Source organism: Mesorhizobium abyssinicae (genome assembly GCF_049887195.1).
GTDB classification, from domain to species: Bacteria; Pseudomonadota; Alphaproteobacteria; order Rhizobiales; family Rhizobiaceae; genus Mesorhizobium; species Mesorhizobium abyssinicae.
In genome coordinates this window covers 230,687-682,408 of the sequence record NZ_JARAKC010000001.1, presented here as the reverse complement: position 1 = coordinate 682,408, position 451,722 = coordinate 230,687, and the positions used below count along the sequence as shown (strand labels likewise).

Annotated in this window: 420 protein-coding genes, 3 tRNA genes and 1 pseudogene (1 of these 424 running past the window's edge); 185 read left to right on the top strand and 239 right to left on the bottom strand. The window is 64.9% G+C overall.

What is annotated here, in order from left to right; all coding sequences use genetic code 11:
- A protein-coding gene (locus tag PU724_RS03095; protein ID WP_292102440.1) for an SDR family oxidoreductase crosses the window boundary here: on the bottom strand, nt 1-142 show its start. Its footprint begins 674 nt before the window's first position; only the first 142 of its 816 coding nucleotides appear in the window; the start codon lies at nt 140-142; its stop codon lies off the left edge, out of view.
- 129 nt (nt 143-271) lie between these two features.
- On the opposite strand from PU724_RS03095, the gene PU724_RS03090 reads away from it, so the two are divergent.
- Nucleotides 272-1,513, top strand: a complete 1,242-nt coding sequence (locus tag PU724_RS03090; RefSeq protein WP_292169205.1) for an acyl-CoA dehydrogenase family protein — start codon at nt 272-274, stop codon at nt 1,511-1,513.
- Between the two features lie 50 nt (nt 1,514-1,563).
- Nucleotides 1,564-2,601 carry a zinc-binding dehydrogenase gene (locus PU724_RS03085; protein ID WP_354419610.1) on the top strand — a complete coding sequence of 346 codons (1,038 nt, stop codon included), beginning with the start codon at nt 1,564-1,566 and terminating at the stop codon, nt 2,599-2,601.
- A gap of 188 nt (nt 2,602-2,789) precedes the next feature.
- Here the strand turns inward: PU724_RS03085 and PU724_RS03080 are convergent, their stop codons facing one another.
- The 3 genes from PU724_RS03080 to PU724_RS03070 form a co-directional block, all read right to left on the bottom strand.
- Nucleotides 2,790-5,921, bottom strand: a complete 3,132-nt coding sequence (locus tag PU724_RS03080; RefSeq protein ID WP_354419609.1) for an efflux RND transporter permease subunit — start codon at nt 5,919-5,921, stop codon at nt 2,790-2,792.
- Entirely contained in the window at nt 5,918-7,081 is a 1,164-nt protein-coding gene (locus PU724_RS03075) for an efflux RND transporter periplasmic adaptor subunit (RefSeq protein WP_354419608.1), read from the bottom strand. The genes PU724_RS03080 and PU724_RS03075 overlap by 4 nt, the downstream gene beginning before the upstream one ends.
- Nucleotides 7,082-7,247: 166 nt before the next feature.
- Nucleotides 7,248-8,075 (bottom strand): MurR/RpiR family transcriptional regulator, encoded by an 828-nt coding sequence (locus tag PU724_RS03070; RefSeq protein ID WP_127284149.1) that lies wholly within the window; start codon nt 8,073-8,075, stop codon nt 7,248-7,250.
- A 148-nt stretch (nt 8,076-8,223) separates the two neighbouring features.
- Between PU724_RS03070 and PU724_RS03065 the strand changes: the two genes are divergently transcribed.
- The 12 genes from PU724_RS03065 to PU724_RS03010 all read left to right on the top strand — a co-directional run bounded on the left by PU724_RS03065 (nt 8,224) and on the right by PU724_RS03010 (nt 22,844).
- Nucleotides 8,224-9,021, top strand: coding sequence for an N-formylglutamate amidohydrolase (locus PU724_RS03065; RefSeq protein ID WP_354419606.1), 798 nt, complete (start codon nt 8,224-8,226; stop codon nt 9,019-9,021).
- 40 nt (nt 9,022-9,061) lie between these two features.
- The gene (locus tag PU724_RS03060; protein ID WP_354419604.1) at nt 9,062-10,618 is read left to right on the top strand and encodes an amino acid permease; all 1,557 of its coding nucleotides are present in this window, start codon (nt 9,062-9,064) and stop codon (nt 10,616-10,618) included.
- 87 nt (nt 10,619-10,705) lie between these two features.
- Nucleotides 10,706-12,076 (top strand): glutamine synthetase family protein, encoded by a 1,371-nt coding sequence (locus PU724_RS03055; RefSeq protein WP_354419602.1) that lies wholly within the window; start codon nt 10,706-10,708, stop codon nt 12,074-12,076.
- A 179-nt stretch (nt 12,077-12,255) separates the two neighbouring features.
- Nucleotides 12,256-13,644: an aldehyde dehydrogenase family protein gene (locus PU724_RS03050; protein WP_354419600.1), complete on the top strand. Its 1,389-nt coding sequence runs from the start codon at nt 12,256-12,258 to the stop codon at nt 13,642-13,644.
- A 20-nt stretch (nt 13,645-13,664) separates the two neighbouring features.
- On the top strand, nt 13,665-14,837 hold the full coding sequence (locus tag PU724_RS03045; protein ID WP_354419598.1) for an iron-containing alcohol dehydrogenase: 1,173 nt from the start codon (nt 13,665-13,667) through the stop codon (nt 14,835-14,837).
- 244 nt (nt 14,838-15,081) lie between these two features.
- Nucleotides 15,082-16,188 (top strand): ABC transporter substrate-binding protein, encoded by a 1,107-nt coding sequence (locus PU724_RS03040; RefSeq protein WP_127308957.1) that lies wholly within the window; start codon nt 15,082-15,084, stop codon nt 16,186-16,188.
- 61 nt (nt 16,189-16,249) lie between these two features.
- Nucleotides 16,250-17,164, top strand: a complete 915-nt coding sequence (locus tag PU724_RS03035; RefSeq protein ID WP_127284142.1) for an ABC transporter permease — start codon at nt 16,250-16,252, stop codon at nt 17,162-17,164.
- Nucleotides 17,161-17,952 carry an ABC transporter permease gene (locus tag PU724_RS03030; RefSeq protein WP_126058391.1) on the top strand — a complete coding sequence of 264 codons (792 nt, stop codon included), beginning with the start codon at nt 17,161-17,163 and terminating at the stop codon, nt 17,950-17,952. Before PU724_RS03035 ends, PU724_RS03030 begins: the two co-directional genes overlap by 4 nt.
- An 11-nt stretch (nt 17,953-17,963) precedes the next feature.
- Nucleotides 17,964-19,028 carry an ABC transporter ATP-binding protein gene (locus tag PU724_RS03025; RefSeq protein ID WP_127284141.1) on the top strand — a complete coding sequence of 355 codons (1,065 nt, stop codon included), beginning with the start codon at nt 17,964-17,966 and terminating at the stop codon, nt 19,026-19,028.
- Nucleotides 19,029-19,421: 393 nt separating this feature from the next.
- On the top strand, nt 19,422-20,972 hold the full coding sequence (locus PU724_RS03020; protein WP_354419595.1) for a cation:proton antiporter: 1,551 nt from the start codon (nt 19,422-19,424) through the stop codon (nt 20,970-20,972).
- 101 nt (nt 20,973-21,073) lie between these two features.
- On the top strand, nt 21,074-21,991 hold the full coding sequence (locus PU724_RS03015) for an endonuclease/exonuclease/phosphatase family protein (protein WP_354419593.1): 918 nt from the start codon (nt 21,074-21,076) through the stop codon (nt 21,989-21,991).
- A 7-nt stretch (nt 21,992-21,998) separates the two neighbouring features.
- Entirely contained in the window at nt 21,999-22,844 is an 846-nt protein-coding gene (locus PU724_RS03010; RefSeq protein ID WP_354419591.1) for an EamA family transporter, read from the top strand.
- Nucleotides 22,845-22,847: 3 nt separating this feature from the next.
- Here the strand turns inward: PU724_RS03010 and PU724_RS03005 are convergent, their stop codons facing one another.
- From PU724_RS03005 to PU724_RS02940, 14 genes are all read right to left on the bottom strand, one after another.
- Entirely contained in the window at nt 22,848-24,122 is a 1,275-nt protein-coding gene (locus PU724_RS03005; protein WP_354419589.1) for an MFS transporter, read from the bottom strand.
- 92 nt (nt 24,123-24,214) lie between these two features.
- A complete protein-coding gene (locus PU724_RS03000; RefSeq protein ID WP_354419587.1) occupies nt 24,215-24,532 on the bottom strand; it encodes a Dabb family protein in 318 nt (105 codons plus the stop codon).
- Between the two features lie 10 nt (nt 24,533-24,542).
- Nucleotides 24,543-26,171, bottom strand: coding sequence for a GMC family oxidoreductase (locus PU724_RS02995; RefSeq protein WP_354419585.1), 1,629 nt, complete (start codon nt 26,169-26,171; stop codon nt 24,543-24,545).
- A gap of 12 nt (nt 26,172-26,183) precedes the next feature.
- The gene (locus PU724_RS02990) at nt 26,184-26,945 is read right to left on the bottom strand and encodes a 3-ketoacyl-ACP reductase (RefSeq protein WP_354419583.1); all 762 of its coding nucleotides are present in this window, start codon (nt 26,943-26,945) and stop codon (nt 26,184-26,186) included.
- Nucleotides 26,942-28,444 carry an FAD-dependent oxidoreductase gene (locus PU724_RS02985; protein WP_354419581.1) on the bottom strand — a complete coding sequence of 501 codons (1,503 nt, stop codon included), beginning with the start codon at nt 28,442-28,444 and terminating at the stop codon, nt 26,942-26,944. The genes PU724_RS02990 and PU724_RS02985 overlap by 4 nt, the downstream gene beginning before the upstream one ends.
- Nucleotides 28,445-28,449: 5 nt before the next feature.
- Nucleotides 28,450-29,565, bottom strand: coding sequence for an ABC transporter ATP-binding protein (locus PU724_RS02980; protein WP_320319569.1), 1,116 nt, complete (start codon nt 29,563-29,565; stop codon nt 28,450-28,452).
- A 25-nt stretch (nt 29,566-29,590) separates the two neighbouring features.
- On the bottom strand, nt 29,591-30,535 hold the full coding sequence (locus PU724_RS02975; protein WP_127286870.1) for a carbohydrate ABC transporter permease: 945 nt from the start codon (nt 30,533-30,535) through the stop codon (nt 29,591-29,593).
- On the bottom strand, nt 30,532-31,491 hold the full coding sequence (locus tag PU724_RS02970; protein WP_126058401.1) for a carbohydrate ABC transporter permease: 960 nt from the start codon (nt 31,489-31,491) through the stop codon (nt 30,532-30,534). The genes PU724_RS02975 and PU724_RS02970 overlap by 4 nt, the downstream gene beginning before the upstream one ends.
- A 125-nt stretch (nt 31,492-31,616) precedes the next feature.
- Nucleotides 31,617-32,870, bottom strand: coding sequence for an ABC transporter substrate-binding protein (locus PU724_RS02965; protein ID WP_126058402.1), 1,254 nt, complete (start codon nt 32,868-32,870; stop codon nt 31,617-31,619).
- 58 nt (nt 32,871-32,928) lie between these two features.
- Complete coding sequence (locus PU724_RS02960; protein WP_354419577.1) at nt 32,929-34,440, bottom strand: aldehyde dehydrogenase family protein; 1,512 nt, start codon at nt 34,438-34,440, stop codon at nt 32,929-32,931.
- 9 nt (nt 34,441-34,449) lie between these two features.
- A complete protein-coding gene (locus tag PU724_RS02955) occupies nt 34,450-35,226 on the bottom strand; it encodes an enoyl-CoA hydratase/isomerase family protein (RefSeq protein ID WP_354419575.1) in 777 nt (258 codons plus the stop codon).
- Nucleotides 35,219-36,820: an acyl CoA:acetate/3-ketoacid CoA transferase gene (locus tag PU724_RS02950; RefSeq protein ID WP_354419573.1), complete on the bottom strand. Its 1,602-nt coding sequence runs from the start codon at nt 36,818-36,820 to the stop codon at nt 35,219-35,221. Before PU724_RS02950 ends, PU724_RS02955 begins: the two co-directional genes overlap by 8 nt.
- Nucleotides 36,817-37,833, bottom strand: coding sequence for a Gfo/Idh/MocA family protein (locus PU724_RS02945; RefSeq protein ID WP_320319565.1), 1,017 nt, complete (start codon nt 37,831-37,833; stop codon nt 36,817-36,819). The genes PU724_RS02950 and PU724_RS02945 overlap by 4 nt, the downstream gene beginning before the upstream one ends.
- On the bottom strand, nt 37,830-38,879 hold the full coding sequence (locus PU724_RS02940) for a LacI family DNA-binding transcriptional regulator (protein ID WP_127284381.1): 1,050 nt from the start codon (nt 38,877-38,879) through the stop codon (nt 37,830-37,832). Before PU724_RS02940 ends, PU724_RS02945 begins: the two co-directional genes overlap by 4 nt.
- Nucleotides 38,880-39,118: 239 nt before the next feature.
- On the opposite strand from PU724_RS02940, the gene PU724_RS02935 reads away from it, so the two are divergent.
- The 4 genes from PU724_RS02935 (at nt 39,119) to PU724_RS02920 (ending at nt 43,836) form a co-directional block, all read left to right on the top strand.
- Nucleotides 39,119-40,273, top strand: coding sequence for a dihydrodipicolinate synthase family protein (locus PU724_RS02935; protein ID WP_320319564.1), 1,155 nt, complete (start codon nt 39,119-39,121; stop codon nt 40,271-40,273).
- A gap of 99 nt (nt 40,274-40,372) precedes the next feature.
- On the top strand, nt 40,373-41,419 hold the full coding sequence (gene gmd / locus PU724_RS02930; RefSeq protein WP_320319563.1) for a GDP-mannose 4,6-dehydratase: 1,047 nt from the start codon (nt 40,373-40,375) through the stop codon (nt 41,417-41,419).
- A gap of 31 nt (nt 41,420-41,450) precedes the next feature.
- Nucleotides 41,451-42,413, top strand: coding sequence for a GDP-L-fucose synthase (fcl, locus tag PU724_RS02925; RefSeq protein ID WP_320319562.1), 963 nt, complete (start codon nt 41,451-41,453; stop codon nt 42,411-42,413).
- Nucleotides 42,358-43,836 carry an O-fucosyltransferase family protein gene (locus PU724_RS02920; RefSeq protein WP_320319561.1) on the top strand — a complete coding sequence of 493 codons (1,479 nt, stop codon included), beginning with the start codon at nt 42,358-42,360 and terminating at the stop codon, nt 43,834-43,836. Before fcl ends, PU724_RS02920 begins: the two co-directional genes overlap by 56 nt.
- 833 nt (nt 43,837-44,669) lie before the next feature.
- On the opposite strand, the gene PU724_RS02915 is transcribed toward PU724_RS02920, so the two are convergent.
- Nucleotides 44,670-44,744 (bottom strand) — tRNA-Val (locus PU724_RS02915).
- 114 nt (nt 44,745-44,858) lie between these two features.
- On the bottom strand, nt 44,859-45,221 hold the full coding sequence (cpdR, locus tag PU724_RS02910; protein ID WP_006199474.1) for a cell cycle two-component system response regulator CpdR: 363 nt from the start codon (nt 45,219-45,221) through the stop codon (nt 44,859-44,861).
- Nucleotides 45,222-45,384: 163 nt separating this feature from the next.
- Here cpdR and PU724_RS02905 point away from each other — a divergent pair, with 163 nt between their 5' ends.
- Both PU724_RS02905 and hisN read left to right on the top strand, forming a co-directional pair.
- A complete protein-coding gene (locus tag PU724_RS02905; RefSeq protein ID WP_127285164.1) occupies nt 45,385-46,326 on the top strand; it encodes an N-formylglutamate amidohydrolase in 942 nt (313 codons plus the stop codon).
- A 317-nt stretch (nt 46,327-46,643) separates the two neighbouring features.
- The gene (gene hisN / locus PU724_RS02900; RefSeq protein ID WP_292170702.1) at nt 46,644-47,417 is read left to right on the top strand and encodes a histidinol-phosphatase; all 774 of its coding nucleotides are present in this window, start codon (nt 46,644-46,646) and stop codon (nt 47,415-47,417) included.
- Between the two features lie 79 nt (nt 47,418-47,496).
- On the opposite strand, the gene PU724_RS02895 is transcribed toward hisN, so the two are convergent.
- The gene (locus PU724_RS02895) at nt 47,497-48,453 is read right to left on the bottom strand and encodes an alpha/beta fold hydrolase (protein ID WP_127393617.1); all 957 of its coding nucleotides are present in this window, start codon (nt 48,451-48,453) and stop codon (nt 47,497-47,499) included.
- A gap of 450 nt (nt 48,454-48,903) precedes the next feature.
- Between PU724_RS02895 and PU724_RS02890 the strand changes: the two genes are divergently transcribed.
- Nucleotides 48,904-49,371, top strand: coding sequence for an Hsp20 family protein (locus PU724_RS02890; protein WP_126058414.1), 468 nt, complete (start codon nt 48,904-48,906; stop codon nt 49,369-49,371).
- A gap of 148 nt (nt 49,372-49,519) precedes the next feature.
- Nucleotides 49,520-50,272, top strand: coding sequence for a sulfite exporter TauE/SafE family protein (locus tag PU724_RS02885; protein ID WP_354419569.1), 753 nt, complete (start codon nt 49,520-49,522; stop codon nt 50,270-50,272).
- Between the two features lie 3 nt (nt 50,273-50,275).
- Here the strand turns inward: PU724_RS02885 and PU724_RS02880 are convergent, their stop codons facing one another.
- On the bottom strand, nt 50,276-51,166 hold the full coding sequence (locus tag PU724_RS02880) for an MBL fold metallo-hydrolase (protein ID WP_128271781.1): 891 nt from the start codon (nt 51,164-51,166) through the stop codon (nt 50,276-50,278).
- A 27-nt stretch (nt 51,167-51,193) separates the two neighbouring features.
- Nucleotides 51,194-52,243: a threonine aldolase family protein gene (locus PU724_RS02875; RefSeq protein WP_292173646.1), complete on the bottom strand. Its 1,050-nt coding sequence runs from the start codon at nt 52,241-52,243 to the stop codon at nt 51,194-51,196.
- 480 nt (nt 52,244-52,723) lie between these two features.
- On the opposite strand from PU724_RS02875, the gene gltB reads away from it, so the two are divergent.
- Nucleotides 52,724-57,460, top strand: a complete 4,737-nt coding sequence (gene gltB / locus PU724_RS02870; protein ID WP_354419567.1) for a glutamate synthase large subunit — start codon at nt 52,724-52,726, stop codon at nt 57,458-57,460.
- A gap of 142 nt (nt 57,461-57,602) precedes the next feature.
- Nucleotides 57,603-59,057 (top strand): glutamate synthase subunit beta, encoded by a 1,455-nt coding sequence (locus PU724_RS02865; RefSeq protein WP_127286653.1) that lies wholly within the window; start codon nt 57,603-57,605, stop codon nt 59,055-59,057.
- Here PU724_RS02865 and PU724_RS02860 read toward each other — a convergent pair.
- On the bottom strand, nt 59,054-60,280 hold the full coding sequence (locus PU724_RS02860; protein ID WP_127310097.1) for an SGNH/GDSL hydrolase family protein: 1,227 nt from the start codon (nt 60,278-60,280) through the stop codon (nt 59,054-59,056). The genes PU724_RS02865 and PU724_RS02860 overlap by 4 nt on opposite strands.
- Before the next feature lie 26 nt (nt 60,281-60,306).
- The gene (locus tag PU724_RS02855; RefSeq protein WP_127287155.1) at nt 60,307-61,530 is read right to left on the bottom strand and encodes a lytic murein transglycosylase; all 1,224 of its coding nucleotides are present in this window, start codon (nt 61,528-61,530) and stop codon (nt 60,307-60,309) included.
- Nucleotides 61,531-61,732: 202 nt separating this feature from the next.
- On the opposite strand from PU724_RS02855, the gene galU reads away from it, so the two are divergent.
- Nucleotides 61,733-62,647, top strand: a complete 915-nt coding sequence (galU, locus tag PU724_RS02850) for a UTP--glucose-1-phosphate uridylyltransferase GalU (RefSeq protein WP_189340465.1) — start codon at nt 61,733-61,735, stop codon at nt 62,645-62,647.
- A gap of 112 nt (nt 62,648-62,759) precedes the next feature.
- Here galU and PU724_RS02845 read toward each other — a convergent pair whose 3' ends face one another.
- Nucleotides 62,760-64,550 (bottom strand): outer membrane beta-barrel protein, encoded by a 1,791-nt coding sequence (locus tag PU724_RS02845; RefSeq protein ID WP_354419564.1) that lies wholly within the window; start codon nt 64,548-64,550, stop codon nt 62,760-62,762.
- Between the two features lie 208 nt (nt 64,551-64,758).
- On the opposite strand from PU724_RS02845, the gene PU724_RS02840 reads away from it, so the two are divergent.
- Nucleotides 64,759-65,760 carry a KpsF/GutQ family sugar-phosphate isomerase gene (locus tag PU724_RS02840; protein WP_135907953.1) on the top strand — a complete coding sequence of 334 codons (1,002 nt, stop codon included), beginning with the start codon at nt 64,759-64,761 and terminating at the stop codon, nt 65,758-65,760.
- Nucleotides 65,761-65,840: 80 nt separating this feature from the next.
- Here the strand turns inward: PU724_RS02840 and PU724_RS02835 are convergent, their stop codons facing one another.
- The 12 genes from PU724_RS02835 to PU724_RS02780 all read right to left on the bottom strand — a co-directional run bounded on the left by PU724_RS02835 (nt 65,841) and on the right by PU724_RS02780 (nt 79,102).
- The gene (locus tag PU724_RS02835; RefSeq protein WP_127284907.1) at nt 65,841-66,305 is read right to left on the bottom strand and encodes an NfeD family protein; all 465 of its coding nucleotides are present in this window, start codon (nt 66,303-66,305) and stop codon (nt 65,841-65,843) included.
- Nucleotides 66,306-66,325: 20 nt separating this feature from the next.
- Complete coding sequence (locus PU724_RS02830; RefSeq protein WP_127284908.1) at nt 66,326-67,276, bottom strand: SPFH domain-containing protein; 951 nt, start codon at nt 67,274-67,276, stop codon at nt 66,326-66,328.
- A 158-nt stretch (nt 67,277-67,434) separates the two neighbouring features.
- Complete coding sequence (gene hemH / locus PU724_RS02825) at nt 67,435-68,499, bottom strand: ferrochelatase (protein WP_127311676.1); 1,065 nt, start codon at nt 68,497-68,499, stop codon at nt 67,435-67,437.
- 161 nt (nt 68,500-68,660) lie between these two features.
- A complete protein-coding gene (locus tag PU724_RS02820) occupies nt 68,661-70,643 on the bottom strand; it encodes a bifunctional metallophosphatase/5'-nucleotidase (RefSeq protein ID WP_127311677.1) in 1,983 nt (660 codons plus the stop codon).
- A gap of 189 nt (nt 70,644-70,832) precedes the next feature.
- Nucleotides 70,833-71,207 (bottom strand): outer membrane lipoprotein Omp10, encoded by a 375-nt coding sequence (gene omp10 / locus PU724_RS02815; RefSeq protein WP_127284911.1) that lies wholly within the window; start codon nt 71,205-71,207, stop codon nt 70,833-70,835.
- 170 nt (nt 71,208-71,377) lie between these two features.
- Nucleotides 71,378-72,823 (bottom strand): homospermidine synthase, encoded by a 1,446-nt coding sequence (locus PU724_RS02810; RefSeq protein ID WP_354419559.1) that lies wholly within the window; start codon nt 72,821-72,823, stop codon nt 71,378-71,380.
- Between the two features lie 132 nt (nt 72,824-72,955).
- Nucleotides 72,956-73,882, bottom strand: coding sequence for a heme-dependent oxidative N-demethylase family protein (locus tag PU724_RS02805; RefSeq protein WP_354419557.1), 927 nt, complete (start codon nt 73,880-73,882; stop codon nt 72,956-72,958).
- The gene (locus tag PU724_RS02800) at nt 73,879-74,166 is read right to left on the bottom strand and encodes a YciI family protein (protein WP_127311933.1); all 288 of its coding nucleotides are present in this window, start codon (nt 74,164-74,166) and stop codon (nt 73,879-73,881) included. The genes PU724_RS02805 and PU724_RS02800 overlap by 4 nt, the downstream gene beginning before the upstream one ends.
- A gap of 19 nt (nt 74,167-74,185) precedes the next feature.
- Nucleotides 74,186-74,848, bottom strand: coding sequence for an aminotransferase class IV family protein (locus tag PU724_RS02795; protein WP_354419555.1), 663 nt, complete (start codon nt 74,846-74,848; stop codon nt 74,186-74,188).
- On the bottom strand, nt 74,797-75,942 hold the full coding sequence (locus PU724_RS02790; protein WP_354419553.1) for an aminodeoxychorismate synthase component I: 1,146 nt from the start codon (nt 75,940-75,942) through the stop codon (nt 74,797-74,799). Before PU724_RS02790 ends, PU724_RS02795 begins: the two co-directional genes overlap by 52 nt.
- A gap of 162 nt (nt 75,943-76,104) precedes the next feature.
- Nucleotides 76,105-76,908 carry a proton-conducting membrane transporter gene (locus PU724_RS02785; RefSeq protein ID WP_354419551.1) on the bottom strand — a complete coding sequence of 268 codons (804 nt, stop codon included), beginning with the start codon at nt 76,906-76,908 and terminating at the stop codon, nt 76,105-76,107.
- Nucleotides 76,909-77,263: 355 nt separating this feature from the next.
- On the bottom strand, nt 77,264-79,102 hold the full coding sequence (locus PU724_RS02780) for a M3 family oligoendopeptidase (protein WP_189340655.1): 1,839 nt from the start codon (nt 79,100-79,102) through the stop codon (nt 77,264-77,266).
- Between the two features lie 140 nt (nt 79,103-79,242).
- Here PU724_RS02780 and PU724_RS02775 point away from each other — a divergent pair, with 140 nt between their 5' ends.
- From PU724_RS02775 to PU724_RS02765, 3 genes are all read left to right on the top strand, one after another.
- Entirely contained in the window at nt 79,243-80,769 is a 1,527-nt protein-coding gene (locus tag PU724_RS02775; RefSeq protein WP_354419549.1) for a sigma-54-dependent transcriptional regulator, read from the top strand.
- A 391-nt stretch (nt 80,770-81,160) separates the two neighbouring features.
- Nucleotides 81,161-83,020 carry a peptidoglycan L,D-endopeptidase MepK gene (locus tag PU724_RS02770; RefSeq protein WP_354419547.1) on the top strand — a complete coding sequence of 620 codons (1,860 nt, stop codon included), beginning with the start codon at nt 81,161-81,163 and terminating at the stop codon, nt 83,018-83,020.
- A 136-nt stretch (nt 83,021-83,156) separates the two neighbouring features.
- A tRNA-Gln gene (locus tag PU724_RS02765) sits at nt 83,157-83,230 on the top strand.
- 109 nt (nt 83,231-83,339) lie between these two features.
- Here PU724_RS02765 and PU724_RS02760 read toward each other — a convergent pair.
- A complete protein-coding gene (locus PU724_RS02760; protein WP_320319548.1) occupies nt 83,340-83,978 on the bottom strand; it encodes a 2-dehydro-3-deoxy-phosphogluconate aldolase in 639 nt (212 codons plus the stop codon).
- A gap of 179 nt (nt 83,979-84,157) precedes the next feature.
- Between PU724_RS02760 and trhO the strand changes: the two genes are divergently transcribed.
- Complete coding sequence (gene trhO, locus PU724_RS02755) at nt 84,158-85,087, top strand: oxygen-dependent tRNA uridine(34) hydroxylase TrhO (RefSeq protein WP_354420151.1); 930 nt, start codon at nt 84,158-84,160, stop codon at nt 85,085-85,087.
- Nucleotides 85,088-85,110: 23 nt separating this feature from the next.
- Here trhO and PU724_RS02750 read toward each other — a convergent pair whose 3' ends face one another.
- Nucleotides 85,111-85,473, bottom strand: coding sequence for a YybH family protein (locus tag PU724_RS02750; protein ID WP_354419546.1), 363 nt, complete (start codon nt 85,471-85,473; stop codon nt 85,111-85,113).
- A 201-nt stretch (nt 85,474-85,674) separates the two neighbouring features.
- Here PU724_RS02750 and PU724_RS02745 point away from each other — a divergent pair, with 201 nt between their 5' ends.
- Together PU724_RS02745 and PU724_RS02740 are read left to right on the top strand one after the other, a co-directional pair.
- On the top strand, nt 85,675-86,418 hold the full coding sequence (locus PU724_RS02745) for a tellurite resistance TerB family protein (RefSeq protein ID WP_127285380.1): 744 nt from the start codon (nt 85,675-85,677) through the stop codon (nt 86,416-86,418).
- Nucleotides 86,419-86,649: 231 nt separating this feature from the next.
- A complete protein-coding gene (locus tag PU724_RS02740; protein ID WP_127285389.1) occupies nt 86,650-87,402 on the top strand; it encodes an SDR family oxidoreductase in 753 nt (250 codons plus the stop codon).
- A 29-nt stretch (nt 87,403-87,431) separates the two neighbouring features.
- Here PU724_RS02740 and PU724_RS02735 read toward each other — a convergent pair whose 3' ends face one another.
- On the bottom strand, nt 87,432-88,616 hold the full coding sequence (locus PU724_RS02735; protein WP_354419543.1) for a pyridoxal phosphate-dependent aminotransferase: 1,185 nt from the start codon (nt 88,614-88,616) through the stop codon (nt 87,432-87,434).
- 83 nt (nt 88,617-88,699) lie between these two features.
- Between PU724_RS02735 and PU724_RS02730 the strand changes: the two genes are divergently transcribed.
- The 4 genes from PU724_RS02730 to denD are packed head-to-tail and all read left to right on the top strand — an operon-like array spanning nt 88,700 to nt 91,562.
- A complete protein-coding gene (locus PU724_RS02730) occupies nt 88,700-89,386 on the top strand; it encodes a GNAT family N-acetyltransferase (RefSeq protein WP_127285382.1) in 687 nt (228 codons plus the stop codon).
- Nucleotides 89,387-89,399: 13 nt separating this feature from the next.
- Nucleotides 89,400-90,386: a cation diffusion facilitator family transporter gene (locus PU724_RS02725; RefSeq protein ID WP_128275409.1), complete on the top strand. Its 987-nt coding sequence runs from the start codon at nt 89,400-89,402 to the stop codon at nt 90,384-90,386.
- A complete protein-coding gene (locus tag PU724_RS02720; RefSeq protein WP_127285384.1) occupies nt 90,386-90,592 on the top strand; it encodes a hypothetical protein in 207 nt (68 codons plus the stop codon). The genes PU724_RS02725 and PU724_RS02720 overlap by 1 nt, the downstream gene beginning before the upstream one ends.
- Nucleotide 90,593: 1 nt before the next feature.
- Complete coding sequence (gene denD / locus PU724_RS02715; protein WP_354419540.1) at nt 90,594-91,562, top strand: D-erythronate dehydrogenase; 969 nt, start codon at nt 90,594-90,596, stop codon at nt 91,560-91,562.
- A gap of 14 nt (nt 91,563-91,576) precedes the next feature.
- Here the strand turns inward: denD and PU724_RS02710 are convergent, their stop codons facing one another.
- From PU724_RS02710 to PU724_RS02695, 4 genes are all read right to left on the bottom strand, one after another.
- Nucleotides 91,577-92,737 carry a nickel/cobalt transporter gene (locus tag PU724_RS02710; RefSeq protein WP_354420150.1) on the bottom strand — a complete coding sequence of 387 codons (1,161 nt, stop codon included), beginning with the start codon at nt 92,735-92,737 and terminating at the stop codon, nt 91,577-91,579.
- 160 nt (nt 92,738-92,897) lie between these two features.
- Nucleotides 92,898-93,566, bottom strand: a complete 669-nt coding sequence (locus tag PU724_RS02705) for a DUF1007 family protein (RefSeq protein ID WP_354419538.1) — start codon at nt 93,564-93,566, stop codon at nt 92,898-92,900.
- Nucleotides 93,567-93,654: 88 nt separating this feature from the next.
- Nucleotides 93,655-94,554 carry a LysR family transcriptional regulator gene (locus PU724_RS02700; protein ID WP_127285387.1) on the bottom strand — a complete coding sequence of 300 codons (900 nt, stop codon included), beginning with the start codon at nt 94,552-94,554 and terminating at the stop codon, nt 93,655-93,657.
- Nucleotides 94,555-94,557: 3 nt separating this feature from the next.
- Nucleotides 94,558-95,757 (bottom strand): amidase, encoded by a 1,200-nt coding sequence (locus PU724_RS02695; RefSeq protein ID WP_354419536.1) that lies wholly within the window; start codon nt 95,755-95,757, stop codon nt 94,558-94,560.
- A gap of 540 nt (nt 95,758-96,297) precedes the next feature.
- Between PU724_RS02695 and odc2 the strand changes: the two genes are divergently transcribed.
- Together odc2 and PU724_RS02685 are read left to right on the top strand one after the other, a co-directional pair.
- On the top strand, nt 96,298-97,431 hold the full coding sequence (gene odc2, locus PU724_RS02690; RefSeq protein WP_354419534.1) for an ornithine/lysine decarboxylase: 1,134 nt from the start codon (nt 96,298-96,300) through the stop codon (nt 97,429-97,431).
- A 98-nt stretch (nt 97,432-97,529) separates the two neighbouring features.
- On the top strand, nt 97,530-98,237 hold the full coding sequence (locus PU724_RS02685; RefSeq protein WP_354419532.1) for a GNAT family N-acetyltransferase: 708 nt from the start codon (nt 97,530-97,532) through the stop codon (nt 98,235-98,237).
- Between the two features lie 51 nt (nt 98,238-98,288).
- On the opposite strand, the gene PU724_RS02680 is transcribed toward PU724_RS02685, so the two are convergent.
- The 4 genes from PU724_RS02680 to PU724_RS02665 all read right to left on the bottom strand — a co-directional run bounded on the left by PU724_RS02680 (nt 98,289) and on the right by PU724_RS02665 (nt 100,285).
- Nucleotides 98,289-98,573, bottom strand: a complete 285-nt coding sequence (locus tag PU724_RS02680; protein WP_127310776.1) for an SCP2 sterol-binding domain-containing protein — start codon at nt 98,571-98,573, stop codon at nt 98,289-98,291.
- Nucleotides 98,574-98,747: 174 nt separating this feature from the next.
- Nucleotides 98,748-99,272, bottom strand: a complete 525-nt coding sequence (locus tag PU724_RS02675; protein WP_127286090.1) for a hypothetical protein — start codon at nt 99,270-99,272, stop codon at nt 98,748-98,750.
- 34 nt (nt 99,273-99,306) lie between these two features.
- Nucleotides 99,307-99,723 (bottom strand): hypothetical protein, encoded by a 417-nt coding sequence (locus PU724_RS02670; RefSeq protein ID WP_127392410.1) that lies wholly within the window; start codon nt 99,721-99,723, stop codon nt 99,307-99,309.
- A 7-nt stretch (nt 99,724-99,730) separates the two neighbouring features.
- Complete coding sequence (locus PU724_RS02665; RefSeq protein WP_354419530.1) at nt 99,731-100,285, bottom strand: rod-binding protein; 555 nt, start codon at nt 100,283-100,285, stop codon at nt 99,731-99,733.
- Nucleotides 100,286-100,557: 272 nt separating this feature from the next.
- On the opposite strand from PU724_RS02665, the gene PU724_RS02660 reads away from it, so the two are divergent.
- Nucleotides 100,558-101,151, top strand: a complete 594-nt coding sequence (locus PU724_RS02660) for a transglutaminase-like cysteine peptidase (protein WP_426213022.1) — start codon at nt 100,558-100,560, stop codon at nt 101,149-101,151.
- Between the two features lie 42 nt (nt 101,152-101,193).
- Here the strand turns inward: PU724_RS02660 and PU724_RS02655 are convergent, their stop codons facing one another.
- The 3 genes from PU724_RS02655 to flhA are packed head-to-tail and all read right to left on the bottom strand — an operon-like array spanning nt 101,194 to nt 104,418.
- Nucleotides 101,194-101,577: a hypothetical protein gene (locus PU724_RS02655; protein ID WP_320319538.1), complete on the bottom strand. Its 384-nt coding sequence runs from the start codon at nt 101,575-101,577 to the stop codon at nt 101,194-101,196.
- A gap of 4 nt (nt 101,578-101,581) precedes the next feature.
- Nucleotides 101,582-102,334, bottom strand: a complete 753-nt coding sequence (gene fliR, locus PU724_RS02650; protein WP_354419528.1) for a flagellar biosynthetic protein FliR — start codon at nt 102,332-102,334, stop codon at nt 101,582-101,584.
- On the bottom strand, nt 102,331-104,418 hold the full coding sequence (flhA, locus tag PU724_RS02645; RefSeq protein ID WP_354419527.1) for a flagellar biosynthesis protein FlhA: 2,088 nt from the start codon (nt 104,416-104,418) through the stop codon (nt 102,331-102,333). Before flhA ends, fliR begins: the two co-directional genes overlap by 4 nt.
- Nucleotides 104,419-104,558: 140 nt before the next feature.
- On the opposite strand from flhA, the gene PU724_RS02640 reads away from it, so the two are divergent.
- From PU724_RS02640 to PU724_RS02625, 4 genes are all read left to right on the top strand, one after another.
- Nucleotides 104,559-104,858 (top strand): putative quinol monooxygenase, encoded by a 300-nt coding sequence (locus tag PU724_RS02640; protein WP_354419526.1) that lies wholly within the window; start codon nt 104,559-104,561, stop codon nt 104,856-104,858.
- 146 nt (nt 104,859-105,004) lie between these two features.
- The gene (locus PU724_RS02635) at nt 105,005-106,786 is read left to right on the top strand and encodes a chloride channel protein (protein WP_354419524.1); all 1,782 of its coding nucleotides are present in this window, start codon (nt 105,005-105,007) and stop codon (nt 106,784-106,786) included.
- Nucleotides 106,787-106,880: 94 nt separating this feature from the next.
- Nucleotides 106,881-108,266 carry an NAD(P)/FAD-dependent oxidoreductase gene (locus PU724_RS02630; protein ID WP_354419522.1) on the top strand — a complete coding sequence of 462 codons (1,386 nt, stop codon included), beginning with the start codon at nt 106,881-106,883 and terminating at the stop codon, nt 108,264-108,266.
- 117 nt (nt 108,267-108,383) lie between these two features.
- On the top strand, nt 108,384-108,752 hold the full coding sequence (locus PU724_RS02625; RefSeq protein WP_354419520.1) for a cupin domain-containing protein: 369 nt from the start codon (nt 108,384-108,386) through the stop codon (nt 108,750-108,752).
- Between the two features lie 30 nt (nt 108,753-108,782).
- On the opposite strand, the gene PU724_RS02620 is transcribed toward PU724_RS02625, so the two are convergent.
- Nucleotides 108,783-110,426, bottom strand: coding sequence for an MFS transporter (locus PU724_RS02620; RefSeq protein ID WP_354419518.1), 1,644 nt, complete (start codon nt 110,424-110,426; stop codon nt 108,783-108,785).
- 211 nt (nt 110,427-110,637) lie between these two features.
- Nucleotides 110,638-112,509, bottom strand: coding sequence for an asparagine synthase (glutamine-hydrolyzing) (gene asnB / locus PU724_RS02615; protein ID WP_354419516.1), 1,872 nt, complete (start codon nt 112,507-112,509; stop codon nt 110,638-110,640).
- A gap of 174 nt (nt 112,510-112,683) precedes the next feature.
- Between asnB and PU724_RS02610 the strand changes: the two genes are divergently transcribed.
- A complete protein-coding gene (locus PU724_RS02610) occupies nt 112,684-112,980 on the top strand; it encodes a hypothetical protein (RefSeq protein ID WP_426213021.1) in 297 nt (98 codons plus the stop codon).
- Between the two features lie 67 nt (nt 112,981-113,047).
- Here PU724_RS02610 and fliQ read toward each other — a convergent pair whose 3' ends face one another.
- From fliQ to PU724_RS02460, 30 genes are all read right to left on the bottom strand, one after another.
- Nucleotides 113,048-113,314, bottom strand: a complete 267-nt coding sequence (gene fliQ / locus PU724_RS02605; protein ID WP_126058467.1) for a flagellar biosynthesis protein FliQ — start codon at nt 113,312-113,314, stop codon at nt 113,048-113,050.
- Nucleotides 113,315-113,337: 23 nt separating this feature from the next.
- Nucleotides 113,338-113,745, bottom strand: coding sequence for a flagellar hook assembly protein FlgD (gene flgD / locus PU724_RS02600; RefSeq protein ID WP_127310921.1), 408 nt, complete (start codon nt 113,743-113,745; stop codon nt 113,338-113,340).
- Nucleotides 113,746-113,750: 5 nt separating this feature from the next.
- Nucleotides 113,751-114,188 (bottom strand): flagellar biosynthesis repressor FlbT, encoded by a 438-nt coding sequence (flbT, locus tag PU724_RS02595; RefSeq protein ID WP_127310922.1) that lies wholly within the window; start codon nt 114,186-114,188, stop codon nt 113,751-113,753.
- Nucleotides 114,185-114,532, bottom strand: a complete 348-nt coding sequence (flaF, locus tag PU724_RS02590) for a flagellar biosynthesis regulator FlaF (RefSeq protein ID WP_127286503.1) — start codon at nt 114,530-114,532, stop codon at nt 114,185-114,187. Before flaF ends, flbT begins: the two co-directional genes overlap by 4 nt.
- A gap of 31 nt (nt 114,533-114,563) precedes the next feature.
- Entirely contained in the window at nt 114,564-115,613 is a 1,050-nt protein-coding gene (locus PU724_RS02585) for a flagellar hook-associated family protein (protein ID WP_127286504.1), read from the bottom strand.
- Nucleotides 115,614-115,616: 3 nt separating this feature from the next.
- Complete coding sequence (gene flgK, locus PU724_RS02580; protein ID WP_354419510.1) at nt 115,617-117,050, bottom strand: flagellar hook-associated protein FlgK; 1,434 nt, start codon at nt 117,048-117,050, stop codon at nt 115,617-115,619.
- Between the two features lie 30 nt (nt 117,051-117,080).
- The gene (locus PU724_RS02575) at nt 117,081-118,334 is read right to left on the bottom strand and encodes a flagellar hook protein FlgE (protein WP_354419508.1); all 1,254 of its coding nucleotides are present in this window, start codon (nt 118,332-118,334) and stop codon (nt 117,081-117,083) included.
- Between the two features lie 97 nt (nt 118,335-118,431).
- Nucleotides 118,432-119,100 (bottom strand): response regulator transcription factor, encoded by a 669-nt coding sequence (locus tag PU724_RS02570; RefSeq protein WP_126058474.1) that lies wholly within the window; start codon nt 119,098-119,100, stop codon nt 118,432-118,434.
- A gap of 233 nt (nt 119,101-119,333) precedes the next feature.
- Complete coding sequence (locus PU724_RS02565) at nt 119,334-119,924, bottom strand: transglycosylase SLT domain-containing protein (protein WP_354419506.1); 591 nt, start codon at nt 119,922-119,924, stop codon at nt 119,334-119,336.
- Entirely contained in the window at nt 119,854-121,242 is a 1,389-nt protein-coding gene (gene fliK / locus PU724_RS02560) for a flagellar hook-length control protein FliK (protein WP_354419504.1), read from the bottom strand. The genes PU724_RS02565 and fliK overlap by 71 nt, the downstream gene beginning before the upstream one ends.
- Nucleotides 121,239-122,699 (bottom strand): chemotaxis protein MotC, encoded by a 1,461-nt coding sequence (locus PU724_RS02555; protein ID WP_354419502.1) that lies wholly within the window; start codon nt 122,697-122,699, stop codon nt 121,239-121,241. Before PU724_RS02555 ends, fliK begins: the two co-directional genes overlap by 4 nt.
- On the bottom strand, nt 122,696-124,147 hold the full coding sequence (locus tag PU724_RS02550) for a MotB family protein (protein WP_354419500.1): 1,452 nt from the start codon (nt 124,145-124,147) through the stop codon (nt 122,696-122,698). The genes PU724_RS02555 and PU724_RS02550 overlap by 4 nt, the downstream gene beginning before the upstream one ends.
- Nucleotides 124,144-124,770, bottom strand: a complete 627-nt coding sequence (locus tag PU724_RS02545; RefSeq protein ID WP_354419498.1) for a hypothetical protein — start codon at nt 124,768-124,770, stop codon at nt 124,144-124,146. The genes PU724_RS02550 and PU724_RS02545 overlap by 4 nt, the downstream gene beginning before the upstream one ends.
- A gap of 3 nt (nt 124,771-124,773) precedes the next feature.
- A complete protein-coding gene (fliF, locus tag PU724_RS02540; RefSeq protein WP_354419496.1) occupies nt 124,774-126,435 on the bottom strand; it encodes a flagellar basal-body MS-ring/collar protein FliF in 1,662 nt (553 codons plus the stop codon).
- 132 nt (nt 126,436-126,567) lie between these two features.
- A complete protein-coding gene (locus PU724_RS02535) occupies nt 126,568-127,452 on the bottom strand; it encodes a flagellin N-terminal helical domain-containing protein (RefSeq protein ID WP_126058480.1) in 885 nt (294 codons plus the stop codon).
- Nucleotides 127,453-127,698: 246 nt separating this feature from the next.
- Nucleotides 127,699-128,583, bottom strand: coding sequence for a flagellin N-terminal helical domain-containing protein (locus PU724_RS02530; RefSeq protein ID WP_127285014.1), 885 nt, complete (start codon nt 128,581-128,583; stop codon nt 127,699-127,701).
- A gap of 235 nt (nt 128,584-128,818) precedes the next feature.
- Nucleotides 128,819-129,550: a flagellar type III secretion system pore protein FliP gene (gene fliP / locus PU724_RS02525; RefSeq protein WP_126058482.1), complete on the bottom strand. Its 732-nt coding sequence runs from the start codon at nt 129,548-129,550 to the stop codon at nt 128,819-128,821.
- Nucleotides 129,547-130,041, bottom strand: a complete 495-nt coding sequence (locus PU724_RS02520) for a flagellar basal body-associated FliL family protein (RefSeq protein WP_127393890.1) — start codon at nt 130,039-130,041, stop codon at nt 129,547-129,549. The genes fliP and PU724_RS02520 overlap by 4 nt, the downstream gene beginning before the upstream one ends.
- Nucleotides 130,042-130,067: 26 nt before the next feature.
- The gene (gene flgH / locus PU724_RS02515) at nt 130,068-130,772 is read right to left on the bottom strand and encodes a flagellar basal body L-ring protein FlgH (RefSeq protein WP_354419493.1); all 705 of its coding nucleotides are present in this window, start codon (nt 130,770-130,772) and stop codon (nt 130,068-130,070) included.
- Nucleotides 130,769-131,350: a MotE family protein gene (locus PU724_RS02510; protein WP_354419491.1), complete on the bottom strand. Its 582-nt coding sequence runs from the start codon at nt 131,348-131,350 to the stop codon at nt 130,769-130,771. Before PU724_RS02510 ends, flgH begins: the two co-directional genes overlap by 4 nt.
- Before the next feature lie 3 nt (nt 131,351-131,353).
- Nucleotides 131,354-132,595, bottom strand: coding sequence for a flagellar basal body P-ring protein FlgI (locus tag PU724_RS02505; protein WP_135858258.1), 1,242 nt, complete (start codon nt 132,593-132,595; stop codon nt 131,354-131,356).
- Nucleotides 132,592-133,137, bottom strand: a complete 546-nt coding sequence (flgA, locus tag PU724_RS02500) for a flagellar basal body P-ring formation chaperone FlgA (protein ID WP_354419489.1) — start codon at nt 133,135-133,137, stop codon at nt 132,592-132,594. Before flgA ends, PU724_RS02505 begins: the two co-directional genes overlap by 4 nt.
- Nucleotides 133,138-133,143: 6 nt before the next feature.
- Entirely contained in the window at nt 133,144-133,932 is a 789-nt protein-coding gene (flgG, locus tag PU724_RS02495) for a flagellar basal-body rod protein FlgG (protein ID WP_127311692.1), read from the bottom strand.
- Between the two features lie 9 nt (nt 133,933-133,941).
- On the bottom strand, nt 133,942-134,280 hold the full coding sequence (fliE, locus tag PU724_RS02490) for a flagellar hook-basal body complex protein FliE (RefSeq protein WP_127285021.1): 339 nt from the start codon (nt 134,278-134,280) through the stop codon (nt 133,942-133,944).
- On the bottom strand, nt 134,277-134,696 hold the full coding sequence (flgC, locus tag PU724_RS02485; protein ID WP_127311691.1) for a flagellar basal body rod protein FlgC: 420 nt from the start codon (nt 134,694-134,696) through the stop codon (nt 134,277-134,279). The genes fliE and flgC overlap by 4 nt, the downstream gene beginning before the upstream one ends.
- A 2-nt stretch (nt 134,697-134,698) precedes the next feature.
- Nucleotides 134,699-135,079 (bottom strand): flagellar basal body rod protein FlgB, encoded by a 381-nt coding sequence (gene flgB, locus PU724_RS02480; RefSeq protein WP_127311690.1) that lies wholly within the window; start codon nt 135,077-135,079, stop codon nt 134,699-134,701.
- Between the two features lie 102 nt (nt 135,080-135,181).
- Nucleotides 135,182-136,027: a hypothetical protein gene (locus PU724_RS02475; RefSeq protein ID WP_354419486.1), complete on the bottom strand. Its 846-nt coding sequence runs from the start codon at nt 136,025-136,027 to the stop codon at nt 135,182-135,184.
- Nucleotides 136,008-137,429 carry a flagellar protein export ATPase FliI gene (gene fliI, locus PU724_RS02470; protein WP_354419485.1) on the bottom strand — a complete coding sequence of 474 codons (1,422 nt, stop codon included), beginning with the start codon at nt 137,427-137,429 and terminating at the stop codon, nt 136,008-136,010. The genes PU724_RS02475 and fliI overlap by 20 nt, the downstream gene beginning before the upstream one ends.
- Nucleotides 137,430-137,433: 4 nt before the next feature.
- Nucleotides 137,434-138,156: a flagellar basal-body rod protein FlgF gene (gene flgF, locus PU724_RS02465; RefSeq protein WP_127283906.1), complete on the bottom strand. Its 723-nt coding sequence runs from the start codon at nt 138,154-138,156 to the stop codon at nt 137,434-137,436.
- A gap of 7 nt (nt 138,157-138,163) precedes the next feature.
- A complete protein-coding gene (locus PU724_RS02460; RefSeq protein WP_187331326.1) occupies nt 138,164-138,940 on the bottom strand; it encodes a DUF1217 domain-containing protein in 777 nt (258 codons plus the stop codon).
- A gap of 180 nt (nt 138,941-139,120) precedes the next feature.
- Between PU724_RS02460 and motA the strand changes: the two genes are divergently transcribed.
- The 6 genes from motA to PU724_RS02430 are packed head-to-tail and all read left to right on the top strand — an operon-like array spanning nt 139,121 to nt 143,988.
- Nucleotides 139,121-139,996, top strand: a complete 876-nt coding sequence (gene motA, locus PU724_RS02455) for a flagellar motor stator protein MotA (protein ID WP_127283904.1) — start codon at nt 139,121-139,123, stop codon at nt 139,994-139,996.
- 34 nt (nt 139,997-140,030) lie between these two features.
- Nucleotides 140,031-140,969 (top strand): FliM/FliN family flagellar motor switch protein, encoded by a 939-nt coding sequence (locus PU724_RS02450; protein WP_128345993.1) that lies wholly within the window; start codon nt 140,031-140,033, stop codon nt 140,967-140,969.
- A gap of 33 nt (nt 140,970-141,002) precedes the next feature.
- On the top strand, nt 141,003-141,389 hold the full coding sequence (gene fliN, locus PU724_RS02445; RefSeq protein ID WP_127283902.1) for a flagellar motor switch protein FliN: 387 nt from the start codon (nt 141,003-141,005) through the stop codon (nt 141,387-141,389).
- Between the two features lie 44 nt (nt 141,390-141,433).
- On the top strand, nt 141,434-142,450 hold the full coding sequence (locus tag PU724_RS02440; RefSeq protein ID WP_127283901.1) for a flagellar motor switch protein FliG: 1,017 nt from the start codon (nt 141,434-141,436) through the stop codon (nt 142,448-142,450).
- Between the two features lie 24 nt (nt 142,451-142,474).
- The gene (flhB, locus tag PU724_RS02435; RefSeq protein ID WP_127283900.1) at nt 142,475-143,557 is read left to right on the top strand and encodes a flagellar biosynthesis protein FlhB; all 1,083 of its coding nucleotides are present in this window, start codon (nt 142,475-142,477) and stop codon (nt 143,555-143,557) included.
- Nucleotides 143,554-143,988: a hypothetical protein gene (locus PU724_RS02430; RefSeq protein WP_127283899.1), complete on the top strand. Its 435-nt coding sequence runs from the start codon at nt 143,554-143,556 to the stop codon at nt 143,986-143,988. The genes flhB and PU724_RS02430 overlap by 4 nt, the downstream gene beginning before the upstream one ends.
- A gap of 117 nt (nt 143,989-144,105) precedes the next feature.
- Here PU724_RS02430 and PU724_RS02425 read toward each other — a convergent pair whose 3' ends face one another.
- Together PU724_RS02425 and PU724_RS02420 are read right to left on the bottom strand one after the other, a co-directional pair.
- Entirely contained in the window at nt 144,106-144,876 is a 771-nt protein-coding gene (locus PU724_RS02425) for a helix-turn-helix transcriptional regulator (RefSeq protein WP_292170227.1), read from the bottom strand.
- Complete coding sequence (locus PU724_RS02420; protein ID WP_292099250.1) at nt 144,873-145,577, bottom strand: helix-turn-helix transcriptional regulator; 705 nt, start codon at nt 145,575-145,577, stop codon at nt 144,873-144,875. Before PU724_RS02420 ends, PU724_RS02425 begins: the two co-directional genes overlap by 4 nt.
- A gap of 456 nt (nt 145,578-146,033) precedes the next feature.
- On the opposite strand from PU724_RS02420, the gene PU724_RS02415 reads away from it, so the two are divergent.
- The gene (locus PU724_RS02415; RefSeq protein WP_354419478.1) at nt 146,034-147,227 is read left to right on the top strand and encodes a TMEM43 family protein; all 1,194 of its coding nucleotides are present in this window, start codon (nt 146,034-146,036) and stop codon (nt 147,225-147,227) included.
- A 42-nt stretch (nt 147,228-147,269) separates the two neighbouring features.
- On the opposite strand, the gene PU724_RS02410 is transcribed toward PU724_RS02415, so the two are convergent.
- Entirely contained in the window at nt 147,270-148,301 is a 1,032-nt protein-coding gene (locus tag PU724_RS02410) for a histone deacetylase family protein (protein WP_354419476.1), read from the bottom strand.
- Nucleotides 148,302-148,324: 23 nt separating this feature from the next.
- On the bottom strand, nt 148,325-148,978 hold the full coding sequence (locus PU724_RS02405; protein WP_354419474.1) for a TetR/AcrR family transcriptional regulator: 654 nt from the start codon (nt 148,976-148,978) through the stop codon (nt 148,325-148,327).
- Nucleotides 148,979-149,237: 259 nt separating this feature from the next.
- Between PU724_RS02405 and PU724_RS02400 the strand changes: the two genes are divergently transcribed.
- The 8 genes from PU724_RS02400 (at nt 149,238) to PU724_RS02365 (ending at nt 159,817) form a co-directional block, all read left to right on the top strand.
- Nucleotides 149,238-150,917, top strand: coding sequence for an amidohydrolase (locus PU724_RS02400; RefSeq protein ID WP_354419472.1), 1,680 nt, complete (start codon nt 149,238-149,240; stop codon nt 150,915-150,917).
- Nucleotides 150,918-151,043: 126 nt separating this feature from the next.
- Complete coding sequence (locus PU724_RS02395) at nt 151,044-152,138, top strand: ABC transporter ATP-binding protein (protein ID WP_292170222.1); 1,095 nt, start codon at nt 151,044-151,046, stop codon at nt 152,136-152,138.
- Entirely contained in the window at nt 152,138-153,058 is a 921-nt protein-coding gene (locus tag PU724_RS02390; protein WP_354419469.1) for an ABC transporter permease, read from the top strand. Before PU724_RS02395 ends, PU724_RS02390 begins: the two co-directional genes overlap by 1 nt.
- Entirely contained in the window at nt 153,051-153,848 is a 798-nt protein-coding gene (locus PU724_RS02385) for an ABC transporter permease (RefSeq protein ID WP_127311462.1), read from the top strand. The genes PU724_RS02390 and PU724_RS02385 overlap by 8 nt, the downstream gene beginning before the upstream one ends.
- Before the next feature lie 23 nt (nt 153,849-153,871).
- Nucleotides 153,872-154,906 carry an ABC transporter substrate-binding protein gene (locus tag PU724_RS02380; RefSeq protein WP_320319521.1) on the top strand — a complete coding sequence of 345 codons (1,035 nt, stop codon included), beginning with the start codon at nt 153,872-153,874 and terminating at the stop codon, nt 154,904-154,906.
- A gap of 66 nt (nt 154,907-154,972) precedes the next feature.
- Complete coding sequence (locus tag PU724_RS02375) at nt 154,973-156,169, top strand: serine hydrolase domain-containing protein (protein ID WP_354419466.1); 1,197 nt, start codon at nt 154,973-154,975, stop codon at nt 156,167-156,169.
- 26 nt (nt 156,170-156,195) lie between these two features.
- A complete protein-coding gene (locus PU724_RS02370) occupies nt 156,196-157,374 on the top strand; it encodes a serine hydrolase domain-containing protein (RefSeq protein WP_354419464.1) in 1,179 nt (392 codons plus the stop codon).
- A gap of 124 nt (nt 157,375-157,498) precedes the next feature.
- Nucleotides 157,499-159,817 (top strand): Tex family protein, encoded by a 2,319-nt coding sequence (locus PU724_RS02365; protein ID WP_320319518.1) that lies wholly within the window; start codon nt 157,499-157,501, stop codon nt 159,815-159,817.
- Here the strand turns inward: PU724_RS02365 and PU724_RS02360 are convergent, their stop codons facing one another.
- Nucleotides 159,818-160,729: a LysR family transcriptional regulator gene (locus PU724_RS02360; protein ID WP_354419462.1), complete on the bottom strand. Its 912-nt coding sequence runs from the start codon at nt 160,727-160,729 to the stop codon at nt 159,818-159,820.
- A gap of 106 nt (nt 160,730-160,835) precedes the next feature.
- On the opposite strand from PU724_RS02360, the gene PU724_RS02355 reads away from it, so the two are divergent.
- The 11 genes from PU724_RS02355 (at nt 160,836) to amaB (ending at nt 176,340) form a co-directional block, all read left to right on the top strand.
- Nucleotides 160,836-162,026: an acyl-CoA dehydrogenase gene (locus PU724_RS02355; RefSeq protein ID WP_354419460.1), complete on the top strand. Its 1,191-nt coding sequence runs from the start codon at nt 160,836-160,838 to the stop codon at nt 162,024-162,026.
- Between the two features lie 365 nt (nt 162,027-162,391).
- Complete coding sequence (locus tag PU724_RS02350; RefSeq protein WP_354419458.1) at nt 162,392-165,751, top strand: transglutaminase family protein; 3,360 nt, start codon at nt 162,392-162,394, stop codon at nt 165,749-165,751.
- A gap of 6 nt (nt 165,752-165,757) precedes the next feature.
- Nucleotides 165,758-168,169 carry a circularly permuted type 2 ATP-grasp protein gene (locus tag PU724_RS02345; protein ID WP_354419456.1) on the top strand — a complete coding sequence of 804 codons (2,412 nt, stop codon included), beginning with the start codon at nt 165,758-165,760 and terminating at the stop codon, nt 168,167-168,169.
- A 3-nt stretch (nt 168,170-168,172) separates the two neighbouring features.
- Nucleotides 168,173-169,057, top strand: coding sequence for a transglutaminase family protein (locus tag PU724_RS02340; RefSeq protein ID WP_354419454.1), 885 nt, complete (start codon nt 168,173-168,175; stop codon nt 169,055-169,057).
- 93 nt (nt 169,058-169,150) lie between these two features.
- Nucleotides 169,151-170,116, top strand: coding sequence for a glycosyltransferase family 2 protein (locus PU724_RS02335; protein ID WP_354419452.1), 966 nt, complete (start codon nt 169,151-169,153; stop codon nt 170,114-170,116).
- Nucleotides 170,116-170,985 carry a glycosyltransferase family 2 protein gene (locus tag PU724_RS02330; protein ID WP_127286415.1) on the top strand — a complete coding sequence of 290 codons (870 nt, stop codon included), beginning with the start codon at nt 170,116-170,118 and terminating at the stop codon, nt 170,983-170,985. Before PU724_RS02335 ends, PU724_RS02330 begins: the two co-directional genes overlap by 1 nt.
- Nucleotides 170,986-171,056: 71 nt before the next feature.
- Nucleotides 171,057-171,725 (top strand): glycosyltransferase family protein, encoded by a 669-nt coding sequence (locus PU724_RS02325; RefSeq protein ID WP_354419450.1) that lies wholly within the window; start codon nt 171,057-171,059, stop codon nt 171,723-171,725.
- 70 nt (nt 171,726-171,795) lie between these two features.
- Entirely contained in the window at nt 171,796-172,887 is a 1,092-nt protein-coding gene (locus PU724_RS02320; RefSeq protein WP_127284728.1) for a DNA topoisomerase IB, read from the top strand.
- Nucleotides 172,888-173,000: 113 nt separating this feature from the next.
- Complete coding sequence (locus PU724_RS02315) at nt 173,001-173,375, top strand: YciI family protein (protein WP_127284727.1); 375 nt, start codon at nt 173,001-173,003, stop codon at nt 173,373-173,375.
- A complete protein-coding gene (locus PU724_RS02310) occupies nt 173,372-174,643 on the top strand; it encodes an RNA polymerase sigma factor (RefSeq protein WP_127284726.1) in 1,272 nt (423 codons plus the stop codon). The genes PU724_RS02315 and PU724_RS02310 overlap by 4 nt, the downstream gene beginning before the upstream one ends.
- A 182-nt stretch (nt 174,644-174,825) precedes the next feature.
- Complete coding sequence (amaB, locus tag PU724_RS02305; RefSeq protein ID WP_354419447.1) at nt 174,826-176,340, top strand: L-piperidine-6-carboxylate dehydrogenase; 1,515 nt, start codon at nt 174,826-174,828, stop codon at nt 176,338-176,340.
- 68 nt (nt 176,341-176,408) lie between these two features.
- Here the strand turns inward: amaB and PU724_RS02300 are convergent, their stop codons facing one another.
- The 3 genes from PU724_RS02300 to PU724_RS02290 form a co-directional block, all read right to left on the bottom strand.
- On the bottom strand, nt 176,409-177,275 hold the full coding sequence (locus PU724_RS02300) for a hypothetical protein (protein WP_354419445.1): 867 nt from the start codon (nt 177,273-177,275) through the stop codon (nt 176,409-176,411).
- Between the two features lie 107 nt (nt 177,276-177,382).
- Nucleotides 177,383-178,249, bottom strand: coding sequence for a hypothetical protein (locus PU724_RS02295; RefSeq protein ID WP_354419443.1), 867 nt, complete (start codon nt 178,247-178,249; stop codon nt 177,383-177,385).
- A gap of 259 nt (nt 178,250-178,508) precedes the next feature.
- Complete coding sequence (locus PU724_RS02290) at nt 178,509-179,222, bottom strand: GntR family transcriptional regulator (protein ID WP_354419441.1); 714 nt, start codon at nt 179,220-179,222, stop codon at nt 178,509-178,511.
- A 261-nt stretch (nt 179,223-179,483) separates the two neighbouring features.
- On the opposite strand from PU724_RS02290, the gene PU724_RS02285 reads away from it, so the two are divergent.
- The 6 genes from PU724_RS02285 to PU724_RS02260 all read left to right on the top strand — a co-directional run bounded on the left by PU724_RS02285 (nt 179,484) and on the right by PU724_RS02260 (nt 185,290).
- Nucleotides 179,484-180,572 (top strand): ABC transporter ATP-binding protein, encoded by a 1,089-nt coding sequence (locus PU724_RS02285; protein WP_354419439.1) that lies wholly within the window; start codon nt 179,484-179,486, stop codon nt 180,570-180,572.
- A gap of 29 nt (nt 180,573-180,601) precedes the next feature.
- Complete coding sequence (locus PU724_RS02280) at nt 180,602-181,891, top strand: ABC transporter substrate-binding protein (RefSeq protein ID WP_127393693.1); 1,290 nt, start codon at nt 180,602-180,604, stop codon at nt 181,889-181,891.
- Between the two features lie 98 nt (nt 181,892-181,989).
- Nucleotides 181,990-182,874 carry an ABC transporter permease gene (locus PU724_RS02275; protein WP_245493242.1) on the top strand — a complete coding sequence of 295 codons (885 nt, stop codon included), beginning with the start codon at nt 181,990-181,992 and terminating at the stop codon, nt 182,872-182,874.
- A gap of 4 nt (nt 182,875-182,878) precedes the next feature.
- Complete coding sequence (locus PU724_RS02270) at nt 182,879-183,697, top strand: ABC transporter permease (RefSeq protein WP_127393691.1); 819 nt, start codon at nt 182,879-182,881, stop codon at nt 183,695-183,697.
- A gap of 11 nt (nt 183,698-183,708) precedes the next feature.
- A complete protein-coding gene (locus PU724_RS02265; protein ID WP_127393690.1) occupies nt 183,709-184,455 on the top strand; it encodes an aspartate/glutamate racemase family protein in 747 nt (248 codons plus the stop codon).
- 4 nt (nt 184,456-184,459) lie between these two features.
- On the top strand, nt 184,460-185,290 hold the full coding sequence (locus PU724_RS02260) for a GNAT family N-acetyltransferase (RefSeq protein ID WP_354419436.1): 831 nt from the start codon (nt 184,460-184,462) through the stop codon (nt 185,288-185,290).
- Nucleotides 185,291-185,303: 13 nt separating this feature from the next.
- Here PU724_RS02260 and PU724_RS02255 read toward each other — a convergent pair whose 3' ends face one another.
- Nucleotides 185,304-186,236 carry a GlxA family transcriptional regulator gene (locus tag PU724_RS02255; protein WP_354419434.1) on the bottom strand — a complete coding sequence of 311 codons (933 nt, stop codon included), beginning with the start codon at nt 186,234-186,236 and terminating at the stop codon, nt 185,304-185,306.
- Between the two features lie 88 nt (nt 186,237-186,324).
- Here PU724_RS02255 and PU724_RS02250 point away from each other — a divergent pair, with 88 nt between their 5' ends.
- Nucleotides 186,325-187,476: a DJ-1/PfpI family protein gene (locus PU724_RS02250; RefSeq protein ID WP_292168472.1), complete on the top strand. Its 1,152-nt coding sequence runs from the start codon at nt 186,325-186,327 to the stop codon at nt 187,474-187,476.
- 220 nt (nt 187,477-187,696) lie between these two features.
- Nucleotides 187,697-188,581 carry a GNAT family N-acetyltransferase gene (locus PU724_RS02245; protein ID WP_354419432.1) on the top strand — a complete coding sequence of 295 codons (885 nt, stop codon included), beginning with the start codon at nt 187,697-187,699 and terminating at the stop codon, nt 188,579-188,581.
- A gap of 2 nt (nt 188,582-188,583) precedes the next feature.
- Here PU724_RS02245 and PU724_RS02240 read toward each other — a convergent pair whose 3' ends face one another.
- The 3 genes from PU724_RS02240 to PU724_RS02230 are packed head-to-tail and all read right to left on the bottom strand — an operon-like array spanning nt 188,584 to nt 193,464.
- Nucleotides 188,584-190,113: a hypothetical protein gene (locus PU724_RS02240; RefSeq protein ID WP_354419430.1), complete on the bottom strand. Its 1,530-nt coding sequence runs from the start codon at nt 190,111-190,113 to the stop codon at nt 188,584-188,586.
- Nucleotides 190,114-190,173: 60 nt separating this feature from the next.
- Nucleotides 190,174-191,307, bottom strand: coding sequence for a glycoside hydrolase family 5 protein (locus PU724_RS02235; protein ID WP_320319503.1), 1,134 nt, complete (start codon nt 191,305-191,307; stop codon nt 190,174-190,176).
- A 3-nt stretch (nt 191,308-191,310) separates the two neighbouring features.
- The gene (locus PU724_RS02230; RefSeq protein ID WP_354419428.1) at nt 191,311-193,464 is read right to left on the bottom strand and encodes a GumC family protein; all 2,154 of its coding nucleotides are present in this window, start codon (nt 193,462-193,464) and stop codon (nt 191,311-191,313) included.
- Nucleotides 193,465-193,707: 243 nt separating this feature from the next.
- Between PU724_RS02230 and PU724_RS02225 the strand changes: the two genes are divergently transcribed.
- Both PU724_RS02225 and PU724_RS02220 read left to right on the top strand, forming a co-directional pair.
- On the top strand, nt 193,708-195,117 hold the full coding sequence (locus PU724_RS02225; RefSeq protein ID WP_320319501.1) for a lipopolysaccharide biosynthesis protein: 1,410 nt from the start codon (nt 193,708-193,710) through the stop codon (nt 195,115-195,117).
- A complete protein-coding gene (locus PU724_RS02220; RefSeq protein ID WP_354419426.1) occupies nt 195,114-196,208 on the top strand; it encodes a glycosyltransferase family 4 protein in 1,095 nt (364 codons plus the stop codon). The genes PU724_RS02225 and PU724_RS02220 overlap by 4 nt, the downstream gene beginning before the upstream one ends.
- Here PU724_RS02220 and PU724_RS02215 read toward each other — a convergent pair.
- On the bottom strand, nt 196,194-197,678 hold the full coding sequence (locus PU724_RS02215; protein ID WP_354419425.1) for a glucosamine inositolphosphorylceramide transferase family protein: 1,485 nt from the start codon (nt 197,676-197,678) through the stop codon (nt 196,194-196,196). The two genes, PU724_RS02220 and PU724_RS02215, sit on opposite strands and share 15 nt — an antisense overlap.
- A gap of 294 nt (nt 197,679-197,972) precedes the next feature.
- Between PU724_RS02215 and PU724_RS02210 the strand changes: the two genes are divergently transcribed.
- Entirely contained in the window at nt 197,973-199,136 is a 1,164-nt protein-coding gene (locus PU724_RS02210) for a GNAT family N-acetyltransferase (protein ID WP_245493240.1), read from the top strand.
- 77 nt (nt 199,137-199,213) lie between these two features.
- Here the strand turns inward: PU724_RS02210 and PU724_RS02205 are convergent, their stop codons facing one another.
- The 3 genes from PU724_RS02205 to PU724_RS02195 all read right to left on the bottom strand — a co-directional run bounded on the left by PU724_RS02205 (nt 199,214) and on the right by PU724_RS02195 (nt 202,353).
- Nucleotides 199,214-200,440 carry an FAD-dependent oxidoreductase gene (locus PU724_RS02205; RefSeq protein WP_127393560.1) on the bottom strand — a complete coding sequence of 409 codons (1,227 nt, stop codon included), beginning with the start codon at nt 200,438-200,440 and terminating at the stop codon, nt 199,214-199,216.
- Nucleotides 200,437-201,285 (bottom strand): WecB/TagA/CpsF family glycosyltransferase, encoded by an 849-nt coding sequence (locus PU724_RS02200; protein WP_128345994.1) that lies wholly within the window; start codon nt 201,283-201,285, stop codon nt 200,437-200,439. The genes PU724_RS02205 and PU724_RS02200 overlap by 4 nt, the downstream gene beginning before the upstream one ends.
- A 261-nt stretch (nt 201,286-201,546) precedes the next feature.
- Nucleotides 201,547-202,353: a MerR family transcriptional regulator gene (locus tag PU724_RS02195; RefSeq protein ID WP_127308869.1), complete on the bottom strand. Its 807-nt coding sequence runs from the start codon at nt 202,351-202,353 to the stop codon at nt 201,547-201,549.
- 181 nt (nt 202,354-202,534) lie between these two features.
- Here PU724_RS02195 and PU724_RS02190 point away from each other — a divergent pair, with 181 nt between their 5' ends.
- Nucleotides 202,535-203,815, top strand: coding sequence for a 4-aminobutyrate--2-oxoglutarate transaminase (locus PU724_RS02190; RefSeq protein WP_127308877.1), 1,281 nt, complete (start codon nt 202,535-202,537; stop codon nt 203,813-203,815).
- A 34-nt stretch (nt 203,816-203,849) separates the two neighbouring features.
- Nucleotides 203,850-205,331 (top strand): NAD-dependent succinate-semialdehyde dehydrogenase, encoded by a 1,482-nt coding sequence (locus PU724_RS02185; protein ID WP_135858249.1) that lies wholly within the window; start codon nt 203,850-203,852, stop codon nt 205,329-205,331.
- Nucleotides 205,332-205,376: 45 nt separating this feature from the next.
- Here the strand turns inward: PU724_RS02185 and PU724_RS02180 are convergent, their stop codons facing one another.
- Entirely contained in the window at nt 205,377-210,179 is a 4,803-nt protein-coding gene (locus PU724_RS02180) for an nSTAND1 domain-containing NTPase (protein WP_354419422.1), read from the bottom strand.
- A gap of 173 nt (nt 210,180-210,352) precedes the next feature.
- On the opposite strand from PU724_RS02180, the gene PU724_RS02175 reads away from it, so the two are divergent.
- Nucleotides 210,353-211,207, top strand: coding sequence for a DUF1194 domain-containing protein (locus PU724_RS02175; protein WP_292168489.1), 855 nt, complete (start codon nt 210,353-210,355; stop codon nt 211,205-211,207).
- A gap of 63 nt (nt 211,208-211,270) precedes the next feature.
- Here PU724_RS02175 and PU724_RS02170 read toward each other — a convergent pair whose 3' ends face one another.
- The 4 genes from PU724_RS02170 to PU724_RS02155 all read right to left on the bottom strand — a co-directional run bounded on the left by PU724_RS02170 (nt 211,271) and on the right by PU724_RS02155 (nt 216,321).
- Nucleotides 211,271-213,097 carry a patatin-like phospholipase family protein gene (locus tag PU724_RS02170; RefSeq protein WP_354419420.1) on the bottom strand — a complete coding sequence of 609 codons (1,827 nt, stop codon included), beginning with the start codon at nt 213,095-213,097 and terminating at the stop codon, nt 211,271-211,273.
- 293 nt (nt 213,098-213,390) lie between these two features.
- Nucleotides 213,391-214,206 carry an oxidoreductase gene (locus PU724_RS02165; RefSeq protein ID WP_354419419.1) on the bottom strand — a complete coding sequence of 272 codons (816 nt, stop codon included), beginning with the start codon at nt 214,204-214,206 and terminating at the stop codon, nt 213,391-213,393.
- 66 nt (nt 214,207-214,272) lie between these two features.
- The gene (gene fabF / locus PU724_RS02160; protein WP_354419417.1) at nt 214,273-215,568 is read right to left on the bottom strand and encodes a beta-ketoacyl-ACP synthase II; all 1,296 of its coding nucleotides are present in this window, start codon (nt 215,566-215,568) and stop codon (nt 214,273-214,275) included.
- Nucleotides 215,569-215,715: 147 nt separating this feature from the next.
- Nucleotides 215,716-216,321: a TetR/AcrR family transcriptional regulator gene (locus tag PU724_RS02155; protein ID WP_354420149.1), complete on the bottom strand. Its 606-nt coding sequence runs from the start codon at nt 216,319-216,321 to the stop codon at nt 215,716-215,718.
- A gap of 86 nt (nt 216,322-216,407) precedes the next feature.
- Between PU724_RS02155 and PU724_RS02150 the strand changes: the two genes are divergently transcribed.
- The 3 genes from PU724_RS02150 to PU724_RS02140 all read left to right on the top strand — a co-directional run bounded on the left by PU724_RS02150 (nt 216,408) and on the right by PU724_RS02140 (nt 221,388).
- Entirely contained in the window at nt 216,408-217,520 is a 1,113-nt protein-coding gene (locus tag PU724_RS02150; protein WP_354419415.1) for an efflux RND transporter periplasmic adaptor subunit, read from the top strand.
- A gap of 2 nt (nt 217,521-217,522) precedes the next feature.
- Nucleotides 217,523-220,642: an efflux RND transporter permease subunit gene (locus PU724_RS02145; RefSeq protein WP_354419413.1), complete on the top strand. Its 3,120-nt coding sequence runs from the start codon at nt 217,523-217,525 to the stop codon at nt 220,640-220,642.
- Between the two features lie 131 nt (nt 220,643-220,773).
- On the top strand, nt 220,774-221,388 hold the full coding sequence (locus tag PU724_RS02140) for a TetR/AcrR family transcriptional regulator (protein WP_292349545.1): 615 nt from the start codon (nt 220,774-220,776) through the stop codon (nt 221,386-221,388).
- A 138-nt stretch (nt 221,389-221,526) separates the two neighbouring features.
- Here the strand turns inward: PU724_RS02140 and PU724_RS02135 are convergent.
- Nucleotides 221,527-221,603: transfer RNA gene (locus tag PU724_RS02135), tRNA-Met, on the bottom strand.
- Between the two features lie 238 nt (nt 221,604-221,841).
- Here PU724_RS02135 and PU724_RS02130 point away from each other — a divergent pair.
- Nucleotides 221,842-222,807 (top strand): Gfo/Idh/MocA family protein, encoded by a 966-nt coding sequence (locus tag PU724_RS02130; RefSeq protein WP_354419411.1) that lies wholly within the window; start codon nt 221,842-221,844, stop codon nt 222,805-222,807.
- Between the two features lie 50 nt (nt 222,808-222,857).
- On the opposite strand, the gene mnmA is transcribed toward PU724_RS02130, so the two are convergent.
- Nucleotides 222,858-224,048 (bottom strand): tRNA 2-thiouridine(34) synthase MnmA, encoded by a 1,191-nt coding sequence (mnmA, locus tag PU724_RS02125; RefSeq protein WP_354419409.1) that lies wholly within the window; start codon nt 224,046-224,048, stop codon nt 222,858-222,860.
- A 261-nt stretch (nt 224,049-224,309) separates the two neighbouring features.
- Between mnmA and sciP the strand changes: the two genes are divergently transcribed.
- Nucleotides 224,310-224,585 carry a CtrA inhibitor SciP gene (gene sciP / locus PU724_RS02120; RefSeq protein WP_006203587.1) on the top strand — a complete coding sequence of 92 codons (276 nt, stop codon included), beginning with the start codon at nt 224,310-224,312 and terminating at the stop codon, nt 224,583-224,585.
- Between the two features lie 70 nt (nt 224,586-224,655).
- Here the strand turns inward: sciP and PU724_RS02115 are convergent, their stop codons facing one another.
- Nucleotides 224,656-225,582 carry an NADP-dependent oxidoreductase gene (locus PU724_RS02115; RefSeq protein WP_127282274.1) on the bottom strand — a complete coding sequence of 309 codons (927 nt, stop codon included), beginning with the start codon at nt 225,580-225,582 and terminating at the stop codon, nt 224,656-224,658.
- 90 nt (nt 225,583-225,672) lie between these two features.
- On the opposite strand from PU724_RS02115, the gene PU724_RS02110 reads away from it, so the two are divergent.
- Complete coding sequence (locus tag PU724_RS02110; RefSeq protein WP_127282273.1) at nt 225,673-226,077, top strand: winged helix-turn-helix transcriptional regulator; 405 nt, start codon at nt 225,673-225,675, stop codon at nt 226,075-226,077.
- Nucleotides 226,078-226,140: 63 nt separating this feature from the next.
- Here the strand turns inward: PU724_RS02110 and PU724_RS02105 are convergent, their stop codons facing one another.
- Nucleotides 226,141-226,518 carry a flagellar export protein FliJ gene (locus PU724_RS02105; RefSeq protein ID WP_127282272.1) on the bottom strand — a complete coding sequence of 126 codons (378 nt, stop codon included), beginning with the start codon at nt 226,516-226,518 and terminating at the stop codon, nt 226,141-226,143.
- Nucleotides 226,519-226,968: 450 nt separating this feature from the next.
- On the opposite strand from PU724_RS02105, the gene ctrA reads away from it, so the two are divergent.
- On the top strand, nt 226,969-227,664 hold the full coding sequence (gene ctrA / locus PU724_RS02100; protein ID WP_006203583.1) for a response regulator transcription factor CtrA: 696 nt from the start codon (nt 226,969-226,971) through the stop codon (nt 227,662-227,664).
- A gap of 76 nt (nt 227,665-227,740) precedes the next feature.
- Here ctrA and PU724_RS02095 read toward each other — a convergent pair whose 3' ends face one another.
- Together PU724_RS02095 and chpT are read right to left on the bottom strand one after the other, a co-directional pair.
- Nucleotides 227,741-228,109, bottom strand: coding sequence for a response regulator transcription factor (locus tag PU724_RS02095; protein WP_127282271.1), 369 nt, complete (start codon nt 228,107-228,109; stop codon nt 227,741-227,743).
- Nucleotides 228,110-228,359: 250 nt separating this feature from the next.
- On the bottom strand, nt 228,360-228,989 hold the full coding sequence (gene chpT, locus PU724_RS02090; protein WP_320319489.1) for a histidine phosphotransferase ChpT: 630 nt from the start codon (nt 228,987-228,989) through the stop codon (nt 228,360-228,362).
- Between the two features lie 402 nt (nt 228,990-229,391).
- On the opposite strand from chpT, the gene PU724_RS02085 reads away from it, so the two are divergent.
- Together PU724_RS02085 and PU724_RS02080 are read left to right on the top strand one after the other, a co-directional pair.
- Nucleotides 229,392-229,928: a DUF1134 domain-containing protein gene (locus PU724_RS02085; RefSeq protein WP_245478323.1), complete on the top strand. Its 537-nt coding sequence runs from the start codon at nt 229,392-229,394 to the stop codon at nt 229,926-229,928.
- A 148-nt stretch (nt 229,929-230,076) separates the two neighbouring features.
- The gene (locus PU724_RS02080; protein ID WP_354419406.1) at nt 230,077-231,237 is read left to right on the top strand and encodes a coiled-coil domain-containing protein; all 1,161 of its coding nucleotides are present in this window, start codon (nt 230,077-230,079) and stop codon (nt 231,235-231,237) included.
- A gap of 23 nt (nt 231,238-231,260) precedes the next feature.
- Here PU724_RS02080 and PU724_RS02075 read toward each other — a convergent pair whose 3' ends face one another.
- From PU724_RS02075 to PU724_RS02045, 7 genes are all read right to left on the bottom strand, one after another.
- The gene (locus tag PU724_RS02075; protein WP_426213017.1) at nt 231,261-231,506 is read right to left on the bottom strand and encodes a hypothetical protein; all 246 of its coding nucleotides are present in this window, start codon (nt 231,504-231,506) and stop codon (nt 231,261-231,263) included.
- 54 nt (nt 231,507-231,560) lie between these two features.
- A complete protein-coding gene (locus PU724_RS02070; protein ID WP_354419405.1) occupies nt 231,561-232,361 on the bottom strand; it encodes a TrmH family RNA methyltransferase in 801 nt (266 codons plus the stop codon).
- A 57-nt stretch (nt 232,362-232,418) separates the two neighbouring features.
- Nucleotides 232,419-232,757 (bottom strand): ArsR/SmtB family transcription factor, encoded by a 339-nt coding sequence (locus PU724_RS02065; protein WP_127282265.1) that lies wholly within the window; start codon nt 232,755-232,757, stop codon nt 232,419-232,421.
- A gap of 160 nt (nt 232,758-232,917) precedes the next feature.
- Nucleotides 232,918-233,694 (bottom strand): HugZ family pyridoxamine 5'-phosphate oxidase, encoded by a 777-nt coding sequence (locus PU724_RS02060; RefSeq protein ID WP_354419403.1) that lies wholly within the window; start codon nt 233,692-233,694, stop codon nt 232,918-232,920.
- Nucleotides 233,695-233,733: 39 nt separating this feature from the next.
- Entirely contained in the window at nt 233,734-234,906 is a 1,173-nt protein-coding gene (locus tag PU724_RS02055) for a CaiB/BaiF CoA transferase family protein (protein WP_354419402.1), read from the bottom strand.
- Nucleotides 234,907-234,911: 5 nt separating this feature from the next.
- Complete coding sequence (locus PU724_RS02050; protein WP_354419401.1) at nt 234,912-235,673, bottom strand: 3-hydroxyacyl-CoA dehydrogenase; 762 nt, start codon at nt 235,671-235,673, stop codon at nt 234,912-234,914.
- Between the two features lie 201 nt (nt 235,674-235,874).
- The gene (locus PU724_RS02045; protein WP_354419400.1) at nt 235,875-236,411 is read right to left on the bottom strand and encodes a GNAT family N-acetyltransferase; all 537 of its coding nucleotides are present in this window, start codon (nt 236,409-236,411) and stop codon (nt 235,875-235,877) included.
- Between the two features lie 274 nt (nt 236,412-236,685).
- Between PU724_RS02045 and PU724_RS02040 the strand changes: the two genes are divergently transcribed.
- Nucleotides 236,686-237,675 (top strand): glutathione S-transferase family protein, encoded by a 990-nt coding sequence (locus tag PU724_RS02040; protein WP_354419398.1) that lies wholly within the window; start codon nt 236,686-236,688, stop codon nt 237,673-237,675.
- A gap of 2 nt (nt 237,676-237,677) precedes the next feature.
- Here PU724_RS02040 and PU724_RS02035 read toward each other — a convergent pair whose 3' ends face one another.
- Nucleotides 237,678-238,151, bottom strand: coding sequence for an NUDIX domain-containing protein (locus tag PU724_RS02035; protein WP_354419396.1), 474 nt, complete (start codon nt 238,149-238,151; stop codon nt 237,678-237,680).
- 98 nt (nt 238,152-238,249) lie between these two features.
- On the opposite strand from PU724_RS02035, the gene PU724_RS02030 reads away from it, so the two are divergent.
- Nucleotides 238,250-239,185, top strand: a complete 936-nt coding sequence (locus PU724_RS02030; RefSeq protein ID WP_128346111.1) for a metallophosphoesterase family protein — start codon at nt 238,250-238,252, stop codon at nt 239,183-239,185.
- On the opposite strand, the gene PU724_RS02025 is transcribed toward PU724_RS02030, so the two are convergent.
- The 4 genes from PU724_RS02025 to leuA all read right to left on the bottom strand — a co-directional run bounded on the left by PU724_RS02025 (nt 239,175) and on the right by leuA (nt 244,469).
- Nucleotides 239,175-239,792 (bottom strand): hypothetical protein, encoded by a 618-nt coding sequence (locus tag PU724_RS02025; protein ID WP_127282257.1) that lies wholly within the window; start codon nt 239,790-239,792, stop codon nt 239,175-239,177. The genes PU724_RS02030 and PU724_RS02025 overlap by 11 nt on opposite strands.
- Nucleotides 239,793-239,880: 88 nt before the next feature.
- A complete protein-coding gene (locus PU724_RS02020; RefSeq protein ID WP_354419395.1) occupies nt 239,881-240,663 on the bottom strand; it encodes an alpha/beta fold hydrolase in 783 nt (260 codons plus the stop codon).
- A 132-nt stretch (nt 240,664-240,795) separates the two neighbouring features.
- Nucleotides 240,796-242,565 carry a tetratricopeptide repeat protein gene (locus tag PU724_RS02015; RefSeq protein ID WP_354419394.1) on the bottom strand — a complete coding sequence of 590 codons (1,770 nt, stop codon included), beginning with the start codon at nt 242,563-242,565 and terminating at the stop codon, nt 240,796-240,798.
- 182 nt (nt 242,566-242,747) lie between these two features.
- Complete coding sequence (gene leuA, locus PU724_RS02010) at nt 242,748-244,469, bottom strand: 2-isopropylmalate synthase (protein WP_127282254.1); 1,722 nt, start codon at nt 244,467-244,469, stop codon at nt 242,748-242,750.
- A gap of 390 nt (nt 244,470-244,859) precedes the next feature.
- On the opposite strand from leuA, the gene PU724_RS02005 reads away from it, so the two are divergent.
- Complete coding sequence (locus PU724_RS02005) at nt 244,860-246,026, top strand: ATP-grasp domain-containing protein (RefSeq protein ID WP_127391191.1); 1,167 nt, start codon at nt 244,860-244,862, stop codon at nt 246,024-246,026.
- A gap of 3 nt (nt 246,027-246,029) precedes the next feature.
- The gene (locus PU724_RS02000; protein ID WP_292349533.1) at nt 246,030-246,806 is read left to right on the top strand and encodes an esterase family protein; all 777 of its coding nucleotides are present in this window, start codon (nt 246,030-246,032) and stop codon (nt 246,804-246,806) included.
- 87 nt (nt 246,807-246,893) lie between these two features.
- Here PU724_RS02000 and PU724_RS01995 read toward each other — a convergent pair whose 3' ends face one another.
- The 4 genes from PU724_RS01995 to PU724_RS01980 form a co-directional block, all read right to left on the bottom strand.
- Complete coding sequence (locus PU724_RS01995) at nt 246,894-247,982, bottom strand: AbrB family transcriptional regulator (RefSeq protein WP_354419392.1); 1,089 nt, start codon at nt 247,980-247,982, stop codon at nt 246,894-246,896.
- A gap of 81 nt (nt 247,983-248,063) precedes the next feature.
- Nucleotides 248,064-248,372: a putative quinol monooxygenase gene (locus PU724_RS01990; protein ID WP_127282250.1), complete on the bottom strand. Its 309-nt coding sequence runs from the start codon at nt 248,370-248,372 to the stop codon at nt 248,064-248,066.
- A 49-nt stretch (nt 248,373-248,421) separates the two neighbouring features.
- On the bottom strand, nt 248,422-249,210 hold the full coding sequence (locus PU724_RS01985; protein WP_292099559.1) for an SDR family NAD(P)-dependent oxidoreductase: 789 nt from the start codon (nt 249,208-249,210) through the stop codon (nt 248,422-248,424).
- A gap of 81 nt (nt 249,211-249,291) precedes the next feature.
- Nucleotides 249,292-249,729 (bottom strand): DsrE family protein, encoded by a 438-nt coding sequence (locus tag PU724_RS01980; RefSeq protein WP_320254098.1) that lies wholly within the window; start codon nt 249,727-249,729, stop codon nt 249,292-249,294.
- Nucleotides 249,730-249,894: 165 nt separating this feature from the next.
- Between PU724_RS01980 and PU724_RS01975 the strand changes: the two genes are divergently transcribed.
- Nucleotides 249,895-250,977, top strand: a complete 1,083-nt coding sequence (locus tag PU724_RS01975) for a hypothetical protein (RefSeq protein WP_128275480.1) — start codon at nt 249,895-249,897, stop codon at nt 250,975-250,977.
- 115 nt (nt 250,978-251,092) lie between these two features.
- Here PU724_RS01975 and PU724_RS01970 read toward each other — a convergent pair whose 3' ends face one another.
- The 5 genes from PU724_RS01970 to PU724_RS01950 form a co-directional block, all read right to left on the bottom strand.
- The gene (locus tag PU724_RS01970; RefSeq protein WP_127282246.1) at nt 251,093-252,040 is read right to left on the bottom strand and encodes a cation diffusion facilitator family transporter; all 948 of its coding nucleotides are present in this window, start codon (nt 252,038-252,040) and stop codon (nt 251,093-251,095) included.
- Nucleotides 252,041-252,045: 5 nt separating this feature from the next.
- A complete protein-coding gene (locus tag PU724_RS01965) occupies nt 252,046-254,235 on the bottom strand; it encodes an anthranilate synthase (RefSeq protein WP_127309608.1) in 2,190 nt (729 codons plus the stop codon).
- Between the two features lie 238 nt (nt 254,236-254,473).
- Nucleotides 254,474-255,529: a M14 family metallopeptidase gene (locus PU724_RS01960; RefSeq protein WP_354419390.1), complete on the bottom strand. Its 1,056-nt coding sequence runs from the start codon at nt 255,527-255,529 to the stop codon at nt 254,474-254,476.
- 101 nt (nt 255,530-255,630) lie between these two features.
- Nucleotides 255,631-257,007: an FAD-containing oxidoreductase gene (locus PU724_RS01955; protein ID WP_354419389.1), complete on the bottom strand. Its 1,377-nt coding sequence runs from the start codon at nt 257,005-257,007 to the stop codon at nt 255,631-255,633.
- Nucleotides 257,004-257,465, bottom strand: coding sequence for a DUF4126 domain-containing protein (locus PU724_RS01950; RefSeq protein WP_354419388.1), 462 nt, complete (start codon nt 257,463-257,465; stop codon nt 257,004-257,006). Before PU724_RS01950 ends, PU724_RS01955 begins: the two co-directional genes overlap by 4 nt.
- A gap of 129 nt (nt 257,466-257,594) precedes the next feature.
- On the opposite strand from PU724_RS01950, the gene PU724_RS01945 reads away from it, so the two are divergent.
- Nucleotides 257,595-258,152 carry a sugar O-acetyltransferase gene (locus PU724_RS01945; RefSeq protein WP_354419387.1) on the top strand — a complete coding sequence of 186 codons (558 nt, stop codon included), beginning with the start codon at nt 257,595-257,597 and terminating at the stop codon, nt 258,150-258,152.
- Between the two features lie 18 nt (nt 258,153-258,170).
- Here the strand turns inward: PU724_RS01945 and PU724_RS01940 are convergent, their stop codons facing one another.
- Complete coding sequence (locus PU724_RS01940; RefSeq protein ID WP_127285349.1) at nt 258,171-259,163, bottom strand: helix-turn-helix domain-containing protein; 993 nt, start codon at nt 259,161-259,163, stop codon at nt 258,171-258,173.
- A 124-nt stretch (nt 259,164-259,287) separates the two neighbouring features.
- On the opposite strand from PU724_RS01940, the gene PU724_RS01935 reads away from it, so the two are divergent.
- Nucleotides 259,288-259,935 carry a cysteine hydrolase family protein gene (locus PU724_RS01935; RefSeq protein WP_354419385.1) on the top strand — a complete coding sequence of 216 codons (648 nt, stop codon included), beginning with the start codon at nt 259,288-259,290 and terminating at the stop codon, nt 259,933-259,935.
- A 72-nt stretch (nt 259,936-260,007) separates the two neighbouring features.
- On the opposite strand, the gene PU724_RS01930 is transcribed toward PU724_RS01935, so the two are convergent.
- From PU724_RS01930 to PU724_RS01890, 9 genes are all read right to left on the bottom strand, one after another.
- Nucleotides 260,008-261,687 (bottom strand): formate--tetrahydrofolate ligase, encoded by a 1,680-nt coding sequence (locus PU724_RS01930; protein WP_127391204.1) that lies wholly within the window; start codon nt 261,685-261,687, stop codon nt 260,008-260,010.
- 317 nt (nt 261,688-262,004) lie between these two features.
- Nucleotides 262,005-263,129 (bottom strand): DUF2333 family protein, encoded by a 1,125-nt coding sequence (locus PU724_RS01925; RefSeq protein ID WP_320319483.1) that lies wholly within the window; start codon nt 263,127-263,129, stop codon nt 262,005-262,007.
- Between the two features lie 15 nt (nt 263,130-263,144).
- Nucleotides 263,145-264,452 carry a DUF6638 family protein gene (locus PU724_RS01920; RefSeq protein ID WP_354419383.1) on the bottom strand — a complete coding sequence of 436 codons (1,308 nt, stop codon included), beginning with the start codon at nt 264,450-264,452 and terminating at the stop codon, nt 263,145-263,147.
- Nucleotides 264,453-264,520: 68 nt separating this feature from the next.
- A complete protein-coding gene (locus tag PU724_RS01915; protein WP_354420148.1) occupies nt 264,521-264,931 on the bottom strand; it encodes an endonuclease domain-containing protein in 411 nt (136 codons plus the stop codon).
- 59 nt (nt 264,932-264,990) lie between these two features.
- Entirely contained in the window at nt 264,991-266,901 is a 1,911-nt protein-coding gene (locus PU724_RS01910) for an AAA family ATPase (protein WP_354419381.1), read from the bottom strand.
- Nucleotides 266,902-266,925: 24 nt separating this feature from the next.
- Complete coding sequence (locus tag PU724_RS01905; RefSeq protein ID WP_354419379.1) at nt 266,926-268,071, bottom strand: hypothetical protein; 1,146 nt, start codon at nt 268,069-268,071, stop codon at nt 266,926-266,928.
- 33 nt (nt 268,072-268,104) lie between these two features.
- On the bottom strand, nt 268,105-269,193 hold the full coding sequence (locus tag PU724_RS01900; protein ID WP_127286365.1) for a hypothetical protein: 1,089 nt from the start codon (nt 269,191-269,193) through the stop codon (nt 268,105-268,107).
- Nucleotides 269,194-269,496: 303 nt separating this feature from the next.
- A complete protein-coding gene (locus PU724_RS01895) occupies nt 269,497-269,880 on the bottom strand; it encodes a c-type cytochrome (protein WP_354419376.1) in 384 nt (127 codons plus the stop codon).
- Between the two features lie 126 nt (nt 269,881-270,006).
- The gene (locus PU724_RS01890) at nt 270,007-270,618 is read right to left on the bottom strand and encodes a thymidine kinase (RefSeq protein WP_354419374.1); all 612 of its coding nucleotides are present in this window, start codon (nt 270,616-270,618) and stop codon (nt 270,007-270,009) included.
- A 332-nt stretch (nt 270,619-270,950) separates the two neighbouring features.
- On the opposite strand from PU724_RS01890, the gene PU724_RS01885 reads away from it, so the two are divergent.
- From PU724_RS01885 to PU724_RS01870, 4 genes are all read left to right on the top strand, one after another.
- Complete coding sequence (locus tag PU724_RS01885; RefSeq protein ID WP_127286369.1) at nt 270,951-271,886, top strand: choline ABC transporter substrate-binding protein; 936 nt, start codon at nt 270,951-270,953, stop codon at nt 271,884-271,886.
- Between the two features lie 120 nt (nt 271,887-272,006).
- Nucleotides 272,007-272,861, top strand: coding sequence for a choline ABC transporter permease subunit (gene choW, locus PU724_RS01880; protein WP_354419372.1), 855 nt, complete (start codon nt 272,007-272,009; stop codon nt 272,859-272,861).
- On the top strand, nt 272,858-274,039 hold the full coding sequence (choV, locus tag PU724_RS01875) for a choline ABC transporter ATP-binding protein (protein WP_127286315.1): 1,182 nt from the start codon (nt 272,858-272,860) through the stop codon (nt 274,037-274,039). The genes choW and choV overlap by 4 nt, the downstream gene beginning before the upstream one ends.
- A 130-nt stretch (nt 274,040-274,169) precedes the next feature.
- Nucleotides 274,170-275,207: an MBL fold metallo-hydrolase gene (locus PU724_RS01870; protein WP_127286314.1), complete on the top strand. Its 1,038-nt coding sequence runs from the start codon at nt 274,170-274,172 to the stop codon at nt 275,205-275,207.
- Between the two features lie 36 nt (nt 275,208-275,243).
- Here the strand turns inward: PU724_RS01870 and PU724_RS01865 are convergent, their stop codons facing one another.
- Nucleotides 275,244-277,316, bottom strand: a complete 2,073-nt coding sequence (locus tag PU724_RS01865; protein WP_354419369.1) for a transcriptional regulator — start codon at nt 277,314-277,316, stop codon at nt 275,244-275,246.
- A 169-nt stretch (nt 277,317-277,485) separates the two neighbouring features.
- On the opposite strand from PU724_RS01865, the gene PU724_RS01860 reads away from it, so the two are divergent.
- From PU724_RS01860 to PU724_RS01850, 3 genes are all read left to right on the top strand, one after another.
- A complete protein-coding gene (locus tag PU724_RS01860; RefSeq protein ID WP_354419367.1) occupies nt 277,486-278,571 on the top strand; it encodes a PLP-dependent cysteine synthase family protein in 1,086 nt (361 codons plus the stop codon).
- Between the two features lie 91 nt (nt 278,572-278,662).
- Nucleotides 278,663-280,141 (top strand): pyridoxal phosphate-dependent decarboxylase family protein, encoded by a 1,479-nt coding sequence (locus PU724_RS01855; RefSeq protein WP_426213015.1) that lies wholly within the window; start codon nt 278,663-278,665, stop codon nt 280,139-280,141.
- The gene (locus PU724_RS01850) at nt 280,132-280,944 is read left to right on the top strand and encodes an alpha/beta fold hydrolase (RefSeq protein ID WP_292170364.1); all 813 of its coding nucleotides are present in this window, start codon (nt 280,132-280,134) and stop codon (nt 280,942-280,944) included. The genes PU724_RS01855 and PU724_RS01850 overlap by 10 nt, the downstream gene beginning before the upstream one ends.
- Here the strand turns inward: PU724_RS01850 and PU724_RS01845 are convergent.
- From PU724_RS01845 to PU724_RS01835, 3 genes are all read right to left on the bottom strand, one after another.
- Nucleotides 280,941-281,321, bottom strand: a complete 381-nt coding sequence (locus PU724_RS01845) for a YciI family protein (protein ID WP_292170363.1) — start codon at nt 281,319-281,321, stop codon at nt 280,941-280,943. The genes PU724_RS01850 and PU724_RS01845 overlap by 4 nt on opposite strands.
- A gap of 95 nt (nt 281,322-281,416) precedes the next feature.
- Entirely contained in the window at nt 281,417-282,826 is a 1,410-nt protein-coding gene (locus PU724_RS01840; RefSeq protein ID WP_292170362.1) for an ATP-binding protein, read from the bottom strand.
- A complete protein-coding gene (locus PU724_RS01835; RefSeq protein WP_128275404.1) occupies nt 282,823-283,539 on the bottom strand; it encodes a response regulator in 717 nt (238 codons plus the stop codon). Before PU724_RS01835 ends, PU724_RS01840 begins: the two co-directional genes overlap by 4 nt.
- A 237-nt stretch (nt 283,540-283,776) precedes the next feature.
- Here PU724_RS01835 and PU724_RS01830 point away from each other — a divergent pair, with 237 nt between their 5' ends.
- From PU724_RS01830 to clpS, 4 genes are all read left to right on the top strand, one after another.
- Nucleotides 283,777-284,079, top strand: a complete 303-nt coding sequence (locus PU724_RS01830; RefSeq protein WP_127285666.1) for a hypothetical protein — start codon at nt 283,777-283,779, stop codon at nt 284,077-284,079.
- A gap of 40 nt (nt 284,080-284,119) precedes the next feature.
- Nucleotides 284,120-284,365, top strand: a complete 246-nt coding sequence (locus PU724_RS01825) for a hypothetical protein (protein ID WP_127285667.1) — start codon at nt 284,120-284,122, stop codon at nt 284,363-284,365.
- A 174-nt stretch (nt 284,366-284,539) separates the two neighbouring features.
- On the top strand, nt 284,540-284,854 hold the full coding sequence (locus PU724_RS01820; protein WP_292170360.1) for a hypothetical protein: 315 nt from the start codon (nt 284,540-284,542) through the stop codon (nt 284,852-284,854).
- 114 nt (nt 284,855-284,968) lie between these two features.
- Nucleotides 284,969-285,274 carry an ATP-dependent Clp protease adapter ClpS gene (gene clpS, locus PU724_RS01815; RefSeq protein ID WP_127285669.1) on the top strand — a complete coding sequence of 102 codons (306 nt, stop codon included), beginning with the start codon at nt 284,969-284,971 and terminating at the stop codon, nt 285,272-285,274.
- A 188-nt stretch (nt 285,275-285,462) separates the two neighbouring features.
- Here the strand turns inward: clpS and PU724_RS01810 are convergent, their stop codons facing one another.
- From PU724_RS01810 to PU724_RS01795, 4 genes are read right to left on the bottom strand one after another with little or no spacing between them, the layout of a single operon-like run.
- Nucleotides 285,463-287,550: a hypothetical protein gene (locus PU724_RS01810; protein ID WP_292170355.1), complete on the bottom strand. Its 2,088-nt coding sequence runs from the start codon at nt 287,548-287,550 to the stop codon at nt 285,463-285,465.
- A 3-nt stretch (nt 287,551-287,553) separates the two neighbouring features.
- Nucleotides 287,554-290,373: a DUF4159 domain-containing protein gene (locus PU724_RS01805; protein WP_354419362.1), complete on the bottom strand. Its 2,820-nt coding sequence runs from the start codon at nt 290,371-290,373 to the stop codon at nt 287,554-287,556.
- Complete coding sequence (locus PU724_RS01800) at nt 290,370-291,374, bottom strand: DUF58 domain-containing protein (protein WP_354419360.1); 1,005 nt, start codon at nt 291,372-291,374, stop codon at nt 290,370-290,372. The genes PU724_RS01805 and PU724_RS01800 overlap by 4 nt, the downstream gene beginning before the upstream one ends.
- A complete protein-coding gene (locus PU724_RS01795; protein WP_127282803.1) occupies nt 291,374-292,378 on the bottom strand; it encodes an AAA family ATPase in 1,005 nt (334 codons plus the stop codon). Before PU724_RS01795 ends, PU724_RS01800 begins: the two co-directional genes overlap by 1 nt.
- A 145-nt stretch (nt 292,379-292,523) precedes the next feature.
- On the opposite strand from PU724_RS01795, the gene PU724_RS01790 reads away from it, so the two are divergent.
- From PU724_RS01790 to PU724_RS01780, 3 genes are read left to right on the top strand one after another with little or no spacing between them, the layout of a single operon-like run.
- Nucleotides 292,524-293,153, top strand: a complete 630-nt coding sequence (locus PU724_RS01790; protein ID WP_354419358.1) for a DUF1285 domain-containing protein — start codon at nt 292,524-292,526, stop codon at nt 293,151-293,153.
- Entirely contained in the window at nt 293,153-293,785 is a 633-nt protein-coding gene (locus PU724_RS01785; RefSeq protein WP_127393654.1) for a CoA pyrophosphatase, read from the top strand. The genes PU724_RS01790 and PU724_RS01785 overlap by 1 nt, the downstream gene beginning before the upstream one ends.
- Nucleotides 293,782-295,050, top strand: a complete 1,269-nt coding sequence (locus PU724_RS01780; protein WP_354419355.1) for a CCA tRNA nucleotidyltransferase — start codon at nt 293,782-293,784, stop codon at nt 295,048-295,050. Before PU724_RS01785 ends, PU724_RS01780 begins: the two co-directional genes overlap by 4 nt.
- Nucleotides 295,051-295,160: 110 nt before the next feature.
- Here PU724_RS01780 and PU724_RS01775 read toward each other — a convergent pair whose 3' ends face one another.
- From PU724_RS01775 to hemF, 5 genes are all read right to left on the bottom strand, one after another.
- Nucleotides 295,161-296,213 carry a S8 family serine peptidase gene (locus PU724_RS01775; protein ID WP_245511275.1) on the bottom strand — a complete coding sequence of 351 codons (1,053 nt, stop codon included), beginning with the start codon at nt 296,211-296,213 and terminating at the stop codon, nt 295,161-295,163.
- Between the two features lie 14 nt (nt 296,214-296,227).
- Nucleotides 296,228-296,806 (bottom strand): hypothetical protein, encoded by a 579-nt coding sequence (locus PU724_RS01770; protein ID WP_127392126.1) that lies wholly within the window; start codon nt 296,804-296,806, stop codon nt 296,228-296,230.
- A 273-nt stretch (nt 296,807-297,079) separates the two neighbouring features.
- A complete protein-coding gene (locus tag PU724_RS01765) occupies nt 297,080-297,265 on the bottom strand; it encodes a DUF1059 domain-containing protein (protein ID WP_126058661.1) in 186 nt (61 codons plus the stop codon).
- Between the two features lie 236 nt (nt 297,266-297,501).
- On the bottom strand, nt 297,502-297,762 hold the full coding sequence (locus tag PU724_RS01760; protein ID WP_127392127.1) for a DUF1344 domain-containing protein: 261 nt from the start codon (nt 297,760-297,762) through the stop codon (nt 297,502-297,504).
- Nucleotides 297,763-298,031: 269 nt separating this feature from the next.
- Nucleotides 298,032-298,946: an oxygen-dependent coproporphyrinogen oxidase gene (gene hemF, locus PU724_RS01755; protein ID WP_127392128.1), complete on the bottom strand. Its 915-nt coding sequence runs from the start codon at nt 298,944-298,946 to the stop codon at nt 298,032-298,034.
- A gap of 112 nt (nt 298,947-299,058) precedes the next feature.
- Between hemF and PU724_RS01750 the strand changes: the two genes are divergently transcribed.
- Nucleotides 299,059-299,316, top strand: a complete 258-nt coding sequence (locus tag PU724_RS01750) for a hypothetical protein (RefSeq protein WP_006202578.1) — start codon at nt 299,059-299,061, stop codon at nt 299,314-299,316.
- Here PU724_RS01750 and soxR read toward each other — a convergent pair whose 3' ends face one another.
- Complete coding sequence (soxR, locus tag PU724_RS01745; protein ID WP_354419352.1) at nt 299,317-299,760, bottom strand: redox-sensitive transcriptional activator SoxR; 444 nt, start codon at nt 299,758-299,760, stop codon at nt 299,317-299,319.
- Between the two features lie 151 nt (nt 299,761-299,911).
- Nucleotides 299,912-300,370, bottom strand: a complete 459-nt coding sequence (locus PU724_RS01740; RefSeq protein ID WP_292101214.1) for a tRNA (cytidine(34)-2'-O)-methyltransferase — start codon at nt 300,368-300,370, stop codon at nt 299,912-299,914.
- 461 nt (nt 300,371-300,831) lie between these two features.
- On the opposite strand from PU724_RS01740, the gene PU724_RS01735 reads away from it, so the two are divergent.
- Genes PU724_RS01735 through PU724_RS01720 form a run of 4 tightly spaced genes read left to right on the top strand, consistent with a single transcriptional unit; the run spans nt 300,832 to nt 305,371 of the window.
- Nucleotides 300,832-301,248, top strand: a complete 417-nt coding sequence (locus PU724_RS01735) for a hypothetical protein (RefSeq protein WP_292246902.1) — start codon at nt 300,832-300,834, stop codon at nt 301,246-301,248.
- Nucleotides 301,249-301,273: 25 nt separating this feature from the next.
- Complete coding sequence (locus tag PU724_RS01730; protein ID WP_292101217.1) at nt 301,274-303,154, top strand: ABC transporter ATP-binding protein; 1,881 nt, start codon at nt 301,274-301,276, stop codon at nt 303,152-303,154.
- Between the two features lie 10 nt (nt 303,155-303,164).
- Nucleotides 303,165-305,048 (top strand): ABC transporter ATP-binding protein, encoded by a 1,884-nt coding sequence (locus tag PU724_RS01725; protein WP_354419350.1) that lies wholly within the window; start codon nt 303,165-303,167, stop codon nt 305,046-305,048.
- Between the two features lie 8 nt (nt 305,049-305,056).
- The gene (locus PU724_RS01720) at nt 305,057-305,371 is read left to right on the top strand and encodes a DUF6665 family protein (protein WP_127282814.1); all 315 of its coding nucleotides are present in this window, start codon (nt 305,057-305,059) and stop codon (nt 305,369-305,371) included.
- Nucleotides 305,372-305,412: 41 nt separating this feature from the next.
- Here PU724_RS01720 and PU724_RS01715 read toward each other — a convergent pair whose 3' ends face one another.
- Nucleotides 305,413-305,757 (bottom strand): cupin domain-containing protein, encoded by a 345-nt coding sequence (locus PU724_RS01715; protein WP_127282833.1) that lies wholly within the window; start codon nt 305,755-305,757, stop codon nt 305,413-305,415.
- A 312-nt stretch (nt 305,758-306,069) separates the two neighbouring features.
- Between PU724_RS01715 and petA the strand changes: the two genes are divergently transcribed.
- The 4 genes from petA (at nt 306,070) to PU724_RS01695 (ending at nt 309,479) form a co-directional block, all read left to right on the top strand.
- On the top strand, nt 306,070-306,630 hold the full coding sequence (gene petA, locus PU724_RS01710; protein WP_127282815.1) for a ubiquinol-cytochrome c reductase iron-sulfur subunit: 561 nt from the start codon (nt 306,070-306,072) through the stop codon (nt 306,628-306,630).
- A gap of 16 nt (nt 306,631-306,646) precedes the next feature.
- Nucleotides 306,647-307,948 (top strand): cytochrome b, encoded by a 1,302-nt coding sequence (locus PU724_RS01705; protein WP_127282816.1) that lies wholly within the window; start codon nt 306,647-306,649, stop codon nt 307,946-307,948.
- A gap of 20 nt (nt 307,949-307,968) precedes the next feature.
- Nucleotides 307,969-308,838 carry a cytochrome c1 gene (locus PU724_RS01700; protein ID WP_127392135.1) on the top strand — a complete coding sequence of 290 codons (870 nt, stop codon included), beginning with the start codon at nt 307,969-307,971 and terminating at the stop codon, nt 308,836-308,838.
- Between the two features lie 95 nt (nt 308,839-308,933).
- The gene (locus tag PU724_RS01695; protein WP_354419348.1) at nt 308,934-309,479 is read left to right on the top strand and encodes an adenine phosphoribosyltransferase; all 546 of its coding nucleotides are present in this window, start codon (nt 308,934-308,936) and stop codon (nt 309,477-309,479) included.
- Nucleotides 309,480-309,648: 169 nt separating this feature from the next.
- On the opposite strand, the gene PU724_RS01690 is transcribed toward PU724_RS01695, so the two are convergent.
- The 5 genes from PU724_RS01690 to PU724_RS01670 all read right to left on the bottom strand — a co-directional run bounded on the left by PU724_RS01690 (nt 309,649) and on the right by PU724_RS01670 (nt 313,280).
- Nucleotides 309,649-310,119 carry a MaoC family dehydratase gene (locus PU724_RS01690; protein WP_354419346.1) on the bottom strand — a complete coding sequence of 157 codons (471 nt, stop codon included), beginning with the start codon at nt 310,117-310,119 and terminating at the stop codon, nt 309,649-309,651.
- Nucleotides 310,116-310,577 carry a MaoC family dehydratase gene (locus tag PU724_RS01685; protein ID WP_354419344.1) on the bottom strand — a complete coding sequence of 154 codons (462 nt, stop codon included), beginning with the start codon at nt 310,575-310,577 and terminating at the stop codon, nt 310,116-310,118. The genes PU724_RS01690 and PU724_RS01685 overlap by 4 nt, the downstream gene beginning before the upstream one ends.
- A gap of 115 nt (nt 310,578-310,692) precedes the next feature.
- Nucleotides 310,693-311,796, bottom strand: a complete 1,104-nt coding sequence (gene ychF, locus PU724_RS01680; RefSeq protein WP_354419342.1) for a redox-regulated ATPase YchF — start codon at nt 311,794-311,796, stop codon at nt 310,693-310,695.
- A gap of 95 nt (nt 311,797-311,891) precedes the next feature.
- On the bottom strand, nt 311,892-312,617 hold the full coding sequence (gene pth / locus PU724_RS01675) for an aminoacyl-tRNA hydrolase (protein WP_354419340.1): 726 nt from the start codon (nt 312,615-312,617) through the stop codon (nt 311,892-311,894).
- 21 nt (nt 312,618-312,638) lie between these two features.
- Nucleotides 312,639-313,280, bottom strand: coding sequence for a 50S ribosomal protein L25/general stress protein Ctc (locus tag PU724_RS01670; protein ID WP_127282823.1), 642 nt, complete (start codon nt 313,278-313,280; stop codon nt 312,639-312,641).
- Nucleotides 313,281-313,631: 351 nt separating this feature from the next.
- On the opposite strand from PU724_RS01670, the gene PU724_RS01665 reads away from it, so the two are divergent.
- Nucleotides 313,632-314,303 carry a glutathione S-transferase family protein gene (locus PU724_RS01665; protein WP_127282824.1) on the top strand — a complete coding sequence of 224 codons (672 nt, stop codon included), beginning with the start codon at nt 313,632-313,634 and terminating at the stop codon, nt 314,301-314,303.
- Here PU724_RS01665 and PU724_RS01660 read toward each other — a convergent pair.
- Nucleotides 314,267-314,725 carry a MarR family winged helix-turn-helix transcriptional regulator gene (locus PU724_RS01660; RefSeq protein ID WP_126059384.1) on the bottom strand — a complete coding sequence of 153 codons (459 nt, stop codon included), beginning with the start codon at nt 314,723-314,725 and terminating at the stop codon, nt 314,267-314,269. The genes PU724_RS01665 and PU724_RS01660 overlap by 37 nt on opposite strands.
- A 153-nt stretch (nt 314,726-314,878) precedes the next feature.
- Here PU724_RS01660 and PU724_RS01655 point away from each other — a divergent pair, with 153 nt between their 5' ends.
- On the top strand, nt 314,879-315,721 hold the full coding sequence (locus tag PU724_RS01655) for an alpha/beta fold hydrolase (RefSeq protein ID WP_292168722.1): 843 nt from the start codon (nt 314,879-314,881) through the stop codon (nt 315,719-315,721).
- Nucleotides 315,722-315,784: 63 nt separating this feature from the next.
- Here the strand turns inward: PU724_RS01655 and PU724_RS01650 are convergent, their stop codons facing one another.
- Together PU724_RS01650 and PU724_RS01645 are read right to left on the bottom strand one after the other, a co-directional pair.
- Nucleotides 315,785-316,534: an SDR family oxidoreductase gene (locus PU724_RS01650; protein ID WP_292168721.1), complete on the bottom strand. Its 750-nt coding sequence runs from the start codon at nt 316,532-316,534 to the stop codon at nt 315,785-315,787.
- Between the two features lie 213 nt (nt 316,535-316,747).
- A complete protein-coding gene (locus tag PU724_RS01645; RefSeq protein WP_354419337.1) occupies nt 316,748-317,992 on the bottom strand; it encodes an MFS transporter in 1,245 nt (414 codons plus the stop codon).
- Nucleotides 317,993-318,103: 111 nt separating this feature from the next.
- On the opposite strand from PU724_RS01645, the gene PU724_RS01640 reads away from it, so the two are divergent.
- Complete coding sequence (locus tag PU724_RS01640) at nt 318,104-318,988, top strand: AraC family transcriptional regulator (protein WP_354419335.1); 885 nt, start codon at nt 318,104-318,106, stop codon at nt 318,986-318,988.
- A 12-nt stretch (nt 318,989-319,000) separates the two neighbouring features.
- On the opposite strand, the gene PU724_RS01635 is transcribed toward PU724_RS01640, so the two are convergent.
- From PU724_RS01635 to PU724_RS01605, 7 genes are all read right to left on the bottom strand, one after another.
- Complete coding sequence (locus PU724_RS01635) at nt 319,001-319,936, bottom strand: ribose-phosphate pyrophosphokinase (protein ID WP_006202540.1); 936 nt, start codon at nt 319,934-319,936, stop codon at nt 319,001-319,003.
- Between the two features lie 154 nt (nt 319,937-320,090).
- Nucleotides 320,091-320,699 (bottom strand): hypothetical protein, encoded by a 609-nt coding sequence (locus PU724_RS01630; protein ID WP_127282828.1) that lies wholly within the window; start codon nt 320,697-320,699, stop codon nt 320,091-320,093.
- Nucleotides 320,700-320,753: 54 nt separating this feature from the next.
- Entirely contained in the window at nt 320,754-321,905 is a 1,152-nt protein-coding gene (locus tag PU724_RS01625; RefSeq protein WP_354419332.1) for a M24 family metallopeptidase, read from the bottom strand.
- Nucleotides 321,905-322,699, bottom strand: a complete 795-nt coding sequence (gene pgeF, locus PU724_RS01620; protein ID WP_354419330.1) for a peptidoglycan editing factor PgeF — start codon at nt 322,697-322,699, stop codon at nt 321,905-321,907. Before pgeF ends, PU724_RS01625 begins: the two co-directional genes overlap by 1 nt.
- Before the next feature lie 103 nt (nt 322,700-322,802).
- Nucleotides 322,803-323,870 carry a class I SAM-dependent methyltransferase gene (locus PU724_RS01615; RefSeq protein WP_354419328.1) on the bottom strand — a complete coding sequence of 356 codons (1,068 nt, stop codon included), beginning with the start codon at nt 323,868-323,870 and terminating at the stop codon, nt 322,803-322,805.
- Nucleotides 323,867-324,721 (bottom strand): prolipoprotein diacylglyceryl transferase, encoded by an 855-nt coding sequence (gene lgt, locus PU724_RS01610; protein ID WP_127392946.1) that lies wholly within the window; start codon nt 324,719-324,721, stop codon nt 323,867-323,869. Before lgt ends, PU724_RS01615 begins: the two co-directional genes overlap by 4 nt.
- 105 nt (nt 324,722-324,826) lie before the next feature.
- On the bottom strand, nt 324,827-325,066 hold the full coding sequence (locus PU724_RS01605; protein ID WP_127285883.1) for a BrnA antitoxin family protein: 240 nt from the start codon (nt 325,064-325,066) through the stop codon (nt 324,827-324,829).
- A 182-nt stretch (nt 325,067-325,248) separates the two neighbouring features.
- Between PU724_RS01605 and PU724_RS01600 the strand changes: the two genes are divergently transcribed.
- The 3 genes from PU724_RS01600 (at nt 325,249) to PU724_RS01590 (ending at nt 326,747) form a co-directional block, all read left to right on the top strand.
- The gene (locus tag PU724_RS01600) at nt 325,249-325,551 is read left to right on the top strand and encodes an accessory factor UbiK family protein (RefSeq protein ID WP_127285884.1); all 303 of its coding nucleotides are present in this window, start codon (nt 325,249-325,251) and stop codon (nt 325,549-325,551) included.
- 317 nt (nt 325,552-325,868) lie between these two features.
- Entirely contained in the window at nt 325,869-326,369 is a 501-nt protein-coding gene (locus PU724_RS01595) for a type III secretion system chaperone family protein (RefSeq protein WP_127285885.1), read from the top strand.
- A gap of 18 nt (nt 326,370-326,387) precedes the next feature.
- On the top strand, nt 326,388-326,747 hold the full coding sequence (locus tag PU724_RS01590; protein WP_127285886.1) for a tRNA-binding protein: 360 nt from the start codon (nt 326,388-326,390) through the stop codon (nt 326,745-326,747).
- Nucleotides 326,748-326,808: 61 nt separating this feature from the next.
- Here PU724_RS01590 and PU724_RS01585 read toward each other — a convergent pair whose 3' ends face one another.
- From PU724_RS01585 to PU724_RS01565, 5 genes are all read right to left on the bottom strand, one after another.
- Nucleotides 326,809-327,726, bottom strand: a complete 918-nt coding sequence (locus tag PU724_RS01585) for a hypothetical protein (RefSeq protein WP_245478193.1) — start codon at nt 327,724-327,726, stop codon at nt 326,809-326,811.
- Between the two features lie 248 nt (nt 327,727-327,974).
- The gene (locus PU724_RS01580; protein ID WP_127285893.1) at nt 327,975-328,997 is read right to left on the bottom strand and encodes a glycosyltransferase family 4 protein; all 1,023 of its coding nucleotides are present in this window, start codon (nt 328,995-328,997) and stop codon (nt 327,975-327,977) included.
- Nucleotides 328,998-329,234: 237 nt separating this feature from the next.
- A complete protein-coding gene (locus tag PU724_RS01575) occupies nt 329,235-330,650 on the bottom strand; it encodes an ATP-binding protein (protein ID WP_127285887.1) in 1,416 nt (471 codons plus the stop codon).
- Between the two features lie 50 nt (nt 330,651-330,700).
- Entirely contained in the window at nt 330,701-331,420 is a 720-nt protein-coding gene (locus PU724_RS01570) for a response regulator (RefSeq protein ID WP_126058697.1), read from the bottom strand.
- Nucleotides 331,407-331,940: a MarR family winged helix-turn-helix transcriptional regulator gene (locus PU724_RS01565; RefSeq protein ID WP_127285888.1), complete on the bottom strand. Its 534-nt coding sequence runs from the start codon at nt 331,938-331,940 to the stop codon at nt 331,407-331,409. Before PU724_RS01565 ends, PU724_RS01570 begins: the two co-directional genes overlap by 14 nt.
- Before the next feature lie 244 nt (nt 331,941-332,184).
- On the opposite strand from PU724_RS01565, the gene PU724_RS01560 reads away from it, so the two are divergent.
- From PU724_RS01560 to PU724_RS01550, 3 genes are all read left to right on the top strand, one after another.
- Nucleotides 332,185-333,078, top strand: coding sequence for a branched-chain amino acid aminotransferase (locus PU724_RS01560; RefSeq protein WP_127285889.1), 894 nt, complete (start codon nt 332,185-332,187; stop codon nt 333,076-333,078).
- 147 nt (nt 333,079-333,225) lie between these two features.
- Entirely contained in the window at nt 333,226-333,543 is a 318-nt protein-coding gene (locus PU724_RS01555) for a hypothetical protein (protein WP_127285890.1), read from the top strand.
- Between the two features lie 134 nt (nt 333,544-333,677).
- Nucleotides 333,678-334,319, top strand: a complete 642-nt coding sequence (locus tag PU724_RS01550) for an MBL fold metallo-hydrolase (RefSeq protein ID WP_354419320.1) — start codon at nt 333,678-333,680, stop codon at nt 334,317-334,319.
- Nucleotides 334,320-334,412: 93 nt separating this feature from the next.
- Here the strand turns inward: PU724_RS01550 and PU724_RS01545 are convergent, their stop codons facing one another.
- The 3 genes from PU724_RS01545 to PU724_RS01535 all read right to left on the bottom strand — a co-directional run bounded on the left by PU724_RS01545 (nt 334,413) and on the right by PU724_RS01535 (nt 335,810).
- A complete protein-coding gene (locus PU724_RS01545) occupies nt 334,413-334,841 on the bottom strand; it encodes a BA14K family protein (RefSeq protein ID WP_126058702.1) in 429 nt (142 codons plus the stop codon).
- 193 nt (nt 334,842-335,034) lie between these two features.
- Nucleotides 335,035-335,247, bottom strand: coding sequence for a cold-shock protein (locus PU724_RS01540; protein WP_006202521.1), 213 nt, complete (start codon nt 335,245-335,247; stop codon nt 335,035-335,037).
- A 350-nt stretch (nt 335,248-335,597) separates the two neighbouring features.
- Nucleotides 335,598-335,810, bottom strand: coding sequence for a cold-shock protein (locus tag PU724_RS01535; protein WP_006202520.1), 213 nt, complete (start codon nt 335,808-335,810; stop codon nt 335,598-335,600).
- Nucleotides 335,811-336,322: 512 nt separating this feature from the next.
- On the opposite strand from PU724_RS01535, the gene PU724_RS01530 reads away from it, so the two are divergent.
- Both PU724_RS01530 and PU724_RS01525 read left to right on the top strand, forming a co-directional pair.
- Complete coding sequence (locus PU724_RS01530) at nt 336,323-336,733, top strand: Kazal-type serine protease inhibitor family protein (protein WP_292101262.1); 411 nt, start codon at nt 336,323-336,325, stop codon at nt 336,731-336,733.
- Between the two features lie 239 nt (nt 336,734-336,972).
- Nucleotides 336,973-338,607 carry a tetratricopeptide repeat-containing sulfotransferase family protein gene (locus tag PU724_RS01525; protein ID WP_354419318.1) on the top strand — a complete coding sequence of 545 codons (1,635 nt, stop codon included), beginning with the start codon at nt 336,973-336,975 and terminating at the stop codon, nt 338,605-338,607.
- A 145-nt stretch (nt 338,608-338,752) separates the two neighbouring features.
- Here PU724_RS01525 and PU724_RS01520 read toward each other — a convergent pair whose 3' ends face one another.
- The 7 genes from PU724_RS01520 to PU724_RS01490 form a co-directional block, all read right to left on the bottom strand.
- Nucleotides 338,753-339,106 (bottom strand): DUF1428 domain-containing protein, encoded by a 354-nt coding sequence (locus PU724_RS01520; RefSeq protein ID WP_127286564.1) that lies wholly within the window; start codon nt 339,104-339,106, stop codon nt 338,753-338,755.
- A 10-nt stretch (nt 339,107-339,116) separates the two neighbouring features.
- Nucleotides 339,117-339,545, bottom strand: a complete 429-nt coding sequence (locus PU724_RS01515; protein WP_354419316.1) for a VOC family protein — start codon at nt 339,543-339,545, stop codon at nt 339,117-339,119.
- A 112-nt stretch (nt 339,546-339,657) separates the two neighbouring features.
- Nucleotides 339,658-339,846: a hypothetical protein gene (locus PU724_RS01510; protein WP_354419314.1), complete on the bottom strand. Its 189-nt coding sequence runs from the start codon at nt 339,844-339,846 to the stop codon at nt 339,658-339,660.
- A 106-nt stretch (nt 339,847-339,952) separates the two neighbouring features.
- Nucleotides 339,953-341,479, bottom strand: a complete 1,527-nt coding sequence (locus tag PU724_RS01505) for an ABC-F family ATP-binding cassette domain-containing protein (protein ID WP_354420147.1) — start codon at nt 341,477-341,479, stop codon at nt 339,953-339,955.
- A 279-nt stretch (nt 341,480-341,758) separates the two neighbouring features.
- Nucleotides 341,759-342,037, bottom strand: coding sequence for a hypothetical protein (locus PU724_RS01500; RefSeq protein WP_189340350.1), 279 nt, complete (start codon nt 342,035-342,037; stop codon nt 341,759-341,761).
- A gap of 576 nt (nt 342,038-342,613) precedes the next feature.
- On the bottom strand, nt 342,614-345,760 hold the full coding sequence (uvrB, locus tag PU724_RS01495; protein WP_354419312.1) for an excinuclease ABC subunit UvrB: 3,147 nt from the start codon (nt 345,758-345,760) through the stop codon (nt 342,614-342,616).
- A 113-nt stretch (nt 345,761-345,873) separates the two neighbouring features.
- Entirely contained in the window at nt 345,874-347,124 is a 1,251-nt protein-coding gene (locus PU724_RS01490) for a hypothetical protein (RefSeq protein WP_354419310.1), read from the bottom strand.
- A 116-nt stretch (nt 347,125-347,240) separates the two neighbouring features.
- Between PU724_RS01490 and PU724_RS01485 the strand changes: the two genes are divergently transcribed.
- Both PU724_RS01485 and PU724_RS01480 read left to right on the top strand, forming a co-directional pair.
- Complete coding sequence (locus tag PU724_RS01485) at nt 347,241-348,287, top strand: CapA family protein (protein WP_354419308.1); 1,047 nt, start codon at nt 347,241-347,243, stop codon at nt 348,285-348,287.
- A gap of 64 nt (nt 348,288-348,351) precedes the next feature.
- Nucleotides 348,352-349,323, top strand: coding sequence for a DUF3137 domain-containing protein (locus tag PU724_RS01480; RefSeq protein WP_292350436.1), 972 nt, complete (start codon nt 348,352-348,354; stop codon nt 349,321-349,323).
- 107 nt (nt 349,324-349,430) lie between these two features.
- Here the strand turns inward: PU724_RS01480 and PU724_RS01475 are convergent, their stop codons facing one another.
- The 4 genes from PU724_RS01475 to PU724_RS01460 all read right to left on the bottom strand — a co-directional run bounded on the left by PU724_RS01475 (nt 349,431) and on the right by PU724_RS01460 (nt 352,099).
- Nucleotides 349,431-349,913, bottom strand: a complete 483-nt coding sequence (locus PU724_RS01475; protein ID WP_354419306.1) for a YegJ family protein — start codon at nt 349,911-349,913, stop codon at nt 349,431-349,433.
- A gap of 55 nt (nt 349,914-349,968) precedes the next feature.
- A complete protein-coding gene (locus tag PU724_RS01470) occupies nt 349,969-350,226 on the bottom strand; it encodes a SemiSWEET family sugar transporter (RefSeq protein WP_126058713.1) in 258 nt (85 codons plus the stop codon).
- Nucleotides 350,227-350,348: 122 nt separating this feature from the next.
- Nucleotides 350,349-350,861, bottom strand: coding sequence for a hypothetical protein (locus PU724_RS01465; RefSeq protein ID WP_128275656.1), 513 nt, complete (start codon nt 350,859-350,861; stop codon nt 350,349-350,351).
- A 122-nt stretch (nt 350,862-350,983) separates the two neighbouring features.
- Complete coding sequence (locus PU724_RS01460) at nt 350,984-352,099, bottom strand: hypothetical protein (protein ID WP_354419303.1); 1,116 nt, start codon at nt 352,097-352,099, stop codon at nt 350,984-350,986.
- Between the two features lie 799 nt (nt 352,100-352,898).
- Here PU724_RS01460 and PU724_RS01455 point away from each other — a divergent pair.
- Nucleotides 352,899-353,837, top strand: coding sequence for a diacylglycerol/lipid kinase family protein (locus PU724_RS01455; protein ID WP_354419301.1), 939 nt, complete (start codon nt 352,899-352,901; stop codon nt 353,835-353,837).
- Between the two features lie 92 nt (nt 353,838-353,929).
- Here the strand turns inward: PU724_RS01455 and PU724_RS01450 are convergent, their stop codons facing one another.
- The 3 genes from PU724_RS01450 to PU724_RS01440 are packed head-to-tail and all read right to left on the bottom strand — an operon-like array spanning nt 353,930 to nt 357,674.
- The gene (locus PU724_RS01450) at nt 353,930-354,853 is read right to left on the bottom strand and encodes an NAD(P)-dependent oxidoreductase (RefSeq protein WP_354419299.1); all 924 of its coding nucleotides are present in this window, start codon (nt 354,851-354,853) and stop codon (nt 353,930-353,932) included.
- Entirely contained in the window at nt 354,850-356,061 is a 1,212-nt protein-coding gene (locus tag PU724_RS01445) for a mandelate racemase/muconate lactonizing enzyme family protein (protein WP_127284482.1), read from the bottom strand. Before PU724_RS01445 ends, PU724_RS01450 begins: the two co-directional genes overlap by 4 nt.
- Complete coding sequence (locus PU724_RS01440) at nt 356,058-357,674, bottom strand: GMC family oxidoreductase (RefSeq protein ID WP_127309712.1); 1,617 nt, start codon at nt 357,672-357,674, stop codon at nt 356,058-356,060. Before PU724_RS01440 ends, PU724_RS01445 begins: the two co-directional genes overlap by 4 nt.
- Nucleotides 357,675-357,879: 205 nt before the next feature.
- Here PU724_RS01440 and PU724_RS01435 point away from each other — a divergent pair, with 205 nt between their 5' ends.
- The 3 genes from PU724_RS01435 to PU724_RS01425 all read left to right on the top strand — a co-directional run bounded on the left by PU724_RS01435 (nt 357,880) and on the right by PU724_RS01425 (nt 359,679).
- Nucleotides 357,880-358,821, top strand: coding sequence for a phosphoribosylaminoimidazolesuccinocarboxamide synthase (locus PU724_RS01435; RefSeq protein ID WP_127284480.1), 942 nt, complete (start codon nt 357,880-357,882; stop codon nt 358,819-358,821).
- A 98-nt stretch (nt 358,822-358,919) separates the two neighbouring features.
- Nucleotides 358,920-359,315 carry an acyl-CoA thioesterase gene (locus PU724_RS01430; RefSeq protein WP_126058720.1) on the top strand — a complete coding sequence of 132 codons (396 nt, stop codon included), beginning with the start codon at nt 358,920-358,922 and terminating at the stop codon, nt 359,313-359,315.
- A gap of 70 nt (nt 359,316-359,385) precedes the next feature.
- Nucleotides 359,386-359,679, top strand: a complete 294-nt coding sequence (locus PU724_RS01425; protein ID WP_354419295.1) for a hypothetical protein — start codon at nt 359,386-359,388, stop codon at nt 359,677-359,679.
- Between the two features lie 101 nt (nt 359,680-359,780).
- On the opposite strand, the gene PU724_RS01420 is transcribed toward PU724_RS01425, so the two are convergent.
- Nucleotides 359,781-360,149 carry a winged helix-turn-helix transcriptional regulator gene (locus PU724_RS01420; RefSeq protein ID WP_189605858.1) on the bottom strand — a complete coding sequence of 123 codons (369 nt, stop codon included), beginning with the start codon at nt 360,147-360,149 and terminating at the stop codon, nt 359,781-359,783.
- A gap of 93 nt (nt 360,150-360,242) precedes the next feature.
- On the opposite strand from PU724_RS01420, the gene PU724_RS01415 reads away from it, so the two are divergent.
- Entirely contained in the window at nt 360,243-360,848 is a 606-nt protein-coding gene (locus tag PU724_RS01415) for an NADPH-dependent FMN reductase (RefSeq protein ID WP_127394201.1), read from the top strand.
- A 176-nt stretch (nt 360,849-361,024) separates the two neighbouring features.
- On the opposite strand, the gene PU724_RS01410 is transcribed toward PU724_RS01415, so the two are convergent.
- Complete coding sequence (locus PU724_RS01410) at nt 361,025-364,651, bottom strand: autotransporter outer membrane beta-barrel domain-containing protein (protein WP_354419294.1); 3,627 nt, start codon at nt 364,649-364,651, stop codon at nt 361,025-361,027.
- A gap of 239 nt (nt 364,652-364,890) precedes the next feature.
- Nucleotides 364,891-366,192: a glucoamylase family protein gene (locus tag PU724_RS01405; protein ID WP_354419292.1), complete on the bottom strand. Its 1,302-nt coding sequence runs from the start codon at nt 366,190-366,192 to the stop codon at nt 364,891-364,893.
- A gap of 216 nt (nt 366,193-366,408) precedes the next feature.
- Here PU724_RS01405 and PU724_RS01400 point away from each other — a divergent pair, with 216 nt between their 5' ends.
- Nucleotides 366,409-367,335, top strand: a complete 927-nt coding sequence (locus PU724_RS01400) for a DMT family transporter (protein WP_127286194.1) — start codon at nt 366,409-366,411, stop codon at nt 367,333-367,335.
- Between the two features lie 9 nt (nt 367,336-367,344).
- On the opposite strand, the gene PU724_RS01395 is transcribed toward PU724_RS01400, so the two are convergent.
- Nucleotides 367,345-368,253: an alpha/beta fold hydrolase gene (locus PU724_RS01395; protein ID WP_354419289.1), complete on the bottom strand. Its 909-nt coding sequence runs from the start codon at nt 368,251-368,253 to the stop codon at nt 367,345-367,347.
- A gap of 114 nt (nt 368,254-368,367) precedes the next feature.
- Between PU724_RS01395 and PU724_RS01390 the strand changes: the two genes are divergently transcribed.
- Entirely contained in the window at nt 368,368-368,958 is a 591-nt protein-coding gene (locus PU724_RS01390) for a CGNR zinc finger domain-containing protein (RefSeq protein WP_354419287.1), read from the top strand.
- Between the two features lie 2 nt (nt 368,959-368,960).
- Here PU724_RS01390 and PU724_RS01385 read toward each other — a convergent pair whose 3' ends face one another.
- From PU724_RS01385 to PU724_RS01365, 5 genes are all read right to left on the bottom strand, one after another.
- A complete protein-coding gene (locus PU724_RS01385; protein ID WP_127286197.1) occupies nt 368,961-370,271 on the bottom strand; it encodes a hemolysin family protein in 1,311 nt (436 codons plus the stop codon).
- A gap of 99 nt (nt 370,272-370,370) precedes the next feature.
- The gene (locus PU724_RS01380) at nt 370,371-371,078 is read right to left on the bottom strand and encodes an LssY C-terminal domain-containing protein (RefSeq protein WP_127286198.1); all 708 of its coding nucleotides are present in this window, start codon (nt 371,076-371,078) and stop codon (nt 370,371-370,373) included.
- A gap of 73 nt (nt 371,079-371,151) precedes the next feature.
- Entirely contained in the window at nt 371,152-372,006 is an 855-nt protein-coding gene (locus PU724_RS01375; protein WP_354419285.1) for an extensin-like domain-containing protein, read from the bottom strand.
- Nucleotides 372,007-372,144: 138 nt separating this feature from the next.
- The gene (locus tag PU724_RS01370) at nt 372,145-372,867 is read right to left on the bottom strand and encodes an extensin-like domain-containing protein (RefSeq protein WP_245478326.1); all 723 of its coding nucleotides are present in this window, start codon (nt 372,865-372,867) and stop codon (nt 372,145-372,147) included.
- 511 nt (nt 372,868-373,378) lie between these two features.
- Nucleotides 373,379-373,804 (bottom strand): DUF3775 domain-containing protein, encoded by a 426-nt coding sequence (locus tag PU724_RS01365; protein WP_127286494.1) that lies wholly within the window; start codon nt 373,802-373,804, stop codon nt 373,379-373,381.
- A gap of 201 nt (nt 373,805-374,005) precedes the next feature.
- On the opposite strand from PU724_RS01365, the gene PU724_RS01360 reads away from it, so the two are divergent.
- Together PU724_RS01360 and greA are read left to right on the top strand one after the other, a co-directional pair.
- Entirely contained in the window at nt 374,006-374,548 is a 543-nt protein-coding gene (locus PU724_RS01360) for a tetratricopeptide repeat protein (protein WP_127310700.1), read from the top strand.
- Between the two features lie 285 nt (nt 374,549-374,833).
- Nucleotides 374,834-375,307 (top strand): transcription elongation factor GreA, encoded by a 474-nt coding sequence (greA, locus tag PU724_RS01355; protein WP_126058735.1) that lies wholly within the window; start codon nt 374,834-374,836, stop codon nt 375,305-375,307.
- Nucleotides 375,308-375,575: 268 nt separating this feature from the next.
- Here greA and waaC read toward each other — a convergent pair whose 3' ends face one another.
- The 3 genes from waaC to rfaD are packed head-to-tail and all read right to left on the bottom strand — an operon-like array spanning nt 375,576 to nt 378,492.
- A complete protein-coding gene (gene waaC, locus PU724_RS01350; protein ID WP_354419282.1) occupies nt 375,576-376,565 on the bottom strand; it encodes a lipopolysaccharide heptosyltransferase I in 990 nt (329 codons plus the stop codon).
- On the bottom strand, nt 376,562-377,569 hold the full coding sequence (waaF, locus tag PU724_RS01345) for a lipopolysaccharide heptosyltransferase II (RefSeq protein WP_354419280.1): 1,008 nt from the start codon (nt 377,567-377,569) through the stop codon (nt 376,562-376,564). The genes waaC and waaF overlap by 4 nt, the downstream gene beginning before the upstream one ends.
- Nucleotides 377,542-378,492 carry an ADP-glyceromanno-heptose 6-epimerase gene (rfaD, locus tag PU724_RS01340; protein ID WP_127286498.1) on the bottom strand — a complete coding sequence of 317 codons (951 nt, stop codon included), beginning with the start codon at nt 378,490-378,492 and terminating at the stop codon, nt 377,542-377,544. The genes waaF and rfaD overlap by 28 nt, the downstream gene beginning before the upstream one ends.
- A gap of 162 nt (nt 378,493-378,654) precedes the next feature.
- Here rfaD and PU724_RS01335 point away from each other — a divergent pair, with 162 nt between their 5' ends.
- From PU724_RS01335 to PU724_RS01320, 4 genes are all read left to right on the top strand, one after another.
- Nucleotides 378,655-379,290: a LysE family translocator gene (locus PU724_RS01335; protein WP_354419278.1), complete on the top strand. Its 636-nt coding sequence runs from the start codon at nt 378,655-378,657 to the stop codon at nt 379,288-379,290.
- A 150-nt stretch (nt 379,291-379,440) separates the two neighbouring features.
- Nucleotides 379,441-380,925 carry a D-glycero-beta-D-manno-heptose-7-phosphate kinase gene (rfaE1, locus tag PU724_RS01330; protein ID WP_354419276.1) on the top strand — a complete coding sequence of 495 codons (1,485 nt, stop codon included), beginning with the start codon at nt 379,441-379,443 and terminating at the stop codon, nt 380,923-380,925.
- Nucleotides 380,926-380,932: 7 nt separating this feature from the next.
- Nucleotides 380,933-381,505 (top strand): D-sedoheptulose-7-phosphate isomerase, encoded by a 573-nt coding sequence (locus tag PU724_RS01325; protein ID WP_127286929.1) that lies wholly within the window; start codon nt 380,933-380,935, stop codon nt 381,503-381,505.
- Nucleotides 381,498-382,148 carry an HAD-IIIA family hydrolase gene (locus PU724_RS01320; protein WP_127286930.1) on the top strand — a complete coding sequence of 217 codons (651 nt, stop codon included), beginning with the start codon at nt 381,498-381,500 and terminating at the stop codon, nt 382,146-382,148. Before PU724_RS01325 ends, PU724_RS01320 begins: the two co-directional genes overlap by 8 nt.
- Here PU724_RS01320 and PU724_RS01315 read toward each other — a convergent pair.
- A complete protein-coding gene (locus tag PU724_RS01315) occupies nt 382,145-382,627 on the bottom strand; it encodes an Lrp/AsnC family transcriptional regulator (protein WP_127286931.1) in 483 nt (160 codons plus the stop codon). The genes PU724_RS01320 and PU724_RS01315 overlap by 4 nt on opposite strands.
- A 245-nt stretch (nt 382,628-382,872) precedes the next feature.
- Here PU724_RS01315 and trxB point away from each other — a divergent pair, with 245 nt between their 5' ends.
- Both trxB and PU724_RS01305 read left to right on the top strand, forming a co-directional pair.
- Nucleotides 382,873-383,847: a thioredoxin-disulfide reductase gene (gene trxB, locus PU724_RS01310; protein WP_354419273.1), complete on the top strand. Its 975-nt coding sequence runs from the start codon at nt 382,873-382,875 to the stop codon at nt 383,845-383,847.
- A gap of 74 nt (nt 383,848-383,921) precedes the next feature.
- The gene (locus tag PU724_RS01305) at nt 383,922-384,818 is read left to right on the top strand and encodes a LysR family transcriptional regulator (protein ID WP_127286933.1); all 897 of its coding nucleotides are present in this window, start codon (nt 383,922-383,924) and stop codon (nt 384,816-384,818) included.
- Nucleotides 384,819-384,873: 55 nt separating this feature from the next.
- Here PU724_RS01305 and PU724_RS01300 read toward each other — a convergent pair whose 3' ends face one another.
- The 3 genes from PU724_RS01300 to PU724_RS01290 form a co-directional block, all read right to left on the bottom strand.
- Nucleotides 384,874-385,371, bottom strand: a complete 498-nt coding sequence (locus PU724_RS01300) for a methyltransferase family protein (RefSeq protein ID WP_354419272.1) — start codon at nt 385,369-385,371, stop codon at nt 384,874-384,876.
- A gap of 681 nt (nt 385,372-386,052) precedes the next feature.
- On the bottom strand, nt 386,053-388,104 hold the full coding sequence (locus PU724_RS01295; RefSeq protein ID WP_128273436.1) for an elongation factor G: 2,052 nt from the start codon (nt 388,102-388,104) through the stop codon (nt 386,053-386,055).
- Nucleotides 388,105-388,323: 219 nt separating this feature from the next.
- Nucleotides 388,324-389,184, bottom strand: coding sequence for an alpha/beta fold hydrolase (locus PU724_RS01290; RefSeq protein WP_354419271.1), 861 nt, complete (start codon nt 389,182-389,184; stop codon nt 388,324-388,326).
- A gap of 147 nt (nt 389,185-389,331) precedes the next feature.
- Here PU724_RS01290 and PU724_RS01285 point away from each other — a divergent pair, with 147 nt between their 5' ends.
- A complete protein-coding gene (locus tag PU724_RS01285) occupies nt 389,332-389,883 on the top strand; it encodes a methyltransferase family protein (protein ID WP_292168704.1) in 552 nt (183 codons plus the stop codon).
- A 134-nt stretch (nt 389,884-390,017) separates the two neighbouring features.
- A complete protein-coding gene (locus PU724_RS01280; protein ID WP_127286250.1) occupies nt 390,018-390,413 on the top strand; it encodes a (R)-mandelonitrile lyase in 396 nt (131 codons plus the stop codon).
- Nucleotides 390,414-390,552: 139 nt separating this feature from the next.
- Here the strand turns inward: PU724_RS01280 and PU724_RS01275 are convergent, their stop codons facing one another.
- Entirely contained in the window at nt 390,553-391,755 is a 1,203-nt protein-coding gene (locus PU724_RS01275; protein ID WP_354419269.1) for a pyridoxal phosphate-dependent aminotransferase, read from the bottom strand.
- 214 nt (nt 391,756-391,969) lie between these two features.
- Here PU724_RS01275 and PU724_RS01270 point away from each other — a divergent pair, with 214 nt between their 5' ends.
- The 3 genes from PU724_RS01270 to PU724_RS01260 all read left to right on the top strand — a co-directional run bounded on the left by PU724_RS01270 (nt 391,970) and on the right by PU724_RS01260 (nt 394,410).
- A complete protein-coding gene (locus PU724_RS01270) occupies nt 391,970-392,869 on the top strand; it encodes an EAL domain-containing protein (protein WP_292101350.1) in 900 nt (299 codons plus the stop codon).
- Complete coding sequence (locus tag PU724_RS01265) at nt 392,866-393,726, top strand: EAL domain-containing protein (protein ID WP_127310771.1); 861 nt, start codon at nt 392,866-392,868, stop codon at nt 393,724-393,726. The genes PU724_RS01270 and PU724_RS01265 overlap by 4 nt, the downstream gene beginning before the upstream one ends.
- Before the next feature lie 75 nt (nt 393,727-393,801).
- Complete coding sequence (locus PU724_RS01260; protein ID WP_127285915.1) at nt 393,802-394,410, top strand: glutathione S-transferase family protein; 609 nt, start codon at nt 393,802-393,804, stop codon at nt 394,408-394,410.
- Nucleotides 394,411-394,952: 542 nt separating this feature from the next.
- On the opposite strand, the gene PU724_RS01255 is transcribed toward PU724_RS01260, so the two are convergent.
- On the bottom strand, nt 394,953-395,165 hold the full coding sequence (locus PU724_RS01255; RefSeq protein ID WP_006202464.1) for a cold-shock protein: 213 nt from the start codon (nt 395,163-395,165) through the stop codon (nt 394,953-394,955).
- Between the two features lie 37 nt (nt 395,166-395,202).
- Nucleotides 395,203-395,466, bottom strand: coding sequence for a hypothetical protein (locus PU724_RS01250; RefSeq protein ID WP_127394209.1), 264 nt, complete (start codon nt 395,464-395,466; stop codon nt 395,203-395,205).
- Here PU724_RS01250 and PU724_RS01245 point away from each other — a divergent pair.
- Nucleotides 395,456-395,785 (top strand): hypothetical protein, encoded by a 330-nt coding sequence (locus tag PU724_RS01245; RefSeq protein WP_127285917.1) that lies wholly within the window; start codon nt 395,456-395,458, stop codon nt 395,783-395,785. The two genes, PU724_RS01250 and PU724_RS01245, sit on opposite strands and share 11 nt — an antisense overlap.
- Before the next feature lie 41 nt (nt 395,786-395,826).
- Here the strand turns inward: PU724_RS01245 and PU724_RS01240 are convergent, their stop codons facing one another.
- Nucleotides 395,827-396,396, bottom strand: a complete 570-nt coding sequence (locus PU724_RS01240; RefSeq protein ID WP_354419265.1) for a methylated-DNA--[protein]-cysteine S-methyltransferase — start codon at nt 396,394-396,396, stop codon at nt 395,827-395,829.
- A 175-nt stretch (nt 396,397-396,571) separates the two neighbouring features.
- On the opposite strand from PU724_RS01240, the gene PU724_RS01235 reads away from it, so the two are divergent.
- Together PU724_RS01235 and PU724_RS01230 are read left to right on the top strand one after the other, a co-directional pair.
- On the top strand, nt 396,572-397,492 hold the full coding sequence (locus tag PU724_RS01235) for a transglycosylase SLT domain-containing protein (protein WP_354419263.1): 921 nt from the start codon (nt 396,572-396,574) through the stop codon (nt 397,490-397,492).
- Between the two features lie 5 nt (nt 397,493-397,497).
- The gene (locus tag PU724_RS01230) at nt 397,498-397,980 is read left to right on the top strand and encodes a GNAT family N-acetyltransferase (protein ID WP_127285920.1); all 483 of its coding nucleotides are present in this window, start codon (nt 397,498-397,500) and stop codon (nt 397,978-397,980) included.
- A gap of 254 nt (nt 397,981-398,234) precedes the next feature.
- Here the strand turns inward: PU724_RS01230 and PU724_RS01225 are convergent, their stop codons facing one another.
- Complete coding sequence (locus PU724_RS01225; protein WP_354419261.1) at nt 398,235-398,567, bottom strand: hypothetical protein; 333 nt, start codon at nt 398,565-398,567, stop codon at nt 398,235-398,237.
- Between the two features lie 139 nt (nt 398,568-398,706).
- Here PU724_RS01225 and PU724_RS01220 point away from each other — a divergent pair, with 139 nt between their 5' ends.
- Nucleotides 398,707-399,258: a DUF4142 domain-containing protein gene (locus tag PU724_RS01220; protein WP_354419259.1), complete on the top strand. Its 552-nt coding sequence runs from the start codon at nt 398,707-398,709 to the stop codon at nt 399,256-399,258.
- Between the two features lie 378 nt (nt 399,259-399,636).
- Nucleotides 399,637-400,027, top strand: a pseudogene (locus PU724_RS01215) (RidA family protein).
- 119 nt (nt 400,028-400,146) lie between these two features.
- Here PU724_RS01215 and PU724_RS01210 read toward each other — a convergent pair.
- The 5 genes from PU724_RS01210 to PU724_RS01190 form a co-directional block, all read right to left on the bottom strand.
- A complete protein-coding gene (locus PU724_RS01210; RefSeq protein ID WP_354419257.1) occupies nt 400,147-401,898 on the bottom strand; it encodes an ATP-dependent nuclease in 1,752 nt (583 codons plus the stop codon).
- Between the two features lie 207 nt (nt 401,899-402,105).
- Nucleotides 402,106-405,609: a carbamoyl-phosphate synthase large subunit gene (gene carB, locus PU724_RS01205; RefSeq protein ID WP_354419255.1), complete on the bottom strand. Its 3,504-nt coding sequence runs from the start codon at nt 405,607-405,609 to the stop codon at nt 402,106-402,108.
- A 260-nt stretch (nt 405,610-405,869) separates the two neighbouring features.
- Entirely contained in the window at nt 405,870-406,676 is an 807-nt protein-coding gene (locus PU724_RS01200; RefSeq protein WP_292350404.1) for an SH3 domain-containing protein, read from the bottom strand.
- Nucleotides 406,677-406,806: 130 nt separating this feature from the next.
- Nucleotides 406,807-407,565, bottom strand: a complete 759-nt coding sequence (locus tag PU724_RS01195) for a metallophosphoesterase family protein (protein ID WP_354419253.1) — start codon at nt 407,563-407,565, stop codon at nt 406,807-406,809.
- Entirely contained in the window at nt 407,565-407,921 is a 357-nt protein-coding gene (locus PU724_RS01190; RefSeq protein WP_127393976.1) for an ArsR/SmtB family transcription factor, read from the bottom strand. Before PU724_RS01190 ends, PU724_RS01195 begins: the two co-directional genes overlap by 1 nt.
- Before the next feature lie 194 nt (nt 407,922-408,115).
- Here PU724_RS01190 and PU724_RS01185 point away from each other — a divergent pair, with 194 nt between their 5' ends.
- Nucleotides 408,116-409,294: an MFS transporter gene (locus tag PU724_RS01185; protein WP_127287086.1), complete on the top strand. Its 1,179-nt coding sequence runs from the start codon at nt 408,116-408,118 to the stop codon at nt 409,292-409,294.
- Between the two features lie 132 nt (nt 409,295-409,426).
- Here the strand turns inward: PU724_RS01185 and PU724_RS01180 are convergent, their stop codons facing one another.
- Nucleotides 409,427-409,891, bottom strand: a complete 465-nt coding sequence (locus PU724_RS01180; protein WP_354419251.1) for a MarR family winged helix-turn-helix transcriptional regulator — start codon at nt 409,889-409,891, stop codon at nt 409,427-409,429.
- Between the two features lie 193 nt (nt 409,892-410,084).
- On the opposite strand from PU724_RS01180, the gene PU724_RS01175 reads away from it, so the two are divergent.
- Entirely contained in the window at nt 410,085-410,879 is a 795-nt protein-coding gene (locus PU724_RS01175; RefSeq protein ID WP_354419249.1) for an SDR family NAD(P)-dependent oxidoreductase, read from the top strand.
- An 83-nt stretch (nt 410,880-410,962) separates the two neighbouring features.
- Here PU724_RS01175 and PU724_RS01170 read toward each other — a convergent pair whose 3' ends face one another.
- Complete coding sequence (locus PU724_RS01170; RefSeq protein ID WP_292174514.1) at nt 410,963-411,562, bottom strand: LysE family translocator; 600 nt, start codon at nt 411,560-411,562, stop codon at nt 410,963-410,965.
- A 96-nt stretch (nt 411,563-411,658) separates the two neighbouring features.
- Between PU724_RS01170 and PU724_RS01165 the strand changes: the two genes are divergently transcribed.
- On the top strand, nt 411,659-412,528 hold the full coding sequence (locus tag PU724_RS01165) for a LysR family transcriptional regulator (protein ID WP_127393896.1): 870 nt from the start codon (nt 411,659-411,661) through the stop codon (nt 412,526-412,528).
- A 250-nt stretch (nt 412,529-412,778) separates the two neighbouring features.
- Here PU724_RS01165 and PU724_RS01160 read toward each other — a convergent pair whose 3' ends face one another.
- From PU724_RS01160 to PU724_RS01150, 3 genes are all read right to left on the bottom strand, one after another.
- Complete coding sequence (locus PU724_RS01160) at nt 412,779-413,429, bottom strand: dihydrofolate reductase family protein (protein WP_127393895.1); 651 nt, start codon at nt 413,427-413,429, stop codon at nt 412,779-412,781.
- Between the two features lie 149 nt (nt 413,430-413,578).
- Nucleotides 413,579-414,478, bottom strand: coding sequence for a protein-L-isoaspartate O-methyltransferase family protein (locus PU724_RS01155; RefSeq protein WP_354419246.1), 900 nt, complete (start codon nt 414,476-414,478; stop codon nt 413,579-413,581).
- Nucleotides 414,479-414,640: 162 nt separating this feature from the next.
- Nucleotides 414,641-416,002 carry an Nramp family divalent metal transporter gene (locus tag PU724_RS01150; protein WP_354419244.1) on the bottom strand — a complete coding sequence of 454 codons (1,362 nt, stop codon included), beginning with the start codon at nt 416,000-416,002 and terminating at the stop codon, nt 414,641-414,643.
- Between the two features lie 231 nt (nt 416,003-416,233).
- On the opposite strand from PU724_RS01150, the gene mntR reads away from it, so the two are divergent.
- Nucleotides 416,234-416,689 (top strand): manganese-binding transcriptional regulator MntR, encoded by a 456-nt coding sequence (mntR, locus tag PU724_RS01145; RefSeq protein WP_189340346.1) that lies wholly within the window; start codon nt 416,234-416,236, stop codon nt 416,687-416,689.
- Nucleotides 416,690-416,786: 97 nt separating this feature from the next.
- Nucleotides 416,787-416,975 carry a hypothetical protein gene (locus PU724_RS01140; protein WP_354419242.1) on the top strand — a complete coding sequence of 63 codons (189 nt, stop codon included), beginning with the start codon at nt 416,787-416,789 and terminating at the stop codon, nt 416,973-416,975.
- A gap of 18 nt (nt 416,976-416,993) precedes the next feature.
- Here the strand turns inward: PU724_RS01140 and PU724_RS01135 are convergent, their stop codons facing one another.
- Entirely contained in the window at nt 416,994-419,045 is a 2,052-nt protein-coding gene (locus PU724_RS01135; RefSeq protein WP_354419240.1) for a hypothetical protein, read from the bottom strand.
- 182 nt (nt 419,046-419,227) lie between these two features.
- Here PU724_RS01135 and ypfJ point away from each other — a divergent pair, with 182 nt between their 5' ends.
- Together ypfJ and PU724_RS01125 are read left to right on the top strand one after the other, a co-directional pair.
- Entirely contained in the window at nt 419,228-420,142 is a 915-nt protein-coding gene (gene ypfJ / locus PU724_RS01130) for a KPN_02809 family neutral zinc metallopeptidase (RefSeq protein WP_127309539.1), read from the top strand.
- Between the two features lie 164 nt (nt 420,143-420,306).
- Nucleotides 420,307-421,575 carry a TCR/Tet family MFS transporter gene (locus tag PU724_RS01125; RefSeq protein ID WP_354419238.1) on the top strand — a complete coding sequence of 423 codons (1,269 nt, stop codon included), beginning with the start codon at nt 420,307-420,309 and terminating at the stop codon, nt 421,573-421,575.
- A gap of 13 nt (nt 421,576-421,588) precedes the next feature.
- Here PU724_RS01125 and carA read toward each other — a convergent pair whose 3' ends face one another.
- A complete protein-coding gene (gene carA, locus PU724_RS01120) occupies nt 421,589-422,794 on the bottom strand; it encodes a glutamine-hydrolyzing carbamoyl-phosphate synthase small subunit (protein WP_354419236.1) in 1,206 nt (401 codons plus the stop codon).
- 321 nt (nt 422,795-423,115) lie between these two features.
- Between carA and PU724_RS01115 the strand changes: the two genes are divergently transcribed.
- Nucleotides 423,116-423,565: a GatB/YqeY domain-containing protein gene (locus tag PU724_RS01115; RefSeq protein ID WP_127284896.1), complete on the top strand. Its 450-nt coding sequence runs from the start codon at nt 423,116-423,118 to the stop codon at nt 423,563-423,565.
- Between the two features lie 33 nt (nt 423,566-423,598).
- Here PU724_RS01115 and PU724_RS01110 read toward each other — a convergent pair whose 3' ends face one another.
- Nucleotides 423,599-424,585 carry a hypothetical protein gene (locus PU724_RS01110; RefSeq protein ID WP_354419234.1) on the bottom strand — a complete coding sequence of 329 codons (987 nt, stop codon included), beginning with the start codon at nt 424,583-424,585 and terminating at the stop codon, nt 423,599-423,601.
- 125 nt (nt 424,586-424,710) lie between these two features.
- On the opposite strand from PU724_RS01110, the gene PU724_RS01105 reads away from it, so the two are divergent.
- Complete coding sequence (locus tag PU724_RS01105; RefSeq protein WP_354419232.1) at nt 424,711-425,268, top strand: GNAT family N-acetyltransferase; 558 nt, start codon at nt 424,711-424,713, stop codon at nt 425,266-425,268.
- A gap of 90 nt (nt 425,269-425,358) precedes the next feature.
- On the opposite strand, the gene PU724_RS01100 is transcribed toward PU724_RS01105, so the two are convergent.
- The 3 genes from PU724_RS01100 to PU724_RS01090 all read right to left on the bottom strand — a co-directional run bounded on the left by PU724_RS01100 (nt 425,359) and on the right by PU724_RS01090 (nt 428,656).
- Nucleotides 425,359-426,540, bottom strand: coding sequence for an MFS transporter (locus PU724_RS01100; protein ID WP_354419231.1), 1,182 nt, complete (start codon nt 426,538-426,540; stop codon nt 425,359-425,361).
- Between the two features lie 100 nt (nt 426,541-426,640).
- The gene (locus PU724_RS01095) at nt 426,641-426,880 is read right to left on the bottom strand and encodes a DUF2061 domain-containing protein (RefSeq protein ID WP_127393206.1); all 240 of its coding nucleotides are present in this window, start codon (nt 426,878-426,880) and stop codon (nt 426,641-426,643) included.
- A gap of 111 nt (nt 426,881-426,991) precedes the next feature.
- Nucleotides 426,992-428,656 carry a Na/Pi cotransporter family protein gene (locus PU724_RS01090; protein ID WP_292350390.1) on the bottom strand — a complete coding sequence of 555 codons (1,665 nt, stop codon included), beginning with the start codon at nt 428,654-428,656 and terminating at the stop codon, nt 426,992-426,994.
- Nucleotides 428,657-429,041: 385 nt separating this feature from the next.
- Here PU724_RS01090 and PU724_RS01085 point away from each other — a divergent pair, with 385 nt between their 5' ends.
- The 6 genes from PU724_RS01085 (at nt 429,042) to PU724_RS01060 (ending at nt 435,979) form a co-directional block, all read left to right on the top strand.
- On the top strand, nt 429,042-429,410 hold the full coding sequence (locus tag PU724_RS01085; RefSeq protein ID WP_320254165.1) for an RcnB family protein: 369 nt from the start codon (nt 429,042-429,044) through the stop codon (nt 429,408-429,410).
- Nucleotides 429,411-429,553: 143 nt separating this feature from the next.
- Nucleotides 429,554-431,491, top strand: a complete 1,938-nt coding sequence (dnaG, locus tag PU724_RS01080) for a DNA primase (RefSeq protein ID WP_354419228.1) — start codon at nt 429,554-429,556, stop codon at nt 431,489-431,491.
- A 367-nt stretch (nt 431,492-431,858) separates the two neighbouring features.
- On the top strand, nt 431,859-433,889 hold the full coding sequence (rpoD, locus tag PU724_RS01075; protein ID WP_127311323.1) for an RNA polymerase sigma factor RpoD: 2,031 nt from the start codon (nt 431,859-431,861) through the stop codon (nt 433,887-433,889).
- Between the two features lie 194 nt (nt 433,890-434,083).
- Nucleotides 434,084-434,377: a GYD domain-containing protein gene (locus PU724_RS01070; RefSeq protein WP_127284282.1), complete on the top strand. Its 294-nt coding sequence runs from the start codon at nt 434,084-434,086 to the stop codon at nt 434,375-434,377.
- 74 nt (nt 434,378-434,451) lie between these two features.
- On the top strand, nt 434,452-434,832 hold the full coding sequence (locus PU724_RS01065; RefSeq protein WP_354419226.1) for a thiol-disulfide oxidoreductase DCC family protein: 381 nt from the start codon (nt 434,452-434,454) through the stop codon (nt 434,830-434,832).
- A 478-nt stretch (nt 434,833-435,310) separates the two neighbouring features.
- Nucleotides 435,311-435,979 (top strand): PadR family transcriptional regulator, encoded by a 669-nt coding sequence (locus PU724_RS01060; protein WP_354419225.1) that lies wholly within the window; start codon nt 435,311-435,313, stop codon nt 435,977-435,979.
- Between the two features lie 90 nt (nt 435,980-436,069).
- Here the strand turns inward: PU724_RS01060 and PU724_RS01055 are convergent, their stop codons facing one another.
- Together PU724_RS01055 and PU724_RS01050 are read right to left on the bottom strand one after the other, a co-directional pair.
- Nucleotides 436,070-436,330 carry a YiaA/YiaB family inner membrane protein gene (locus PU724_RS01055; protein ID WP_126058794.1) on the bottom strand — a complete coding sequence of 87 codons (261 nt, stop codon included), beginning with the start codon at nt 436,328-436,330 and terminating at the stop codon, nt 436,070-436,072.
- 39 nt (nt 436,331-436,369) lie between these two features.
- Nucleotides 436,370-437,047: a PspA/IM30 family protein gene (locus PU724_RS01050; protein WP_354419224.1), complete on the bottom strand. Its 678-nt coding sequence runs from the start codon at nt 437,045-437,047 to the stop codon at nt 436,370-436,372.
- A 163-nt stretch (nt 437,048-437,210) separates the two neighbouring features.
- Between PU724_RS01050 and PU724_RS01045 the strand changes: the two genes are divergently transcribed.
- Together PU724_RS01045 and PU724_RS01040 are read left to right on the top strand one after the other, a co-directional pair.
- The gene (locus PU724_RS01045; protein ID WP_354419222.1) at nt 437,211-437,852 is read left to right on the top strand and encodes a TetR/AcrR family transcriptional regulator; all 642 of its coding nucleotides are present in this window, start codon (nt 437,211-437,213) and stop codon (nt 437,850-437,852) included.
- Nucleotides 437,853-437,919: 67 nt separating this feature from the next.
- Entirely contained in the window at nt 437,920-438,213 is a 294-nt protein-coding gene (locus tag PU724_RS01040) for an HlyU family transcriptional regulator (RefSeq protein ID WP_127422021.1), read from the top strand.
- A gap of 96 nt (nt 438,214-438,309) precedes the next feature.
- Here the strand turns inward: PU724_RS01040 and PU724_RS01035 are convergent, their stop codons facing one another.
- On the bottom strand, nt 438,310-438,951 hold the full coding sequence (locus PU724_RS01035) for an FMN-dependent NADH-azoreductase (RefSeq protein ID WP_127391798.1): 642 nt from the start codon (nt 438,949-438,951) through the stop codon (nt 438,310-438,312).
- Between the two features lie 109 nt (nt 438,952-439,060).
- On the opposite strand from PU724_RS01035, the gene PU724_RS01030 reads away from it, so the two are divergent.
- A complete protein-coding gene (locus PU724_RS01030) occupies nt 439,061-440,017 on the top strand; it encodes a LysR family transcriptional regulator (protein ID WP_354419219.1) in 957 nt (318 codons plus the stop codon).
- Here the strand turns inward: PU724_RS01030 and PU724_RS01025 are convergent.
- Complete coding sequence (locus tag PU724_RS01025) at nt 439,950-440,576, bottom strand: TetR/AcrR family transcriptional regulator (RefSeq protein ID WP_354419217.1); 627 nt, start codon at nt 440,574-440,576, stop codon at nt 439,950-439,952. The two genes, PU724_RS01030 and PU724_RS01025, sit on opposite strands and share 68 nt — an antisense overlap.
- 65 nt (nt 440,577-440,641) lie before the next feature.
- Between PU724_RS01025 and PU724_RS01020 the strand changes: the two genes are divergently transcribed.
- Both PU724_RS01020 and PU724_RS01015 read left to right on the top strand, forming a co-directional pair.
- Nucleotides 440,642-441,067 carry a VOC family protein gene (locus PU724_RS01020; RefSeq protein ID WP_127308814.1) on the top strand — a complete coding sequence of 142 codons (426 nt, stop codon included), beginning with the start codon at nt 440,642-440,644 and terminating at the stop codon, nt 441,065-441,067.
- Between the two features lie 227 nt (nt 441,068-441,294).
- Nucleotides 441,295-444,156: a patatin-like phospholipase family protein gene (locus PU724_RS01015; protein ID WP_127391795.1), complete on the top strand. Its 2,862-nt coding sequence runs from the start codon at nt 441,295-441,297 to the stop codon at nt 444,154-444,156.
- Nucleotides 444,157-444,204: 48 nt separating this feature from the next.
- Here PU724_RS01015 and PU724_RS01010 read toward each other — a convergent pair whose 3' ends face one another.
- A complete protein-coding gene (locus PU724_RS01010; protein WP_127308816.1) occupies nt 444,205-445,155 on the bottom strand; it encodes a S1C family serine protease in 951 nt (316 codons plus the stop codon).
- 169 nt (nt 445,156-445,324) lie between these two features.
- On the opposite strand from PU724_RS01010, the gene PU724_RS01005 reads away from it, so the two are divergent.
- The 3 genes from PU724_RS01005 (at nt 445,325) to PU724_RS00995 (ending at nt 447,921) form a co-directional block, all read left to right on the top strand.
- Nucleotides 445,325-446,197 (top strand): S1C family serine protease, encoded by an 873-nt coding sequence (locus tag PU724_RS01005; RefSeq protein ID WP_127283577.1) that lies wholly within the window; start codon nt 445,325-445,327, stop codon nt 446,195-446,197.
- A 7-nt stretch (nt 446,198-446,204) separates the two neighbouring features.
- On the top strand, nt 446,205-446,867 hold the full coding sequence (locus tag PU724_RS01000) for a helix-turn-helix transcriptional regulator (protein WP_127283578.1): 663 nt from the start codon (nt 446,205-446,207) through the stop codon (nt 446,865-446,867).
- Nucleotides 446,868-447,054: 187 nt separating this feature from the next.
- Nucleotides 447,055-447,921 (top strand): SDR family oxidoreductase, encoded by an 867-nt coding sequence (locus PU724_RS00995; protein ID WP_354419215.1) that lies wholly within the window; start codon nt 447,055-447,057, stop codon nt 447,919-447,921.
- 18 nt (nt 447,922-447,939) lie between these two features.
- Here the strand turns inward: PU724_RS00995 and PU724_RS00990 are convergent, their stop codons facing one another.
- Together PU724_RS00990 and PU724_RS00985 are read right to left on the bottom strand one after the other, a co-directional pair.
- Nucleotides 447,940-448,455, bottom strand: coding sequence for a TIGR00645 family protein (locus tag PU724_RS00990; protein WP_127283575.1), 516 nt, complete (start codon nt 448,453-448,455; stop codon nt 447,940-447,942).
- Between the two features lie 308 nt (nt 448,456-448,763).
- On the bottom strand, nt 448,764-449,699 hold the full coding sequence (locus PU724_RS00985; RefSeq protein ID WP_354419212.1) for an OmpA family protein: 936 nt from the start codon (nt 449,697-449,699) through the stop codon (nt 448,764-448,766).
- A gap of 1,458 nt (nt 449,700-451,157) precedes the next feature.
- On the opposite strand from PU724_RS00985, the gene PU724_RS00980 reads away from it, so the two are divergent.
- Complete coding sequence (locus PU724_RS00980) at nt 451,158-451,604, top strand: YcgN family cysteine cluster protein (protein WP_127308819.1); 447 nt, start codon at nt 451,158-451,160, stop codon at nt 451,602-451,604.
- Nucleotides 451,605-451,722 lie beyond the last annotated feature (118 nt).

Sequence of the window (451,722 nt, the reverse complement as noted above, 5' to 3'; positions counted from 1 at the left end):
CCTCGCCCTTGCGGGAGGCGATCATGACGCTGGCGCCGGCCCTGACCAGGGCGGTCGCCGCCATGCGGCCGATGCCGGTCGCGGCACCCGTGACCAGCGCGGTCTTGCCGGCGACCGAGAACAGCTCGTCCAGATAGCTCATGGCGCTCCTCCGCAATCTCGCCGCAGGCCGAGGCCAGGGACTCGCCCATGGACTCGCGTTGACAAGGCTAGCCGAAGTACGGTCATCCTTGCCACGGGTAAAGATGCATCCCCGAAAGGACCGGAAGCGATGGCGGACATGAACCTCGGCATGACCGAGCGGCTGAAGCCGATCCACGCGCGCGTGGCGGCGATGGTGCGCGACGAGATCGCGCCGCTCGGCGAGGAGTTCCTGGCCGAGATCGGCAAGGGCGGCGACCGCTGGGTCTACGCGGCGCGGCAGACCGAAATCCTCGAGGGCCTCAAGAAGACCGCCCGGGAACGCGGGCTGTGGAACTTCTGGCTGACCGGTTCCCAGCGCGGCTATGGCCTCTCCACCGTCGAATACGCCTATCTGGCGGAGGAGATGGGCAAGGCGCATCTGGGAGCCGAGACCTTCAACTGCTCGGCGCCCGACACCGGCAATATGGAGGTGCTGGAGCGCTACGGCTCGGCGGAGCACAAGCAACAATGGCTGGAGCCGCTGCTCGACGGCAGGATCCGCTCGGCCTATCTGATGACCGAGCCGGACGTCGCCTCCTCCGACGCCACCAACATTTCGATGCGCTGCGAGCGGCGCGGCGACGATTATGTGCTCAACGGCGAGAAATGGTGGGCGTCCGGCGCCGGCGATCCGCGCTGCGCCATCTACATCGTGATGGTCAGGACAGGCTCCGGCGACGATCCGCGTCATCGCCAGCATTCGATGATCCTGGTGCCTTCCGATGCGAAGGGCGTGACCAAGCTGCGGGCCATGCAGGTCTATGGCGACGACGATGCGCCGCACGGCCACATGCATCTCAGGTTCGACAATGTGGTCGTGCCGGCGTCGAACCTGATCCTCGGCGAGGGCAGGGGCTTCGAGATCGCGCAGGGGCGGCTGGGACCAGGCCGCATCCATCACTGCATGCGCGCCATCGGCCAGGCCGAGATGGCGCTGGAGATGCTGTGCCAGCGCTCGGTGCGCCGCGAGGCCTTCGGCCAGCCCCTGGCGAAACTCGGCGCCAATTTCGACACCATCGCCGAATGCCGCATGGAGATCGAGATGGCGAGGCTGCTCTGCCTCAAGGCGGCATGGATGATCGACCAGGGCGACGCGCGCGCCGCCGCGCCCTGGATCAGCCAGATCAAGGTCGTGGCGCCGCGCGTCGCGCTGAAGGTCACCGACGAGGCGGTGCAGATGTTCGGCGCGCAAGGCATCAGCCAGGACACGCCGCTGGCGCGCTCGTGGACGCATTTGCGCACGCTGCGCCTCGCCGACGGGCCCGACGCCGTGCACCGCCGGCAGGTGGCGCGAACCGAGCTGAAGAAATACACGCAGGAGAAGGTCTGAGCGCGAGGCTTGGCCAGTCACTGCTCTGCGGCAAGCAAGGAGTATCCCCGATGACCCTCCCATCCGAAATGAAGGCGCTGCTGCTGACCGGCGACGGCTATACCAAGACGCCATCCGGCAGCGCGCTTGAGACGATGGACCCCTATCTCGAGCAAGGCACGATCGCGGTGCCGACGCCCGGACCGAGCCAGGTGCTGATCAAGGTCAGCCTGGCCTCGATCAACCCGTCCGACGTCGCCTTCATCAAGGGCCAGTACGGCCAGCCGCGGGTCAAGGGTCGGCCGGCCGGCTTCGAGGGCGTCGGCATCGTGGCCGCGACCGGCGGCGAGCCCTACGCAACGGGTCTGGCCGGCAAGCGCGTCGCCTTCGCCACCGGCCTGTCGAACTGGGGCGCCTGGGCCGACTATGCGGTCGCGGAAGCGGCGTCCTGCATCCCGCTGCTCGACACGGTGCGCGACGAGGATGCGGCGGCGATGATCGTCAACCCGCTCACCGCGCTCGCCATGTTCGACATCGTCAAGCAGGACGGCGAGAAGGCCTTCATCATGACAGCCGGCGCCAGCCAGCTCTGCAAGCTGATAGCCGGCCTCGCCAAGGAAGAGGGCTACAAGCCGATCGTCACCGTGCGCCGCGACGAGCAGATCGCGCTGCTCAAGGACGTCGGCGCCGCCCATGTGCTCAACGAGAAGGCGCCGGATTTCGAGGCCAGGCTGCGCGAAGTGATAAAGGCAGAGCAGCCGCGCATCTTCCTCGACGCGGTCACCGGGCCGCTGGCCTCGGCCATCTTCAACGCCATGCCGAAGCGCTCGCGCTGGATCGTCTATGGCCGGCTCGACGCGGAGCCGACGGTCATCCGCGAGCCGGGCCAGCTGATCTTCCAGCACAAGCATATCGAAGGCTTCTGGCTCGCCGAATGGATGCGCGAGCACCGCGACCGGATGGGTCCGGCGGTCATGGAGGCGCAGAAGCGCTTTTCCGACGGCCGCTGGTCGACCGATGTGACGGCGGTGGTGCCGCTGGAAGAGGCGATCGGCCGCGCGGCAGGGGAGCTCGCCAAACCGAACGGCAAGGTGTTCATAAGGCCGTAGGTTTTCCCCTTCTCCCCGTTCACGGGAGAAGGTGCCCGAAGGGCGGATGAGGGGCGGCGCTGACGGCCGTGATTGGCCGTGCTGCTGGCGTTCGTCGTCATCGATACCAGGCGGCAATCTCGCAAGCTTGGTGCTGCCCCTCACCTGCCTGCCGGCATCCTCTCCCCGTATAGTGACGGGGAGAGGACCTACTCCGCCGGCTCGACGTTGGTGTAGGCGGCTTCCTCGAGCTCGCGCTTCAGCCGTGCTTCCTCGTGCGTCTTCGGCGTAACGAAGCGGCCGAGCAGCAGATAGGCGACCGGGGTCAGGAACAGGGTCGAGACGGTGGCGAGCCCAAGCCCGCCGACGATCACCCAGCCGAGCGCAATGCGCGCCTCGGCGCCGGCGCCGACGGCCAGCACCAGCGGCACGCCGCCGAGCACGGTGCAGATCATCGTCATCATCACCGGGCGCAGGCGGATGATGGAGGCCTGCTCGATCGCCTCGCGCACCCCGAGCCCGCGGTCCCGCAGCTGGTTGGCGAACTCGACGATCAGGATGCCGTTCTTGGCCATGACGCCGACGAGCAGCACCAGGCCGATCTGGCTGTAGGCGTTGAGGCTGGTCCCTGAGAGCAGGAGCGCGAAGATCGCGCATGCCAAACCCAATGGCACCGTCGCCATGATGATGATGGCGCTGACGAAGCTTTCGAACTGCGCGGCAAGCACTAGCAGGATGATGACCAGCGCGAAGCCGAAGATGGTGATCATGGCGCTGTTGGTCTCGCCCAGCGTCGCCGCCTCGGCGAGCGGCAGGATGCGGCTGCCCGGCGGCAAGAGCGGCGTCGCGATCTCCTCGGCGCGGCTCAGCGCGTCGCCGAGCGCGAAGTCGCCTGACAGGTTCGAGGTGATGGCGACCGACGGCTGCTGCTGCTCGCGCGTCAGCGACGGCGGCACGGCGCGTTCGGTCAACGTGGCGATGGTCGACATCGGCAGGAAGCGACCGTCGCCGGTCTTCAGGAAGATGTTCTCGAGGTCGGTCGGGTCGTTGATAGGGTTGGTCGTCGACACCAGCTTCACGCCATAGCTGCGGTCGGCGATATAGACGTCGACGACGTCGTTGCCGTCGAGCATGGCCTGCAGCGTGTCGGCCAGCCCGGTAATGTCGATCCCGAGGTCGGAGGCGCGTTCGCGGTCGATGGCGACGGCAAGCTGGGGCTGGGTCGGGTCGACGGTGAGCCGTGGCGTCTGGAAGCGCTGATCTTTCTGCATCTCGGCAATGACCTTGCCGGCCGCCTCGCCGAGCGCCTTGCGGTCGTTGCCGACCAGCGCGAACTGCAGGCCGTTGCCGGCGCCGCGGATGCCAAGGCTGTTGGGCTGTACGGGGAAGACGCGCACGCTCGGCACCTGCCTCGTCAATCGGCTGATCTCGGCCACGATCTGCTGCTGGCTGCGCGCGCGCTCGCTCCACGGCGCCAGCGTCATCACCATGAAGCCTGAGTTGTAGGCGCCGTTCTGGCCGGCGTTTTCGAAGGTGCTGCGGATCTCCCCGGAATCGCGCAACGGCTGGATCAGCCGTTCGATCTTCTGCATCTGCTCGGTCGTGTAGTCGAGGCTGACCCCTTGCGGCGCGCTGATGCGCAACAAGACGACGGCGCGGTCCTCGCTCGGCGTCAGCTCCTGGCGGATGGTGCCGAAAAGCGTGAAGGCGATGCCGGCAAAAAGCACCGCCACCAGCACCACCAGCCACGGCGCGCCGAGGCAGGCGTGCAGGCAGCGCCGGTAGGTCGCGTTCAGCGCGCCGCCGATGCGGGCGCCGATGCCCTTGCCGCCTTCATGGTGGAGCGAGGCGCTGGACAGCATGCGCGAGGCGAGCATCGGGCAAAGGGTTAGCGCGACCACGCAGGACAGAAGCACCGACATCGCCAGCACGAAGCCGAATTCGCGGAACAGGCCGCCGGTCTGGCCGGGCAGGAAGGAGATCGGCACGAAGACTGCGACCAGCGTCAGCGTGGTGGCGATGACGGCGAAGAACACCTCCTGCGCGCCGAGCACGGCCGCCGCGCGCGGCCCCATGCCTTCGTTGCGCCGGCGCACGATGTTTTCGAGCACGACGATGGCGTCGTCGACGACGAGGCCGGTCGCCAGCACCAGCGCCAGCAGCGTCAGGATGTTGACCGAGAAGCCGGCGAGATAGATCGCGGCGATGGTGCCGATCATGGCGACCGGCATCGACAGGCCGGGGATCAGCGTCGCGCGCCAGTCGAGCAGGAAGGCGTAGATGACGATCAGCACGATCGAGACCGAGAGCGCCAGCGCGATCTCGACCTCGTGCACGGCGCCGTTGACGAAGACCGCGTCATCGCTGGTGACCTTGATCGACATGCCCTGGGGCAGGTTCTCCTGCAGCTTGGCGACCGCCGCCCTGACGCCGGTCGAGATGTCCAGCGTGTTCGATTCCGCCTGGCGGATGATGCCGAGGCCGATGCCGGTCTTGCCATCCGAACGCAACGCCGTCTGGCCGACGTCGGGGCCGAGCGTGACGGTGGCGACATCGCGGATGCGCGTCTTGCCGCCGACGGTGATGTTCTCGAACTCCTCCGGCGTCGTCACGTCCGCCGTCGTGCGCACGATCAGGTCCTGGTTGGTGGTGGTGATCGAGCCGGCCGGCGAATCGAAGGCGACCGAGGCAAGGGCTGTCCGGAGATCGGCGACGGTGAAGCCGTGGCTGGCGAGCTTGTTCTGGTCGACGTCGATGCGGAAGATCTTGTCGCGGTCACCGGAGACCTGGACGTCGGCGACGCCCGGGACGGCGGCGAGTTCGTCCTCGATCTGGTCCTGGACGATCACCGTCATGTCCTGCACCGACATGGTGTCGGAGGTGACCGCCAGTCGCATCACCGGCTCGGAATTGGCATCGGCCTTGACGATGCGCGGCGTGTCGGCCGTGTCCGGTATCTGGTTGGAGATGCGGCTGACGGCGTCGCGCACATCGGAGGCGGCGACGTCGAGATCGACACCGTCGTTGAACTCGATGGTGACGCGGCTGTTGCCGAAGGAGGAGGTCGACGAGATCGACTTGACGCCGGAGACGCGCGCGACCGCGCCCTCGATCGTGTCGGTAAGCTCGCGGTCGACGGTCTCGGCTGCGGCGCCCTCGAAGGTGGTGCTGACGGTGATGACGGGGCGGTCGACATCCGGCAGTTCGCGGATCTCGACCCCATAGAAGGCGGCAAGGCCGGCGACCGCGATCAGCGTGTTCAGCACCAGGGCCATGACCGGCCGGCGGATGAACAGCGCGGTGAAGCCGCTCTCGCTGGCGGTGTTGGCGCCGCCGCTCATGGGCTGCCGGCTTCGGCGGCGCGCTGCTCCTCGCCGGCGATGCGGACCTCGCCGCCCTCGCTGACGCTCTGGGTGCCTTCGGTCACCACCATGTCGCCGCTGACGATCGGCGCGTCGATCAGCACCGTCTCGGTGTTGCGCTGGATGATGCGCACGGGAACGCGTTTGGCCTTGCCGTCCGCGACCGCCCAGACATAGGCGCCGTCGGACCCCCACAGGATCGCCAGCGGGCTGACCGCCGGATAGGAGTCGCCCGGGAATTTCATGCTGATCTGGAACGACATGCCGGCGCGCAGCGAGTCCGCCGGGTTGGCGATCGTCGCCTTGACCAGCAGCGTGCGGCTGACCTCGTCGATATGGTTGTCGATTGCCGAGACCGTGCCGGTATAGGCCTGGCTGGGGTTGGCGATCGGCGTCGCCGACAGTTGCGCGCCGACCTTGACGGCGGCGGCGAAGCGCTCGGGCACCAGGAAGTCGACCAGTATCGAGGAGCGGTCGTCGAGCGTGGCGATGGCCGACTGGCTGGTCACGTAATTGCCGGCCGAAATCGGCAGGATGCCGACGGTGCCCGCTATCGGCGCCACGACCGAGCGGCGCTGCAGGGCGAGTTCGGCGTCGCGCAACGACAGCTTGGCGTTGGCCAGCGCCACCTCGGCATCGGCGACGGCGACCGGCGTCGCGGCGTTCGAGGCCCGCAGCGACTTGACCCGGTCGAGCTTGTCCTGCGCGTCCTGCAGGCCGACCTTGGCGCGGTCCTCAGCAATCACCTCGGTGTCGGAATCGAGCGTGGCGATGACCTGGCCCTTGTCGACATGGGTTCCGGAGGCGACCAGGAATTGCACGAGACGTCCGGAACTGTAAGGGTTGACCGTCACCGAGGCGTTGGCTCGGCCGGTGCCGATCGCTTGCAGGCGGTCGTTGATGGTGGCGGTGCTCGCCGGCAGGGCGACGACATTGGCCGGTCGCCGGGTGCTGTCGCGACCGCTCGCCTGCCTTGCCGGGTTGACGGCGCCGGTCGTCCGCGCCGATGTCGCGGCATCGGCCCATTCGATGCCCCAGCGTGCCAGCACCTCATGCGCGCCGGGGAAAAAGCGTACCCAGGCGGCCGCGGCGGCCACCAGGATCACAAGCGCAAAAACGATCTGTTTCCAGGCGGCCATCGGCACTCCGGTCGGCAAAACGCCTACAGTTTCCCCAAGCAAAAAACGCAGCGACGCACCCCGGCAATGTGCGAAGCCACGCGATATCATGGCTTTATGGCAATTCTGCCGCTGCCGTGCACATTAAATCTGCGTAACGTTGGCCGGCCGCCGGACCAAATGTTGCCTAGCGCAGGCCTTCCAGCTCACGGATGCGCTTGGCGCCGTCGGCCTCGAGCTGCCTCGTGACGGCGCCGATCAGCGTCTCGGCGACGACGAAGAGGGCGGCCGAGGAATCCCAGGCCGAGGGCACGGCGGTGCGTCCGGCAATGACATGGCGGGCGAAACGAGCGATCGGCGACAGCCACTGGTCGGTGAACAGCACGATCTGGACGCCGCGCTGATGCGCCGTCTCGGCAAAGCGCACCAGGCTGTCCTGGTAGCGCCTGATGTCGAAGATCACCAGCACGTCGCGCTTGCCCATGTCAATCAGCCGGTCGCGCCAGATGCTCTCCTGTCCGGCGAGGTGGTAGACGTCCGGCTGGACGATGGCGAGGTGGGCGGCCATGTAGCGCGCCAGCGGGTCGGTGAAGCGGCCGCCGATCAGGAAGGTCTTGCCGCGCCGCTCGGCAAGTTTCGCGGCGATGTCGGCCAACTGCTTGTCGGACAGGTGCCTGAAGGTCTCGCGCATGTTCTCGAGCGTCGCCTCGAGCATTGGCGACACCGCGCCGCCGCCTGGCGAGGCCGGGTTGAGCGTGCGCGATGCCGGCGACTGCAATTGCGCCGCCAGCTCGTCCTGAAGCGCCGACTGGAATTCCGGATAGTTCTGGAAGCCGAGACGGGCAACGAAACGCAGGATCGTCGGCGAGGACACGCCGGCGGCGGCCGAAAATTCGGCGACGGTCTTAAGCCCGATCAGCGGATAGTTGGCGATCAGCGTCTGCGCCGCGCGCCGCTCGCCGGCCGGCATGGCGCCGATGCGGTCGGAAATCAGTTCGGCGATGCTGGAGATCATGGTTTTCCCCCACCTATTGGCCCGGTCGACGCTGTTCCTCGAAATCGCGTTTGACAAAGCCGGACAAACTGTATGAAATCATCCGCAGGGACGCAATGAGACAAAATACGTAACATACGATACAGCGCTCCCGAGGGGACGACTGACTATGGAGACAGCACGGCCCGCCAGCCCTGCATCGCCTGAAACCGTAAGGGTGACCAACCCTGGCGGGGCGAGCCCATTTGTTCTGACTTGCGACCACGCCTCCAACTTCCTGCCGCCTGAATTCGGCACGCTCGGCCTGCCGACGGAGGACCTCTCCCGCCACATCGCCTGGGATCCCGGCGCACTGCCCGTCGCCCATCGCATGGCCGCCGCGCTCGATGCCACGCTGGTCGAAACCTGCATCTCGCGCCTCGTCATCGACTGCAACCGGCCGCTCGATGCGCCGGATCTCGTGCCTCCGGTCAGCGAGACCACGGTCATTCCCGGCAATGCCGGTCTGTCGGACAAGCAGCGCGCCGCGCGTATCGATCTGTCGTGGCGGCCGTTCCATTACTCGATCGCAGGCATCATCGACGAGCGGCTGGCGCGCGGACAGGAAACGCGGCTGGTGTCGGTGCATTCCTTCACGCCGGTCTACAAGGGCAAGAGCCGGCCCTGGCACATCGGCATTATCCATGACGACGACCGCCGGCTGGCAGCGCCCCTGATCGCAGCGCTCAAGCGGCTCGCCGGCGTCACGGTCGGCGTCAACGAACCCTATTCGCCGGCCGACCGCGTCTATTTCACGCTGGAACGCCATGCGCGCTCGCGCGGCCTTGCCTGCGCGATGATCGAAATCCGCAACGATGAAATCTCCGGCGAGGCCGGGCAGCGGAGATGGGCGGATCTGCTCACCGGCATTTTTTCTGATCTGGAGCCCGAGGAGGCCAGCGGCTCCCGACAACGCGCAGTGGGATAGTCAGTACAATCGGCCAGCTAAGAACTAAAGGGGACTTCAAATGGCAGCACCGGGTTATACCGAAGTTGATAAGGCGGAGGACGTAAAGCACCTCCACAGCATGGGCTACGCCCAGGAACTGGAGCGGCGCCTCAGCCGCTTTTCGAATTTCGCGGTTTCGTTCTCCATCATCTGCATCCTGTCCGGCGGCATCAATTCGCTGGCGCAGGCCACCTCCGGCGCCGGCGGCATCGGCATCGGCATCGGCTGGCTGGTCGGCTGCTTCGTCTCGCTGACCTTCGCGGTCGCCATGTCGCAGATCAGCTCGGCCTATCCGACGGCCGGCGGCCTCTATCACTGGGGTTCGATCCTCGGCAATCGCGGCACCGGCTGGGTGACTGCCTGGCTCAACCTGCTCGGCCTGATCACCGTGCTCGGCGCCATCAACGTCGGCACCTGGACCTTCTTCGTTGGCGCCTTCGGACCGGCGCTCGGCATCGAGGGCAATCTGACCAACCAGATGATCTTCCTCATCATCATCACCGGCGCCCAGGCGCTGATCAACCATCTGGGCATCAAGCTGACGGCGAAGCTCACCGACTTCTCGGGCTATCTCATCTTCTTCGGCTCGATCCTGATCGCGATCGTCTGCCTTGCCGCAGCCGAGACCTGGGATTTCAGCCGTCTCTTCACGTTCCACAACTACTCGGGCGAGGCCGGCGCCAATGTTTGGCCGTCGGTGTCGAATGCCTGGGTGTTCGCGCTCGGCCTGCTGCTGCCGATCTACACCATCACCGGCTACGACGCCTCGGCACACACCTCCGAGGAAACCATCAAGGCGGTCAGTTCCGTGCCGCGCGCCATGGTCATGTCGGTCATCTGGTCGGCCGTCTTCGGCTACCTGTTCCTGGCCGCCTTCATCCTGATGATCCCGAACATGGACGATGCCGCCAAGCAGGGCTGGAACGTGTTCTTCTGGGCCTTCGACCAGCGCGTCAGCCCGGGCATCAAGGAGTTCGTCTACCTCGTGGTGTTCGTTGCCCAGCTGCTGTGCGGCCTGGCGACGGTGACTTCGGCTTCGCGCATGATCTTCGCCTTCTCGCGTGACGGCGGCCTGCCGGGTTCGGCGGCACTCGCCAAGGTCAGCCCGACCTATCGCACGCCGGTGGCGGCGATCTGGACGGCGTCGATCCTGTCGGTGCTGTTCGTCTGGGGTTCGACGCTGGTTTCGGTCGCCGGCACCTCGGCCTACACCATCGTGGTGTCCTGCACGGTCATCTTCCTGTTCCTGTCCTTCACCGTGCCGATCGTGCTCGGCATGCTGGCCTGGGGCACGCCGAAGTGGGACAAGATGGGCCCGTGGAACATGGGGCGTGCGATCTTCATGCTTTTCGGCGTCCTCTCGATTCTGTCGATGATCCTGATCTTCGTCATCGGCATCCAGCCGCCGAACGACTGGGCGCTCTACATCACCGTCGGCTTCTTCATCCTGACGGCGATCGTGTGGTTCGCGTTCGAGCGCAACCGCTTCCAGGGTCCGCCGCTCGGCGACATCATCGCGGCGCGCCAGGCAGCGATCCAGGCGGCCGAACAGGCGGTCGGCGAAACCGGCCACTGACTTCCATAACCATGGCCATGGCCGGCCTCGCGCCGGCCATGGCTGCGTTTATCCCTCTCAACGACCAAGCGCTGGAGTGCCAAAGGAATGGCCGGAAATTTCTCGTTCGATCAGTTGAAGAAAGCGGTCTCCAATGGCGAGATCGACACGGTGTTGGCCTGCATCGTCGACATGCAGGGCCGGCTCGCCGGAAAGCGGTTCCTTGCCCAGTATTTCGTCGATTCCGCGCATGGCGAGACGCATGGCTGCAACTATCTGCTTGCCTGCGACATCGATATGGAGCCGGTGCCGGGCTACAAGGCGGCGAGCTGGTCGAAGGGTTATGGCGACTTCGTCATGAAGCCCGACCTTGCGACGCTGCGACGGCTGCCGTGGCTGGAAAAGACGGCGCTGGTGATCTGCGACGTGCTCGACCACCACGACCATGCGGATTTGGCGCACTCACCCCGCGCGATCCTGAAGAAGCAGGTCAAGCGCCTGAAGGATCGCGGCTATATCGGCTACTTCGCCTCCGAGCTCGAATTCTACCTCTTCAACGAGACCTACGATTCCGCCCGCAAGAAGCACTGGCAGGGCCTCGACTCAGCCTCGCCCTATATCGGCGACTACCAGATCGGCATCACCACCAAGGAAGAAGGCGTCATGCGCCGGCTTCGCAACGAGATGGAAGCTGCCGGCATTCCGATCGAGAACTCCAAGGGCGAATGGGGCCCGGGCCAGGAAGAGATCAACGTGCGCTACGCCGAAGCGCTCGACATGGCCGACCGCCACGTCATCCTGAAGAACGGCGCCAAGGAGATCGCCGATTCCGAGGGCAAGTCGATCTCCTTCATGGCCAAGTACAATTACGGGCTCGCCGGCAACTCCAGCCACATCCACAATTCGCTGTGGAGCGCCGACGGCAAGACGCCGCTGTTCTTCGACAAAAACGCCGAATGGACGCTGTCGACGCTCGGCCAGCAATGGGCCGCGGGCCAGCTCAAATACGCCAAGGAGTTCACCTGGTTCCTGGCCCCCTACATCAACTCCTACAAGCGCTTCCAGGCTGGCACCTTCGCGCCGACCAAGATCATGTGGAGCGAGGACAACCGCACCGCCGGTTTCCGCCTGTGCGGCGAGGGCACCAAGGGCATCCGCATGGAATGCCGGATCGGCGGCGCCGATTTGAACCCCTACCTCGCCTTCGCGGCGCTGATCGCGTCCGGCCTTGCCGGCATCGACGAGAAGCTGGAACTGCAGAAGCCGTTCGTCGGTGATGCCTACCAGGCCTCGCGCCTGCCCGAGATCCCGAAGACGCTGCGCGACGCCACCGAGACGCTGTCGAAGTCGAAGATGCTGAAGCAGGCCTTCGGCGAGGATGTTGTCGAACACTATGTGCATACGGCCCGCTGGGAGCAGTTCGAATACGACCGCCGTATCACCGATTGGGAACTGCACAGGGGGTTCGAGCGGTACTAGGGTGCCGGGTTAGCGTCGGCGTTGCCCTCAGCCCTACCCTCTACCGGTGAAGAACGGGGAGAGGGCGTCAGCGCAGAAGTTTCGCCCTTCTCCCCGTATGGGGGGAAGGTGCCGGCAGGCGGATGAGGGCCGGCGCCACGCCACATGATTTTCGATTGTTGTAAAACTGCGAGGAAGACATGACCGAGACGGTCAAACTCAAATCACCCATCGACGGCTCGATCTATGCCGAGCGGCCGGTCGCGACCGACCAGGCGATCAATGCCGCGGTCGAGCGCGCCAAGGCGGCGCAGGAGAAGTGGGCGGAGACGCCGGTCGTCGAGCGCGGCAAGTACATGCTGGCGATGCTCGAAGCGCTGGTCGCCATGACCGACGAGATCGTGCCGGAGATCGCCTGGCAGATGGGCCGCCCGGTGCGCTATGGCGGCGAGTTCGGCGGCGTCAAGGAACGCGTCAACTACATGGTCGAGATCGCCGAGCAGGCGTTGAAGCCGGTCCTGGCCTCCAACCCGAAGGACGGCTTCCGTCGCTATGTGAAGAAGGTGCCGCTCGGCGTGGTCATGGTCATCGCGCCGTGGAACTACCCCTATCTCACCGCCGTCAACACCATCGTGCCGGCGCTGATGGCCGGCAGCGCGGTCATCCTCAAGCATGCGGCGCAGACGCTTCTGGTCGGCGAACGCTTCCAGCAGGCTTTCGACAAGGCCGGCCTGCCCAAGGGCCTGTTCCAGAACCTCGTCCTGAACCACGGCCAGACCGAGAGGCTGCTCGGCTCCGGCAAGATCGACCATGTCAACTTTACCGGCTCGGTCGCCGGCGGCCGCGCCATCGAGAAGGCCGCGGCCGGCACCTTCATGAGCCTCGGCCTCGAGCTCGGCGGCAAGGATCCGGCCTATGTGCTGCCCGACGCCAAGATGGACCATGCGGTCGCCAATCTGGTCGACGGCGCCTTCTTCAATTCCGGCCAGTGTTGCTGCGGTATCGAGCGCGTCTATGTTCACGAGAAGGTCTATGACGAGTTTGTCGAGGGCTTCATCGCCGAGACGAAGAACTATGTCGTCGGCAATCCGCTGGAGCAGGCGACGACGCTGGGGCCGATGGCGCAGGCACGCTTCGCCGACCTGATCCGCGAGCAGAAGGCCGAGGCGCTGCGCAAAGGCGCCACCGCGCATGTCAACATGAAGGTGGCCGAGGACAAGGCAGGCTCGCCCTATCTGGCGCCGGACGTGCTCACCAATGTCGACCACCAGATGAGCGTCATGCGCGAGGAGAGCTTCGGGCCGATCGTCGGCATCATGAAGGTGCGCAACGACGAGGAGGCTATCGCGCTGATGAATGACAGTCCCTACGGGCTGACGGCATCTATCTGGACGCGCGACACCGAGCATGCGGCGGCGATCGGCGACCGCGTCGAGACCGGCACCGTGTTCATGAACCGTTGCGACTATCTCGATCCGGCGCTCGTCTGGACCGGCGTCAAGGACACCGGCAAGGGCGCAGCACTTTCGGCGATCGGCTACGACAATCTGACCCGGCCGAAATCATTCCACCTGCGTGAAGCGATCTGATTTTTTTCGAAAGACAAGCAATGTCCAAGCTCATCTCCAAATGGAACTACCCGACCACGGTCCGCTTCGGCGCCGGCCGCATCAAGGAACTGCCGGACGTGCTGGCGGTCACAGGCATCAAGCGGCCGCTCTTCGTCACCGATCCTGGGCTGGCGAAACTGCCGGTCGTCGCCTCGACGCTGAAGATCCTCGACGACGCCAAAGTTCCGTATGGCGTGTTTTCCGAGGTCAAGCCGAACCCGGTCGATTCCAACCTGACCGCCGGCATCGCGGTGTTCAAGAAGGGCAAGCATGACGGCGTTATCGCCTTCGGCGGCGGCTCGGCGCTCGACCTCGGCAAGCTGATCGCCTTCCAGGCAGGGCAGACGCGGCCGGTGTGGGACTTCGAGGATGTCGGCGACTGGTGGACGAGAGCCGATTCCGACGCGATCGCGCCGATCATCGCGGTGCCGACCACCGCCGGCACCGGGTCGGAAGTCGGCCGCGCCGGCGTTATCACCAATGAGGCGACGCACACCAAGAAGGTCATCTTCCATCCGAAGCTCCTGCCGGCGATCGTGATCGCCGATCCGGAGCTGTCGGTCGGCATGCCGGGCTTCATCACCGCCGGCACCGGCATGGACGCGCTGGCGCACTGCCTCGAAGCCTATTGCGCGCCGGGCTATCATCCGATGGCTGACGGCATCGCGGTGGAAGGCATTCGGCTGGTGTTCGAGAACCTGCCCAAGGCCTTCGCCAACGGCAAGGACCTGGTCGCCCGCGCCCATATGATGAGCGCCGCAGCGATGGGCGCGGCGGCCTTCCAGAAGGGGCTGGGCGCCATCCACTCGCTGTCGCATCCGATCGGCGCGCTCTACGACACCCATCACGGCATGACCAACGCCGTGTTCATGCCCTACGTGCTGGCCTTCAACCGCGACGCCATCGACGAGCGCATCGGCCGGCTCGCCGCCTATTGCGGCATCAAGGGCGGCTTCGACGGTTTCGCCAAGGCGATCATCAAGCTGCGCAAGGAGCTCAAGGTGCCGCATGCGCTGCCCGGCCTGATCAAGGGCCTCGACATGGACAAGAAGCGCAAGGGGCTGATCGCCGACATGGCGGTGGTCGATCCGACCGCCGGCGGCAACCCGGTCAAGCTGACCAAGAAGGCGGCACTGACGCTGCTGGAAAACGCCATCGCCGGCGCCGTCTGAGATCGATTTCAGGCGCCGGAATTTGATCCGGAAAACGAGGGGAAAGGAAGGGAGTAGGGCGAAAGACAAGGCGGGAAATAATTAGCCGGAAAAATAATCGCGAGGCGATTGCTACACCCGGTTAAAAAGAGTTTACTTTTTCGTACTGCGGGGTGCCGGTTTCACAAAGCTTTCATCTGGCTGTCACACGAAAACGATACCGCATCGCAGGCGTCCACAGGCGTCAGTTCAACGGAGAGAACACATGTTCAAATTCACGGGGAAAGTACTTTCCCTTTCGGCCGCGACCCTGATGGTGTCGTCGGTGATTTCGTCCGCGGCTTCGCTGGATGAACTCGTCAAGGCGGCCAAGGCGGAGGGCGAGCTCACCACGATCGCGCTGCCGCATGACTGGTGCGGTTACGGCGCCGTCATCGATGGCTTCAAGGCGAAGTATCCGGAGATCAAGATCAACGAACTCAATCCGGATGCCGGCTCGGGCGACGAGATCGAGGCGATCAAGGCCAACAAGGACAACAAGGGCCCGCAGGCGCCTGACGTCATCGACGTCGGCCTGTCCTTCGGCCCGTCGGCAAAGGCCGACGGCCTGATCCAGCCCTACAAGGTGTCGACCTGGGACTCGATCCCGGACAGCGCCAAGGATGCGGATGGCTTCTGGACCGGCGACTATTACGGCGTGCTGTCCTTCCTGGTGAACAAGGATCTGGTCAAGGAAGCGCCGGCTGATTGGGCAGACCTCTTGAAGGCAGACTATGCCAACACGGTTGCGCTCGCCGGTGACCCGCGCGCCTCGAACCAGGCCATCCAGGCCGTCTACGCCGCCGGCCTTTCCGGTGGCGCGGCCGCTGGTGAAGCCGCCGGCACCGCCGGTCTCGACTTCTTCAAGAAGCTCAACGCCGCCGGCAATTTCGTGCCGGTCATCGGCAAGCCGGCGACGCTCGCCCAGGGCCAGACGCCGATCCTGGTCACCTGGGATTACAACGCGCTTGCCGGCCGCGACACGCTGAAGGGCAACCCGCCGGTCGATGTCGTCGTGCCGAAGACCGGCGTCGTCGCCGGCGTCTACGTGCAGGCGATCAGCGCCTACGCGCCGCACCCGAATGCTGCCAAGCTGTGGCTCGAGTATCTCTACTCCGACGAAGGCCAGATCGGCTGGCTGAAGGGCTATTGCCACCCGATCCGCTTCAACGACCTCGCCAAGAACGGCAAGCTCCCGGCCGACGTGATGGCCAAGCTGCCGCCGGCCGAGGCCTATGCATCGGCTGTCTTCCCGACCCTCGATGAACAGGGCAAGGCCAAGGAAGCCATCACCAAGAACTGGGATGCCGTTGTCGGCGCCAACGTGAAGTAACACAATGTAATGGCCGGGCGGCTTTGGCCGCCCGGCTCCTCTCCAAGACGGTAGCCGGCGCATGACCGATCTCTCCCTCTCCAATCAAGCCATTGCGGGGAAGACCGCGCCGCCCGCCGAGGCGCGAAGGCTGCGGCTGCCGACGCAGTGGCTCGGCGTCACGCCGTTCTTCGTCTTCGCGATCATGTTCCTGATCCTGCCCACGCTCTACCTGATGCTGGGCGCCTTCCAGAACGACGCAGGCGAGTTCACGCTCGAAAACATCGCGGCCCTGGCGCAGCCGTCGATCGTTGCCGCCTACTGGATTTCCATCAAGGTCAGCCTTGCCTCGGCTCTGATCGGCGCCTTCGCCGGGCTCGCCATCGCCATTGCCATCGTGCGTGGCGGCCTGCCGGACTGGATACGCTCCGCGACGCTGACATTTTCCGGTGTCGCTTCCAATTTCGCCGGCGTGCCGCTGGCCTTCGCCTTCCTTGCCACGCTGGGCCGGCTCGGGCTCGCCACCGTCATCCTGAACACCGTGTTTGGGCTGAACATCTACGCGCACGGCTTCAACATCCTGTCCTTCTGGGGCCTGACGCTGACCTATGTCTACTTCCAGATCCCGCTGATGGTGGTCATCATCACGCCGGCTATCGACGGGCTGAAGAAGGAATGGGGTGAAGCCGCCGCGACGCTCGGCGCGACCACGGCGCAGTATTGGCGCATGGTGGTCATTCCGGTGATCTGGCCGAGCTTCCTCGGCACCGTGATCCTGCTCTTCGCCAACGCCTTCGGGGCGATCGCCACCGCCTATGCGCTGACCGGTTCCTCGCTCAACATCGTGCCGATCCTGCTCTACGCGCAGATCCGTGGCGACGTGCTGCACAACGCGCATCTCGGCTATGCGATCGCCTTCGGCATGATCGTCATCACCGGTCTCGCCAATGTCTTCTACATCTGGTTCCGGACCCGCTCGGAGAGGTGGCTCAAATGAAGTCCGGCAGATTCTGGGCCTGGGTCGTCTTCGCGCTGGGCGCGGCCTATTTCTTCATTCCGCTGATCGCGACCGTCGAATTCTCGATGCGCATGCGGCGCGGCGCCTATTCGTTCGACGCCTATCAGATCGTGCTGGGGGACGAACGCTTCCAGGCCACATTCATGTATTCGGTGGTCGCGGCGATCTTCACCATCATCCTCGGCGTGCTGATCGTGGTGCCCGCAGCCTACTGGATCCGGCTGCGTCTGCCGCAGATCAGGCCGGTGGTCGAGTTCATCACGCTGTTGCCGCTGGTCATTCCGGCCATCGTCATCGTCTTCGGCTACATCCGGATGTACGGCTCCAACTCGCCGCTGCCGTTCCTCGCCAGCGACACGGGCACCAACGCCCTGCTGGTCATCGGCTATGCGACGCTGGCGCTGCCCTACATGTACCGGGCGGTCGATACCGGGCTGCGCACCATCGATGTCAGGACGCTGACGGAAGCGGCGCAGATCCTCGGCGCCGGCTGGGGGACGATCATCACCCGTGTCATCCTGCCCAATGTGCTGATCGCGGTGTTGTCGGGCGCCTTCCTGACCTTCGCCATCGTCATCGGCGAATTCACCATGGCGAGCCTGCTCAATCGGCCGGCCTTCGGACCGTATCTGCAGAATATCGGCGCCAACCGCGCCTATGAGCCGGCGGCGCTTGCCATCATCGCCTTCGCCATCACCTGGGGCTGCATGTCGCTGATCCAGATCCTGTCCCGCTTCGCGCCGAAATCGGCGAACCGCCCGAACTGAAAGTCAAAGCCATGGCCGAGCCGTTCCTCTCCATCCAGCATGTGCGAAAGTCCTTCGGTGCCACGACTGTGGTCGAGGATTTCAACCTCGACGTTGCGCCGGGCGAGTTCGTCTCCTTCCTTGGCCCATCGGGCTGCGGCAAGACGACTGTGCTGCGCATGGTCGCCGGTTTCGAGGAGCCGAGCGCCGGCAAGATCGTCGTGGCTGGCAAGGACATCACGCGGCTGAAGCCCAACCAGCGCAATGTCGGCATGGTGTTCCAGGCCTACGCGCTGTTTCCCAATCTGACGGTGGCGCAGAACATCGGCTTCGGGCTGAAGGTGGCGGGCATGGCCAAGGCCGCCATCGATTCCCGCGTCGCCGAGATGCTCGACATCATCAAGCTGCCGCAGATGGCCGACCGCTATCCCTACCAGCTTTCTGGCGGCCAGCAGCAGCGCATCGCGCTGGCGCGCGCGATCGCGCCGAAGCCGAAGCTCTTGCTGCTCGACGAGCCGCTGTCGGCGCTCGATGCAAAGGTGCGCGTGTCGCTGCGCGAGGAGATCCGTTCGATCCAGAAGAAGCTCGGCATAACCACCATCTTCGTCACCCACGACCAGGAAGAGGCGCTGTCGATCTCCGACCGCATCGCCGTCATGTATGGCGGCAAGGCCGAGCAGGTCGGCACGCCGTTCGAGATTTACAACCGGCCGGCGACGAAGTTCGTCGCCAATTTCGTCGGCACACTCAACGTGCTGGAAGGCACGGTCACCGACGCCGCCGCCGGCAAGGTGCGTGTCAATGCGCAGGAGGTTGCGCTCGAGGGCAAGCTCAATGGCTCGAAGTCCGGCGACACGCTGTCGCTGGCGCTCAGGCCCGAGGCGATTTCGCTGGGATGGCAACCCGGCCATGACACCAGCCTTTCCGGCGAGATCGCCGAAGTGCACTTCCTCGGCTCGGTCATCCGGGTGCGCGTCGGCATTGGCGGCAACACGGTGTCGCTCGACACGTTCAACAACTCGACGACGCCACCGCCCGTGGTCGGCGAGAAGGCGGACATCTCGTTCTCGTCCGGCGACATGCTGGTTTTGCATTAGGAACAACGTCGTTCTTTCGCACGTCGACCGTTGCAAACCATCAGGAGCCGATGTGTCCGCAATGACCAACCGTCGACGCCGCCCCTCATCCGCCTGCCGGCACCTTCTCCCCGTATAGTGACGGGGAGAAGGGGTTGGCCGCGACGCCGGCGCCTCATTCCTCAACGGCGATAGTTAGCGAAATCATCGGTGCCGGCGTCTTTCTCCCCGTCACCATACGGGGAGAAATGCCCGGCAGGGCAATGAGGGGCAGCGCCGACCTGAGCGGCTAGCGTTGAAAATCCCGTCGAAGCCTTGGCCTGCCTCTTTCCAGGCAGGCCAAGGCTCCGACAATCAACAGCATCTTGCCGCTTTGCCACTGCCAAGCTCCTTGCTTCGCCGCTACGATAAGACATGGCCCTGTTCGAACTGACCCTTGTCCTGCTTTTGATCGCCGTCGCGCTGGCGGCGCTGTCGCGGCGGCTGGAGGTCCCTTATCCTTCGCTGCTGGCTTTGGCCGGGGTGGGGATCGCCTTCGTGCCCGGCGCGCCGACCATCGAGATCGATCCGGAACTGGCGCTTGCGCTGTTCATCGCGCCGGTGCTCCTCGACGCTGCCTATGACACCTCGCTGCGCGACCTGAAGCGCTACCGGCTGTCGCTCGCGCTGCTGGCGCTTGGCGCCGTCGTCTTCACCACCGTGGTCGTTGCCTTCGTCGGCTGGAAGATGGCCGGGCTGCCGATCGCGGCGGCGATCGCGCTTGGCGCTATCGTCGCGCCGCCCGATGCCGTGGCCGCGAGCGCCGTGCTCGGTCAGTTCAAGGTGCCGCACCGCATCACCGCCATCCTGCAGGGCGAGAGCCTGCTCAACGATGCGACCGCGCTGCTGATCTACAGGATCGCGGTTTCGGCCGCCATCGGCTCGGTCATGCTGAAGGACGCGGTGCCGGTGATCCTTTTGTCGACGGTTGGCAGCGTCGTCGCCGGCTATCTGTTCGGCCGCTTCTCGCTGCTGACACTGACGCGCATCGAGGATGCGGCAAGCAGCACCGTGGTGCAGTTCGCCGGTACATTCGGTGTCTGGATAGTTGCCGACAGGCTCGGGCTGTCGGCCATCATCACCATCGTCGTCTATGCCATGACGATTGCGCGCACCGCGCCGCGCCTGATGTCGGCGCGCAGGCGCGTCAGCACCTATTCGGTCTGGGAATCGGCGGTGTTCGTACTGAACGTGCTGGCTTTCGTGCTGATGGGCCTGCAGGCACGCTCGATCGTCGGCCGGCTCTCCGGCGACGGGCAAGGCGATGCCTTTCTCTTCGCCGCGACGGTGTTGGCCGTCGTCATCGCGGCGCGCCTCGTCTGGGTCGCGAGCTACGTTGCGGTCATGCGATGGGTTGCCGGCGTCGACAGTGAAGACAAAAAGCGCGATGCGCCGACATTTCGCGGCGCCGTGCTCGTCGGCTGGTGCGGCATGCGGGGACTGGTGACGCTGGTGGTGGCGATTGCGCTGCCGACTGGCTTCCCGGGGCGTGACCCGATCGTGCTTGCTGCCTTCGCGGTCGTTCTCGGCACGCTGGTGCTGCAAGGCATGAGCCTGAAGCCTCTGCTCAGGATACTCGACTTCGAACCGGATACGACGATAGACCGCGAGGTGGCCGAGGCGCGCGTCGCCGTCATGCAGGCCGCGCTCGACGTCCTGAACCACAAGACTTCGGCCGCGGCGGCAGTGGTGCGCGAGCAGTATGAGGCGCAGCGCCGGGTCGCCGAGAACCCCGAGGACGCCCAGGCGGCGACCGAATACGACCGGCTGCGCCTCTATGCCATCAAGCGCCAGCGCGACGCGCTGGAGGAATTGCGCCGCAGCGGCACGATCGGCGACGAGGCCTATCACCGGCTGGAGGAGGAAATCGACTGGTCGGAACTGGCGGCGTCGCCGGCGGGGCGGTTCCAGCCGCTGACGACCTAGGCGGTTTACTCCTCCTGGCCTAGCCCCGTCGCCATTGCGGTCCATTGCAACACCATCACGGAACCGCTAGTGCCATCGCCGAAAGTTGAGCCGGGTAATCAATGAAGCTCGTCAGCTACAACATCCAGTACGGGTTCGGCAGCGACGGCCGCTACGATCTGGCGCGCGCCGCGCGCGTCGTCGACGGCGCCGACATCATCGCCTTGCAGGAGGTCGAGCGGCACTGGCAGCGGACCAACGAGGACGACCAGCCGGAAATTCTGTCGCGACTGCTGCCCGATTACCACTGGGTCTACGGCCCGGCTTTCGACATGGATGCCAGCGAGCGGCGCGACGGCCGCATCGTCAACCGCCGCCGGCAGTTCGGCACCATGGTGCTGTCGAAGCTGCCGATCGTCTGGTCCAGGTTGCATACGCTGCCGCTGCGCCGCACGGTGCGCCCGCTCAACACGCGCAACGCCGCGCTGGAATGCATGATCCGCGCGCCGTCAGGGCCGGTGCGGGTCGTCTCGCTGCATCTCGCGCACATTGCCGCCGAGGAGCGGCTGGAGCAGATCGACTATCTGCTGGCCGAGCATCGCCGGGCGCCGTCCGAGGGCGGCCCGTGGAGCGGCGCCGACGACGAACCGCAGCGCAACTGGAGCAATGGCGGGCCGGAGCCGCAGAACCCGCTGGCGGCAATCTGGCTGGGCGACTTCAACATGGAGCCTGATAGCGCCGAGTACCGGCGCATCGTCGGCGGCACACCGTACCACCGGGGGGCGGCCTATCGCGACGGTTTCGTCGATGCCGCCGCCGTCGCCAGCGAGCCGGTGGCCGATTTCCACACCCATGAAAAGATCATCGACGGCAGGCTGGCAAAGCGCCGGCTCGACCATTGCTTCGTCGGCGGCATGCTTGCCACGCGCGTGCGCTCGGTCGGCGCCGACATCGGCGAGATCGCGTCCGACCATTTTCCGCTGAGGATCGATATCGACCTCGAGACGCCAGGCCTCGCCACGACTTCCGGAGGCGGATGACCCAGGCATGACGCTTTTCGTCTTCTTCGCGGTGCTTGCCGCCGCCGCCATGCACGCGATCTGGAACGCGCTGGTCAAGGTGCATCTCGACCGCTTCCTGTCGATCACGCTAATGACGCTCGGCATGGGTTTCGCCGCGCTGCTCGTGCTGCCCTTCGTCGAGGTGCCTAAGGCCGAGGTGTGGCCATTCATCCTCGCCTCGGTCTTCTTCCACATGGGCTACCGGACCTTCCTGATCGGCGCCTACAAGGCCGGCGATTTCGCCCAGACCTATCCGCTGGCGCGCGGTACTGCACCGCTGCTCTCCGCCCTTGGCGGTATGGTGGTGGTGCAGGAGGTTCCCGCGCCGCTTGCCATTCTCGGCATCCTGCTGTTGTCGGCCGGCACGCTGGTAATGTCGTTTCGCGGCGGCGTCCATCTGGAGCGGTTCAACCTGCGCGCGGTCAGTTTCGCGCTCGGCACGTCGATCTTCATCGCCAGCTATACGCTGTCCGACGGCAGCGGCGCGCGGCTGGCGGCGACCGCGCAGAGCTATGCCGCCTGGCTGTTCGTCTGCGACGCCGCGTGGGCGCTGGTGCTGTGTCTCATCTTCCGGGGGCCACAATCGCTGCCAGTGTTGGCGCGCGACTGGAAGGCGGGGCTGTTCACCGGCGTGCTCAGCGGCGCCGCCTACTGGATCGTCATGTGGGCTATGACCAAGGCGCCGATCGCCTCGGTGGCATCGCTGCGCGAGACCTCGATCCTGTTCGCCATGCTGATCTCGGTCGTCGCGCTGGGCGAGAAGATGACGCGCTGGCGCGGCGCTGCCGCGCTCAGCATCGTCGCCGGCGTTGTCGCGCTGAGGCTCGGCTGACCTCTATCTGTTTGTTTGAGCATGATCTTTTCCGAAAACCGGGACCCACTTTTCGGGATCATGCTCTAGCACCGTCATCACCTGGCCGCGCCGTTCCGGGCTGAAGCGGATGACGACGATGATGCACACCGCCACCACGCCAGCGAACAGCGCCAGCGCGTAGCCGTAGCTGCCGCCTGGCGCCTCGGCGATGCCCGCCTGATAGGGGCCGCCGTAGGAAGCGGCGAGGTTGCCGGCCTGGTAGATGAAGCCGGGCAGGGTCGCGCGCACGGCGCCGGGCGAAAGTTCGTTGAGGTGGACCGGGATGACGCCCCAGGCGCCTTGGACCGCCACCTGCATGACGAAGGCGCCGATCGCCAGCATGAAAGGCGTGGTCGAATAGGCCCAGAGCGGAATCGCCGGCAGGGCGATGATGCAGGCGAGCGTGATGGCGTTGATGCGGCCGATCCTCTCCGACAGCGCGCCGAATGCCAGGCCGCCGACGATGGCGCCGATATTGGCGACGATGGTGATCCAGCTCACCGTGTGCGGATCAAAGCCATGCTGCTTCTTCAGGAAGGTCGGGTAGAGGTCCTGGGTGCCGTGGCTGAAGAAATTGAAGAACATCATCAGCACGACGGCGTAGAGGGCGATGCCCCAGTGCCGCTGCAGCGTTTCGAGAAGTCCCGGTCTGGTCCTTTCCCTGGCCTCGATGAAGGCTGGCGATTCCGGCACATGCGAGCGGATGAAGAGCACGATCAGCGCCGGCACGAAACTCAGCAGGAACATGGCGCGCCAGCCGATGGTGTAGCCGGCGATGGTCTGCTGGTAGAGCAGCCCGTAGACCACCGCAGCCAGAAGATAGCCGGCCGGATAGCCGCATTGCAGGATGCCCGAAACCATGCCGCCCGCGCGGGGTGGAATGGATTCCATGGCGAGCGAACTGCCCAGCCCCCATTCGCCGCCCATGGCGATGCCGAACAGAGCGCGCAGCGCAAGGAAGATGCCTAGATTGGGCGAGAAGGCGGCGAGCGCCCCCATCACCGAATAGCTGACGATGTTGAGCATGAGGATTGGCTTGCGGCCGTATCTGTCGGCGAGCATGCCGAAGAAGAACGCGCCGATGAAGCGCGTCGCCAGGGTCAGGAACAGCGCCTTGGAGACCGCCGGGACGTCGGTCTGGAATTCGGATGCAATATCGGTGAGCAGGAATGTCAGAAGGAAAAAATCGAAGGCGTCGAGGGTCCAGCCCAGGAATGATGCGAGTACGGTCTTCTTCTGTTGTGAATTGAGATTCAAGGCATGCCTCCTTTGCACCCGCCGAAGGAACGATATGTCCTCCGCTTCGCAAAAGAGAACGGGCGGCCGGCCGGTTTTCGACCGGCCAGCGGTCACATTTCCGTAACCTCGAGGTCGAAGACCATCAGGCCGTCAGTGCCGCCTTCAAGGGCGGCGACCAGCCGGGCGCCTGCGCGCTGATGCGCCTCGTGCACCAGATAGGCGTCGCGGGCGGCGGCGTCGCGGAAGTCGATGGTGAAGCCGTGGCTGAAGCCGCGCGCAAAGGGTTCCGGACTGACATTGGCGCTGAAATGGACCTTGTCCATGCCTTCGATCGCCCAGCGCAAAGCTTCCAGATCGGCGTGGATCGCCGCGCGTTCGGCCGGGCTGACGTCGCTGCGGAATTTGACGAAGACGCAATGCCTGATCATGACTCTCTCCTCAAGCGGCGCGGTTGCCGGAGAAAACGGCCGGCGGCAAAGGTTCGCGGCCGAGGATCAGGTCGGCGCCCTTTTCGCCGACCATGATGGTCGGCGCGTTGGTGTTGGAGGAGGGGACGCGCGGCATCACCGAGGCGTCGCAGACCCGCAATCCTTCGATGCCGCGCAGCTTGAGGTCAGGCGTCACCACGGCCATGTCGTCATGGCCCATGCGGCAGGTGCCGACCGGATGATGGTCGGTCTTGGAACTGCGGCAGGCATAGTCGAACAGTTCGTCATCGCTCTGCAGGGCAGGGCCCGGCAGGACCTCGCGCAGCACGTAAGGGGCAAGCGCCTTCTGCCGCATGATGTCGCGCGCCAGCCTGAGGCCCTTGATCGACATGTCGCGATCGTAGGGCTCGGACCAGTAGTTCGGGTCGATCAGCGGATGGTCGGCGGGGTCGGCGCTCTTCAGCCGCACCGTGCCGCGCGAGCGTGGGCGCAGAAATGCCGAATTCAGGGTGACGCCGGGGTTCTTCAGCTTCTCGACTCCGGCCTCGATGCCGGAGCCTAGGCCGAGGTGGAACTGGATGTCGGGCGAAGCGGCGGTCGGGTCGGCGTACCAGAAGCCGCCGGTCTCGAACAGGCTGGAGGCCACCGGCCCTTTCTTCAGCAGCAGATACTGCAGGCCGGCCCACATCGTCCGGTGCAGCTTGGCGTAGTTGTCGTAGGTGTGGTCGCCGGTGCATTCGGCGATGACGAACAGGTCGAGATGGTCCTGCATGTTGGAGCCGACGCCCGGCAGGTCGTGGACTGGCGTCACGCCGACCAATTTCAGGTGATCTGCCGGGCCGATTCCCGACTGCATCAAAAGCTTGGGCGAACCGATGGCGCCGGAGGAGACGATCACCTCGCGCCCGGCGCGCAGGATCGTCTTTTCGCCGCCCGGCCTGTCGACCACCTCGACACCAACGGCGCGGCCCTTCTCGACGACGATGCGGGTGACCAGCACGTCTGTCCTGACGCTCAGGTTCCTGCGGGCGCGGATCGGCTTCAGATAGGCGACCGATGCGGACGAGCGCCGCGCGTCCTTCTGGGTCAGCTGGTAGTAGCCGACGCCCTCCTGGCTGGCGCCATTGAAGTCCGGGTTGAAGGGGATGCCCATCTCCTGGCTGGCGCGGAAATAGGCTTCGCAGATCGGCAGCGGCGAGATCGGGTTGGAGACGCCGAGCGGCCCCTGGTCGCCATGGAAGTCGTTGGCGTAGCGCTGGTTGTTCTCGGCGCGCTTGAAATAGGGCAGCACGTCGCGATAGGCCCATCCGGCGAGGCCCTCTTCCTTCTCCCACGCGTCGTAGTCGCGGGCATTGCCGCGCGTGTAGATCTGGGCGTTGATCGAGGAGCCGCCGCCGACCACCTTGGCCTGCGTGTACCAGAAGACGCGGTCCTTCATGTGCTTCTGCGGCACGGTCGACCAGCCCCAGGAGGCGATGCCCTTGGTCATCTTGGCGAAGCCGGCCGGCATGTGGATCAGCGGATGCCAGTCCTTGCCGCCGGCCTCCAGCAGCAGCACCGAATTCGAGGGATCCTTGCTCAGCCGGTTGGCGAGAACGCAGCCGGCCGGGCCGGCGCCAACGATGATGTAATCGGTCATTGTCTCATCCGTTCAGAGCCGCGGTATGGAGAGCGCACCGTCGACATTGATGATCGAGCCGGTCGAAAAGCCGAACTTGCCGCTGGCAAGCGCGGCCACCACGGCGCCGATATCCGATGCCTCGCCCCAGCGTTTTGCTGGCACCAGACCGCCTTCGATCAGCGCGTCATATTTGGCGGCAACGCCTGATGTCATGTCGGTGCGGATGATGCCAGGCCGCACCTCGAACACGCCGATCCCTTCGGCAGCGAGTCGCAGCGCCAGGGTTTTCACCCACATCGACAGGCCGGCTTTCGAGACGCAGTAGTCGGCGCGCTCCGGCGAGGCCGCTTCGGCGCTGATCGAGGTGATGGTGATGATCGATTTCGCCTGATCGCTTGGTTTCGCCAGCATGGCCTTGGCGACGGCCTGGCTGAGGAACACGGTGCCGCGCAGATTGATGCCGAGGGCGCGGTCGAAATTCTCCGGCTTCAGCTCCAGCAGATCGCCGCGCACGACGGCGCCGACGCCGGCATTGTTGACCAGGCAATCGATGTGGCTGAAGGCGCCCATCGCGGTCTCAACCAGCGCCGCGTGGGCGCCGAGATCGGCGATGTCGCAGCTTGCATAGGCGAACTTCGCGCCGCGCGCGGTGATATTCCTTGCAAGTCCGTCGGCAGGCTTGTCGGCCAAGTCGGCGACCAGGATGTCGAAGCCGGCATCGGCCAATGCCTCGGCGCAGGCCAGTCCGATGCCCCGCGCGCCGCCCGTGATGATGGCCGCCGGGCGGGTCATGCGGAAAGCTCCGTTTTGCGGATGTGATCGGCCACGCGCAGCGCCTGCGCCGCAATCGACAGCGCCGGGTTGACCGCGGCCGAGGTCGGCAGGAAGCCGCCGTCGACGACGAACAGGTTCTGGTGATCGTAGGCGCGGCAGAACGGGTCGAGCGGCGAGCTGCCCGGATCGTCGCCCATCCTCACCGTGCCGCACTGGTGCGAGGGCGTGCGCTTGTCGAAGGGACGCGACAGCACGATCGGATAGCCGCAAGCGCGGAAATTCTCGCGCATCACCTTGGTCAGGCCTTCCAGCGACTGCATGTTGGAGCGCCGCCACTGCATGACGATGTCCTTGCCGTCGACCATGATGCGGCTCTCGGGGTCGGGCAGGTCCTCGCACATCAGATACCAGTCGACGGCATGGCCGGCCATGAAGTCGAGCGCGAATTTTGGCGCCAATTTCACGTTGGCCCTCAGCATGTTGCCGTCGATCTTGCCGAGCAGTTGCACATTGCCGAGCGGCTTGCCGCCCTTGCCGTCCGACAGATAGTAATCGTTGAGCATCAACGTCTTCTGGTAGACGGCGTCGTTGCGGCGGCGCGGGTCGATCGCCAGCATGGCGCTCGAATTGTGGTTCATGAAGTTGCGGCCGACCTGGTCTGAGCTGTTGGCAAGACCCTTTCCATCGGAGGAAGGCGAGCGCAGGAGGATCACGGCGGAGTTGACGGCGCCGGCCGAGAGGATGACCAGCTTCGGCGAGAGCGTCTTTTGCGCGCCCTTCTGCGTGTAATGGATGGCGGCAATCGACCTGCCATCCGGCGATGCCTCCAGATAGTCGACATGGGCACCGGTCTCGAGCCGGATGTTCGGGTCGGCAAGGGCCGCCGCCAGCGGTCCGGTCTGCGCATCGACCTTGCCCTGGCCGGCATTGGGAAACGCGTCCCAGCCTGTCCTGCCGTCCTTCAGCCAGGCGTCAATGTCGACACCGAGCGGCAGCGATGCAGGATGCAGGCCGAGCCCCTTCAATTCGGCACGGGCGCGCGCGATCGGCGCCTCGTCGGGCACGGGTTTGAAAGCGTAGGGAATCGAATGGAAGGGCTCTGTCGGGTCTTCGCCCAGTGTGCCGCGCACGCGAAAAAGCTGTTCGGCCTTCGAATACCACGGCTCGAACTCCTCGTAGGAGAACGGCCATGCCGGCGAGACGCCGCCGAAATGCTCCATGGCGGAAAAGTCTTCCTTGCGGTAGCGGATCAGCACCGCGCCATAGAATTTCGAATTGCCGCCGACATAATAGTAGTTGCCGGGATTGAAGGTCGCGCCGCCGGCCTCGCGCCACATCTCCTTCGGCCGGTAGTGGCCGTTGACGAAGATGGCGCGGGTGTCGCGCGTCTCCGGCGTCGCCGGCAGCGGCTCGCCGCGTTCCAGGATCAGGATCGAGGCGCCACTGCCGGCTAAGCCGGAGGCGATCGTGGCGCCGCCGATGCCGGAGCCGATGATGACGATATCGGGGCTTGCCATGGCGGTCAGAGAATGCGCTTCTCGGTCGCCGGATCGAAGAACACGGCCTTGGTCAGGTTGAAGGCGAGCGGCGTCACCGTGCCTGGCTGGATCTTGGCATCGGCGCGCAGCCGCGCCACCACCGCCTTGCCGCCGAGATTGGTGACGGCGAAGGTGTCGGAACCTGCCGGCTCGATCACCTCGATGTGGCAGTCGGCAGTGGCGATGCTGGAGGCGTTGCGTTCGGCGCCTTCCGGATCGGTCAGCGCCTCCGGACGGACGCCGAAGATGACCGGCTTGCCCTGGAAGGCCGACAAGCCCGCCGTAGCCCCGGCGAGCGGCAGCGAGATCGGCTCGCGCCCGTCGCGCTGCAGCACCACAGACAGCCCACTGCCATTGCCACCGATCGTCGCCGGCACCAGGTTCATGGCCGGCGAGCCCATGAAATCGGCGACGAAGATGTTGGTCGGGTTGTTGTAGATCTCGGCCGGCGTGCCGAACTGCTGCACCTCGCCATCGCGCATCACGGCGATCTTGGTGGCCAGCGTCATCGCCTCGATCTGGTCGTGGGTGACGTAGACGATCGTCGTGCCGGTGTTGGCGTGCAGGCGCTTGATCTCGATGCGCATGTCGACGCGCAGCTTGGCGTCGAGGTTGGAGAGCGGCTCGTCGAACAAGAACAGTTTCGGGTCGCGCACCAGCGCCCGGCCCATGGCGACACGCTGGCGCTGGCCGCCGGAAAGCTGGCTCGGCTTGCGCTGCAGCAGGTGGCCGATCTGCAGCACCTTGGCCACCTTGTCGATCGCCTTCTGGCGCTCGTCGGCCGGCACGCCGCGCATCTCCATGCCGAATGAGATGTTCCCGGCGACCGTCATGTTCGGATAGAGCGCGTAGCTCTGGAACACCATGGCGATGTCGCGCTTGGACGGATGGAGATCGTTGATCGCGCGCCCATCGACGCGGATCTCGCCCTCGGTGATGTTTTCCAGCCCGGCGATGGTGTTGAGCAGCGTGGACTTGCCGCAGCCGGACGGACCGACCAGCACGAGGAAGCCGCCCTTCTCCAACTCGACATTGATGCCCTTCAGGATCTCGACATTCCCGAAGCGCTTCTTCAGCCCATCAATTTCCAGAAAAGCCATGGTCGTTCCTTAAGCAAAAAGAGGGTCAGCCCTTGACCGCGCCCGCCATCAGCCCGCGCACGAAATAGCGGCCGGCGACGACGTAGACGAGAAGGGTGGGGAGGGCAGCGATCATCGCCGCCGCCATGTTGACGTTGTATTCGACGACGCCGGTGGAGGTGTTGACGACGTTGTTCAGCGCCACCGTCATCGGCATCACGTCGCCGGTGCCGGCATAGGCGGAAGCGAACAGGAAGTCGTTCCAGATGTTGGTGAACTGGTAGATCACGGTGACGACGAAGATCGGCATCGAATTCGGCAGCATGATGCGGCGGAAGATCTGGAAGAAGGACGCGCCGTCGACCTGCGCCGCCTTGATCAGTTCGGTCGGGAAGGCCTCGTAGTAATTGCGGAAGAACAGCGTGGTGAAGCCGAGGCCGTAGACGACATGCACGAAGACGAGGTTGACCGTCGAATTGCCGAGACCGAAGTTGAACCCCGTCGCGTTCTGCAGGGTGACGCCGAAGCGGCCGATGCTGCCGAGGATCGTCGCCATCGGCAGCAGCACCGACTGGAACGGGATGAAGCAGGCGAACAGCATCATCGCGAAGACCAGCGTGTGGCCACGGAAGCGCCATTTGGTCAGCACATAGCCGTTGAGCGCGCCGAGCAGCGTCGAGATCAGCACCGCCGGCACCACCATCTTGATGGAGTTCCAGAAGTAGCCCTTGATGCCGGCGCAGGTGAGACCGACGCAGGCCTCGCCCCAGGCCTTCCACCAGGGATCGAAGGTCGGCGCCTGCGGCAGCGCCAGCATGTTGCCGTTCTGGATCTCGTCCATTGTCTTGAACGAGGTGACCAGCATGACGAAGAGCGGCATCAGGTAGAAGATCGCGAACAGCGCGAGCAGCCCGTAGATGACGATGCGGTTGATCGTCCTAGCGCTGATGCCGCTCGAGGTCGGGCGGGCGGGTGAGGCAACAGTGCTCATCGCGGCTTCTCCCTGAGCTCGGAATAGAGGTACGGCACGATGATCGCGGTCAGCGTCATCAGCATGATCACGGCGCTCGCCGAGCCGACGGCCATCTCGTTGCGCTTGAAGGTGAACTCGTACATGAAGTTGGACGGCAACCAGGCCGAGCCGCCCGGTCCGCCGCTGGTCAGCGCCACCACCAGGTCATAGGACTTGATGGCGAGGTGGGCGAGGACGATGAACGCCGAGAGGAAGACCGGCCGCAAGAGCGGAATGACGATGCGGCGGTAGAGCTGGAAGGTGGTGGCGCCGTCGATCTGCGCCGCCTTCATGATCTCGCCGTCGATGCCGCGCAAGCCGGCCAGGAACATCGCCATGATGAAGCCGGAGGCCTGCCAGACACCGGCGATCACCACCGTGTAGATGACGAAATCCTTGTTCTTGATCCAGTCGAAATGGAAGCTCGTCCAGCCCCACTGGTGCAGCGTCTGCTCGAGGCCGAGGCCGGGATCGAGGAACCATTTCCAGGCGACGCCGGTGACGATGAAGGAGAGCGCCATCGGGTAGAGGTAGATCGGCCTGAGCATGCCTTCGCCGCGGATCTTCTGGTCGAGCAGGATGGCCAGGAACAGACCGAGCGCAAGGCAGATGAAGATGTAGAGGAAGCCGAAAATGCCCATGTTGGTGATCGAAGTGTACCAGCTCGAGGGCGGATCGCTCTCGAAGGTCCAGCGCCACAGCCGCTGATAGGCGCGGGCACCAGTGATGGCATAGGACGGGAAGGTCTTGGAGTTGGTGAACGACAAATAGATCGTCCACAGGATGAAGCCATAGACGAAGACGATCGTCGCCGCGAAGCTCGGCGCCAGCACGATCTTCGGCAGCAGATCCTGCAGCCGCGAGCGAACGGACGCACCTGGGCGGGCGTCGTGCTCCGGTGTCAGCTTCGCAGTGGTTTCGGCTACTGTGCTCATCGGCTCATCCAGTACCGGTTCGTCGGGGACCGGCCGGCGCAAAGCGCCAGCCCGGGCAACCCGGACCTTGCCTCGGTAGAAACCTCCCCCGCCCTGGGGCGGGGGAGATTTGTTTTGAGCGCCGCTTACTTGGCGTCGTCGATCGCTTTGACCAGCTCGGTCACGGCCTCGTCCGAGGTCTTGATCTGGCCATGGACGAACTTCGAGACGACGTCCTTGTAGGCGTTGGCGACGGCCGGCGGGGCGCCATAGCCCTGGGCCAGCGAGCCGAACAGCGTGCCGCCCTCATTGGCCGCCTTCAGGTCGGCGATGCCCTTCTTGCCGCAAGCGTCGAAGTCGGTGTCAGGCACGTCGGTGCGGGCCGGAACCGAACCCTTGACGACGTTGAAGGCCGACTGGAAGCTCTTCGACAGCGTGGCGGTGGCAAGCGCTGCCTGGGCGGCCTTGCGGTCGTCCGGAACGTTGAACATGCCGAACATGTCGGAGTTGTAGATCACCGAGCCGTCGGTGCCCGGGAAGCGATAGCACAGGAAGTCGGTGCCCGGGGTCTTCTTGGCGGCGTGGAACTCGCCCTTGGCCCAGTCGCCCATGACCTGAACCAGCGCGTCGCCCTTGATGACCATGGCAGTGGCGAGGTTCCAGTCGCGGCCCGAGAAGTTCGGGTCGACATAGGTGACCAGCTTGGCGAGGTTGTCGAACGACTTCTTCATCGTGTCGGACTTCAGCGATTCCTCGTCGAGGTCGTTGAAGGCCTTCTTGTAGAATTCCGGGCCGCCGGTCGACAGCACGACGGAGTCGAACATCGTAGCTTCCTGCCAGTTCTGACCGCCGAGCGCGAGCGGGATGACGCCCGCGGCCTTGGCCTTGTCGAGCAAGGCGACGAAGTCGTCGAAGGTCTTCGGCTCGGCGCCGCCGATCTTGTCCATCACCGCCTTGTTGATCCACAGCCAGTTGACCGAGTGGACGTTGACCGGAGCCGCGACCCACTTGCCGTCATAGACCGAGAACTTCTGCAGGGCCGCCGGAACCGACTTGTCCCAGCCTTCCTTCTTCGCCGTCTCGGTCAGGTCGCCCATGACGCCGGCGGCGGCATAGTCGAGCACGGTGTAGCCGAGCATCTGAGAGGCGGTCGGGTAGTTGCCGGCCGCGACCATCGCCTTCAGCGCCGTCATCGCGGCGTCGCCGCCGCCGCCAGCCACCGGCACGTCCTTCCAGGCATAGCCTTCCTTGGACAGATCCTCCTTGAGGACGTTCAGAGCAGCCGCTTCGCCGCCCGACGTCCACCAATGCAGCATCTGCACTTCCTTGACGTCGGCGGCATGCGCCGAAAACGCAAAGGTCGACGCAAGAGCCGTTCCGATAAGCAGTTTGCGCAACATGTAGTTCCTCCCTTGTTGCATGCACATAACCGACGGATGTCCGCCGGGGTCTCCCAACTCAGCCGACCCACCAACCGGTGCGCTGGCCGCGATGAAACTGGATTGTCTTTTCCTCTGTATAGTCCTCGACAGCGCGCTTGCCGAGTTCACGTCCGAGACCGGACTGCTTGTAGCCTCCGAACGGCAGCTCGGGGTAACCTTCCATGAACGTGTTCACCCAAACCGTCCCCGAACGCACACTCCGCGCCACCGACATGCAGGTGTCGATGCTGGCGCTCCACACACCCGCAGACAGACCATAGGGCGTGTTGTTGGCGATGTGCAATGCCCTTTCAATCGATTCAAAAGTCAGCACGGAAAGCACCGGGCCGAACACTTCCTCACGCGCGACGGCCATGTCCTCGGTGACGCCGCGGATGATGGTCGGATCGAGATACTGGCCGGCGTTTGACGCGAGCTGGCGGCCGCCGGCATAGACGGCGCCGCCGTCGCCGGCCGCAGCCGTCACATAGCCGGCTACCTTGGCCAGATGGTCGGTGGAGATCATGGCGCCGACCTTGGTGCGATCGTCGAGCGGATCGCCGACCGTCACCCTGGCGGTCAGCGCCTTGACGGCGGCGAGGAAGTCGTCGGCGATCGCTTCATGCACGATCAGCCGGCTGCCGGCGTTGCAGCATTCGCCGGCATTGAAGAAGCCGCCGAACACCGCGGCGTCGGCGGCGGCTTCGAGATCGGCGTCGGGGAAGACGATCTGGCCATTCTTGCCGCCGAGTTCCATCGACACCTTTTTCAGGGAATTCGAGGCGGCAGCCATGGTCATCTTGCCGACCCGGGTCGAGCCGGTGAAGGACACCATCTCGACCAGCGGATGGCTAACCATCGGCGCGCCGACATCGCCGCCCAGACCGGCGAGGATGTTGACGACGCCGGCGGGGAGGCCTGCTTCGAGCAGGATGTCGCCGAGCACGAAGGTAGAGGCCGAGGTCATCTCGCTCGGCTTGACCACCGCCGTGCAGCCGGCGGCGAGCGCGAAGGGCAGTTTCTGGCTGACGATCAGGAAGGGGAAATTCCACGGCGTGATGATCGAGACGACGCCGATCGGCTCGCGCAGCACGACGCCGAGCATGGCGTCTCCGAGATTGGCATAGCTCTCGCCATGCAGCGTGCGGGCGAGCGAGGCGGCATAGCGCCAGATGTCGACGGCGCCGCCGATCTCGCCGCGCGCCTGGGCGATCGGCTTGCCGGATTCCAGCGCGTCGAGCCTGGCGATCTCTTCCAGTCGGACCTCGATCAGGTCGGCCGCCTTGAGCAGGATGGCAGCGCGCTCGGACGCCTTCATGCGCGGCCAGGGGCCGGTCTCGAAGGCCTTGTGCGCGGCAGCCACCGCGGTCTCGACTTCCGCTTCGCCGGCCTGCGCATAGCGCGAGACGGTAAAGCCGTGGCCGGGGCTTCTGCGCTCCAGCACGCGGCCGTCGCGGGCCTCGACATGCTTGCCGTCGATCAGCAGCTTGTAGGTCTTCGGCGCCGCGGACGCCTCGGCCGGCATGGAAATCTTGAGGGGTGCGTTCATCGGATTCCTCTAGGACCTCGAAAAGGCCGGCTTCTGCTTGGCCTTGAAGGCATCGACGCCGGCCTTGAGGTCGCCGGTCAGCGCGATGAAGCCGCTGGCCAGCGCTTCCGCGGCGGCGGCACTCTCCTCGCCTTCGGCGACCGCGATCATCAGCTTGGCGGCCTCGGTCGCCAGCGGCCCGCGCTCGGCGATCCTTTCTCCCCATGTCCTGGCGTCGGCGAGCGCCTTGCCGGTCTCGACGACGCGGTCGACAACGCCGAGCGCAAGCGCTTCGCTCGCCAGCAGGACTTCGCCTCCGATGGCCATGCGCCGCACCGTCTGCGCGCCGAAGCGGCGCACGGCGCGCTGCGTGCCAGACCAGCCGGGAACGACGCCGATCGAGGTTTCGGGAAAGCCGAGCTTCACCTGTGTCTCCGCGACGCGGAAATCGCAGGCCACCGCCAGCTCCAGGCCGCCGCCCAGCGCATGGCCGGACAGCACCGCGATGGTCGGCTGCCGGAGCCGCGCCAGCCGGTCGAAGACACGGTGGCCATAGCGGACCCATTGCACCTGGAAATCGGCGGCGCTCAATTGTGCCCAGGCCTCGATGTCGCCGCCGGCGCAAAAGCCTTTGCCTTCGCCACGGACGAGCACGACACGCACGCCCTCAGCCAGCTCCGCCTCGTCGAGCGCCGCATCGAGCGCGCGCAGCATCGGAATGTCCAGCGCGTTGAACTTTTCCGGCCGGCGCAGCGTGACGATGCCGATGGCGCCGTCCTGTTCGAAGCTGACGAGACGTTCAGCCATGCGCGCCTCCGAGCGAAGCGCCGCCATTCAGCGATAGGCCGATCGGCCGATCTTGGTAGAGCGACGCCGGCGTCACCTTGAGGTCATTGGCAATACCGAGCGGAATGTCGGCCTGCGCCAACACATCGCGCTCGAGATCGATGCCGGGCGCCAGCTCGGTCACCATCAACCCGTTGGGCGTCAGCTTCATCACGCAGCGCTCGGTGACATAGGTGATGTCCTGCCCTTGCGCGACCGCGCGCTTGCCGGAGAAAGAGATGTGCTCGACCTCTTCGACGACCTTCTTGACCCTGCCTTCCTGGTCGATGCGGATGCCGCCGTCAGCCAGCGACAGCTTGGCGCCGGCGTTGAAGAAGCCGGAGAAGACGATCTTCTTCGCCCGCGAGGTGATGTCGACGAAGCCGCCGGCGCCGGCGGTGACATGCGGCCGCGCCGAAAGTTTCGAGACATTGACCGAGCCATGGCGGTCGATCTGCAGGAAGGACAAGAGCGAGGCGTCGAAGCCGCCGGCCTGGAAGTAGATGAACTGGTGCGGCGAGGGCATGATCGCCTCGGCATTGGAGGCGCAACCGAACTTGAAGTCGAGCAGCGGCACGCCGCCTACGGCGCCCTGCTCGATCACCCAGGTGACCTTGCCGTGCTGGCCTTCCTCCAGAAGGATGCGCGGCACGTTGGCGGAGATGCCGAAGCCGATGTTGACGGCCATGCCGTCGCGCAACTCCATGGCGACGCGGCGCGCGATCACCTTCTGGACGTTCATCTCCGCGTTGCGGAAGGTCGACAGCGGCCGGAAGATCTCGCCGGAGATCGCCGGATCGTAAGGGGTCAGCGTCGTCTGCAACTGGTCGGGCGCGACGACGATGTGGTCGACGAGCACCCCAGGCACACGGACGTCGTGCGGCTTCAGCGTGCCATTCTCGACGACGCGTTTGACCTGCGCGATGACGACGCCGCCATTGTTGCGGGCGGCGAGAGCCTGCTCCAGCCCGCCGAGATAGGCGCCTTCGTGCTCATAGGTGAGGTTGCCGCGCTCGTCGGCGGTGGTGGCGCGGATGATCGAGACGTTGGGAACGATGGCGCGGAAATAGAGCCATTCCTCGCCGTCGAACTGCTGCACCGATACGATCGGCTCGCTGGCCGCCGCGTTCATGGCGCAGCCCTGGTGGCGGGGATCGGCGAAAGTGTCGAGACCAACCTTGGTCAGCACCCCCGGCCGCTTGGCGGCGGCCTCGCGGTGCATGTCGAACAGGATGCCGGACGGCACATTGTAGGCCGCGACCGAATTGTCGCCGATCATCTTCCAGATCTGCGGCGGCTCGGCGGAGGACGGCCCGGAAGGGTAGGAGCCGCAAAGCGTGCGCTTCAACAGGCCGGGTTTCGCCAGATGATCGATGCCCTTGATGCCGTACATGTCACCGGCGGCGATCGGGTGCAGCGTGGTGATGGCCTTCGGGTGGCCTTCAGCGTCGAAGCGCTCGCCGATCGCGGCAAGCACGGCGTCCGGGCAGCCGAGGCCGCTCGACGACGACACCGACACGACCATGCCGTCCTTGATCAGGCTGGCGGCTTGCGCCGCGGAAATGACCTTGCTCACGCCGCGCTCCCGAGTTTCGGATCGATGGTGACGGCCTTGCCCGATTTGGCCGATTGCAGCGCGGCTTCAGCCGCTGCCAGCGACCAGACACCGTCCTCGCCGGTGGCGGAAGGCCGGCCTTCGCCGCGGATCGCGGCATGGAACTGGCGCAGCGAGCGCGCGTAGAGGTCCTCGCGGTCGAAGCTCAGCTCTTCCTCGCCGGCGCCCGTGCGTAACAGCACCGAGCCGACCGGCTTCTGGGTCATGACATTGGTGGCGAACAGCGAACCTTCCGAGCCGTGCACCTCGAAGCCGGTGCCGGCGAATTTCGTCGTGAAGCCCTCATGCGACTGGGCCATGACGCCCGATTTGAAGCGCCAGATGCACATGGCGCCGTCCTCTAGCCCGCCGCCGGCCATGCCGGCGCTTTGCGTGAAGGCGGAAATCTCAACCGGATCGTCGCCGAGCACGAAGCGCAGCGTGTCGGCATCGTGAACGGTGATGTCGAGCACCACGCCGCCGCCAGCCTCGGGCTTGCTGATGCGCCAGCCCTGCAGGCTCTCCGGCAGGTACACGGAATGGAAGACGCGCGCGGCGATTGGCTTGCCGATCCTGCCGGCGGCGATCGCCTCGCGCATGGCGCGATGCGCGCCTGCATTGCGCAGATGATGGTTGGTGCCGAGCACGACCCCGGCAGCGTTGGCGGCGGCGACCATCTTCCTGGCATCGGCGCTGGTCAGCGCCAGCGGCTTTTCGCACAGCACATGCTTGCCCGCCTCGATCGCGGCAAGCGCTTGTTCGAGATGCAGCTCGTTGGTGGTCGAGATGTAGACGGCGTCGACGCCGGCGCTGAGCAGATCGGCGAGTGTCGAGACGCCGCGCGGAATGCCGTTCTCGCCGGCATAGGTGTTGGCGCGCTCGGGGCTGGAGCTCATCACCGCAACGACCTCGCCATCGCCCTGCGCGCGGATAGCGTTGATCATGAACTGTCTGGCGATCGTGCTGGCGCCGATCAGTCCCCACCTGACGGTCATGCCGCGTCTCCCATTCCCGGACGGCGCGGGCGGTCCGGCCCACAGCTTTCCCTGACCACCAGGTTGACCGCGCCGATGTGGTCCTCGGCGCGGGTGGTGCGCGACTGGATCATCTTCAGCATGGCATGGGCGGCGCGCTCGCCGAGGCCGGCCGCGTCGACCGCGACGCTGGTCAGCGCCGGCATGTAGTGTTCGGCCTCGGTCACGTCGTCGAAGCCGACGACGGCGAAATCCGCGCCGGGCTCCAGTCCGTGCTTGCGCAGCGCCAGCATGGCGCCGAAGGCGACCGCGTCGTTGAAGCAAAGCGCGGCGGTCGGCGGCTCGGCCATGGCGATGGCGGTATCCAGGCAGGCGATGCCGCCCTTGCGGCTGGTCTCACCTTCGAAGACCAGCGTGTCGGCGGCGGCAATGCCCAGCGTCGCGCAGGCCTCGCGGAAACCGCCGAGCCGCTCGTGATAGACGACGAGGTCGGAAGAACCGCCGAAGAAGGCCAGCCGGCGATGGCCCTTGCCGATCAGGTGGGCGGTGGCGAGAAAGGCGCCGCGATGATTGTCGGGCGCGATCACCGGGATGCGGCTCTCGGGCAGCCGGCGCATGGCGAAGACAACGGGAACGCCGGCTGTCTCGATGCGGCGGAAAGCGCCCGGCGTGGTGCCGCGCGCCGGCGACACGATTAGCCCGGCGACGCCCTGCTCCATCAGCGACTTCAGCACTTCTTCCTGGCGCACCGGGTTCTCGGCCGTGTTGGCGATGAAGGGCACGATGCCGGCCGACTGGAAGACGCGCTCCATGCCGACCGCCAGCTCGGTGAAGAAGGGATTGGTGAGATCGTTGATGACCATGCCGATGACGTTGGAGTGAGCCTTGCGCAAATTGGCGGCGCCGCGGTTGTAAACGTAGCCGACATCCTCGATCGCCTTGCGCACCTTGACCGCCGTCTCGGGCCGGATCAGCCCGCTGCCCTGCAGCACGAGCGATACCGTCGACTTGGACACGCCCGCCTCGCGGGCGATGTCGAGTATCGTCGCCTTGGCCCGGCTGGCCATCCAGATCGCTCCTCCCGGTTTGGTCAAATTTATTGGAACGTTCTAATCATGGGATGCAGCGAGAGTCAATCCGGTTTTCTGGAAAACGGAAAAATCGACAATTCTCTTACATCAACGCCTTATTCGGTAAGGGAAGTTGTGTTGCGTTGCAGCATTCCGGCGGGTCGAGCGCAAAAATCATAAACCTTCTTGATTTATTGGAACGTTCCATCTATAGGCGCTGCCAAAGGGAGAGTTTCATGGACATCACCTTGCCCGGCGAGGATGGCCGCCGCGCCAGCTACCGGCTTCTCGGCCGGCCTGCGCAGCCGGTTGCCGGGGCGCGCTTTTCGCGCATCGCCTATGCTGCCGCCCATGTCGTCGCCGACCCGCTTGCGATGACCGACCCGTGGTCGCTGCCCGTCGTCGACTGGGACAGGACGATGGCGTTCCGCCATCATTTGTGGCGGCTCGGCTTCCGCATCGCCGAGGCGATGGACACCTCGCAGCGCGGCATGGGTTTCGACTGGGCAAGCGCGAAGGAATTGATCCGCCGCTCGATTGCAGAGGCGCGGACCGTCGAAGGGGCCGATCTCGCTTCCGGGGCGGGCACCGATCATCTGGCGCCTTCCGCTGCGAGCACGCTCGACGATGTGATTGCCGCCTATGAGGAGCAGTTCGGCTTCATCGAGGGGCAGGGCGGCAAGGCGATCATGATGGCGAGCCGCGCGCTGGCGGTGGTCGCCAAAGGTCCGGACGACTATGCCCGCGTCTACGACCGGATTCTGTCGCAGGCGTCCGGCAAGGTGATCCTGCACTGGCTGGGCGACATGTTCGACCCGGCCCTGAAGGGATACTGGGGCAGTGGTGATTTCGAGACGGCGCTCGATACGGTCGTGGCCATCATCGAGCGGCATGCCGGCAAGGTCGAGGGCATAAAGATATCGCTGCTCGATGCCGGCAAGGAGGTGGCGCTGCGGGACCGGTTGCCGGACGGCGTCGTCATGTTCACCGGCGACGACTTCAACTACCCAGAGCTGATCGCCGGCGACGGCAGCAAGCACTCGCATGCCTTGCTTGGGATTTTCGACGCCATCGCGCCGGTCGCCAACGCGGCGCTGGCCAGGCTCGCCGATAGCGACCGCGCCGGCTATGACGCGCTGATGGCGCCGACGGTGCCGCTGTCGCGCAAGATCTTCGAGGCGCCGACCGAGTACTATAAGGCCGGCATCGTCTTCATGGCCTGGCTCAACGGCCATCAGGAGCATTTCGCGATGGTCGGCGGCATGCAGTCGGCGCGCGGCATCCTGCATTATGCCGATGTGTTCCGGCTGGCCGACCAGGCGGGATTGCTGGCCGATCCCGAGCTTGCGGTGGCCAGAATGAAGAGCCTCTGCGCCGTCGCGGGTATTTGACCGCGACGCCCGATCGGTTCCGATCGAAGACCACAAATTTGCCTTGGCCGGACAAATCTGTTTTCCCTATCCGTCCCGAGGGGTGGGCGAAGACGGACAATGACGGGCAAAGTGGCTCTCATCACCGGCGTGACCGGGCAGGACGGAGCCTATCTGGCGCAATTGCTGCTTGAGAAGGGCTACGTCGTCCACGGCGTCAAACGCCGCTCGTCCTCGTTCAACACCGGGCGCATCGACGACATCTATGTCGATCCGCATGAGCGGGACGCGCGCCTCTTCCTGCACTATGGCGATCTGACCGACGCGGCCAACCTGATCCGCCTCGTGCAGGAGACGCGGCCCGACGAAATCTACAATCTTGGCGCCCAAAGCCACGTCCAGGTGAGTTTCGAGGAACCGGAATACACCGGCAACGCCAATGCGCTGGGGACGCTCAGGCTGCTGGAGGCGATCCGTATCCTCGCACTTGAAAAGTCGGTGCGCTTCTATCAGGCCTCGACCTCCGAGCTCTACGGCAAGGCCTCGGAAGCGCCGCAGAACGAGACCACGCCCTTCCGTCCGCGCTCGCCCTATGCGGCAGCCAAGCTCTACGCCTACTGGACGACGGTCAACTATCGCGAGGCCTATGGCCTGTTCGCGGCCAACGGCATCCTGTTCAACCATGAGAGCCCGCGCCGTGGCGAGACCTTCGTCACCCGCAAGATCACGCGCGCCGTGGCCGCGATCCATCACCGGCGGCAGGATACGCTCTATCTCGGCAATATCGACGCCAGGCGCGACTGGGGCCATGCGCGCGACTATGTCGAAGGCATGTGGCGCATTCTCCAGCACGATGAGGCCGAGGACTTCGTGCTGGCGACCGGCGAGACGCATTCGGTGCGCGAATTCGTCGAGCTGGCTTTCGCCGAGACGGGATGCACCATCCAATGGCAGGGCCAGGGCGCCGACGAGGTCGGCATCGACGCCGGCTCAGGTGCGATTGTGGTGCGCATCGACCCGCGCTATTTCCGGCCGACGGAGGTCGACCACCTGGTCGGCGACGCGTCCAAGGCCAGGGAGAAGCTGGGCTGGTCGCACAGGACCGGGTTCAGGGAGCTGGTGGCGGAAATGGTGCAGGCCGATCTCAAGCGTTCGGCCGTGCCGTAGCGGCCGGTGAACGCGGTTCGGGGGCAAGTTCATGATTTTCGATCTCAGGGGAAAACGGGTGTTCGTCGCCGGGCATCGCGGCATGGTCGGCTCGGCGATCGTGCGCCGGCTGGCGGGCGAGGACTGCGACATCCTGACGGTCGCGCGCAGCGAGCTCGACCTGCTCGACCAGGCCGGCGTGCGGCGCTGGATGGCCGAGCACAAGCCGGACGCGGTGGTCATGGCGGCCGCCAAGGTCGGCGGCATCCTGGCCAACGACACGCTTCCGGTCGACTTCCTGCACGAGAACCTTGTCGTGCAGACCAATGTCATGGAGAGCGCGTTTCGCAGCGAGGTGCAAAAGCTGCTGTTCCTGGGCTCGTCCTGCATCTATCCAAAACACGCGCCGCAGCCGATCCCGGAAGACGCGCTGCTGACCGGGCCGCTCGAGCCCACCAATGAATGGTATGCGGTCGCCAAGATCGCCGGGCTGAAACTCTGCCAGGCCTACCGGCGGCAATATGGCGTCGACTACATCTCGGCGATGCCGACCAACCTCTATGGTCCGGGCGACAATTTCGACTTGACCAGCAGCCATGTCGTGCCGGCCCTGATGCGCAAGGCCCATGAGGTCAAGAGCGCCGGCGAACGGACACTTCAGGTCTGGGGATCGGGCAGGCCGATGCGCGAGTTCCTGCATGTCGACGATGCCGCCGACGCGCTGGTCTGGCTGTTGAAAAACTATTCCGGCGATGGCCACGTCAATGTCGGCTCGGGAGAAGACATCAGCATTGGGGAGCTTGCCCGCACGATCCTGTCCGTGGTCCGCGTCGAAGCCACGGTGACCTTCGACGCGACCAAGCCGGACGGCACGCCGCGCAAGCTGATGGACGTGTCGCGCCTGTTTGCCACGGGCTGGCATCCGCGCTACTCGCTGCGCGATGGATTGGAACAGACCTATGCGTGGTTTCTCCGGCATGTCGAGAAAGGCGACGTCCGCCTCGGCGCGGGCTGAACCGCAATCGCCGCTGATTGCCGCAACGCGAAGGGACGGGCTGGGCAGCCGCCTTCTGGCAATGGCCAATGCAAAGTCGGTCGCGGACGCGTTCGACTACCGCTTCGGCTTCAGCTGGAACCGGACGTCCGTTGCGGACAAGACCTTCCACGTCGTCGATGTCGTAGACAGGATCTTCTCCGCCGAATTCATCGAACGGCATTGGCTGGGGGCACGGATCAGAGGATCCGATTTCGACGTTCTCGATGCGGCCACCCTCAAGCGGCTCAGTCTTGAAGCTGGCAAGCGACAAGGCAATCCGAGCGGTTGGATCTGCGACGACTTTCGCGTCCTGGATCCTTTTCGCGGCGAAGAAGCCGGGCTCTTCGACGCATCCCGGGCGCTGCGCAGCTTCGGCTTCTCGGACAGCGTGCGGCAGGCGACCGACGCAGCCGCCCGCAATCGATTTCCACGCCCCATGGCCGCGCTGCATTTGCGCAGCGGCGACATTGTCCGTGGCAAATACCGGACGCGGCTGGTCTTCGGTCGCAAGGTCATCCCCGCGACGCTGGCCAAGGCGATCGTGAGGGAGTTGTCCTCGATGGGCCTCGCGACGCTGCTGATCGGAGAGGACCGCGCCACGCTCGACTATCTGAAGGCTGAAACCGGGGCGTCGCTGGCGGAGGACTTCGGAGCCGGCGCGTTCGAGGACCGGACGCAACGGGCATTCTTCGAAATGGCGTTGATGGCGCAATGCCAGCGGATCCATGCAGGCAGCAGCATCTTTGCCTCGATTGCGTCGCTGATGGGCGGCATTCCCATGATCGGAACGAACACCCTGTTCGACAAATCCCGAGCCGCGGAAATCATCCTGGACGAATTGAAGGATCGCCAGGCAGACTATCATCCGCTCGAGGCTGCCTTCGGCTATCAAGCGGCCTTTCTCAACCTGGAAGACCGGATCGGTCCGGCGCAGGCGCGTGACATCCTCGAGAGGGCTCACGGGCTGGATCCGCAAAACGACGTCTATGCCCTGAAAATGGCCTCGGCCTATTTTCGCGAGCACGACTATCCGTCGGGCGAGGCTGTCTTGCGGTCGCGGATGGCAGCGCAATTCCAGGCCCGCCCGCAAATCCCATTGCCGATGATGAAAGTCCTCGGGGACGAGGCTTCGGGCGGCTTTGTCCTGATGAGGGACTTCGAATTCTTCCTCGCGGCGGCCAGGGCTGGCTATCCCTGTGCTGCGGCGTGCTCGGCCTGGATCCGCCAGCAGGTGTCGGCCGAGAGGAAGGCGGCGCTGGCGATGGCGCGGCAGGCGGTGACCGCGGAGCCGGCAAATCGCATGTTCAGGAAAATCGAACGGCGAATAAGGCAGGGTCGAAAACCGAAAGCGGGGCGGCTGGCGAAGTTAAGGTGGCGGCTCGCCGGACTGGCGCGGTTCTAACGCTCCGCGCCGAACCAGGAGGCGCGATCGCCCGGGGCATCGTTCGCCGATTTTTTCCGATTCGTTTGAACCAATCCATCGAGGGGCGCGACCCAGCGCCGCGTAACAAATGCGGTCATCAAGGAGAACGCCCATGTTTACTGTTTCAAGAAATGTCTTGCTTGCCGTCGTCGCCGCTTCGGTGGTCGCGGGCTGCAAGACGACCGCCCCCGGGATTGCGACAACCTCAAGCCGAACGTCACCTATCACGGCAAATGCTGCGGCATTGGCGATGCGCCCTGCCGCGAAGGCAAGAACGGCAACCACGACCACAGGCCCGATCCCCGGCCGCAGTGAAGGCAGGGGATCAAGGCCGCAGGGAGTTGGTCGGGTCGTACTCCACCTTTTAGTTGCATCCTTCGTTCAATTGGTTGTGTTCCAGTCATATTGGCTGGCACGTATATGTTTGATAGCCGGCGCCCGCCCTTCGATGACCACGCCGGTCAGGCTCGGCATCTGCTGGCCTCCCCGCCACAGATGCCGGGCCGCCCCTTCCTCTGCGGGTGCTTCCGGTGCATCGGTCCTCTTACAAGTCCTCGACGGGGCGATTTGCCCAACAGGAGGTCGCAGTGGGTTAGCTGCAATCATCCAAAGCAGCTATCGCCGCGCGTCTTCGGCTGCCGCGTCGAGCATGCTAGATCGACATCTGGGAAGCGGGCGCACGCTTGGCATGTCCGCCAAGACGGTCGAAAAGGCGCACGGTCATCAGCACGATTTGTAAAAGGAGGCGGCCGAGACGAGCGGTTTTTTGCGTGCCCCCACGACGGAGGCAGGTCGCCAAGTTATTGAAAGGATGGTGGGCGTGACAAGGATTGAACTTGTGACCCCTGCAATGTCAATGCAGTGCTCTCCCGCTGAGCTACACGCCCATCCGATGCCGCGCATACACCATTTTTGATCCAGCGCGTCAATAGGTGGAAAAACGAAAGAAGGGCTCGTTTTGTCGCGCCCCGAAGGCGCGCCGCGATCGAGCCGGAAACGCCTCAGGCCGCCTGCAGCATCTTTTCGACCTCGTTGACGAGGTCGCGCAGGTGGAACGGCTTCGACAGTACCTTGGCGTCCTTCGGCGCCTTGGAGTCGGGATTGAGCGCGACGGCGGCGAAGCCGGTGATGAACATCACCTTGAGGTCGGGGTCGATCTCGGTGGCGCGGCGCGCAAGCTCGATGCCGTCCATCTCCGGCATGACGATATCGGTCAGAAGCAGCGAGAACGGCTCCTCGCGCAAGCGTTCGTAGGCGCTAGCGCCATTGTCGAAATCGCTCACCTGATAGCCGGCGCGCTCCAGTGCCTTGACGAGGAACCGGCGCATATCGTCATCGTCTTCCGCCAGCAGAATGCGTGCCATCATATCCCGTCCGAATCACCCGCCCAACCTTGGCGCCGGGCTAGCCCGTTAACCATCCTGTATATGAGGAGGTGACGGTAAACATCAAGTGAACGAAGGCCGTATTATACTCAGTTCGGGCAGGGGTTCGGGGCGCCTAAAAGCTGGACATGCGGCTGTCGAAATGGCAGTTTTGACTCATGATGCAGTGCTGTTTCCTGGTTCATTCACATTGAAGACGGCAGCCGAGGATTTTTCGGTCGTTCCACCCTTCGAAATCCGATCGGGCGCCGAGCAGCGCGTCCCCTTCCTGTTCAACTCGCCGCATAGCGGCCGCCACTATCCCGAACGCTTCCTGGCCATGGCCAGGCTCGATCGCAACGCCATCCGGCGGTCCGAGGATTGCTACGTCGACGAATTGTTCGGCGGCGCCATCGCGCTCGGCGCGCCGCTGCTGGCGGCGAATTTCCCGCGCGCCTATCTCGACGTGAACCGGGAACCCTGGGAGCTCGACCCGCGCATGTTCGCCGAGCCGGTGCCGTCCTTCTGCAACATCCGCTCGGCGCGAGTGGCTGGCGGATTGGGCACCGTGCCCAAGCTCGTCGGGGAGGGGCTCGACATCTATTCCGGCCGTTTGCCGCTGGCCGAGGCGGTGGCGCGCATCGAGACCGTGTACAAGCCCTATCACGAGACGCTGAAGCGGCTTTTGACCCGCACGCATGCCAGGTTCGGCTACGCGGTGCTGATCGACTGCCATTCGATGCCGGCAAGCATCAGGGTCGGCGACAACGGCGTGCGACCGGATTTCATCATCGGCGACCGTTTCGGGATTTCCGCGACGGCGGCGCTGACCGAGACGGCGATCGCCCTGCTCACCGGCATGGGCTACACGGTGGCCCACAACAAGCCCTATGCCGGCGGCTTCATCACCGAGCATTACGGCCGTCCGGCGCGCCATCTGCATGCGCTGCAGATCGAGGTCAATCGCGGGCTCTACATGAACGAGCGGACGTTCCAGAAATCCGCCGGCTTCGACGCGCTTGCCGACGACCTCACCCGCTTCTCGGCCGATCTAATGGCGATGCCGGACCATCATTTCGTCGATCTGCCGCTGGCCGCCGAATAAAGCCAGGCGCTCCCCGCCCGCGCCGCGAGCCGGTGAAAAAAAGACCGCATCGTTTTCACGACACGGTCGAAGTCTAGGGAGGAAACGCCCAAGGAGGGCATGGACAGGAAAACCTGTCCGAGAACAAATCTATTGTGCGATGCACAAATGTCAATCGACTTCAGGCTTTTTTAATTCACAGTGAATGGGAAATTGCGTTTCGGTGGCGTTTGCGTGACATTCAGGCAACAGTTGCCGCGGCGCTAAAGTGATCCCTCCCCTTGTTCCGGCAGGAAATCATCGGCAAAGGACGGCATGCTGCAAAGCGGGAGAATCAGTTGGACATCAGCATCGACTTTATCCGGCGCATCGCGCATGCCGCCGCCGCCGAGACCTTGCCGCGCTTCCGCAGCCAGGGCGCGGTAACCAACAAGGAGGCTGGCAGCTTCGATCCGGTCACCGAAGCCGATCGCGAAGCCGAGCGGGCGATCCGCGCACTGATATCGGCCGAATATCCCAATCACGGCATTCTCGGCGAGGAGCACGGCAGCGAGAACATCTCCAGCCGGCATGTCTGGGTGATCGATCCGATCGACGGCACGCGTGCCTTCATCTCCGGCCTGCCGGTCTGGGGAACACTGGTCGGACTGACCGTCGAGGGCGACGCCGTCGCCGGGCTGATGTCGCAGCCTTTCACCGGCGAGCTGTTCTATGCCAACGCGTCCGGTTCCCACTATGAGGGTCCGGGCGGGCCGCGCAAGCTTGCGACGCGCAAGACGACCGACCTCGCCAAGGCGACGCTGTTCACGACGACGCCGGCGCTGTTCAAGGGCGAGGCGCGCACGCGCTACGACCAGTTCGAAAAGCAGGTCCAGCTCGCCCGCTACGGCACCGATTGCTATGCCTTCGCCATGGTCGCCGCGGGAAGCGTCGACATCGTCGCCGACCCCGGGCTGAAACCCTATGACATCGTGGCGCTGATCCCGATCATCGAGAAGGCGGGCGGCGTCGTCACCACGTTTGAGGGCGGACCGGCGGAGAAGGGCGGGGACATCCTCGCGGCGGCGACGCCGGAGCTGCACGCGGCGGCGATGGCTGCTCTGCGCGGCTGAGAGCCCGCGGTCGTTGGTCCTGAGAGCAGGCTGTCAGCTGTCCTCGGTCATGGACGCCATGACAGTGCGCGGGCGCTGATCAGGGCGCGTCGCCGGTTCCGGGAATGAAGGCGTCGAAGGCGGCGAGAAGCTGCTCGCGATAGAGGTCCTTCTCCTGCAGGATCTCGTGGCGGGCGCCGTCGATCATCAGCAGCGAGCCGAGGCGCAGGCGCCTGGCATAGGCTTCCACCGCCTTGGTCGAGACGACCTGGTCGGCACCGGCGGCGATCACCAGCATCGGAACCTGGATCGCGCCCATGAAATCCGGATCGCTTATCTTGACGGAGGCCTCGGCCGCCGCCTTCAGCCAGCGGATCGTCGGCCCGCCGAGCGCCAGTTGCGGCCAGGCTTCGTAGATGCCGGTGTTGCGCCGGTAGCGCGCGGGATCCGACGTCACCTTGTTGATCTCGAACGGGGTCGTCTCCTTCGGCCGCGGTCCCATGGCGGCATAGAGCCGGCCAAGGCCGATCGCGCAGAACACCGCGCAGACGCGGCGGACGGTGCTTATCGACACCGGCAGATCGGGCAAGGTCAGGAAAGGCGCGATCAGCACCATGCGCCGCACCCGATTGACCATCGAAGGCGAGGCGAGCAGCGCGACCACCGCACCGGCGGAATGGGCCAGGATGTAGTAGGGCCCGCGACAGTCAGGCAGCACCACCTCCTCGAAGAACTGCTCGAGATCGCTGGCATAGTCGCGGAAGCTGCGGACGTAGCCTCGCTGCCGGTCGCCGATCAGCCGGTCGGAGCCGCCCTGGCCGCGCCAGTCGAGCGTGGCGACGCCGAAGCCGCGGCCGCAAAGATCGCGGATGGTCTCGAAATATTTCTCAACGCATTCGTTGCGGCCGGTGAGCAGGACCACGGTGCCCTTGAGCGGGCGGGTGGTGGCAGCAAAGACGCCGTAGCGGATCTTCTTGCGGTCACGCGTGGTGAAGAAGCCGCCGGCGGCGTTCTCCGGCGGCGGATTGTCCGGCGTCTGATAAAAGAGATCCGTCATTCGGCGTTTCGTTCTTTGCTCCGTCGCCCGAGCTGGCGAGGCGTCGCATGGTGATAGACGGCCATGCGGCAAAAGCAAAGGCGTCGCGGAGGTGGAGACAACGAACGAGGCCGGAAGCAGCCTTGGCGGCCTCCGGCCCCTGTCGATCCGGGAGGAAGGGACGTTAACACCCGGCTCGGCCTCGTCGCGGCGTCTGTTGGGCGCGCCGCCTGGTCCTTGATCCTGGCCGCATCCTAACGCCGCCTGGCTGAACGCAGGCCGAAGCCGCGGTTCATCTGCCGTTCATCGAGGCCGGAATGTCATGTCCGCAAAAAATCTTGAAATGCCCTTTTGCGCTTCCCAAATGTCTGGTGCGGTCGCCGATGTCGGGACCGCTGGTCCATCCGAAACGCCATTCCGGGTTTCGCAGCGGCCAAACGCAAACTCTGTTGCTCAGTAGGAGAACACCCTATGCGTCACGTTGATTTTTCCCCGCTTTATCGTTCGACCGTCGGTTTCGACCGACTCTTCACCATGCTCGATTCGCTCGGCCAGCCCGACGGCGCGCAGACCTATCCGCCCTACAACATCGAGCGCACCGGCGAGAACGCCTACCGCATCTCGATGGCGGTTGCCGGCTTCTCGGAAGACGAGATCTCGATCGAAGCCCACCGCAACGTGCTGACCGTCAAGGGTGAGCGCAAGGAAGAGGGCAATGGCGAGGGCTCCGAGTTGCTCTATCGCGGCATCGCGTCCAGGGCTTTCGAGCGGCGTTTCCAGCTCGCCGACCATGTCGAGGTCGAGGGCGCAACGCTGAAGAACGGCCTGCTCTTCGTCGACCTCAAGCGCAACATCCCCGAGGAGCTGAAGCCGCGCAAGATCGCGATCACCCAGTCCTCGGACAAGGCCAGGCAGATCGAGGCCAAGGCGGCCGCCTAAGCGCGGGCTCCAGCCTCAAAAGTCCGTCTCCTCCCGAGACGAAAGCGGCGCCGAGAGGCGCCGCTTTTTGTTTGCGCGGATTTCTGTGCCATCCGCAACAAAGGCTTCTGGCCCTTTTGAAGCAGGCGCCGGCCCAGCATGAAGGGCGATGTCCGATTTTTCCCTGGCGCTGACGGCAACCATCGCCATCACCTTCCTGCTGGCCGGCATCGTCAAGGGCGTGACCGGCATGGGCTTGCCGACGCTGGCGATGGGGCTTCTGGGCACGGTCATGCCGCCTGTCACCGCGGCCTCGCTGCTGATCGTGCCGTCCTTCGTCACCAATGTCTGGCAGCTGTTCGCCGGGTCGAGCTTCGCGTCGATCCTGCGCCGGCTGTGGCTGATGATGGCCGGCATCATGGTCGGCACGATTGCCGGCGCGCGGTTGCTCGCCAGCGACAACGTCAAATGGACGACCGCCGGCCTCGGCGCCGCCCTTGTCCTCTACGCCGCCTACACGCTCCTGGCGCGCCAGCCCGGCATTCCGGCCCGGGCCGAGCGCTGGCTGTCGCCCATCATCGGCGTCCTCACCGGCCTCGTCACCGGCGGCACCGGCGTCTTCGTGGTGCCGGCCGTGCCCTACATCCAGGCGCTGGGGCTCGGCAGGGACGACCTGATCCAGGCGCTCGGCCTTTCCTTCACCGTGTCCACCATCGCGCTGGCGCTTGGCCTCGCCTCGCACGGAGCGTTCGAGGTCGAGCATCTCGCGATGTCGTCGCTGGCGGTGCTGCCGGCCCTGCTCGGCATGTGGCTCGGCCAGCTGCTCAGGCAGCGCATCAGCCCGGCGACCTTCCGGCGCTGGTTTCTGATCTTCCTGATCGTGCTTGGCCTGGAGCTGCTGGCGCGACCGTTCCTGGGCTAGCCATTAGCCTTTTGCCGCCAGCGCAGCCTCGACATTTTGTCGGTGAACGGCTTCGTATGGCGCGAAATACTCGACGGCCGTCGAGGCAAACATGTCCGCGCCGAAGGTCCTCAGATCCTGCTTGGCCAGGTCAGGCACTTGCCGGCAGGCAAGCAGTTTTCGAACATAGGCCTGGGTCGCGGCGATAAGGCTTCTGTCATAGCCACCCGCTGCAATTGTTTCGTAGGAACCGTGGTTGGGCAGGATGCGATCGAACCGCCAGCCGGCCATGCGCTCGAGGTCGATCAGATGTTCGGCAAGACGCTCCGGTTCGGAGACATAGGTGATCGAGTCCTCCAGCGTGTCGCCCGCCAGCAACAGGCCGGCATCGGGCATCAGCATGACCGTGCCGTCATGGCTGTGGATTTCGACCTGGCGGAGTTCGACGGGGATCGCTCCGACGGTCAGATGGAGGTTGTTGTCGAATATCCTGTTGGGGAGCACGAGCGGCCTGATCGGCGGATTGCCGCCTTCGATCTCGGCCCGGCCGCGTTCAAGGGCCGAGGCTGTGAGGCGGTTGGCGATGATCTCGCAATCATGGAACACCTCGTTGCCGGCAATATGATCGTCATGCCAGTGGCTGAGCACGACGCGGATCGAGGTCACGCCCATCTCTTCGAGTGTCCGCCGGACAAGGCGGGCGTGGGGCAGGGATATATGCGTGTCATAGACAAGCGCTTGCGATCCATCGACGATCGCATAGGTGCAAATGCCCAGCGTATAAGCGCCGTCGTCGAGCCAGTTCGGCTCCTCCGACCAGATGCGAACGCCATCGACGCGGCCATCGTAGAAGCCGACAACGTTTGGCGCCGGACGAACCAGCCGCATGGTCGAGCCGAGAGAGGGCCTGGTCATCCGGTTACTCCCGATCGCTGCAGCGCTTCAGGCGAGCAGTTGCCCGAGGCGATCGATCTCTTCCGTCGCGGTGGCGAAGCTGGCGACGAAACGGTAGATCGCCTCTTTGTCGCCGAGATGGCCGTCAAATCCCTGCGGCACGCCCCATTCGTAGAATTTGGCGCCGGCCGCCTGCAGCCTTTCGGCGGTAGCGTGGTCGAGGATGGCGAAAACCTCGTTGGCTTGCGGCAGCCATGCCAACCTGCCCGTCGGCGCGTCCTCAATCGTCTCGGCCAAATGCGCGGCCATGGCATTGGCATGGCCTGCCATCCGCAGCCAGAGGTCATCCGTGAGATAGGCTTCGAACTGGGCCGAGATGAAGCGGGCCTTGGAGAAGGTCTGGCCGGCGCGCTGGCGAAGCAGGCGCAGGTCCTTGCCGACTTCCGGATTGAAGATCACGACAGCGTCGGCCATCCAGCAGCCGTTCTTGGTGGCGCCGAAGGAGATGATGTCGACGCCGCTCTTCCAGGTCATCTCGGCCGGCGTGACACCGGTCGCGGCGATGGCGTTGGCGAAACGGGCACCGTCCATGTGGAGCGGCAGGCCGTGGCGACGGCTGACCTCGGCGATCGCCTTGACGTCGTCGACGGCGTAGACCGTGCCGACTTCGGTCGCCTGGGTGATGGTCACGGCCATCGGCTGGCCGCCGGGCGCAAGGTCCCGCGAATAGCGCTGGATGGCCTTGTCCAGCGCCTGCGGGTTAATGCGACCCAGAGGCCCGGGCACCGGCATCACGCGCGCGCCGCCCGTGTAGAAACCCATCGCGCCGAATTCATCGACATTCACGTGTGCTTCGGAATGGCAAAGCGCGATGCCGCCGATACGGTTCAACGCCGCCATCGACAACGCGTTCGCCGCCGTGCCGGTGGCGACGAAGAACACCTGAACGTCGCGCTCGAAGATCTCGTTGAAGCGGCGGTAGACGGCGCGGTCCAGGTCTCCGTCGCCATAGGCGGTGGCGACGCCGGCGGCGTGCCGCGAAAGGTTGGCAGAGATGTCGGGATGGACGCCCGCCCAGTTGTCGGATGCAAAGAACATCGAGAGGTCCGTAGCTGATTTGCAGAAGCCGGCGCGACTTGACCGTTTTGGTCTTGCAAGTGCAAGGGGCCAACTGCCGGGAAAGCGGTGATGCCAGCCGAAGCTGAGATCGGCGGACGACTGAACCTTGCGTTGCGCCTCCATCTCACGAAATTTTGTGTCGCATCCCGGCCAAGATTTTTGTGAATCGGTCTTGTGCGGGCGTCTGATTTCTGCCATAAAAAATTTAGGACAGTAGTGCTGTCTTATTTTGTCGCGCAAAACAGGCCGGACTGGCGTATCATATGGGCCATTCCGGCCGTTGCCGCGCGCGACGGGTAGACGGCTCGGCTCTGGCCTGTACGATACCGGATACGACCCAGGCGGCCAGCCGCATGGTTCGGCAAGGATTTCGCAAGACGTGCAGCAAGGATGAAGGGGAAGCAACGCGCTTCCCGAGGCAAACCAGCGCCCGAAGGGCTGGGAACGGAGGATAGAACGATGACGGAATTGACGCCATCTGCGATCAACGGCCAGGCCGCGCAGACGAAAGCGGCAACCGTCAAAAATACCTCCCTGACCAATGCCGGGCGCGCCTCCAACGGTTTCGCCGCCCAGGGCCTTTACGATCCGCGCAATGAGCACGACGCCTGCGGCGTCGGCTTCATCGTCAACATGAAGGGCGTGAAGTCGAACCAGATCGTCAAGGACGGTCTGGCGATGCTGGAGAACCTCACGCATCGCGGCGCCGTCGGCGCCGATCCGCTGGTCGGCGACGGCGCCGGCGTTCTGGTGCAGCTTCCCGACAGCTTCTTCCGCCAGGAGATGGCAGCCAAGGGCATCGACCTGCCGCCGGCGGGCCAATACGGCGTCGGACACTGGTTCATGCCGCAGGACGCGGCGCTGCGCGCCCATATCGAGGACATCATCACCGAATCGGCGCAGTCCGAGGGGCTGCCGCTGATCGGCTTTCGTGACGTTCCGGTCGACAATTCGTCTTTGTCGAAGGCTCCGGACATCGCGGCATCCGAGCCGTTCCACCGGCAGGTCTTCATCGGCCGCACGGCCGACATCCCCGACGACGAAGAATACGAGGCCAGGCTCTATCTGCTGCGCAAGGTCATATCCGGCCGCATCTATGCCGAGAACGACAACAAGGATATCGGCGCCTATTGCGTGTCGCTGTCGGCGCGCACCATCGTCTACAAGGGCATGTTCCTGGCCTACCAGGTCGGCGCCTACTACAGGGATCTCAGCGATCCGCGCTTCGAAACGGCGCTGATCCTGGTCCACCAGCGCTTCTCGACCAACACCTTCCCGTCGTGGAAGCTGGCGCACCCGTACCGCATGGTCGCGCACAACGGCGAGATCAACACCGTGCGCGGCAACAACAACTGGATGGCGGCGCGCCAGGCCTCGGTCGATTCCGAGCTGTTCGGCAACAACATCTCGAAGCTGTGGCCGATCTCCTATGAGGGCCAGTCGGATACGGCGTGCTTCGACAACGCGCTCGAATTCCTGTTCCAGGGCGGCTACAGCCTGAGCCACGCCATGATGATGCTGATCCCGGAAGCCTGGGCCGGCAACAAGCTCATGGATCAAGACCGCAAGGCCTTCTACGAATACCATGCGGCGCTGATGGAGCCGTGGGACGGCCCGGCGGCGGTCGTCTTCACCGACGGACGCCAGATCGGCGCCACGCTCGACCGCAACGGCCTGCGCCCGGCGCGCTATATCGTCACCGATGACGACCGGGTCATCATGGCCTCCGAGGCCGGCGTGCTACCGGTGCCGGAGGAGAAGATCGTCCAGAAGTGGCGGCTGCAGCCCGGCCGCATGCTGCTGATCGACCTGGAGAAGGGCCGCATCATCTCCGACGAGGAGATCAAGTCGGAGATCGCGACCAGGCACCCCTACAAGAATTGGCTCGCCAACACACAGCTCATCCTGGAAGATTTGAAGCCGGTCGAGCCGCGCGCTTTGCGCAAGGACGTCAGCCTGCTCGATCGGCAGCAGGCGTTCGGCTACAGCCAGGAAGACACCAAGCTGTTGATGTCGCCGATGGCCACCACCGGCCAGGAAGCGGTCGGCTCGATGGGCACCGACACGCCGATCTCGGCGATGTCGGACAAGTCGAAGCTGCTCTACACCTATTTCAAGCAGAACTTCGCACAGGTCACCAATCCGCCGATCGACCCGATCCGCGAGGAGCTGGTGATGAGCCTGGTGTCGTTCATCGGGCCGCGGCCGAACATCTTCGACCTGGTCGGCAATTCGCGCCGCAAGCGGCTCGAGGTGCGCCAGCCGATCCTGACCAATGGCGATCTGGAGAAGATCCGCTCCATCGGCCACACCGAGGATCGTTTCGACACCAAGACGATCGACATCACCTATGGCTCGAACGAAGGCGCTGCGGGCATGCAAGGCGCCATCGACCGGCTCTGCGAGCGCGCCGAGGCGGCGGTTGCCGGCGGATACAACATCATCATCCTGTCCGACCGCCAGCTCGGGCCGGACCGCATCGCCATCCCGGCGCTGCTGGCGACGGCCGCGGTGCACCACCATCTGATCCGCAAGGGCTTGCGCACCTCGGTTGGCCTGGTGGTCGAATCCGGCGAGCCACGCGAGGTGCATCATTTCTGCTGCCTCGCCGGCTACGGCGCGGAAGCAATCAACCCCTATCTCGCCTTCGACACGCTGCTCGACATGCACAAGCGCGGCGAGCTGCCGGAGGAGGTCGACGCCTACGAAGTGGTCTCGCGCTACATCAAGTCGATCGGCAAGGGTATCCTCAAGGTGATGTCCAAGATGGGCATCTCGACCTATCAGTCCTATTGCGGCGCGCAGATCTTCGACGCCATCGGCCTGAAGTCGGACTTCGTCGAGAAGTACTTCACCGGCACCGCGACGCTGATCGAGGGCGTCGGGCTGGACGAGATCGCGGCCGAGACGCTCAGCCGCCACACCGACGGCTTCGGCAACGATCCGGTGCTGCGCAACGGCCTCGAGGTCGGCGGCGAGTACATGTACCGCATGCGCGGCGAGGCGCATATGTGGTCGCCGGACGCGGTCGCCACGTTGCAGCACGCCGTGCGCCAGGGCTCGTGGGACACGTTCAAGGACTATTCGGCGCAGATCGACAGCGAGACGGCCCGCGCCCAGACCATTCGCGGCCTGTTCAAGATCAGGCTCGCCGAAGAGACCGGCCGCAACAAGGTCGCGCTCGACGAGGTCATGCCGGCGGCAGAGATCGTCAAGCGCTTCTCGACCGGCGCGATGTCGTTCGGCTCGATCTCCAGGGAAGCGCACACGACGCTGGCGCGCGCCATGAACGCCATCGGCGGCAAGTCGAACACCGGCGAGGGCGGCGAAGAGTCGGACCGCTATCTGCCGCTGCCCGGCGGCGGCAAGAATCCCGAGCGCTCGGCGATCAAGCAGGTCGCGTCAGGGCGGTTCGGCGTGACGGCGGAATATCTCGTCAACTCGGACGTCATGCAGATCAAGGTCGCGCAGGGCGCCAAGCCCGGCGAGGGCGGACAGCTGCCCGGACACAAGGTCGACGCGACCATCGCCAAGGTCAGGCATTCGACGCCCGGCGTCGGCCTGATCTCGCCGCCGCCGCATCACGACATCTATTCGATCGAGGATCTGGCGCAGCTCATCTACGACCTGAAGAACGTCAACCCGGCGGCCGACGTCTCGGTCAAGCTGGTGTCGGAGGTCGGCGTCGGCACGGTCGCGGCCGGCGTTGCCAAGGCGCGCGCCGACCACATCACCATCTCGGGCTATGACGGCGGCACCGGCGCTTCGCCGCTGACCTCGCTCAAGCATGCCGGCAGCCCGTGGGAAATGGGCCTCGCCGAGACGCATCAGACGCTGGTGCTCAACGGCCTGAGGTCGCGCGTGGCGCTGCAGGTCGACGGCGGCCTGCGCACCGGGCGCGACGTCATTATCGGCGCGCTCCTCGGCGCCGACGAGTTCGGCTTCTCGACCGCGCCGCTGATCGCGGCCGGCTGCATCATGATGCGCAAGTGCCACTTGAACACCTGCCCGGTCGGCGTGGCGACGCAGGACCCGGTGCTGCGCAAGCGCTTCAAGGGCACGCCCGAGCACGTCATCAACTTCTTCTTCTATGTGGCGGAAGAGGTGCGCGCGCTGCTCGCCAAAATGGGCTTCACCCATCTCGACCAGATCATCGGCGACACCGATCTTCTGGAGAAGCGCGACGTGATCCGGCACTGGAAGGCGCGCGGGCTCGATTTCGGCAAGATGTTCTTCAAGCCGGACGCGCCGCACGAGGCGGTGCACTGGACCGAGCGCCAGAAGCACCCGATCGACGACGTGCTCGACCGCAAGCTGATCGAGCTGGCCAAGCCGGCGCTGGAAGCCAAGCAGGCCGTGTCCATCGAGCTGCCGATCCGCAACGTCGATCGTTCGGCGGGCGCGATGCTGTCGGGCGAAGTGGCCAAGCGCTTCAAGCACAAGGGCCTGCGCGAGGACACGATCCAGGTGAAGCTTACCGGCACCGCCGGCCAGTCCTTCGGCGCCTTCCTGGCGCGGGGCGTCTCGTTCGAGCTGGTCGGCGCCGGCAACGACTATGTCGGCAAGGGCCTGTCGGGCGGCCGTATCGTCATCCGCCCGCCGGAAGAGGCCAAGATCGTCGCGGCTGACTCCATCATCGTCGGCAATACGGTGCTTTACGGCGCGACCGAGGGCGAAGCCTATTTCGCCGGCGTCGCCGGCGAGCGCTTCGCGGTGCGCAATTCGGGCGTCGCGGCAGTCGTCGAAGGCGTCGGCGACCATGGCTGCGAATACATGACCGGCGGCATCGTCGTCGTGCTCGGCAAAACGGGGCGCAACTTCGCTGCCGGCATGTCGGGCGGCGTCGCCTATGTGCTGGACGAGAAGGGCGATTTCGCCGAGCGCTGCAACATGGCGATGGTCGAGCTGGAGCCGGTCCCCGAGGAAGACGACCTCATGGAGAAGCTGCTGCATCACGGCGGCGATCTCGACCACAAGGGTCGCGTCGACGTCTCCGGCGACATGACCAGCCATGACGAGGAGCGGCTCTATCAGCTGATCTCGAACCACGTGCATTTCACGGGCTCGGTGCGCGGCCGCGAGATCCTCGACAACTGGACGGCGTTCCGGCCGAAATTCCGGAAAATCATGCCGGTCGAGTATCGCCGCGCGCTGATCGAGATGGAACGCATGCGCATGAGCGTGGCGGCCGAATAAGCATTGGAAGGGCCGGAGAGATGGATCTCCGGCTGCCATCCTCACCAACAATCCTGACCCCGGACTGCGGTTGCCATGGCGGCCTTATGGGGTTAACGGGTGCGCCGACAAGTGCGTGCCTTCGGACAGCAGGGACTGGACTATGGGCAAGGTAACAGGGTTTCTTGAGATCGACCGGCAGGTGCACAAGTACCAGCCGGCCTCCGACCGCATCCGGCATTTCCGCGAATTCACCTTGCCGATGTCGGACAAGGAGGTCGAGAAGCAGGCCGCGCGCTGCATGGATTGCGGCATTCCGTTCTGCCACGGGCCGACCGGCTGCCCGATCCACAACCAGATCCCCGACTGGAACGACCTCGTCTACAATGGCGACTGGGACAATGCGATCCGCAACCTGCATTCGACCAACAACTTCCCGGAATTCACCGGCCGCATCTGCCCGGCGCCGTGCGAGGAAGCTTGCACGCTGAACCTCGAGGACATTCCGGTCGCCATCAAGACCGTCGAGCAGGCGATCGCCGACAAGGCCTACGAGACCGGCCATATACGGCCCTATCCGCCGGAGAAGAAGACCGGCAAGCGCGTCGCCGTCATCGGTTCCGGCCCGGCCGGCATGGCGGCGGCCCAGCAGCTCGGCCGCGCCGGCCATGACGTGCATGTCTATGAGCGCGAGAGCCGTCCGGGCGGGCTGATGCGTTACGGCATCCCGGACTTCAAGATCGAGAAGCACTATATCGACCGCCGCATCGAGCAGATGCAGGGCGAGGGCGTGACCTTCCATTGCGGCGTCAATGTCGGCGTCGACAAGCCTGTGGCCGAACTGCTCGCCGAACATGACGCGGTGCTCTATTGCGGCGGCTCGGAAATGCCGCGCGCCGCCAACATCCCGGGCGACGACCTCGGCGGCGTGCATGACGCCATGCCCTATCTGGTGCAGCAGAACCGCCGTGTCGGTGGCGAGCCGATCCAGTCCGTGGCGTGGCCCTCGCATCCGATCATAGCCAGCGGCCAGCATGTCGTCGTCGTCGGTGGCGGCGACACCGCGTCCGACTGCGTCGGCACCGCCTTCCGCCAGGGCGCGGTGCGCGTCACCCAGCTCGACATCCGCCCGCAGCCGCCGGAGAAGGAAGACAAGCTCGCCGTCTGGCCCTACTGGGCGACCAAGATGCGCACCTCGTCCTCGCAGGCCGAGGGCGCCGAGCGCGAGTTCCAGGTGGCAACGCTTGAATTCATCGGCGAGGACGGCCAGCTGACCGGCGTCCGCTGCTGCGAGGTCGACGAGAAGCGCAAGCCGATCGCCGGCACCGAATTCGTCATCCGCGCCGATCTCGCCTTCATCGCCATCGGCTTTGCCGGGCCGGCCGCCACCGGCGTGGCGAGCGAGCTGGATGGGCAGATGAGGATCGTCACCGACAGCCGCCGCTCGAAGAATGTCGAGGCCAATGACCGCGACTACAAGACCAGCGTCGACAGGCTCTACGCGGCGGGCGACGTGCGCCGTGGCCAGTCGCTGGTAGTGTGGGCGATTCGCGAGGGCCGCCAGGCGGCGCGCTCGATCGACGAGGCGCTGATGGGATCGAGCGTGCTGCCTCGTTAAGGGTTGATAGCCGTCGTCGTATCCGGTGTCGCGGCTGACGTTGTGGGCTGGCTTTTCGGCGGCCAGGAGAAATCGTCGGCGCGGCCGGGCGAGGCGGCGGGCGCCTTGCCCTCGATGACGAGTTTCTCGCCAGGTAAATTCGGATTCGCCTTGGCGGGCGCCGCCGCGCCGAGAAGCTCGGAGCCGCCGTCCAGCGCCGGATCGCCGAGCAGCATCGGCACGGTGCGGTCGATCACGATCGGGGCGGCATTGGGCGCCGGCGCTTCGACCGGGGCGCCCGCCGGCGCGGAGACTGTCGTCACGCTTCCGGGCGCCGCCAGTCCGAGGATCTTGGCCAGCGGCTTTTCGGTGTAGAAGGCAAGCTTGCGCTTGCCGGCCTTGGAGACATTGATGCCGTCGTCCGAGCGCAGCCGCACCGCCTGGCCGTTGATGTCGGGGCCGGTGGTGACGAAAGCGCCGTTCTCGTCGACGAAACCGTCCCAGACATCGACGAACTCGCCGCCATGCTTTTCGGCGGCCGAGCGGTAGATGTCGTTGAAGGCCAGCATGTCGGAAGTCATCTTCGGCAACCGGAAGGCCGGCATGCCGACCCACAGGAACGGCACCTTGGCTTCCGCGATGGCCTTGCCGAGCGCATCGGTGCGGCGCTCATATTCCTTGGTCCAGTTCTCGGATCGCGGCTGTTCGCGCACGTCGCCGACCTTCATCTGCTGGCGGTCGTTGGAGCCGAGCATGACGACGACGACCGATGGTTTCTCGGTCTCGATCAGCGTTTTGATCTGTTCTGGCCAGTTGTAGAAATCATCGCGCACGAAGCCGGAAGAACCGTTGCTGCGCACCGCGATCCTGACGCCGGCGTTTTCGGCGAAGGCGGTGTCCAGGCCCTCGCCGAGACCGCTCGCCATGAAATCGCCGACCACCAGCACGGCGCGGGCATCCGGCGTCTTCTCGACGATCGGCGTCTGTGGCTCTGCCGGCAGGCGCGGCTTGGATTTCCTGGTCTTTGCCTTCGGCCTTGCCTTCTGGATGTCGAGCGGCGGCTCGAAGCGCTCGCTGCGGCGCGGGAACAGCAAGTCACGCAGCGACCAGCCGCGGCTCTGCTCCTCCTGCGCCATGGCGGGCGTGTGGAAGGCGCTGGCCGCAGCCACCGCCAGGACGGCGAGGGCCAGGATCAGGATCGGCGTGCGGCGAACGATCGCCAGTATGCGCCCAGCCGAAACCAATCACTTCCTCCGTCCCTGAGGCGTTCCTATTTCTTGCGGAGCCATTTGAGCACTTCCATGCTCGGATAGCCATCCTGGGTCAAGCCGGCCTTCGCCTGGAAGGCCATGATGGCGGCCTTCGATCCCTCGCCGATCTTGCCGTCGAACTTGCCGTCATAATAGCCGTGTTCGGAAAGCCGCTGCTGCAGTTCCTGCCGCTCCTCGAAGCTCAGCTTGGTGAAGGGCCGTTTCCAGTCCTGAACCAGGCCGCTGCCACCAGCGATCTCGTCGGCAAGAAGGCCGACGGCGAGCGCGTATTTGTCGGCGTTGTTGTAGGCCTTGATGACCGAGAAGTTCTTGATCATCAGGAAGGCCGGCCCGCCGCGGCCGTCGGGCACTTTCAGCGTCGCCTTGTCGGAGCCGTTCTTGAACGGCTTGCCGTTGGCCCTGACGACGCCAAGCGCCTGCCATTGCGCCAGCGTCTTCGAGCCGGCGGGAAGCTTGCCGGCCGGCAGGACGACCTCGTAGCCCCAGGTCTTGCCGGCCTGCCAACCGTTCTTCCTCAGCAGATTGGCGGCCGTCGCCAGCGCATCGGGGATCGAGTTCCAGATGTCGCGCTTGCCGTTGCCGTCCATGTCGATGGCATAATGCTGGTAGCTGGTCGGTATGAACTGGGTGTGGCCCATGGCGCCGGCCCACGAGCCGCTGAGATGGCTTTCGTCGATGTCGCCGCTCTGCAGGATCTTCAGCGCCGCGATCAGCTGGGTGCGGGCGAATTTCGAACGCCGCGGGTCGGCATAGCCAAGCGTCGCCAGCGAGCGGATGACATTGCGCATGATGTCGTTGCGCTTGAGGATCTCGCCATAGTTCGATTCCATCGACCAGATGGCGAGCAGGATGTTGCGGTCGACGCCGAACCGCGCCTCGATCCTGTCCAGCCACGGCTTCCATTTCCTGGCCATCTGCTGGCCGACGGCGACCGACTGGTCGTGCACGCGGTTGTCGAAATAGTCCCAGGCGGGTGCCGTGAACTCGGGCTGGGTGCGGGCCTTTTCCAGCACGACCGGATCGACATCGGTGATGTTCCTGAAGGCCTGGTCGTAGATCGCACCGGAGACGCCGCTCTGCACCGCCGTGGCGCGGAAGCTGGCAACCCATTGCCGGAATCCGGCATCGGCGAAAGCAGGTCCCGCGGGCATCAGCAGGGCAAGCGACAGGCTGGCCGCCGTCACGACGCTTGCAAGGCGCTTTGCGGTGCTGCGAACGGACATCTGTTCCTCCTTTTTCGTATCAGGAAGATCATTCATCGCCGAACCCGGTTAGTATTTAGTTTACCATAGGTGGGGGCGGGAACGAAAAGACGCGACGATGCTTTACGCACTGCAAGTTTTGTAAACTCGGCGTTCCTTACATCTCGATTCCGGCGCGAAAATGTCTCAGAACGGGATTGCGGAGCGCGTAATCAAGCGGATAATTGGCAGCATGAAGAGAGTTCGCAAAGCAGTCTTCCCGGTCGCTGGTCTCGGTACGCGGTTCCTTCCCGCCACCAAGGCAATTCCCAAGGAAATGCTGACCGTCGTCGACCGACCGGTCATCCAGTATGTGGTCGACGAGGCGCGCGACGCCGGCATCGAGCATTTCATCTTCGTCACCGGCCGCAACAAGGCGGTCATCGAAGACCATTTCGACGTCCAGTTCGAGCTCTACGACACGCTTGCCCAGCGCGGCAAGGACGACCAGCTCGCCCGCCTGCAGCGGCTGCAGCCGGCGCCGGGCCAGACCAGCTTCACCCGCCAGCAGGTGCCGATGGGGCTCGGCCATGCCGTCTGGTGCGCCCGCGAACTGGTCGGTGACGAGCCCTTCGCGCTGCTGTTGCCCGACATGATCATGCAGTCGGAAAAGAGCTGCATGAAGGACATGGTCGAGCTTTATGCCGAGACCGGCAACAACATCATCGCGGTGCAGGAATGCGATCCGGCCGAGGCGCATAAATACGGCATTGTCGGCCGCGGCGAGGATACCCATCATGGCTTCCGCATCACCGGCATGGTCGAGAAGCCGAAGGCAGGCACCGCGCCCTCGAACCTGTTCATCAACGGCCGCTATATCCTGCAGCCGGAGATCTTCGGCATCCTCGAAGGCCAGGAGCGCGGCGCCGGCAACGAGATCCAGCTCACCGACGCGATGCTGAAGCTGGAGAAGCAGCAGCCCTTCTACGGCTACCACTACCAGGGCCGCACCTTCGACTGCGGCTCTCCGGAAGGCTTTGTCGAGGCCAATGTCGCCTTCGCTTTGTGGCGCAGAGACATGAATGAGAGCATGGCCGGCGTCATCCGCACGCTGCTCGACGAGATGCAGCCGTCCGAGCGGCGCGGCGCGGCGCTCTAGAGGAATTCCAGGAAAAGTGCGAGCGGTTCTCCGTCCCGAACTGCGTCAAACAAAGGGATAGAGCGGTTCGCCGTTTCTTTGAAACGGTGAGACGCTCCAGGCGCCGGCCTCCTCAGCGCTGCACCTTCAGTCCCAGGAAGATGCTGTTGGCGACATAGTCGCGGCCGGCCAGGTTGCTGTTCAGCTTCTCGGTCCTGACCCTTGTGGTGAGACCGGCATAGCGGTTCAGCCACCATGTCAGGCCGGCCTCGGCGCTCAGGATCAGGTCATGGCCGTCGGAGCCGGTATAGTCGCGCCAGTCGAGGCCAAGCGCGGAATTCGCCGTCAGATTGGCGCGGACCTGGCGTTCGCCGGTAAGCCTGCCCGAGTAGAGCACATCGCCACTTTCCCCGGCCGTGGTGGTGCTCTCGATGGTGGTCCTGCCTGTGAGCCCGACGATGGTGCCGCGCTCGGGCGACCATTTGAGATCGGCGTTGACGTAGGGCCCCGCATTGGCCGGCAGGCGGTCGTCGTCGATCGCTTCGCGCAGCCAGCCGACGGAGAATTCGCCCGACAGTTTGTCGTCCATGTCGAGTTCGAGGCCGGCGCGCGCCCCGAGCCTGGTCGAGGAACGTTCGTACAAGTTGCTGTCGAGGCGCAGATCATAGACCCGTCGCCCTGCCTCCACCTCGACAAAAGGCGTTATGGCCGGCGAAACCTGATAGCCGGTGCGCAAGGTCGCGGAATAGAGCGTGGAGTCGCGGTCCTTCTGCGACAGTGTGGTGCCGTCCGAAAGATCGGCGTCGCCATAGAAGTCATGCGTGATCGCGCCGGTCAGCGCGTAGCGCATCTTGCCGACGTCCTTCTCGATGCCGAGGCTGCCGTCCACGGTCTGCCGCAGCGGCTGCGAAGTGACGCCGGCGATGGCGTCCGGCGAGGAGGCCGATTCCGGCACCGCTTCGTAGCCGAGCTTGGCGATGGCGCGCAGCTCGTTGTCGAGGTCGACGTTGAGCTGGCCTTCGATGCGGCCTTGCGCGTCGTTGATCTTCTGGCCGGAAACCGTGTTGCGGAAAATGCCGTAGCCGTCGATCGTGGCCGAGTTCTCGCGCCAGTCGGAGGTCGCGGAAAAACGCAGCGCCGTCTCCGACAGCACCGCCGACGTGCCGCCGCTGCTGGCATCGGCATTGGACGTCGCGGTGAAGCCCTGCTCCAGCGTCGGCCGAAAGACGAAGGTGCCGACCTTGATGCCGGTGGCGGCGAAGGGGTCGTCCTCGGGCTTGATCTTCTGGCCTTCGATCGAGGCGGTGCGCTCGGCGCCGGGGTCAAGCTTCTGCCTGTCGACGCTGTCGATGGTGACCGCGCGACGGTTGGCGCCGTCCTGGTCCTCTCCGGCGGTGCCAGTGTCTGCGGTGGTGGCCCCGGTCGCCGTTGGGTCGGTCTTGGTCTTCTTCTTGTCGGCGGCCTTTGTCTTTTTCTTCCCGGCGGTGTCGTTGTCCGCCTTCTTGTCCGCATCGTCGGCGCGCTGTTTGGCGGTCGAGGTCCGACGTGGCTTGGGCGGAGAAGGGTTGTCGACGAACGGATCGTCGGTAGCGGCAGGCTGGTCGAAGATGCTGTCGTTCGCGGCCGTTCCATCGGTCTCGTCAGGCACTGCGCCGGGGCTAGCCGGCGAATAGGGGTCGGCCGGAGCGTCGGCGGTCGCGGTCGCCGGCCCGTTCAGATCCTGAGCGCGAGCCCTGCTCATCTGCCTGACCTTGCGCTGCTGGTCCGACAGGATCGCCGATTCCGAAACCTCGCCGCGCAACTCGGTTTCTTGGGCATGGAGCGGCATCGGCCGCAGCAAAGCGAGGACGCTCGCCGCCAGCAGCAGCGTGCTGACGGCCTTGCCCGTTCGACCTCTTTTCGTTTCAGGCTGGGCCCCGGTCATCGTCACCACTGCTTGCGCGGCGCAGGCGCGCCATACTTACCGAACCGTAAATGGGGATGGTTAACGGAGGGTTGAGGCGGGCGGTTCTCTCGCGCATTCGGTGTCCCGCATGTCGAAGCCAAAATGGTGCTTCAGCCGAGGGCCGCCATCGACCGCAGGTGGCATTTCTGTTGGACAGGCGGGCGGCAAAGCGCTAAGCGCATCAGCCATGCATGCAGGGTCCCCAGAAAAGAAGCGCCCGGACAGGCAGGCTTCGATCGATTCGGCGCTGAGAACCGTGGCGACGGAGCAGGCCGGCATGGTTGCATTTGCCGCCGCGCTCGAGAACGGGCTGGCCGAGCCATTCGCGCGCGCCGTCGAGCTGATTTCGGGCATCGAGGGCCGCGTCATCGTCACCGGCGTTGGCAAGAGCGGCCATATTGGCTCCAAGATCGCCGCAACGCTGGCCTCGACCGGTACGCCCGCCTTCTTCGTCCATCCGGCGGAAGCCAATCACGGCGATCTCGGCATGATCGCCAAAGACGATGCCATCATCGCCATGTCATGGTCTGGCGAAAGCAAGGAGCTGATGGGCATCGTCGCCTATTCCAAGCGTTTCTCGATCCCGCTGATCGCCATCACGTCCGGCGAGACCTCGGCACTGGCGCGCGCCGCCGACGTGGTGCTGCTGCTGCCGCCCGCGCCGGAGGCCTGTCCGCACGGCCTGGCACCGACGACATCGGCGCTGCTGCAACTGGTCATGGGCGACGCGCTGGCCATTGCGTTGCTCGAGGCGCGGGGCTTCACGCCCGACCATTTCCGCACCTTCCATCCAGGCGGACAGCTCGGCGCCAATCTCACGCAACTGCGCGAGATCATGCATGTCGGCGAGCGTCTGCCGCTGGTGCCGTCGGGCACCGGCATGCGCGAGGCGATCATCGAACTCTCGCGCAAGGGCTTCGGCTGCGTGGCGATCAGCGGCGCCGATGGGGCGCTGATCGGCATCATCACCGACGGCGATATCCGCCGCCATATCGCCAACGACCTTCTGGCGATGAGCGTCGATCAGGTGATGACCAGGAAACCAAAGACGGCGACGCCGGACACGCTGGTGGCGACGGCGCTGCAGACCATCAACACCTCCGCCATCACCAGCCTGATGGTGGTCGAGGACGGACGTCCTGTGGGGCTCGTCCACCTGCATGATCTGCTGCGGATCGGGGCGGCCTGAAAAAGGCGCGTCACGCTCGGGAAGCCCTACGCGACACGCCCTGATTTTCTGTTTCGAAAGCGCTGCGCGCTTTCGGGCGATCAGACAGCTTCGACAGTCAGTTCCAGGTCGGTATCGGCCGAACTGACGACGCGCACTTGCGTGCCGGCCGGCAGGTCGGGACCCGACACGCGCCACAGCGTGTCGCCGAGCTTGATGCGGCCGCGGCCGTCCTTGATCGGTTCGGCAAGGGTGGCCATCTTGCCGACCTGCTGCGCGCCGCGCCGGTTGAGCAGCGGCTGGTCGGTCGCGTCATGACGGCCGCCAACCAGCTTCTTGCCGGCGAAGGCCGAGACCAGCGACAGTGCCAGGAAGGCAAGGACCTGAACTTCCCAGGTCCAGAAGCTTGCGTCCCAGATGAGCAGCGAAATCAGGCCGATCACCAATGCGGCGATGCCGATCCACAGCATGAAGATGCCGGGTGCTATGACCTCCATCACCAGGAGGACGAGGCCCAGTACCATCCAGTTCCACGGACCAAGTTCGGAAATGATGCGGTCGAACATGGGAGCAGCCTCCTATGATCTCAGTTGTCGCCGGACTTGACGACCGGCGGGCGCGAACCCTGCCGCGTCGCGGCAGCCGGTCCGCCATCTTTGAAGACTTCCTTGGCGATCTCGCCAATGCCGCCCAGCGTGCCGATCAGCGACGAAGCCTCAAGCGGCATCAGCACGATCTTGCTGTTGGTGGCCGAACCAATCCTGGTCAGCGCTTCGGTGTATTTCTGAGCGATGAAGTAGTTGAGCGCCTGGACGTCGCCCTTGGAGATCGCCTCCGAAACCACTTGCGTCGCCTTGGCTTCGGCCTCGGCCGAGCGCTCGCGCGCCTCGGCGTCGCGGAAGGCGGCTTCCCTGCGGCCTTCGGCCTCGAGGATCTGCGATTGCTTCAGGCCTTCGGCGGCGAGGATCTGGGCGCGCTTGTTGCGCTCGGCCGTCATCTGCCGGCCCATCGATTCGATCAGGTTGGCCGGTGGATTGATGTCCTTGATCTCGACACGGGTGATCTTGATGCCCCAGGGGTGCGCGGCCTCGTCGACGACGCGCAGCAGGCGTTCGTTGATGGCATCGCGGTTGGACAGCAATTCGTCGAGGTCCATCGAACCCATGACAGTACGGATGTTGGTCATCGTCAGGTTGAGAATTGCGTTCTGCAGGCCGGAGACCTGGTAGGCCGCTTGCGCCGCATTGAGGATCTGGAAGAAGGCGATGCCGTCGACACCCACAATGGCGTTGTCGCGGGTGATGATTTCCTGGCTCGGAACGTCGAGCACCTGCTCCATCATGTTCATCTTGGCGCCGATGCGGTCGACGAACGGCACGATGAGGTTGAGGCCTGGGCTCAGTGTTTTGGTGTAACGGCCAAAGCGTTCCACCGTATAATTATAACCTTGCGGGATTGTCCTGATGCCTTTGATAAGAAGCACCAACACCAGAAAGGCAAGTGCACCAATCGCAATACCGAAACCACTGAAGTCCATTTGAATCTCCCTCAGATGCCGGCCATGGCGTTGAGACCATGCAGCCGACTTCACCAAACACTTAGGTGTGTTTCAATAGTGTTACAATCAGGTGATCGCTCATTATTAGTGGATGGAAGAGCGCGACAGGGGCGATCGATCGCCTCAACGCAGTGGGCTCACACCCAGCCCGACAGCTCGCGCCGCGCCAGCGCCTCGATCACCGCCATGCCTTCGGCGCTGTCGTTGAGGCAAGGGATATGGGCGAAGTTCTCGCCTCCGGCATGATGGAAGGTCTCGGCCGCCTCGCGGCCGATCTCGTCCAGCGTCTCGATGCAGTCGACGGAAAAGCCGGGATTGACGATGGCGATCGATTTGACGCCGTCCTTGGCGAGCTTCTCGACCGTCACGTCGGTGTAGGGCTGCAGCCACTCCTGCGCGCCGAAGCGCGACTGGAAGGTGGTGATCAGCTTCTTCTCGTCCCAGCCGAGCTTCTGGCGCAGCAGCCTCGTCGTCTCCAGGCAATGGGCCTGATAAGGGTCGCCCTTGTCGGAATAGGGTTTTGGGATGCCGTGGTAGGAAGTGATGACCACCTCCGGCGCGAAGTCGAGGCTGGCCAGATGGCGTTCCATCGAGCGGGCAAGCGCCTCGATGTAGACAGGCTCGTCATAGTAGGGCGGCACGCTGCGGATCGCCGGCGCGCGCCTGATCTTCATCAGCGCGCGAAACAGCTGGTCGTTGGCGGTCGCCGTGGTCGTCGCCGAATATTGCGGATAGAGCGGAAAGGAAAGAATGCGGTCGCAGCCCTGCTCGACCAGTTTTTGGGCCACGCTCGCGGTCGATGGATTGCCGTAGCGCATCGCCCAGTCGACGACGACATCGGGCAGGTCACCAAACGCTTGGGTAAGCTTCTCGGCCTGGGCGCGGGTAAAGGTGCGCAGCGGCGACTCGTTCTTCTCCCGGTTCCAGATCCTGGCGTAGTTGGCGCCCGACTTCTTCGGACGGGTGGTCAGGACGAGCCCGTAGAGGATCGGGTACCAGATCGCCTTGTTGAGCTCGATGACGCGCGGATCGGAGAGGAACTCCCTGAGATAGCGCCACATCGGCTTGAAGTCGGTGCCGTCGGGCGTGCCGAGATTGATCAGCATCACGCCGACCTTGCCCGCCTTGGCCGGCGCGGGACCAGCCAGCAGCGCGCCTGCGGCCTGCGCGGCTTTGGGATCGATCGGGCTGGTCAACGTCATCAAGGGGTCTCCGGGCATCGCGAAACCAGCGATGGCGGGGCGAAATTAGCGATACGCCGTCGGTTTTCAATGCCGCGTCTGGCCGCACCTTAATACGCGTGCCGGAAAGCAGAAACCCGCCCGGTTGCCCGGACGGGTTCGTCGATTTGCCGCGGCAGGAGTTATTTGGCGGCGGGCGGGATGGCCAGCGTCCCGCCGATCGGCAGCCGGTGCGCCTCGAAACCCTTGTTGGCGCCGGAGATCAGCTTCCACTTGGTGCCATCGCCATAGGCCTTCTTGGCCAGATCCCAGAAGGTGTCGCCGGCGACGATGACGTGGCTGGCCTCGGCTGGCGCTGCCTCGGCCGGCTTTGCCGGTTCCGCTGCCTGTGCCGGCGCAGCTTCGGCGGGCTTGGCCGGTTCGGCCGCGGGAGCAGGGGCCGGCGCCGCCGCAGGAGCCGCCTCAGCCGGCTTGGCCGGTTCTGCTGGAGCTGGCGTTGCCGGTGCAGCCTCGGCCGGCTTCGCCGGTTCGGCGGCGGGCGCCGCCGCGACGGTCGCCGCGATCTCGGTAATGCGGCCGTCGAGCTTGGGTGTATACGGCCGGTGCGCGCCGAGATAGTCGGCGACCACCTGCTCCAGGCCCGGGCCGTAATCATAGGCGTTCTTGGCCTTCTCGGCGAAGACCTTGTAGCCGTCGCCGCCTTGGCGGACATAGTTGTTGGTGGCGACCATATAGTCCTTGTCGGGATTGATCGGCGCCCAGGCGCCGCCTTCCATCACCTCGACCGACTTGACGCGTCCGGCGTTGGGCGCGACCGATTTGTCGAAGGAATATTTCAGACCGGCGACCTGCGGGAAGCGCCCGGCGCCGTCCTCGATCTGGCTGAGGCCGCTTTCCAGCCCGGCGACGAGGTCCTTGCCCGAGATCTGGAAGGTCGCCAGCGTGTTCTGGAAGGGCAGCACGGTCAACACCTCGCCCATGGTGACGGTGCCCTGGTCGATCGAGGCGCGCAGGCCGCCGCCATTCGAGATCACGATCTCGACGCCCTGGCCCTTGACGCGGTCGAGAATGGCGTCGGAGACGAGGTTGCCCATCTCGCATTCGCGGGCGCGGCAGTTGTCGCGGCTGCCGTCGATCGGCTTGGTGGTCTCGGCCACTTCCTTGTTCTTCAATTCCTCGATCGGCGCGCCGAGCTCCTTGATGCGGGCGAGCACGGCCGGATCGGGCGTGATCGACTTGTCGAGAAAGATCGGGTCGCCGCTCGCTTCCTTGACGACGCCGTTGTCGTCGAACACGACCTTGAACTCGCCGAGATATTTGGAATAGGAGGCCGCCTGCACCACCGGCACCTTGGAGCCGTCGGGGTTGTCGACCATCGTCGGGTAGGGGCCGGCCGCCTTCGGATCGGTGTTGGACAGAAGCGTGTGGCTGTGGCCGCCGACCACGACATCGATGCCCGGGATCTTGGCGATGACATCGCGCTCGCGGTTGTAGCCGATATGGGTGACGGCGATGATCTTGTTGACGCCTTGCGCCTTCAGTTTCTCGACCTCGGCCGTGATCGACTTGACGTCGTCCTCGATGGCGATGTTCGGGCCGGGCGAGGCGAGTTCCGGCGTGTCGTTGGTCACCGCGCCGACAATGCCGATCTTCTGGCCGCCGACCTCAAGCACGATCGATGGCTTGATCTTGCCGGCGGCGCCGGACTTGTCGTTGGCCACGACATTGGCGCTGACGACCGGGAACTTCGCCTTGTCGAGGTAGGGCACAAGTGCTGTCTCGCCGTCGTCGAATTCATGGTTGCCGAGCGTCACCGCATCCGGCTTGATCTGGTTGAGGAATTCCTCCTCCGCGGCACCCTTGTAGGTGATGTAGAACAGCGAGCCCTGGAAGCTGTCGCCCGCATTGAGCAGCAGCACGTTCTGACCCTCGAGCTTCTTGCGCTCCTGAGCGATCGCGGTGACCAGCCGGCCGGCACCGCCGATGCATTCGCCCTTTGTCTCCTCCTCGGCGGAGCACGTCGACTCGTATTTGTTGTTGCCTTCGATGCGGCTGTGCCAATCGTTGAAATGCAGGATGTTCAATGTGTAGTCGGCAAAAGATGCTCCGGCCGACAGGCCAAGCGCTGACGCGGACAGGGCTGCAATAGCGGCAAATTTCTTCATCTTCCTCTCCCGGATGAACCTCATCAGAGGTGTCTAGCGCCATCGCTTGACTGCAGCACGACAGCCAGCTTCGAGGCATGTTCACATCGCGTTTCGGTCGATGCAAGGGGAAATCAGGGCGAGGTTGCCGGCACAAAAAAGACGGCGGCTCGCGCCGCCGTCCGCTATCAGGATCGATGTCTTGCCGGCTTAGACGCGACGCGTGAGCACGAAGTTCTGCCCGCTGGCGCTGGTGCAGTTGAGCTGGCTGGTGGAGATCATCAGGCAGTTGAAGCTGACCGGCGTCTGGCGGATCAGCGAGGTGCCGTGGATCTCGACCGAGGTCGCGCCCGTCATGGTGTAGCTGCCTTCGGCGAGCTTCTGGCCGGTATCGGTGGCGACGGTGGTGAAGGCGCCGGCGGTGAAGCTCGACAGACCGGTGCCCTTGGCGTCGATCCAGGAGCCTTCGACGCCTTTCGGTCCGGCCGACATCGGCGGCTCGGAAGGGCCGACGGTGGAGCAGGCGGAAGCGGCCAGCAGGCTTGCCGCCGCGCCCGCCGAAAGCAATTTGCGTGCAATGGTCATGATCAAAATCCTCTCCTCTCGCGTCGGCCCGAAGTCGGTTCGAAGCACGGCGCGGACATTCATAGTGCTAGAGCGTACTCTCCAAACGGACGCACGTCGCTCAGGCCGCGCCCCTTCAATCGCCCGATTTCCGGGCGATTGCAAGGCAATCGGATAGGCTGACGGCGCCGCTATCGCACCAGGATGTTGCGGAATTGCCACGGGTCGTTCTTGTCGAGATCCTCGGGGAAAAGACCCGGACGGTGATCGAGCGGCGTCCAGTCGGTGTAGTAGCCCTTGACCGGTCCGAGATAGGGCGATTGCACTTCAAGACAGCGCCTGTAGTCCATCTCGTCCGCCTCGACGATGCCGGCTTCGGGGTTTTCCAGCGCCCAGACCATGCCGGCCAACACCGCCGAGGTGACCTGCAGGCCGGTGGCGTTCTGGTAGGGGGCGAGCTTGCGGGCCTCGCCGAGCGACAGCTGCGAGCCATACCAATAGGCATTCCTGTCATGGCCGTAGAGCAGCACGCCGAGCTCGTCGATGCCGTCGACCAGCTCGTTCTCGTCAAGCACGTGATGGACAGGCTGCGCCTTGCCGGCAGCGCCGAACATCTCATGCAGCGACAGCACCGCGTCGTTGCAAGGGTGATAGGCATAGTGACAGGTCGGGCGATAGTGGACCTTGCCCTTCTTGCCGCGCAAGGTGAAGAAGTCGGAGATCGAGATCGCCTCGTTGTGCGTCACCAGGAAGCCGTATTGCGCGCCGGGCGTCGGGCACCACGAGCGCACGCGCGTATTGGCGCCGGGCTGCTCCAGATAGATCGCCGCCTGCGAGCCGTGCTTGTGCTTTTTGGCGTTCTTCGGCATCCAGGTCTCATGCGTGCCCCAGCCGAGCTCGGCCGGTTGCAGACCCTCCGAGACGAAGCCTTCGACCGACCAGGTGTTCCAGAAGACGTCCATCGGCTTCGGCTTCTTGGTACGCTGGGTGTCGCGCTCGGCGATGTGGATGCCCTTGACGCCGGCCTTCTTCATCAGCTTCGCCCAGCCTTCGTGATCATTCTGCGCCGGCTCGGCGAACTCCAGGCCGAGATCGGTGGCGAGGTTGACCAGCGCCTGCTTGACGAACCACGAGACCATGCCCGGATTGGCGCCGCAGCAGGAGATCGCCGTGGTGCCGCCGGGGTTGCTGGCGATTTCCTCGCGCACGCTCTCGCGCAGCGCGTAGTTGGTGCGCGCGGCATTGTCGGCCTTGTCGTCGAAATAGAAGCCGAGCCAGGGCTCGACCACCGTGTCGACATAGAGCACGCCGAGCTTGCGGCAGAGCTTCATCAGTTCGAGCGAGGAGGTGTCGACCGACAGGTTGACGCAGAAACCCTGGCCGCCGCCATTGGTCAGAAGCGGCGTCAGCAGCTTCTTGTAGTTCTTCTTGGTCACCGCATCCTGCACGAAGGTGATGCCGCGCTCGTCGAGGAGCTTGCGGTCGGTGTCGCGCGGGTCGATGACCGTCATGCGCGACTTGTCGAACTTGAAATGACGTTCGATCAGCGGCAGCGTTCCCCGTCCGATCGAGCCGAAGCCGATCATCACGACGGGACCGGTGATTTCACCGTAAACGGGCCAGTTTTCATTCGCCATTTTTTCAGACACTCCTTCAAACATAGGGAAAAGCAGGGCAATTGCGCCGGACGGTCAAGCGCTACACCACAGATCATTGTCACAAACCAGCGAAAAGCGCCAACCACCGGCCAGGCCAGCCCGGCGGCGTGGTCAAGCCGCCCTGGCCATATCGGCGAGGAAGGCGACCAGGCGGTTGCGGTCGGATGTCAGGCCCTTGTAGTCGAGCTGTGCCTCGTCGAGCGCCTCAAGCTGCGCGGCGAAGGATGCCGCGAGCGTTGCCCTGTCGGGATGGCGGGCCAGCACCTTGAGCGGGTCGAGATGGATGCGGATGGTGAACAGGATGTCGCGCGAGGCCGGCAGCTTGCGCAGCGTCTGGCGCTCGACGCGGATGAAGGCGTGGGCGTCGACGTCGCCATCATGGAAGCGCGAGGGCCGATTGGTGGCGCGGTCGATGCGCTGCAGGTTGGAAAGCGGATGATAGAGCGCGTCGCCGGCCTGGATCGACCAGTTGTAGCGCTCGACCGCCTGGCCCTGGAGACCGTCGAACATGCGGTTGATCAAGTCGGCCGGACGCGTTCCTGGTCCGAAGCCGGGCACCGGCGCATGGATCTGCTGTAGCGGCTTGCCGAATTTTTCGGTGAGCGACCAGGATGAGGGAAAGCAGAGCGAGCCGGCGGCCAGCCGCCAGCCGCTTTCGTCCCGGCGCATCAGGATCAGATCCTCCTGGACGAGCAGGGATGCCTTGACGAGCGGCGCCTCGCGCAAGGCCGCGGTCGGACCGCCGCCGCTCTCGGCGCCGATGACCTCGACGTCGGCGCTCATGCCGCGGTGGGTGCCGGGGTGCTTCGCCGCGAGATAGGCGACGACGAGGTCGAGCACCTCTTGCTGCGCCTCGCGCGTGCCGCCTTCCTCGACAAAGACCTTCTCGGGGATTTCCGCGTAGAGCCGGCGCTTCTCGGCGAGGTGAGCAGGCAAGTTCTCGTCGACATCGAGCCATTGGTCGAGGCCGAGCGGCTTGAGCCCGATGGTGAAGGGCTTTGACGAGCCGTCATAGGGCGTATGGGCGGGCCTGCTCATACTTCCTTGAACGCGTCCAGCTGGGCGACGGTCATTTTCGCCGTGAATTCGGTGACATCGTAGTCGGCAGCGCCTGCCCTGGCGAAAGGATCGTCCGCCAGCCTGGCATCGAGCACGTCACGCGGACCACGCGCGATGATGATGCCGCCGGTCCTTGGCCGCTTCGGCCCGGAGGCGACGAAGATGCCTTCGGCGTAGCAGGCTTTCAGCCATTCGACATGCGCGGGCCCCAGCCGGTCAATCTCGGTCAGCGGCACCTTGTAGTTCAGCGAAACGACGAACATTGCATTCTCCCAGCCTGCGTCAGGACAGTTTTGCGGGGATCAGGCCGCGCAGCGAATTGCCGACGTAGACCGCACGGGCGGCCTTCAGATCTTCAAGGGTGTAGATCGCTTCGACGGCGCGGCCTTCATCCAGAACCTCGCCGCGCAATACGCCAGGCAAGAGGCCGCAGTCGAGCCGAGGCGTTGCCAGCACGCCGTCGCCGAAATCGGCGAAGAGATTGGTGATCGTGCCCTCGCAGAGCTCGCCGCGCTCGTTGGCGAGCAGCACCTCGTCGGCGCGGCTGGCGAGATATTCGGCGCGCGCGTGCTGGTAGGCATCGCGGCGGCTGGTCTTGTGGCGAAGCAGCGTATCGCCGGAATCGAGGCGGACGCGCGCCAATTGCAGCCGCCAGACCTTGTCGGCGGCGAGCGGCTCAAAGGGCTGCGCGGCGGCCGTCACCTCGCCGTTGCGCGCAAGCGAAAGGCGGATGCGCAAGGCGACCGTTTGCCGGCCAACCGTGTCCATCAGCACTTCGCCGACCCGCTGCGGATCGCAGGCGAAGCCGAGTTCCGCCGCAGATGCGTAGAGCCGCGCGAGGTGACGCTCGAAGCGCAGGAAGCCGGAGCCCGGCTCCCAGCGCATGGTCTCGATCAGCTCGAAATCGGCACGGTTCCCGTCGCGAAGCGCGCTTTCAAGAGACACTCCCGGTACTCCTCCTCGGCGGTGGAATCGAAGACGACGCCGCCGCCGACATTGTAGACGGCCTCGCCGCTGGAAAAGAGCGAGATGGTGCGGATCGCCACGGAAAAACGCATCGTGCCGCCGGGCGCGATCCAGCCGATGGCGCCGCAATAGACGTCGCGCGGCACGGCTTCGAGATCGTGCAGGATCTCCATGGCGCGGATCTTCGGCGCGCCGGTGATCGAGCCGCAGGGAAACAGCGCCGCAAGAACCTGCCGGATGCCGACATCAGGCAGCAGTCTCGCCCGCACGCGGCTGACCATCTGGTGCACGGTCGGATAGGTCTCGATGCGGAACAGCTCCGGCACCTCGAGCGTGCCGACCTCGCTGATCAGCGAGATGTCGTTGCGCAAGAGGTCGACGATCATGCGGTTCTCGGCCTGGTTCTTCTCGTCCTTGCGCAGGAACGATTTCAGACGCGCGTCCTCGGCCCTGGTCGCGCCGCGCGGCGCCGTGCCCTTCATCGGATGCGTCTCGATCATGCCTTCGGCGTCGATCTCGAAGAACAGCTCCGGCGAGCGCGACAGCACGATCGGATCGCCGAGCGTAATCAGCGCGCCGTATTTCACCGGCTGGCGCTCGGTCAGCGCGTCGAAGGCGGCGAGCGGATCGCCGGACCATTGCGCCCGCACCGGAAAGGTCAGATTGCCCTGGTAGCAGTCGCCCTTGCGGATGTGGCCGTGCAGGCGCGCGAAGCGCTTCGCATAGTCTTGCGCCGACCAGGCGGCACGAGCGTCGAAGATCGGGCCGTTGGTCGCGGGACCGGCACGGCGCGGCACCGCCTGTTCGGCAGGAGCGTCGAAGACGCCGAGGCAGACCAGCGGCGCGCGCCGGCCCTCGGGCAGCAATGGCACCAGCTTCGGCTCGAGCAGATATCCCGCTTCATACGAGAAGTAGCCGGCCAGCCATTTGCCGGCATCGGAGGCCGCCTGCGCGGCTTCAAGCGCCGCGGGGAAATCGTCCGCGTCGTGCGCGACGATGATCTCGGCCGGCCGGTCGAAGACCAGCTGGCGGCCGCTCTCGTCGTTGCGGAAAATGGCGGAGGGCAGGGGCATGGCTCGAGTGTTCGGTCGGTGGTGCAGCGATCGCTCTATATGGGGGGGCGGCGGCGCGCAATCGAGGGAGCGGCGTCGAGAGCCGCAAAGGCGGCTGGACCAAAGGAAAGCGGCGGTGTCCATGCGCACCGCCGCTTGTCATGCGCCGGAAGCGCAAGCCGATCAGGTGTTGCTTGCGGTTCCCGCGGTCGGGAAGCGGCGGGCGAATTCCGTTTCGTCGCCGGCGGCGAGCAGCTTCGCCTGCTCGATCCATTGCTCGCGCGCGATACGTCCGTCGAAATTCAGCACCTCCTCGATGCGCTTGACGTCGTCGGCCGTCCAAGCGGCGATCTGGGCGTAACTTGTAACCCCAAGGCCCTTGAGCAGCTTTTCATTGACCGGGCCGATACCGATCAGCCGGCGCAAATTGTCGGCCGTCCCTATCGCCGGCTCGTCTGCTGCCGGCGCTGACTGGGCCGGTGCAGGCGCGGCTGTCTTTGCCACCGCGTTGGGGGCCGCGGCCTTGGGCGCGGCGGCCGTCTTTGATGCCGCAGGCTTTGCGGCGGCAGGCTTGGTTGCCGCCGGCTTTGCAGCGGCAGATTTGGCAGCGGCCGGCTTGGCGGCTGCGGGCTTGGCCGAAGCAGGCTTGGCGGCAGCAGGCTTGGCGGCAGCAGGCTTGGCGGCAGCAGGCTTGGCCGCTGCTGGCGTCGAGATCAGCGCCGCGGGTGCTGGGGCGGAGGCCTTCGCCGCGCCGGATCCAACCGGCGCTTCGCGCAGCCGGCGCTCGAGATCGGCGCGGGCACGGCCGCAAGCATCGAGCTCACCGGTCAGCCTGTCGGCATCGGCACGCACCTTGTCGCGCTCGCTGCGCGTGCGCTCCAGATCACCGCGCAGGCCGTCGAGCTCGCCGCCCAGGCGGCCCCAGATGAACCAGCCGGCCACCACACCCACGATGAACGCCAGGAGCATGTAGAAAAAAGTGCTCATTCTCTCTCTCCAGTCCGATCCGTCTGCCGTGGCCTGGAGTGACGACCTTGGCGCAAGACCGTTCGATGGTTCCGCTGGGCGGAACAGCCGGCTTCAATCGAGCTGTCGGCGATCGGCTCTTCGCCATGGCCAACGGCCGCATCGCATTCGCCGAAGGTCGCCACCGGCCGAGATTGTCCCTTGCCTGAGCTCCGGCTGAGCTTGAGGCCGGACGCTACCATACGGCTTGTGGAAAGCTAACGGAAAAAATTCCCGGAGAGTCATTCAAGAACAAATATTTATGCCAAGAACAGGCCACTCCCAACATGCGTTCCGTCTAAACTATTCTGGCGACGCTCAGGGGCAGGGCCACCCTTCACTTGTCCAGCGCTTCCAGTTCGTCGATCAGGCCGCCGATCACGCCGAGCCCGATCTGCCAGAAGGCGGGGTTGGTGGCGTCGAGACCGAAGGGCGCCAGCAGCTCGGAATGATGCTTGGTGCCGCCGGCGCGCAGCATCTCGAAATACTTCTCCTGAAAACCGCGCTCGGCATTCTGGTAGACCGCGTAGAGCGAGTTCACCAGGCAATCGCCGAAGGCATAGGCGTAGACATAGAAGGGTGAATGGATGAAGTGCGGGATATAGGTCCAGAACACTTCGTAGCCGTCGCGCAGCTTGATCGCCGGGCCGAGGCTCTCGGCCTGCACCTCCAGCCAGAACTGGCCGAGCCGGTCGGAGGTCAGCTCGCCGTTCTTGCGCTCGGCATGCACCTTGCGCTCGAATTCGTAGAAAGCGATCTGGCGCACCACGGTGTTGATCATGTCCTCGACCTTCTGGGCGAGCATGGCCTTGCGCTCGCGCCGGTCGGTGGTCTGGTCGAGCAACGAGCGGAAGGTCAGCATCTCGCCGAAGACGGAGGCGGTTTCGGCCAGCGTCAGCGGCGTCGAGGCCATCAGCGCGCCCTGGCCGCCCGCCAGCACCTGATGCACGCCATGGCCGAGCTCATGCGCGAGCGTCATCACGTCGCGCGGCTTGCCCATGTAGTTGAGCAGCACATAGGGATGCGCCGACGGCACGGTCGGATGGGCGAAGGCGCCGGGCGACTTGCCGGGCCGCACCGGCGCGTCGATCCAGTTGCGGTCGAAGAAGGTGCGGGCGATTTCGGCCATGTCGGGCGAGAAGCGCTGATAGGCCGACAGCACCGTGTCCCGGGCATCGTCCCAGCGGATGACCGCCTGCGGGGTCTCGGGCAAGGGCGCGTTACGATCCCAGTGGTTCATCACTTGCATGCCGAGCCAGCGCGCCTTCATCGCATAGTAGCGATGCGACAGGCGCGGATAGGCCTCGCGCACGGCGGCGGCCAGGGCGTCGACCACACTGCGCTCGACGCGATTGGCGAGGTGGCGTGAATCGGCGATGTCCTCGAAGCCGCGCCAGCGGTCGGAAATCTCCTTGTCCTTGGCCAGCGTGTTGGTGATCAGCGTGAAGGTGCGCAGATTCTTGCGGAAGGTCGCGGCCAGCGCCTCTGACGCCTGGCGGCGCACTTCGCCGTCGGCGTCCTGCAAGCGGTTCAGCGCCGGTTCCAGCGCCAGCTCCTCGCCGCCGACGTCGAAGCGCAGATCGGTCATCGTCTCGTCGAACAGCCGGTTCCAGGCGCCGCGTCCGGTGATCGACTTTTCATGGAAAAGCTGCTCGACTCGATCCTCGAGCTGGTAGGGCTTGTCCTTCCTGAGGTCGAGCACCCAAGGCCGATAGTGGGCAAAGCCCGCGTCGGCGGCGAGCGCGCCCTCGATCACCGCGTCGTCGATCAGATTGAGTTCGAGTGCAAAAAACAGAAGATGCGCGCTGGCGTCCGTCATCTTCTCCTGGATATCGCCATAGAGCTTGGCGCGCTGCGGGTCGGCGGTGTTGCCGGCATAGACCAGCCCGGCATAGGAGACGATGCGTCCGATCAGCTCCTCCAGCGCCTCATAGGCGCGCAACGCTTCGCCCAGGCGGCCGGCGGCGCCGCGCTCGGCCTCGGCGGCAAGCGTGCCTTTCCAGCGCGTCTCGAAGCTGATGGCATCCTGCGCCGCCTTGGCGATGTCGCGCTTCAGCTCGGCCGCTTGCATGCCGGAATAGAGGTCGGCGAGGTTCCATTCCGGCAGGTCGCCGAGCTCCGCCGCGCCGTGACCGGACGCTACCGCCGCGAGCTGCCCATCAGAAACCATGCGCATCAAATACCTTCCAGAAGCTGGGAAAGAGAGAAGCCGGTCAAATCCTAAGGAATTCGTTCACCGGGTTTTTTGAAACCTTATTTAGAACCCTGTGCCAAGATGATCCATGGGGATTTCTCGGGCCAGGCATCAACACAGTCATGACAGGTTCCATACTCATAGTCGATGACGATCCCGTGCAGCGCAGGCTGCTCGAGGCGGCAGTGACGAAATTCGGCCACGGCGCGATCGTCACCGACGGCGGCGAGGCCGGCCTCGGGGCTCTCGACGGACCTGGCGCGCGCGACGTGTCGGTGGTCATTCTCGACCTCGTCATGCCCGGCCTCGACGGCATCGGTGTCCTGAAGGCGATGCGCGAGCGCGGCATCCACGTTCCGGTCATCGTGCAGACCGCGCAGGGCGGCATCGAGACCGTCGTATCGGCGATGCGCCACGGCGCCTTCGATTTCGTCGTCAAGCCGGCCTCCCCCGACAGGCTGCAGACCGCGATCTCCAACGCCCTGAAGGTCGAGGCGGTCGAAGACGAGATGAAGCGCACGTCCAGGCGGCGAGGCAGCCACCTGACCTTCAAGGACCTGATCACGCACAGCCCGGCGATGGACCGGGTGATCCGGCTCGGCCAAAAGGCGGCGGCGTCCAACATCCCGATCCTGATCGAGGGCGAATCGGGCGTCGGCAAGGAGCTGGTGGCGCGCGCCATCCAGGGCAGCGGCGACCGCCGCTCGAAACCGTTCGTCACCGTCAATTGCGGCGCCATCCCCGACAATCTCGTCGAATCGATCCTGTTCGGCCACGAAAAGGGCTCGTTCACCGGCGCCACCGACAAGCACACCGGCAAATTCGTCGAGGCGCATTCGGGCACGCTGTTCCTCGACGAGATCGGCGACCTGCCGCTCGACGTCCAGGTCAAGCTGTTGCGCGCGGTGCAAGAGGGCGAGGTCGATCCGGTCGGCGGCCGTTCGACGGTCAAGGTCGACATCAGGCTGATCTCGGCGACGCACCGCAATCTCCTGCAGCAGGTCAAGGACGGCCGTTTCCGCGAGGATCTGTTCTACCGGCTCAACGTCTATCCGATCTTCGTGCCGCCGCTGCGCGACCGCCGCGACGACATTCCCTATCTGGTCAGGCATTTCATGGAGAAGGTGGCGCCTGCCGATCCCCGTCGCCGTCCGCAAGGCATCTCGGCCAGGGCGCTCGCCATGCTGCAGGCCTATGACTGGCCGGGCAACATCAGGCAGTTGGAGAACGCCGTCTTCAGGGCTTCCGTGCTGGCCGAAAGCGAGCTGCTGACGGAAGAGGAGTTTCCGCAGATCCGCGCGCAGCTGGAAGGCACCGTCAAGCTCGATGTCGAAATTGGCGCGCCAGCGCCTGAGCTGAGCGGTGACGACGACGTGGCCGGCGAACCGGGGGTGGTCGTGGCCGAGCCCGATCCGCCGGCAAGGCTGCAGCCGCGCTTCGGGACGTTGCGGGCACTGGACGAGCGCGGCAATGTGCGCGCGCTGGCCGAAGTCGAACTGGAAATGATCAAGCTCGCCATCGACCATTACAATGGCCAGATGAGCGAGGTCGCGCGCCGTCTCGGCATCGGCCGTTCGACCCTCTACAGGAAGCTCAAGGAATACGGCATCGACCCGGAAAGCGGCCGCATCGAGCGCCTTGCATCCTGACCCGCCGAGCCCTGTTCGCAAGCTCCGGACCAGTTCCGTCCTCTGGTGCGGGCCCGCTCGGCATTGATCGCGGCGCCGGCGGCGCCGCAGCGACTCGATTATGGCTGCGATCACGCAATTAAGGCCCGCGGTAACAGATCGTGTTTCGGCCAAAGGCGGAAAAATGATCTAAACCAGCAATTTACCAAGAAACGCAGTGCAACATTTTTGACGGGATATCGCCACGGTGTTACCGCATTTCGGCTTCAATAAGCGATGATTAACCATTAGGATCGATATTCGGATGTGAGAACAACACATCCGTTTGGGCAAATCCGGGGACAAACGGCAGCCTGCAAGGCCATTTGATTTGAACCAAGTCGAACGACACACAGACGGGCGGCATTATCACATGAGCGTCTGGCCGAGATGGCTGGCTGCTGTGATTGTTGCGCTTGGTTTCCTCGCCGCGGCCGTGACCGGCGCCAGCGCCGAAGTTCGTTCGCTGAAGCTCTATCACCTGCACACGCACGAAAAGGCCGAGATCGTCTACAAGCGCAATGGGCGCTACGATCCCGAGGGCCTGCGCAAGATCAACATCATCCTGCGCGACTGGCGCCGCAACGAACCGACAAAGATGGATCCGCGGCTGCTCGACCTGGTCTGGGAAGCCTATCGGCAGAGCGGCGCCACCGACTACATCCAGGTCGTCTGCGGCTATCGCTCGCCGGCGACGAACTCGATGCTGCGCAGCCGTAGCCGGGGTGTCGCCGAGAAGAGCCAGCACATGCTCGGCAAGGCGATGGATTTCTATATCCCCGGCGTGCCGCTGAAGAAGCTGCGCAACATCGGTCTCAAGATGCAGGGCGGCGGCGTCGGCTACTATCCGTCGTCGGGCTCTCCGTTCGTGCATATGGATGTCGGCAATGTGCGCCACTGGCCGGGCATCAGCCGCCAGGAACTGGTCGGGGTCTTCCCGAATGGCAAGACGCTGCACGTGCCGAGCGACGGCAGGCCGCTGCCGGGCTACGAACAGGCTTTGGCCGCCTACAAAGCCCGTAAGGGCGCCGGCACCCCCAACATCGAACTGGCCAGCGCCGGCGGTTCGACCAAGCGGTCCGGCGGGCTGCTTGCTGCCTGGTTTGGCGGCGGCGAAGACGAGGCGGACGACAGCGCCGATGTCGCGACTGCCGCGCCTGCGCCCAAGCCGAAGAGCGTGAAACCGGCGGCGGCGGCCAAGAGCAGCAACCTGCCTGGCATCGCGATCGTGTCACCCAAGGACGCGCAGCGCGCAAACATTCCACAGATCGCCGACGACAATTCGGCCGATTCGGAACCTGAGCAGGACACGCCGGAGACGATCATCGCGGCGCTGCCGCCAAAGGAGGTCCCGCTGCCGGACTTCGCGCCGCGTCCGAAGACCGATGTCGGCCGGCAGACGCCTGAGAGCGTGCCGTTCGGCGTGGCCGACGCATCGACGACGACCGAGCAGGGGGTTGCGACGGCGCATGCGCCGGTCAGCGTGCCTTTCGGCATGACCAATCCGACTGCTGCGGATGCCGCGACTGCCGCCGCAGATCCGGCGCAGGTCGCGGTCAACAACATCCCGCTGCCGACATGGCGTCCTGACCGTTCGTTGCCGGCCGATCTCGCAGCGCAGGACAAGAGCGTGCTGCTGGCGCTGGCCGACACCGCCCAGCACAACAAGACCGCGACCGATGCGTTCTCGGTCCTGCCCAGCGCGCGTCCGGATGAGGCCAAGGCGGACGAGGTCAAGCCGGATGAAGTCAAGGCCGTTCTAGACGAGGCCAACGCCACGAGCGAGGCCAGTGTCGCGAGTGGCGACTATCAGGTCGCCTCGCTCGAGCCGCGCTCGGCATTCAACGATCCGTCCGGCGTCGATGCGGCCTCGCCGCGCGACGCCATCGCCAGCCGCCCGGCCGGTTCCGATCCGGCGCTGGCAATCGGTGCCGGCGTGAAGACGACGCGCAAGGAAGCCAGGGCCAGCGCCCGCGACCTGAAGCCTGGGCCGAAGGCAATGGTGGTTGCCGCCGCGCCGCAGGCCGCGCGCTGGGCACTGAACAGCGGCGAATACGTCGCCACGGTCTCCGGCGCCACGACGGCGCCGCGCTATGCCTACAACATCGTGCATACGCCGCCGAGCGAGGTCTATACGGCGGGCTTCCAGGCCGACAACCAGATGGCGGATGCCAACCGGTTCACCGGCAATGCCGTGAAGTTCCTCTCGGTCGCCCGTTTCCAGACCAAGTAGGCGACAGGCCAGACAATCGCAAAGCCGCGCCGGGCGACCCGCGCGGCTTTTGCTTTTGAGGCAGGCAATCCGCGGCGCCGTTCGGGTCGGCGCTGGCTTCGGCGGGGCCGGGATGCTAACGACGTGACGCCTGCTTTCCCGCTTCGTCTAACGGTAGGACAGCGCCCTTTGAAGGCGTGAATCGTGGTTCGAATCCATGAGCGGGAACCAGCGGCTGCCGACCCGTCAGCAACCGGCTCGGGCCTGCGCATCGCGCGCTGATTGCATTCCAGGCAACTGGCCCGGTCGGTAGCCGGCCGGGTCTTTCGTGTCCCGGACGCTACTTCTTGAGCTGGCTCGCCGCGCGGGCCAGGGCCTCGATCTCGTCCCACTTGCCGGCCTTGACCATGTCGTCCGGCGCTACCCAGGACCCGCCGACGCAGACGACGTTGGGCAGGGCGAGATAGTCGGCGGCGTTCTTGGCGCTGATGCCGCCGGTCGGGCAGAACTTCACGTCGGCGAGCGGCGAGGCGAAGGCCTTCAGCGAGGCAATGCCCCCAGATTGCTCGGCCGGGAAGAATTTCAGGAAGCGCAAGCCGGCCTCGCGGGCAGCCATGATCTCGCCGGGCGTGATGGCGCCGGGCAAAAGCGGCACCTCGCTGTCCTTCGCCGTCGCCAGCAACTGGCTGGTGATGCCGGGGCTGACGATGAATTTCGAGCCGGCGCGTGCTGCCTCGTCGAACTGCCCGGCGTCGAGAATGGTGCCGGCGCCAACGATGGCGTCCTCGACCTCGCCGGCGACGCGCCGGATCGCTTCCAGCGCATCGGAGGTGCGCAGCGTGATCTCGATCGCCGGCAGGCCGCCACGGGCGAGCGCGCGGGCAAGCGGCACCGCATCAGCGACATTGGCGATCTTGAGCACCGGTATGACGGGCTGGCCATTGAGGAGCGACAGGAGCTTCTCGGTCTTGCTGGGCATTCGCTTGGTCTCTCCGGTATCGATCGATTTCAACCGATTAGCAGAAGGGGTATCCCGAGTCCACGAAACGAGGCGTGTCGCGATGTCACGCACCGGCGACGAGTGCCAACAGCTTCCCCGGACGGCGGCTGGCCGGCTCCGCCTTGAATCGGCTTTCACCACGGTTTAGTGGCATGGCGATGACAATTTCCGCCCGAACCAATTCTGTGCGCGTCGCCGCGCTGTACAAATTTGCCCGGCTCGACGGCTTCGAGGCGCTGCGCGCGCCGCTCGCCGCCTTCTGCTGCGGGCGCGGCATCAAGGGCACGCTGCTACTTGCGCATGAGGGCATCAACGGCACGGTTGCCGGCAGCGAGGCCGACATCGCCGCGCTGGTCGACCATCTGAACTCCATCGAAGGCCTCGCCGGCCTCGAGGTCAAATACAGCGCCGCCGCCGACATGCCGTTCCACCGCATGAAGGTGCGGCTGAAGCGCGAGATCGTCACCATGGGCGTCGAGGATCTCGATCCGGCGACCAGCGCCGGCACCTATGTCGCGCCGGCCGACTGGAACGCACTGATCTCGGACGAGAACACCATCGTCATCGACACCCGCAATGCCTATGAAGTGTCGATCGGCACCTTCAGGGGCGCGGTCGATCCGGCGACCGCAAGCTTCCGCGAATTCCCGGCCTGGGTCGAGCGGCATCGCGACCAACTCGAAGGCCGCAAGGTGGCGATGTTCTGCACCGGCGGCATACGCTGCGAGAAGGCGACGGCCTATGTGAAGTCGCTCGGCTTCGAGGATGTGTTCCACTTGAGGGGCGGCATCCTCAAATATCTGGAACAGGTGCCCGCCGAAGAGAGCCTGTGGCAAGGCGAATGCTTCGTCTTCGACGAACGCGTGTCGGTGTCGCATGGCCTTGCCGAAGGCGAGGCCGAACTCTGCCGCGCCTGCCGGCATCCGCTGACGGTCGACGACCGGCTGTCGCCGCGCTATGCGGCCGGCGTCTCCTGCCCGCATTGCCACCAGGTCCGCTCCGACGAGGATCGCGCCCGCTACGCCGAACGCCAGCGACAGGTCGAACTGGCCACCGCGCGAGGCAAAGGCCCGCATATCGGCAGCTAGCACCGCTGCCGACCTTCGTCGCATCACCACGCGACGGAGTAGCGGTCGATGACCCACAGCCACGTGCCATCCGCTTGCCGGCGGGCGACCTCGGTGGTGATGGTGCCGTCGGGAAGCCGGGTCGAGGTGAGCGCCAGGTCGCCGTTGATGGCGGCGGGCCGCTGCTCGCCGCGCTGGAATTTTCGCCCCGTCGCGATGATCTCGGCGAACAGCGCGCGGATGGCCTCGCGGCCGTGCGTCAGGTCCTTCTCGCCGCTGTCGATGACGGCGTCGGGCGCGAACAGCGCCACCATGCCGTCGATGTCGCCGGCCCATTGCCGGGCGATCAAAAGACGTTCCAGGTCCTGCGGATCACGCGCCGGCTGGCGGTCCTGCTCATTGGCCATTGCAAGGCTCCTCTCCTCGACAGAACCCAGATTAGGCCAGACCGAGGCCGGTTTCGACACATCGGTTCCAACTTCGAGGCGCGCCCGCATTTGTCGCAAAGCGCCTGCCCGTCATTGTAATGTCAGCATGCGGGACCTACGTCTGCGACGTCCAAACCTGCTCGTCCATGTTTCGGCGCGGGCCCAATTCTGGAGGCATTGATGTTCGATCCCAAGAAGCTTCTCGACGATCTGCTCGGCTCGCAGGTTCCCGGCACCAGCGGCACCGTCCGCGACAAGGCCGGCCAGGCCGTGCAGATGGCCAAGGACAATCCGCTGGCCGCCGGCGCGCTGGCCGCGGTGCTGCTTGGAACGGGAACCGGCCGGCAGGTGACAGGCACCGCCATCAAGCTCGGCGGGCTGGCCGCGATCGGCGGCCTCGCCTACAAGGCCTACCAGAACTACAAGGCCGGCAACGCGCCGGCCGAGACGCCGGCTGCCGGCGAGCCGGAGCTCTTACCGCCGCCCAAGGACACCGCCTTCCACCCTTCGCAGGCCCCGCAAGGCGAGGAGGAGTTCACGCTGACATTGGTGCGGGCGATGATCTCGGCGGCGAAGGCCGACGGCCATGTCGATGACGAGGAGCGCCAGAAGATCGCCGGCAAGCTGCAGCTCGCAGGCATCGGCACCGAGGCGGAACAATTCCTGATGGCGGAACTGGAGAGCCCGCTCGACCTGGATACGCTGGTCGCCGGCGCCCAGACCGACGCGCAGAAGCTCGAACTCTATACGGCCTCGCGCCTTACCATCGATCCCGACACGCGCGCCGAACGCGGCTATCTCGACCTGCTTGCTGGCCGTCTCGGCCTGCCGGACGCGCTGGTCGACCATGTCGAGGCGACGGTGTCGGCGGCCAAGGTGCCGGTTTCCGACAAGCCCGGAACCTCGCCCAATCCGCGCTGGTGAGGCGGAGGCGGAACAGCCGACGCCGCGCACGGTAACGTCTCGTTAACCGAGGAAGCGCATCATTCTAAGCAGTCGGACCGGCTTTTCCTCCTCCCAAGCCCGGTTCAGATCAGGGCGGTCGCCAATGACCGCCCTTTTTGTCGGGCCTGATGGCTGACAGTTGGCTTGCCATCGCTTGCGTCATTTGCGATGCCAAGTTGCAGCGATGACCGGAGGACACCGATGACTGCCATGACAGAGAAAACCGCCATCGTTACCGGCGCCGGCACAGGCATCGGCAAGAGCGTCGCCACGGCGCTGCTCAGGAACGGCTGGAACACGGTGTTCTGCGGACGCCGCAAAGCGGTGCTGGAGGAAGCGATCGCCGAGGCCGGCAAGACCGAGGCCAAGGCGCTGGCGGTTGCCTGCGACATCAGCAAGGCCGATCAGGTCGACGATCTGTTCGAAACGGTGGTCGAAGCCTTCGGCCGCGTCGACCTGCTCTTCAACAATGCCGGCATGGGCTACAAGTCGACGCCGATCGACGAGATCCCGGTCGAGGTCTGGAACGATATCGTCGGCGTCAACCTCACCGGCTCGTTCCTGTGCGCCCGCGCCGCCTTCGGCGCCATGCGCCGGCAAAAGCCTATGGGCGGCCGCATCATCAACAACGGCTCAGTGTCGGCCTATGCGCCGCGTCCTGGCTCGGTGCCCTACACGGCGACCAAGCACGCCATCACCGGGCTGACCAAGACGCTGGCGCTCGACGGCCGGCCCTACGACATCGCTTGCGGCCAGATCGACATCGGCAATGCGCTGACCGAGATGGCGCAACCAATGACGGTCGGCGTGCCGCAGGCCAACGGTTCGATCGCCGCCGAGGCGGTGATGGATGTCGAGCGCGTCGCCGACGCCGTCGTCCACATGGCCAGCCTGCCGCTCGACGCCAACGTGCTGTTCATGACGGTGATGGCGACGAAGATGCCGTTCGTCGGGCGCGGGTAGCGCCCGACCTTCCCGCGAGGGAAGCGAGGTCACTTCTTCAGGAAGGTCTCGATCCGCTCCAGCGCGCGCAAGATGTTCTCCTCGGAATTGGCGTAGGAGAGCCTGATATAGCCTTCGCCGAGAATGCCGAAATCGGGACCGCCGATCAGCGCCACGCCGGCGTCCTCGAGCAGTGCCGAGGCGAGCTTCTTGGCCTTCCAGCCGGTCTTCGAGACATTGGGGAAGGCATAGAAGGCGCCCCTCGGCGTGATGCAGGAAATGCCCGGCAGCGCGTTCAGCCCCTCGACCACGATCTTCCTGCGGTTGTCGAAGGCGCGCATCATCTTTTCGACATCGTCCTGCGGGCCGTCGATCGCGGCGATGCCGGCATACTGGCTCGGCGCGTTGACGCAGGACCAGCAGTTGACCGCCAGCTTGCGCACTTTGTCGTAGAGATGCGCGCCCTTGTCGCCGTTCGGCCAGATCGACCAGCCCATGCGCCAGCCGGTCATCGCCCAGGTCTTCGACCAGCCGTTGAGCACGATCAGCCGGTCGCGGATCTGCGGGAAGTTGAGCAGCGAAAAATGCGTCTCGCCGTCATAGGTCATGACGTCGTAGATCTCGTCGGAGAGGATGGCGACATGCGGATGCGCCTCCAGCCCCTTGACCAGCTTCTCGATCTCGGCGCGCGGGGTGACGCCGCCGGTCGGGTTGGCGGGCGAGTTGAGGATCAGCAGCCTGGTCTTCGGGGTGATCAGCGCCAGCGTCTCGTCGGCAGAGAAAGCGAAGCCGTTTTCCTCGCGGATCGGCACCGGAACCGGGGCGGCGCCGGTGAACTCGATCATCGAGCGATAGATCGGAAAGCCGGGATCCGGATACAGGATATCGGCGCCCGGCTCGCCGAACATCAGGATCGCCGCGAACATGGTCGGCTTGCCGCCGGGCAGGATCATCACGTTCTCCGGTGAGACCTCGACACCAGTGGTGGTCAGCGTGCGGCGCACGACAGCCTCGCGCGTCGCCAGCAGGCCGTTGGCCGGCGTATAGCCATGGTGGCCGTCGCGCAGCGCCTTGATCGCCGCCTCGACGATGTGCTGCGGCGTCTTGAAGTCCGGCTGGCCGATGCCGAGATTGACGATGTCGCGGCCCTGATGGGCAAGTGCGGTGGCGCGCGCCAGCACCGCGAAGGCATTTTCCTCGCCGAGCCGGTCGAAAGCCGCGATCGTGTGGAGCATTTTTCCCGTTCCTGTGGTTCTTACTGTGGGCGAGCGTTTTTGTGAGCGTCCTTCGGCAAAAGTCAAACAGATTGGAGTTTTCGGTGTCGGAAAATCTCAAGGATTGGCAGCCGCGCCCGCGCCCCGAGCGCAAGGTGCTGGAAGGGCGCCATGCCAGGCTCGAACCGCTGAGCGCCGCAAAGCACGGCGACGGCCTCTACGAGGCCTCTTCGGTGTCCGATATCGGCGGCCGCTTCGCCTGGCTTCCCGACTATCCGCCGGAAACCCGCGACGCTTTCCAGCCGTGGCTGGACAAGGTCGAGGCCAGTGAGGATCCGCTGTTCTTCGCCGTCATCGACAAGGCGAGCGGCAAGGTCGCCGGGCGGCAGACGCTGATGCGCATCGACCCTGCCTATGGCGTGATCGAGATCGGCAACATCTATTGGGGGCCGCTGATCTCGCGCAAGCCGGCGGCGACCGAGGCGCAGTTCCTGTTCATGAAATACATCTTCGACGATCTCGGCTATCGCCGCTACGAATGGAAATGCAACAACCGCAACGAGCCGTCGAAGCGCGCCGCCGAGCGTTTCGGCTTCAAGTTCGAGGGCATTTTCCGTCAGCACCTTGTGGTCAAGGGCGAAAACCGCGATACCGCGTGGTACTCGATCATCGACAAGGAATGGCCGGCGCTGCGCGAAGCCTACGAGGCATGGCTCGATCCGGCCAATTTCGACGATGAAGGCCGCCAGAAGCGGCGGCTCGAGGATTTCCGCGCCGCGTCCGGCGCGTAGCAGGAGTTCCGCGATGGCGCACAGCCACGATCATGGGTCTGGAGGGCATGGCCACAGCCATGGCGCGGGCCATGTGCATGGCTCGACCGACAAGAAGCGGGTGCTGATCGCCGCCTGCCTGACCGCCGGCTTCATGGTCGCGGAGGCTCTCGGCGGCCTGCTGACGGGGTCGCTGGCGCTGCTTGCCGATGCCGGCCACATGCTTGCCGATGCGATCGCGCTCGGGCTCGCGTGGTATGCCTTCCATCTCGCCGGCCGCCCGGCCACGGTTCGCCTGACCTACGGGTTCGGCCGGGTCAAGACGTTGGTCGCCTACACCAACGGCATCGCCATCTTCGCCATCGCGCTCTGGATCGTCTACGAAGCCTGGGGCCGCCTGATGGCGCCGGCGCCTGTGCTCGGCGGGCCGATGCTGGTGGTGGCGACCGCAGGCCTGCTGGTCAACATCGCGTCATTCTTCGTGCTGCATGGCGGCGACCGCGAAAGCCTCAACATGCGCGGCGCGATCCTGCATGTGCTGGGCGACCTGCTCGGCTCGGCCGCGGCCATCGCGGCGGCCCTGGTCATCCTGGCGACCGGCTGGACGCCGATCGATCCGATCCTGTCGGTTCTGGTCTCGCTGCTGATCCTGTGGACGGCGTGGTCGCTGATGCGCGAGGCCGCCCATGTGCTGCTCGAAGGCGTGCCGGCGAGCCTCGACCGCGACGTGATCGCCAAGGATCTGGAGGTCGCGGTCAAGGGCGTGCGCGAGGTGCACCACATGCATGTCTGGTCGCTCGACGGTTCGAGCAACATGGCGACGCTGCACGCCTGCCTGAACGACGGGGTCGACGCGCACAGCGCGGTCAGCGCCATCAAGAAGCGGCTCGCCGCCGAGCACGGCATCAGCCATGCCACCGTCGAACCGGAATTCGGGCATTGCGCCGACGATGATGACGATCACGATCACGACCATGATCACGCGCATCATGCGGCGCCGCATCGCGGTCACTATCACTGATGGATCGCGATACACGCAATGCGGCGCTTGGCGCGTTCTGGGTGCTGCTCCTGTTCGGCATCGCCGCCTATTTCCTGCCGCGGGTGATGCTGGCGGCCGGCAGCGTCTCGACCATCCTGGCCGCGGCCATCGCGGCCGTCTTCATGGTGGCGATTTTCGTGGTCTTCTGGCTGCGTGGCCGCAGCCAGCGCAAGAAGGATCCTTGAGATGCGCGTGTTGATTACGGGCGCCGCCGGCATGGTCGGCCGCAAGCTGATTGCCCGGCTGGCCAAGGACGGGCAACTGCGCGGCCGCAAGATCAGCGCGCTTGAGCTGCACGATATCGTGGCGCCTGAAGCGCCCGCCATGCCGGGGGTCGATGTCTCCCTCCACACCGGCGACCTTTCCGCGCCGGGCGCCGCGGCAAGCCTGCTCGCGGCGCGGCCGGACGTGATCTTCCATCTGGCCGGCATCGTGTCGGGCGAGGCGGAAGCCAATTTCGACCTCGGCTACCGGGTCAATCTCGACGGCACGCGCGCGCTGTTCGACGCCGTGCGTCTGGCGGGGTTTGCGCCGCGCCTCGTCTTCACCTCGTCGATCGCGGTGTTCGGCGCGCCGTTCCCGGATGTCATCCCGGACGAATTCCACCCGACGCCGCTGACCTCCTACGGCACGCAGAAACAGATGAGCGAGGCGCTGCTCGCCGACTATACGCGGCGCGGCTTCTTCGATGGCATCGGCATCAGGCTGCCGACCATCTGCGTGCGGCCAGGCAAGCCGAACAAGGCGGCCTCGGGGTTCTTCTCCGGCATCATCCGGGAGCCGCTCGCCGGCCAGGAGGCGATCCTGCCGGTGCCGCGCTCGGTGCTGCATACCCACGCCAGCCCGCGCTCGGCGGTGAACTTCCTGATCCACGCGGCGGAGATCGACGGCGCCGCCGTCGGGCCGCGCCGCAACCTCACAATGCCCGGCGTCGCCGTTACCGTCGGCGAGCAGATCGAGGCGCTGGAACGGGTCGCCGGATCGAATGTGGCGAAGCTGATCCGCGAGCAGCCCGACGACACCATCTGGGCGATCGTCAAAGGCTGGCCGACACGGTTCGAGGCGAAGCGCTCAAGGGAACTTGGGTTCGCCGCCGAGACGAGTTTCGACGAGATTATCCGCGCCCATATCGAGGACGAACTGGACAACAAGTAGTCGGTGATCCGCCGTCAGACGCCGCCGGTCAGGCCGGCCGACAGCAGCAGCAGCCCCACGACGAAGATGAACGCCGCGCCGCCGATCTCGACGAAGGAATGGATGCGGTTGCCCATGCGGCCGTCGCCGGCGAAATAGACGGCCCAGTTCTTGGCGGTCACCGCAAGCGTCGCCAGGGCAGAGACGGTGATCGCGGTGCCGATCGACATGGCGAGCACCGACAGCAGGCCGCCCAGCCAGAGGCCGTTGAGCAGGGCAAAGCTCAGCACGATCAGCGCGCCAGAGCAGGGGCGGATGCCGACGGCGGCCACCGCCGACCACGCCGTGCGCCAGTCGAAATGGTCGCCCGACAGCAGCGCCGGATCGGGAGCGTGCGAATGGCCACAGGTCTCGCAGACTTCGCCGGCGGCGTGGTCATGATGGTGGTGATCGTGCGCGTGATCGTGCGCGCCGTGGTCGTGGTGATGGTGATCATGCGCGCCGTGGCCATGCGCGTGCGAATGGTGGGCCGCGTGGTCGTCCTGGTCGTGCGTGTGAAGGGCGTGGGCATGCGCGGCGTGCGAATGACCCGCATGTGAATGCCCTGCGTGGGAATGGCCGGCCTGCGAGTGTCCTGCATGCGAGTGCCCGGCATGGGCCGCCGAGAGGCTGTAGGCCGTGCCGGCGCCGAACAGGCGGCGGATGGCGGGACCCGCCTTGCGCCAGAGCAGCCAGGCGCCGAACAGGGTGACCAGCACATAGCTGGAGATTTCCAGGAACCATGCCGCGTCGGTCATCGACACCGCGGTGCCGCGCAGCACGAAATAGGCGAGCATCATGACCACGACCGCCGTCAGCCCTTGCAGCAGCGCCGAGACGAAGGACAGCATGATGCCGCGCTTCAGCGCCACCTCATTGGCCACCATGTAGGACGAGATCACCGCCTTGCCGTGTCCGGGGCCGGCGGCGTGGAAGATGCCATAGGCGAAGGAGAGGCCGATCAGCAGCCACAGCTTGCTGCCGTCCTGGCGCATCGCTTTCATCGCGCTAGCCAGCGCATGGTAGAATTCCTGCTGGCGCAGGTTGATCCACATCAGGATATGGGCGAACGGACCGCTGGCGGAGGGCGCCATGCCGTCATTGGTGCCGATGCCGAGCGAGCTCTGCGCATGGGCGGCTCCGGGCAGATGCGTCATCACCAGGGCGGCGGCCAGGAGGCCGAGTGCTAAGCGGATATTCGTGTGATACCCCACGAATATCCGCCTAGATTCCCTTGTTTGCCGCAGGTTCCGATCGCAAAACCGCAGGACACTTTTGCGGAACCTGCTTGCGCGCAGCGACGGTTTCATCACCGATCTATCCTTCCGGCGGGCAGTTCAGTTCGAGCTTGGTGGCGAAGATCTTGCTCATGTCGGTGCCTGTCGGATCGTTGAAGAAGGCTTCCGTCAGGGTCTTCTGGTTCTCGGCGATCGCCTCATCCGGGTCGGGGCGGACGACCTTCCTGGTGCAGGTCGAGGGCAGGCCCTCGACGGTCAGGTTCGAATCGTCGGTGAAGTCGATCGCCGTGTAGAAGGTCGGGTCATAGACGCCGATGTCGATCTTGCCGGCAAGCTTGATCGGGACCTTCGGTTCGGATTCGAACAGGATGATCAGCTGGTCATTGTCGAAATTGGCCATCAAGTGCGGCGGCGGGGTCATCGCCACATCCTTGCCGTCCTGGGTGACGAGCTGGAAATAGTTGAACTCCGCCAGCGAGGAATGGACGGTGTCGGCCACTTCCTTCAGCTCCTTGTCGTCAAGCTTCAGGTCGGAGTTCTTGTCGAACTCCATCATCACCGTACTCGAAAACAGGTCGTCGAAACGCCAGAGATGGCGCAACGCCTTCACACTTTGGTGATCCTCGCTGAGGATGACATCGAGCCGGGCCTCGGCGAAGACGTGGGGATGCACCTCGGCCGGTCCGACCGCGGCGAACGTCGCCGCCATGGCGGAAGACAGCATGATTGCTTGCCGTTTCAGGTGCATTTGCGGATGGCGATTCCGTGGATTTGGATGGTTGCCCGAGAGTTACCAGAAAGGGGGCGAAATTGGGACCGCGCCGGCTGCCGGCGTGTCAGGCGCTTTCGCGTGTCTTGAACCACTGCACCAGGAAATCGACGAAGACGCGCACCTTGGCCGGCAGATAGCGCCGGTGCGGATAGACGGCGAAGATGCCGCTGCCGGAGAGCAGGCGGTCGTCCAATGCCGTCACCAGCCGGCCGCTCTCGATCTCGGGGATGGCAATGAAATCGGGCAGCATGGTGAAGCCTAGGCCGGCAACGGCTGCGGCCCGCGCGGTCATCGGGCTGTTGACCTCGATCGGGCCGGAGACCGACACGCTCATGGTCTCGCCGGCGTCGCCCTTGAACGGCCAGTTGGTCAGCCAGCGGCCATTGGTGTCGATGATGCAGGGGATGCGGGCGAGGTCCTGCGGACGCATCGGCATGCCGTGCTTGGCGATCAGGTCCGGCGATGCGCACAGCCTGACCGAAAAAGGCGCCAGGCGCCTTGCGATCAGCGAGGAGTTCTCCAGCCTGGAGATGCGCACGGCGAGGTCGAAGCCCTCCTCGACCAGGTCGACGAAACGGTCATCGAGATGGATGTCGAGCACGATGTCGGGATGCTCCTTGGCGAAGTCGATCAGCGACTGGCCGATCGGCGCGTCGGCGAAGGTGCGCGCCGCCGAAAGCTTGATGCGGCCGCGCACGTCGCCGGAGGATTCGCGCACCGCATCGGCGAGGCTGTCGACCTCGCGCACGATCTCGGAGGCGCGCCTGTAGTAGGTATGGCCGGCCTCGGTCATCGAGAACTGCCTGGTGGTGCGGTTCAGGAGCAGGGCGCCGAGCTCGTCCTCCAGCTCGCGCACATATTTCGACAGCAGCGCCTTGGAGCGGCCGATCTTGCGCGCGGCGGCCGAAAAGCCTTCGGCCTCGACGACGTCGATGAAGGCGCGCATGCGGGTCAGCGTGTCCATGGCTCAGGCCTTTCGTGCGGCGTCGAGGAGTTTGCGGCCGAGCCGTATCAGGGCGACATCGCTTCCGGAAGGGCCGAGCAGCGACAGGCCGAACGGGGCGCCGTCGACCGATCCGAGCGGCAGCGTGATCTGCGGGAAGCCGGACAGGCCGGAGAGGCACAATAGATGCAGTGCCCTTTCGCGGTAGGTCTGCAGCTGTTCCGGCGCGCTGTTGACGAGCGGCGCAGCGCCCGGAACCGTGGGCAGGACGAGAAAGCCATGGCTGCCGAGCAGGGCGGCGAGCTCGGCGCGGAAGGCCAGCCGGCGGGTCGTCTCGGTTTCGACCGTCCTGGCATCGACGGCACGGCCAAAAGCAAAACGCTCGTCGACGCCCGGCCCGAGACCGCGCTCGCCGCTGCTGATCCAGTCGCCATGCTCCTGCCATGCCTCGAAGGCCTGCAGGCGGCGAAAGCACCAATAGAGCTCGTCGGGGAAGGAGGTGAAACTGTACTCCACCTGCGCCGGCTCGCCGATGACGGAAGCGACGAGCGCCTTCATCTTGGCATATTCGGCGGCTTCGGCCGAGCCCGACACCAAGGCGTCCAGCCAGCCGATCGACAGCGGCCGGTTGAGCGCATGCTGATGCGGGTCGCGGCCGAGCAGCAGCTTGCCGACCGCCTCATAGGTTTCGATGTCGTCGGCGAACCAGCCGAAGGTGTCGAAGCTCGGGGCGAGCTTCATGGCGCCGTCGAGCGAGATGCGGCCATGCGTGGCGCGCAGCCCGATCAGGCCGCAAAAACTCGCCGGCGCGCGGATCGAGCCGCCGGTGTCGGAGCCGGTGGCGATGTCGGCGAGCTTGCCCGCCACCGCCGCCGCCGATCCCGATGATGAGCCGCCGGTGACGCGCTCGGGCGCGGCCGGGTTCACCGGAAACGGAAAATGCGCGTTCTGGCCCATCAGCGAGAATGCGAGTTCGTCGGTCTGGGTCTTGCCGACGAATCGCGCGCCGGCATCGAGAATCATCTGCACCGCGGGAGCGGTCCGCGACGCCGCGTGAGCCGCTGCGAACTTGCCTGGATTGCCGCAGCCGGTGCGATAGCCGGCGACGTCGTAGATGTCCTTCACCGCCAGCCTGAGACCAGCCAGCGGGCCCAATTGCGCATGCGCGACAGGCATTTGGCGAAGGTTCAGGAAGGCGTTGAGCGGTCCGTGCGTGCCTGTCATCGTTCGATATCCGGATACGGTAATCCGTAGATTGTTCGATGCCGGAAATTTTACAACCGCAGCTTACGATTTTTATTGATTGTGAAATCCTACGCTCTTATATCGCGCTTGCCCAAAGTCGCACGTGCCTGTGGGTGTCCGCCGATCCTCGAATGGTGAGGGCAATCGGTAAGGTAACTGGAGCCAACCACTCCAGTCGGTCAGTGGCCAACCACAAGATCGAGGACACCTTGAAGCAACGACGGTGCGGGCCTTTCTGGTTCTCTTCCGGTTGTCCAAAGACCGGGGTTACTAAAGAGGCACACCTTCATTGCCGGCAGTGCGGACGGGTCTCCCATCCAAGCCAAGGCAGACAAAGCGAACCGAGGCCGGGCAAGGCCAAGGTTCACCGCCGCGAGACGGCATTTCATGGTTCCGGGGTCTCCACCGGCTGGTTCCATGGATATTCCGTCCCGCCTTTGTCCACCGCGTGTTCGCGAGGCCGACAGCCCGCGTCCCGCAGCCTTATTGCGCGCCGAAAGGCGTTATGGAGAGACCCCGATGGCCACCCAGCGCATCCTTGACTTCCTTGCCACCCGACGTCCGAACGGCCCATGCCTCGTCGTCGACCTCGATGTCGTGCGCGACAATTTCCGCGCCTTCGAGAAGGCGCTGCCCGATTCCAAGATCTACTATGCGGTGAAGGCAAACCCGGCGCCGGAGATCCTGCGCCTGCTTGCTGCGATGGGCTCGTCCTTCGACACCGCATCGGTTGCCGAAGTCGAGATGGCGATGGACGCGGGTGCGCCCGCGGACCGCATTTCCTTCGGCAACACCATCAAGAAGGAGCGTGACATCGCGCGCGCCTTCCAGCTCGGCATCCGCCTGTTCGCGGTCGACTGCGTCGAGGAGGTCGAGAAGATCGCTCGCGTCGCTCCCGGCGCGCGCGTGTTCTGCCGCGTGCTGACCGACGGCGAGGGCGCCGAGTGGCCGCTGTCGCGCAAGTTCGGCTGCGTGCCGGCGATGGCGGTCGACGTGCTGCGCCATGCCAAGGCGCTCGGCCTCGACGCCTACGGCGTGTCGTTCCATGTCGGCTCGCAGCAGACCGATCTCACGGCCTGGGACCGGGCGCTCGGCGATGCCAAGAAGGTGTTCGCGACGCTCGCCGACGAGGGCATCGTGCTCAAGATGGTCAACATGGGCGGCGGTTTCCCGACCCGCTACCTGAAGGACGTGCCGGTGGCGCAGGCCTACGGCCAGGCGATCTTCTCGGCGCTGCGCAAGCATTTCGGCAACGCGCTGCCCGAGACGATCATCGAGCCGGGCCGCGGCATGGTCGGCAATGCCGGCGTCATCAAGTCGGAAGTCGTGCTGATCTCGAAGAAGGCCGACAATGACAATGTGCGCTGGGTGTTCCTCGACATCGGCAAGTTCGGCGGTCTCGCCGAGACCATGGACGAGGCGATCCGCTACCCGATCGTCACCGCGCATGACGGCAGCGAGACCGCGCCTTGCGTGCTCGCCGGCCCGACCTGCGATTCGGCCGACGTGATGTACGAGAAGACGCCCTATCCGCTGCCCCTGTCGCTGACCATCGGCGACGAGGTGCTGATCGAAGGCACCGGCGCCTACACGACGACCTACTCCTCGGTCGCCTTCAACGGCTTCGAGCCGCTCCGATCCTACGTGATCTGACCGGTTCGCAAGGACCGTTCAGATCATCCCAGGTGGGCGCCTGTCGCCCACCCGGGCTCGCTTGTGGAACAGATCTCCGCTCGTGAAGGATCGCGGACATGGACTACCTGATCAAATCGGCCATTGCGGCCACCGACATTGCCCCCTCATCCGGCCCTTCGGATCAGCTCTTCTTCGCGGGGGAGAGGAGCCCGACGGCAGCGCTTGCGCCCTCCCTTGCCCAATGGGCACAGGCTGGCTCGCGCGGCGAGCCGGGTGAGGGGGCCTCACAGGCTCCGGCATTCGCCATCGTGGCCGAAAGCGCCGGCGATATCGAAGCGCGCGAGGACCTGCTCGACCGTGCCATGGGGCCTGGGCGGCGCAGGAAGTCGTCGGAGAAGTTGCGGCGCGGCCGCCGGCCGTCGGAAGGCCTGGCCTTCGTCGCGCGCGATGCCTCGGGCGCGGTGCTCGCCACCGTGCGGCTCTGGGATGTGAGCTTGGGCGAGGGCGGTGCGGCGGCACTGCTGCTTGGCCCGCTGGCCGTCGATCCCGCGCTCAAGGGCGCCGGCATCGGTTCGGCGTTGATGCGCCGTGCTGTCGCCGAGGCGGCGCGCCTCGGCCATGGCGCGATCCTGCTCGTCGGCGACGCGCCTTACTATGGGCGCTTCGGCTTCTCTGCGGCGAAGACCGGCGCGCTCGCCATGCCCGGCCCCTATGAGCGGCACCGGCTGTTGGCGCTGGAGCTGGTGGAAGGCGTGCTCGACGGCGCGCGCGGCACGCTGAAGGCTGCCGGGCGCAGGCTCAAGTCGCTGCCACTGGTGGCCTGAGACAGAAACGCCGCCCAGCGGGGCGGCGTTTTGCTTGGTTTTTCGAGAAGGTCAGCCGAGCAGCTGGCTGAGCGCCATGGCGACCGTCATGTCGCCCTCGATCTTTATCTTGCCGGACATGAAGGCCATGGTCGGGTTGAGGTCGCCGGCGATCAGCGAATCCAGATCGTCGAGCGAAAGCTTGACGGTGCAGTCGGTCGGCGCGTCGGTGGTCGAAACGCTGGCGCCGTCGATGACGATGACGCCGTCGCTGCCGGTATCGAACTTCACCGAATGCTCGAAGCCTGCGCTTGCCACGCGCGACTTGATCCTGTCGGCAATCTCCTGAACGCTCACGGCGGTTCTCCTCATCTCGTTGGTTTGATGCGCGGCGGCGCTTTGCCCGGCGCATGTCGCGATCACGGTCGCTGACGCATATAGCTTCGCATTGACGTTTACGTCAACGTGGTGGCGATGCGTCATCTCGCATCACCTCGGCAGACCGGCAGGCCGGCGTGCCTCGGCGAGCGATCAATGCTCCGCCTGGAAAGGCTTGGTCATTGCTTGCGCGGTCTCGCCGGCATTCTTGCGGCGGCGCAGCGCGTTGTCGCGGATCTCGTCCTTGGACAGGAAGTTGACCTGGTCGACCAGGACGTCGTGCACCAGCTCGACCCCGACGCGGGCGTTGATGGTATCGTGGATCGCCTTGCGGAAAGTATCGAGATCGATCGTGTCTTTCTTGGTGAAATCGATCTGCGGGTTGGAATAGAGATAGGAATAGACCTGGTCGGTGATCAGCGCCTGCGCCGGGATCGACAGTTTCTTTATCTGCTCGGGCTCGACCGTGTAGACGAGCTTGGTGAGAAAATAGCCGTCGATCCTACCGTCGCGGATCAGCGGCACCGAGATGATGTCGGTCTTGACGTAGTCGAGGCCCCCCAGCATCGGCTTTGGCGTCTCGCCGACACCGGCCTTGCCGGCCGCCTGGAACGAATAGAACACGGCGCCGAGCGTCGCTGCGCAGATCCAGATCGCGGCGGCGATGAACTTGATCACCGGTCGTTTCCTCGCATGGGCCTCGCGGCCGAGGTCATGCCCGGGCCCAGCCGAATTCGCGGGCCGAATAAGTGCCGTCGGCCTCGGCGCGCTGGATGGCGTTCTTCAAGAGATTGGCGACCTCGTTGACGGCGTTGAGATGGGCAAGGATCGCCGCCTCGTTCTTGGCCAGCTTCTGGCGCAGCCGCGCCAGCCCCTCGCGATGCTGCTCCAGGAATTCGATCTCGTTGGCGCCCTTCATGGCGCGGGTCAGCTCATAGAGGTAGCGGCTCTTGCGGGCGTTGGAGGCCTTGAGGTCGTAACCTGTGCTGGCGCGGATGCCCGCCGTCTCCTCGTCGACCGCTTCCTCGATGCGGCCGATGATGGCGGCGAGGTTTCCAGGTCGTGCGAACTGGACGGGCGCTTCCGAGGTCCGCGCCGGCAGGTTGGAGAGTTCGGATTGGTCGGCCATGAGGATCCTAAATTTTCGTCTCGGTTTCTATGGTCGTGTCGTCGCCGGTCATCAACCGCGCGGCCTGGCGCTGCAGCTCCTGCACCATCGAGGTCGACAGCCGGGTCTGCTGGTCGATCTCGGTCTTTTCCGGCCCGCCCGAAACCGGGCCGACAGGCACGGTGCGCTTGCCGTCCATGTAGTGGTCGGCAAGCAGCGACCTGGCGATGCCGATGCCGCCGCGCGCGGCCATCGCATTGGCCATCTGCTCGGCCATCTGCGATTTCCACATGTCGCCGGCGAGGCCTTTGCCGTAAACGCCCTCGGTGTCCTTGGGCATCATGTTCTGGATGAAGGTCTGCAGCACCATCGCCTCGAAGCGCTGGAACTTCTTCTCCGGGTTGGCCGCCTCGGCCTTGTCCGCCGTGGCGCGGGAAAGCATGGTGCCGGTCGTCGCGACGGAAAACGCGTCGGAGGCGCCGCCGGTGCGTTTCGCCAGTGCGGCCCGCGCGGCCTCGACATCCGTTGGCTCGGCGGCGCGGGCAACGTCCAGAACGATGTCGCTTGGTGGAGAGATTGCCAAAAAAGTCCGCCTCTTGCCGATTTTCGTGGCACGGACAATGGCGCAACAAGCTTGCGGCAGGCTTGCGGAGAGCGAGGCGACGCGATCGGCGCCGGACCGATACGCGGTCGGCGAGAATCCCTCTGCCGGCCAATGCCGCGACACGGCTTCAAGTCTTATTTTTCGAAGTATTAATACGTTAACGGCGCTGCCTCGCTAACGGCCAAATTGGGCAGTTTAGAAACCGCTCATTAACCCGCTCCCCTCATCCTCAAGTCCACGCACTGGAGACGTTGATCGTGAAACGCGATGTCGCGCTGATCGCATTCTTGCTGTCGCTTGCCTGCCCGTTCGCCTCGCAGGCCGGGACGATCATGGAAACCAGCGGCAAGGCGTTCGCGCCGCCTGCCTTCTTTTCGTTCTGCAGCCGCCAACCCAGCCTGTGCAGCACCGCCGGGGGAAGGAAGGTCGTTGCCCTGCAGCCGGGACTGAGCTCCGAATTGAAGCAGGTGAACCGCTCGGTCAATTCGCGCATAACAGAGCTCAGCGATCAGGCCACCGTCGGCAAGGAAGACGACTGGCGCGTGCCGACCGTCTCCGGCGATTGCGAGGACATCGCAATCCTGAAAAAGCTCGAACTGATGAAGCGCGGCTGGCCCGCGTCGGCGCTGCTGCTGACCGTGGCAAGCTATCACGGCGAAGGGCATACGGTGCTGACGGTGCGCACCAGCGAGGGCGACCTGGTGCTCGACAATCTCACCAACTCCGTCCGCGACTGGTCCAGCACCCCCTACAGCTATTTCGCCCGGCAGGCGCAGGGCAATGGCAAGCGCTGGGAACGGATCGGGGCAGCCAGGCCGGTCAAGGCGACCGCGACGGGCGGCTGACGCTTCTCAGGGCCCCGTCCAGAGCCAAGGCGGAAGCCACCGCTATTCCTGTTCCCGCTTCTGGGCGATCAGATCAAGCCGCTCGCGGTCGGAGCGTTCGCGCTCGTCGCGGCGGCGCACGTCCTTGTACGCGCGCTCGACCATGTTGGTGCGCGCAGTCGCGGTGGCGATGAGGCCCGCTTCCTGCCTGGCGCTTTCCAGGCTGGCCTCCTGGCGGACCAAGGCGTTGGCGATGCGGCGATGGTAGAGGTCGGGGAACAGGCCGGCCAGCGACTGGTCGGCGTCGAAATGCTCGACTAGTTCCCTTGCCTCGGCCTCGGCGGCTCCCGCCGCCGCCACGAATGTCGCATGGCGCGTCTCGTGCAGAGCCTTCAGCTGCTCCTGCACCTTGACCAGTTTCCGCAATCGTTCCTTGCGCGTGGTCATCGCTTCACCGGGCGAGCGTCAGGTCGACAAAGCCGTCGACGAACAGCGACAGCAAGGTGCCGATGGCGAAATAGAAGATGATCAGCCCGCCGGCGATGACGAAGGGCAGCGAGATGAAATAGACCGGGATCTGCGGCGTCAGCTTGTTGACGAAGCCGATGGTCAGGTTGACCAGGATCGCATAGGCGACGAAGGGGCTGCCGAGGCGGATGACCAGGAAGAAGGCGTCTGACACCGTGTCGGTGACATCGACCAGCGCTGCCTGCGGGTTGAAGAAAACATTGACCGGCGCGACCGTATAGGAGGCGACCAGGGCGCGCACGATCTCGTGGTCGAAATCGAAGACGAAGAGCAGCAGCAGCGCCGAGAACGAGATGATGGCGGCAAGCGCCGCCTGCGGTTCCGGCTCCTCGATCGCCGGCCCGCCAGAGCCGCCGTAGCCGATCAGCATGGCGATGGCCGAGCCGATGAAACGCAGCGCCTCCATGTAGAGCCTTGTCATGGCGCCGATCAGCCCGCCGACCAAAAGCTCGGAGACGATCATCGGCGCCAGGATCTGCGGACGCGGATCGACATAGGGGTAGATGCGGTCCCAGAGGAAGGCGAGCAGGCCGCCGGTGGCGGCGACCGACACGAACAGCCGAACCTGGATCGGCACGCGGGCGCTCGACAGGCCCGGCATCAGCATGAAGCAGGCGCCGATGCGGCAGAAGGCGAGGAAGGCGGCGATGACGACGCCTTGCGAGAGCGCGCTCACGAGATCGTCCCGAGCACCTTGATCTCGACGCCTTTGGCGATCTCGACATGGGAGAGAACGGGGAGCGTCGTGAACAGGCGCTCGATGATCATGCGCACATAGGGCCGCGCGTCGGGCGCGGTGACGAGGACAAAGCGCTCGCCGGCTTCGAGATGCTTGCGGATCGCCTTGGTCGCATCCTGGCCGAATTCCTCGAGCTGGCGCGGGTCGATGTCGAACTCGCGCACCTCGCCCTTGGCGTCGCGCTTGAGGCTCTGGTGGAAGGCTAGGTCCCAGCGGTTGCCGAGGCGCAGCACCTTGAGCATGCCGCCCTCGGAAAGATCGCCGCAGATCTGCTGCGCCATGCGGATGCGGACGTGCTCGACGATCTGCTCGGTGCGCCGCACATGCGGCGCGATCTCGGCGATGGCCTCGATGATCAGATGCAGGTTGCGGATCGAGACGCGCTCGGCGAGCAGAAGCTTCAACACTGCCTGCAGGCCGGGATAGGAGATGTGCGAGGTGCAGATCTCGTCGGCGAGCTTGCGGTACTCCGGGTCCTGTCTTTCGAGCAGCGCCTTCATGTCCTTGTAGGAGAGCAACTGCGGCAGGTTGTTGCGGATCACCTCGGAGAGGTGGGTGAGCAGCACCGACATGTTGTCGGCATAGGTGTAGCTCTCGCGCTTGAGGTCCTCGGCGAAGGTCTCCAGCACCGAGAAGGCGCGCATGCCGAAAGCCGGCTCGCGGATCTCCTCGCCGGGCAGGTCCGGCACGTCGCGGGTGCCGAGCAGCACCATGATCTCGCCGACGCGCATCTGGTACTCGGCGACGACCGTGCCGTGGACCTTGATCTGGTAGCTCTTCGGCGGGATGGCGAAGTCGTCGGCGACGCGCACTTCCGGCACGACGAAGCCGTATTGCTGGGCGAATTTCTTGCGCATCTTGGCCATGCGGAAGACCAGCTCCTGATGCGACACCAGCAGGCGCGTCGACAGCTGCTTGCCGATCAAGAGCTCGATCTCGGCGGTGGCAAGGGAGGCCTTGACCGAGTTCTTCTCCTCCTCGGCCTTTTTCGCCTTCTCCTCGTCCTTCTGCGCCGCGGCGGCAGCCATGGCGCGGTTGTGGCGCAACGGGATGACGTAGCCGAGACCAGCCATGCCGCCGGCAAGGGCAAAGAACGGGAACAGCGGCAGGCCGGGCATGAGGCCGAGGATGACCAGCAGGAAGGCGGCGACATAGAGCGCGCGCGGGTGAGCGCCAAGCTGGCCGAACACGGCCTGGTTGGCTGAGCCGCGGGTGCCGCCCTTGGAGACCAGCATGCCGGCGGCGAGCGAGACGATCAGCGCCGGGATCTGGGTGACGAGACCATCGCCGACCGACAGCTTGATGAACACGTCGGCGGCTTCGCCCATGCCCATGCCGTGGCGGATGTAGCCGATGGCGATGCCGCCGACGATGTTGATGGCGGTGATGATGAGGCCGGCGATGGCATCGCCGCGCACGAATTTCGAGGCGCCGTCCATCGAGCCGAAGAAGGAGGATTCCTCTTCCAGCTCGCGGCGGCGCAACTGTGCCGTCTTCTCGTCGATCATGCCGGCGGAGAGGTCGGCGTCGATCGACATCTGCTTGCCGGGAATGGCATCGAGGGTGAAGCGGGCGCCGACCTCGGCGATACGGGTGGCGCCCTTGGTGATGACGATGAAATTCACCACGATCAGGATCAGGAAGACGATCAGGCCGATGACGAAGTCACTCGACATCACCAGCTTCGAGAAGCCCGAAATGACATAGCCGGCCGCGTGCGTGCCCTCATTGCCGTGCGACAGGATCATGCGCGTGGTGGCGATGTTGAGCGACAGCCGGAGCATGGTGGCGATCAGCAGCACGGTCGGGAAGGAGGAGAAGTCGAGCGGCCGCTGGATCCACAGCGCCACCATCAGGATCAGCACCGACAGCGCGATAGAGAAGGCGAGGCCGATGTCGATGAGGAAGGCCGGGATCGGCAGGAACAGCACGGCCAGGATGATGACGATGCCCAGCGCGAAGAAGACGTCGCGGCCGTTCTTGGCCGCCAGGCCCGCCGGGATTGTTTCGCTGATCGCCATATCGTCCTCAAGTCTCCAGCCCGCCGAACGCGCGGCAGCCTTTCGAGCCTAACCGGCCAAGCTTGCGCGAAGGTGGGAGACTGGCTACTGCCGATGGCGCGGCATCCTCAGCCGCGCGCAACCTTCAGAAGGGGACCGGCATGCTCGTGATCATCGGCACCATCCGCTTGCCGGCGCACAGGCTGGACGAGGCAAGGCCGGCCATGCAGACGATGGTTTCGGCGAGCCGCGCCGAGCCGGGCTGCCTCGAATATTCCTACGCGCAGGATGTCCTCGACGCCAGGCTGATCCGCGTCACGGAGGTGTGGAGCGACAGGGCCGCGCTCGAGGCGCATTTCCGCTCGCCGCACATCGCCGACTGGCGCGCGATCTGGGCGGTCCTCGGCATCGGCGACCGCAAGCTCGTGCTCTACGAAGCCGGCGACGCCAGGCCGACCTGACAGAGCAGCCTGCATCGATATCGTCGCGATTGCCGCAGCGCCAAAATGGCGCCACATGCAGTCGCCATTGCAATTGCCACGCAATGCCGCCGGGCGTATCAGGCCGGCAGCTCTCCATTCCCTTCGGATATCGGCCAACCGCTCCGATGACTGCCACAAACCACAGCCAAGTCTATGCCCGCCGGCTGCGCGCGGTGCTGATCCGATCGATCCCGCTGCTCGAGGCGCGCGGCATCGTCATCGTCGTGCTTGCGGGTGTCGTCGGGGTGATGTCGGGCGCGCTTGTCACCGGCATGAGCGAGCTGGTGCAAGGCATGCACTGGCTGCTTTACGGCGTGCAGCCGGGCGGCCGGCTGTCGGCGATGTTTTCGCTGGCAAGCCCGGTGCAGGCGATGATCCCGGCGATCGGCGGCATCCTGCTTGGGCTGAGCGTGATCTGGCTCAGGAAGCGCAAGTTCCGCACTCCGGTCGATCCGATCGAGGCCAACGCGCTCTATGGCGGGCGTATGTCGCTCACCGACACGTTCATCATCGTCGGGCAGACGGTGCTGTCCAGCGGCTTCGGCGCCTCGGTCGGGCTGGAGGCCGGCTACACGCAGGTCGGCTCTGGTCTGGCGTCGCGGCTGGCGCGCGCCTTCAGGCTGCGCCGCAACGACGTGCGCATCCTCGTCGGCTGCGGCGCCGCCGGTGCCATCGCCGCCGCCTTCGACGCGCCGCTGACCGGCGCTTTCTACGGCTTCGAGCTGATCATCGGCATCTATTCGGTCGCCAATGTCGCGCCGGTGATGACGGCGGCCATCTGCGCCTCGCTGACGGCGGAAGTGTTTGGCGTCGTGCCGTTTCCGCTGGAACTGTCCGGCCTGCCCGCGCTGACCGCCAGCCAGTACATTCCGTTCCTGCTGCTCGGCCTGCTCGGCGGTGCGGCCTCGATCGCCATCATGCACTTGGTCAGCCTGATCGAGCACGGCTTCGCCCGGCTGTCGATCGATGCGTCGCTGCGGCCCTTCATTGGCGGCATCCTTGTCGGGCTGCTCGGGCTGGTGACGCCGCAGGTGCTGTCCAGCGGCCATGGCGCGCTGCATCGCGAGTTCGCGATGAACTATGGGCTTGGCGTCGTCGCCAGCGTCTTCGTGCTGAAGCTGGCGGCCTCGGCGATCTCGCTCGGCTCGGGGTTTCGCGGCGGCCTGTTCTTCGCCTCGCTGTTCCTCGGCGCGCTGCTCGGCAAGGTCTTCGCCGGCGTGATGGCATTCGCCTCGCCGGCGACCGGCATCGATCCGGCGGTCGCCGCCGTCGTCGGCATGACCTCGCTCGCCGTCGGCGTCGTCGGCGCGCCGCTGACGATGACCTTCCTGGCGCTGGAATCGACGCGCGACCTGACGCTCACCGGCGTCGTGCTGGCGGCCTCGCTCATGGCGGCGATGCTGGTGCGCGAGACATTCGGCTATTCGTTCTCGACCTGGCGTTTCCACCTGCGCGGCGAGACCATCCGCAGCGCCCACGACGTCGGCTGGATGCGCAGCCTCACGGCCGGCTCGATGATGCGCAAGGATGTCCGCACCATCGATGCTGCGACGACGCTCGGCGCCTTCCGCAAGGCGGTGCCGCTGGGCTCTGCGCAGCGCGTCATCGCGGTGGATGACGGCCAGCACTATGTCGGCGTGCTGATTGTGGCGGAACTGCACAGCGAGGTTTCGGATGGCGAGACGCCGGTGCGCGCACTCGCCCGGTTCAAGGACGCCGTGCTGGTGCCTTCCATGAACGTCCAGACGGCGGCCGAAACCTTCCAGCGCGCCGGTGCCGAGGAACTGGCCGTGGTCGAGGATTTCGCCGATCGCGTCGTGCTTGGCCTTTTGACCGAAAGCCATCTGATGCGGCGCTATGCCGAGGAACTCGACAAAGCGCGACGGGACCTCTCCGGCGAAGGCTAGCGGCTTTCGCCGGCGCCTGCAATGATCAGGCTGACGACAGCACAGCAGACACGACGCCCACCTGATCCCTTCACCTCCCTCCGGAAATTCTCCCATGCAAGCCAAGCGCAACGGCGACATATCGTTCTGGTATGCGGATATCGGCGGGGTTCCCGCGCCGCGGCCGCCCTTGCCCGGCGATATCGAGGCCGATGTCGCCATCGTCGGCGCGGGCTACACCGGTCTGTGGACCGCCTACTATCTGATGAAGGCGAGACCGTCGCTGCGCATCGCGCTGATCGAGCGCGAGTTCGCCGGCTTCGGCGCGTCGGGCCGCAATGGCGGCTGGCTGTCGGGCGGCTTCACCTGGTCGCGCGAGAAATATCTCAAGACCTCGACCCGGCAAGGTGTCAGCGCCATGCAGGCGGCCATGGCCGGCTGCGTCGACGAGGTGATCCGGGTGGCGGCCGCCGAAGGGATCGATGCCGACATTCGCCGCGTCGACAATCTGACGGTGGCCACCAACCCGGCGCAACTCGAACGCGCCCGCGAGGAGTGCGAGACGATCCGCGCCTGGGACGTCGATCCGAACCGCGTCGAGATGCTCGATCAAGCGGCGACGCGGGCGCGCATCAATGTCCGCGACGTCCTTGGCGGCTTCGTCGTCCATGGCCAGGCGCGGGTGCAGCCGGCCAAGCTGGTGCGCGGCCTTGCCGCCGCCGTCGAGCGGCTGGGTGTGCCGATCTACGAGCAGACGACGGTGACCGCCATCGCCAAGGGCAGCGTGACGACCAACCGCGGCACGGTGCGAGCGGAAACCATCATCCGCGCCACCGAAGGTTTTACCGCAGGCATTCCCGGCGAGGAACGGACCTGGCTGGCGCTCAACAGCGCGCAGATCGTGACCGAGCCGCTGTCGCCTGAGCTGTGGCGCGCGATCGGCTGGGAAGGACATGAGCTGCTCGGCAGTGCCGCCCATGCCTATTGCTATGCCCAGCGCACGCGCGAGGGGCGCATCACCATGGGCGGGCGCGGCGTGCCCTATCGCTACGGCTCGCGCACCGACGTCAACGGCCAGACGCAGCAGGCGACGATCGACCAGCTGCATCAGATCCTGATGACGCTGCTGCCGCAGACGGCGGGCTGCCGCATCGAGCATGCCTGGTGCGGCGTGCTCGGCGTGCCGCGCGACTGGTGCACGACGGTTGGCCTCGACCCGACCACCCGCATCGGCTGGGCCGGCGGCTATGTCGGTCTCGGCGTCTCGAGCTCCAATCTTTCGGGGCGAACGCTCGCCGACCTGATCCTTGGCCAGGACACGGAACTGACGCGCCTGCCCTGGGTCAACCGCAAGGTGCGGCGCTGGGAGCCGGAGCCGTTCCGCTGGCTCGGCGTCCATTCGATGTACCAGCTCTACCATCTCGCCGATCGCTGCGAGGCCGCCGGGCTTTCGCACACGTCGAAGCTTGCCGCCCTGGCCGACGCCATCACCGGTCACTAGAGCAGTTCACCGTTTCACGGAAACGGCGGCCTGCTCTAACTCATTGTTTTGACGCAATTCCGGACGGAAAACGGTTCACACTTTTCCTGGAATTGCTCTAGAGCGGATCAGCATCTCATGGAGCCCAAATTGATCGATCTTTCGACTTTCCACGACCTCGCCACGGCCGATATCGGGGCGTTCTCGCCGAAGCCGACCTCCATCGAAGGCGACCAGGTCGAGGCGGTGCGCTCGTTCTTCCAATCGCCGGACGGGACCGTCGATATCGGCATCTGGGAATGCACGCCGGGCCGCTTCACCGCCGATCGTTCGGGCTCGTCGGAGATTTGCCACATCATCTCGGGACGGGTCGAAGTAGCGCGCGCCGATGGCGAAAGGCGCGAACTCGGTCCGGGCGATCTGCTCGTCCTGCCGCAAGGCTGGAAGGGCGAATGGCTGATCCGGGAGACCACACGCAAGCTCTATATGATCCAGAGCGCCGGCTGATCGCCGGCGGGCGACCGACCCCGAACCGGGTCAGTGCTCGATCGGCCCCCTCGGTGAGACCAGGGCGGTGCCGGCGGTGGTCGGGCGCTCGATCATGCGGCGCACATGCGGTGGTTCCCCGCCGCTGTGCAATGCCCGGATGCGTTCGCCGACGACGGCGTCGGCATGGGTGGCCCGCCTGTTGTGGCGGATATACTCCAGCCAGGTCGGCGTGTGGTAATGTTCGATCCACACGGATGGATTTTCCAGGTCGCGCGCCAGTGTCCAGTTGCGGGCGCCGTCGCGGCGACGGATGCGGCCGCGCTCGGCCATGGTGGCGAGGAACTCCGGCACGTCCTCGTCGCGGATGATGTATTCGATCATGATGGCGATCGGGCCGCTGCGCGGCTTGAGGTCGAGCCCCAGATGCGGCTCCTTGAAGCGGTTGAGCGGATCGAGGTTGAGCACCGCATGCTGCGGCAAGGGCAGGACGAGGCCGATGGCGCCACCCGCCAGCATGGTGATGCTGGCCGCGATCAGCGCGGTCTCGGCGCCATGCGAGTCGGCGACGACGCCCCAGACCCAGCTGCCCAGCGCGATGCCGCCGAAGGTCGCCGTCTGGTAGACCGAGAGCACCCGGCCGACCACCCAGCGCGGCGTCGACATCTGCACCGTGACGTTGAAATGCGACAGCGCGCGCACCCAGCAGGCGCCGCCGATGAGCAGGCCGAAAGCGGTCTGCCAGGCGTGAAGGCTGACGGCGGCGTTGAGGGCGCATACGGCGAAACCGCCAAAGGCCATGCGCACCATCGTCTCCGAGGACAGCAACTGCCTCAGCCGCACGCTGATCAGCGCGCCGCCGACCGCGCCGATGCCGAAGGCGCCGAGCATGATGCCGTAGGTCAAGGCATCGCCCTTGACGACATCGCGCGCCACCAGCGGAAGAAGCGCCAGCACCGCGCCGGCGCTGAAGCCGAAGGCCGAGCCCCGGACCAGCACCTTGCCGATGTTGGGCGACATTGCGACATAGCGCAGGCCGGCGCCCATCGCCGCGCCAAGCGTCTCGCGCGGCAAGGTCTGCGCCGGTATTTCCGGCTTCCAGCGAAACAGCACGATGATCAGGCCGATATAGCTCAGCGCATTGGCGGCGAAGGCCGCGGCGGCGCCCGCGGCGGCGACGATGACGCCGCCGATCGCCGGGCCGACGCTGCGCGTCAGGTTGAAGCCCATCGAGTTCAGCGCGACGGCCGCCGGCACCTTGGAACGCGGCACCATGTCGCCGACCGAGGCTTGCCATGACGGGCTGTTCAGCGCCGTGCCGCTGTCGATGAGGAAGGTGAAGGCGAGCAGCGTCCACGGCGTGATCAGGCCGAACCAGGTGAACAGCGTCAGCAGCGCCGAGACGACCAGCATGAAGGTCTGCGCCACCAGCATCACCTTGCGCCGGTTGAAGCTGTCGGCGATGGCGCCGGCGACCAGCGCGAACAGCATGATCGGCAGCGTGGTCGAGGCCTGGACCAGCGCCACCTGGTAGGACGAGGTGGCGATCGTGGTCATCATCCAGGCGGCGCCGACGCCCTGGATGAGACCGCCGAAATTCGACACCAGGCTGGCCGACCAAACGGCCCGGAAGATGCCGTGGCTGAACGGCGCCAGCGCCGAGACGCGTTCGCTGTCCGGCTCGTCATCGATCATCAGCGCTGTCCCGCTTCACACGCCGTTGGCCTGCCGCCGCGAATGTCCTCTCCGGAGATGGAGCATGGCGACGCGGGGCGGACCGTTGCTTGAAAAAGATTATGCTCCAACAACAGGATGGCGAGGCAAAAATGCGTCGTTACGCGGCTAAGCCAATGGTCTGGCGGCCTTGGACCAACCGCCCGCCGGGCGTACGATTGGGCCGAACCGCTTAACCAGGCGCTTCTGCGGCCGCGGCATGCAGCGCATGGGTGAGGTTGCCCGCCGTTTCGCCGCCGGCATGAAGGCGCAGGAACAGTTCCATGCCGACGAGGCGTAGCCGCGAGGCTTCGTCGCGCCTCGCCAGGTCGACAAGGTCCTCGACGGCGGTGGCGGGCCATTTCAGCGCGTCGCGCAGATAGCCGCCGCGCAGCAGGCCCTGGCTGCCCTGGGTGAAGCCGGACGAGATTTCGAAACCCTTCTTCGGCGCGTAGACGTTCTCGCGCGGCAGGTGCTTTTCCGCGACCTTCTTCAATAGCCACTTGCCGGTCCTGCCGCGCAATTTCTGACGCCTCGGCAGATGGATCGCGAAGTCGATCAGCCGGTTTTCGATGAAGGGAACCCTGAGCTCGACCGATGCCGCCATGCTCAGCCGGTCATGCCGGTTGAGCAGGTCCTGCAAATGCGAATAGAGATCGTAGAGACAGCATCCAAGGAAGGCGCGATCGCCGAGCGGCGTCACCGGTTCGAGCCGGTCGAAGATCCTAGTCTGCAGGAAATTGAGCTCTGGCGATAGCGACCTCAGCACGAGATTGCGCTCCGAGGCCGAGCTGTTGCCGGTCGATGTCTTGAATGGCGCATGGCGCAGGCGCCCGAACTTGCGATCGAGCCAGCGCTTCGAGCGGAACAGCCGTCCCGGCCAGGACCATGCCTGCCAGGCCCGCATGCTTTCGGCCTGCCATTTGTAACCGCCGAAGAGTTCGTCGGCACCTTCGCCGGTCAGCAGCACCTTGACGCCGTCGGCCCGGCATTGCTCGGCCAGCGCCAGAAGCCCGACATGGCTTGCGTGCCAGCCGTCGCTCTCAAGGTGCCAGACCGCTTTCGGCCAGAGCTCGAAGAACCGGTCCCTGTCGACCGGCACCCGGCGCAGCGGGATGCCGGCGCGGCGGCCGGTCCGTTCGGCGTTCTCCGCCTCGCTGCGGCCAAGCCGGGGGTCGACGACATAGCCGTGGATTTCCGGCCTGAAGCGCTTCGACAGCGCCGTGATCAGGCCGGAATCGACGCCGCTGCTGCAGGCCGTGGCGATGCTGGCGTCGGCGATGCAATGGATATCGACGCTGTCTTCGATCAACGCTTCGAGCTTCGCCATATGCTCGTCGTCGGAGATGCGGTCGCCGGTGATGCGCTCCGCCTCCAGCACATCGAGGACGTGCCAGAAACAGCGCTTCTCGATGCCGGCGCCGGTGATCTTCCAGAGGCCCGCCGGCGGCAGGCGTTCGATCCCGTCGAACAGGCTGAAGCTCGAATCGCGGTGCTGCCAGGCAAGCCGCAGGGTGATCTCGCGCGCGTCGATGCGGCGGCCAAAACCGTCGCAGGCGAGGATCGCCTTGTCCTCGGAAGCGAACAGGATCCGCTCGGCCGTCTCGGCCACCGCCATCGGCTTGATGCCGAGGCGGTCGCGGGCGAGCCACAGGGCGTTGTCGCGCGCGTCGAAGTAGGCAAAGGAAAACATGCCGTCGAACAGCGGCACGGCCTTTTCGGGACCCCAATGATGCAGGGCCTGCAGAACCACTTCGGTGTCGGAGACACTGCGGAAAATACAGCCTTCCGCCTCGAGCGTCTGGCGCAGCGAGCGGTAGTTGTAGACCTCGCCATTGTAGGCGAGCACGCCCTTGCCGCATGCGGTCAGCATCGGCTCGCGGGCGGCCGGTGAGGGATCGATGATGGCAAGCCGGCGATGACCCAGGGCGAGCCGGCTGCTGCTCCAGCTGTCGTGGTCGTCCGGCCCGCGATGCGCCAGCGCTTGCATCATGCCCGCGATGTCCGACAGGTCGCCGGCGCCGATCGGGTCGCGCTTTCGCCAGACGCCGGCTATTCCGCACATGGCCTGCCGGCCGGTTTAGTCTGCCCCATGATTTTCGAAGACCGCCTGAGACCAGTGGCGCCCACGCCGCGCAATTCACAATCTAGCCGCAACCGGGCTGCCCGCAAGCCGTCCGGTGAGCGGGTAGTGGGTCAGTTTGAAATTTCGCCCCGATCACAATAGGCGCTTTTGCCTGTGCGCCGTCTGGAAAATAGCTTTAACCAAGCTTGTGCCATATTCCCCACCTTTCATAGTTTCGGATGGATGGCAGGATTGACGGCGTTCAAGGTCACAGTTCTAATTTTCGGATGGTTTGGCCTGCTGCTCATCGGGATGTTTATCCTTGGAATTTTCCTCGATGGTGGCCACGGTGAGAGCGGGGCATGGTCAGTGTTTCTCGCTATCGCTTGGGCGGTGGCCTATTGGCCTGTCACGTTGATCGTGCTCGGCCTTGGGTTTTGGGCCTCGAATTGGTGGATGAAGCAGGGATAGCGGCAAGCTCAATTTCAAACTGACCCACTACCGGTGAGCGCAAGGAGCAGGCACTCCGTGGTCCGCGTCAGAAGCCGTGCTCGATGCGCTCGAAGATGACGTTGGTGAAGGCCGATATCTGACCGCCGATGAATGGGCCGGTCAGCGCCACCACCAGCATGATGGCGACGATCTTCGGCACGAAGGTCAGCGTGATTTCCTGGATCTGGGTCAGCGCCTGGATCAGCGCGATGCCGATGCCGACCGCCATCGCCACCAGCACCACCGGCGCGGAAGCGGTCAGCACCGTCCACACCGCGTATTGGACGATATCGAGGGCGTCGGCCTCGTTCATGGGTCGTGACCGGAGCCTGTCGCCTAGCTCGCCGCCTTGACCGAAACGCCCGAGGTGACGGGAACTTCGGTGCCGTTCTGCAGCACCGCGATGAGGCCGCTGCTGGCCAGGCGCACGGAGGCCACCGTGCCCGTCGTCTTGCCGTCGGCGGAGGTGATCGAGCGGCCGATCAGGGCATCGGCCTGCGACAGGGCCGAGGACTGCATGATCTGGTCGAGCTTGGTGTTGGTCTGCACCGATTGCTCGACCTGCGAGAAGGTGGCGAGCTGGGCGACGTACTGTGTCGAGTCCATCGGCTTGGTCGGATCCTGGTTCTTCATCTCGGCGATGAGGAGCTTCAGGAACGACTGGTAGTCGACCGCGGTCTTCGAGGTCGACGTGGTGGTCGAGTTGGCACCGGTCGGTATGGTGGTCGTCATGTCCACGGTCATCGGCATCAAGCTCCTACGGCCAGCGGGCGCGCCGCGCCCGGAATATCGTCATTGCCGCCAAGCGCGCGGCGTTCGAGCGGATAGAGCGCGCGGATCGCCTTCAGCGCCTCATAGACATGGTCCTCGCCGACCATACGGTCGATCTGCTTCAGCGCGCTGCAAATCTCGCCGTCCTCGAAGCTCGCCAGCAGCATGGGCAGCGAGCGGCGGAACATGTCGCGCGCCTCGGAGGCGCTCGCCGGGTTCATCAGCATGACCTGCAGGATGAAATAGAGCTGCCTGAGCGGGGTCGACGCCTGATCGGCCTGGATGACGTGGCTTTCGAGCAGGAACTGCACGTCGTTCATCAGCTCGATTGTGACCTTGCGGTCGACGCGGATGACGGCGCCGTTGATGTAGATCTTCTCGTTCGGCTTCAGCGATATCTTCAGCGTGTTGGTCATTGGATGCCGTCCCGGATGATCTGGGAGACTTCGATCAGGCCTTCGAAATTGTTGGTGCGGCCCTGGCGGATGTCCTCGGCCTCGCGCAGCAGCCACAGGCCGATGGAGATGAGGTTTGCGCGCAGTTCCTTGGGCAGGGCGTTGTCGCTGGAGCCGAGATCCTCGACGAAGGTGGTCCAGATGCGGTTGGTGAAGTGCAGCGCCTCGATCGCTTCCATGGAATCCTGGCCGACCGCGGCCGCGGCCGACAGCATGTCGATCGAGCGGGTGAGCAATTCCCGCTCGCGGTCCTTGGCGTCGGAGACGGAGTCGGTCTGGATGTCGGCGTAGGAGAATTGATACATCGTCGGGGCTCTGCCGTTCCGGTGGAAGTTTTCAGGTCAGGTAATTCAGCAGGCTGAGCTGCTGCAGGCGCGCGGTCAACGCGAATGAGGTCTCGATATGCTGCGTCAGGTCGGCGATGCGGGTCGCGGCCTCGGCGGGATCGACGCCCTCGAGATCGATGATGTGCTTCTCGAACAGGTCGACCTGGGTCTTCATGCGGTCGCTGGCGTCGGAGACACGTTTCTGGGTTAGGCCGACCTCCGAACGCACCTGGACGATGCCGCCGATGGCCTCGCCGACCAATGTCTGGGCGCGGCTGACGACGGTGTTCTTGGCGGCATCGCTGATGTTGCCGGAGAACAGGTTGGCGACCATCGCCGCCGCCATGGCGAGCTTGCGGATGCCGTCCTCATTGGCGCTGACCGAGGTCTGCGTGGTCTCGTTCAGCGCGATGCGGCTGGTGATCTGCTCGTCGGTGGCGTTCGACCAGGTGCCTTGCCAGCCCGGGCCGAGGAATTGCGGCTCGACGCTGGTGGTGATGAAGTCGTCCATCTGGGCGGCAGTGATGTTGGCCGCGGCCGGATCGCTTTGGGTGAAGCCGAAATAGGCGACGAAGGAGGCGTCGAAAGCGGCTTTGGCGGGCGAGCCGGCGGCGGTGAAATCGTCGACCGGCTTGACGTCGGTGTTGGTGCCGGCGAACAGATACTCGCCATTCACGCTGGTGTTGAGGATGCCGGTCATCTGCTGCAGCGCCGACGCGCCGGCCTGCTGGGTGATGCTGGTCGAGGAATCGCCGGACACGGCGCTGGTCAAGGCCGAAAGAAAGTTCTGCGCGACGTCGGAGAGCTGGCCGAGCGCATCCTGCGTCGACGTCAGCCGGGCGGCGACCAGCGCGTTGGAATCGATGATGCCGTTCAGCCGGTCGAGATCGCGCTGGAAGGTCACGGCCTGGGTCGTGCGCCCGCCGAGCGCCAGGCCGACATCGGCGACCTTGCCGGTCGTTGACTCCTTCGTCGCCTTGACCAGATCGGACTGCATGCGCATCTGCTGGTAGCGCATGGCGTTGGATATTGCGGCTGAGGAGACGGCTGTCGCTTTCATCGATTATCCCACGGCATTCATCAGGGCGTCCAGCATGTCGTCGACGGTCTTCATCATGCGGGCGGAGGCCTGGTAGGTGTGTTCGAGGTCGAGCAGCAGCGACATTTCCTGATCGACATTGACGCCGGTGTCGTTGGACAGCGCCTCGGCCGTGCGCGTGGCCAGCGCCTCCTTGGCGTCGGCGGTGGTCGAGGCCTGCTGGCGTACGCCTTCGAACCAGCCGATCGAGTTGGCGGCATAGTCGGCGACGCTGGATGTCGCCGTGATACCGGCGGCGGCATCGAAAGCCATCGGCTGGTCGAGCCGGTCGCCATAGGCGATCAGGAGGTTGGCGTAGGACGAGCCGGAAGTGTTGAGGACATAGGCAGCGCCATTGGCGCCGCCGTCGCGCAGCAGCGCCGGGGTCATGGCGGCGTTGACGCTGATCGAGCCGGCAAGGCCGTCGACCAGCGTGCCGGCGGCGGGAATGGCGGGCGCGCCCGACCAGGTGAACAGGCCGGCGGCATCGGGCTGCGACGAGGAGGTCTCGGCAAAGGCGGTGATAAGCCCGCGGGCGGTCTCGTCGAGCTGGCTCTGCATGGTGGCGGCGACGCCGTCGCGCAAGGTGATCAGGCCGGCGAGCTTGCCGACGGCGCTGGTATTGCCGCCGCTGCCGGCCGAGAGCGGCACGTTGTCGATGGAGATGGTGTTGCCGGGAGTGCCGGCGGTGTAGCCGGACGAGGGCGTGAAGGTCACCGAGCGCGGCACCGTCTCGAACAGCGTCGTGCCGTCCGTGGTGGTGATGACCATGTCGTTGTCGCCGCGCGTGAAGGTCGAGACGGGAACGTATTCGGCGATCTTCTTCAGGATCGCGTCGCGCTGGTCGAGTGCGTCGGACACGTCGGTGCCCGAACGCGTTCCGGAAATGACGGCCTTGTTGGCGTCCTGGAACTGGCTGAGCAGCTTGTTGAGGTCATCGACCGCGGTGGCGATCTGGCCGTCGGTCTGGGTGCGGAAATCCTGGATCGCCTGGGTGCCGTCATTCAGCGAGCGCACGACGTCCCTGGCCGCGTCGATGACGCTGGCGCCGAGATTCTGGTTGGACGGCGTCGTCGCATAGAGCTGCAGCGCCTGCTGCAGATTGGCGATCGCGGTCGAGGGCGAGGACGCGTTGTCGACGCCGTTGACGGCCAGCTCCAGCTGGTCCATGCCGCTGTAGAGCGCGCTCTGGCCGCTCCATGCGGAGAGGGCGCTCAAATTCTGCCGGAACAGGAGGTCGTTGGCCGCCCGCTGGATCTCCACCGAGCGGGCGCCCGGCGCCGTGCTGGTGATGACGGCCGTGCGGCGGGCATAGTCGCTATTGGAAGCATCGGCAACGTTGCGCGAGACGATGCTGGTCTGCTTCGAGGTGGTCAGGAGCGCCGACTGTGCGATGCTCAAGGCGGAGGTCAGCGACATGCGGGTCTTTCACGGGCCGGGGCCCGACAGTTATCTCTTCAGGTTGACAAGGACATCCATCAGGTCGGAACCGGTCTGGAAGACTTTCGAATTGGCGGTGTAGCTGCGCTGCGCCGCGATCATGTTGGTCAGTTCCTCGGCGATATCGACGTTGGAATTTTCCAGCGCGCCGGAGACGATCGAGCCGAGCTTGCCTTCATTGGCGAAGCCGATGCGCACCGCGCCGGAATCGGTGCTCTGCGCGTAGACGTTGCCGGGCAGCGCGGTTAGCCGGTCCGGGCTCGTCACGTCGGCCAGCGGGATCTTGTAGAGCGGCTTGGTGGAGCCGTCCTCATACTGCGCGTAGATGATGCCGTCCTGGCCGATCTGGATCTTCTCGATCGTGCTCGGCGCATTGCCGTTGACCTCGGCCTCGGAAACCGTGAAGCCGGTGCCGAGCTGGGTCAGCTTCGACATGTCGAGGTCGAGGGTGGAGCCGTTCGGCACGGTGAAGGAGATGCCGGTGGTGGCGCCGGTGAGCTTGCCGGTGGTGGTGTCGAAAGTCAGGTTGGCCGAGGCCAGCGCGCCGCCGGTATAGGGGAAGGACGTGCCGGCGGTGGCCTTGGACTGGTCGAAGACCGAGACTTGCCAGGCGCCTGAGCCGGTGTTGGTGAAATAGACGTCGAGCAGGACCTTGTTGCCGAGATTGTCGTAGGCGACCAGCGACGACTTCGAGGTGTATTCAGCGCTCGCGCTGTTGCTGGACGGCAAGGGGCCCGCAGGCGGGGTGGCACCCGCCGGCAGATTGCCACTGAAGACGCCTTCGGTGCTCGGCGTCGCGGTCATTTCCTGGTCGGAGATCTGCACCGGCTCCAGGCCCTCGAAACCGTTGGCCGTCGCCGCCGGATCGCCATTGGCGTAGCTGTAGGCCATCAGCTGATAGCCGGCGGCATTGACCAGCCTGCCTTGGGCGTCGGCGACAAAGGCGCCGGCGCGGGTCAGATAGGGCGTGCCGCTCGGATCCTGCACGACAAAGAAGCCATCGCCGTTTACGGCAAGGTCGGATACCGAGGTGGTGTATTGCAGCACGCCTTGCGAGCTGATGGCGGAGCGGATCGTCGTCGTCACGCCGCCCGAATTGTAGGCGCCGCCGGTGCCCGGCATGATCAGCGTCGAGAATTCGGCGGAGGAGCGCTTGTAGCCCGTAGTGTCGGAGTTGGCGATGTTGTCGGCGACCGTGGACAGGCGATTGGCCTGCGCGTTCATGCCGGAGACGCCGGTCCGCATCATTCCGTAGAGGCTCATCGAAACGTCTCCTCAATACCCACGACGGTGGGGCCCATGACAGTGGCCGCGAGCCTATGCCGCGTGTCTTGCGCGAGGCTGGCGCGGGTTTCGGCCATCAGAACACCAGCCGGTAGCCGAGGAAGCGTTTGGAATCGATCGGATCATGGCCGAGCTTTTCGCGCAGCTTCTTGCGCAGCTTGCTGATGTGGCTTTCCACCACGTTCTCCTCGACCTCCTCGTCGAAGATGCCGTAGATGGCGTTGAAGACCTGGGTCTTGGTGACCCGTCGGCCGCGGTTGCTGGCCAGATATTCGAGGATGCGGCGCTCGCGGCGCGGCAAGGGCAGCGGCTCGCCGTCGATCTCGGGATCGCGGCCGTCCATGAAGATGCGCATCGAACCGACCTCGGTATAGGTCACGTCCTCATGCGCGCGGCGGCGGATGGCGGTGATGCGCGCCAGGATCTCGCGGATGTGAACCGGCTTGCGGATGACGTCGTCGACGCCGCTCTCGAACAGCCGCAGCGTGTTTTCCAGCGAGTGCTGTTCGCTGAGCGCGATGACCGGCGCGCCGGTGCGGTCGCGGATCTGGCGCGGCGAGATCGCGCCCTCGCGGCAGTCGCCGATGAGGAAGGCCCTAACAGAGCGCAGATCGGTGTCGGCCGCGGAGCTCACCCATTCGCCGAACTCGCTGGGCGCGAAGCCCGCGCTGGCCACCCCCTCGCGATCGAAAAGTGAGCTGTAGCCTTCAGTTACGAGCTCACGCTCGTCAACGATCACGATCATCGGCCCGCCCTCCGAATCATCTCATTTGCCCCGTGGAAGGAGGCGTAACCGGTGGCGAGAATCCTGAACAACCGTCATTTCTTGTAGCTATTTTCTTGGGAGTTTTTTGGGGACCCGAAAATAAGCGCGGTCGCATGGGGTGTACGGAGTGCATCGGCGCGCGCCGCGCAGAACGATGCGGCAAGCGCCGGAGAGGCCGAAAAGCCCCTGTGCGCCTCGGAACATAGGTGCATCTATGGGTTGCAGAATGAGCGGGCGTTGGGCGTCCATTTGCCGAAGCCGGTAGCGACCATGTTGGCGATGACGCGACAGACATAGACCTTCTGTGCGGGGTCGTTGTCGGGGCCGGCATGATAGCGGGCCACCGCCATCGACCAGGTCATGTGGCGGGCATGCAGGCTGACCAGGAAGCGCGCCGCGTAGTCGACATTCTGGCGCGGGTCGAGCATGTCTTCGACACTGCGAAAGTGCGACGCGTGGTAATGATGATTGATCTGCATGCAGCCGAGATCGATCAGCGTCTTGCCCTCGCGGCGGGCGCCCTCGAACGTCGCCAGGGCCTCGGCCCGGCTTCGCGGGAAGATTGCTTTTCCCTCTATATTCATGGCGTTAGGTTGAAGGCTGCCCTTCTTGCCGGTCTCCGTCAGGCCAACGGCATAGAGGATGCCGGCCGGCACGCCGTAGCGGTCGGCGGCGCGCAGGATCTCGGGTTCGCAAGGGTTGGCGGCGGCGCTCGCAGCGCTGATGGCGGCGCTAGATAAACATGCCGTCGCCAGTGCGCTCGCGAGCAGGCGAAGCAGCGCGGCCGCTGTCCGGTGTGTCATTGCTGTTGTTCCTTCCCGGCTGCTGACCGCCGGAGCCGGCATTGTTGCCGCTCGAGTTGCCGGGCTGAAAGGCGGATTGCTCGCGGCCTGGCGACATCGGCAGCGAGCTGTTGGCGTCGACGCGCGCGGCCGCTGGCGTTGCTATCGAAGGTTGCAGTACCGTGACCTTGTCGACGTCGAAGCCGAGCCCGCGCAGGGACTTGACGATCGCCTCGCTGTCGGCCGCGAGACGACGATGTGCGTCATGGGTTTCGGGCTTCAGCTCGATCGAAAGTTGCTCTCCGGAAAGCCGCAGGCTGGCCGTGACCATGCCAAGCTCGGCCGGGTGAAGCTCGATCTTCAATATATGTGTCGGAACGGCAACAGAACCGGGCGGTTGGGAACCCGCGGAGGGGGTCAAAAACGCCTGCGGCAAGCCATTGTCCGACGCCAGCGCGTCGACCAGCGCCGAAGCCGTCTGGTTTAGCGGGTTCTGCGCCGGGGCCGGGAAGCTCTGCTCGGCGACGACATCGATGCGCGCAGCCGACGACGCCTGTTTTCCTTGCTCCGACGGCGTCGCCGACCGTATTGCTTCAAGGGTTTTCGATGCCGGTCGCCTCGCCGGCGCTGCCGATACGTCCGCAGGCGTCTGATCCTCAGGCGGCGCCGTGGCGCCGCCATCCCGGCGCGGCAGGTCCTTGAAGACGGCGCTGATGGCTTCCGGCTGTCGGAGCTTGCCGGGAAACGCCTCGGCGTTCGAGCCACGTTCGGACCGGGAGAAGGCACCGGCATCTTTGGAGTCGGGATCCGAGGTCTGATCGGGTTCTTTCAAGGTGGAAAGCAATCGCCGCGACGATTGCGGCTGGCCGTCCAGCGCCGGCTCCGGCCCGCTGGGCGCGGCATCGTCGCCGTCCGCTCTGGCCGATGGCTGGAAACGGCCGATGTCGCTCAACGCCATCAGCAATGGCAGGCTGTCCTTGAGCGGGCCGGCGTTCGCGGTCTGCGCGGCCGGGTCGGCATCCGCCGAGGCCTTGTCCGCATCGGTATCGGCCTCGTCCTTCACGGCCTTGCCGAGCGCTGACTTTGGCGCGGCGGCTCTGGCCGGAGCATCGCCTTCGGGCTGCGTCTTGCCGGGACTGGCCAGTGCGCGTCTGTTCCATCGCGCATCGGGGGATCCGGTTTCAGCCGGTTGCCCGTTTTCCTGCGCGGACTGTTTTTCGGCGCCGCGCAGCAGATCGCCGAAGCTCGTGTCCTCGCCCTTCGCGGCCGGCGCGCCCGACCTGGACGCGGCGTGCGTGGGAACAAGTCCCGGGAGGGCCTGGCCGAGGCTGGTGGTCATTTCGGGGCGGCTCCAAGCAGTTGGTCGATCTTGTTGAGTTGGCGGCGCGTCTGCATCATCGCGGCGTCGGTGGCGTCGGACGGATCGAGACCGGGGGAAGGTTCCGGCGTCGATGCGGGCTGAACTGCCGCCGCCTCGGCCGATGCCGAAGCCACCGCCGGCGCATCGGTTGGAGCCGGAGCCTGCGCCTCCGGCGCGGCCGCTGCCGGGATAGAAGCCGGCGCATCCGGGGATGGCGATGCCAGAGCTTGCGCGTCCGCCGGCTTTGCGGCCGGGCCGGATGTCTCGACCGCCGGCTGCTCGGACATCGCGCCTTCGACCGGCGGCAGGTCGGCGTCTTCCTGTCTCTCCGCCGCAGCGATCTCGGCTGCGGGCTTCCCGGCTGCGGACTTCTCAGCGTCCGCGTCGTGCTTTTCGACGGCGGGGATTGCCGGTCGCGCGACCACTTCGCCGGCGACGGCCTGCGCGGCATCGAGCAAGGCCCGGTCGCTTTCGGAGAGCTTGGCGCGGTCGATCTTCTCCAGCTTGGCGCGCACATCCTCGATGGTGCTCGACGTCACCGTCGACAGGCTGGAATAGAGCTGAGCGCGCGGGTCGTCCTCATTGCCGTTGCCGTCGCGGCCTTGCTCAGCCCTGGCCGAGGCGAAGCTGGAAAGCTCGGTCAGGCCGTCGATCGCCGCCCGGCGGGCGATGCGCAGATAGATCACCTTCTCGCGCTCGGGATCCATCATCGAGGTGATGTCGGCGAGCTTGTCGTGACTGATCGCCATGTGCAGCGAAATGACGCCGGAGACGAAGGAATCCGCGAATTGGCTGGCATAGGGCGAGTGGAGGTAGTTCGACACATATTGGGTGGAAGCCAGCGCGAAGCGGGCCGCGTCGCCTTGCTGCGCGGCGATGCCGACCGAGCGGCGAAGCGCTGCTTCCTCGACCAGCGTGCCCGGGCTGAGCAGCCGGGCGTCGTCGAGCAAAGCGAGGGCCGCGGCCGGCTGGTCGGTGGCGAGCAGCGAGCCCTTGACCAGCGCCAGGAAGGCGCCGAGGTCGGCGGGCAGCGCCATCGGGTCGATCGGCCTCAGCGTTTCGATCGCCTCGGCCGGGCGGCCGTTCAGGTAGCTGATGATGCCCTTGGCGACGGCCAGGCTCCGCGGGTCGGTCTCGGCGCGCGAGGCGGCTGCCTCGACGGTGACGGGATTGCCGCCGCTCATGCCGTAGACGAGCAGGGCGCGAAAGTTCCTCGGTTCCTTGAAATCCCCGGCATCGGCGGCGCGCAGGCGCGCATCGGTCATTTCGAGCAGCTTGGCCTGCATCGGCAGCGCCGCGTGGTCGCCGGCGGCGATGCGGTCCTGCACGAGCTGCAGCGAGCGCACCAGCTGGTAGGGCTGCAGGGCCTCGTCGGCAAAGCTCGCCGACGGCGCTGCGGCGCTCAGCAGCAGGCCGATGACGGTCGCAGCTTTCATCCGCCCGTCGCCATCAGAATCTCGATGCGGCGGTTAGCGGCCGCCAGCGGATCGGCAGGATCCTTCGGCTGCCGGTCGGCGAAGCCCGCGACCTCGGTGATGCGGCGCTCGTCGACGCCGCCACGCACCAGCATGTAGTAGGCCGAATGGGCGCGCGCGGTGGACAGGCGCCAATTGTCGTAGGTGTCGCTTCGGAACGGCCGTGAATCGGTATGGCCGTTGATGCTGATCGTGCCCTTCTGGCTGTTGACGATATGGCCGATCTTTTCCATCGCCAGCACCAGCTCGCGGCGCGGCAAGGCCGAGCCGATCTCGAACATGCCGAAATCCAACTGGTCGGTGATCGAGATGACGACGCCCTTGTCGGTCGCCTCGACCGAGACGCCGTCATGCAGCTTGTCGCCCGGCTTGAAAGCTTCGGCCAGCTGCTGCTTGACCTCGGCCGCGGCCTGGACCGTGGCGGCGCTCGGCGCCTTTTCGCCGACATCTGGTTTTGCCGCCGCTTCGGCCTTCGCGGCTTCCGGCTTTGCGGTCTCGGCCTTCTCGCCGTTGGCGGTTTCGCTTGTCGCGGTTTCGCTTTTTGCAGCTTCGCCCTTGGCGGCCTCGGCCTTGGCGGCTTCGCCTTTTGCAGCCTCGCCCTTGGCGGCTTCGACCTTCGCGGTTTCGGTCTTTGCCGTCCCCGGCTTGGCATCCGCCTTGTCGGGCGCCGCCTTCGCCAGCGGCTCCAGCGGCGCGTCGATGACCGGCGGCGCCGGCGGCACGGCCTTGACCTTCGGCACCTGGGTCTCGGCGACTTTCTCGCCGGGCTTTGCCGGATCGCCCTCGATCTTGGCGCGCTCGGCGCTTTCCTCGGCACCGGGCGCGGCCACCTGCTGCGACCAGAAATCCGGCGCGAAGGGATCGCGGTAGGACTCGCCGCCGGAGGCGCCGGTCGCCGGGCCGGCATTCTGCGCGCCGCCTTCGCCCTTGGCGCTGACATTCTGCATCACCCCGGTGTCGGTCGCGATCTCCGACAGCACCGCATAGGGATCGGCAAATAGATGCTCGTCGGAAAGGTCGGAGTTCTGCGAGGCTTCCTTGGTCTGCCTGCGGTCAGAGGAGCCGGCGCCGCCCTTGCCGTCCTCGCCGGCCTTGCTGGCGCCGTCCTGCGGATTGTCGGCCGTCAGCCCGACCTTGCTCGGACCGTCGCCGAGATCCTCCAGGCCCTTGCGGCTGGAATTGCGATCGATCAGCTCGACCGGGTTGAAGTAGCTGGCGACGGCCGCCTTGGTCTGCTCGTTGGCGGCGTTGATCAGCCACATCACCAGGAAGAAGCACATCATGGCGGTCATGAAGTCGGCGAAGGCGATCTTCCAGACGCCGCCATGATGACCGTCGTCGTGGCCGTCATGGTTGCGCTTGACGATGATGATCTCGTGCCTGTCCTCTCCGGCGTCCACCGCGCTCATGACAGAACCTCGGACAGCGAGGCCGACCATTCGGCGATGCGCGTCTCGAACACCGCCTCGTCGATGACGACGGTGAGGTCGAGGCCCTGTGCCTCGACGAAGTCGAGCTGGGCGGCGCGCGGACCGAGCGAGGCCGCCAACGTTTCGAACAGCGACAGCGGGCCGCGCACGGCGATGCGCACCGCCTCGGAGTCGGCGATGGCCTCGCCGATCGTGCGCGCGAGCGCGTCCAGCGAGCGCTTCTGCAGGTCGTCGCTGACCATGCCGCCAATGATGCGGGCAAGGGTGGCGCCGACGAGCTCGGTCACGCGCAGCTCCATGGCATCGATGTGCCTGGCGACGGCCTGGCCGACATCGCCGCCGAAGCTTTCAAGGAAGGCTTTTGCCTCGTCGGCATTGGCTTGGCGCTCGGCCTCGAGCGCAGCCTGATGGGCGACCGCAAGGCGCGCTTCGAGCGCCGTTTCCGCATCGGCGACGGCTTCGGCGATCAAAGTGCCGATGTCGGCCTGCGGCGGCGCTTCGTCGGGCTTGCGTTCGGGCTCGGCGGCGGCCTGCGGCTGTCCGGCACGCGGGCTGCGCGTTCCGAAATCCGGGAGAAGGTCGAAGAGGGCGACTGAGGGCATGGTCTATCCGGCGACTTCCTGGGCGGCCCATTTGCGCAGGATCTGCGCGGTGCGTTCCTCGTTGAGGTCGACCATGCGGGCAAGCCGTTCCTGCGGCGCCGGCCGGATCTTCTGGCGAAGGTCGTCGAGCGGCGTGGAGCCGGCGCGCGCGCCCGGCAAGGCGCCGACGGACGCGGCTGCCGCGTCGGAACCGATTGCCGCCACCGCGGGCTCGGGCGTCGGCAGCGAGCGCTGGACATCGTCGAAGCTCGGGCCGGCGATGGCCGGCTTGGCTGGAGCCGTCAGCGCGGCCGCCATCGGCCTCAGGCCGAAAAAGGCGACCAGGAACACCACGACGATGAAGGCGCCGGCATTGATCAACGTGCCGGTATAGGTCCCGATCGAGGCCAGGATGCCCGGCTGCTCGATCGGTTCGCCATCGAGCCCGTCGATGAACTCGACCGCCGAGACGTCGATGACGTCGCCGCGCTTCTCGTCGAAGCCGGTGGCGGAGGCCACCATCTTCTGGATGTCGGCGACGCGCTTGGCGATCTGCTCCGGCGTGGCGTCCTTGCCGAGAATGGTGGCCAGGCGCTGCTGGTTGACGACGACGGCGACCGACATCTTGGTGACCGAATAGCCGTTGGAGACGGTGGCGATCTTCTTGGAGTTGATCTCGTAGTTGGTGATCTCCTCCTTGCGGTCGTTCTGCGAGGTGGATTGCGGCCCCTCGGTGCTGGCCGCCTGGGTCTCGGGCAGGTTCTGCTCGACGCTGGTCGGGGTCGAGGCCTGCTTCTGATTGCTGTTCTCGTTGGTGCGCACCGACTGCACGGAGCGCTCGACGCGGGACTCCGGATCGAAGATCGTCTCTTCGGTCTGGCGGGTGTCGGTGTTGACGTCGGCCTTGACGCTGGCGCGGAAATTGTCGGGACCGAGATAGGGTGTCAGCGCGCGGCGGATGTTGTCGCCGATCTGCGCCTCGACCGTCTGCTCGACGCCCAGCGTGCGGGCAGCGCTGGTGTTGGACGGGTCGTCGCCGGCGGCCAAAAGGTTGCCGTTGGAATCGAGCACCGTCACCTTGTCGGCCGCCAGGCCGGGGACGGCGGCGGCAACCAGGTGGCGGATCGACATGGCGCTCTTTTCGGCATCGATGCCGGCATAGCGGATGACCACCGAGGCCGAGGGCTGCTGCTCGTCGCGGCGGAAATTGGCACGCTCGGACATGACGATGTGGACGCGCGCCGCCTTGATGCCGGCGATCGACTGGATGGTGCGCGCGATCTCGCCCTCCAGCGCCCGCACCCTTGTGATCTGCTGCATGAAGGATGTCAGGCCGAGCGAGCCGACATTGTCGAACAGCTCGTAGCCGGCATTGGCGCTGGTCGGCAGGCCCTTCTCGGCGAGCATCATGCGAGCCTGCGCGGTGGTGCCGGCGGGCACCAGCACGGAGGTGCCGTCGGCGCCGACGTCGAAGCCGATGCCGGCCTCGCCCAGCACCAGGCCGATCTGGTTCACGTCGGAGCGCTCGAGCCCGACGTAGAGCGTCTCGTAGGCGGGACGGTTGAGATAGATCGAGGCCACGCCGATGACGGTCATGACGAGCGCCGCGATGCCGCCCAGCATGACGAGGCGCTTGACGCCAAATGCCCTGAGATTCGAGATGATGCTCTGGATCTGTTCCGGCACGTTCCAACGGCTCCCAGCACGACTGTCCGTCGGAACACTAGACCGCGAAGCTTGTGCGAGGATGATAGGCGGAACGCAAAAGGCCGCGCTTGCGGCGCGGCCTTCGATGCAGTGGAAAGATCAGCCGGGATGTCAGCTCTTGAACAGGGCCAGGATCGACTGCGAGTTGCCGTTGGCGATCGACAGCGACTGGATGCCGAGCTGCTGCTGCACCTGCAGCGCCTGCAGGCGGGTCGATTCCTTGTTCATGTCGGCGTCGACCAGCGCGCCAACGCCCTTGTCGATCGAGTCCGAGAGGTTCGACAGGAAGCTCTTCTGGGTGTCGATGCGCGACTTGGCGGCACCGAGATAGGCCGCGCCCGTCGAGAGCTTGGCAAGCGCCGTTTCAACGCTGCCAAGCGCCGTATCGATGGCGGTGTCGGTGACTGCAGCGGCGCTCGGGTCGAAGAAGGTCGTGGCGAGCAGGCCGCCGACGATGCCGCCCGTGCCGGCAATATCGAGAACCTGCGTGTCGGCGGCCGCGACATTGATGGTGTCGATGGCGACGGTGGTGCCGGTGCGGTTGTAGGAAGCAACGATCTGCAGGTCGGAGGCGACGAGGCCGTCGTTCTGCAGCAGGTTCGAGCCGGCATAGCTGGCATTGGTGACCGACGACTTGATCTGCTCCTGGATGGCCTTGATTTCGGTCGCGATCTTCTGCTGGTTATCCTGGCTGGCGCCGCGGGCGGTGACCAGCTTGGCCTTGATCGCGTCGACCTGGTCCTTGATGTCGGTGATGGCGGTGTAGGCGGTGTCGACCTTGCCGGCGCCGAGGCCGAGCGCGTCCTGCACCGCCGACAGCGCCTTGTTGTCGGAACGCATGCTGGTGGCGATCGACCAGTAGGCGGCGTTGTCGGAAGCGGTGGCGACGCGGTAGCCAGTCGAGATGCGGGCCTGCGTCGTTTCAAGCGCCTTGTTGGTGGCGTTGAGGCTCTGCAGCGCGGTCAGCGCCGCGGCGTTCGTCATGATACTTGCCAAGGTACACCCCTTCTCAAAGCAGGCATGCCTTACGCATGCCGGTCAACCCGTTTGGCGGGGGCGTCATGCCTGTGGACCAACTGGTCTGCCCGTCATAAGTGAATGGTTAACCATAACTAGCGCGACATCGTTAATGGCGCGTTAAAGCCATGCTTTGGCGAGGGAAAATGACAAGGGTTTCACAAATGAAAATCGGGCCGCGCTGACGGCGCGGCCCGATGCAGATGACTGGAGTTCAGGAGGCGATCAGCCGCGGAAGAGCGACAGGATCGACTGCGAATTGCCGTTGGCGATCGACAGCGCCTGGATGCCGAGCTGCTGCTGGACCTGGAGGGCCTGCAGGCGGGTCGATTCCTTGTTCATGTCGGCATCGACCAGCGAGCCGACGCCCTTGTCGATCGAGTCCGAGAGGTTCGACAGGAAGCTCTTCTGGGTGTCGATGCGCGACTTGGCGGCGCCGAGCGAAGCGGCGCCGGTGGACAGCTTGCCAAGCGCCGTTTCAACGCTGCCGAGCGCGGTGTCGATGGCAGTGTCGGCGACAGCGGCAGAGCTCGGATCGAAGAAGGCCGTGGCGAGCAGGCCGCCGACGATGCCGCCCGTGCCGGCGACGTCGAGGACCTGCGTGTCGGCAGCCTTGACGTCGATGGTGTCGATGGTGACGGTCGCGCCGGTGCGGTTGTAGGAAGCGACGATCTTAAGGTCGGACGCGGCGAGGCCGTCGTTCTGCAGCAGGTTCGAGCCGGCGAAGTTGGCGTTGGTGACCGACGACTTGATCTGCGCCTGGATGGCGTTGATTTCGGTCGCGATCTTCTGCTGGTCTTCCTGGCTGGCGCCGCGGGCGGTGACCAGCTTGGATTTGATCAGGTCGACCTGGTCCTTGACGTCGTTGATGGCGGTGTAGGCGGTGTCGACCTTGCCGGCGCCGAGGCCGAGCGAGTCCTGTACGGCCGAGAGCGCCTTGTTGTCCGACTTCATCGAGGTGGCGATCGACCAGTAGGCGGCGTTGTCGGAGGCGGTGGCGACGCGGTAACCAGTCGAAATACGCGACTGGGTGGTCTCGAGCTGCTTGTTGGTGTTGTTCAAGCTCTGCAGCGCGGTCAGCGCCGAGGAATTGGTCATGATACTGGACATGGCTACTCGTACCTTGATTTTACACGTGTTTTTTTGACATACCGGCTTTTCCGGTATGACGGTGCGGCATCATGCCAATGATCGTTGATTGAGATCACCCGCCATCTGGGGGGACTATGCTGGCAAGTCCCTACCAAAGGCCTAAACGCGACGGTTAACCGAAAATATATTGCAGGAAATCTGGGCGCGGCGGCGCGGCGCCAGTCACGCAAGGCTGGCGATCAATATCGACAGGTCAGGTGAAGGACCGCACCAGGCTGCCGACAAGCAGGTTCCAGCCGTCGATCAGCACGAAGAACAGGATCTTGAACGGCAGCGACACCACGGTCGGCGGCAGCATCATCATGCCCATCGCCATGGTGATGGTGGCGACGATCAGGTCGATGACCAGGAACGGCAGCACGATCAGGAAGCCGATCTCGAAACCGCGCCGGATTTCGGAGATCATGAAGGCGGGCACCAGGATGCGCAGGTCGACGGTGTCGCGCGAGACGGTCTGGCCGCGTTCGCGGGCAAGGTCGGCGAAGAGGTCGAAATCCTTGTCGCGCACATTGTGCAGCATGAAGGTGCGGAACGGGTCCGAGATCTTCTCGAACGCTTCCGCCTGCGTGATCTGGTTGTCCATCAGCGGCTTGACGCCGGTGTTCCAGGCCTGATCGAAGGTCGGCGCCATGACGTAGAAAGTCATGAACAGCGACAGCGAGATCAGGATCAGGTTGGCCGGCGTCGACTGCAGGCCGATGCCGGCGCGCAGGATCGAGAAGGCGATGACGAAGCGGGTGAAGCTCGTCACCATGATCAAAAGCCCCGGCGCCACCGACAGCACGGTGAGCAGGCCGAACATCTGGATCAGATAGCCGACGGTCGTGCCGTCGGCCTTGCCGATGGCACCGAGATCCAGCTGCTGGGCCGCGGCGACGGAGGTGGCAAGGACCAGGAGCGTGGCGGCGAGAAGGTATTTTCTCATTCGAGCAGCAATGTCCTGATCAGAATCTGTTTGGCATGGCCGCCGCTGCGGATGGCGGCGCGGTCCTCGAGGTCGGCCTTCAGATGCTGGTAGCCGCTGGCGCCTTCGATCTGATGCATCTTCAGCGTGCGCACCAGCGCCAGCAGGTCCTGGTGGATCTGCTCGGTCATTTCCGCCGGCTGCGGCGTGTCGTAGAACACCGATGCCTCAAGCCTTATCCAGACCTCGGCCGGCGACGCCAGGTTGGTGGTTATCGGCGCCAGCTGGACAAGCGTCGGTCCTGCAACCTCCTTGCCGGGCTCGGCGGGCTTCTCGCTGCTGCCTTCGTTTTCCGGAGCGACCGGCACCGAGGCCGGGGCATCGGTGCCCTTCAGATAGCCGCCGGACAGCCAGCCCATGCCGACGGCGGCGACCGTCACCGCCAGGAGCATGGCGAATTGGACGACCAGCGATGGTCCCTTCTTCTGCTCGACTTGCTCGACATTGGCCATGGTGTGATTTTCCGAGCCAGCCCGTCCTAGAAGGGGAGAACCTGATCGAGGATCTGCTGGCCATAGGCCGGTTGCTGAACCTCGCTGACGCGGCCGCGGCCGCCATAGGAAATACGCGCCTCGGCGATGCGCTCGTAGGGGATGGTGTTCTCGGCGCCGATGTCGGACGGACGCACCATGCCGGCGATGGTGAGCACCCTGAGTTCGTAGTTGACGCGCACTTCCTGCGAGCCCCTGATCATCAGATTGCCGTTGGGCAGCACGTCGGTGACGACGGCGGCGACGTTGAGCTCGAGGTTTTCGGAACGCTTGATCTCGCCGTCGGCATTGGTTTCGGTGCTGGAGCTCAGGCCGGCATCGCCCTTGCCGCTGGTGCTGTTGCCCTCCCATCCGAGGGTGATGTCATAGCCGAGCTTGCGTGCCGCGGTGCGGCTCCTGTCGTTCTGGTTCTTGAAGTTGGCCTTGTCGTTGAGCTTGATGTTGACGGTCAGGATGTCGCCTTCGCGCAACGCCCTGGGGTCGGTGAACAGCCGGCTCTGACGATCGTCCCACAGCGAGAATTTCTTGACCGGTGCTGCCGGCGGCTCGGGGTAGCTGTAGGGGGCGTTGACGCTGCCTGTGATGCCGGAGCCGACCGGAGACAGTGAAGGCTCCCTGCCGACCTCCTTGAGATCGGTGCCGCAGCCGGACAGCGCCGCGACCGCGACCAGGATGAGCATCTTGCACTTCATGACGGATCAACCCTTCGCGCCGCGCTGGCCATGATGCCGGTGAGCGCTGCCGCCGCCTTCTGGTCCATTTCGTTGAGGATGACGCCGGCCTTGCGCGAATCCAGCTTCATCAGGATGGCGGCGGCGAGTTCGACATTGACCATCGCCAGGCGTTCGGCCGCGGCGTCGGGCTTCATGCCGGCATAGATCTTGACGACGCTGTCCTCGGCGCGCGCCAGGAACACTTCGCGCCGCTTCAGCCATTGCTCGTATTCGGCGCGTTTGTCCTCCAGCGCCTTCATGCGCTGGTCGATGCCGGCCTGCAGCTCCTTCAGCTCCTGCGCCTGCAAGGCATAGCGGCGGTCGCGGGCGGCGTCGGCGATGTTGGAGCAGAAGCGCTGGATCTCGCTTTCGTCCGGCGCCTTCTCCCGCTTCAACTGCTGCGGCGTCGCCGGCGCCTGCCCGCCGGGCAGCACCTGGCGCACCGCTTCCTCGGTGCGGGCCTGGCCGCCGGCGAGAAGCAGCACCACGGCAAGGGTCGAGGCGACCAGCGCCGGCCTGGCGTTGCGGATGGGTTGGCGGGGAGCGATCATCGGCATGGCCTATTGGAGGACCAGATCGGCCTGCAGGGCGCCGGCCGATTTGATGCCTTGCAGGATGGCAATGATGCCGTCCGGCTTGACGCCGAGACGGTTGAGGCCGGAAACGAGCGTTTCGAGATTTGGTCCGTCGAGCACGGCGACGCGCGCGTCGGGCCGCGTGGCCTCGATGGCGGTGAAGGGCTCGACGGCGGTCACGCCCTTGGAAAAGGGCTCGGGCTGGACGACTTTCGGCGCCTCGGTGATGCGCACCGTGAGCGTGCCATGGCTGATCGCCACGCGCGCGATCTTGACGTTGTTGCCGATGACGATGGTACCGGTGCGCTCGTCGATGACGACGCGGGCCGGCGTGTCCGATTCCACGACCAGATTCTCGATCTCGGCATAGAAGCGCGCCGCCGAGACGTTCTTCGGCCGCCTGATCTGGACGGTGCGGGCGTCGCGTTCGGCCGCGACGCGCATGCCGAAACGCTGCGCGGTGTAATCGTTGATGGCATCGGCGATGCGAATGGCGGTCGAGAAGTCGGGGTTGCGCAGTTGCAGCGTCAGCACGCCCTGATCGTCGAATTCGGCCGGCACCGCGCGCTCGACGATGGCGCCGTTGGGGACGCGGCCCGCCGTCGGCACGCCTTGCGTCAATTGCTCCGCCTGGCCCTGGGCGGTGAAGCCGCCGACGATCACCGAGCCCTGGCCGACGGCATAGATTTCGCCATCGGCCGCCTTGAGCGGCGTCATCACCAGGGTGCCGCCGGCAAGCGAGGTGGCGTCGCCCATCGAGGAAACGTCGATGTCGATGCGGGCTCCCGACTGCACGAAGGGCGGCATGTTGGCGGTGACGATGACGGCGGCGACGTTCTTGGCGCGCGCGCTGCCGCCTTCGGTGGCGATGCCGAGATTTTCCAGCATGGCGCGGATCGACTGTTCGGTAAAAGGCGAATTGCGCAGGCTGTCGCCGGTTCCCGCCAGGCCGATGACCAGGCCGTAGCCGACGAGCTGGTTGTCGCGCGCGCTCTGCAGCTGGGCGATGTCCTTGATGCGCGCCGCGACCTGGCCGGGCGGCAGCGTGCTTGGCCCGGTCGAAACACGGAACATCCGCGTGGTGGTGGCGGGATCGTATTCCGGGTCGTTGAAGGCGCCGCCATTCTTCGCGGCAAGCTCGCGCTTCGCCTTCGGGGTCAGCCCGTCGGCCAGTGCCGGCTGCAGCCCAAGCGCAGCCGCCAGAAGCAAGGCAAGTCCGCGCATCATGAGGCGCCGACCATGATGGTGCCGTCGCCCATCACCGTGCCGGAAATGATCTTGCCGCTGTCGACATTGCGGACCTTGACCAGGTCGCCGGCGGCGCCCGGTTGCAAGGTGACGCCGGAAGCCGAAATGGTCAGGGCGCCGGCGGTGAAATAGATCTGCACCGCCGCGCCCTGTTCGACCAGCCAGGCGTCGCGGATGGCGGCGGTCGGGATATAGCGGCCGGGCAGTAGCGTGCGCTTGGCAACCTTGCCCTGGAGTTCCTGCGCGAGGGTGGCAACGGCGTCGGGCTTGTGCTTGCCGGGAATGAGCGTCACCTGCTTCAGCGCGGCAAGCTCGATCGTCTCGCCAGGATAGATGATCCGGTTGGGGATCAGCACGACCTCGCCGCTCTGCCTGGCATTCTGGGCGGCGAGCTGATTGGCGCTCTGGTTGCCGGCCTGATTGTCGCCGGCGTCCTGGGCAAACGCCGGCACGCCGCCGGCCACCAGCGCGAGGGCCAGCGCGGCGCGGCGGAACAGGGAGCGGTGGGCCGGCGCAATCATGATCCGCTACCTGATGTTCTTGGACACGACCGAGGCCATGTCGTCGGCGGCCTGGATGACCTTCGAGTTCATCTCATAGGCGCGCTGCGCCGAGATCAGTTCGGTGATCTCCTTGACCGGATCGACGTTGGACGATTCCAGATAGCCCTGTTCGATCGTGGCGAAACCGGGGTCGCCGGGCACGCCGACATTGGCCGGGCCGGAAGCCGCCGTCTCCTGGAACAGGTTGTCGCCGAGCGGCGCCAGGCCCGCCTCGTTGGCGAAATTGGCGAGCTGCAGCTGGCCGAGAAGCTGGAGATCGGTCTGGCCTTCGATGCGGGCGAAGACCTGGCCGGTCTTGTTGACAATGACCTCGACCGCGTCCGTCGGCACTGTAATGGCAGGGACGACATTGGCGCCATCGACCGTCACCAGCTGCCCCGTGGCGTTGGTGTTGAAGGCGCCCGCGCGGCTGTAGAGCGTGCCGCCGTCGGCGCCTTCGATCTGGAACCAGCCCCGGCCGGTCAGCGCGAGGTCGAAGCTGTTGCCGGTGCTGGTCAGCTCGCCCTGGGTATGGACGTTGCGCACGGCCGTCGTCTTGACGCCGAGGCCGATCGAGACGCCTTCCGGCACCAGCGAGGTGTTGGAGCGGTTGGGCACGCCCTGCGTGCGGTCGACCTGATAGAGCAGGTCGGAGAATTCGGCGCGGGCGCGCTTGTAGCCGGTGGTGTTGATGTTGGCGATGTTGTTGGCGATGACTTCCAGGTTGGTCTGCTGGGCGTTCATGCCGGTGGCGGCGATAGCGAGTGCTTTCATGACGCGGTCCTAGATACTCATGCGGCTGATTTCGAGGTAGGCGGAGACGACCTTGTCGCGGATGGCGATGGTCGTCTGCAGGGCCTGCTGGGCGCTCATCACCGCGTCGACCACCTGGCGTGTGTCGGCGTCGCCCCGCAGCGCCTGGATCGATACCTGTTCGGCATTCTGCAAGGTGTTGACGGTCTTCGACGCCGCCTGGCTCAGCGCCTCGGCGAAGGAGGTGCCGACGGTGTCCGTCGCGGCCTGTGGCGAGACGATGCCCTGCAAGGCGCCGGTCGCCGCGTCGGCGCCGTCGGTCGCCGGCTTGAGCTGGAGCGCGCCAATGTTGCCGATGCCGCTGATCATTGCTGGTTCCTCATCAGGTCGATGGTCATGGAAATCAGGTCGCGCGCCTGCTTGATGACCTGCAGATTGGCCTCATAGGAGCGGTTGGCCTCGGTCATGTCGGCCATTTCGATCAGCACGTTGACGTTGGGCATCTTGACATAGCCCTTCTCGTCGGCGGCTTCGTTGCCGGGCTGGAACTCGATGGGAAAATCGGAGGGATCGCGCGCCACCGAGCTGACCTCCACGAGCTGGCCGCCGGTCGAGCGGTCGAGTTCGGAAGCGAAGCTGATGGTCTTGCGGCGATAGGGGTCGGCGCCCGGCGCCGTGCCGGTCGATTGCGCGTTGGCAAGGTTTTCCGACACCACGCGCAGGCGCTCGGACTGGGCGCCCAGGCCGGACGCGGCGACTTTGAGAGCTGCGGTCAGCGCGTCCATGGTCAGCTCTTCACCGCCATCATCATCATGGAGTGGAAGGCCTTGACGATCGCGGTGTTGAGCTCGAAGGAGCGGCGGACCTCACCGGCCTTCATCAACTCGTCTTCCACCACCACGCTGTTCTTCGACGGCATGATCGAGCCGGTGCTTTCCTCCGGCTTGATGCTGAAACCAGCATTCGTCGCCTCGCCGCCAAGATGCCCGGCCTGGGTGGCCTGCAGCGACACCGCGGTGCGGTCGAGGACCTTCTCGAACGGCTCGACATCGCCCGCCGTGTAACCCGGCGTGTTGGCGTTGGCGATGTTGGAGGCAATGGCGGACTGGCGCACGGCCAGCCACTGCGACTGCTTCGTGGCGAGATCGAAAAGGTTGACGGGCTCCATGGGAATCTCCGGACGGGGTTCCCAGAGACTAGGCCGCCAGTCTTGCGCGGACCTTGCGCGGGGCCGGCATGGCGCAGCGCCGCGCGACCGGCCCGTGCGTCGCTATCTGGAGAGGTCGATCACCTGGTCGGTGCTGGTGACCATGACCCATTTGCCGCCGCGCTGCTCAATCGACGAGACGATGCTGGAATCCGGCAGCTTTGAGCCGCGCTGGACGATCCACAGGCCAGCGTCGTCCTCGATCATGGCGCGGCCGTTGGCGACATGCACCATGCGGAACTTGGGATCGGCCGGAAAGGGCTGCTGGTCGACGCCCGGCGCCTGGGCGGGATCCTCGGGGTCCTGCAGCGTGCCGGTGGCGAACAGGTCGACATCGGGAACATCCTTGGCCGTCAGCGGCTGGCCGGGATTTTCCATTTGCGAGCCGCCGCTGACGCGTCCGGCATTGGTGCCGCTGCCGCCGAACTTGATGGCCTGCACGCCGAACTGTTCCTGGTTGAAGAAGATGTACCAGGGAAACAGCGCGCAGATCAGGCCGAGCGTGACGCCGAGCGCGGCGACGACGAAATCGCTGCGCCGGTCGGGCTTCTTGCCCAGCCGCGGGAATTCCGCCTTTGGCGGCGTGGGCCATTCCGTGCGCGGGAACAGGTCATCGATCAGCGAGTCGCGGCTGGCCTGTATCGTCTCGGCCGCCTCAACCCGGGCAGCCGCGGGCAAATCATCCCCGGCGGTCCTGGCAGACCCGGCGGGCCTCGGGAGGGCGGGCTTCGCCGCCTTGGCCAGGACGGCCCCGGTCTTGGCCGCGACCTTGGCGGCCATGGCGCGCGCGGCCTTTGCTGCGGCGGATCGTGCTTCCTCGGCCAAGGCGTCTTCCTTGGCCCTGGCGTCGTCGATCATCTCGCGCAGCAGGCGCTCGGTATATTGGCGCTCACTCTCCTGCATCGCCATTCTGCTTTCCCTTCAGGTAGCGGGCGAGGTCGGCGAACGGATCGACGGACGCGCGGTCCTTCGGCGACTGCGTCAGCGCCTCGTAGATCAGCGGCACCTGGCGCACGGCGATGTCGAGCTCGGCGTCGGCGCCGCCCTGGTAGGCGCCGAGCAAGCGGATGTCGCGCGTGTCCTCGAAGCGCGAGATCATCGACTTCAGCCTGGTCACCAGCATCCGCTGCTCGGCGCTCCAAGCCTTGTCAGCCAGGCGCGAGATCGACGACAGCGGATTGACCGGCGGATAGCGGCCCTGTTCGGCGATCGCGCGATCGAGCACGACATGGCCATCGAGGATGCCGCGCACGGAATCGGCGACCGGGTCGTTGTGGTCGTCGCCGTCGACCAGCACCGAAATGATGGCAGTGATCGACCCCCTGCCTTTGACTCCGGGGCCCTCGGCGCCAGGTCCGGCGCGCTCGAGCAGCTTGGGCAGGTCGGTGAACACGGAAGCCGGATAGCCGCGCGCGACCGGCGGCTCGCCGGTTCCGGTCGCCACCTCGCGCAGCGCGTGGGCAAAGCGCGTGATCGAATCGAGCACCAGGAGCACGCGGTGGCCCTGGTCGCGGAAATGCTCGGCGACGCGCATGGCGGTGTCCGGCGCGCGCCGGCGCATCATGGCGCTCTCGTCGCTGGTCGCAACCACGGCCACGGTCTTGGCCATGCTTTCGGCGCCGATCGTGTCCTCGAGGAATTCGCGCACCTCGCGGCCGCGCTCGCCGATCAGGGCGACGACGACCGTATCGAAGGCATCGGCGCCGGCCAGCATGGCGAGCAGCGTCGACTTGCCGACGCCGGAGCCGGCAAAGATGCCGAGACGCTGGCCGAAACAGAGCGGCGTGAAGATGTCGATGACCCTGACCCCGGTCATGAAGGCGGTGCCGACGCGCTGCCGCGCCATGGCGCCCGGGGTCGTGGCATCCTCGCCCGGCGTGGATGCGGGCCTGACCAGCGGCGGGCCGCCGTCGATGGCGCGTGTCAGCGCGTCGATGGCGCGCCCGCGCCACGAGGCATGCGGCGTCACGGCCAGCGGTCCGCGGCGAAACACGGCGTCGCCCATGCCGGCGTCGGCACTGCGCTCGAAGGGGGCCACAACCACCTCGTCGCGGCCGATCTTGACGATTTCGCCGCGACGCGTGCCGGCATGGCCGCGCTGCTCGACGATATCGCCCAGCCTGGCGATGTCGGAAAGGCCGCGCACCTTGTAGTGGGTCGGCGAGATCTCGGCGACGCGACCGCCGCGCCGGAGAAGGGACTCGGCGCGGTCGAAGCGGCGCAGGACGCGTTCCAGGGCGGCAAGCCGGTCGGCAGGTGCTGCTTCCGGCTGCTTTTCCAGAGCGCGCAGCGAGGGTGGGCTGGTCGACATGCCTTTACTTGGAGCCGAGCGTCTTGATCGCGTCGTCGGTCGTCGAATCGGTCTGGCGCATCAGCGCCGCCGTGTTCTCGAAGGCGCGCTGGACCATGATCAGCCGGGTCATTTCCTGCACCGGATTGACGTTGGATTCCTCGAGGAAACCCTGCGCCACGCCGACGTCGGAGCGATCGGTCACAGGTTCAGGCGTCCGCGCGGGCACGATGCCGGAATTGCCGTAGCGGACGAAATTCTGCCCTGGGTCGAAATTGTAGAGGCCGATGGCGCCGACCAGCTGGTCGTTCTGCCTGAGCGAGCCGTCGGCGCCGGCCTTGGGCGGTCCGTTGCGAGGGTCGAGCTGGATCGGCGCGCCGCCGCCGTCGAGCACCGGATAGCCTTCGATCGACATAAGCTCGCCGTTCTCGTTCATCGAGAAGCGGCCGTCGCGGGTCATCACCGTGCCGCCCGGCGTCTCGATGGCGAACCAGGCGTCGCCCTGGATGGCGAAGTCGAAAGGATTGCCGGTCTCGGTCATCGAGCCGTGCGCCGTCGAAAGATAGGTGTTGCCCGAGGAGGCGAAGGAGACCGACTTCGGCCCGGTGCCGGAGACGACATCCTCGAATTTCACGCCGGTGGCGCGAAAGCCGATGGTCGAGGCATTGGCGACATTGTCGGCGATGGTGTCGAGCCGGCGCTCGAGCGCGATCTGCGAGGAGAGGGCGACGTAAAGGCTGTCCTGCATGGTGTTCTCAGAATTTCAGTTTCTGCATGGCCATCATCAGATCGGTCGAGATGCCGACCGTGGTCGGCTGGGAAAAGAGCACGCTGACCGATGTCGTTGCCGTCGAGGTCGGGTTGTTGATCTCCCACAGGCTGGTGAAGCGGGTCAGGAACTTGTTCAGCTTGTCGGTGTCCTTGAAATCGGCGATGTCGAGCTTCTGCTCGAACAGCTGCGCCTGCTTGTCGATGTCGGCCGAGGCGAAGGAATCGGGCAGGCCGAGGGCGGTGCGCACCACGCTGGCAAGCGCAGTGTCGGCCAGCACGTCGTACCAGTTGGTGATGTCGGGCGCCTTGCGCTGGAAGTAGAGTGCCAGCCGCACGCCTTGATTGGTCTCGCCGGCGTTCTCCTCCAGGGTCTGGCGCATGTATTTGTCGACCGCGCCTTGCTGGGCGGAGGGAAAGAGTGTGGCGGTCGAGCCGTAGGCGGCAAAGTTGAACGCCTTGACGAAGGCGGCGTAGCGCTTGTCGCTCAACTTGTTGGCGAAGCTGTCCGAATCCGAGACGCCTTCCTTGAGCGCCTTGACCATGAAAGCCTTGGCATAGGCCATGTCGCCCAGGCCGTATGCCTTCATGGCATAGGTGAACAGGCGGGTGTCCTTGACGAAGTCGTCGATGGTTTTGATGTTGCCGATATTGGCGAGATAGTAGTCGGTGTCACGCTTGACGACGGGCTGCGCCTCAACCTGGTCGATCGCCTTGGGGATGTCCTTGGCGATAAGCTGGTAGCTCGTATAAGTGTTCAACACGCTGTGCGCCTCCGGCCGAAGCTATTCCAGGAAAATACAGTCACTTCCTTGCGCGAAGCTGAATCGGCCCCGCAACCCGCCAGCCGGACCTCGCGGGGTTGAAGCCTCGTCGATTCAAGCCTCACACAAGGCACGTGGATTATCGGTTGGGACCTGCGGTGACATGCGGAAGGATCTTGCGTGGGCATTCTGATCGGACTGGTGGTGACGCTCGGCTGCGTCCTCGGCGGCTTCATGGCCATGGGCGGCCATCTGCACGTGCTGATGCAGCCCTGGGAAGCAGTGGTCATCTGCGGCGCGGCGCTCGGCACCTTCCTCGTCGCCAACCCGATGAAGACCGTCAAGGACACCGGCAAGGGCATTCTCGAAGCGTTCAAGCAGGCGGTGCCGAAGGAACGGGATTATCTGGAGACGCTCGGCGTGCTGCACAGCCTGATGCGCGAATTGCGCTCCAAGTCGCGCAGCGAGGTCGAGGCGCATATCGACAATCCGGAAGAGTCGGCGATCTTCCAGGCCTTCCCGACGGTGCTGAAGAACCACGACCTGACGCATTTCATCTGCGACTACTGCCGCATCATCATCATCGGCAATGCGCGCTCGCATGAGATCGAGGCGCTGATGGACGAGGAGATCCAGACCATCAGGACCGACAAGCTGAAGGCCTACCACGCGATGGTGGCGGTGGGCGACGGCCTGCCGGCGCTCGGCATCGTCGCCGCGGTGCTCGGCGTGGTCAAGGCGATGGGCGCACTCGACCAGTCGCCGGAAATCCTCGGCGGCCTGATCGGCGCCGCACTCGTCGGCACCTTCCTCGGCATCTTCCTGTCCTATGCCGTCGTCGGCCCGGTCGCCACCAAGATCAAGACCGTGCGCGAGAAGAAGAACCGCCTCTACATCATCGTCAAGCAGACGCTGCTCGCCTACATGAACGGCGCGCTGCCGCAGGTCGCGATCGAATTCGGCCGCAAGACCATCTCGTCCTACGAGCGGCCGACCATCGATGCGGTCGAGCAAAGCACGATGAACACCGGCACGGGCGAAAAGAAGGCGGCCTGAGCATGCGTGAAGACAGACAAGGCCGCTCGCCATCATGACCAGTCCGGGCAGTCCGTCGCAGACCCGTTCCCTGATCATCGAACGTCTCGTCGGCGACAGCGGCGAGGCCGATCATGTCATCGGCGCCGGCCGGGGGATGGCCGAACGCGCCGTGCCGCTGCTGCAGAAGAGCCTTATCGGCGAACTCGGCGCGCCGGTCACTGTCGATCTGCGCGCGGTCGCGGTCAGCCGTGTTCCCGAGGCGCGCAGCGACGCCGGCGACACATTCGCCATGACCATCGTCGCCTCGCCGACCTCCTCCGATGCCATGACCCTGGTGCTCGACGCGCCGGGCATCGCGGTGATGGTTTGCGCGCTGTTCGGCGGCGACCCGGACGTGCCGGTCTCGCCGATCGAGCGCGAGCTGTCGCAGATCGAAACCGACGTGGCGACGACGGTGTTCCAGCTGGTCGCGCAGGCTCTCAATGGATCGGGCAAACGCTCGCTCGAATTGCGGCTGCCGGTGCAGAGGGCGATGTCGGGCATGGAGGCGAAGCGGCGCGTGCTGCGTGACGGGGCGTCGGTCCGCATGGTGTTCGGCATCTCGACGCCGACCGACAGCGGCACTGTCACGGTGATGATCCCGCAGCGCGTCCTGCTGGCTACTCGCGGCGGCGCTGCCGGCGCCCACGAGGACGATCACGCGGCCGGCTCCGACTGGCGCGCGCGCTTCTCCGAAGAAGTAATGCGCTCGGCGGTGATGCTGGAAGCGACGATGCCGCTTGCGCGGCTGACGCTCGGCGACCTCGCCAGCCTGGAAGTCGGGCAGATCATCGAATTCGAGGAGACGGCGCAATCGCAAGCGCGGCTCAGCGCGCGCGACAAGACGTTGTTCGTCTGCGATTTCGGCAAGCTCGGCCAGAACTACACCGTCCGCGTCCGGCAACCCTACGATGCCGGGCAGGATTTCATCGACGGGCTGATGCCGGGCTGACGCCGGGCTGGCCCGATTTTTTGGAGACGACGTATGGCAAAGACCAAGGTGGAAGCCGACCCCGACCAGCCGGACGAGCAACTCGACCGCGCCATCGAGGAACTGCGCGGCGTCCTCAAGGAAGAGGAGCGGCGGCCGGACGCGGCCCTGCGGGCGGCATCAGGCGCCAATTCCAGCATCATCATGGCCATTCCGGTCGACGTGCAGATCATCCTCGGCAGCACCGAGATGGCGGTGTCCGACCTGATGGCGCTGCAGAAGGGCTCGACGGTGGCGCTCAACCGGCGCATCGGCGAACCTGTCGACGTCGTGGTCAATGGCCGCAAGATCGCCCGTGGCGAGATCACCGTGCTTGAAAGCGATCCGTCGCGCTTCGGCATCAGGCTGACCGAAATCATCGCCGCCACCAAGAGCGCATAGGCAATGGCCGGCGCGCCCATCGATCGCCTGCAAGGACAGACAGCATGACGACGCTGACCACGCTGACGCGCCCGCAGAAGGCAGCCGCCATCCTGGTGGCGATGGGCAAGCCCTCGGCCAGCCGGCTCTTGAAATTCTTCAAGCAGGAGGAGCTGAAGGCACTGATCGAAGGGGCGCGCCTGCTGCGCACCATCCCGCAGAACGATCTCGAACGCATCGTCGCCGAGTTCGAAGCCGAATTCACCGAGGGGGCGGGACTGCTCGATTCCGCCGATCGCATGGACACCATCCTCAACGAATCGCTGTCGCCCGAGGAAATGAGCGCCATTATGGGCGACAAGAGGTTCGAGGTGGCGCCCGAGGGGCCGCCGCCGATCTGGCCCGACCTCGAAAAGCTGGAGGCCGGCCGCCTCGGCGCCTTCCTGTCCGGCGAGCATCCGCAGACCTCGGCCTTGGTGCTGTCGAAGCTTTCCTCGCAGACGGCGGCCAATGTGCTGCTGACGATGGAAAAGCCCATCCGCAGCCAGATCATCAAACGCATGGTCACATTGGCCGCGGTTCCGGACGCGGCGGCCAAGATTGTCGAGAGCCAATTGCGCAGCAGTCTGCTGTCACAGGCGGCGGCGAAGGACATCTCGGTCGGACAGGCGCGTGTCGCCAGCGTGCTCAACGAAATGGACAAGCCTCAGCTCGAAGAGGTGATGCACGACCTGGAGGAGGCCGGCACGCCCGATCTCGACGGCGTCAGGTCGCGGCTGTTCGCCTTCGACGATCTGCCGCTGCTGACCCAGAAGGCGCGGGTGCTGCTGTTCGACGGGCTGTCGACAGAACTGGTCACGCTGGCGCTGCGCGGCGCGCCGCCGGCGCTCACCGAATCGGTGCTGTCGGCGATCGGCGCAAGGTCGCGACGCATGATCGAATCCGAGCTCGGCCAGGGATCAGAAGGCGTCGCGCTGGCCGACATCCTGGGAGCCCGCAAGACGATCGCGGTTGCGACGATCCGGCTATCGCGCGAAGGGGCGTTCGAACTCCCCTCATCGGCACAGAGCGAAGCGGCATGATGGCGACGGCTCGGTTGACGCGCCATGGCTGAAGCGGTCGACAAGGACTCCAAAACCGAGGAAGCAACAGAAAAGAAGATCCGCGACACCGTCGAACAGGGCAAGCTGCCCCATTCGCGTGAAGCGGCGATCTTCACCTCCTTCGTCGCCATACTGGTGTTCACGGTGTTTTACGCCAAGGACGCCATCGTCGATCTCGGCATGTTCCTGTCGATGTTCCTGGAAAAGCCGGAAGCCTGGCCGATGGACACCGAAAATGACGTCATCGCGCTCTACCAGTCCGTCATTTTCGAGATCGGCCGCGCCGTCGTCAGCCTGCTGGTGCTGCTGGTGGTGGCCGGCGTCGGCGCGTCGGTGTTCCAGAACATGCCGCAATTCGTCGGCGACCGGATCAGGCCGCAGCTGTCGCGCATTTCTATCACCAAGGGCTGGAGCCGGATGTTCGGCGTGCAGGGCTTCGTCGAGTTCCTGAAATCATTGGGCAAGCTCGGCTTTGCCGTCGTCGTGCTTGGCTTCACGCTGTCGGAGGATCACCGCAGGCTGCTTGCCGGCATGATCACCAATCCCGTCGCCTTCGGCCTTGTCATCCGCAGCATCGCCGTCGACATACTGGTTGCGATCGTCTTCGTCATGGGGCTGATCGCGGCGGTCGACCTCGTCTGGTCCCGCTTCAACTGGCGGCGCGACCTGCGCATGAGCAAGCAGGAAGTCAAGGACGAGATGAAGCAGTCGGAAGGCGACCCGATCGTCAAGTCGCGGCTGCGGTCGCTGGCGCGCGACCGGGCGCGCCGCCGCATGATGACGGCGGTGCCGCGCGCCACCCTGATCATTGCCAATCCGACGCACTTTTCCATCGCGCTCAAATATGTCCGCGAGGAGGATTCCGCGCCCCTGGTGCTTGCCAAGGGTCAGGATCTGGTGGCGCTGAAGATCCGCGAGATCGCCAGGGAGCACAACATCCCGATCTTCGAAGACGTGGCGCTTGCGCGCTCCATGTACAAGCAAGTTTCGGTTGATAGCGTGATCCCGTCGCAATTCTATCAGGCCGTCGCCGAGCTGGTGCGGATCGTCTACTCGAAAAAGGCTGAGCGCAGACTGACCTCATGAACCGGCAAGCTTATGCAAAATCCCGCGAAATCATCGTCGCCAGCGCCATCGAGCAGGTGATCGCCGAACTCAGGCTGATCGATGTCGCCGACTATATCGCCTTCATCCGGCTGGAGCATTTCGCCTGCCTGTCGGACCTGGTGGATTCGGCGGCCGAACTGTTCTTCATGCCGGGTACGCTCAGGCTCGGTCACGGCGGCGAAGCCCATGTCGACTGGAGCGGCAGCCCGCGCATCGTGCTCGACCTCGAGCTCAGGCCGCCCGGCGTCACCGTCTATTTCCAGCTGACGCTGAGCGAAGACAAGGACCATGTCGTGGTCAACTACGTCTCGTTCGAAAAGCCGGGCGAGAATCCGGAGCACAACACCGCGCTGCTGGAAGCGGTGATCGAGCAGGCCCGCATCCGCAGGACCGAGCCGCTCGCCTACTGAAAATCCGCCATTGATGAAAGCAAGGCGCGACGGTCGATCGACCGCCGCGCCTTGTATGTCCTTGCCTTGAAGCCGAACTCGCTTTGGCTCGCTCGTTGCGCGGAGCCTTGGCGGGACTTATTCGATGAGGCCGAGCCGCAGCGCCTTGGCCACCGCCTGGTTGCGGTTGACGGCGTTGAGCTTCTGCGTCGACTGGGTCAGGTACTGGTTGGCGGTGTGCACCGACAGTTTCAGCAGCTTGGCGATCTCCTCGCTGGTGTTGCCGTTGGCGGTCAGCTTCAGGCATTCGAGCTCGCGCTTGGAGATCGAGCGCATCCGGCTGGTGTCGGTCGGGCGGATGCGGGCAACAGCGGCAAACAGCGAGAAGCAGCGGGCGTGGATCTCGTAGAGCACGTCCTGCGGCAAGGCGATTTCCGATCCGAGGAAAATGACCAGCCCGCACTGGCCGCGGTCGGCATGGACGGGAAAGGCGATGCCGTTGGTGCCGGGCGCGAGCGGCGCCGTTCTTTCGGCCCAGGTAAGGTCCTGGAAGGCTTGCTGCGAGCTGGCGATGCCGTCGTCCGCCCACCAGCGCGGCGCCGTGGAGATGCGGGTGTGGCGCACCATTTCCTCGCCATTGGCGCCGGAGATGAATTTGGTGGCCACGGAGGTGCCGGGGTAGTCCGAATCGAAGCTTGGCACGAGGCGGGCCCGTTCCAGCGAAGGGCTGACGAAGAACAGGCCGAAAGCCCCGGCGTTGATGTCGACGGCGATCCAGCGGCAGCGGCGCACGGCGTCCGGAATGGTGACGGCGTGGTGCGTTTCGGAGCCGAGCGAGAAGGCGCCGAAGGGGCTGCGCTGCTCGTTGAAGAGGGCCTCGGCTGCCTCCTTGACCTGTGCCTGTTTCAAATGATGCCGCTCCTGATCGCCGTCGCGATGGCCATCGCGCGGTTGCTGGCCGCGAATTTCTGGATCGCGTGGGTGATGTAGCTGTTGACGGTGTTCGACGAGACGCCGAGGATCAGCGCGACCTCGTCGGTGGTCTTGCCCTCCGACACCCAGAACAGGCATTCGCGCTCGCGGTCGGACAGCGGGTCCTGCATGGCGGCGGCGGCGATCAGCTGCGGGATGTTGGACAGCGCGTAGCAGCACTTCAGCTGGGCCCTCATCAGCCCCGGCTGGTCGATCTTGCCGGCCTGGGCGGCCGAAAACAGCGCGAACAGGCGCTGGCGGCCGACATTCAGCCTCAGCGAGTAGATTTCGGCATGGCCGAGCACATCGAGCAGGCGGGCCTCCTCGCCGCTCAGCAGCGCGCCGGCATCGGGCGCCTGGGCGGCCACCAGCGGCCTCGGGCGGTTGCCGGGCGACGCGGTCAGCGGCCCTTGGGCGAGGCCGGCTATCAGCCGTTTGCCGATGAGCTCGATGGCGTCGAATATCCAGTTGGAGGACACGATGCGGGCATCGCTGCGATCCTGGTCGTGGATGATGGCGACAAGCATGTAGCTGTCGGCGCCGATCTCGGCGGCAAGCTGCATGAAAAAGCTGGTGAGGTCGCCGCGAGACGCCAGGCGCGATGGTTCGGATTGGAGAAGCGCGGCGGGACTGCTCATCTTATGCTTTGGCCGGAATCGATCCATGTGCCCGGTGCTGGTGTCGCCAGCGGCCGAACCCGAAATACGCGTCACTGTCACGAAGACACACTCAAGGCGCGGTCAGCGCCCAACCAGGTCGGAATCCCTACAGGGAACGCGAAGCCGTCCGCGTCTGGTGCCGGCCGAGTGCCGGAACTTGAGACTTTGGGTGGTCGCCGCGCCCCCCGAGGACCGGCTGATTCGGGTCTAATCTACCCGTAGATGAATCCGACATCAAACGCGATTTGACAAAATCGAATCCGGTGGACTCGGATCGCGACTCAGGGGCCGTTTCGCGCTGCCTTCAACCGGTCTCTTCGATGGAAAAGCGAGAGCAGGTGCCGGGCCGCCATATCGGGGCGCGGCCGATTCGGTTACGATTCGCATGGCGGCAATGGATGGGCGTCCGTTGCCGGTGGTCTTGCGGGGGAAACGATGAGCGATTCATTTCAGGAAGTGACGTCCGTCTCGTGGTTCGGACGGATCAAGCGTGCGGTCGGCGGGGTGGTCTTCGGCCTGATCCTGATCGTGCTGATGGTGATCGGTCTGTTCTGGAACGAAGGCCGCGCGGTGCAGACGGCGCGCTCGCTGGCGGAAGGCGCCGGCGCCGTCGTCTCGGTCGGCGTCGACGGCGTCGACGCCGGCAATGACGGCAGGCTGGTGCATGTGACTGGACCGGTGACGGCCGATAGCGGTCTTGCCGATCCGGATTTCGGCATTCAGGCCGAGGGGCTGCGCCTGTCGCGCAGCGTCGAGATGTACCAGTGGAAGGAAGACTCCAAGTCGGAGACGACGAAGAAGCTGGGCGGCGGCGAGGAGACGGTGACGACCTACAGCTATTCGAAGGTGTGGGACGACAGCCAGATCGACTCATCCGACTTCAAGAAGCCCGATGGCCACCAGAACCCGCCGATGGCGATCCACAACAGGAGCTTCCAGATTGCGGAGGGCAAACTCGGCGCCTTCACGCTCGACAGGCCGGTGCTCGACCGCATCGGGGGCGACAAGGAATTTTCGCTCTCGTCCAGCCAGTCGGCTGCGATCGAGGCTGCCTATACCGGTGCAAAGCCGATCAACATCGTCGACGGCAGGATCTATCTCGGCGCCGATACGACGTCGCCGGCGCTGGGCGACTATCGCATCGACTACGAGCTGGCGCCGCTCGGCACCGTCAGCATCGTCGCGCGCCAGGGCGGCGACCGGTTCGAGCCCTACCAGACGGCGGCCGGCGATGCGTTGCTGATGGTGGATACGGGCGACGTGCCGGCCGACAGGATGTTCGCCGAAGCGGTCAGCGCGAACACGCTCATAACCTGGCTGCTGCGCGCCGGCGGCCTGATCCTGCTGACGATAGGCTTTGCCCTGCTGCTCGGCCCGATCGGGGTGATCTTCGACGTCATACCCTTCCTCGGCAGCCTGGCCCGGCTGGGCACCGGCATCATCGCCTTCGTCCTGGCGATCCTGGTCGGGACGACGACGATCGCCGTCGCCTGGTTCTGGTATCGGCCGGTGCTGGCGGCCGCCATCCTGGCCGCCGGTGTGATCGCGGCGGTGGCGGTGTACATGCTCGGGCGTTCCCGCAAACCGGCCGTGCCGGCCGCCGCGCCGAGCCCCGGCGCTGCCGCATAGCGTAGAGTTTCCAAGTGGCGGCTGCGGCCGCTCCTTGGCTTCCTACCTGCCCTCGAAGCCGGTCAGCACGCCGACGGCGTTGATGCCGATCTCTTCCACCGCATAGCCGCCTTCCATGACGAACAATGTCGGCAGGCCGAGCCTGGCGATGCGGCGGCCGATCTTGGGATAGTCGGCGCTCGTCAGCTTGAACTGGCTGATCGGGTCCTTCTCGAACGTGTCGACGCCGAGCGACACCACGACGACATCGGGGGCGTAGGCGGCAAGCTTGGCGCAGGCATCCTCCAGCGAGGCGTTCCAGCCGTCCCAGTCGGTGCCGAACGGCATCGGGTAGTTGAGGTTGAAGCCTTCGCCTTCGCCGATGCCGTGCTCGTCGGCATGGCCGAGGAAGAACGGATATTCGGTCATCGGATCGCCGTGCAGGTTGATCACCTGGACGTCGCCGCGGCCGTAGAAGATCTCCTGCGTGCCGTTACCGTGATGGTAGTCGACATCGAGGATCGAGACGCGCCTGGCGCCCTGGTCGAGGAACCACTGCGCGGCGACGGCGGCGTTGTTGATGAAGCAATAGCCGCCCATGAAGGCGGCGCCCGCATGATGGCCGGGCGGGCGGCAGAGCGCGAAGGCGGCCGGCTCGCCGGCCTTGACCAGTTCCGCCGCCGTCAGCGCCACTTCATAGGACGACTTGATCGCCGCCCAGGTGCCTGCGACGAAGGTGGCGCCGGCGTCGAAGGAATAATAGCCGAGCAGGCCGTCGATGCGCTGCGGCGGCACGTCGCCGCGCAAACCGCGCGTCGGCCAGGTGAACGCCATGGCCGAGCCCTTGTGCCCCTCAGCCGTCCATCGCGGCCAGACGGTCGGCAGGAAGTCGATGTAGTCGGCACTGTGCACGCGCTTGGCGGCGGCGAGATCATGCTCGACCGGCCCGATGATCGGCCCCAACTTCTCGCTCTCGACGCGCGCCCTGATGAATTCCGCCCGCGACGGCTTTTCGAAACCCGGCACGATCGCCGACGTGACCAGTTCCATCTGGCCTGCATGGCCGGCGTGAAGCGGCGAATAGACAGTCTTCATGAAATTCCTCTCGAAGTGCGAAATCAATCAAGATTGAGATAGGGGTTCACCAAGGCGAGCCACATCACTTCCACATCGTCCTCGATAAGGTCGTATGTCTTGCGATCCCTTTTCAGCCCCACCAGCCGGCATGCGTGCCCGACCTCCATCATCAGCAAGCCGAGGCGGGTCGCGACTTTGTCTTCAAGAGCCGGGTTCACATGCTGCAGCCATGCGGCGTAGAGGGCGACGATCTGGTCGTCATATTCGTTCTGGATCGGCCGCAGGTCGGCGTTTCCCGATATGGCCTCGATCACCGGCATCAAGCTGGCGTTGTCGAGGTAGAGCCTCGAGGTGTCGATGAAGAGCTTGCGCACTTCCTGGCGAAACTCTTCGCGGTTGGTGGGCGGGGCGACCTCGATGCGCCTTGCGATCACCTCCGGAAACGACGACAGCCAGCGCCGGGCGAGGTCGAGAAGAATGGCCTCCTTGTTGGGAAAATACTGGTAGACCGAACCGACCGACAGGCCGGCATGCTGAGCGATGGCGAGCGTCGTCGGCGCCTTGGTTCCTTGCTCCCGCGTCAAGGTCAGCGCCGCGTCGAGAATCCTGTCGACCACCTTGCTCGAGCGTTGCTGGCGCGGCTGCTTGCGCGGTTCGAGCGCTATCCTGGTTTCGCGGCTGAGGTTGCGCTTCACGGCTCTAGGTCCCCGTTCCCCGCCCGGTCTCAAGACAGGCGCTGGGTGCTGTCCACAATTCATTCGAAATTCGGAGCGTTGACAAACGCGAATAATTAGTCGCATTCTTTATCCACGCTGTCTGCCGGGATAACAAGGGGAATTTCGAAGACAGCGCGCTGGCATCATTCTTGTCCCATGGCGCGCCGCTCCGGCGGAGTGGAACGCCGTTGGTCAAGGATTGCCGGTCACGGCCAGTCGTCAAAAGCGCGGAGTCGCGATGTCTGTCACGGGTGCGGATCACAATGCGGATCTGATCGTCGTCAACGGTCGTGTGCTGACCATGGATGCCGACAATCCCATCGCCGAAGCCATTGCCGTCAGGGACGGCGCCATCATCGCCATCGGCAGCCGTGCCTCGATCGAAGGCTACAAGGGAACTGCCACCAGGATTGTCGACGCCGGGGGCGGCTCGGTGATCCCCGGCTTCATCGAAGCCCACATGCATCTGTTTTCGGGCGCAGCCGAGCTTGCGCATCTGCAACTGTCGGGCGTCCACGGCTTCGAGGCGCTGCAAGCAGCGATCCGCGATTATGCATCGGCATGGCCCGACGCCAAAATGCTGGTCGCGCAAGGCGTCGACTATACCGTGCTCGGCGACGAGCGGGTGACGCGCCACCATCTCGACGCGATCCTGCCGGACCGGCCTTTCGTCATGGCCGCTCCCGACCACCACACGATGTGGGCCAACACCAAGGCGCTGGAGATGGCCGGCATCCTGCACGGACGCACGCTTGGTCCGGGCAACGAAATCGTCATGGGCGAGGATGGCCTGGCCGCAGGTGAACTGCGCGAGGGCGAGGCGTTCGGCCCGGTACTCGATCTCGCCGGCGAGGGCCGCGTGCGTCTGGGCCTGGCGACCGGCGGCGAGCCGGATCCGATGCCGAGTGCCGCCGAGCGCGCCGCCGACCGCGACATCATGCGGCGCGGGCTCGCCTGGTGCGCGCGCCACGGCATCACCTCGATCCACAACATGGACGGCAATCTCTACCAGCTCGAGCTGCTGGCCGAGATCGAGGCCGAGGAGGGCTTGCCCTGCCGCGCGCAGATACCGTTCCACTACAAGAATTTCATGACGCTTGACATGCTCGACAAGGCGTCCGTCATGGCCGAACGCTACAAGGGCGAGTGGCTGTCGTCGGGGATGGTGAAGGTCTTCTACGACGGTGTGCTCGATTCCTGGACGGCGGTGATGGTCGAGCCTTATGCCGACCGGCCGGACTGGGTGGGCGAGCCGCTGTTCACGCCGCCGCAGTTCGCCGAGCTTGCGGTCGTCGTCGACAAGCTCGGGCTGCAGATGGCGGTGCATTCGATCGGCGACGGGGCGGTGCGCGCCGTGCTCGACGGCTACGAGGCGGCCGCCAAGGCCAACGGCAAGCGCGACAGCCGGCATCGTGTCGAGCACATCGAGGTCATCACCGACGACGATGTGCCGCGCTTCGAAAAGCTTGGCGTCATCGCCTCCATGCAGCCGCCGCATCCACCCGGCGCGATGGATTTTCCGCTGGAACCGACGGTGTCGCGCATCGGGCAGGCCCGCTGGCCGCTAAGCTATGCATGGCGGACCCTGAAGAATGCCGGCGCGCGCGTCGTCTTCGCCTCCGATTGGCCGGTAGCGCCGATCGATCCGATCCTGGGCATCCAGGCGGCAGTGTTGCGCAAACCATGGGCAAGCACCGACCCCGATCAGAGATTCTCGCTGCACGAGGCGATTGCCGGCTATACGGTGGAAGGGGCCTATGCCGAGTTCATGGAGAACCGAAAGGGCCGCCTGAAGCCGGGCTATCTGGCCGACCTGGTGGTGCTCTCGGCCGATATCGAGGCGACCGCGCCGGAAGATCTGCACAAGGTGCGGCCGGTCACCACGGTTTGCGGCGGAAAGGTCACCTATCAAGTCTGACGGTGGCAGGGGAATTGCTTTTTAGTCCAGTCCAAGCTCCGCAGTTGCCAAGCCGATTGGCTTATGGTGACAATCAAACAGGAACAAAACCTGCCGCCAAGAGCAGGCCATCTCAATGGGGTAATCGTGCCGGAACAACCGGATAAGAATGCGATCGAGGTTCGTGGCGTCCGCAAGGTATTTGGCAGCGGTGAAAACCAGGTTGCCGCTCTCGACACGGTTTCCGTGTCGATCCGCGAAAACGAGTTCTTCACGCTGCTGGGCCCTTCCGGCTGCGGCAAGACAACGCTTCTGAGGCTGATCGCCGGCTTCGACTTTCCAACCGCCGGCGAGATCCTGCTGTACGGCCAGGACATCGCGCCGCTGCCGCCGTTCAAGCGGCCGGTCAACACCGTGTTCCAGTCCTACGCGCTGTTTCCGCACATGACAGTGGCCGAGAACATCGGCTTCGGGCTGGAAATGCTCGGCAAGCCCAAGGCCGAGATCAAGGCGCGCGTCGGCGAGATGCTGAAGCTGGTCAAGATGGAGGCGCTTGCAGGCCGCCGCACCAGCCAGATCTCAGGCGGCCAGCAGCAGCGCGTGGCGCTAGCCCGGGCCCTGGCGCCGCAGCCAAAGGTGCTGCTGCTCGACGAGCCGCTGTCGGCGCTCGACTACAAGCTGCGCAAGGAGATGCAGATCGAGCTGAAGCGGCTGCAGCACGAGACCGGCATCACCTTCATCTTCGTCACCCACGACCAGGAAGAAGCGCTGACGATGTCGGACCGCATCGCGGTGATGTCGTCGGGCAAGATCCTGCAGGTCGGCACACCCTGGGACATCTACGACAAGCCGGCGGAACGCTTCGTCGCCGACTTCATCGGCGAGACCAACTTCCTCACCGCCGCCATATCGGGCATGGGCAGCGGCAAGGCGCGGGCGACGCTCAAATCCGGCGCGACCATCGAGGCGACGGTGGCCGAAGGCTTCCAGCCGAAGGACAACGCCACCGTGGTGGTGCGGCCGGAGCATGCCAAGCTGACCAGCGGCAAGGGCGATCTGTCGGGCACGGTCGAGAACATCGTCTATTTCGGCACCGACACGCATATCCATGTCCAGCTGGACAGCGGCGAGGCCTTCACCGTGCGTCAGCAGAACACGCGCAGCGCCGGCTGCGGCTTCGAGCGCGGCGACAAGGTCGGCATTCTGATCGGCAACGACGCCGCGCAAGTGCTGAGGGACTGATGGCCACCGCGGAACAAGTCGCCAAGGAAGCGGAACGGCGCGACGTCCGCACGCGCTGGCTGCTGTCGGCGCCGGCGCTCATCATCATCTTTCTGGCGGCGACCGGCCCGCTGCTGATCGTGCTGGTCTATTCGCTGCTGACGCCCGGCGCGTACGGCGACGTGAAATGGCAATTCTCGCCGGAGGCCTGGCTGTCGGTGTTCATGGAGCGTGACATTTTCGACGACACGCTTTCGCTTGCCGCCGCTCACGTCACCATCTTCTGGCGCTCCATCAAGCTGGCGATCGTGACGACGATCGCCACACTGGCGCTGGGTTTCCCGACCGCCTATTTCATGGCGACGCGCAGTGAAAAGACGCGCGACATCTGGCTGTTCCTGATCACCATACCGTTCTGGACGAACCTGCTCATCCGCACCTTCGCGGTGCTGCAGATCATCCGCAACGAGGGCATCATCAACACGATCCTGATCAAGCTCGGCATCGTCTCGGCGCCGGTCCAAATACTGTTCACCGATACGGCGATCCTGATCGGCATGGCCTATGTCTACCTGCCGCTGATGGTGCTGCCGATCTATGCCAGCATGGAGAAGCTCGACTTCCGGCTGGTCGAGGCCGGCTACGATCTCTACGCCAGCCGGTTCCAGGTGCTGCGGCGCATCATCTTCCCGCTGGTCAGGCCGGGCGTCATCGCCGGCTCGATCCTGGTCTTCATTCCGGCAATCGGCGCCTATGTCACGCCCAGCGTGCTCGGCGGCGGCAAGAACATGATGCTGTCCAACCTGATCGAGCTGCAGTTCGGGCAGGGCCGCAACTGGCCGCTCGGCTCGGCGCTGTCGATCACGGTGATGATCATCGTTATGGTGGCGCTGCTGGTCTATGTGCGCAATGCCGGACGGGCGGAGGTGCGCCATGGCTAATTTCTCGATCAAGCACCAGCCGGGCTTCACCGCGATCGCGGCGACCTGCTTCGTCGTCCTGTATCTGCCGATCATCGTCCTGGTGTTCTACGCCTTCAACGCCGCGACATCGACCTCGGAATGGGGCGGCTTCTCGCTGAAATGGTTCCAGTCGGCATGGCAGAACACGCAGGTCATCGATGCCACCCTGCGATCGTTCCAGATCGGCTCGGTTGCCGCGGTGCTGGCGACCATCGCCGCAACCATGGCGGCGCTGGCCACGACCCGGACAGCGGCCTATCCCGGGCTGACCTTCAAATACGCGGCGATCAACCAACCGCTGATGGTGCCGGAGATCGTCACCGGCGTGGCGCTGCTCATCTTCTTCTCGCGCATCAAGATTTTCACCGGCTATTCCGGCCTCGGCTATCTGATCGCCGCGCATACGGCGTTCTGCATCCCCTTCGCCTACCTGCCGATCCGGGCGCGGCTGGAGAACATGGACCTGACGCTGGAACGTGCCGCCGCCGATCTTTACGCGACACCGTGGCGGACGTTCCGCCGCATCACGCTGCCGCTGCTGTGGCCCGGCATCCTGGCCGGGCTGATGCTGGCCTTCGTCATCTCGCTCGATGACGTCGTCATCACCGAGTTCGTCAAGTCGGGCGGCCAGGACACGCTGCCGACCTACATGCTCGGCCAGATCCGTCGGGGGATAACACCCGAGATAAACGCGATATCGACCGTATTCCTGCTCTTGTCGGTCGCCATCGTGACGTTGTTTTTCTTCATCAGCAGGAAACGCGATTAGACATCAGAAATGGGAGCACAACCATGAACTGGAAGATCACGGCGACCGCCATGGGGTTGGCGCTGCTCGCGTCGACAGGCGCGGCCTTCGCCGATGGCGAGTTGAACATCTACAATTGGGGCAACTACACCAGCCCCGACGTCATCAAGAAATTCGAGCAGAAATACAACGTCAAGGTGACGATCACCGACTACGATTCGAACGACACGGCGCTGGCCAAGGTGCGCCAGGGCGGCACCGGCTTCGACATCGCGGTGCCCTCGCAGACCTACGTTCCGATCTGGATCAAGGAAGGTCTCCTGCTCGAGACCGATCCTGGAAAGATGGAGAACTTCAAGAATGTGGCGCCGGAATGGGCCAATCCCGATTTCGACCCGGGCCGCAAATACACGGTGCCGTGGGCCTGGGGCACGATCGGCGTGGTCGTCAACACCGATGCCTACAAGGGGCCGGCCAACACTTGGGGGATCGTCTTTAATACGCCGGACGAATTGAAGGGCAAGGTCAACGTCGTCCCCGAGATGGGCGACGTCATGTTCGCGGCCACCAAATATGTCGGGGGCCAGCAGTGCACGGACGACAAGGCGGTGCTGAAGAAGGTGCGCGACCTGCTCGTTGCCGCCAAGCCCAACTGGATCGCTATGGAATACAACACCATCGAGAAGATGGGCGCCGGCGATTTCAAGGCAACCAGCGACTGGAACGGTTCGGCGCTGCGCCAGCGGCTGGCGAATCCCGCCATCCACTACAACTATCCGAAGGAAGGCTTTGGCCTGTGGAGCGACAATGTCGCCGTTCTCAAGGAAGCGAAGAACGTCGAGAACGCCAAGCTGTTCCAGAACTTCATCATGGACCCGGAAAATGCCGCCGGGCTGTCGGCGTTCCACCGCTACGCCAATGCCATCACCGGTTCGGACAAATACATGCCGGCCGACATGAAGGACGCGCCCGAAGTGGTCATTCCCGAGGCAGACAAGGCGCATGCCGAACTGCAGGTGATGTGCCCGCCCGAGGTCCAGGAACTCTACACCAAGATCTGGACCGAACTGCAGAAGTAGCCGCATTGCGACGGACCCGGCGGCAGGCGCCGCCGGGTCCGTTTTCATGTCGTCGGGACATTAGTCATGGATTCCTATCGCAACTCCGATCCGCGGCCGCCGATCATGCAGGGTTCGCCGCCGAAGCTGGTGCCACCGAAGCTCGATTGGGACAGAGGGCCATGGAACCGCTGGGCATTCCAGAATATCCGTGAGGTCCTGCCGACCGTCGAGGTCTGGCGTGGCAATGGTCATCGCCGCCGTTTCGAGCGCGTCGAGGTCGATCTCGACGACCTGCCGGTGGTGGACAGCACGGGATCTGCGACGACGCTCGCCGGGCTGCTCGACGAGACTTACACGGACGGCTTTCTCGTGCTCAAGGACGGCAAGATAGCCTATGAGCGCTATTTCAACGGTATGGACGAGCGCTCGCTGCATCTGTCGCAGTCGATGGCGAAGTCGGTCACCGGCTCGGTGTTCGGCATCCTCGCCGGGCGCGGCCTGATCGATCCGGCAAAGCCGGTGACCAGCTACCTTCCGGAACTCGGCGAGACCGCCTGGGCTGGCGCCAGCGTGCAGCATGTGCTCGATATGACGACGGGCGTACGCTTCTCCGAGGAGTACACCAACCCCTATTCGGAGATCGGCCAGGTCGACGTCGCCAGCGGCTGGAAACCGGTGCCGCCTGGCAGCGACCCCGCCTTCCAGTGGCCGGCGCACATGTTCGAGCTGATCCTGCGGCTGAAGGACAAGGTCCGGCCGCATGGCGAGGCGTTCGAATACCGCTCGATCGAGACCGACGTGCTCGCCTTCATCATGGAGCGGGTGACCGGCAAGCGCCTGGCGCAACTGGTTTCCGAGGAACTCTGGCAAAAGCTTGGCGCCGACGAGAGCGCCTGCTTCAGCGTCGACAGCGCCGGCTATGCGCTGGCCGAGGGCGGCTTCAATGCGACGCTGCGCGATTATGGCCGCTTCGGCCAGCTGATCCTCGACAATGGCGGTGGCGTGGTCCCGGCCGACTGGATCGAAGCGACACGCAACGGTCGGCATGGCCCGGAGTTCAATCCCAGCCTGCCGGAGGGCAGCTACCGCAACCAGTTCTGGATCGAGGATCCGCGCTCGCGCGCGCTGATGTGCCGGGGCGTGTTCGGGCAGCTGATCCATATCGATTGGGATAACCGGTTGGTCGTGGTGAAGCTGTCGACCTACCCGGATTTCGCCAACATTGCCTATTCGGTGGCGACGCTGAAGGCCGTGCACGCCATTGCCGCGGCGCTGGGCTGACCCACAAGCAAGCAGAAGAGATCGTCATGACCGGCAGGACCGCGTTCGAGACACAGTATGGCTTTGCCCGCAATGCGGTGCTGCTCTCCAACTGGCGCGAAAGCCCATTCAATCGCTGGTCGTTCCAGAATGTCGGCGAACTGGTGCCGAGCACGCCCTTCGCGGCGTCGGGCGGCGCAGAGGCGCCGGCGCAGGCACTTGGCGGGCTGCTCGACGAAAAGGTCGCGCTGGCGGCCGAGCCGGAAACGGTCGCGGCTTTCCTCCGGCGGTCGGACACCGATGCGCTGACGGTCCTGAAGGGCGGCAGGCTGGTGGGCGACTGGTTCGCGCCGCATATGCAATTCGGCGCGCGCCACATCATCTTCTCGATCAGCAAGTCCTTCACCGCCATCCTTGCCGGCATACTGGAAGGCGAGGGGGTATTCGACCCGGACGCGCCTGTTGCCAGCTACATTCCCGAGGCCGAGGGGTCGGCCTATGGCGATGCGAGCTGCCGGCATGTGCTCGACATGAGCGTCAGCCTCGATTTCGAGGAGGCCTATCTCGATCCCGAAAGCGCGTTTGCCCGCTATCGCCGCGCCACGCTGTGGAATCCGGGCGGCGGGTCCGAAAGCCTCAAGGCGTTCATCCTGACGCTGCAGCGTCTCGGCGAGCCGCACGGGCGCACCTATCGCTACCGCTCGCCCAATTCCGATCTGCTCGGCATGCTGCTGGAGCGGGCGTCGGGCCAGCGCATCGGCGATCTCCTGCGCGCGAAATTGTGGCAGCCCCTCGGCGCGGCGAGCGAGGGCTCGATCGCCGTCGACATGGAAGGCACGGCGCGCACGGCCGGCGGCATTTCGGTGACGCCGCGCGACCTGGCGCGGGTCGGCGAGATGATGCGGCAGGGCGGCATGGCCAATGGCCGCCGCATCGTGCCGGATGCCTGGGTGCGCGACACGGTTTCAACCGGCGGCAGCTTCGAAGCCTGGCAGCGCGGCACGATGGCCTTTCTCTTTCCCAAGGGCCGATACCGCAACAAATGGTATCAGACCGGCGCCGACAGCGGCGCCTTCTGCGGCATCGGCATCCACGGCCAATGGCTCTACGTCAACCCGAAGGCCGAAGTGGTGATCGCCAAGATGTCGTCGCAGCCGGAGCCGGTCGATGACCGGCTCGATGTCGAGCTGGTCGCCTTCTTCGAGGCGCTGAGCCGCATGGTCTGAGCCGCCTCGGCGGGGGGGTTTCGTAACCGTTTTTCTGTGGAACCTCGCTACGGGGCCCGAACAGCGCGGTTGGCGAGGACGGCATCCAGGCCTATGGTCGCCGCTCTTTTCGACAGGGACCGGCATGGCATCCGACATCAAACGCATTGCAGCAATCATCGCGGCCGAGATCGGCGCGCGGCCCGAGCAGGCGGCGGCGGCGATCGGCCTCCTGGACGAGGGCGCGACGGTGCCCTTCGTGGCCCGCTACCGCAAGGAGGTCACCGGCGGGCTCGACGACACGCAATTGCGCGATTTGGCCGAGCGGCTCGCCTATCTGCGCGAGCTCGACGCGCGCCGCGAGACGATCCTCGGTTCCATCCGTGAGCAGGGCAAGCTGACCGAGGAATTGGAGGCCAAGATCATTGCTGCCGCCACCAAGGCCGAGCTGGAAGACATCTACCTGCCCTACAAGCCGAAGCGGCGCACCAAGGCGGAGATCGCCAGGGAACGTGGGCTCGGGCCGCTGGCCGAGGCGATCCTTGCCGACCGCGCGGCGGTGCCCGCCGATCTCGCGCTCGCCTACATCACCGAAGAGGTGGCAGACGCAAAGGCCGCGCTCGAGGGCGCGCGCGACATTCTGTCCGAACAGTTCGCCGAGAATGCCGATCTGGTCGGCAAGCTGCGCGCCTATATGAAGGAGCGTGCCTTCCTGCGCGCCAGGGTCGTCGATGGCAAGCAGGAGGCGGGCGCCAAATTCTCCGACTATTTCGACCATGTCGAACGCTGGGCGAACGCACCCAGCCACCGGGCGCTGGCCATGCTGCGCGGTCGCAACGAGGAGGTGCTGTCGCTCGACATCGAGGTCGATGCCGACGATCAATCGCCGGTGAAGCCGGTCGAGCGCATGATTGCCAATGCCTATGCGATCGGCGGCAGCTTGCCGGGCGACCGTTGGCTGATGGAGGTCGCCGGCTGGACCTGGCGCATCAAGCTGTCCTTGCATCTGACGCTCGACCTGATGCGCGACCTGCGCGAGCGGGCGGAGGAGGAGGCGATCCACGTCTTCGCGCGCAACTTGAAGGACCTGCTGCTCGCCGCGCCCGCCGGCTCGCGGCCGACGATGGGGCTCGATCCGGGCATCCGCACCGGCGTCAAGGTGGCGGTGGTCGATGGCACCGGCAAGCTGGTGGCGACGACGACGGTCTATCCGTTCCCGCCCAGGAACGACGTGCGCGGGGCGCAGGCCGAGCTCGCCGCGCTCATCCGCCAGCACAAGGTCGAGCTGATCTCGATCGGCAACGGCACCGGCAGCCGCGAGACCGAGAAACTGGTCGCTGACATGCTGTCGGACCTGCCAGCCGGTTCCGGCCCGAAGCCGCTCAAGGTGATCGTCAGCGAGGCGGGCGCTTCGGTCTATTCGGCCTCGGCGACGGCAGCGGCGGAATTCCCCGGCCTCGACGTGTCACTGCGCGGCGCCGTGTCGATCGCTCGCCGCTTGCAGGATCCGCTTGCCGAACTGGTCAAGATCGAGCCGAAGTCGATCGGCGTCGGCCAGTACCAGCACGATGTCGATCAGTACCGTCTTGGCCGTTCGCTGGAAGCAGTGGTCGAGGATGCGGTCAACGCCGTCGGCGTCGATCTCAACACGGCGTCGGCGCCGCTCTTGGCGCGGGTTTCGGGGCTTGGGCCGTCGCTTGCCGAAGCAATCGTTGCGCATCGCGATGCGACCGGGCCGTTTGCCAGCCGCAAGGACCTGCTCAAAGTGGCGCGGCTCGGGCCGCGTGCCTTCGAACAGTCCGCCGGCTTCTTGCGCATTGCCAATGGCGCCGAGCCGCTCGATGCTTCCTCGGTGCATCCCGAAGCCTATGGCGTGGCGAAGAAGATCGTCGCCGCCTGCGGCCGCGACGTGCGCGCGTTGATGGGCGACAGTGCCGCGCTCAAGGCGCTCGATCCGCGTGTCTTCGTCGACGAGCGCTTCGGCCTGCCGACGGTGCGCGACATCCTGGCGGAGCTGGAAAAGCCCGGCCGCGATCCGCGTCCTGGTTTCAAGACGGCGACCTTTGCCGAGGGGGTTGACGACATCAAGGACCTGAAGCCGGGCATGCAGCTCGAAGGCACCGTCACCAATGTCGCTGCTTTCGGCGCCTTCGTCGACATCGGCGTGCATCAGGACGGGCTGGTCCACGTCTCGCAGCTGGCCGACCGCTTCATCAAGGATGCGCATGAGGTGGTGAAGGCGGGCGACGTGGTGAAGGTGCGCGTCGTCGACGTCGACATCAAGCGCAAGCGTATCGGCCTGTCGATGCGCAAGGATGGCGGCGAAGGTGGAGCGGCGCGCAGCGGCCAGCGTGACGGTGGCGGCAAGCCGGCGCCGCGCTCGCCAGCACCGCAACGCCAGCCGGAGCGGCCATCTCAGGGTGCGTTCGGCGCGGCGCTCGCCGAGGCGATGAAGCGCAAGTAGTTACCAGGCCAGGAAAGCCGGCTCCTTTTCAACCTGGCCCAGCAGCCAGTCGCGAAAACTGGCAACCGGTGGATGGCCGCGCTTGTCGTGCGGCACGACCAGATAGTAGGCGCTGCGGCTCTGCATCGGCTGGCCGGGCGCCGGCAGCAACTGGCCGCGCTGCAGTTCTCCGGCAATCAGGATTTCCGGCAGCAGCGCCACGCCGAGCCCGGCCATGCAGGCCTGGGCGACTGTGCCGAACTGCTCGAACTGCATGCCTGGCCCGGTCGGTGCGCTGAGACCCTGCTCCTCGAACCATTCGCTCCAGGCGCCGGGACGCGTCGCCATGTGCAGCAGCGGCAGGCGGCTGATATCGGCCGGCGTGGCGACGTCGCGGCTGGCCAGGAATTCGGGTGAGACCACCGGCGTCACGGTTTCGCGCATCAGCAGCGTGCAGTCGGCATCCGGCCAGTCGGGCATGCCGTGATGGATTGCGGCATCCAGCCTCTCGCGGGCGAAGTCGAAGCGGCCGATGCGGGTGGCGAAGTTGATGGTGATGTCGGGGTGGCGGGCGACGAAATCCGGGATCAGTGGCATCAGCCAGCGTGTGCCGAAGGTTGGCAGGATTGCCAGGTTCAGCGCGCCACTATGTCGATTGCTCATCAATCCGAGAGCGGCGTCGCGCAATTGACCAAGTGCTGAGCGCACCGCTTCAGCATAGATCTCGCCCGCCGTCGACAGCCGGACATTGCGGCTGTCGCGCTCGAACAGCCGGCGTCCGAACTGCTCTTCCAAGAGGCCGATTTGCCGGCTGACGGCGCCTTGCGTCAGGTCGAGTTCGCGGGCGGCGGCGGTGAACGAGCCGAGCCGCGCCACCGCCTCGAAGGCGGCGAGGGCGGCTGTGTTGGGCAGGAGGCGGCGCTGGACGTTCATGATTCATTACTAACGCTCATTGATCCGTGATGCAATTTTGTTTGATTTTTTCCGTGCGGAGGTCGATAAGCCGGGCAATTCAAGATTTTGCCGGGAGAGTGAGGCCATGGCCGCCGAGAACAATTCCTTCGTCTGGAACGATCCCTTCCTGATCGAGGACCAGCTTTCCGAGGATGAGCGCATGGTGCGCGACGGCGCGGCGGCGTTCGCGGCCGACAAGCTCGCGCCGCGCATCGAGGAGGCTTATCTCGACGAGCAGACCGATCCCTCGATCTTCCGTGAGATGGGCGAGGCGGGCCTGCTCGGCATCACCATTCCCGAGGAGTATGGCGGTCTCGGCGCCAACTACGTGACTTACGGGCTGGTGGCGCGCGAGGTGGAGCGCATCGATTCCGGCTACCGCTCGATGATGAGCGTGCAGTCGTCACTGGTGATGTATCCGATCCACGCCTATGGCTCGGAAGAACAGCGCAAGAAGTACCTGCCGAAACTGGCCTCCGGCGAATGGATCGGCTGCTTCGGCCTCACCGAACCGGATGCCGGCTCCGACCCCGGCGGCATGAAGACGCGCGCCGAGAAAACGGCGAACGGCTACAGGCTTTCCGGCTCCAAGATGTGGATCTCCAACGCCCCGATCGCCGATGTCTTCGTCGTCTGGGCGAAATCGGCCGCGCACGACAACCAGATCCGCGGCTTCGTGCTGGAAAAGGGCATGAAGGGCCTGTCGGCGCCGAAGATCGGCGGCAAGCTGTCGCTGCGCGCGTCGATCACCGGCGAGGTGGTGATGGAAGGCGTCGAGGTCGGCGAGGAGGCGCTGCTGCCCAATGTTTCTGGCCTGAAGGGGCCGTTCGGCTGTCTCAACCGGGCGCGCTACGGCATCTCCTGGGGCGCGATGGGCGCGGCCGAGGATTGCTGGCACCGGGCGCGGCAGTACGGCCTCGACCGCAAGCAGTTCGGCAAGCCGCTCGCCGGCACGCAGCTCTTCCAGAAGAAGCTCGCCGACATGCAGACCGAGATCGCGCTCGGCCTGCAGGGCTCATTGCGCGTCGGGCGGCTGATGGACGAGGGCAAGATGGCGCCGGAGATGATCTCGATCGTCAAGCGCAACAATTGCGGCAAGGCCCTCGACATCGCCCGCCAGGCCCGCGACATGCATGGCGGCAACGGCATCCAGATCGGCTACCACGTCATGCGCCACGCGCAGAACCTGGAGACGGTCAATACCTATGAGGGCACGCATGACGTGCATGCGCTGATCCTCGGACGGGCGCAGACAGGCATCCAGGCGTTTTTCTAGGCCGGGACAGCGCCATACAGGCAATCTGCGCGTCTGAGTGGATTGCCGATCGCGTTACTAACGGCTGCGCGATTGAGGACCGCCTTCCCCCACTCCGTCGCCGCTTCGCGGCGCCACCTCTCCCCCCTCCGGAGGGAGAGGAAGGGGCTCCAGCTGAGCTGGCTCACCCTTTCCTCTCCCCCGTCGATCGGGGGAGAGGTGTCGAGCGCAGCTCGAAGGAGTGGGGGTCGACCTGCTCGAGGTCGGGAAAGCACGGCGAGGCGAAACAAGGCGTTAAATTAGGTGCAGCGCAACATCTCTGCTTGGAGAATGGCCTGCATTTGTGTCAGGGTTCGGCGAATTGAAACGCCGAACTCAGGGGCCTCATGGCAATTCTGGCAGCCGTCCACCACCTGACCCACTACAGATACGACCGTCCGGTGGTTCTCGGGCCCCAGGTCATCCGGCTGCAGCCGGCGCCGCATTCGCGCACCAAGGTGCTCAGCCACTCGCTGAAGGTCGAGCCGAAGAACCATTTCGTCAATCTGCAGCAGGACCCCTACGGCAACTTCCTCGCCCGCTTCGTCTTCCCGGAGCCGGTGACCGAACTCAAGATCGAGGTCGATCTCGTCGCCGACATGACGGTCTACAATCCATTCGATTTCTTCGTCGAGGAATCGGCCGAGAATTTCCCGTTCGAGTATCCGGAAGAGATCAGGGAAGACCTCGCCATCTACCGGACGCCGGAGCCGGCCGGACCGCTGCTCTCGGCTTTCCTGGAGACCATCGACCGCGGTTCCAGGAACACCGTCAATTTCCTCGTCGACATCAATGCGCGGCTGCAGCGCGAGATCGCCTATATCGTGCGCATGGAGACGGGCGTCTTCTCGCCGGAGGAGACGCTCGCCGCCGCCAAGGGGTCGTGCCGGGATTCGAGCTGGCTGCTGGTGCAGATCCTGCGCAATCTCGGCATCGCCGCGCGCTTCGTCTCCGGCTACCTGATCCAGCTCAAGCCCGATCTGGTCTCGCTCGACGGGCCGCCCGGCACCGCGGTCGACTTCACCGACCTGCACGCCTGGTGCGAGGTCTATATCCCCGGCGCCGGCTGGATCGGTTTCGATCCGACCTCGGGCCTGCTCACCGGCGAAAGCCACGTGCCGCTCGCCGCCACCCCGCATTTCCGCAATGCCGCGCCGATTTCCGGCATGGCGAGCTTCGCCAATGTCGATTTCGGATTCGACATGCAGGTCGACCGCATCGCCGAGCATCCGCGCATCACCAAGCCGTTCTCCGACGAAAGCTGGCAGGCGCTCGACGCGCTGGGAAACAAGGTGGACGCGGCGCTGAAGGAAGGCGACGTGCGGCTCACCATGGGCGGCGAGCCGACCTTCGTGTCGATCGACGATTTCGAATCCGCCGAGTGGAACACCGCCGCCGTAGGTCCGACCAAACGCGGCAAGGCGGACGAGTTGATCCGCCGCCTGCGCGAGCGTTTCGCTCCGGGCGGTTTTCTCCATTATGGCCAAGGCAAATGGTATCCGGGCGAGAGCCTGCCGCGCTGGACCTTCTCGCTGTATTGGCGCACCGATGGCCAGCCGGTGTGGAGCGACCCGTCGCTGATCGCGCGCGAAAAGAGCAGCCTCGCGGTGGGTCCCGAACAGGCGCAAAGCCTGCTGACGGCGATCGCCGGCGAGCTCGGCATCGACGAGGCGATGGTCAGCGAGGCCTATGAGGACCCGGCCGAGTGGCTGCTCAAGGAAGGCAAGCTGCCGGACAATGTCGATCCCTCCAATTCCAAGCTCGAGGATCCGGAAGAGCGCAGCCGCATGGCGCGCGTGTTCGAGCGCGGGCTGACCAAGCCGTCGGGTTATGTGCTGCCGGTCCAGCGCTGGAACAGCCAGGCTGCCGGCCAGCGCTGGCGCTCGGAGAAATGGAAGACTAGGCGCGGCCGGCTGTTCCTGGTTCCCGGCGATTCACCGGTCGGCTATCGCTTGCCGCTCGGCACACTGCCCTATGTGCCGCCGGCGCAATTCCCCTACATCGTCCCGGTCGATCCGTCGCTGCCGCGCGGCCCGCTGCCGGCGCGCGAGGCTATCCTGCCGGGAGCCGCTCCGGCGGAGCTTGAAGGCGCCGACGAAATGGCGCGCCGCCAGCAGGCGGTGTCCTTCACCGCGGTGGCCGGCCAGCAGGACCGTGTCGAGCAGGAGATTACCGAGATCGGCGGTGCCGTGCGCACAGCGCTCACCGTCGAGCCGCGCGACGGGCGGCTCTGCGTGTTCATGCCGCCGGTCGAGGCGCTGGAAGACTATCTCGAACTGGTGGCGGCGGCCGAAAATGCGGCAAAGACCATCGGCCTGCCGGTGCATATCGAGGGCTACGGCCCGCCGCACGATCCGCGCCTCAACGTCATCCGCGTCGCGCCCGATCCCGGCGTCATCGAGGTCAACATCCATCCCGCCGCCAACTGGCAGGAATGTGTCGCGACGACGACCGCGATCTACGAGGAGGCGCGGCAGTCGCGGCTCGGCACCGACAAGTTCATGGTCGACGGCCGCCACACCGGCACCGGCGGCGGCAACCATGTCGTGGTCGGCGGCGCCACGCCCAACGACAGTCCGTTCCTGCGCCGGCCGGATCTCTTGAAGAGCCTGGTGCTGCAATGGCAGCGGCACCCATCGCTGTCCTACCTGTTCTCGGGCCTGTTCATTGGACCGACCAGCCAGGCGCCGCGCTTCGACGAGGCACGCCACGATTCGCTCTATGAGCTCGAGATCGCGCTGGCGCAGGTGCCGCATCCGGACAAGGGCGAGGCGCCCTTGCCGTGGCTTGTCGACCGGCTGTTCCGCAACCTGCTCACCGACGTGACCGGCAACACCCACCGTTCGGAAATCTGCATCGACAAATTGTTCTCGCCCGACGGCCCCACCGGCCGGCTCGGCCTGGTCGAGTTCCGCGGCTTCGAGATGCCGCCCAATGCGCGCATGAGCCTGGCGCAGCAATTGCTCGTGCGCGCCATCATCGCCCGTGCGTGGAAGAACCCGCTCGATGGCCGCTTCGTGCGCTGGGGCACCTCGCTGCACGACCGCTTCATGCTGCCGCATCATGTCTGGGCGGATTTCCTCGACGTGCTGGAGGACCTCAAGCTCAACGGCTTCGAATTCCGTCCCGAATGGTTCGCCGCGCAGCTCGAATTCCGTTTCCCGTATTGCGGCGAGGTCGAGCATGCGGGGGTCAAGCTGGAACTCAGGCAGGCGCTGGAGCCGTGGCATGTGATGGGCGAGCAGGGCGCGATCGGCGGCACCGTGCGCTTCGTCGATTCCTCCGTCGAGCGGCTGCAGGTGAAGACCGAGGGCCTCAATCCGGAGCGTCACGCCATCGTCTGCAACGGTCGCGTCGTGCCGGTCAAGGTGACGGACAACCGCGAGGTCGCGGTCGCGGGCGTGCGCTTCAAGGCCTGGCAGCCGGCTTCCGGCCTGCATCCGGCGCTGCCGGTCAACACACCACTGGTCTTCGACATCTACGACCGCTGGTCGGGCCGGGCGGTGGGCGGCTGCGTCTACCATGTCGCCCATCCCGGCGGGCGCAATTACGACACCTTTCCGGTCAATGGCAACGAGGCGGAAGCGCGGCGGCTTGCCCGCTTCGAGCCGCGCGGCCATACACCGTCCGGCTATGTGCTGCACAATGAAGAAGCCTCTGAAGATTTCCCGATGACCCTTGACCTCAGGCGGCCCCCGAGACTCTGATCGGCGATGGCGAAGGGGAATCAGAAGAAGATAGGCGGCAAGCCGCTGACGCACAGTCTGCTGGAGCACTACCAGCCGATCGACGGCGTCGTCGACGAGATGGTCGACGCCTCGGGTAATCCGCGCCCGGCCTGGCGCGCCTTCCTCGAGGCGCTGGAGGACCTCGGTCCTGAAAAGCTGGCCCGGCGCTTTGCCCGCGCCGACCAGTATCTGCGCGACGCCGGCGTCTACTACCGGGTCTACGACAAGGCCGGCGCCAATGAGCGCGAATGGCCGCTGGCGCATGTCCCGCTGCTGATCGAGGAACAGGAATGGGCGGCGATCAGCGCCGGCCTCGTGCAGCGCGCCGACCTGTTCGAGGAGACGCTGGCCGACATTTACGGGCCGAATCGGCTGATCGAGAAGGGCATCCTGCCGGCGGGCCTGATCGCCGCCAGCCCGGAATATTTGCGGCCCGTCGTCGGCACAAAACCTGCCAGCGGCCATTTCCTCCACATGCTCGCCTTCGAGCTCGGCCGCGGGCCCGACGGCCGCTGGTGGGTGCTGGGCGACCGCACGCAGGCGCCGTCAGGCGCAGGCTTCGCCCTGGAGAACCGCGTCGCCACCACGCGCGCGCTGTCCGACATCTATGGCGAGATGCATGTGCATCGCCTCGCCGGCTTCTTCCGCCGCTTCCGCGATGCGCTGATCGGCATGGCCAACGACACCGGCGGCCGCGTCGCCATCCTGACGCCGGGGCCGCTCAACGAGACCTATTACGAGCACGCCTATATCGCGCGCTATCTCGGCATCATGCTGCTCGAAGGCGAGGACCTGACCGTCTCGGGCGGCAAGCTGATGGTACGCACCGTTTCGGGGCTGAAGCCTGTCGGCGTGCTGTGGCGGCGGCTGGATGCCGCCTTCGCCGATCCGCTGGAGCTGAGGCCGGATTCGCAGATCGGCACGCCCGGCCTGGTCGAAGCGATCCGCCGGGGCACGGTGTCGGCCGTCAATGCGCTCGGCTCGGGGCTGATGGAAACGCGGGCGCTGCTTTCCTTCCTGCCGAGGATCTCGCGGGAATTGCGAGGCGAGGAATTGCTGCTGCCGAGCGTCGCCACCTGGTGGTGCGGGCAGGACAGCGAGCGCGAGCACGTGCTTGCCAACCTCGACCGCATGGTGGTCGGTCCGGCGCTGTCGACGCGGCTTGCCTTCGAGGACGACGATGCGACCAGGCTCGGCTCGACTCTGTCCGATGCCGAACGGGCCGAACTGGTGTCGCGGATCAAGGACAGCGGCGGCGACTTCGTCGGCCAGGAAGCGGTGACGCTTTCGACCACGCCCGTCTATATCGGTGGCTGGCTGGAGCCGCGGCCGGCAAGCCTACGCGTCTATCTGGCGCGCACGCCGGATGGCTGGACGGTGATGCCCGGCGGTTTTGCCCGGGTCGGCTTCTCGCAAGACGCGACGGCCATCGCCATGCAGCGCGGCGGCCAGGCGGCGGATGTGTGGGTGGTCAGCGACCGGCCGGTCGAGCGCGAGACGCTGCTGCCGCAGGAGCACGACAGCTTCACCCGCTCGATGCCTGGCAGCCTGCCCAGCCGCGCCGCGGAGAACCTGACATGGCTCGGCCGCTACATCGAGCGCTCGGAAGACACGGCGCGGGTGCTGCGCGCCTATCATGTGCGGCTGGCGGAGACCTCCGACCCCGAAACGCCGCTGCTCGCCGACATCAGGGACTATCTCGAACCGTTCGGCATCGACGTCGAGACGGCGATCCCGCTCGGGCTGATCAGCACGCTGGACAGCGCCGTCTACAGCGCCGGGCAGATCCGCGACCGTTTTTCGCCCGACGGCTGGCTGGCGCTGAAGGATCTGTCGAAGACCATCCATCAATTCGCCAAAACCGTCGCGCCGGGCGACGACGCGACGCGGGCGATGACGGTGATCCTGCGCAAGCTTGCCGGCTTCTCCGGCCTGCTGCATGAGAACATGTACCGCTTCACCGGCTGGCGCTTCCTCGAAATCGGCCGGCGGCTGGAGCGCGGCATCCAGATCGCCCGCATGCTCGCCCGGCTGACCAGGAAAGGCGCGCCGGACGGCGCGCTCGACATGATGCTGGAGATCGGCGACAGCGTCATGACCCATCGCCGGCAATATCCGGTGCAGGCCGGGCGGCGCACGGTGATCGATCTGCTGGCGCTCGACCCGCTCAACCCGCGCTCGATCCTGTTCCAGCTCGAACGATTGAAGGCGGAGATCGGCATGCTGCCTTCCGTTGGCGCCGAAGGACACATGTCGCCGGCGGCCAAGGAAATCCTGCAGCTCAACACGGCGATCGCCGTCATGGAGCCGTCGGACATGACGGCGCAAGTCATCGACGATCTCGCCAGCGAGATCGGCGGCCTCTACAACAGCCTTGCCAAGGCCTATTTCGGATAGGGCATGCTCTACGACATCAGGCTTCATCTGAGCTACGACTATGACGCCGCGGCCGGTGGCGGCCGGCATCAGGTGCGCGTGCTGCCGCCGACGATCGCGGGCGTGCAGCGGGTGGTCGCCGCCTCGCTGTCCTTCACGCCGGCACCGGGCGAGCGCTCTGATTTCACCGACTTCTTCGGCAACAACGTCACCTCGCTCGCCTTTCGCGACGCCCATGACGCGCTCGACATCAGGATGAGCGCGCGCGTGTCGGTTTCGCGCCCCGAACCGGGACTCGACGTTTCGCCCAACCTGCAGCGGCTGCGGGAGGAACTCGGCGGCGTGCGGTCGCTGGCGCCGGATTCGCCGCATCACTTCCTCGCCGCCAGCGATCATGCCGGCATCGATGCCGCGATCACCGCCTATGCGAAAGACAGCCTCGCAGGCTCGACCGTCGCCACGGTCATGGATCTGTGCAACCGCATCCAGCGCGACTTCACCTATGACGGCAAGGCAACCACCGTGCAGACCCGCGCCAGCGATGCTTTCGTCCTGAAACGCGGCGTCTGCCAGGATTTCTCGCACATCATGATCGCCGGCCTGCGCGGCCTCGGCATTCCCGCCGGCTATGTCAGCGGCTTCCTGCGCACCATACCGCCGAAGGGCAAGCCCCGGCTCGAGGGCGCCGACGCCATGCATGCCTGGGTCAAGGCGTGGTGCGGGCGCGACGCCGGCTGGCAGGAATTCGACCCGACGAACGGCATGCGGGCGAGCAATGACCACATCACCGTCGGCTACGGGCGCGACTATTCCGATGTGGCGCCGATCGTCGGCGTCCTGAAAACAACGGGCGGCCAGGCCGCCGAGCAAGCGGTCGACGTCATCCCGGTCATGCTCGAGAAGGTTTGAGATGCAAGCCTTTCCGGGGTTCCCGGGGGCGTAAAGACTGCTTCTCAAATCCGGACGCTGCCGTTATCTTGCGCTTCGGGGCGGTAGGGCCGGATGCGCAACATGCACCGGCGGAGTTTCTATTTGAGAGCGGTCAGCGTCATCATTCCGGCACACAATGCGGCGGCGACCATAGCGAGGACGCTGGCATCGCTGCGTCCAGAGGCTGATGTCATCGGTGAAGTGCTGCTGGTCGATGATTCTTCGTCGGACGACACAGCAAGCGTTGCCGAGCATGCCGCTTCGCGGTGCGCGTTGCCGTTGCGCGTGATCCAGTCCAATTGCAGGGACGCGGGCGGAGCCCGCAATCTCGCTTTGGCGCAGGCGAACTTCCCCTGGATCTACATGATCGATGCCGACGATCTGCATCTGGACGGCGGGCTGCGGTCATTGCTTTCCCGGACCGATATGCAGACGAGGGCCGATATGGTGGTCGGCGCCTTTCGCAGACGAACCGACGGCGTCGACCGGCAGATCAAGTTGCCTGTAGGTTATACCGCCGCCAGCACCGCCAATGCCTCGGCCTATATCCAGGGGCATGTACGCTCGATTGCCGTCGGAAGCGCGCTCGTGTCCCGGCGCGCGATCGATGAGACGCGATTCCCGACCGGGCTCGCCTATGACGAGGACACGTTGTTCTGGGCCAAGGTGCTCAGCACCGCCCGGCTTGCCGTCATCACGCAACCCGTCATGACCTATTTCGTTTCGGCGGAACGCTCCGACGATCGCTTCACGGTCAAGCCGGCGAAGCGCTTCCTCGAATGGCGGCAGGCGTTGCACGGGCTCGCCGATTGCGGGATCGCGAAGTCGGCGCTGAAGGTCAGGGAAGGCCTCGTCGCCCTGAAGATCGCGCGTGTCCACTATGCGCGCGGTGATCTGGATACGGCGGCCCGGTTCCTGGCCGTGGCCAGGGCGGCGCCGAAGGTGCCGTCGGACACCTGGCGTTGCATGCGATACCAGTTCAAGCTTGCGGCGCGGCGCCGCTTTTCTGTGCCGCGCATCCAGTTGCAAAGCGCTTGATGGCCGGGAGACCGGAACTCGCAGTCGTGGTGATTGGTTTGCGGGCGCCCGCCGAACTGGTCGCCGCGGTGCGGTCGGTGCTCGATCAGAACATCCCGCTCGAGATCGTCATCGTGAATTCGGGCGGTGGCAATGCCCAGGCACTTGTCGACAATGCCGGTCTCAACGTGAGGGTCGTCGAGGTCGAGCAGCGACTGTTTGCCGGCGGCGCGCGAAATCTAGGCATCGCGGCGACGCAGGCCCCGTTCGTCGCCTTCCTCGCCGGTGATTGTCTGGCCTGCCCGCGCTGGGCTGAAGTGCGCCTGCACCATCACCGGCAAGGGGCCGCGACCGTGGCAAGCGCCATCCTCAACAGCCATCCGCGCAATCTGGTGGCGTGCGCGGCGCACCTCGTGACGTACATGCGGCGTTTGCCCGGCCTCCCCGCCGAGAAGGCACTGCGCTACGGCGTCTCCTTCGACCGAAAGCTGTTCGATCTGTACGGGCTGTTCGACGAGCGCATGGCGTTGGGGGAAGACACCGATTTCATGGCCAGGCTGCCCGAGGCGATGCAGCCGGTCTGGGATCCGCAGGTCCTCACCATCCATCGCAACGAGACAAGCCTGTTCCGCCTGCTTGCCGACCAGTACCGCCGCGGCCGCCGCCTTGGCGGCTATTTGAGGACCGTCGAAGGCGAGAAGCCCCTGAGGCCATTTCGAAGGATTTTCCGGGACCGCCGCAACGTGAGCAAGCTGGCCAAGGAAGGGCTGTCCGGAAGGGACAGGACTTTTGCGATGCTTTCGCTGCCAATCGTGTGGCTGGCGCTGTTCGCCAAATCGCTGGGGTCTGCCATCGGCGCCAGATATGGCGAGAAGGGCCGGCGCCAATGATCACGGTCGAGATAAGGCCGCCACGCCGGCGGCGCGGTCGGTGGTTCGGGACGCGACGGAGGATCGTCGCGGTGTTCAGCTATCGCTACGACGCGCATCTGGTGCCGGGCCTGATCGCGAACCTCGACCCGATCGTGGACGGCTGGATCGCATATGACGATCGTGGTTCGGACGCGGTGTTCAGCAGCGAGCCGGCGAGGCGGCGTGCCCTGCTGAGCGCGGCCTTCGAGGCCGGCGCCGATTGGATCCTGGCAATGGACCCCGACGAGAGGTTGGAAAACGCGGTCGCCGATCAAATTGGCCAACTGACCAGCCGGTCGCGGCGCATCGCCTGGGGATTCCGGACGCTGGAAATGTACACGCCGGACAGCTACCGCGTCGACGGGCCCTGGGGGCAGAAGATGCAGCACAGGCTGTTCAGCGCCTACCATCCGGATCGCTATCGATCGACGGATTTGCATGGCGCCTGGTTCCACGAAGACCTCCGCCTCAAGCTCAGGGACAGCGGTCTCAACCTTTATCATCTGAAGATGATCGAGCCGAAGCGGCGCGCGGCACGGCGCGACCTCTACAATCATCTCGATCCGGATCACCGGCTGCAGGACATCGGCTATGACTATCTGGCGGATGACTCCGGAGCGGTTTTCGAAACCATACCGCCCGGGCGAGGCTACTTTCCGGTCCATAGCGACGACGGCGGGCTGTGGATGGCGGATGTGTCGGACATCCGGCCGGCGTGAGCCCCAAAAGGCATCGCGGAACCAGCGGCCGGTTGCCGGCTTATCTACGGACCAGTTCCGTGGATCCGTCATGCTGCAACGACCGCAATCCTCCCCTGAACGCCCGGCAGGCGAGGACGAAACCCAAAAGAACGGCGCGCAGAAATCGGCCGAGCGTGCATCGCTCACCTATGTCAGCGATGCCGACCCCGGCATTCGTCGGCTGCGAAAGGGCAAGGGCTTCGTCTATCTCGGGCGCCATGGCCGCCCTGTCTCCACGGCGACGCTTACGCGCATCCGGGCGCTCGCAATTCCACCGGCGTGGACCGATGTGTGGATTTCGCCCGATGCCTGTGGCCATATCCAGGCGACCGGCCGGGACCAGCGCGGGCGCAAGCAATACCGCTACCATGCGCTGTGGGCCGCCGAGCGCGACGGCGCCAAATATTCGAGCCTGATCGCCTTTGCCAGAAGCCTGCCGGAACTGCGCCGCCGCATCGATGCCGATCTGCGCCGCCACGGCCTGCCGGCGGAGCGTGTCGTGGCGGCCACCGTCTGGCTGCTCGACAACACGATGATCCGCGTCGGCAATGCCGCCTACGCCCGCGACAACAAGAGTTTCGGGCTGACGACATTGCGCGACCGCCATGTCGACATCGAGGGATCGAGCCTGCGGTTTGCCTTCAAGGGCAAGTCCGGCAAGGAATGGAAGCTGAAACTGGTCGACCGCCGGATCGCCAGGATCGTGCGCGGCGCGCAGGAACTTCCGGGCCAGAAGCTGCTTCAGTATCTTGGCGAGGACGGCAATCGGCATCCGGTCGGCTCCAGCGACGTCAACGGCTACATCCGCGACGCGGCCGGCGCGGATTTCAGCTCGAAGCATTTCCGCACCTGGGGCGGCACCATCCACGCCGCATCGCTGTTTGCGCAAACCGGGCGTCCGGAAAGCCAGGCGCAGATGAAGCGGGTCATGAACGGCATCATCGACAGGGTCGCCGAGCGCCTGGGCAACACGCGTGCGGTCTGCCGCAAATGCTATATCCACCCGCTGGTCTTCGAAACCTGGTCGGAGGGGCGGCTGCTCAGCGAGATGGCTGAGGCCAGCAAGCGAAAACGCCTGATACCCGGCCTCGACGAAGAGGAGACGCTTGTGCTGAGATGGCTTGAGGCGCGCTGCGCCTGACCGATGGCGCGGGGAGGGCAGCCAAGCCCGTGTGATCGCTCGGCAATTTTTTTATCGACGTTGTGTCGGGAAGGGCCCTACTGTCGCGTCCTTTGATACGGAAAGGACTTGCCATGCTCTATGCCATCCTCTGCTATGCCTCCGAAGACGTCGTCTGCTCTTGGAGCAAGGAACAGGACGACGAGGTGATGGCCAAGCTCCTCAACGTGCAGGAAAAATACGCCCAGGCCGGGCGGCTTGGGCCGGTCGCGCGCCTGCTGCCGACAACCGCGGCGACGACGCTGCGCAGGGTCAAGGGCGAGCCGGTCGTCATCGACGGCCCGTTCGCCGAGACCAAGGAACAGTTCCTCGGCTTCTACACGCTCGAATGCGCCGATCTCGACGAGGCCGTCGACTTCGCGCGCGAGCTTTCCGAGGTCAATCCGAGCGGCGGCTCCTACGAGATACGCCCGGTTTCCATCTTCAATCCCGCCAGAGTGCCCGCATGACCGAGCTTGCCTGGATAAGCACCGCGATCAGCACCGCCCGTCCGCAGGCGATGGGCGCGCTGCTGCGCTACTTCCGCGACCTCGACGCCGCGGAGGAGGCTTTCCAGGACGCATGCCTCAGGGCGCTGAAGAACTGGCCGAAAAACGGCCCGCCGCGCGATCCCGCCGCCTGGCTGATCTTCGTCGGCCGCAACAGCGGCATCGATGCAGTGCGCAAGCGGTCCAAGCAGGCGCCGCTGCCGGAAGAGGACCAGATCTCCGACCTGGAGGATGCCGAGAGCGATATCGCCGAGCGTCTCGACGGCGCCCACTACCGCGACGATATCCTGCGGCTCCTGTTCATCTGCTGCCACCCGGACCTGCCGGCGACGCAGCAGATCGCGGTGGCCTTGCGCATCGTATCCGGCCTTACCGTCAAACAGATCGCGCGCGCCTTCCTGGTCGGCGAAAGCGCCATGGAGCAGCGCATCACCCGCGCCAAGGCGCGCATCGCGGATGCCGGCGTGCCGTTCGAGACGCCGGGCGCCGTCGAGCGCTCGGAGCGGCTCGCAGCGGTGGCCGCGATGGTCTACCTGATCTTCAACGAGGGCTATTCGACCAACAGCGGCGAGGCGCCGGCGCGCGCGCCGCTCTGCGAGGAGGCGATCCGGCTGGCGCGGCTCCTGCTCAGGCTGTTCCAGACCGAGCCGGAGATCATGGGGCTGACGGCGCTGCTGCTGCTGCAGCATGCGCGAGCGCCGGCACGCTTCGACGCCAGTGGCGAGATCGTGCTGCTCGAGGACCAGGATCGGTCGCTCTGGAGCCGCAAGATGATCGACGAGGGCCTGGCGCTTGTCGACAAGGCGCTGCGCCACCAGCAGCCCGGCCCCTACCAGGTGCAAGCGGCGATCGCCGCGCTGCATGCACGGGCGGTGAAGCCCGAGGATACCGACTGGACCGAGATCGACCTGCTCTACAGCCTGCTCGAGCGCATGCAGCCGTCGCCGGTGGTGACGCTCAATCGCGCCGTCGCGGTGGCCAAGGTGCGCGGGCCCGAGGCGGCGCTCGCCATGATCGAGCCGCTTGCTGACAGGCTGTCCGGCTATTTCCACTTCTTTGGCCTCAAGGGCGGGCTGCTGATGCAGCTCGACCGCGGCGATGAGGCGCGCGTTGCCTTCGACCGGGCGATCGCGCTTGCCAACACCGCCGCCGAGGCGGCCCATATCCGCATGCATATCGACCGGCTGATGAAGGAAGGCGCCGAGCGGGCCGCGCAAAAGGCGCGCTGAGCTCTCGTCTCGAAAGTCTGGCCCAACCTTGGGCGCCGGGCTTAGACCATGCCGGGGTGGCGGTTTTTCCCCGAAACGAGTAATGCCACGCCATGAACGCGCTCCGACGTGCCCGACGGCACGGATAGGGTGGCGTATGGCTTTGTCCTGTTGCCTTGCGACGGGATCTGAAAGGGACAAAAATGACGATAGCGAAGGAAACGGCCGCACTTCTGGAGAAACTCGGCGTCGCCAAGGACGCGCTCTCCGGCGGCGACCTGATCGTGCGCAGCCCGGTGACGGGAGAGCAGATCACGGCGCTGACGACGATCTCGCCGGCGGATGCGGCCAGGACCATCGACGCCGCCCACAAGGCGTTCCAGGCCTGGCGGCTGGTGCCGGGACCGAAGCGCGGCGAGCTGGTTCGCCTGCTTGGCGAGGAACTGCGCGCGCACAAGGCCGAGCTCGGCCGGCTGGTGTCGATCGAGGTCGGCAAGATCCCGTCCGAAGGCCTTGGCGAGGTGCAGGAGATGATCGACATCTGCGATTTCGCCGTCGGCCTCTCCAGGCAGTTGTACGGCCTGACCATCGCCACCGAACGGCCCGGCCACCGCATGATGGAGACCTGGCATCCGCTGGGCGTCGTCGGCGTCATCTCGGCGTTCAATTTTCCGGTTGCGGTATGGTCGTGGAATGCCGCCCTTGCGCTGGTGTGCGGCGACGCCGTGGTGTGGAAGCCGTCGGAAAAGACGCCGCTGACAGCGCTTGCCTGCGAGGCGATCTTCAAGCGCGCGGTCAAGCGCTTCGGCAGTGACGCGCCGGCAGGACTGGCGCCGGTGCTGATTGGCGACCGCGCCGTCGGCGAGATCCTGGTCGACCATCCGAAGGTGCCGCTGGTCTCGGCCACCGGCTCGACCCGCATGGGCAGGGATGTCGGTCCGCGGCTGGCCAAGCGCTTCGCGCGCGCGGTGCTGGAACTCGGCGGCAACAATGCCGGCATCGTCTGCCCGACCGCCGATCTCGACATGGCGCTGCGCGCCATCGCCTTTGGCGCCATGGGCACGGCCGGCCAGCGCTGCACGACGCTGCGGCGCCTGTTCGTGCACGAAAGCGTCTACGACGCGCTGTTGCCGCGCCTCAAGAAGGCCTACCAGAGCGTCTCGGTCGGCAATCCGCTGGAGACGTCTTCGCTGGTCGGTCCGCTGATCGACAAGGCCGCCTTCGACAACATGCAGAAGGCGCTGCAGGAAGCCACCGCCCATGGCGGCAAGGTGACCGGCGGTTCGCGGGTCGAGAACGGCCATCCGGACGCCTACTACGTGCACCCTGCGCTGGTCGAAATGCCGAAGCAGGTCGCGCCGGTTACGGAGGAGACTTTCGCGCCGATCCTCTATGTAATGAAATACACCGATTTCGACGCCGTGCTCGACGAGCACAATGCGGTCGGCGCCGGCCTGTCGTCGTCGATCTTCACCCGCGACCTGCAGGAATCCGAGCGCTTCCTCGGCGTCGACGGCTCGGACTGTGGCATCGCCAATGTCAACATCGGCACCTCGGGCGCCGAGATCGGTGGCGCGTTCGGCGGCGAGAAGGAAACCGGCGGCGGCCGCGAGAGCGGCTCGGATGCCTGGAAGGCCTATATGCGGCGCGCCACCAACACGGTGAACTATTCCAAGGCGCTGCCGTTGGCCCAGGGCGTGTCCTTCGACATCGACTGAGGCCATCGCAACTCGATGGGTTGATGACCATGATTTGCGGCATCTCCCGCACGGGGATGCCGCAGCGATCAGCTGTCGGCTTGCGTGCCGAAGGCCTCGGCGAAAGCGGCGTCGATGATGGCCAGCTTCACGGCCTGGGCGGCCATGTACTCGTTGTAGAAATCGCGCGACACCCACATCACCGATTGGCCGCGTTGGCCAAGCCAGCCGATGCTGCCCATCTCCTCGGCGTCGCGCAGCTTGCGCGCAAGGTGCGTGCGCGAGAGCTTCAGCCATCCGCCGAAGTCGCCGATCGACACCACGACGGTCGGAATGCGGTCCTGGCCGGCGTGATCGGGATCGATGCCCGAAATCAGCCAGTCCATGACGGCGCCGCCGTTGTTCAGCCAGGTGAACAGCGAAAAGGTCTGTTTGGGCTCGCGCACCGGGTGGGACGAAAGCAAGCCGTCGGCCACCAGCGGCTGCAGCCTGGCCAGCGCGTCGGATCGCGCAAGAAAGAGGGACAGCCGGTTCGCGCCGTCGAGACCGTCCAGCGTCTGCAAATGAGCAAGCATCCAGCCCACCACCTCCTCCAGGCTCGACGGCGTCGGCTGCACGGGGCGAATGCGCGCGTCCTCGTCGGCCGGCACGACTTCGATGAAGTTGTAGTGAAGCATCTCCTTGATGAAGGCGTCGGCAGTGTTGCGGCTGGCCACCTGATGCTGACGGATGGCGTCGATGATACGGGCCGCCGTCGCTTCCTTGCGGTAGTCGCTGGGGTCGCGCCTGAAATGCAGGGCGAGCCCGATATGGGCCATCAGCCAGCGTTGCTGCGTGGCAAAGACGGACGAAAGGCGCGGGTTTGCCTGGTAGGCCTGGTTCATCGCAAGCGCCTGCAACCGCACGCAGCGGTGCAGCGCCGGATGGTCGGCGATCTCTTCGGCGTTCAGCGTCATCCCCCCAGACCCGCTTACATCTCGACGAGCATAGCCGATAGCAGTTTCAACCAGCCGCCGCCAGACGGTCGGCAGGGCATCACGCAGGTTGTGAAGAAGGCGGTTGCTCAGCCTCTGTCCGACGCCGGAAAACAGGCCTCGAAGGCCGCATCGACAACGGCGAGCTTGGCCGCCTGGACGGCCATGTATTCGTGGTAGAATTCTTTCGAAACCCACATCAGGGAATGGCCGCGCTGGCCGGCCCAGCCGATGCTGCCGAGTTCCTCGGCGTCGTGCAGTTTGCGCGCGAGATGGGTGCGCGACAGCTTAAGCCATTTGGCAAACTCCGCGATTGAAACGATGCTGGTCGGGATGCGGTCCAACCCGGCATTCTGCGGATCGATGCCGGACATCAGCCAATCCATGACGATACCGCCATTGTTGAGCCAGATGAACAGGGAGAAGGTCTGCTCGGGCTCGCGTACCGGCGTCGAGGACAGCAGGCCGTCGGCGATCAGCGGCTGCAATCTGGCCAGCATTTCGGGCCGCTCGAGGAAGGTCGCCAGCCGGTTGCCGCCGTCGAGGCTGTCCAGCGTCCTCAGATGAGCGAGGACCCAGCCGGTGAATGTCTTGATGGTGGCCGCTGTTGGCTGCATGGGATGAGCGCGCGCATCTCCGCTGGTCGGCAGATATTCGGCGATGTTGTAATGCAGCATCTCCTTGATGAAGGCTTCCGCCGTGTTGCGGCTGGCCACCGAATTCTGGCGTATGACCTTGAGGAAGCGCGCCAGGGTCAGCGCCGTGTGATGGTCGTTCGGGTCGCGCCTGAAATGCAGCGCGAGGCCGACATGGCCCATCAGCCAGCGCTGCTGCGTGGCGAAGATCGCAGCCAGCCGCGGGCTCGTTTCAAAGATCTGGATAAGTGCCCGCGACTGTTCCTGGACAGCACGGTGTACAACCGGATGGCCGGCAATGACTTCGGCTTTAAGCGCCATCCTGCTCCTGCTCCGATTCAGCCCTCCGAACCGTGAAAACACGGCGCACATTTCCAGCCTTCATCGTTGGTGTCCAGTGGCGCGATCACCGTACCAAAGTAGGTCAGGTTGCATTCGGGCCAAGGCCGTTTTCCCCCGCTAACTCTTTGCAACCGTTCGCAAAAACCCCTCCCAATAATAGTCAGGCCGACAGCCCCGGTTGCATTGATGCACGCAAAGGGCGGGCATAGGTTTCGCGCCATCCGGCCGGCGATGATTGTCAGGACTCAAGCGCCTGCCGCAGTGCCGGACCGCTCCTGACGCGCAGGTCGAGATCGGCCTCGATATGGTCGATGTGGTGCAGCATCAGCGCGCTGGCGCGTTCGGCGTTGCCGTTCTCCAGCGCCTGCAGGATCTGCAGATGCTCGTTGTGGCCGCAGCTCGAAATGCCGGAGCGGCCATAGAGCGCGATCACCAGAGAGGAGCGCGCGACCAGTTCTTCCATGAAGCGCTGCAGGATGACGTTGCCGGCCACCGATGCCAGCAGCAGATGGAAATCGCCGGAAGCCTTGATCTCGGAGCGCCTCGCGCTCGGCCCGCGCTCGGCGATGAAGCGGCCCTCTTCTTCGAGCTGTGCCTTGAAGGCGGCAACGTCAGCCGGTGTGATGCGCCCGGCAGCGGCAATCGCGATGCCGGGCTCGATCAGCCGGCGCGAGGCAAAGACCTGGCGCGCCTCTTCCGGCGAGGGGTTGGCGACGAAGGCGCCGCGATTGCGCTCGGTGCGCACCAGGCCTTCGAAGGAAAGCATCTGCAGCGCCGCGCGCGCGACGGTACGGCTGACATCGAACAGGGTGCCGACCTCGCCTTCCGACAGCTTTGTTCCGGGCGCCAGCCGGCGGTCGACGATGGCGTCGCGCAGCTGGTCGCGGATCGCCTGGGCGCGATCCGCGTTGGCATTGTCGACGGCAGGGAAGGTCTGGTCGGCGATGTTCATGGCGGTAAGGTCCCTCAGCACTTCTAGCCTGAATCGGGCCGCCTGCACGAGAGCCAAAGTGAACGCAATCGCAGAAAAGATTGCATACGATTTCTGCTTACATCGCCAACAATCGCCCATAATTTGTGCATCGCACAAGAATGCCGCTTTGTCAGGCGGTGAGCGCGGTCGCCGATTTTCCCGAGGATTCAACCGCTTGAGGGTAGCGGCGGGCAACTGGCACGCATGATGCTTTGGCTAATCCGAGCAAGAGGAGCCCGGATGTCCAAAGCCGCCGAGATCGACATCGTGTCCGTTTCGAAAGTCTACGGCGCAACCACCGCCGTCGAGGACATCAGCCTCAAGATCCCGGCCGGCACCTATTGCTGCCTGCTCGGCCCGTCCGGCTGCGGCAAGACCTCGACGCTGCGCATGATCGCCGGGCACGAAAGCATTTCCAGCGGCGACGTCCGTCTCGGCAATGTTGTCGTTACCGACCTGCCGCCGGCCAGGCGCGGCACCGCCATGATGTTCCAGTCCTATGCGCTGTTTCCGCATCTCGACCTTGTCGACAACGTCGCCTTCAGCCTGAAGATGAAGGGCGTCGGCAAGGCGGAGCGCCACGCCAAGGCGCTCGACATGCTGAAGCTGATGCAGATGGACGGCTATGCCAGCCGCCGTCCGGCGCAGCTTTCGGGCGGGCAGCAGCAGCGTGTGGCGCTGGCGCGCGCGCTGATCACCGACCCCGAAGCGCTGCTGCTCGACGAGCCGCTTTCGGCGCTCGATCCATTCCTGAAGATCCGTATGCGGGCGGAGCTGAAGAAACTGCAGGCCTCGCTCGGCATCACCTTCGTCCACGTCACCCACAGCCAGGAGGAGGCGATGGCGCTGGCCGACCTGATCGTGGTGATGAACGATGGCCGCATCGAGCAGGCGGCGCCGCCGCGCACGGTGTTCGAACGGCCGGCGACCGCGTTCGTCGCCCGCTTCATGGGCGACCACAATGTCGTCTCCGGGCGTGTCAGCGGCGAGCGCGACGGCTTGGCGTTCTTCGATGTGCCGGGTGGCGCCTCACTGGCCGCGAGCGGGCAGGCCCGCGAACCCGGCGCGCCGATCGACATCGCCATCCGCACCGACCGTGTGCGCGTCGGCGAAGCGCCGGCGGCGGGGCTCGGCTTCAGCGGCATCGTTTCCAACATCGAATATCGCGGCGCGACCGTGAAGCTCTCGGTCAATGGCGCCGGCATCGAGGATTTCACCGTCATCCTCGATGACGAGAGCTTCTTCGCCAGGCCGGTCGCCGTCGGCGACGCGGTGCCGATCGCCTGGGATGTCGAGGACGCGATAATCCTCGGCCGCCTCAATTCCTGAACCATCACAACCAAAAAGGGGAACTGACAATGACCAACACCACCGACAAGAAGACAGGCATTTCCCGCCGCTCGCTGCTCAAGACGGGTGCCGCGGCGGTCGGCCTTGCCGCCGGCTCAGGCATCATCACCGGCTTCCCGACGATCTGGGCGAAATCGAACATCACGCTGCGCCAGTTCGGCACCGGCGTGTCGAACCTCAATGCCATCGCCGAGAAGTGCAAGGCGGACCTCGGCATCACGCTGGAGATGACGGCGACCGATTCCGACGCCGCCGCGCAGCGCGCGGTGACGCAACCTGACAGCTACGACATCGCCGACATCGAATACTGGATCTGCAAGAAGGTGTTTCCCACCGGCGTGCTGCAGCCGATGGATGTCAGCAAGCTGAAATATTACGACGAACTGGTGCCGCTGTTCAAAACCGGCAAGCTGACGCCGGACAGCGTCATCGCCCAGGGTACCGCGCCGCACACGGTCGGCTATGTCGAGGCGCAGGACAGCAAGGTCTTCGCCAAGGCGCCGACCGACTGGTTCACCATGGTGCCGACGATCTACAATGCCGACACGCTGGGCATCCGTCCCGACCTCGTCGGCCGCGACATCACCACCTGGGCCGACATCATGGACCCGGCCTTTAAGGGCAAGACCGCGATCCTCAACATTCCGTCGATCGGCATCATGGACGCGGCGATGATCATGGAGGCCACCGGCAACATCAAATACGCCGACAAGGGCAACATGACCAAGGAGGAGATCGACAAGACGATCGACTTCCTGATCAAGGCCAAGCAGGCCGGGCAGTTCCGCGCCTTCTGGAAGTCTTTCGACGAGAGCGTCAATCTGATGGCGTCGGGCGAAGTGGTGATCCAGTCGATGTGGTCGCCGGCCGTGGCCGCGGTCCGCTCGAAGGGCATCGCCTGCCGGTTCCAGCCGCTCAAGGAAGGCTATCGCTCCTGGGGCGGCGGCCTCGGCCTTGCCGCGCATCTCAAGGGCGCCGAGCTCGACGCCGCCTACGAATACATCAACTGGTACACGTCCGGCTGGGTCGGCGGCTATCTCAACCGCCAGGGCTACTACTCGGCCAACATGGTGTCGGCCAAGAAGTTCATGTCCGAGGACGAGTGGGGCTACTGGATCGAAGGCAAGGCGGCCAAGGGCGATATCCTGTCGCCGGACGGCAAGGTCATGGAGAAGGCGGGCGCGGTGCGCGACGGCGGCTCGTTCGAACAGCGCATGGGCAAGGTCGCCTGCTGGAACTCGGTCATGGACGAGGACCGCTACATGGTGAAGCGCTGGAACGAGTTCATCGCGGCGTGATGCACTGATGGCGGATGACGGCGGCGACGCCGTCGTCATCCGCAAACACAACCACTCGTCGGATATCCAGCATGACAGTCGCGCTCGAACGCCCTGCAATGGCCGCGGCCAGGCCCGTAAGGCGCCGTCGTTTCTCGATTGGCGCCATCGCCCCCTATCTGCAGGCGACGCCGCTTGCCCTGATCCTCGGCGCGTTCCTGCTGCTGCCGATCCTGATGATCGTTGTCGTCAGCTTCTGGGACTACGATTTCGCGGCGATGTATCCGGATTTTCTGACCACCAATTATGCGGATGTGCTCGGTTCCTGGGTCACCTGGAAGACCTATCTCAACACGCTGAAATACGCGGCCATCGTCTGGGCGCTGACGCTCTTCATCGGCTTCTGGGTCGCCTATTTCCTAGCCTTCCACATCCGCACCACGGCCATGCAGATGGTGCTGTTCCTGGTCTGCACCGTGCCGTTCCTGACCTCCAACATCATCCGCATGATCTCGTGGATCCCGGTACTTGGCCGCAACGGGCTGGTCAACTCGACGCTGGTGCAGCTGGGGCTGGTGCCGAAGCCGGTCGAATGGCTGCTCTATTCCGAATTCGCCGTGGTGCTCGCCATGGTGCATCTCTACACGCTGTTCATGGTGACGCCGATCTTCAACACGCTGATGCGCATCGACCGCTCGCTGTTCGAGGCCGCGCGCGACGCCGGCGCTTCCGGCTGGCAAATTTTGTGGAACGTCGTCATCCCGCTGGCCAAGCCGGGCATGGCGATCGGCACCATCTTCGTCGTCACGCTGGTGATGGCCGACTTCTCCACCGTCCAGGTGATGTCGGGCGGGCAGAGCGCCTCGGTCGCGCTGATGATGAAGAACCAGATGTCGCTGCTGCAGTATCCGGCCGCCGCCGCCAACGCGGTGGTGCTTCTGGTGCTGGTGCTTTTGATGGTCGCCGGCATCCTGCGCATCGTCGACATCCGCAAGGAGCTCTGAGGCGATGCACCGCGAGAAGCGAACTCTCCAATTCTACCTGCTGGCGGCGTTCTTCGCCCTGTTCGTGCTGTTTCTCTACGGGCCGCTGTCGGCGATCCTGATCCTGTCCTTCCAGGGCGAGAATGGCGGGCTGACCTTCCCGCTCAACGGAGTCTCGCTGCACTGGTTCGCCAATCTGTTCGAGAAGCAGGCGGTAGGCGATTTCGGCGGCAGCTTCAGGCGCTCGCTGGCGCTCGGCCTGATGGTGATGGCGGTAACGGTCACGGTGTCGCTGCTCGCCGGGCTCGCCTTCCGTCGCAAGTTTCGCGGCGCCGCGGCCTTGTTCTATCTCGCCGTCGCCAGCTTGGTCGTGCCGTCGATCGTCATCAGCCTCGGCATCGGCGTCGTCTTCCAGCAGATCGGCTTTCGTCCCGCCTGGTACACGTCGGCTTTCGGCGCGCATCTGACCTGGACCTTGCCGTTCGGCGTGCTGATCATGTTCGCCGTCTTCAACCGCTTCTCGCCGGCCTATGAGGAAGCCGCGCGCGATCTCGGGGCGTCGTCCTGGCAGACCTTCGCGCATGTGGTGCTGCCGATGATCGCGCCCAGCCTGATCGGCGTCGGCCTGTTCGGCTTTACGCTTTCCTATGACGAGTTCGCCCGCACGCTGATGACGTCGGGCAGTTTCAACACGCTGCCGCTCGAGATCTACGGCATGACGACGAATGTAACGACGCCGGTGCTCTATGCGCTTGGCACGGTGACCACCGTGTTCTCTTCCCTGGTGATCCTGCTGACGCTCGGCGCGATCGTCTATGTCGGCCGCCGCCGGGCGCGAGCCTGAACGGAGCCAACGTGCAGATTCTTGTGGTGAACCCGAACACGACCGCCAGCATGACCGAAACCGTCGCGGCGGCCGCCCGCTCGGTTGCCAGCGTCTCGACGGAGATCTTCGCAGTCACCTCGTCGATGGGGCCGGTGTCGATCGAGGGCTACTACGACGAGGCACTTGCCGTGCCCGGCCTGCTGGTCGAGATCGCCGCCGGCGAGCGTGCCGGCGCGCAGGCGGCGATCATTGCCTGCTTCGACGACACCGGGTTGGACGCGGCGCGCGCCATGGCGGCCATCCCGGTCATCGGCATTTGCGAAGCGGCGCTCAGCGTCGCCTCCTTCATTGCCCAGCGCTTCAGCGTGGTGACCACCACCGAACGTTCGCGCGTGCCGGTCGAAGAGCTGGTGCGGCGCTACGGCATGGCCGCGCGGGCCCGCGTGCGCGCCGCCGACATTCCGGTCCTGGCGCTGGAGGACCCGTCGTCGGGCGCCATCGTCAAGCTGCGCGACGAGATCGCGCGCGCCATCGAGCAGGATCGCGCCGAGGCGATCGTGCTCGGCTGCGCCGGCATGGCCGATCTTGCCGCCGAACTGCAACGGGATTTCCGCCTGCCGGTCATCGACGGCGTCGGCGCTGCGGTGAAGCAGGCCGAGGCGCTGATTGCGCTTGGCCTGTCGACATCCAAACGCGGCGCCTATGCAAACCCGCTGGCAAAGCCCTATCGTGGCGTTCTGAAATCCTTCGCCCCGGGTGCCGTCGCCGCCGAGTGATACGATGCCGAGAACAATCCGCGTGCTCGCCTCGCAGGAGGTGGAAATGCTTGTCGACTGGGCCGCGGGCGAAGGCTGGAATCCGGGCTTTGGCGATGCCGCCGTGTTCCAGGCGGCCGACCCCGAAGGCTTCATCGGCGCCTTCGTCGACGGCCAGATGGTGGCCGGCATCTCGGCCGTCGCCTATGGCGACCGCTTCGGCTTCATCGGCCTCTATATCTGCCGACCCGACCGGCGCGGCGAGGGGCATGGCAAGGCGGTGTGGGACGCCGGCATGGCGCGGCTCGGCAATCGCACGATCGGCCTCGACGGTGTCGTCGAGCAGCAGCCCAATTATCGGCGCATGGGATTTCAGCCCGCCTACGAGACGCTCCGCTACAGCGGCCATGCCGCAGGTCTCGCCGGTAGCGGCGACATCCGGCCGCTGACGCCCGATCGGTTTGCCGACGTCCTCGCCTATGACCGCGGCTGTTTCCCGGCGCCACGGCCGGCTTTCCTCGAAGGATGGCTGCAGCCGCCGCGCGTTGCCTTGCTGGCCATGAAAGCCGGCCGGATTTGCGGCTATGGCGTGGCGCGGCAGTGCCGGGAAGGGTTCAAGGTCGGGCCGCTGTTCGCCGACGATACCGAGACCGCGCTGCGGCTGCTGGCCGCGCTGACCGACATGATGAGGGGCACGCTGCACATCGACGTGCCGGTGGCCAATGCGGATTTCACCGCAGCGCTTGGGGCCGCCGGCCTGTCGCCCGGCTTCAGCACGACCCGGATGTATCGGGGAGGCGTGCCGGCAAACGCGCAAGCCAGGGTGTTCGGCATAACCACGCTCGAGCTGGGCTGACGCGGAGCGGCCGCTATCGCCGCGCCGAGCGCCGCAGCGCCTGGGGCGGCTGGCCGAAGCCGCGCATGAAGGCGCGGCGCATGCGGCCGGGATCGCCGAAACCGGTGGCGGCGGCGATACGATCGAGAGAGGCGGAGCTGGTCTCCACCGCGGTTCGGGCGGTTTCCAGGCGCAGCCGCTCCACGGCCTTGGCAGGCGTGGTTCCCGTTTCTCCAGTGAAGGCACGGGCGAAGTGGCGCGGGCTCATGGCTGCGCGGTCGGCGAGAATCTCGACCGTCAGCGGCTCGGCGAGATGGTCCCGCATCCACTCAATCAAATCGGCGAAGCGGCCGGTGCGGCCGCCGAGCTCCACCAGCGAGGAAAACTGCGACTGGCCGGACCTGCGCTGGTGAACGACAAGCTGCTGCGCCGTGCGGCGCGCGACATCCTGGCCGAGATCGTCCTCGATGAGGGCGAGCGCGAGGTCGATGCCGGCGGAAATACCGGCCGAGGTCCAGACATCGCCATCGTGAACGAAGATGCGGTCCGCATCGACGCTGATCCTCGGATAGCGGCGAGCGAAATCGTCCGTGCTCGCCCAGTGCGTGGTGGCGCGGCGCCCGTCGAGCAGCCCGGCTTCCGCCAGCAGATAAGCGCCCGAGCAGACGCTGGCGATCCGCCGCGCGCGGCCGCGTTTCAGCCAGGCGGCGATCTGTTCGGCCGCCGCCAGCGAGCGCACGATCTCGCCGCCGGAAATGATGACCGTGTCGAAGTGCTCGTCGCGCAGAGGCTCGGTGGCGAGGCTGATGCCCGAGGAGCTTTCGATCGCGCCGCCGCCTGGCGCCAGCATCGCCAGCTCATAGCTGCCGGGGCAGAAACGACCGGCGATCTCGAAGGCCGCCGTCGGGCCCGCGGCATCCAGCAGCTGGAAACCCGGATGGATAATGATCGCGACTGTCCGTTTCATGGCAGTTTTTGCACGATTTATGTCATTTCGGACAAAGCCTAGCGTCTTTACACTTCGGGTCAATCCTTCGACCTGATGGGAGTGAACTATGCGCTTGCGGACCATTTTGTGGAGCGGAGTCGCCGCCGTCCTGCTTGTCCTTGTGGCTGGGGCGGGATGGGTGCTGTCGCTGCCGCCGGCATCCGAGGCCTTCATCGCGCCGGCGATCGACAGGCAGGAGGCGGACGCCACGGTAGCGGCGCTGCGGCCGCGAAAGCAGCAGCGGCCGCTGGTCGCCATCATCGGCATCAACGACGCCACCGAAACCACCGACTATCTGATGCCCTACGGCATCCTGAGGCGCACCGATGTCGCCGATGTGATGATGCTGGCGACAGAGCCGGGGCCGGTGACGCTGTTCCCGGTGCTCAAGGTGGAACCGGATGCGACAGTGGCGGAGTTCGATGCGCGGCATCCGCAAGGCGCCGACTACGTCATCGTTCCGGCGATGAGCCGCGACGACGATCCTGCGGTGCTTGAATGGATAAGGCGCCAGTCGGCCAAGGGCGCCATCGTCATTGGCATCTGCGCCGGCGCCAAGGTGGTCGGCGCCAGCGGGTTGCTCGACGGCAAGCAGGCGACCACGCACTGGTATTCGGTGGGCGAGCTTCGCGACCGGCATCCCTCGATCCGCTATGTCGCCGACCGGCGCTTCGTGGTTGACCAGGGTGTGGCGACAACGACGGGCATCACGGCGTCGATGCCGATGATGCTGAGCCTGATCGAGGCGATAGCCGGCAGGCAGAAGGCCGCAGCCGTCGCGCACGAGCTTGGGCTCACCGGCTGGGATGCGCGCCATGCCAGCGGCGCCTTCAAGTTCACGCGTCCCTTCGCGCTGACGGCGATCAGCAACACGCTCGCATTCTGGGATCGCGAACAGCTAGGGCTGGAACTGACGCCGGGCATGGACGAGGTGTCGCTCGCCCTTGTCGCCGATGCATGGTCGCGCACCTACCGCTCGCGCGCCGTGACGATTTCCGCGACGACTGAAGCCGTCACGAGCCGCAACGGCATGCGCATCCTGCCCGACCAGGTCATCGCCAACTGGCCTTCGGAAGCGCGGATCGCCGGCTTCGATGATCAGCCGCCGGCCGTGGCGCTGGACCAGGCGCTTCGAAACATCGCCGACCGCTACGGCACGGACACGACCGATTTTGTCGCCATGCAGCTCGAATACCCGAAGCAAAGCGCCGCGCAATAAGGCGCCTGCGCCGCGATTGGCCTGACTGCACTTCAGGCTGGCGAGCGGTGACTTCTCCGGCGAACGCACCGCGGCCAAGTGGCGATGGTTGTACAAGGTTGTATTTCAGGAATGACTACAGAAACGCCTTCCGCGGCGCAAAGTTTGTTAATTTTTACGAAGTAGCATAAGTACGAACGTGAAGCTATCCAGTTGGTTTGGTAGTATTCCCGAGTCGACGATGGCCGATCCTGGCGCTCCTCCCTCCGATCTCAACTGTCGACCAATTCGCGAAGATGATTGGGAAGGCGTGCTCGATTGCCTGCGCAGAGGCTTTCCAATGCGTCGCCGCAAATACTGGATGCATGCGCTGACCCGCCTGGCGGAGCGGCCCGCGATCGCGGGTTGTCCGCGATATGGCTTTGCGCTGGAAAGTTCCGGCCGGATCGTCGGGGTCGTGCTGACCCTCTATGCCCGTTACCCGGGGCGAGAGGGCGACGAAATCCGCTGCAATATCTCAAGTTGGTCCGTGGACAAGGCATTCCGTCCCTACGCCATGAAATTGATCTGGCCGGTGCTCAGGCGAAGGGATGTGACCTACACCAACATTTCGCCGGCACCCTCGACATTGAACGCCAACAAGGCGCTCGGCTTTCGCCTCTTCGCCAGCGGCCAGTTCGCGTTTCTGCCCGCCTTGAGTTCGGCGCAGCCGTCATGCCGGGTGCTCGAGGTCCGCTCCGATCTCGCCGAGATGGCGATGCTGTCGGACAGCGAGAGATCCATTCTCGAGGACCATGCCGCGCTGGGCTGCCTCTCCTTCATCTGTGTTCGCGACGGGGCGGCGTATCCGCTGGTGCTGATGCCGCGCCGCATCCTGCACGGCCTGATCCCGTGCGCCCAAATCGTCTATTGCCGTTCGCTTGCGGATTTGGGCCGCTGCGCCGGCGCCGTGGGACGCATTCTCCTGCGGCGCGGAAACCTGCTATGCCTCGTCGATGCGAATGGGCCGATCGCAGGCCTGTTCGGCCGCTACTTCGCGAACAAGGGGCTGAAATATTTCAAAGGGCCGAAACCGCCTTCGCCCGGGGATCTGACATTCACCGAACTGGTGATCTTCGGCCCCTAAGATCAGGTTTGCTGACTGGTCCTCGCCGTCGCCACCTCGCGCCAGTGCGTTCCGAGCGAGACACCGACGAGCAGCAGGCAGAAGCTGAGCGCGAGCGGCGAGTAGAACGCCTCTTCCTGCAGCACGGCATTGGCCGAGATGGTGACGATGCCGACAAAGGCAAACAGGAAATCCGGGTCGCCGGTGTCGATCAGCCGCCGCCGTGCCGCCACGGCGAGCGCCGCGAGGAAGCCGAAGAAGACGAAGCTGCCAACCCCCATCTGGTAGAGCATGACGCCGACCGCGCTTTCGACGGGGACGGACGCGACGCCCTCGGCCTGGGCGGTCGCCCAGCTGAGATTGAGGCTGGTGCTCGACAGATTGCCGCCGAATCCCAATCCTTGCCCAAGCGGGTTGGCCATGAAATCGCGCAGGCCGGCCATCAGGCCAAGCACGTGATAGTCGCCATGCGTGGCGCCATAGGCGATGGCGGCGGTCGTCCAGATCGCTGCCAGGGCCAGGACGGCGGCGAGCGTCAGGCGGGCGCGGGAAGGGCGGTAGATGATGCGCATGGCAAGCGCGATGAGCAAAAGGAACGTCGCGCCCTTGGAGCCGATGACCAGAAGCAGCGGCAGGGCGGCGATGGGCAGCAGCCAGCGGCCCCTGAACAGGAGCCAGGCCGAGATGGTGCTGAGCGCGTAGGCGTAGCTGATCGAATGGAAATTCGGGCCGCCGATGCGGAAGACGCTTGGCAGGATGTCGTTGAAGAACGGCGTGTTGAAGAAGGTCGTCGTCATCACGTCCTGCAGGCCGCGGAAAACGAAGCCCGTTTCCTTGAGCGACTTCTCCCAGACGCCGGTCTCGATCTGCCGCGCGATGTTGCGCTGGATGTAAAGGTCGCCGTGGAACAGGCTGAGGAAATCCATCGTGAAGGTCAGCTCCACGTAGCCGTAGATGATGGCACCGGCACCGAGCCAGAACATGCTCTTGCGCAGGTCGACCGGATAGAGGCTGGCGGCAAGCACCGCGATGTGGAAGCAGGCGAGCGGCGTGATCGTGTTGCGGAAATAGACGACCGCATCCTTGGGCTGGCCGTGCACGATCCCCAGGGCAAGATAGAAACAGATCGTCCCGCACAGAACGATGCTCAGCAGCAGCCAGAAGCGCAATTCGGTCAGGGCGCGCACGCGCTGCTGGAACGACGCGGCAAGGAAGATGCAGAAGGCGGTCATCAGGATGACGAAGTTGGTGCCGCGTAGCGCGTCGAACGTTTCGTTGTCGGGGATGTAAGGGGTGTACCAGGTCACTATGAGGTTCTGGTAGAGGAAGGCGCAGATGATCAGGACCGGGACGCCCGCTGGGATGGCGTTGGCCACGATCAGCGTCAGCAGGAATGTCGCCGCGATGCCGAACGGTGTCCAGACGGCGAAGGCCGAGACCGTCAAGGCAACGACGGAGAGCGACACGATGACATGCAGCAGCGCGTCATCGCGCGACGCCTCCAGCCTCGACGCGTCCAGGCCGACCGGTGGATATGTCCCGGTGACGCTCATTGCCGGTCAGCCCTGACCGTCGCAGGCATCGGCGCCCGGATGTGCTGAGCCTTGTCCATGTCAGTCCTCGCCGTCGCCGCCGAGGAGGGCGGCGATCATCGAGCGGTCGAATCCTTCCGCGCTCTGCCTGCTGGCGATGAAACCGAACCCCTGGTCGAGCTCCCAATGGGCCCAGCCGATCTGGTTGGCCTCGGCGACCCTGCGCACGGCGCGAACCCAGCGTGCGCGGCTGTCGGCATCGACGCAGAAATTGAGCACGCCGAACTCGTTCAGCATGACGGGGCAGTGCTGGGCCGCCGACCAGCGCCCGAGCCCGGCGAAATCCGAGGCGATCCGCGCCTCTGTCCAGGGGCTCGACAGTTCCTGCTCCAGAAGGGAAGCAGCTTCTTCGTCGCCCGCCGCCTGGAGTTTGGAGACAAGCGCGCGGACCGGCGGCGAGTCCTTCGTCGCAGGAAAGGGCAGGTTGGCGAGACGGGCGAGCGGCGATCGATCCCAGGTCTCGCATTGATGCGTGAAGGCCATGGGCGCGTAGTAGTGGATGGCGGCGATCTGCCTGTCATCGGCGAGCGGCGGGGTGTCGCCGATCTCCCAGATACCCTGGAAGCGCGCCGGCCCCCAGACCAACGTGTGCAGCGGACATTTGGCGCGCACGGTCCCGGCAAGCTCATCGCGCAGCGCGAGCCAGTCGCTCCGCTCCATCGGCGGTTCGTTCAACAGTTCCGGATAGACCGAATCCTCCGGCAGGTCGGCAATGACGACGCGCAGCGCCGTCCAGGCTTGAACCACCTGCCTGGCGGCGGCTGTCGGATCGCGCTCGAACGCGGCGCGTAGATCACCCGAAGGATGCATGTCCACCAGCACCGCGAAGCCCAGCCCGACAAGCTCGGCCACGCCACGCTGAATGGCGCGCAATGCCGCCCTGTTGCCATCCGCGACGAGATCGCCATTCACCGGCAACCGGATCGTTTCGAACCCCGTTTGACGAAGCTTCTCTAGCACGGCCGGTGCAGGGGCGGTCCCGCCTTCTCGTTCGAACCATCCGGGGAGGTTGAAGCCATGCGAGGGAACGGCGCGCTTGTTCGCCGGCAGCGTGGCGGAGACGGAAAAAGGCAAGGCTGCAAGCAGTGCGCCGCCGGTCAGGGCAAGCGCTCGCCGCCGCGACAGCGCCGGCAATGCCTGCCCCAGCGCCCGCATGGATCAGGTCCTCGCGATGGCGCCGCGGCGCCAGTCGCCGGCCTTCGACGGGACATCCTGCCGGGTCTCGCCGGGCTGGGCGCTGTCCTGCGCGATCAGCAGCGTGGCGCTCCGTTCGACCTGGCCAGCACCGAGATGCCGCTCGATCAGGCCGGCGGCGTCGGATGCCCTTTCGGACCGGTTCAACGCGAACAGCGTGAGATCGGCCTTGGCAAAAAGCTCCGAGTCCCAACCTTCTTCGCCAAGCGATGGGGCGACCACGAGCACGAAATCGAAAGCATTGCCGGCTTCGGCAAGAATGCTGGGCAAGCTGTTGCGATCGCGCGATTGCTGACCCTGCCCGGCCGCCCCACCGGCTGCAACCGTGCGGAGGCCGCTGGCGCCGTCGATGAACAGGCCGGAGCCGTATCCCGCGCGATGCGGCAGGTCTCCGACTTCAACCACGAGCACATTCTGTTCGGCTCGCTGCAGGCCGATCCCGACCATCGCGCCAGCGAGCCGTGCCTCGGCGCTGCTTTGCATCGAGGACACCAGCAACACAAAGGGTTTGGGGTGGTCGCTCAGGCGCCCGAGGATCTGCCGCATCAGCCTCAGCACGGCCAGCGACAGCGTTTCGTTGCCGGTCTCGAACAGCGACTTCCTCATCGCCTTGATGTTTGCAAGCGCCGCGCCCCCGGCGACCCCGGGCAAGCGGTATTCCCCGAAATCGGCCGGCACGGGCAGCGATCGGGGCTTGGCCTGCGGGCCATCCTTGGCTGGATCGACCGCCTGCGGAGCGTCCCGCCGTTGGATCGACGGATCATCCTGCGGCCGGCCGACCGGGCCCAGCGTCAGCGCGAGGCCGCATCCGGCCATGAGGCCGAGAAGGACGCTCACCGGCAGCAGCAGGGCCGGCTTTGGCCAGGTCGGCTGCAGCGGCGGCGCGGCGGCGCTTATGGTGCGCGCCTCGGATGTCTGGACACCCTGCAGCTGCGATGTTTCCTGCGCGCGCTTGAGGAAGTCGTCGAGCACGGTGCGGGCGGCCTGGGCCCTGGAGTCCAGTTGCCGCAACTGCACCTGCGCCAGGCTGGAGTCCTGCGACTGCTGGCGCAGGGCTTCGAGCTTGTCCTGCAGCTTTGCGGCATTCTGGACGGCGAGATCGTAGTTGGCCTTCAGCTGCTGCCTGATGCGCATCGCCTCTCCGGCCATGAGCCGGTTGATGCGATCGAGTTCGGACCTCAGGCGCCCGATCGCCGGATGGCGTGGCCCGTACATGGTTTCGAGGTTGGCGAGCTCGGTGGCGCGCTGATTGTAATCGTCGCGCAGATTGGCGGCCGCGTTCGAGGAGAGTATCTCCGACAGCTTGGCGAGGCCTGCCGCGGAGGTGCCCGCCGCCAGCGCCTGATTGTATCTGTCCTTTGCCTTGTCGGCGTCACCCTGCGCGGCGATCAACTGCGTCGTCAGCTGGTCGAGCTGCGATTGCAGCGTGCCGCCGTCGGTCGGATCAACGATCCTGTGCTGCGATTTGAAATCCTCGACGGCGCGCTCGGCGTCGCTGACGTCCTTCTGCAGGCCCTTGATCCTGTCGTTGAGAAGGGAGTTCACATCGTCATTGGCGGTTTCGCGCTCGCCGGCGAGGCTCGCCTTGTAGCGGTCGACGATGGCGTTGGCGAGGCGGGCCGCCTTCTCCGGCGACGGCGAGGTGAAGGAGACATTGATGACATAGGTCAGCCCCTCGCGCTCGACCGATACCGCCTTCTGGAAACGCTTGAATGCCGCGTCCTGAGAGGAGGTCCCTCCGAACAGGGACATGAGGCGCGATATCGGCCCGCGTGACGAAAATTCGGGATCGTTCTGGAGCTTCTGGCTGTCGAAGACGGTGCCCAGCAGGTCCTGCGATTCGATGACGAAGACCTGGCTCGCGATGGCGGCGCTGTCGGCCCCGATGCCCGGTAGGACGTTGTTGAAATTGGTCGCGCGCGCGTCGCGCGGATCGATCAGGATCGAGGCGGTCGCGGTGTAGCTGGGGCTCGTCACGGCAAGGTAGAGCAGCGCCAAAAGCAGCGCCGCGCCGGTGATGGCAAAGACCAGCAGGCGGCGCCCCCAAAGGATGGCCCACAACGGTCCGATATCGAACAATGGCGGAAGAGCGCGATCGTCGATCCTGGCTGGCTTCATTACCTTTCCCCTGCAGAGGCGCGGCGTCCCGACACCACTCTACACGGTCCAGTATTCAGGATTAACGTTAGCCTTTCGTTAAGGTTACCGAGGTGCTTACGCGATTCATTTCGCGCTAACGGTAACCATGAGCAGCGTTCGCGCTGGCGCGATTGCGGGCTTTTGCTTTATTCAGGGGGCAGGTTTCAGCGTCGGCTCGCCTGCCGCGGGGGTTAGGCAAGTTGATTGCTGCAGGGGCCGACGTTGAGTGAGAATCAAGCCGATCGCGACGCTGTGGCCGGGAGCGCCAGCCCCGCGGCCGGCATGCGCATGCCCATCGTGGCGCTCGCCAAGAGCGGCGCGGTCGCCGGCGTCATCAAGCTTGCCAGCGCCGGCCTGTCCTTCCTGATGTTCGTCGCCGTGGCGATGGTGATGGACGGACGGCAGTTCGGCCTCTACAGCGCGACCTATGCCGGCGCCAGCCTGGTGTCCTTCTTTGCCTCGGTCGGCCAGCAGAGCACCGTGCTCAGGTTCTGGCCGCAATATGCCGGGCTTGGCGATCTCAACTCCGCCCATGGCATGATGGCGCGCGCCATTCTGGTGGCGCTGGCGGGGCTCATAGGCTCCAGCCTGCTGATCATGCTGGTCGGATTCCTGCCGTTCATCGGCAAGGGCACACCGGAATGGTTCTCGCTGTGCCTGGCGGCCGCAGTGCTGTCCTTCTCGCTCGGCTGGTCGGAGTTCACGTCCGGCGCCTTCCGGGCCAAGAACGCGCTGATATCCGGCCTTTTGCCGCGCGATATCATCTGGCGCGCGGCGACGATCGGCATCCTTTTCGTCTGCCATTTCATGCGCGTGGAGATGAGCGCGGTCGAGGCGACCTGGCTGACCGCGCTGCTGCTCATCCTTTCGGTCGTTCCGCAGACAGTGCGACTGGTGCGCGACACGGCGCGCGCCGAACGCGGCCCCCTGAGCGAAGGGCAGAAGCAGGAATTCAAGACGGTGACCCTTGGCCTGTGGGGCGTCACCTCGCTGCCGCCGGCGCTCGGGCAGGTGAGCACCCTGCTTGTGGCCATGATCCTCGGACCCGAGGCCGCCGGCGCGATCTTCGTCGCCGACCGAACGACGCGTTTCGTGGCGCTTGCGCTCAACGGCATCAACCAGGCGCTTGCGCCGCAGATTTCGAGCGCCTTCTACAGCGGCGACAGGGCGCATGTTCAGCGCATCACCAGCCTCGCCGCGCTAGGCAGCTTCGCGATCGCGCTGTGCGTGCTCGCGGCATTCTGGATCCTGGGCGGCTTCATCCTGTCGATGTTCAATCCGGCCTACGCCACGCCAACCATGCGGGCGACGCTCGTCATCTTCGGTATCGGCGCGACGTTCGGCACCGCTTGCGGCCCGATCGAGGTGCTGCTGCAACTGACCGGCCTGCAGCATGCGCTGTTCAAGGTACTGGTCGTCGTCAACGCGCTCGGCCTCGGCGCCACCGCCGTGACGACCTATTTCTTCGGCCCCATCGGCGCGGCTGTCAGCATCGCCGGCACGGTCATCGCCTGGACCGCCATTGCCGTGTCGATCGCCAAGCGTAGAATAGGCATCGATCCATCGGTCTTCGGCTTCACTATGGGAAGGCCGGCGCTCGCTGCCCGCGTGGCGCTGAAGGGGCGTATGTGAGGATCATCCAGGTCCAGACCCAGGCCGAAGCGGCCGGCGCGCAACGCATTTCCGACATGGTGGGTGAAGGCTTGCGGGCTCGCGGGCACGATGTGCGCACCGTTTTCATGTACAGGAAGACGGACGCCTTCGATGGCGATCCGCACGCGGATTTCGTCCTTGCCGAACCCCCGAAAGGATTGCCGGGACAGGTCCGCGCGGCCATCGGCCTTGCTGCCTATCTGCGCGCGGCGCGGCCGGATGCGGTCATCTCCTACCAGCACTACGGCAACATCTTCGGCACGATCGGCGCCCGGCTGGCCGGTGTCCGGCACATCGTCGCCAACCAGAGCGGTGCGCCGCAGACCAAAGGGGTGATGGGCCTGCTCTCGCGGATCGACAGACTGATGGGGGTGCTCGGCCTCTACCAGGCGAATGTCGTCAACTCGGCCTGGACGCAAGCGCAGTTCGATCGCTATCCCCAAGCCTACCGGCGGCGGATCCGGCGCATAGATCACGGCGTTCCCGCACCAGCTGATGATTTCGACAAGGCGTCGGCACGCGCCGCCTTCGGCTTGCCCCGCGATGCCTGGCTCGCCGTCTCGTCCGGGCGCCTGACGCAGATGAAGAACCAGATCGCGCTGGTCGGGGCGCTCGAGCAGCTTCCCCATGTCCATGTGGCGCTTGCCGGCGTCGGACCAGAGCGGGACGCGATCGTCGACTTTGCCGGAAGCAGGGGCCTGGCGGACCGGCTGCATCTGGTCGGCGAGGTTCCCACGGCGCGCATTTTCGAATTCCTCGCTGCGGGCGATGCCTATGCGTTTCCATCGACGACCGAGACCTTTGGCCTTGCCTGCGTCGAAGCGGCGATTTCCGGTCTGCCGGTGGTATCGAACGACCTTGAAGTGATGCGCGAGGTGCTGACGGCCGAGGACGGCGAAGCGGCGGCGATCTTCGTCAAGGCCGATGCCGACGGCATGGCCGGGGGCCTTGCGGAGATGCTCGCCAGGCCGGAACTGATGGCCAGGCTCTCCGCGGCGGGACGGCGGCTGAGGGACAAGTACTCGCCGGCGACGATGTGCGCGGGCTACGAGGCGCTACTGCTTCCCTGAACGCTTTCGCACCGCCGCGATCCCGTCGATCACTTCCAGCCGGCCCGCGCGGTTGAGGGTGTGGATCTTCGGGTATGGCCAGTCGCCTTCCGGGTCTACCGGCCGAGGCTGCGAAAGCCGAACCGTCTGCTGGTCGAGGTCCAGCAATTCCGACAGGCCAAGCCCGCCGCCGTAGCCGAGCGTTCCGTCCTGAACCGGAAGCAGGATACGGCCCTCCCGGTTGCGAACGAAAGCTCCGCCTGGGCGTGCCATACGAAGGTCGATCAGGACAGGGTTCATGGGATGCGGGGTCCACGGGCCGGAGAGCGCCGGAGCGCTGAAAACCACCAGCGTGTCGGACGTGCTGCCGTAACCGTCGCGATCGGTCGCGAACAGCCAAAGTTGCCCGCCATGCTCGAGCAGCGTCGCGTCGGAGATCTCGCCTTCGACCAGCACCGTCTCGGCGGTCCAGCGGTCCGGGAAGCCCTTGGCGCGATAGAGGGTGAGCCTGCCGCTGGCGCTGGCCTCCGGAAGCATCCAGACCGCGCCGTCACGCTCGAACACCTGCGGGTAGGAGAGGTGGTGCGGCTCCTCCAGCACGACCCTCGGCGTTTCGGGTGTGCCGCTCGCATCGAACGGCACGACGGAGATGACCGCCTTGCCGGTCGCATGAGGGTAATCCTCGACGAACAGGAATGACTGCCCTTGCCACTCGAACGGAAATGGGTCGGCGTAGAAATGGTCGCCCGGATCCGGCAGGACCGACCAGCCGGTTCCGAGCCGGCCTGTGTCCGCCACGCCGGGCGCATCGGCGAAGCGGTAGCCGACGCGCCAATGCGCATGGCGATAACCGACGCGCCGGATGGCCTCCCTGCCGAGCCGCGGCAGCGCTGAGCCCAGATAGGCGGATGCGAAGCCAAACGCCGTCGCGCCCTTTCGGCCCCGGGCGTCAGGCGTTCCTTCATCCCGGAGTGATCCGCTTTCAGCGAAGGCACGGGTGATCGAGACGACCAGCGTGACGGCGCGGGCCAGCACATCCTCGGTGCCGAGCGCCGCCGATTCCCGTTTGTCCACCATCGGCCGAGCCCGGCCCACCACCATCTTTCCGTCGAGGACGGCCTCGATGACCGGCAGCCTGCCGGCCGCGACCGCCGTCGCCGCCGAGAGGTCGGAGGCAGACCCGTCAAACAGCAGGCCAATTGTCGGGACATCCGACGGCGCCGCGTTGCCGGCGAGGTCCAGTCTCAACGCTGCGGGCCGGCCGCCGGATCGTGCCTCGATCCTGTCCAGCGGAGCGCCGAGGCCGGGCCCTTTCCGTCGAAACAGGCGCTGCTCGAAGGCAAAGGCGAGCTTTGCCGCAGCCGGCCAGGCGGCCGCTTCGGCCTGATGCAGCACGGCCACGTCATGACAGTCGGCCCGAAGCCGCTCGATGACGAGCTCTTGCCATCGGCGAGGGGCAATTTGCGGAACAATCACGTCGATCGAGACCATGTCATTCCCGTTCGCGGTTGTATTGGTGCTCGGGCCGCAGACACTCGAAAAGAAATCACTTGGCCGAAAAAGCTTACCTTGCGGTTACACTTGAAATCCGAATGCGTGATTTGCGGAAAAATAAATCTCGACTGCCTCGGCCCGATCCTGCCGAGCGCCGAATGCATGACAGATTTGCAACCGGCGTCCCAACTCTTGCATATACCAAGTTTCTAACTTTCCTGCGATTTGCCTTGACGCGGAACGCAAGACGTCGTCGATAGATCGGGCCGCAGTCTGCCGGTTCGGATACATATGTTTGAAGTCACTGCCGAGGATTCCTTCGACTTCCGCTCGACGGAATATGCCGAGCTGTTCGCCAGCTCGGCGGCGACGGCCTTTCAGCACCCGATATGGCTGGCGCAGCTCTATGAGCGGATCGTCCGGCAAAGCTCCGCCACACCGCTGATCATCGTCGTGCGCAGCCGGCAGGGCGGCAAGCTCGCCATGGTCCTGCCGCTGGTCAGGCGCCGGTACACGCTGCTCAAAGTCGTGGAATTCGCCGACATGCGCGTTTCCGACTATGTGTCCCCGGTCACCGACGAGGAGACCTTGTCGCGCATCCTGGCGGACAGCCGCGTCGTCGCCTCGATCCGCAGGCTCCTGCGGCCCTATGATCTGCTGCGCATCGGCAAGCTGGCGGATCGCTCGCTCGCCATCGAGCGCCTGTTCGGCATTGAGAAGCGCGAAAGCATGGGCATGAGCGCCTATTCCAGCAAGCTGGAGCCGACATTTTCCGCCTGGCGCGAGCATCAGCTCGACCAGTCCTACCGCAAGGAACTCGACAAGAAATCCCGGCAGCTCGGCCGGTTGGGGGAGGCGCGCTTCAAGTGCGCCGAGAGCATCGACGCCATCCGTACCACATTCGACGCGCTCAAGGTCTATCGCGGCAAGCGCTTCGACGGCAGCAACGGCCCCGCCGACCTGCTGCAGCAGCCGTCCTATTTCGACTTCTATCTTGCCGTCGCGGCGGAAGGATGTGGCGGTTTCGCGCGCACCTACACGTTCTGGATGAACGACAGGGCGATCGCCGGCGCGCTTGGGCTTGCGCATAATGGCTCGCTTCTCGTCATCCTCGGCGGCTTCGACGAAGCCAGCTACAGGAAGCAGTCGATCGGCAGCCTGCTGTTCGAACAGATCGCGCGCGATTGCATCGAGCGCGGCGACCACTCCCTCGACTTCACCATCGGCGACGAGCCCTACAAGCGCATCTTCGGCGGCCGCCCGTCGCCGATGTGGCAGATCTTCCGGGCGGGAAGCCCGCTCGGCTACGCGGCGCATTTGACGGTGGAGAAACTGCCGGCGGCGAAGGCGCTGGCGCGGCGCGTGCTGCACGGCAAGAAGGCCGCGCCCGATCGCGCGATCGCGGCGCCGGTTCCCGTGGACGAGGAGTTCAGCCCTGAGGTTCGAAAAACCTGAAGCGCGTCGCGCCTGGTCGACCAGCGGTACAAACGAGATGGATGTTGGAGCGGCTTCCGCTGTGGAGATCAGCCGCTCTAGGTCGCCGCTTCGAGCCTCGGCCTCTTGAGGCCGCGCAGCCTTGCGGCGAAACCGGGGCTCAGCCTGTTGATCCCATGCATGATGCGGCGGCGGCTGAAGTGGAGATGCCGGCGCGCGCGCCAGCGCAGATCGTTCTCGATGGTCAGGCGGCGGCGGAAATCCGCCAGCTGCAATCCGTGCGCATCCATCGCCAGCTTGGCGGGATCGCCGTAGAAAGCCGCGATTTTCGCGGCCGCCATGCCGGGGGAGGCCAGCCATTGCGGCACATGCGCCTTGCACAGGCGCTCGACGTCGGTGAGCAGACGGCTGACGCCCGTTCCCGCGGCCGGACAGGATGTCTGATAGGCATCGCCGATCAGGACGACGCCGTCCTTCACGCAATTCTCGGCGACGGTGATGTCGGTCAGCCAACTCTCGACCTTATCCATCACCTCGAAATCGCCGAATGCCTTGACCAGCCCCGGCAGCGTGTCGATCAGCGTTTCCTTCGGCTGTTCGCGCAGCGCCTTCACCCAGGGGTCGCGATGATCCCTGAAGACAAACAGATTGGCGCGCGTGACGTCGGCGGCCGGGAACAGGTTGAGATAGTCGATGCCGTCCGAGGTCCGCTCGCCATAGTAGGTGAGCGCGGAATGCCGGAAGGCGCCCGCTCCCGCCGGGCGAAGGTTGAAGCCGAAGGTCAGCGACTGCCGCTGGTGGACGAACCTGCGTTCGATGCCGAGGTCGCGCTTCAGGATGTCGCCCATACCGGTGGCCAGCACGAGCAGCCTGGCGGTGACGTCGCCCTGGCCCAGGATCGACACGCGCTGGCGCTCGGCGCCTGCCTCCAGAGCGTTGACCCGGCCGGCGATGAAGCGGACGTTTTCGGGCAATGCCGCCCGCATGGCGTTGACAAGATCGTCGTAGAAGATGCCGTAGTGGCGCGCGTGCGTGCGGTCGAGAAGGCGCCCCTTGCGGATGTTGACGATCTCATCGAATGCGACGGCAGCGCCGGCGAGCCTGTCGAGCAAGCCGATCCGGCGCAACTTTTCGATCTGGTCGCCGGCGATCTTCTCGACGCGGAATTCCCGGGGAAAGACGGCATAGCGATCGATCAGCGTGACCTGATAGCCGGCGCGGCCGAGCACGTTGGCCGCAAGCGTGCCGGACAGCCCGCCGCCGACGATGACGATCTCCGTATCGATGCCCGCCGGCAGCGGAGGGCGGGACTGATCGGCGGTCATTTGGAATACCTCAAGATGGCGTAGATGGCCTGGGGGCTGGTTGTGAAATAGCGCCAGAAAAGCCGGCGCGGCTCCATCAGTACGCGCCACAGCCATTCGAAGCCGGCCTTCTGCACCCAGTGCGGCGCCCGCCGCACTTTGCCGGCAAGATGGTCGAAAAGCCCGCCCGACGTCTTGATGACGCCGACATTCGAAAGCCGCGAGGCAAAGTCGCGCACGAAGATCTGCTCGCGCGGAACGCCGAGGCCGAGCCACAATATGTCGGGCGCGAGCGCGTTGATCTCGTCGAGCTTCTTCTCAAGCGCTTCGCCGGCGAGGTAGCCGTGGCAATTGCCGACGATGCGCAGGCCGGGATATCTGGCCCTCATTCCGGCGACGGCGCTGCGGTTCTCGGCCTCCGTCGAGCCGAGCAGGTAGAATGTAGTGCCCTCGCGCTCGGCGAGCCTGGCCACATCGTGAAAAAGGTCGGTCGTGGCGACGCGTTCCGGCAATTGCACCCTGCACAACAGGCGCGAGGCGAAAACAAGCGGCTGACCGTCGGCGAAGATCTGGTCGGCTTCGCGAAAGAGTCCGGCGGTTTCCGCATTGACGCGCGTCTGGGCGATGACGTCCCCATTGGCAGAGGTGAAATAATAGGGGCGGCTGCCGGAAAGGTGTCCCCGCGCCGCCGCGACCATCAGATGGGCCGCGTCCTGCCTGTCGATCACAGTGATCGGCAGCCCGCCGATCAAAACGGTCGGAAAGGTCGAAAGGCCTTCCGGAAGGGATGCTGCTTCCCGCCGCGCGGCGGCCGCGCCACCCGCACCGGACGCAGACCCCTCAAAATCTCCCTGTGACTGTTCCATTGCCCTGCGCATTCGAGAAGTATTCCACCTTCGAATATTCTAGGTAAAACCCGCAGAAAGTTAAGCAATTCGTTAATCGTTAGTTAACTCGTCAATTTTTACTAAAACTATCTGCAACGACCGGATTCTTTGTTTCATCCAAGGCGTGTATCGAGGTGGTATGAAACTCGCCGCCGAGTCGATCTCCGGGAAGAGGTGGCGGTGCCCAAAGTCCTGCCGTTTTTCAGGAGTCCGGGCGGCCGATGGGACCACCCGTCACGGTCAGAAGGTCGGCGGGGTGTTGATCCAGAGCAGGACGGTTTCGCCGTCGTGGCGATTGCGCCAGGAGTGGTAGCGGCGGCTCTCGAAATACAAGGAATCGCCCGGGCCGAGATCGAAGAACTGGTCGGCATCGAGCACCAGTTCCAGGCGTCCGGACAGCACGTGCATGAATTCCTCGCCTTCGTGGCGGTAGGCGCCTTCGCTGGCGGCGCCCGGCGCCAGGACGAAACGGTGGCAGTCCATCATCGTGCGGCCCTCGGCGAGAAGCTGCACCGTCACGCCCGGCGTGGTTTCCGGCCATGTGCGCCAGGCGCCGGCGCGCACGAGCGCCGGCACGTCGTCCCGCTCCTCGCCGGAAAGGCGTGAAACGGTGGTGCCGTAATACTGCGCCAGGTCGTGCAGGGTCTTGAAGCTGACGCCCTGGGATGTCCGCTCCAGCGTGGAGAGCGTGGAGGCGGCAATGCCGATATCGGCGGCAATCTGGTCCAGCGTCTTGCCGGCGCCGTGGCGAAGGCTGCGGAGCCTGCGGCCGAGGTCGGACGCATCCGTGGCGTCGGGACTGTCGGACGGCGCCTCGCTTTCCAGCGCCTCGCGGATGGCCGCCGGGTTGAGGCCGCGCTCGGTCCGATACCAGGCGATCTTCTGCAGCCGCGCCACATCCTCGGCGCTGTATTGCCGGTGGCCGGTCTCCGACCGTCCCGGCACCACGAGCCCCTGGCTTTCCCAGAGGCGCAGCGTCGAGGCAGAGACGCCGGCCGATTTCGCCGCCTCCGCCACCTTGTAGCGTACCGGCGTGGCATTGCTCATGAGCCGAATATTCCCGGTTGGTTGTCTCTCAGCCCTGTTCAGGACCATCGCCGAAAACGGCGGCGGTTTGAAGCCGAAAACACCGCTTGCATTCTTGCAGAAAAAATGTAGGAAGTTTGTATATGCCTTGCAGAAATTATGCAAGATATCAAAATCCCACCCCAGAGCGCAGGAGCGCATGATGGCCGCGACCACCCTCACTGACCGCAAGAATGCAGCGATTTCCCGCGGCGTCGGCATGACCACGCAGATCTATGCCGAGCGTGCCGAGAACGCTGAAATCTGGGACAAGGAGGGCCGCCGCTACATCGATTTCGCCGCGGGCATCGCCGTGCTCAACACCGGCCATCGCCATCCGCGCGTGATCGCGGCGGTGAAGGATCAGCTCGATCATTTCACCCACACCTGCCACCAGGTCGTTCCCTATGAGAGCTATGTGCGCCTGGCCGAGCGGCTCAACGCGCTGACGCCGGGCGATTTCGCCAAGAAGACGATCTTCGTCACGACCGGCGCCGAAGCTGTCGAGAACGCCGTCAAGATCGCCCGCGCCGCGACCGGCCGCTCCGCTGTCATCGCCTTCGGCGGCGGCTTCCATGGCCGCACCTTCATGGGCATGGCGCTGACCGGCAAGGTCGTGCCCTACAAGGTCGGCTTCGGCGCGATGCCGGGCGATGTCTTCCACGTGCCGTTTCCGATCGATCTCCATGGCGTGACCTCCGAACAGTCGCTGGCGGCGCTGAAGAAGCTGTTTGCCGCCGATGTCGATCCGCAGCGCGTCGCCGCGATCATCATCGAGCCGGTGCAGGGCGAGGGTGGCTTCTATCCGGCGCCGGCGTCGCTGATGAAAGCGCTGCGCGAACTGTGCGACCAGCACGGCATCCTGCTGATTGCCGATGAGGTGCAGACTGGCTTTGCCCGCACCGGCAAGATGTTTGCGATGGATCATCATGCCGTGGCGCCCGACCTGGTGACGATGGCCAAGAGCCTCGCCGGCGGTTTCCCACTCGCCGCCGTCACCGGCCGAGCGGAAATCATGGACGCACCGGGACCGGGCGGGCTGGGCGGCACCTATGGCGGCAGCCCGATCGGCGTCGCGGCCGCCCATGCCGTGCTCGACGTCATCGAGGACGAGGATCTCTGCGGCCGCGCCAACCAGCTCGGCAACCGGCTCAAGCAGCGCCTGGAATCGCTGCGCGAGAAGGCGCCGCAGATCGTCGATATCCGCGGTCCGGGCTTCATGAACGCGGTCGAGTTCAACGACAGGACGACGAAGCTGCCGAGCGCCGAGTTCGCCAACAAGGTGCGGCTGATCGCGCTCGATAAGGGCCTGATCCTGCTGACCTGCGGCGTGCATGGCAACGTCATCCGCTTCCTCGCCCCGATCACCATCCAGGACAGCGTCTTCGGCGAGGCGCTCGACATTCTGGAGAGCGCGATCCTCGAAGCAAGCGCCGGCAACTAGCCGGAGCCCCCGTCCATTTTCCGGAGCAGATCACATGGCCTTCACGACCGCGTTGACCAAGCATGTTTCCTTCTCGTCGCGCTTCCTGCGCGACACCGGCTACATCGACGGCGTCTGGACCGCGGGAGACGCGAGCAGGACCTTCGACGTGCTGAACCCGGCAACCGGCGAAGTGCTGGCGTCACTGCCCGACATGGGTGCCGCCGAGACGCGGGATGCGATCACCGCCGCCCATGCCGCGCAGCCGGCCTGGGCGGCGCGCCCGGCCAAGGAGCGCGCCGCGATCCTGCGCAAATGGCACGAGCTGATGGTCGCCAACGCCGATGAGCTAGCGGCCATCCTGACCGCCGAAATGGGCAAGCCCTTCGCCGAGGCGCGCGGCGAGATCCTCTACGCCGCCGCCTATGTCGAGTGGTATGCCGAGGAAGCCAAGCGCATCTATGGCGAGACGATCCCGGCGCCGTCGAATGACAAGCGCATGATGGTCATCAAGCAGCCCGTCGGCGTCGTCGGCACGATCACGCCGTGGAACTTTCCCGCCGCGATGATCGCCCGCAAGGTCGCGCCGGCGCTCGCCGTCGGCTGCACGGTCGTCTCGAAGCCCGCCGAGCAGACGCCGCTTTCGGCGCTGGCGCTGGCCGTCCTTGCCGAGCAGGCCGGCGTGCCGGCGGGCGTCTTCAACGTCATCGTCGGCGAAGACGGTCCGGCCATCGGCAAGGAATTGTGCGGCAACGACAAGGTGCGCAAGATCAGCTTCACCGGCTCGACCGAGGTCGGCCGCATCCTGATGCGCCAGTGCGCCGACCAGATCAAGAAGGTCAGCCTCGAGCTCGGCGGCAATGCGCCGTTCATCGTCTTCGACGATGCCGATCTCGACGCCGCGGTCGAAGGCGCGCTCGCCTCCAAGTACCGCAATGCCGGCCAGACCTGCGTCTGCGCCAACCGCCTCTACGTCCAGTCCGGCGTCTATGACGCCTTCGCCGCCAGGCTCGCGGCAAAGGTGGCGGCGATGCCGGTCGGCGACGGCTTCGAGGCAGGCGTGATGGTCGGCCCGCTGATCGACGACAAGGGCCTGGCGAAGGTCGAGAGCCATGTCGAGGACGCGGTATCGAAGGGTGCCAAGGTGCTGACCGGCGGCAAGCGCATCAAAGGCGCCGGCACGTTCTTCTCGCCGACAGTGCTGACGGGCGTCACAAGCGGCATGCAGGTGGCGCGCGAGGAGACTTTCGGCCCGGTCGCGCCGCTCTTCCGTTTCGACACCGTCGAGGACGTGATCGCGCAGGCGAACGACACCGAATTCGGACTTGCGGCGTATTTCTTCGCCGGCGACCTGAAGAAGGTCTGGCGGGTGGCCGAGGCGCTGGAATACGGCATGGTCGGGATCAACACCGGCCTGATATCCAGCGAAGCGGCGCCGTTCGGCGGCATCAAGCAGTCCGGCCTCGGCCGCGAGGGCTCCCGCCACGGCGCGGACGACTATCTGGAAATCAAATATCTCTGCATCGGCAACCTGTGAGCCACTCGGACGGCTCAAGCGGCAACATCTGGCCCGTTGCCGACATCAGCCCGGACAGGTGCCGGTTGCAGGGTCCGCAGGCAGGAAGAAGCTTCGCCGCTCGCAAGCGGTGAGCTCGCGAGGCACGGTGCGCCGGGCGAAGTCGATGAGGTCCTTGGGCGCCTGGAAGACACGAACGATAGGGACACTTTTTTCGCCGGCAACAATTGCGACGCGGGTGCCGTCGGAACTGAAAGCTGCGCGTGTAAAGCCCAGTAGAACGGTTGCTTCGTCGTGGCTGCCAAGGACGGCAATTTGGCGCCCCGATTGCGTCGCCCATAGCCGCACCGTGCGATCTTTCGAGGACGCGGTCACGACATACAAACCGTTGGGACTGAACTGGGCGCTGTCGACGGCGCCGCTGTGGCCCCTTAGAACGGCCCTTTCCAGTCCGCCAGCGACGCCCCAGATGCGGACGGTTCCATCGCGCGAGCCGGTCAGCAGCGACTGACCGTCGGGGCTGAAGGCGAGGACCGTTAGCGCGCCGGTGTGTCCCACTAGCGTTCCGACGTTTGCTCCGTCCGCGGTCGACCAAATGCGAGCCGTGTGGTCGAGTGAGCCCGTGGCGACGAGTTGACCGTCCGGGCTGAAGGCCGCTGCCGTGATGCGATCCTGATGCCCCACAAGAACCCTGAGCTCGGCTCCGCCCGTCGTCAGCAAGTGGCCCGCATTGTCTTCCCTGGCCGAGAGGATCAGATTTCCGTCAGGGCTGAGAATGGCCTGCGGCAGATTGCTGCTTGTATTGATCACGGCCAGCTTGGTGCCGTTCGCCGCGTCCCACAACTGCGCGGTGCCGTTCATCGATGCGCAGAGAAGCGATTTGCCATCGCGACCAAACTGGATCTGGATCAGGCCGCCATGTGATCGGAACTGGGTGGTCTCGTGTCCCGTGGCCACATCCCAAATTCGGACCTGGCCCCCAAGCGATGCCGTCGCGACGCGCCTTCCATCTAGGCTGAACGTCGCGCTTTGAACGATCTCATGTGTATCGAGCCGGATTGTCTCGCGCCCGCTCACGACATCCCACAGGTGCGCCGCGCTGTCGCCGCCGCCGGTCAGCAGGTGGACATTGTCGGGACTGAAGACCGCGAAAGTCGGCCGGTATTCATGCGAGAGCGCGGTCGTGAGGGCGCCGTCGACATCCCACAGCCGAGCGGTGCCATCGTGTGAAGCAGTGAGAAGAATGTTGCTGTCAACCGGGCTGAATTCCAGATGCTCGACCAAAGATTCATGGCCGGCGATCGTCGTCACCAACGAGGCGCGTTCAACGTCCCAGATGCGGATCGGCCCATTGACCGAGGCGGTCGCCAGGAAGCGGTCGTCCGGGGTGAAAGCACCGGTCATCTCCACATCACGTTCATCCGTGTCGATGTCTGCCTTCAATCCCGAAACCTCCTGGCCGAGCACATCATCCAGCGTTCCCAACACTCCATCCCAAATCCGGGCAGTGCCATCGAGGGATACAGTGGCGATTCGCTGACCCCCGTGACTGAAAATCACGCCGTTCAATTGCGTGTCGCTCTTGCTGCCGGCCAACTTTGCGATCTCCGTTCCTTTCGACACATCGAAAAGGCTGGAAGTGTCGCGGTGTGAATGCCAACCCCACGGGCCGGCCAGCATCCGGCTTCCGTCCGGGCTGAACGCCAGGCTGTAGGGCCAGGAGGTCACTCGGATTGACCGCGTCAGCGCGCCGTCTGCGCTATTCCAGATCGAAACAAAATGCCTGCCTGCCGTCGCGAAGCTGCGGCCGTCTGAACTGAAAGCAGCACGCGTATATGCGTCGCTCCTTACACCTAGGACTTTCTTTCCGGTCCGAGCATCCCAGAGCGTTGCATCGCTGTTCTCCCCCGCCGTCAGCACCCGGGTGCCATCCGGGCTGAAGATTGCCGTCGGATAGTTGCTTACAGGCCGCAGGATGAAGAGCTGTTCTCCCGATGTGGCCTCCCAAAGGCGTGCAGTGCCATCCCTCGCGGCCGTCAGGATACGGCTCCCATCCGGGCTGAATTCAGCCCTCTCCAGGGCCTCTTCATGTCCTTTTAGAACTGCGGTTTCGGCGCCGCTGGAGATGTCCCAGACGGCTGCAGTCTTGTCGTGGGATGCGGTGACGATGCGATCGCCGGCCGGATTGAATGCCGCATCCGTCACGCCGGCCCCATGCCGGAAGATTTTGATCTGTCGGTGCGCCAGCAGAGCCTTGTAGAGGGCTGTCTCAGCCTCAAAGAGATAGGGCCGCTTGGGCTGGTCTTTCGAGGACAGTGCTTCGAGCGCCAACAGGATCGCAGCCTCGGTGTTGCCTCTCGACGCGGACTGCTCCGAAAGAAACGAGAGCGAAAGAGACTGATTGCGCAGCGCCTGATCGCGTTGGCCCCTCGCCTCCTCCCGCGCTTTGAAGGCGACCAGCGCGCCTGCGCCCGCCATGAGAGCGAGCGCGATCGCCACGATCGCGGCATTGCGCGTCCGTCGGGCGAGCCGGTTTGCTGCGACAGCCGCGAGGCTCCGGCGCTCGGCCTCGCGCTCCAGGCGCTCGCGTTTTGCCTCTTCGGCGGCCTCGATCAGCGCCAGCTCCGCGTGCCGGTCTTTCTCCTCCTTGTGCCGATGGGCACGCAAGGACTCTTCGATGTACTCAAGGACGGCATCGTCGACCTCCTCCCGTCGTGACAGCATCAGCTCTTCGCCTTCGGCGAGGCGTTTGCCGGACGGAAGGAGAAGCTCTCTATTCCTGTTCTCCAGGTGCCAACGGTGAGCGTCGGCCCTGAGGCGGTCGCGTGTCTCGAGGAAGTTCCGGTTTGCGTTCACAATGTCACCGGCGCGCGGCCAACGGCTCAGCAGTGCTTCATGTGCTACGCGGACGACGACATGGCCTGCGGCGTCCTCATCGCTGACGAGGAGCCGGGCGTCGATCAGGGCCCTGACGAGGGCCGATCGCGCGGGAGTGCCTGCAACTTCGGTGAGCAGGGCAGGACGCGCCGTCACCGTTTCATCGCCCGGATTTGCCGTGGTGAGGGCGCCCAGCACCGCGGGCAAGGCCTCCTGGATCTTGGGCGCCAGCAGATCTACGACTTCATCGGCGCGGCGCGCGATTGCGCCTTCGAGCCCGCCGAGCGCGCGATAATGCGAAAAGGTGAGGAGCCGGCGCTCGCGACCGGCCTCGTACAGCGCGTCGAGCACAAACTCGAGAAGCGGCAATGATCCGGGATCGGCAGCAGCTGCCTCCTGCAGCACATCATCGAGCCGCCCCAACTCGGCATTCTGCTCGAAGCGGAGCCCGGCAACGCCCGCGGGCTCGCGGATGATCTGCGCGATCTCCGGGCCGGTCGGCGGCAGGAGTTCGTAGCTGGCGAGACCGTCCTTGAGCGCCGAGAAGCCCGGCACCTCGCCGCAGCGGTGAAAGAAGTCCGAACGGATCGCCGCGATCACCCAGACCAGTCCGCTCGCGGCCAGCACCGCCATGAGCCGCACAAGGGCCTCGCGCGTCGCCGGCTGCTTCTGCGTGGTGAAAAGCTCCTCGAGCTGATCGATGGCAACCAGCAATCTGATCTGCGAGCGGGCCGATCCGGCGGCCCTGCCAAGTGCCTGCCGGATCATCGCCAGCGCCCGATCCGGAGCGTTCCTGCAGAGCAGCGCCAGCTCCGCGGCTGTTACTTCGCGGGACAGTTCCGGCACAGCAGCTTCGCCAAGCAGTGCCGCAGCCAGCACAGCGAACGCATCCGGCCCTTCTGAGAGGCGGATCAGGCAGCGGCGCCACAGGGATATGCCCGCCACGGCCCCAGGCCGCGTCAAAGACGGCATCAGGCCGGCGCGCAGCAGGGAAGACTTGCCGCAACCGCTCATCCCGTAAATGAGCAGGAATGCCGTGCCGCTGGCTGCCTGCTGCTCCAATCTTGCGGTGCAGGCAGCAATCGCCCGCGCCCGGCCGAAGAACAGGTCGGCATCTTCGAATTCGAAGGCATCGAGGCCGCGAAATGGCGACTTGACCGGTTCCTCCGAAGCAAGCGGTACGCGGTAGATGCGCAAGGCGCGCGCGACACTCTTCAGCTTGTGCTCGCCGAGATCGACGAATTCCAGCGAGAGCCGGTCTTGCGCCTGGGCGTGGACCGCTTCGGTGACGCAAATCCCACCCGGTCGTGACAGAATTTGCAGATGCGCGGCGACCTCGACGGCCTCGCCCGCGAGGTGGTCGCCCTCGGCGACGACATAACCCAGGTGGACGCCGATGCGGAAGCGCAGGCGCTTTGTCTCGGGAACTTCGCAGTCCCGCCTGTCGACCTCATGCTGGATCTCGCTCGCACACCGCATCGCTTCGACAGGGCCGGCAAACTCGGCGACCAGGCTCCCTTCGCCGTTCCAGAACGCGCGACCCGCATGTTGGACCAGCAGCCGATCGATGATCTGCCGGTACTCCCGGAGAGATGCGGCGGAAATCCGCTTGACTGTCGGCCGGCTCTCGGAGGCCAATTCGGCTGCCAGGATGGTCGCCATCCTCGGTCCGGCATTTGCGGGAAGGACCAGCCTGTAGCCGCGCCTCGGCACTGTCTGCACGACGGTCTGCCGGCTGTCGTTGAGCGCCGCACGGATCTCGTGAATGCATTGCACCAGGCTGTCGTCGGTGACGGCTATCCCGTTCCAGACCGCCCTCATCAGGTCGTCTTTGGTGACGACGCGATCCGCGTTCGCCAGAAGGTGACGAAGCACCGCAAAGGTCTGCTGGCGAAGTGCGATCGTCCTGTTGGACTTGTCGCGCAAGGTCTCGCTGCTCACGTCGGCGGTAATGCCGTTGAGTACGAACGTCGTGGGCGGCGAGCTATCCAAGCCGGTTTCCTCACGCAGGAGGCCTCAGTCCAATGCTTCGATATTAGCACGGACTGCGAAGCGTCATCACCATCCGACGGGCGCGGAGCGCAGATTTCGGCGAATGATCGGAAGCTGTTCGTGACGCGCGGGACGCCTCGGACCGACAATTGCATGTCAGCGAGAGGCTCGCCATGGACGACCTGGTGCGGATTGCTCGATGTGCGGGTGCAAGACCGGTGCTGCGGCTCACGGCCGTCTGCCTGCTGTTCTTCGCGATGGCGTCGCAGGCTCACGCGACCGACCGTCCCGCTGACCACCTGGCCGAAGTCGATCTGCAATTGATCCTGGCCGTGGACGTTTCGCCTTCGATGAGCAACGTTGAGCAACGAGTGCAACGCGACGGCTACGTCAGTGCCTTCCGCCACGCGGACATCGCGACGGCCATCAAGTCGGGAGAGCGGGGCAGAATTGCAGTGCTTTATCTGGAGTGGGCAGGGCCACACCAGCAAACAGTGATCATGCCGTGGACAATTGTTGAAGGCCGCGAGGACGCCCTGATCTTGGCAGACAGGCTCGCGGCGCTGCCGTTGACCGAAGGTCGCGGAACGTCGATCTCCGGCGCATTGTGGGCGGCGCATGATCTGTTCGCGAAGAGTGGCTTGCGCAGCCCGCGCAGGGTTGTTGACGTATCCGGCGATGGACCCAACAATGCCGGAGCGCCGCTTGATCCCGTCCGGCAGGTTCTTCTGGCGGAAGGCGTGACGATCAACGGGTTGCCGATCGCACTGCCCCGCATTGGCTGGGCCGGCGGGTTTGCGATCTACGACCGTTCCTACCTGCAATCCTATTTCGAACGCTGCGTCATTGGCGGACCAGACGCATTTGCGATCGGCGTCACCGAGGCCACCATGTTCGCCACCGCAGTCCGGCTAAAGCTGGTGCGTGAAATTTCCATGAACATGGGTCAGGTGATCCACGCCGCCTACACCACGCGTTCCGATCGCACAGCCGACTGCAACATGATCGCTCAGTCGCCGGGCCGATAAGTTCGGCAATGGGGACCGCGATGCAGGGCAGCAACGGAAGGCGCAAAGTCTCGTGGTGATGCGCTAAGTATGTGCGTTACCGAGCATCGCCCGGAGGCCTGAGTCGTTCTGGCGGAGACGTTCCTCGATCCATTGCGCCGTGCGGCCGTGGGCGTCCGAAAACAGCTCGGAGTGCCGACTCCAATCCATGAAGGTGCTCGAAACCTGCGGACAGACCAAGACATCCTCGTCGCCGACGGCAATGTCCTGCGGCCCGTGTGCCAGCATACTCGCGGCAATAACCTGAAGCATGCTCGGAACCTGCGGCAGGCGGGCACGGCCGAAAGGGTTCAGCAAGGCGACCGCCAGTTCCGATCTTCCGGGGATGCGGTCATAATCGACGTGGTATTTTTGCGGTCCACTGGACCCAAAGCTCACGACGACATTGGGGCCGGTCTTGAGTTCCCTCATCTGTTCCAGCGGCAAATTGTTCATGATGGCGCCGTCCACCAGCATATCGCCGTCAGCCGTGAAGAACGGCGGCAGGACACCCGGGAGCGAGCCGGATGCCCGAACGGCTTGCCAGAGTTTGCCACGACGGTGGACATGGGGCTGACGGCTGCTCAGATTGGTCGAAAGCGCAAAGAACGGAAGCCAAAGATCTTCGATCAGGACGTCGCCGTATTCCTCCCGAAGGGCCCGATCGAAGGCTTTGTGATCCAGAAGCGCGAAACGCGGCAAGGTGGGGCGCCGAAACGCCCTGCTCTTGACAAATACGTTGTGCGTGCCGCGGTCGATCTGCTCCGCGTCCAACCCTCTTGCGAAGCCGGCCATCATCGCGGCTCCGGAACTCGTCCCGCCGAGATAGTCGAAGCGCGCGCCTGCCTCGACGAAGGCCTTGTAGACGCCCAGATGGGCGCTGCCCAGGGACCCACCCCCCGCCGCCACGAAGCCACGTGCCTTGCAGGAAATAAATCGGACCAGGCGCTGGATATCAGACGCGTCCTCCAGCGCGACATGATGATGCTGGCCGACATGGGGACGCTCATCGAGCCATGCAGAGGTGCCGGAGACCGCAGCCGAGCGATTGTCGTGAATTAGGACAAGCCGACCGGTCGATGGTGGATGGACCGATAGCGCCAATTCCTCGGACGTGTTCAAGCGAGGCGAGGAGGACGCGTTCGCCAGCAGCAGGACAGTATCGGCCTGGCGAATGCAGACTCGTGTCCATTCATTAGGTTCTTCATCGGCGACGTAGACAACGAATTCAGCTTGCGCCTCCAGTTCGTTCAACCAGTTAAGGACCGGCTGGTCGTCGATCGGACGACCCGCGAACCTCGCGTGGACGTCATGCCGGGAAACGAACTGAGCGCCGGTGAGCGCACCGAACTCTTGCTGTAGGTGCCCGATGAAAACCGGTGAGATGCGACTTCCGCCGGCTGCGATGATGGCAAGCGTTCGGATCTTGGCAGGGTTCTGACGTGACAAAATCGGAGATTGCGTGGCGAACCGGCGCGCCAGCGATGTTGTGACCGCCTCTCTCAGGTTCGGCAGAGCCTCGGCCGCCTTCTCGAAGTGATTGCGACTGATTTCAAGGACGATCGAATCGCGCGCTGCAAGGACAGTGGCGGTACGGGGCAGCCCTGCAAAGAAACCAATTTCGCCGACCAGTTCGCCCTGGGCGATCTCGGCGACCGAGCCAATCCGATCTCCTTTGTGGACCGTAAAGCGACCGGACAGCACGACGAAGAACCTGTCCGATGGATCGCCCTCGCGAACCAGGACCTCGCCGCGCCTTAGGACCCGACGGTCGGATTCGGCAGCCAAAGCCTCGAGCGCCAGCAACGACGCCCGATCGAACATCAATGTCGCCGACAATAATCTCGCGGCGAGAGAATCGACGGAGGACATTTGAGCCATCCCGAGGACGCATTCGCTCCGGCAATTGTATCCCGTGCCGCTCGTTTTTACAGCGTCGCAAGGCGCATTGGTTTCCGGTGGCGTCTGTGAGGCGCTCGATCCGCGGCAACTGGTGGGTAGCAGCGAGAGGCTTCGGAAGCCTAGGTGTTGTTAGCGGTGGTGGCGGAGGACCGTTCTCTCCGCTTCAACATTCGGCACCGGCCCATCTGTCGGTGGACTGGTAGCGGGAGAGCGCTACCGCTTTTCCCCCCACCTATCAGATCGACGGTTCCTGCTCCGTCGAATCAGACCGGAAGGCCGAGTTGCTTTCGAAGGCTCTTGTCAAATGCGGACGCGGGAACGAAACGGCGCAGGAAACTGACCTGGCGAGCTGTTTTTCCGGCCGTGTAGCGCCGCTTCGGGTCTGGGTCGGTCGCAGCCGCCAGAACTGTCTTGGCCACCACCTCGGGCGTATCACCCTTTTCCATCGCTTTCCGAACCGCCTCTTTCATGCCGGCCCGCGACGAGTTGTAGATATCGAGCAATTGATCCGGGGTGGCGAGGCTTTCTTCGAATGACGTGCGGGTATAGGCGGGCTCGACCAATGCCACTCGAATTCCGAACGGGCGCACTTCGTGGTCGAGCGATTCGGAGTAGCCCTCAATTGCGTGTTTGGTCGAGGCGTAAAGCGCGAAATAGGGAGCGGGGATGAACCCCTGCACCGAACTCACATTGACGATCCGGCCCTCGTTCTGACGTCGCATCGTCGGCAGGACTGCGTTTGTCATGCGGAAAACGCCAAAGACGTTCACGTCGAACAGCGCCTGAGCTTGAACAGTCGAGGATTCCTCGGCCGCGCCAAACAGGCCCATACCGGCATTGTTGACGAGCAGGTCGATGCGCCCGGTTTCGGCCAGCACATCGTCGACCAGCTGTGACACGGATGTGTCATCGGTCACGTCGCAGGTCAGCATCGTCACGCCGTCGCTTTTTCCAGCGATCGCGCGACGGCTGGTGCCGAACACACGAAAACCAGCGCTCTGCAGGGCATTGGCCGTTGCATGTCCGATGCCCGAGGATGCCCCTGTGACGATGGCAACGCCGGGATTGATCTTGTTCATGGAAATCACTTTCTTTGAGTTGGATTAGAGTGAGAAGAGGCAGAAAGACCGAAGCAAAGGCGTCGATCATCGAGGGCTTCGGCGGTCACGCCGGGCACCTTCCCAGCGCCGGAATAGAGCGCTGGCGTTGACCCCTCCGAAGCCAAAACCGTTGGAGATCGCGTACTCCATCTCCATTGACCTGGCCCGGTTCGCGACGAAGTCGATCCCTTCGCCCGCTGGATCAGGCGCGTTCAAATTGAGGGTGGGCGGTGCCACCTGATCCCTGAGCGCAAGGATCGTGAAGATCGCGCCAAGCCCGCCGGCGGCGCCGAGCAGGTGGCCTGTCGCCGACTTCGTTCCGCTGACGGCTATCCCGAAATCGTGCCCGAACACGCTCTTGATCGCTTCGATCTCACCAAGGTCGCCCACCGGCGTGGAGGTTGCATGGGCATTGAGATGACGGACCTCGCGCGCCGAAATCCCTGCCTGAGCGATTGCAATCTCCATAGCTCGGCGCGCGCCATCGCCGTCCTCGGGACCTGAAGTGACGTGATACGCATCCGCCGTCGTGCCGTAGCCGACGACCTCGGCGAGCGGTTCCGCGCCGCGCGCCAGTGCATGGCTCAACTCCTCGATGACCAGGATGCCAGCGCCTTCGCCCATGACGAAGCCGTCCCGTGACATGTCGAACGGACGAGAGGCCTGGTCGGGGCGATGATTGTAGGAGGTCGAAAGCGAGCGTGCCGCCGCAAAGCCGCCCAGACTGACCACGTTCATGCAAGCTTCGGTGCCACCGCACACGGCGACATCCGCGTCATCAGCCCGGATGAGGCGGGCGGCATCGCCGATTGCTTGGATACCTGCCGCACAGGCCGTCACAGGCGCGCCGAGCGCACCCTTGAAGCCATAGCGAATCGAGATGTGGCCGGCCGCCATGTTGACCAGAAAGGATGGCACCGTGAATGGTGAAAGACGCCGCACCCCGCGCTGGTCGACTGTCCGCACCGCCTCCGTGATGGCCGGAAAACCTCCGACACCTGAAGCGATGATCGTTGCGGTGCGAACCCGATCGCTCTCCGAACTCGGCTTCCATCTCGCCTGGGCAAGCGCCTCTTCCGCCGCGGCCAACGCGAAAAGAATGAAGCGGTCAATTCTGCGCTGGTCCTTCGGAGCCACGAAGGCATTGGCATCTAGGCCGGCCTCGGGATCGTCTTCCAGGGAGGGAACCACGCCGCCGACCTTTGCGGGCAACTCTCCCACGACCTCGTCCGCAAGCCTCGCGATGCCCGAGCGACCGCTCAGGAGCCGCGTCCAGGTTGCCTCGACGTTTGCAGCAAGCGGCGTGACCGCTCCTATGCCTGTAACGACTATGCGTCGCATATACTCACCAATCAAATCGCTTGCGCCGCGAGGCTCTGCCCCACGCGCTGGCACAATCCTGACGGACGTTGGATTGCCGCTTACCCATCAGCCTAAAGAGGTGGATAGAAGCTGTGGCGCTGTGCATCCCGCTTGGAGAAACCACCGTCATGGGGGCGGCTCTTCCTGAGCATTGCTGGACGATGATCGCTGCAGCACGCTCTCGGCTGCGGCTTGCAGAAACTGGTTCGACAGTTGCTTGTCGTTGACGGCCCGTGAAAGGACGACCGCACCGACCATCGTCGATAGGACGGCCATGGCCTTTCCATCGGGATCCTCGCCGTGGGCATCGCCAACCCATCCGTCGAGCAGCCCGAGATATTCCCTGATCCCGGCTTCGAAAGATGCTTTTACGTCGCTGCCCTGCCTGGCAGCATCCGAGCCCAGCGCCACGACCGGGCAGCCGTCCATCCTTTCTTCGCGATGTCCGGCGCTGAGGTAGAACTCGATCACTGCACCAAGCGGGTCCTTGGGATTTTTCGCGGCCGCGTCCCACCATCGACGCGATGCGTGCTCCAGTGCCCGCCTGGAGGCCAGCGCCTCCAAGTCCTCCTTTGATGCGAATTGCTTGTAAAAAGCGCCTTGGGTCAGCCCGGCGCCCTTCATCAGATCCTTAAGGCCGATGCCGTCAAAGCCATGCTTCCGGAAAAGGCGGCTTGCCACATCGATCACCGTCTCGCGGTTTTCCGCAGCCTGAGTGCGACTCACGCGCATCATCGATCTCCTTTTTTAGATTGCGTTCGTAATCTATACCAGTTATAGAGTGTGAATGCAATCTATTTTGACGTGAGGCGATGGGCATGAAAAAGAGACCCCTAATTGTGCTGGGCAGTATCCTGATCGCAGGATCAGCGGCACTGGCATTCGTGACACTTTCTGACCGCACGCAGGCAGCCGCCGTCGCTGCCGACCCGAGGCAGGAACCTCCGATCGTCAGACTGGTGACAGGAGAGCAAGTCACCGGGTCTGCGCGCAGTTTTACCGGCATTGTCGCGGCGCGAGTGCAGAGCAACCTTGGTTTTCGCGTGCCCGGCAAGATTGTCCAGCGCCTCGTGGATGCTGGCGATCAGGTCAAGGCTGGACAGCCGCTCATGCGGATCGACGAGACCGATCTACAACTTGCGCTCACGGCAAAGCGCAACGCAGTCGCCGCGGCACACGCTGTCCTAATCCAGGCGGCAGCAGACGAGAAACGCTATGCGGCTTTGGTGAAAGACGGATTGGCTGCAACTCCGCAGCGATACGAACAGGCCAAGACCGCGCTGGATACCGCTACGGCCCAGCTCGCCGCCGCCGAAGCGGAAGCGAAGGTCGCGGAGAACGAAGCGACATACGCAGTCCTGGTGGCGGACGCCGATGGAACGGTGGTCGATACGCTCGGTGAGCCGGGTCAGGTCGTCTCCGCCGGCCAGACAGTGGTCCGGATCGCCCAGGCCGGCCCCCGCGAAGCGGTGGTATCACTTCCCGAAACGATCAGGCCGGCGATCGGCTCGGCGGCCGAGGCCAGCGTGTATGGTGGCGATGAGCACCGCCATGCGGCACATCTGCGACAATTATCCAACTCCGCCGATACCCAGACCCGCACCTATGAGGCCCGCTACGTGCTTGACGGTGAGGCTGCGGCGGCACCGCTTGGCGCGACGGTGACCATTCGGGTTGCAACCCAGGTGAGTCAGCCTGAGGTCCAGGTGCCGTTGGGAGCCGTGCTCGACGACGGCCGGAAGACTGGCGTTTGGGTCTTGGACAAGGGCACGTCGACCGTGCACTTTCAACCCGTCCAGCTTGTTCGTGTAGCCAGCGAAACCGCTGTGATCTCCGGACTAAGCTCCAGTGTTCCCATCGTGTCGCTCGGCGCTCATCTCCTGCAAGAGGGTGCTCGCGTGAGGACTGCCTCTGAAATCGGGAGCAACTGAGGATGACCCTTAATCTTTCAGCGCTCGCCGTTCGCGAACGGGCCGTCACTCTGTTCTTCATCCTCCTGCTGGTGGCTGCCGGCGCCTACGCCTTCCTTATGCTCGGCCGAGCGGAGGACCCCAACTTTACCATCAAGACCCTGACCGTCACGACGACATGGCCAGGCGCGACAGCGCGCGAGATGCAGGACCTCGTCGCCGAACCCTTGGAGAAGCGGCTTCAGGAGCTGACCTGGTACGACCGGGTGGAGACGACTACGCGGCCGGGCTATGCGTATATGACGGTCACGCTGAAGGACAGCACGCCGCCATCCGCCGTGCAGGAAGAGTTCTACCAGGCCCGCAAGAAGCTCGGGGATGAAGCCCGCAACCTGCCGCCCGGCGTCTACGGGCCCTTCATCAACGATGAGTACTCGGATGTCAGCTTCGCTCTTTATGCGCTCAAGGCCAAAGGCATGCCGATGCGTGAGCTGGCCAGGCAGGCCGAGGCGATCCGCCAGGACCTCTTGCACGTGCCCGGCGTCAAGAAGATCAACATCCTCGGTGAACGTCCCGAGCAGATTTTCGTCGAGTTCTCCTACGCCAGGCTGGCTACGCTCGGCGTGTCGGCCCAGGATATCATTGCCGCCTTGCAGCGGCAGAACACTGTCACCCCGGCGGGCTCGATCGACACTGACGGGCCGCAGGTCTTCATCAGGGTCAATGGCGCCTATGACAGTGTCCAGACGATCGCCGACACGCCGATCGTTGCCTCCGGGCGGACGCTCAAACTTTCCGACATCGCCGAGGTCCGCCGCGGCTATGAAGATCCTCCCACGTATCTCATCCGGCGCCAGGGTGAGCCCACGATCATGCTCGCGGCCGTTATGCAGGAGGGCTGGGATGGTCGCGCACTCGGCAAGGCGCTGGAGGACAGGACGGCGGCCATCGTACGGACATTGCCGCTCGGGATGACGCTCGACAAGGTGTCAGACCAAGCGGTCAACATTACCTCGGCGGTCGACGAGTTCATGATGAAGTTCGCGATGGCGCTGGGCGTCGTGCTGCTGATCAGCCTGCTGAGCATGGGCTGGCGGGTCGGCATCGTCGTGGCGGCCGCCGTCCCCCTGACGCTTGCCGCCGTGTTCCTCATTATGCTGGAGACGGGACGGTTCTTCGATCGCATCACGCTCGGCGCGCTCATCCTGGCGCTCGGTCTTCTCGTCGACGACGCCATCATCGCGATCGAGGTGATGGTGGTGAAGATGGAAGAGGGCATGGACCGTATCAAGGCGGCGGCCTATGCCTGGAGCCACACGGCGGCGCCGATGCTGTCGGGAACGCTGGTCACGATAGCCGGCTTCCTGCCGGTGGGCTTCGCTCGCTCGACGGCCGGCGAATACGCTGGCAACATCTTCTGGGTTGTGGGTTTCGCCCTCATCGTCTCCTGGATCGTCGCCGTGGTCTTCACGCCCTATCTCGGCGTCAAGATGCTGCCCGCCATCAAACCGATCGAAGGCGGTCACCACGCGATCTACGACACGCCTAACTATCGGCGCCTGAGGCGGCTCATCACTTTTGCCGTGCGCCACAAGTTCGTGACCTCCGGTATTGTCGGCATCGCTTTCACGCTCTCCGTTGTCGGCATGGGTGCCATCAAGCAGCAGTTCTTCCCCACATCCGACCGCCCGGAAGTGCTGGTGGAGGTTCGCCTGCCGGGAGGCACCAGCATCGAGACGACGACCGCCACGGTCGAGAAGCTCGAGCACTGGCTGGACGGACAGCCCGAAGCCAAGATCGTCACGAGCTATGTCGGTCAGGGCGCCCCGCGCTTCTTCTTCGCGATGGCGCCTGAGCTGCCCGATCCCGCCTTTGCCAAGATCGTCGTTCTGACCCCGAATGCCGAGGCGCGCGAGGAATTGAAGCACCGGCTTCGAGAGGCGGTGGCACAGGGCCTCGCGCCGGAAGCCAATGTGCGCGTCACGCAGCTCGTGTTCGGCCCCTACACGCCGTTCCCGGTCGAGTTCCGGGTCATGGGACCTGATCCTGCGCAACTCTACAGTATCTCCGAGAAGGCCCTCGGCATCATGCGGGGCGTCCCGGACGTGCGGCAGGCCAACCGCGACTGGGGCAATCGCACGCCCGTGCTTCGCTTCGTCCCGGACCAGGATAGATTGAGCCTCATCGGCCTGTCGCCGACCGAGGTGGCTCAGCAGCTGCAATTCCTCCTTACCGGCATCCCGGTCACGCAGGTCCGCGAGGACATCCGCAATGTCCCTATCGTGGCGCGCAGCGCCGGCGGCGAGCGGCTGGATCCGGCGCGCCTGGCGGATTTCTCATTGATGAGCCGCGACGGCCGGCAGATTCCGCTCGACCAGATCGGCCATTCCGAAATCCGTCTTGAAGAGCCGATCCTGAAGCGCCGCGACCGCACGCCCGTTATCACAATCCGCTCCGACATCAACGAAGCGACCCAGCCTCCGGAGGTCTCACAACAGGTCGTGAAAGCCCTTCAGCCGCTGATCGCATCCCTTCCGGCTGGCTATAGCATCGAAATGGGCGGATCGATCGAGGAGGCTGAAAAAGCCAACACCGCGTTGGGCAAGATCTTCCCGGCCATGATCGCCGCCATGCTGATCGTCATCATGCTCCAAGTGCGATCCTTCTCGACGATGTTCATGGTCGTGCTAACGGGGCCGCTTGGCCTCGTCGGCGTCGTGCCGATGTTGCTCGTCTTCCACCAGCCCTTTGGCTTCAACGCCATTCTGGGCCTGATAGGATTGGCCGGCATCCTGATGCGCAACACGCTGATCCTGACCGAACAGATCAAGGAAAGCCGCGCCGCAGGCCTCGACGCCTATCACGCCGTCATCGAGGCCACAGTGCAGCGCGCGCGGCCCGTGATCCTAACCGCGCTTGCCGCAGTGCTGGCCTTCATACCCCTCACGCACTCCGTCTTCTGGGGATCGATGGCCTATACGCTGATCGGGGGCACGGCGGTTGGCACGGTATTGATCCTACTCTTCCTTCCCGCGCTATATACCGCGTGGTTCCGGATCAAACCGACCGCGGACGAGAACCATGAGGCCGCCCCAACGCAAGAGCCAGAACCGCAACTGCGGCTGGCAATGGCCGCGGAATAGGACTCGTGCCGGATGAAATGGGGTCGAGGCCCGCCCAAAGGACTTGCCTTGCGGGCGGGACGATCGTGCCCGCTTCCAGATGCTCGACGGGCAAGTCTTGCAGATCCGATTTATCAGTCCCGGAGAGATCAATGAATCACCCGATCCGAGTGCGAACTGATCTCGACTCGGTGCGCGCGCGCATTCTTGAGGTAGCGGAGAAGCACTTTCGCCGCATCGGCTCCCATAAGACGTCGATGTACGACATCGCCTCAGACCTCGGCATGAGCCGGGCAAATGTCTACCGTTTCTTTCCCTCTAGGGATGCGATCAACGGGTTCATCTGCAAGCGGATCCTGGACGAGGCTGCCGATATCGCCTTTGCGATCGCACGTACGAACGCCACGGCGTCGGAAAAAATCAGTCGGCTTTTGATCGCAATTCACAATCATGGCAAGGCGACACTGATCGAGCAGAAGCACATGCACGACATGATTGTCGCGGTCATGCGGGAGGACCGGGAGATCGTCAAAGGTCATATTGAGTGGATGGTCACGATCTTCGAGGCGATCATCCGCGAGGGCATTGGAGCGGGCGAATTCAAGGTCAGCGACCCGGCAGAGGCGGCGCGCGCGGTCAAGACCGCGTTCATGCCGTTCTTCCATCCGGTTCTGATCGAGCACTGCGTCCAACACGGCGAAGACACCGAGGCGAGCTTGCGAGAGCAGATTGGCTTTATCCTGAAAGCACTTGCCAAGTCGGACTAAGCGGCATGCAGAAACAAACGTTAGGCAATGTGCGGCACCCAGGCGGACGCCTCAACCCTTGAAATCATTCAAGATTCTTGGACGGGGCGCCACCACAACTACCCGTTTTCGCTATGATTTCAATGGCTTATGATGATTTGGTAGCGGGAGAGGGACTTGAACCCCCGACCCCAGGATTATGATTCCCGTGCTCTAACCAACTGAGCTACCCCGCCAGGGCGGCGAAAAGCCCGAAATCCACCTAAATCTAAAGGCATGTCGGAGCGTTCACCAAGGTCGGCGCGGATATAAGGTTGCTAGGGCAAGCCTGTCAAGCTTCGATGCGGCCGCTTGCCCGGCTTATTTGCGCTGCAGCAAAAGCTTTGCCGGACAGGCATTTGATCTGGGGCGCGGGGTTGAGTTCGACGGGGCACGTCGCTATGTCTCGGCCACGAAATTCTAGAGTTTGAGCGAATGAAGCCGCGCATTGCAGTCCTCGGTTGCGGATACTGGGGCAGCAACCATATCCGCACCCTCAAGGCGCTCGGCGCCTTGCACGCGGTTTCGGACCTCAATCGCGCGCGCGCGGAAGGCTTTGCCAGCGAGCAGGACTGCCTGGCGATCGAGCCTGGGCAGTTGTTCAAGCGCGATGACGTCGACGGCATCGTCATGGCGCTGCCGCCGCAGTTCCACGCCGACATGGCGGTGCGCGCCATCGAGGGCGGCAAGGACGTGCTGGTGGAAAAGCCGATCGCGCTGACGGTCGCCGACGCCGAGCGCTCGGTGCAGGCGGCAAGGGACCACGGCCGCGTCTTCATGGTCGGCCATGTGCTGCGCTTCCACCCCGCTTTCGAGACGCTCAAGGGCCTGATCGACAATGGCGAGCTCGGCGAGGTGCGCTACATCCATTCGCATCGCCTCGGCCTTGGCAAGTTCCACACCGAGAACGACGCGCTGTGGGACCTTGCGCCGCACGACCTGTCGATGATCCTGGCGATCACCGGCACCGAGCCGATCGAGGTGAGGGGCGAGGGCGCCGCGCTGCTCGACAATCTCAGCGACTTCGCGCATCTGCACATGCGCTTTCCCAACGGGCTGCGCGGCCATCTCTTCGCCTCGCGGCTCAATCCCTATCGCGAGCGGCGGCTGACGGTGGTCGGCACCAAAGCTATGGCGGTGTTCGACGATGTCGAGCCGTGGGAGCGCAAGCTCGCCGTGTACCGCCATGCGGTGTGGCAGGACAGCGGCCAGTGGGCCTTCACCGCCAACGAGCCGTCCTATGTGGCGGTCGGCGAAGGCATGCCGCTGACGCGCGAGCTGGCGCATTTCATGCACTGCATCGAAACGCGGGCCGAACCGCGCACCGGCGGCGAGGAAGCGATCAGGGTGCTGCGCATCCTGACTGCGGGCACCGTCACCCACTCCGGCCCTTCATCCTGAGCCCGGGCTAAAACGCCTTTGACGTCCGGAAATCGCGGCGAAGCGCGTCGCTATTCGGCGGGGATCTGCGCCGGGCGGGCGGCAAGCCGCGTCAGCATGGCCTCGGCCTCGGCGCCGCGCTCCGAGCGTTCGATGAAGCCGCCGCCGAACACGCGCGCCTCGTTGCCGTCGTCGGAATAGAGCACGCAGGCCTGGCCGGGCGCGATGCCCGACTCGCCGTCGACCAGTTCCACCGAGGTGACGCCGTCGCGGTGATGCAGCACCGCCGGACGCGGCGGGCGCGTCGAGCGGACCTTGGCGAACAGTTCCAGCCCGCCGGCCGGAACGTCGGCGAGCGGCCCGTCGCCAAGCCAGTTCATGTTGCGCAGATAGATCTTGTGCGTCTCCAGCGCCTCGCGCGGGCCGACGATGACGCGGGCACGGTCGGCGTCGAGATGGACGACATAGAGCGGCTCGCCGGAGGCGATGCCGATGCCGCGGCGCTGGCCGATCGTGTAGCGCAGGATGCCTTCATGGCGGCCGAGCACACGGCCGTCGATGTGGACGATGTCGCCGGGATTGGCGGCGGCAGGCTTCAGCTTGGCGATGATGTCTGAATATTTGCCCTGCGGCACGAAGCAGATGTCCTGGCTGTCCTGCTTGGCGGCGACCGTCAGTCCCATCTCCTCGGCGATGGCGCGAACCTGCGGCTTCGACAGGCCACCCAGCGGAAAGCGCAGATAGTCGATCTGCGCCTGCGTGGTGGCGAACAGGAAATAGCTCTGGTCGCGGTCGGCATCGACCGGGCGGTAGAGCGCGCGATGGGCGCCGTTGGCGCCGGAGCGGATGTAGTGGCCGGTGGCCAGAGCATCGGCGCCAAGGTTCTGCGCGGTCGCCAGGAGGTCGGCGAACTTCACCGTCTGGTTGCACGAAACGCAGGGAATCGGCGTCTCGCCCGCGACATAGGAATCGGCGAAGGGATCGATGACCGCCTTGCGGAAGCGCTCCTCATAGTCGAGCACATAATGCGGGATGCCGAGCGTCTCGGAGACACGGCGGGCATCGTCGATGTCCTGGCCGGCGCAGCACGAGCCGGCGCGATGCGTCGCCGCGCCATGGTCATAGAGCTGCAGCGTGACGCCGACGACGTCATAGCCTTCGTGCTTCAGGATGCCGGCGACGACGGAGGAATCGACGCCGCCCGACATGGCGACGACGACGCGGGTGTTTTCGGGGCGTCCGGGAAGGTCGAGGCTGTTCATGGTTCTTTCGTTCTGCGTGGCGTCTGAATGCCAATGGCCGGAATATAGGTCAAGCACCCGCGTGGCGCCAGCGTCTCCCGGACGGGTCGATTTTTTGCCTGCAAAATCAATGCCCGGCGGCGCATCTCTCAAATGCCGAGGAAAACGCTAACGCGACGTTCACGATCCTTACCTAGTCATTAGGGTTCGCTTAGGCAATTTTTAAAGCTGTGGCGGTACTGTGGCGGGGATTGGGTCTTTGAGTTTTTTGTAGAGAGTACGATGACCGATCTGGTTAGACCGCGAGTCAAGTATGTTATCGGGCCTGACGGCAGCCCTCTTACGATTGCCGATCTGCCGCCGACCAATACGAGGCGCTGGGTTATCCGGCGCAAGGCGGAAGTTGTGGCCGCGGTGCGCGGCGGACTGCTCAGCCTCGAAGAGGCTTGCCAGCGCTACAAGCTCACCACCGAGGAATTCCTCTCCTGGCAAGCGTCGATCGACGAATACGGCCTTGCCGGGCTGCGCACGACGCGCATCCAGCAATACCGGCATTGATGCCTCTCCAGGCTAAACGAAGGGCGCGGTAAACCGCGCCCTTCGCGTTTTCTGTCGGATCGTGCCGCGCTCAGACCGCCAGCACCACCTTGCCGATCGGCCTGGCGGCGAGGAAGGCATGGGCGTCGCCGGCTTGCGCCAGCGGAAAGCTCTCCGCCACATGCACGGCAAGCTTCTTCGCGTCGATCAGTTTGCCGAGTTCAATGAGACCGTCGCGATCCGGCACCACCGACATGCGCTCGACGCGGATGCCGCGGGCGCCGGCCGTTGCCCTGGTGGCGTCGTGAACGTTGAGCAGCGAAACCAGCACGCCGCCGTCACGCACGACTTTCAGCGACTGATCGGCATGATCGCCACCGATTGCGTCCAGCACCAGATCGACATCGCCGACCTTTTCGGTGAAATCACCTGCGGTGTAGTCGACGACCTCGTCGGCGCCGATCGATCGCACGAAGTCGAGCTTGTCGGGACTGGCGGTGGCGATGACATGGGCGCCGAGCGCCTTGGCGATCTGCACCGCCAGATGGCCGACCCCGCCGGCCGCCGCGTGCACCAGCACGCGCTGACCCTTTCTCAGGCCGCCATGGCGGACGAGGCCTTGCCAGGCTGTCAGGCCGGCCAGGGGCAGCGCCGCGGCGTGGATATGATCGATGCTGTCGGGCTTTGGCGCAATCTCGTCGGCGGGGGCCACGGCGAGTTCGGCGTAGGCCGCCGCCTGCTTCGGAAAGTGCGGCATGCCGAACACCTGATCGCCAACCTTGAGGCCGCTCACATCGGGGCCAAGCGCCTCGATGGTTCCGGAAATGTCCCAGCCGAGGATGAAGGGCGGCTCGCCGAGCAGCGGATAGTGGCCGCCGCGCACCGCGCCGTCGACAGGGTTGATGCCGGCCGCGCTGACGCGGACCAGCACTTCGCCGGCTTTCGGCGCCGGGTCCGGCCGGTCGGCGATGACAAGGACGTCGGGACCGCCGACGGTATTCTGGGTAACGGCACGCATGAGAGGCTCCTCGTAAGTTGGTGTGCCGCTATCATTTGGATAGTAATATTCCCTTGTCCAGTATGTACCTTTTCTATATATAGGCACCTCATGGATAGCGATAACGACTCCCCCTTCGGCTATGACGCGTACCGGCGGACGTGCCCTTCGCACACCGTGCTCGAAATGCTGGCCAGCAAATGGGTCTACCTGACCGTCTGCGCGCTGCGCCGCGGGCGGATGCGCAATGGCGAGCTGGCCCGCAAGCTCGAAGGCATCACGCCCAAAATGCTGACGCAGACGCTGCGTGTGCTCGAGCGCGACGGGCTGGTGCGGCGGGAGATCTTTCCGGTGATTCCGCCAAGGGTCGAATATGAGCTGACCGATCTCGGCCGGAACCTGGCGGGACTGCTCAATCAGATACGGTCCTGGTCGGAAGAGCACGCGCCCGACATCAAGGCGGCTCGCATCCGGGCATCGATGGATCCCCAAGCCGATCTTGCGACGCTGGGCTGAGCGGCCGCCAGGCTCCTGGCGGTTCGCCGGCTCGCGTCGCGGAGGTAGCGCTCGGCGGCGGCTTTACCCGATCATTGCGCTGCGGCCGCCGAGTTCGGCGTCGCGTATCTTGGTGTCGCGCGATTCCAGCATCTCTGCCTTGGAAAGCTCCGCTTCAGCTTCGCCGAGTAATGATTCGGCAGCGCTTCGCTGTTGGGCGAGGTCGCTTTGCGAATTTCTAAGGTTGTCGCGGCGCAGGCGCGCCGCCTTGGCGAAGGTCGGATAGGCAAAATGGTTGATGTCGGTGATGCCGGCCTTCTTCTCCTCGGCGGCGATCTGCACCTCCAGTTCGACGGCCATGCGTTCGAACTCGGCGATCATCATGTCGAGCTGCAGCAGCTGCCGCCGCTTCTCATTCACCTGAAACTGTTTCAGCCGAACGAGGTTTTCACGTGACTTCATGATTCGGTACTCCCGGAAACGCACACCCGCACATATCGTCCAATCCGCCCGGAAAGGCCCAAGCGCTGCCCGTATCCCCTGGCTTTCCCCCCACTATGGGAAACAAACTCCTAAAGTTTTTTGCCGTTGGTAACCATTCGTTTACGGGCATTGTTAATCATACGGCCGAGGACTTAAGGCCGGGTAAAAATTCCGGCTTTCGACGGGAAGCCGACCAGCGAGTCCCTGGAGTCACTTAGGCTGGTTTATTAATGTGGTGCATTAGCGGTTTTGGTCTGTGATTCATTATTAGATTCAAGAGGGTGTAGAAAGGGGTTAAAAAATCTGGTATCGTCCTCGGCACGAAATTAGGTTTTGTTAACCATTCAATGGCACCTTCTGTTCAGGCAATCACTGCTCCGGGTCCCGGACGGGTCGTGACATGGTCCGGCAGCAGAAAAGGGGAATGAAATGCGTGTTCTGCTGATAGAAGATGACAGTGCAACCGCACAAAGCATCGAATTGATGCTGAAATCGGAAAGCTTCAACGTCTATACGACCGATCTCGGCGAAGAAGGTGTCGACCTCGGCAAGCTCTACGACTACGACATCATCCTTCTCGATCTCAATCTCCCCGACATGTCGGGCTATGAAGTCTTGAGAACGCTTCGCCTGTCCAAGGTGAAGACGCCCATCCTGATCCTGTCCGGCATGGCCGGCATCGAGGACAAGGTGCGCGGCCTCGGCTTCGGCGCCGACGACTACATGACCAAGCCATTCCACAAGGACGAGCTGGTGGCGCGTATCCACGCCATCGTGCGGCGCTCCAAGGGCCATGCCCAGTCGGTCATCACCACCGGCGACCTGGTGGTCAACCTCGACGCCAAGACCGTCGAAGTCGGCGGCCAGCGCGTGCACCTGACCGGCAAGGAATACCAGATGCTGGAACTGCTCTCGCTGCGCAAGGGCACCACGCTGACCAAGGAAATGTTCCTCAACCACCTCTATGGCGGCATGGACGAGCCGGAACTGAAGATCATCGACGTCTTCATCTGCAAGCTGCGCAAGAAGCTGGATGCGGCGTCGGGTGGTCAGAACTACATCGAGACGGTCTGGGGCCGCGGTTACGTGCTGCGCGAGCCGGAAGACATCCGCGTCAGCGCCTGACACGCCCTGTCGATTGTTTTTGAACACAAAAAACCCGGCTTCAGCCGGGTTTTTTGTTGCCGATCCAGGCCGGCCGTCAAGCGGCGATTTTCAGGACGCGAAAGCGTTCCAGCAATTGCGGCCGATTGAACGGCTTCAAGAGATAGCCCTGGGCGCCGGCCCGCTTTGCCCGCATGATCGAGGCGACATCGACTTCGACCAGCGAGATCAGGATCTGCGGCTTGACCGCGCTCTCCATGGCGCGAACCCGGCGAATGAAGTCGACTGCCTGCATGTCCGGCAGACCGCCATCGACGACGATGACGTCAGGCATCTCGGCGGCGCACACCTCGACGGCATCGAGGCCGCTGGCGGCTTCGATCACGGTGAAGTCGGAGCCACCGAGGATGCGTTTTGCGACCTTCCTGATGACGCTCGAATCGTCGACGAACAGGCAGCGTTTCATTTCCGGGTCCTCTTTGCCATCTGGCGAACCGGCAACCTCTGGGCAACCGCAGCCACCATAGTTCAATCTGGTAAAGAAGCGGAAAAGCCGTTAGGTAAAGTTTTTGCAAAGATGCGCCTTGTTCGCCCCTTTCGTCGCGAACTCGGTTTTGGCCAGGCCAACAAAACTTGCCAAGCCTGAAATGCGGGCTCAGCCGCAAATATTATTTGAAATAGATACTTGATCTGTTCTTGCTGACAGAACAGGCCGCTCAAGCGGCCGACAGCACGATTTCCTCGGCCGTCGCGTGGATCGAAATCGTCATGTTGGCCTCGCGCGCCAAGAGCAGCGTGTAATAGGGCTGGACCGAATGGGCGTCGATCGGCTCCTCGGGCTTGTGGCCGGAATGCAGTTCGAGGAATTTCGGCGGCACGCGCAGCATCGGACCGGCGGCCGACAGCGCAAAACGCGGCTCGGTGTCGAGATTCTCCAGGGTGGCGACAAGCTTGCCGCCGCGCGGAATGGCGGCGTTGGCAACGAGAATGAGGTTGAGCAGCAGCTTGACCTTGTTCTTGGGCAGCAGCGCGCGGGCCCCGTTCCACACCAGTTCCGGCTTCTCGTTCTTGAGGAAGGCGATGGCGACCGCCTCGGCGTCGCCGGTGTCGATCATCATGCCGGCCGAGCCGGCGGCGCCGAAGGCGATGCGGGCGAATTGCAGCCGGGCCGAGGCATTCCTGGCGCTCTGGCGGATCAGCTTCATGGCGTCTTCGTCGGCGCCGCCCTCGTCGAGCAATTCAAGGCCGTTGTTGATGGCGCCGACCGGCGAGATGATGTCGTGGCAGACCCGGCTGCAGAGCAGCGCGGCAAGGTCGGGTGCGGAAAGGGTGAAAAGCTCGGCCATAGGCGAAGTCCCTGCTAAAGTTATTCACGGCCGAGCGATCAGTCGTCGCGCCCCGCCCGCACGAATCACGCGCTCTCCCTGGGCACCCTGAATACACAGCGCCCGAGCGTGCAGCAACAAATCCAAAATTGTCGTCGGCGAAAATGGTGGATTCGCGCGGAAATGCCGGGCCCCGCGCAGCGTTTCGGGGCCAGAGCTGGGTTCCCCGGCCTTCGAACCGCCATCTTCATGTGAGAGCTTAATGGTTGAAAAAGGATTACGGCATAGTTTGCCAGTGATAGTCACCTTGAGCGGCCGCCAAGAGCCGTGGGGGGTGCGAGGCGTCGGCGAAAGTGCTCCCTGACGGAGATTGGAAGCATGTTTTCCCGATTCTACGACCGGAATCTTTTCCGTGTCATTTCCATGGCGATTGCCCTCATGGGCGCTCTCGTCTTTTCAACCTCCGCGCTGCGGGCACAGGAATATACCGCCCAGGAGATCATCGATTCCGGCCACAAGTTCTTTGGCGCGACCTCCGGCGGTCTGGCCACGGTCGTCGAGAAGATCTTCGCCTCCTACGGCCTGCCCAACGGCTACCTACTCGGTGAGGAAGGGTCGGGCGCGCTGATCGGCGGCCTGACCTATGGCGAGGGCACTCTCTACACCAAGAATGCCGGCGACCATAAGGTGTTCTGGCAGGGCCCTTCGCTCGGCTGGGACTTCGGCGGCGAGGGATCGCGCGTCATGATGCTCGTCTATAACCTCGACGACATAGGCAATCTCTATAACCGGTTCGGCGGTGTCGCCGGCTCCGCCTATGTCGTTGCGGGCGTCGGCTTCAACGTGCTGCAGAACAACAGGGTCCTGCTCGTCCCGATCCGGACCGGCGTCGGCGCCAGGCTGGGCGTCAATCTCGGCTATCTGAAACTCACGCAGCGGCCGACCTGGAATCCGTTCTGACAAGGTCATGACGGTGCCAATCCAACGTCAGAACTGCTTGTTGCAGGTCTTGCCGCGGCATGCTCTTGCCGCGGCACTGGATTTCCGTCATGCCAAGATGGCAAAGTCGAGCTTTGGCGGTAGCCGCCATCCATAGCGGATAGTCACCTTGGTCCAGTCGATCCTGTTCTTCGCCCTCGGCTTTCTTTGCGCAGGCTTTTTGGCATTGCTGATCGCTCCGGCCATCTGGCGCCGGGCCGTCGCGCTGACGCGCAGGCGGGTCGAGGCTTCGATGCCGCTCACGCTGGCCGAAATCCAGGCGAACAAGGATCAGGTCAGAGCCGAGTTCGCGATGTCGACGCGACGTCTGGAGATGAGCGTCAAGACCCTGCAGGAGAAAGCAGCCGAGCAGCTGGTCGAGATCGGCCGCGGCCGCGAGGCCCTCAAGGGGTTGGCCGTCGAGCGGAAGGACAAGAACCAGGCGCTTTCCGACCTCGAGGCACGGACCGGGGAACTGCACCAGCGCGAGGAGCAGTTGCACCAGTTGTCCGAGAAACTGGCGCATATGGAACGCATGCTGGAGAAGCGCGCGCTCGAGCTGGAAAAGCTGGAGCATATGTATGACGATGCAAGCTTCGCCTCTAGCAACCGCCAGATCGAGCTGGTGGCACGCGAGTCCGAGCTGGACAAGCTCGCCAACGACATCGCCGTGCTGCGCGCCCAGCGCAAGGAAGCGGACAGGCGCAACCAGGAGATGACGGCCGAAAGCAAGGCCGCTCGCGAGGCGCTGAAGGCGGAGAAGAAGAGAACCGGCGAACTGGACAAGAAGGTCGAGCGCCTGCTCGCCACGCTTGCCGATCGCGAGGAGAAGCTCGACCGCCGTGAGAAGGAACTGGCGCGGCTTCGCGAGCGGGCGAAGGGCGAGACCACGGCGCCCGCTCCCGTGGCCCTGACGGCCGGCGTGAGCGGCAACGACATCGACAAGGCGATCGCCAGACTGGACGGCGAGCGCGAGCGACTGGAGGCGCGGCTGACGGCGCTGGCGCGCGAGAACAAGCGCCTCAAGACCGACCTTGCCGCCCACGAGACATCAAGGTCCGGGGCCAGCAGCGATGCGCATGGCGCAAGCGCTGCGCTGCGCGACCAGATGAACGAACTGGCGGCGGAAGTCGTCAGCCTGACGATGAAGCTGGACGGACCGGATTCGCCCATCGCCAAGGCGCTGGCCTCTCCGCCCCGCGAAGGGCGGCCGGCCAATGGAGAAGGCGTCACCAGCCTTGCCGATCGCGTGCGTGCGCTGCAAAAGGCGCATTCGCCGAACGGAAAGTAGCGCACGCCGCCACCTCCTTGCACTCAGCACTGGGCATCACCATGTCCGATGCCATGATCCCGTGCGGTCGCCGCGATTTTCCTGCTCGCTCTCTGGCTCTTTTGTCCGCTGCTTTCCGCGCTGTTTGATGTCGCGACGTCGCTGTGGGATATCACCGAAATAGCCCACGATGCGCGATCGAGGGCAACCGGCGCTCCAGTGCCGCTGGCAGACGACATGGAAGTCTTCAGGATCGAGGCCGCGCCGAGTGAGATCGGCACGACACGCATCGTTCCGAAACCAGGTCAGCCTTCGACCAGACTGTCCCTCATGGGCGATATGCGTCAGCCGCCGCGCGAAAAATGATGCAGCGCGATGGCCGAGGCGGCTGCGACGTTGGGGCTGTCGAAGCCTTGCGCCATGGCAATCCGCACCGTGCGCAAGCGGGAGAGCAGAGCCTCGGGCAGGCCTTCGCCTTCGGTGCCGAGATAGAGCGCCAGCCGGTCCGTCCTCTGCGCATCGCGAATGTCGGTCTCGCCGCGCGGCGACAGGGCGAACTGGCCAAAGCCCAGCCGGTCGAGCAGGGCGGTGATGCGGCCGGCGTCGCCGAAGGATGCGAAGGGGACCTTCAGCGCGGCGCCGACCGAGACGCGGATCGCCTTGCGGTACAGAGGATCGCAACAGGTCGCGTCCATCAAGACCGCATCGGCGCCGAAGGCGGCGGCGTTGCGGAAGATCGAGCCCATATTGTCGTGATTGGCGATGCCGACGAGGACGACGACCAGCGCGCCGGCGGGCAGGGTAGCCAGCAAACTCTCGGCGGGTTGTTCGGCGCCCCTGTTGCCGATCGCCAGAATGCCGCGATGCATGTGGAATCCGGCGATCCTGTCAATGATCTCGCCACTGGCGACATAGACGGGGAGAGCAGGAGCAGACTTGCGCAAGGTGCTCTCGAGACCAGCCAGCCGGTTTTCCAGGACGAGCACCGATTCGACGGCGAAGCGGCCCGCCGAGAAGAGCACGTCGAGCACCACCTTGCCTTCGGCGACGAAACGGCCGTGACGGCCAACGAGATCGCGCTCGCGGATATCGAGATAGGCAGCGACACGCGGGTCCCGCGGATCGTCGATGCGGATAATGTCCATACGTGCCTCGGCCGGCGAAAATTCGTCAGCGAGGTAAGGGGTGATCGGACGCGCCGGTCAAGCCCCGGCGCGACGCAGGCGATGGGCCATCCGCGATAGATCGCCGTCGCCGAAAATGCCGTCCAGCATGCGGAGCAACTCGCGCGCGGCTTCCGACTTGCAGGAATAGTAGATCATCTGCCGGTCGCGACGGGTCTCGACGAGGTCGAGTCCGCGCAGCTTCGCCAGATGCTGAGACAGGGCGGACTGGCTCAGCTGGACCTTTTCGGCGATGGCGCCGACCGACATTTCGCCGTCGACCAGATAGCTCATGATCAACAGCCGTTTCTCGTTGCCCATGAGCGTCAGAAACGTGGCTGCCGATTCGGCGTTTGCGATTAGCTTGCTCGAGATCATCGATGCCCCATGCTTTTCAGCTCATCCAGACGCTATGGGGGCAATAGCGTCTGATTCCATAAACTCACGTGTGGGTGCGCGCTCGTGAATCAGCGTCACACCAAAAGGGTAGAACATTTCTTCCAAATCTCAAGACTTGCTTTTGATTCTAGGCGATTAACTATCGCCCTTGTGAATAGCCGGCGGCGCGACCGGTCTTTGCCATGTCGACCAGCACCGTTCGCAGATCGCGCGCGGCCTTCAGCGGTTCAGGAAAGAACACCCGGCATACGCTATCGCCAGCCGCAAGGTCCATGCCTTCGGCGTCGAAGCCGGTGGCGACCCAGCCGTCACCCTCGGCCCTGGCGAAATGAAGCGCATAGACGGCGATCGCGTCGAGATGGTCGGCATTCATGTGGTCGAGTGCCGATTGCTCGCCTGCGGCCAGGTCCTCGACAATCGGTCCGGCGATGATGAGGTCGGCACGATCGAGCAGATAGGCCTTGCCGAAGCCGCCATTGAGGCTGGCACGCTCAGGTTCGAGCCGGAAAATGGAGAAGTCGCCAAGCCCGACGTAGAGCTTTGCCTTGGGATTGCGGTTGAGATAGCGCCGCTCGGCGCGCTGGTGCTCTTCCGCCCCATGCTCCAGCCGCCTCGCCCGGCAGACCAGCGTTATGCGCGGATGCGCCAGCGGATCGCCCTTGCCGGGTTCGCCGACCAGCAGCGAACAGCGCGGGTCGGCAAGCAGCGCGCCGGTATGCGCCGACAGCATCGAGACCAGGATCAGCGGCGCGCCGTCACTGTCGGTGGCAACGCCGACCCGGCTCGCCAGCGGCGCCCCGGTGCCGGGCTCGATCACCGCCAGCGCGCCGAAGCGAGCGCTACGGATCAGCGTCTTCGCCAGCCTCACCGCTTCGGCATCGGTCTCGCGGATGACGTCCTTTTTACGATCAACCAAGAGCGCTCACCGTTTAAGCTGATTTTTCTGCTCCGCTTATCATCCGATCACGCCGGATTTGACAAGGGCCGCAATCTCGCTTCCGGCGACGCCGAAACGCGCAAGAACCGTCTCCGGCTTGAGATCACGATCGGTCGGCGCGGCGCCGATCGTCGACGGCGTTTGCGAGAAGCGTGGCGCCGGAGCGGGGCGATCGAGGTCGCCCGATCTGACAAAGGCGCCACGGGCGCGATTGTGCGGATGGTCTCTGGCTTCCCGCAAGGACAGCACCGGCGCGACGCAAGCATCGGTCGCGGTGAAGACCGTCTCCCAGTCGTCGCGCGTCTTCTGCCTCATGCGCGCGGCGATTTCGGCGCGCATCCCCGGCCATATGCTCCTGTCGTACTGGCCATGCGCGAAACGCTGGTCGAGCGGCAACAGCCTGGCGAATTCGGCGAAGAAGCGGGGCTCGAGGCAGCCGACCGCGACATGGCGCGCGTCCGCCGTCTCGTAGGTGTCGTAGAAGGGCGCGCCGGAATCGAGCAGGTTGACGCCGCGTTCGTCCCTCCACAGGCCGGCGGCCATGAAGGCGTGCACCGGCGTTGCCAGCATAGAAGCGCCTTCGACCATGGCGGCGTCGATCACCTGGCCCTTGCCGGAACGCGAGCGCTGGAACAAGGCGGCGAGCACGCCGGCGATCAGCATCATGGCGCCGCCGCCATAATCGGCGACGAGGTTGAGCGGCGGGACCGGCGGGCTTGCCTGCCTGCCGATGGCGTGCAGCAGGCCGGAATAGGCCAGATAGGTGATGTCGTGGCCGGCGCGGTCCGAAAGCGGCCCGTCCTGACCGAAACCGGTCATGCGGCCGTAGATCAGCGCGGGATTGCGCGCCAGCGCCGCATCCGGTCCAAGGCCAAGCCGCTCCATGACGCCGGGCCGATAGCCCTCGATCAGCATGTCGGTCTCTGCGACCAGACCGAGCAGCAGTTCTCTGCCTTCGCCGCGCTTGAGATCGATGCGCAGGACGGAGCGGCCGTGGCGGTCGAGATCGTATTCGGCCGGCAGATCCAGCAAAGGCGGACTTGCGCCGATGCGCTCGATGCGCAGCACCTCGGCGCCCATTTCCGACAGTATCAGCCCCGCCAGCGGCACCGGGCCGAGACCGGCCATTTCGATCACCGTCAGACCGGCCAGCGGACCGGTCTTTCCGGCAGCGGAAATGCCGGTGTCCATCGCGGCTATTTGGGGGCCATGCGGATGGCGCCGTCGAGGCGGATGGTTTCGCCGTTCAGCATCTGGTTCTCGACGATGTGCAGCGCAAGTGCTGCATATTCGGAAGGCTCGCCGAGGCGGGACGGGAACGGCACCGCCGCACCAAGCGAATCCTGCACTTCCTGCGGCATACCGGCCATCATCGGCGTCCGGAAGATGCCGGGCGCGATGGTGCAGACGCGGATGCCGGAGCGGGCGAGGTCGCGGGCGACCGGCAGCGTCATGCCGACCACGCCGCCCTTGGAGGCCGAATAGGCGGCCTGGCCGATCTGGCCGTCATAGGCGGCGACCGATGCCGTGTTGACGATGACGCCGCGCTCGCCGCCATCCAGCGCATCAAGCTTGGCGGCGCGGTCGGCAACGAGGCGGATCATGTTGAAGGTGCCGATCAGGTTGATCTCGATCACCTTGCGGTACTGGTCGAGCGGGTGCGGGCCGTCCTTGCCGATCGTCTTCACGCCGATGGCGATGCCGGCGCAATTGACGAGGATGCGCGGCTCGCCGAGCTTTTGCGACACGTCCGCGATCGCGGCGGCGGCGCTGTCGCCGCTGCTTACGTCGCACTGGACGGCGATGCCGCCAATATCGTCGGCGACCTTCCTGGCGCGGTCGATGCCGACATCGAGGATGGCGATGCGGGCGCCCTTGGCGGCGAGGGCGCGCGCCGTCGCCTCGCCGAGGCCGGAGCCGCCGCCGGTGACGATCGCTATCTGGCCATTCGGGTTCATGCAGGCATCCTCCACGCTTTTCCGGTCATGCTACGAAGGACGCCACGATGGCGCAACGGCAGACGGGGTCAATCGAAGTTTCAATCGAGCGGGATCACTCGGCATGCGCCGATTGACCCGGGATCGATTGGCATGCGCCAATCGACCCGTGGATCAATCGTGCCGATTGACCGGGATCAATCGTGCCGATTGACCCGTGGATCAGGCCATTGCCGGGATTTGTTCGGGCAAACGCGCCTGATCCGCATGGGCGACCTCGCCCGTCAGTTTGGCCACGGCGCCCGGCTTGATTTCGTGGTGAAGCAGCCTGTCGAGATCGACGGGGCGCGGCATGGAAATCTGACCGCGCGGGAAGCGTTTGAAGCCGAGCGGGCCATAATAGGGCTCGTCGCCGACCAGGATCACGGCCGGTGCGCCGGCCTTGGCGGCGGCTTCCAGCGCGATCGCCACAAGCCGGCGGCCGATGCCGAGATTCTTGAAGGCGGGGCGCACCGCAAGCGGTCCGAGCATCAGCGCGCGCCCGGCGCCGGCGGCGATACGCGTCATCCGCACCGAGGCGACGACGGTGTCGCCATCGATGGCGACGAAGGACATCGCGCGATCATGCCCTCCGGCCTCGCGGATCTTGTAGGCGGCAAGCACGAAACGGCCCGGCCCGAAGGCCTCGTCGTTAATGGCTTCGATCTCGGGGTCATGCGCCGGGGTTTCCGGCAGGTATTCGACGTCGGCAAGGCTCATGGTCTTCGCGTTCCGGTATGCGAGGAAAGGTTTGCTGCAAGCGGCAGCGTTCGCCAGTCAGCGCTTCATCAAGCGCGGGCGCCCTTTCGTCGTCGGTCGAACCGGATTGTGGCAAAGTCCAACATGCGGATTTTCCGCTAGCATCAATTTCCGGCCGCTGCAATCCGCCGTTTTCGTTCGCCGATTCCGGCAAAGTGACGGTCTGTTCAGCAGATCGCGTCTTCGGGATCGCCGCCGTACGCCTACATGCAGCTCAAGCATCAAGGAGATTTGCATGGGATTGCTGGTCGAAGGCCGATGGCAGGATCGCTGGTACGAGACGGCCGACAATGGCGGCAGGTTCGTGCGGGCGCAGTCGCAATGGCGCGACTGGGTCACGCCCGACGGCGCGCCGGCCGAAGGCCGTACGCGCGGTTTCAAGGCCGAGCCGGGCCGCTACCATCTCTATGTCTCGCTCGCCTGTCCGTGGGCGCACAGGACGCTGATCTTCCGCGCGCTGAAGGGACTGGAAGACGCAATCTCGGTCTCCATCGTGCACCATTTCATGGGCGCGCACGGATGGACCTTCCTTGCCGAGGACGGCGCCACCGGCGACGCGCTGCATGGTCTCGATTTCCTGCACCAGGTCTACAGCAAGGCCGATCCGGCCTATTCGGGCCGGGTGACGGTGCCGGTGCTGTGGGACAGGAAGGAGGAAACGATCGTCTCGAACGAATCTTCCGAGATCATCCGCATGCTCAATTCGGCTTTCGACGAATGGGGCGACAAGAGCGTCGATTTCTATCCCGTGGCGTTGCGCGCGGAGATCGACCGCGTCAACGCGCTGGTCTACCCGGCCATCAACAACGGCGTCTATCGCGCCGGCTTCGCCACCACGCAGGCCGCGTATGAGGAGGCGTTCGAAGAGCTGTTTTCGGCCCTCGACAGCCTGGAGGATCGGCTGTCAAAGCAGCGCTATCTCGTTGGCGGCCGCATCACCGAGGCAGATTGGCGGCTGTTCACCACGCTGGCGCGCTTCGATCCGGTCTATGTCGGGCACTTCAAGTGCAACCTGCGCCGTATCGCAGACTATCCGAACCTGTCGAACTATCTGCGCGACCTTTACCAGGTGCCCGGCGTCTCGAAGACGGTCAATCTGCATAACATCAAGGCGCACTACTACGGCAGCCACAAGACGATCAACCCGACGGGCATCGTACCGGTCGGGCCAGAGCTCGACTATGGCGCGCCGCATGACCGCGCCCGGTTCGGGAAGGCTGCCTAGAGTTACCAATAAGGCGAGATCTCGGCCTTCGCGAAAATCTCGGCGATCCGCCGTAGCGTTGCAGGCGTCGTCGCTTCCGGCAAACGGTCGAGCGGGAAGAAGCCGGCTTCGGCGATTTCGTGGTCGGGCAGTTTCGGCGCGGTCTGTTTGAAGCTCTCGATCAGATAGAAGCCGACATGGTCGCGCCTGCTGGAGCGACGGTTGAAATGCACCGACTTCAGCACAGGCGCGGCCGTAATCGTGATGTTGCCCTCCTCGGCCAGCTCGCGCGCCAGGGCCTCCAGAAGCGTTTCGCCGACCTCGACGCCGCCGCCCGGCAACTGCCAGCCGGGCACATAGGTGTGGCGGATCAGGAAGACGCTGTTCGAGGCGCGATCGTGGACCAGGCCGCGCACACCGAGCGTCATCGGCCGCCTGAGCAGGAACAACAGATGGAACAGTCTTGCCCTGAGGCCCGGCCAGCCGGTCTGACGCATGGCCTGTTCCGGATCGAGGGGTTCCGTCACCGGGAGAACCGCGAGCGGGCGCAAAACCATGAGTGGAAAGCAGGCAGCGGCTCGCTTATGAAGAAGCTATGTTCAGGCTCGCGCATATTTCCGATGTCCATCTGGGGCCGCTTCCCGGTGTAACCTATCGCGAACTCGCCTCCAAGCGCGTGGTCGGCTACGTCAACTGGCAGCGCAACCGCCGCCGCCACATGCATGACGCGGTGATCGACACGATCGTCGCCGACCTCAAGGCCAGCCAGCCGGACCACCTCGCCGTCACCGGCGACCTGGTCAACCTGGCGCTCGACGGCGAGATCGAGATGGCCAGGCACTGGCTGGAGACGCTGGGCTCGCCCGACGACGTTTCGGTCGTGCCCGGAAATCACGATGCCTACGTGCCGGGCGCCTTCGACAAGGTCTGCCGGTCATGGGCGGCGTGGATGAGCGGCGACGGCACCGGCGGACCGGTCGACCGCAATGCCTTTCCCTATCTGCGCGTGCGCGGCAATGTCGCGCTGATCGGCGTTTCGACGGCGCGCGCCACCGCGCCGTTCATGGCCAACGGCTTCTTCAGGGCAGGCCAGGCGCGAAGGCTCGGCAAGATACTGGACGCAACGGCCGGCAGCGGCCTGTTTCGGGTGGTGATGATCCACCATCCGCCGGTGCGCGGCGCCGTTTCCCAATACAAGCGCCTGTTCGGCATCGAGCTCTTCCAGCGGACGGTAAATCGGCATGGCGCCGAGCTTGTCCTGCACGGCCATTCGCACGATCCGAGCCTGTTCTTCATCGGCACTCGCGGTGTCAGGATCCCGGTCGTCGGTGTCGCCGCGGCCGGGCAGGGGCTCGGCGGCAGGCACCCGGCGGCGCAGTACAATCTGGTCGACATCGAAGGCGAAAAGGGCGACTGGCAGGTCCGCCTGACCCGGCGCGGGCTGACTGGACCGGCAATGCCGCCGTCGGACCTGCAAGTGATCGAACTGGGAGCCGATGCCGAGGCATCGCGCCCATTGGTCAAAAGCTGATTTTCATCGCCGCGAGACGATCCCAGAACAGCACGAGCGATACGGCAAGCCCGACCAGTGCGCCGGCCGCAATCAGGCCGAGACCGGACAGGACAGCCGACCAGGCCCTGCCGCGCCGGGCCGCCCGCAAAGGCGGTTCGGCTTCCGTCACCAAGGCGCGCTGCAGCCTCGGGATGGCATGTTCGGCACCGCCTTCCATCATCCGCTGTCGCTCGACGACGCGCTCTGCCACATAGCGTGTCACCTGATCGGCGACGACCTTCATCTCGCTCGATTCAGCGAGGACCACGCGGCCGATGCGCGTGTCCCTGAGGAAGCGATAGGTGCGACGGTCGCGGCCCATGGCGACGTGGCTGACGGCATCGATCCACAAGCGCGGCTGCAGACCGGACGAGACCGCGAAGTCGAAATTGTCCATGTCGGTGGGCACCTCGGCAAAGACAGGGGCGAGCTCGGCGGCAAGCAGATCGAGCCGCATGCGGTGCGCATCGCGCATGTCGACGACGATATCGTCGCGATCGGCGAAAGCGTTCTTCACGTCGCGGATGGCGTCGGACAGCTTGTGCGACGCCTCGATCGGGGTGGTTTTCTCGCCTGCGTCCTTCATCGGCGGCTGCCTCGCGGTTGGTTAACAGCGGGTTAACACAGTCGCCGGCAAAATGCACTGCCGAGATGGTGGTTAAGCCTTGCCGCCCTTACGCCATGGCCGAGCGCCTGGGGCGCCGACTTGTGTTGCGACGCACGGCGGAAGCGACCAGATCGGATGCTTCCTCGACCAGCATATGGCCGGCTTCCAGCACATGATGCAGGTGAAACTGCGCCGGCAAGTCGTTGGCCTGGGCAACCGGCAGCATGGCGTCGTCCGTGCCCCAGACCACCATCACCGGCATGGCGAGCGTGCCCAACTGTTCGCGCGGAATGGCGCCTTGCCGATCGTCCCTGGTCATGACGGCGGCGATCTCGACAAGCTTCTGCACCTGACCGGGGCGTTCGCGCATCTCGGCAAGCGTATCCACAATGTCTTCCGGGGGCAGTTCCCCTGGTCCGGACATGGCGGCCAAACAGGTACGGACCTCGTTTCTGCCGGCGGCAGCCGCATAGCGGCGCAACAGCGGCCCGTTGATCTCAGTGCCAAATCCACCCGGCGCTAGAAGCGTCAGCGAGGCTACCCTTTCGGGCTCGCTCAACGCCATCAGGGTCGCGACCGCGCCGCCCATCGAATGGCCGACGAGATGCACCTTCTTCCTTCCGCGTGTCGCCAGGTCGGCGAGAATGGCCTTGGCGGCGGAGCGTGCCGATGTGCCAGGGACACCGAGCGAAAGGCCGTGGCCGGGAAGGTCGTAAGCAAGCGTCCGCAGGCCGGGAGACAGCGTCGAGATCACCCGGCGCCAGACATCATGGCACCCGCCAAAGCCGTGCAGGAAAACGACAACCTTCGAGCCGGCGCCCCGTTCGGCGGCATAAACGGAAGAATCCATGAAAATATATGAGTTTGTCCAAGCCCAAGCGACCGAACGGGCGCCCGGTAGTCAAATTGTGGCTCGATTGCTCTTTGTCCAGAGCAACAGTCAGTAAATTTTCTGCGATCAGTCGCGCCGGTCTAATACAATTTAGCTGGGGTTACCAAGGCCTGCTGCCTGCAAAGCTTGGACCAACCTGTCGGTGAGATCGGCGGGGTATTTCCGGTCGACGAAGGTCGCGCGCGGATCGGCGGCGAATTTCGGGAATTTGGCGACGAGTTCGTCGACCAACTGGCCGGCCAACTGGTCGCGGCCGGCAAGCTTGGCGCCGATCAGGCGCGCGGCCAGATAATGCGACTTGGTTGCGGTCGTCCGCAACGATTCACTGGCGATGGCAGCCTGCCTCGTATCGCCCAGCATGAATGCTCCGACAAAAAGTCCGTAGTCCCACCATGTCGGATGGCCGCTGAAGGTCTCGACGGCGTGCGCCATGATAGGGGTACCTTCGCTGTACCTGCCGGCGAAGACCAGGCCGTAGCCGTAGGCCGCGGCCATGCCGAGATCGTAAGGGTTCAGCTCGTGGGCCTTGCGCATCCAGCGTATCGCTTCATCCGTATTGCCGAGGCGCGAATTGAGATAGCCATAGGCGCGATGCGCATAGGGGCTGGTCGGGCCGATCTGCACGGCACGATGGGCAAACGACATCGCCTGCTCGATCGTGGCGCCGGAGGGGTAGGCGTAGTGATCGGTGACGGCCTCGAGATGCAGGGAGGCAAGCTCTGAATAGACGAGTGACGATCGTGCACCCTGGCGGGCCAGATCCTCGAGGCAACGGTAGGCGGCCTCATGCGTCGTGGCGCTTTGATCGAGATAGTATCTGTCGTTGAGCACCAGGCATTGCGTCAGGCCGGTGCCGAGACCGCCTTGATCGATATAGCCGTAGATCGGCCCGGAGGCCGGAATGGTCGAGGTCAGTATGTTGGCGACGCTGTCCTCGACGGCGTCTGGCGCATTGTCCTCGGCCGTCAGGTTGCGCGACAGAAGCACCCTGCCGGTAGCGACGTTCTGCAGCTCGATCGTTACGTCGCTCGGCGTGGGTCCAGGCACGATGTCGAATACGAAGCTGGTGGCGTCGGCGGCCGGATCGTGGGTGCCGTCGGCGTCGCGTCCAATGAAGTCTATGGTGTCGAAACCGGCAAGGCCGGAGCGCAGCGAAGCGGCGACGCGTGCAGCTTCCGGACTGCCCGCCTTCACGGCGATGTAGATCAAAGGCAGGTTCTCCGCCGGCGGCGAAGCGACGCTGCTGGTCGCCGTCGTCTCGACCGTCGAGGCGGTATCCGCGCCGCCGAGCAAGGCATCGCCACCCTGGCGAAGGATGAGCACGCCCAGCATGGCGATGACGAGGGCGAACGCGCCCCAGAAAAAGCGCAGGTGGCGTGTGAGCGAAGGAGCAGGCGCGGAAGCCGCAGGCGGCGACATCAGCGGCGCCTGAGCAAGGCCGGGTTCTTCGGGCAATCCCGGCGCGACGATGGCCGAAGCGGCGCTCTCCGCCTGCCTTTGTTCGTCCGGCAGGCGAATGGCATTCAGCTCATAGGAGGGAACATAGCCGCCGCGCGGGATGGCGATACGCACCGGTTCGGCAATGCCTTCATTGGCGAAATAGTGCTGCAGAAGCTCGCGCAGCCTGCCCGCCTGCACGCGCACCACGGCATCGGTCGACGGGTCGAAGTCGCCGTCCCTGCCGAAAACATCCATGGCGATGGAGAAGCCCTTGAGCCGGTCGCCTTCGCCGGCCTGCTCGCGCTCGACCAGATAGCGCAGCAGCTTTCGGGCACGCTCCGAGCGTCCGAATGTTTCGCTGGCAAGCAGTCGCTCAAGTGTCTCGCGCACTGCGGGGGCGGCAGGCGTGGCATGCTGCAAGTGTCGAACCTCTCGAAGTCGGCACAGGTTAGGGCGCGATCATATAGTGATGGGACTGCCGCACAAGCATACTTGTATTATGCTATCGCGTAAGCCACCGGATAATTGCCCATGGTTAACGGGGCCGGTATCGCAATGCGTGCGGAGCGCCGCGGACGTGCGACGCTCCGGGTAGGCATTGATCAGCCCGCCTTGCGGCCGACGATGCGGTTGGCGGCCGAGACCACAGCCTCCAGCGAAGCGGCGACGATGTTGGTGTTGATGCCGGCGCCGAACAGCTTGCCGCCGGGGTGCTCCATCTCGACATAGGAGATGGCGGAGGCATTCGAGCCGCGCTGCAGCGAATGTTCGGAATAGTCGAGCACCGACATCTCGACGCCGACATGGCGCGACAGCGCATCGACGAACCCATCGATCGGGCCGGTGCCGGTGCCGGTGATGGTCACCTCTTTGCCCTTGTCGAGGATCACCGCCTCGATCACGCGCCGGCCCTTCACCTCGGTGTCGGGATAGGTTTGGTGGTCGATGAATTTCAGCCGGGCGCGGGGCTGGTCGACATAGGTATCGAGGAAGCGCTCATGGATGCGCTTGGCCGGCACTTCCTTGCCTTCGGCGTCGGTGATCGCCTGGATGGCCTGGCTGAACTCGATCTGCAGATTGCGCGGCAGATTGAGCCCGTAGTCGGCCTGCAGCACATAGGCGATGCCTCCCTTGCCGGACTGCGAGTTGATGCGGATGATCGCCTCGTAGGTGCGGCCGACATCGGCAGGGTCGATCGGCAGATAGGGCACTTCCCAGAGCGGCGTGTTGGCCTTCTTCAGCGCCTTCATGCCCTTGTTGATGGCGTCCTGGTGCGAGCCGGAAAAGGCGGTGTAGACCAGCTCGCCGACATATGGATGGCGCTCCGGGATTTTCAGCTGGTTCGAATATTCATAGACGTCCTTCATCCGGTTGATGTCGGAACAATCGAGCTCAGGATCGACGCCTTGTGTGTACATGTTGAGCGCCAGCGTGACGATGTCGACATTGCCGGTGCGCTCGCCATTGCCGAACAGCGTGCCCTCAACGCGGTCGGCGCCGGCCATCAGGCCGAGCTCGGTGGTGGCGATGCCGGTGCCGCGGTCGTTGTGCGGATGCAGCGAGACGATCAGGTTCTCGCGATTGTCGAGATTGCGGCACATCCACTCGATACGGTCGGCGTAGATGTTGGGCGTCGACATCTCGACCGTCGAAGGCAGATTGATGATCAGCTTGTTTTCAGCCGTCGGCTTCACGATCTCGGTTACCGCGTTGCAGATCTCCAGCGCGACTTCGAGCTCGGTGCCGGTGAAGCTCTCCGGCGAGTATTCAAAGCGATAGCCGCCGCCGGCCTTTGCCGCCATGTCGGTGATCATCTTGGCGGCGTCGGTGGCGATGCGCTTGATGCCGGCAACGTCCTTTTCGAAGACGACGCGGCGCTGCAATTCGCTGGTGGAGTTGTAGAAGTGCACGATCGGGTTGCTGGCATCCTTCAGCGCCTCGAAGGTGCGGGTGATCAGCTCCGGGCGGCATTGCACCAGCACCTGCAGCGAGACATCGGCCGGCACGTTGCCTTCCTCGATGCACCAGCGCGCGAAATCGAAATCGGTCTGCGAGGCCGAAGGGAAACCGATCTCGATCTCCTTGAAGCCCATGTCGAGCAGCAGCGCGAACATGCGCGCCTTGCGCTCATGGCCCATCGGGTCGATCAGCGCCTGGTTGCCGTCGCGCAGGTCGACCGAGCACCAGATCGGCGCCTTGTCGATGACCTTCGACGGCCAGGTGCGATCGGTGAGGCCGACGGTCGGGTAGGGTTGGTATTTGCGGGCGGCGTCCGTCATGCCCTTCTCGGCATGGTCAGCCTGAATGTCTTCTCGTGCGTTCATCGTCATCTCTCCCGGCGGCTCGCGGATCCGCCTTCAGACGGATTGGTGCCGAGCGGCGCCTTTACCAAAGTTTCGTTCGCTTGATGTGACTTGCCAACTGGCCAAGGAGCGTGCGCGTAAGCGGCGATTTCGACCGCCGGGCGCTCCTTCAGCGAACCCGGCGATCGCCGATAAGGCCGAGAAGAAGCAGAGTGGAAGCAAGCGCGCGCACGGTCTCGCCGGCAAAGCCGGTCGGACGGGAAGCGACAGAGGAGGCGCGCGTGTTCATGGCGGTTCTCATACAGGAGCAGCATTCGAGAGGCAAGTGCCGGCGCGGCCAGGCTCTTCCCCACGTCCGGCAAATGCGCCAAACTCGCCGGACGAGGCAGCGACGCCGGGGGAGGCCCATCCATGAATTTTGTGTTCTTCTCGCCGCATTTTCCGGCCAATGGCGCCGACTTCTGCGATCGGCTGAAGAAGGCCGGCGCCACCGTGCTTGGCATCGGCGATGCGCCTTATGAGGCGCTGAGCGGAAAACTGAAGGCGGCGCTGTCGGAATATTACCGCGTCGCCGACATGGAGGACTACGAGCCGGTGTTCCGGGCGATGGGCCATTTCATCCACAAATGGGGGCGCATCGACCGTTTCGAGTCGCTCAACGAGCATTGGCTGGAGCTGGAAGCCAACATCCGCACCGACTTCAATATCTTTGGCACCAAGCTCGATTTCGTGAAGAACCTGAAGCGCAAGAGCCGCATGCGCGCCTTCTTCCGCAAGAGCGGCGTCGAGACCATTCCGCAGCGCAAATGCTCCGATCGGGCGGGCGCCATGACCTTCATCCGCCGTGTCGGCTATCCGGTGGTGGTGAAGCCTGATTCCGGCTCGGGCGCCTCGAACACATTCAAGATCTCCAATGCGAAGGAGCTCGACCAGTTCTTCCGGGACAAACCGGAGGGCGTGACCTTCGTCATGGAGCAATTCATCGAGGGGCTGGTGGTGACGTTCGACGGTCTGGTCAACCGCGACGGCGAGGTGGTGCTGGCGGCCAGCCACCGCTACGACCAGAGCGTCATGGAGGTGGTCAACCGCGACCGCCACATGAGCTACACCTGCTTTCCCGAAATCAGCCCGGCGGTGGAAGAGGCGGGCCGCAAAATCCTCAAGGCGTTCGACGTCCGCGAGCGGTTCTTCCACATCGAGCTGTTCGAGACCAAGGACAAGCGCGTCATCGCGCTCGAGGTCAACATGCGCCCGCCGGGCGCCTGGATGACGGATGCCATCAACTACACGTTCGACGTCGACGTCTATGCGGCATGGGCCGACATGGTGGTCAAGGACGCCGCCGGCGGACCCTACGAAGGCAAGTATTTCACCGCCTACGCCAGCCGCAAACGCCACCTCCACTATTTGCACAGCCATGCGGACGTGCTAGCCGCCCATGGCGACAAGATCGTCCATCACCAGGCCATCGAAGAGGTTTTCAGCCGCGCCATGGGGAATTACGCCTACCAGATGCGTTCGAAGGACCAGACGGCGCTGCGCCAGGCGGTCGACTATATCCACGCGGAAAAGGCGTGAGCGATGGACGTCTCCTACCACAAGGGATTTGCCAAAAATCTCGGCCGCGACATGGAGTACAAGCGCTACGGCCATGCCGGCCGGCCGGTCGTGGTGTTCCCGACCTCGCAAGGGCGCTTCTACCAGTTCGAGGATTCCGGCGGGGTGGGGGCGCTGGCCGAATTCATCGATACAGGCCGCATCCAGCTGTTCACGCTCGACGGCATCGATTCCGAATCCTTCTTCGACAAACATGGCGATCCTGCGCAGCGCATCGCGCGTCATGAAGCCTATTTCCGCTATGTGCGCGAGGAAGCACTGCCGGAACTGCGGGCGATTGCCGCCAAGGCCAATGGCGGGCGCAATCTGAAGCCGCTGTTCTCTGGCTGTTCGATGGGCGGCTATCATTCGTCGAACTTCGTCTTCCGCTTTCCGGAGCTGGCCAGCGGCGTCATTGCGCTGTCCGGCGTCTATTCGACGCGCGATTTCTTCGGCCGGACGCTCGAGGGCAGCATCTTCTTCAACTCGCCGCTCGACTATTTGCCGGGCATCGTGGACCAGAAGCTGCTCGGCCGGCTGCGGGCGCTGAGGCTGATCTTCTGCTGCGGGCAGGGCGCCTGGGAAGAGCGCATGCTGGTCGAAACGCGCGAACTGGAACAGGTGCTGCGCGACAAGTCCATCCCCGCCTGGGTCGACTATTGGGGCGGCGATGTCAGCCATGACTGGCCATGGTGGCACAAGCAGCTGGTCTATTTCTTCGGCCGCTGGCTGGACGAGGACCTGATGAAGCGGCTGGATTGAACCGCAACCGACCCGGTCCGCGGTTTTGCGAAGCTTGCCGATGTCGGCGGCACAAGGGCCTTTCCAGGCAGGTTCGGGCGCTTTGCCCTATTCCTTAATGCTTCTCGCCACCAGCCGCGCCACGCTCGGGCCGACGAGCAGCACGACGAGGAAGCGGGCCGACTGCAGCGCCATGACGAAGGAAATGTCGACGTTCTGCGCCGCGGCGGCGATGATGGCGACGCTGTCCATGCCGCCGGGGCTGGTCGCCAGATAGGCGGTGAGCGGATCGATGCCGAGCACGCGGCTGATGACGAATGCCATGCCGCCGCAAAAGGCGATCAGCGCCACGATCGAGCCGATGATCTGCGGCAATGCGCGGGTCGCGTCGCGCAGGATCGGCCGGGTGAAGTTCAGGCCGATCGACCAGCCGATCAGGGCGTAGCTGACGGCGAGCAGCCATTGCGGCAATTGCATCTCCACGCCGAAGCCGAGATGGACGATGGTGCCGAAGATGAAGGTGCCGAGGAAGAACGGCGACGGCAGCCGGCAAAGCCGGCCGAGCAGGCCGCCGACAATCGCGACAGCGAGCATCGCGGCAAAGGCCATCCATTCGATCGCCGGGAACCAGACGATGGCCGGGGCTTCGATGCCCGATGTGTCGACCCACATACGGGCGATCAGCGCCGCGGTCATCGAGACGAAGATGACGCGCAGATACTGCATGAAGGCGACGAGCCGCTGGTCGGCGCCGAAGGCGCCCGCCATCAGCACCATGGCCGTGGCCGCTCCCGGCGACGAGCCCCAGACGGCCGTGGTGCCGGGCGGTATGCGCCAGCGGCTGATCAGCCAGCCAAGCAGGCTGGAGGCGGCGACGGTCGCAATCACGGCGCCAAGGAAGAGCGGCCATTCCTTGTAGAAGACGGGGAAGATGTCGGCGGAGATCGAAGCGGCGACGAGGCAGCCGACGACGGCTTGCGCCGAGCCGAACAGGGGGCGCGGTACGCGCACCGTGGCGCCGTTGGTTCCGGCGAGGATCGCCGCCAGCATCGGTCCGATCAGCAGCGCCGCCGGCAGAGCAGCGACTTCCAGCGCGCCGGCGAACAGCAGCGAGAGCGCCAGCAGCACCAGCCACTGCCGCGGCCGACGGAGTCGCGCCATGCGTTCAACGGGCGGTTGTTCCGGCGAGGAGTCCATACCCGGCTCTTAGACCGGGCGGGGACAAATGCGAACCCATTTCCCGCGCAAAAGTCCTGATTTGCGTTGCTCCAGGGCGCGTCAGCCGGTGTTGCCGGCGGGCAAGCCGAAGCCGCCGACCGGATGGGTCTCCACCTGGAACTCAAAACCGGCGATGAAGGGCCGCGCCTTGGCGATCGCCGCCTGGACTTCGGGCAATTGCAAGGACGTCTTGTGGCTCGCCTGGTCGGTCCACACCTCGGTGACCCAGATCGCGTCGGCATCGGCGGGGTCGGTGGCGATGATGTAGCTCAGGCAACCAGGCAAGGCGCCGGTGCTTTCGCGCAGCACGTCCATGACCGCATCGCGCTGACCGCGCGCCGCCCGCATCTTGCCGATCAGTCCGTACATTTGCCCATGTCTCCTTACGGTTGCGCGACAAGAGTATGCAGTCGGCGCCTCACGGCATCAACTGGCCACCGTTCACCTCGATCACCTGGCCGGTGATATAGCCGCTCAACAAGTCGGACGACAGGAACAGATAGGCGCCGACGCAATCCTCGGCGGTGCCGGCGCGCCCCTGCGGAATGGTGGCGACCATGCCCTTCATCTGTTCATCGGTCGAATAGCGTTCGTGGAAGGGCGTGGCGATGGTGCCCGGCGCCACGGCGTTGACGCGGATGCCGAAGCCTATCAGTTCCTTGGCCATGCCGCGGGTCACGTTGGAGACGAAGGCCTTGGCCGAGCCGTAGAGACCGGCACCACCGCCGGCGCCATTGCGGGCGGCGATCGAGGAGGTGTTGACGATGAAGCCACCCTGGCGCTTCAGCCAGGGTATCGCCTTGCGCGAGGCGGTGAGCACGGACCGCGCGTTGAGGTCCATCACCGCGTCGTAATGCGCCTCGGTCTGCTCGGCATAGGCAATCCGGCCGAGCATGCCGCCGGCATTGTTGACCAGCCCGTCGAGGCGGCCGAAATGGCTGGCACTCTCCTCGACGACACGCTCGACATCGGCGGACACCGAGAAATCACCCTGGGTGAGGAAGACCTCGCCGCCGCGGTCGCGGATGATGCTGGCGAGCGTCTCGGCGGCCTCGCGGCTCGCATTGTAGTGGAGCGCGACGCGGCATTTCTGCTTCGCATAGGCCAGTGCAAGGGCGGCGCCGATGCCGGTCGAAGCCCCGGTGACCAGCACCGCTCTATCTGCGAGATCCGGGATGACAAGGGCAGAGCTAGCGGTCGCCGGCATTTCGATCCTCCGAATTTACGCCCGTCCTTGGTAGGACCTCGCCGCCCCGGTATTCAAGCCCCCGGTCGTAACCCCGGGACTCTAGGGCCTGAGATAGACATAGCCCTGGCGCTGCAGCTCGGCGAGCTTGACGACGCCGCCCTTGTCGGCGACCTGGAAGCCGGCGAGCAGGTCGGCAAGCGTGATGTCCATGCCATGCATGGTGTTGCCGCAGGCTTGCGGAACCAGCCCCTGCTGGACCAGCCCGGCAAACCGGCTGGACGTGGCGCCGGATGCGGCCTTGGTCTTAAAGGCCGCAAGGGCCGGGCCATGCACGACAAGCACGATGTCGACATTGCCGCCGGTGCCTTCGTAGTGGTTGTTGATGTTGCCCAGGACGAAATTGGCCTTGTCGACGTCGCTGAGGTGATAGGCGACCTTCAGCCTTTCCTCCTCCGCGGCAGCCGCCTTGATCTGGCGCAGTCCGAAAAGGCCGGCGGCCCCGGCAAGACCGACACGGAAAATATCTCGGCGCAGCATCGCTCTTCCTCCACCAGCCGGGCACTATGGCCTTGCGTGGCCCCGGCCTCGCTAACCATTTGTTTCTACGCAATTCCCTATGGAAAACCGTTACACGCTTTTCCCGGAACTGCTCCTAGACTAGCATGAATCGCAGTCACGTCCTGTCGGTGGGAGGAGGGTCACATGACGTCGAGGATAGCGGTGGGCGCGGCGCTTGGCGCTGTATTGTTCGTTGTCGGCGCGGCTCTTGCCGACGACACTCCCAAGCTGACGGAACTCAGCCCCAACGGCGCCGATGCCTGTTTCGGACGCGTCTACGACGCGGCGCACCTCAAGGCGCATCCAAAGCAGAAGGTGGCGCGCATCTTCTTTTACTATGGCCACGATCCGGTCAGCCGGCCGAACGAGGAGCCGAGCACGTTTGGCGGCGCCGCCTATGATGGCTTTCTCACCACCACGGTGCGCGGCACCAAGAAGCCGGAATGGGCAGCAGGCTGGTGCAATCGTCAATCCGAGGACGGCAAGAGCGGCCCGATCCATTGCGGCATGGAATGCGACCGCACGCTCGCTTCGCTCAAGGTCGACGACAAAGGCCGGCTGATCGTCTCCAACGTACAGCCCGATGTCTATCTCGACGCCGGCGCGGAGGAGGAACTCGGCACGGCGCAGTACAACAAGCAGGCGCTGGGCAGCGAGGACGACAATTTCCGCCTCGACCCGATGCCGGCCGCGACCTGCAAGGCGGAATTCGCGCGCATCGATCCGATCGATCCGGCGCTCGGGGCGCCGTTGCGGGAGCGGCTGCAGCCCGACCAGGCCTTCTGCTATGGCCGCGACTACGATGCCGCGCATCTGAAATCGCACCCCGACCAGGTGACGCAGTCGATCCGGGTTTTCCGCGGGCCGGTCGAACTCGCCTCCTACGCTTCAGGCGGCGATGTGGCCAACTGGCCGGACGGCGCCGACATCGCCGTTTCGGTGACGACCAGGCTGAAAACGGGCAAGGTCACGCAGACCTATTCCTGCCAGGGCGAGGCCGACCAGTGGCGCTGCGCGGCAAGCTCGAAGATGAGCGATTTTGCCTGCGACGTCTCCCAGAAGGAGATTTTCCTCAAGCGCGGCGTCAACGGCACGATGATGCTGGCCAACCCCAACAGCGCGCTTGCCATCGTCGATCTCTGCTCGAAGGCGGCGGATGGCAAGACGAAGTCCGACGACAAGGTCTATCGGCTGAACCCAATGCCGCAGTCGGCCTGCGCACCGTAAGGTCTGTCGTTTCAGGTGATGCCGGCCTGCGAACGGCAACTTCCTGCGCTTCCGGTGCTCACGTACTTCAAGTACGCTCCGCTCCGGTTCTCGCATCAACAGACCTTGCTCGAGATCAAGCGAACGGCACCGCCGTCGTGCCCTTGGGCAGCTTCGCCTCATCGTCCGGCTCGACATGGATGGTGACGCGGACCGAGGGGATTTCGGCCTTCAGCGCGTCCTCGATGCGGTCGCAGATGACATGGCTGTCGCCCACCGTCATACCGGCGTCGACGACCATGTGAAATTCGATGAAGGTGGCGCGGCCGGCGATGCGCGTCTTGAGGTCGTGCACCTCAAGCGCGCCCTTCGAATTGGCCGAGATGATGTCGCGGATGCGCATATGCTCCTGCGTATCCACCGCGCGGTCCATGAGGCCGCTCAGCGATTCTCCGGTAAGCTTCCAGCCCTGGTAGAGGATGTTCAGCGCCACGAGCAGCGCAAGCAGCGGGTCGAGGATCCGCCAGCCGGTCATCACCGCGGCAACAAGGCCGACGATGACGCCGACCGAAGTCAGCACGTCGGTCATGATATGCTGACCGTCGGCGACCAATGCCGGCGATCGTTCGGCGCGGCCGTTGCGGATCAGCACCAAGGCCCAGGCGGCGTTGACCACAGCGGCGCCGCCGTTGATCATCAAGCCCTCCCAGGGCTGTTCGATCAATGCCGGGTTCTGCAGCGACTGCCACACCTTGGCTATGATCAGCATCGCCGCCACGACGATCAGCACGCCCTCGAGCACCGCCGAAAAATATTCAGCCTTGTGATGACCGAAAGGATGGTCGCTGTCGGCTGGTTTGTGGCTGATGCGGATGGCCCAGAGAGCGGCGGTCGCCGTGATGACGTTGACGATCGATTCCAGCGCGTCGGAATAGAGGGCGACGGAGCCGGTCATCTGCCAGGCGACAAACTTCAGCCCCATCACCAGGAAGGCGATGACGATCGACCAGAAGGCAAGGCTGGCAACCTTGCGCTTGGCTGCGGCTTTTGCCGCGGCCGCCGCCATGTCTTCCGTTGCGGCCATCGCTGCTAGGCTGCCTTTTCCTTGGCCTTGCGCGGCAGATGCGCAACGATGTTCTCGATGATGCGCATGCCGGCATTGTGGCCGAGCGTCATGATCGATTCCGGATGGAACTGCACGGCGGCGATCGGCTCCTTGCGGTGCTCGAAGGCCATGATGACGCCATCCTCGGTCTCGGCGGTGACCAGGAAATCGTCGGGCAGGCGCACCGGATCGGCGAAGATCGAGTGGTAGCGGCCGACGGTCACTTCCTTGGGCAGGCCGGAGAAGATGATGCCCGGCTTGGAGACGCGGATGCGCGACGGCTTGCCGTGCATCGGAATGTGCAACTGCCTGAGTTCGCCGCCATAGGCCTCGGCCAGCGCCTGCAGTCCGAGGCAGACGCCGAAGATCGGCAGGTCGCGGGCGCGCGCCTTCTTGATCGTGGCGGCACAGTCGAAATCCTTCGGCGTGCCGGGTCCGGGCGACAGCACGACGAGGTCGGGCTTCAGCCGTTCGAAAACCTCTTCCGGCACCGGCGTGCGCACGGTGGAGACATTGGCGCCGGTCTGGCGGAAGTAGTTGGCGAGCGTATGGACGAAGGAGTCCTCGTGGTCGACCAGCAGGATGTTGACGCCGTCGCCGACGTGCGCGGTGGCGCGTTCGGCACCGGCCGCATTGCCGGTCTTGGCGTCGCGGATGGCGGAGAGCATGGCGGATGCCTTCAGTTCGGTTTCGGCTTCTTCTTCCTCGGGAATGCTGTCGAAGAGCAGCGTGGCGCCGGCGCGCACCTCGGCGATGCCGTCCTTGATGCGGATGGTGCGCAGCGTCAGCCCGGTGTTCATGTCGCCGTTGAAGTTGACCATGCCGATCGCCCCGCCATACCAGGCGCGCGGGCTCTTCTCGTTCTGTTCGATGAAGCGCATGGCCCAGAGCTTCGGCGCGCCGGTGACGGTGACCGCCCAGGCGTGCGACAGGAAGGCGTCGAAGGCATCCATGCCCTCGCGCAGCCGCCCCTCGATATGGTCGACGGTGTGGATCAGGCGCGAATACATCTCGATCTGGCGGCGGCCGATGACACGCACCGAGCCCGGATCGCAGACGCGAGATTTGTCGTTGCGGTCGACGTCCGAGCACATGGTGAGCTCGGACTCATCCTTCTTGGAGTTGAGCAGCTTCAGGATCTGCTCGGAGTCCGAAATGGCGTCGTCGCCGCGCTTGATCGTGCCCGAGATCGGGCAGGTCTCGACGCGGCGGCCATTGACGCGCACGAACATCTCCGGCGAGGCGCCGATCAGATATTCGCCCTCGCCGAGATTGATGAAGAAGGAATAGGGCGACGGGTTGATCGATTTCAGCTTACGGGAGATCTCGGAGGGCTCGGTCTCGCAGCGCTCGTAGAACATCTGGCCGGGCACCACCTCGAACAGATCGCCGCGCTTGAAGCTCTCCATCGCCCGGCGCACCAGATTGGCGTATTCGCCGGGCTCGTGATCGCCGCGCGGCGGGATGCGGTCGGCGGTCCTGAACGGCTCGACGGCGGCGTCGCGGGCCAGGCCTTCGGTCGAAAATCCCTCGCCGGAATAGTCGTAGCGGTCGGTCCAGGCCTTGGTCGAATAATGGTCGACGACCAGGATCTCATCGGGCAGGAACAGCACCAGGTCGCGCTGGCTGTCCTTGCGCTCGAGCTTGTAGTCGACCGGGTCGAACTGGAAGGCGAGGTCGTAGCCGAAGGCGCCATAAAGCCCGAGATTGGCGTCTTCCTCGGTCTTGAACAGGGCGGTGATGGCGCGCAGCACCGTGAACACCGAAGGCACGCGGCTGCGCTCTTCCTCGGTGAAGACACGGCCGGGCTTTGCCACATCGAGGCGAATGAGCTTCCTCGTGGACTCGGCGATCGTTACCTCGCTTAATCCCGCGAGCGTCTTGCCGATCACCGGCAGCAGCGCCTCGCCACGGCCGTTCAGCGCCTCGATGCGCATGGCGCGGCCGCGCGCCGAGATCACCAGCGGCGGGTCGATGATGGCGGTGTCCCAGCGCGTGTAGCGGCCCGGATATTCGTAATTCGAGGAGAACACCGCGCCGCGCCGCGAATTGAGGCCATCGACATAGGCGTCGATCGCCCCGTCATAGGGCCGGTCGTGGCGCTCGCGCGTTATCGTCACGCCGCCGGCGGTGACGAAGCGCTCGGCCCCGTTGTCCAGAACTTTTGTCGTCATTGCCGTCTCCATCAGCGTTTTGGGCAACGGACCCGGGAATGGCTTAAAAAACAAATGGCCGCCCGGACATTCCGTTGCGGCCACCCTCTCTATTCACGCGCACGCGTTCGAACAGGCCGCTGTCAGCGAGCCCACCACCAAACAGTCTTGTTCGAGCGCATGTTCATGGGATTCCCATAGCGGCGAATGGACGGCCGCGCAACTGGATTCCACGAAGCTGGTAAAGGGCCTGCCTCTCTCAGTCCTCCAGCGTTCCCGACCTTGCGTCGTCGCTCCTTTTGTCGCCGACCAGCTTCAGGAGGTCTTCGCCGGCGCGGATGATGCGCCGCGAACGCCTGGTCAGGATGAGGCCGGCCTGGGGCGCGAACACTTCCGTGCTGCCGCCCGTTTCGCCCGGGGCGTGGACGATTTTGGCGAGCCGCGCTCCCTTGGCGACGCGGTCGCCGGGCTTCACGTCATAAACGACCGCGCCACCCTTCGGCGCCGGCATCATGTCGATGTTTTCCAGCGGCGCCACAGTGCCGGTGAAGGCGCCGGGCGTGGCCAAGGCGGGATCGGCGACAACGCCGCGCGCGACAAGCAGCCGATAGAGCCCCTCGGCATCGGCAGCGGCCAATTCGCCGTCGACGTCGAGTATGCCGCGATACTCGACCGTGGTGGCGACCCGCCGGTCAAAACGCGCGACTTCGGCCGGAACGTTCTGATAGGGCATGATCGAGGCGCCCTCGAAGGTGCCGTCAGTGTCCTCGTTCCACAACAGCACCGCATCGACGCCCATGGCCGCGGCGCAATCGGCCATCGCCGGCCACAGGCTGGTGTGGATGTAGAGGTAAGGCATGCCCTCGTCGTCGCAATGCAGGTCGAGCACGATGTCATGGCCGAGCGAGAGTTGCAGCAGTCGCGACTTCAGCCGCTGGTCGGGTGTGGCAAGAGTCGTATCGGGCAAAAGCGCGGTGTCGGGCGCGGCAAGCAGCGGGAAGCCGCGGTTGAAATTGGTGCGCGTGCCGAGATGGAAGCGGCCCTGATGCTCGCCGAAATGGTACTGCGCGCGGCCGATCGGGTTGGCCCAGGGCACGATGGTGATGGCGCCCCTGATGCGGCCCTCGGCTTCGGCCCTGGCGAGCATCGGCATCAGCGCGTCGATGGCGACCACGCCCGGCAGCTCGCCGGCATGGAGTGCCGCCTGCAGATAGGCCGAAGGCGCCGCCTTGTCCGTCCCCTCGAAGCGGAGGACCGGGAATTCGTAGGAAACGCCCTCGCTGTCGCCGGCGATGCGTTCGATCGATCTGTGCATGGAGGCCTCCGGGAAAGAGGCGAACCCATGCACTTTTGCGATTGCGCTGTCGATTGGTCCAGGCCGAGGCGCTATGGGCGCAAACCACGCCGATGGCGACACTAGGCCAGCGGCTTCAGCTCCTGGGCTATGGTCGGCAGAAGCTCGGAGACGTTGGGGTGGATGTGCATGGCACGCGCCAGCGTCGATATCGGCGCCTTGGCATACATCAGGTCGAGCACCGAGTGGATCACCTCGTCGCCGCCTGGACCAAGCACCGAGCAGCCGAGGATCTCGCCGGTGTCGGCGTCGGCCAGGATCTTCATGAAGCCCTGCGTCTCGCCTTTTTCCACGGCGCGGCCGACGCGGGTCATCGGCCGCTGGCCGACCAGCGCGCGGCGGCCGGATTTCCTCACCGCGGCCTCGGTCATACCGCAGCGGCCGAGCGGCGGATCGATGTAGAGCGCATAGGCCTCGATGCGGTCGCTGACCTTGCGCGGATCGTTGTCGAGCAGGTTGGCGGCGACGATCTCGAAGTCGTTGTAGGAGGTGTGGGTGAAGGCGCCCTTGCCGTTGCAGTCGCCCATCGCCCAGATGCCGGGCACGCTGGTCCGCAACTGGTCGTCGACGACGACGAAGCCGCGCCTGTCGACCTCGACGCCGGCCTTGTCGAGGCCGAGATCGTCGGTGTTGGGGTTGCGGCCGAGCGCCAGCAGCACATGCGAACCGACGGCCGGCGGCTTGCCGGCGGCGAAGGTGACGGCGACATCGCTGCCCTGCTTGGCAAAACTGATGTCTTCGGCGCCGAGATGCACCGTGATGCCTTCGTTCTGGAGGATCGACAGGATGGCAGCCGAGACGTCCTCGTCCTCGCGGCCGGTCAGCCGCGGGCTCTTTTCGATCACCGTCACCTCGGAGCCGAAGCGGCGGAACATCTGCGCGAATTCGAGCGAGATGTAGCTGCCGCCGACGACGACGAGATGGCGGGGCAGCACGTCGAGATCCATCATCGAGGAATTGGTGAGGTAAGGCACCTCCTCGACGCCGGGCAGGTCGGGAACGGCGGCGCGGCCGCCGGTGTTGAGGAAGATCTTCGGCGCGGTCAGCAGCTCGTCGCCGACGCGCACGGTGTTGGCGGACTCGAAACGCGCATGGCCGCGGTAGAGCGTGCATTTCTCCATGCCTGCGATCCAGGTTTCCAGCCCCGTGCGGGAAGCGCCCGACACCTTGTCCTTGCGCGCCTTGATCGCTTTGTAGTCGACGCCCACCGGGCCGGATAAGGTCACGCCAAAGTCGGCGGCGCGGCGGGCGAGATGGGCGGCGTAGGCGCTCGCCACCATCGTCTTGGTCGGGATGCAGCCGGTGTTGACGCAGGTGCCGCCGACGAGCTTGCGCTCGACCAGCGCCACGCTCATGCCGGCCGCGTTCAGCCGGCCGGCGAGCGGCGTGCCGGCCTGGCCGGCGCCGATGATGATGGCGTCGAAGGCTTTTGCCGTCATGCCACGGCCGCCACGATCAGCAGGCCGCCGATGATCGCGACGGCGTCCTCGACGAAGGCAGCGGGCGGGTCCTTGCCGAAAGCTGCCGCCAGCCGGCCGCGGAACTCGGCGCCGCCAAGCGTGCCGATCACGGCGCCGATGGCGCCGGCAATCAGGCCGCCGATGGTGGCGCCGCCGGTCGCGCCGAGCACGGCGCCGCAAAAGGCGCCGATGATGACGCGGGCGCCGAACTGCTGCGGCACCTTGCGGCTCGGCGTCGACGGCAGCTGGTCGGTGATCAGCTCGGCGACCCCCAGGATGGTGGAGATGCTGACGGCCATCCAGTGCCCCATGAAACTCGCCCAGGTGCCGGCGACCGGCAGCCAGCCGAGCCAGGCGCCCCAGGCGGTGACGGCAAGTGCCGTTCCGGCGCGGAGCCCGGCAACGACCCCGATCAGCAATGCAAGCAGATAAAGCATGATTGACCCCCTCGATGTCAGGACCTCGCAGTCCGGCGCGAGCAAGCTAGCATAGGCCGGACATTTGGCCAGCAGGCTTTCGCCCAGCAAAGGATTGTGCTTTGGCAGTAATTCGATGGAGACGCGGCCATGACGACAAGTGAGCGCATGAAGATGGCGGCGGGCGAGTGGTACACTTGCCTCGATCAGGAACTGGAAGCGCTGCGCGTTGCCGCGCGCGATGCGGTGTTCGAGCACAACGGCCTGCCGCCCCGGCAGCGCGGCGACATCGGCCCGGCCTTACGGTCATTGTTGGGAAACGCGGGCGAGGGGGCGCGCATCGAGGGGCAGTTCCACTGCGCCTACGGGTTCAACCTCTTTCTCGGAGATGGTGTCTTCCTCAATGCCGGCTGCACGGTCCTCGATACGGCGCCGGTACGCATCGGCAAGCGAACGCTGCTTGGGCCCAATGTGCAGATCTACTGCGCCGAGCATCACCGGGAGGCTGCAGGAAGGCAGGCGGGCCTGGAGATCGCCAAACCGGTGACGATCGGCGCCGATGCCTGGATCGGCGGCAGCACCATCATCCTCGGCGGCGTCAACATCGGCGAGGGCGCGATCGTCGGCGCAGGCGCCGTGGTTACCCGCGACGTCGCAGCGAACACCACGGTGGTCGGCAATCCGGCGCGTCCGGTCAGGCAGCGTTGAGCGGCTTGCCGGTTCGGGTCAAAACATTGCGGCGTGTGTCGGCCTTTTGGCACCGGCACTCCTGGAGAACTCGCGCCGATATTGCATCGGCGAGGTCTTGAGCCGCGCGGAAAAATGCTGGCGCAGCGAGGTGGCGCTGCCGAAGCCGGCTTCGAAGGCCACCGTATCCATCGATTTCTCCGTCGCCTCCAGCAGCCTCTGCGCGAGCGCGATCCGCTGGTCGGCCAGCCAGTCGCCGAAGCTGGTGCCGATCGACTTCTGGAAGCGGCGCGTGAAGGTGCGGCGGGTGAGGCCGGCCGCCTCGGCGACGCTGTCGAGGCTGTGCGCCTCGCCGAGCGTCGCCCGCACCTTGTCGAGGGCCTGCGCGAACCGGTCGGCGGTCGGGGTCGGCGCCAGCGGGCGCTCGATGAATTGCGCCTGACCGCCTTGCCGGTGTGGTGACAGCACGACATGCCGGGCAAGCCGCAACGCCACTTCCGCGCCGTAGCGGGCGCGCACGATATGCAGACAGCAGTCGAGCCCGGCGGCGACGCCGGCCGAGGTTACGATGTCGCCGTCGTCGACGTAGAGCACGTCGGCGTCGACGGCGATGTCGGGATGGAGCGCCTGCAGCCTGTCGGTATAGGCCCAGTGCGTCGCCGCCTTGCGTCCGCCGAGCAGTCCCGCGGCGGCGATTGCGAACGTGCCGAGGCACAGCCCCACGATCAGCGCGCCGCGCCGGTGGGCGCGGCCGAGCGCCTCGGTCAGCGTCGCCGGAAGCGGGTCTTCGAGGTCTTTCCAGCTTGGAATGATGACAATGTCGGCATCGTCGAGTGCCGCAAGCCCATGCGGGACGGCGATGGTCAGCCCGGCGTCGGTGTGGATCGGTCCCTCCTCCATAGCGCAGACGCGGAAATCGAAGCGCGGCAGGCCGAGCCTGGTGCGGTCGGTGCCGAACACCAGGCAAGGCACGGAGAGGTGGAAGGGGCTGATGCCGTCGAAGGCGATGACGGTGACGATCGGGTCGGCCATGGGAGCTCCGGGAGAAACAGGCAAGATTGTCCCAATTCTTTCGCACGATGTCAATCGGGACACTTTTGCCGCGTTGGCGCCGGGCCTAGCTTGTGCCCATCAACCCGATCGAAAGGAGATCGCCATGTCCGCACCAGCCAATACCGCCCAGCCGCGCCGCGCCCTCGTCGTCGTCGACGTCCAGAACGACTATGATGGCGGCAACCTCGCCATCCAGCATCCGCCGTTCGGCGACAGCGTCGTCAATGTGGCGCGCGCCATGGACGCGGCGTCGGAAGCGGGCGTCAAGGTAGTGGTCATCAAGCAGATGGCGCCGGAGACCTCGCCGATCTTCGCCAAGGGAAGCCATGGCGGCGAGCTGCATCCCGAGATCGCCGGGCGAAGTCGCGACCATTATGTCGAGAAGACGCTGCCCTCAGCCTTCACCGGCACCGATCTCGAGGCGTGGCTGCGCGCCAATGCCATCGATACGATCGCGGTCGTCGGCTACATGACGCACAATTGCGACCTGTCGACCATCATCCATGCCGTGCATATGGGCTTTGCGGTCGAGTTCCTTTCCGACGCCAGCGGCTCGGTGCCATACGCCAACAGCGCCGGCTATGCCTCGGCCGAGGACATCCACCGCGTGGTCACCATCATCCTGCAGTCGCGCTTCGCGGCGGTGCTCAAGACCGCTGAATGGATCGACTGCCTGAGGACCGGCGCCTTGCCGGAGCGCGACACGATCTTTGCCTCCAACCAGCGCGCACTGGCGCGCAATGCAGCCTAGCCGCGCTCAAATCCGCAAATGAAAAGGGCGCCGCGAAAGCGGCGCCCTTTGTTTTCGCAGCCGAAAGGAAGCCTAGAACAGGCCTTCGATCTGGCCGACCTCGTTGAGGAAGATCTTTTCGGAGGAGGGCGCCTTGGGCAGGCCGGGCATGGTCATGACCTCGCCGCAGATGATGACGACGAAGCCGGCGCCGGCCGAGAGCCGGACCTCGCGCACCGGCACGGTGTGGCCGGTCGGCGCGCCGCGCAGGTTCGGATCGGTCGAGAACGAATACTGGGTCTTGGCCATGCAGACCGGCAGGTTGCCGTAGCCGGCCTGCTCCCAGGCGTGCAGCTGGTCGCGGATCGACTTGTCGGCGATCGCCTCGTCGCCGCGGTAGATGCGCTTGACGATGGTGTTGACCTTCTCGAACAGCGGCATCTCGTCGGGATAGAGCGGCGAGAACTGCGAGGCACCGGATTCGGCGATCTCGACGACCTTTTTTGCCAGATCCTCGATGCCGGCGGAGCCTTGCGCCCAGTGCTTGCACAGGATCGCCTCGGCGCCCTGCGCCTTGACGAAGTCCTTCATCGCCTGGATTTCGGTCTCGGTGTCGGTAGTGAAGTGGTTGATCGCCACCACCGCCGGCACGCCGAACTGCTTCACGTTCTCGATGTGGCGGCCGAGGTTGAGGCAGCCCTTCTTAACCGCCTCGATGTTCTCCTTGCCGAGGTCTTCCTTTTTGACGCCGCCATTCATCTTCATGGCGCGCACGGTGGCGACGATGACTGCGGCCGCCGGCTTGAGGCCGGCCTTGCGGCATTTGATGTCGAAGAATTTCTCGGCGCCGAGGTCGGCGCCGAAGCCGGCTTCGGTGACGACATAGTCGGCGAGCTTCAGCGCCGTCGTGGTGGCGACGACCGAGTTGCAGCCATGGGCGATGTTGGCGAACGGACCGCCATGGACGAAGGCCGGGTTGTTCTCGAGCGTCTGCACCAGGTTGGGCTGCATGGCGTCCTTCAACAGCACCGCCATGGCGCCGTCGGCCTTGAGGTCGCGGGCATAGACCGGCGACTTGTCGCGGCGGTAGGCGACGATGATGTCGCCGAGGCGCTTCTCGAGGTCCTTGAGGTCGGTGGCAAGGCACAGGATCGCCATCACTTCCGAGGCGACGGTGATGTCGAAGCCGCCTTCGCGCGGATAGCCGTTGGCGACGCCGCCGAGCGAGCAGATGATCTCGCGCAGCGCCCGGTCGTTCATGTCCATGACGCGGCGCCAGGCGACGCGGCGGGTGTCGATGCCGAGTTCGTTGCCCCAGTAGATGTGGTTGTCGATCAGCGCCGAGAGCAGATTGTGCGCGGTGGTGATGGCGTGGAAGTCGCCGGTGAAGTGGAGGTTCATATCCTCCATCGGCACGACCTGCGCGTAGCCGCCGCCGGCCGCACCGCCCTTGACGCCGAAGTTCGGGCCGAGCGAGGCTTCGCGGATGCAGACGATCGCCTTCTTGCCGATGCGGTTGAGACCGTCGCCGAGACCGACCGTCGTCGTCGTCTTGCCTTCGCCGGCAGGCGTCGGGTTGATGGCGGTGACGAGGATCAGCTTGCCGTCCTTGTTGCCTTTCACCGACTTGATGAACTCGGCCGAGACCTTGGCCTTGTCATGGCCGTAGGGCAAGAGATGCTCGGTCGGAATGCCGATCTTGGCCCCGATCTCCTGGATCTGTTTCTTCCTGGCGGCGCGCGCGATCTCGATGTCGGACTTCACTTCGGCCATGACGGCTTTCCTCTGGATTGGTCGGTGGAGGGGACGGGTTTGATCATTTGTGCATGTTCGAGACGCCGTGCGGGCGTGAGGGCATGTTCTAACCCTGTCGCTGCCGCGGCGTCAACTTTCATGCAACTATGTTTCCTGCGAAGAAAGAGTGTTCCTGCTGCCGGGCCGCTTTGGGTCGGCTATCTCGAGCCCGGTCGTTGCGCCGTATAGAAGCCAGAGCGGATGCCGCGCCGCCGTCTCAAAACAGCCGCGCAATGCACCGAATGCGACAGGGTCGACGGCGCAAATCCGCAAGCGCCCTTGGCGGGGGGATGCCGCTACTGCGTCAGCACGTTGCTGATCTCGACCATGTTGGAGCGCACCCTCAGCACGTAGAAACCCATCGTGGTCAGGTGGGTCGGCAGCAGCCAGCCGTCCTCGCGGCCGTTGGCGATGATGAAGGGCTGGATGCGCAGCGCCGAGACGAATTGCGAATCCATCGTGTCCCACAGGTTCTGCAGGTGCTTTTCCTTGATGACGTCCTCGAAGTCGGCCTGGGCGGCCTTCATCAGGCCGTAATAGCCATAGAGCTGGCCGTAGGCGAACCAGAAGCGGTCGTCGGCGCGGAAATCGAACCAGCCGTCATTGTGGTTCTCGGCGCGCTCCTTGAGGATTGCCGAGGTCGAGCCGATGTCGGACGAGATGCGGTCGATATATTGCTTGAGATTGTCGGCGCGGGCGTCGAACGTCGCCTGGCAGCTGGCCAGCCTTGCGTTGAACGAGCGCAGCTTGCGCACGGCGTCGCGATAGTAGCTCGGGGTCGGCGTCTTCGGACCGAACGGATTGAGGCCGAAATACCAGGTCTCCTCGTCGAACTGCAGATTGCCGCGCGCATCCTGGAGGTCGGCGTCGATCTGCGAGGTCGTGCGCACGCGGCCGAGATTGTCGGCAAGCTCCGTCGCCGTGCGCCGAACCGCCTGGTTGATGCCGCGCTGGAAGGAAGCCTTGTTGTCCATCCACGGCGTATGGTCCCAGTCGATGCCGAACAGGCCGAGCTTGTAGAGGATCATCGACGAGATCCAGGCATTCTGGTTGACGTTGAAGTCGGTCAGATCGGCCGCCACCTGGGCGATCGCCGAATTGCCGCAGGTCTTGGCCGTATCGGTGCCGGCGCCGGCCGAGACCTGCTCGCCGGCCGACACGTTGCGCTTCTCGAACGTGTAGGTGTCGGGATAGTTCGGGTTGAAATTGTTCCACCACTGGGTGGCGTAGAAGAAATTGGCGTAGAGGCCGATGAGCACCAGCAAGGTCAGCCCAACCACCGCCTTCAGGATCCAGCCGCGCTGCCCATACCAGCGGCCGGCCCACATGAACGGCCACAGGACGACGCCGACGAGAAGACCGATGCCGCGGCCGATCCACTGGAAGATCTGGGTGAAGAAACTCACAATCGGGTCAAGCATGGCTCTCGTCACCCCTCAATCAGTCAAGCCGTAAAGGCGCGTGCGGAACGCCGCCTTGTCTTTCAAATATGTGGTTTTCAGAACGTCCACAACATGCGAGCGCCAGGCGTCGCTGAAGCCGTCATAGTCCCTGTAGAAGCCGGGCTTGTTGAAGACGTAGCGCGAGACGAAGTCCTGCGGCACGAAGTCGGAGATCAGCTGGTTGGTCAGCCAGGCATCGGGATGGTCGGGCTTGGCGCGGATCACCAGGAAGCGCTGCTGCGGGAACACTTCCTCGATCTTGAGATGGCCATACTGGGCGATCTCGCGCTTGGCGGCGTTGAGGAAGGGGAAATTGCCGTCCCTGGTGATCAGGTCGGTATGGCCATGGATCCAGGTCTGCAGCCAGACCTTGTCGACGTCGGTCAGATTGCGGTTCGGCTCGGTGTCGCGGATCAGCGCCCGCACCACCATTTCGGCGCGATGCTCGAGATAGCCGGAGGCTTCGATCCAGGAGGCGCGCGGCAGCTCTATGCGGCCGGTCGCGGCGAGGAATTTGAACACCTTGTCGGCGTCCTTGATCGACAGATAGCTCACCTGCCACGGCCGCGAGCGGCGGAAACCGGGCGCGGCCGGATCGCTGATGACGGTGGTCATGTCGGGATCGACGAAGACGTAGAGGCCGCCGAAATGGCTGGTCCAGTAGGCGTTGTGGCGGAAGATCACCTGGTCGGGCACCAGCGCGTTCTCGCGGATGTCGCCGCAGACCTTGGCCAGCTCGACCATGCGCTCCAGCATGGCGTTGTCGCGCCAGGCGTCGGGCTCCTGCTTCAACCTGTCGACCAGCTTGCCGAGCTCGGCGGCCTTGCCGAGCACATCCTCTGCCGACAGCACCCTGAACTCGACCTGATTGATCGACAGCAGGTCCTCGATGTCGTCCACCTTGGGCACCGAGTCCTCGATCTCGCCGTAGATGACGTCCTTGATGGTCAGCGCGTCGATGGCGCGCTGGTTCTTGGACATGAACTCGAACATCAGCTGCGAGGTGTTTGAGAAGGCGGTGTGGACCACCGGCAGGTCGATCTGCGACGGCGTCAGGACGATGAAGCGGCGGTTGACCTCGTTGGGATCGAGATAGTCGTAGTCGCCGCATTCGTCGGCGACCTCGGGAGAGAAGCCGGTGCGGTCGATCTGGAAGCTGCTCAGCTTGGTGGGATTGAGGCCAAAGGCGACGAGCGCCTTGTTGTAACGCTGGATGAGATGCGGCTCGTCGACGGTCAGCAGCCTGCCGTAGATCAGCTCATTGTCGCGCAGAAGGTCGGGTTTCTTGGCGGGACGGGTCATTTATGCCTTCTCCCCGTTCACGGGGAGAAGGTGCCCGAAGGGCGGATGAGGGGCGGCGCAGGCGCTCATCATCTTTGCTCCGACGTGGCGGCCGGCAGAAATCTCACATCGACACCAATCACTTTGCGATCCAGCCGGCCATCAAGGGCTGCGATGATCGTATCAAGCACGCTCGCGCGGCTGTTCAAAACATCCGCGTGCCAAACCCTCAATACCGACCAACCATTTCCATTCATCGTTTCATCTCTGTATCGATCCCGAGACCGACCCGCGTGCTGGCTGCCGTCGACTTCCACGACCAGATTAGCTTCACGACAGGCGAAGTCTGCGAAAAAGGGCCCAATCGGTAGTTGGCGAACAAACTTGTGGCCGTTCAATCGCCGTCCGCGCAGTTCATGCCACAATCTGTCCTCGGCATCGTTCTCAACCCTCCGTAGCTCACGGGCTCTCGTGACCTTCGACTCATTTCCTCCACGCATGGCGCTGCCCCTCATCCGCCCTTCGGGCACCTTCTCCCCGTGAACGGGGAGAAGGAAGATCATGCATTCCATAGCCCCTTCTTCTTCATCTCCTCGATTTCGCGCACGGCGCGGTCGCGCAGCCTGGTGTCGCGGATCATCTTGGTCACGGCGGCGTCGTCGGACTTGTCGGAATAGCGGAATTCCGAGTCGGCGTAGCGGTTGATCTCCTGCATGACCATGTCCATCGAGAACGGTCCGCGCAGTTCCTCGATCATCGCCTTCTTGTCGTCGTAGCTCTTGTGCATGAAGGCTTCCGGCTTCTCGAACCACTCGTCGGGCAGCTCGATGTCCATGGCGCGCATCTTGATGGCGTCGGTGACGTTCTTGATGGCGCGGCCGGTGAAGCGCGGCTCGGCATCCTTGATCATGTGCAGGTAGGTGCCGATATCGGTCATCGACTTGGGCGCGCCGTTGTCCTTCATGTAGCGCTCGTAGACCTTGATCAGCCCGTCTTCCTGCGGCTTTTCATGCTCCTCGTAGGCTTCCGCCACGGCGCGCTGGATTTCCTGCGCGGCATAGAGCTTGTGGTCGCCGAGCGGGATCTTGTGGTTCTTGCCGGCGAGCAGGACGAAGATGTCGATATAGTCGTCGCGGGACTGCGGCCCGTCGACCAGCCAGCGGGCGCCGGCGCGCTGGCGCAGCGCGTCATCGACATTCTCGGGATAGTTTGAAAACATGCCGAAGGCACAGTTGCCGCGCACCACCGTGCCGGCGCCGGCAAAGGCGTCCATCAGGACGCCGGTGATCTCCTGCTGGCCGGCCGAGGCGCGATCGTCGGAGCGCCGTGCCGCCACCTGGTCGATGTCGTCGATGGTGCCGAAGCCGATGACGCGCGGATTGAGCACGTTGTTGATGAACTGGCGGCAGTTCTGGCCGGACTTGCCCTGGTAGGACGAGATCTGGTCGACGCCGAAATTCTCGTAGGCGAAGGGATAGCCGGCGACCTGGCAGTAGTCGTTGACGAGGCCGGCGATCATCTGGATCAGCGTCGTCTTGCCGGTGCCCGGCGCGCCATCGCCGATGAAGGTGAACAGGAAGCCGCCAAGCTCGACGAACGGGTTCAGCTCGCGCTCGAAATCATAGGCCATCAGCATCTTGGCGAGCTTGACCGACTGGTATTTGGCGATGTGGTTGCCGACGACCTCTTCCGGCTTCTTGAAGGTCATCACCAGCGGCTTCGAGCGCTTGCCGGGCGCGACGTCGAAGCCGTCGAGCGTGAAATCGTCGACATCGATGCGGATATGGGCATTCTCGAATGGCCCGATGCCGTCGAAGCGGCCTTTTCGCGCCAGCAGCCCGTCGATGGCGACGCGGGCGAAGGCGCGCGCGTGCGTCATCAGGTCCGCATCGTCCTTCGACCCGGCAATTGCCTTGTCGAGGCCGGCGATGATCGACTTCACCGCGTCCTGCTGGGTGTCGAACAGGAAGTCGGGCTCGGCGATGTCGTTGGGCGCCTCGCCGTCGCTGTCGATCAGCTGGAAGAGGTACGAGGCGAGGCTGAAGGCGGAGATGTAGGCCGAGGCCGACAGAAGCTTCTTGAAGGTCGCCGCCTCGTCGCCCTCGAGCGGCGCGCGGGCGTTTTTGGCCTGCAGGCTTTCCAGGTCCGAGCCCTCGGCGAAGACATCGGAAATGGCGAGCGCGATCGCCAGGCCGCGGCGGGCGCGGTACAGAAGCGTGTGCTGCGGAATGGTCAGCAGCTGGTCGTCGGGATGGACGGCGGCGACCGTCTTCGACAGCTCGACCTCGCGCGTGCGGCGCACCGAACCGACCGAGACGGTCGAGACGAAGCGGCGATTGGTGCCGGCTAGCGCCGTGCCGGATTCGCGCGCCGGATCCTCCAGCACGACAATGCGGGTGATGAAGCTCTGCGCCGTGGCGCGGTGCTTTTCGATCGCGGCTTCCGAAATCGTGGTCAGGCCGGTGTCCATGAAGGATGCTCCGTGGTGTGACGGTCAGACGTCTGAGATGACCTGTCCGTTGGACAGGATGTGGACCTTGTAGCCGGAAAAGATCTTCTGCGCCTCGCCGGCGGCGTAGAGCGCCTGATAGGCCTCGTGCGGGATCAGCGCATGGTTCTCGTAGCTCGACACGCCCTGGCGCGCGGCCTCCAGATCGTCGGTGTTGATGAAGAATTCCTGCGTCGTCTTCTCGCTCGAAAACAGGCCCTTGCGGCCGGGCTTCTCGGATTTGGAAAAGACCTCCTGGATGGTCCAGGTGAGCAGCCAGGCGTTTTCCGGCTTGCGCACCTTGGCCAGAACCTCGGTCACTGTCGAATTGTTGTCGGTGATGCCCGCCGAATAGAACGGGCCGAGCACGACGCGGCGGAGCTGCTTTGGGTGCAGCGGCTCGAAATCCTTGTCGAGATTGATCGCGATCGTTGCCGGCGACAGCGTGTAGGCGGAATTCTTCTCGGTGAAATCGTCGAAACGATGGGCAAGCTCGGGATTGAGCAGGCCGTCGACCGGCAGCGGGATGTCGACCCTCTCATTGAGCTTGCCGTTGCTGTCGACGAGCTGGCGCACCATGCTTTCGGAAGAGTCCTCGACCGTCACCATATAGATCAGCGGCAGGTTGGCGCTGCCGTCGAAGCAGGCCCAGTGCACAAGGTAGTAGGGCCGAAAGGTCTTCGGATTGACCGAGACTTTCGCCGTCTGCGCCAGCGTGAACGGGCCGAAGGTCTGCTCGCTCCTGACGTCCTCCAGGTAGAGCCGCTCGGCCATCGACTTCTGCAGCGCCTCGGGGAATTCCTTGTGGCGCAGGATGAAGTCGGCCATCTCCTCGCGCAGCTCGCCGGCCTGCGGGATGTTGGCCAGCCGGCTCTCCGCCTGGCGACGGTCGTTCTCCAGTTCGAGCAGGTTCTGGAACACCGGATAGCCGCTGTCGGCGCGCGAGATGCGGAACGTGTCCATGAAGCCGAGGCGGTTGCGCCAGCAGGAAAACGACTTGTCCAGCCGCGCAATGTATTCGGCGACGATCTTGGCGACGATGCCGTGCCGGTAGAGCGGCGAGCGATCGTCGCGCATGAACACTTCCAGCCCGCTCAGCGCCGCCGTGATGGCGGAAAAATAGCGCGCCGCCGCTTCATTTTCGGGAGTCATGGGACTGCCTTGGAGACGAACGCCAGCCGCCAATCACTGCTGCACGTAGTTGGCGGAATTGTGCTTCTTCATCACCTCGTCGAAGCGGCGGGCGAAGGCATCGTCGGCGAGCTTCTTGCGGCGCTGGATGTCGGCCGAGGCCACCATGTTCTTCTCGTGCATTTCGAGCAGGTCGCCGATGTGCTTCTGCGAGGCGGCGCCGATGCCGGCCATGGTCTCCTCCGCGGTGTTGTCGACCTGGCTGCCCAGCGTGTTGATCTTGTGGGCGACGTCCTGCTGCGCGGCGGTCTTCAGCGAATCCTCCAGCGCCTTGTACAGGACGATGCGCTGCTCGGTGTCGATGGTCAGCTTGTTGATCAGCGTCGACTGCGCGGCGATCTGGTTGTTGAGCGAATCGACGAAGGTCTGGAACATCGAGGTGTAGCGCTCGAGCGTCTGGCTCTCGGCCAGCAATTCCTGCTCCTTGGCCTGCTTCTCGTTGTATTCCGTGGCCATTTTCGAGCGCTCGCCCTCGAGCTGCGTGCGCTCCTTCTGGCTTGTCGAGGCGGCGATCTTGTTTTCGATGTCGAGCAGCATCGGATTGAGCTCCTCGATGCGCTTCTGCACCGCTTCGAGGTTGGACATCGTCGTCTTGCGGCGCTCGATGACCTGCGACAGGCTGCTTTCCGAGGTCTTGTAGCGCTGGTCGAGCACTTCCTTCTGCGCTTTCAGGATGCCGACGATGGTGTCGGACTTGGCCAGCAGCTCCTGCAGGTTGCCGGCCAGCGACATGTTGCGCACGCGGTCGGTGCGCATGCGCTGCTTGCGCTGCGCTGAGAAGACGCCGACGAAGTTTTCCCAGCCGGTGTAGTTCTTCATGCTCTCGAATTCGGCGCCGAAGACGTTGGTGGCGTCTTCGAGGCCGATGATCAGGTCGGCGATGTTGCCTTCCATGATCTTCTGCTGTTTCAGCACATCCTCGATGCGGGCGTTCTCGATGTCGAAATTGGCATCGCCGATCTTCTTGTCGGCCTGGGCGAGCGTGTCGAGCACGGTGCCGGACTGCTCGATCTTCGAGCGCATGTCCTGGACGACCTGCTTGGTCTTGGCAATTTCGGCATCGAAATTCTGCAATGTCGCCATAGGGGCCTCCCGCATCGGCATCGGTTTCGTGTCGGCGCGAATATATGTGGAGCATCCGGGGATTGAAAGACGCAAGACAAGAGGTGCTGCGAAAACAAAAGGTTTCGTTTCTCCCTTGAAAGACAAACGAGCCATGCGCATGGCCTGACTAGCCGTCCGCCGGCGCATTTCTCTTGCAATTCGACTGTCGCGCCGCCGGGCCGCGGGCGATGCATTTCGCTTCCCGCCGACGCATCGTCTGGATATTCGGCGAACAATTGCCGGTGAACCGGCGCCTGCCGGGCAAATCGCAGCCGCGGCAGCTCAGGGCTTGGGGTCGGCCTTGAGATAGGCAATGACATTGGCGATGTCGGCGTCCTTCGTCAGTCCGCTGAAGGCCATTTTGTTGCCGGGGACCTTCAGCTTGGGCGCGCGCAGGTACAAGGACAGGTTTGCCTCGTCCCAGACCAGGCCGGCGGCGCCGGCGTCCTTCATGGCCTGCGAATAGTTGAAATTCGCGGCCGTGCCGGCGGTGCGGCCGACGACGCCCAGAAGGTGCGGTCCGACCTTGTCGTGATCGGTCGTCGCGTCATGGCAGGCCATGCAGCGGTTGAAGACCTTCTTGCCAAGGGCCGCGTCGCCATCGGCATGGGCGGCGGCGATGCCGACGAAGAAAAGGATAACGGCGGACGAAAGGGCTCGAAGCATGGCGGGACTCCCGGCTGAGGGCACCTGGATAGGGCCCATGCCTTAACAAACGCCGCACATGATGGCGGGATTGCGGAAGGAGCCCTCATCCGGTCACGCCCGGCGGCGATGCGGTCCGCGTCCCGGTCAGGCCTTGGTGAAGCCGATGAAATCGTCGGGCGCGGCGCGGCCCATCTCCTCTTCCCAGTGGCGCCGGCAAAGCGAGACATAGACGTCCTTGCCGATCGCCACCTGCTCGCCCTGCCTCGCCACCTTGCCGTCGGGACCCAGCCGCACGACCATTGTCGCCTTGCGACCGCAGCGGCAGATGGTGCGCACCTCGCGCAGATCGTCGGCAATCGCCAGCAGGGCGCGCGAGCCGGAAAACAGCTTGCCCTGGAAATCGGTGCGCAGGCCGTAGCACATGACCGGTATGTTCAGCCGGTCGGCGATCCGGGCCAGTTGCCAGACCTGTTCCTCCTCGAGGAACTGCGCCTCGTCGACGAAAATGCAGTGCACCGTGGTGTGCTCGTGGTGCTCGGCGACCCGTGCGTAGAGGTCATCGCCGTCGCGGAACATCTCGGCCTCTGCCTCGAGGCCAATGCGCGACGAGATCTGCCCGCTGTCGCCCTTGCGATAGTGGCCGGCGACGAACAGCATCGTGGTCATGCCGCGCTCATGATAATTGTAGGACGCCTGCAGCAGCATCGTCGTCTTGCCGGCATTCATCGTCGCGTAGCTGAAGTAAAGCTTGGCCATGCCGCCCTTGAGGTGTGTCGAGTTTCAGGTGATGCCGGCCTGCAAACGGCGGCTTCCTGCGCTTCCGGTGCTCACGGACCCTGACCTGAATCTCGGCACACCTTATGCCGAGTTGCGGCGGGGCGGGGAGGGGGCGTCGGCGCATTCCCCTGAAAAAGCTGCCGGCCATCAAAAAAGCGGCAGCCGTGTCGCTGATCGGCCAGTGCGCGCCGTTGATCGTGATTGTCTTAGTGCTTGAAACCGCTCCAGAATGGTGTTTGGCTGACGAAACAAGGCGGGGACACAAACCGTAACTTCGCCGCGCCAAAAAGAATCGCAATGGGAGAATATCTATGTCGCGCATGAATTCCTTCGTCGCCGGGCTCGGCCTGGCGGCCTTCCTGTCCACCAGCGCTGCTTTCGCCGGCGACCCCGAAAGCTGCAAGGCGGTGCGCCTCTCCGATGTCGGCTGGACCGACATCCAGGCCACGACCGGCGTCGCCTCGGTGCTGCTCACCGCGCTCGGCTACGAGCCGCAGGTGATCCAGCTGTCGGTCCCGGTCACCATGGCCTCGCTGAAGAACAAGGACCTCGACGTCTTCCTAGGCAACTGGATGCCGTCGATGACCAACGACATCAAGGACTACACCGCCGACGGCTCGGTCGAGACGATCAGCACCAACCTGACCGGTGCCGGCTACGGCATCGTCGTGCCGACCTATGTGGCGGACGCCGGCGTCAAGACGCTGACCGACCTCGGCAAGTTCAAGGACAAGTTCAACGGCAAGATCTATGGCATCGAGGCCGGCAATGACGGCAACCGCATCATCCTCGACATGATCAAGAACCCGAAGGACAATCTCGAAGGCTTCGAGCTGGTCGAATCCTCGGAGGCCGGCATGCTGACGCAGGCCGAGCAGTCGATGAAGAGCAATGAGTGGATCGCTTTCCTCGGCTGGACGCCGCATCCGGTGATGGGCGCCATGAAGATCACCTATCTCGACGGCATGGGCGACAGCGGCTTCGGCGCCGCCACCGTCTTCACCAACGTGCGCAAGGGCTACACCACCGAATGCCCGAATGCCGGCAAGTTCATCGCCAACCTGAAGTTCAACCTGGACATGGAAGGCGAGATGATGGACGCGATCCTCAAGGGCGGCGATGCCAACACGGTCGCGACCGACTGGCTGAAGAAGCATCCGGACGCCGTCGCGCCCTGGATCGCCGGCGTCACCACCTTCGACGGCGGCGATGCCGCCGCGGCAGTCAAGACCGCGCTCGGAGGCTGAGCCGACCATGAATCCGGCATGACCGGAGCAAGGGCAGCCACCATGGAAAAGGCTGCCCTTTTTCATATCCTGTGACAAGATGACTGTCCGGCAAGGACGGCGCAGCCAGAGAGGGGCAAGATGGATCCGATTTCGAAATTCCTGGTCGCCTACAAGATCCCCATAGGACCCTGGGGGAAGGCCTTCTTCGGCTTTCTCACCGACAATTTCGACACCATCTTCAGGGCCTTCTCCAACGGCCTCAATTTCCTGCTTGACGGTCTGGTCGACATCTTGCTGGTGGTGCCTCCGGTGCTGCTGGCACTGGTCATCGCCGTCATCGCCTGGTTCCTGCAGCGCTCGCGGCCGCTGGCCATCGCCGTCTTCATCGGCCTCATCTTCATCATCAACCAGAACCTGTGGAAGCAGACGGTGCAGACGCTGGTGCTGGTGGTTGCGGCCGCCGCCATGGCGATGGCCATCGGCGTGCCGCTCGGCATCTGGGCCGCGCACAAGCCGAAGGTCTACCGCATCATGCTGCCGGTGCTGGACCTGATGCAGACGCTGCCGACCTTCGTCTACCTGATCCCTGTGCTGACCCTGTTCGGACTCGGCAATGCGCCAGGCCTCATCGTCACAATTATCTTCGTCATCCCGACCGCGGTGCGGCTCACCCATCTCGGCGTCGTCTCGGTGCCAAAGGCGATCATCGAGGCCGGCGAGGCGTTCGGCGCCACCAAGAGCCAGCTTCTGTGGAAGGTCGAGCTGCCCTCGGCGCTGCCCGCCATCATGGCGGGGCTGACGCAGTCGATCATGCTGTCGCTGTCCATGGTGGTGTTCGCCGCGCTGATCGGCGCCGGCGGCCTCGGCACGGAAATCAACCGCGCGCTCGGCTCGCGCCGCATCGATCTCGGGCTTGAAGCCGGCCTCGCCATCGTCGTGCTGGCCATCGTGCTCGACCGGATGACGCGTATCGGCGTTGGAGGCAAGAAATGACCGTCGCCGTTGATTTCAAGGATGTCGACATCGTCTTCGGCGCCGATCAGGCCGGTTCACTGGCGTTGATCGACAGCGGCGCGAGCCGCGCGGAGATCCTCGAGAAGACCGGCAATGTGCTGGGCTGCGCGGGCGCCAGCCTGACCGTGCACGAGGGCGAGATTTCCGTGCTGATGGGCCTGTCGGGCTCCGGCAAGTCGACCCTGCTCAGAGCCGTCAACCGGCTCAACGTAGTCTCGCGCGGCCAGGTTCTGGTCAAGGACGGCGACCGCACGGTCGATGTCGTCACCTGCGACGAGGCGACACTCAGGCGCCTGCGCCAGAAGCAAGTGGCGATGGTGTTCCAGCAATTCGGCCTCTTGCCCTGGCGCACGGTGGAAGAGAATGTCGGCTTCGGCCTCGAGCTTGCCGGCGTGCCGGAAGCCGAACGCAAGGCGCGCGTGAAGAAGCAGCTCGAGCTCGTCCATCTCGACCAATGGTCGAAGAAATACGCGCATGAGCTCTCCGGCGGCATGCAGCAGCGCGTCGGCCTGGCGCGGGCCTTCGCCACCGAGGCACCGATCCTGTTGATGGACGAGCCGTTCTCGGCGCTCGATCCGCTGATCCGCACCAAGCTGCAGGACGAGTTGCTGCAGCTGCAGGCGGAGCTGAAGAAGACCATCATCTTCGTCAGCCACGACCTCGAGGAGGCGCTGAAGATCGGCAGCCACATCACCATCATGGAAGGCGGGCGCATCGTGCAGACCGGCGCGCCGGAAGACATCGTGCTCCGGCCTGCCAACGACTATGTCCGCGACTTCATCGCCAACGTGAATCCGCTGTCGGTGCTGACCGCCTGGAACGTCATGCGCGACCGCCGCGACCTCGACCACGGCGAGGACGGCTGGGTGTGGCTCGACCGGCGCAAGACGACGCGCTTCAAGATCGACGATCACGGGCTGGTGTCGGCCGCCGAGCGCGACGGCAAGCCTGCGGTGTGGGTCTCCTGTGCCGATGTCGAGCGGCAGCCGGAGGAGACGTCGCAGGTCTTCTGGGCGACACCTGGCACGTCGCTGAAGACGGTGATGCTGGCCATGCACCGCTCGCAAACGGCGCCGGTGGCGCTGTTCGACGAGCAGTCGCGCTTCGTCGGCGCGATCGGCATCCGCGACGTGCTGAGCGCCGTGCTGCGGCGATAGCCGCGGGTTCGAGATTGCAGGCGCGACCCAAGGTGCGAGGCCGCACCTTGGTACGGCTGGCAGGCACCGCCACCGTGCCCTAGTATGATCCCTGCGGCGGCGGATCGCGCCGCGGACGGGAGGTGCAGGGATGATTTTCCGACAGCTCTTCGATTCCGTATCGGGGACCTACTCCTACCTGCTGGCCAGCCGCCGGGGCGGAGAGGCGCTGATCATCGATCCGGTGCTGGAGAAGGTCGAGCGCTATCTGCAGCTCGTCAACGAGCTCGACCTCAAGCTGGTCAAGGCGGTGGACACGCATCTGCACGCCGATCACATCACCGGCCTCGGCGCGCTGCGCGACCGGACGCATTGCGTCACGGTGATGGGCGAGCAGACCAAGGCCGACGTGGTGTCGATGCGGCTCGCCGACGGCGACAAGCTGGCCATCGAGGGGCTGGCGCTCGACGTCATCTATACGCCCGGGCATACCGACGATTCCTACAGCTTCATCCTGCCGGACCGGGTGTTCACCGGCGACACGCTGCTGATCCGCGGCACCGGCCGCACCGACTTCCAGAACGGCGATCCGCGCCAGCAGTACGAATCGATCTTCGGCCGCCTGCTCAAGCTTCCCGACGAGACGCTGATCTTCCCGGCGCATGACTACAAGGGCGAGACGGTCTCGACCATCGCCGAGGAGAAAGCCTTCAACCCGCGCCTGCAGGTGAAGTCGGTGGACGAGTATGTCGAGATCATGAACAACCTCAAGCTCGCCAACCCGAAGATGATGGACGTCGCCGTGCCGGCCAACATGAAGGTCGGGCTGCATCAGGACGAGATCGCCGGGCGCGGCTGGTCTGTCACGGCGGACGAGGCGCTGGCGATTGTCGGCAGGCCGGACGTGGCTTTGATCGATCTGCGCGAGAGCGCCGAGCGGGAGCGGCATGGCGTCATCCCGGGCGCCATCCATCTGCCCTATCCCAGGCTGCAGGAGAACATCGCCGCCGGCGGCATGCTCAATGAGTTGGCTCGATCGACCAGCAAGCAGCTTTTGTTCTACTGCGCCTTCGGCGAACGCTCGGCGATGGCGGTGCAAGCGGCACAGGACGTCGGCATCGCCAACGCCCGCCATATCCAGGGCGGCATCGACGCGTGGCGGAAGGCGGGCGGGCCGCTGTTGCGGTAGGCCGTGGCGGCGCCGCGCGGGCCGGATTTCAGAAGATCAATTCAGGCCGATGCGCCTGGCGCCGTGCCGGAACATGGCTTCGGCGTCCCGGTCGAAACGGAAGGTGGCGATGAAGTCGTCGGCACGATAGTCCGGCAGGGTCTTGCGGATGGCGGCGGCGAAAGTGCGCGCCTCGTCCTGCCGGCCGGCCAGCGCCAGGCAATGCGCGGCGATCGCCAGGATGATGATGTGGGCGTTGGGGCGGGCCGCCGCCTTCAGCGCCCATTCCGAGGCCTCGGCGAACTCTCCAAGGCGGGCATGGGCCATGGCGCGGGCGCCCATCATGCCGAACAGCAGCGGGTCGAAGGGGCTGAGATGGCGCGAATGATCGGACGAGCCGATCGCTGAGCGCGGATCACCCGACTGGGAGTGCACAAACGACAGCGCGTAGTGGCCGAGCGCGAAATTCGGGCTGAGGTCGACGGCCCTTTCCAGTTCGAGCAGCGAGCCGTCGCGCTCGCCGCGCAGCCACAGCGCCCGGCCCATGGCCCAATGCGCCGCCGGATTGTGTTCGTCGACCAGAAGACTTTGTCCGGCGGTTTCGAAGGCAAGCGCAGCTTCGTGGTCGCGGTCGCCCCAGCGCTGGAAGGCGTTCTGCCAGTGGGTGAAGGAGAGGCCGGCATAGGCGCGGGCAAAGGTCGGGTCCTGCTTCAGCGCCATGTCGAAGAACTGGTGGGCCAGCTCGTTTTCGGTCCGGGTGAAGCGGTACATGTGCCAGAGGCCGCGATGGTAGGCCTCCCAGGCGTTTAGCGAATTGGGCGCCTTCAGCATCGCCCGGTTGCGCTCGACCGTGGTGACCTCCGCCGCGATGGAGGACACGATGCTGTTGCCGATATCGTCCAGCACGACAAAGATATCGTCCGGCCGGTGCTCGAACGTCTCGGCCCAGACAATGCGTGCGGTGCGCACCTCGACCAGTTCGACGGCGACGATGACCCTGCCCGACAGGCTGCGGACGGAGCCGGTCGCGACGTAGTCGACATTCAGCCTGCGCCCGGCATCCTCGGGCGAGATGTCCTTCTCCGCCAGCGCGAAAACCGAGCCGCGGGCGATGACGAAGAAATCCCTGAGCTTGGCCAGCCGGGTGATGATGTCATGGGTCAAGCCGTCGGCCAGCCCACCACGAAAATCCGCGGTGCCGGCGTGCTCGACGAACGGCATGACTGCGAGCGAGGCGCGGCGTGTCGCGGATGTCTCGGGCTCGGCCGGAGCGACCGGTGCCTGGGGCACTGCAAACGCCGGCACGGATCGCACGGGTGGCGTCGCGCTGGACTGACTGGATCTTATTTCCTGCCATGCCTCGCGCAGGGGGGCGAAATCCAGCTCCTCCGACTCGAATAGCCGCGCGGCGGCAGCCAGATGCTCCTCGCACGCGCCGATCTGGCCACGCCGCGCGCTGTTTTCCAGCAGCGCAAGATGAGCGCGGCTGTCGAAAGGGGCGAGTTCCAGCCATTTGTCGATATAGGCGCCTGCCTCGTCGCATTCGACCGGAAGCAGCCCGATCAGATGCTCCAGTATGGCGACATGGCATGACCTGAAACGACGGCGCTGCGCCGTCAGCCAGCTGTTGAAATGGGGGCTGCGGTCGAGTTCCAGCCCGTCGAGGAAATCGCCGGTGAAAAGGTGGGAAAGCGTCCGCAGCCGCTCGAGGCCGAGGCTCTCGATGCCTTCGGCGACCGCGGCGGCGGCTTCCACGGCATCGATGCCAAGTCCGGCAAGACGAAGCGCGACGGTGTCGCCTTCGGTCTCGATCCGGCGCCGGCCCGGCTCGTCGAGCGCGCCGCGCAGCTTGCTGAGGCACCAGCGTAGCTCGCCGCGCGGATCGTTCGGCACATCCCACAAAAGCTCGCACAGGCGGCTGCGTCCGACCGGGTGCGGCGCAAGCGCCAGATAGGCAAGCAATGCACGCAGCTTGCGCGACGCCGGCAGCGCCACCGGCATGTCGTCGCGCGAAATAGCCAGCTGTCCGAGCAGCCGCACGGAAAGGCCGGCGGCAGTGCTTTCCAGGCTCGCTCGGGCGGATTCCACGTGCGTTTCCACGCTCGCTCCCACGCTGACCAGTTGCTCCATGTTCTATCACCAAACCCGACAAGGCGCACCGGCAGCGGACATTCCGGCCGGATGCAGCCGTTGCCGAAATGAAGGCACGTCGAGCAACCTAACGCGGCAAGGTCTCGAAACCTCGCCGCCAAGCCCTCCGGTTTGTAACCGGATCGTGAGGACCAAGAGGAGACCAGACATGTTGAAGCAGTTGAAGATCAGAACCACGGCCGGGCGCGGCCGGTTGTTCGACAGCATTCTCGACACGGTCGGCGATACGCCGGTCATCCGCATCAACAATCTCGGCCCGGGCCATGCGACGATCTATGCGAAGGCCGAATTCTTCAATCCGGCCGCATCGGTCAAGGACCGCCTGGCGCTCAACATCATCGAGGAAGGCGAGCGCAGCGGCGCGCTGAAGCCGGGCCAGACCGTGGTCGAGGCGACCAGCGGCAACACCGGCATCGGGCTCGCCATGGTCTGCGCGCAAAAGGGCTACCCGCTGGTGGTGACGATGGCCGACAGCTTTTCCGTCGAACGCCGCAAGCTGATGCGCATGCTGGGCGCCAAGGTGGTGCTGACGCCGCGTGCCCAGAAGGGCTTCGGCATGTACAAGAAGGCGGCCGAGCTGGCCGAGGCCAATGGCTGGTTCCTCGCCCGCCAGTTCGAGACCGAAGCCAACGCCGCCATCCACGAGGCGACCACGGCGCGCGAGATCATCAACGACTTTGCAGGCTCGCGGCTCGACTATCTGGTGACCGGCTACGGCACCGGCGGCACGGTGACCGGCGTCGGCCGGGTGCTCCGCCGGGAGCGGCCGGATGTCAAAATAGTGCTCGCCGAGCCCGCCAACGCCCAGCTGGTCGGCAGCGGCAAGGCGCAGCAGCGCGGCGCCGGCGGGGCGCCGGACGCCAGTCATCCGGCCTTTGAGCCGCATCCGATCCAGGGCTGGACGCCGGACTTCATCCCCAATGTGCTGCAGGAAGCGATCGACAAGCGCTTCTATGACCAGGTGGTGCCGATCCCCGGTCCGGAAGGCATCAAATGGGCGAAGGCGCTGGCGCAGCAGGAGGGCATCTTCACCGGCATTTCCGGAGGCGCCACCTTTGCCGTGGCGCGCCAGATCGCGGGCACGGCTCCCGCCGGCTCGGTGATCCTGTGCATGCTGCCCGACACCGGCGAGCGCTATATGTCGACGCCGCTGTTCGACGGCATCGAGACCGAGATGGATGCCGAGGAGATGGCGCTCTCGCGTTCGACGCCAAGCTGCCAGTTCGACGCCTGACGACAGAGCCGTGGCGCCGCCGCCCTCGATGGCGGCGCCACAAGATGTGAGAGAGGGGCAAATGGACAGTTTGGGGGAAGCGTCAACAAGCATGGCCGCGGACGAGACTCTCGATCCGCCGGACTGGGCCGATGTGAAGGCCCTTTCGCACCGCATCATGGACGATGCCATGGGCTATCTGCGTGATGTCCGCGAGCGCCCGGTATGGCAGGAGATGCCGGCCGAGGTGCGGACCTTCTTCACGGCGCCCTTGCCGCGCACGCCATCGCCGCTTGCCGACGTCTATGGCGATGTCGCCCGCAACGTCATGGCCTATCCGATGGGCAACATCCATCCGCGGTTCTGGGCCTGGTACATGGGGTCCAGCAACTTCACCGGCGCGCTCGGCGATTTCCTGGCGGCGATCCAGGGCTCCAATCTCGGCGGCGGCAACCATGCCGCCGGGCTGATGGACAGCCAGGTGGTCGACTGGTGCAAGGAGATGGTGGGCTTTCCGGCCTCGGCCAGCGGCACGCTGGTCAGCGGCGGCTCGATGGCCAACATCATCGGGCTCACCGTGGCGCGCAACATCAAGGCCGGTGTCGACGTGCGCGAGCATGGCGTTGCCGCCATTCCGATGCCGCTGCGCTTCTACGCCTCGGACCAGGTCCATTCCTGCCATCGCAAGGCGATGGAAGCACTCGGCCTCGGCAATCACGCGCTGCGCCGCATCCCGACGGATGCCGGGCTGCGCATCGATCTCGCGGCGCTGCGTGCGGCGATATCCGAGGATCGCGCCGCCGGCTTCAAGCCGGCCTGCGTCATCGGCACGGCCGGCACCGTCAACACCGGCGCGATCGACGATCTGCGGGCGTTGGCGGTGCTGGCGGCGGAAGAGGACCTCTGGTTCCATGTCGATGGCTGCATCGGCGCTTTGATCGCGATCGCGCCGGGGAACGCATCGCTGGTCGCCGGGATCGAGCAGGCGCATTCGATCGCGCTCGATCCGCACAAATGGCTGCATGCGCCATTCGAGGCCGGTTGCGCGCTGGTTCGCGATGCCGTGGCGCACCGCGGCACTTTCGCGGTCACGCCGGAATATCTGGAATCGGCGCCGCGCGGCCTCGCCTCCGGGCAATGGCTGCATGACTACGGCCTGCAGACGTCGCGCGGCTTTCGCGCGCTCAAGGTGTGGATGGCGCTGAAGGAGCATGGCGTCGAGAAGTTCGGCCGCCTGATCGACCAGAACATCGCCCAAGGCCGCTATCTGGCCGGCCTCATCGCGGCCGAGCCGGCGCTCGAACTGACGGCGCCAGTCACCATAAACATCGTCTGTTTCCGCCATCGGGGAGGCGGCCTGTCCGGCGAGCGGCTGAAGGTGCTCAACACCGAGATCATGCTGCGGCTGCAGGAAGAGGGCATCGCCGCCCTCTCCGACACTACGGTGCATGGGCAGCACTGCCTGAGAGTGGCGATCACCAACCACCGGACGCGACGCGAGGACCTCGAACTGCTGGTCGCGGAAACCTTGCGTATCGGCGCGGAACTTGCGGCGCGGATGTCGCCGGCGGGAGAGCAAACATGCCCTTGATAGACTATGTGGAAGAAGGCTCGGGGCCGCCGGTGCTGTTCGTTCCGGGGTCGTTCAGCACCTATGCGGCCTGGCGGCCGATGCAGAAATGGCTTGCGCCCGGCTATCGCATGATCGGCACCAGCCTCTGCGGCTACGGGGCGACGGCGGAGACCCGCAGGCGCGATGATTTCGGCATGCGGCACGAGCTTCGCATCATCGAGCATGCGGCACGCCGCGCCGGCGAACCCGTGCATCTGGTCGGGCATTCCTTCGGCGGTACGGTCGCCCTTGCCGCTGCCCTGGCAAACTCCGTCGAGGTGGCGAGCCTGTCGCTGTTCGAGGCAAATCCGCTGGCCCTGCTTGCTCGGCCGCCGAGGCGGAATATCCATCAAGAAGTTCTGGAACTCAGCCGCGAATTTAGCGCCGCCGTCGATGCCGGCGAAGCCGATGCGGCGGCCATGATCATCGACTTCTGGGGCCGTCCGGGAACATTTGCGGCGATGCCCGAGGCCGTCCGCGACTATTGCCGCAAGACTGCGGCGACCAATGCGATCGACTGGCTGACGGACTTCGGGTTCGAGGCTGGGGTCGAGGATTACCGCCGCCTGGACATTCCGGTTCTCCTCGTCAGGGGCGAACTCGCCAATCCGGCGATGGTGGCCATGACCGACGTGCTGGCACGGGCTTTGCCGAATGCGCGTCGCGCGGTCGTCGACGGCGCCGGCCACTTCCTCATTGCGACCCATGCGCAAAAATGCGCCGCGCTGCTCGCCCAATTCCTAGCGCGGGTGGCGCTGCCGGAGCCCGCGATGCAGGGCTAGCCGTCGCCGGCAGCCAGCGGCGCGCCGGGCAGGTAAAGCATGATCGGCCGGATTTCGTAGACCGCGCTCGGATTGACGCGCTTGAGGTCGCGCGCCGTGGCAATCGCCTCGTCCTGGTCGGCGCAGTCGAGGACATAGAGGCCCAGCAACTGTTCCTTGGTCTCGGCAAAGGGTCCGTCGATCACCATGCCGTCGCCCGGGCCGCGCAGCGTGACGGCTTTCGCCGTCTCGCCCAGCCTCGCCGCCGGCCCAAGCTTGCCTGCGCGGGTCAGCCTGTCGTTGATCTCGAGCAGGTCGACCATCAGCGCGGCATCCTCCTCGGGCGTCCAGGACTGGACGGTTTGTTCGACGTGGTAGGCCAGGATGGCGTAGAACATGGGTGCGATTTTCCTCAAGCCGGAGCGGGCCGCACTATCCCAAGGATGGCATGGCTGATCCAGTCCCCACGGCAAGCGGCCCGCCGCCTCCTGACTCAAGCTGCCAGCGGCAGGCGCAGTTCCGTCAGCAGGCCGCCGCCGGGGTTGTTGGAGAGGCTGATTTCGCCGCCGGCGGCGCGCGCGATGTTGCGGGCAATGGTCAGGCCAAGGCCAAGGCCGCCGGTCTGGCGGTTGCGCGACTGCTCGATGCGGACGAACGAGCCGAACACCGCGTCGAGTTGGGCCTGGGGGATGCCCGGACCTTCGTCGCGGATGGCCAGCGTGACCGTGTGTTCTGATCGCTCCAGGCTGAGATGCGCCTTCTTGCCATAGGTCACGGCGTTTTGGACAAGGTTGGTGACGCAGCGTTTCAGCGCCACCGGCCGGGCGATGCAGATCAGGCCGCGCGGCCGGGTGCCGTCATGGTCGAACGAAACCTCCTCGAAACCGTCGGCGATCGATTCCACCAGCGACCAGAAATCGATGCGTTCGGCCTTTTCCTCGGTCACCTCGAACTTGGCGAAGTCGATGACGGAGCTGGCGATGCTCTCGATGTCGGCGAGGTCATGGGCGAGCGCTTCGCGCGCCGGCGATTTGCGCAGCAATTCCAGGCGCAGCCGCATCCTGGTCAGCGGCGTGCGCAGATCGTGGGCAAGGGCCGCCGCAAGGTGCTCGCGGTCCTCGACATAGGCGCGCAGCCTGACCTGCATGGCATTGACCGCCTTGGCGGCGGCGCGGATCTCGCGGCTGCCGGTCTCGGCGATCGGCGGGAACTTCAGGTCGTTGCCGATCCGGTTCACGGCGGTTTCCATCATCCGGTAGGGCGCGGTCAGCCGGCGCAACGACCAGATCGACATCACCACCACCAGCCCGGCGATCAGCGAATAAAGCGGCAGGCTGTCGAAACTCAGAATCGGCCCCACCGGGGTGATCGGCTCGGTGAAATTCAGCCATTGGCCGTCGGCAAAGCGCAGCGAGGCCGTCAGCTTGTCGCTCTGGGCGAAATCCGCCGCCAGCACCAGGAGGTCGCGCTCCACCTGGCCGACATCCTTGTTGGGAATGATGCCGCCGGGAGCATCGGCCTCTTGCGTTGCCGGATCGCGCCGCACGCGCGCGTCGGTGATGCCGAATTTCGACAGGCGGCCAACGAGGATGTCCTCCAGTTCGGCAAGCTCGTCGTCGCCGGCAATCGAGGAGGAGACGGCGGGCGTATCGGAAACGGTGAGCGCATAGGTGGCGTTGAACAGGCCTGACGCCGTCGCCTTGCGCTCATCCGGCGTCGCATCATGCATCAGCTGCACCAGGGAGAAGGCGCGGTCGTTCAGCCGGTAGAGGTCGACCACGTCGTTGGCGGCGGCGCGGTCGCGCGAGACGATGTAGAGCGTCGCGACCTGGCTGATCAGCAGGCCGGCAATGACGATGAGCAGCACCCAGACGGGCAGGGTCTGCGGCAGGAAGCGTCTCATTCGGTGGTCGTCTCGGGCAGGAACTGGTAGCCGCCGCTGCGCACGGTGAGGATCAGTTTCGGCGTCTTGGGGTCGTCCTCCATCTTGCGCCGCAGCCGGCTGACCAGGATGTCGACGCTGCGGTCGAAACTGTAGCCGGTGTCGCCGCCGGACAGCTCGATGAGCTGGTCGCGGGTCAGCACACGCTGGGCGCTTTTGACGAAGGTCTGCAGGAGGTTGAATTCGGCCATGGTCAGCTCGACCCTGACATCGCCGGGCGCCGTCAGCCGGCGGCGCGAGCAGTCCATCGTCCAGCCGGCGAAATGGTAGATCTGCTTAGCGGCCGGCCGGCGCGGCTCGGCGGCGCCGTTGCGTCTCAGCACGGCGCGGATGCGGGCCAGCAGTTCGCGCGGATCGAAGGGTTTCGGCACGTAGTCGTCGGCGCCCATCTCCAGGCCGACGACCCGGTCGGTGGTCTCGGTGACGGCCGTCAGCATGATGATCGGCGTGGTGTAGTTGGCGCGGAGCTCGCGGCAGAGCTCCAGCCCGCTCTTTCCCGGCAGCATCACGTCAAGCACGATGAGGTCGACCTGCGCGCGGCGCAGGATCGCCTCCATCTCGGTGCCGTCGGCGGCAACCGTGGTGCGCAGCCCGCGCTTCTGGAAGAACTCCTGAAGCAGGTCGCGTATGCCCTTGTCGTCGTCGACGATCAGTATGTGTGCGTCGGATTTCACGGGAACCCTGTCATTCTGGTGGCCTGTGGTCGTTCCGATCTCACCCACACGATAGAATTCCGGCCATATCTTGGCCAGTGGCGACGATGCTTCGCGAGGCTGGATTCACCAGAAACAATCCAGAAACAAAATTCTACAGTCGGGAAAAACTCCTGAAAAATTTCAAAGGCATAACTGATGTCGTGGCGGTCAGGTCATCGGCTGCGACGCTAGTCTCCGGAGTAACGGACAAGACCAATGCAGAGGTTCACGATCAGCTTGATGGGTGCGTTGCTCAGCATTTCGCTCGTCACGGCAGCGGTCGCGGCCTCCAACGCAAAGGTGACGCCGATCACCCGGGCCGAGCGCTGCAGCGATCTCAACCGCCAGGTTGACGAAGCCCTCGAAACCCATGCCGCGGCAACGCAGGTCACCGCGGCGAAGGCACTTCAGAGAAAGGGAAACCGGTTCTGCGCCAACAAGAAGCAGGCACAGGGAATCCGGATGCTCGCGAACGCTTTGAAGCTGCTTGGAGTGACACCGATCGACCCGGTTCAGTGACGCTCAAACCCCGACCCGCACAAGAAAAGGAAATGAAGCCATGAAAAAGTCCCTCCTCTCCGCCCTCGGCCTCGGCATTGCTCTCGCGTTCTCGATGCCGGCTCTCGGCAATGCGGCCGCGACCACGACCGCTGCTCCGGCTGCTTCGACGACGACCGCTCCGGCGACCGCCGCGCCGGCCAAGGCTGCTCCGAAGAAGGTTGCCGCCAAGAAGGTCTGCAAGGTGACCAAGACGCACAAGTGCCCGGTCAAGAAGGCCAAGAAGGCTCCGGCGAAGAAGTCCTGATCCGCAAGCCTGTTCTTGCAATCGAGGCCGCTTCAGCCGCACATCGGCTGGGGCGGCCTTGGCTCGACTGGTGCCGACCTCCGAACTGAGGCGCCAACCGGGTCACGCTGAAACCGGTCCCACGGCCGGCGATCCTTAACCCGGTCGCAATGCCGATCCTGTAGGACAATCCGCATGAAGAAGCGGTTTTCGTCCCTTATGCGTTCGATGGCGCTTGGCGGCCTGGTCGTCACAGGTCTGGCCAAGATGCTGATCCTTTTGACCGCCAGTCCCGTGCCTGACCCTGCCAGCGGACGGACCGAGCCTTCGCTGTTCGCGCCCAAGATCTCAACCAGCTGGGACTACATCACCCCGCTGCAGACCTGGCTGCTGATCGTGCTGATGGGCACGACCCTGATCGCCTTCGCGGCCTGGGCGCTCACGGCCTTGATGGAACGCAGGGCGGACGGGCCGCCCATCGACCGCATCGCCGGCCGCCACGGCCGTTGAACGGCAGACGATAGATCCCACATAGATTCGTGAACGGCCGCGCCGTCGGCGGAAATGGACGGTCGCGGTCGCGCATGACAAAATGTGAGCCTTCCTTGCCGTCGCCGGGTTCCGATGCCTGAAACCGTCACCAAGCCACGCACCAGGACGAAGCCGCAGACCGAGCGGCCGAAACTTTACAAGGTCATCCTGATCAACGACGACTTCACGCCGCGCGAATTCGTGGTGACCGTTCTGAAGGCCGAGTTCAGGCTGAGCGAGGACCAGGCGCAGCGGGTGATGATCACCGCGCACCGGCGCGGCGTCTGCGTCGTCGCCGTCTTCACCAAGGATATCGCGGAAACCAAGGCGACGCGGGCGACGGACGCCGGCAAGGCCAAGGGCTATCCGCTGCTGTTTACAACGGAACCGGAGGAGTAGGGTCGCGACTGCCTTTTTCTCCCCGTCACTATACGGGGAGAAATGTCCGGCAGGACAATGAGGGGCGGCGCTGGCGCTAGAAGAGTTTCCCCTGGATAATCCGTGACGATCGCCAATCACAGTTGGCGCCGCCCCTCATCCGCCCTTCGGGCACCTTCTCCCCGTGAACGGGGCGAAGGAAGGAGGCGCTACCGCCCCTCGCGGTACCACATCGAGCCCATTGCCAGGAGCAGCAGGCCGAGGCCGAGGAAGCCGCCGAACAGCGGCACGCGCGAGACGGCCTTGAGCAGGCTGTCGTCGGTTGTGCGCAGGCCGATCCAGTCGGCGCCGGATGCGACACCGGAAGAACGGACCGGAACGATCGAAGGCAGCGTCACGCCGCCGGTAATGCCGCCGAGCGCGGAGGTGGCGGCCAGCCGGCGCACGCTGCCACCGGTCGCCTCGACCGGCGCCTTCAGCCGGTCCTCGGTCGAGATGACATCGGTGAACTCCGGCGCGTTGATCGGGCCGACATGGGCCAGCGCGGTGAGGTCACCATTGCCGACCTGGTAGAGGCCGATTTCCTTGGTCTCGACGCTGCCGAGGAAGATGCCGGGTTCGGACTTCTCGAGCCTGACGATCAGCGCCTTCCCGGACGGCGTGATGACCTGCGCGGGACCAGGGTCGTCGCTCATCGTCTGGCGGCGGATCTCCAGCACCATGCCGCGTCCATCGGCAGTCAGCCGCTCCTCCTCGAGCTCCGGCTCCTTCATCAGCCAGTGGGCGATGCGGCGGTAGAGCTGGACATGCGGGCCGCCGCCTTCGAAGCCGCGCGCCCACAGCCAGCCCTGGTCGGACAAGAGCATGCCGACGCGGCCTTCGCCCTTGCGGTCGAGCAGGAGCAGCGGCAAATTGTCGGCGCCCTTCATCACCACTTCGCCTTCGGGGTTCTTGACGCCGATGGTGCGGAACCACCGGCTCCAGTGCGGCGGTTCGGTGTTGGAGCCGTCGAGGCCGCGCGTCACCGGATGGCGCTGGCCGAGGTCGGTGAGGCGCGGGTAGAAGGCCTTGTCGACGACCTCGCCGCTCGGCATCGCCGGCAGCGCCGACATCAGCGGCGTGCGGGCGATCGAGCTTTCGCCGGCATATTCGGGGCCGGCGGCGATCAGCAGCGCGCCGCCTTTTTCGACATATTCGGAGATGTAGTCGTAATAGAGGATCGGCAGCACGTCGCGGTGCTGGTAGCGGTCGAAGATGATCAGGTCGAAATCCTTGATCTTCTCGACGAACAATTCGCGCGTCGGGAAGGCGATCAGCGACAGCTCGTTGATCGGCGTGCCGTCCTGCTTTTCCGGCGGCCGCAAAATGGTGAAGTGGACGAGGTCTACCGAGGCGTCCGACTTCAAAAGGTTGCGCCAGGTGCGCTCGCCCGCATGCGGTTCGCCGGAGACGAGCAGCACGCGCAGATTCTCACGGATGCCGTCGACCAGGGCGATGGCGCGGTTGTTGGCATCGGTCAGCTCGCCGGGTTCGTGATCGATGGCGAGCTCGATGATGTTGCGGCCGGCGTTGGGAACGGTGACCTGCAGCGGCATCGTCTGGCCGATCGTGGCGCGCTCGACCGAGACCTGCTCGCCATTGATCGAGACGCGGACATCGACCTGACCGGCCTGATCGCCTGTGGCGATGACCCGGTAGGTCATATCGAGCGGCTTGCCGACGAGGCCGAAGCGCGGCGCGTTCTCGAACCTGATGCGGCGGTCCTTCTCGTGGTCGTTGCCGGTGATCAGCGCGTGCAGCGGCGCGCTGAAATCAGGCGCGCCGGCAGGTGCGTCGTGCACCTCGCCGTCGGTGATCATGATTGCGCCGCCGATGCGCGACGGCGGCACGTCGCGGAAGGCGCCTTCCAGCGCGCTGAACAGCCTGGTGTCGGTGCGTTCCTCGGCGGCATCGGACTTGCCGGCCTCGATGACGCGCACGTCGAACTGCTTGAAGCGGGCAAGCCGCTGCTGCAGCCCGGCGAGCGCTTCGTCGGTCTGCCTGGTACGCTCGCCGATGTCCTGGCTCTGGCTGCGATCGACAACGACGGCGACGACGCTCTTCAGCGCGTCGCGCTCCTCGTCGAGGAACACCGGGTTGAGCAGCGCGGCGCCGAGCGCCAGCAAGGCTGTGAAGCGCAGCACCGAGCCGCGCTGGCGGAACCACAGGCCAACCAGCGCCAGCAACGCCAGCGGCGCCAGCACGGCGGCAAGCCAGGGCCAGGACAGAAGCGGTTCGAAGGAGATCGACCAGTTCATCGCTTACTGCCCCAGCCGTTCGAGCAGGACAGGCACATGCACCTGATCGGATTTGTAGTTGCCGGTCAGCATGTACATCATGATGTTGACGCCGGCACGCAGCGCATAGATCCGCTGCATCGGGTCCGCCGGCACGGTCGGCAGCAACGGGTCGCCATTCTCGTCCACCGCCCAGGCGCCGGCGAAATCATTGGCGGTGATCAGGATCGGCGAAACGCCGTCGCCGACGCGCACCGGACGGTTCTCGGCGTTGCTGGCGTCGAGCGACGCCTCGACCCAGAGCGGGCTGCCGTTGAACCGCCCGGGAAACTCCGGAAGGATGAAGAAGGATTTGGTCAGCACGTGGTCCGAAGGCACCGGCTCCAGCGGCGGCACGTTGAGATTGCCGAGAATGTCGCGCAGCCGTTCCGTTGCCGGGCTGGTCGAGTTCGCGCCGATGCCGTTGGCGAACTGGTCGCGGGTATCGAACAGCACCGTGCCGCCCTGCTGCATATAGGCGTCGATGCGGGCGATCGAGGTTTCGCTCGGCATCGGGGCGGTGGGGTCGATCGGCCAGTAGATCAGCGGGTAGAAGGACAATTCATCCTTGGCGATGTCGACGCCGGCCGGATCACCGGGCTCCAGCGCGGTCTTCTCGATCAGGAAGCGGGTCAGGCCTTCCAGTCCGGCGCGGCTGATTGAATCGACGCCGGGCTCGCCGGTCAGCACATAGGCGATGCGGGTCTTCGAGATGTCCTCGATCGCCTGCGTGTCGCCCGGCTTCGCGTCATCGGCGCGGGCGAGGTCGGCATGGCCGACAAGCGCGCCAAGCGCGATCAGCAGGGCAGCCGCGGTGGTCGCTGCGGCGCGCCGGGGTCGGCGCGAGAGCAGGCCGCCCATCCAGAACACCGCCAGCGTGTCGAGCACCATCAGTACCAGCGCCGCCGCGACCAGCGAGCCCTTCAGATTGCGCGATTCGTCGAAGGCGTACTGGATGCTGGTCACTGGCAGCGAAAGGTTGGGCCGGGCCAGCGGCGCGAAGGTGCTCGCGGCGTCGAGCAGATTGTGGGCGAACACACCGGTCTCTGAGCCGTAGAGGCCCGGCGGGTTTTCGATCGTCACCGGCAGCGGACCGGCGCCCGGCACCAGCGGCCTTGCGTCCGGCGTCGGCGGCACCAGCGTGCCGTCGGCGGCGATCATGCGGTAGGGCGCCAGCGAGGTGGAGGCGGCTTCGGCATTGGCGACGGCGGCTCCCTGGTTGCGCGACAATTGCACGATGCGCCTCAGCATCTCGACGAAGCTGCCCGAGATCGGCAGGTTCGACCATGTCGCCTCGGGCGTGACGTGGAACAGCACCAGCGTGCCCTTTCCCTTCTTCAGCCCGGTGACCAGCGGCGTGCCGTCGGCCAGCGTCGCCCAGGTGCGCTCGACGATGTCGGGCGTCGGCTCGGCCAGCACCTGCCGGGCGACGGTGACCTCGGTCGGCGGGGCGAGATCGGCGAAGGGGCCGGTCTTCGGGAATTCGGTGACCGGCTGCGGCGTCGTCCACGACAGCGCGCCGCCCAGCGCGCGCTCGCCGCTGCGCAGCCTGACCGGCAGGAGGTCGTCGTCATTGCCGGCGGCGGCCAGCCGCGAGCCGGCAAAGCGGACCAGCGTGCCGCCCTTGTCGACCCAGTCGGCGAGCTTTGGCCGCACCTGCTCGGGGATGGTGCCGACATCGGCCATGACAATCATGGCCGGCTTCTGATCGAGCAATTGCGGGATGGCGTCGGCAAGGTCGACGCTCGACGGCTCGACCAGATCGGCGAAGGGCTGCAGCGCGCGGCGGATATAGTAGAGCGGCGACAAGAGCGGCTGCGCCTGGTCGGCCTCGGACTGCGACAACAGCCCGACGCGGCGGCGTTTGGAGCTCTCGTCGAGCACGCGCACGGCGCCGGCCTGATGCTCGCCGTCGAGGGCGATCGAGGCAAAGTCGTTGCGCAGTTCGAACGGCACCGCCATCGTGCCGGTGGCCGTGGTTTCGCCCGGCGAGAAGGTCAGCGTCGCATCGGCGATCCGACGGCCCTTGTCGTCGAAAGCGCCGGCGATGACCTGGGCGGGCGCCGGATCGCCGGGCGGACGGATCGCGGTCAATGCAAAGCCATCGACCTGGTTGTCGGCAGCGGTCAGGCCGGCCAGCGTTATCCGCTCGGACGTGGCCCAGACCAGGCGCGCCGCATTCTTCGACAAAAGCGTGTTGAAGGCGGCTTCGTCGCCTTGCGCGGCGAGCCCGTCGGCGAGCACGGCGACGCTGGCGCCGGGATGGCTCTCCAGGCTTGCCGCGACGCGGGCATAGACGGCGGGGCGGTCGGTCGGGATCGGCCGCGGCTTGGCGGCGCGCAGCCTGTCGAGCGCCGTCGCGGCATCGAAGGGGCCGATCTCGGCGTTGGGCTTTTCGGCGGTGAAGGCGATGATGACGGGCACGCCATTCGAGCCGGCGTCGGCGATCAGCCGTTCGGCCGTGGCGACGCGCTTGCCCCAGTCGGCGGCACTTGCCCAGTCATTGTCGATCACCAATGCCAGGGCCGAGCCTTCGGCCGGCAGTTTTTCACGCGGATTGAAGACCGGTTCGGCAAGTGCGACGACGATCAGGGCGGCCATCAGCAGCCTCAGCAGCGTCAGCCACCATGGGCTTTGCTGCGGCGTCTCCTCGCGCTTCAGGACGCGGGCCAGGATCTTCAGCGGCGGAAACACTTCCATTTGCGGCTTCGGCGGGGTGAGCCGCAACAGCCACCAGATCACCGGCAGCGCCAGCAGGCCCCACAGCACCATGGGCGCACCGAAGGAAAGCGGCAGCCAGCTCATGCGCCGATCTTTCCGGCAGGACCAGCGGTCAACCCGGTATGACCTTGGGTCAACCCGGTATGACTGCCAGCGGCAGTCAACCCGGTATGACCTATGGTCAACCCTGCATGACTGCCTTCGGCGGTCAAAGCCATGTGGATGCGCACCAGCGCTTCGGAGGCGAGGCGGTCGGTATGGTTGACGGTGAAGCTCCAGCCCAGCCGCTTGCACCAGCCGGCCAACTCCTGGCGGCGGGCGCCGTAGAGCAGGCGGTATTCGTCGCCGAGCATCTCGGCGCGGCCGGCGGTCAGCTTGTCGCCGGTTTCGGGATCGGTGAACTCGGTGCGGCCGGCATAGGGAAAGGTTTCCTCGGCCGGGTCGGCGACCTCGATCAGATGGGCGCGCACGCCGTGGCGGGCGAGCACGTCGAGCCAGGCCATGGTCTCCTCGACCGGGTCGAGGAAGTCGCTGACGAGGACGACGTCGGAAAAGCGACGGATGCCGGAAAGATCGGGCTTTGCCGGCAGTGCGCCGGCATGGCCGAGCTGGGCCGCGATGCGCTCGGCGCCGTTGCGGGCCGTGAACGGGTCAGTGAGGCCCGGCCAGGCGATGCGCTCGCCGCTGCGCGACAGGAGCTCGGCCATAGCCAGCGCCAGGACGAGCGCGCGCGATTCCTTGGAAACGCCGGCACCGGCCGATTTGTAGAGCATCGAAGGCGAGGGGTCGGCCCACAGCCACACCGTATGGGCGGCCTCCCATTCGCGGTCGCGCACATAGGTGTGATCGTCGCGGGCCGAGCGGCGCCAGTCGATGCGCGAGGAATCGCCTTCGACATAGGGCCGGAACTGCCAGAAATTCTCGCCTATGCCGCGCTTGCGGCGGCCGTGCCAGCCGGCGATCACGGTGTTGACGATGCGGCGCGCCTCGACCAGCAGGTCCGGCACCAGCGAGGCCCGCAACCGGCCACGGGCGAGCGCGTCACGCGTCGCAACCGGTGCCTGGACCTCGCCTATTCGTGCCATCAGATGCCTTTTGCCAGTTTCGCCACCACGTCGCGCACCGAGGTGCCTTCGGCGCGGGCGGCGAAAGTCAGCGCCATACGATGCTGCAGCACCGGCTCGGCCAGGGCACGGATGTCGTCAACCGACGGCGCCAGCCTCCCATCATACAGCGCCCGCGCTCGCGCGCACAGTGTCAGCGCCTGGCTGGCGCGCGGCCCGGGACCCCAGGCGACGAGCTTGTCGGTTTCGGCGTGCCCCTGGCCGGGGCGGGCCGAACGCACCAGCTTGAGGATCGCGTCGACCACGCTTTCCGGCACCGGCATGCGGCGGATCAGCGTCTGGATCTCCTTCAGCCGGGCCGGCTGCAGCACATTCTGCGCCTTGGCGTCCTCGACGCCGGTTGTCTCCAGCAGGATGCGCCGTTCGGCTTCGATTTCCGGATAGAGGATGTCGACCTGCATCAGGAAGCGGTCGAGCTGCGCCTCCGGGAGCGGATAGGTGCCTTCCTGCTCCAGCGGGTTCTGCGTCGCCAGCACATGGAAGGGCGAGGGCAGGTCGTGGCGCGCCCCGGCGATGGTGACGTGGTATTCCTGCATCGCCTGCAGCAGCGCCGACTGGGTGCGCGGCGAGGCGCGGTTGATCTCGTCGGCCATCAGCAATTGCGCGAAGATCGGCCCGGAGATGAAGCGGAAGGAGCGCTTGCCGAACTCGTCCTGCTCCATCACCTCGGAGCCCAGAATATCGGACGGCATCAGGTCGGGCGTGAACTGGATGCGGCGGGAATCGAGGCCGAGCACGACGCCCAGCGTCTCGACCAGCTTGGTCTTGGCGAGGCCAGGCACGCCGACCAGCAGCGCATGGCCACCGGCAAGCAGCGCCACCAGCGTGCGCTCGACGACGGCATCCTGGCCGAAGATGACACGACCGACGCCGTCACGGACTTTCGAGATGTCCGCCAGCGCCTTTTCGGCCTCGGCGATCATGTCCTTTTCGCTGATCGGGCTTTCCTTGATCATCACGCTCATGCCGTTTCGATCCTTGTGCTGGAAATACCGGCTTGCACTGTCTGTGCCGCAGAATGCCGCGATTCGGCCTCGCCTGGCGCCTGCATTTGAACTTAAATCACAGACTTAGGCTGACAAGCGGAACAACAGTGACTATTTCGTGACCATGACGGACCTCACAGAACATCGTGAACAGAGCCTCACCAGCGCCACCGAGGCGCGCGGGCTGGAGGCGCTGATCTCGCGCGCGACCCGCGCCGGCAAGGGGCCGGCGCCGGTGGAGCGCTGGAATCCGGACTTCTGCGGCGACCTCGACATGGAGATCAGGGCCGACGGCACCTGGTTCTATCTGGGCACGCCGATCGGGCGCATGCCGCTGGTGCAGCTGTTCTCCGCCGTGTTGCGCAAGGATGCGGACGGTAGGACCTATCTGGTGACGCCGGTGGAGAGGGTGGGGATACGCGTCGTCGACGCCCCCTTCGTCGCCGTCGAGATGGATGTGTCCGGCGCCGGCGACGACCAGGTCATCACCTTCCGCACCAATGTCGGCGATGTCGTCGAGGCCGGGCCGGGCCACGCCCTGCGCTTCGTCGACGAGGAGGCGACCGGCGGGCTGAAGCCCTATGTGCTGGTGCGCGGCCGGTTGGAGGCGCTGGTGGCGCGGCCGGTGATGTACGAGCTGGTCGAGCATGGCGAGGAGATCGACATCGACGGCAGGACGATGTTTGCCGTGCGCTCCAGGGGCGAGGTCTATCCGATCATGCCCGCCGAGAAGCTGAAACGGCTGAGCGCGTGATGGACCAGGTGACGCCGGCGCCGTTCTCGACCGTGGATTTTCGCCAGCGCGTCGCCGCCCAGGCAGACGCCCATGCCGGCGACGACTATGGCGATCATCGCTTCAATCCCGGCCATCCCAGGCTGAAGCACGTAAAGCCGCTGCGCGACGCCGCCGTGCTGATCCCGGTGGTCGATCACGGCGCCGATGCGACGATGCTTTTGACCAAGCGCGCCGAGAAGCTGCGCAGCCATTCCGGTCAGGTGGCCTTTCCGGGCGGCACGATCGACCCGACCGATCCCAGCCCGGAGGCGGCTGCGTTGCGCGAAACTTTTGAGGAAATCGGCCTCGAGCGCGATCATGTCGAGATCATCGGCCGCATGCCCGACTATGTTTCCGGCAGCGGCTACCGCATCGCGCCGGTGTTGGCGGTGGTTCGGCCAGGCTTCTCCTTGACGCTCAATGCCGACGAGGTCGACGCCGCCTTCGAGGTGCCGCTGCGGTTCCTGATGGACCCGGCCAACCACGCCAGGGACAGCCGCATGTGGGACGACCTCGAATGGTTCTTCTATGACATGCCCTATGGCGGCCAGCGCATCTGGGGCGTCACCGCCGGCATCATCCGCACCCTCTACGAAAGGCTCTATGCTTGAGTGCTCCCGTATCGCTCGCCGGCAGGGCGGACTGGCTGAACGAGAAGCACCTGCAGCGTCTGCTTGCAGCGCTTTCGGATGGCGATGAGCGGGCGCGCGTCGCGGGCGGCGCCGTTCGCAACACGCTGCTCGGCCAGCCGGTCGCCGATATCGACGTCGCAACCACGACGCTGCCGCAGGAAACCATCCGCCGCGCCGAGGCGGCCGGCTTCAAGACGGTGCCGACCGGCATAGAGCATGGCACTGTCACGGCGATCGCCGGCGGCAAGACCTATGAGGTCACCACGCTGCGCGCCGATATCGAGACCGATGGGCGGCGGGCAAAGGTGTCGTTCGGGCGCGACTGGAAGCTCGACGCCGAGCGGCGCGATTTCACCATCAACGCGCTCTATGCCGAAGCTGACGGAAACGTCGTCGACCTGGTCGGCGGCATCGCCGACATCGCGGCGCGCCGGCTGCGCTTCATCGGCGATGCGGAAGCGCGCATCCGCGAGGATTACCTGCGCATCCTGCGGTTTTTCCGTTTCTTCGCCTGGTATGGCGACGGACGACCCGACGCCGAAGGGTTGAAGGCCTGCGCGCGGCTGAAGGACGGGCTCGGCCAGCTCTCGGCGGAGCGCATCTGGTCCGAACTGAAGAAGCTCCTGTCGGCGCCGGATCCGTCACGCGCGCTTTTGTGGATGCGTCAGGCCGGCGTGCTTACCAGCGTTCTGCCGGAAAGCGAGAAATGGGGCATCGACGCCATCCATGGGCTGATCCGGACCGAGAAGGACCTGGGCTGGGCGGCCGATCCGCTGCTGAGGCTGGAAGCCATGGTGCCGCCCGATGCCGCGCGGATGAAGACGCTTGCCGAGAGGCTGAAATTTTCCGCCGCCGAGGCGGGGCGGCTGAGGCACTGGGCGCTGGCGGCGGCGATCGAGCCGAGGACGAGCGAAGGCGAACTGGCCAAGAAACTCTATCTCGGCGATCGAAACGGCATCGCCGACCGGCTGCGGCTTTCGCTGGCTTCCGCGCGGGCACGGGCCGCCGAGGACAATCAGGCGCTGATCGATGCTGGCGGCTTCTCGCGCCTGCTTGCCTTCGCGTTGAAATGGGAGAAGCCGGTATTCCCGATCAAGGGCGCCGATCTCGCCGAGCTTGGCGCGGCGCCCGGCCCCAGGCTCGGCGCGATCCTGAAAAGTCTCGAGAAGGAATGGATCGCGTCCGGTTTCACCCTTGACCGCGGCGCGCTCATCGAGCGCGCCGTAAAAGCGCTTGAAGCTTAGAGCAATTCCAGGAAAAGTGTGTAACGGTTTTCCGTCCGGAATTGCGTAAAAACAAATAGTTAGAGCGGTTCGGCGATTCCATGAAACGCTGAACCGCTCTAGATCGCAACTTACCTGATCGAAGCGGGAGCCAGTGCGCGTGAAAGGCTGGCTTCGCCCTTGCCGTAGACGGAGGCGTTGTAGTTGAGCAGCGTGTCGGTACGAGCCGTGTTCAGCAACTGGTTGGTGATCTGTGTCGGCGTTGCCGTGGTGAATTTGCTGCCAACGATCGCCGCGTAGCCGGAAATGATCGGCGCCGCGAAGGAGGTGCCGTAAAGGCCGGTCTTGCTGCCGGTGACACCCACGACAAGGAAATGGCTCTGCACGAGCGGGTTGGAGCCGGCGTAGTTGGAGTAGGAGGCAAGCTGGGCCTTGCTGGTCGTCGTGCCGTTGGTGGAGAGCGCGCCGACGAAGATCGCCGAGGCTTTGCCGACCAGCGCGAGGTTGAGGTAATCCTGCTGGCCGTTCTTGATGCCGCCGACGGCGACCGCATCGTTGCCGGCGGCCTTCGAGACGACGGCCGACCCCTTGGTGGCATAAGAGATGATCGAGGCTTCCTCCGGCGCCCAGCCGATCTGGCTGGTGCTGTAACCCGCCCTGGCGTACATGCCGTAGCTCAGATTGAGCACGTTCAGGCCCGCCGCCAGCGCAACCGACGAGCCCGTCGAGAAGTCCTTCGACCGGATGGCTGCCAGGGGCGCAACCATGCTGGCTTCCTGGCGGGTCCATTCGCCGTGCCGCTGGTTTTGCGTGCCGAGGCCGAAATTGCCGGAGAAGCGCGACGTGCTGCTGAAATCGTCGACGATGGTGATGGTGACGCCACTGCCCTTGTAGCCGGCTGCCCATGCGGCGCCGACCTCGGGGCTCATCCAGCTCTGCACCGTCGCTTGCGTCGTCGGCGTGGCCGGGATCGTGGCGCTCACGCAAATCGACCCTGCGCCGTGGCAGAGCGCGGCGGTCTGGTCGGCGTCGAGAGCTTCCTGCGCCGACGCGATCGGCGCCGAGAAGATGGCAAGCGCGGCGGCGAGACCGAATTTCCAGTGGTTGGCTGACATGCTCTTACTCCAGTCGAACAGGAACCAGGACGGACGAATGTGAACTTCGAGGCGGGTCAACCTGCTCATGTCAGCCTCCAAGGTCAGAAAGTAACACGGTAATTCAGCCAGAGACGCATGGTCTCCGGTTTAGCGTTAACCAGATATTTCAGGGTTTGCTCAGGTGCCATCTCGGTGGCCGCGAGCCGGCAGTTGACGCTGTAGGTGCCCAGGTCCCCATAGTCGGCCACGCACGGCTTTTCGGTGAGGTTGCCGCCGATCGTCGAGGTCAGCGAGAAGGACAGGGTGCTGCTCGCACTCGGGTGCATCTGAGTGAGGAAGCCGAGCTTGAAGCTGGGCTCGATGCTGTACTTCTCGGCGCTTTCTCCGGTGCCGAAACCCCACAGGATGCCGGTGTCTTCAGTCAGCTGGGTGAGAAAGTCGACGTGGAGGTCGACCCAGGTGGCGTGATACCACCGGTTGAACGATACCCACGATCCGCTCTGCAACTCATAGCCGCCGTCGCCGAGGCCTCTGGCCCGGTCACTGAGCTGTGAGCCCTGGTGCATGTCGACAAGCGACGTCGTCATCTCCTGCCCGGCCGCCGGAGGCGCGCCAAGGAAGGCGGACAGCAGCAGCGCTGTCCAACGGAAACTGCCTCGATTGCCGGACCTTTCGCGCATGCGCGAAAACACCTCGCCCCACCGTTTCCGGATCAGCGCCTGGTGGCGACGGGCTTCTCTGGCTGCCCCTGTTTCCGGATTATCTCCCCGATGGTGGCACGCCTACCGTTACCGCCTGGTTATCCAAGCAGGTGCGAATATAAGTATTTGATTGAAAATATTTGCGCTCTCGGCAGCCGTGGCCGACAGGCGGAGCGGGATGCTGGCGGGTTCGGCACCCCGCTGCCGCTGAATGATTGCGCAAGTTCCGTGATCCGATCCGGCCGGAAGCCGTTACGCCGCGTCACGCACCTTCTGGATACGCGAGCGGATCGCCTCGATCATCGTCTCGCGAATGGTTGTTTCGCCATGCGTCTCACGCATATGCTCGACGGCACGGCGCATCACCTCGGCCTCTTCTTCGGCGCGTGTATGCCACTCACAGCCGGGCACGAGCGATCCGCAGTGGAATTCCTTCATCGGATTTTCCTTTCCTCCTTGGAGCGCCGACGGACGTCCGCACTCTCGATGCGTGCACGATCCTTTATCGAAAACCGAGAAGCTTCCGGGTCGCGCACTGGCGAGCAACCATAACACGGTTCGATGGCTTTGGTTGCCGCCAGAGCCGAAAAAGGCGGAGCATCGCTGCTCCGCCTTCTTACGCTATCTCGGAGCAAGACCGGACATAACCCTGTCTTGCTCCTGCGAGCAGGCCGTCACTTCATGATCTTGACTGCCTCGGCAATCTTGTTCTTGCCGCTCATGTCCCAGGAAACGCGGACCTTCTCGCCAGCCTGCAGGCCAGGATCCTTGAAGGCCTTGGACAGCGTAAAGGTGGATCCATCATCCAGAACGAGGCTCATGGCCGTTCCATCGAAGCTCTTCACTGTGCCCGTGGTGTGCTTGACCGCCGCGAACGCGGCGCCACCAGAGGCGAGAAGAGCAGCGGTTGCTGCCGTCACAATAAGCTTGCGCATGGCATGTTCTCCTGGAAAATGCGGGCACCCTGAGAGCGAGATGAAATCTCGCTCCGGGGAAGGCGCCCACTCGATCAAAGGCCGTCCGGTCACGTCGGGTCGCGGCTCACGGGAGAGAAGAGCCGCCGGCGTTTCCCGGCCCGGAAACGACAAATAGCCCTGATTTTTCAAATGCCTATTAGACGAAAAAGATAATCCGGTCACCACATTGCGCGCCCAGATTCGGCGAATGGGACGCCATTGCGGCTCACGTCCCGCTCACCGATATTTTACGGCCATCTTACCTCAGGCGGCAGGCTGGAGAGGATCGAGACGACATTGCCCCCGGTCTTCAGCCCGAAGATGGTGCCGCGATCGTGAAGCAAGTTGAATTCGGCGTAGCGGCCGCGCCGGACGAGCTGTTCGTCACGGTCGCCGTCGGTCCAGTTGTCGTTGAAATTGGACCGGACCAGGTGCCCGTAGACGACGAGAAAAGAGCGGCCGACATCCTGGACGAAGTTGAAATCGGCGTCCCAGCCGCCCGCGTCCTCGCCAGAATGCAGCCAGTCGAAGAAGATGCCGCCGATGCCGCGTGGCTCGCTGCGGTGCGGCAGGTAGAAATACTCGTCGCACCAGTCCTTGAATTTGGCGTAGTCGGCGACGCCGGCGTTCTTCTCGCAGGCAAACCGCATGGCGCGGTGGAAGGAGAGCGTATCGGGATCGTCCTGGACGCGGCGTCGGTCGAGCACCGGCGTCAGGTCGGCGCCGCCGCCGAACCACTGGCGCGAGGTGACGACCATGCGCGTGTTCATGTGCACGGTTGGCACGTTGGGGTTCCACGGATGCGCGATCAGCGAGATGCCGCTTGCCCAGAAGCGCGGATCCTCCTCGGCGCCCGGCATCTGCTTCCTGAATTCGGGCGAGAACTCGCCATAGACGGTCGAGGTGTGGACGCCGACCTTCTCGAAGACACGGCCGTGCATCATCGACATGGTGCCGCCGCCGCCCTTGCCTTCGTCTCGCTGCCAGGGCGTCTTCTCGAAGCGGCCGGGCGACCACGAGGCCAGAGGCCCCTCCAGATCCTGCTCGATCTGCTCGAAGGCGGCGCAGATGCGCTCGCGCAATGCTTCGAACCACAGGCGCGCCTTCACCTTCTTCTCTTCGATGTCGGCCGGCAGGCCCACCGGTATTTCAGGTCGTTCCAAAATCAGGTCTCCAGTCGCGGACGATAAAGGACTCGTCTTTTCCGGGCGCGATCCCTAATCTCTTAGGGGCAAGGGTCAAGTCCCGTCTGACCACGGTGCAAGGAGTTCCTTCGTGCGCACCCCGGCAAGACCGCCGCTGGATGGCTTGAAGAAGAGGCTCGACCGTTCGCGCGCCGAGCGCGAGCGCATGCCGCGCGACGGCTTCCTGCGCGAGACCTTCGTCCTGCCGCGCTCGGACGCCCGCCTCAAGGCCAAGGAATGGTTCGAGCGCTTTCCCAAGCAGGCCTACTGGACCGAGATCGAAAGCTGGTTCGAACGGCCGGGCGACGTCATCGAATTCACGATAAGGCGGCTGCCGGCGGCGGATTGATCAGCGCGCCATCAGCCTGCGCGCTCCAGTGCCCTCCCGCGCCAGCCGGTCTTCCTTGTTCCTGAGCGGGCATTTGTCGATCGACATGCAGCCGCAGCCGATGCAGTCGCTCAGGCCGTCGCGCAGCTTCTTCAACTGGGCGATCTTGTGGTCGAGCCCGTCGCGCCAAGCCGTTGAAAGCAGATTCCAATCCTCGCGCGTCGGGGTGCGGCCCTCGGGCAGGGATTGAAGCGCCGTGGCGATCTCGGAGAGCGAGATGCCGACCTCCTGGGCGACCCGGATGATCGCCACGCGCCGCAGCACGTCGCGGCCGTAGCGCCGCTGGTTGCCGGCCGTGCGGTGGCTGCGGATCAGCCCGCGCGTCTCGTAGAAGTGCAGCGCCGATACGGCGACGCCGCTGCGCATGGCCACCTGGCCGACCGTCAATTCCGTTGCTGGAGCCATCTGCCACTTTCCGCTTGACCTCAAGTTAAGTTGAGCTTGTAGCGAAGAAATCCTGATCGGGCAAATGCAGGAGAAGGCGATGTGCGCCTGGACGAAACTGACTGGAGAAACCAAGGCCCTCGGTGACGGCAGGGACCGCGGATCGCGGATCCTATGCGAGCTGGCGGATCGCTTCGCCAGCGACCATGGCGACGGACAGCGCGACATTGATGCTGCGCGCGCCCGGCCGCATCGGGATGGTCAGGCGCGCATCCGCAGCGTCATGGACCGGATCCGGCACGCCTGCGGATTCGCGACCGAAAAGCAGAATGTCTCCATCGGCAAAGGCAAAGTCCGTATAGGCGGCAGCGGCTTTGGTGGTGAGCAGCACCAGCCGACGCGCGTCGCCCGCCCGCCATTGCTCGAAGGCGTTCCAGTCGACATGCCGGGTCAGATCGGCCATTTCGAGGTAGTCCATGCCGGCCCGTTTCAGCGCCCGGTCGGAGAGCGGGAAGCCGGCCGGCTCGATGATGTCGACGCCAAGGCCGAGACAGGCGGCGAAGCGCAGGATCGTTCCGGTGTTGCCGGCGATGTCAGGCTGGTAGAGCGCGATGCGGAGACGGTCGTTCATTTCCGCGTCTTTCTAATAAGTGGCAGATCGGCCACAGAGATTTCCAGGTTTCGCAGATTGCTGGACTGGCGGGTGGTCATTTTCTGCGAAGTCGAGTATACGCCTCTCATTGTCAACCCGAACCGATGGAGGGGGAACTCATGATGACCATGCACAACCAGCGCCCCTCCTGGCGCCTTATGCGCTCTGCGGCGGTTTCGGTACGACGATTCTCCTGACTCTCTAAGACTTGATCGCACCGATTCCCGCCGAACCCAGTTTTCGGTTCTCGAAGGAATCCTGCGATGTTTTTCAAACGCCCAAAGGGGCCCGGCGCCCCACCTGACCGTGTCCTGACTGACGCCTGCCGTCATGTCCGGAGCGACGCTGCGCGCACCGAAGTACTCGGCCGCTTCGGCCGAATGCCGGAAGTCGATGTTGCGTCACCCTTTTTATCGCATTTGCACATGGAGGATGGACCGATGTTCGATCCCTACAAAATACCCGGCTCCAGAAGCCTGCACGAGCGCAGGATGGCGACCTGGGCGCTGCTGGTCGGCGAGACCTACTCGTCGGCAGTGCACGCCGAGACGCGCCGGCGTCCGCATCGAGGCATGCTGCCGGACGTCGACTTCTCGCGCGCCGTGCCTGACCACAGCCGGCCTTCGCTGGTGCGCCGCATCATCAGGCTGATCCGGCCCGGCGCGAAAGGCCGGGCAGGCGCCAGTTTTTCGCCCGGAAACTCCGGGGCGTCAGGATCGTCGGCTGAGCCTGTCGGCGAAAAGCCCGCGACACCCTATATTGCGCGAAGCAGGGCCGGCGATGCAGATGATTCTGCATCGCCGGCCCGCGGCGCTGCGCGGTCGAGCAAGCTTGTCCATCAATCCCGCGCCGCGTGAGCGCATAGACAGTCGAGTGCCTGCAATGTTCCGCTGGTTTGAAAACAAGCTCGATCCGTTCCCGGCCGCGGAGCCGGTCGAACCACCGAAGACGCTGGTCGCCTTCTGCGTGCATTACACGCGCGGCGCCTGGCCCTACATCATCCTCGACGCGCTCCTGGTGACGGCGATTGCCGTCGCCGAAGTGTGGATGTTCGGCTTTATGGGCCGCATCGTCGACTGGCTCTCGGGGCAGAATCGCGAGACTTTCCTGCAGACCGAGAGCTGGAAGCTCGCAGGCATGGCTTTCGTCGTGCTGTTCGCGCTGCCGGGCACCGTGTGGTTCCACTCGCTTCTCAACCAGCAGACGCTGATGGGCAACTATCCCATGCGCATCCGCTGGCAGGTGCATCGCTACCTCTTGAAGCAGTCGATGGCCTTCTATCAGGACGAGTTCGCCGGCCGCATCGCCACCAAGCTGATGCAGACGGCGCTCGCAGTGCGCGAATGCGTCATCAAGCTCATCGACGTGCTCAACTACGTCATCGTCTACTTCCTCGGCATGCTGTTCATCGTCGGTTCGGCTGACTGGCGGCTGGCGACGCCGCTCGCGATCTGGCTGGTCGGCTATATCGGGCTGCTACGCTACTTCATCCCGCGGCTCGGCAAGGTCGGCGAGGAGCAGGCCAATGCGCGCTCGACCATGACCGGCCGCGTCGTCGACAGCTACAGCAACATCCAGACGGTCAAGCTGTTTTCCCATGCGCGCCGCGAGGCCAGCTTCGCGAAGGAGGGCATGTCAGGCTTCCTCGAGACGGTCTACCGCTCGATGCGGCTGGTGACGGTGCTCTACGGCCTGCTCTATATCCTCAACGCGCTGCTGCTGTTTTCCGTCACCGCGCTGTCGCTGTGGCTGTGGCTCGGCCAGGCGGTGACGATCGGCGCCGTCGCCGTGGTCATCGGCCTCGTGCTCAGGATGTGGGGCATGTCGCAGTGGATCATGTGGGAGATGTCCGGCCTGTTCGAGAACATCGGCACGGTGCAGGACGGGATCCAGTCGATCTCGCTGCCGCGCCTGGTCGAGGACCGGCCGGGCGCGAAGGACATCGCCGTCACACGCGGCGAAATCCGCTTCGACGACATCCGCTTCCACTACGGCAAGCAGAAGGGCGTCATCGAGAACCTGTCGCTGACGGTGAAGCCGGGCGAGAAGGTCGGCATCGTCGGCCGCTCGGGCGCCGGCAAGTCGACGCTGGTCAATCTGCTGCTGCGCTTCTACGACCTCGAAGCCGGCCAGATCCTGATCGACGGCCAGGAGATCGCGTCGGTGAGGCAGGACTCGCTGCGTGCGCAGATCGGCATGGTGACGCAGGACACCTCGCTGCTGCACCGCTCGGTGCGCGAGAACATCCTCTATGGCCGGCCGGATGCCACCGATGAGATGCTGCTCGAGGCGGCGGGGCGGGCAGAGGCGCTGGATTTCATAGGCGGGCTGATCGACGCCAACGGCCGCACCGGGTTCGATGCCCATGTCGGCGACCGCGGCGTCAAACTGTCGGGCGGACAGCGGCAGCGCATCGCCATTGCCCGCGTCATGCTGAAGGACGCGCCGATCCTCATCCTCGACGAGGCGACGTCGGCGCTCGATTCCGAGGCCGAGGCGGCGATCCAGGAGAACCTCTACAGGCTGATGCAGGGCAAGACCGTCATCGCCATCGCGCATCGGCTGTCGACCATCGCCGCGATGGACAGGCTCGTCGTCATGGATAAGGGCCGCGTCATCGAGGAAGGTTCGCACGACGACCTCGTTGCCAAGGGTGGACTCTATGCGCAGCTCTGGCAGCGCCAGTCGGGCGGCTTCCTGCTCGACGAGGCGCCGGCCGAGGCCGCCAACGACATCGGGGCCAAGGGTCAAGCTGCAGAATGATGGCCACCGCATGATGACAGCCGTCTATCGCTGGTTCGAGCGCTGGGTCTATCCGTTCCGCGAGCCGGCGAACCTTCGGCCACCGACCGGTGTCGGCGGCTTCCTCTGGCACTATGTCGGACAGGCGAAGCTCGCCTTCTTCACAATGCTGATCATTGGCGGCATTGCGCCGCTGGTCGAGGCTGGGCTGTTCTATTTCGTCGGGCGGCTGGTCGACATCCTCGACCAGCTGCCCGGCGAGCGCAGCTGGCATGCGCTGTGGACCGCCGCCGGTCCCGAGCTCCTGTTCATGGGCGCGGTGGTGCTGATCATCCGCACGCTGGTCGTCGGGCTCTCGGCACTGGTCGACGAGCAGACGATCACGCCCGGCTTCTACAATCTGGTGCGCTGGCAGGCGCATCGCCATGTTTCGCGCCAGTCCTACGCCTTCTTCCAGAACGACTTCGCCGGCCGCATCGCCACCAAGGTCTGGCAGGCGGGGCAGGCCACCGGCGACCTGATGGAGAGCTTCATCGAGGTCATCTGGTTCATGATCGTCTATACGGTGACGACGCTCGCGCTGGTCGCCGGCCTTGATCTCAGGCTGGCGGTGCTTGTGGTGCTCTGGATCGCCGCCTTCGGCTTTCTGGCCAAGCGCTATCTGCCGGCGATCCGCAGGCACGCCGAGGCGACCGCCGAGGCCGGCTCGATGATCAATGGCCGAATCGTCGATTCCTACTCCAACGTGCAGACGCTGAAGCTGTTTTCGGCCGATGGCGACGATCGCTACATCCGGAGCGGTTTCGACATCTATCTGGACGCCCTGCGCCCGTTCACCCGCCGGCTGACCGGCGTGCGCATGGCGCTGACGACGCTGTCGGGCGTCATGATCACCGCCATCGCCAGCTTTGCCATCTATCTATGGCTCGAAGGTTCGATCACCGTCGGCGCCGTTGCCTTCACGCTTTCGCTCGTCCTGCGGCTCAACATGCTGCTCGGCCGGGTGATGATGCAGCTCAACGGCATCCTGAGGAACCTCGGCGTGCTGGAGAACTCCAAGGCGTTGATCTCGCAGCCGCTCGGCCTCACCGACGCGCCGGACGCCAAGGAATTGATCGTGGCCGGCGGCCGCATCGATGTGAAGAACGTGACTTTCCACTACGGCAAGGGGGCGGGCGTGCTCGACGGCATCGACCTCGTCGTCAGGCCCGGCGAGAAGGTCGGGCTGGTCGGCCCCTCGGGCGCCGGCAAGACGACCCTGGCCAACCTGATCCTGCGCCTTTACGACCTCGAGGGCGGCAAGATCCTGATCGACGGCCAGGATGTCGCGCAGGTGACGCAGAATTCGCTGCGCGCCAATATCGGCGTGGTCAGTCAGGACACGGCCTTGTTCCACCGCTCGCTGCGCGACAACATCAAGCTCGGCATGCCGGGCGCGACCGAGACGCAAGTGATCGCGGCGGCGCGGAAAGCCGAGGCGCATGAGTTCATCATAGGCCTGCGCGACAATCGCGAGCGCACCGGCTACGACGCCTATGTCGGCGAACGCGGCGTGAAGCTGTCCGGCGGCCAGCGCCAGCGTGTGGCAATCGCTCGTGTCTTCCTCAAGGATGCGCCGATCCTGATCCTGGACGAGGCGACCTCGGCGCTCGATTCCGACATCGAGGCGGCGATCCAGGAGAATCTGACGCGGCTGATGGAGAACAAGACCGTGATTGCCATCGCGCACCGGCTGTCGACGATCGCGGCGCTCGACCGGCTGGTGGTGCTCGACGGCGGGCGGATCATCGAACAGGGCACGCATGACGAGCTGGTGGCGCTGGACGGGCTTTACGCGCGGCTGTGGAAGCGGCAGTCGGGCGGCTTCCTGTTCAACGAGGAAAGCGTGCTGGAAGAGACGCGGCCGGCGGAGTAGGAAGAGCAATGTCGGTTCGCATGCCTTCGAATTTCGGACCCGCGGGAGCGCAGGAGAGCGCACTCGACCTGCTCGGCCACGAGATCCTCGCCGAAAAGGCGGCGGCTCTCGGCCGCGCCGGCCAGCGCGTCGAGGCGACGCTGGCCAGACTGCGCGAGAACGGCGACGACGAGGAGCGGCGGCCGCGACTGCTCAAGGACGCCGCCGAGGCCGTGCATGCCTATTTCATCCAGCGCGAGCTCTGCGGGTTGCGTAAGCACGATGCGGTGATCCGCGAATACAACATACCGAGGGCGGTCCTGGTCAGGCTCGGCGCGAAATAGGCGCTGCCTTCGGGTTTCTTGCCGAACCGGAGGCTCGGGATCTACTCCAGCCACTCGGTGACGAAGCTGCCGTTCTCGTGAATATCGATGGTCTCCAGCGGGCCGGGGCCGAGATTGGTGAATTTGTGCGCCGTGTTGGGCGGCACGATCACGATCTGGCCGGCGAATGCCTCGATCTCCCGGTCGCCGACCGTGAACAGGCCGCTGCCCTGGCGGACGATGAAGATCTCCGCGTAGGGATGCCGGTGCAGGCGCGGACCGCCGCCGGTTCCGGGCAGATAATTGAAGATCAGGCAGGAGTTGGAGCCCCAGGCGCCGCATTCGAGCTCGCCTTGCCAACGGTCGGGCATCCTGGCCCATTTGTCGCGGTCGATGACGTGCGCCATGAGGGCAGAATAGACCGAGCCGGCGCCTACTGTCGAGGCAAAGGCGTGGCAATGATCGCCGTTGTTTTTGCGGTCGTTTCGGGCTGTTTGGCGACCCTTCGGCGCAGCGCCGTCCGGCATCGGATTTTACCCCCGCGACAATCTGACCTTGTGCCTTCACCCGACTGGACAAAAACGGGCTTCACGCATAAACCGAACTCCAAATGCCGGAGGAATTCGCTAGCCTGTTCGCCATGCGCTGTCGGGCCGGCGCGATTGAGCGGGGACAAGGCTCGGCCGCCGGCACGGAAGAGGCGAAAGGATCAGGCACCCGTGAGCGCAACCGATACCCACGATCCCAACCGTCGTGATTTCCTCTATGTCGCCACCGGCACGGCCGCCGTGGTCGGCGCGGGGGCCGTCGCATGGCCGTTCATCGACCAGATGCGCCCCGACGCCTCGACGCTGGCGCTGGCCTCGGTCGAAGTGGACGTCTCGTCGCTGACGCCGGGAACGTCGCTGATCGTGAAGTGGCGCGGCAAGCCGGTCGTGGTGCGCAATCGCACCGAGAAGGAGATGAAGGACGGCGAGGCCGTCAATCTCGCCGACCTGAAGGACCCGATCGCCCGCAACGCCAATTTGCCGGCCGACGCTCCGGCGACCGACGCCAACCGCACGACGCCGGGCAAGGAAGCCTGGATGGTCATGGTCCAGGTCTGCACCCATCTCGGCTGCATCCCGCTCGGCCAGGAAGGCGATTTCGGCGGCTGGTTCTGCCCGTGTCACGGCTCGGTGTACGACACCGCCGGCCGCATCCGCAAAGGTCCGGCGCCCGAGAACATGGCGGTGCCGGTATTCAAGTTCATTTCCGATACCAAGATCCTTATCGGTTGAGGCAGGGGATATTTCGATGAGCGAGGGACACTCGACCTATACGCCCAAGACCGGTCTCGGACGCTGGTTCGACGCCCGCATGCCGCTGCCCAGGCTGGTCTATGACAGCTTCGTCGCCTATCCGGTGCCGCGCAACCTCAACTACATGTGGACGTTCGGCGGCATCCTGTCGATCATGCTGGCGTCGCAGATCCTGACCGGCATCGTGCTGGCCATGCACTACACGTCGGACACCACGCTCGCCTTCGATTCGGTCGAGAAGATCATGCGCGACGTGAATTCGGGCTGGCTGCTGCGCTATCTGCATTCCAACGGCGCCTCGTTCTTCTTCGTCGCCGTCTACATCCACATCTTCCGCGGCCTCTATTACGGCTCCTACAAGGCGCCGCGCGAGCTGCTGTGGATCCTCGGCTGCATCATCTACCTGCTGATGATGGCGACCGGCTTCATGGGCTATGTGCTGCCCTGGGGACAGATGAGCTTCTGGGGCGCCACCGTCATCACCGGCTTCTTCAGCGCCATTCCGCTGGTCGGCAACTGGATCCAGGAACTGCTGCTCGGAGGCTTTGCCGTCGACAACCCGACGCTGAACCGCTTCTTCGCGCTGCATTACCTGTTGCCGTTCATGATCGCCGGCGTCGTCGTGCTGCATATCTGGGCGCTGCATGTCGTCGGGCAGAGCAATCCGACTGGCATCGAGGTCAAGTCGAAGACCGATACCGTCGCCTTCACGCCTTACGCCACCATCAAGGACGCGTTCGGCATGATCGTGTTCCTGTTCGTCTTCGCCTATTTCGTCTTCTACCTGCCGAACTTCCTCGGCCACCCGGACAACTACACGGTCGCCAACCCGCTGAAGACGCCGGCCCATATCGTGCCGGAATGGTACTTCCTGCCGTTCTACGCGATCCTGCGCGCCATCACCTTCAACATCGGGCCGATCAACTCCAAGCTCGGCGGCGTGCTGTGCATGTTCGGCGCCATCGCGATGCTGTTCCTGGTGCCGTGGCTCGACACGTCCAAGGTGCGCTCGGCGGTCTACCGGCCCTGGTACAAGCTGTTCTTCTGGCTGTTCGTGGCCGACGCCATCCTGCTCGGATGGCTGGGCTCGCAGCCGGCCGAAGGCAGCTATGTGTTCATGGCGCAGATGGCGACACTGTTCTACTTCGCCTTCTTCCTGGTCGCGCTGCCGGTGCTCGGGCTGATCGAGACGCCGCGCAGGCTGCCGAATTCGATCACCGAGGCGGTGCTGGAAAAGAACAAGGGCGGCGGCGGACATCCGGCCGGCGCGAACGCCGCGCCGGAAACCAAGGGCTGAGAATCTAAGGGGATTTGGGTATGAAAAAGATTCTCACCTCGCTGGCTCTGCTTGGCCTGGTGGCCGCGGGCACCTGGATGACAGGTGCAGGCGCCATCGCCGAAGAGGCACATAACGCGGCGGCACCGACGCATTTCCCGATCGACGAGCCGAAGGAAATGAGCTGGAGCTTCGCCGGCCCGTTCGGCACCTACGACAAGGCCCAGCTGCAGCGCGGCCTGAAGGTCTACAAGGAAGTCTGCTCGGCCTGCCATTCGATGAACCTGGTTGCCTTCCGCACGCTGGAAGGGCTCGGCTATTCGGACGGGCAGGTGAAGGCGCTAGCCGCCGAATACACGATCCACGACGGCCCGAACGATGCCGGCGACATGTTCGACCGCCCGGGCAAGCCGTCCGATCACTTCCCGGCGCCGTTCGCGAACGAGCAGGCCGCTGCATCGGCCAATGGCGGCGCCGCTCCGCCCGACATGTCGCTGCTCGCCAAGGCGCGCGGCGTCGAGCGCGGCTTCCCGCGCTTCGTCTTCGACATCTTCACCCAGTACGCCCAGGGCGGCCCCGACTACATCCACTCGCTGCTGACCGGCTACGACCAGACGCCGCCGGCCGGCATGGTGATCCCCGAGGGCACGCACTACAACCCGTACTTCCTGTCCGGCGTGTCGCTGAAGATGCCGAAGCCGCTCTCCGACGGCCAGGTGACCTATGACGACGGTTCGCCGCAGACAGTGGACCAGTATTCCCGCGACGTCTCGGCCTTCCTGATGTGGGCCGCCGAGCCGCATCTGGAGGACCGCAAGAAGACCGGCTTCCGCGTGCTGGTGTTCCTGCTCCTGTTCGGCGCGCTGGTCTATCTCACCAAGCGCAAGGTGTGGGCCGACGTCGCCCACTGAGCGGCTGCGACCGGAAAAATGCGAGGGCGCCGATGGGCGCCCTTTTCTTTTGGGCCGCTAGCCGGCAAAACTGTACGGCAACGGATCAACCGCCCATGAAATCCTCTCTCGAAGAAACGCTGCTCGCGGCCATCCGCACCATTCCGGACTATCCGAAGCCGGGCATCTTGTTCCGCGATATCACCACCCTGCTCGGCAATGCGCGTGCTTTCCGCCGCGCCATCGACGAGCTGGTACATCCCTATGTCGGGCTGAAGGTCGACAAGATCGCCGGCATCGAGGCGCGCGGCTTCATCCTCGGCGGCGCCGTCGCGCACCAACTCTCGGCCGGCTTCGTGCCGATCCGCAAGAAGGGCAAGCTGCCCTATGAGACGGTGCGCGTCGCCTACAGCCTGGAATACGGGCTGGACGAGATGGAGATGCACAAGGACGGCGTTTCGCCCGGTGAGAAAGTGATCCTGGTCGACGACCTGATCGCCACCGGCGGCACGGCGGAGGCTGCGGTGAAGCTGCTCAGGCAGATCGGCGCCGACATCGTCGCCGCCTGCTTCGTCGTCGACCTGCCTGACCTCGGCGGCCGCCAGAAGCTCGAAGCACTCGGCGTGCCGGTGCGGACGCTGATCGGCTTCGAGGGGCATTGAGCGCCTTATCCCTCGCCCCGTTTACGGGGAGAGGGACGCGCAGCGAGCAACGCGAGCGGAGCCAGGGTGAGGGGTAAGCGCGGCGGTCGAGTTTCAGACACTTGCGCCGGTGCCGCCCCTCATCCGCCCTTCGGGCACCTTCTCCCCGTGAACGGGGAGAAGGAAGAGGCTACTCCACCTTCACCAGCACCGCGCTGTCGAACTCGATGACCTTGTCGCCGGTCGAATCGAAGGCTTCGCAGCGCAGCGTCAGCAGGTTCCAGCCGGGGCGCGCGGCAAGCGGGCGGTGGGCGAGCGCGGTGCGCGTGAAGGTCACGGTCTCGCCGGCATAGACCGGCTTCAGCCATTTCAGGTTGCGGAAACCGGGCGAGGGGCCGAATTCGGGCTGCGGGCCGGGGCCCGTCCAGCGCACCCCCTCGGTCTCCATGCGCTTTTCGAGATTGTACTTCATCCAGGTGGCGGCGGTGTGCCAGCCGGAGGCGCACAAGCCACCGAGCACGCTCTTCTTCGCAGCCTCCTCGTCGACATGGAAGACCTGCGGGTCGTATTTGCGGGCGAAGGCCTTGATCTCGTCCGGCTCGAATGTGTGCGCGCCCAGCGTGACGGTGTGGCCGATCAGGAAGAACTCGTCGAGGGTCACGCCGCGGCCTCCCGGGTCAGGAACATGCCGGTGTTCTCGAGCTCGAAGACGCTCTCGCCGCGCTGGTTGAACAGTTCGCTGCGCATGGTGACGAGGCCGAGCTGAGGCCGCGATTTGGACTGGCGCTTGGCAAGCACGGTCACCGTCCCGCTGAGCGTATCGCCGGCGAGCACCGGCTTCTTCCATTTGACGTGTTCGATGCCGGGCGATCCCTGCGAAGTCGAGTCGAGCAGGAAGGCATCGCACAGCATGCGCATGAACATCGCGCATGTGTGCCAGCCCGAAGCCGACAGGCCGCCGAGGATGCTGGCCTTGCCGGCCGCCTCGTCGAGGTGCATCGGCTGGGCGTCGAACTCGCTGGCGAACTCGATGATCTCGTGGGCGTTTACGTGCTTCACACCGAGGTCGAGCGAGGCGCCCTCGACGAAATTCTCATAGGCCCAGGTCGTTGCGGTCATGGTCCGGATCCGGTTGACGAACGCGCGATCCCATTAGGATCGGCACCCCGGATGCCGGCCAACAGGCGTTTGGTCAAGTCATTTCTGGTGAGCCAGCCGCGTGTAGCCCGGACCGTCAGGTGTTGAACTTGAACAGCATGACGTCGCCGTCCTGGACGACATATTCCTTGCCTTCATCGCGGGCCTTGCCGGCCTCCTTGGCCGCAACTTCGCCGCCGAGGGTGACGAAGTCGTTGTAGGCGATAGTCTGGGCGCGGATGAAGCCGCGCTCGAAATCGGTGTGGATGACGCCGGCGGCCTGCGGGGCCTTGTCGCCCTTGTGAATGGTCCAGGCGCGCGTCTCCTTCGGCCCGGCGGTGAAATAGGTGATGAGATGCAAAAGGTCGTAGCCGGCGCGGATCACCTTGTTGAGACCCGGCTCGTCGAGCCCGAGAGAGGCAAGGAACTCCATCTCCTCCTCGTCGGAAAGCTGGGCAACCTCGGCTTCGATCGCCGCCGAGATGACGACAGTGCCGGCGCCCTGCGCGGCGGCCATCTTTTCCACGGCCCTGGAGTGCTCGTTGCCGGTCGCGGCATCGGCCTCCGCAACGTTGCAGACGTAGAGAACCGGGTGTGAGGTGAGCAGGTTCAGCCCCTGAAGGATGCGCAGATCCTCCGCCGCTATGCCTTTCAACAGGATGCGGGTCGGCTTGCCGGCCTGCAGCAGTTCGAGCGCCGCCTCCATCATCGGCAGCACGCTCATCGCTTCCTTGTCCTTGCCGGCGGCGCGCTTGCGGAACTGGACGATGCGGCGCTCGAGGCTTTCGAGGTCGGCGAGCATCAGCTCGGTCTCGACCGTCTCGGCATCGGCGACGGGGTCGATGCGTCCCTCGACATGGGTGATGTCGTCGTCCTCGAAGCAGCGCAGCACATGGACGATGGCGTCGACCTCGCGGATGTTGGCGAGGAACTGGTTGCCCAGCCCTTCGCCTTTGGAGGCGCCGCGCACCAGGCCGGCGATGTCGACGAAGGAGATGCGCGTCGGGATGATCTCCTTCGACTTGGCGATCGAGGCGATCCTCTGCAGGCGGGAGTCCGGCACCGCGACCTCGCCGGTGTTGGGCTCGATGGTGCAGAACGGATAGTTGGCGGCCTGCGCCGCCGCCGTCCTGGTCAGCGCGTTGAAGAGCGTCGACTTGCCGACATTAGGCAAGCCGACGATGCCGCATTTGAAACCCATTTTGTCCGGTCCTATCGGGAAATCGAAATTTGATCAGGGCTATGGGCGAAAGGGGTGACGAACGTCAAGCCCTCGGCCGCCATCCCCGGCGACGTTCAGCCCTTGCCGCCGAACAGCTTCTTCAGCATGGCGGCCATCGGGCCGGTTTCGGGCAGCTTTGCCGGCGCCTGCTGCGGCCGTGCCTGGCGAATGTGGCTCTGCGCGTTTGGCGCCTTGGGCGGCGGGCGGTCGTCGTCGCCGGTTGGCGTCAGTTTTTCACGCAGGGCGAGCGTCACCCGGTTCATGAAGGAATTGTCGTCGCCCTTGGCCAGAAGGCCGGCGTCGTCGGCGATGGTGTCGAGCAGGACCTCGAGCCATTCGCGGTCCGCCTTGGCGAAATCGCCGAGCACGTGGCCGTGCACCATTTCCTTGACGCCCGGATGGCCCACGCCGATGCGCACGCGGCGGTAGGCCTTGCCGACATGGTCATCGAGCGAGCGAATGCCGTTATGGCCGCCGGAGCCGCCACCGACCTTGACCCGAACCTTGCCGGCGGCAAGGTCGATCTCGTCATAGAAGACGGTGAGCGCGGCAGGCTCGAGCTTGTAGAAGCGCAGCGCCTCGCCGACCGCCTGGCCGGACAGGTTCATGAAGGTCTGCGGCTTGACCAGGAGGATCTTTTCGCCGGCGAGCGTGCCTTCGGCGATCAGGCCCTGGAATTTCTTCGACCAAGGCGAAAAAGAATGGCGGCGGGCGATTGCGTCCACCGCCATGAAACCGACATTGTGCCGGTTGTTGGCATATTTCGCGCCCGGATTGCCGAGGCCTGCGAACACAAGCATCGTCGTCTCCGGGCGGGAAAATTACTTCTCTTCGGCGGCCGGAGCCGCTTCGGGCGCTGCCGCCTCGACCGTCTCTTCGACCTCGGGCTTCATCGCCGACGAGCCGGCAATGGTGGCGATGGTGAAGTCGCGGTCGGCGATGACCGGCTTGACGCCGGCCGGGAGCGTAACCGCCGAGATGTGGATCGAGTCGCCGATATCCGTGCCGGCGAGATCGACGGTGATGAACTCCGGGATCGCGTTGGCCGGGCAGTGGAACTCGACCTCGTGACGCACGATGTTGAGCACGCCGCCGCGCTTGATGCCGGGCGACTTGTCCTCATTGATGAAGTGGACAGGCACGTCGACATTGACCTCGGTGTCCTTGCCGATGCGCAGGAAGTCGACATGGACAGGGAAATCCTTGACCGGGTCGAGCTGGAAGTCCTTGGGCAGAACCTGGATCTTGCTGCCGCCGACATCGATCGTGGCGACCGTGGTCAGGAACCCGCCGCCGTGGATCTTGTAGTAGACGTCCTTGTAGTTGAGGGCGATCGCCAGGGGAGGCTGCTTGTCGCCGTAAATCACTGCAGGCACTTTACCGTTACGGCGAACTGCACGGGCGGACCCCTTACCGACCTGTTCGCGCGCCTCGGCCTTGAGCTCGTAAGTATCGTGGCTCATGGCATTTCCTTTCGCGTGTTATGGAGCGTTTGCGGCAGGCAATATGCCCAGCCGAAACGTCGAAAGCCGCCAGGCCTGGATGTCCGAACGCCGGTGGCCGGCAGAAGCGGACCTTTGTTCGGGATCACAAGGGAAGGCAGCCTTCCGCCGCGTTGCCTCCAAGGGTGTCTACGCGGGTGGCGGCTCTATAGCGGAAGGCGGGCGCAGGCGCAAGCGGTTGGTCTGGAAGGCTTTCGCGACATTTCCAATGTCGAAAGCATACAGTCAAGAATCCCGTCCATCCGGATGTAGGATCGGGCAGGCTTCAATCGTCCTGCGGCAGTTGTCTCAACCAATCCGCGAGCATTCGATATGAAACTCCTGTTCAGCCGCAATCCCAATCCTCGCCTCGGAGTCGCGACGGCGCGCCATCTCAAAGCGGACGTTACGTTCGAATTCGCCTCACCCATGGCATCGGGGCAGGCCGAGCGCTATCGCGTGCTCAACCCAAATCTTACCTTGCCGATACTGGTCGGCTCCGGATGGAGCCTGTGGGAGGCCGACGCCATCGCCTGCCGGCTCTCCCGCGAGGTGGGCTCGAATTTTTGGCGCGGCGGGGACGATGAGCCGGACATGATCCGCTGGATAAGCTGGGGCAAGGAGAATTTCGCCAGAGGCTGCGACATGGTGCATTTCGAGCGCGGCACCAAGCAGCGTTGGGGGCTGGGTCCTATCGACCAGGCCCTGGTCGAGGAAGGGTTCAGGGTTTTCCACGCGGCTGCCGCCATCCTCGCCCCGGTGCTCGCGCAAAGGGAGTGGCTGGTCGGAAATTCCGTCTCCTACGCCGACTTTCGCATGGCGACGTTTCTGCCCTTCAACGATGCTGCCGGGCTACCGCTCGACGACTATCCGTCGATACGCCGCTGGTATGACCAACTCGAGGCGATCGATGCATGGCGCGACCCTTTCGCGGGTCTCGAGGCGCCGCCATTGCCGCGCGTGAAGAGTTACATTTCCAACGGTCGGCCCGGAACAGCGGTCTGATCGGCAGCGAGCGCCTCGCGCAAGGCCCAGACCTTTTGGGTGAGGGAATCGATCTCGGCCAATGTCATCCCGGAGCGCTCGATGAGCGTTTCACCCAGACAGTTGCATTGAGTGAGCAGCGCCCGACCGGCCACGGTGAGATCGACCTGCACCTGGCGCTCGTCGGCATGGCTGCGCTGGCGGCTCACAAGACCGGCCTGCTCCATGCGCTTGACCAGAGGCGTCACGGTGCTCGATTCCAGCGCCAGCCTGCGCGCGATCGCGCCGACCGACATGCCATCCGCCTCTCCCAGGGCGTTGAGCACGAGATATTGCGGGTAGGTGATCCCCATCTCGTCGAGCATGGGCTTGTAGGTGCGGTTGATCGCCATGCTCGTGGCGTAGAGGGCGAAACAGAGCTGATTGTCCAACGGGAGAGGCACGGCGAATTCCCTTTGCCGACTGAGCATTTCGCAATGTTTACCACGGAAAATGATATCGCGATACATATTTCTTGTGGACAGGGGTTTCGATCTGCGCTAACGATATCGTTGTCGCGATATTGATTATCGCGAAAATAATCAATGGAGATTGAGATGACCAAGCCCGGCAGCAGCACGATCACCACCAAGGACGGAACCGAGATTTTCTACAAGGACTGGGGAGCCGGCCAGCCTATCGTCTTCCATCACGGCTGGCCATTGAGCAGCGACGACTGGGACGCCCAGATGCTGTTCTTCCTTTCGAAAGGCTATCGCGTCATCGCTCATGACCGGCGCGGCCATGGCCGTTCCACCCAGACGGATACCGGCAACGAGATGGACACCTACGCCGCCGATGTCGCCGAACTCGCTGCGCATCTCGACCTCAAGAACGCCATCCATGTCGGTCATTCCACCGGCGGCGGCGAGGTGGCGCGCTACGTTGCCAAGTACGACGCTGGCGGTCGCGTCGCCAAGGCGGTGCTGATCGGCGCCGTGCCGCCGATCATGCTCAAGACCGCGGCCAATCCCGGCGGCCTGCCGATCGAGGTGTTCGACGGCTTCCGCTCCGCCCAGGCCGCCAACCGCGCCCAGTTCTTCCGCGATGTTCCGGCCGGCCCGTTCTACGGCTTCAACCGTCCCGGCGCCGAAGTCTCGCAAGGCGTCATCGACAATTGGTGGCGCCAGGGCATGATGGGCGGCACCAAGGCGCACTACGACTGCATCAAGGCATTCTCGGAAACCGACTTCACCGAGGACCTTAGGGCAATCGACGTGCCGGTGCTGGTGATGCATGGCGACGACGACCAGATCGTGCCGATCGCGGACTCCGCGCTGCTGGCCATAAAGCTGCTCAAGAAGGGCGAGCTCAAGGTCTACAAGGGCCTTCCGCATGGCATGGCCACGACCCATGCCGACATCATCAACGCCGACCTTCTGGCCTTCTTCAAGGCGTAAGGCCTTTCGGGACACAAGACACCCGCCACCTGGCGGGTGTTCTTGCGTCAGGCCGTGTCGATATCAGGCGATGCTCAAGCCGCCGTCGATCAGAATTTCCGCACCGACGATGAACGGGCATTCGTCCGAAGCGAGAAAAACCACAGCGTTGGCAATTTCCTCGGCGGTCCCGAAACGACCGGCAGGCACCAGGCCGACCACCGCCTTGGCGCGCGCCTTCGCCGCTTCGGCATCCAGCCCGAGTTTGTCGTTGAGCGGCGTGTCGATCGGACCCGGGCTGATCACATTGGCGCGGATGCCGCGCCCTATCAGTTCGCCGGAGAGCGTTCTGGCGAGCGAGATCATGCCGGCCTTGGCGAGCGAATAGACGTGCGTCCCGGCCATTCCCATATGCGCGTTGACTGAGCCGCTGAGGATGATCGAGGACGGGTTCGAAAGCAGCGGTACCAGCGCCTTGATCAGGAAATACGGGCCTTTGAGGTCGATATCGATGCTCCTGTCGAACGCCGCCTCGGTCCAGTCATCGAGCGGGCGCAGGTCGGCGATGCCGGCGTTGAGGAAGACGGCGTCGAGCCTGCCGAAGGTTTCTCCGATCTGTCGCGCGATATCGTTCTGCGTCGTAACATCGCCGGCGTCGGCGGCGATGACAAACGTATCGCCGCCAAGAATCTTGCGGGCCTCCTCGAGACGGCCCGTGTTGGTGCCAGTGATGGCGACACGAGCGCCTTCCTCAATGAAGCGCCGCGCCGTCGCCAGACCGATGCCGCTGGTGCCGCCGGTAATCAGCGCGACCTTGTCTTTAAGTCTGGACACTACAGATTGCCTCATCTCGCTCGTAGCGCAGCGCACCGATCGGGCGCTGAGCCCGGCACCTTAGTTCAAGTTGAAGGCGTTCGCGCTACGTCTCGTGATGTCGCGCACACGTTTCAAACACTAACAGGCTTTCGCCTGGCGTGTGGAGAGAGAATCCATGAGCGCGTGGCAACTGCCACGAGTTCACGTCGAGTCCCGAAGATCAGCGGTTCCTTAACGGGTCGCCGCTTCCGCCTTCCGCGCTTCCTTCATGTTCGGCAAGAACACCGTCAGCAGGCCGAGCAGCGGCAAATACGAGCAGACCTGGTAGACGAAGTCGATGCCCTTCATGTCGGCCAGGACGCCGAGCACGGCGGCGGCGATGCCGCCCATGCCGAAGGCGAAGCCGAAGAAGATGCCGGCAATCATGCCCACGCGACCAGGCACCAGTTCCTGCGCGAAGACGACGATGTTGGAGAAGGCTGACGACAGGATGAGCCCGATCAGCACCGTCAGCACCATCGTCCATTCGAGGTTGGCGTAGGGCAGCGCCAGTGTGAACGGCAGCACGCCGACGATCGAGAACCAGATCATCGCCTTCTGGCCATAGCGGTCGCCGAACGGGCCGCCGAGCAGGATGCCCAGCGCCGAGGCGCCGAGGAACAGGAATAGCATGACTTGGCTCATTTGCACCGAAACGCCGAACTTATGGATGGCGTAGAAGGTGTAGTAGCTGGAGATCGAGGCGATGTAGGCGTTCTTGGTCAGCACCAGCAGCGTCAGCACCGCCAGTGCCCACATGACCTTGCGGCGCGGGAAGGGCGAGACGAAGCTGGCCTGCTTGCGGCTGGCGAGCGAGGCGCGCAGCCGGCTGTACCAGCCGCCGACCTGCCACAGGACGATGATGCCGATCAGCGAACCGACGGCGAACCAGGAGATGCTGGTCTGGCCGAAGGGCACGACGATGAAGGCAGCGAGCAGCGGCCCCATCGCCTGGCCGAAATTGCCGCCGACCTGGAACAGCGACTGGGCAAGACCGTAGCGGCCGCCCGACGCGAAACGGGCGATGCGCGAAGATTCCGGATGGAAGATCGCCGAGCCGATGCCGATCAGCGAGGCGCCGATCAGCAGCAGCCAGTAGTGGCCGGCATGTGCGAGCACGACCAGCCCGATCAGCGAGGAGGCCATGCCCCAAGGCAGCGAATAGGGCATCGGCCGCTTGTCGGTGATAGCGCCGATCAGCGGCTGCAGCAGCGACGCCGTCACCTGGAATGTGAAGGTCAAAAGCCCGATCTGCCAGAAATCGAGACCGTAATTGTCTTTCAGAAGCGGATAGATAGCTGACAGCAGCGACTGCATGATGTCGTTGACGCAGTGGCAGAAGCTCACCGCAAGAATGACGGTGAAGGCCGTCGCTTGCGCCGAAGTGTGGCTGGCCGGCGCCGGAGTGGCGACGGCGGTGGCTATGGTGTCGGTCAAGGCATGCTCCGTGGACTTCTAGGCAACGATCCGCAGGCAGCCTTATAGGATGGTTGCAAAGCGACTTCTTTCGTGGTTTGGTCCAATAGTTTCGCAAGTGGGCCATTGCCAATGCCGCATGGCAGGGAAGTCTTCAAGGGCGATGCCGCCGAACTCGGCCGGCTGCACCAGAGCCGCTGGCAGTGGCTGGAGGAGGCTGTCGGCCCAGCGGTGGCGCTGCCGACCGAATATCCCGACGGCTATCATGTGCCGCAGCACCGCCACAGCCGCAGCCAACTCCTGCATGCGCTGGTCGGCGTCGTGCTGGTGACGACGAAACACGGGCGCTGGATGGTGCCGCCCGACCACGCCATGTGGATCCCCGCCGGGATCGAGCATTCCGTCGAGATGCTGGGCGATGTCTCGATGCGTTCGGTCTATGTGATGCCGAACGCGATTGCCGGCCTGCCGGAGGGACTGCGCGTCGTCGGCATCACCGAGCTGATGCACAGCCTGATCGTGGAATCGGAAAAGCTGCCGCAAGGGGGTGAACTGGAAGGGCGCGGCGGGCTGATCATGGGCCTGTTGCTGCATGAGATCCCGAACCTGCCGGAACGGCCGCTCGGCCTGCCGTTCCCGTCGGATCCGAAACTGGCGGCGCTTTGCCGGCGCTTCGTCGCCGAACCCTCGCCGCATGCGACGATCGACGAATGGGCCAACGCCGCCGGCATGAGCCGCCGTACCTTCACCCGCGCCTTCCATCGCCAGACCGGGCTGTCGCTGTCGACATGGCGCCAGCAGGCGTGCCTGTTCGCGGCGCTGCCCAGGCTTGCCGACGGCGAGCCGATCACCAGGGTAGCGCTCGACCTCGGCTATGACAGCGTGCCGGCCTTCATCACCATGTTCAAGCGCATGCTGGGCGCCTCGCCACGCGGCTATATGCGCGGCGCGCGCGATGCCGGGGAGGGAGTGCGGCGGCTGAGCGGCCCGGCCAGACCGGAAAACGCAATGGTCTAGTCGAACAGGGGTCTAGTCGAACAGGCTCGACACCGATTCCTCGGTCGCGGTGCGCGAGATCGCCTCGCCCATCAGGTCGGCGATCGAGATGACGCGGATGTTGGGCGCGTCGAGCACGCCCTGGGTCGGCTGGATGGAATCGGTGATCACCAGTTCCTGCAGCTTCGAGCCGCTGATGCGGGCGACCGCGCCGCCCGAGAGCACGCCATGGGTGATATAGGCGGTGACGCTGGTGGCGCCGTTGGCGAGCAACGCGTCGGCCGCGTTGCACAGCGTGCCGCCGGAATCGACGATGTCGTCGATCAGCAGGCAATCCTTGCCGGCGACGGCGCCGATGATGTTCATCACTTCCGATTCGCCTGGACGCTCGCGGCGCTTGTCGACGATGGCGAGCTGCGCATCGAAGCGCTTGGCCAGCGCCCGCGCCCGCACCACGCCGCCGATGTCGGGAGAGACGACGACGACATTGGCGAGTTGCTTGTATTTCGCCTTCACGTCGCGGGCCATCACCGGCACCGAGAACAGATTGTCGGTCGGGATATCGAAGAAGCCCTGGATCTGGCCGGCATGGAGATCGAGCGTCAGCACGCGGTCGACGCCGGCGCGCGTGATCATGTTGGCGACCAGCTTGGCCGAGATCGGCGTGCGGCCGGAAGCGCGCCGATCCTGTCTGGCATAGCCGAAATAGGGGATGACCGCCGTGATGCGCTTCGCCGAGGAGCGCATGAAGGCGTCGATCATGATGAGCAGTTCCATCAGATGATCGTTGGTCGGAAAGGAGGTGGACTGCAGGATGAAGACATCCTCGCCGCGCACGTTCTCCTGGATCTCGACGAAGATCTCCTGATCGGCGAAGCGCCGGACGCTGGCCTTCCCCAGCGGGATGTTCAGATAGCGAGCGACCGCCTCGGCCAGCACCCTGTTGGAATTGCCCGCGAAAAGCTTCATGCACCGTTCCTGGTGAAGGATGGAGAGACCTAACAGACTCTCATGAGCCTTTGATGCGGGCTTTTAGCGGCCCGCGCCGGTATTGCAAGCCTCGTGATCGGGATTCCGTCGGCCAAGGTCAAAAACGTCGCAGGCGATGAAAGCCGGCAACAGCTCAGCCGGCCTGTCCGCCGAGCCAGGCGGCGAACTGGTCGATCGTCTGGTCGGCGATGCCTTGCATGGTCGCCGGCGCGACCGCCGTCCAGCCGTCGCCGCCCTTGACCGAAGGCGCCTTCTGCTGGCCGTTGATGCGGTGCAGCCGGTTGCCCGAGGGATCGTAAATGTCCCAGACGTAGATCACGGTGGTGTCGCTGCCTTCCGAGATCGCCGAGAAATAGCCCTTCAGCACATGCGTGGCGGTCTGGTCGGTGCTGCCGGCAAGCGTGATGCCGCGTTGCCTGGCGCGCGTCTGAAGCTCGGCCGTCAGCGGTGCCGCGGATTCCACCGAGGCGCCGACGATCGGCGCCACCTGCAGCCTTGTCCTGGCGAGGGCGGCGGTGCTCTGGCCCGGTGAGGCAGGAGCCGGCGACGAAACAGCCGGGGCAGTCGTCGACGGCGCCGGAACGGTCGTGGTTGCCGTATTGCTCTGAGTGGCAGGCAGGGTCTGCGCCGAGGCCGCCGGCGGCGTGATGGCCGAGGGTTCCAGAACGTCCTTGGCATTGGTGCAGGCGGCCAACGCCAACGCGGCAAGCAATGACACGGTCGTCACCTGCGATCGTCTCATCTGCCTGAAAACTCCCTGGCGAAGAACGCCCCTCGCGAACCTGCCATTATGGATTCACTGTACGATCAAGTCGAGATCATGGCGGGACAGCGGCCTCGGCTGCGATTCGGTGGTCAGGTACGTTCTGCCCAGGGTCATCGCAGTCTCGGTTTCGGAGTCCATGATGATCATGTGGGCGAACAGCGTCATGTTGGGCGCGATCGGCTCGGGATTGCCCTGATAGAACATCGGCATGTCCATCCAGGACGGGGTGAAGCGGGCCCCAACCGAATAGCCGCATGCGTTCAGCCGGTGCTTGGTCAGATTGTGGGCTTCGAGCGTGCGGGCGTGCGCGTCGAAGACGTCGCCGAAAGTGTTGCCCGGCGTCATCGCCTTCTCCACCGCCAGAAGCGCGGCGCGGGCGGCATCGAACAGCTCCTGATGGCGCTTCGAAACCTTGCCGGTCAGCACCGTGCGCATCATCGGCGCGTGATAGTGGTGGAAGACGCCGGCCCATTCGAGCGTCAGCTGGTCGTTCTTGGTCAGCTTGCGGCGACCGGCCTTGTAGCGGCAAAGCAGCGCCTCGGCCCCGGAGCCGATGATGAACTCATTGGCCGGGTAGTCGCCGCCGCCGGCAAAGACCGCGCCCTGCATGGCGGCGAGGATCAGCGCTTCGTCGCCGCCCTGCTTGATCAGCGGCAGGGCCGCGTCGAGCGCGTCGTCGGAGAGGCTGGCGGCCTTTTCGGCCTTGGCGATCTCGGCCGGGCTCTTGAACAGGCGCAGCCGGCCGACGATGCCGGAGGCATCGGCGATCTGGCCGAAGGTCTGCAACTGCTCGTCGAGGCGGCGGCCGTTATACGCCGTCAGGCCGTGGGTGTCGTATTCGACGCCGATGCGGGCGCCGAGCAGATCGAGTTCGTTGAGCAGGTTGCGCAGGTCGATCGCCGGATTGGCGCCGTCGCGGTCGGTCCACAGAACGATGTTGTCGATGATCGAGGTCTGGCGCGCCTGCCTGAGATCGGCGGAGCGGGTCAGCAGCACCATCGAGCCGTCGGCCTTCACCACAAGGCACTGGAAGAAGCAGAAGCCGAACGTGTCGTAGCCGGTCAGCCAGTACATGCTCTCCTGTGCGAACAGGAGCACGGCGTCGAGCTTCTTCTCCGTCATCTCGATGATCAGCCGGTCGCGCCGCGCATCGAATTCCGATCGTTCGAAGTGCAACGCCATTATTCTTTCTCCAAAACAATTGCCGAAACCTGGCGCCCGTAATCCGCTTCCTTGCGATGGGTGGTGCGCCGGTAGGAATAGAAAAGGTCTTCTTCAGTGTAAGTGCAGCGGCCGAGTCCCTCCGCGGTGACCCCGGCATTTCTCAGCCGGTCGACCGTATAGAGGTTGAGGTCGAACATGGCGTGGCCGGGCTTTGCCGAGGGCGCGAAATAGCTGACATTGCCGGCATCGGCGTCGACGAAACGAGCGACGAATTCCGGGCCGACCTCGTAATTCTCCGGCCCGATCGACGGTCCGAGTACCGCCACGATCCGCTCGCGGCGGGCGCCGAGGCTTTCCATCGCCGCAATGGTGTTTTCAAGCACGCCGGCGAAGGCGCCTTTCCAGCCGGCATGCGCGGCGCCGACGACGCGCGCCTCGGCGTCGGCGAACAGTACCGGCCCGCAATCGGCCGTCGAGGCGCCGACGGCAATGCCCGGCCGGTCGGTGACGATGGCGTCGGCCTGGGGGCGCGGGCCGGCAAAGGGTTCCCTGGCGATGACGACATCGGGCGAATGGACCTGATGAGCGGTCAGCAAATGGCTGGCCGGCACGCCCATCCAGTCGGCGACGCGGCGGCGATTCTCGGCAACGCGCTCCTGGTCGTCATTCGAGCCGGTGCCGATATTGAGGCCGCGATAGATGCCGGCGGAGACGCCGCCAATGCGGGTGAAATAGCCGTGGCGGATGCCGTGTGTCCTGGCGGCGTCGAGCAGCGGCGAGCGAACAGGATCCGGTTTGGTCTGATCAAGCATGGATGGGTTTGTTGTCCGCGCCGAGGATTTCGTCAAGGCGAAGTTCGGAACGAGGCTCGAACAGGCGGCGTGCGTCCGATGCCGACCGGGCCTCGTCGGCGGATCAGGACGTGCCCGCTTTCGGCTGGATTTTCAATACCTTGAAGAGCTCGCCCATCGCATCCGGTCCGGCCAAACGCTCGACGGCGTCGGAAATGGCCTGCCGCACGCTGTCATCGGCTTTGGCGCCAAGCTGGCCGGCGCGCACGAGCAGGCCCAGGCCGAGCAGAAAGTCGCCTTGCGTCGTCATCTGGACATCGAGGCCGTGGGCCCGGACCACGGCGGCGAGGGCGGCGAAATCGACATGCGCGGTCAGGTCGGCCTCGCCGGGATTGGCCAGCACATTGTCGTGATCGTGCTTGCGCAAGGCCTGCAGCGTGTCGCCGATGCCGGGCTGAAGATGGCCGTAGTCGATGAACAGGCCGGCGCCGCCATGTCTGGCTATCCGTTCGGCAATGGCCGCCATCAGAGCCGCGCGGGCAGGCGCCACTTCGACCACAGCCCCTTCCGGGGCGTCGGCGGCGCCCGCTGGCAGCAGGGAGGGATCGACCGAGCCGGCGCCGGCGAAGAAGCGCAGGCCATCCTCGTCGTCGAGGCCGACCATGCGTTCGCGCCAGCCGGAGATGGTCCGAACGAACTGGCGGATGGGCACGGCGTCGAACAGTTCGTTGCCGACGATGAAGAGCGGCGTTTTCGGCAGCGTCTCGATGGTTTGGTGCCAGTCGAGCTTGACCGTGTGGTCCGCAAGCGTCCGCTGTTGGATTTCGGCCAGGCGCGGGCTGGTCTCGATCATGGCGAACGAGACGCCGGCGGCGAAGCCGGGATCGAGCCGCAGGACGGCGCGCAGCATGTCCTTCATCAGCGTGCCGCGGCCGGGGCCGATCTCGGCGATGGTTGCGGGCAGCGGCCGGCCAGAAGCCTGCCAGGCCTGGTAGAGCCAGACGGCGACCAGCTCGCCGAACATCTGGCTGATCTCCGGCGCGGTGACGAAATCGCCCGCCGCGCCGAAAGGCTCGCGGGTGGTGTAATAGCCATCCTCGGGATCGAACAGGCAAAGCGCCATGTATTCACTGACCGGGATCGGCCCCACCGCACCGATGAGATCGATGATGCGGGTCTTCAGCCGCGTCATGCCGGTTGCGTCTGCGTCACCGGCCTGGCCGTGGCCATCGCCCAGATGCCGGCCAGCACCATGGGCGTCGACAGGATCATGCCCATGGTCAGCCAGTTGGTGCCGAGCAGGTAGCCGAGCTGCTGGTCCGGCTCGCGGAAGAATTCGACAAAGATGCGCGACAGGCCGTAGCCGCAGATGAAGGCGCCGCCGACGAAGCGCGGCGTCTTCAGCTTCAGCCTGGAATGGGTGAGGAAGCGCAGCACGAGGAACAGCACCAGGCCTTCGAGGAGGGCTTCGTAAAGCTGGCTCGGATGGCGCGAGAACGGACCGCCATTGGGGAATTCCACCGCCCATGGCACGTCGGTCGGTCGCCCCCAGAGCTCGGAATTGATGAAGTTGGCGACGCGCACAAGGCCAAGCCCGACCGGCACGCCCGCCGACACCACATCGAACAGCGTCCATGTGCGGATGCCGCGCTTGAAGGAGAACAGCGTCATGGCGAGGATGACGCCGAGCAGGCCGCCATGGAACGACATACCGCCCTGCCAGACGGCGACGATGTCGAGCGGATGCGCGATGTAGCGCGCCAGGTCGTAGAACAGCACATAGCCGGCGCGCCCGCCGACCACGACGCCGATCGCTGCCCAGACAATGAAGTCGTCGAGATCCTCCGGTTTCATCGGCAAGGCGCCGTCCGGCCACAGCCTGGCATTGGTGACGAGGCGCTTGGCGTACCACCAGGCAAAGAGGATGCCGACGATGTAGCCGACGCCGTACCAGTGCACCGCCAGCGGGCCGATCTGGACGATGACCGGGTCAATGTTGGGGAAGGGCAGGGAGGCCAGCGGCAGCAGGAAATATTCGCTCAACAGGGTCTCCCGGGTGCGGTCTGGTTTCGAGCGCGGACCATGCGGCAGGGTTTTGGCAGGGTCAAGGCAAGGTGGTGGTTGCCTTGGCCGCCGCAGATGGCGGGGTCAATCCTGAAGCTTGCCGCCGACCATCCGCCTTAGAGCGTCATTGATCCTGTCCTGCCAGCCGGGACCGTCTTCCTGGAAGTGGTCCAGCACGGCACGATCGATTCTGATCGAAACAAGCTCTCTTACGTTCGGCGCGGCTGAGGGTTCGCGAATTGGGGTCGCCGGTTTCTTGATCGGCTTGAAGGCAGCCTCCGCGGCTGCCATCGGATTTGTCGGTCGGCGCGGGGGCGTTGTCATTGGTTGACCCTGACTGAGAGCGACTCGTGCTTGACGCAGGTCGACTTGAAAGCACTACAATAGGCCACGTGGCGCCATCACGTACAGGCTCGGCCGGCGAGGTGCGATGCCGCAGCCGCCGCAACGTTCTTGCATTCCGCGCCGCGCGCCACTACGTCAAATCGAGCAAGCGAGGATTTGCCATGTCGACCGGACCGAACCGCATTCTCGATGAATTCGCCAAGCTGATGACGGATGCCGCCGGCGCCGCGCAAGGCGTGCGGCGCGAAGTGGAGACGGCCTTCAAGGGCCAGGCCGAGCGCATCCTGAATACCATGGACGTGGTGCAGCGCGAGGAGTTCGAGGCCGCACGCGAGATGGCGGTGAAAGCCCGTGAAGACAACGTCCTGCTCGCCGCCCGCATCGAGGCGCTCGAGGCGAAGCTTGCCGAACTCACCGGGCAGGCCGCACCAGCGGCGGCGACGAAGGCCAAAACGAAAAAATAATCGTTAAACTTTTCCACAAAGCACAATCCGAAAAAGCGCTTTGCCGTGAATCGCTTACCGGCATTGCATGAATCATCGTGACAGCGCCTTTCCACATGCGAATGACGCAGTGCGAAAAATTGGGCTGGTCACGCGACTCCCGATCAATAGACTGAATTTGTTGCATGATTCGAAGCAGGGTCATGCGCCGGGCGGTGGGGTCCGGTCTGGGGTCTTTGCGTTTGACGAAGTTCCTGGCCGTCCGAGTTCTAGACAAGATTGTTCGTCGTGTGTGCCCCGCGGAGCGTGTGGCGCTCCCCTGAACACAGGAAGCATCCATGGAACTTCTCGAACTCGAATTCTCCCGCGAAATCCACCCGGTGGATGTCATCGAGCAGGTGGCCCACAACAATGACTGGTCGTTCGAGCGTGCCGGCGACGATGAGATTTCGATTTCGGTGGCGGGAAGCTGGACCGACTATCATGTCTCCTTCTCCTGGATGGAGGATTTCGAGGCGCTGCATCTGGCCTGCGCCTTCGACATCAAGGTGCCCGAGACGCGCGCGCTGGAGGTGATGCGGCTCTTGTCGTTGATCAACGAGCAGATGCTGTTCGGCCATTTCGACCTGTGGGAGCAGGAGGGCGCGATCATGTTCCGCCAGTCGCTGCTGCTTGCCGGCGGGGTCGAGCCGTCGAGCCAGCAGGTCGAGGTGCTGCTGTCGTCGGCTCTCGAGGCCTGCGAATGCTATTTCCAGGCCTTCCAGTTCGTTGTCTGGTCGGGGACCTCGGCCAAGGACGCGCTTGCCGGCGTGCTGTTCGAGACCTACGGCACCGCCTGAGCCGGATCAGGATCCAAGATGAGTGCGAGTGGCGCGCGCAAGCCCGAAATCAGTTTCGCCGATTTCGACCGGGTCGACATTCGCGCCGGCACCATCATCGAGGCCGAGCCTTTCCCCGAGGCGCGCAAGCCGGCATTCAAGCTGAAGATCGATTTCGGCCCTGCGATCGGGGTGAAGAAATCGTCGGCGCAGATCACCAAATACTATGCGCCGGAGACGCTTGTCGGCCGGCAGGTGTTCGCGGTGGTCAATTTCCCGCCGCGCCAGATCGGAAAGTTCATGTCGGAAGTGCTGACGCTCGGCTTTCCCGACGAGGAGGGCGCCGTGGTGCTCGGCGCCATTGAGCGCAAGGTGCCTGACGGCGGACGGCTGTTCTAGGATTTAGCGAGCAGGCTACAGTCATCCACACAGCGCCGCCAGCAAGCCCCGGCGAGCGCCATCACGGTGCTGCAGCCGGCCGGACTGAAGCGATGGCTGGAGTCCGGAACGCGCCGAGAATAGTTCCGACCGCTGCTGCCGAGAGCACCAGATGCAGGCCGTCGAACGGCCAGGCCAGTCCGAAATGCATCAGCATACGGTTCAAGAAGGAAGGCGACGCGCCGTCCGCGGGAATCAGGATCAAGCCTACGGCGAGGCCCAGCCCATATTTGAGTATGGCAACTATTGCGAAAACGATGAACATTATGGCGACGAAACGCAGACGATTGCCGTCGAGCGCACGCCAGCACCCGACTGGATCAAACGAGCCCGTCCAGAGAAAATCGCCGACAAGGAGATATTCCCAGGCAAGTATGAAACCGCCCACAAGCATGTTGAAGATTCCCCTCGCCATCGCCCAGGAAGCGACGTCCTCGGGGCTGAGCGGCAGGTCATGTGTGGCCAGTAGGCCGGCAACAAACAGTCTGTGCTCGCCGGCGACCGCAAAGCCGCAAAGAAGCTGGACGGCCGCGAGAAGCAACGCAGCCAGAAGAATCCGTTGGCCGAGCTCAAAGCGCACGCCCGGGATAGCGAAGCGTTTGACTCGGTCAATGCCGCGTCGAACAACGATATGGCCGCGCTCGGGCGCGTTTGCCATGCGATCCAGGACGAATGCAAAGACCATCGCCGAGAACGGCGCGGCAACAATCGCGGAAAGCCAAGTCCCGTGGGCAAAGCCTTGCGATAGGAGCCAGGCAGGCACCTGCTCCGGATCGGCAAAGAGAATAAGGACAAGCGCCGCCAGACAGAGCGTCATCAGAAAGCAGGGAACCCAGGCGGCCACGAAGAGTGGCCAGGCATTCGCCCGGCAATAGCCTAACACCGTCGCAACGGTCTTACCGACGCGCAGGAGGCGACGTTTCGGCGATACGGCAGGCAATTCGTCCAGCGTTGAAATCGGCGTCGCTCCCGCTAGGAACTACACACGCAGAATAATGCACTGCGATCAACTGTCGCGCAAGGTCTCGCAAGGAACACGCTCGCGGGATTTAAGCTCGTCGGCCCTCGGTCTCTCAGCGCATCTCAAAAACTTCACGCGGAAGACTTTGGCGAATTGTCGATGTTCGGGATCTTCTGCGGGAAATGCACGAGAGGGCGGCATCGAAGAGGCCACACAACTGCCAACGGTCAGGCCGCCAGCTTGTGCGTCGTTCCCAGCGCTTCCTCGACCGTGTCGAGGAACATTTCCGCGCAAGCCTTCCAGCTGTAGCGCATGGCGCGCTGGCGCGCCTCGTTGCGGTCGACGTGGAGCGCGGCAAGGGCAGCCTCACGCAAATCTTCGGAGACCGCGCCGCCGACGCCGTCGCCGACAATGTCGATCGGTCCGGTGACCGGATAGGCGGCGACCGGCGTACCGCTGGCCAGCGCCTCGATGATGACGTTGCCAAAGGTGTCGGTGCGGCTCGGGAAGACGAAGACGTCGGCCGAGGCATAGATCTCGGCCAGTTCGTCATTCGGGCGATGGCCAAGGAAATGGGCGTTGGGATAGCGTGCCTTGAGCTTCGCCAGCTCCGGCCCTTCGCCGACGACGACCTTGCTGCCGGGCAAATCGAGGTCGAGGAAGGCGCCCAGGTTCTTCTCGATCGCGACGCGGCCGACGCACAGGAAGACCGGACCGGGAAATCCCATGTCCTTGCGCTTGTCCGGCCGGAAATGGTCGGTATCGACGCCGCGCGTCCAGGGCTTCAGCTTGTTGAAGCCGCGCGCGGCAAGATCGTCCGCCAGCGACTGGGTGGCGACTAGCGTGCCCTGACCGGAATTGTGGAAATCGCGCAGCCAGCGATAGGCCCAGCTCTCGGGCACCGGCAGCCGGGCGCTCAGATATTCGGGAAAGCGGGTGTGGTAGCTGGTGGTGAAGGGACGGCCGGCATTGCGGCAATAGCGCCTGGCCATGATGCCCAGCGGACCTTCGGTGACGATATGGATGTGGTCGGCCTTGCGCCGATCGATCAGGCGCGCGACGTGGCCAGGCGTCGTCAGCGCCAGGCGGATATCGGGATAGGTCGGCAGCGGCAAGGTGCGGAAGATGTTCGGGGTCAGGAAATCCAGTTCGACGTCGAAGGATTTCAGCGTTTCGGTGAGCCGCTCCAGCGTATGGACGACGCCGTTGACTTGCGGACGCCAGGCGTCGGTGACCATCAGGATACGCATGGCGATCCCGATGCGCATGGCGGCCCTTTGCCGGAAAGGTCGTCTTTTGCCTTGATACGATGCCGGAACGGCGACCAGGCGGCAGCTCGCGCTTCGCTCCAGCGCACCCTTGAAGGCGCGGGCTCGAACCGGGGCGGCAGGGCCGAATCAACTAAAGTCACACGTTTCATGCGCGCTCTTCACCATGGTTTCATGACGAGCGGATGAAGCCGGCAATTCTTGCTTGGAAACCCCGGGCTAGGCCGGAACCTTGATTACCGCGCGCAGGCCGCCAAGCGGGCTGTCTTCCAGCATGATGTCGCCGCCATGACTGCGGGCGATATCGCGGGCGATGGAGAGGCCAAGGCCGGTCCCGCTGGCGTCGAGGTTGCGCGCCTCGTCGAGCCGCAGGAAGGGCTTGAACACTTCCTCGCGCTTTTCGCGCGGAATGCCCGGCCCGTTGTCATCGACGGTGACTTGAAGCGAGCCGCCTCTGTGATCGGCGTTGATCTCCACGGTCCTCGCATAGCGGAAGGCGTTGCCGATGACGTTGGACAAGAGCCGGGCGAAGGCGTTCGGACGCACGTGCACGTGCGGATCGCCGACAAGCGTGGTCGACAGCTTGCATTTGCGCAGCGCTGCCTCCTCGCCGAGTTTCTGGAAATAGGCGTCGAGGTCGAAACGGCCGGGGTCCTCCGATGCCTCGCCGCGGGCGAAGGCGAGATAGCCCTCGAGCATCGACTGCATGTCGTCGATGTCCTGGTCGAGCGCCGCCTTGGTCTCGGCCTTGCCGGGCGCCAGCGCCAGCTGCAGCTTGAAGCGGGTGAGGATGGTCCTGAGGTCATGACTGACGCCGGTCAGCATGGCGGTGCGCTGCTCGATCTGGCGTTCGATGCGCTCGCGCATCTGGATGAAGGCAAAGCCGGCGCGGCGAACCTCCTCGGCGCCGCGCGGGCGGAAATCCCGCGGCATCGGCCGTCCTTTGCCGAAGCTCTCGGCGGCCTCGGCAAGCGTCAGGATCGGCCGGATCTGGTTGCGCAGGAAAGGAATGGCGATCATCAGCAGCACCAGCGAGGTGCCGACCATCCAGATCAGGAAGATGTGGGTGTTGGAGGCATAGGCCTGGCTGCGGCGCACGAAGACGCGCAGCACCTTGCCCTCGAGCTGGACGCGGACCTCGACGATGTTGGAATTGCCGACGGTGTCGATCCAGAACGGCCGGTTGATCTGGCGGGTGATCTCGGCCGAGAGGATCTCGTCGAGGATCGAGAAGAACGGTTTCGGTCCGGGCGGCGGCAGCGGATCGGGCGGCAAAAGGTCGACCTTGAGCTGCATGCGATCCTGGGCGATGCGGATGATGTTGGCGTAGTCGGCATCGTGCGGATAGGTTTCCATCATGTCGATGATGGCGGCGATGTCGCGCACGGTCGCCTGCGACAGGCGCTGCGTCACGGTCTGCCAGTGGCGTTCCATGAAGACGAAGGCGACGACCGACTGCAGCAGGATCATCGGCGCGATGACGATGATCAGGGAGCGGGCGTAGAGCCGCTTCGGCATGTATAGCGCGACCAGGCGCCAGAACCGGTTCCAGGCGCGCGACATGGCTTTCAGCACTCGCATCGCGCGATCGCTCAAGCCGTCATTTCCCGGCCTTTCCAGTTGCGTGGTCGCCATCCGCCCTTCCGCTCGTCAACGGCCGTTCAGCAAAGGGCCTTACAGATAATCTATTCCACGCTGAGCCGATACCCAATACCGCGCACCGTCTGCAGCCAGACCGGGTTGGACGGGTCGCGCTCGATCTTGCGGCGCAGCCGGTTGATCTGGACATCGATGGTGCGCTCGCCGACATCCGACTCGTCGCCGACCAGCTCATGGCGCGGTATGGTCTCGCCGGCGCGCGCGGCAAAAATCGCCAGGATCTCCTGCTCGCGATCAGTCAGCTTCAGCGCCTCGCCGCCACGCTTCAGCTCGCGCCTGGCGATCTGGAAGGTGTAGGGGCCGAACACCAGCTGCTCGACCTTGGGCGTCGCCACCGGGCCGCCACGGCGCAGGATGTTGTTGATGCGCAGGATCAGCTCGCGCGGGTCGAACGGCTTCGGCAAATAGTCGTCCGCGCCGGCCTCCAATCCGGTGATGCGGCTGTCGGTTTCGGACAGCGCCGTCAGCATCAGGATCGGCACGTTCTTTTCGGCCCTGAGCGCCTTGGTGAGGTCGACGCCGGTTTCGCCCGGCATCATCACGTCGAGCACGAGCAGGTCGAAATCGAGGCCGGCGAGCTTGCGCCGGGCCTCGCCGGAATTGCCGGCGACGGTGACGCGGAAGCCGTTTTCGGACAGGTACTGCTTGAGCAGGTTGCGGATACGGGTGTCGTCATCGACCACAAGCAGATGCGGCGCGTCGTCGTCCGGCGCTGTCGGATGATCAACCCTCTCAATGGTCTCCATGGCTCTTCCCCGATATTTTCGCAGGCACAATGTCGATCTGCGCTCTTAGTTCCGGATTGACCATCGCTTCCAGGAAACGTTCGATCGAGGCGCGGTCGGCGGCACCGGAATCCTCCAATGCAGCATGGATGCGGCGTGACTGTGGCCGCGCCAGCGCCAGGGCCAGGGCGCGGCCCTTGGCGGTCGGGTAAAGTTCGCGCTGGCGGCGGTCGCGCGGCCCTTGCAACTGGACGATATGGTCGGTGTCGATGAGCTGCTTGAGCACGCGCGCCAGGCTCTGCTTGGTGATCTTGAGCACGTCGAGCAATTCGGCGACGGTCAGGCCAGGCCTGCGGTTGACGAAATGCAGGACACGGTGATGGGCGCGGCCGAAGCCGTAGTCGGCCAGAATCTGGTCCGGATCGGAAGTGAAGTCGCGATAGGCAAAGAAAAGCAGCTCGATGATGGCGAAGTCGATGCCGTCCTCGTCGGTGATCGCCGTCCTGATCGGTTTGCCGGCGGCGTTGCTCTGATCCGTCATCTTGTCTCCATGCGAAGGGGAATTATGTCAGTACTATTGACGTAATTTCCCGGCAATGGTAATTTTTGACAAGCTTTTCGGCGGATTGCGAACGAAAAGGCAAGGGGGAGCCGTTTTTCCGGAACTTCCTGAGTTTGCCATACATTTGATATCCGCCTACGCTTTCGGACCCCGGCCGCGTGCCGCGGCCGACACGAAACACACGATACAACGATGTGCGGGCTTTCGCCCGCGGGAGGTTTCCATGGCATCCGTTCCTTTCGACCAACTGGACGGCTTCATCTGGATGAACGGCGAGTTCGTCGCGTGGGCCGACGCCAAGATTCATGTGCTGACCCATGGCCTGCACTATGCCAGCGCCGTCTTCGAGGGCGAGCGCGCCTATGGCGGCGAGATCTTCAAGCTCACCGAGCACACCGAGCGCCTGCATGAATCGGCGCGCCTGCTAGGCTTCAAGATCCCCTACACGGTCGCCGAACTCGACGACGCCTGCCGCACGCTGTTGAAGAAGCAGGGCTTCCAGGACGCCTATGTGCGCCCGATCGCCTGGCGCGGCAGCGAGCAGATGGGCGTTTCGGCGCAGAACAACCGTATCAACTGCGCCATCGCCATCTGGCAGTGGCCGAGCTATTTCGACCCGGCGCAGAAACTGAAGGGCATTCGCCTCGACCTCGCCGAATGGCGCCGGCCCGATCCGCGCACCGCGCCGTCGAAGTCGAAGGCCGCCGGCCTCTACATGATCTGCACGCTGTCCAAGCATGCCGCCGAGGCCAAGGGCTATGCCGACGCCATGATGCTGGACTGGCGCGGCCAGGTCGCCGAGGCGACCGGCGCCAACATCTTCTTCGTCAAGGACGGCAAGATCCATACGCCGAAGCCCGACTGCTTCCTCGACGGCATCACCCGTCGCACAGTCATCGGCCTCGCCAAGGAACGCGGCCTGGAGGTGATCGAGCGCGCAATCATGCCGGAAGAACTCGAGGGCTTCGAGCAGTGCTTCCTCACCGGCACGGCAGCCGAAGTGACGCCGGTTTCGGAGATCGGTCCATACCGATTCGAGGTTGGCGAGATCGCCAAGTCGCTGATGAATGACTATTCTGCTGCAGTGCAACCAAAGCATGCGATCGCCGCAGAATAGCGATAAGTCACAACTTTTTTGTCTTACGGGGGCGGTTTTCAGGCCGCCCCTTTTATTTAAGCCCCAGTGCATTTGACTTTCGGCCAATTCAGCGTCTCATGATGACGTCGGCCCGAGGAGGCTGGCAGTCATGGAGGGACTGTTAACATGGATACGAACACGCTCGTTGCGATCGTTGTTCAGGTGATTACGGGTATCATTGGTGGTCAGGCAGTGGGCGCGGCGCTGAAGCAAGCGGCGTTGGGTCAGCTTCCCAAAATCCTGGGCGGTGCCATCGGTGGCGTCGGCGGCGCGGCGATCCTCGGCAGCCTGCTCGGCGGTGGCACGATCGATCCGGCGGCGGCTGCCGCGGCGGCAGGCGGATTGGGCAGCGCGTTGAACATTCCAAACATCGTTGGCGGCGCGGGCGGCGGCGCCATCCTGACCGGCATCATCGGGGCGGTCCTGAATGCGATGAAGAAATAGGCCTGCCGGGTTCGGGCTTTTCGCATGGGCGGCTTCGGCCGCCCATTTGTTTTCGGCTCATCGAGATCGTCACTGCCGGTGGACGCCGTTCGCATGTGTCTCTACATCGGAGAAGACACAGCGAAAGGACAATCATGGGTCAGCTCAACGCCGGCATCGTGCCGGTCACGCCCTTCCAGCAGAACTGCACGATCCTCTTCGACATGGACGACAGACAGGGAGTCGTCGTCGACCCCGGCGGCGATGTCGACAAGGTGCTGGCGGTGCTGAAGGACAATGACATCAGGGCCGGCGCTATCTGGATCACCCATGGCCATATCGACCATGCCGGAGGCGCGATGGAACTGAAGGAGGCGCTCGGCGTCGATATCATTGGCCCGCACGAGGCCGACAGGCCGCTGCTCGCCAACCTCGAAAACCAGGCCAAGCGCTTCGGCATCACCGACGCGGTGCGCAACTGCGTGCCGGACCGCTTCCTCGCCGAGGGCGAGGCGGTCTCGTTCGGGGAGCATGTCTTCGAGGTCCTGCATTGCCCCGGCCATGCGCCGGGCCACGTCGTCTACTTCAACCGTGCGGCCAAGTTCGCCCATGTCGGCGACGTGCTGTTTCGCGGCTCGATCGGGCGCACCGACCTGCCCGGCGGGGACCACGCCGCGCTGATTGCTTCGATCAAGGACAAGCTTCTGCCGCTCGGCGACGACATCGGCTTCATCTGCGGCCACGGCCCGGGCGGCCGCTTCGGCGAGGAGCGCCGCACCAATCCGTTCCTGACCTGAATCTCAACACCCCCTGGGTGAGCGCCTAAAGGACCCCAAACAAAAAAGCGCTGGCCTTGCGGTCAGCGCTTTCCTGTTTGGGGCAGGGAAGCCTCAGTTGGCGACGCAGAAGTGCTGCTCGCCATCATTGCCGGTGAAGGTACCGGTGCGGGAATTGAAGGTGCGATAGCGGTCCGAGCAGTATTCGTACCAGGCACGGGTCCACGGTTCCGCATAGCGGTCGGCATAGACGACGCGCGGCTGCGCATAGTAGCGGCGAACCGGAGCCGGCTGCACATAGCGGTAGTCATAGTCGTCGTAGCCCGGCTCGTAATAGCTGTTGTAGCGAGGCTGCGGGTTGCTCAACGCGCCGGCGATCAGGGCGCCGGCAGCAAGGCCGACAACGCCGGCGGCGAGGGCGTCGTTGTGGTTGTGATGGTGACGGCGCCAGCGCCAGTCATCGGCGTTGGCCGCCGGCAAGGTGGCCAATATGGTCGCGGCGATGCCGGTGGACAGAATGGCGGTCTTGAGAATTCGGTTCATTTCGGTCTCCTTCGCGCCGGCCCGTGTACTTTCGGGGGATGCGGACCGGCTTTAGCAAAGGTTAATAAGAGACCGTGGCTGAACGGAGGCTGAACGAAATCCGGCCTGACATTTCGATTGCTTGCGCAAAACCATAGACCCGGCGAGAGCGGACCCGCCTCATCAGTCTCCGCCAGGTCTGTCCTGAACCGGCTCAGCCGATCGACAGGTTGACGGCCTTCGGACCCTTGCCGCGCTTGTCCGGCTCGGTGTCGAATGTCACTTTCTGCCCATCCTCAAGACCGGGAAGACCCGACGCCTGCACGGCCGAAATATGGACGAAGACATCCTTCGCGCCATCGTCCGGCGTGATGAAGCCGAAGCCTTTGGCATGATTGAAGAACTTGACGGTGCCGGTCTGCGGCATGGGAAGCTCCTTATGATCCCATAAAGTCCAGTTTCGGGCCGGCAAATGCCCGAGTGGAAATTTGTCCTTTATTTTAGCGCTATCGGCAAGAGAAAGTTTTTGCCCCGCCCGGCAGGCATTTTGGCAGCGCTTTGCGTCCGCCGCGCTTCGCGTGCCGTGATCCAAATTGTCGTTTTGGTGCACGCCGTTAGCCGAATGCCCGGCACCGTTCGGCGAGCCCTCCACCGGGCATGGAAAAGGCGCGACGGTGACCGTCGCGCCTTCGAGAATTCAGCCCGGCTCGGAAGCCGGTTCACGACCTTGCAGCGCGCCATCGCTCCTCCGCGCGGGCGATGCCTCAGATCGATCGATCAGGCAGCGCGGAGATTGACCGCCTTCGGACCCTTGCCCATGCGGTCGGGCTCGACGTCGAAGGTGACCTTCTGGCCGTCGACCAGGGTGCGCAGGCCCGAAGCCTCGATCGCCGAGATATGGACGAACACATCCTTGGCGCCGCCGTCAGGCGTGATGAAGCCGAAGCCTTTGGTGGCGTTGAAAAACTTTACGGTGCCGGTCTGGGCCATTGGGGGAAACTCCTCTCACCCGTGTCAGTCATATGGTTTGCCCGCCGCTGGCGCCTTGGGCATGTCCCGGTGGTTGCTTCGGCAGTCATGCATTGGCGCATGGTCAAACCCCCCGCCGAAAAACGGGGCCGTCAGAGATTCACAGTATCGGGGAAAGGTCGTCCAAAACGTTCCGCTCTCCGGGTCGCAAATGCCCGAACACGGAATTTATCGCACGGAAACGTGATGGTTGCAAGACAGCGCCGCGGGTGGGCCCGATGGGCGCCCCCGACGCAGCGCTTCGATAGACCCGGCCCCATGCCCCGGTCATCGGCCAGAGCCCGGCCACGCATGGGCCAGCGGCCCCTCGCGGGTGGCCGGACGGCGCCAGCGGCGGCGCCATTTCGTCCGCAAACGGGGGTTGCATTTGTCAGAGGAATGGCGAGGATCGGCAGGCGTGTTTTGCGCCGGAGCGGGGGTCATTGCACTCTGATTTGCGCATGCTCTTTGGACCCATGCGCCGGGAGGTATTCATGAGATTTATTGCGATGCTGTTCTCGCGACAGGGCTTTGCTCTCCTGTTCCTGTCGGCGCTTCTAGCAGCCTGCACGGTGGTGGTTGACGAAGGTCCTGGACCGCGCCCGCGGCCGCCAAGGCCGGAGCCGCAATTCTGCACCAGAGAGTATGAGCCGGTCTGCGCCAGACGCGGCGGCGACCGCCAGACCTTCGCCAATGCCTGCCTTGCCGACCGGGCCGGGTATCGCATCGTGCGCGATGGCCCATGCCGCGACGGCGGTGGCGGCGGCGGTGGCGACGAGCCGACATTCTGCACCCGCGAATACGCTCCGGTCTGCGCCCGCCGCGGCGGGCAACTGCGCACCTTCCCGAATGGATGCGAGGCCCGCGCCGCGGACTATCGCATCATCGGTGACGGTCCATGCTGAGCAAGCAAGGCCTTGTCGTCGCGAGCGGCGGGGCCTTGCGGCGGCAGATCCCATCTCCTTTTTGCCGAGGAGATGGGCATCTCCATCCGCGACCGGCGAAGCCGTTGCGTCTTGAAACTGCCGGCCGCATGGCTTAGGTCCGGCAAGTGGACAAACACGGCAGGTTTCCCATCACCAGAGATCCAAGACGAGGCGCGGGTTCCGGCCCTGGCGGGCAGACGCTGGGGCTCGATCAGCGCGTGCAGCAGGCGCTGCAACTGCATCAGGCCGGCCGCCGGCAAGAGGCGGAGATGCTCTACCGCCAGGTGCTGGCGCAAAAGGCGAACCATGCCGCGGCCGCGCATTTCCTCGGGCTTCTGCTGCACCAGACCGGGCGCGGCGAAGAGGGGCTGGCGCTGATCGAGCAGTCGGTGCGCCTGCAGCCCGGCAATCCCGATTTCCTCAACAATCTGGGCACCGTGCTGCGCGACCTCGGCCGCGTCGCGGCTGCGGTCGATTGGTTCCGCAAGGCGGTGACGTTGCGGCCGGACCAGCTGGCGGTGCGCGACAATCTCGGCTCGGCGCTGAAGCAGCTCGGCCAGTTCGAGGGCGCAGAAGACATCTATCGCGGCACGATCGGCCGCAATCCATTCCATGTGCGCGCCCGCATCGGGCTGGCCGAGACGCTGCAGGAGGCGGGGCGGCTGGACGAGGCGATCGCGGTGTTCCGCGAGGCGCTGGCGATCCGGCCGAAGGACGCCGACCTGCTGTACGGACTGGGCGTCGGCATGATGGAGAAGGGCAAGCTGGACGAGGCGGCCGATCTCGCCCGGCAGGCGCTGGCGATCGCTCCCGCCATGGCAAGGGCATGGCTGCTGCTGACGCAGGTCAAGCGCCAGACCGAGCGCGACGCCGAACTCGTCGGCATGGAGGCGCAGCACGCCAAGGCGCCGCAGGGAAGCCTGGCGCGCATGCAGCTTTCCTTCGGCCTCGGCAAGGCCAATGACGACCTCAAGGATTATCCCCGCGCCTTCGACTATTTCGCCGAGGGCAATGCCATCCGCCGCACCGGCATCGACTACGATCCGGCGAGGACGCGCGATGAATTCGAGGCGATGAAGGCGACGTTCGATAGGGCGTTCTTCGAAAAGCACAAGCCAAGTTCGATCGCCGACGACACGCCGATCTTCGTCGTCGGCATGCCGCGTTCCGGCACCACGCTGGTCGAGCAGATCATCGCCAGCCATCCGCAGGTCTTTGGCGCGGGTGAGCTCAGCATCCTGAAGACGGCGGTCGGCAAGCAGTTTCCGCTCACCATGAAGGGCGGCTTTCCGCAAGGCATCGCCGACATGCCCGACAAGGCCTTCGGCGAAGCGGGCGAGGCCTATCTCGATATGCTGCATGCCCGCTATCCGGGCTTCCGCCATGTCACCGACAAGATGCCCGGCAACTTCCTGCTGGTCGGCTTCATCCATCTGATGCTGCCGCAGGCGAAGATCATCCATTGCGCGCGCGATGCGGCGGCCACCTGCCTGTCGATCTACAAGGTGCATTTCCGCGGCGACAGCCACCGTTACGGCTACGATCTCGGCGAGCTCGCCGACTTCCACAATCTGTATGCCGACATCATGACGCATTGGCGCAATGTGCTGCCCGGCGTCGTTCACGATGTGCGCTACGAGGATTTCGTCGCCGACCAGGAAGGGCAGACGCGGGCGCTGATGGCGCATCTCGGCCTGCCCTGGGACGACAAGGTGCTGTCCTTCCACGAGACCGACCGTCCGGTGCGCACGGCCTCGGCCGCCCAGGTGCGTCAGCCGATGTACCAGGGCTCGGTCGATTTGTGGAAGCGTTATGGGGACAGGCTGAAGCCGCTGCTGGACAAGCTAGGCTGATATTGAGGTGAGGCCGGCCTGCGAACGGCGGCTCCCTGCGCTTCCGGTGCTCACGTACGTTAAGTACGCTCCGCTCCGGTTCTCGGGAACCGCCATTCTCGACTCGGCCTGACCTCAATCTCAACCCAGCTTGGGGCCGAGCTCCTCAAAGCTCGATGAACGTCTGGAAGCCGCCAAAGATCATGCGCTTCCCGTCGAACGGCATTGTCGGCCAATCGGCCTTCAGCCGCTCGTCGACCATAATTTTCGCCATCACTTCGTCGCGCCGTTTTCGCGACTCGTAGACAACCCAAGCAAAGACGACGACTTCGTCGTCCTTGGCCTGCACGGCGCGCGGGAACGAGGTGAGCTCGCCATAGGGCACGTCGTCGCCGATGCATTCGACATAGGAGAGCGCGCCGTACTCCATCCAGATGGTGCCTGCTTGCCCGGCCATCTTCTTATAGGCGTCGAGATTTGCCTTGGGGACGGCGAGGACGAAACCATCGACATAGGACATCGTGCTTCTCCTATGCCTTCTTGACAGGCGCGTTCATCGCCCATTCGACACCGAACGGATCGCGCATGTTGCCCCACTGGTCGCCCCAGAACATCACCTGCAGCGGCATGACGACCTCGCAGCCGGCGTCGACGGCGCGGTTCCACCAGGCCTCGATGTCGTCGCTGCCGAGATGGAGCTGCATCGTGTAGCCCTGCGGCTTCACGGGCGACATGCCGTGCTCGGGATAGAAGTCGGAGATCATCAGCGTCGAGCCGTTGATGTGGAGATGGATGTGCATGGTGCGGCCCTGCTCATCCGGCGGATAGAAGAACACCTGCTCGGCGCCGAAGGCCTTCTTGTAGAATTCGGCGGCCTTGAAGGCGCCGTCGAGCTGCAGATAGGGGGTCAATCCACCGAGCACTTTGGCGGCCGGCTGAACGGGGGTCTGGTCGGTCATTTTCTGCTCCTCTTTGCGTTTTGGTCTGACCTTGCGAACCACAGGACGAACGAGGCGGCCGCGATCCTACACGGGTCTCGGATTTTTTTAGAACCGCCGAGGCTGGTCGCCGTCAAATCACCCAGGCCGAGCAGGTTACCGCGCCAGCACGAGGGCTGTACTGCACGTCGAAGATTTCAGGAACGCCGATGTCCTTGCGCAGTTCGGCAGGGAGCGAAAGCAGGATACGCTCGCTGCGGTAGCGGGCGCGCGTCGCCGCGTACCGGGTTGCGATGCGACCGATGGATGACAGGACCGACATGATGAATTCTCCCTGGTTGATGCCGGCATCATCGTGTCGGCATCCCAAGGACGTGGCGCATCCCGGCGATCCGACAGATCGCCGGATTTTTTCGACCGGAGATTCTTCAGCCGCCCGTTCCGGCCACCGCGCGGAAGAAATCCTCGGGGTCGTCGACCTCGGTCAGCCGGCGTTTCTCGATCAGCCAGAAGCGGTTGCCGACGGCGCGGATGAAGGCGCGGTCGTGCGAGGTGAGAACGCAGCTCGCCTGATGCGCCAGCAGTTCCGCCTCCAGCGCTTCCTGACCGTCGATGTCGAGATGGTTGGTCGGCTCGTCGAGCAGGTAGAAATTGGGATTGGCAAGCCTCAGCGCCAGCATCACCAGCCGGGCCTTCTGCCCGCCTGACAAAAGCCCGATCCGGCGCGCCTGCATGTCGATGCCGACGCCGGCCCCGGCGAGCAGCGAGCGGGCGCGCTGTTCGCCAATGTCGAATCTGCGTGTCACCATCGCCAGCGGCGTGTCGTCGCCGCTCATGCCCGACAGAGCCTGATCGCTGTAGCCGAGCATCGTCGACGGCGTCACCTTCACGTTCCGTACGCTTTCCGGCTCGGCGACGGCGTTGCGGAGCAGGGTGACGAAGCGCGACTTGCCGACCCCGTTGCGGCCGAGCAGCACGATGCGGTCGCCCTGGCAGATGTGACGCTTGCCGGTGCGGAACAGCAGCGTGCCGTCAGGTGTTTCCACTGCCGCGTCGTCGAGCGTGATCATGACCTTGGCGTGGCTGCCGCTGTTGGCGAGCCTGATCGTGCCTGCCGAACGCTCGCGGTGCGCCGGCATGGCCGCTTCTTCCAGCTTCTCCGCCCGCTGGTTGAGCTGCTTGGTCTTGACGGTCAGCAGGTCGCTGCCCGAATTGATGCCGATGTTGTTGAGCTTGGCCGCCTGGCGGCGGAGTTGCTGGGCGACCTTCATGTCGCGCTCGAACTTGCGCGCCGTCGAGGCATCGACGTCATCGAGCGCCTCGCGCGCCCGCGAATAGGGAAGCGAGAAGGCCGGCGACTGCTCCGGGCGCAGGAACAGCGTGCGGTTGGTGGTGGCGTCGAGGAAGGCGCGGTCGTGGCTGGCAATCACCACCGGCACCTCGCGCGGCAGCGCGTTCAGCCAGTTTTCCAGCTGGCCGATTTTCGCCAGGTCGAGATGGTTGGTCGGCTCGTCGAGCAGCAGCACATCGGGTTCGGCGACCCATGCGCGGGCGATCAGCGCCAATCGCTGCCAGCCGCCGCTCAAAGCGCGCATCGTCCTTTCGCGCATGGGCTCCGGCACGTCGAGGGAGTCGAGAACTACATCGACCCGCCACAGCTCACTATCGGCCTGGTCGGGCGGCAAGGTGTCGGCCACCACTTGATGGAAGGTCCGATCGAGAAGCGCGTCGGGGACTGATTGCTCGACATGGCCGACGCGCAGGCCGCGCGACCGGGTGATGTCGCCGCTGGTGGCTTCCAACTCGCCGGTCAGGCATTTGAGCAAGGTGGATTTGCCGCGGCCGTTAGCGGCGACGATGCCGAGCCGGTCGCCGGCGGCGATGGTGAGGTCGAGATTGGCGAAGAGCGGCGCGCTCATAATGACGCCGAGGGATTTGAGGCTGATCAGGGCCATGTCGATTTCTCTGGTCTTGCCGGGAACCGGCTGATGCACTTTGACGGTCCGCTGGCTGATCAACGGATCAGCTTAGCGGCACCACGAAGGGCAGACCAAAAATCGAAACGGGAAAACCCGGACCGTCCGGTCAGCCCTGCAAGCAAGCTCGCAGGGCGCAAATCGGGCCACGCTGACGATGGTGATCGATAAACACGCAGCCCTCCTTTCTGGACGTTCGAGTAGGGAGATTGGGTACACCGGGGGAGGGCCAATGGCAATGGGTCGGCAGACTTCGGGTCAGACGGACCTCAAATGGCCACCGCTCACTCCGTACTCCTTATTCAAGTCGAGTAAGAAGTGGCCGAACACCGCGCTTTTGCCGCGATCGACGACGATGACCAGAAGGGTGTTGAAGCGGCCGGTACCGATCAGAACCTGATCGAACCGACTTAGCGCGTCCCGATAGACATAGTGGACGTCGTTCAAATAGGGCAGGCCGATTTCATCCAAATCCAACGCGTCGGCATATTGCCATATGTCCACGACTGCCTCCGCGGTGGCGGTTACGTCCTGCATAGGCTCGACGAAACAGACTTTGAATTCGTCTTCCTGAAGTCTGCGAACAACGACCATCGAGGTGAGAGTTTGACGCCGATGGGAGCCCGGTTAAGGATATAGACTTTACGGATCGTGGAAGGTCAGATGTGCGTACCAACACACACGACCATTCGTCGGTGTTGACTTCGATGGGCTGGATCTGAAATGAACGAGGAAATAAATCAAAACGAATATACATCAATATTCGAAAGCATCCGTAGAAGTTCGACAGGTGATATTCGATTTAGATACACATGGATCACGCTTATATTAGATTCACCTTCGTTTGCGGAAGATATTCTTGCAAAAATTAATAATAACTCAGTGATATCTAAGGACGAGTTTCTTCTTTTAGAAGAATATGTCCTGCAAATAATTAGTCTATGCGCGATAGCAGACGATGGCTCCGTCTTGGTGGATTTCGATGTGGAATAGACAGATCAGCTTAACGAATGTGCTCGCTGACGGTCTTCCCGAAATCGGTGATATTGGTACCTTATAGGCTACATCGATCACCGATGCTCTATAGAGATGGCTCCGTTTTTCGACGGGCCGTTACTTCCCCGGTCGCCCCGTCTTGCCCGGCCGGCGCTTCTCGCGGCGGGCATCGCCTGGGTCTTCGTAAGAGCCGATGCCGGCGCGCTGGCGAACGATTGGTTTAGGGGAATCGTCGCGTTCCTTCGCGCCCCCCTCTGTCCTGCCGGACATCTCCCCCACATGGGGGGAGATTGGCTTTGGTTTTGCCGGCACTTTTCCTTCGACCGGCTTTTCGGTCCGCCGCACTGTCATCTCGTCGAGCGAGTTCTTCTTGAACAGAGGTTTGGTGGGCTCGCCGGGGATGCCGAAGTCGGAGCCGTGCGCCTCCTGCGCCGACTGCTTCTTGAACAGCGAGCGCGACACGGCACCCGCGGGCGTCGGCATGTCGGTGCCGGGGCCCATGTCGTCGATCGACGGTTTGGCGAACAGTGGCTTCTTCACCGGCACGGCGCCGTCGGCGCCCATTTCGTCGAGTTGCGGCTTGCGGAAGAGGTTGGGCCGGGCAGCCTTGGCAGCCGCTTCGGCGGCACGTGCTTCGTCGAGCCTGCGGAAGCGCTCCTGTTCCTCGGCCGTACGATGTTTCGCCACGCCCTTGTTGTGCTTGCCCTTTTCGCGGCCCGAGGCCGGGCTCTGGCTTTCGACCTCGCGTGCCAGCGGGTCGTCGGAGATGGCAAGCTCCATCTCGCGCAGCCGCTTGATCTCGTCGCGGACGCGGGCGGCCTTCTCGAAATCGAGATTGGCGGCGGCGTCGCGCATCTGCTTGTCCAGCGCCTCGAGATGGGTCTTCAGATTGTTGCCCATCATCGCACCGGCATCGTCGGTGAACTGCGAGATGTCGGCGCGGACATGGTCCTTCTCGTAGACCGAATCGAGGATGTCGGCGATGCGCGACTTGACCGATTCAGGCGTGATGCCGTTGGCGGCGTTCCACTCCATCTGCTTCTCGCGGCGGCGGTTGGTTTCCGCCATGGCGCGTTCCATCGAGCCGGTGATCTGGTCGGCGTAGAGGATGACCTTGCCGTCGACGTTGCGGGCGGCGCGGCCAATGGTCTGGATCAGCGAGGTTTCGGAGCGCAAAAAACCTTCCTTGTCGGCGTCGAGAATGGCGACGAAGCCGCATTCGGGGATGTCGAGGCCCTCGCGCAGCAGGTTGATGCCGACCAGCACGTCGAAGGCGCCGAGGCGCAGATCGCGCAGGATCTCGATGCGCTCCAGCGTGTCGATGTCGGAATGCATGTAGCGGACCCGGATGCCGTTCTCATGCAGATATTCGGTGAGGTCCTCGGCCATGCGCTTGGTGAGCACGGTGACCAGCGTGCGGTAGCCGGCCCTGGTCGTCTCGCGGATTTCGCCGACGACATCGTCGACCTGGCTCTTGGCCGGACGCACCTCGACCGGCGGGTCGATCAGGCCGGTCGGGCGGATGACCTGCTCGGCGAAGACGCCGCCGGACTGCTCCAGTTCCCAGCCGCCGGGCGTCGCCGAAACTGCGACAGACAGAGGACGCATGGCGTCCCATTCCTCGAAGCGCAGCGGCCGGTTGTCCATGCAGGATGGCAAGCGGAAACCGTACTCGGCCAGCGTCGCCTTGCGGCGGAAGTCGCCGCGATACATGCCGCCGATCTGCGGCACGGTGACGTGGCTTTCGTCGATGAAGATCAGCGCATTGTCGGGCACATATTCGAACAGCGTCGGCGGCGGATCGCCCGGCTGGCGGCCGGTCAGGTAGCGCGAATAGTTCTCGATGCCGGCGCAGGAGCCGGTCGCCTCCAGCATCTCCAGGTCGAAGCGGGTGCGCTGCTCCAGCCGCTGCGCCTCCAGCAGACGGCCAGCCTTTTCAAGCTCTTGCAGGCGGTGCTTGAGCTCTTCCTTGATCGACTTGATGGCCTGATTCAAGGTCGGGCGCGGCGTCACGTAGTGCGAGTTGGCGTAGATCTTGACGCTTTTCAGCTCGCCGGTCTTCTGCCCGGTCAGCGGGTCGAACTCGGTGATCTGCTCGATCTCGTCGCCGAACATGGAGATGCGCCAGGCGCGATCTTCCAAGTGAGCCGGGAAGATCTCGATCGTGTCACCGCGCACGCGAAAAGAGCCGCGGACGAAGTTGATGTCCTGGCGCTTGTATTGTTGGGCAACGAGATCGGCGAGCAGAGCGCGCTGGTCGAGCCGGTCGCCGATCTGCATCTGGAAGGTCATCGCCGTATAGGTCTCGACCGAGCCGATACCGTAGATGCAGGAGACCGAAGCGACGATGATGACGTCGTCGCGTTCCAGCAGCGAGCGCGTCGCCGAGTGGCGCATGCGGTCGATCTGCTCGTTGATCGAGGATTCTTTCTCGATATAGGTGTCGGTCCGGGGCACATAGGCCTCGGGCTGGTAGTAGTCGTAGTAGGAGACGAAATACTCGACGGCGTTTTCGGGGAAGAACTTCTTGAACTCGGCGTAGAGCTGCGCGGCCAGCGTCTTGTTCGGCGCCAGGATCAGGGCAGGGCGCTGCGTCTCCTCGATCACCTTGGCCATGGTGAAGGTCTTGCCTGAGCCGGTAACGCCGAGCAGCACCTGGGTGCGATCGTTCTGATCGACGCCTTCGACCAGGTCCTTGATCGCCGTCGGCTGGTCGCCGGCCGGCTCGAAATCCGACACCATCTTGATGGCGATGCCGCCTTCCGACTTTTCTGGGCGGGTAGGGCGGTGCGGCGTCCACAGCACGCCGTCCTTGTGCAGCGGATTGCCGGACTCGATCAGCGCCGACAGCGCGGCCACCGTGGCGGTGACGCCGCCGGACGAAATCGACTCGGCATCCTCCAGGCTGATGTCCAGGCCGGCGACCGGGTTGAGCCCCGCGGCCGTACGCTCCTTGGCTGACGCCGCGCCGCCCATCGAGGTGCCGCGCGCCGTGCGCCCGGGCGCGGACGAGCGTTCAGGGATCTTCTTGAGTGCTTTCGCCTTCGGCTGCTTCTCGGCTTCGCGCTCGATCTGGCCGGCCCAGTCGGCGATCGAGCCGGTCAGCGGCGCGCCGGCAAAGTCGGCCTGCGGCGCTTCGGCAAAGCCGCCGGGCTCAAGGGGTTCTGCGGCGTCGAGGAATTCGGTCAGCGGGCTGCGCCGCTTCGGCGCGCCACGGTCGTCCTGCGCCTGCGACGGCGTTTTCTTGTCGGGGAGTTTGGCCATGGCCCGAATATGGGAGGACTCGCCCGAAATGGAAAGAGCGGAGTGTCGGGGCACGCACCCGCCACCGATGCTGCTGACAGCAGGCTGTCAGGAGCGGTGGCGGGCCTGTGCCTTCAATTGAACCACAGCGCGAAGGTCAGGAAGCCGGCGCCGCCGAACTCGCGCTGGATCTGGTCGAAGTCGTCGCCGGTCAGGATCCTGCCGCTCTCGAAATAGGGCGCGATGGCTGGCCCGGTGATCGACAGCACGAGGTCGAACGTCTTCGGCTCGTCGAAGAAGCGCTTCATGTTGATGCCCTTGCCGGCGATGCGGAAATGCGGCAGCAGCACGCGGCCTTCGAGCAGGTCCTCGGCCATGTCGAGCGTGGCGAGCCAGGCCGTGACCTGTTCCTCGCTGACTTCGAGGCCGGTGAGCGGGTTCGGGCCTTTCTGCTTTGGACCGGGCAGCCATTCGCGGTCGTTGTCGGTCTCGGCGCGGATCGCCTTCCAGTCCTCGCGCGACAGCCGGATCATCTCCAGCAGATGGCGGCGCGCGGCCTGCCGGCGTTCCGGCTCGACCACCGACCAGTTGACCAGATGCACCAGCGAGATGAAGTCGGCGAAGCGCCATTCGGAAGCGAAGATCGAGCCGCTCATGCCGCCGTCCGGCGGCACCAGCACGTCCTGCAGCGGCAGTTTGGCGCGCGGGAACAGCATGTGGAACGAGCCGTCGAACATGGTCTTGAAATCATGCGCCAGCCAGAAGTCGGCCTGCGCCATCAGGAACTCGGCATAGCCCTGCAGCCAGTAGCCGTCGGCGCGATCGAAGCGGAAGGTCAGCGACGGCGCCGGCCCGTCCGGGGCGCCGCTGCGCGACAGCGCGGCCATGATCGCCGCGGCACTCTCGTCCGGGGCGATATTGCCGTCCTCGTTGAGGTCGATGCCGAGACGGGTGAGATCGATGACCATGCCAATATCGGCATCGGCCGGCAGGGAGCCGAGCGTGGCGGCGGATTTCTGCAGCCGGTCGCGGAAGGCGACCAGTATGGCGCGGAATTTCTCATAGGTGAGCGGCTCGGGATTGGGGTTGTCCGGCACCGGCAACCGCATCAAGGGCAGCATGAAGGATTGCGGGCTTTCGAAGCCGTGGCGATGCAGGCCGCCGGCCAGGATCTCCAGCGCGGTGAAGAATTCGCCGGCGCCGGCGGCGTATGCCGATGCCGGATCGCTGGGCGCGGCTGCCTCAAGCGCGGCGAGCGCGCTGTTGCGCTCGGTGACGGTCTTGGCCTCGAACAGCGGAGCGGGATCGGGGGCAGCGGCGCAAGGAGAAGCAAGCGGCAGGAACAGAGTGAGCGCGGATGCGACAAGGCTCGGCAATCGGGTCATTTCGGATCCTCCCGTCGGGTCTTCCATCGGCGAGAATACACAGATTTGCGGCGCTTCGTCTGCTGCTTCCTCCTGCCGGGCAGACGGTCTACACAGGGCAAACGAATGGGCATTGCGTGTCGAACTATCCGCTCTCCTACAAACTGTCCTGGCTGCCGCGTTTCCTGCGGCCGTCGCTCGGCGGCGAGGCACGAGGCTTTGCGCCGCCGGCCGCGACGCTGATCGAGCCGCCGCCGGCGCGGAAGGTGCGGCTGGCCTTCCTCGGCGACATCTCGGCGGTCGCCAACCGCAGTGCGCCGGAGTGCGATCCGGCCCTCGCGGCGCTGCTCGCCTCCGCCGACCTGGTGGTCGGCAATTGCGAAAGTCCCGTCGTCGAGCGGCCAAGCGCCGTGGTCGGCACAAGGCTCGGCACGCATCATGCGATGACGGAGCGCTTCCTTGCCGACGCCCTGGCGGCGGTCGGCATTGCGCGCGAGAAACTCGTCCTGTCGCTGGCCAACAACCACATGCTCGACCAGGGCGTCGCGGGTTTCGAGGAGACCGTCCGGACACTGAAGCGGCTTGGTGTCCGCAGCATCGGCACTGCCGCGAAGGCGCCGATCGAGCGGTTCGCGGTCGGACCGCTGACCATAGGCCTCTTCGCCTTCACGCAGTGGCGCAATGCCGACGCCGCGCCGTTCGCGAGCCGCGTGTCGATGCGAAGCGATCCGGGGCCGCGCGACGCGGCCAGGGACGTCGACCTCGTCTGCGCCGTGCCGCATTGGGGCTGGGAGTTCCAGCACTTTCCAAGACCGGAAACACGGTCGCTGGCCGGACAACTGGCGGGTCAGGGCGTCGGTCTCATCGCCGGCCATCACGCCCATGTCGTGCAGCCGATGGAGCGGATCGGCAAGACGCTTGTCGCCTACGGGCTCGGCGATTTTCTCGGCACGGCCTTTGCCCGCCAGCCATGGCCGGGACGCATCGGCTCCATCCTCGTTGTCGATGTCGGCGCCGACCTCGGCATGCGCGGCGCCATAGCGGCCTACCGGCTGCATCCCTTCATGCGGCAGCGCCTCGGCGGCCATGAGCGGCTGGTCCCTGTCGAAGCGCTCAAGGGCCGACTGCGCGGCAAGGTCGAGGGCCGGCTCAAGGCGATCTTCGGCGAGCCGGCCGAGGCCTGACGACTTTTGCGCAAAAGCCGCTATCATGGCCGCACGAGGTACAGTCTCTGCGGCGGGGGTGGCGATGGAAGCGGCGGATTTCATGCCGAGCGAGGCGGTGATCGCCGGCATCAGGAAAGACATCGAAGCCTATGAGGCGAAGCGGGCTTCAACCTACCGGCAGGTCCGCTGGCGGGTGCCGCTGTTCGTCGGCCTGGTGCTGGTGTTCGTGGCGCTTGTCGCCTGGCTGTTCAACGCGGCCGCCGACCCCAACGAGCAATGGTTCTCGACCCCGCACGTCTTCCTCTATGTCGGCGGCTTCGGGGCGGCGGTGCTGCTTTATTTCCAGGCGGTGAGACCGGCGACCAGGCTGCAGCAATCGTTCCGCGATACGGTTCTGCCGATGATCTTCGGCTTCGTCCGCGATGTGCGCTACCAGCATGGCGTGCGGCCGAATTCCTTCGACCGGCTGCCGCGCGAGACGATTGGGGCGTTCAACCGGCAGAGCTTCGACGACATCATATCTGGCCGCTACGAGGACTTCCCTTTCGAGCTTTACGAGGCGAAGCTGACGGAGGGCTCCGGCAAGAGCCAGCAGACGGTCTTCAAGGGCGTCATCGTCGCCTTCGAGACCATCGAGCCGTTCCCAGGCATGCTGGTTGCGGCGCGCAAGGCCGGCAAGGTGGTCGGCTTCTTCCGCGGCATGTTCTCCAGCAAGCTGCAGGAACTGGCCTGCGGCGTGCCGGAACTCGACGCCAGCTACGAGTTCCGCACCGACAATGTCGACGCGGCGAGGCCGCTGGTCACCGGACGCCTGGCCAGCGCGCTGACCTGGCTCGGCGAGACATGGCCATATGACCAGGCCCGCATCGCGCTCAACGGCAGCGACGGCTTCCTGCTCATGCCGCGCAGCAAGAATTTCTTCGAGCTGCCGGACATCTCCGTGCCGATCGACTACCAGACCCATATCGCGCCGATGATCGCAGATCTCGGCGCCATGCTGGCGACGGCGGCGCTGGTGCGCAAGATCGGCGCCGCGGACGACGCGGCCGGCTAAAGCGCGTCGCGCTGGAAGCGGATCCAGGCGACCGCTTTAGGTCTTTGTTTTTATGCATGTCGTTTTCGCAAAACCGCTGCACAGTTTTGCGCGACATGCATTGGCTCTCAGCAGTCGAAGCCGTAATTGCTGCGCAAATTATCCGCATCCTGCTCGGACATCTTCTTCAGCATCACGCAGACGGTGTAGCTGCCGACCTGATGGCCGTCCCTGATGTAGCCCCAGTCGGAAATGTCGTCGCGGGAGAATTCGATATACTGGCCGTAGACGACATTTTGGACGATCTCGGGCTCGTTGGCCAAAATGCCGGCAAAGCCATTGGCGGTGCGCTTGAAGGGGATGACCCAGAAATGCTCCGTCGCATCGCCATCGACGATCATCACCTTCAGTTTGAATTTGTCGGTTCCTGGCGGCGGGGCCTCGGACAAGGCCAGGAAGTCATCCAGGCTGGCTCGAGCCTGTTCTATCGCCGCCGTCATCTCGGGATCGTCCGACCGCACCATGACGGTCTTGTCGTCGCCTTGCGCCTGAACATGCGCGGGCGCAAACGCCAGCATCAGGGACAGCACCGCGCGGGCTAAGACCTTCATGCAACGACCCCTCCACCCCGGAAGGCCGGCATCATCGTGCATCAAGTGCCGGCTTTCAACCGAAGCGCAGCTTCATGCCGAGGATGGCGATCACGAACAGGAAGGTGACGCCATTGGCGAGGATGACCGGCCAGGAGCCGATCAGCAGGCCGTAAAGCGTCCACAGGAAGACGCCGGTGGCGATGGAGCCGGTGGCGAACAGCGAGATGTCGCCGGCGCGGCGTTCGCGCGCGACCTTGGCGACCTGCGGAATCCAGCCAAGCGTGGTGATGAGGGCGGCAAACGCGCCGATGATTTCGATTGCGGGATGCAAGGGCGGGAACTTTCGAGCAAGCACCTGATGTGCGGTGCGTCCTATGGCAGATCGACCGAGTCCTGGGAAGCGGGCAGCGCCGCTGGACCAATCAAACAAAGCGGGTCGCCCCGCTTTGTTGCTTAAAGTCCGCTCGGCACGATCCCGGCCAGCCAGCCCGCCGACCGCTTGGCCATGCCGACCGTCGCGGACGCGGCGCGGCTGAGATCGGTCTTGACCACGGCGTAGCCGGCCTTGGTGCGGTAGAGCACCGCGCTGCCGCCATTGACCGCCGCTTCATAGGCGACCGGCTTCGCGGCTTCGGTTTCCGCTACCGTGGCCGGCGAGCCGACGGGGACGCTGGGCCGATGGCTGAGCTCAGGCGGCAGCGGATCGACCGTGGCCTGCCTGGGCGTCAGGTCAGGCTTCGAGGCTATCGTGGCGAGTTCGGAGGAAGACGCCGAGCCCTTGGCGCGGCAGATGCCTGAGACCAGCGGATAGTTGAAGTTGCGCTCGTGCAGCATCTGGCTTTTCATCGCCGCTTCGCAATCGGCGATCGTCGCCCACTTGGCCGGCGTTTCGCCGATATACTCGCAAAGCTTAGCGTCGCAGTCGCAGCCGACGATGGTCATGGCGACAAGGGCGGTCTTGATCACGGTCTTGTCCTTCGGATTCGTTCCCAAATGACCAGTCGCCGGGGAACAAGGCGGGATTTGGCCACGATTGTGATTTCTGCGTGACGGAATGTTTCCGAGGCTCCCGCTGTGACTGAAAAGCCTCAACCGTCGTAGACGTGCTCGAGCCTGGCACCGGCTTTGATCAGCGCCGGCAACGCCACATGCAGCTTGCGCACGGCGACGGTCAGGCCGGTCCGGCGCGTGTCCGGGTCGGTCGGGAGCGGATAGCTGAACAGGGCACGCGTCCCTTCAGGCATGGCGATCTCGGCTGGCGAAAGCACGGTGAGCATGATCTCGTCATTGCCGCCGATCTCGACGAAGGAAACGCCCTTGTCGATCAGGCGCGGGATCATCTCGCTCAGTTGACCATCCCCGGTGACGAAGACCGTGCCATCGGAGCCGAAATCACGCTCGAGCAGCGTGTCCGGCTCGGTGCGCGTCGCCTCGCCGACCGGCCCTTTGGCCCAGACATGGATGCCGGCCGGATCGGAGGCCGGGGCTAATGTAGCGCTGACGAACCCGGCATAGACCTGCTTGACGGTGTCGGCGAGGCCGAAGGCGAGCTTGCGCTCGCCGCTGCGTACTGCGCCATCGCCCGGCGCCGGCTGGACGCCGAACAGTCCGGCGCGTTTTTCGGCATAGGGGAACTGGTACCACGGCGCCCGGTCGAGGAAGCCGGCGTATTCATTCGCCATCCTGGCCTGGTAGCCGTCGGTCGCTGTGCGCCTGCCGGCGATCGCCTCGGTGATGCGGCCAACGGTGTTTTCATAGGCCCATTGCAGTGCCAGTTCGACGGTCTGGCCGATGCCGATGACGACCTGCGTGCGGTGATCGGCGACGTTGAATTCGCTCCCCGAACTGGCTCGGATCATCGTCGCGTAGCCCTGCCAGAAGCGGCCGATATAGGACCAGTAGGGAAAGCCGCTCGGCTGGTCCTTGGCGACGAAGCCGGCATAGTCGTGAGCCGCGTAGACGACCGTCCAGTACGGATAGGCGAGATAGGTCGCTTGCCGCGGCTGCTGGTAGCCGGGGATTTCGGCGCGGACCTTTTTCGCGAGCGGGTTTGGCGGGGCGCCGTCGGCGACACCCTCCAAGGGCGTGAGCGACGAGGTGGTCAGGAAACCGTAGCCCAGCCCGGCCACCGGGATGAGCACGATGATCACCGCCAGCCAAAGGATCGTCTTGACGATGCGTCGCAGCCAACGGAGCAGGATCATGGCCGTTCAGGCCATGGCGAAGGGGTCGTGGCCGCGCCTTGCCCGCGCGAACCTCGGCCGTCCTGTGGCATGGGCGATGGCAGGCCTCCAGAACAGCGTCATGAAGCATCCCCTTCAATCGACATGGAACGTTAGCCGATTCCGGCGCCCGTTGCGAAAGGGAAAGCCCAAAAACAGTCGGCGCTGGGATTTCTCCCAGCGCCTCCCTGTCAGATCAGGACACGGTCGCGGCAGCAACTCCCGAAAGATGTCGCGCCAAGCCGGCCTTGATTTTGACGGTCCTGCCAGTCGCCACCCGAGGGCAGCGCCCGTTCCAGACCCCGCCGGTCTCCACCTTTGCGGGCTTCGCCCAGCGTGCCATCGAAGGTTTTCACCGGCCTTCATGGCAGCATCGGTCCGCCGTTGGCGTTCGCACGCTTTCCGCGGCCCCGCCGACATCCGTCCCTCCAACAGGCAAGCCTGCTCTCGTTCTGGACCGTACGGGCCTCAGGAAATCCGCCTTTCCGCTTTGCCTTTCGGCTGGGCGATCGGTAGCCGCCTGAGATGGGTTCAACGTACGCCGGGTAAGGGTTTTGGGGAACTGCCCCCAGCCTGTGGATAGCGGGATTATCGGGGACCAAGCCAAGGCGGCGCAGGATTTTTTCGGGAAGCCGACGAAAGAGGCGCGAAACGCGGCCGCGTTGCGCCTGATCCGGCATTGCCGGACATTCGGCGCTTGCCCCGCGAGGCGGCGCGGGCTTCAATGCCGGCAAAGGATTCCAGGCGCAAGCGCTCCTGTGATTCCTTCAGGGGAGGTTGCTTGAAGGTCGGGGTTGTTCTCAATCCGATTGCCGGCGGCGGCCGGCTGAAACGGCACTGGCCGGAGGTCAGCGCTTCGCTGAAGAAGCATTTCGGCGATTTCGAGCTGCGCGAGACACAGGCCGAAGGCGACGCCGAAAGGCTGGCGCTCGACCTCGCTGCCAGCGGCTTCGATCTGGTCATTGCGGCGGGCGGCGACGGCACGGCCAGCGAAACGGCGGACGGACTGCTGCAGGCGTTCGATGAAACCGGCCGGATATGCGAGCTCGGCCTCTTGCCTTGCGGCACCGGCATCGACTTTGCTCGCGGGCTCGGCCTGCCGCGCGACATCGATGCCACGCTGAAGCACATCGCCGAAGCCAAGCCGCGCAAGGTCGATGCAGGGCGCATCTGCTACATCGACGATCATGGCGCGCTGGCCTGCCGCCACTTCATCAACATCGCCAGCCTGGGCCTCTCGGGGGCGACGGACCGCGCCGTCAACGCCGACAAGCGCAAGGGCAAGGTCTCGGCCAAGGCGCTGTTCTTCTGGCGCACGGTTCTGGAGTTCATCCGCTATCGCTTCCAGGACGTCAGGATCACCGTCGACGACGGCGCGCCGGTCGAGGCGCGGATGGCGCTGGTGGCGGTCGCCAACGGAAAGTTCTTCGGCGGCGGCATGATGATCGCGCCCGACGCGGAACTCGGCGACGGCGCCTTCGATATCGTCATCCTGCGCGCGGCGAGCAAGCTGAGGCTGATCCTCGACATCCGGCTGCTCTATGGCGGACGGCACCGCAACCATCCGGCGATCACCATCCTGCGCGGCAAGAAAGTGGTTGTCGAACCGCTCGGCGATGTGGAAAAGAACGGCGCGCTGGTCGACATAGACGGCGAGTCGCCGGGCCGGATTCCGGCGACGTTCGAGATCCTGCCCGACGCGCTGACGCTCAGATACTGAATCAAGACGTTGAGGAATTGATTCAGGCGGTTGCCGGCCTGATTCCGGCGAGCCACCCAATTCGCTGAAATGGCTCGTAAAGTTTAGCCGCCTCAGATATCCAGCTTGGCCGGGAATCCGGGCGCGCGCAGGTCGGTGCCGACCGCGTCCTCGACCAGCTTGACGATCTGCGTCGACCAGGCGCTGCCGCCATAGGCCTCCTTGCCTTGCTCGAAGATCGCGTTGACGCGGGCGGCGAGATCGAGCGGCACGCCGAAATCCTTGCCCATGCGAAGCGCGAAGCCGAGGTCCTTCAGCGCCAGGTCCATAGTGAAGCCGATATCGTAGGATCCGTTAAGCACCAGCTGGCTTTCGGTCTCGTGGACAAAACTGTTGCCCGAGGAGGCGACGATGGCGTGGTAGGTTTGGGCGAGGTCGAGTCCGCCCTGTTTGGCCAGCATCAGCGCCTCGCCGGCGGCGACGAGATGGATGAAGGCCAGCATGTTGGTGATGACCTTGATCACCGCCGCCGAGCCGATCGGACCCATCAGGAAGGATTTTGCGCACATCGCCTCGATGGCCGGCCGGTGCCGCTCGTAAAGCGCGCCGTCGCCGCCGACCAGCGCGGTGATCTTTCCCGCCGCCGCCATGTGCACGCCGCCGGTGACCGGGCATTCCAGCGTCTCGATTCCCTTCGCCGACGCCAGTGCCGCGAGCCGCACGATCTCGTCGCGGCCGTTGGTCGACATCTCGATCCAGGCGCCGCCAGCCGGCAGGCCTTCGAGCAATCCGCCGGGACCGGCGAGCACTGTCTCGCTGACCTTGGGCGATGGCAGGCAAGAGATGGCATTGCCGGCGCGGGCGGCGGCCTCGGCCGGGCTGTTCGCGGCATTGGCGCCGAGGCCCACCAAGCGCTCGACGGCTGCCGGGTAGCGGTCGAAGACGGTGACGTCGAAACCATTGCGGACCAGGCTGGCGGCGAGGTGGCCGCCGAGATGGCCTAGGCCGATGAAGGCGTAAGCGGGCCGCTCCCTCACGGCATCAACGGCGTCTGCATCATCTGCAGATGCAGATCCTTGCCGCTGTAGGGATGCGCGTCGCAAACCGCCTCGTCGAGCTCGACGCCGAGGCCGGGCTCCTTCGAAGGAATGACGTTGCCGTCTTGCCACTCGATCTTCTTCTTCAGCAGCGTGGCATGAAAACCGTCCCACTGCTTCAGGGATTCCAGGATCAGGAAGTTGGGCAGCGTCACCGCCAGCTGGATGTTGGCGGCGCCGACGATCGGACCGCAATAGCAGTGCGGCGCGACCTGGATGTGGTAGGCCTCGGCCATGGCGGCGATCTTCTTGGTTTCCAGGATGCCGCCGGAGCGGCCGAGGTCGGGCTGCAGGATGGTCGCGGCGCGGTTCTCGATGACGCGGGCGAACTCGAATTTGGTCGTCAGCCGCTCGCCGGTTGCGATGGGGATGGAGGTCGCGCGGGCGACCTGCGCCATCACCTCGGGCATATCGGGTGGCACCGGCTCCTCGAACCACAGCGGGTCATAGGGCTCGATGGCGCGGGCGAGACGCAGCGCGCCCGAGGCAGTGAACTGGCCATGCGTGCCGAACAGGATGTCCGCCCTGTTTCCGACGGCCTCGCGGATCGCCTTGACCATGCGAGCGGAGAGGTCGATGTCGATTAGGCGCGGCTGGTGGCCGTCGAAAGCGGTGTAGGGGCCGGCCGGGTCGAGTTTGACGGCGTTGAAGCCCTGCTCGACATATTCGAGCGCGCAGGCGGCGGCCAATTCCGGGTCGTTGTAGACGTTCCTGCCGCGCGCGTCCTCGGAATGCACGCTGCCCGTATGCGGGTAGAGATAGGTGTAGGAACGCAGCGTCTCGTGCACCTGGCCGCCGAGCAATTTGTAGACCGGCTTGTCCGCTTCCTTGCCGATGATGTCCCAGCAGGCCATTTCCAGCGCCGAGAAACAGCCCATGCCGGAAACGTCCGGGCGCTGGGTGAAGCCGGAGGAATAGATGCGGCGGAAGAGGTTCTCGATGTCGTGCGGATCGCGGCCGACAAGATAACGCTCGGCCATGTCCTCGATCATCCTGGCGGTGACGTGGCCGGAGAAGGTGGCGTTGTAGGCCTCGCCATAGCCGACCACGCCGCCATCGGTGGTGAGCTTGACGAAGATGAAATACTTGCCGCCGATGCCGGGCGGCGGGTTGCCGACAACCCAGGTCTTGACGTCGGTGATCTTCATTTCTGATCCTCCAGAACCAGTTCGGCGCCCTTCCATCCGGTAAGGATCGAGGCGGCGTTGGTGTTGCCGGTGATGTTGTCGGGAAAGATTGAGGCGTCGATGACGCGCAGGCCGGCAATCCCGTGCACCCTGAGGCGCGGATCGACAACGGCGCGCGCGGCGTCCGGCCCCATGCGGCAGGTCGAGACCGGATGGTAGACGGTGCCCGAGCGCTTCCTGAAATCCTGAATCAGGTCGGCGTCGGAAGTGATTGACGGACCGGGCAAAACCTCTTCCTCGATGATCTCGGCCATCGCCGGCATCGCGGCGATCTTGCGCACGAACTTCACCGCCGCCAGCATCTCGTCGACATCGGCGTTGGTCGAATAGGCATTGGGCGTGATCCGCGGATAGTCGCGCGGATTGCTCGAGCGGATCATGATCTCGCCGCGGCTCGACGGGCGGCAGTTGGAAAGGCCGATGGAAAAGCCGGGCCATGGGTCGGGGGTCAGGATCGGGCGCTCACCGCTCTTGGGAATGACGGTGGAGAAGGCCTGGAAATAGAGCTGCATGTTCGGCCGCGCCAGGGTCGGGTCGGTGCGGAAGAAACCGCCGGCATTGTTCATCGACAGCGACAGCGGCCCGGACCGGAACAGGATGTACTGCATGCCGACCATGAGCTTGCCCCACCAGGGGCGCAGGATCTGGTTCAGCGTCGGCAGCCTGCCCTTGAACGTGTAGTTGATGCCGACATGGTCCTGCAGGTTCGCGCCGACATTCTCGTTGGCGTGGATGAGCGGAATGCCGAGGTCTCCGAGCAGCGCCGACGGGCCGACACCGGAGAGCTGAAGCAGCTGCGGGGAGTTGATGGAGCCGCCGGACAGGATGACCTCACGGCCAGCGCGCGCGGTCCAGGTCTCGCCGTTCTGCTGATATTCGACACCGACGGCGCGCTTGCCCTCGAACAGGATTTTGGTCGCCAGCGCGTTTGTCTCGACGCGCACATTGGCACGCTTCATCGCCGGGCGCAGGAAGGCGCGGGCGGCCGACATGCGGCGGCCGTTCCTGGTGGTGATCTGGTAGATGCCGACGCCTTCCTGGGAAGCGCCGTTGAAATCCGGATTGAGCGGCAGGCCGGCCTGCTGCGCTGCCGCAAGGTAGCGTTTCGTCAGCGGGTGGACGGCATTTGCGCAGTCGGTGATGTGCAAGGGACCGCCGACGCCGCGCCATCTGTCGGCGCCGGCCTCATTGTCCTCCAGCGCCTTGAAGGCGGGGAGCAGGTGGTCGTAGCTCCAACCTGGATTGCCGGCGGCCGCCCAGGCGTCGAAATCCTCGCGCGCGCCCCTGATATACACCATGGCGTTGATCGAGCTGGAGCCGCCGAGCAGCTTGCCGCGCGGCCAGTGGTCGGCATTGCCGCCAAGGCCAGGATCGGGCTCCGCTTTATAGTTCCAGTTGACGGCCGGGTCGAAGAAGGTCTTGCCGTAGCCGAGCGGCATCTGGACGTAGAAGCGGCGGTCGGTGCCGCCGGCCTCCAGCACCAGGACCGAGAAACGGCCGGAGGCCGACAGTCTTTCGGCGAGCACCGAACCGGCCGAGCCGGAGCCGACGATAATGAAATCATAGGTCTGCATGACTGGTGGGCGGCTCCGGTAATCTGGCCGCAGCCTAGACGCGGCGGGTTCGCCGCGTCGCCGCGCCTTCCGGCATCGGTTGTGAAAAATACGACTGCCGCAATAGCGATGGCTAGCGGGATAACCCGACAATCCCGCTTGATATGCACGGGGTCGAGAGCTTATGCGAAGGCATCGACCAATCCCCGGGAGGCAGGAGATCCAAATGCGTACCCTCTCCGATGCCTTCATCCCGGAACTGCCAGGCTACTACAAGGGCAAGGTCCGCGAAAACTACGACCTGCCCGACGGCAGGCGCATCATCATCGCCACCGACCGTCTCAGCGCCTTCGACATCATCCTGGCCTCGATCCCGTTCAAGGGCGAGATCCTCACCCAGACCGCCCGCTACTGGTTCGAGGAAACGGCCGATATCTGCCCGAACCATGTTCTGGAATATCCCGACCCGAACGTCGTCGTCGGCACAAGGCTCGATATCCTGCCGGTCGAGATCGTCGTGCGCGGCTATCTGGCGGGAACCACCAGCACCTCGATCCTGACCCGGTACCGGAAGGGCGAACGGGTGATGTATGGAATGACCCTGCCGGACGGCCTGCGCGACAATGAGAAGCTGGCCGAGCCGGTCATCACGCCAACGAGCAAGGCTTCGGATGGCGGCCATGACGAGCCGCTGTCGAAGGCAGAGATCCTCGATCAGGGGCTTCTTACGCCAGCACAGTGGGATACCGTGTCAGATTACGCGTTGCGGCTGTTCGCCCGCGGCCAGGCGCGCGCCGCCGAACGCGGGCTCATCCTCGCCGACACGAAATATGAATTCGGCACCGACAGAAACGGGACCATCATCCTGGCCGACGAGATCCACACGCCGGACAGCAGCCGCTACTGGATCGCGGCCAGCTACGAACAGGCTTTTGCGAGCGGCGAACGGCCCGAGAGCTTCGACAAGGATTTTATCCGGTCATGGGTCGCGGCGCGCTGCGACCCCTACAGGGAGCCGATCCCGACCATACCGGACGAGATCGTCGAACAGGCTTCGCGGGTCTATGCGCAGGCCTATGAGGCGATCACCGGCAAGGAATTCGCCCCCGACGTTTCCGGGGATACCGTGCTCGATCGCATCCGCGCGAACCTCGAGCGCTACTTTTAGGGTCAAGCCAGCCGCTGCTTGCGACAGCATCCGCGGCGCGTTGACCTGCCGGCGCGGTGACGCTACGGGATCATGTCATCGATCTCGGGGATTTTGGCATGGTGCACTACGCGGACGGACGGCCGATCGGTGACCTGACACTGAGGACGCTGGCCATGCCTTCGGACGCCAACGCGGCCGGCGATATCTTCGGCGGCTGGGTAATGGCGCAGATGGACCTTGCCTGCGGCATCCGCGCCGCCGAACGCGCCAAGGGCCGCGTGGTGACGGCGGCGGTCAAGGAGATGTCCTTCGCCAAGCCGATGAAGATCGGCGACACGCTCTGCATCTACACCCATGTCGAGCGCGTCGGCCGCACCTCGATGGCGCTCAAGGTCGAGGCCTGGGCGCAGCGCTATCTCTCCGACCTGATGGAGAAGGTCACCCATGCCGATTTCGTCATGGTGGCGCTCGACGGCGAGGGCAAGCCGAAGGCGGTTCCGGCCGAAGGCTGACCCGGCCCCGGCAGGCGAGGGCCCTGCCGGCGGGCTGCGTGAGTTCCTTCACAGTCGTGCGCAAATTTCCGTGACCAAGTCCGCCCGGGCTTGGGGGAAGACAATGCGTCAACGAACGCTGAACGGTGCTCTTGCGGGAGCCGTCCTGGGCCTGTTCGGCCTGCTCGCCGCAACCGCCTATACCGAGATCAAGCAAGCCGATGCCGGGCTCTCTTGCGCTTCGCAAAATAGCGTCATCGGCAAGCCGCCGGGCGCATGCGAAAAATGCCTGGCGATCAGTTGCGACGCCGGCCAGAAACCGCAGACGATTGCCGCGAGCAGACGGCCCGCCGGGCTGACTGCGAGACGATCCACCGTAAGCTGAAAACGGGACGGACACGCCACAGCGGCCGACCAGAAAACGGGTCGGCACGAAGGTTCATCTTTCGCGGGCCTTGCGCCAAAAATCCTTGCGGCAACAGGCTTTCAGCCGTGCAGACCGTCGAATTTCTCGCGCGCGGCCCTGACCCTGGCGGTGTTCCTGCGCGCCCATGCGCCGAGCGCGCTGACGGGGACCAACAGCTCGTGGCCAAGCTCTGTCAGCTCGTAGTCGACGCGCGGCGGGATGGTCGGAAAGACGGTGCGGATGACGAAGCCATCGCGCTCCAGACCGCGCAATGTGGTGGTCAGCATCTTCTGCGAAATGCCGCCGACGGCGGCGCGAAGTTCATTGAAGCGCAGCGGTCCGTTGCCGAGCTTGCCGACCACCAGAACGGTCCATTTGTCGCCGACGCGCTGCAGGATTTCCGACACGGCGCGGCAGTCTTCGGTGATATGCGGGTGCCTCAGTAACAAAAACGTGCCTCCTTGCACTTCGCTTTTGCGGTATCTCATATAGCGCCGGTATCCAAACGATACCACAATTTCCCGCAAGGAGAGCCTCCCAAAATGTCCAAGCCCAAAATCGCCATTGTCGTCGGTTCGACGCGCGCCGCGCGCTTCGCCGACGTGCCGACCGAGTGGATCGCCAAGATCGCCAAGGCGCATGCCGACATCGACGTCGAAGTCGTCGACCTGCGCGACTTCCCGCTGCCGTTCTTCGACGAGGTCGCTTCCTCCGCCTGGGCGCCGTCGCAGAACGAAGTGGCGCAGCGCTGGCAGAAGAAGGTCGCCTCTTTCGACGGCTTCATCTTCACCGCTGCCGAATACAATCACGGCCCGACGGGTGTGCTGAAGAACGCCATCGACTACGCAGCCAACGAGTGGAACAAGAAGCCGGCCGGCTTCGTCGGTTATGGCAGCGTCGGCGGCTCGCGCGCCGTCGAGCAGCTCCGCCTCTACGCCGTCGAGCTGCAGATGGCGCCGGTCAAGTCGGCGGTCCATATCGCCTGGGGCGATTTCCTGGCGGTTCGCCAGGGCGAGAAGAAGCTCGAGGATCTCGAGCATCTGAACCAGGCCGCCGCGGCGCTCGTCAACGACGTCGCCTGGTGGGCGAAGGTGCTCAAGGCGGCCCGCGCCGCCGACGCGATCACCGCGGAAGCCAAGGCGGCCTGAGCCGTCAATCCGGATTGTCCTCCCAAGGGATACGGGGCGGCGCTTGCGCCGCCCTTTTCAATTTAAGGACGCTTCAGCCGGTGGCCTCGGCCGCAGCAACATTGTACCAATGGCCTGGCCGGTTCTCGACGCAATATGCGACTGCCGTCTTCCCAAGAAAGCGGCTCGTTCGCGCCCTACCACTTCATCTTGAAGCCGACTGTGCCACCAAAAGCATGGCTGTCGCCGAAATCCTCCAGGCTGGTGCGTGCCAGCAGTTCGCCATGGACGGAGTAGCGATCGTCGGCCCAGCTCAGCGAGCCGCCGAGGCCAAGCCCGCCCCACAGAGGCTGCGTCTGGCTGACGAGCCTCGTGCCCGACACGTCGACATCGGAGCCGTCGAGGAAGTCGTAATAGAGGTTGGCGATGCCATAGACATGCGAGCGGCTCGACTGGCCGGTCAGGCCCTTCCATTCGCTCTCATAGTCGGCCGACAGGCCAAGGCGGCCGACCAGGCTGTCGCTGCCGTCGTTGGAGACGAGAGCGCCATAAGGATCGGTGAAATTGTCGAAGTCGACCGAGGCATAACTCAGCTGCGCCTGCGGCGTCAGCGACCAGTTGCCGTGGAGCGCGACCTTCCGGCCGGCCTCGATGCCGAGACCGTAGCCGAAGCCGTTGTTGCCCTTGGCAAGAGTCCGGCCCAAGGTCGAAGACGCAAGGTCGCTGTTGAACCAGGTCAACTCGGCCTTGGTGTCGACATAGAAGCCGCTCTTGCCATACCAGGTGAGCGTGCCGCCGAAGCCGTAGCCGGTCGTATCGATCGAGCCGACACCGAAGGCCGAAGAGACGTCCGACCTCACCGTGCCGTAATGAACGGTGACGCCGCCGATAAGCGTTCCCGAGGCCGTTTCCGAAAGCAGCACATCGAGGCCGGCCTGCAGCCGCCAGAGGTCCGCGTCGTAGTCGGTGCCGGTCGTGCTGGTCCCCGGCTCGAATTCGCTGTGCGAGGCCTCCATGCGCCCCCAGATCGGACTGCCGCCTTGGTTTGCGCCGCCTGTCGCCGACTGGTCGGCGACAGTCCATGAGCGGTTGCCGATGCGCTGCTGCAGCGTGCCGAGCTGGGTGAAGCTCTGCAGCACGCCGGCATAGGCCTCGTAGACCGGCACGGCCGGCGAATAGAGCGGCGAGGTCGGGCCACCCGGATCGACGGGGTTGATCAGCGCCGAGCGCAGATACCAGTCGCCGTCGGCCGGCGTGCTGATGCCGTTCTGATACAGCCTGTAGGCATAGGCGCCCGCTACCACGGCCTGGTCGCCCTGAAAGACGTAGTCGCCCTGCAGGTTGAAAGTGCCGGCCGAGACACCGCCGACATCGATGATCTTGATGCCTTCGACCGTCTGCGCGCCGGCGCCGCCAAGGCCGATCACCTTGACGTTGGCGGTGCCCGAGGTGTCGCCAGTGATGACGAGCTTGTCGGTGGAGGAGGCGTCGCCATCGAGGATGGCCTCGATCTCGACCGTACCGCCGGCGCCGACGAAGTTGCCCTGGATAGTCAGCAAGCCGATCGAGTTGCCGGGCGCGATGACGCCGCCGGCTTGCAGCGTGGTGTTTCCGACCGTGCCGTTGCCGCCGAGAGTGCCGCCGCTCAGAATGGTGACGGCGGAGTTGGCGAGCGAGCCGTTGACCGAGAGCTTGCCGGCCTCGATCGTGGTCGCGCCGCTCAGCGTATTGGTGCCGGTGAGATTGAGATTGCCCAGACCCCGCTTGGCGAGGGTGCCGGTGCCGTCGATGGCCGCGGCAAAGCTGGCATTGGTCGACTGGTCGAAGACGAGCGCGGCGTCGTCGAGGATGTTGCCGGTGCCGAAGCTCGATGCCTGGCCGATCAGCTTGCCGGCCGAGATTGTCGTGCCGCCGCTGTAGGTATTCGCACCAGTGAGCGTCGTGCTACCCGCGCCCTGCTGGATCACCGCGCCGCTTCCCGAGATCGCGCCTGCATGGTTCATGTCGTTGGAGCGGTCGAACGCCAAAATGCCGTTGTTGGTCACGTTGCCGGTGATCGAGCCTGCCGCGCCGCCATTGCCGAGCTGCAGCGTGCCGGCGGAGATCGTCGTGCCGCTCACGGGCACGCCGTTTGCGTAACTGTTGTCGCCTGTCAGGATCAGCGTGCCGGCGCCAAGCTTGCTGAGCGCGCCGCTGCCGGTGATCGCCTGGCTCACCGTGAAAGCGTTGCCGGCGTCGGCGATGTCGAAGCCTCCGCCCAGAGGTCCCCAAGTGATCGCGCGGTTCGTGCCGGTATAGCTTTGTCCGGTCACCTGCAGCACGCCGCCATTGAAGGTCAGGCCAACGGCGGCGTCGCCGAGGTTGTTGTCGGCGGAGACCGAAAGCACGCCGTTGGAGATCGTGGTCCCGCCGCTATAGGTGTTGGCTCCGGCGAGTATGGTGGTGCCGGTGCCGATCTGGTTCACCGCGCCACTGCCGGAGATGATTCCGGCATAAGTGTAAGTGTCGGAGCGGTCGAAGGCGAGGGTGCCGTTGTTGGCAATGTCACCGAGGATCGAGCCGGTCGTGCCGCCATTGCCAATCTGCAGCGTGCCCTGCGAAATCGTCCAGGCCTGCGTGGCGGTGTTGTCGGCGGTCAGCGCCCAGGTGCCGGTTCCGGTCTTCAGCAGGATGTCGAAGTTCCGGTACTGGCCGGTGGCGCCGATCGCGCCGTCGAGTATGGCGAACCCGTCGCCGCCGAGCCGCAGCGTGTCGCTCGTGCTCAGGATGCCGGCGATCACGTTGCCGATGATCTGCGAGCCGGCCTGAAGTTCCAGCGTCGAGTTGGATGCGACATTGTTGGCGAATTGGATGGCGGTGGTGGAACCGGTGCCGGCGCGGATCGTGCCGCTGTTGACGACCGTGACAGGGAAAGGGAAACCTCCATCAGGACCGATCGCAGCTACGCCATTGCCGCCTTCCAAAGTGCCGTAATTGGTTATCGAGATATTGGTTCCCCGGCCACGGATCGCGTAGTTTCCGGTTCCGACACCGGTCAGGTCCGAGCCGCCGCGGATCGTGCCATAATTGACGACCGTCCCAGGCTTGGTGGAGCTACCGGTCACGAAGACGCCGGCGCCAGCATATCCGCCCTGGCTGTTGCCGCCCTGGATGATGCCGCTGGCATTGTTGATGATCGTTGCGCCGGTATTGTTGGCACTGACGCCGGCTCCATTGTTCCCGACAACGGCGCCGTTTATCCCGCTGCCGCCCGTGACGGTGCCGTTGTTGACGAAGGTCACGACATTCAGCAGCGTCACGCCGATGCTGCCGTTGGCGCCTGACACGGTCGCGGAACCAGCCGTGATCGAGCCGTTGTTGACGACCTGCCCGGTGGGGCTGCCCAATGTCGATATCCCGCTGTCAACGACCAGGCCGACACCGGCCGGCATGCCACCGCCCTGGTTGGCGCCGGTGAGCGTGCCTGAAAGGGTCAGCGTGCCGCTGGCAAAGGTTCCGCCGCTGAAACGGACAGTGCCTCCGAAACCGGGAGCGGACGTACCGGACAAGGTAAAGCCCTGCGTGTCGACAGACAGCGATTTGGTCGGTATCGGCAGCGTGTGCGGGGCCTGTATGTTGAAGCTCTGGGTCATCACGATCGACGAGCTGGGATCGCCGTCGGCATTGGCCGAATTGATGGCGGCGATCAGCTGCGCCTCATTGCTGACCATATAGGTCGCTGCCGAGGCTTGCCCTGGGAGCAGACAGGCGATCGCCGCGCCGCTCGCACCGGCAAGAAGCTGCCTTCCCCGAATGCGCCGAAGCGCGCCGCCGCTCGTCTTCACTGGTCTGTCCGCCCCGGAAATCTGACGCCTGCCATGCCGGATCGCCCGCATGGCGTGCCGACCAAATCGCCAAGAGGTTAACTTGGTGTTTGATTCCTGTCGTCAAGTTGAAGTGCCGATTACTGATTTGTTTCGTGCCGTTACTTAAAGGCAACATTAGAAATGCCGTATATAACAAGTATAAATATAAGCTTTGACTTGAATATCGTGGCGACGGGCAGCGGCGCTGGTGGCCGCTCCTACAGCCAGCCGCCCGAAAATCCGGCGCGTCGCAACCCGGTGGCGATGGCCGGCACACGGCGCATAAGCTGCCACAGGAAGTCCGACCGGTAGTTCTCGATCATCAGGGCGATCGGCCCCTGGTTGATGCCGACATGGTCCGGCGATACCCAGCCGCAGGCGCGGCCGTCGGCGGCGGCGATTGTCGGATTGAAGCTGGCGGTGAAGCCGTAAGGGTTGCCCTCGTGCAGGTCGATCTCGTGGAAATGGCGCAACGCCGGCAGGACGATCTCCGGCGCAAAGGGCAATGAGGTGATCGCCGCCCATGGCGACAAGGTGCCGTCATCGGGGCCGAAGGGCGCCCCGCGCGCCAGATAGCCGAAGAAGCGTCGGTCGCCGATCGTCATGTGGAGTTTTTTCAGGCCCGGGCCGTCGCTGGCGGTGATGCCCCAGCAATTCTCGTCATAGCCGACGAAACCCTTCGGATTGCGGATGGCGTAGTCGCGCTGCAGGTAGCTCGCCGCGCGGCTGTTCTCGAAATAGTCGCTGCCGTGCTCGCGCATGAAAGCGTCGCGGATGCCGCGAAAATCGATCCAGACATGCGAGAACTGGTGGACGAAGAGCGGCCCGGCATAGACCAGTTCCCGGCCATAGATCTTCTTCCATTTGTAGGTGGAGAGCCACGCCGCATAGCTCTCGGGCGGCAGCGGGTGGGTCGGCGAGCCGAGGCCCAGCACATAGAGGATCACCGCCTCGTCATAGCCTTGCCAGCGGTAGCGCAGGAAGCCCTTCTCGGGCCGCCAGCCGTGGGTGACGGTCGCGCCGCCGTTCTGCGCCCAGCGCCAGTCGGCACGGCGGTAGAGCGCATCGGCAAGCCGGCGGATTTCCAGTTCGGCCTCGTCGTCGGCGTCAAAATAGGCGCCGGCGGCCAGCACGCCGGCAAGCAGAAGCGCCGTGTCGACGGTGGACAGCTCGCATTTCCAGACGCGGCGGCCGGTCCGCATGTCAAGGAAATGATAGTAGAGGCCCTTATAGCCGGTGGCGTCGGGCTCCGGTCCATGCGGCGCGTTCCAGAAGAAACGAAGCGTGGCGAGCGTCCGTTCGACGGCGGCGTCGCGCGTCATGAACCCGCGCTCGACGTCGACGGGATAGGCCGACAGAGCGAGCCCGACGGCGGCGATGCTGGCGGGCGACGCCGGCGTGTTGCGATCGGCGATCAGTCCGTTTGCCGGGTTGGCCTCCTTGAGAAAATAATCGAAGGACAGGCGCTGGGTGGCCGAGAGAAGCTCTTCGTTCAGCGTTTGGTCGCTCGATGCATCCATGGCTGCCGATATAGGGACCTTCGCCGCGCTTCCCACCTTTGGGGCGTCAATGATAAGCGAGGAAGGCGAAGGCCGATAGCGAGGAGCGCGTCGACATTCAGTCTGAGACGCTGCTCTTCGGTCGCAACCCGGCGCTGCAGCTGATCCGGATTGGACCGCAATATCGGGCGCACTGCCATCTGGCCCTGCCGTTTGCCCTGAGATATCCGCGGCCAGATGAGTGCAGCCGTGAAGACATCCAGCCTGACAGGCGCCGTTTCCCCGTTGGTCCCGGTGCTCGTATGCGCGCTCGCGATCTTCCTGCTGTCCGGGATGGATGCGGCGATGAAAACGCTGGTTATCGCCGTGGGCGTCTACAATACGGTGCTGTGGCGCAGCTTTCTCGCGACAGCAGTCGCGGGCGCAGCTTGGTCGGCGGGATCGCGCTCGCTGCCAACCATTGCGGTGCTAAGGCTGCATGCGCTGCGGGCCGTGGTTGTCGGCATCGTCCTGATATCATTCTTCTGGGGGCTTGGCAGGCTGCCGCTCGCGGAGGCCGTCGGGCTGAGCTTCGTTGCGCCTCTGATCGCTCTCTTCCTCGCCGCGCTGTTGCTGGGCGAGCGGGTCCGGCGCGAGGCAATCTGGGCATCGATGGCCGGCATCGCCGGCGTGGCGATCATCGTATCCGGCCAGTTCGGGCAGGCAAGCTATTCGCACGATGCGCTGCTTGGCACGGCGGCGGTGCTCGTATCGACGGTGTTCTACGGCTACAATTTGATCCTCGCCCGGCAACAGGCGCAGGTGGCCAAGCCAATCGAGATCATGTTCTTCCAGAGCCTCGCCGTTGCAATCATCCTCGGCCTCGCCGCGCCCTGGCTCGTCGTCGCCCTGCCGGCCAATCTTTGGCTTCCCCTGGCCGGCGTGACCGCGCTGTCGCTCGCCGGCCAATTCCTGATGAGTTGGTCCTACGCCCGCGCCGAAGCGCAATATCTCATTCCAACGGAATACTCGGCCTTCATCTGGGCGATCGCGTTTGGCTGGTTCTTCTTCGACGAGGCAGTCACATGGACGACGCTCGCGGGAGCATGCCTGATCGTCGCCGGCTGCCTGATCGCCGCGCGCGCGAACCCGAAGCTTGCCGAGCCGATCGAGGCAGCCGTTTGACCGTCGCGGTCAGCGCCTTTCGGAATCGCGAAAGATCCCGGTCTCCACCTCGTGCATGAAGTGAGCGATGAGCGCCGCGCATTGGCGATGGTGCGTCTCAAGCAGCATGTGGCCGCTTTCAAAGACATGGATTTCGATGGCGTGGAGGTCGCGATTGTAGGCCATGATCTCATCCACCGCGAAGAAGGCGTCATGCCGGGCCCACAGCGCAAGGCAAGCTGGCCGGTGGTTGCGCAAGTAGGCCTGGATGGCGGGGAAGCGCGCGATGTGTGAGCCATAATCCGTGAAGAGTTCGAACTGAATGTCAGTGTTTCCGGGCCTCTCCAGGCGCTCGGTGTCGAGATGCCAACTCTCGGGCGGAAACAAGACCTTCAGGCGTTCGGGCAGACCGCCGATATACTGGTTGCGGGTGCCCTCGAAATTCATCCAGTCCGGCAGCTTGGCGCGGTTGTCGTCCGTCGGTTCGGCGAAGAACACCTTGGGTGCGTCCCAATCCGGTCCCAGCCCCTCCTCATGGGCATTGCCGTCCTGGACGACCAAGCCGAGGATACGATCCGGCCGTCGTGTCGCGAGATGATAACCGACGGGCGCGCCGAAGTCGGTGATGTAGAGAAAGAACCGCTCAAGACCGAGGGCCTCGATGAATGCCTCGATCGTGTTGGCGAGGTTCTCGAACGTGTAGTCATAGGCGTCGGCGGAAGGGGCGGACGAGAAGCCGAAACCGGGCATATCCGGTGCCACCACATAGGCTGTCTCGGCCAGTGGCTCGATGATGTTGCGATAGACATGTGAGGAAGTCGGATATCCGTGCAGCAGCAGGATTGCCGGACGGTCCGGGTCGCCTGCATGACGGTAGAAAATGTCGAGGCCGTCGGCACGGATGGTTTCGTGGCGTGTCTTGTAAGGACGGCTTCGCATCGTCTTTCTCCCATGGTTCCCGTGCTGCTGGCGACGCTCTGGCTTTGAAACCGCATATCTGTATGATTGCGGTTACATCGTAACTGCATAATGCGGTTAATAGGGTTATGTTCCATGGCGCAGGCCTACACCGAATGGGTGCCTGAGCACTTCATAGGCGGGCATGCCGCCCTGGACCTGTCGAACGCCGTGTTCGACCGGCGCGTGCCGGCGCCCGACAATGAGCTGTTCAAGTCGACCCAGGATGTTGCCAACTGGTTGATGGCTTCAGGGCTTGCCGACCATCACCAGGCGCAGGCCGTTTCCGAGATCGAAGATGGGCGCTTCGTGGAACGGGTTCGCGAAGTCCGTGAAGCGTCTTTTCAGATTTTTGAGCCGATCGCCGCGGGCAAACCGTCCGCGACCGAGGCGCTCAGCGTCCTGTTCTCATGCGCGGCGAGCCCGCTGGCCACCGGGTCGGTCGACTTGCACGACACCAGACCGCGGCCTGGCCAGTGGCGGGACCCGGATGCCGTCACCGCGTTCCTTGCTTTGCTGTCGGTCGAAGCCTTCTTCAGCTTGCCGCGGGACAGGCTGCATTCCTGTCCTCGCTGCGGCTGGCTTTTCCTCGATACGTCGCGCGGCGGCAAACGCCGCTGGTGCAGCATGCGCACCTGCGGCAACCGCGAGAAGGTCTCGCGCCATAGGGGGCATAGCGCCGCCTGATGTCAGCGCGCGATCTGGCGGTGACCATCCGGCAGGCGGGTGGCGATCAGCTTGTCGATGCGGCGGCCGTCCAGGTCGACGACCTCGAAGCGCCAGCCCTGCGCGTCGACGCATTCGCCGGTTGCCGGCAGGTGGTGCAGGTGCGACAGCACATAGCCGGCGACGGTCTCGTAGTCGCGGTTCTCGGGCAGGTCGATGCCGAGCACTTCGGCCATCTCGTCGGCCTGCATGTAGCCGGCGAGCAGCCAGGAGCCGTCCTCGCGCTTGACGGCATTCTCCTCCTCGCCCGCGTCGAGGTCGGAGCGGAAGACGCCGGTGATGGCTTCCAGTATGTCGGCCGGCGTGACGATGCCCTCGAAGTGGCCGTACTCGTCATGGACGAGCGCCATCGGCACGTCGGATTCCTTCAACTTCTGCAGCACGTCCAGCGCATCGGCCTGATCGTGGACGATGGGCGCGGCGCGCACATGGTGGCGCGGCTCCAGCACCTTGCCGCCGAGGATCGCGGCCAGGACGTCGCGTGTCTGGACGACGCCGACCATGGCATCCACATTGCCGTCGCCGGCCGGCAGGCGCGAATGCTGGGTCTCGATCAGCAGCTTCCTGATGGTCGCCTCGTCTGATTGCAGGTTGATCCAGTCGACCTCGGTGCGCGGCGTCATCACAGCGCGCACGGCGCGGTCGCCGAGCCGCATGACGCCGGCGATCATGCGGCGCTCGTCGGATTCGATGGTGCCGTGATGCTCGGCCTCGGCGACCAGCATCTTGATCTCCTCGTCGGTGACCTTCTCCTCGCTCTCGCCGCGCTGGCCGAGCAGCCAGAGGACGGCGCGGCCGGAAATGTCGAGCAGGAAGACGAGCGGCGCCGAGATGGTGGCGAGGACGGTCATCGCGGGCGCCGCCCGGACGGCGACGCGCTCGGGATCGCGCAGCGCGATCTGCTTCGGCACCAGCTCGCCGACAATCAGCGAGGCATAGGTGATGATGGCGACGACGATGCCGACGCCGAGCGGATCGGCAATGTTCTCGCGGATGCCGTTCGAGGCGAGGAAGGCGGCCAGGCGCTCGCCGAGCGTGGCGCCCGAAAAGGCGCCGGAGAGAACGCCGACCAGGGTGATGCCGATCTGCACCGACGACAGGAACTTGCCGGGATTGGAGCCGAGCGCCAGCGCGCGGCCGGCGCCCTTGACGTTGCGGTCGATCATCGCCTTGAGGCGGGCGGGGCGTGACGAGACGATGGCAAGCTCGGACATTGCCAGAAGGCCGTTCACGCAGATGAGGACGGCCACGGTGGCGATTTCAACGTATAGCATGAGGGGTCAATAGCATTGCTGCAGTGCATTCGAAAATAGCAGCGGCTATTGTTTTTCGGGGCGGCGTGCTGGTGCTGGGCAAAGATTGGCGCAAATACGCTAGGGCAGCGTCTTCAACACCCCGACCACCGCCATGCCATCGGTGAAGTACGGATCGCCGCCGCCGTTGCGTCCGGTCTTCGTCGCGCCGATGCCAGCCATTTCGCTGGTCGAGGCAAGCAGGCCAGCCTTGGCGAGGTCGCCGACGAGGAAGTCGCGCTCGGCGTCGATGTCGGGGGCGATGTGATGGGTTATCGCTCCGGTGTCGTGGCTGAGGCCGACGCCACGGTCGAAGCTCGCGGCACCGAGCCAGAGCGGACGACCGTCATCGCCGACCGTGTTGGTCTGCCAGAAGCGGACATGGTGGCGCTGGTCGGCACTGTCGCCGACCGGCTTTTCGAAGGCCAGGTCCTGGGCGCGGCCCTCGAACAGCAGCCTGCTCATCGGCGCATCGGGATAGGGACGCGAAAACAACACGCTTTCGCCGATGTCGATGGCGGTTCTCAGCGAGACGGCGTCGGCCGTGTCCCAGCCGGCGACGGCGAAGGCGTGCACCACCTCCTTTTCGGTGCCGACAAGGCCGACATTGATCGGGTCGCCCGGAATGCCTTGCGGCGTATGCGTCACCATTTCGAAGTGCTGCGTGCGATAGCCGCGCTCGCGCCAGGTCCAGAATTCCGGCGCGGCGACGTAGGCCAGTCCCAGATATCCGGCGCAAAGTGCCGCCAGCCAGGTCGACGCGCGCCGCCGAAGGCTTCGCTTACTCACGAGAGGCCACTCCCAAACGCATGCGTCACCTTATGCGCCGTTGCATGGGTTGGGCAAAGGGAACCGCTCGTCGTCAGCGGCAGGCGCGGTAGCCGTTCCTGCGGTTCTTGATGTCGAAATGGAAATGGTTGCGGTGGTCGTAATTGTAGCCGGGGCCGAGCACCGTGGTGAAATACTGGCAGCCGTCGGCGCGCACATTGTTGAGGAAGCCGCGGGTGCGGAAGGCGAACAGGCCGGGCTTGCGCACGTCGATGTCGTCGCCGTTGTTGAGCTCGATGCTCATGACGTCGAGCGCGTTGCCCTTGCCGTGCTCGGACAGGACGCCTTCGCCGGCGATGTTGCGGCAGGAATAGCTGGACCCCTGGTGGATGGTCCTGACGCCTGAGAAATAACGCCAGCGAGCGGCAGGCACCAGCTCGTTCCTGGTCCAGGTTGCGAAGGTGGCAGCCATGTTGCAGGTCAGCGTCGCGGCGGGCTTCATCTGGACGCTGCCGATGGCCGAAACCCTGACCGGAAAGTCGATGCCGCACTGGCCCTCATGGATCGGCTGGACCTCGGTGTAGGCGACGCCGAGGCGCTTCAGCTCGTTGCGGCAGTCGACCTCGCTGGCCGGCATCTGCTCGGTCGGCGACATCGGCTCGTCCATGCGCGGATAGGCGGCGGTCATGTAGGGGTTGGAGGGGACGAGGCGCTGCATGCCGGAATACTGTGGCGCTGAAGAATATTGGGGCGCTGAATATTGGGGCGCATCGGGGACGGCGGCGGTCTGGTTGCCGACATCGACGGCAGGCTGCAGCGAGAACACGTCCCCGGTGTTGCAGGCCGATACGGTCGCGATGGCAAGCAGCGTCACCAGCCTGGCGGCAGCGGAGCGCGCACGATTGTTCTGTCGCGCCATGGCAAGCACGGCGCCAAGTCTTCCGGCCATCGATAGGCATCCCGTCCCAGAGCTGATCCCGCAGGGGTCATGCTGCCGATGGCATAAGGTTAATCTGCAAGAGTAAAGGAAAGATCAGCGCCCGCATTCACGCCTGGGGCCGAATTGCGGCGGTCACGAATTGCGGGGTCACTGGCAGAAGGTGCCGCCGTGGCGGCGCGGCTCCAGGTCGAGGTGGAAGTGCAGCGAATGGTCGGCATCGCTGCCCGGGCCAAGCACCGTCTTGAACGGTCCGCAGGCGGCCTTGCGCACCGTGCCCAGGAATTGCGCGTCCTGTTCGGGCGGCGCCGGCCCGACCTCGATTTTCCTGCCGTCCGCCAGCGTGAAGCTGGCAATGTCGAGCGCGTTGCCGAAAGCGTGCTCCGACATCTTGCCTCCGTTGTGGCGCGCCCGGCAGACGAAGGCGGAAGCCTGGCCGATCGACTTCAATTCCGTGCCGAACTTGGCCTCGACGGCAGGCTGGATGATTTCGGCGGTGAAGCGTGCCGCCGCCTCGGCCATCGCACAGTTCAATTCGGCGCCGGGGCTGATAGCCATGGATTTGCCCAGCGTCTTCAGCACGATCGGGTAGGGGATCGAGCAGCCAATTTCGGGTTCCTGCTCGGCCTTGTGTTCCTCGAAGTCGACGCCCATCGATGTCAGCCGCCGGCGGCAGGCCAGTTCCTCCTCCGGCATCTGTTGCTCGGGAAGGATCGCCGAACGAGGATCGGGCGGCGGTTTGTTGTCGCCGGATTCAGCCGGTTTTTCAGGTGGCTTCGGCGCGACGGCGGGCGGCTCGACCTCCGGTTCCGCCTTGTCGGGTCTTTGTGTCGGAATCGGCGCCGCGGCCGGCGCTTCAGGTTGAGTTTCCATCTCTGTTGACGGCTCCGGGGCCGAAGGCTCGGGCCGCTGCCGCTTCTCCTGCGGAGACTTTTCCTGATCGATCCGGTCTGATGCGTCGGCGTCCCTTGGTCCTGCAGCCTTCCGCTCTTCCTTCGTGGCGGCATCGGTCTTTTGCGCTTCCGCGGGACGTGGCTCCGGTACCGAAACATCGGCGGGTAAGATCGGCTGATCCTGCGTTTGGTGCTGCGTCAGCTCTGACGCGATATGCCGCTTGCCCCGCGATCTCACGCGGTGCTTGCTCCTTGGCCTCAGGGGCTGATCGGCCCGCTGCGTCAAGGGCTGCTCCAGACGCGGTGTCAGCGGCTGCCTGTGACGATGCCTGGCATCGGCCGGCGTGATCAGCAAAACCGCCGCTGCCAAAGGCAGCGCCAGCCTGAAAAATCCGGAAATGCTCAGCGTTGCCATCGCCCGGAAACGGCGTCGGCATGGCGAAGTTGCCTTCGAAGGCGCATCCGACCGATCACAATCGGTTACCAACGCGTTACGCGCCGATCGCTTCCAGCCCTTCCTCCAGCCAGTCGGCAAGCAGCGGCATGCCGAGCAGATATTTGGCCGTGCGCTTGTTGGCGCGCTCGCGCGCGGCGGCCAGCGCGTCGGCCCATTCGGCGGCGTCATAGTCGCCGCGGCCGACCCAGGCGAGGGCGATCAGCTCGGCCGCTTCGTCGACATTGAGGTCGTCGATCAGTTCGCGCAGCTCCTCCTCGGTCAGGTTTTCCGAGCTCTCCTCGACGAGACCGTCATGATGGTGGCTGTCGCGGGTGTCGCCGTCGAACTCGATCTCGTGCTCGGCGCCGTCGGCATAGTCCTCGTTGACGGCCGCGCTCAGCGCCTTGGCCTTGAGAATGAACAGGCGCACGGTATCGGGACCGATCGAAAGCTCCCATTCCTTTTCGAGGCGCTGCTGCACTGGCCTGCTCCGCATGCTCCATCGGCCGTTTGCCGGATGATAGCGGATTTGTGGCGCGCGTCACGTCATGTTCGGCCTGTTTCAGGCAAAATGCCGGTGATGCGGGCCTGGAGCGCAGGTTTTTCACGCGCTCCGCTTTTCCGGGATGAAAGAAGGCAGGCCCGGCGTTAATATCCCATTGTCATTCTCAAGGAGGCTCCGATGCGCAGACGTTTGCTGATCCAGGTCATGGCTGTTGTGGCTTTGCCGCTCTTTGTGGCGCCCGCCTTCACGGCCGGCGAAGGCGGAGGCGGTGGTGGCGGCGGCAGCCCGACCGAGAAGTGCAAGAAGGGCGAGGTCTGGGACAAGAAGAAACAGAAATGCGTGACGCCGAAATACGGCATGCTCGACGACAACAACATCTATGAGGCGGGCCACGATCTTGCGATGGCCGGGCGCTATGACGAGGCGATCGCCGTGCTCAGCCTTGCGGCCAACAAGCAGGATCCGCGCATCCTCAACTATCTCGGCTATTCGCATCGCCATTCCGGCCGCATCACCGTCGGCCTCGGCTATTACGAGGAAGCCTTGCGCATCAATCCCGACTACACGCTGGTGCGCGAATATCTCGGCGAGGCGCATCTGCAGATCGGCGACCTTGCGGGCGCCCGCGAACAGCTCAGCGAAATCGAGAAGCGCACCGGCAAGGGCTCGCGCGAATACGGCATGCTGGCCGAGCAGATCGACCATTTCCTGAGAAGCTGATTCGACCTCGACACCCTTTCCAGCCGGCTGCGAGCGATCGTAGCCGGCTTTTTGTTTGCCGCGCCGGCAAAGGATTGCTTTGGCGGCGATCGCCCTTGCGAAAGCAGCGGATGATTTTTCAAAACCGGATTTTTTGGCGTGAAAAACGCGCAAACATTGCTATATTCAGGCAAATTGCGGTGAAACGGTTCCGTTAGCCCAAGGCTGCCGGACCGTTTTCTTTTTGTACCCATCGACAAGGGCCATCCCCGAAAAACGGGGGTGGCGGCAGGAAAGGTCAGGCATATGAACAAGGTCCCGATGACAGGCGAGGGGTTCGCGTCATTGAAGGAAGAACTGCGCTGGCGCCAGCAGGAAGAGCGGCCGCGCATCATCGAGGCGATCTCCGAGGCGCGCTCGCATGGCGACCTTTCCGAAAACGCCGAATACCACGCGGCCAAAGAGGCGCAGAGCCACAATGAAGGCCGCGTCAACGAGCTCGAGGACCTGATCGCGCGGGCCGAGGTGATCGACGTCACCAAGCTCAGCGGCGACAAGGTCAAGTTCGGCGCCACCGTGGTGCTGGTCGACGAGGACACCGAGGAGAAGAAGACCTACCAGATCGTCGGCGACCAGGAAGCGGACGTGAAGTCTGGCCGCATCTCGATCTCCTCGCCGATCGCGCGCGCCCTCATCGGCAAGGAAGTCGGCGACGCCATCGAGGTCAACGCGCCCGGGGGCGCCCGGGGGTATGAGATCGTCCAGGTGCAATTCATCTGAGGGAAGTTGAGGGGGCAGGATTTGTCCCTGAATTGCGCTATTCCAATCCAAGGATGGCGCCGCCCCTCATCGCCCTGCCGGGCACTTCTCCCCGTATAGTGACGGGGAGAAGGACGCCGTCACCTGATGATTTCGCCAACCGGAAACGCTGAAAAGTGGCGCTGAATTTCGCGCTTAGCTCCCTTCTCCCCGTTACTATACGGGGAGAAGGTGCCGGCAGGCGGATGAGGGGCGGCGCTGACCTTTCCAATTGAATTGATTGAATAAATCAATCTCTGTCCGCGCCTGCTCGACCAAGCGCCTGCAGCCCGATCAGCCGCTCGGCTTCCGCCGCTGCCTCCGCAGGGGTGATACGGCCGCCGGGCGCGGCCAAAAGCGTCGACGCATACGGCCCGCGCGGGCCGGTGAGGCCGGGTTCGGTGGCCAGGAAGATGGCGACGGTCGGCACGCCGAAGGCGCTGGCGAGGTGGGTGAGGCCGGTGTCGGCGCCGATGACCAGCGCCGAGCGGCCGATGATCGCGGCGATCACCGCCAGCGGCGATTTGGGCACCAGCACCGCCTGCGGCACGGCCCTGGCGATCGCCTCGGCCACTGCCTTTTCAGGCTCGTTCGACCAGGTGACGACAGGCGTCATTTTCCTCTCGAGCAACAGCCCGGCGGTCTCGATCCAGTCCTTAACCGGCCATTTCTTGTCTTCGCGGCTGGTGCCGTGCAGCAGGAACGCGATGTTGCCGCTGGTGCCGGCCAGGCCATCCGCCGGCGGCACGATGCCGGACTGGAGGCCGGAGAGATCGGGCTGGTAGCCGAGCGCCAGGCCGAACAGCCGCCGCGTCCGTTCGATGGCGTGCAGATCGCGGGGCACGCCGTAGCGGTGGTCGTAGAACAGCGTCGCCGACGGTTCGCGCGCGCTTGCCCGGTCGAAGCCGGCGACCGGCGCCGCCGCCTGCTTTGCCACCACAGCAGACTTCAGCAGTCCCTGCGCATCGATGACGAGGTCGTAGCCGGCAGCGCGCAGGGCGCGGCGCAGTTTTCCCGCTTCATGCCAGGTGTCGCTGTTGAAAAGCCGCTTGCGCCAGCGCCGGATCGCCACCGTGTGGATGGTGCCGATCGCCGGATGCAGGGCGACGATGCCGGCAAAGGCTTCCTCCACGCACCAGTCGAAGGAGACGTCCGGGCGGTGGCGGCGCGCATCCTCGACAGCCGGAAATGTATGGATGACATCACCCATCGAGGATGTCTTGACGATCAGGATCTTCATGCGGCGGCCGGTATTTCCAGCAGCCGGTCCACTGCTGCCGCGACCCGCGCGACATCCAGCGTCTTCAGGCAGTTGAGATGACCGAGCGGACAGGTCTTCTGGTGGCAGGGCGAGCAGGAGAGGCCCAGCCATACCAGCTCGGCCCGCTCGGAAAGCGGCGGCGTGTTCTCAGGCGAGGTCGAGCCGTAGACAGCGACGATCGGCGTGCCGACAGCGGCGGCGACATGCATCAGCCCGCTGTCGTTCGACACCGCCAGCCGCGCCGCGGCGATGAGGTCGATGGCGTCCTCCAGTCGCGTCTTGCCGGCAAGGTCGACGGCGCCGGGCGCAAGCGCGGCGATCTCCGCCGTCACCTCGGCGTCGTTCCTGGATCCGAGCAGCGCGACCTTCAGGCCCTTAGCCATCATCCCGCGCGCCAGTTCGGCGTAGCTTTCGCTCGGCCAGCGTTTCGCCGGGCCGAATTCCGCGCCGGGCATCAGCGCCACGAAGGTCTTCGCGCTGAGTCCCGACCGCTCGAGCAGGGCAGCCTGGCTGACGGCATCGACGGTGAGCTTCGGGGCCTGGAAGGTGCCGCCGCGGGCAAGGCCGAAATAGGTCAGCGCCGTGCGCCGCTTCACCGCGTCGGGCAGCGGCACGATGTCGGTGAGCAGGCCGTAGCGCATTTCCCTTAGGTTGCCGACGCGGCGCGGAATGCGGGCAAAGAACGGGATCAGCGCCGACTTCCAGCTTCCGGGCAGGACGTAAGCCATGTCGTAGCGGCCGCGCAGCAACCGGCCGAAGCGCCTGCGGATGCGGAACTCGAGCGCGCCCGGCTTCAGCGGGAAATCGATCTGCTGGCGTATCTCGGGCATGCGCTTGACCAGCGGTGCCGCCCAGGCCGGCGCCAGCACGTCGATCGCGGCGTTCGGATATTGCTCCTTCAGCGCCGAGAACAGGCACTGCGCCATGACCATGTCGCCCACCCAACGTGGGCCGATCACGAGGATCGCTGGGCTTTCAGCCATTCGACATAGTCTCTGACACCGGTTTCGACAGTCCGGAATTGGCCATTGTAACCGGCCGCGCGCAAGCGGGACATATCAGCTTGGGTAAAACTCTGGTAGCTGCCCTTGAGGTGGTCGGGGAAGTCGATGAATTCGAGCCTGCCCTTGCCGAGTGTATCGATGACGGTCTCGGCGATGGCGCGGAATGGCTGGGCGCGGCCGGTGCCGCAGTTGAAGATGCCGCTCGAGCCGCGCTTCCAGAGCCACAGATTGACGTCGGCGACGTCGCCGACATGGATGAAGTCGCGGCTCTGCTCGCCGGGTCCGAACCCGTCATAGGCGCCGAACAGCTTCGGGTTTTCGCCGCGCTCGACCTGGTTGAACAGATGGAAGGCGACCGAGGCCATGGCGCCCTTGTGCGCCTCGCGCGGTCCGTAGACGTTGAAATAGCGCAGCCCGGCCACCTGCGAATGGTCGGTGTCGAAGACGGTGCGGCGGACATAGTCGTCGAACAGCTTCTTGGAATAGGCATAGACGTTGAGCGGGCGCTCGAACTGCTGTTCCTCGCGGAACTCGCTGCCGCCGCCATAGACCGACGCCGAGGAGGCGTAGAGGAAGGGCACGCGCAAGGCCAGGCAGGCATGCAGGAGCCGCTTCGAATAGGCGTAGTTGACCTCCATCATGTATTTGCCGTTCCACTCGGTGGTGGTCGAGCAGGCGCCCTGGTGGAAGACCGCGTCGACGCGGCCGAGCCCGCCATCCCCCAGGCGCGCGAGGAAATCGTCCTTGTCGAGATAGTCGGCGATATGCAGGTCGGCGAGATTGGCGATCTTGTGGCCGTCGGTGAGGTCGTCGACAACGAGGATGTCGCTGTGCCCCTCGGCGTTGAGCGCGGCGACGATGTTGGAGCCGATCATACCGGCGCCGCCCGTGACGATGATCATATTTTTGGCCCTGATACTCGTTTCGCTTGCCGATTCCGGCCCTTATAAGGGAGGCGAGTTAGGCTGTCGATAAAGCAGGCGGCTGCGGGCGGATGTCACAGTGAGGCCGCAAAGCTCCGGCTTCAGTCGGTCCGCGCCACCCGCCGGACCGTGAGGGAAAAAATGCCGTCGACCGAACTGCTTATCGCCTTTTTCGCCACCACGGCGATCTTTGCCTACATTCCGGGTCCTGCCATGCTCTATGCGGCGGCGCAGACGATGGCGCGCGGGCGCTGGTCGGGGCTGACGGCAGCGCTCGGCATCCATCTCGGCGGCTATGTGCATGTCCTTGCGGCGGCAGCGGGTCTTTCGGTGCTGTTCCATGCCGTTCCGCCGCTCTACATGGCGGTCAAGCTCATCGGCGCGCTCTATCTGATCTGGCTCGGCGTCTCGCTTTTGCGCGCCAGGACGCAAGGCGGCGACGCGGCACTGCCCGCCATCGAGCGGAAATCGGCCCGCCGCGCCTTTTTCGAGAGCATCTCGGTCGAAGTGCTCAATCCCAAGACGGCGATCTTCTTCATGGCGTTCCTGCCGCAATTCATCGATGCCTCGGCGGCATTTCCGGTCTGGCTGCAGTTCGTCATCCTTGGCACCATCGTCAACCTGATGTTCTCCTCCGCCGACATAGCGTGCGTTTTCCTGGCCGGGGCGATGATCGCCCGGCTGCGCCGTTCGAGCCGCGCGCAGCGGCTGATGCAGCGCGCGGGCGGCGCGGTGCTGGTTGGTCTCGGCGTCCATGTCGCCCTGCAGAAGAGCTGAACGGCCGACCGGGGTCTGCGGCGACCCGTTCCCTGGCCGCCGTTGCGCTGGCTCGAATTGCGGTATATCGGCTTCGCCATGAACGACCGGCCAGCCATTTGAACCCCGAACCATCCTCAGAAACGGCTTTTTCCGCGCGTTGCCAGTGACATGATCAATCATCATCTGCCTTCCCCGGAACCTTTGCACCGCGCCATCGCCCGCTTTGGCGGCGTCACCGTGCTGGTGGTCGGCGACTTCATCCTCGACCGTTTCGTCAACGGCGTCATCGAGCGGATCTCGCCGGAGGCGCCCATTCCGGTGCTGCACGGGCGTGGCGAGATGCTGGCGATGGGCGGTGCCGGCAATGTCGTCTCCAACATCGTCTCGCTGGGTGCCGCCGCAATTCCGGTTTCTGTGATCGGCGCCGACAAGGCGGGCGACGATCTGATGCGGATGCTTGGCGAGCTTGGCGCCGAGACATTCGGCCTGTCACAGCAGCGCGACCGCATGACCTCGTCGAAGAGCCGCTTCAGCGCGCTCAACCAGCAGGTGCTGCGTTTCGACGAAGAGGAGGTGAAGCCGCTCAATGCCGGCGAGCGATCGACGCTGGTCGAGCATTTCCTCACGGCCCTTGCGCGCGCCGACATCGTCATCCTGTCCGACTACGGCAAGGGCATGCTGCTCGACGGTGTCGCCGGCGAGCTGATCGCGATGTGCCGCGAAGCCGGAAAGCCGGTGCTGGTCGATCCGAAGGGCCGCGACTATGCGCGCTACGCCGGTGCGACGGCGGTCACGCCCAACCGCAAGGAACTCGGCGAGGCCGTGGGACGCGCCGTGTTTGCCGACGACGAGATCGTGGCGGCGGCGCGGGACCTGATCTCGGCGCATGGCTTCGACTTCGTCGTGGCGACGCGCAGCGAAAAGGGCATGAGCGTCGTCGAGCCCGACGATGCCCGCCACATCGCCACGCAGGCGCGGGAAGTGTTCGACGTCTCCGGCGCCGGCGACACCGTCATCGCCACCTTCGCGCTCGCGCTTGCGGCAGGCGCCGACCGTGTGCAGGCCGCTACAATCGCCAATGCCGCAGGCGGCGTGGTGGTCGGCAAGCGCGGCACGGCGCGGCTGACGGTCGAGGAACTGACCGGCGCGCTGTTCGGCTCGCACGGACCGGTCACCCACAAGGACGCTATTCTCGATGCCAGCGCGGCAGCCAGGATGGTGGCCGCCTGGAAGGAGGAGGGGCTGACCGTCGGCTTCACCAATGGCTGCTTCGACATCCTGCATGCCGGCCATGTCAGCCTGCTGCACGCGGCGCGCAGCCAGTGCGACCGGTTGGTGCTCGGCCTCAACAGCGATGCTTCGGTGCGCCGGCTGAAGGGCCCGGGACGTCCGGTCAACGACCAGCACGACCGCGCCTGCGTGCTGGCGGCCCTGGCCTCGGTCGACGCCGTCGTCGTCTTCGAGGAAGACACGCCGCTGGCGCTGATCGAAGCCTTGCTGCCCGACATACTGGTCAAGGGCGCCGACTATACGATCGACAAGGTGGTGGGCGCCGACGTGGTGCAGAAGGCGGGCGGCCGCGTGGTGCTGGTCGACCTCGTCGCCGGCAAGAGCACGACCGGGACCATCGGCAGGATGCGCGCTACCAATTGAGGGTTTCATGTCCGCACTGAACGACTATCTGGTCCGCTCGGCGGCCGCGCTTACGGCGACGGTCGAACGCGACCTTACGGCCGAGATGGAACGCGCCGTGAGCACGGTCGTCACCGCACTGTCGCAGGGCAAGGCGCTGCTGATCTGCGGCAATGGCGGCTCGGCCAGCGACGCCATCCATATCGCCGGCGAGCTGGTCGGCCGCTTCCTCAAGGAGCGCAAAGCCTACAATGTCATCGCGCTGCCGGCCAATGCTGCGGTGCTGACCGCCTGGGGTAACGACTACGGTTTCGACACGGTGTTCTCGCGCCAGGTCGAGGCGCATGGCTCGGAAGGCGCGGTGTTGCTCGCCATCTCGACCAGCGGCAATTCGCCGAGCATCCTGGCCGCCGCCGAACAGGCTCGCATGATGGGCATGACGGTGATCAGCCTGACCGGCGACACCGGCGGCAAGCTCAAGCCGCTCACCGATATCCTGCTCAACGTGCCGTCGACCTCGACGCCGATCATCCAGCAGGGGCATCTCTGCCTGTACCACTATCTGTGCGAGGCGGTCGAAGCGCGTCTCAGCAATGGCTGAGGGCAGTGCAACCGGTCCGTTGGTCGAGCCAGGCCTGTGGATCGAGCGGATCGGAAGCCGAACCTTTCCAACCGGACTGCCGGCGCTGTTCCTCGACCGCGACGGCACCATCAATGTCGACACCAGCTATCCGAGCGATCCTGCCGATATCGTGCTGCGGCCGGAAATGCTGCCCGTCATCAGAACTGCCAATGTAGTTGGGCTTCCGGCGATCATCGTCTCCAACCAATCGGGCATAGCGCGCGGCTATTTCGGCTGGCCGGATTTTGCGGCGGTCAACGGCAGGGTCCTGCAGCTTCTGAAAGCGGAGAAATGCCAGATCGATCTTGTGCTCGCCTGTGGGTACCATTCGAGCGGCACAGGCGTTCTGGCGGTAGGCGACCATCCGACGCGCAAGCCCAATCCTGGCATGCTGCTGCGTGCGCGCGATCTGTTGGACTTGGATTTGGGGCGGTCGATCATTGTTGGCGACAAGGCCGACGATATGGAAGCCGGCCGACGCGCCGGGCTTCGTGATGGTTGGCACGTTGGGAGCAGGTCCAACCGAAAATCCGGCGACGCCGCCTTCGTCACGCATAAGCTAATAACTGGCAACGACCATCGAAGGCTTTGCGATCTTATCGCAGGGCTCGGCAGAGCTTAGGATTTCATCTCGAACGCCACCAGGCCTTCGTCCTTGACGCGGCGAATGGTCAGCGCAGTGCGCACCGTGTCGACATTCGGCGCCGAGGCCAGTTCCTCGATGACGAAGGTCTGGAAGGTGCCGAGGTCGCTTGCCACGCAGTGCAGCAGGAAGTCGGACTCGCCAGAGACCATCCAGGCGTCGCGCACGATCGGCCAGCCGCGCGTGCGCTCGGCGAAGGTTTTGAGCTCGGCGTCGGCCTGGTGATGCAGGCCGATCAGGCAGAAGGCAACGACGTCCATGCCGAGCGCCGGCGCGTTGAGCAGGGCGCGGTAGCCGCGGATGATGCCGGCTTCCTCCAGCCGTCGGACGCGGCGCAGGCAAGGCGGCGCCGAAATGCCGACCCGGTTGGACAATTCGACATTGGTCATGCGCCCGTCTTCCTGCAACTCGCGCAGGATCTTCCAGTCGATGGCGTCGAGATCGGCTTTGAGCGGCATGGTCGGCTTTCGTGCGCGCAAGAATCTTTCGTGATTTTGTAATTAGACTTTCCGATGCATACCATCCCTCCTTCCGATGATTTTTGAACGGAGGGTGAGAGATATTGGCGGCTATGCCGCAGCAGCTTTCCGGGGACGACTGCCAACCCGCCTTGCTGGCGGCGCGGGCAGCACTTACATTACGGGCGAATTTGGGCGGGATTTCCTTAATCAAGATCCTTGGCTGCCCTCAGCAGAGAGCTTTCATGACCACCAAGCACGCGCCAGTCCTCATCATTGGCTCCGGCCCAGCCGGCTACACGGCGGCGATCTATGCCGCCCGCGCCATGCTGAAACCCATGTTGGTCGCCGGCCTGCAGCAGGGCGGCCAGCTGATGATCACCACCGATGTCGAAAACTATCCGGGCTTTGCCGATCCGATCCAGGGTCCATGGTTGATGGAGCAGATGCTGAAGCAGGCCGAACATGTCGGCACCGATATCGTCAACGACATCATCACCGAGGTCGACCTCAACGTGCGGCCGTTCCGGGCCAAGGGCGATTCCGGCATCACCTACACCGCCGATGCGCTGATCATCGCCACCGGCGCGCAGGCGAAATGGCTGGGCATTCCCTCCGAGCAGACCTTCATGGGCTTTGGCGTCTCGGCCTGCGCCACCTGCGACGGCTTCTTCTATCGCGGCAAGGATGTCGCGGTGGTCGGCGGCGGCAATTCGGCGGTCGAGGAAGCGCTTTACCTCTCCAACCTCGCCAAGAGCGTCACCGTCATTCACCGGCGCGGCGACTTCCGCGCCGAGCGCATCCTGCGCGAGCGGCTGCTCAAGAAGGAGAATGTGCGCGTCATCTGGGACACGGTCGTCGACGAGATCACCGGCCAGCCCGGCAAGGCGCCGCTGCCGCCTTCGGTGGAAGGGCTGGCGCTGCGCAACGTGGCGACCGGCGAGGTGACGCGGCTGAAGGTCGACGGCGTCTTCGTGGCGATCGGCCACGCGCCGGCGGTCGAGCTTTTCGTCGGCAAGCTCAAGCAGAAGCCGAACGGCTATCTGTGGACGGCGCCGGATTCGACCCGCACCGACGTGCCCGGCGTGTTCGCCGCCGGCGACGTCACCGACGACGTCTACCGGCAGGCGGTGACGGCGGCCGGGCTCGGCTGCATGGCCGCGCTCGAGGCGGAAAAATATCTCGCCGGGATCGAGGTGCATCGCGAGGCAGCGGAATAACGAAGCGGCTGAGAGAAGCCGTTTAAAAGCCTGATTTTTCATTCAGACGCCAGAAAACGACAAGAGGGGAAATCATGGCGCTGGACTGGGACAAGCTACGCGTGTTTCACGCTGCGGCGGAGGCTGGGTCGTTCACCCACGCCGCCGAGACGCTGCATCTGTCGCAGTCGGCGATCTCGCGCCAGGTCAGCGCGCTGGAGCATGATGTCGGCGTGGCGCTGTTCCATCGCCACGCGCGCGGCCTGGTGCTGACCGAACAGGGCGAGATGCTGTTCCGCACGGCGCATGACGTGCTGATGAAGCTGGAGACGATCAAGTCGCGGCTGGCCGAGGCCAAGGACCGGCCGTCCGGCGTGCTCAGGGTGACGACCACGGTGGGGCTGGGCGCCGGCTGGCTGACCGAACGCGTGCAGGAATTCATCGAGCTCTATCCCGAGATCAGCCTGCAGCTGATCCTCGCCAATGAGGAGCTCGACCTCACCATGCGGCAAGCCGACTGCGCCATCCGGCTGCGTCAGCCGCAGCAGCCGGACCTCATCCAGCGCCGCCTGTTCACCGTGCATTTCCATCTCTACGCGGCGCCCTCCTATATCGCCAAGTTCGGCAAGCCGGCATCGATCGCCGAGCTCAGGAACCACCGCATCGTCACCTTCGGCGTGCCGGTGCCCTCGCATCTGTCGGAGCTGAACTGGCTGGAGACGGTCGGCGATTTCGAGAACGGACAAAGAGTGCCGACGCTGCAGATCAACGACATCCTGTCGATCAAGCGCGCGGTGCAGGGCGGCGCCGGCATCGCCATGCTGCCCGACTACGTGATCAACAAGGATTCGGGCCTGATCCAGCTGCTGCCGGAGACGGAAGTGCCGTCCTTCGACACCTATTTCGCCTATCCCGACGCGATGAAGAACCAGGCCAAGCTGCATGTGTTCCGCGATTTCATCATCGCCAAGGCGCGCAGCTGGTCCTTCTAAGGGCGCATCGAAATCTTGCTGAGGCCGGCCTGACCTGAACCTCCGGTTTGTCGGATCACCCTCGCCACGGCGTCAGCCGCGGCAGCCAGCCGGGGACGGCGCGGCGGTAGGCCTCGTATTCGGCGCCGTATCGGCGGGCAAGGGTCGGTTCCTCGTAAAGCCTGACGAACGAGGCCATGGCCGCGCCGACGATGGCGCCGTAGACGACGAGCGCCCAGCTCGAGAACAACAGCGCCTGGCCGAGGATGATCGACAGCACAGCGACGTACATGGGGTTGCGCACATGGCGGTAGATACCGCCGACGACCAGCCGTTCGGTCGGGGCCACCGGGGCCGGCGTGCCAAGGCCCTCGAGCGCGAAGCGGGCGAAGGCGTGCAGCAGCATGGCTGCCGCTCCCACAACCAGCACCCAGCCGACAGGGGCGAAGCCAGACACCGTCGACAGCGGCAGCCGGTAGCGGTCCGTCAGCAGAAACGGCGCCAGCCCGGCGACGACGCCGGGCGCCACGACCAGGAACAGCGCGCTGCCGGCGATTGCCGAAAATCTGCGCATCAGCCACCCTTGCCGTAAAAATGGACTTGGGCTGCTCGAATCCACATCATTCGGCGGCGTTCGCATTTTCCCAATTGAATCGACCCCGATGCAGACCTCGGCAATGATTTCGACCCTGTAGCGTGCTCGATTCCGTCGATTTTTCTGGTCCTATCGAGCCTTGGAATAGGTTGGACCACAGCCTCCGTCTTTTTGCATGCGTGTGTTGCAAAATAGATGCTTGTTTCTTGGGCATGATGAGCACATATATAGATCATCTCCTGGGCGCGTTCTCCTCCCATTAGCGCCCTCGAGTGTTCCCCTCTGGAGGTTAGCCTTAACAGGCACTTCCAATCAAACTCAGCCGGATCTTTATTGATCCGGCTTTTTTGTTGCCCGCAGGGCAATGAGGGCGCGGAAAATCGATCGGCAATGCCACGTAACAGTGACATGTAACCTCTGGTAACATGGCGCAGACACACGCTATCGACTAAGCAGATCATAGGACGCGGTTTGGTCGGTTCGGGAGATGGGGGCATCACTCGGACGGACCGGGCTCAGGCGGCTACCGCGTCCGAACCTTTCTTCCGTCGGCTACAGGGCGGACACATGCGGCGGACCTGCCGTTTGCCTCCCAGGAAGACGGTCCGCGATAGACGGCGTCCGGAACATCCGGGCGCCGTTTCGCATTGGCGGATCGGCTCAGGCAGCCTTGCCGTTGGCGTTCATCGCCTCGTCCGCCAGTCGGCCGGTCAGCTCGGCCATGTGGTCGAAGGCGGCCCGGTAGCTGGCGACGCCGGCCGTCGCCGAGCGCAGCTCGATGATCAGGTCGCCGATCTCCGCCTGCGGCATGGTCGCCTCGACCACATCCCATCCCGGCCAGTCGGGCCGCGCGTCATAACCGAGGATCTGGCCGCGCCGCTGCGGGATCAGGGCGATGATCCTCGACGTCGCGTCCGACGGCGTGACGATCTCGACCTTCATCACCGGCTCAAGCAACACCGGCGAGCAGGCAGCCATGCCTTCCTTCATCGCCAGCTTGGCCGCCATCTGGAAGGCCATGTCGGAGGAATCGACGGCATGGTAGGACCCGTCCGAGAGATTGACCGCGACATCGACCACGGGGAAGCCGAGCGGGCCGGATTTCAGATAGTCGCGTATGCCGGTCTCCACGGACTGGATGTAGGTCTTCGGCACCACGCCGCCAGTGATGGTGTCGGTGAACTGGAAGCCGGAGCCGCGCGGCAGCGGCTTGATCTCGACCACCACGTCGCCGAACTGGCCGTGGCCGCCGGACTGCTTCTTGTGGCGACCGCGCTGCTGCGCCGATTTGCGGATCGTCTCGCGGTAAGGCACGGCCGGGTTGTGACCCTCTACCGGGATCTGGTTCTTGCCCTCGAGCCGCTCGCGCACGACCCGCAGGTGCATCTCACCATGCCCCGACAGCACGGTTTCGGCGGAGTCCTGGTTGTGGCGCAGGCTGAGCGAGGGATCCTCCTCGGCAAGGCGCTGGATGGCGGCCGACATCTTGACCTCGTCCTTGCGCTCCTTCGGCCGCAGCGCGAAGGCGAACACCGGCTGCGGCGGCTCCAGCGTGACCAGCGGACTGATGCCGCCCTTGGCGGAGCTCAGCGTCTGGCCGGTCTTGACAATGTCGAGCTTGCCGAGCGCGACGGTGTCGCCCGCCTTGGCGGAGGCGAGCTTCAGCTGGTCCTTGCCAAGCATCTTGTAGATGCCGGAGACCTTGGCGGTTTCGCCGTTCGACAGGTAAAGCTCGGCGGCGTCGGCGAGCTGTCCGGAGAGCACGCGCGATACCGACAGCTTGCCGCCATGGGCGGTGTGGATGGTCTTCATCACCTGGACAACGGTCTGGTTGCCGTCGGGCGCGCCAAGGCGCTTGCGGGTCGCCTCGATGTCGGGCGCGTCATGGCGGATCGCCTTCAGGAGACGCAGCACGCCATTGCCCTTCTCGGCGGTGCCGATCAGCACCGGCGTCACCGCGCCGGCCCGAAGATCGGCGGCAAGGTCGTCGAAGATCGCATCCTTCGGCGGTTCGATCTCCTCGAGCAGCTGCTCCATCAACTGGTCGTCATGGTCGGCGAGCGTCTCCAGCATGGAGAAGCGGGCCTCCAGCTCGCGAGCCTTGTCGTCACCCGGTATGTCGGCGACCTGGCTCTCGGCATACTCGCGGTAGACGTAGGCGCGCTCCAGCGCGAGATCGATCGAGCCGATGACGACACCGTCCTTGCGCAGCGGAATCTGGCGCAGCAGCAGCGGCACCGAACTTGCCGGCTGCAGCATCTTCAGCGTGTCGCGCACGCCGGCGACCGCCTTGTCGACCTTGTTCAGGAACAGGATGCGCGGCACGCCGAGATCGTCGAGCTTGCGCATGATGAGCTGAAGCGCGGGGATCTTCTTCTCGTCGGCTTCGGCAACGACGACAGCGGCATCGCAGGCGGCGAGCACCGGTTCGGCCTCGAAGGCGAACTCGATAGAGCCGGGACAATCGACGAAGGTGAGCTGCTCGCCCATGAATTCCGTGGTCGCGAAGGTCGCCTCGACGCTCATGGCGTGGGCGCGGGCCTCGGCTGAATGATCGGAAACGGTGCTGCCTGATGAAACGGGATTCTGGCGGGGGATGGCGCCCGTGCGGGCCAGTATTGCTTCGAGAAGTGTCGTCTTACCGCTTGCGAAGGGACCGACTATGGCAATGCATTTCGGTCCCGTGCGTCGTCCTCCGGCGCGAGTACCCATGGCTGACCTCCACTCAGGCGTTTCCCTGGGAGCGGCGGCCGGCCTGTTCGGCCGTCGCGGGCGGGGCTTCTTTTCAATCGCCACCTGCCCAAGGGCATCGTCCCACGGGTTTGCGGGGAGGGCAAGGAAAATAGGAAATTCGCCGGCTTTGCGTCGTCAGGCGGTCAGCGCCAGCGCCATGCCAGCGGCTGCAAGGAGTCGTTACCCTACACGGTGGCGTCAGCCGGCCCGGCGCTGGGCCGGCAGGGCAGTATCAGCCTCCCGCGCCGCAACCGTTTCGGCAAAGCGCGACAGCATCGGATTGAACAGATCCGGACGCTCCCAGAAGGGAGCGTGTCCGGCGCCCGGGACGACGTGGCATTGCTCCCAGAGCGTGGCATGGTCCAGCGTGTCGAAGTAGTTGAGCCGGATGAAGGGGTCGTTCTCGCCATTGACGATCGCCACCGGAAAGGCGGCCTGCTCGACGACCTGCTTCTGGTCGGCGCCCTTGCCGGCCATCATGCTGCGGGTCACCACCGCGCGCAGCCGGCCATCCGTGCGCAGGATGGCTTCGCGGAACGACGGGTCGGCGCTGTCGCCGAAGCACAGTGTTTCGAAGCGTTCGGCGTCGCGTTCGGAATAGATCTTCTTCGAAGCCAGCAGCATGTCCCAGTTGGCGTGGAAGCCGCGCAGCATGCCGAAGAAGCCTTTCGACACCGGTGGCGCGCCGGTCAGCATCAGTCCTTGGACGGCCGGATGGAAGCTTGCCAGCTCGATCGCGACATGGCCGCCGAGCGACCAGCCATAGACGATGGCGCGGTCGATGCTCAGATCGTCGAGGAGGTGGCCGGCGGCTCGCGCCAGGCCGGTGAGGGTGTAGTCCGCCATCGGGTCGGCGGCGTCCGACGACTGGCCATGACCCGGGAGATCGAAAGCGACCAGCCGGTGGGCATCGGCGAGCGGGCTGTCGAACTGGCGGGCGAAGACGGCGCGCGAGGCGCCGGAACCATGGATCATCACGATGGGCATGCCGGGGCCTGCCGACTCGCTGACGCGCAAATCGGCCTGCGGGGTGCGGATCGTGCGCTCGGCGACGGCCATAATGCATTGAACCTCAGGATTGCGTGACGTCCAGCATCGCATGCCCTGGGTCTACACGGGCTTTAGGTTTCTGGTTAAGAAAGGATTAATCCGCGGCGACCGGTTATAGTGCCTGCGAATCTTCGGCGTGGGCGTGGAATTTTGACGATGGAACGTGGGCTCGACCTTGTTGTCTCGATCATCGGCATCGCCACGGTCGGCCAATATCTGTGGTCGATGCGCGCCCATTTCCAATCGTCGGCCATGTCCTCGGGTGCGAAGATAATCTCGGTCGTCGTGGCCGCGACGGCGCTGTTTTTCCTGGCGATCATCTGGATCCTGCCGCAGCCGCCATTGGCCAAGATCGTCGGGCTGGCGATCCAGCTGGTGAGCTCCGCGCTGTTCTGGTGGGCGATTTCGAGGTCGCGCAAGGCGCGGCTGCGCTTTGTCTTCGACGCCGACAATCCGCATGGCCTGGTGACCGACGGACCGTTCTCCTACATCCGCCACCCGTTCTACACCTCCTACATCATCTTCTGGGCCGGTTGGGGTATCGCGACCTGGTCGATCTGGGCGGTGGTGCCCGTTGCCGGGATCTTCGTGCTCTACCTGATCGCGGCGCTGGACGAAGAGAAGAAATTTTCGCGCACCGATCTGGCCGGTGCCTATGAGGCCCATCGAAAGCAAGCGGGCCTGTTCTGGCCGCGGCTGCGATGGTGACACGTTTCGCCGCGTCGGGCCGCCCGGGAAGCGGTTGCGCCGCGAGCGGCATCGACGGAAACTGCCGCCACGATGGCGGGCCGTAGCGCGACGGTTGCCGCCACGGATATGACACCAGTTCGAGGATCGAGACGATGAAGATCATTGCCTGCGGCAGCGTGCCGACAATCATGGCGCCGGAGAAATATTTCACCGGCCGGGTGCTGCAGACCCCGATCATCGAAAAGGAAGCGCCGGCGCGGTTAAGGGCAACCCTGGTCAGCTTCGAACCGGGCGCGCGCACCAACTGGCACACGCATCCGCTTGGCCAGACGCTCTATGTCACTTCGGGCGCCGGCCGTGCCCAGACCTGGGGCGGGCCGATCCAGGAGATCAGGGCCGGCGACGTCATCTCGTTCGCGCCCGGCGAAAAGCACTGGCATGGCGCCGGCGCGAATACGGCGATGACGCATATCGCCATGCAGGAAGCGCTCGACGGCGTCCATGCCGACTGGCTGGAGAAGGTCAGCGACGAGCAGTATGGCGGCTAGAGCCTTTGTCTTTGCGCAATTCCGGACGAAAGGCTACGGCGAAGTCGCCGAGCCTGCCGCTACGCACTTTTCCTGGAATTGCTCGGCGACCCAAGAAGAACCCGGCCTGGAGCCGGGTTTTCTTTTGGCAGCGGCCTGATCAGGTGAGGGAGGCGGTGAAGCGCTGGATGCGCGTGCAGGCCTCTTCCAGAAGCGTCTCCGAGGTGGCGTAGGAGATGCGGAAGTTCGGGCCAAGGCCGAAGGCCGAGCCGAACACAACCGCCACGCCTTCGGCCTCGAGCAGTTCCGAGCAGAAGGTCTCGTCGCTGTCGATCACCTTGCCGGCTTTCGTCTTCCTGCCGATCAGCCCGGCGCAGGACGGGTAGACGTAGAAAGCGCCTTCCGGCGAGGGGCAGGAGATGCCGCGCGCCTGGTTGAGCATCGAGACGACCAGGTCGCGCCTGCCCTGGAAGATCGCTTTGTTCTTGGCAATGAAGTCCTGCGGGCCGTTCAGCGCCTCGACGGAAGCCCATTGCGCGATGGTGCAGGCGCCGGAGGTCTGCTGGCCCTGGATCATGTCCATGGCCTTGATCAGCGGCACGGGGCCGGCGGCGTAGCCGATGCGCCAGCCGGTCATGGCATAGGCCTTCGAGACGCCGTTCATGGTCAGCGTGCGCTCGTAGAGCTTCGGCTCGACCTCGGCGATGGTCCTGAAGACGAAATCGCCATAGGTGAGGTGCTCATACATGTCGTCGGTCAGCGTCCAGACATGCGGGTGCTTGAGCAGTACGTCGGCCAGCGCCCGAAGCTCGGCTTCCGTGTAGGCGGCGCCGGACGGGTTGGACGGCGAGTTCATCAAGAGCCATTTGGTGCGCGGCGTGATCGCCCTTTCCAGTACCGCCGGCGTCAGCTTGAAGCCGTTGTCGATCGAGGTGTCGGCAAACACCGAGCTGCCGCCGCAGATCGCCACCATCTCGGGATAGCTCACCCAGTAGGGGCGCGGGATGATCACCTCGTCGCCGGGGTTCAGCGTTGCCATGAAGGCGTTGAACAGGATCTGCTTGCCGCCGGTGCCGACGATGGTCTGCTCGGGCAGGTAGTCGAGATTGTTCTCGCGCTTGAATTTTTTCGCGATCGCCTCGCGCAGCGGCGCGATGCCGGACACGGGCGGATACTTGGTTTCGCCACGGCGGATCGCGTCGATCGCCGCGTTCTTGATGTTGTCGGGCGTATCGAAGTCCGGCTCGCCGGCGCCGAGGCCGATGATGTCCCGGCCGGCGTTTTTCAGCTCGCGCGCTTTCTGCGTCACCGCGATGGTCGCGGAAGGCTTCACGCGGGAAAGGGCGTCGGCAAGAAAGGCCATGACCTGATATCTCCAAGGGGCGGCGCGGCCAGGAGCGGCCGCGGCGCCTCTCTTGTCGCAACATCCGGCCAAGCGCAAGCGCTGTCGCATGAGCCAGGGGTCAAGCCGCCGTGACCGGCATCGCCTCGGCAACAATAAATTCATCAACGGTCGCTAAAACCGCTGATGGCAGGATCATAAGCCAATTCCGCCAGTCTTGCGGAGCGAGGAACCCTTGTCGCGTAGTATCGGGCTCGCCCACATCATCCGTCATGATGACGGCACCGCAAGCGGTGTCTGGGGCGTCCATACGCTGCAGAGCGCCTTCCAGCCGATCTTCGCCTTCAACGAAGGCAAGCTGTCGATCGTCGCGTTCGAGGGGCTGATCAGGCCGTTTCGCGACGGCGAGCCGCAGTCGCCGATGACTTTCTTCAACACCTGCCCGGCGGGCGACCGTCTGCATATCGAGGCGCTGACGCGCACGCTGCACCTGCTCAACGCCGGCGTCTGCCTGCCGGAAGAGGCATCGATCTTCGTCAATTTCGATCCCTCGGTGTTCACCGATCGCGGCGTCGCCGACAAGGCGTTGCGCGACATGCGGCTGGTCCTGCACGAGGCCGGCATCGACCCGCGCCGCATGGTGTGCGAAGTGACCGAGCAGAAAACGGCATCGCAGGAGGCGCTCTACAGCTTCGTCGAGGCGCTGAGGGCCAACGGCTTCCGCATCGCGGTCGACGATTACGGCGCCGACGAATCCGACATCAACCGGATCAAGGAGCTCAAGCCCGACATCGTCAAGTTCGACGCGCACTGGATCACGCAGCTGATGGAGTCCGGCGCCGGCTTTGCCCTCTTGACCACCATGGTGAGGAGCTTCGAGCAGCAAGGCATCCGCACCGTGTTCGAAGGCCTCGAGGAGGGCTGGCAGCTCGAGCTCGCCGAGAAATCGGGAGCCTCGATGGTGCAGGGCTTCGTGCTGGCGCGGCCGGAACTGGCGCCGACCAGTTTTCGCGTCTTCGGCAAGGGTGCCCCGCCGCCCGCGGCTGCGACGGGCGCCGGTGTGGCGCCGGCCGGTCCGGGCACGGCGCCGGCAGCGCGCGGGGCGCGGGTATTCGGGCGCAGGACCGCATCGTGAGCGTATGGCCGGACAGGCGGCGCAACGCCGCCGAGGCGATCTTTGCCGACGAGATCGGCATCGAATACGGCGTCTATGGCGAGTTCCGGCTGAAGAGCGCCTATCAGCCGATCTTCGCGCCACGCGGCCGCTCGCTGGCGCCGGTCGCCGTCGAGGCGCTGATCGAGGCGCAGCGGGACGCGAGGCCGCTCGCGCCGCCGGTGTTCTTCGACGGCGTTCCGTCTCCGGACCGCCTGTTCGTCGAGACGATGTGCCGGATGCTGCATTTGCGGAACTTCCGTAACATCGGCGTCGAGGGGCTCGACCTGTTCTTCAACTACAATCCGCTGGTCAACGATCATCTCGGGCGGGCGCTGGCCGAGATCCGGCTGATGACCAGGCATCTCGGCGAGCTCGACCTCTACCCCGGCATGCTGGTGTGCGAGATCACCGAGCAGGCGGCCGACGATCATGTCCTTGCCAGCCTGGTGCGCGAGATGCGGCGTGACGGCATCCGCATCGCCATCGACGATTTCGGCACCGGCCACTCGACCGAGGCGCGCATCGCGCTGCTTGCGCCGGACATCGTCAAGATCGACGGCGCCTGGTTCGCCGAGTTCTGCCGCCATGCCGCGGCCGAGCGTTTCTTCCGGCCGCTGGTCTCGACGCTGCACGACCGCGGTGCCAAGGTGCTGGTCGAGGGCATCGAGCAGGCCGTGCATCTTCGCGTCGCGCTCGATGGCGGCGTCGACTTCTTGCAGGGCTATCATCTCGCCCGCCCGGCGCTGGCCGGCACGATCTTCAACGAGGAGCCGCTGTCGATCGAGGCGCTGCTCGGCGCCGAAAGCAAGGTCGTGCCGTTGCATCAGCGGCGCTGATGTTCAGGCCAAAACAAATCACTGGATGAGGCGGCTTCCGCCGCGCGATATTGGCGCGAGCCGGAAGGAGACCCGATGATACTCTACAGCATGATCGACAGCGGCAATTGCTACAAGCCGCGCCTGCTGATGGCCAAGCTCGGCATTGCCTTCACCAATGTCGAGGTGAGCTCGCATACCGGCGACACCCGCAAGGCCGATTTCGTCGCCAAGAATCCCAACGCCATGGTGCCGCTGCTCGAGCTCGACGACGGTAGGCGGATCGCCGAATCCAACGCCATCCTGCTCTATCTCGCCGAGGGCACGCGCTTCCTGCCGGCCGACCGCTACCAGCGGGCGCTCGCCTATCAGTGGCTGTTCTTCGAGCAGTACAGCCACGAGCCCTACATCGCCGTGCGCAAGGCGCTGCTCACCTTTCCCGAGCGCGCCAGGGACGCGACGCCGGAACGGCTGGCATCGACGCTGGAGCGCGGCAACAAGGCGCTCGGCGTGATGAACAGGCATCTGGAAGCCAATGCCTTCTTCGCCGGCGATGCATACAGCGTCGCCGACATCGCGCTCTATGCCTATACGCATACCGCCGAGAAGGGCGGCTTCCAACTCGACGCCTATCCTGCGGTTGCCGCATGGCTGAAGCGGGTCGAAGCGGACAAGGGGCATGTGCCGCTGGCGTGGCTGCCTTAGTTTTGTCCTCACGCCGTCGCCGCTTCGCGGCTGCTCCGGACGGGGCGCGCCAACAGGCGCGACGCCCGGTCGGGCTTGCGGCCTTCGGCCGATGGTGCATGTCCTATGTGACGGTGGCGATTGGCGAAAGCTTCAGCGAAGGCGTCCTTCTCCCCGTTTACGGGGAGAAGATGGCGGCAGCCAGATGAGGGGCGGCGCCAACTTTTGTCGTTTGAATTGCTGTGCTGCGGCGCCAGGAAGCCAATTTCGCTGCGTCGCGCCGCCCCTCATCGCCCTGCCGGGCACTTCGCCCCGTTCACGGGGAGAAGAAGGCAGCTTCGGCGGTTTCGCCAGTCTTCTGAACTGCGGGCAAATAAAAAGGCGGGATAAATCCCGCCTTCCCATTCCGGTAGCCTGATCGGGAGCGTCTGGCCGGGCTGGCAGCTATCTGCTGTTCCAGCTTGTCGGGTCTTTCCGCTCCGGCGCGCTTCTCGCGCGACCGTCAGTACATCCGTGACTTGCCGCGCGCCCCGAACCTTCGTCCGGCGCGCGCTGTTGCTAAATCAGGCTGCCTTGCTCAGAGACCCAGCAGCGGACTTGCCGGTGCGGCGGTCCTGCTCGATCTCGAAGTTGATCTTCTGGCCTTCAACGAGGGTCGACAGGCCAGCGCGCTCGACAGCGGAGATGTGGACGAAAACGTCCGCGCCGCCCGCGTCGGGCTGGATGAAGCCGAAGCCCTTGGTGGCGTTGAACCACTTGACCGTACCAGTTGCCATTCGAAGTATCCTTCACATTTGCTTTAGTTTGACCGGACTAGGTCCAGCCGGTGGTATCGAAATTTTGGAGATAGACGTCAGCAAACGCGAAGATCGCGAGGCCCGATCGATCGGCCGAAATATCAATGCGATGCATATAGGCGGATTTTGCGTTGAAAACAAGACTGTGTGCGAAAGCCCTGATCGCACCGCCGCCCAACGGCCGCCCCAATCGCGTGAAAAATTCGCGACTGGCGTGCGCCGCGAGGGAGGAACGAGCAGGTCTCGGGCGCAGGGTTTGGGAGAGGATCATGAAGACCATACTGCTTGCCGCCTTGATGACGCTGGTGGCCGCCGAGGCGCAGGCGATCTCGCGCTACGACCCGACCCGCATGAGCTGCGACAGGGTGCAGGCGACGATCGCGCGCCAGGGCGCGGTCATCCTGCGCTACCAGTCGACGCGCGTGCCGGGGCTGCCGCTCTATGACCGCTACGTCAGGGACGAGCGCTTCTGCGACCTGGGCGAGGTGAGGAAGCGCGCCTACGTGCCCAGCGCCGATGCGAAATCCTGCCCGGTCTTCGTCTGCAAGCGGCCGGACTTCGATCGGCGGTTCCGTCGCCGCTTCCTGCAATCGGACTGAGGTCCGTCGACATTCAGGCAAGGCTGGCCTGCAGGCCGGGTTCAAAAGCCGAACGAGACCTGCGCCGAGGGCGGCGGGCCGAGACGCACGCCTTCCATGGCTAGCATCTTTTCCTTGGTGGTCGAGCCGCCCGGCGCCGAGAAGCCGCCGATCTTGCCGCCGGCGGCAAGGATGCGGTGGCAGGGGATGACCAGCGGCACCGGGTTGGCGCCAAGCGCCGCCCCGGTTTCGCGAGCCAGCCCTTGATGGCCGGCGCGCGTCGCCAGCTCGCCATAGGTGGTGGTCTCGCCGAAGCCGAGCTTGCGCGCCGCGTCATAGATGGCGAGGCGGAAATCGTCGACGCCGGCAAGATCGACCGGCACGCCGGAGAAATCGACGTCCTCGCCGGCGGCATAGGCCTTGATCGAGGCGATCAGGTCCACCACCCATTTCGGCTGCTCGGTGGACCGGGAAACGCCGCCATGGCGGAACAACCGGCGCTCGACCGCCTCGCGGCTGCGTTCGGGCAGGCAGAGCCGGATCAGGCCTTTCTCGCTCCAGGCGATGCCCATGAAGCCGATCACTGTTTCTAACACTGCGTGGCCGGCCGTGATCGCTCGCGTGGTTTCCATGACGTGTTCCTTTCCGCAAACGGCGAAAAACGGGGACATGAACGGTACAGATAGGGAACAATATCGCAGTTTGCACCGGCTCCCGCCACCCGAAAACCGCCGGATGGCCCAGATTGCCGACGAAGAATCGCTGGTGTAAGGACTTCTTAACAACCGACAATCGGACCTGCAGGGCTTGGCAACCAAAATCATCCTCACCGCGATCGGCGTGCTCGTGGGCGCGGCTGGCCTGAGCGGTTGCACCTCGACCTCGCAGATGAAGGCCGCGCCTGCCCTGGCGGCGGCCGCGACCCCTGCCGTCGAGGACGACACGCCGACCGTCGCGCTGCCGGAAACGGTTGCCGTGCTGCCCGAGCCCTCCGGCCTCGTCCCGGTGCAGGTGGCGGCGCTGCCCGCCGATGCGACCATGGCAACGCCGGGCATGGCGACGCCGGGCGAGCCCTTGCCGCCGCCGGCCCAGCCAGCCGCTTTCGCCGGATCGACGCCGCTTGCCGCGCAGCCGGCCGTGATGGCCGGCACCTCGCCGCTCAGCCCGGGATCGATCAAGCAGGAGCCCGCCTATGCAACGGCCGCGATGGCCATGCCCGTCACCGGCCAGGCGGTGAAGGCGGCAACGATGCCCGGCGTCCAGCAGGTCGCCTATGTCGTGCCGCAGAACCCGGCGCTGCTAGCCCCGCCCGGCGAGCCCGAGCCGCACGCGACCGGGCCGCGCGCCGAGATCGAGCGGCTGATCGAGAAATATTCCGCGCTCTACGAGGTGCCCATCGATCTCGTGCGCCATGTCGTCAACCGCGAGAGCACCTTCAACCCGAAAGCCTATAATCACGGCCATTGGGGGCTGATGCAGATCAAGCACGCGACGGCGCGCGGCATGGGCTATGACGGGCCGGCGAGCGGCCTGTTCGACGCCGAGACCAATCTCAAATATGCGGTCAAATATCTGCGCGGCGCCTGGCTGGTGTCGGGGGGCGATGAAAAGCGCGCCGACCGGCTCTACCAGAGCGGCTATTATTACGACGCCAAGCGCAGGGGCATGCTGGAAGCGACCGGCCTCGGTGTCGACCGTGCGCGGCGCCGCCTGCAGCCCGACGCCTGAGCGCGATGCCGCGTCCGCCGGCGCCTGACGACATCCGGCTGCGCAAGACCCTCGACGACGATCTGCCGCCGCCGCACTGGCCGGACGGCTTTGTCATGCGCGGCTTCGAGCCCGCCGATGCGCGGCCCCTCCATGCGCTGCTCACCGAAGTGTTCGACGACGGCACGGACGGGCCGTTCGACGAGTGGTGGCCGCGCATCTCCGGCGACGCCGAGTTCGACCCCGCTCTCTGCTTCCTGGTCATCGACGCCAGGGGCCTGCTGGCGGGAGCAGCCCTTTGCTGGGCGACGGCTTTCGTGAAGGATCTCGCCGTCCATCCGCAAGCGCGCGGCCGTGGCATCGGCGAGGCGCTGATGCGGCACGCCTTCATCGCCTTCCGCGAGCGGGGCGCGGCCCATGTCGATCTCAAGACCAATACGGTCGAGAACGCCGCCGCCCTCCGGCTCTACGAGCGGCTGGGTATGGTTCCGGTCGACTGGGAAGGGTAGGGCGCCGCTTTCCGCTGCCCGTCACGCTTTGCACCGGGAAACGGGACAGTTTGTGAACCGCTTCACATAAGCCGCCGCGCGCAAATGCTAACCCTGCGTCATGCCGCGCACCGATCGGGGGGTCGACAGTTTCGCGCGGCATCGGAGCGGTTGCGCCGGCATGTGTCAGCCACTCCACGGCGGGTCCCGAGGCGGGTTCGGGGCCCGCTTCGCCATGTCTTCCTTTCGCCATGTCTTCCTTCAGCTATCCCTGGTCAGATATCCGGCGCGTTGCCGATCCTGCGCTTGATCTCGAGCGCCCAGGCGCGGCCCTCGTCGCCGCCCCACAACAGCCAGGCAATGTAGCCGGCCGACGGATTGTCCTCATTGCCGTAATTCTTGCCCCGCTTGTCGACCTCGTGGCGGGCGAAATAGCTGACCATGCGCCGGATCGTCGACGGCGACAGTTTCTCCCGGTTCTTCAGTTCGGTGGCCCGCGCCACGCCGATCTCGGTACCGCCGCGGCCGAACTGCTTGCGCAGCCTGAGGCCTTTGGCGGCGTTGTCGGCGACATTCTCAGGGCAGCGGAGGTCTATTTCGTCGGGCACTGTCTTCTCTCCAGTCTGGCGGCCAGGCAGGACGAGCATGCAGGAGATCTTGGTCGCTGTGCAGTCTAATTCAACGCAACCCCGCCGCCGATGCCGCGTTGGAAATGCCGGAGGGAACCATTCGGATCGGAGACATCAGATGAAAACCCTTCTGACCGCGACCGTCGCAGCCCTGCTGGCCGGCGCGCCGGCCGCTCTGGCGCAATCGACGAACCAGGTCGCGCCCATGCTTGCCGACAGCAAGGTCGACACGCCGACCTTCGTCACCACCGTGCCCAACGCCAACGAATTCGAGATCCAGTCGAGCAGGCTGGCCGAGGAGAAGGCCGCCTCCGACGACATCAAGGCCTTCGCCAGAGAGATGATCGCGGACCACACCAAGGCGGGCGACGATTTCAAGGCGGCGCTGAGCCAAGGCCAGACCACCGCCTCGATCAAGCCCGCCGGGCCCGCGTTGCAGCCCAAAGAGCAGCTGCTGCTGGCCGAGCTCAAGCGCGCCAGCGGCGAGGCATTCGACCAGGCATACATCAAGATGCAGACCGACGCGCACCGGCAAGCGGTCGCCCTGTTCAGCACCTATGCGAAGTCCGGCGACGACCCGGCGATGAAGGAATTCGCCAAGAAGACGCTGCCGACGCTGAAGATGCACGAGAAGCACGTGAAGGAATTGGCAGTGGCGCATCAGGGGTGAGGGTGCCGCCATGGACTCGCTGTTGTTCGCCGGACGGTTCATCGGGTTTCTGTAGAGCACCTGAAGAGCACCTGGCGCTGGCGCCGCCCCTCATTGCCCTGCCGGGCATTTCTCCCCGTATAGTGACGGGGAGAAAGACGCTTGCGCCGGTGGTTTCGCCAATCGCCGAAGTCGCAGGAAGTGCGCCGGCGTCGCGGCCAGCCCCTTCTCCCCGTTCAACGGGGAGAAGATGCCGGCAGGCAGATGAGGGGCAGCGCCGGCGCCGATAATTGGCCGTTCCAACACGAGCTATCATCCTACCGCGATCGACGTATCGGCGGCCCGCTGGCGTTCCGCCGACGGCGGGATAAGCTCACCGCAAACGCAGGGGAGATCGTCATGAGCAAGGAAATCGTCGAAGTGCCGGTGCTGTCGGCGGCGGTGCGGACGCTTGGCGTGCCGCTGTCGCTGGTGACCAGGGGGGCGGGGCTGGTCTTCGTGTCCGGCATGCCGCCGCTCGATCGTGCGACCGGCAGGCTGGTCAAGGGCGACATCGAGGTGCAGGCCGAGACGTCGCTGAAGGCGCTGAAACACTGCCTGGAAGCGGCCGGCAGCTCGCTGGACAAGGCTGATGGTGCGCGTCTACGCTGCCAATGCCGGCTTCTACAACGCCATCAACCGGGTCTATGCCAGGCATTTCCCCGAGAACCCGCCATCGCGGACCTTCGTGCCGGTGGCGTCATGGCCGATGGAGTTCGATATCGAGATCGAGTGTGTGGCGGTGGGGTGAGGGTGCTTATCCTTGTTAGTTGACGCCCATTAATGATGAGCCGCGGAACTTTCACGGCGGTGAGGGGTATCCTTAGAAGGAGGAGGAGCAACGACCTGCCAATCATCGAGCCACAGGGCCTAACTGAAGAAGGCGGCCATGCTAGAAAGGCGATCTACTAAATCCGGGGGGACGTCTTTTTGACCCATCTCATCTACAATCTGACTTACGGTTAGTGCGACTCCATAGTCACGCTGGAGTCCTGCAGATAAAACAGCTATAAATTCTTTACCCGGTATGATTGAGAAGCGCTTGTCAATGTCAGCCCAATAAGTGTCGAAGCGCTCACTAGCTCGTTCTAAGTGTGTGGAATCCGCTGTCCGCCGATCGATCTCGCGGTGATGAGCAAGGTAATGCGCAAGATGCTGCGCCTGACATGTGGTCCGATAGGTATCTGAAAGTTTGACAACGCGTGCGCTAACCTGATCGGAAGTGATGTCTTTTCCTCGTGATCTGACGCGCTTTTTGATCGCCTCACTTAGCGGATCATAAACCAAGGCGTAGTTCTCGATCTCCTTTCTGGCCAAGACATCGATCCAGAGAGAGCTATTTTCCAAATTCTTCTTGAATGAATGAATTTCTTCGTCGCACCGATAATCTCGATCAAATATTGCTGCAATTTTTACATCAATGTCGAATATATTGTGAAGCGCCCAATCAACTTCTTTTACCCGTGTCCATTGCGAGAAACCGCCGGCCTGCAGGTATATCGTCTTTGGGTTTTGAAAGAATTCGCCAATCTTTGCCTTGACCGCAAATTTACGGATTAAGTTTCTCTCTTTTCCTTCAAAAAATATTATCCTTTCAGCCCGCGCCAATCTTGCAAACTCGGCGTTTTCCGAAGAACCAAGATATGAATATACCTTCTTGTATCCTTCTTCAGTTGTAACCCTAATTCCAGTCCTATTGTTGTAGGCTATGGAGATTATATCCCCTGGATCGGCTTCATTCATAATTTCTGTTGAGTGCGTTGCAATGAAGATCTGACCAAATTTTTCTTTAGCCATCCTTAGTACGCGCTTTTGAAGCTCAGGGTGCAGATATATGTCTGGCTCATCAAGAACTAAGACAGAATCTTTGGTGCCTCTCAAAAATTGAGCCATCATCTGCATCCAGACCTGGAAGCCGAAGCCAGACCAATACAACTCTCTTGGAATTCTTTTTTCTCGGTACATCATCGTGACATACGGGGGATCCCCTCGCACTATCTCGGGGAGCTCTAACTCAATATCCTCCCATCCCTCTTTGCAAAGTTCGACGAATTGATCAAATTCGTCTCGAGGCTTCTGATAAAGAATATTTCTGAAGTTACGGCTAGCCAGCCTTGTATTCTCATTCCGGGCGGCTGTTTCTGGCCTAACAAGAGGTTCTCGATCTTCAAGCGCCGATAACGTGGGAACTATTACCAGATCAATAGGGAATAATCGCTTGAAATCTGCTGTGCTGCGCGGAATAGCGCGATCTGCCTCGACGAACGCTGTGACAAGCTGATCAGGGTGAAGTTTTATATGTAGTGTCGAATCATTCGTTAATTTGACCGTAATTTTTGCAGGCTCGTCCCCATAATCGCGTACAACATTGTCGATTGGTATTCCAATCAAGCTTTGAGATATTTCATATGTAGCGCATACCCCGAAGTTTTCATGATCCTTAAGTATAGACTTCGTCCTGCTTGCATATCGATGGACGTCCCTAAAAATTCGAAGAGCGTCTAACGTTGTGGATTTTCCAGCATTATTTGGACCGACTAAGATATTCGTATCGCGGCAGCTGATTGAGAAGCGATTGAACTTTTTGAAATTCTCGAAATTTATTGCTTGAATTGTTGCCATTGACGCCCCCGCCGGACTCTGGGGTGATATTGGCTCAATGGGCCAAATTAGCCAAGCAGTATAAATTCGTATCTTCGGTGGTGTGAAACTTCAATTGGGCATTGAAGACCGAAGTCGCGCTTTCTACGATGGCCAGCGCCGCTGGAGGTCGCGTCCGATCCTTAGACTGGGATTGCCTGAAGCCGCCTGAGCCAATCGCCCCGATCCCTAAGCAAAATACTCCTGCAGCGGCGTGACCTCCAGGCTCCCCGCCCGCAGCGCCGCAATCGCCTCGGCCACCGCCGCAGCACCCGACTGTGTCGTGTAATACGGCACCTTTTGCATCAGCGTTGCACGCCGCAGCGACTTGGAGTCCGACACCGCCTTCTGGCCGTCGGTGGTGTTGAAGACGATCTGGACCTGGCGGTTGCGGATGGCGTCCTCGATGTGGGGGCGGCCTTCGAGCACCTTGTTGATCTTTTCGGCGACGACGCCGTTCTCGGCGAGGAAGCGGGCGGTGCCGGAGGTGGCGAGCACCTTGAAGCCCTGGCCGGCGAGGCGCTTGACGGCGGGCAGGATGCCCTTCTTGTCCTCGTCGCGCACCGACACGAACAGCGTGCCGGAGCGCGGCAGGTCGACATTGGCGCCGAGCTGGCTCTTGGCGAAGGCGAGCGCGAAGTCGCGGTCGAGGCCCATGACCTCGCCGGTCGAGCGCATTTCCGGCCCGAGCAGGATGTCGACGCCGGGGAAGCGGGCGAAGGGGAAGACGGCTTCCTTGACCGCGATGTGGCCGGGGTTGCGCGGGTCGGGCATCGGGCCGTAATGGGCGAAGGCATCCTCCAGCGTCTCGCCGGCCATGATGCGGGCGGCGATCTTGGCAATCGGCCGGCCGATGGTCTTGGCGACGAAGGGCACGGTGCGCGACGCCCGAGGGTTCACCTCCAGCACATAGACCGTGCCGTCCTTGATCGCGTATTGCACGTTCATCAGGCCACCGACATTGAGCGCGCGAGCCAAGGCAGCCGTCTGCCGCTCCAGCTCATCGACCAGGTCTGAGGGCAGGGCGTGCACCGGCAGCGAGCAGGCGCTATCGCCCGAATGGATGCCGGCCTCCTCGATGTGCTCCAGAATGCCGGAGACAAAGGTCGCCTTGCCGTCGCAGAGGCAGTCGACATCGACCTCGATGGCGCCCGACAGATAGGTGTCGAACAGCAGCGGGTTCTTGCCGAGCAGCGTGTTGATCTGGCCGGTCTTGTCGTTGGGGTATTTCTGCTTGATGTCCTCCGGCACCAGGCCGGGCACGGTGTCGAGCAGGTAGGTCTGCAGCATGCCCTCGTCATGGATGATCTGCATGGCGCGGCCGCCGAGCACGTAGGACGGGCGCACCACCAGCGGGAAGCCGAGCTCGCCGGCGACGAGGCGGGCCTGCTCGACCGAATAGGCGATGCCGTTCTTCGGCTGGGTCAGGCCGAGCTTGTGCAGCAGCTTCTGGAAACGGTCGCGGTCCTCGGCGAGGTCGATCATGTCGGGCGAGGTGCCGAGGATCGGGATGCCGGCCTTCTCCAGCGCGTCGGCGAGCTTGAGCGGCGTCTGGCCGCCGAACTGGACGATGACGCCGACCAGTTCGCCGGACGCCTGCTCGGCGCGCAGGATCTCCAGCACGTCCTCCGCCGTCAGCGGGTCGAAATAGAGCCGGTCGGAGGTGTCGTAGTCGGTCGAGACGGTCTCCGGGTTGCAGTTGACCATGATCGCCTCGTAGCCGGCGTCGCGGAGCGCAAACGCCGCGTGGCAGCAGCAATAGTCGAACTCGATGCCCTGGCCGATGCGGTTCGGGCCGCCGCCGAGGATGACGACCTTCTTGCGCGACGAAACCTGCGCCTCGTTGGCGAGGCTGCCTGCGAAGGGCACCTCGTAGGTCGAGTACATATAGGCGGTGGGCGAGGCGAACTCGGCGGCGCAGGTGTCGATGCGCTTGTAGACCGGATGGACGTCGAGCTTTTCTCTGACCTTCTGAACCGCTTCGGCGTCGCTCTTCGTCAAGGATCCGAGGCGAGCGTCCGAAAAACCCATCGCCTTCAGCATGCGCAGATTGGCGGCATCCTGCGGCAGGCCGTGCTCGCGCACGCGCTCCTCCATGGCGATGATGCCGGCGATCTGCTCGAGGAACCACGGGTCGATCTTGCACATGGCATGCACGTCTTCCAGCGAGGTGCCCATGCGGATCGCCTGCGCCACCATGCGCAGCCGGTCCGGCGTCGGCGTGCCGAGTGCTGCGCGGATGGCGTTTCTGTCGTCGACATGGCTGGCCGGCGCGCTGCCATGGCCAAGGCCGGGAATCTCGATCTCGTCCAGACCCGTCAGGCCGGTCTCAAGTCCGCGCAGCGCCTTCTGCAAGGATTCCTGGAAGGTGCGGCCGATGGCCATCACCTCGCCGACCGACTTCATGGCGGTGGTCAGCACCGGCTCGGCGCCGGGGAATTTCTCGAAGGCAAAGCGCGGGATCTTCGTCACCACGTAATCGATCGACGGCTCGAACGAGGCGGGCGTGGCGCCGCCGGTGATGTCGTTCTCCAGTTCGTCCAGCGTGTAGCCGACGGCGAGTTTGGCGGCGATCTTGGCTATCGGGAAGCCGGTCGCCTTGGAGGCCAGCGCCGACGAGCGCGAGACGCGCGGGTTCATCTCGATCACCACCAGGCGGCCGTCGGCCGGGTTGACGGCGAACTGCACGTTGGAGCCGCCGGTCTCGACGCCGATCTCGCGCAGCACCGCGATCGAGGCGTTGCGCATCATCTGATACTCCTTGTCGGTCAAGGTCAGCGCCGGCGCGACGGTGATCGAGTCCCCCGTGTGCACGCCCATCGGATCGATGTTCTCGATCGAGCAGACGATGATGCAATTGTCCGCCCGGTCGCGGACGACCTCCATCTCGTATTCCTTCCAGCCGAGCACGCTCTCCTCGATCAGCACCTCGGTGGTCGGCGAGGCGTCTAGGCCGGACTGGACGATGTCGTAGAATTCGGCACGGTTGTAGGCGATGCCGCCGCCGGTGCCGCCCATGGTGAAGGACGGTCGGATGATGGCCGGCAGGCCGACATGGTCGAGCGCCTGGGCGGCGATCGCCATGCCATGGCTGATGTAGCGCTGCTTGCGGTCGCCTTCGCCGAGATTCCAGCGGGTTTCCAGCGCGTCGAGCGCGGCGTCGAGATTGTCGGGGTTCTCGGCCTTCAGCGCGGCGCGCTCGGCCTCATGCGTCTTGCGGTCGGCGTTCTTGACGTCGGTGGCGTTGGCAAGCATCGACTTCGGCGTTTCCAGGCCGATCTTGCTCATCGCCTCGCGGAACAACGCGCGGTCCTCGGCCTTGTCGATGGCATGCGCGTCGGCGCCGATCATCTCGACATTGTAGCGGTCGAGAACGCCCATGCGGCGCAGCGACAAAGCGGTGTTGAGCGCCGTCTGGCCGCCCATGGTGGGCAGTAGCGCGTCCGGCCGTTCCTTGGCGATGATCTTGGCCACCACTTCCGGCGTGATCGGCTCGATATAGGTGGCGTCGGCCAGCTCCGGGTCGGTCATGATCGTGGCCGGGTTGGAGTTGACCAGGATGACGCGGAAACCCTCTTCCTTCAGCGCCTTGCAGGCCTGTGTGCCAGAATAGTCGAACTCGCAGGCCTGGCCGATGACGATGGGGCCGGCCCCGATGATCAGGATCGACTTGATGTCGGTGCGTCTTGGCATGGTCTACGGGTTCCGTTCGGCGAGCGGCTTGCACGAAAAACCGGGACGGGAGGACCCGGCCGGTTGTGCTTGCGATTCTGGTATCAGGCTAGGAGGGCCTTATAGGGAAGAGTTTTGGCGGATGTAACCCCGAAAATGAGGGATTAGGCAGGAGGGGAGTAGGGGATTAGGGGAGTAGGGGAGTAGGGGAGTAGGGGAGTAGGGGAGTAGGGAGTAGGGGAGCTTCAGGCACCCACTGCCTATTCCCTACTGCCTAACACCTATTCACCCAGCGCAAGCTGGTCCGTGATCTCGAATCGCTCCGAGGTGCCGATCCGGATCATGTTGAGCGTGCCCTCGCGGGTGAAGCGGAATTCGTCTGCCGAGTCCGAACTGGCCGGGAAGCCGCCGTGGAAGGTGATGATGCGCGTGCCGCCATCCGGCCAGGCTACCGTGACGGCACTCTCGCCGCCCGTGTGCACCACGGTTACCTCGCAGCGGGTCATCGGCTGGCCGATATGGCGCGCGCAGGGGATGCCGCCGGAGGCATCGGGGGCGGGGCCGTCGGAAAGTCCTGCCGCCGATGATGTGAAGGCAAGGCCATAGGCATCCTGCATGGCCGTCCTGCCGATATCGGCGGCGGAGCGCGGTGCCGCCGGGTCGGAGCCGCCGAGGCGCGCGGTGATGTCGGCGGCCGGTGCTTCGGGGAGTTGAGGCGCGCTGGCTTCGGTCGCCGGCTCGGCGGCATCATCGGGCGCCGGCGCCGGATTGTTCGGGGTCAGGTAGCGCGCGGGCGCCCAGCCACCGACGCGAGGGTTCTCGGTGTCCTCGACCTTGCACCAGGGATTGCCGTTGACTTCGTTGCAGCCGAGATTCTTCACCGCCGCCCCGCCGGGCAGGCGCGCCTGGATCTTCCCGGTCGCCGATGCGGTGGCGCGGATGTTGAGCAGGTCGTCCGGCGCGAGGCCGCTGACGATGGAAATGATGGTGCCAGGCGCGTCCTCGGCCATGGCCGGCGAGGCGGCCAGCGGCAAAGCGACGGCAATCAGTGCCTGCAGCGTCGATCGGAGCGTAACTCTGCGCTTCATCCTTCGGCCATGGGCATGCACGTTCCAAAGCGCGACCGACTCAAGCGCGCCACCTCAAGCCGAGGCGGTTATAGGAGACGATATGGCGCGATGTCATCTGAAACTTGGCGGTGACGGGGCGTGCCGCCGCTCAGTCCGGCATGAAGCCGGTTCTGAGCGCATGCGCCCATTCCGGCCGTCCCGCCCGTTCGGCTTGGCTCGCCGCGGCCTCGTGGTCGTAGTCGACGGCGATGGCCTCGAAGCGGTCGGGGCGGCCCTGCTCGCCGAGTTCGACGATGCCGTAGCGCGCATGCGGCGTGCCTTGCTCGGAAACATGCGCCGGAGGCGTGTCATCGTCATAGGCGGGGCAACCGATACTGCCGGGGTTGAAGATGACCGGGCCGCCGGGGATGCGGATCAGCTCGGCGCGATGGCTGTGTCCGCACAGCACGATGCCGCAGGCGGGGTCGAGCGATTTCAGCCGCCGCCGGATCGCCGCCAGCGGCGCGCGCACCAATTGGCCGTCGGTGATCGCATCGGCGAGATATTTCTCGTCATGGTCGGGGCGGGCGTGGAAGGCGACGACGCCGGGCAGGACCTCCAGCGTCAGCGGCAAGGCCAGCAGCGCCTCGCGCTGCAACCCCGTCAGCCGTTCCTGGGCGTAGCGGTCGGACGGCCACATCGTCTCGTCGTCAGGGTCCTGCGCCACGCGGCGGTCATGGTTGCCGCGCACGGTGGGCAGGTTGAGCGCCTGCAGCCGTTCCATCGTCTCGCGCGGCCAGAGCGGGCCGGAGACGCAGTCGCCGAGATTGACGGTGATATCGGCGCCGCCGCGATGCTTGAGGTCGTCGAGCACGGCGTCCAGCGCCAGCAAGTTGCCGTGGATGTCGGCGAGAACCGCAATGCGCATCAGGCGCCGATCTCGATCTCGGCGGCGCCGACCATGGGCAGCGCCTTGTCGTCACCGGCGGCGGCAATGACACTGTCGAGCAGGCCGGGGAAGCGGCGGTCGAGGTCGTCGCGGCGCAGCGTGATCATGCGGTTGGTGCCGACCGCTTCGGTGCGGGTGACGCCGGCCTCGCGCAGCTTGGCCAGGTGATAGCTGAGGTTGGTCTTGGAGCCGAGATCGAGGAACTTGCTGCAGTTCATCGGCACGCCTTCCTTGCTGGCCAGGAAGCGTACGATGGCAAGCCTGGTCGGGTCGCCGAGCACGGCGAGCACGATCGGCAGGCTGATCTGGTCAGCGTTGGGATGGGGCAAGGTCATCCCCGGGAATTAAGCACAATCCGGGCCGATTTCAACGCGTCTCCTTCTGCGGCGGGCGCAAACGATCCGTTGATCGCGGACCCTGTCCTGACACAGTGCTGTCAGCAGGGTTCAGCTATTTTCCCCTGGCTTCATTGACATCATGCCCTGCCATGTCCAATTGTTCAATAACTTTTGAACTAAAGGACACTCCCATGGACAAGCGGATATTCTGGCTTGCGCTCGGATCGTTTGCGATCTCGACCGAAGGCTTCGTCATCTCCAGCCTTCTGCCCGACATTGCGGCGGATGCCGGCATCTCCATTCCGCTCGCCGGGTCGCTGATCACCGCTTTCGCGCTCGCCTACGCGCTCGGCACCCCGGTCCTCGCGACGCTGACCGGCGAATGGGACCGTCGCCGCGTCATCCTGTGGACGCTGGTGTTCTTCGTGCTCGGCAACATCGTTGCGGCGCTGAGCTCGTCCTTCGAACTGCTGCTGATCGCACGCATCATCATGGCTCTGTCGTCCGGCCTGTTCGCCGCGACCGCGCAAGGCACGGCCGTGGCGCTGGTCGACGACCATCACCGGGCGCGCGCCATCGCCGTCGTCGTCGGAGGCACCACGGTGGCGGTTGCCGTCGGCGCGCCGCTCGGCGCGCTTGTCGCGGCCGTCGCCGGCTGGCGCGGCACCTTCTTCGCCATTGCCGGGCTCGGCGCGCTGGCCGGCGCGATCCTGTGGTGGCGGCTGCCGCGCGGCATCATCGGCACCAGGCTCCCGCTCAAGGCGCGGCTGGCGGCGGCGCTTCGGCCCGGCGTGATGCCGATCCTTTTGACCACCGCCCTGGCGCTGGTCGGCGCGTTTACCGTCTTCAGCTTCATCGCGCCGCTGGCCGTCCAGAGCGGCGGCTTGAGCCCGCTGGCGCTGCCCGGCATGCTGCTCGCCTTCGGCGCCGGCGCCGTCATCGGCAACATTGCCGGCGGGCAGGCCGCCGACCGCTTCGGCGCGACTCGCACCGTCGCCTGGTCGCTGGCGCTCAGCGCTGCCATGCTGGTCACCTTCTCGCTGATCCCGACCTTGCTGCCGCAGCATATCGCCGGGCCGGCGCTGATGGCGATGATGGTGCCGTGGGGCATCGTCGGCTGGGCCTTCCCGCCGGCGCAGGCGAGCCGCATTATCAAGCTCGCCCCGGACGCCGCCCCGATCGTGCTCTCGCTCAACGCCTCGGCGCTCTATCTCGGCGTGGCGCTGGGCGCGGTTGTCGGGGGCGCGGTGCTGCGCTTCGACGTGCCGGGCGATCTCGGGCTGGTCGCGGCGGTGTTTCCGATCGTGGGCCTGGGTATCGTGCTGGCCGGTTGGGCATTGGCCCGCCCGGTCGCAATGCCGGCCGAGTAGCCGCTGCAAAGCTAGAGCATGATCCCGAAAAGCGGGAACCGGTTTTCGGAAAAGATCATGGTCCAACAAAGAATTAGATCAGGACGACGATTCAACGAAACGTCATCCTGATCTGGATTGGCGGCCGCTTCTTCAGAGCGAAGGAGCGGCCGCCGGCATTTCCAGATCGAGATCAGCCACCGCGTCCAGAGCCGCGCGCAGCTTCGCCGCCTGCTCGGCGCCGACCTTGTCCTCGAACTGCTGCTGCGCCGCGCTCCACAGCCTGATCGCCTCGTCGAGCTTGACATTGCCCTGCGGCGTCAGCCGCACGCGCTTGACGCGGCGGTCGTCCTTGTCGGCGAAAGTCTCGACATAGCCGTCGCGGATCAGCGGCTTCAGCGTGTGCCCGAGCGCCGAGAGGTCCATGATCAGCGCCTCGGCGATGGTGCCCATCGCCGGCTCGCTGCTGACATGGATCTGAAAGAGCAGGCCGAACTGCGTGCCCTTCAGGCCCGATGGCGCCAGCGCGTCATCGTAGAAGCGGCCGAGGCTGCGCGCGGCACGCCGCAGCGTGGCGTTGTTGCAGCGGCTGAATCCTGGCTTTTGAGCTCCGGTCATGTTCGCTCCTTGCCGGCGAAAAGCTGCGCCGGCCTGCCGCAAAAAATAGTTTTTGCCGCCGCCGTTGACAAGATAGTGGCATATACCTATTTCGGCAAAAGTGGCATATGCCACTAATTGAAATCGGAGGTTATCGGCGGGTGACATGGTCGTCGTCGCCGAACCAAAGCGAAGCGAACAAAGGAGCAGGACAATGAGCACGAAGGACAACAAGGGCACGGCCGTGATCACCGGCGCCTCGTCGGGCATCGGCGCGGTCTATGCCGACCGGCTGGCCGGGCAGGGCTACGACCTGGTGCTGGTGGCGCGGCGCGCCGACCGCCTGCAGGAGGTGGCGGACAGGCTGGCCTATGCCTATGGCCGCAAGGTCACGACGATCGTCGCCGATCTCGCCGACGATGCCGACCTGCGCAGGGTCGAGCAGGCGATCGCGACGGACGAGAGCGTGACGCTGCTGGTCAACAATGCCGGCATGGGCGGCATCGAGACGGTCGCCGACGCCGATGCCGACGCGGCCGAGAGCATGATCAAGGTCAATGTCGTTGCCTTGACGCGTTTGACCCGCGCGGCGCTGCCGGGGCTGCTGGCGCGCAATCGCGGCGCCATCGTCAACATCGCCTCGGTGGTCGCCTACGGCATCGCGGTCGGCGGCATCTACAGCGGCACCAAGGCCTATGTCGTCAACTTCACCGAAGCGCTGCAGAAGGAGATCGCCGGAACCGCGGTGAGGGCGCAGGTCGTGCTGCCCGGACCGATCCGCACCGAGTTCTGGGACGCCTCCGGGATCAGCCTCGACAGGATCAACCAGGACTGGGTGATGAGCGCCGACGACCTGGTCGACGCCGCCCTTGCCGGCCTTGCCCAGGGCGAGACCGTCACCGCGCCCGGACTTGCAGATCCGGCCGGTCTGGACACCTATCTCGGCGCGCGGGACCAGTTCTACGGCAGCCTGTTTGCCGGCAAGCCGGCGACGCGCTACGCGGTCTAAGTCCCAGTCGTCTGGCGGCCAGCCTGAGTGTTGTTTTGCGCAACTCCGTACGGAAAACCGCTGCGCGCGTTTCCTGGAATTGCTTAGACTGGCCGCCACATCTGCAGGATCGAGGCGGCCAGCAGCAGGCCAAGCACTATGTTGAGCGCGCGCCATTGCCGCTGGGTCTTGAGCAGCCGGGCAAGCAGCGTGCCGGCCACGCACCACAGCGACAGCGAGAGCGCCGCGGCAAGGCCGAACACCGCGCCGAGCAGCAGCGCGAGCCGCAAGGGTCCGTCGGCAAGCGCTGCGAAGGATGCCGCGGCGCCCAGCCCCATCGCCCAGCCCTTGGGGTTCATCCACTGAATGCCGGCGCCACCGAAAAAGCTGTTCGGCCTGGCCATGGACACGTCGAGATTGGGCGGGCCGCTGCGGCCGATCTTGACTGCCAGCCAGATCAGATAGAGCGAACCCGCGATCTTCATCGCCAGCTGCAAGGACGGCACGGCGGCGAGCAGCCCGGCAAGCCCGGCGGCACCAGCCGCCGCCACCGTGGCCAGGCCGGCGGCGCTGCCGGCCATCAGCGGCACGGAGCGGCGAAAGCCGAACTGCGCGCCGGAGGCCGTCGACAGGGTCGTGGCGATGCCGGGCGTCGAGGTGGAGATGAGCGCGAACAGCACGAGGGGAAGGAGGGTTTCGGGCATGCAGGCTCCTTGCGCGGGAACCGACATGCTAAGGTTTGCCAGATATCAGTAAATGCAATGTTTGATATGGTTTGCATTAGCATCTATAATGCAAAAATGATCCGCAATCTCGACACCGCCTTGATCCGAACCTTCGTCACCGTCGCCGACAGGGCCAGCATGACGGCGGCGGCCAATGCGCTCAATCTGACGCAAGGCGCCGTCAGCCAGCAAATCAAGCGGCTGGAGGACGTTCTTGGCTGCAGCCTGTTCGAGCGTGACCGGCGCGGCCTGCGGCTGACCCGCGCCGGCGAGCGGCTGTTCGGCAAGGGCAAGCGCCTGCTCGCGCTCAACGACGAGATCTGGACCGAGATGGCCGGCAGCGCGGTTGCGGGGAAGGTGCGCCTCGGCGTGCCTTACGACCTTGTCGGCACGTTGCTTGCGCCGGTGCTGAAAGCCTACGCCGAAGCCCATCCGCAGGTTGAGATTTCGCTGGTTTGCGCTTCCTCGCCGGAGCTTGCGGCGGCGCTTGCGGCCGGAACGATCGATCTCGCCATCATCGAGGAACGAGCCGGCCCCACCGCCGGCGAATGCCTGCTCGTCGACCGACTGGTCTGGGTCGGAGCGAGAGGCGGCTCGGCACGCCTGAAGCGCCCGCTGCCGGTGTCGATGGTGGCCGACACCTGCGCGTTTCGTCCGTCAGTGCTCGCTGCCCTCGGCGCGCATGGGCTCGACTGGCGCACTGTGTTCGAGAACGGCAACATCGATGCCACGACCGCTACGGTCCGTTCCGACCTTGCCGTCACCACCTGGCTGGCATCGACCGTGCCCGCCGATCTCGACATCCTGTCGTCCGGTCCGGACCTTCCGGCGTTGCCGAGTTTCGCCATCAACCTGCATCTGCCGAAGCATGGCATCGAGCCCGCTGCGCGAGAGTTTGCGCGACACATCCGCGATGGGCTCGTGCGGCGGCCGGTGGCCGCTTGAGCTCGAGCAGAACTTGGGTTCCTCTCCCCCGTCGATCGGGGGAGAGGTGTCGAGCGAAGCTCGACGGAGTGGGGGTCGACCTGGGCTCGGGCGTTGTTACTTCAAGCCGGCGCCTCGCCCTTATTGAGGCGCCGCCGCGAGTTGTCAGCGAGGGTGTATTTGAGGAGCGTCTTCCCCCACTCCGTCGCTGCTCCGCAGCGCCACCTCTCCCCCCTCCGGAGGGAGAGGAAAGGTGCCAATGCCCGCCCCGCTACTTCCAGTTCCTGCGCCGCTCGAGCTCGGCATCCGACGGCTTGTCCTGAGCAAAGGAGCCAGTGCGGATCTCGCCGCCGCGCTCATACGTCGCCATGATGACGCCGGTGGTGGTGGCCTGTGACTTGACGAGCTTGAAGGCGGCCGGCATCGCATTGTCACCGAACAGCCGCTTGCCCTTGCCCAGCAGCAGCGGGAAGGTCATCAGCTTGATCTCATCGATCAGCCCGTTGGCGAGCAGCGTCTGGATCAGGTTGCCCGATCCCTGGATGAGCAGGTCGGGTCCGTCTTCCTGCTTGAGCTGCCTGAGCCTTGCGACCACATCGGACCCAAGCGGCTCGGTGTTTTCCCAGGTCAGCGAATCCGGGCGGTGCGTCGCCACATATTTGGTCGCAGGGTTGAAGGCATCTGCGATCTGATCCTTCTGGTACGGCCAATAGGCGGCGAAGATGTCGTAGGTTCGGCGGCCGAGCAGCAGGGCGAAGGGTTTGGAAAACAGTTCCTCCATGGCCACGCCCGCCACCTCGTCGAAATAGTGGAACGTCCAGCCGCCGAACTTGAAGCCGCCAACCGGATCCTCTTCCGGACCGCCGGGCGCCTGCATGACGCCGTCGAGGCTGACGAATGTGGCAGCGATGATCTTCCTCATTGGAACTCTCCCTTTTCGTGATCCGCGCCATCGGGCCGGATCTTGGCCAAGAGCGGCTCGGCGTTTCATGGAATCGCTGATCTGCTCTAAGTATTTGTTTTGACGCAATTCCGGACGGAAAACCGCTGCGCACTTTTCCTGGAATTGCTCTAAGGACGCCTGGACGGGCGTCGGCCCGACAGCGGCCGCAAAAGATTCTGCCGCTCAGCGCGCTCGTCCCCGCTGCCGTCGACGCCTCGCGACGAAAACCAGACGTCGCCGACGATGGCAGTGGCGGTGCGGTCCGGCGCCTTGTCGCTGATCAGCCAGATCGAGCGGCTGCGCGCCGCCTTTTCGCGATCGGGGATTTTCGCCGAGGGGTCCGTGGTCGATGCGCCGACGCAAGGGATGAACCACGAGCCCATGAACGGGCGGCAGGCAAAGCCGGATTCCGTGCTGGTCACCAGCACGGCCAGTGCAACGCGTTCGGCAGGGCGCCATGGGAAGACCATGCGGCCGCCCGGCTTCAGCGCCTTCAGCCAGGCGGCCGGAGGCGCTGCCACGCCGGCATTGACATACACGATGTCGGACGGCGGCAGCGGGCTCGCGACGGCATTGCCGTGGATGACGGTCACGTTGCCATAGGCGGCGAGGCTCTCCTCGGCCCGGCCGGCAAGTGCTGCGTCAAGCTCGAAGGCGATGACCGCGCCGGGCGCGACCAGCTTCGCCAGCAGCGCGGTGTAATAGCCGGTGCCGGCGCCGATATGGGTGACGACCTCGCCTGGCTTGGGCGCGACCTTGCCGATCCACATGGCGTGCAGGATGGGCTCGCCATTGTTGATGCCCTTGTCGGCATCGAGCGCCACCAGCACGTTCTGGTAGATGTGGGAGGGATCTGCGGTCGGCGTCTCGACCCTGCCGTCACCGGCGATGATGGTCCACGGCCCCGGACCAAGAAAGGCTTCGCGCGGCACCGTGGCGAAGGCCTCCTCGAGCCGCGGATCGGCCGAGCCGGCATGGGCGGCCATCAGTCGGGCGTAGAATTGGCGGGCCTCGGCGGTTCCGGTCATGGTGGCTTGAGAAGATAGCGCGGCCCGCGGATTTGTCGCGGCCGCGCGTCCTTAAGGCGTGCCGCGCCTGGAGGAATTCAGGCGGCACGCCTCAAGTCGCTTGCTTTCATGCATGTCGTTGTCCCAAAACCGCAGCGCACTTTTGGGCGACATGCCTTGTTCTCAGCCGAAGCCGGCGATGGTGTCGTAGAGCAGCTTGAAATTGAGCACCAGGATGACGGCAGCGACGACCCAGGCGAGCATGGCGACCGCGCGCGGGATGGCGAAATTGCCCATCTTGTTCTTGTCGGAGACGAATTGCACCAGCGGGATGACCGCGAAGGGCAGCTGCATCGACAGGATCACCTGGCTGAACACCAGCAGCTGGCCGGTGCCCCGCTCGCCGTAGAGCGCGGTGACGATCACCACCGGAACGATGGCGATGCCGCGCGTCAAGAGGCGGCGCGCCCATTGCGGGATGCGCAGGCGCAGGAAGCCTTCCATGACGATCTGGCCGGCAAGCGTCGCCGTTACCGTTGAGTTGAGGCCGGAGGCGAGCAACGCCACCGCGAACAGGATCGAGGCGATGCCGAGGCCGAGCAGCGGCGACAAGAGCTCGAAGGCCTGGCCGATCTCGGCGACGTCCTGGTGGCCGGTGCCATGGAAGGCCACCGCCGAAACGATCAGGATGGAGGCGTTGACGAACAACGCCAGGACCAGCGCGATGGTCGAGTCGGTGGTCGCCCACTTGATCGCGTCGCGCTTGCCCCGGTCGGTGCGCTCATAGGCGCGGGTCTGCACGATCGAGGAGTGCAGGTAGAGATTGTGCGGCATGACGGTGGCGCCGATGATGCCGATGGCAATGTAGAGCATCGCCGGATTGGTGACGATCTCGGACGACGGCACGAACATCGAATGCAGGATCGAGCCGACCGGCGGCGCGGCGGCGAAGATCTGGATGGCGAAGCAGCCGAAGATGATGATCAGAAGTGCGATGACGAAGGCTTCGAGATAGCGGAAGCCCTTGTTCATCAGCAGCAGCACCAGGAAGGCATCGAGCGCGGTAAGCATGGCGCCGCCGATCAGCGGGATGCCGAACAGCAGCTGCAGCGCGATCGCCGTGCCGATGACCTCGGCGAGATCGCAGGCGATGATGGCCAGCTCGCAGGCGATCCACAGCAGGAAGTTGACGGAGCGCGGATAGTAGGCGCGGCAGGCCTGGGCGAGGTCGCGGCCGGTGGCGATACCGAGCCGGGCGGCAAGCGCCTGCAGCAGGATCGCCATCAGGTTCGACAGCATGATGATGAACAGCAGCGTGTAGCCGAACTGGGCGCCGCCGGCGAGGTCGGTTGCCCAGTTGCCCGGGTCCATATAGCCGACCGAAACCATGTAGCCCGGGCCCATGAAGGCGAACAGGCGGCGGAACCAGATGCCGGTCTGCGGCACGGTGATGGAGGCGTTGACCTCGCGCAGGCTGGGCTGTTCGTCCTCCTCAGGCCGGGCAAAACGCCACGCGGATCTGGATACGGCTTCTGCGTCGGACATCAGGGATTTTCCGCTGGAAAGGGTCGAGGTTGGCCCTTATCTATGCCACGGCTCAACATTATGCAATAGGCTATATTTCATTGTTTATGCTTTTGCGACGACGCCAACGGGCGGAGCGACCAGGCTCCTGACCCCGTTGCGCCTGCCGTGGAATGCAAATAAACGGCCAGACCAGCCGGGCTCCGTGCTATGACTACGGGCCCGATTCAACGTTGTTTAGAGGAGCGCGCATTGGCGCTGAGGAACAGACCGGTTCGACGCGAAGAGCCGCTTCCGGACGCCGATGTCCATTCGGAGGGCTTCCGGCAGACGCGCGAAGCGCGCCGCAGCGCGCTCGTCGAGGACTATGTCGAGCTGATCGCCGACCTCATCGAGGATGGCAACGAGGCGCGGCAGGTCGACATCGCGGCCAGGCTCGGCGTCGCCCAGCCGACGGTGGCGAAGATGCTGACCAGGCTCTGCGCGGACGGACTTGTTTCCCGGAAACCCTATCGCGGCGTGTTCCTGACCGAGGCCGGGCGCAAGGTCGCGGAGGAAAGCCGCATCCGCCACCAGACCGTGGAAGCCTTCCTGCGCTCGCTCGGCGTCAGCGCCGAGACGGCGCGCATCGACGCCGAGGGCATCGAGCACCATGTCAGCGCCGAGACGCTCGAAGCCTTCCGCAAGGCGATGATCGCGCCGCGCTGAGCCTCGTCAGCCGCCGTGCTTGGCGGGCGAAAACCCGGAACCCGGATACGTCCAGAACGTTGCTCTTCGGCGCGATAGCCGCGCCAGGGAGGAAGAGATGGGCGTTGAACAGGCACCGACCGCAAAGGGCAAGCAGGCCTCAAAGGGACTCAGACAGGCGGCGGCGAAAGACGAGCGCAAGACCGAAGCCGAGACCGGCCGTCCGCTGAAAAAGGGCGCGGCGCGTTTCGAGGAGCGCTCGAAAAGCTCCGACGGCAAGAGCGCCGGCAGCAAGCAGAAGCCTTGAAGATTCCAGCAGGCGCGTTCACTCCTCGGTGTCCTGCACCCAACTGCGTGGATGGCCGTCGACGCGGAACTGGAAGATGAAATAGGGCGGGATGCAGGTGCCCTTGCCGGGCTTGGCCTCGGCCAGGTCTTCATAGCCGGCGGTGCAGATATAGTCCTCGCGGCAGGGATGCGTCTTGTCGCAGGCGCGCAGGCCGGCGGTCTTGGTGAATTCCCTTGTGCAATATTTGTGGTCCTTGCCGGAGCCGATGCAGTCGTTGAAGCCGGTCTTGGCGAGCCGTCCGCAACTCGCCTCGTCGGGCAGCTTGTCGCAACTGGCCTTACGCAGCATGCCGCCCGGAAAACCGCCGGTCTTCTGCTCGGGGTTGTCGTAGCGCTGGCGCGCCGCGCCGTAGCCGGCAAGCTTGATCGGCGGCTTCTTGTCCCTGGCCGGGTCGATGGCGCAGGCCTTGGCCGTCGCCGGCGAGAGGCGGCAATACTGGTCGCTGCCCCATTTCGACATCCTGATCTCGCCGAACTCGACGGGGTCGCCGACCGCGGTTCCGGCCTCGCTGACGCAGGTGCCGAAGCCCGGATGAATGGCGCTTTCGTGGACGCCGGCGCAGCGCAGGCCTTCGCCGCAGGTCCAGTCCTTGAAGGTTTCATCCGTGCCGCGATAGCAGATCGAGCCCCAGCCATTGTAGAGGTCGGTGCCTTTCAGGGCGTCGGCGAATTTCGCATCCGGACGGGCGGCGAAGCCCTTGCTGAAATCGGGATGCTCGCCGGCGGCGAACTGCTCGACGATGGCCAGGCGGCGCGGCAGGTCGGCGAAGAAGACCGCCGAGCCCGGCACGAAGACGGCGTTGCGCCGCGGCTCGCTGGCCGGATCGGCGCCGGTGTAGTGGAAGCCGGCGATGCCGTGGGTCTGGTGGCAGCCGGTGCAGCTCATCTCGTTGAGGCGCAGATTGAAGCCGGCCACCGACTTTATGGTGCGCAGCGCGTTGCCCCTGGCGACATAGTCCTTCAGCGCCTTGTCGACGGCGGCATCATCGAGCAGGCCATAGGCGATGTTGTTTTGCGAGCGCGCCATGCCGCCCGGCGCCACCGAGACGGCGCTGGTCGCCAGGAATTTATCGTCGACGATCAGCCGGCCGCGATCGAGATCGTAGATGTTGCGGTCGGTGAGCAGCCATTTGGCGAAGGCCTGCCGGTCCGCCAGCACCGTCTTGCGGTCGATCTGGTTCTCGATCCGCGATTCCTGGAAGGTGGCGGTGGCCGGATCCCATTTGAAGATCTTCAGCAGATATTCGGCGTGGCCGCCGAAATCGCGGCGGGTCGAGGCCGACAGGCGAAGCACCTGCATGTTGAGCTCGAGCCGCATGATCTGCGAGGAATTGAGCATGGCGCCCGACAGCGGGCCTTCGTCGGAGCGCAGCCAGGCCGCAAGCTGCTCGGGCGCAAGGTCCTTCCCGCCGGCCGCCAGCCAGCGCCTGGCGACGTCGGCGCAGGACCCATCGGCGGCGCGCGGGCGATCCTTGGAGGCGCGCCCCGTCGCGGCCGTCGGCTTGGCGTTGAAGACCAGGCTCATCGTCAGCGGCAGGCGCGAGGAGACCCGCTCTCCGGGCTTTTCCTCGACCGAATAGTGGAAACGGTAGATCAGCCGGATCTCGCCGCATTCGGTGTGGCCGAGATAGCCGCGATCCATGCGGTTGACGACGCCGGTGAGGTCCAGCGTCGAGCCGTTGTCGTCGATGTATTTCGGATTGAACTTCTGGCTCGTGTCCTTGGACTTGGCCAGTCCCGCGACATAGGGATCGGGACTTGCCGCGGGCTCGTCGGCGATCTCCTGCTTGACCGCATTGCGCACCGGGGTCAGCGCGCGCACCGAAAACAGGCCGCGATTGTCGACGTCGCGCGTCAGGCCGATCGCCGGGCCGAGCAGTCGGCTGATCGACAGGCCGCCGCGCTCGAGCGCCTGCAAGGTTGCGGGGTCGGTGACGGCGACGCTGGAATCGAGCGTGGCGGCAGGCGCCGCCCCAGCGCCGAAACCGGCCAATACCAGCAGAAACAGGAAACGGCCAATCGTCCGCAAGCGCCCCTCGCATCCCCTTGTCCGGCGCCATGCTACAGGCCTTGCGCCGCCCATTCCAGCGCCGGTTTGCAAGCGAAAAATGCTGTGACTTGCTGCAACCATTGGGATAATTGTTTGTTGGGTCTGATTGGCACCAGGATGCCGGCCTGGCCGTTTGGAAATTCGCATCGCGAGGAGTTGCCATGCTCTGGAGAGGCCGCCGTCAGAGTGACAATGTCGAGGACGAGCGCAGCGACACGGGTGGCGGCGGCGGATTCGGCGGCGGCAGCCCGGGCCAGTTCCGCATCCCGATCGGAGGCCGCACCGGCGGCGGCTCAAGCATCTTCATCGTCATCCTGGTTGTGCTGGCCGGCTGGTATTTCGGCTTCGATCCGTCACAGATACTGGGCGGCGGCGACAGCGGCGGCCAGATCACCGACGACAGCGGCAGCGAAGGTGGCGGCGCGGGGGCGCCGGCTTCCGACGAGATGAAGCAGTTCGTCTCGACCGTGCTTGCCGAAACCGAAGACACCTGGAAAGGCATCTTCCAGGCCAACGGCCTGACTTACGAAGATCCGAAGCTGGTGCTGTTCAGCAGCCAGATACGCTCGGCCTGCGGCTTCGCCTCGGCTGCGGCCGGACCGTTCTATTGTCCGGGTGATCACAAGGTCTACCTCGACATGACGTTCTTCCAGCAGCTCGACCAGCAGTTCGGCGCTTCCGGAGAGTTTGCCCGGGCCTATGTGATCGCGCATGAGGTCGGCCACCATGTGCAGAACCTCACCGGCATCCTGCCCAAGTTCAACAACATGCGGCAGGGGATGAGCGAGGCCGACGCCAACCACATGTCGATGCAGGTGGAACTGCAGGCCGACTGCTTCGCCGGTGTCTGGGCGCATTACACCGCGCAGAAGGGCATTTTGGAACAGGGCGACATCGAGAGCGCTCTCAATGCCGCCAAGCAGATCGGCGACGATACGCTGCAGAAGAAGATGCAGGGCTACGTGGTGCCGGAAAGCTTCAACCACGGCACATCGCAGCAGCGTCAGACCTGGCTTGCGCGTGGCTACAAGAGCGGCAAGCTCTCGGACTGCGACACGTTCAACAATCCGATCTGAGTTGGCGCATCGGGGTTCCTGCTGCGGCGATCAGCATCGGCCATCGCGGCAACTGATGTCAGGATGAGGCAGTTGCCGTCGTTCCCTCATTGTTCTTGGTGGCGGGCTCGCCTATAAGGTGCACCCGCCTTTGCTGCAAGGCGGCCGAGGAGCTTGACACCATCATGATCGACCCCAAGACCGCCAGACGGGGCCTTGCGCTCGTTTTCACGACGCTGCTGCTCGACATTATCGGCTTCGGCATCATCATGCCGGTGCTGCCGGCCTATCTGCAGGAACTGACGGGGGTCGGCGTCAGCGAAGCGGCGATCGAGGGCGGCTGGCTGTTCTTCGCCTATGCGGCGATGCAGTTCGTGTTCGCTCCCGTCATCGGCGGGTTGAGCGACCGCTTCGGACGGCGGCCGGTGCTGCTTGCCTCCGTGCTCACCTTTTCGATCGACAATCTGATCTGCGCCATCGCCTGGACCTACCCGATGCTGTTCATCGGGCGCCTGCTGGCCGGCATCTCCGGCGCCAGCTATTCGACGACCTCCGCCTTCATCGCCGACATCTCGACCGATGAGAACCGGGCGAAGAATTTCGGCCTGCTCGGCATCGCCTTCGGCGTCGGCTTCGTCATTGGCCCGGTCCTGGGCGGGCTGCTCGGCACGTTCGGGCCGCGCGTGCCGTTCTATTTTGCCGCCGGGCTTGCGTTCGTGAATTTCCTGATCGCGCTGTTCCTGCTGCCGGAGACGCTCGACGACAAGCATCGCCGCCGCTTCGAGTGGAAACGCGCCAACCCGGTCGGCACGCTCATCCAGATGCGCAACTACCACGGCATCGGCTGGATCGGCCTGGTCTTCTTCCTGATGACGCTCGGACACATGATGTACCCGGCGGTGTGGTCGTTCGTGTCCAACTATCGCTATGGCTGGAGCGAGCAACAGATCGGCTTCTCGCTCGGCGCCTTCGGACTGTGCGGGGCGATCGTAATGGCCATCGTCCTGCCGCGCGTCATCCCGAAGCTCGGCGAGTGGAGAACGGCGGCGATCGGCCTGACCTTCACCGCGCTCAGCGCCTTCGGCTATGCCTTTGCCTCGCAGGGCTGGATGATCTACGCGGTGATCGTCGTCGGCTGCCTGGAGGCACTGGCCGACCCGCCGCTGAGAAGCCTCGCCGCGGCCAAGGTGCCGCCTTCGGCGCAGGGCGAACTGCAGGGGGCGATGACGTCGATCTTCTCGATCACATCGATCATCACACCGCTGCTCTACACGGGGATCTTTTCCTGGTTCACCGGGCCGAGCGCGCCGGTCGTGTTCGGCGGCGCGCCCTATCTGCTGGGTGCGGTCTTCCTCACCCTGGCGGTGATCGTCTTCGTCACGAAAGTCGCCAAGCCGACGCCGAAGGAGGTCGAGCGCATGCACGCGCAGGAGGCCGTGACCGATCCGGCTTGAGAAGTTTGATCTGCTAGGCGCGTTCGGCCAGCGCCGGCTCGCCACGCTTCTCGCGGATGAGATTGACGAAGCGGCGGAACAGATAGTGCGAATCCTGCGGGCCGGGCGAGGCCTCGGGGTGATGCTGGACCGAGAACACCGGACGGCCGGTCAGCGCGATGCCGCAGTTCGAGCCGTCGAACAGCGAGACATGGGTCTCCTCGACGCCTTCCGGCAGCGAGTCGGCGTCGACCGCGAAACCATGGTTCATCGAGACGATCTCGACCTTGCCGGTGGTGTGGTCCTTGACCGGATGGTTGGCGCCGTGATGGCCCTGATGCATCTTGGCGGTCCTGCCGCCCAGCGCCAGCGCCAGCATCTGGTGGCCAAGGCAAATGCCGAACACCGGGATTTCGGTCTTGAGCAGGTCCTGGATCACAGGCACCGCGTAGTCGCCGGTCGCTTCCGGATCGCCGGGACCGTTGGAGAGGAAGATGCCGTCCGGCTGCATGGCGAGGATTTCCTCGGCGCCGGTCTTGGCCGGCACAACGGTGACCTTGGCACCGAGGCCGGCGAGCAGACGCAGGATGTTGCGCTTGACGCCATAGTCGATAGCAACGACGTGCAGCGACGGCTCGGCCTGCTCGCCAAAGCCTTCGTTCCAGACCCAGGGCGTCTCGCGCCACACGGAGGACTGCCCCGAGGTGACGTCCTTGGCGAGGTCGAGGCCGATCAGGCCCGACCAGGCGGCGGCGCGCCGCTTCAGATCGTCGAGGTCGAAGACGCCGTCCGGCGCATGCGCGATGACGGCATTGGGCATGCCCTTTTCGCGGATCAGCGCGGTCAGCGCGCGCGTGTCTATGCCCGAAAGCGCGACGATGCCGCGCTTCTTCAGCCATTGGTCGAGATGGCCGGCGGCGCGGTAGTTGGACGGGTTGGTGACATCGGCTTTGAACACGGCGCCGACGGCGCCGGCGCGGGCGGCCGGGTTGAGGTCCTCGATGTCCTCGTCATTGGTGCCGATATTGCCGATATGCGGGAAGGTGAAGGTGACGATCTGGCCGGCATAGGATGGGTCCGTGAGGATTTCCTGGTAGCCGGTGAGCGCGGTGTTGAAGCAGACTTCGGCGACCGCCGATCCGGTGGCGCCGAGGCCGCGACCCTCGATGACGGTGCCGTCGGCAAGCACCAAAAGCGCGGTAGGCTTCTCGGTATTCCAAGGGGCAGTCGTCGTCGCCATGGCGGCACTCCTGTAAGGCTGCGTTACAGCGGGTCCGGGACCAACTGCGCAGCAAACGGCGCGGAGCAGCGATTTCTGCGGCTTCCGCGCGTCAATTCTTCTCGCTCATGCCGTTTTCCCAAAACCGCTGTGCACTTTTGGGCGGCATGAACTCATTGTCTCATGCAGGACCGAGTACATAGGCGAAGGCGCCAAAGCGGTCAATGCGGTGGCTGGAAACCGGTCCCGATTTTGTTTCTCCAGCAATATCAGTGGTTTGCCTGGATTTGCTTTGCGCGCGGGGCAAAGCTATTGTCCGCGCCGTTCGAAGGAGAGAGCACGATGCGCGAAAAAATCGCCGAATCCCTGAAGAGCGCGATGAAGGCGCAGGACAAGCACCGCTTGCCCACTCTGCGGCTGATCCAGGCCGCCATCCACGACCGCGACATCGCCAATCGCGGCGCCGGCAAGCCGGCCGCGAGCGAAGAAGAGATCCTGCAGATCCTGGCCAAAATGGTGAAGCAGCGCGAGGAATCGGCGAAGGCTTTCGAGGACGGCAAGCGGCCGGAACTGGCCGCGCAGGAGCGTGGCGAGATGGAGATCATCCGCGGCTTCCTGCCGACGCAGCTCGACGATGCCGCCGTTACGGCTGCGGCACGTGAGGCGATCGCGGCGACGGGCGCCGCCAGCCAGAAGGACATGGGCAAGGTGATCGGCGCGCTGAAGCAGAAATATGCCGGCCAGATGGATTTCGGCAAGGCGAGCAGCATCGTCAAAGGGCTGCTGCAGTAACCTGCGCTTGCCCGCTTCACGGGTGACGCGGCCTCACGACCCCTTGCAGATCGGCAGCGGCTGCGGCGGCGGCGCCGGATGGTCCTTCTTGTACTGGGCAATGATCGGCTCGAGGGTCTTCCTCGGCCAGAATTTCGGCCTGCCGATATCCTTCAGGCAGGATGCGTTCCAGTAGGCGCCCGAAGCGGAACGGCCGCTCGCTACGGCGGCGATGTCTCGCGATTCCGGATAGATGTAGAGCGTCGTCGGGTTGCCCTTGACCATCGCGATGAGCTGCGCGGCATCGGTTGCCGACCAGCTGGTGCAGCCATTGCTGCGGCCGCCGGCATAGTCCACCAGCTTGCCGAACGGCACCATGCCGTCATGGTCGGCGTAGGAGCTGTTGGGGTTCTTGCGCAGGCACATGCCGCGCAGCACCTGGGCCGCGTGGCCGCCAATAACGCGCTGCCTGGCATTGGCGGCTTCGCCTTCGCCGTCGAACTGGATGAAGGTGCGCAGGAAAGCCGTGTCCCGTTTTGCGCCGGTGCGATAGAAGCCCTTGAATGAGGTTTTCGCCTCGCGGGTCATGTAGGCGCCGCCGGCGGTCAATTCCGAATCCATCGCATTGCCGAAGTTCCTGGCGCATCGTCTGCCGTTTGAGAAATCGACGGTGCCTTTCAGGTTGCGGCCGCCGCCGTGGCCGGACGAGATCGCGCGAAACGACTGGCTGGCTTCGCAGATGATGTAGTAGCGGCGCCCCAGCACGCCGTTGCCGAGATCGCCGGGACGCGTCGCATCCATGGCGAAGTAGCAGGGGTTGCTGACGGCGCCGGCGGCGACTTTTTTCAGGTAAAGCGCGCGCGCCCGCTCCAGAACGACTTCTGCGATCTGGCCATCGCCCTCGCCAACATGGGCCTGCAGCCAGGCCGGAATACCGGACGGTTGGAGGGCGGCGAAAGATCGAGGCGAAGCCGTCAAGGTGACGACAATGGCAAGGAGGCTGAGGATAGCCACACCCAGCGGAACAGATCTCAACCGCACCAGCTCATCCCCCGTCAACGCATTGTGTCTTGCGATGAATCACCTGGAGCCGATCATAAAAGGTCTCGCGCCAATCTGCGAAACACTTCTAGTTTAGCTGCCCACCCCAAAGCCGGAATGGCATCATGGTTGAAATCGTCAAGCCAGCGCTCGAACACCTGCCGTCCTACAAGGCGGCGCTGGAGCGCGGCTGGTCGCCGGACAATGTGCGACTTGAGGAAGCGACGCGAGAGCAGCTCGCCGCGATCGAAGAGGACCCGTTTGCGTTCCTCGCCGGTCTCGACGATCCCGAGGGCAGGGGACCGCCGATCACGCTGCCCGACGGCACGATGGTGCCGCGGCTGCCCGGCTTTCGGCGGTGGATCTGGGATGGCGAGGCCGCCGGCTCGATCGGCTTCCGCTGGCAGCCCGGTACGGCGGCGCTCCCCTCGCATGTTCTCGGTCATATCGGCTACGCGGTGGTGCCGTGGAAGCGAGGGCGTGGCTATGCGACCGAGGCGCTGCGGCTGATGCTCGACGAGGCGAGGGCGGTCGGCCTGCCCTTTGTCGAGATCACCGCCAAGCCGCAAAACCCGGCGTCGCACAAGGTGATCCTGGCCAATGGCGGCAGGTTCGTCGGCCGCTTCTTCGAGGATGCCGCCTATGGCGGCGCCGAGAGCCTGCGCTTCCGCATCGATCTATAGCAGCGACGATGGCAGCCTGACGATCTGATTCAGGAGGGCGCGGCAACGCGTTGTTTTGCCGGGTCTTCTGGCGCCGTGGCCGGGGCGTCGCTACTCGGCTGCCGCGGGCAGCGGCGGCGCCACGCGGCTGCGCCCTTCCCAGACTTGCGAGGCCACCGCCACGGCGACCGCGACCAGCATGGCCAGCGCGCCGGCCACCGGCAGGCTGCGGTAGCCGTAGCCGGCATTGAGCATGGCCGCACCCAGAGAGGCGGCGAGCGCGATGCCGACATTGAAGCCGGAGGGGATGAGCGAGGAGGCGAGATTGGAGGCGTCCGCCGTCCAGGCCAGGATGCGGGTCTGGATCGGCGCGCCGATGGCGAAGTTGAGGCCGCCCCAGATGACGATCGCAACGACCATCGGCACGGGGTAGGGGCTGACGGCATAGATGACGCCAAGCATCAGCGCCTGCAGGAACAGCATGGTGATCAGCGACGGCATCAGCTTCCAGTCGGCCAGCTTGCCGCCGAGGAAGACGCCGATGGTTGCGCCGACGCCATTGAGCAGCAGCACCCAGGGCACCAGGCTCTCATCGAGGCCGGTGACTTCGAGCAAGGTCGGGGTGATGTAGGTGAACAGGCCGAACTGGCCGATCATCAGCATCAGCATCAGGATGAGCGAGGTCCAGACCTGCTGACGTCCCAGAACGCGGACCTCGTGCGAAAGGCTGGCGGGGCTGTTCGACGAACCCGCCGTGCGGGGCAACAAAGCAAGCATGGCGGCAATTGCCGCCACGCCCAGCGCGCCCATCACCCAGAAAGTGGCGCGCCAGCCCCAGAGGTTGCCGATCGCGGTTCCGGCCGGCACGCCGATGACGTTGGAAACGGTGAGGCCGGACAGGATGACCGCCACCGCCATGCCGCGCTTGTCTTCCGGCACGAGGCCGACGGCCACCACCATGGCGACCCCGAAATAGGCGCCGTGCGCCACGGCGACTGCAATGCGCAGAAGCAGCATCGAGGTGAAGTCAGGCGCCAGCGCGCAAGCCGCCTGGCCGATGGTGAAGGCGATGGCGAGGCCTATGAGCAGGGTCTTGCGGGAGATCGTCTTGGTGGCGAGTGCCAGCAGCGGACCGCCAACGGCAATGCCGCAGGCGTAGCCGGAGACCAGGTAACCGGCAGTAGGAATGGAAACGCCGAGGCCGCCGGCGACCTGCGGCAGCACGCCGGCAATGACGAATTCCGTGGTGCCGAAGGCAAAGGCAGCGATGAACAGGGCAATGAGCGGAAGCATAGCGCGGCAAGCGATCCCAAATGAGATGGCCTCAAACCATGGATGGGCGCCGCCGGCAATGCAGAAAATGTCGATGCCGCTTTAGCTTTTCTTGACCGGCTCAATCCGGTCGGTCAGCTGCCGATGGGGCCAGGAAGGCCGTCTTCCTGCCGTAAGGGATTTTCAGCCATGCCCGTTCATGGAGATAGTAGAGCAATGACTTGGTGACGACCTCGGTGGCGCCGATGGCGGCGGCCAGCTTGACGCTGCCCGTTACCACCAGCGAGATGATCATCGTGTCGATGGTGCCGGTGGCGCGCCAGGAAAGCGCCTTGGCGAAGCTGCGTGAATGGGTGTCCATCGCCGATCATCCTCCCAGTAGACCTCACACGATCCTTAGCCGAGAGACGAGAGGATGAGCAAAGACAAATTCTGATGGGACTGAGGTGATGTCGCCGCACCCGGTATCGACCTAGCCCGCCTTCAGCCTTGAACCGCCGAGCAGGCCACGCTCTTCCAGCACCGGATAGGCCATGGAGGCGAGCAGCGAGTTGATCTGCTTCAAGTCACGGATGGTGTCGAGGTGGATCGAGCTGGTCTCGACGCTCTTGGCGGTGCCGTCGCGCAGCCGCACGAAATGGCTGGCGCTGGTTTCCTTCTCGCGGTCGCGCAGCCGGTCCTTTTCCAGCACCAGCTGGCGGGCGGCCTCGGGGTCGCGCGAGACCAGCACGTTGAAGGCAAGGCGCGCATTGGCGAGCACCGAGGCATGGAAGGCGCTGAGCTCGCGCCAGCCTTCGGGCGTGAACTCCAGCCCCCGCTCGAGCTTCTTCCTGACATGCACCAGCATGTTGCGCACGATGATGTCGCCGACCTGCTCCAGCTTGACGCAGGCGCCGATCAATTCCTGGCAGCGCAGCGCCTCGTCCTCGCTCATCGGGTTCTTGGTGACCTTGGCCAGATAGAGCTTAATCGCCGCGTGTTTCTTGTCGACGCGGTCGTCGAGCGCGGCGAGCGCCTTGATCTTGTCGGCGTCGGCGCTCTCGTAGAGCTCGATGATGCGCTTCAGCATGATCTCGACGGTCTCGCAGACCCTCACGACCTCGCGGGTAGCGTTGGCCAGCGCCTGGCTCGGCGTATCAAGCGCGCTTTCGTTGAGCGCCGATAGTTCGACGATGTCGAGCGCCGAAGCCTGCTCCGGCTTGGCGCCGAGCGCCACGATCTTCTCCGAGGCGCGATAGACGAGGCTGGCGAGCGGCAGGCCGGCGAGCAGGACGATCACATTGAAAAGGATGTGGGCGTTGACGATCTGGTCGGGGACGCTGGCGCCGAGGAAGCCGACCGGCGGCTTCAGCGTCATGAACAGGATCAGCATGACCAGCGAGCCCATGCCGCGCATCAGCAGATTGCCGACCGGCACGACGCGCACGCCAGGCTCGGCGTTGCGGGTGAGCAGCGGCGCGATGATCGAGGAGCCGAGGTTGACGCCAAGCACCAGCACGATGCCGAGCTCGGGCGGGATGAAGCCGCGGCCAGCCAGCGTCACCAGGAGCAGGACGGCCGCGATCGAGGAATGGAACAGCCAGGTGACCAGCGCGGCAAGCAGGTAGGCGGTGACGAAATCGCCGGAGAAATAGTTGACGATCATCGGCATCAGCGTGCTCTGGCGCAGCGGTTCCGAGGCCTGGCCGATCATCTCCAGCGACAGAAGCAAGAGGCCGATGCCGACCAGGATGCGGCCGGACTGGCGCCAGTCGCGCCGCTCGGTGGCCATGAACATGACGGTGCCGGCGACCAGGCATACCGGGACCAGCAGCGAGAGGTCGAAGGTGAGCAGCTTGACCACCAGCGCCGAGCCGATCTCGGCGCCGCGCACGGCCAACTGGCCGGACATGCCGGAGACGATGCCGGCGCCGGCGAAGGAGCCGACCAGCAAGGTCACGGCGGTGGAGCTCTGCAGCGCGACCGACAGGCCGCAGCCGGCCAGAACCGCCATCAGCGGATTGCGCATGGTGGCGCGCAGCCTGTGGCGCAGCGCATCGCCATAGGCGCGCTCGACGCCCGTCTTGACCATGCGGGTGGCGAACAACATCAGCGCCACGGCGCCGGCAAGATGCAGAAGGACGACGGAACCGCTCATGCGCGATCTCGCGATCCGACGGGCGCGCGCTGCGCGCGAGCCGAACCGTCGACCAGGCAATAGAGGGTGCGAATCATAGACATTTCAGAACCGAGAATACGCCGATTTACTTTAGCCGGATAATAGATTTTGACCGTCGGGCGACGGTTGGCGCACGACAGGGCGTGTCGGAAATGGATGGACGGCGATTTGGTTGCATGGCCCGCCGGCGCCGGTGGCGGCATGCCGCCGGGCGCTCCCGCTCCTATCAGTGCCATCTGACGACGACGTTGAATTAGACATTCTAAATGCAAGAAATCATTACATAATTGTAATTCTACCATTCAGTTTTGGTTCATCCCCGGCGTCCTATTGCTTGCGCATCGACAACCAAGGAGTACCCGTCATGAAACGTCTCGTTCTTTCCGCTGTCGCCGCCTCGATGCTGGCCGCCACGTGCGTCTCGGGCCAGGCCTCGCCGCTCAACGCGCCGGTCGCGCCGCAGTCGAACTACAGCCAGGTTGACTGGCAGCAGCCCGGCAAGCACGTCGACGTGAGGAAGCGCGTCATCAAGAAGAAGGTCGTGGTGAAGCGCAGCCATTGGCGCAACGGCCAAAAGTACTCCAGCTGGAAGCGGCACCAGCCGATCCGCGATTACGGCCGTTATGGCCTGCGCCGTCCGGGCCCTGGCCAGGAGTGGATCCGCGTCGGCAACGACTATGTGCTGGTCAGCATCTTCTCCGGCATCATCTTTGGTGCCATCGCCGCGCAGTAAGCCTGCCAGTACTGAGCTGCGTTTTGAAGAAGGCGGCCGGCGACGGCCGCTTTCCTTTTGCCCTGTGGAAACCGGGCATCGTCCGTATTTGGGGTCGTGCGGTCCGGCAAGCGTGCTTATATGGGCGGGAAAAGAGTTTCCCGATGCGCTTTCCGCCCGCCTTCCTCGACGAGATCCGCGACCGTGTGCCGATTTCCTCGGTCATCGGCCAGCGCGTCGCGTGGGACAGGAAGAAGACCAATGCGTCGCGCGGCGACTATTGGGCCTGCTGCCCGTTCCATGGCGAGAAGAGCCCGTCGTTCCATTGCGAAGACAAGAAGGGCCGCTACCATTGCTTCGGCTGCTCGGTGTCGGGGGACCACTTCAAGTTCCTGACCGAGCTCGACGGCATGAGCTTTCCCGAGGCGGTCGAGAAGATCGCCGACATGGCCGGCGTGCCGATGCCGGTTCGCGACGAACAGGAGGAACGGCGCGAGAAGGAACGCGCCAGCCTGACCGATGTCATGGAGATGGCGACCGCCTTCTTCCAGGAGCGGTTGCAGGGGCCGGAAGGCGCAAAGGCCCGCGCCTATCTGAGGGAGCGTGGTCTGACCTCGGCGACACAGCAGTCGTTTCGGCTGGGTTATGCGCCGGACAGCCGCAATGCGCTCAAGGAACACCTTGCGGCAAAAGGCGTGCCAAAGGCCGATATCGAGGCCTGCGGGCTGGTGCGGCATGGCGACGACATCCCGGTCTCCTACGACTGGTTCCGCGACCGCATCATGTTTCCGATCCCGGATTCGCGTGGCAAGATCATCGCCTTTGGCGGCCGGGCGCTGGCGCCCGACGCGCTCGCCAAATACATGAACTCGCCTGATACCGAGCTCTTCCACAAAGGCTATGTGCTCTACAATTTCGCCCGCGCCCGCAAGGCACTGGCCAAGGGCGGTACGGTGATCGCGGTCGAAGGCTATATGGACGTGATCGCGCTGGCGCAGGCCGGTTTCGAGAATGCCGTGGCGCCGCTCGGCACCGCGCTCACCGAGAACCAGCTGGAGCTTCTGTGGCGCATGGCGCCGGAGCCGGTGTTGTGCTTCGACGGCGACAAGGCCGGATTGAAGGCGGCATGGCGTGCCGCCGATCTTGCGCTGCCGTCGGTACAGGCCGGGCGCTCGGCGAGTTTCGCGCTGCTGCCGGAAGGCAAGGATCCCGACGATCTGGTCAAGGCCGAGGGGCCGGACGCGTTCCGCGCGGTGCTTGCCGATGCGCGGCCGCTGGTCGATCTGTTGTGGATGCGCGAGACGGCGGGTGGCGTTTTCGACACGCCGGAGCGGCGGGCGGAACTGGGAAAGACGCTGCGTGAACTGACCAGCCGCATCCGCGACGAAAGCACGCGCTATCACTACCAGCAGGAGATGCGCGAGCGCGAACAGAGCTTCTTCGGCTCGCAGCGCGGCCCGCGGCAGGGTCGTCATGATGGCGGCCGGCCAGGCGAGCGCGGCCAGGGCAAGGCGCCCGGCGGACAGTTCGCCAGGGGCGCAAGCGGCCGCATCGCCATCACCGAGAGCCTCGGACAGTCGGCGCTGGTCAAGCGCGGCGAGGGCATGTCGGTGCGCGAGGCGACGATCATCGTGGCGCTCGTCAACCACCCGCCGCTGATCGACGAGAATTTCGCCCATGTCGAATTCCTCGACCTTGCCAATGCGGATTTGAAGAAACTGCACGCCGCGATCCTCGACGCCATGGCGCATGATGCCGCCGACGAGCGCGGCGCGGTGATCGCCACGATTGAGCGGGCCGGGTGCGGCGGCATCTGGGGGCGGGCGGTGGAACTGATCAAGCGCGCGCGGCAGTGGCCGGCGCTCGAAACCGCCGCGCTCGAGGATGCCCGCGACGCCTTCAACCAGGCGCTGCACTTGCAGCGCAGCGCGCGCACCTTACATAGAGAGCTGAAACAGGCGCAGGCAGCGCTCGACGCGGATCCCTCGGACGAAAATTTCCGGCATCTGATCGAGATTCAGGCGCAATTCAACGATGTACAGGCAACGGAAGCGCTGATCGAAGGGTTTGGCGTATCCTCGGGCAGAGTCGGACGCGTATAGGGTCCAAACTCCGTCCAAAGAGCGAAATGGAAATGTCCCCGCGTCGAATCGACGCCTCTAAGTCGGGTAATTGATTCGCTTTTTTCATGCGAATCATGCGAGAGGCGCTTGACCTTCTGGCAGAATGGCGGAATCAGGACGATTCGAAATATTAACCCGTGCCAGGCGTCGACGGGAAAATTGAGAGATGCCGGGTGCTGGTCACTGGACGGGCAAAAGGCCTGCCACAGATATCAGGGTTAATCTGGACTTAACGAGAGATGCGGTTACTGGCCCGGTGAAGAGCGTTCTGGTGCGAGCGCATCCGATTTGACCGGCACTGCAGCTTACGCGGCTCCGCTTTAAGGCCGCTTGGAGACGACAAAGAATGGCGACAAAGGAAAAGGAAGAGGTCGAGACCGAACGCGAAGGCGCCACCGATGGCCCTCTGCTCGACCTTTCCGATGATGCTGTCAAGAAGATGATCAAGGCCGCCAAGAAGCGCGGCTACGTTACGATGGACGAGCTGAACTCGGTGCTGCCTTCGGAGGAAGTGACCTCCGAGCAGATCGAGGACACGATGGCGATGCTCTCCGATATGGGCATCAATGTCGTCGAGGACGACGAGCAGGGCGAGGAGTCCGAGGCCGCCGATACGAGCGCGGACGCCGAGGAAGACGCCAACGAACTCGCCGAGCAGACCGGCACCGCCGTCGCCACCACGACCACCAAGAAGGAGCCGACCGATCGCACCGACGATCCGGTCCGCATGTATCTGCGCGAGATGGGCTCGGTCGAGCTTCTGTCGCGCGAGGGCGAAATCGCCATTGCCAAGCGCATCGAGGCCGGCCGCGAGACGATGATCGCGGGGCTCTGCGAAAGCCCGCTGACCTTCCAGGCCATCATCATCTGGCGCGATGAGCTCAACGAATCGAAGATCCTGCTGCGTGAGATCATCGATCTGGAAGCCACCTATGCCGGGCCCGAAGCCAAGCAGGCGCCGGTGGTCGAGCGGATCGAGGAAGCCCCCAAGGCGGACGAAAAGCCGCGTGGCCGGGGCGCCGCGCGCGACGAGGAAGACGACATCACCAATGTCGGCGGCGACACGCGCGGACTGGAGGAAGACGAGGACGACGAGGACGAGGCGAGCCTGTCGCTGGCGGCGATGGAAGCGGAACTGCGCCCCCAGGTGATGGAGACGCTGGACGTCATCGCCGACACCTACAAGAAGCTGCGCAAGCTGCAGGACCAGCAGGTCGAGAACAGGCTGGCCGCGGCCGGTACGCTGTCGCCCAGCCAGGACCGCCGGCTGAAGGAGCTGAAGGATCAGCTGATCAAGGCGGTGAAGTCGCTGTCGCTCAACACGGCGCGCATCGAAGCCCTGGTCGAGCAGCTCTACGACATCAACAAGCGCCTGGTACAGAACGAGGGCAAACTCTTGCGGCTGGCCGAAAGCTATGGCGTGCGCCGCGAGGAATTCCTCAAGGAGTATCAGGGCTCGGAGCTCGATCCGAACTGGACGCGCTCGATCGCCAACCTGACCTCGCGCGGCTGGAAGGAATTCACCAAGAACGAGAAGGACGCCATCCGCGACCTGCGTTCCGAAATCCAGAACCTCGCCACCGAAACGGCGATCTCGATCCTGGAATTCCGCAAGATCGTCAACCAGGTGCAGAAGGGCGAGCGCGAAGCGGCGATCGCCAAGAAGGAAATGGTCGAGGCCAACCTGCGCCTCGTCATCTCCATCGCCAAGAAGTACACCAACCGCGGCCTGCAGTTCCTCGACCTGATCCAGGAAGGCAATATCGGCCTGATGAAGGCGGTCGACAAATTCGAATACCGCCGTGGCTATAAGTTCTCGACCTACGCGACGTGGTGGATCCGGCAGGCGATCACCCGCTCGATCGCCGACCAGGCGCGCACCATCCGCATTCCGGTGCACATGATCGAGACGATCAACAAGATCGTGCGCACCTCACGCCAGATGCTGCACGAGATCGGCCGCGAGCCGACGCCGGAGGAATTGGCCGAGAAGCTGGCCATGCCGCTGGAGAAGGTGCGCAAGGTGCTGAAGATCGCCAAGGAGCCGATCTCGCTCGAAACGCCGGTCGGCGACGAGGAGGATTCGCATCTCGGCGACTTCATCGAGGACAAGATGGCGATCCTGCCGATCGACGCCGCGATTCAGGCCAATCTGCGCGAAACGACGACCCGCGTGCTCGCTTCGCTGACGCCGCGCGAGGAACGGGTTCTCAGAATGCGCTTCGGCATCGGCATGAATACCGATCACACGCTGGAAGAAGTCGGCCAGCAGTTCTCGGTGACGCGCGAGCGCATCCGCCAGATCGAAGCCAAAGCGCTGCGCAAGCTCAAGCACCCGAGCCGGTCGCGCAAGCTGAGAAGCTTCCTCGACAGCTGAGGCAGGCAAGCCAACGCAATCCAAAGGGCGCCATTGGCGCCCTTTTTCATTCTGGTCGAAGGCTCTGCTGCTCTTGCCCGTGACAGCTGCCAGGAGGATACTTCGCGCGTCGGATGCATTTTCCGGGCGATAAACCGGATGCCCGCCCCGGCGATTTGATCGCCGTGCTCCGTGGCGCCGGAGGGAGGTATGCCATGACGACTTACATCTTGCTCCTCAACTGGACCGAGCAGGGCGCCAGGAATGTGCGCGAGTCACCGAAGCGGCTCGATGCCGCCAAGAAACAGCTGGGCGAGATGGGCGGATCGTTCAAGGCGTTCTATCTGACCATGGGCGACTGCGACATGGTGGCCGTGGTCGAGGCGCCGGACGACGCGGTGATCGCGCGCTTCGCGCTGATGCTGGCGGCGGGCGGCAGTGTCAGGACACGGACCCTGAAGGCATTCCCGGAATTCGCCTATCGCGAGATTATCACCTCGCTTGGGTAGCGCTCGGCGCGGCGCGGGTCTGCGTGGCGCTGCGTCATATTGCGGGGCCGTGCCGCCTCGCCGATAGTCGCGCCATGTCGAAGCCCCTGCTCACCGTCTGGTACAACACGCGCTGCCCGGTCTGCGACGCCGGCATCACGAGGCAGAAGCGCCGGCTTGTCGAGGCTGTCAAGGCGGGCCGGATCGAGTTCCGCGACATCAATCTCGAACCGGCGGTGCTCGCCGGATACGGCGCTTCGCTGGAGGATATCCGCCGCCGCCTGCACGCCACCGACGCCGAGGGCAGGCTGCTGGTCGGCGCCGACGTCGCGATCGCGGTGTGGCGGAGGACGCCGGGCGAAGGCTGGCTGGCGGCGCTGTTCGGCAACCCTGTCCTGCTGCCGCTGACACGACTTGCCTATGATCGCTTCGCCGATCTTCTCTACGCCTGGAACCGGCGCAACGGCCGCTGGTAGACGAAGGCCTCACCGATGAGGGTAGGCCCGGATCCGGTCCGGGCTTGCCGGCTACCTGGAGGCGGGTTCGCACAGCGGGCTGAAGCCCAAGGCTCTTCAGCGTCGAGATGAATGAGACGATCAAGGTCATCAACAGCGACAGCACCAGCGGAGTGAGAACAGCGGCATAGCGCGCTGGCAGTCTGCCGCGCTTGCGGGTCGTGGGCATTTGGGATTTTCCCTGAAGTGTCCGGTCGAGCGCATAGGCATCCTTTGGCCGCTTGCGGCGCAATTGCCCGGAACGACCGGGGATGGATGCGTTGCTTGACGTCAGACGCTTACGGAGTGGTCGTCGACCCTCGCGCGCCTTCTACTGGCGGGCGTCTGCGAAATCAATCCCGCTGGCGCTGTTTTCAGATACATCGTAAGATATATCTTGATTGACGAGGCGGCGTGCCTAATTGAGATATATCGTAAGACATAACTCAAGGAGCAACCCATGCACAGACATCATCCTTTCGGCGAGCGCGCCGAGCGCGCTTTCCTGCATATGGCCGGCAAGTTCGGCGGTCGCGGCGGCGGTTTCGGTCCGTTCGGGGCGGGCATGCGGGGCGGCGGCCGCGGCGGCCCGGGCGACATGTTCCGCGCCGGGCGCATGCTGGCCGACGGCGATCTCAAGCTGATCACGCTATCGCTGCTGGCCGAGGCGCCGCGCCACGGCTACGACATCATCAAGGCGCTGGAGGAGCGCACCAGCGGCATCTACAGCCCGAGCCCGGGCGTGGTCTATCCGACGCTGACCTTCCTGGAAGAGGCGGGCTATGCCATCTCCTCGGCGGAGGGCAACAAGAAGGTGTTCTCGATCACCGAGGCCGGACAGGCGCATCTCGACGAGAACCGCGAGACGATCGACCACGTGCTCGACCATCTCGAACGCTTCGGCCGCAAGATGGCCAAGGCGCGCGACTGGTTCGGCTGGAACGACGATAGCGAGGAGGGCGGCCGGCATCGCGGGCGCCACGAAAAGCGCGATGCGTTCCGTGCCGTGCGCCACCGGCTGCGCGCGGCGCTCAGCGAAATCGTCGACGCGCCGGAAGACAGGCAGGCGCAGGCGATGAGCATCCTGGAAGATGCCGCCGCGGCGCTTGAAGCGCTGTCGCGCCGCTGAAGCCGCCAGCAACCCACGCAAAAAAGCCCGGAAGATCCGGGCTTTTTTCGTTGCTGGAGCCGCACGTATCTGGGACGTGCCTGCTGGCGGTCATTCCTTGCCGACATATTCGCTGATCAGCTTTTCGTTGCGCGCCTTTTCGATCTTGGCGGTCGTCTCGGCGGCGACGCGCTCGTCGGTGCGGTATTTGACGAGGTTGACCAGGCTGCCGGTGAGCAAGAGCACCCCCATGCCCCAATAGCCCTTGGTCGACAGGTCGACCGGGGCGAGCCACAGCGACAGGCCAAGCATGAAATAGGCAATGCCGACCGAGATGGTGTTGAACATGATGTAGGTCTGATTGGCGTTCATTGTCGTTGTCCCTTTGGTTGGCGAAGTAGGTTTCGTGGATCAGTGCGTGGATTTCAGGCGCTCGAGCACGTCCTGTGCCCGGACCTTGGTCGAAGGGCCGTGGCCTGCATCCTCCAGCTTGCCGCGGATGGCTTCCTGGCTGAGGCCGGCATCGATCTCGTCGAGGATGCTGGCTTCCTCGAACGGGTCGCTGCGCTCCCGGATGCGGGCGAGCAGCGCCTCTGCCTCGTTGAGGCTTGCCGTCCGGCCGATGGAACGGTTGAGGCGGCGCTGCGCCTTCTGCTCGGCGTCGATGGCGCGCGCCGAGATCATGCCCTGGTTGAGGTCGACGATGCGTCGGTGCGCCTGTTCCAGCGACAGGCGCATGCGCAAGGTCTTCTCGGTCAGGCTGCGCACGGTGGTGCGGCGGACCTCGCGTTCGTTCTCCAGTTCGGCGATGGCGGAAGCGCCATCGTGGGCGAGGGCCTCGGCTCCCGCGGCAAGGGCGCTGCGGGTGCGCGTCTCCAGATCGGCGATGCGGCGGTCGAGCTGGTCGAGGCTGGCCTGTTCGGCGCGCTGACGCACGATCAGCGAGGCCAGCGTCTGCTTGGCGGCGGCGAGGCCGGCTTCGGCGTCGCGGATGCGCTGGGCGAGAAGATCGACGGCGAACTGGTCCTTCAGCCGGTCCTCGGCCTTGGCGCCGGCGCCGTCCAGCAATGTCCTGAGAAGACTGAGCATTTGTTCGTTCTCCCTTTTATGAACGTTGTTCACAGGGCAAATGTAGCAGAAAATGAACATTGTTCAAGATGCTTTTTGAACGCTGTTCATGCAGAATGGATTATGGTAAACCGGCATCCGTTGCCGCGCCCAAGAGGCGGCGGAGATGATGCGGAGACAAGGTTTGGCACTGGACAAGGAAGAGATGAGCGAGCGCGTCATCGCCATCGCGGAGAATCTGATCGAAGCCGGCGGGGCGGAGAACCTGAAGGCCAGGACCATCGCCACCGAGGCCGGCATCGCGGTCGGCTCCATATACAATCTGTTCCGGGATATCGACGACCTGCATCGCGCCGTGAACATGCGGCTGCTCGATCGGCTGGGTGAAGCCGGCGCCGCAGCGATGGCCGAACTCAAAAAGGCGGGGGTGACCGACACGCGGCAATGCTTGCTGGCGCTGGCGCGTGCCTATGCCGGCTTCGTGGAGGCGCATCCGGCGAGCTGGCCGGCCTTGCTCGCCTTCAACCGCCGCCAGCCGGCGCATGCGGAGCCGGACGCCTATGAGGCGCGGCTCAGCGAACTGCTGCAGATCATCGCCAGGGTGCTCGCCGACGGCCGCTTCGGCCTCGACGAAAACCGCCTGCGGATCGCCGCCCGCACCTTGTGGTCAAGCGTGCATGGCATCGTCACCAGCGGCTATGCCGCGAATTCCGCCGGGCACCAGGCCGACGAGACCTGGGAGCAGATCGAGCTCCTGGTCGCCGTCTTCATCAAGGGGCTGGAACGGGGCGGGACATTGGATCATGCTGGCACGGCACCGTCGTGACGCCTAAATGCGATAATGAGAACCGGCGCAGGCATTTTGCGCCGAGGTGAAAGTGGAGATTTGAACCATGTCTTTTCTGAAAAAGCTTTTCGGCGGTGGCGGCGGCGATGCGGGCGAACCCAAGAGCGCGGCGCCGGCAAAGCAGGTCGAGCACAAGGGTTTCCTGATCAGCGCCACGCCCTACAAGGCCGATGGCCAGTACCAGACCTGCGGCGTGGTCTCGAAGGAAATCGACGGCGTGACGAAGGAACACCGCTTCATCCGCGCCGACCGTTTCGCCGGCCTGGACGATGCCGTCGACATCTCGATCAAGAAGGGCATCCAACTGGTCGACGAGCAGGGCGAGCGAATCTTCGGCTAGGACATGCTGGCGTCCCGGCGCCGACGATCGGAAATGAAGAGGGGCCAGGCGCCGATTGTCGGCGTCTGGCACTTTCAATTTAAGAACAGCGGATGTCTACGCCGCTGCCGCAACCTGCTTGCCGGCGGTTCCGGCCACCACCGCGTTGACCTTGGCAGTCGCCTTGGCGATCGCGGCATCAACGGCGTCCGGGCCCATGCCGACGCCTTCGATGCGGATGACGTCGACATCGGTCATGCCGAGGAAGCCGAGCACGCCACGCAGATAGGGGATGGCGTGATCCATCTGCACGGCCGCGCCCTCGGAATAGATGCCGCCGGAAGCGAGCACGATATAGACCTTCTTGCCGTTGACGAGACCCTTCGGCCCGCCTTCGCCGTAGGAGAAGGTCTTGCCCGAACGGGCGACGTGATCGACCCACGACTTCAGGGTCGAGGAGATGCCGAAGTTGATGAAGCCGGTGGCGAGGATGATGGTGTCGGCGGCGAAGAGCTCGTCGAGCACCGCGTCGGAGACGCCGACGACTTCGGCCTGGCGCTGGCTGCGCGCCTCGGCGGGCGTGTAGATGCCGGTCGAATAGTCGGGATCGATATGCGGCAGCGGATTGGCGACGAGATCGCGCACGACAAGCGTGTTCGACGGATCGGCGGCAAGCAGCTTGTTGGCAAGCTCGGTGGCGATGCGGGTCGAGTGCGAGGCGGCGCCGCGCGGGCTCGAGGTGACAAGAAGAATGGGCATTGCGGGGCTCTCCAGTGGGATTGAACTGTCCCGCTGAATATGGGTCGCTCGACTCATTCGAAAAACTGGTATATTTTCTATACGATCCATCCACAAAATAGATATAACGATGCAGCCCAATCCAACGCTCGACCAGTTGCAGATCCTGGTGGCGGTTGCCGATACCGGCAGTTTCTCGGCCGCCGGCCGCAAGCTGAACCGGGCGCAATCCGTCATCAGCTATGGTATCGCCAACCTGGAGGCGCAGCTTGGGCTGAAACTGTTCGAGCGCGAGGGGACGCGCGAACCGCAACTGACCGTAGTCGGACGGGCGATGCTCGAAGATGCGCGGCGCATGATCGGCGTGCTGCAGCGTATGCGCTCGCGTGTCGACGGCCATCATCAGGGACTGGAGGCCGAAGTCGCGCTGTCTGTCGATGCGGCGCTGCCCTCGCCGGTGCTGGTGCGAGTGCTGAAGGCGTTCGAGGCGCAGTTTCCGACCGTGATGCTGCGCCTGCATATCGGCACGCTTGGTGTCATTCCCGATCATGTGCTCAGCGGGCAGGCCGACCTCGGTATCGGCGGCATGCTGGGCGAGGTCGACGTCCACCTCGTGCGCATCGGCTTCATGTCGATCGTGCTGGCCGCCGCGCCCAGCCATCCCCTGGCGCTGCTGCCGAAGCCGGTGACGCTCGAGGATGCGCGCGAACATACGCAACTCGTCGTCACCGACCAGTCCGAACGCACCAAGGGACGCGACTTCGGCGTCTTCGCCTACCGCACCTGGCGGCTGACCGATATGCGCACCAAGCATATGCTGATGCGAGAGGGGCTTGGCTGGGGAGGCCTGCCGCGCTGGCTGATCGCCGACGATCTGGCAAGCGGCAGGCTGGTGGAGCTCGACCTCGAGGTCTTCAGGGAGGCGCGTTCGCCGCTTTTTGCCATGCATCGCAATGACAGCAGCCCGAAGCCGGCTGCGGCCTGGCTGATCGACCGGTTCAAACGAGGGCTCGGCTGCTTCAACGAGATGGAGCCGGGCGTGTGGACCGAGGAGCAGCCGGAGACAGACCGTCGATCAGCGCCATGAGCACGGCGCGGTAGTCGCCGCTCGATGCTCCCGCTTCGACGGCAAGCGCGGCGCGGTCGAAGGCAGCGGCGAGCAATGCGGTCAGCGGCTCGATCGGCAGTCTTGCCATGGACTGCTCGCGCATCGCCGCGACGAGGCCTTCGCGCAGCGAGCGGTTGCCATGGCGGTTGTCGATCTCATCCATGGCGGAGCGGCCGAGCACGGCGGGCCCGTCGAGAAGCAGCAGGCGGGTGCGGCCCGGCGCCCGCATCGCCGCGAGATAGGCGTCCGAGCCGGCGATCAGCGCGTCGCGGGCAGGGAGCGATGCGGGCGAGGCGCGCTCGATCTCTTCGGCCACCGCGCCAGCCTCCTGCTCGACCACGGCGGCAAACAGCGCCTGCTTGTCGGCGAAATGGTGATAGAGCGCGCCGCGGGTGACGCCGGCGGCGGCGACGATCTCCGGCGTGCCGGTCTCGGCATAGGACTTTTCGGTGAATAGTTTTCGTGCGGCGTCGATCAGATCGGCGCGCGTCGCCTCGGTGCGGTCGCGGTTGGAGCGGCGCGAGGATTCTCGTTGCATACATGCAGCCTGTATGTTATTGCATTTACATGCAGACTGTATGTTGTTTGACGGGAGAAGGAAAGATGAAGACGACGAGCTACTATCCGGTGCTGATGACAGGCGACGTCGCCGGTACGAAAGAATTTTATGTCGAGCATTTCGCCTTCAAGCCGCTGTTCGAGAGCGACTGGTATGTGCATCTGCAGTCGGCCGAGGACCGCCGGGTCAATCTCGGCATCGTCCAGGGCGACCACGAAACGATCCCGGAGGAAGGGCGGGGCCGCACGTCGGGCCTGCTGATCAATTTCGAGGTCCGCGACCCCGACGCGATCTATCAGCGGGTGCTGGCCGCCGGCCTGCCGATCCTCAGAACTCTCTGCGACGAACCTTTCGGCCAGCGCCATTTCATCACCAGGGATCCGAACGGCGTGCTGATCGACGTGATCAAGCCGATCCCGCCGAGCCCCGAATTTCAGGCGCAGTTCGTGCAGGGAGCGGCGGCGGGCTGAGCGGCGACCGTTGGCGGCAATTGTCGGCATGGCGATGCCGACGGGCGGCCGCCTGGCGGGCTCGCGTGCCTCGCGAAGCAAAGCGCATGCTGTCGTTAAAGTCGCCCGTGATTTTCAAGTCACGGATGATCCAGGCGGCGGTTTCACTTTCCTGACGGCAATAATCCTTGCGAAAAACCTTGTTTGCCTATTGTATTGTTCAGCAATAGCGGTGTCGGGGGATAGCTATGGCCAGTCGAGGAGAGGAATCAAATTCTGGCCCGTATACCGACAAATTCGAGAGGGTTCTGCGGGCGGAGTATGACGCCATCCTCGATCGCCGCCGCGCGCTCGGCGTCGATGCATCAAAAGATACTGGCGGCAAGCCCGATTCCGTTGCCAAGGGTGATCCGGCCTGGCTGTTTGGCGTGGCGCTTTCGGGTGGCGGGATAAGATCGGCTTCGCTCTGCCTCGGCGCGCTTCAGGCACTCGACCAGTACAAGCTCATACCTCGGATCGACTATCTGTCGACGGTATCGGGCGGCGGCTACATCGGATCGGCGATGATCGCCGACATGACGCGCCAGGAACTCGCGCCGGCGAAGAGTGGCAAGCGCAAGCGGCCCGATTTTCCCTTCGCCTCGGGCGACGACGTGCGCGACAACGCGCTGGTCGGCCACATCCGCGACAACAGCCGTTTCCTGGCGCCGCGCGGCTTCCAGGATATCACGCTGTCGATCGGCATTCTGATGCGCGGCTGGATGGTCAATGTCCTGCTGTTGCTGACGCTGATCCTGCCGCTGGCGACATTCGTCATCCTGACCAACCCGACCACCGATCATCTCGGGCACAGCATCGTGCTCGACGTCGCCAACTGGCTCTTCGGCGACGATTGGGGCAAGGCGGGATGGGCCGCCAGCCTGCGATCGCTGGTGGCCAACCCGTTCGTGCTCTCGCGGTCGATGATGGTGGTTCTCGCCGTCTGGCTGGTCGTCTGGGGCTTGCGACGGTCCTATACCGACAGCTATGCCTTTGCGCGCAAAGGCGAGCGCCTGGAACAGGACAGCAATTGGGCCAAGGGCGGTCGCACCCTGCTGCTGGTCACTGCCGGCCTGCTCCTGATTGAAATTCAGCCGAAGATCATCCTGTGGCTGATCGAGGTGACCTCTCCGAAGGCTGGTCATCGGCAGACGACAATGGAGACGCTCAAGGCGCTGATCACGGCGGCCGGGGCCATCGTCACAGCCACCGCCGCCTTCAGGGGCATTCTGATTTCCTGGCTGCAGAAGGCCCTGAATTCGCCGGGGATCGGACACCAGCTGCGCGGCTATCTGGCGCGCGCGGCATTTCTCGCACTCGGTCTTGCCCTGCCCCTGCTGATCTACGGCTTCTTTCTGTTGATCACGATCTGGGGCATCAAGATCTTTTCGCCGATCACGATCTGGGGCTTCGACGTGTCGTGGCTGTTTGGCCGCGACAGTGGCTATGCCTACGGTCCAGCCTGGCTGACGGCCGACAATCGCGTCCTGTTCACGATCCTTGTCATATCGATGGCGCTGTTTCTGGCGGCGCGAACCTTTGTGGTTCGCTATCTCGCCGACGATCTGGCCCCCGGTCGGCTCAGTGGCTTCTTTGGCGCGATGAGGCATGACTATAGCGGATCGGTGGTCATCAAGGTGCTGCTGCTCATTGCATGCTCAGCCATTTTCGCCGTGGCCGCCAGAATGGCGAAAGGGGTCTGGCAGCACGACGAATCCACCGTGCTGCTCAACTATCTGGCCATCAGCGCCATCGTCACAATGGTGGCCTTCAACTTCACCGAGAACGCCAATGGGTTGCACCGCCTTTACCGCGACCGGCTTCGGCAGGCATTTCGCCTCGGCGGCAGCGAAGACCAGGCCGACATCGCGCTGGATGCCCTCGGCGCGATGGCGCCCTATCTGTTGATAAACGGCACGTTGAATGTGCGCCGCGCCAGGGATGCCGGGCAAACAGCCGGTCCTCCGAAGAGGTCCGTTCTCGTCCGCGCGATCCGCTGGGTGGGCGCCAAGGTTGCCGCAGCCATAAGGTTGAGGGCCTGGTGGGGCGGGCCGGATATCATTCTGCCGGGCCACCATCGGCCAATCGCGCCCCCACCTGCCGTGCAAGTCCACAGCCTTCCCGAGGCCGACCCGAGCAAGAGAGGGCGCAACGCCGAATTCTTCCTGTTTTCAAAACATTTCGTCGGCAGCACCTCGACCGGATATGCGTCCTCGACAGCAATGGCCAAGGCAGAGGGGCAGTTGGACCTCGCGGCAGCAGCGGCGATCTCGGGGGCCGCCATCTCCTCCAGCATGGGTCGCACCAGCCTCGGCCTGCTTGGGCCGACGCTTGCCCTGCTCAACCTGCGACTGGGGTTCTGGCTTCCCAACCCGAGCGGGATTGCGCTTGGAAAGCGGCCCCCGCGGCGCAGTTGGGAAGATATCCTGCGGCTGTATCTGCTCGCGGAGGCGACGGGGCAGCTGAGGTCCGACAGTTCGCGGGTCTACATCACCGATGGCGGCCACATCGACAATATCGGCCTCTACCAACTGCTCAAGCGCAGGTGCAAGCTGATCATCGTGGTCGACGCCGAGGCCGATGCCGGCATGAATTTCGGCGCCTTCACCGACGTCCAACGCTTCGCGCGGATCGATCTCGGCGTGCGCATCTCGCTCGACTGGCGACCGGTCAGGGACGCGGCACTGGCGCGCGACGCCAACCGCACCAAGATCGTCCCGCCGGAATCGGATTTGCATCTGCGGCATTTCGCGGTCGGCAAGATCCTCTACGAGAATGATCCGGTCGAAGGCATCCTTGTCTACGTCAAGGCGTCGGTTACCGGCGATGAGCCCGACTATGTCCTCGATTACGAGCGTCGCTACCCGCTTTTCCCGCATGAATCGACCAGCGATCAGTTCTTCTCGGAAGAGCAGATGGAGGCCTATCGCGCACTTGGCTTCCACGCCATGCGGGTGGCGCTGCGCGAACGGCCGCATACGGCTGAGATCAAGGCCGAGGACAGCGCGCAGGCAAGTCTGGTTGCCTTGCTGAAGATGCGTCTGGGCAATCAGGGGCAAGAGATCAGATAGCGCATCGGGGACGCCCCGACGATTACCGGGGCGTTGGGAGCAGGTCGCTCAGTTCGGCCTTGCCACCGGCGTCACCGCGACCTGGCTGACGCCGGTCCGCCGCACCACGGTGCAAAGCGTCTCGCGGCCGATGCGCTCGGCGTCGAGCATGCGCACGAGGTCGTCGACGCCGGTGACCGGACGGCCATCTATCGCGGCGATGATGTCGCCTTCCTTCAGCCCGGCCCTTGCCGCCGGGCTGTTCTTTTCGACGCTGCGCAGGCGCACGGCGGTGCTGCTCGAGACCTGCGACAGAAGGGCGGCGCGGCGCGGCAAATTGGTGGTGTCGGCGGAGACGCCGATGAAGGCGCGGCGCACGCGGCCGAAGCGGATGATCTCCGAAATGACGAAATTGGCGGTGTTGGAGGCGACGGCGAAGGCAATGCCTTGCGCGCCATGGATCATGGCGGTGTTGACACCGATCACCTCGCCCGCCGACGACACCAGCGGCCCGCCGGAATTGCCGGGGTTGAGCGCCGCGTCGGTCTGGATGACGTCGTCGATCAGCCGTCCGGTCGAGGCGCGCATCGAGCGGCCGAGCGCGGAGACGACGCCGGCGGTGACGGTCCATTCGAAACCGAGCGGATTGCCGATGGCGATCGCGATCTGGCCGCGCCTCAGCCGCTTGGAATCGCCGAGCGGCGCGACATCGGTGAAGCTGCCGTCGGCGCGCACCAGGGCGATGTCGGTGTCGGGATCGCGGCCGAGCACGCGGCCTTCGCGCGACGCGCCGTCCGGCATCGAGACGCGCACGGCGCGCGCGTCGCCGACGACATGGAAGTTGGTGACGACCAGGCCATCCGGCGTGATGACGAAACCGGAGCCATGGCCGCCGGCGCCGCCGACACGCTCGATGCGGCAGACGGCGGGACCGATGCGGTCGACCGCGTCGGCGACGGTCGCCGAATAGGCGTCGAGCAAGGCTTCGTCGGATTGGAGTTTGGCGGCGGCGAGGGCCATGGGAAGGGCTCCGTGGTATCAGGCGCAAGGATGATTATATGTGCGGAGCGGCCCGTTCGGCCGCGACCTGACCAGATGGCCAGTCGCGCGGCCGACTGGCCATGAGGCGAGTACCGGCCGGCGTCCTGTCGAGCGATATCTGGGTAATCGCAAACCCAGGAGAACAATGATGAGCGACTTCAATTTGAGCGCATTTTCCGACGCAATCGCCGATCTCGCGGCAGCGGCCGCGCCGGCGACGGCGAGCCTTGCAACCCATCATCATCGGACAGCGAGCGCCTTCCACTGGCGCGACGGCTATTTCGTCACCGCCGAGGAAGTCGTGGAGGCGGGCGAGGAGATCGAACTGACGCTGGCTTCGGGCGAGACGGTCAAGGCCGAGCTTGTCGGCCGCGATCCCTCGACCGGCGTTGCCCTGCTGAAGCCCGCCGGCGCGGCAGGCACGGCCTCACTCGCCAAGGCGGATGCGGTGCGGCCTGGTAATGTCGCCGTCGCCATCGGCAACAGCGACGGCGCAGCACTTGCCGTGTTCGGTTCGGTCGGCGAGGTCGGTCCGGCCTGGCGCTCGATGCGCGGCGGGACGATCGACCGGCGCATCAATCTCGCCGTCAACGCCGGCTCACGCTTCGAGGGTGGACCCGTGCTCGATGCCAGGGGCGGGCTGATCGGCATGCTCCTGTTCGGGCCGCGCCGGCGGGCACTGGTCATGCCTTACGAGACGATCGAGCGGGCGGTGGCGACGCTGCGCGAGAAGGGGCACGTCGCACGCGGTTATCTCGGCGCCGGCCTGCATCCGGTCCACAACAGCGACACCCACGGCGCGATGGTGATGAGCCTCGACGACAACGGTCCGGCCAAGGCCGCCGGCCTGCATCTCGGCGACATAATCGTGGCATGGAACGGCGAAGCGGTGCAGGGTCCGCGTGACCTGATCCGCAAGCTCGGACCGGACAGCGCCGGGGCGTCGGTGACGCTCGGCGTCGTGCGCGGCGGCGAGGCGCGCGATGTTGCCGTGACCATCGGCGAGAAGCCGCTGAGCTGAGGGCATGATGGCGGTCGCGGCGATAGCAAACCACAGGAAGGCGGATCAGGCCGCCGCGGAGCGGCGGCTGACCGTGCTGATCGCGCTCGGCAACGCCGCGCGGGCCGAGCAACTGTCCGAGGCGCTCGCCGCAACCGGCGATCTGCTGCCGGTCATGGCCGGGAACCGATCAGGACAGGCCGTGGATGTCGCCATCATCGACGAGGATGGCCTGGAGGGCAGGGCGATCGATGCTGCGCTGCCCAGGGTGTTGCTGTCGCGGCGTCCCGGCCATGAACAGCCCGCCGACAGCGTGCTTGCCGTGCTGCCCGCTTCGTCCGACGAATTGCTGATCGCCGCTGCCGCGCGGCTTGCAGCCGCCGGCTACCGCATTTCGGGCTCTGACCGGCCGCTGACCGGTCGGCACGACGACCTCTCCTTCCATGACGGCGACCCGTTCGAAGAGGAGCCGGGAGACACGAACGCTGCCCGGCCAACGCTTTCGCCGCGCGAGGCGGAAGTGCTGGCGCTGCTTGCCGAAGGCGCGCCCAACAAGGTGATCGCCCGGCGCCTCGGCATTTCCGTGCACACGGCGAAGTTCCATGTCGCGGCGATCCTGATCAAGCTCGGCGCCGCCAATCGCACCGATGCGATCGCCATTGCCATGCGGCAGGGACTGGTTCTGGTCTGAGGGCCTATTGATATTCCGGTGAGGCCGGCCTGCGAATGGTGGCGTCCTGCGCTTCCGGTGCTCACGCCTGGCCTCGTTTCTGGACCCGACGCAGCGTAACCCGCTCGCGGCGGGTCGGGCCTTGCGCTCTGGTCGCCTGCCGCGCAAAGGTTCGCGCCTGCGATGTAGTCAAGGAAGCGGAGGAAAGATGTCGCTCAAGGGAAAGACGCTGTTCATCTCCGGCGGGTCGCGTGGCATCGGGCTGGCGATCGCGCTGCGCGCGGCGCGCGACGGCGCCAATGTGACGATCGCCGCCAAGACCGCCGAGCCGCATCCGAAGCTGCCGGGCACGATCTACACCGCTGCCGAGGAGATCGAGCAGGCCGGCGGCAAGGCGCTGCCGGTGCTCTGCGACATACGCGAGGAGGCGCAGGTCGCCGAGGCAGTCGTGAGAACCGTCGAGCGGTTCGGCGGCATCGACATCTGCGTCAACAACGCCAGCGCCGTCCAGCTCACCGGCACGCTGGAGACCGACATGAAGCGCTACGATCTGATGCACCAGATCAACACGCGCGGCACTTTCCTGGTTTCCAAAATGTGCATTCCGCACCTGAAGTTGGCAAAGAACCCTCACATCCTGAATCTGGCGCCGCCGCTAGACATGAAGGCCAAATGGTTCAAGAACCACGTCGCCTACACAATGGCCAAGTTCGGCATGTCGATGTGCACGCTGGGCATGAGCGCGGAGTTCGCCAGGGACGGCATCGCCGTCAACTCGCTGTGGCCGATCTCGACCATCGACACCGCCGCGGTACGCAACCTGCTCGGCGGCGCGGCAGTGGCGGCGATGAGCCGTTCGCCCGACATCATGGCCGACGCCGCGCATGCGATCTTCCTGCGCCCGTCGCGCGAAGCGACCGGCAATTTCTACATCGACGAGGAGGTGTTGTGCGCCGAGGGCGTCAGCGATTTTTCCGTCTACGCGCCCGGCGCGACAGGGCCGCTCGCCGGCGACTTCTTCGTGCCGGACGAGGTGTTTGCCCGCACGGAAAGCAAGATCAAAACTATCTACTGAGGGGCAGCGGGCGAGGCCTCAGTCCTCAACCTTCTTGCCTTTGGCCAAACCCATCAGCCGGTCGATATAGGCCAGCATCAGCGCCGAGAGGACGAAGGCGAGGTGGATGATGGTCAGCCACATCAGCTGGTCTGTCGTGTAGGAGACGGAATTCAGGAAGACCTGCAGCAGGTGGATCGACGAGATGGCGACGATGGTCGAGGCCACCTTGACCTTGAGCGAGCCGACATCGATCGTTCCCAGCCAGTGCACCTTGCCGTCATTCTCGTCGAAGCGGCTGACGAAATTCTCGTAGCCGGAGATGATCACCATCACCACCAGCGAGGCGACAAGGGCGGCGTCAATCAGGCCGAGCATCTTCAGGATCGTATCGGTGTCGCCGAGCGTCAGGGCGTTGAAAGCGAACTCGTAGAGCTTCTTGCCGAACGACACCGCGTAGATGGCGAGCGCAAGGCCGAGCCCGATATAGAAAACGACCAGCAGCCAGCGTGTGGCGAGAATGATCGATTCGATGGCGAGTTCGAGGCGTTTCATGCGCTGTTCCGCTCCTGCTTTCAGTGGCGTTTTTCAGGCAACCCGCAGTTGTTTGCAAGGCCAAAACAAAACCCCGCCGGAGGGGCCGGCGGGGCTCATGTGTCCCGCTGGAGTCGGGACAGGGCAGGGAACGCCCTGTCGAGAATCTGGGTACAGCAATCCGAAAATTCAATGAAGCCGGTCGAATCGGGGCTCAATTCTCCTTGAGCGTCAAACCCGTGGCGCGTTGCCCATCCCGGCCAAACCGGGATGGGCTTTCTGTTGTCACCCTGATTCCAGAAGCCGTCTTATGCTTCTGGAACAGCTCGTTAATTCTCGCTGCTGGCCACCGGCGCCACCAGCGAGGTGATGCGGCGGATGGCGACGCGGCGGTTCTCACGGTTCGGCCCTGAGGTGTCGACCTTGAGATACTCCTCGCCATAGCCCTGCGTGGTCAGGTTCTCGGGCGGGATGCCGAAGGCGTTGGTAAGCGCCTCGGCGACCGCTTCGGCGCGCCGATCCGACAGAGCGAGGTTCGCTTCCGGCGTGCCGACGGCGTCGGTGTGGCCTTCGATCAGGAAGGTCTCGGCCGGGTTCTTCTTCAGCAGCTTCTCCATGGCGTTGGCGACGCCGTCGAGCTTCTGCACCTCCTCATCGGAGATCGAGGCCGAACCGAACTCGAAGTTCAGCGTGTCAAGGTCGACGCGGCGGGCGATGTCGCGCACACGGGCCGAGCGCTTGACCTCGTCGATCGAGTAGAGGCGCTGGACCTTCTCCACCGGCGGCTGCTCGAGGAAGGTGTAGTAGTCGTCTTCATCCTCGACATCCTCCGAATCCAGGATGTAGTCCCGGCGCGGGATGTTGAGCCGCATCGGCGGCAGGTCGTCACCGGGATCGCGCCAGTCGCCATCGTCCTCATAGCTCCGTTCGTCGACATAGCTCAGGATATATTCGCGCCCTTCCGGCGTGATGCGCGAGCGCTGGATGACGTCGCCATAACGGTTGCGGATGGTGACGATCTGAATGCCGTTGTCGCGTTCGACGATTTCGCGCCTGCGACCGCCCGAGAGGTCCTCGTAGTAGACGTTCCTGGCGCCGCGGTGCATGCGTGGGGCGTCGTTGCTTTCGACGATCGTCTGGTTGTTGAACTGCAGGATGACACGATCGCCGAGTTCCCTGAGGACGTTGACGCCTTGCGGGCGCTGGCGGTCGCGGACGTTCTCATCGGGCGCTATCTCGACGCGTTTGCCCTTTTCCTCCGTCACCGGAACGATCTTCTCGGGCTTGATCTCCTGCTGGGCCGACTTGTCGTCGGTGGGCGGCGGTCCCTGGTCGACCGGAGCCGGCTTCGGTACCTGCGCCTGCTCGCCATTCTGCTGGGCGGGCTGGTTGCTCAGCTCACCATTCGCATTCTCGCCTCCCTGTTGGCCGTTTTGGTTCTTGCCCTTGCGCTTGCGCAGGACATCCTTCTGGCTGTCGAGGATGGGGGCCGCGTTCTTGTCAGCCTGGGCTTCGCCCTCGGCCGCCGGGTTTTCGCCCTGTGCCGGCTGTTCGCCAGTCACGGTCTGCCCGCCATTGGCGGGTTGTTCGGCTGTCGATGGCTGCTGTTCTCCAGTGGCCGGCTGCTCGCCCGTCACCGGCTGTTCGCCAATGGTCTTCTTGCCGCGCTTTTTCTTGTCCAGAGGCTGATCGCCCTGGGCGGGAGCCGCCTGCTGCTCTGTGGGCTGAGGAAGAGGTTCGGCCTGCGGTACAGGTTCGCCGGCGGGTGCCGCCTGTTTGGCCGGCGCCTGCTCGGCGGGCGCAGCCTCTATCTGCTGATCCTGCTTGCGCTTCTTCTTGCGCAGGTTGTCCTGGCGGTTGTTGTCGTTTGCCGGGGCGACCTGTTCGGCCGGCTGCTCGGCGGGTGCTGCCTCGATCTGCTGCTGGTCGCGCTTCTTCCTGCGCGGCTTGATCGGCTGCTCGTCATTTGCCGGAGCTGCCTGCTCGGCGGGCTGTTCGGCAGGCGCGGCCTCGATCTGCTGTTGCAGTTGGCGCTTCTTCTTGCGCGGCATGACCGGCTGCTCGTCGTTTGCCGGAGCTGCCTGCTCAGCTGGCTGCTCGGCCGGTGCCGCTTCGATCTGCTGTTGCTGGTTGCGCTTCTTCCTGCGCGGCTGCTGCTCCTCGACGGCCGGTGCTGCCTGTTCGGCCGGCGCCTGTTCCGTTTGCTGCTGTTGCTGTTCGGCCTTGCGCTTGCGCGGCTTCTGTTCCTGCTCGGGAGCGGCCTGCTCGGCCGGCGCGGATTCGGTTTGCTGCTGCTGCTCGCGCTTCTTTTTCTTGGGCTGTTCCGGTTCAGCCTGCTGGTTCTGCGCGCAGGCCTCGGCCGATTCGCCCTCGGCGCAGCTCGCTTGCGCCAGAATCAATGGCGCGGCGGCATGCTGCGCGGGGCCGAAAACGGCACCACCCTGAAGCGGGTACGCGCCCAACGGCGCGGATGCCATCAACAGGCCGATCGCCGTGCCTGCCAGAATCCGTGGTTGGCGTTTCATCTCAAATTCTCCTTATGGGGTCCCATCCCTGCCCAAACTTGCATCATCCGGATTTGGTTCCGGCGCATGGGCATTAGCGGCAACGAAGGACGATTGACCGGCGTTTTGAAGGCAACTTCGTGTTTTTCATATGATGCATGTCTCATTTATGCCACTGCCGCGCTTGACCTCGGCGCCGGCCGGGGCCACATCCGCGCAATGGGTGCGCCATTCTGGAAAACCAAGACGCTCGAGGCGATGACGCCGGCCGAGTGGGAATCGCTTTGCGACGGCTGCGGCAAATGCTGTCTGTCGAAGCTGGAGGACGAGGATACCGGCGAAATCTACTGGACGAGCGTCGGTTGCCGGCTGTTCGACGCCGAAAGCTGCCGCTGCGCCGACTATGCCAACAGGCTGGCGCGGGTTCCGGACTGTGTCGGGCTGACGCCGCAGAATGTGCGCACCATCCGCTGGCTGCCCAGGACCTGCGCCTATAGGTTGATCGCGGAGGGGCATGACCTCTACTGGTGGCACAGGCTGGTTTCGGGAAGCGCCGAAACGGTGCACGAGGCCGGCATCTCGATCCGCGGACGGGTCAAGGCCAGCGAGACCGACCTTGCCGAGCCCGACGACTATTTCGACTATATGCTCGATGACGAACCCTGACGGGTTCGCTGACGAACCCGGATGGTTCGCATCTTGATGACGAATCTGGATGGTTCGCATCTTGACCGGCCTTGAACCGATTTTCGCCGCAAACCAGTAGGAAATACCACGCGCCGGA

Coding starts and splice junctions, on each gene's coding strand:
- PU724_RS01640 (WP_354419335.1), top strand. CDS start 318,104: ATGCCGCATGGCAGGGAAGTCTTCAAGGGCGATGCCGCCGAACTCGGC.
- PU724_RS01735 (WP_292246902.1), top strand. CDS start 300,832: ATGTTCGATCCCTACAAAATACCCGGCTCCAGAAGCCTGCACGAGCGC.
- PU724_RS01295 (WP_128273436.1), bottom strand. CDS start 388,104: ATGGGTACTCGCGCCGGAGGACGACGCACGGGACCGAAATGCATTGCC.
- PU724_RS02035 (WP_354419396.1), bottom strand. CDS start 238,151: ATGCGTCAGACCGGCTGGCCGGGCCTCAGGGCAAGACTGTTCCATCTG.
- asnB (WP_354419516.1), bottom strand. CDS start 112,509: ATGTGCGGAATAGCCGGCGTCTGGCGAAAGCGCGACCCGATCGGCGCC.
- flgH (WP_354419493.1), bottom strand. CDS start 130,772: ATGAAGTGCAAGATGCTCATCCTGGTCGCGGTCGCGGCGCTGTCCGGC.
- PU724_RS01985 (WP_292099559.1), bottom strand. CDS start 249,210: ATGCCGGCGACCGCTAGCTCTGCCCTTGTCATCCCGGATCTCGCAGAT.
- PU724_RS02890 (WP_126058414.1), top strand. CDS start 48,904: ATGCGTCACGTTGATTTTTCCCCGCTTTATCGTTCGACCGTCGGTTTC.
- PU724_RS01740 (WP_292101214.1), bottom strand. CDS start 300,370: ATGAACGACCGTCTCCGCATCGCGCTCTACCAGCCTGACATCGCCGGC.
- PU724_RS01955 (WP_354419389.1), bottom strand. CDS start 257,007: ATGACGGCAAAAGCCTTCGACGCCATCATCATCGGCGCCGGCCAGGCC.
- PU724_RS01995 (WP_354419392.1), bottom strand. CDS start 247,982: ATGGACTCCTCGCCGGAACAACCGCCCGTTGAACGCATGGCGCGACTC.
- PU724_RS02185 (WP_135858249.1), top strand. CDS start 203,850: ATGGCCTTCACGACCGCGTTGACCAAGCATGTTTCCTTCTCGTCGCGC.
- PU724_RS01570 (WP_126058697.1), bottom strand. CDS start 331,420: ATGGAGACCATTGAGAGGGTTGATCATCCGACAGCGCCGGACGACGAC.
- PU724_RS01105 (WP_354419232.1), top strand. CDS start 424,711: ATGGTTGAAATCGTCAAGCCAGCGCTCGAACACCTGCCGTCCTACAAG.
- PU724_RS02275 (WP_245493242.1), top strand. CDS start 181,990: ATGGCCGCGGCCAGGCCCGTAAGGCGCCGTCGTTTCTCGATTGGCGCC.
- PU724_RS02940 (WP_127284381.1), bottom strand. CDS start 38,879: ATGGCCAGCCGGGCCAAGGCGACGATACTCGACATCGCCCGCGAGGCG.
- PU724_RS01805 (WP_354419362.1), bottom strand. CDS start 290,373: ATGAGCTGGCTGCCGCTTTCCTTCGGTGCGCCCATGGTGCTGTGGGGC.
- PU724_RS03010 (WP_354419591.1), top strand. CDS start 21,999: ATGACGCTTTTCGTCTTCTTCGCGGTGCTTGCCGCCGCCGCCATGCAC.
- PU724_RS01580 (WP_127285893.1), bottom strand. CDS start 328,997: ATGCGTATCCTGATGGTCACCGACGCCTGGCGTCCGCAAGTCAACGGC.
- PU724_RS01040 (WP_127422021.1), top strand. CDS start 437,920: ATGTCTTTTCTGAAAAAGCTTTTCGGCGGTGGCGGCGGCGATGCGGGC.
- PU724_RS02935 (WP_320319564.1), top strand. CDS start 39,119: ATGGACATCACCTTGCCCGGCGAGGATGGCCGCCGCGCCAGCTACCGG.
- PU724_RS01520 (WP_127286564.1), bottom strand. CDS start 339,106: ATGTCCTATGTCGATGGTTTCGTCCTCGCCGTCCCCAAGGCAAATCTC.
- PU724_RS01975 (WP_128275480.1), top strand. CDS start 249,895: ATGACGTCGAGGATAGCGGTGGGCGCGGCGCTTGGCGCTGTATTGTTC.
- PU724_RS01155 (WP_354419246.1), bottom strand. CDS start 414,478: ATGACCGGAACCGCCGAGGCCCGCCAATTCTACGCCCGACTGATGGCC.
- flaF (WP_127286503.1), bottom strand. CDS start 114,532: ATGTATCAATTCTCCTACGCCGACATCCAGACCGACTCCGTCTCCGAC.
- PU724_RS02620 (WP_354419518.1), bottom strand. CDS start 110,426: ATGATCGATGACGAGCCGGACAGCGAACGCGTCTCGGCGCTGGCGCCG.
- PU724_RS02685 (WP_354419532.1), top strand. CDS start 97,530: ATGGACTACCTGATCAAATCGGCCATTGCGGCCACCGACATTGCCCCC.
- PU724_RS01435 (WP_127284480.1), top strand. CDS start 357,880: ATGCGTACCCTCTCCGATGCCTTCATCCCGGAACTGCCAGGCTACTAC.
- PU724_RS01430 (WP_126058720.1), top strand. CDS start 358,920: ATGGTGCACTACGCGGACGGACGGCCGATCGGTGACCTGACACTGAGG.
- PU724_RS01600 (WP_127285884.1), top strand. CDS start 325,249: ATGTCGACCGGACCGAACCGCATTCTCGATGAATTCGCCAAGCTGATG.
- PU724_RS02280 (WP_127393693.1), top strand. CDS start 180,602: ATGACCAACACCACCGACAAGAAGACAGGCATTTCCCGCCGCTCGCTG.
- PU724_RS02270 (WP_127393691.1), top strand. CDS start 182,879: ATGCACCGCGAGAAGCGAACTCTCCAATTCTACCTGCTGGCGGCGTTC.
- PU724_RS02210 (WP_245493240.1), top strand. CDS start 197,973: ATGTTTGAAGTCACTGCCGAGGATTCCTTCGACTTCCGCTCGACGGAA.
- PU724_RS02340 (WP_354419454.1), top strand. CDS start 168,173: ATGCTCTACGACATCAGGCTTCATCTGAGCTACGACTATGACGCCGCG.
- PU724_RS01840 (WP_292170362.1), bottom strand. CDS start 282,826: ATGAGACGCTTCCTGCCGCAGACCCTGCCCGTCTGGGTGCTGCTCATC.
- rfaE1 (WP_354419276.1), top strand. CDS start 379,441: ATGATCAATCATCATCTGCCTTCCCCGGAACCTTTGCACCGCGCCATC.
- PU724_RS03000 (WP_354419587.1), bottom strand. CDS start 24,532: ATGATCAGGCATTGCGTCTTCGTCAAATTCCGCAGCGACGTCAGCCCG.
- PU724_RS01895 (WP_354419376.1), bottom strand. CDS start 269,880: ATGCTTCGAGCCCTTTCGTCCGCCGTTATCCTTTTCTTCGTCGGCATC.
- PU724_RS02380 (WP_320319521.1), top strand. CDS start 153,872: ATGAACTGGAAGATCACGGCGACCGCCATGGGGTTGGCGCTGCTCGCG.
- fabF (WP_354419417.1), bottom strand. CDS start 215,568: ATGCGACGCATAGTCGTTACAGGCATAGGAGCGGTCACGCCGCTTGCT.
- trhO (WP_354420151.1), top strand. CDS start 84,158: ATGACAATTTCCGCCCGAACCAATTCTGTGCGCGTCGCCGCGCTGTAC.
- PU724_RS01480 (WP_292350436.1), top strand. CDS start 348,352: ATGGAAGCGGCGGATTTCATGCCGAGCGAGGCGGTGATCGCCGGCATC.
- PU724_RS02970 (WP_126058401.1), bottom strand. CDS start 31,491: ATGAGCACAGTAGCCGAAACCACTGCGAAGCTGACACCGGAGCACGAC.
- flhB (WP_127283900.1), top strand. CDS start 142,475: ATGGCTGAAGCGGTCGACAAGGACTCCAAAACCGAGGAAGCAACAGAA.
- PU724_RS01820 (WP_292170360.1), top strand. CDS start 284,540: ATGAAGAAGCGGTTTTCGTCCCTTATGCGTTCGATGGCGCTTGGCGGC.
- PU724_RS01185 (WP_127287086.1), top strand. CDS start 408,116: ATGGACAAGCGGATATTCTGGCTTGCGCTCGGATCGTTTGCGATCTCG.
- PU724_RS01445 (WP_127284482.1), bottom strand. CDS start 356,061: ATGAAGATCACCGACGTCAAGACCTGGGTTGTCGGCAACCCGCCGCCC.
- PU724_RS02230 (WP_354419428.1), bottom strand. CDS start 193,464: ATGAAGCCAGCCAGGATCGACGATCGCGCTCTTCCGCCATTGTTCGAT.
- pgeF (WP_354419330.1), bottom strand. CDS start 322,699: ATGCTTGATCAGACCAAACCGGATCCTGTTCGCTCGCCGCTGCTCGAC.
- PU724_RS02975 (WP_127286870.1), bottom strand. CDS start 30,535: ATGAGCACTGTTGCCTCACCCGCCCGCCCGACCTCGAGCGGCATCAGC.
- PU724_RS01845 (WP_292170363.1), bottom strand. CDS start 281,321: ATGTTCTACGCCATCCTGGCCTACCACGTCGAACAAACCGTCCAGTCC.
- PU724_RS02720 (WP_127285384.1), top strand. CDS start 90,386: ATGGATCGCGATACACGCAATGCGGCGCTTGGCGCGTTCTGGGTGCTG.
- PU724_RS01440 (WP_127309712.1), bottom strand. CDS start 357,674: ATGCAGACCTATGATTTCATTATCGTCGGCTCCGGCTCGGCCGGTTCG.
- flgB (WP_127311690.1), bottom strand. CDS start 135,079: ATGGAGCCCGTCAACCTTTTCGATCTCGCCACGAAGCAGTCGCAGTGG.
- leuA (WP_127282254.1), bottom strand. CDS start 244,469: ATGAACGCACGAGAAGACATTCAGGCTGACCATGCCGAGAAGGGCATG.
- flgK (WP_354419510.1), bottom strand. CDS start 117,050: ATGTCGCTGACCTCCGCCTTGAGCATCGCACAGTCGGCGCTCCTGACC.
- PU724_RS01210 (WP_354419257.1), bottom strand. CDS start 401,898: ATGGCAACAATTCAAGCAATAAATTTCGAGAATTTCAAAAAGTTCAAT.
- PU724_RS02315 (WP_127284727.1), top strand. CDS start 173,001: ATGCTCTATGCCATCCTCTGCTATGCCTCCGAAGACGTCGTCTGCTCT.
- PU724_RS01555 (WP_127285890.1), top strand. CDS start 333,226: ATGGATACGAACACGCTCGTTGCGATCGTTGTTCAGGTGATTACGGGT.
- ctrA (WP_006203583.1), top strand. CDS start 226,969: ATGCGTGTTCTGCTGATAGAAGATGACAGTGCAACCGCACAAAGCATC.
- PU724_RS02760 (WP_320319548.1), bottom strand. CDS start 83,978: ATGCCCAGCAAGACCGAGAAGCTCCTGTCGCTCCTCAATGGCCAGCCC.
- gltB (WP_354419567.1), top strand. CDS start 52,724: ATGACGGAATTGACGCCATCTGCGATCAACGGCCAGGCCGCGCAGACG.
- PU724_RS01325 (WP_127286929.1), top strand. CDS start 380,933: ATGTCCGCACTGAACGACTATCTGGTCCGCTCGGCGGCCGCGCTTACG.
- PU724_RS02235 (WP_320319503.1), bottom strand. CDS start 191,307: ATGCGGGCGCTGGGGCAGGCATTGCCGGCGCTGTCGCGGCGGCGAGCG.
- PU724_RS01850 (WP_292170364.1), top strand. CDS start 280,132: ATGCCCTTGATAGACTATGTGGAAGAAGGCTCGGGGCCGCCGGTGCTG.
- PU724_RS01405 (WP_354419292.1), bottom strand. CDS start 366,192: ATGGATGCATCGAGCGACCAAACGCTGAACGAAGAGCTTCTCTCGGCC.
- PU724_RS02625 (WP_354419520.1), top strand. CDS start 108,384: ATGGAGCCCAAATTGATCGATCTTTCGACTTTCCACGACCTCGCCACG.
- PU724_RS01400 (WP_127286194.1), top strand. CDS start 366,409: ATGAGTGCAGCCGTGAAGACATCCAGCCTGACAGGCGCCGTTTCCCCG.
- PU724_RS02840 (WP_135907953.1), top strand. CDS start 64,759: ATGCATGCAGGGTCCCCAGAAAAGAAGCGCCCGGACAGGCAGGCTTCG.
- PU724_RS02240 (WP_354419430.1), bottom strand. CDS start 190,113: ATGAGCGTCACCGGGACATATCCACCGGTCGGCCTGGACGCGTCGAGG.
- PU724_RS02165 (WP_354419419.1), bottom strand. CDS start 214,206: ATGAACAAGATCAATCCCGGCGTTGCCATCGTCACAGGGGCATCCTCG.
- PU724_RS02355 (WP_354419460.1), top strand. CDS start 160,836: ATGGCCGCCGAGAACAATTCCTTCGTCTGGAACGATCCCTTCCTGATC.
- PU724_RS02290 (WP_354419441.1), bottom strand. CDS start 179,222: ATGAACATCGCCGACCAGACCTTCCCTGCCGTCGACAATGCCAACGCG.
- PU724_RS02250 (WP_292168472.1), top strand. CDS start 186,325: ATGCGCTTGCGGACCATTTTGTGGAGCGGAGTCGCCGCCGTCCTGCTT.
- fcl (WP_320319562.1), top strand. CDS start 41,451: ATGATTTTCGATCTCAGGGGAAAACGGGTGTTCGTCGCCGGGCATCGC.
- PU724_RS01630 (WP_127282828.1), bottom strand. CDS start 320,699: ATGAGACGATCGCAGGTGACGACCGTGTCATTGCTTGCCGCGTTGGCG.
- PU724_RS01615 (WP_354419328.1), bottom strand. CDS start 323,870: ATGACGCGGCTGAAGACCCGCATCATCGATCTCATCGGTGCGGTGGGG.
- PU724_RS02810 (WP_354419559.1), bottom strand. CDS start 72,823: ATGGCGAATGAAAACTGGCCCGTTTACGGTGAAATCACCGGTCCCGTC.
- PU724_RS02750 (WP_354419546.1), bottom strand. CDS start 85,473: ATGGCCAATGAGCAGGACCGCCAGCCGGCGCGTGATCCGCAGGACCTG.
- PU724_RS01635 (WP_006202540.1), bottom strand. CDS start 319,936: ATGAAGCTTTTCGCGGGCAATTCCAACAGGGTGCTGGCCGAGGCGGTC.
- PU724_RS01670 (WP_127282823.1), bottom strand. CDS start 313,280: ATGAGCCACGATACTTACGAGCTCAAGGCCGAGGCGCGCGAACAGGTC.
- PU724_RS01385 (WP_127286197.1), bottom strand. CDS start 370,271: ATGCTATACGTTGAAATCGCCACCGTGGCCGTCCTCATCTGCGTGAAC.
- PU724_RS01290 (WP_354419271.1), bottom strand. CDS start 389,184: ATGGCCGTCGCCGAGCGCACGATCCGCACCCCGCAGGCCGATTTGCGC.
- PU724_RS02320 (WP_127284728.1), top strand. CDS start 171,796: ATGCTGCAACGACCGCAATCCTCCCCTGAACGCCCGGCAGGCGAGGAC.
- PU724_RS01160 (WP_127393895.1), bottom strand. CDS start 413,429: ATGAGGAAGATCATCGCTGCCACATTCGTCAGCCTCGACGGCGTCATG.
- PU724_RS01945 (WP_354419387.1), top strand. CDS start 257,595: ATGACGACAAGTGAGCGCATGAAGATGGCGGCGGGCGAGTGGTACACT.
- choV (WP_127286315.1), top strand. CDS start 272,858: ATGACCGTCGCCGTTGATTTCAAGGATGTCGACATCGTCTTCGGCGCC.
- PU724_RS01260 (WP_127285915.1), top strand. CDS start 393,802: ATGATACTCTACAGCATGATCGACAGCGGCAATTGCTACAAGCCGCGC.
- PU724_RS01760 (WP_127392127.1), bottom strand. CDS start 297,762: ATGCGCAAGCTTATTGTGACGGCAGCAACCGCTGCTCTTCTCGCCTCT.
- PU724_RS01590 (WP_127285886.1), top strand. CDS start 326,388: ATGAGTGCGAGTGGCGCGCGCAAGCCCGAAATCAGTTTCGCCGATTTC.
- PU724_RS01705 (WP_127282816.1), top strand. CDS start 306,647: ATGAGCGAGGGACACTCGACCTATACGCCCAAGACCGGTCTCGGACGC.
- PU724_RS02520 (WP_127393890.1), bottom strand. CDS start 130,041: ATGGCCAATGTCGAGCAAGTCGAGCAGAAGAAGGGACCATCGCTGGTC.
- PU724_RS01115 (WP_127284896.1), top strand. CDS start 423,116: ATGCGCGAAAAAATCGCCGAATCCCTGAAGAGCGCGATGAAGGCGCAG.
- PU724_RS03055 (WP_354419602.1), top strand. CDS start 10,706: ATGGCCGGAAATTTCTCGTTCGATCAGTTGAAGAAAGCGGTCTCCAAT.
- PU724_RS01930 (WP_127391204.1), bottom strand. CDS start 261,687: ATGGCCGAAGTGAAGTCCGACATCGAGATCGCGCGCGCCGCCAGGAAG.
- flgF (WP_127283906.1), bottom strand. CDS start 138,156: ATGCAGGACAGCCTTTACGTCGCCCTCTCCTCGCAGATCGCGCTCGAG.
- PU724_RS03015 (WP_354419593.1), top strand. CDS start 21,074: ATGAAGCTCGTCAGCTACAACATCCAGTACGGGTTCGGCAGCGACGGC.
- PU724_RS03080 (WP_354419609.1), bottom strand. CDS start 5,921: ATGAGCGGCGGCGCCAACACCGCCAGCGAGAGCGGCTTCACCGCGCTG.
- PU724_RS03075 (WP_354419608.1), bottom strand. CDS start 7,081: ATGGCCGCCTGGAAACAGATCGTTTTTGCGCTTGTGATCCTGGTGGCC.
- PU724_RS01305 (WP_127286933.1), top strand. CDS start 383,922: ATGGCGCTGGACTGGGACAAGCTACGCGTGTTTCACGCTGCGGCGGAG.
- PU724_RS01530 (WP_292101262.1), top strand. CDS start 336,323: ATGAGATTTATTGCGATGCTGTTCTCGCGACAGGGCTTTGCTCTCCTG.
- PU724_RS01300 (WP_354419272.1), bottom strand. CDS start 385,371: ATGCGCAGATTTTCGGCAATCGCCGGCAGCGCGCTGTTCCTGGTCGTG.
- PU724_RS01965 (WP_127309608.1), bottom strand. CDS start 254,235: ATGACGACAAAAGTTCTGGACAACGGGGCCGAGCGCTTCGTCACCGCC.
- PU724_RS02990 (WP_354419583.1), bottom strand. CDS start 26,945: ATGACCCGCCCGGCGGCCATCATCACGGGCGGCGCGCGGGGCATCGGA.
- PU724_RS02365 (WP_320319518.1), top strand. CDS start 157,499: ATGGCATCCGACATCAAACGCATTGCAGCAATCATCGCGGCCGAGATC.
- PU724_RS01790 (WP_354419358.1), top strand. CDS start 292,524: ATGACGGACCTCACAGAACATCGTGAACAGAGCCTCACCAGCGCCACC.
- PU724_RS02390 (WP_354419469.1), top strand. CDS start 152,138: ATGGCCACCGCGGAACAAGTCGCCAAGGAAGCGGAACGGCGCGACGTC.
- trxB (WP_354419273.1), top strand. CDS start 382,873: ATGACCACCAAGCACGCGCCAGTCCTCATCATTGGCTCCGGCCCAGCC.
- PU724_RS02550 (WP_354419500.1), bottom strand. CDS start 124,147: ATGAGCGCGGTGGACGCCGGAGAGGACAGGCACGAGATCATCATCGTC.
- PU724_RS01595 (WP_127285885.1), top strand. CDS start 325,869: ATGGAACTTCTCGAACTCGAATTCTCCCGCGAAATCCACCCGGTGGAT.
- PU724_RS02345 (WP_354419456.1), top strand. CDS start 165,758: ATGGCGAAGGGGAATCAGAAGAAGATAGGCGGCAAGCCGCTGACGCAC.
- PU724_RS01935 (WP_354419385.1), top strand. CDS start 259,288: ATGTCCGCACCAGCCAATACCGCCCAGCCGCGCCGCGCCCTCGTCGTC.
- dnaG (WP_354419228.1), top strand. CDS start 429,554: ATGCGCTTTCCGCCCGCCTTCCTCGACGAGATCCGCGACCGTGTGCCG.
- PU724_RS01125 (WP_354419238.1), top strand. CDS start 420,307: ATGATCGACCCCAAGACCGCCAGACGGGGCCTTGCGCTCGTTTTCACG.
- PU724_RS01250 (WP_127394209.1), bottom strand. CDS start 395,466: ATGGTCTTCATGATCCTCTCCCAAACCCTGCGCCCGAGACCTGCTCGT.
- PU724_RS02025 (WP_127282257.1), bottom strand. CDS start 239,792: ATGAAGGACGCAGGCGAGAAAACCACCCCGATCGAGGCGTCGCACAAG.
- PU724_RS02575 (WP_354419508.1), bottom strand. CDS start 118,334: ATGAGCCTCTACGGAATGATGCGGACCGGCGTCTCCGGCATGAACGCG.
- PU724_RS02875 (WP_292173646.1), bottom strand. CDS start 52,243: ATGTTCTTTGCATCCGACAACTGGGCGGGCGTCCATCCCGACATCTCT.
- PU724_RS02790 (WP_354419553.1), bottom strand. CDS start 75,942: ATGCCCCTGCCCTCCGCCATTTTCCGCAACGACGAGAGCGGCCGCCAG.
- PU724_RS02150 (WP_354419415.1), top strand. CDS start 216,408: ATGAAAAAGAGACCCCTAATTGTGCTGGGCAGTATCCTGATCGCAGGA.
- PU724_RS01335 (WP_354419278.1), top strand. CDS start 378,655: ATGCCGTCGACCGAACTGCTTATCGCCTTTTTCGCCACCACGGCGATC.
- PU724_RS02700 (WP_127285387.1), bottom strand. CDS start 94,554: ATGGACACGCTGACCCGCATGCGCGCCTTCATCGACGTCGTCGAGGCC.
- PU724_RS03020 (WP_354419595.1), top strand. CDS start 19,422: ATGGCCCTGTTCGAACTGACCCTTGTCCTGCTTTTGATCGCCGTCGCG.
- PU724_RS02945 (WP_320319565.1), bottom strand. CDS start 37,833: ATGACCGTCAGGTGGGGACTGATCGGCGCCAGCACGATCGCCAGACAG.
- PU724_RS02775 (WP_354419549.1), top strand. CDS start 79,243: ATGACAGGTTCCATACTCATAGTCGATGACGATCCCGTGCAGCGCAGG.
- PU724_RS01005 (WP_127283577.1), top strand. CDS start 445,325: ATGAGCGACTTCAATTTGAGCGCATTTTCCGACGCAATCGCCGATCTC.
- flhA (WP_354419527.1), bottom strand. CDS start 104,418: ATGGCGATCAGCGAAACAATCCCGGCGGGCCTGGCGGCCAAGAACGGC.
- PU724_RS01460 (WP_354419303.1), bottom strand. CDS start 352,099: ATGATCCTGCTCCGTTGGCTGCGACGCATCGTCAAGACGATCCTTTGG.
- PU724_RS02885 (WP_354419569.1), top strand. CDS start 49,520: ATGTCCGATTTTTCCCTGGCGCTGACGGCAACCATCGCCATCACCTTC.
- PU724_RS01545 (WP_126058702.1), bottom strand. CDS start 334,841: ATGAACCGAATTCTCAAGACCGCCATTCTGTCCACCGGCATCGCCGCG.
- carB (WP_354419255.1), bottom strand. CDS start 405,609: ATGCCAAGACGCACCGACATCAAGTCGATCCTGATCATCGGGGCCGGC.
- PU724_RS02110 (WP_127282273.1), top strand. CDS start 225,673: ATGGATAGCGATAACGACTCCCCCTTCGGCTATGACGCGTACCGGCGG.
- PU724_RS02105 (WP_127282272.1), bottom strand. CDS start 226,518: ATGAAGTCACGTGAAAACCTCGTTCGGCTGAAACAGTTTCAGGTGAAT.
- PU724_RS02065 (WP_127282265.1), bottom strand. CDS start 232,757: ATGATCTCGAGCAAGCTAATCGCAAACGCCGAATCGGCAGCCACGTTT.
- PU724_RS02725 (WP_128275409.1), top strand. CDS start 89,400: ATGGCGCACAGCCACGATCATGGGTCTGGAGGGCATGGCCACAGCCAT.
- PU724_RS02905 (WP_127285164.1), top strand. CDS start 45,385: ATGGCAGTTTTGACTCATGATGCAGTGCTGTTTCCTGGTTCATTCACA.
- PU724_RS01150 (WP_354419244.1), bottom strand. CDS start 416,002: ATGTCCGACGCAGAAGCCGTATCCAGATCCGCGTGGCGTTTTGCCCGG.
- PU724_RS01165 (WP_127393896.1), top strand. CDS start 411,659: ATGATCCGCAATCTCGACACCGCCTTGATCCGAACCTTCGTCACCGTC.
- choW (WP_354419372.1), top strand. CDS start 272,007: ATGGATCCGATTTCGAAATTCCTGGTCGCCTACAAGATCCCCATAGGA.
- PU724_RS01490 (WP_354419310.1), bottom strand. CDS start 347,124: ATGACCCGATTGCCGAGCCTTGTCGCATCCGCGCTCACTCTGTTCCTG.
- PU724_RS03045 (WP_354419598.1), top strand. CDS start 13,665: ATGTCCAAGCTCATCTCCAAATGGAACTACCCGACCACGGTCCGCTTC.
- PU724_RS01055 (WP_126058794.1), bottom strand. CDS start 436,330: ATGAACGCCAATCAGACCTACATCATGTTCAACACCATCTCGGTCGGC.
- PU724_RS01860 (WP_354419367.1), top strand. CDS start 277,486: ATGTTGAAGCAGTTGAAGATCAGAACCACGGCCGGGCGCGGCCGGTTG.
- PU724_RS01240 (WP_354419265.1), bottom strand. CDS start 396,396: ATGGAAACCACGCGAGCGATCACGGCCGGCCACGCAGTGTTAGAAACA.
- PU724_RS02085 (WP_245478323.1), top strand. CDS start 229,392: ATGGCGATTGCCCTCATGGGCGCTCTCGTCTTTTCAACCTCCGCGCTG.
- PU724_RS02785 (WP_354419551.1), bottom strand. CDS start 76,908: ATGAGCACTTTTTTCTACATGCTCCTGGCGTTCATCGTGGGTGTGGTG.
- PU724_RS01255 (WP_006202464.1), bottom strand. CDS start 395,165: ATGGCAACTGGTACGGTCAAGTGGTTCAACGCCACCAAGGGCTTCGGC.
- PU724_RS02995 (WP_354419585.1), bottom strand. CDS start 26,171: ATGACCGATTACATCATCGTTGGCGCCGGCCCGGCCGGCTGCGTTCTC.
- PU724_RS02420 (WP_292099250.1), bottom strand. CDS start 145,577: ATGAGCAGTCCCGCCGCGCTTCTCCAATCCGAACCATCGCGCCTGGCG.
- PU724_RS01090 (WP_292350390.1), bottom strand. CDS start 428,656: ATGAGCGGTTCCGTCGTCCTTCTGCATCTTGCCGGCGCCGTGGCGCTG.
- PU724_RS02880 (WP_128271781.1), bottom strand. CDS start 51,166: ATGACCAGGCCCTCTCTCGGCTCGACCATGCGGCTGGTTCGTCCGGCG.
- PU724_RS01315 (WP_127286931.1), bottom strand. CDS start 382,627: ATGCCGCTCAAAGCCGATCTCGACGCCATCGACTGGAAGATCCTGCGC.
- PU724_RS02855 (WP_127287155.1), bottom strand. CDS start 61,530: ATGTCCGTTCGCAGCACCGCAAAGCGCCTTGCAAGCGTCGTGACGGCG.
- PU724_RS01730 (WP_292101217.1), top strand. CDS start 301,274: ATGTTCCGCTGGTTTGAAAACAAGCTCGATCCGTTCCCGGCCGCGGAG.
- PU724_RS02780 (WP_189340655.1), bottom strand. CDS start 79,102: ATGCGCATGGTTTCTGATGGGCAGCTCGCGGCGGTAGCGTCCGGTCAC.
- PU724_RS01900 (WP_127286365.1), bottom strand. CDS start 269,193: ATGGCGACATTGCAGAATTTCGATGCCGAAATTGCCAAGACCAAGCAG.
- PU724_RS00990 (WP_127283575.1), bottom strand. CDS start 448,455: ATGAAACGCCTCGAACTCGCCATCGAATCGATCATTCTCGCCACACGC.
- PU724_RS01960 (WP_354419390.1), bottom strand. CDS start 255,529: ATGCACAGATCGATCGAACGCATCGCCGGCGACAGCGAGGGCGTTTCC.
- PU724_RS01625 (WP_354419332.1), bottom strand. CDS start 321,905: ATGGCGTTGCACTTCGAACGATCGGAATTCGATGCGCGGCGCGACCGG.
- PU724_RS01665 (WP_127282824.1), top strand. CDS start 313,632: ATGAAACTCCTGTTCAGCCGCAATCCCAATCCTCGCCTCGGAGTCGCG.
- PU724_RS01035 (WP_127391798.1), bottom strand. CDS start 438,951: ATGCCCATTCTTCTTGTCACCTCGAGCCCGCGCGGCGCCGCCTCGCAC.
- PU724_RS01535 (WP_006202520.1), bottom strand. CDS start 335,810: ATGGCCCAGACCGGCACCGTAAAGTTTTTCAACGCCACCAAAGGCTTC.
- PU724_RS01770 (WP_127392126.1), bottom strand. CDS start 296,806: ATGCGCGAAAGGTCCGGCAATCGAGGCAGTTTCCGTTGGACAGCGCTG.
- PU724_RS02000 (WP_292349533.1), top strand. CDS start 246,030: ATGGACGTCTCCTACCACAAGGGATTTGCCAAAAATCTCGGCCGCGAC.
- PU724_RS02050 (WP_354419401.1), bottom strand. CDS start 235,673: ATGAACCCGAATGGCCAGATAGCGATCGTCACCGGCGGCGGCTCCGGC.
- PU724_RS02430 (WP_127283899.1), top strand. CDS start 143,554: ATGAACCGGCAAGCTTATGCAAAATCCCGCGAAATCATCGTCGCCAGC.
- PU724_RS02505 (WP_135858258.1), bottom strand. CDS start 132,595: ATGATGCGCGGACTTGCCTTGCTTCTGGCGGCTGCGCTTGGGCTGCAG.
- PU724_RS01195 (WP_354419253.1), bottom strand. CDS start 407,565: ATGCGCATTGCGGTTCTCGCCGACATCCACGGCAACTTGCTGGCGCTG.
- PU724_RS01920 (WP_354419383.1), bottom strand. CDS start 264,452: ATGACCCGTCCCGCCAAGAAACCCGACCTTCTGCGCGACAATGAGCTG.
- PU724_RS02565 (WP_354419506.1), bottom strand. CDS start 119,924: ATGACACACCGGACAGCGGCCGCGCTGCTTCGCCTGCTCGCGAGCGCA.
- PU724_RS02310 (WP_127284726.1), top strand. CDS start 173,372: ATGACCGAGCTTGCCTGGATAAGCACCGCGATCAGCACCGCCCGTCCG.
- PU724_RS02475 (WP_354419486.1), bottom strand. CDS start 136,027: ATGGCGATGCAGGAGAGTGAGCGCCAATATACCGAGCGCCTGCTGCGC.
- PU724_RS02710 (WP_354420150.1), bottom strand. CDS start 92,737: ATGACGCATCTGCCCGGAGCCGCCCATGCGCAGAGCTCGCTCGGCATC.
- PU724_RS02335 (WP_354419452.1), top strand. CDS start 169,151: ATGCGCAACATGCACCGGCGGAGTTTCTATTTGAGAGCGGTCAGCGTC.
- PU724_RS03035 (WP_127284142.1), top strand. CDS start 16,250: ATGACCGATCTCTCCCTCTCCAATCAAGCCATTGCGGGGAAGACCGCG.
- PU724_RS01395 (WP_354419289.1), bottom strand. CDS start 368,253: ATGCGAAGCCGTCCTTACAAGACACGCCACGAAACCATCCGTGCCGAC.
- rfaD (WP_127286498.1), bottom strand. CDS start 378,492: ATGATCATCGTCACGGGCGGCGCCGGTATGATCGGCTCCAACATCGTC.
- chpT (WP_320319489.1), bottom strand. CDS start 228,989: ATGGCCGAGCTTTTCACCCTTTCCGCACCCGACCTTGCCGCGCTGCTC.
- PU724_RS02350 (WP_354419458.1), top strand. CDS start 162,392: ATGGCAATTCTGGCAGCCGTCCACCACCTGACCCACTACAGATACGAC.
- flgD (WP_127310921.1), bottom strand. CDS start 113,745: ATGACCGTGGACATGACGACCACCATACCGACCGGTGCCAACTCGACC.
- waaC (WP_354419282.1), bottom strand. CDS start 376,565: ATGAAGATCCTGATCGTCAAGACATCCTCGATGGGTGATGTCATCCAT.
- flgA (WP_354419489.1), bottom strand. CDS start 133,137: ATGATTGCGCCGGCCCACCGCTCCCTGTTCCGCCGCGCCGCGCTGGCC.
- PU724_RS01415 (WP_127394201.1), top strand. CDS start 360,243: ATGTCCAAGCCCAAAATCGCCATTGTCGTCGGTTCGACGCGCGCCGCG.
- PU724_RS01025 (WP_354419217.1), bottom strand. CDS start 440,576: ATGCAACGAGAATCCTCGCGCCGCTCCAACCGCGACCGCACCGAGGCG.
- PU724_RS02845 (WP_354419564.1), bottom strand. CDS start 64,550: ATGACCGGGGCCCAGCCTGAAACGAAAAGAGGTCGAACGGGCAAGGCC.
- PU724_RS01540 (WP_006202521.1), bottom strand. CDS start 335,247: ATGCCGCAGACCGGCACCGTCAAGTTCTTCAATCATGCCAAAGGCTTC.
- PU724_RS01375 (WP_354419285.1), bottom strand. CDS start 372,006: ATGGCCGGAAGACTTGGCGCCGTGCTTGCCATGGCGCGACAGAACAAT.
- PU724_RS01775 (WP_245511275.1), bottom strand. CDS start 296,213: ATGAGCAGGTTGACCCGCCTCGAAGTTCACATTCGTCCGTCCTGGTTC.
- PU724_RS01095 (WP_127393206.1), bottom strand. CDS start 426,880: ATGGACACCCATTCACGCAGCTTCGCCAAGGCGCTTTCCTGGCGCGCC.
- PU724_RS01510 (WP_354419314.1), bottom strand. CDS start 339,846: ATGTCGGTCCTGTCATCCATCGGTCGCATCGCAACCCGGTACGCGGCG.
- PU724_RS01200 (WP_292350404.1), bottom strand. CDS start 406,676: ATGAAGCGCAGAGTTACGCTCCGATCGACGCTGCAGGCACTGATTGCC.
- rpoD (WP_127311323.1), top strand. CDS start 431,859: ATGGCGACAAAGGAAAAGGAAGAGGTCGAGACCGAACGCGAAGGCGCC.
- PU724_RS02415 (WP_354419478.1), top strand. CDS start 146,034: ATGAGCGATTCATTTCAGGAAGTGACGTCCGTCTCGTGGTTCGGACGG.
- PU724_RS02370 (WP_354419464.1), top strand. CDS start 156,196: ATGACCGGCAGGACCGCGTTCGAGACACAGTATGGCTTTGCCCGCAAT.
- PU724_RS01565 (WP_127285888.1), bottom strand. CDS start 331,940: ATGACGGATCAGAGCAACGCCGCCGGCAAACCGATCAGGACGGCGATC.
- PU724_RS02640 (WP_354419526.1), top strand. CDS start 104,559: ATGCTCGTGATCATCGGCACCATCCGCTTGCCGGCGCACAGGCTGGAC.
- PU724_RS01320 (WP_127286930.1), top strand. CDS start 381,498: ATGGCTGAGGGCAGTGCAACCGGTCCGTTGGTCGAGCCAGGCCTGTGG.
- amaB (WP_354419447.1), top strand. CDS start 174,826: ATGACGATAGCGAAGGAAACGGCCGCACTTCTGGAGAAACTCGGCGTC.
- flgG (WP_127311692.1), bottom strand. CDS start 133,932: ATGAAAGCACTCGCTATCGCCGCCACCGGCATGAACGCCCAGCAGACC.
- PU724_RS01175 (WP_354419249.1), top strand. CDS start 410,085: ATGAGCACGAAGGACAACAAGGGCACGGCCGTGATCACCGGCGCCTCG.
- carA (WP_354419236.1), bottom strand. CDS start 422,794: ATGGCGACGACGACTGCCCCTTGGAATACCGAGAAGCCTACCGCGCTT.
- PU724_RS02190 (WP_127308877.1), top strand. CDS start 202,535: ATGGCCGCGACCACCCTCACTGACCGCAAGAATGCAGCGATTTCCCGC.
- PU724_RS01050 (WP_354419224.1), bottom strand. CDS start 437,047: ATGCTCAGTCTTCTCAGGACATTGCTGGACGGCGCCGGCGCCAAGGCC.
- PU724_RS02385 (WP_127311462.1), top strand. CDS start 153,051: ATGGCTAATTTCTCGATCAAGCACCAGCCGGGCTTCACCGCGATCGCG.
- PU724_RS02255 (WP_354419434.1), bottom strand. CDS start 186,236: ATGAAACGGACAGTCGCGATCATTATCCATCCGGGTTTCCAGCTGCTG.
- PU724_RS02175 (WP_292168489.1), top strand. CDS start 210,353: ATGGACGACCTGGTGCGGATTGCTCGATGTGCGGGTGCAAGACCGGTG.
- PU724_RS02360 (WP_354419462.1), bottom strand. CDS start 160,729: ATGAACGTCCAGCGCCGCCTCCTGCCCAACACAGCCGCCCTCGCCGCC.
- PU724_RS01915 (WP_354420148.1), bottom strand. CDS start 264,931: ATGCGTGGAGGAAATGAGTCGAAGGTCACGAGAGCCCGTGAGCTACGG.
- PU724_RS01810 (WP_292170355.1), bottom strand. CDS start 287,550: ATGAACTGGTCGATCTCCTTCGAACCGCTTCTGTCCTGGCCCTGGCTT.
- PU724_RS01505 (WP_354420147.1), bottom strand. CDS start 341,479: ATGGCCCTGATCAGCCTCAAATCCCTCGGCGTCATTATGAGCGCGCCG.
- PU724_RS01885 (WP_127286369.1), top strand. CDS start 270,951: ATGTCGCGCATGAATTCCTTCGTCGCCGGGCTCGGCCTGGCGGCCTTC.
- PU724_RS02195 (WP_127308869.1), bottom strand. CDS start 202,353: ATGAGCAATGCCACGCCGGTACGCTACAAGGTGGCGGAGGCGGCGAAA.
- PU724_RS02215 (WP_354419425.1), bottom strand. CDS start 197,678: ATGGTCTCGATCGACGTGATTGTTCCGCAAATTGCCCCTCGCCGATGG.
- fliI (WP_354419485.1), bottom strand. CDS start 137,429: ATGTCGACCAGCCCACCCTCGCTGCGCGCTCTGGAAAAGCAGCCGGAA.
- PU724_RS01010 (WP_127308816.1), bottom strand. CDS start 445,155: ATGGCCCTCGCCGCCGCCAAACTCCAATCCGACGAAGCCTTGCTCGAC.
- sciP (WP_006203587.1), top strand. CDS start 224,310: ATGACCGATCTGGTTAGACCGCGAGTCAAGTATGTTATCGGGCCTGAC.
- PU724_RS02375 (WP_354419466.1), top strand. CDS start 154,973: ATGGATTCCTATCGCAACTCCGATCCGCGGCCGCCGATCATGCAGGGT.
- uvrB (WP_354419312.1), bottom strand. CDS start 345,760: ATGGCCAAACTCCCCGACAAGAAAACGCCGTCGCAGGCGCAGGACGAC.
- PU724_RS02745 (WP_127285380.1), top strand. CDS start 85,675: ATGTTCGATCCCAAGAAGCTTCTCGACGATCTGCTCGGCTCGCAGGTT.
- fliE (WP_127285021.1), bottom strand. CDS start 134,280: ATGATCAGCGGCATCGGCAACATTGGCGCGCTCCAGCTCAAGCCGGCG.
- PU724_RS01890 (WP_354419374.1), bottom strand. CDS start 270,618: ATGGCCAAGCTTTACTTCAGCTACGCGACGATGAATGCCGGCAAGACG.
- PU724_RS03025 (WP_127284141.1), top strand. CDS start 17,964: ATGGCCGAGCCGTTCCTCTCCATCCAGCATGTGCGAAAGTCCTTCGGT.
- PU724_RS01550 (WP_354419320.1), top strand. CDS start 333,678: ATGGGTCAGCTCAACGCCGGCATCGTGCCGGTCACGCCCTTCCAGCAG.
- PU724_RS01030 (WP_354419219.1), top strand. CDS start 439,061: ATGCAGCCCAATCCAACGCTCGACCAGTTGCAGATCCTGGTGGCGGTT.
- odc2 (WP_354419534.1), top strand. CDS start 96,298: ATGGCCACCCAGCGCATCCTTGACTTCCTTGCCACCCGACGTCCGAAC.
- PU724_RS02545 (WP_354419498.1), bottom strand. CDS start 124,770: ATGCCCTCAGTCGCCCTCTTCGACCTTCTCCCGGATTTCGGAACGCGC.
- PU724_RS02570 (WP_126058474.1), bottom strand. CDS start 119,100: ATGATCGTGATCGTTGACGAGCGTGAGCTCGTAACTGAAGGCTACAGC.
- PU724_RS02030 (WP_128346111.1), top strand. CDS start 238,250: ATGTTCAGGCTCGCGCATATTTCCGATGTCCATCTGGGGCCGCTTCCC.
- PU724_RS02510 (WP_354419491.1), bottom strand. CDS start 131,350: ATGCCGATGATCGCTCCCCGCCAACCCATCCGCAACGCCAGGCCGGCG.
- PU724_RS01000 (WP_127283578.1), top strand. CDS start 446,205: ATGGCGGTCGCGGCGATAGCAAACCACAGGAAGGCGGATCAGGCCGCC.
- PU724_RS00995 (WP_354419215.1), top strand. CDS start 447,055: ATGTCGCTCAAGGGAAAGACGCTGTTCATCTCCGGCGGGTCGCGTGGC.
- PU724_RS01190 (WP_127393976.1), bottom strand. CDS start 407,921: ATGACCTTGCCCCATCCCAACGCTGACCAGATCAGCCTGCCGATCGTG.
- PU724_RS03060 (WP_354419604.1), top strand. CDS start 9,062: ATGGCAGCACCGGGTTATACCGAAGTTGATAAGGCGGAGGACGTAAAG.
- PU724_RS01990 (WP_127282250.1), bottom strand. CDS start 248,372: ATGTACGGACTGATCGGCAAGATGCGGGCGGCGCGCGGTCAGCGCGAT.
- denD (WP_354419540.1), top strand. CDS start 90,594: ATGCGCGTGTTGATTACGGGCGCCGCCGGCATGGTCGGCCGCAAGCTG.
- PU724_RS02055 (WP_354419402.1), bottom strand. CDS start 234,906: ATGGACACCGGCATTTCCGCTGCCGGAAAGACCGGTCCGCTGGCCGGT.
- PU724_RS01575 (WP_127285887.1), bottom strand. CDS start 330,650: ATGGCGACCACGCAACTGGAAAGGCCGGGAAATGACGGCTTGAGCGAT.
- PU724_RS02655 (WP_320319538.1), bottom strand. CDS start 101,577: ATGACCACGCGCAAGGAACGATTGCGGAAACTGGTCAAGGTGCAGGAG.
- PU724_RS02820 (WP_127311677.1), bottom strand. CDS start 70,643: ATGAAGAAATTTGCCGCTATTGCAGCCCTGTCCGCGTCAGCGCTTGGC.
- PU724_RS02980 (WP_320319569.1), bottom strand. CDS start 29,565: ATGGCTTTTCTGGAAATTGATGGGCTGAAGAAGCGCTTCGGGAATGTC.
- PU724_RS02170 (WP_354419420.1), bottom strand. CDS start 213,097: ATGTCCTCCGTCGATTCTCTCGCCGCGAGATTATTGTCGGCGACATTG.
- PU724_RS01905 (WP_354419379.1), bottom strand. CDS start 268,071: ATGACTCCCGAAAATGAAGCGGCGGCGCGCTATTTTTCCGCCATCACG.
- PU724_RS02285 (WP_354419439.1), top strand. CDS start 179,484: ATGTCCAAAGCCGCCGAGATCGACATCGTGTCCGTTTCGAAAGTCTAC.
- PU724_RS01715 (WP_127282833.1), bottom strand. CDS start 305,757: ATGGCGCACGTCATCGACCGCGACAAATGGGCCAGGATGCCCGACCGT.
- PU724_RS01500 (WP_189340350.1), bottom strand. CDS start 342,037: ATGCAGGACGTAACCGCCACCGCGGAGGCAGTCGTGGACATATGGCAA.
- PU724_RS02075 (WP_426213017.1), bottom strand. CDS start 231,506: ATGCGTGTCGTGCCGATCTCACTCGGCGCGGCCTCGATCCTGAAGACT.
- PU724_RS01285 (WP_292168704.1), top strand. CDS start 389,332: ATGGAACGTGGGCTCGACCTTGTTGTCTCGATCATCGGCATCGCCACG.
- PU724_RS02115 (WP_127282274.1), bottom strand. CDS start 225,582: ATGCGTGCCGTTACCCAGAATACCGTCGGCGGTCCCGACGTCCTTGTC.
- fliK (WP_354419504.1), bottom strand. CDS start 121,242: ATGACCACCAGCCTCGGCCAGGCCCTCCCGGGACTTGTTCCCACGCAC.
- fliN (WP_127283902.1), top strand. CDS start 141,003: ATGGCAAAGACCAAGGTGGAAGCCGACCCCGACCAGCCGGACGAGCAA.
- PU724_RS01925 (WP_320319483.1), bottom strand. CDS start 263,129: ATGCTTGACCCGATTGTGAGTTTCTTCACCCAGATCTTCCAGTGGATC.
- PU724_RS01060 (WP_354419225.1), top strand. CDS start 435,311: ATGCACAGACATCATCCTTTCGGCGAGCGCGCCGAGCGCGCTTTCCTG.
- PU724_RS01980 (WP_320254098.1), bottom strand. CDS start 249,729: ATGCTGCGCCGAGATATTTTCCGTGTCGGTCTTGCCGGGGCCGCCGGC.
- PU724_RS03070 (WP_127284149.1), bottom strand. CDS start 8,075: ATGATCTCCAGCATCGCCGAACTGATTTCCGACCGCATCGGCGCCATG.
- PU724_RS02070 (WP_354419405.1), bottom strand. CDS start 232,361: ATGGACATTATCCGCATCGACGATCCGCGGGACCCGCGTGTCGCTGCC.
- fliP (WP_126058482.1), bottom strand. CDS start 129,550: ATGAGAAAATACCTTCTCGCCGCCACGCTCCTGGTCCTTGCCACCTCC.
- PU724_RS01140 (WP_354419242.1), top strand. CDS start 416,787: ATGGGCGTTGAACAGGCACCGACCGCAAAGGGCAAGCAGGCCTCAAAG.
- PU724_RS01720 (WP_127282814.1), top strand. CDS start 305,057: ATGTCGGTTCGCATGCCTTCGAATTTCGGACCCGCGGGAGCGCAGGAG.
- PU724_RS00980 (WP_127308819.1), top strand. CDS start 451,158: ATGGGTGCGCCATTCTGGAAAACCAAGACGCTCGAGGCGATGACGCCG.
- PU724_RS02670 (WP_127392410.1), bottom strand. CDS start 99,723: ATGGCCGACCAATCCGAACTCTCCAACCTGCCGGCGCGGACCTCGGAA.
- PU724_RS02145 (WP_354419413.1), top strand. CDS start 217,523: ATGACCCTTAATCTTTCAGCGCTCGCCGTTCGCGAACGGGCCGTCACT.
- PU724_RS01970 (WP_127282246.1), bottom strand. CDS start 252,040: ATGGCCGCAACGGAAGACATGGCGGCGGCCGCGGCAAAAGCCGCAGCC.
- PU724_RS02960 (WP_354419577.1), bottom strand. CDS start 34,440: ATGAACGCACCCCTCAAGATTTCCATGCCGGCCGAGGCGTCCGCGGCG.
- PU724_RS01605 (WP_127285883.1), bottom strand. CDS start 325,066: ATGACAACGCCCCCGCGCCGACCGACAAATCCGATGGCAGCCGCGGAG.
- gmd (WP_320319563.1), top strand. CDS start 40,373: ATGACGGGCAAAGTGGCTCTCATCACCGGCGTGACCGGGCAGGACGGA.
- PU724_RS02555 (WP_354419502.1), bottom strand. CDS start 122,699: ATGAAAGCTGCGACCGTCATCGGCCTGCTGCTGAGCGCCGCAGCGCCG.
- PU724_RS01825 (WP_127285667.1), top strand. CDS start 284,120: ATGAAAAAGTCCCTCCTCTCCGCCCTCGGCCTCGGCATTGCTCTCGCG.
- PU724_RS01695 (WP_354419348.1), top strand. CDS start 308,934: ATGAAATCCTCTCTCGAAGAAACGCTGCTCGCGGCCATCCGCACCATT.
- waaF (WP_354419280.1), bottom strand. CDS start 377,569: ATGGCTGAAAGCCCAGCGATCCTCGTGATCGGCCCACGTTGGGTGGGC.
- PU724_RS01370 (WP_245478326.1), bottom strand. CDS start 372,867: ATGGAAACTCAACCTGAAGCGCCGGCCGCGGCGCCGATTCCGACACAA.
- PU724_RS02735 (WP_354419543.1), bottom strand. CDS start 88,616: ATGCTCCACACGATCGCGGCTTTCGACCGGCTCGGCGAGGAAAATGCC.
- PU724_RS01065 (WP_354419226.1), top strand. CDS start 434,452: ATGTCGAAGCCCCTGCTCACCGTCTGGTACAACACGCGCTGCCCGGTC.
- soxR (WP_354419352.1), bottom strand. CDS start 299,760: ATGGCTCCAGCAACGGAATTGACGGTCGGCCAGGTGGCCATGCGCAGC.
- PU724_RS01765 (WP_126058661.1), bottom strand. CDS start 297,265: ATGAAGGAATTCCACTGCGGATCGCTCGTGCCCGGCTGTGAGTGGCAT.
- PU724_RS02920 (WP_320319561.1), top strand. CDS start 42,358: ATGCGTGGTTTCTCCGGCATGTCGAGAAAGGCGACGTCCGCCTCGGCG.
- PU724_RS03040 (WP_127308957.1), top strand. CDS start 15,082: ATGTTCAAATTCACGGGGAAAGTACTTTCCCTTTCGGCCGCGACCCTG.
- PU724_RS02005 (WP_127391191.1), top strand. CDS start 244,860: ATGAATTTTGTGTTCTTCTCGCCGCATTTTCCGGCCAATGGCGCCGAC.
- PU724_RS01070 (WP_127284282.1), top strand. CDS start 434,084: ATGACGACTTACATCTTGCTCCTCAACTGGACCGAGCAGGGCGCCAGG.
- PU724_RS02045 (WP_354419400.1), bottom strand. CDS start 236,411: ATGAGCCTTGCCGACGTCGAATACCTGCCGGAAACCCCGGCGCATGAC.
- PU724_RS01795 (WP_127282803.1), bottom strand. CDS start 292,378: ATGAGCGTGATGATCAAGGAAAGCCCGATCAGCGAAAAGGACATGATC.
- flgC (WP_127311691.1), bottom strand. CDS start 134,696: ATGGACGCGCTGACCGCAGCTCTCAAAGTCGCCGCGTCCGGCCTGGGC.
- PU724_RS02440 (WP_127283901.1), top strand. CDS start 141,434: ATGACGACGCTGACCACGCTGACGCGCCCGCAGAAGGCAGCCGCCATC.
- PU724_RS02865 (WP_127286653.1), top strand. CDS start 57,603: ATGGGCAAGGTAACAGGGTTTCTTGAGATCGACCGGCAGGTGCACAAG.
- PU724_RS01220 (WP_354419259.1), top strand. CDS start 398,707: ATGAAAACCCTTCTGACCGCGACCGTCGCAGCCCTGCTGGCCGGCGCG.
- PU724_RS01085 (WP_320254165.1), top strand. CDS start 429,042: ATGAAACGTCTCGTTCTTTCCGCTGTCGCCGCCTCGATGCTGGCCGCC.
- PU724_RS03050 (WP_354419600.1), top strand. CDS start 12,256: ATGACCGAGACGGTCAAACTCAAATCACCCATCGACGGCTCGATCTAT.
- PU724_RS01725 (WP_354419350.1), top strand. CDS start 303,165: ATGATGACAGCCGTCTATCGCTGGTTCGAGCGCTGGGTCTATCCGTTC.
- PU724_RS02155 (WP_354420149.1), bottom strand. CDS start 216,321: ATGCGCGTGAGTCGCACTCAGGCTGCGGAAAACCGCGAGACGGTGATC.
- PU724_RS01230 (WP_127285920.1), top strand. CDS start 397,498: ATGCCGCGTCCGCCGGCGCCTGACGACATCCGGCTGCGCAAGACCCTC.
- ypfJ (WP_127309539.1), top strand. CDS start 419,228: ATGCTCTGGAGAGGCCGCCGTCAGAGTGACAATGTCGAGGACGAGCGC.
- PU724_RS02805 (WP_354419557.1), bottom strand. CDS start 73,882: ATGAGCAGGCCCGCCCATACGCCCTATGACGGCTCGTCAAAGCCCTTC.
- PU724_RS02895 (WP_127393617.1), bottom strand. CDS start 48,453: ATGACGGATCTCTTTTATCAGACGCCGGACAATCCGCCGCCGGAGAAC.
- PU724_RS02330 (WP_127286415.1), top strand. CDS start 170,116: ATGGCCGGGAGACCGGAACTCGCAGTCGTGGTGATTGGTTTGCGGGCG.
- mnmA (WP_354419409.1), bottom strand. CDS start 224,048: ATGAACAGCCTCGACCTTCCCGGACGCCCCGAAAACACCCGCGTCGTC.
- PU724_RS02695 (WP_354419536.1), bottom strand. CDS start 95,757: ATGACAGGCACGCACGGACCGCTCAACGCCTTCCTGAACCTTCGCCAA.
- hemH (WP_127311676.1), bottom strand. CDS start 68,499: ATGACGTTGACCAGCCCGATCGATCCCAAAGCCGCGCAGGCCGCAGGC.
- fliQ (WP_126058467.1), bottom strand. CDS start 113,314: ATGAACGAGGCCGACGCCCTCGATATCGTCCAATACGCGGTGTGGACG.
- PU724_RS01700 (WP_127392135.1), top strand. CDS start 307,969: ATGAAAAAGATTCTCACCTCGCTGGCTCTGCTTGGCCTGGTGGCCGCG.
- PU724_RS01655 (WP_292168722.1), top strand. CDS start 314,879: ATGACCAAGCCCGGCAGCAGCACGATCACCACCAAGGACGGAACCGAG.
- PU724_RS01170 (WP_292174514.1), bottom strand. CDS start 411,562: ATGCCCGAAACCCTCCTTCCCCTCGTGCTGTTCGCGCTCATCTCCACC.
- PU724_RS03065 (WP_354419606.1), top strand. CDS start 8,224: ATGGAGACAGCACGGCCCGCCAGCCCTGCATCGCCTGAAACCGTAAGG.
- PU724_RS01245 (WP_127285917.1), top strand. CDS start 395,456: ATGAAGACCATACTGCTTGCCGCCTTGATGACGCTGGTGGCCGCCGAG.
- PU724_RS01800 (WP_354419360.1), bottom strand. CDS start 291,374: ATGGCACGAATAGGCGAGGTCCAGGCACCGGTTGCGACGCGTGACGCG.
- PU724_RS02985 (WP_354419581.1), bottom strand. CDS start 28,444: ATGGCAAGCCCCGATATCGTCATCATCGGCTCCGGCATCGGCGGCGCC.
- ychF (WP_354419342.1), bottom strand. CDS start 311,796: ATGGGTTTCAAATGCGGCATCGTCGGCTTGCCTAATGTCGGCAAGTCG.
- PU724_RS02800 (WP_127311933.1), bottom strand. CDS start 74,166: ATGTTCGTCGTTTCGCTGAACTACAAGGTGCCGCTGACCGAGATTGAC.
- PU724_RS03090 (WP_292169205.1), top strand. CDS start 272: ATGGCGGACATGAACCTCGGCATGACCGAGCGGCTGAAGCCGATCCAC.
- PU724_RS01180 (WP_354419251.1), bottom strand. CDS start 409,891: ATGACCGGAGCTCAAAAGCCAGGATTCAGCCGCTGCAACAACGCCACG.
- PU724_RS02450 (WP_128345993.1), top strand. CDS start 140,031: ATGACCAGTCCGGGCAGTCCGTCGCAGACCCGTTCCCTGATCATCGAA.
- PU724_RS01360 (WP_127310700.1), top strand. CDS start 374,006: ATGCGCAGACGTTTGCTGATCCAGGTCATGGCTGTTGTGGCTTTGCCG.
- PU724_RS02635 (WP_354419524.1), top strand. CDS start 105,005: ATGACTGCCACAAACCACAGCCAAGTCTATGCCCGCCGGCTGCGCGCG.
- PU724_RS01940 (WP_127285349.1), bottom strand. CDS start 259,163: ATGGCCGACCCGATCGTCACCGTCATCGCCTTCGACGGCATCAGCCCC.
- PU724_RS01390 (WP_354419287.1), top strand. CDS start 368,368: ATGGCGCAGGCCTACACCGAATGGGTGCCTGAGCACTTCATAGGCGGG.
- PU724_RS01475 (WP_354419306.1), bottom strand. CDS start 349,913: ATGAAGGTCTTAGCCCGCGCGGTGCTGTCCCTGATGCTGGCGTTTGCG.
- greA (WP_126058735.1), top strand. CDS start 374,834: ATGAACAAGGTCCCGATGACAGGCGAGGGGTTCGCGTCATTGAAGGAA.
- PU724_RS03030 (WP_126058391.1), top strand. CDS start 17,161: ATGAAGTCCGGCAGATTCTGGGCCTGGGTCGTCTTCGCGCTGGGCGCG.
- PU724_RS02585 (WP_127286504.1), bottom strand. CDS start 115,613: ATGAAAGCGACAGCCGTCTCCTCAGCCGCAATATCCAACGCCATGCGC.
- cpdR (WP_006199474.1), bottom strand. CDS start 45,221: ATGGCACGCATTCTGCTGGCGGAAGACGATGACGATATGCGCCGGTTC.
- PU724_RS01865 (WP_354419369.1), bottom strand. CDS start 277,316: ATGGAGCAACTGGTCAGCGTGGGAGCGAGCGTGGAAACGCACGTGGAA.
- PU724_RS02965 (WP_126058402.1), bottom strand. CDS start 32,870: ATGTTGCGCAAACTGCTTATCGGAACGGCTCTTGCGTCGACCTTTGCG.
- PU724_RS02300 (WP_354419445.1), bottom strand. CDS start 177,275: ATGACGCTGAACGCCGAAGAGATCGCCGACCATCCGGCGCTGCACCGC.
- PU724_RS02630 (WP_354419522.1), top strand. CDS start 106,881: ATGCAAGCCAAGCGCAACGGCGACATATCGTTCTGGTATGCGGATATC.
- omp10 (WP_127284911.1), bottom strand. CDS start 71,207: ATGACCATTGCACGCAAATTGCTTTCGGCGGGCGCGGCGGCAAGCCTG.
- PU724_RS01275 (WP_354419269.1), bottom strand. CDS start 391,755: ATGGCCTTTCTTGCCGACGCCCTTTCCCGCGTGAAGCCTTCCGCGACC.
- PU724_RS02295 (WP_354419443.1), bottom strand. CDS start 178,249: ATGGCGCTTAAAGCCGAAGTCATTGCCGGCCATCCGGTTGTACACCGT.
- PU724_RS02410 (WP_354419476.1), bottom strand. CDS start 148,301: ATGAAGACTGTCTATTCGCCGCTTCACGCCGGCCATGCAGGCCAGATG.
- flbT (WP_127310922.1), bottom strand. CDS start 114,188: ATGACCAACACGCTGAAGATATCGCTGAAGCCGAACGAGAAGATCTAC.
- PU724_RS01020 (WP_127308814.1), top strand. CDS start 440,642: ATGAAGACGACGAGCTACTATCCGGTGCTGATGACAGGCGACGTCGCC.
- PU724_RS02040 (WP_354419398.1), top strand. CDS start 236,686: ATGGGATTGCTGGTCGAAGGCCGATGGCAGGATCGCTGGTACGAGACG.
- PU724_RS01910 (WP_354419381.1), bottom strand. CDS start 266,901: ATGGACACCGGCCTGACCACGATTTCGGAAGCCGCGATCGAAAAGCAC.
- PU724_RS01560 (WP_127285889.1), top strand. CDS start 332,185: ATGGCATCCGTTCCTTTCGACCAACTGGACGGCTTCATCTGGATGAAC.
- PU724_RS01015 (WP_127391795.1), top strand. CDS start 441,295: ATGGCCAGTCGAGGAGAGGAATCAAATTCTGGCCCGTATACCGACAAA.
- PU724_RS02020 (WP_354419395.1), bottom strand. CDS start 240,663: ATGGATTCTTCCGTTTATGCCGCCGAACGGGGCGCCGGCTCGAAGGTT.
- PU724_RS02095 (WP_127282271.1), bottom strand. CDS start 228,109: ATGAAACGCTGCCTGTTCGTCGACGATTCGAGCGTCATCAGGAAGGTC.
- PU724_RS01870 (WP_127286314.1), top strand. CDS start 274,170: ATGATTTTCCGACAGCTCTTCGATTCCGTATCGGGGACCTACTCCTAC.
- PU724_RS02530 (WP_127285014.1), bottom strand. CDS start 128,583: ATGTCCAGTATCATGACCAATTCCTCGGCGCTGACCGCGCTGCAGAGC.
- PU724_RS02245 (WP_354419432.1), top strand. CDS start 187,697: ATGGCCGATCCTGGCGCTCCTCCCTCCGATCTCAACTGTCGACCAATT.
- pth (WP_354419340.1), bottom strand. CDS start 312,617: ATGCTTGTGTTCGCAGGCCTCGGCAATCCGGGCGCGAAATATGCCAAC.
- PU724_RS02130 (WP_354419411.1), top strand. CDS start 221,842: ATGAAGCCGCGCATTGCAGTCCTCGGTTGCGGATACTGGGGCAGCAAC.
- PU724_RS01785 (WP_127393654.1), top strand. CDS start 293,153: ATGGACCAGGTGACGCCGGCGCCGTTCTCGACCGTGGATTTTCGCCAG.
- PU724_RS02260 (WP_354419436.1), top strand. CDS start 184,460: ATGCCGAGAACAATCCGCGTGCTCGCCTCGCAGGAGGTGGAAATGCTT.
- PU724_RS02400 (WP_354419472.1), top strand. CDS start 149,238: ATGTCTGTCACGGGTGCGGATCACAATGCGGATCTGATCGTCGTCAAC.
- PU724_RS02835 (WP_127284907.1), bottom strand. CDS start 66,305: ATGTTCGACCGCATCATTTCCGAACTTGGTCCGTGGAACTGGATGGTA.
- PU724_RS01515 (WP_354419316.1), bottom strand. CDS start 339,545: ATGACCGACCAGACCCCCGTTCAGCCGGCCGCCAAAGTGCTCGGTGGA.
- PU724_RS02955 (WP_354419575.1), bottom strand. CDS start 35,226: ATGGCTGAACGTCTCGTCAGCTTCGAACAGGACGGCGCCATCGGCATC.
- PU724_RS02770 (WP_354419547.1), top strand. CDS start 81,161: ATGAGCGTCTGGCCGAGATGGCTGGCTGCTGTGATTGTTGCGCTTGGT.
- PU724_RS02740 (WP_127285389.1), top strand. CDS start 86,650: ATGACAGAGAAAACCGCCATCGTTACCGGCGCCGGCACAGGCATCGGC.
- PU724_RS03085 (WP_354419610.1), top strand. CDS start 1,564: ATGACCCTCCCATCCGAAATGAAGGCGCTGCTGCTGACCGGCGACGGC.
- PU724_RS01950 (WP_354419388.1), bottom strand. CDS start 257,465: ATGCTTTATCTGCTTGCATTGCTGATCGGGGTCGTTGCCGGGCTCCGC.
- PU724_RS01685 (WP_354419344.1), bottom strand. CDS start 310,577: ATGACCGCAACGACCTGGGCCTATGAGAATTTCGTCGAGGGCGCCTCG.
- PU724_RS01855 (WP_426213015.1), top strand. CDS start 278,663: ATGGCCGCGGACGAGACTCTCGATCCGCCGGACTGGGCCGATGTGAAG.
- PU724_RS02830 (WP_127284908.1), bottom strand. CDS start 67,276: ATGGACTTCAGTGGTTTCGGTATTGCGATTGGTGCACTTGCCTTTCTG.
- PU724_RS02205 (WP_127393560.1), bottom strand. CDS start 200,440: ATGACCGCCGATCAGTCCCGCCCTCCGCTGCCGGCGGGCATCGATACG.
- PU724_RS01830 (WP_127285666.1), top strand. CDS start 283,777: ATGCAGAGGTTCACGATCAGCTTGATGGGTGCGTTGCTCAGCATTTCG.
- PU724_RS02140 (WP_292349545.1), top strand. CDS start 220,774: ATGAATCACCCGATCCGAGTGCGAACTGATCTCGACTCGGTGCGCGCG.
- PU724_RS01280 (WP_127286250.1), top strand. CDS start 390,018: ATGAAGATCATTGCCTGCGGCAGCGTGCCGACAATCATGGCGCCGGAG.
- PU724_RS01100 (WP_354419231.1), bottom strand. CDS start 426,540: ATGCTTCCGCTCATTGCCCTGTTCATCGCTGCCTTTGCCTTCGGCACC.
- clpS (WP_127285669.1), top strand. CDS start 284,969: ATGCCTGAAACCGTCACCAAGCCACGCACCAGGACGAAGCCGCAGACC.
- PU724_RS02200 (WP_128345994.1), bottom strand. CDS start 201,285: ATGGAACAGTCACAGGGAGATTTTGAGGGGTCTGCGTCCGGTGCGGGT.
- PU724_RS02705 (WP_354419538.1), bottom strand. CDS start 93,566: ATGCACCTGAAACGGCAAGCAATCATGCTGTCTTCCGCCATGGCGGCG.